We start from the raw sequence: 461,373 nt of genomic DNA, 5'->3' as shown, positions 1-461,373 counted from the left end.
GGCGCGTGGCGCCTCGGAGGGATTCACCGATGCCACCCAGGCCGCCGAAGCACTGCGCTCCGGACGAATCGGTGCCATCACCGGCGCGCTGCCCTTCGACCCCGCGGACGACGCCGCACTCCTCGTACCCGAGACCATCCGACACAGCGGCGACCCGCTGACGGGACGTGCGGCCGAACGCAACGTCGCCGCTGGCGTCACTCTCGTCCCCGACGCGGCCACCCACCGCGACCGCGTGGCAAGGGCCGTCGACGAGATCGAATCGGGCGCCCTGTCGAAGGTCGTACTCGCACGCGCCGTCGAGTTCGATCTCTCGAATCCTGTTGATCCACAACGACTTCTCGACGCGCTGGCATACGGCAACGCAGAGCACTCGGCGTTTCTCGTCGACCTGAGCGTCGACGAACAGACCGATCCGCGCGCGCGATGGCTTCTGGGAGCGAGCCCGGAGGTGTTGCTGCGCAAGCAGGGTTTGGAGGTCGTGTGTCGTCCCTATGCCGGGTCGGCTGCGCGGTCATCCGATCCTGACGTCGATCATGCCGCGGGACAGGCACTTCTGGCGTCGACGAAGGACCGCTCCGAGCACGCCTTCGTCGTCGACCATCTTCGCGACGCGCTCGATCCCCTCTGCCGAGAGCTACACGTCCCCGACGAGCCGGCGCTCGTCTCGACGGGCGAGATGTGGCATCTCGCAACACCGATCCGGGGGGTCCTCGCCGACCCCACGATCACGTCACTCGACCTCGCACTGCTGTTGAGTCCTACGCCCGCGGTGTGTGGAACTCCGGGACACGCTGCCGCAGAGTTCATCTCGACGCGCGAGGAGCCGCGGGGCTTCTACGCGGGCGCCGTCGGCTGGTCGGGGTCCGCCGGTGACGGCGAGTGGATGGTGACGATCCGGTCGCTCGAACTATCCGAGGATCTGCGCCACGTACGCACCTGGGCAGGCGGCGGCATCGTCGCGGGCTCGGAACCGCAGGCCGAGCTCGACGAGACGTCGGCGAAGCTCGCGACGGTGCTGCGGGCGCTCGGCGTCGAGGTGTAGGAGATGTCCCGGTGTTGGCTGGGAGGGTTGCTGCGCTGCGGGGGATTCTGTGCGCTGCCGCCGCGCAGAAAGTAGGGGGAGGATTCCTTCCCCGGGTTCTGCACCCTTCCGCGCGAAACTTCTAGGGGAAGCGCACAAAACTAGGGGAAGGATAGTTTCCCTTACTCTCTGCGCGCCAGCTGAGCCCTACTTTCCGCGCTCGGGCTGCACTCTTCCCCGATATTCTGCGCCCGGGCTGCACGCTTCCCCTACTTTCTGCGCCTCCGCTGCACTCTTCCCCGGGTTCTGCACCCTTCCGCGCGAAACTTCTAGCGGAAGCGCACAAAACCAGCGGAAGGACCGTTTCCCCTACTTTCTGCGCGCCAGCCGCACCCTTCCCCCCACTTTCCGCGCTCGGGCTGCACTCTTCCCCGATATTCTGCGCCCGGGCTACACCCTTCCCCTACTTTCTGCGCCCGGACTGCACCCTTGCCCTACTTTCTGCGCCCCGGCCACACCCTTCCCCGGGTTCTGCACCCTTCCCCGCGAAACTTCTAGCGGAAGCGCACAAAACCAGCGGAAAGACCCTTTCCCCCACTTTCTGCGCGCCCGCCGCCGAAGAGCTGCTCCCCTAGACCGACGCCGCCAGCGACTCCGTCAGGATGTCCAGCCCTCGGTGCAGCTCGTCGTCGCTGATGGTCAGCGGCGGAGCGATGCGGAAGATGCCGCCCATGCCGGGAAGCTGCACGATGTTCATGTGCAGTCCTCGCTCGAGGCACGCCGCCGTGACCTCTGCGCCCAGGGCATCCGCCGGGGTGCGGGACGCCTTGTCGGTCACCAGTTCCAGCCCCTGCAGCAGTCCACGCCCGCGCACGTCGCCGACGACCTCGAAGTCGTCGCGAAGTCCGATGAGCCGCTCGCGCAACACATCTCCGAGCTTGGCAGCACGATCGACGAGCCCGTCGCGTTCGATCACATCGAGCACGGTGAGCGCGACGGTCGCCGCGAGCGGGTCCGATGCGTGGGTGGTGTAGAACAGGAAATCCCGCTCGGCACACAGGTCCTCGATCTCCGCGCTCGTCACCACGGCCGCCACCGGCAGGCCCGCCCCCAGCGTCTTCGACAGCGTGAGGATGTCCGGAGCAACACCGTCACGCTCGAATGCGTACATCGTGCCGGTCCGGCCCAGCCCGGTCTGCGCCTCGTCGAGAATCATCAGCATGCCGCGGTCGTCGCACATCTGCCGCAGGCGCGCGAGGTACCCCTCGGGAAGCTCGATGATGCCACCCGACGAAAGGATCGGTTCGACGATGCACGCCGCCAGTGAGCCGTTCGACTGTGTGTCCACGGCCGCAAACCCGTAGTCGAGCTCGGCCTGCCAGTCATAGGACCCGTCGGCATGACGGAACGGCGACCGATACGCATTCGGCGTGGGGAGTGTGAAGTTGCCCGGCATCGTCGGACCGTAGCCGCGTCGACCGGCCGAGAACGTCGCTGCCGCCGCGCCCGACGTCATCCCGTGCCAGGAGCGGTCGAAGGACACGATCTCGTAGCGACCGGTGGCGAGCTTGGCCATCTTGATCGCGGCCTCGTTGGCCTCGGCGCCAGTGGTCAGCAGTGCGGTGCGCGTCAGGTTGTCGGGGAGGGTCGCAGAAAGCCGCGCCGCGAAGTCGACGACTGGCCTGCTGAGCATTCCGCTGAACAGGTGGTCAAGCGTGGCAACCGAACTCGACACCGCCCCCACGATCGCCGGATGCGAGTGGCCGAGTACCGCACTCATCTGACCCGACGTGAAGTCGAGGATCGCGTTGCCGTCGGAGTCGTAGACGTAGGACCCGGCGGCACGCTCGATGATGCGCGGACTGAACGACGGGATGTAGCGGATCAGATGATCGTGGGCGGTATCCCAGAAGGCGTCGTCGGATGAAGCACTGTCGGTCATGGTCGGTCCTCGCGAGCTGGTGGTCGTGCTGTGTCGTTCAACTATGCCCGGTGGCCCGACCCCGCGCGATCGATGCGTTCAGCCCAGCGCCTGATCCAGATCCCCGAGCAGGTCGTCGACGCCCTCGAGTCCCACCGACAGCCGGACCACCGCATCGCTGAGGCCGATCGCAGCCCGCCCCTCCGGCCCCATCGCACGATGTGTGGTGGTGGCGGGATGGGTGATGAGCGATTTGGAGTCACCCAGGTTGTTCGAGATGTCTATGACCTGCAACGCGTTGAGCACCTCGAACGCCCGCTTCTTGCCGTCGACGCCGTCGTGATCGTTGAGTTCGAACGTCACGACGGTGCCACCGCCCGACATCTGCTTGGTCGCGAGGTCGTACTGCGGATGCGATGTGATGAACGGGTATTTGGTCCACCGCACGCGTGGGTCGGCCTCGAGGAATTCGGCGATGCGCAACGCCGATGCCACCGACGCGTCGACGCGCAGGCGCATGGTCTCGAGCCCCTTGAGCAGGGTCCACGCGTTGAACGGACTCAACGCGGGACCGGTGTGCCGCATCAGGGTCTGCACCGGACCGTCGACGAACTCCTTGGTACCCAACACCGCACCGCCCATCACGCGGCCCTGGCCGTCGATGTGCTTGGTACCCGAGTAGACGATCACGTCGGCGCCGAGATCGAATCCGCGTTGCAGTAGTGGTGTGGCGAAGACGTTGTCCAGAACCACCTTTGCGCCCGCAGCGTGAGCGAGCTCTGACACCTTCGCGACGTCGACGAGCGTCTGCATCGGATTCGACGGTGTCTCGAAGAACACTGCGTCGGCTGGTGTCGACAGCGCCTGTTCCCACTGATCGAGGTCCTCGCCGTCGACGAAAACCGTTTCGACGCCCCAGCGCGGCAGGATTTCGTTGCACACCACAAAGCACGAGCCGAACAGACTGCGTGCGGCGACTAACCGATCGCCCGCCTTCAGCAACGCTCCGAGCGCCACGAACACCGCGGCCATTCCGCTCGCCGTCGCAAAACATGCCTCGGCTCCGTCGAGTAGTCGCAGTCGCTCCTCGAACATCGCGGTCGTCGGATTTCCATAGCGCGAGTAGACGAATCGCTCGTCTTCGCCCGTGAATGCACGTTCGGCGGCCTCCGCGGAGTCGTAGACATAGCCGCTGGTGAGGTACAGCGCCTCGGAGGTCTCGAAGAACCCGGACCTGGCCAGGCCACCGCGCACGGCGAGGGTGTCGAAGGAAACGCCTTCCGGCAGTTCGTGACTCACGACTGCCTCCACGGGAGGTTCGACGCACGCCAGCCCGCACGGCCACGGTGGTCGTTCTCGTCGAGTGCACCCTCGAATCCGTCGAGCACGTTGTACGCCTTGGTGATTCCAGCAGCCGTCGCAGCCTCGGCAGCGCCGATCGAGCGATGACCGGAGCGGCACAGGAAGATCACTTCGTTGTCGTCCCGGATACCCGCATCGCGCAGCTCAGCGATGAATGCTTGGTTGGGGGTGCCGTCGGGGAAGGTGTTCCACTCGACGAAGACGGTCTTCTTCTCGATGACCTCGAGGTCGGGGACACCGACGAAGGCCCACTCCGCTGTGGTGCGGCAGTCGACCAGAACCGTGTTGGGGTCGGTCTCCAGCCTCTCCCAGGCCTGCTGGGGAGTCAGATCGCCTGCATAGGTCATGCCCTGCACACCTTCCGCTGTCCTTTGTCGCCGGTCCCGAACGCACTGCTTGCCGGGAGTTTCGTCGCCTAGCAATGTACTCGCGCGCCGGTCGTGGCGTGATTTCGACCCGAGCCCGCCACGACCCGCTCCACTCAAGCGTCCACCGCAAGTGCCGCGACGACGGCGTCGAGATCGTTGCCGTCGGCGCGCCTGATTGCCCACGTGTCCATGCGCATCGCGAGATCGGAGATGGGAAGAAGCGTGAACTCGCTGCGATCGATAGCGCGCATCGATTCCGTTTCCTCCGGAACCAACGTGAATCGGTCACCGCCGCGGAGCATCAATGCCATTCCGGTGATGGTCGAGTAGCGGTGCGAGGTGTCGACGAGCACACCGAGATCGCGCAGGAGCCGTGTGTACGGTCCGTACCGCAGGTCCCAGTGCCTCGGCCCGGACACCAGGGTCATTCCCCGCAGGTCAGCGGTCGTGAGTGCATCGATGGCCGCGAACCTCGACGCGTCGACGACGGCCACCACTCTCGACGTCGTGAGCAGCGTGCCCACGAGGTCGGGATGGTGTTCGGGTAGATGTGAGATCGCGAGATCGATCTCACCGCCGAGGAGTTGCTCAGGCATCTCCAGCGACGGCATCTGCGAGATGATCACACGATGCGTCTCGTCGACCTGATCGGCAACCGCCGAGATACGTCGACGCTGTGCGTGCGTGAGCTCGTCAGGAACGGCAAGACGCAGGTCCGTGCGCTGGGTCGCGCGTACCGCGGACGGTAGTGCGTCGAGATCTGCGACGACCCGCTCGGCAAGCGGAATCAATGCCCGGCCCGCATCGGTGAGCGCGGTGTGATGTGTCGATCTGTCGAAGAGGCGGACGTCGAGCTCGGACTCCAGCGCCTTGATCCGTTTGCTCAGCGGGGGCGCGGACATGTGAAGTGATTCCGCAGCCCTGGTGAAGTTGAGCTCACGTGCCACAGCGAGGAAGTACCGCAGGTGCATGACATCCATAGAAATATCCAACGCTCCAGATCGAACTCGGTATTTCCGTTCGGGCAACACCGCAGAGTCCGAACTGGTCGTTCCCTTCCGGTCGCACCACTCCTAGCGTGGAGGTAGATCAGCTCTGTTCGCCAGCGCATCGAGAGGCATCATGTTCGAGCACCTATACGTTCTGGATGGCCGCAACCACTCCATCCTCCGGGTCGATCCCAGACATGGAGTCGTCGAGACCGTGACCGATCAGACCGGCTACATGCCGGACGGGATCGTCACCACGCCCGACCGCATCTACTGGACGACCATGGGCAAGCCCACCCGCACCCCGGCGACAGCCGACGCCTCGTCCGACGCCGCCTGGGATTTCAGCACTCCGAACGGCTCGGTGCGCACGTGCGCCCTCGACGGTTCCGGACAAACCCAACTGGTTCCCGACGGCACCATCACCACCGGCAAACAGCTCACCGCCGACTTCGACGCCGGCCTGCTCTACTTCTGCGACCGCGAGGGCACGACCGTCTATCGCGTGGCCACCGACGGCACCGGTCTCACCCCGCTGGTCCACAACACCCGCGACGACACCTGGACGCAGGAATGCGTCGGTGTCGCGAGTGACCCTGTCAACGGGTTCATCTACTGGACACAGAAGGGCCCGAGCAAGGGTGGACTCGGGAGGATCTTGCGTGCAGGCCTCGACCTCCCGGAGGGTGAAACTGCCTCCACCCGAACGGATATCGAAGTGCTGTGGGATGGCCTGCCGGAGCCGATCGACCTTCACCTCGATCCCGACACGAACACCGTCTTCTGGACTGATCGCGGGGAGGCGCCCTCGGGCAACACGCTCAACCGGGCAGCGATACCCGGAAAGGGTCATTCGGGAGCCGCCCCGAAGATTCTCGCCGGTGGCTTCGACGAGGCGATCGGCCTTGCCGTCGACACCGACGCCGCGTTGGTCTACGTCAGCGACCTCGGCGGCTCGATCCGAACGGTCGAGATCGATGGCGACCACGCAGTACGCGAGATCGTTCATCTGCCCAACTCGACTTTCACGGGTATCGCCGGTCTCTGAGAACGACGTACATACACCACCACAACATCTCTCGAAAGAAGTACACACGATGAGCGAATACGCGAAGTCCCTCGACGACATCGACGCACGGCCGGTGGCCGTCGTCGGGGCGGGCACCCTCGGGCGTCGAATCGCCCTCATGTTCTCCACGCGAGGCGGCGAGGTACGGATCTTCGACCAGAACCCTGAGCAACGCAACGCGGCTGTCCAGTACGTCGATGACACCATCGACGAAACGCTGAAGATCATCGGCAAAGGCGTTGCAGGAAAAGTGATCCCGGCATCGACGCTCGCTGATGCGGTTTCCGGCGCGTGGCTGGTCGTCGAGGCCGTTCCCGAGCGCCTCGACATCAAGATCCCGCTATGGGGCGAGATCGACACAGCCGCAGACGACGACGCGATCTTCGCGACCAACTCGTCGTCGTATGCGTCGTCGACGATGACCGAGAACGTGCGCAACCCGGAACGTATGTGCAACATGCACTTCTACATGCCCCCGACGTCGAACGCCGTCGACCTCATGTCCGACGGCGACACTGCCCGCGACGTCCTCGACTCTCTGCTCACCGTGCTGCCCGAGTTCGGTATACATCCGTTCGAAGCACACAGGGAGAGCACGGGATTCATCTTCAATCGCATCTGGGCCGCAATCAAGCGGGAGTCGCTCGAGGTCGTCGCAGAGGGTGTGTCGACGCCACACGACATCGATGAGATGTTCAAGATCAACTGGCACTTGCCAACCGGCCCGTTCGCAATGATGGACGGCGTGGGCCTCGACGTGGTACTCGACATCGAGAATCATTACGCCGCCGAGAATCCGAACCTGCCGACCGGCCCGCGTGAACTTCTCAAGCGCTACGTCGACGACGGCAAGCTCGGCCGCAAGACCGGCGAGGGTTTCTACAGCTACGAGTGACTTCTACACCACGAGTGAACCGTCAGCTCGTGCAGAGCTTCCACCTCCCGTCGTCCTTCACCACGACGACGCTCGTGGTCTGTTCGTCGTCCGGCGTCTTGTCGAAGTGCCAGTGCACCCGCGCCGTCGCGCGCTCGCCATTGACGGTCACGTCGGTGATCTCCGGGATGACGATGCGGCCCTTCGATTCGACCGATGTGCGGTTCTGACGCACGAATTCGGCCCCGGAGATGAACGACGGCGACGACGTGTCTGCAGCGCACGTCGATTCCTTGTACTTGCCGTAGTCGACATTGTTGCGCGCGGTGTAGTTGTCGTTGATCGCGAACTGGACCTGGCCGGAATCACTGGCCCGCTCTTGCGCAGGACGCAACACGTTGGACAGCACCACGCCGAGTATCGCCAGCGCAACGACGACCAACGCGATCCAGAACGGCCACGCGTCTTTCCAGGTGCGTGGGCGCTGCTCGCCCTCGAATTCGTCACCGGCGGCTGACTCACGTGCACCTTTGGCCATGCCCGGGAGTGTAGTGGTCGGTCGTGGTGGCTCTCGTGGCCCCCGATCCGGACATACACGGCAACGAGTCTCGTAAGGTGAGCCTAAGAGACGGCAGCATCATCGAGAGGACCCCCTGTGCACCACCCACGACACCTCCGCCACGCGCTCGCAGCTCTGGCAATCGTGACGGCGTCGACGATGGTTCTCGTCGGATGCTCGTCGCCCGACGAGAACCAGCCCGCGGCCGGGTCGTCGGTACCCGCTGCAGAACCCGGCGCCCTGCCGGTGACCATCGACCACAAATACGGGTCGACGACCATCTCCACACAACCCGCCCGCGTAGCCGCGATGGGGGTCGGCGACGGCGACACACTCCTCGCACTCGGCATCACGCCGACGACGATCGCCCCGTTCGCCGATCCGACCCAGCGCAGCGCCCCGTGGAACGAAAAGCTCCTCGGTGACGCGAAGCCGGTCATCCTGCCCAACGTGTCCGCCGAGTTCGGTGCGCAGATCGCCAAGGCACTGTCGACCGATCCGCAGCTGGTCACCGCGGTCGGCGCGGCGCCCACCCGCGAGCAGTACGACACGCTCAGCAAGGCGGTGCCGACCATCGTCAGGCCCGCGCAGTACCAGGACTGGCAGGTCCCCTGGGAGGTGCAAACCCTGGAGATCGGCAAGTCCGTCGGGCTACCCGACGCGGCGTCGAAGAAGATCTCGGAGGCCAGACAGCACGTCGAAGCGCTGCGTGCCGAGCATCCCGAGTTGGAGGCGAAGACCGGCGTCGTGGTGACCGGTTCGCCGGACGGCGGCGTCTCGATCTACGGTCCGGGAGACGGTCGCGCGCAGACACTCGCCGACTACGGGCTGAACTTCCCCCAAGCCCTCAAGTCCACGATCACCAACGGCTTCTACGGATCGATCTCAGCCGAGAGACTCGACCTGCTCGACGCCGCCGACGTCGTGGTCGTCGTCGACTGGTCGGGTGCGAACGCGAAGCTGAAGAGCGACGCGACCTGGAACCGTCAGCGCTACGTCACCCAGGGCCGCGCCGTGTACCTCGACCAGCAGGTCGGAAGCGCGATGTCGGTGCCGACCGTGCTCACCGTGCCCTGGGTCGCGGACAAGACGATCGGACCGATCTCGGACGCCGCACGCAAGAGCACGGTGCGCCCTCGCGCCAACTGAGGCAACCCTCACAGATGATTTTGGGTATCGCTGTCCAGCGCCTACCGTAGAGGGGATAAGCGTCGACGCTCCGCCGCACTCCAGCGACATACCTGGCGCGTCGAGACACCCCTGAGTACGAGGTAGACGACACTCTATGACTGATCAGAGCCGCCCGCTGCGGGTCGCCATCGTCGGAGCCGGCCCGGCCGGCATCTACGCCGCCGATGCCTTGATGAAGTCCGACACCGCCAAAGATCGCGGTGTCAGCATCGATCTCTACGAGCGGATGCCTGCTCCGTTCGGCTTGATCCGGTACGGCGTCGCCCCCGACCACCCGCGTATCAAGGGCATCATCACGGCACTGCACAAGGTGCTCGACAAGCCGCAGGTGCGACTGCTCGGCAACATCGACTACGGCACCGACATCACCCTCGACGAACTCAAGGCGCACTACGACGCCGTGATCTTCTCGACCGGCGCCACCGACGACCGCGCACTCGACATCCCCGGCATCGACCTCGACCGCAGCTACGGCGCGGCACAGTTCGTCGCCTGGTACGACGGCCACCCCGACTTCCCGCGCGAATGGCCGCTCGATCAGGAGAAGGTCGCGGTCATCGGTGTCGGCAACGTCGCACTCGACGTCGCCCGGGTGCTCGCCAAGACCGGCGACGAACTGCTTCCCACCGAGATCCCGGCCAATGTCTACGAGGGCCTCAAGTCGAACAAGGCCGTTGAGGTCCACGTGTTCGGTCGCCGCGGACCCGCGCAGGCCAAGTTCACACCGCTCGAGCTCAAGGAGCTCGATCACTCGCCGAACATCGAGGTCGTCGTCAGCCCCGAGGACATCGACTACGACGAGGGTTCGGCCGTCGCACGGCGCGGTAGCAAGATCACCGACCAGGTCGCCACGATCATCGAGAACTACGCGATGCGCGAGCCCAAGCAGGGCGCGATCCACAAGCTCTTCCTGCACTTCTTCGAAAGCCCCATCGAGATCCTCGGCGAGAACGGTGAGGTCGTCGGGTTGCGCACAGAGCGCACACAGCTCGACGGCACCGGCAACGTCAAACCCACCGGCAAGCACACCGACTGGGACGTCACCGCGGTCTACCGTGCCGTCGGCTACCTCTCGGACAACCTGCCCGAGATCCCGTTCGACTCGCAGGCGGGCGTCATCCCCAACGAGGCCGGCCGCATCTTCGACGACGGCACCCATCTCACCGGTCTGTACACCACCGGTTGGGTCAAGCGCGGCCCCGTCGGCCTCATCGGCCACACCAAGGGCGACGCCAACGAGACCGTCGAGTGCATCATCGACGACATGGGCAACGACGCGCTGCTCGATCCGGCCAACCCGTCGGAGGACGCGGTCATCGAGCTGCTCGAGTCCAAGAGCATCCCGTTCACCACCTGGGACGGCTGGTACCGGCTCGATGAGCATGAGCGCGCCCTCGGCGCCGCTGAGGGCCGCGAACGCGTCAAGGTCGTTGAGCGCGAGGACATGATCGCCGCTTCCGAGCCACACAAGATTCAGAAGGCCTGACTCCGCCTGGAACGAACAACAGAGAACGCCGACCGGGATTCCGGTCGGCGTTCTCTGTGTGAGAGGAAACCGATCGCCAGGCGATCGGGTCGATCAGTTCTGTGCAGCCTTGACCGCAGCGGCGGGCGGAGCCTGGTCGCCGACCTTGGCCTGCGACGGGTCGACCTTCTGCGTGTTCGGCGCCTGCTTGCGGTCACCTTCGAACTGCTTGAGATTCCACCAGAAGCCCGCGTTGTTGAAGATGTTCTCCACCTGTGCGCCGATGGTGTAGCCGGAGATCGACGACGGGAAGCAGCCACGCCAGGTGGTTTCGAACGCCATGTAGAACTCGCCCGGCTTCAGTACGCCCGGATGCTTCTTGTCGACGGTCGCGAGCTTGGTGGCACCACCGAGTTCGGTGACATTCACGTTGGTCATGGTCGCGCCACCGATGTTCTTCACGCCCATCCAGCGGTGCATGCGCCAGCCGGGGAGGTTATCCCAGGTGGGGCCCCAGCCCTTGAAGTAGCAGTTGACGCCGCCGACGAGCGCGAGGTCGCCCGGACCTGCAGCGTGGGCGGGTGTTGCTGCGGCTACCGACCCCGCAGCGATACCGCTGGCGGCGGCGACCGCGGCGATAGCGCGCTTCACAGACTTCTTCATGTCGTATGACCTTCCTGATTCACGTGTCGTCGTGCGTTGATCGACCTGCGAACTGCCGATATGCACCGGGGGATACCACTGCGGACGTTCACCCCCCGACGGTTCGTCCCGTCTGAACATACTTATCGGAAACTCACAGAAAGTTGTTACCCCGCTGAAAGATCTTGCCCGTTCGGCAATCTCCTCGTGACTTCGGCCCCGGGCATCCGGGAGCGCACAATCAGCTCAGGTAAGGTTGCCCTTCGTGCGTCGTTTCTCCGGTTTGTTGGTGATCGTTGCGGTCCTCGCCGCCGCGGTCATCGCGTCGGTGATCGTCGGCACTCGCACGATCCCACCTGCGCAAACGTGGGATGCCTTCACCTCGGGCGTCGGTCAGATCTGGAGCGCGATCATCCATCTCCGCGCACCACAGGTCACCAAGCCCGACGACACCGCGGGCATCATCTGGGATCTTCGTATCCCGCGAACCGTGTTGGGTCTGCTCTGTGGTCTGGCGATCGGTGCCGCAGGCGCCATCACTCAGGGTCACACCCGCAACCCCATCGCCGACCCCGGCATGCTCGGCGTCAACGCGGGAGCAGCGTGCGCGGTTGTGTGTGGCGTCTACGTGCTCGGAATCTCCTCCCCCATGGCGTTCATGGGTTTCGGCCTGCTCGGCGCGATCATCGCGTCGTGCGCGGTCTTCGGTGTCTCCGCGCTGACCGGCACCGGTCCCGTCACCCTGATCCTCGCGGGGACGGGCCTGTCCGCGATGCTCACGGCGATCACGTCGGCCGTCGTCCTCTCCGACACCGCATCCCTCGACGCCTGGCGCTTCTGGAGCGTCGGCTCGACGGCCGGCCGGAGCATCGAGATCTTCTGGGCCGCGCTCCCATTCGTCGTCGTCGGGCTGGTCCTCGCTCTGGCGAGCGGATTCTTTCTCAACATCCTGAGCCTCGGCGACGAGATGACGACGGCGCTCGGATCGCGGGTGCTGGTGATCCGCGCCGTCGGAATCGCCGCCATCACCCTGCTGGTCGGAGCGGCAACGGCCGCCTGCGGACCGATCGTCTTCCTCGGCCTGGTCGTACCTCATATCGCGCGTGCGTTCACCGGACCCGACTACCGCTGGATCATCCCCTACTCCGCACTGATCGGCGCCACCCTCATGCTGGTCTGTGATGTCATCGGCCGCGTGATCGCACGGCCGGGTGAGGTCCAGGTCGGTGTCGTTCTCGCGATGGTGGGCGCGCCGTTCCTGATCGCCATGGTCCGCAGACAGAAGCTGACGAACGTATGACGACCCGACCCGGAACCACCAAACGCGAGACCGCACCCGTGTCCACCGATGACACCGGATCGACGACGCCCGACCGTCGCCGCCGCATCGTCCGAATCGGGCCGTCGTCGTGGGTCATCCGTCCGCGTATGGTGGCCGTCACCCTCCTGGGCCTCGCGCTCACCCTGTTGCTGTTCCTGCTCAGCGTCGGCGTCAGCGACTACCCGCTGTCACCTCTCGACGTGGCGCGCATCCTGCTCGGCGGGGGCACCCGCATCGAGAACGTCGTCGTACTCTCCGACGCTCTTCCGCGCGCGCTGGTCTCCGTTCTCGTCGGCTTCGCACTGGGTGCGGCTGGTGCGCTGAGCCAGTTGATCGCACGCAATCCCCTTGCCACACCGGACATCCTCGGCATCACGGCGGGTTCGAGCGCGGCGGCCGTCGCTGCCATCGCGTTCGGAAACGGTTGGGGTTCATGGCTCGCCGACATCGGCGTCCCCGCGGCAGCACTTCTCGGTGGTGTCGTCACCGCGATCGTCATGTACGTGCTCGCGTGGCCGGGACGCAAGGCCAATCACGGCATCAATCCGTTGCGACTCGTTCTCATCGGCGTCGGCGTGACGTGGTTGCTGCAGGCGCTCACGTCCTTCCTCCTCACCCGGGCCGACATCAAAGATGTTGCCCGGGCACAGGTCTGGCTCGTCGGATCGGTCTCCCAGTCGACCTGGTCGAGTGTGTGGCCCGTCGCGATCGCAGTCGTCGTGGGTGTCGTCGTGATCGTGACGATGTCCCGACAGATCGACGCTCTCTCACTCGGGCAGGACATGGCGCGTGGCCTCGGCGTACGCACCACGGGAGTGTCGACCACCGTCCTGCTCGTCGCCGTGGGGCTGACGGCACTCGCCGTCTCGGCTGCCGGGCCCATCGCATTCATCGCCCTGCTCGCACCACAGATCGGTCTGCGCCTTGCCCGGACGCCGGTTCCGACACCGCTGCTCGCAGGCGTGATCGGGGCGATCCTCGTCCTCGCCGGCGATCTGCTTTGCCGCACGCTACTTCCCGACGGTCTGCCCGTCGGCATCGTCACCGCGGCGGTCGGCGGCCCGTTCCTCATCTACCTCATGGTCTCGATGTCACGGAAGGCGACAGTATGAGCAGACTCGTCGGCCAAGGACTGACCGTCGGATACGACGACCGCATCGTCATCGAGGGACTCGACATCGAGATCCCAGACGCGGCAGTCACCACCATCATCGGACCCAACGGCTGCGGCAAATCGACGCTGTTGCGCTCGCTGTCACGACTGCTGCGGCCACACGAGGGCGTGGTGCTTCTCGATGGCGCCGATATCAACCACACGAAGCCAAAAGAGGTCGCACGCAAGCTGGGCATCCTTCCCCAGAATCCTGTTGCGCCGGAAGGTCTCACCGTGGCCGACCTCGTCGGCCGAGGCCGCTTTCCGCACCAGAAGTGGTATCAGCAGGCGTCGCCCGAGGACGAGGCGGCCGTGGCGTCGGCGCTGGAGATGACAGCCACCACTGAACTGGCCGACAGGCAGATCGACGAGCTGTCCGGAGGCCAGAGACAGCGCGTGTGGATCGCGATGACCCTGGCTCAGGGCACCGATCTACTACTGCTCGACGAACCGACCACCTACCTCGACCTCACGCACTCGGTCGACGTGCTCGATCTCGTGTACTCGCTGCGCACCGAGCATGGCAAGACCATCGTGATGGTGCTCCATGATCTCAATCTTGCTGCGCGGTACAGCGATTCGTTGTTCGTCATGACATCGGGCCGGATTGTCGCGCAGGGCGACCCGCACGAGGTCATCACCGAGCAACTCCTCGAGGAAGCGTTCGGACTCACCGCACGGGTGATCGAGGACCCGGTGTACGGCGATCCGTTGATCGTGCCGATCGGTACGCGAAGCGCGCGCAGGGACGTCGTGACATCGGTGGGCGACCACACCATCGGCGTGGAAGCGGACTGATCCGCATCACGCCGTGCTCGGACGTGTGGTCAGTCGACCGCAGCGCCCGATGCCCGACGATCGGGTGACGGCGGCGTCTCGCCCGCGTCCTCGACCTCGCGGCCATCACCTGGCGGCGGGCCGGCCGGGACACGTGTGACACCTGCGTCTCCGGCCGAGCGACTCGGAGCTGCCGGATGCCCGTTCTGCGGAACGGGCCGACCCGGCTGAACCGTCGGGCGAGCGGCACCCTGCTGAGCGGCCCGCGGGTCACCCTGCGGAGCCGGACGCGGACCCGCCTGCGGAGGTCGCGGACCCGCCTGCGGAGGTCGCGGACCGACCGGGTGACGTTGTCCCGCTTGCTGATTCGGGTGCTGCATCGACGGACCCGGTTGATGCGGCTGCCCGTGCGGGCCCCGACTGTCGGGCCTCGCTGCACCGGGCGCGATGGGCCGGACCGGCGGCTGGGGCGCAGGTGCGGAGGCGCGCAGCGGAACCACGACCCCCCGCCGCGCGGGCCGTCCCGGGACCGGCGTGACGATCGACGCGGCACGCACGGCTCGCTCGCGCGCCGTCGAGACGTCGTCGGCGGTTGCGGTGACCACGCCCATGCGGCGACGGACAAAGCTCTCCGGCTTGCCGAAGAGTCGAATATCGGTCTCGGGCACCGCAAGTGCCTGTGCGACGTACTCGAAGCCGATACCCTTTTCGTCGAGCTGACCGTAGATCACGGCCGAGGCCCCGGGCGAGGCAAGGGTCACGTCGACGGGAAGACCGAGGATCGCCCGCGCGTGCATCTCGAATTCCGAGAGTCGCTGGGTCGCCATCGTCACGAGCCCAGTGTCGTGTGGTCGTGGCGAGACCTCCGAGAAGTAGACGTCGTCACCCTTGACGAACAGTTCGACACCGAAAATGCCACGGCCGCCGAGATTGCCGTCACCCATCGCGGTGGCGATGCGAGCGGCGATCGACGTCGCCGCACCGAGTGCGAAAGAACTCATCTCGTGGGGCTGCCAACTCTCGACGTAGTCGCCGTTGACCTGACGGTGCCCGATCGGGGCGCAGAAATGGGTCACCAGCCGACCAGTCGCCGGATCGATGGCGCGCACGGTCAACAGCGTGATCTCGTAGTCGAAGTCGATGAAGCCCTCGACGATCACGCGCTCGCCCGCCACCCGACCACCGGTCGTCGCGGTCTCCCACGCCTTGTCGATGTCCTCTGGACCACGAACGACGGTCTGGCCCTTGCCCGACGACGACATCACCGGCTTGACCACGCACGGATAACCGACCTGCTCGGCGGCGACCGCCAACTCGTCGTGCGAACCCGCGAACAGGTACGGCGACGTCGGAAGGCCGAGTTCCTCGTCGGCGAGACGTCGAATTCCCTCACGGTTCATCGTCGCGACGACCGCGGACGCCGTCGGGATGACCTCTGCGAGTCCGCGCTGTTCGATCGTCACCAGTGCGTCCGTCGCGATCGCCTCGATCTCGGGGACGACGTAGGCGGGCGAGTACTTCTCGACCAACCCGATCAACGCGTCGGCGTCGGTCATGTCGATCACCTCGGCGTGATGGGCAACCTGCTGCCCGGGCGCACCCGCGTATCGGTCGACGGCGACCACCTCGACGCCGAGCCGTTGAAAGGCGATGATCACCTCTTTGCCGAGTTCGCCGGCACCGAGCACCATCACCCTGGTGGCGTTCGGCGACAGCGGTGTTCCCAGAATGTCCGGCGGCCCCACGGTCGGCTGCGCGGGCGACACGTTCGGTGTCGCCGCGCCGGTGGCGTGGTTGTCCGCGCTACTCCCGTTGGTCGAGGTCATACCGCAATCTTACGTGCCGGATTTGTCGTTCCGCCTTCGATCACCCCGAGCGCAGTGGCACACCCCGACGACCTCAGCCCAGCACCTCGTGGATGTAGCACCACCGCCAGATCTCGCCCGGCTCTGCCGAGCGCATCACCGGATGGCCGACATCGTGGAAATGCGCCGTGGCGTGTTTACGCGGACTCGAATCGCAGCACCCCACGTGGCCACAGTCCAGGCAGATGCGCAGGTGAGCCCAATGCTGTTCGCCGAGTTGCATGCAGTCCTCACACACGCTGATGTCGCCGTTCGCCGGCGGTGGATCGGTCGCGGCGTCGACTCCGGACTCCGCGAGCTCTGGACATCTGGCTGCCGCGGGACCCTCGCTGCGGGACTCACCGGCACGGGCACGAGATCGACCGAACAATCGCATGCCCCATTATCGCGCGACTGCACGTCACAGTCGGGCTAGGTTGACGCAGTGAGCGCATCCCTTCTGCTGGTCGGCGTGCTGTCGGTGGCGATCGCGGCGGTGTGCCGGCACTACCGGCTGTCGGCGCCTCTGATACTCGTACTCGTCGGTCTCGCCATAGGCTGGATCCCCGGGCTTCCGGCAGCAGAACTCGACCCCGACTTCGTCCTTTTCGTCATCCTTCCGCCACTGCTCTACTCGGCCGCGCAGGACAGCTCGTATCAGGAGATCCGTGCGAATCGCCGGGCGATCGGCCTGCTGGCAATCGGACTTCCGCTGGTCACCACAGTCGTCGTCGGACTGGTGGCCTACCTGACGGTCCCACATCTGCCACTCGCTGCCGCACTGGTGCTGGGTGCCATCGTCGCGCCGCCCGACGCGGTGTCGGCGCAGGCAATAGGGCGCAGGGTCGGACTGCCGAGACGCATCATGACGCTGCTCGGCGGTGAGAGCCTACTCAACGACGCGACCGCACTCACCGCCCTGCGAGTCGCTCTGGCCGCTGCAGTCGGCGCCACGACCTCCGTCTGGAACGGGCTCGAGACCTTCCTGCTGGCCGCGATCGGTGGCCTCGTTGTCGGCCTGCTGATCGGTTACCTGGTGTTCCGCGTGCGCGACTGGCTCACCGATCCCACCATCGAGACGGCGATCGGCCTCATCGTGCCGTTCGCGACGTACTTCGTCGCCGAGGAACTGCACACCTCCGGAGTGATCGCCGTCGTCGTCGCCGGATTGTTCCTCGGCCAGCGGTCCGTTCGACTCGGATACGCGACACGTCTGCAGGACGAAGCGGTTCGCAAATCGATCGATGCGCTGCTCGAGGCGTTCGTCTTCCTACTGATCGGGCTGCAGTTACCCGACCTGATCCGTGGTCTGGCAGGACAATCGTGGCTGCACATCGCTTTCGACGCCGTGATGGTTCTGCTCGCGACGATCCTTGTGCGCTTCGCGTGGGTATATCTGTTCACGTATCTGTCGCGTTTGCTGCCGGGCGTCCGACGGCGAGAACCCCCACCCAAACCGTCCTGGCTGTTCGTCGTCGGATGGTCGGGCATGCGGGGCGTCGTGTCACTGGCGGCAGCGTTCTCGATTCCGCTGACCACCGAGTCGGGTGAGCCCTTTCCCGCCCGCGCCGAGATCCTGTTCCTGACCTTCGTGGTCGTCGTCGGGACGCTACTGATCCAGGGAATCAGCCTGCCGTGGGTGATCCGACGTCTCGGTGTGTGCGGAGACGACGACGCGTCGGATCGCCTGGCATTCGCCGCGGCACAGGACCGCGCGTCACGAGAGGCCGAGAACTACCTCGACTCGGTGTCGGAGGACATCGAGGAGCACGATCCGCGCCGTCTGCAGGTCGCGATGCTGCGCAAATGGCTGACCACCCAACGCAATACGGCGTGGGAGGAACTCGGCCGGGGGCCTGAGGACATCGGCGAGTCCCCGACATCAGCGGGAAACCGCATGCGTACCAAGCTGCTTGAAATCCAACGAAAGGTGTTCATCGACGAACGCGACGCCGGCCGCATCGACGACGAGGTGCTGCGCGCAGCACTGCGACGGCTCGACTTCGCCGAAGGGGTCACCGACCGCGAGGGATGAGGCGTCGAGGACGTCGGTCGACTCCCATCCGGGGGCCTTCCGCCGAGCGCGGGTAACGATCAGTCGGCTTCCGTCGGGGCGGAGGGATCGTCCTCGGGGATCGCCGCGTACACGCGGGTCTCCTCGGTGCGCCCACGCAGCGAGGTGGTCTCCTGTTCCTCCCAGTGAGCGGCCTCCTCGGCATTGGCTACGTCGACGGCCCGCCCCGAAGCCAGCGGGCGGCGCGGATCCCGCTTGGCGAGTTCGGAGAGTCTGGCGCTCTCGTTGACCGGATCACCGATGATCGTGTACTCGAACCGCTCGATCGCGCCGACGTTGCCCGCGACGACCGGCCCGAACCCGACACCGATGCCCGCCGAGAGTTCGGGAACCCGACGCGCGAGTTCGCGTGCGATCTCGCGGGCGGTAGCCAGCGCGGCACCCGCGGCGTCGTCGAGATCGATCGGCGCGCCGAAGATGGCGAGCACGGCATCGCCCTCGAATTTGTTGACCAGACCCCGGTGCCGCTCCACCTGCTTGACGATCACGGCGAAAAACCTGTTGAGGATCTCGACGACCTCGGTCGGTGAGCGCTCGGCGGCAAGCGTCGTCGAACCGATGACGTCGACGAACAGTGCGGCAACGGTGCGTTCGGTGCCGCCGAGTGCTGGGTCGGAACTCAGTGCGGCTTCGGCGACCTCCCGACCGACATGTCGTCCGAAGAGATCGCGCATGCGCTCACGCTCACGGAGTCCGCCGACCATCGAGTTGAAGCCCACCTGGAGGTCGCCGAGCTCGGTGCCGTCGTACACAACCAGGTCGACCTCGTCGCGGACATCTCCCGCCTGCACCCTGTTCATGCCGTTACGCACGCTGCGCAGTGGTCCGGTCACGCTCAGGCTGGTCAACACCGTGAGCAGCAGGCCGGTGGCCAGGGAGATGACAGCGAGCACGAACACCCCGACGAACAGGTCGAGTTTGCTCGTGTCCTCGCGGAATGCGCCGAACGAGACCACGAGCAGGATCCCGACGATGGGCGTCGCAGAACCGACGATCCACGCCACCACTGACCGTGACAGAACACCCGAGCGCTTGCGTCGGCGGTACCCGGCACTGATGAGATCCGCCGAGACCGGGCGGAGCGCGAGTTCAATCAAGAGGTAGGCGACACCGACGACGACAGTGCCCGACAACCCGATGACGAAGAACATCTTCGGGATGAGCATCGGACTCTGGACGCCGTACATGATGGTGAACATCACCACGGCCCCGAGCCACAGCATCGCCTGTAGCCCCAACAGTCGGATGGGCACCCGCTGGGTGCGCTTGGCGTCACCCTTGGTCGGCTGATCGCGTCTGATTGCCCACCGCAGATCCCGCGTGACGGTGAACGTGCCCCAACCGATACCGACGACGAATGCCAGGGAGACATACAGCGGCACGACGATGTAGTTGACCCACCACAGCTCGGGGAGGAAAGTCGACGGTTCCGGAATGCCGACGGTCGACAAGGCGATGGCGGCGATCGCACCCACGAGATTGGTGACGACGATCGTCGCGGTCAGCACCGTCTGGACACGAACCCGTCGTTTGATTCGGCCTTCGGCGGCCGACCCCAGCAGGATCGACCCGTAATCGCGCTCGGATCGACCCCGGATCATCCACATACTGTGTCACAGTCGCGTTCCGCAGCGACAGCGACCACAGAAGGCAACAGCGACAGGCGTCGGCGGGGCGTGCGACAGACGGGCGGCGGGACGGTCACACCGTTTCAGAACTCGTTGACGGCTCGACCGGTCCCGCCGCCCGATGGACAGATTCCTCAATTGACTCGCAGTGATACACCACCCCCTTCGTTCAATGTCCGAAATTTTTCGTCAAAGAACTTGTGCAGCAGCATCTTCCACGAGCATCAGCCTACGGCCGGTGCTCAGCCGCTCGCATTCGCGGTGATTGCCTGCTGACGGCCGGTGGACTCGACGACGATCTTGCGTGGTTTCGCCTCCTCGGCGAGAGGGATCGTCACCGACAGCACACCGTTGTCGTAGTTGGCTACGATCTTCGTGACGTCGATACCTTCACCGAGGGACACCTGCCTTCGGTACGTCCCCGAAAAACGTTCGCTCGCAAGCCATTGCACACCATCGTCAGACGGCGCACTCCGTTGAGCGGTCAGCGTGAGCACCCCGTGGTCGACGTCGATGTCGATCGAGCCGGGGTCAGCCCCGGGTAGGTCGGCGACGAGCATGTAGTGGTCGTCGACCTTGTACAGATCCAGCGGCATGAACCGGGGCGCTCGAACCGACCCCACGGAGGAGCCTGTCATGAGCCCACGAGCAAGCGCGTCAACATCGCCGAACGGATCAAAACGAAGCACAGCAACTCACCTCCTGAATTCAGGCTGCCCGCCACCCGATTCGACGAGCAGCACATGCTGTACGCAATCAAAAATAGCACTGCGACCAACATTCGTCTAGCACTCATTCGATAGGAGTGCTAGAACATTTCTCATCACCCGCGGGATGCACTCCCTACACCAGAAGACAAGGAGGACAACATGACTGGAGAAACGACGGCTAGCCGCGACTGGCCGGGAAACACCCCAACTGATCACGCTGGAAATCATCACGTCGACGTCGTCTGGCCCGAACCATCCCCACTCGAGAAATGGTGGGTGTCGGTGATGAAACAATCCGACCGCAAGGCGTCGTCGAACAATGATCGGGAACGACGCCTCGCGGCCGGATTCAGCTGATCCTGATCATCTTTTTGTTGACGAACTCGTCGATGCCGAAGCGCCCTAGTTCGCGGCCGAAGCCCGATCGCTTCACGCCGCCGAACGGCAGTTCGGCCCCTTCCGCGCCGACCGCGTTGACGAAGACCATGCCTGCCTCGATCTTGTCGGCGACGCGCAGCGCCTGGTCGGGATCGGTGGTGAAGACGTACGAGCCGAGACCGAACGGGGTGTCGTTGGCGAGTTCGACGGCGGCATCCTCACCCGACACCTTGTAGACGGTCGCGATCGGACCGAACAGTTCCTGCTTGGCAACCGCAGACTCGGGGTCGACGCCGGTCAGCACGCCTGGCGGGAAGTAGGCGCCCTTTCGCTCGCCCGCCGACTCGAGACTCGCCCCGGCAGCCAACACCGACTGCACCTGCTCGTCGAGTCGCTCGGCCGCGGCCACCGAGGACAGCGGCCCGAGTTCTTCGGCCGCAGCCTTGACCTTCTCGGTGAACTTGACGATGAAATCGTCGTAGACGCTCTCGTCGACGATGAACCGCTTGGCCGCGTTGCACGCCTGCCCGGTGTTCTCGAATCGACCGTCGACAGCGGCGGATACAGTCGCATCGAGGTCGTCGGTGGAGAGCAGGATGAACGGATCCGACCCGCCGAGTTCCAGAACGACCTTCTTGAGGTTGCGTCCCGCGACCTCGGCGACCGCAGCCCCTGCACGTTCGGAACCGGTCAGCGAGACACCCTGCACTCGCGGGTCGGCGATGGCCTCGGCGATCTGCTCGTTGGTGGCGTAGACGTTCACGTACGCACCGGGCGGGTAACCCGCGTCGAGGAAGATCTGCTGCAGAGCCGCCGCCGACTCGGGGCACTGCGGAGCATGCTTGAGCACGATCGTGTTGCCCAGCACCAGGTTTGGTCCGGCGAATCGCGCGACCTGGTAGTAGGGGTAGTTCCAGGGCATGATGCCCAGCAGTACACCGACAGCGCTGCGTCGGATGAACGCCGACCCCTCGCCCTCAAGCAGCGCGATCGGCTCGTCTGCGAGGAACTTCTCGGCATTGTCGGCGTAGTACTCGTAGATCGCGGCGCTGAACTCGACCTCGCCGACGGACTGGTCGTACGGCTTGCCCATCTCACGGACGATGATCTTGGCGAGTTCATCCTTACGCTCGGTGTGCAACTCGCCGACGCGACGGATCAGAGCGGCGCGCTCGGCGACCGTGGATTTCTTCGACCACGTCTGGAATGCGTCGTACGCCGCGGTGATCGCGGCGTCGACCTGTTCGTCGGTCGCGGTCGGATACTCCTTGACGACGTCGCCGGTCGCGGGGTCGACCACTTGGTACAAGCTCATCGGACTCTCCTCGTCTGCACGCACGGCCCGCTCGGCCGACTCCCCTACGAATGTAGTAGCCGAGGTCGCCTCACGCTGAGTGAATCGACAAGACTCGAACCGGAATGCTGCGGATTCAGCACAATCGACGGTCTGATCGGGAGGTAATTCGATGCGATACGGCCCCTCGGCCACTGATTTCGTTTAGAGGGGCGGATGCGCCCCGACAGCGACCGTCAGACGATGGCCCGGCGTACCACACCCGACCGCCGGCCGCCGACGCTGACGCGACTCAGACGATGGCCCTGCGCACCACACCCGACCGCCGGCCGCCGACGCTGACGCGACTCAGACGATGGCCCGGCGTACCACAGTCTGGTCACGACCGGGGCCGACGCCGATGCACGAGATGTGCGCGCCCGACAGCTCCTCGAGTCGCAGCACGTAGTCCTGCGCGGTCTGCGGTAGTTCGTCGAAGGTCGTGCACTGAGAGATGTCTTCCCACCAGCCGGGCATGTACTCGTAGACGGGCTTCGCGTGATGGAAACCGGTCTGTGTCATCGGCATCTCGTCGACGCGTTCGCCGTCGACCTCGTAGGCGACGCAGATCGGCACGCGGTCGAGGCTGGAGAGCACGTCGAGCTTGGTCAGGAAGTAGTCGGTGATGCCGTTGACGCGTGTCGCGTAGCGGGCGATCACAGCGTCGAACCAACCGCAACGTCGGGCACGGCCGGTGGTCACGCCGACCTCGCCCCCGGTCTTGGCGAGGTACTCCCCCCATTCGTCGAACAGTTCCGTGGGGAACGGACCCGAGCCGACGCGGGTGGTGTACGCCTTCAGGATGCCCAGCACGGTGCTGATCTTGTTCGGTCCGATGCCGGATCCGACCGACGCACCGCCGGCCGTCGGATTCGACGACGTCACGTAGGGGTAGGTGCCGTGGTCGACGTCGAGCAGCGTGCCCTGCGACCCTTCGAGCAGCACGGTCTCGCCACGTTCGAGCGCCTCGTTGAGCAGGAGCTGAGTGTTCGCGATGCGATGTTTGAAGCCCTCGGCCTGCGCGAGGACCTCGTCGACGACCTGCGCCGGTTCGAGCGCGCGCCGGTTGTAGATCTTGACCAGGATCTGGTTCTTGAGCTCGAGCGCCGCCTCGACCTTCTGCGCGAAGATCTTCTCGTCGAGCACGTCGGCTGCGCGGACACCGACGCGCGCGATCTTGTCCTGGTAGCACGGCCCGATGCCGCGGCCGGTGGTGCCGATCTTCTTGTTGCCGAGGAATCGCTCGGTGACCTTGTCTATCGCGACGTGGTAGGGCATGAGTAGATGTGCGTCCGCCGAGATCATCAGGCCGGTGGTGTCGACGTCGCGATCCTCGAGGCCGCTGAGCTCGGTGAGGAGCACACCCGGATCGACGACGACGCCGTTGCCGATGACGTTGTTGACTCCCGGCGTCAGGATTCCCGACGGGATCAGATGCAGGGCGAACGTCTCGCCGTTCGGGAGAACAACGGTGTGACCTGCATTGTTGCCGCCCTGATAGCGGACCACCCACTGCAGCTTCCCGCCGAGCAGATCGGTCGCCTTGCCCTTGCCCTCGTCGCCCCACTGGGCGCCGATAAGCACGATCGCTGCCATGTCCCAATACTCCTTAGTCGCACGCGTGCGGAACGTCAGTCGCAGGCATGCGGTGCGCGCCGTAACGGACCTACCCTACTTGCTGACCGGGCAGAACCCGCGACGACGCCCCCACACTGGCGGCTCCACCCCCACCCTGTCGCTCGGGCACGGCTACGCTCGTCGGCGTGTCCCATGCAGTCATCTCGTCGGTGACCGTCGACGACGCCCGGAAGTCACCTCCGACGCGCAAGGCTGTGCGGCGGGTCGTCGACGCTGCTCTGGCCGACCGTCCGGATCGGCTCATCGTCGAACCGGGGGATTCCGCATATCCAGACGTTCTGCTCGCCGAAGTCGTCGCGACCCTGATGATCGCCGAACGACTCGACGTCGAGATCGCCTACGCACCAACGTCCGTGACCGCGGCCACGACCCGATACGGGTTGCCACATGGACCCGCAGCACTCGATCTCGCACGCCACGGCGACGCCCGCGAGCTGCCGCTCATCCGCGACGACGCCGCAACCGTACTCGTCGGCACCGCGCGTCATCTCGGTGCCGACGCGAAACTGCACGGTGAGAGTTATGTCGACGATTCCCGACTCTTCGCCGGATCGGTGCGTGGCATCCGCATCGAACCGACGCGTGAGGCTCCGGGCCTGCGCGCACGAGTCGAACGTCGGCTGCGCTCCGGGAGATGGCACATCGGTCGGGCGGCCCAGACCGGCGGCACCAATCTCGTCGTCGAACGCGAAGGCGTCGTGACCGAGAGAATCGTGAAGCGGTCGACCTTCTACCGCCACCACGTCGACTGGAAGTTGGTATGTCCGTGACCTCGAGTGCATGGGCCGGCGGAAGGCCCGAGCGGCCGACCACGCGTGAGATCGCACGGGCGATCCGACCGGGCTGGTTGTTCCTGGCGTTCGTCGCCGTCGCGGTAGTCGGCGGGTGGATGTGCGCTGTCTCGGCACCCGGCCGCAACGCGATGTCGATCGGCGGGACGCTGTTGCTGGTGCTCGCAGGCTGGGTGATCTCGCTGTGCCTGCACGAGTTCGGGCACGCCGTCACCGCGTTCCGATTCGGCGACCGCAACGCCGAACTGCGCGGCTATCTCACGCTCAACCCGATGCGCTACACCCATCCGGGACTCTCCCTCGGTCTGCCGCTGCTGATCATCTTGCTCGGCGGCATCGGATTCCCCGGTGGTGCCGTCTACCTCGACGAACGCGGCATGACCAATCGGCAGAAGACACTGGTCTCGCTTGCCGGTCCCGGGATGAACATCGTGCTCGCGGTGATCCTGCTGGTGGTGATCCGAATCGCGGCGCCCGACGCGTTCGTCCCGCTGCACTCGGGTGTGCTGTCCGGGATGATCCTTGCGGTCGACGGCGTGAATCTGTGGGCGGCGCTGGCGATGCTGGCCTTCTTGCAGATCACCGCGGCTGTGCTCAATCTGATCCCCATGCCGGGTTTCGACGGCTACAACGCCATCGAGCCCTACCTGTCGCAGCAGGCACGGGCGAATGCAGCGAAGATCGCGCCCTACGGGTTTCTGATCGTGTTCGCGCTGTTGTTCATCCCCCAGCTCAACGCCGCCTTCTTCGACCTCATCCGGTGGCTGTTCGAGTTGTCGGGCGTTCCGTCGAATCTCGCTATCCAGGGCTGGAACGTCTTCATGTTCTGGCGCACATGACCGTCGACAGGGGCTGCCGAACCGCGAGGGACGCGGAGCAGAGCAGGTAACTCACGCTGCGCTCGATCAGTGGGTCATCCTGCACCGGAGTCCGTGGTCACGCTCCACGTACCCACGAGCGGGTGTTCACCCCGCTACCGATGTAGCTGCCCTGACCGCAGTCGGTTGCAGCGAACCCGCTGCGGTCGGTCACCGGGCTCGTGCGGTGATAGAACACCCGAACACCATCTCGCTCACCCGAATTGCGACCGAGTCCGACGCAGTCGAGTTCGAGGACGGCCCGGACACCTGCAGGGCAGTTGATCGATGCCCCGGCCCAGTAGCTGTAGGTTCTGCAGTCGCGTGGCGAGGCCGCCTGCGCGTCACCCGCTCCGGCGACGAGGGCTCCGCCGAGGGCGAGACCTGCGACAGCCGCTCCCGTCGCGATACGTCGAACGGTGGCGGTCGTATGAAAACGCGTGCTGTCGATGTTCATGCCGTGCTCCTCATGCGGGTCGGATCGCTTACACCGACATTCGCGACATTGACGGCATTCGTTACGTCACATCGTGCGAGAGCCGAGGTCACCAGCCCAGATCGTCGCGGCAACGCTTCTCGACCTGGTCAGGGTCCACCTGGATCGTCGCGTGGGTGAGCCCGTGACGGGCCAACACCTCACGTGCCCGGGGAAGCACCTCGTCGTTCGGGCAGCTACTTGCCAGATGCACTGTCGCGACGTCCATCCCGGTGGTCAGCGACCAGACGTGGAGGTCGTGGACGTCGTGCACCTCGGGGATGGCGGCGAGTTCGTGTTCGAGCGCGTCGACGTCGACATGGTCGGGCGCCTGCTGGTTGAGGATGCGCAGAGCGTCGCGTGCGAGTCGCACCGCGCGGGGCACCACCCAGATGGCGATCAGGACCGCGACGACGATATCGGCATAACCCCAGCCGGTGGTCATGGTCACGATGCCGGCGATCAACACCCCTATGCTGCCGACGGCATCCGCGAGGACCTCCATGTACGCCCCCCGCACTGCGATCGACTCCTTGGAGTCAGCGCGGAGGAGCAGCATCATCGCGACGTTGACCGCGAGACCGACCAACGCCACCACGATGAGTGTCAGCCCGGGGACCTCGGGGTCGGAACCGATGCGTCGGATCGCCTCGTAGAGCACGAAGATCGCCACACCGATCAGCAGGACGGCATTGGCCACGGCTGTGAACACCTCGGCGCGATGCCAGCCGAAACTCCTTGTGGCGGTAGTTGTTCCGTGTCGCGCGAGCAGCAGCGCAACGAGACCCATCAGCAGAGCGACGACGTCGGTGAGCATGTGCCCGGCGTCGGCGATCAAGGCGAGCGAGTTGACCGCGATTCCCACGACGAGTTCGACCACGAAGTACGTTCCGATCATCGCGACCGCGATGCCCATCGGCCAGATTCGACGATTCGGTGTCACGGCGGCGACACCGTGCGAGTGCGTGTGTGAATGCGAGTGACCCATGGTGCAGCCAATATATGCACGAGTTCGCATATATGACAAGAGTTAGGACCACCTAAATGCGCTGCATGGCTCCGGACCAGGGCAACGCAAAGGCGCAACTCGGTGCTGTCGGCAGGTCTCCCGGTGCCGTCGGCGGGTTCCCCGGTGCCGTCGGCGGGTTTCCCGGTGCTGTCGGCAGGTTTCCCGGTGCTGTCAGCGGGTTTCCCGGTGCCGTCGGCGCGTTCCCCGGTGCCGTCGGCGGGTTTCCGGTGCCGTCGCGCGAGCTCGGCATTCAGGGAGTCGGCGGTCAGCGCAGCGTCGCCTGTGCCGATGAACGCCTGAGTCCGCACACCATCAACAGGTCGATCAGCAGCGATCGCGTCTCCGCCAGCAATGCCGTCTCACTCATGCCGCTCTCCGCGACGAGCTCGGCACGCGCCTTACGCGCGATGGTGCGCAGCACGCGGGCGGCGTCTGCCGGGTCTGGTGATTCGCCTGGCTCGGCGAGCATCATTCGTCTCAACGTCTCGAACGCGTCCCCGAGGTCGTCGATGATCTCGATCAGCTCGGGACGCAGTTTCTCGCCGCGCTGCGTCATCCCGAGCGCGCGTCGCGCGATGATCCGGAAGTTGCGCACGCCGTTGTCGATGGGGTCGGCGGTGGCGGCGATTCTCTGCAGGCGCAATCGCTGACGCCAGTGCAGCGGCGAGATGGTGCTGATCTCCTTGCCGCCCCGCATATCCGACCGCATGGTGTTGATCGCGGCCTGCGTCCCACGAGCGCTCTCGAGCGCCGAGAACACCACGTCCGCATCGCCGACGCGCAGCCCGGCAGCCAGTGTCTTCGCGGCATCGCGCATGGTGGCGAGGATGCCGGCGGCGTCGCGTCGTCCGCGTGAGGCCGGATTGGCAGGTAGCAGCGCCCCCACGATGATGCCGACGAGCCCGCCGATCAGCGCGTCGAACGCACGGTAGTAGCCGCCGGCCTGACCGGGCGGCAGAAGTGTGGCGACCAGTACTGCCGACGATGCGGCCTGCATCGGGATGAGTGGACCGTCGTCGAGGAACACCGCGGTCGCCATCGCGAGGGCCACCACCACCATGATCTGCCACGTGCCCGAGCCGATTCGGGAGATGAGCAGGTCGCCGATCAGGATGCCGATGGACACGCCGACGACCAGTTCGACTGCCCGACGCCATCGCTGTCCCAGCGACAGCCCGAGCGAGATCACAGCGGCAATCGGCGCGAAGAACGGGCGCGAGTGATGCAGCAGGTCGAGCGCGATCCACCACGCCAGACCGGCGGCGACCGAACACTGCAGGATCGGTTGGAGTGAGAGGTACAGCCGCCGGACGCGGGTACGCAAGGGACGCGGGAGCGCGTTGACCCTGGCGCTGACCCGCGCACGCAGCGTAGCGATCACACCAGTCCGAGTTGCTCTGCCGCGGTCGGGTCGCTTTCGTTCAGCAGGTCGAGGCAGCGCAGGTACTCGTCATGCTCGCCGATGACGCGAGCAGCTCGTGCCAACGCACCGACGCAGCGCAGGAACCCCTGGTTGCCCTCGTGCGCCCATGGGACCGGCCCGAAACCCTTCCATCCGTTTCGACGCAGTTGGTCGAGTCCACGGTGGTATCCGGTGCGTGCATAGGCGTAGGCCGCGATGACCGCGTTCACATCGGGTGTCTGCTCGCCTTCCGGCTGGCCGTCGGCGCTCACACCACCGGCCGACAACGCCGCCTCTGCCAGGTACGCCCAAGCAATCGACGCCGTGGGATGCGCTGCGGCGACCGCAGCGGGAGATGCACCGTTGAGCAGGTCCGACTCGGCCTCGTCGTCGCCCGGCAGGAGCGTCGGTTGGGGGCCCATCAAATCTCCGAAGGAAGTCACTCCCCTATTCAAGCATCGAGCCCCGGCGCGGTGTCCGCTTCGGGTCTCCCGGCATATCCACAACGCAGAATGCTCGCCCGAGGCGCCCGACGACGTCGACGCGGCGGTAGTAGTCTGCGCAGAATGCACATCGCCCTGCCCAGATGCCTCTGACAATCGCGATTCGCTAGGGTGAATGGCGCACTTGGTCGTTGCACGACCCCCCCATGCCGCACTGCGCGGCGGAATCCACTTGGTCGAGGAAGGATTGGTGATCGACGATGCCGCAATCCGGTGATCGGAAATCGGCTGTCACCAAGGCTTTCTCGGTGATCCGGAAGAAGGCCGTCGAACGCCTGGAGGGCGCTTCCAGCCGAGGCGGCTCGTCGCAGAGGAAGTCGTCGTCCCCGACACCTAGCGGCTCGTCATCGAAAGCATCGACTGCGACCACGGACGCTCACGCGGGGGAAACTGGTACTTCGGTAGACAAATCTCGGGTCGACGAAGTGGACGCGGACGGCGCGAAGGCCTCTGACCCGCGACCTGCTGGTCCGACTCCGCGCGGCGGGCGTGGAATCGACTCCGCGACCAAGGTGATCTCGCGCGACCAGTTGCCCGATCCGAGCACCCTCGAGGATCTCGACGACATCGATCCGCTCGCAGGCGGACGGAAGCGCGACGCCGCAGAATCCGACGCCTCCGACCCTGACACTTCAGCTTCCGACGCTGACTCCTCAGATTCGAACGGCAAACCCGCGGTCGCCAAGGTGTCAGGCACTGCATCCCCGAGCGCCACCGACACCACGGTCATCAAGCGTGACGAGCTGCCCGACACCACCGATATGCCCGAACTCGACGACGTCGACATCACAGGCAACAGCTCGCCAGCCGACGATGACGATGCTGCCGAGTCCGCCGACGGCACCGAAAAAGACGCCGACGGCACCGAAACGGCCGCCGACAGCACCACAGAAGACGCCGACAGCACCGAAACGGCCGCCGACAGCACCACAGAACCCCCCGACGGCACCGAAAAACCCGCCGACAGCACCGAAAAGATCGCTGACGGCACCACGGAACCCGCCGACAGCACCGAAACGGCCGCCGACTTCACCGCAGAAGAAGCTGACGGAACCGCGGAAGACGCCGACGGACGCCGTGGGAAAGCTGTGGCGGCGGGTGCGGCCGTGGCTGGCGCAGCCGGAGCGGCGGCACTGGCGAAGCGCGACGGCAAAGGCAACGGCGAGACCTCGGATGCCGATGCTGACGTCGACACTGCGGACGTGCCCCCCGCTGGCACAGCAGATACCGACGCTGCAGGTACCGACGCTGCGAGCATCGACTCCGGCGAAGCGCACGCTGACGTAACTCAGGCCGACGTAACTCAGGCCGACGTAACTCAGGCCGACGAGATCGAAACCGACACGCCAAAAGCTGAAGCGGGACCTGACGCGCAGACGTCCACGGACTTCCCCGCAGCCGACAAGTCCTCCGCCGCCGAGATCGAGGATGCAGACGACACGGCGGATGCTGTCGCCGCCGACCAGGCGAAGGCGGAGTCCGACGCAGAGCTCGAGGAGTCGGATCCCGACGCCGCAGCCGCTGAGGAATCAGCGGAAGAGTCGAGAATCGACAAGGAAGACGCGGAGGCTCGCCTCGAAGCATTCGAGGCGACGACGGACGCGGGCGACGCGAGCATCGAAGAGGCCGCGACCGACGGTGACATCGGCGAATTCGAACCGATCGACGAGATCGACGACGAGCCCGTCACCGACGAGGAGTCGGTCACCGACGAGGACACCACCGACGAGCACGCAGCTGCCGACGACACCGACAGCGGGAGCGACGTCGAGGTCCAGAGAGGCGCCGAGGCCGAGCACGACGACGGCCCCACGGCCGGGACCGAGACCGATGCAGAGTCGGCCGAGAGCGACTCCGACGAGCCCGACCCCGACACAGTCACCGACGACACCGACACCGCTGCCGACGACGGCACGGTCGGCGATACCGCCACGGACAGTGACACCACCACAGACACAGACGACGAGGCAGAGGACGCGGAGACCGTCGCGTTGCGGGCGCAGAAGCCCGGCAGCGAGGCCGATCCCACCGATACCGCAGGCTCCGACACCTCGAACAACGAGGACAACGAAGACGGCGCGGCGGGCAAGGTAGCTGTCGCTGCCGGTGGTGCGGCAGCGGTCGGCGCTGCGGCGGCAGGTGCCGCGACCGCAGGCGCCTCGACGTCGCGACCCGCAACGTCGTCTGGTTGGTCGACCACAGCGCACCAGCCGCAAGTGATCCCGCCCGCTGGCTCTACGAAGACCACGACGACCACGCCGCAGAGCACCACGCGATCGAAGCGCGGCCTGCTGCTGACCGTCGGCGCGGTGGTCGTCATCGCGCTGATCGTCGTGGGAGCGGTGTGGGGTGTGCTCGCCTCACGCGCCAAGCCCGCCGCCGACGAAGCTGCCGACACAGCGTCGAAGTTCTCCTCCGCGCTGTACAACGGTGACCTCTCCACGCTGCGGTCAATCACCTGTGGCCAAGAGAACCAGTTCTATTCCAATATCTCCGACGCCGACTTCCAGAAGATCTACGACGCCCAGAAGGCGCGTAACGAGTTGGTCCGCACCGGGGACATCAAGGCGTCGAAGGTCACCGACGACGGAGCAAAGGCTGTCGTCGAAGTGACGGCATACCAGACCAGCAAGCCGAACGAACCGCAGACCGTCACCATCAATCTGCAGAAGGACGGCAGCGACTGGAAGGTCTGCACGCCGCGGTGACCGCTCGCCGGGCACCTGGGGCCACTCGCGACAACATCCCGGGCACGGGGTGGGTGCCCGGGCGACAGGCCCCCGGCCATCATCCGACCCAACCGCTGCATGTCGCGCCGCGACCGGGGCGTCGCCCCTACGTTCCTGCTGCCGACGTTGCCGGTCCCGCCGCCCCGCCGCTCCATCCAGCACGCCCACTCGTCGAGAACTCGACGCCGCGGCCGACTTCGCCCAGCTCACGTTCGCAGCGGGTGAGGGTCCAGCGCCGTGTGGATCCTGCCGTGGTCTGTGCGGCAATCACGATGATCGCGCTCGCCCTGACCGTCGTTGTCGGACTGACCTGGACCTGATCTCGGCTCGCCCCCGCCAGCTACCCGTCCGCAGCAATCGAGCGATCGACGAAGCGCGGCAGAAACACTCGCATCCAGACCTCGCGTATCGCAACGCCGACGAGGACGATCAGCATCATCAGGACTGCGCGGAACGTGAATCCGTCGAATGTTCCCGGCGTCGCCAGGACGAAGAAGCCGAGCGAGATGAACGGCACAAGCACAGTGACCAGGCCCGGCGCGATGCGCCGTCCCGCCACCGCATCGATCACCGCTGCAACGACCACCACGACGAACGCGATCAGGGCATACACGCCGACGTCCTGCCACCAGTGCTCCGTCCCCGCACTCCAGCGGACGCCGGCGCCGATCTCATCGGTCGTCCGCAGGGGCGTGTACGCGGTCCATCCGGTGCTGCCCCAGAAGGATGCGTCGACCATCGAGTAACTGCTCCACCAGGTCACACCGCCCGCTAGTAGCACTGCGACCACGAACACCCACCACGCGGCATGGCCGACGACCCGTGCGACACGCATCATCCTGATTCGCCTCATAGCGGACACTATGTCCGATTTTGTTCGCCGAGCACAGCATTCTGCCGACTCGGGGCGGTCGCAGAGACGACTGCGCCCCTCCCGGTTCCGGGAGGGGCGGTCGTGTCGTAGGCGGTCGTGTCGTAGGCGGTCGTGTCGTAGTCAGACGGTCAGGCGCTGATCGACTTTCCGTTGGACTTCAGGTCGCTGCACGCCTCGACGACCCGCTCGGACATGCCGGTTTCGGCCTTCTTCGACCACGAACGCGGGTCGTAGACCTTCTTGTTGCCCACCTCGCCGTCGACCTTGAGCACACCGTCGTAGTTGCTGAACATGTGCCCGGCGACCGGCCGCGTGTAGGCGTATTGGGTGTCGGTGTCGACGTTCATCTTCACGACGCCGTAGCTCAGCGCCTCATGGATCTCGCTCTTGAGCGAACCCGATCCGCCGTGAAAGACGAAGTCGAACGGCTTGGAGCCGTCGGGCAGTCCGAGCTTCTTGCTCGCGACTTCCTGCCCCATCTTGAGTACGTCGGGACGCAGCTTCACGTTGCCCGGCTTGTACACGCCGTGGACGTTGCCGAAGGTGGCTGCGAGGAGGTACTTACCCTTCTCACCTGCTCCGAGCGCGTCGACGGTCTTCTCGAAGTCCTCTGCCGAGGTGTACAGCTTGTCGTTGATCTCGGCTTCGACGCCGTCTTCCTCACCACCGACGACGCCGATCTCGACCTCGAGGATGATCTTCGCAGCAGCCGCCTTGGCGAGCAGGTCCTGGGCGATCTCGAGATTTTCGTCGATCGGCACGGCACTGCCGTCCCACATGTGCGACTGGAACAGCGGGTTCTTGCCCGCGTCGACGCGCTCCTGCGAGATGGCGAGCAACGGACGCACGTAGGTGTCGAGCTTGTCCTTGGGACAGTGGTCGGTGTGCAGGGCGATGGTCACGTCGTACTTCGCCGCCACGACGTACGCGAACTCGGCCAGCGCGACCGCACCGGTCACCATGTCCTTGACACCGAGGCCCGAGCCGAACTCAGCACCACCGGTGGAGAACTGGATGATGCCGTCGCTACCTGCGTCGGCGAAGCCCTTGATGGCCGCATTGATCGTCGACGACGAGGTGCAGTTGATCGCGGGGAACGCGTAACCACCCTCCTTCGCCTTCGCGAACATCTCGGCATACTGCTCTGGCGTTGCAATGGGCATGTCACGTCCTCCAACCGGATGGGGTCTCACGCTTCGAGTTCTGTTGACTCCATCTCAGTATGGCAAGTGGCGCTCACGCGTGTGCAAGACGCTCTCACCTGGGCTGCCGTCGCACCGCACGACAATGTTCGACGCCGCGCTCAACCGCTCGGATCGGTCGATTTGTCCGTTTCCGCTACCCTCGGTGCCGTGACCGCCCCAGTTCTCGACGTTTCCGTACTCGCCGCCACGGCCACCACCGACCTCGCACTCCTTCCGGGTTTTCTGGACCCGGTCAACCTGTTGAACTCATTCGGCACCTGGATTCTCGCGGGTCTGCTGCTCGTGGTGTTCATCGAGTCCGGGCTGCTCTTCCCGCTCCTGCCCGGCGATTCATTGCTGTTCACCGCCGGCCTGATCGTGGCTGCGAAGTCTGCGGACATCGAACCGTTCGCCCCGCTGTGGGTGCTCCTCGTGACGATCCCGATCGCCGCGTTCTTCGGCGACCAGGTCGGCTACTGGATCGGCAACAGGCTGGGCTATTCGCTCTTCAAGCCCGACGCCCGGGTACTCAAGGAGGCCTACATCGTCGAGGCCAACGAATTCTTCGCCAAGCACGGTCCGGTCACCATCTTCCTGGCTCGATTCGTACCCATCGTGCGCACCTACGCCCCGCTCGTCGCGGGTGCGGCCAAGATGCGCTATTCGGTGTTCCTCGCCTACAACGCGATCGGCGCGGTCGTGTGGGGCGCGGGTGTCACTCTGCTCGGCTACTTCCTCGGCCAGATCGCCTTCATCCGCGACAACGTCGACCTGATCTTCCTGCTGATCGTGTTCGTCTCGGTACTCCCCATCGTCTCCGAGGTGTTCAAGCGGTGGCGCCGCGCGCGACGACCCGTCGTCGAACAAAAGGTCGACGTCGCGTAGCGGCAATACTGTCGAGTCGCGTAGCGGCTGACAGGCACTCATTGGCTCTCCCACAGCTTGGCCAAGTAGCCTGGTGACCCGTGATCGACACCGCGCTTGCCCACACGACCACTGTGGTCGCACTACCCGGCATCCTCGACCCCATCAATGTCCTCAGCTGGTTCGGGGCCTGGGCATTCTGGGGGCTGCTCCTCGTCGTGTTCATCGAGTCCGGCGTGCTTTTCCCGGTTCTTCCCGGTGATTCCCTGCTGTTCGTTGCGGGCATGGTTGTCGCCGCGGGCGGCAAGGAGGGGATCGACAAGTTCGCATCGCTGTGGCAGCTGCTGATCTTCGTGCCGATCGCCGCGATCCTCGGCGGGCAGGTCGGTTATTGGATCGGCCGGTTCATCGGCATCGAGATGTTCAAACCCGACGCGCGTTTCCTGAAGCAGCGCTACCTGACCGAGGCCCAGGACTTCTTCGACAAGCACGGTCCGATCACCATTTTCCTTGCGCGCTTCGTGCCGATCGTGCGCACGATCGCTCCGATCGTTGCCGGCGCCGCCCGCATGAGGTGGTCGGTGTTCGCTCTGTACAACGTGATCGGTGCGATCGTCTGGGGCGCCGGCATTGTTCTGCTCGGCTATTGGCTCGGGCGGTTCGAGGTGGTGCAGAACCTCATCGAGCCGATCTTCATTCTCATCGTCGTGCTGTCGATCGCTCCGATGCTCATCGAGTGGTACCGCCGCCACCGTGCCGCGAAGAAGGTCGCCGCCGACGCCGTCGCGGCGACACCGACGACCGTCGACGATCCCGGCCCCGGCTCGGTCTGATCGACCATCGATGCCGTCAGATGGGCGTTGTACCGCCAGACAACGTAGCGATTCAAACGGTCAGAGCGTCGGCCGTAGTGCGTTCACTGGAGTAGGCCCACAGCCAGTCGGTGTACTTGTAGCTCGAGGTGTCGCGGGTCCGGAACAGTTCGTTGCGCGCGATGCGCGCTACCCCGTCGAGGTGCCACAGTTCACCCCACATCCGGCCGGTGGTCAGGATGCGGTTGCATCGTGGGGCCCGTTCGGCATTGACGGCCGCCAGTGCTCGGTCCCAAGCATCCGAACCACCAACGGCCAGTTCCTCTTCGGCGTAATCGGCGATGCACTTGGCGTCCTCGATCGCCATCACCGCGCCGGAAGCGAGATACTGCAGCGGCGGGTGCGCAGCGTCACCGAGTAGCATCATTCGGCCGTCGACCCAGTTCTCGATGGGCTCGCGGTCATACATCGGCCACCACCGGTCACGCCACAGGTGATCAGTAGCGCGGCGGACGGTCTCGTGGCAATGGTCGTAGGCATGCGCGAGTTCGTCTGGACCACCCCACTCCTTTTCGCCGGCAGAATATTTCGGTGATTGGAATACGGCGACCTGATTGAGCATCGAGCCGCCGCGCAATGGGTACTGGATGAAATGGCAGCGCGGTCCGATGTAGCCGACCACGTCGGTGATGCCAGCGCCCGCGGGGACGTCCTCCCTCGGAAACGTGCCACGGTAGGCCACGTATCCGGACGCGACGGGTTCGTCGACGGAGAGTTTGCGGCGCAGGCGGGATTTCAGCCCGTCCATCGCCAACACCACATCCGCCTCGTGGGCCCGTCCGTCGGCGGTCGACAGCACCGCCTTGTCACCTTCGGTGGTGACGTCGGCGACGGTCTGCCCAGTGAGCAGTTCGGCGCCCGCTCCGCGCGCTGCGTCGATTATGAGCGAGTGCAGATCGCTGCGGTGGATGACGAAATACGGTCCGCCGTAACGGTTCTGGAAGTCGGCGCCAAGGTCGACGCGGGTCAGCTCTTCGCTGGTGACTGCATCCCGGAAGACAATGTTGCCGGGCAGCACGCCGCGCTGCAGCGCGGTGTCGAGCAGGCCCCAGGAGTCAAGCATGCGTGCTCCGTGCGGGCCGATCTGGAGGCCGGCGCCGACCTCACCGAACTCGGCGGCGCGTTCGAAGAGGGTGACCGAGGCGCCCTTACGCGCCATGGCGAGTGCGGCGGCGGCGCCGCCGATTCCGCCGCCGGCGATCAGGACCCGGGAAGTTGACAATGACATACTTTGACTCCGATCTGGAGGTGAGAAAGTGGGAAACGTTGACGGAGACGGGTCACCGGTCGTCAGGCGGCGATCGGTGACTTGGCGACGGCGGACGGTTGCGAGCTGCGCACCGCGGAGACCGCGATGAGCACCATCGAGGCGATCAACGCGCTGACACCGAAGAGAATGAAGTTGGAGTTCGACCCGAGCCCCGCGGCGATCAGCCAGCCGCCGATCTGCGGCGCGGCGACGGCGCCGATACGTCCGACGCCGAGCGCCCACCCGAGTGCGGTGCCGCGCAACGGCGCAGGATACGCCGAGGCCACCGCGGCGATGATCAGGCACTGGGTCCCGTGGGTTCCTACTCCGGCGAGGACGAAGATCGCATCGATCATGCCGGTAGTCGGACTGGTCACAAGAAGCAGAAGTGCACCACCGGCGATGAGTGCCGCCACCACTGCGGTGCGGACCGCACCGAATCGCGCTCCTGCCCAAGCGGTCACGACCGATCCGAGCACCGCTCCCAGATTCAGCGCGAGCGCGAAGGTCAGCGCGCTGCCGAGATCGGAGCCGGTCGACTGCATCAGCTTCGGCAGCCAGGTACCCAGTCCGTACCACGCCAGCAGGGTGAACACTGTGGCTATGGCGAACAGAATGCTCAGGGTGCGATAGCGCTCGCCGAGCAGTACCCGGAATCCGACGGGATGCCCGGCGTGATCAACTCGCGCGGCGGGAAAGACGAAGCCGGCCAACGGAACCAACAGCGCCAGCGGGACGAGGGCCAACAGGAACATCGGTTGCCATCCCCAAGCCGGGATGACCGACATACCGATGAGTGCGGCCGCCGATCCGCCCAGCGGCACACCCGACATCATCAGGGTGGCCACCGGTGAGCGCCACCGGTCCGGAACAAGCTCGGCAGCAAGAGCATTGGCCGTCGGCACCAATCCGCCGAGGCCGAGCCCGGCGATCAGACGCAAGACGCCGAAGGCGAAGGGTCCGGGCGCGAACGCGCACGCAGCGGTGAACACCGACAGCACGATGGCGCATCCGACGATGGCGTTGCGCCTGCCGATCTGGTCGGACAGTCGGCCGGCGAGAACGGCGCCGATCATCATCCCGAGGAAGGCGAGGCTGCCGAGGGTTCCGGCGGTCGAAGCACTGATGCCCCATTCTTTCTGCAGGCTGCCGATGACGTTGCCGTAGACGATGAGGTCATATCCGTCGAAGACGACGAAGAGCCAGCACACAGTGACGGTGATGGCGGCGCGACGTGGAGACAGGCCGTGACGAGCGGCCGCATCACCCAGCGAGTGGGCGTGGTGTGGTGTAGCGGTCATGGCATTACGGTGATGGACACCACAATCCCGTCGCAATATAGTTCTGCTATGCAGAAACGCGTGATCGAGCGGCCGTCTTATGTCATCGCCTCCGCCGATAACGCTCTGCGCCTGGTCGTTCTACTCCGTGACGTGGGCGCGGTGCGACTGTCGGATGCAGCCGCCGAACTCGGGGTCGCCAATTCAACCGCCCACCGACTCCTCGCCATGCTGGTGTACCGCGGTTTCGCAGTACAGGACGAACATCGCATCTATCACCCTGGGCCGGCGCTCGGAGCCGGACCAGCACGACGAGGCTGGACTCGCGATCTCACCGATCGCGCACGGCCGCACCTCGAGGCATTGACCGCCCAAACTGGGGAGACCTCCAACCTGGTGATCCGCGTGGGAACTCAAGCGAGATTCCTTTACTCGGCCGAATCCGCCACCATCCTGCGGGTTGGGGATCGGCAGGGCCAAGTGCTCGACGCGCACCGCACCGCGGGAGGTCAGGCGCTACTCGCCGAACTCGACGAGGCGGTGCTCACCCAGCTCTACCTGCTCCCCGATGGTCAGGAGCGTCGCGACGACGCCGACCCCCGACTCCCGACCGACGAGTTCGCCGCGTTCACCGCAGCGCTGTCCACGGTCCGCAACTCAGGCGTCGGCATCAACCTCCAGCTGTCGGAGAACGGGGTGTCCGCGTTCGGCATCGCCATCCACAATCACCGCGGCCTTGCTCTCGGCGCGATCACTGTCGCCGTGCCGTCCACCCGCCACCAGCAGCACGCGCGCGGACCGCTGATCGGACAGATGCGCCGGTGCGTGCACGAGATAGAGATCGACGTCGCCGAGCTCGAACCCTGACACCGAGATCCACCCGACCACTGGCCCCTTTTCTTCTGTGCAGAAATCTCGAGATCAAATGTCATCCGCCCTCTACCGTCAGGATTTGTGCTTCACCCCATAGCCAGACGGAGAACGAGATGACCACCACCTCCCGCGAGACCGACACCGCCTACGTCGGCGCCTCCGAAGAAGACGCCGCCCTCAACGCCCTGTACTCCGACTTCAACGCCGCGAACCTGATCCCGCTATGGACCCAAATCGGCGACCTCATGCCGATGTCCCCGGCACCCCAGGCGATTCCATACGTCTGGCGATGGGCCGAACTCCTGCCCCTTGCCGAGCAGGCCGGCAAACTCGTGCCCGTCGGCCGAGGTGGCGAACGCCGCGCGATCGCCCTGGCCAACCCGGGCCTCGGCGGACGCCCGTACGTCAGCCCGACCCTGTGGGCCGCCATCCAGTATCTCGGACCGCGCGAGACCGCACCGGAGCACCGGCACAGCCAGAACGCCTTCCGCTTCGTAGTCGAGGGTGAGGGCGTCTGGACCGTCGTGAACGGAGACCCGGTCGCTATGCGCCGCGGCGACTTCCTGCTGACCCCCGGCTGGAACTTCCATGGCCACCACAACGAGACCGATCAACCGATGGCCTGGATCGACGGCCTCGACATCCCGTTCAGCTATTACGCCGACACCGGCTTCTTCGAGTTCGGCTCCGATGGCGTCACCGACGAGTCGATGCCCGAAGTGTCGCGATCGGAGCGCCTGTGGTGCAATCCGGGTCTGCGTCCGCTCGTTGGGCTCGACGCCAGGGCCAGCTCCCCGATCGCGTGCTACCGCTGGGAATACACCGACGCGGCGTTGCGTCAACAGCTCGAGCTGGAGGCCGAGGGCTACGCCTCGACAACCGAACCCGGTCACGCCGCCGTCCGCTACACCAACCCGACCACCGCCGGCGATGTCATGCCGACCATCCGCGCCGAGTTCCACCGGCTGCGCGCTGGCGCACAGACCGCCAACCGTCGCGACGTCGGCTCTACCGTTTTCCAGGTGTTCGACGGCGAGGGCGAGGTCACCATCGGCGACGACCGCCGCGAGCTGTCCACCGGCGACCTCGTGGTGATCCCCTCGTGGGTGCCGTGGTCATTGGCCACCGACGCCGGGATTGATCTGTTCACCTTCTCCGACGCACCGATCATGGAGCGCCTGCACTTCGATCGCACCCAGATCCAGAAGTAGTACACCCGACAAGCCCACCATCCCCACGAAAAGGACCGCCCCCGGATGAAACTCAGCACCCTCCGCCTCGCCGGCACCACCACTGCCGCCCGTGTCGATGACACCACCGCAACCGTAATTGATGGCTACGCCGATCTGGGAACCCTTCTCGCCCAGGACAACTGGCGTGATATCGCCCAGGCTGCCCACGGTACTACCGTCGCCCTCGACGACGCCGACTACGCACCGGTGATCCCCCGCCCCGGCAAGGTGTTCTGTGTCGGGCTGAACTACGCGTCGCACATCAAGGAGATGGGCCGCGACCTGCCGGAGTATCCCACCCTGTTCCTCAAGCTCGCCGATGCCCTCACAGGCCCGTACGACGACGTTGTCGTCCCCGACTACGCTGCCTCGCAGCTCGATTGGGAGGCCGAACTGGCCGTCGTCATCGGCATGCAGGCATATCAGGTCACCGCAGCGTCAGCCGCCGACCACATCGCCGGCTACTCGGTCATAAATGATTACACGATGCGTGATTACCAATACCGCACCCTGCAGTGGGATCAGGGCAAGAACTTCGAGAAGACCAGCGGCTTCGGGCCGTGGCTCGACACCGACTACCAGCTCGGCACCCGCATCGAGACCCGACTCGAGAACGAGGTCATGCAGGAATCGACCACCGATGACCTGGTATTCAAGCCTGCTGAACTCGTCGAATATATCTCGCACATCGTGACCCTCAACCCGGGCGACGTCATCATCACCGGCACCACCGGCGGTGTCGGCCACGCCCGCAAACCGGCCCGCTACATCGGCGACGGCCAGACCGTCGAGGTCACCGTCGAGGGACTCGGAACCGTCCGGAACAAGACCATTGTCAAGTAGCGCCAACGCGGCGGGGCCCGATGTCGCGGGCTACCACCAACTCTCCCTCGATGAACAACTCGCCATCGCCCGCAATGGAACCGCCTATTTCGTACAACACCTGGCACGGGTCTCCGACGACGACCTCGCCGGGTCGTCTCTTCTGCCCGACTGGTCCCGCAAGCATCTCGTCGCGCACGTCGGCTACAACGCCGCAGCCCTGTGCAACCTGATGACCTGGGCAGCGACCGGGTGCGAAACACCGATGTATTCCTCGCCCGCGCAACGCAATGAGGAGATCGACGAAGGATCGACGTTGGGGGCGCAGGCCTTGCGCAACCTCGTCGATCACACTGCGGCACGTCTCGACGAGGCGTGGCGCAACCTGCCCACCGAGAAGTGGGACGCGCAGGTGAAGACCATTCAGGGGCGAACTGTCCCGGCCACGGAGACCGCGTGGATGCGCACCCGAGAGGTCTGGATCCACACCATCGACCTCGGTGCCGGTGGCTCATTCGCCGACCTCCCCGAGGCCGTGCTAATCGACCTCTTCGACGACATCGTCGGCGCGTGGGGACGCAAGGGCAGCGGCGCAGATCTGCGGCTGATCACGCCGGTAGGCATCACCGATGTCGACCGGCATTTCACCGGCGACCGTATCGAGGTGCGCGGCAAGTTGTCGGCCGTCGTCGGCTGGATGACCGGACGCACCGTCGACTGTGTGCAGACCTCCACCGAAGTGACTGCGCCGCACTGGCTGTGAGGCTCCGACATCGAGAGATGAAAAGCGCCCACTACTCCGCCGATGTCTCCGCGAGGTTGATCGGCAACCAGCGGCCGTTGGCACCACTGTGGTCGACCGCGAAATCACGGTCGTCGGTGTGCCGAAAGCGATGCGCGCGAGGTGATCGCCGGGGCAAGAACCGTCAAACCGGGGATGTCATTGGCCGCAGAGTATCTACGCGTCGCAGCGCTGCGCGTGCAACGGCTCCTCGATCACCAGGCTGAGTCGAGGTCGGCATGTTGCCGAACCCACGCGTGCATCGCGATGCCCGCCGCCACCCCGGCGTTGATGCTTCGCGTCGAACCGAATTGCGCGATCGACACGGTCAGGTCGGCCTGGGCCTGGGCGTCGTCGCTGACGCCCGGCCCCTCCTGACCGAACAGCAGTACGCAGTCGCGCGGGAGATCGGCGGTCTCGAGCGGCACCGACCCCGGGGTGTTGTCGACGGCGACCACTGCAAGTCCCTCCTCGCGCGCCCATGCCATCAACTCCGACACCGACTCGTGGTGCAGCAGATGCTGGTAGCGGTCTGTCACCATCGCTCCCCGGCGATTCCACCTCCGTCGCCCGACGATGTGGACGGCGGCGGCGGCGAAAGCATTGGCGGTGCGTACAACGGTGCCGATGTTGGCGTCGTGGGCAAAGTTCTCGATGGCCACGTGAAACGGGTGTCGCCGCGAGTCGATGTCGTCGACGATCGCTTCGCGGCGCCAATACCGGTAGGCGTCAACGACATTGCGAGTGTCACCCTCGGCGAGCAACTCCGGGTCGTATCGGGGGTCGTCCGGAACGGGATCGTCGTGTTCGACGGCCCACGGGCCCACCCCGACGGCCGCCCCCGACTGCCATTCCGTTGGGCCGGGCTGCTCGGACGCGTCCTCCGGCATCGCCTCAGGCAAGACCGATATCGGCGAGCCCGAGCAGAGACCGGTAGGGCACACCGAGTTTCGTGATCACCTGGTCTGCGCCGGTGGCTCGGTCGACGACCGTCGCAACCCCCACGACAACTGCACCGGCTTCACGCGCGGCTTCGACCGCGGTCGCCGGCGATCCGCCGGTCGTGCTGGTGTCCTCGACGATCAGCACGGCTTTGCCCTCGATGTCGGGCCCCTCGACGCGCCGCTGCATCCCGTGGGCTTTGGCTGCCTTGCGTACCACGAAGGCATCGACGGGACGTCCCGGTGCGTGCATGATCGCCGTCGCGACGGGATCGGCCCCCAAGGTCAGCCCGCCGACCGACTGATACGCCCAGTCGGAGGTGAGTTGACGCATCAAGGCACCGATCAGTGGCGACGCCTCGTGGTGCAGCGTTGCGCGCCGCAGGTCGACGTAATAGTCGGCCTCACGTCCTGACGAGAGCGTCACCTTGCCGTGCACCACCGACAGTTCGGCGACGAGTCGCGCGAGTGCAGCGCGAGCTTCGGCGTCGACGTCGGGGGTCGAGGATGCGAAGGGCGTCGATGAAGTCACAGTGGGTTCAATCTTCCTGCTCGTGCGTCGTGGTCGGATGGCTCGAATCCGGTGTCACCATCAGTCACGACGATGGTGCCGATTAGGCCGATCGCCCGTCTCCGGCGGCTGCGCGGTTCGTGAGCGGCGCACCGGCATCGGGGTCATGCCCCGCCCCGTGGTCGGTGTCGACGGCCTGCGCGCGCCCGTCTCGCCCGCACCCTGAGCGGGTTCGCGCCGAGCACTCGGAGCTGCAGACTCCTGCGTCTGCGCGCGGGCACGGCGTTCCTTGTCGCGCATCGATTCGGTCTTCTCGTCGGCGAACTCCTCGCGTGTGGGTCCGTGCGGATCACGCGGGTCCGGCGGATCCTGCGGGTCCTGCACGGGCGGGAGTACACGAAGCAGATCCGCGAAGCGTCGCACCACTTCGAGTCCGGTGTCCAGCTGGGTCGGATCGTTGGTCAACGGCATCGACCCGAGCGCCCAATTACCCTCGTCCCACAACACCTCGACGTACGACGGCGCGTTGTTGGCCAGCGCGACCATTCGCCGGTCGCACACACGGCGGGCCACGTCGAGATCGTTGGAGAACATGACGCGCGGACCCATCGCCCCGAGTAATTCGACGTCGTCCTCGGCCGGCGCGAGTACGTCTTCGTGACGCAGGTCGACGATCACGTTCGACGGCGTGCTGCGACGCACGGCGATCACGGTCGCGGTGTCAGCGAGGTCGAACACCACCGCTTCGGCACCACCGTAAACGCCATATGCGACATCCTGAACACCGATGTTGTCCGGTACGTTCATCGTCGCGCGATGAAACACCTTGCGCAGCTTGGTATCCGACGCGCGATACTTGAAGTCGTGGGCGTCGCCCCACACGGCGCGCTGATGGCGTGTACCGCTGGAGCGCTGCCGGTCGAGCCACAGCAACGCCGCCGCGCCGACAAGCGCCACGGCTGCGATCACGAAATAGACGATGGTCATCGCGCTATAGCCTACTTCAGGGTGCTCACACCCCGCGTGACCCCGCGACACGTCGCGCCAGCAGGCCGATCAGACAACCGACGCACCGGTCGACCATCCGCTGCGGATCGAGCTCACCGGCCCGACGCCACGTACCCACGATGCTTGTCGACGACGTTGCGCAGCGCTGCCGACAACTCCGCTCCGTGAGATGCGGGCCCCGTTTCGACGTACCGTCGCAGGTTGTCGAGGACCTGATCGGCGAGTTCGTCCCGCCAACCGACCACGTCGCCGCTCATGTGCGCCGAGATCGCCACGTTGTCGCAAGACCACAGCGGACTGTCGGCAGGGAGTGGTTCGGTGACGAAGACGTCGAGCGATGCCGCACCAATGCCACCGTCGAGCAGGACGTCGGCGAGTGCCTGCTCATCGACGAGCCTGCCCCTGCCGACGTTGACGAGGTGCGCGTCGGATCGCATCGCTTTCAGCACGGAGGCATCGATCATGCCGTCGGTCTCGGGCGTGAGCGGCGCCACGACGACGACGTTGTCGAATTCTCCGACGTACTCGACGAGGTCGTCGGTCGCCCGCACCTCACCGAAGTCGGGATCGTCGTCGCGCACTCTGCGGCCGGCACCTGTGACGCGCATGCCGACCGCGCGCAGCAACCGCGCGATTGCCCGGCCGATCCCTCCGGTACCGATCACGAGTACCGACGATCCCGCCGTTCTGGTCGTTTCGCGCCACACCCATTCGTGCGCGGCCTGCAGTCGCGCCGAGGTGTGCAATTGCTTGTCTCGAGCCAGAATCGACGCGAGGACGAATTCTGCGATCGGCTGGTCGAAGACGCCGTGCGCGTTGGTAACGACGATGTCGGAGTCGGCCAACTCGCCGAACAGCAGTGAATCGACGCCTGCCGCGCAGACGTGCACCCACCGCAACGATTCCGTGGCGGTGCCCCAGTTGTCGCGCAGGGCACGGGAGAAGAAGTCCCACACCACGAGGACGTCGGCGCCCGGTAGCGCCTGTGGCAGGGTCTCGACGGTGCACTCACGCACGTCGGCGAGCGCTTCGAGCTCCGTCAGGTTGTACGGATTCGGTGCATCGTCGGCACCGAGCAGGACGAGGGTGGGGCGCACACGCGCGGGCGACACGGGTTCGGACATCCCCCCACCGTAGGCATTCGCCGTCGTCCCGGCAGCGTCAATGTCTAATTGTTGACAATCCGACGATCCGGGTACACCGTGTACCCATGACCGTCGTCGAATCGCCCCGCGTCCTCGCTCAGCAGACCGCTTCGCTCTCGCCGATCCTCAAGCAGGCGACACCCGTGATCGTCGACCACGCCCTGGGCTCCTGGATCCACGGCACGGACGGACGCGACTACCTCGACTTCACCACCGGGATCGGCGTCACCAGCACGGGTCACTGCCACCCGCGGGTCGTGGCAGCGGCCCAGGAGCAGTGCACCCGGATCATCCACGCGCAGTACACCACCGTGATGCACCAGCCGCTGCTCGAACTCACCGACAGGCTCGGTGCGGTACTGCCCATGGGGCTCGATTCTGTCTTCTACGCCAACTCCGGCTCCGAGGCAGTGGAAGCTGCGGTGCGTCTGGCACGCATGGCCACCGCGAAGCCGAACATCATCGTCTTCCAGGGCGGATTCCACGGGCGCACGGTCGCAGCGGCCAGCCTCACCACCGCGGGCACCCGATTCTCGGCGGGTTTCTCACCGCTCATGGGCGGCGTCCACATGGCACCGTTCCCCTACGCCTACCGCTACGGCTGGGACACCGACACCGCAGTCGACTTCGCGCTCAGAGAACTCGACTACCTGCTCACCTCACGGGTCGCACCCAACGACACCGCGGCATTCCTCATCGAACCGGTCCTCGGCGACGGCGGTTACCTCCCGACGCCGCCACGATTCCTCGCAGGACTCCGCGAGCGCGCCGATCGTCACGGCATCCTGCTCGTCGTCGACGAGGTGCAGGCGGGTTTCGGTCGAACAGGCAAGTTCTGGGGGCATCAACACGCCGACGGCCTGACGCCCGACATCCTCATCACCGCAAAGGGTCTCGCATCCGGCTTCCCCATCTCGGCGATCGCGGCACCGACAGAGTTGATGAGCAAGGCGTGGCCGGGATCTCAGGGTGGCACCTACGGTGGCAACGCTGTCGCGGCGGCAGCCGCCGTCGCGACGCTCGACGTCATCGACGACGAAGGACTCGTCGAGAACGCCCGTGTCCGCGGTGAGCAGTTGCTGAGCGGCATCCGCGAAGTCACCGCGGGATACGACGTCGTCGGCGACGTTCGTGGACTCGGCCTGATGGTCGGTATCGAGTTCGTCGCACGCGACGGCGACGCGACGCGCCCCGACGCCGCTGCAGCTCTCGCCGTGCAACAAGCCACCACGCGCCACGGCCTGCTGACTCTCACCTGCGGTCCCGAGGGCAACGTCGTCCGCCTGATCCCGGCCCTCGTGGTCAGTGACGAGGAGATCGCCATGGGCACGAAGCGATTCGCTTCGGCGCTGGCCGAGGTCGCGGGCGAGCGCGCACGCACCGACGGTTCGTAGCCGTACACGATGGTTCTCCAGCATCTGCCGACACCGACGACCTCCACGCGAAAGGCGTCCATCCCCGCAATCGTCACCGAACTGGCCGCGCTCGGCGTCGACGTCGACGCCTCCGCGCGTCGACTGTCCGAATACTCCTACGACGCATCCAATTACCGCGTGCGGCCCACCGCGGTGGTGTTCCCGCGAAACGCCGACGACGTCGTGCTGATCGCGCAGTGCTGTCATCGACTCGGTATGCCGATCATCGCTCGAGGCGGTGGAACGTCGATGGCGGGCAACGCCATCGGCACCGGCGTGATCCTCGACTTCTCACGCCACATGACGCGCGTCAACCGCATCGACGAGGACGCCGCGATCGCCGACGTCGAGGTGGGTGTCGTGCTGAGCCACCTCGCCGCGGCGACACGCAGCGCCACGGACGGCCGTCTCACTTTCGCCCCCGACCCGTCGTCGGCGTCGCGGGCGACCATCGGCGGCGCCATCGGCAACGATGCGTGTGGCAACCATTCGGTACGACACGGTCGCACCACCGACCACGTCGAGGCATTGCACCTCGTCACCGCCGACGGTTTACGGCTGACCGCAACGCGATCGGGCGTCGAACCGACGTTCCCCGACGACCTGCCCGCTTCGGCTCGAGCCGACGAACTCACCGACGCCCTCGCCGAACTGACCAGACGCAACCTCGCGATCTTTCGTACCCAGCTCGAGCAGATCCCCCGACAGGTGTCGGGGTATCACCTGGCGCATCTTCTACCGGAGAACGGTTTCGATGTCGCGCGCGCACTCGTCGGAAGTGAGGGCACGTGCGCTCTCGTGGTCGGCGCCAGAGTCCGGCTCGTGCCTGCACCGACGTCGCAACTGCTCGTCTGCGTCGGCTACCGGTCCGTCGCCGAGGCTGCGAGAGACGTTCCCGACATCCTTCCCTTCGCTCCGTCGGCGATCGAGGGAATCGATCGGGGAATCGTCGCCACGATGGCGGCCCGCCGCGGGCCGGAGACCGTCGCAGGACTCCCCGACGGAGACTCGTGGCTGTTCATCGACCTCGACAACGAGAGCGCCGCAGCACAATCCGAGCCTGACGTACCCGCGACGGCCAAGCGGCTACTAGAGCACCTTCGCACACGGGGACGCATGGTCGACGCCGCGTTCGTCGACGACGAAACCCGCAGGCGCGCACTCTGGCGCGTCCGTGAGGACGGCGCGGGGCTGTCGGCACGCCTCGTCGATCCGGACGCCGAGGGTGAGTCTACCCATGAATCGTGGCCCGGCTGGGAGGACGCAGCCGTCGCACCCGACAGACTGGCCGACTACCTGGACGACTTCACCGCACTCCTCGACGAATTCGACCTCACCGGCGTCATGTACGGACACTTCGGCGCAGGGTGCATGCACGTGCGGATCACCTTCGACCTGCGCACCGCAGAGGGCCGTGACGTGATGTCCCGGTTCTGCACTCGGGCAGCGCAACTCGTCGTCTCACACGGCGGCTCGCTGTCGGGCGAGCACGGTGACGGGCGTGCACGTTCCGCGCTGCTTCCGATCATGTACTCCGACGCGATGCTGCACGCCTTCGCGGAGTTCTCCGAGATCTGGGATCCGACCGGCATCCTCAACCCCGGAAGCATCGTCGAACCGCGTCCCATCACCGCCGACCTCGCGCTTGCCGACGTGCCCGACCGTCAGTGGCACACGCACGGCACCAACGACTCGTCCGCGGGCTCGGTATCACTCGACCCGTTCGTCCATGCCGTCCAGGGATGCATCGGAGTCGGACGCTGCCGCACCACGAGCGGCGGTGTGATGTGCCCGAGCTACCGCGCTACGCGCGACGAGAAGGACTCGACGCGGGGCCGCGCCCGGGTACTGCAGGACATGGTGCGCACGGCCTCGAGCGTCGACTCCGGTTGGCGGTCAACCGAGGTGGCCGATGCACTCGACCTCTGCCTGTCCTGCAAAGCATGCTCGACCGACTGCCCGACCGGTGTCGACATGGCGTCGTTGAAGGCTGAGTTCCTCTCGCACCATTACCGCCGCCGACTGCGTCCGTTGTCGCACTATTCGCTCGGCTGGATGCCCGCGTGGCTTCCCGTCGCATCCGCGGTGGCGCCCGTGGTGAACCGGGCGCTCGACATACCGTTCGCGCGCGGGCTGGCAGCACGTGCCGGAGGACTCGACGCCCGCCGCGCGATGCCGCGATTCGCGGGCCGCCGCGCAGCACGCCGCACCAGGCGAGGATTACCGTCGACGCACAACGCCGACGTCGTCCTGGTCGTCGACACCTTCACCAAGGCGTTCCGGCCAGAGGTCGCGACCGCTGCCGCCACGGTACTCGGAGCCACCGGCGACACCGTGACCGCGCGCGACGACGTGTGCTGCGGCCTCACCTGGATCTCGACCGGACAACTCGATCACGCCCGAAAGGTACTGCGGCGCACCGCTGATCGACTCGACGACGGCACCGAACGCCCGATCGTGGTCGCCGAACCGAGTTGCGCCGCCGCACTGCGCACGGATCTACCCGAACTCGTCGACACACCGGCCGCGCGCCGGGTCGCGGCCCGCGTCAGCAGTTTCGCCACACACCTGCCCACGCTGGTCGACGCCGGGCTGCGCATCCCCGACCTTCCCGATGCGGTGACGGTGCAGACCCATTGCCACGAATATGCCGCGTTCGGCGCACAGTCGTCGACGAGCGCTCTACGCGCGCTGGGGGTCGAGGTCACGACCGCGGACGGATGCTGCGGGGTTGCAGGCAATTTCGGCTTCGAACGTGGCCACTACGAGGTCAGCGTCGCGGTTGCCGAGAATGCGCTGGCCCCCACGCTGCGCGCAGCTCCCGACCGCCCGGTGATCACCGACGGATTCAGCTGCGCCATGAGCGTCGACCATCTGAACGCCACCGAACCCGGCGTCACCTCCCGTGGCCGCCACCTGGCCGAGGTGCTCGCCGAAGCCCTGAACCCATCCGAGGAAGGAACCCGATGACACTCACCGAGCCCCCACGGACGGTCGTATCCGACCTGCCGACCGATCTGTTCGTCGACGGCAGGTGGGTTCCCGCGGTGTCGGGTCGACGTTTCGACGTCGAGAATCCCGCGACCGGTGAGGCCTTGACCGCCGTTGCCGACGGAACCGCAGACGACGCTCTGGCCGCCCTGCGCGTCGCTGCGGATCGGCAAGCCGACTGGGCCGCGACGAGTCCGCGCGACCGCAGCGAGATCCTCTACCGCGCGTACGAGCTGATCACCGCGCGCGCCGACGAGTTCGCCACCGTGATGACCACCGAGATGGGCAAGCCGTTCGCCGAGGCACGCGGTGAGGTCGCCTACGGTGCCGAGTTCTTCCGCTGGTTCGCCGAGGAGGCCGTTCGCGTCGGTGGTGATCATTTCCTCACCCCGGACGGCAACAACCGCGTCGTCGTGCAGCATCGACCGGTCGGGCCGTGCATTCTCGTGACCCCGTGGAACTTCCCGCTCGCGATGGGCACCCGCAAGATCGGACCGGCGATCGCCGCGGGCTGCACGATGGTGTTCAAACCGGCGGAACTCACGCCGTTGACGTCCCTCCTCCTCGCCGAGACGCTGAGCGAGGCCGGTCTGCCCGACGGCGTCCTCAATGTGGTGACCACCAGCAACCCCGGTGAGGTCGTCGGAACGTGGATGTCGTCCGGACTGGCACGCAAGGTCAGCTTCACCGGCTCGACGGCGGTCGGGAAGCTCCTGCTCCGGCAGGCCGCGGACACCGTGATGCGCACCTCGATGGAGCTCGGTGGCAACGCGCCGTTCATCGTGTGCGACGACGCCGACCTCGACCGCGCGCTCGAGGCAGTGATGGTCGCCAAGATGCGCAACACCGGACAGGCGTGCACCGCGGCCAACCGGATCTTCGTGCATCGCGACGTCATCGACGAGTTCTCCGACATGCTCACCCGACGCATGTCCGGCCTGCGGGTCGGCGACGGCATGGCCGACGGGACGGACGTCGGGCCACTCGTCGAGCGCAAAGCTGTCGACAAGGTCACCGAATTGGTCGACGACGCCGTCTCTCGCGGTGCGACCGTGCTCTGCGGAGGCACGCGCCCCGACGGGCCGGGCTACTTCTATCCGCCAACCGTGCTGCGCGACGTGCGCGCAGACTCGATGCTTATGTCCGCCGAGATCTTCGGCCCTGTGGCGGCTCTGATCCCGTTCGACGGTCAGGGAGCCGACGCCGACGACGCCGTGATCGATCTCGCGAACGCCACCCCCGCGGGTCTCGTCGGCTACGTGTGCAGCCGCGACGCCGAGCGCCTCGACGCCATCTCTTCGGGCCTGCGGGTCGGTATGGTCGGAGTCAACACGGGTCTGGTCTCCAATCCCGCGGCGCCGTTCGGCGGAATCAAGGAGTCGGGTCTCGGCCGCGAAGGCGGTCGTCTCGGCATCGAGGAGTTCCTCGACGTCGCATACACATCCACCCCGATTCGACGCCGTTGACAACCCCCTCGCTGACAACCCCCGCGATCACGACGCCCGCACTGACAACACCAAGGAGGCGATAGGTGTACCTCGGCGCCCAGCTGTTCACCGACAGCGAGTACCAGCAGCGGCTGACGCGCGTGCGCGAACGGATGGACCTGCAAGGACTCTCGGCGATCATCGTGACCGACCCTGCGAACATCTTCTACCTCATCGGGTACAACGCGTGGTCGTTCTACACCCCGCAGATGCTCTTCGTCCCGATCGAGGGCGACATGTTGTTCTTCGCGCGCGAGATGGATGCCCATGGCGCACACCGCACCACGTGGTTGCCCGAGGACCAGATCATCGGCTACCCGGAGAGCTACGTGCATCGCCCCCATGTCCACCCGTTCGATTGGGTCGCGTGGGCGCTGCGCCAACGCCATCAGATCGCGCCCGCGTCACGTGCCGGTTCAGTGGGGCTCGAGATGGACTCACACTTCTTCTCCCCCAAGGCTTATCGTGCGTTGTACAACGCGATACCGGAGTGGAAGCTGGTCGACAACTTCGAACTCGTCAACTGGGTGCGTTCGGTCAAGTCCGACGCCGAGGTGCAGTTGATGCGCCAGGCAGGCATGGTGTGTTCGGAGGCGATGCGTGCCGCCATCGAGACGATCGATGTCGGTGTGCGGCAATGCGACGCCGCTGCAGCGATCTCGCAGGCGCAGATCACCGGCACCGAACAGTTCGGTGGCGACTACCCTGCGATCGTGCCGATGATGCCGACCGGCGCCGCCGCCGACACACCCCACCTGACCTGGCACCAGGGAACGTTCACCGCGGACGAGGCCGTCGTCGTCGAGCTCTCCGGCGCCCACAATCGGTATCACTGCCCGCTCGCCCGCACCGTGGCACTGAGCACACCGTCGAAAGACCTCGACTACGTGGCGGGGGCAACGGCCGAGGGGCTCAACAATGTCCTCGAGGCGATCAAACCCGGTGTCGCCACTCGCGAACTCGCGTCGACCTGGAACTGGACCCTCGCCAAGTACGGCCTCGAAAAGCCCTCTCGTCTCGGCTATTCCATCGGGATCGGTTACCCACCAGACTGGGGTGAGCGCACCATCAGCATCCGCTCCGAGGACGAGACCATACTGGAGACCAACATGACCTTCCACATCGTCTGCGGAATGTGGATGGACGACTACGGATTCGAACTCTCGGAGTCGGTACGCGTCAGCCCCACCGGTGTGGAGACCTTCACGGGGTTCCCGCGCGAACTGATCAGGAAATGAGGTGTCAGCATGACCATCACCAACGCCACAGCGGCCCCCGCAACCGAATCCCTCCACGATGTCCGGCGCGGTGCACAGACACTGCCGCTCGCCGGGCGCGCCAAGGATCTCGTCGGCTCGATGATCGACTCGTCGACCTCGTTACTGGCGTCCCAGACACACGACATCGTGCGGTTCGCGATGGGCTCACCTGCCGACGAGGCCGTGCCGGCCGAGGAGTTCCGTCGGATCGCCGGTGAGATCCTCGACAACTCGTCGTTCACCTACGGAGCCACCGAGGGCGAGCCGCGTCTGCTGCAGCTCCTCGTCGACTACCTGGCCACCACACCCGATCCGTCGAGTCACGACCGCCTCGTCATCACAACGGGCGGGATGCAGGGACTCGACCTCGCAGCCAAACTGTTCGTCGATCCCGGCGACCTCGTGGTGGTCGAATCACCGACGTACACCAACGGCAGCGCCACCGCGCTCTCCTACGGTGCGCAACTCCTCGAGGTGCCCGTTGACGACGACGGCATGCAGGTCGACACCCTCGAGGACCTCGTGGCACGCACCAGACGGACACCCAAGGCGATCTACACGATCCCCACCTTCCAGAACCCGTCCGGGGTGACGATGTCGGAGGAGCGTCGACGTGAGCTGTTGCGGCTCGCGCATCAGTGGGGTGCAGTGATCATCGACGACGACCCGTACGGCCTGCTGCGTTTCTCCGGTGACGACGTCCCGACCTTCCAGACGCTCTCACCGGGCGATCCGTTGATCTTCTCGGTGCGCACGTTCTCGAAGATCCTCGCGCCCGGCTGGCGGGTCGGCTGGGTCGACGCCGACCCGTCGCTCCGACAGCTCCTCATCAACGGCAAGCAGGCGATGGACACGTGCACCAACGTGCCCAACCAGCACATCGTCGCCGAATACATCGCGCGTGGTGGGCTCGAAGACCACCTCGCGGGTCTGCGTGTTCTCTATCGCGAGCGCAAGGACGCGATGATCTCGTCGATCGCGCGTCACTTCGGTGACCGGGTCACCACCACAGACCCCGACGGCGGCTTCTTCCTCTGGCTCACGTTGAGCGGCGAGTTCGCCGAGATCGACACCCGGGAGTTGTTCGAGATCGCACTCGCCGACGGTGTCGCGTTCATCCCGGGTCCCGCGCTGTCCCCGACGGGTCGGTTCCGCAATGCGCTGCGGCTGTGCTTCGCGTCGAGCACCCCGGAGCGGATCGACGAGGGAATTCGACGTCTCGCCGGAACCTGCGAGAGGATGGCACAGAACAGATGAGCCGCAGCGGGTGACCGCACGCAGATCAGGGAGGTCACGCCGGTGACGGTGAGCGAATCCGAGGCGGTACTGGCGCGGATCTGTCCGAACGAGATCGCCGCGCTCACCGGTGCACTGGTGGAGGCTCCCAGCGAGAATCCCGGCGGCACCGAAGAACGCGCGGTCGCCGTCCTCGACAACGCCTGCCGCGGTGCCGGGTTCACCGTCACCACCCACGAGGTGGCACCGGGACGGCCCAACCTGATCGCAACGCTGCCCGGCGGCGACGGACCGGGACTGATGATTCTCGGCCACTCCGACGTCGTTCCCGCGGGCCCCGGGTGGAGTGCCGACCCGTATCAGGCGCGGCTGGTCGACGGCATGCTCACGGGGCGCGGTGCCGTGGACATGAAGGGCGGTCTCGCCGCAGCGGTCGCGGCGATGTCCGCGCTGGCACCGCTTGCCGCGCACGGCGGCCTGTCCGGCCCCGTCCAACTGGTGTGCACCGTCGACGAGGAAGAACACGGCGCAGGTGTCCGCGACCTCGTCGGACGGCAGGACACCGCCCGCGACTTCCTCGGCTGCATCGTCGCCGAGCCGACCGATCTTCTCGTTGTCCGCGGCTGCCGGGGAGCGTCGTATCTGGAGATCGACATCAGGGGTAAGGCGGCGCACTCCGGTAGACCAGACGACGGCAGGAGCGCGATCTACGCGGCTGCGTCGATCATCGACATCATCCGCGCCGACCACGAGTCGATGACCTCCCGAGCAGGCGGACTTCTCGGCTCGGGCACCTGGAACGTCGGAACCGTCAGGGGCGGTCAGGGCATCTCGGTGGTCGCGCCGATGGCGTCGTTGGGCATCGACCGTCGACTGATGCCGGACGAGAACGCACACGAGGTCGCGGCGTGGTTGCGCGGGCGCATCTCTGCGGCGGGCATCGACTCAGACGGCATCGAGGTCGAGGTGGCGGTCACGATGGAGATGCCGGGTTTCGAGACTGCAGCCGACCACCGGCTGGTCACCGCCGCAGTCGACGCGTTGACCGCCCTAGAGGTCGAGACATCCGTAGGGGGCTGGACCGCCGCCTGTGACGGCGGATTCGTCAGCCGCGACCTCGGCATACCCGCAATCGTCTGCGGGCCCGGCAACATCAACACACAGGCACACCAACCCGACGAGTCCGTCGCCGTCGACGACCTCGTCACCGCCGCCCGGGCCTATGCGCTGGTCGCGCTCGAACTGCTCGGCTGACTCCCCCCATCCGGCGGTCGATCACCGTCGGCCGGCTCATCGTCACCGGTCGGGCTTGTCGAGACCACCCATCTCGATCACCGCGCGCACCGCGGACCGCACGCGCGCATCCACCTCCGTCGCCGACGCCTCGGAGAACTTCCCGCCCAGGTGCAGGAAAGCCAGGCCGTGCACCAGGGACCACATGGCAGTCGCCGCCGCCTCGGGGTCGGACGTCGAGACAGCCGCCGCCACAACGGAGGTCAGATAGTCGTGAATGACGGCCACGGCTTCGGCCCGCTCGGGGCTCGCTGGATCGCACCGCTCGGCGAACATCGCACGGAACAAGCCGGAACGCTCGAGTGCGAATCGCACATAGGCGACTGCGATGTCGCCGAGATCGTCGACACTCGTAGGCGCCGCACTGGCTGCACTCAATCGCTCGGTGAGTTCGCGGTAGCCGATGGCGGCCACACTCGAGACGAGAGCCTCGCGGTCCGCGAAGTGCCGATACGGCGCGGCAGGTGACACACCAGCACGACGCGCGACCGCGCGCAACGACAGGTCAGCGGAGCCGTCCTCTTCGAGCAGTCCGATCGCCGCCTGCACCAGTGCCGCGGCGAGGTCGCCGTGATGATAGGACGCTGGCCTCGACATGGTCGACATCCTATCGGCGGCGAGCGACGCCGCGCGCGTGCTGGTGTCCCGTCAGCGAGTCGACGACGTCGTGGTCCCCTGCGGCACCGAGATGTCATCGGTGCGCTCGGGAATCGCCGTGCCGCGCAACGAGGCTCCGGCAGTCTCCTTCAAGAAGACCAGAGCGACCATACCGATCAGACACGCGCCCATCATGTAGACCGCGGGGAAGAGGTTCCACCCCGTGTCGCTCACCACCGCGTCGTTGACCAGCGGGGCTGTTCCGCCGAAGGCCGCGGTGGCCACGTTGTAGGAGATCGCGAATCCGGCGTAGCGCACCTGCGTCGGGAACATTGCAGGGAACGTCGCGGAAATGGTCGAGAGCTGCGGCACGTAGAACAAGCCGAGGATCACGAATCCCACGATCGCCCAGACGAATCCCTTACCCATCAACCAGTACAGCGGCAACGCGAGCACGAAGAGCCCGATCAGGGAGATCCACCACATCGGCTTGCGGCCGGTCTTGTCCGACGCCGCTCCGAAGAACGGGATGACCGCCATCATCGCGAGCTGTCCGATCAGCACCACGGTGGAGCCCGACGACTCGGAGAGTCCAATCGTTTCCTTGAGGTAGGTCGGCTGATAGGCGAGCAGAGTGTAGTTCGCGACGTTCAGCGCGATGACCATGCCGAACATGATGAGGATCGGCTTCCAGTAGTTGACCAACAGATCCTTGAAACGCGTGTAGGCGTTTCCGGTGATCTCGTCGCGCTTGTCGAGTTCTTGGAAGACCGGGGTGTCCTCGAGTTGCGATCGCAGATACAGACCTATCAGGCCGAGCGGCAGCGCGATCAGGAACGGGATGCGCCAGCCCCACGTCTGCATCTGGTCGTCGGTGAGCAGCACTTCGAGCAGCAACACGATCGCGGTACCGGCACTGAAGCCTGCCAGAGTGCCGAACTCCAGGAGCGAGCCGTACTTGCCGCGCTTGTTGTCCGGTGAGTATTCGGCCATGAACGTCGCGGCACCGCCGTACTCACCGCCGGTGGAGAAGCCCTGGACCACGCGCAGCGCGATCAGCAGGATAGGCGCCCACACCCCTGCCACCGCGTGGGTCGGCAGCACACCGATGAGAGCGGTTGCACCGGCGATCAGCAGGATGGTGATCGCGAGCACCGACTTTCGTCCGATGCGATCGCCGATCGGACCCCAGATCATGCCGCCGAGTGGGCGAAGCACGAACGAGATGGCAAAACCGAGCATCGTGCCGATGGATCCGAGATCACCGGGAAAGAATGCGTGTGTGAGATATGTCGCCGTCGCGGCGTAGACTCCGTAGTCGTACCACTCGGTCGCATTTCCGATTGCTGATGCGCCGATTGCTTTGCGCAGTAGTGCTTTACCTTCTCGCGATTCCGGATCGGGTGCGAGTTCCTCATAGGTTGCCGAGGAGTTTGCCGTAGCCATCTGTGCCTTCCTGGAGAAAATCAGGGCCAGTGTGTCTTACCGGTGACTCACATCGGTGGGCGGTGATCGGCTCGTGCGGTGCGACATCGGCGGACCCTCACCACATTTCTGGAAGTGAAGGGAGCATCGCCGGCCTGCTGCCTGCTACAGAGCTACTTCTGCAGGCGACACGTCGTCCCGGTCGGCGTCGCCGACCAGTCGATGCAGTCCGTCCCGCATGTGTTCGATCATCAGCACGTCGGCCGCCGCCGCATCCCCTGCTGCGATGGCGTCCACCAATGCCTGGTGTTCGTCTGTGCGTTCCTTTCCCGAGGAATAGGTTCCCCGCATCGCGCGCAAGCACATTCGCGTCTCCACGAGAATCGTGCTGTGCAAACGCGATAGTCGTTGACTCCGCGCGTGATCCACCAGTGTCTGGTGGAACCGCATATCCGCTTCGGCCATGTCTGCGCCGTTCGGATCGTCTATATGTCGCCGCATCTGCGCGACCGCCTCGCCGAGGGCTTCCACCGCTTCCGGATCCGCATGGGCTATCACCTGTTCGATCGCAGCTCGTTCGACTGCGGTTCGCGCGACATACATGTCGCGGATGTCGTCGTCATCCATCGAGACGACGAACAGGCCACGGTTGCGATGGCTGACCAGCAGCCCCTCGGCTGTGAGTCGTTGCATCGCCTCGCGCAGTGGTCCGCGGCTGACCCCGAGGTCGGCCGCGAGACCCGCTTCTGTCAATTGTGAACCGGACGGAAAGTTACCGTTCGCGATCGCATCATGCAACTTCCGAGCGATGATCGCGGGAGTCGACTCCTGTTCGATCGGCTCGAGCACCCGTCGGCGTCCCGCCGACTTTCCGCGGTGTCCGTCTGTTGCCATCGTGATCATCCTCTTCTTCGTACTCTATGCGCGCGCAAATGTCAGGGTTTCGCCGCGAGCGCCACCCATCCACACGTCGTTACATGCAGCGGCGAACTCGGTGAGGCCCTCGGTGATGGTGGCGAACACATTTCCCGGAACCCAGCCGACGTCGCCGTTGACCAGCAAGTTGTTTCGTCCGTAGAAGACAGCGAGGTCGATCAGTAGCGAGTGTTCGGATGGAGCTGCACTCGATTCGTAACCGTAAGCGGGATTGTCCAGTACACCGTCGAAGGTGAAATAGCAAAGGTCGCCGGGGATCGGCGTCACCGTTGTGTTCTCCGGCCCGGGTTCGTGTTCGGCGAATGCGGGGGTGAGCGTGTAGATCTCGTTGCGCGCGAACTTGCCGTGGAACACCTGACCGCCCAGCGGGAGCGCGTCCCACACCGCGGCGGCTGTGCGCGGGGCCTCGTCGTCGAGCAAGCGGGCTCGCGCACTGACCTCACGCGACGTGAGTGTGACAACGATGAATCTGTCGGCCACGGATCATCCTGACTTTCGTTGATGGGCAGATGAAATGATCGACGCGAAAGGCGCTGCGGTTTCGTACGCGGCAGCCACACGCAGTACCGTCGCATCGTCATGTCGAGCGCCCACAAGCTGTATCCCGGTGGGCAACAGCGATTCTCCGGATGCAGCGAGCCCACTCGGTACGGTGATCGCCGGTTGGCCGGTGAGATTGAACGGGTAGCTGTAGGGCGTCCACGACGTCCAGTCCTGCGACGACGACCCGGCAGGCACGTCGACGCCGGCCTCGAAGGCAACCGATGGCATCGACGGTGTCACCAGGATGTCGAATCTTTCGTGCAGGGCACCCATCTGCGTACCCATCGACATCCTCAGCGCAGTCGCGTCGACGTAATCCTGCGCGCTGAAGTCACGGTGTCGCTCGAGGGCTGCGAGCAATTTCGGGTCGACGAGCCGGCGTGCTGCCCCGTCGAGTGCGCCGACGACGGCGGCAGCGCCTGCGAACCACACCGTGTGGTAGGCCCACACCGGATCGTCCCAGCCGATGTCGACTTCTTCCACCTCGGCACCAAGCGACCGCAGCACCTCCACGGCTGCGTCGGTATTCGCCTGCACCGCCTCATCATTGGTTGCATAGCCGAGGTCGGGACTGTAGGCGATGCGCACTCCCACAAGACTGCCGTCGCCTGCGGCGAGCGTGGCTGCGGCCGGGTCGGGGGTCGCCGCGGCAGACCAGTCGCGTGAGTCGAATCCGCTGAGCACGTCGAGCAACAGTGCACAGTCGAAGACGGTCCGTGTCATAGGTCCGACGTGGGCAACCGGAGCGAACGGGCTCGGCGGATACATCGGCACCCTGCCGAGGGTCGGCTTGAATCCGACGATGCCGCAAAACGCGGCGGGAATCCGGATCGAGCCACCTCCGTCGGTACCGACCGAGAGGGGTCCGAGGCCTGCCGCGAGCGCGGCAGCGCTACCGCCGCTGGAGCCGCCCGAGGTTCTATCCGGCGACCAGGGGTTGCGCGTGACGCCGGTGCGCGGGCTGTCGGTCACGCCTTTCCAACCGAACTCGGGCGTTGTGACCTTCCCGAGTGGCACTGCTCCGGCTTCCCGCAATCGAGCAACGGCGGGGGCGTCGACGTCCCATGGCTGCGCTTCGGGTGTGATGGTCAGTGAGCCGCGCAGCGTCGGCCAGCCGTCGGTGAGCAAGAGATCCTTGATCGACACCGGCACACCGTCGAGGGGGCCATGAGCGGCCGACGCCGCGTATCGCGCGGCCGACTCCCGTGCCGCGCCCATCGTCGTATCCGGGTCCACGAGGCAGTAGGCATTGACCTCGGCGTTCACCTCGGCGATGGTGTCGAGTAGTTCCGCCGCGACGTCGACGGGACTGAGCAATCCGCTGCGGTAGGCATCACCGAGTTCCGACGCCGACATCGCGCGTATTGAGTCCTGCATGGTCACCTCGGGTTCCGATACGGTGTGAGAGACAATTGTTTGATTGTTGACAATCTAGTCGGGAGGACCATCCGTGACAACCGCTGCAATCGCAATTCTCTACCCGGGCCACGCTGCCGAAGACGACTACCGACTGATCGAGGACGCCCTCGGACACACGATCGAGTTGCCCGTGGTGATCACCGAGATCGACTCCGACGATCACACGGTCGGCGCCATGCGTGCTGTCGGTGAGTCCGATCGGCTCCTCGAAGGCGCTCACCGAGCACGCGCACACCAACCCGCGGCACTCATGTGGGCGTGCACCTCGGGCAGCTTCCTGTACGGCTGGGAAGGGGCCCACCGCCAGGCACAGACCCTGTCGGAGGCCACCGGACTGCCCGCGTCGTCGACCTCACTCGCATTCGCGGGTGCGTGCCACGCGCTGAGCATCGACACGGTGTCGATCGCGGCGAGCTATCCCGCCGAGGTCGCGACGGGTTTCACGACATTCCTCGGCGGCGCAGGTGTCGACGTCGTCGACCTGTTGGCCCACGACATCCTCACCGCTTCCGACGCGGGCACCCTCGACGGTGACGCGCTGTTCGACATGGTTCTCGAAGCAGACCGGCCCACGGCGCAGGCTGTTCTCGTGCCCGACACGGCGTTACACACCATTGCCTGGATCTCCGACCTCGAGCAGCAGATCGGTAAACCCGTGCTCACCGCGAATCAGGTGACAGCCTGGGAGGGTGCGAGACTTGCGGGTCTGACCCCGCACAGCGACAAACTCGGTGGATTGTTCACTGCGGCGCCGTATGCCCACGCACGAAGCGATATCCCATCCCGGCCTCGGTGAGCAGGTGCACCGGATGTGCCGGGTCGTCCTCGAGTTTGCGACGCAGACTGGCCAGGTACACACGCAGGTAGTTGGTCTGGTTGAGATACTTCGGACCCCACACGGTTGACAGAATCTCCCGCTGCCCCACGAGCTTTCCCTCATTGCGCACCAACAGTTCCAGAATCCCCCATTCGGTCGGCGTCAGGTGCACCTGCTCGCCGTGACGGGATACCTGCTTGGCACTGAGGTCGACGACGAAGTCACCCGCGTCGACGACCGGCACCTCCGACGCATCGGGTGCAGCGACCCCGCGACGCACCGCTGCACGCAGTCTCGCGAGAAACTCGTCCATCCCGAACGGTTTCGTCACGTAGTCGTCTGCACCTGCATCGAGCGCCGCCACCTTGTCGACGGACTCGCCACGCGCCGACAACACGATGACCGGCACGTTGGTCCAGCCCCGAAGCCCCTCGAGGACGGTGAATCCGTCGATGTCGGGCAGGCCGAGGTCGAGCACCACGACCTGAGGGTTCACCTTCGCCGCCGCGGTGAGCGCAGCCGCGCCGGTCGATGCCGTCGTGACGGCGAATCCACGCGCGGAGAGGTTGATCCGCAACGCGCGCAACAACTGTGGCTCGTCGTCGACAACCAGCACCCGGATTCCCTCACTCATGAGTCGTCTCCTGCGGGCAGGGAAACCACCATCGTGGTCCCACCCCCGGGGGTCTGCTCGACGCCGAGCTTTCCACCTATGGCAGCCGAGAAGCCTTGTGCCACAGACAGACCCAGACCGACGCCGCCGTCGGCTCCGTTGCGGTCACCACCTTGGACGAACGCGTCGAAGATCTGGTCACGTCGATCGGCCGGAATGCCCGGCCCATGGTCGATCACACGGATGACCGTACGCGCCGACCCGTCGTTGTCGCTCTCGGACTCCGCTGTGACCGCGACCCCACCGCCACCTCCGTGGCGCACCGCGTTGTCGATCAGATTGGCCAGCACCCGTTCGAGCAGACCTCCATCGGTGTATGCCCACATGGCGTGGAACGTGAAGGCGATCTCGGGGATCGGTCCGCCGACCCAGCTCACCGCGGTTGCCGCTCGATGTACCACCTCCACGAGGTAGGTGCGCTGCAGTTTCGGGCGCACCGCTCCGGCGGCGAGCCGGGAGGAATCGAGCAGATTGCCCACCAGCGCTGACAGATGGTCGACGGATTCCTCGATGGTCGCGAGAAGCTCGGAGGTGTCCTCCGGGCTGAACGTCACGTCGCTGGCGCGCAGACTCGACACGGCAGCTTTCGCACCCGCCAGGGGCGTCCGCAGGTCGTGACTCACCGCGGAGAGCAGTGCACGTCGCATCTCGTCGGTCTGCGCCAGCGCACGGGCCTCGGCGGCCTCGCGTTCGAGTCGACGACGCTGCACCGCTCCGGCCGCCTGGGTGGCCACCGAGGCGAGCACTCGGCGATCGCGGCCACCGAGCTTGGGCCCGCGCAACAGCAATTCGTATTCGCCGCCGGACACCGGGCACACGGTATCGGCGTCTTCGGCGCGCCGCGGCGGGTCGTCGCCCACAGCGGCGTCGACCATCGGTCCGTCGTCGACGGCGTGCACCACCGAGACGGCACTCTGGTCGTAGGTTTCGCGGACCCGCGCGAGCAGCGCCGAGACGTCGGCACCGCCGAGGACGGCGTCGGAGAACAACGCCAGCAACTCGGCGTCGCGACTGGCGAGACTGGCCTGGCGCCGCCTGCTCGCTGCCGAATCCACCAGCGCGGCAACTGCTATCGCGATCACCAGCATGACCAGGATGGTGATCAGATTGTCGGGTTCATTGATGGTGAACGTGAACCGCGGATCGGTGAAGAAGTAGTTGAGCAGTAGCCCCGACACCACCGCCGACAACGCTGCCGGTCCGATACCTCCGAGCATCGAGACCGCGAGGACCGTCACGAAGAACAACGCGGACTCGCTGGCGAACCCGAGCCAACGGTCGAGGATCGCGAGCACACCGGTCACGAGGAGTGGTACGACGATCGCGGCGACCCAGCTCAGCGGACGGTGGAATCGCGTGTCTCGGATGTCAAGGCGATTGCGGCGTCGCGTCTCGTCGTGGGTGACCATGTGGACGTCGATCTTGCCGCTGTGTGCAACGACGTTCGCGCCGACGCCCTCGTCGAACAGACGTTGCCACCGCGGTCGGCGAGAGGTGCCCAGCACCAGCTGGGTCGCGTTGACGCCGCGCGCGAAGTCGAGGAGCGTCGACGGTATGTCGTCACCGACGATCGTGTGGATACGTGCCCCGAATCCCTTGGCCAACTCGTGCAGTCGTGACAGATCCGCCGCAGGCGTCCCGACGAGTCCGTCGCCACGGACCACATGCACCACGACCAGTTCGGCGCTCGATCGCGACGCGATACGACTGGCCCGGCGCATCAACGTCGCCGATTCCGGTCCCCCGGTGATCGCCACAACCACACGTTCGCGGGCTTCCCAGGTGTCGGTGATCGCGTGTGCTGCCCGATAGTCGGCGAGATTGTCGTCGACGCGATCGGCCAGCCACAGCAGCGCCAACTCGCGTAGAGCGGTGAGGTTGCCCTGCCGGAAGTAGTTCGAGAGCGCTCCGTCGATGCGTCCGGCCGGGTACACCTTGCCCGCGCTGAGGCGTTGGCGCAGCGCCTGGGGGGCTATGTCGACCAGTTCGATCTCGTCCGCGGCACGCACCACGGCGTCGGGAACGGTTTCACGCTGGATGACGCCGGTGATCTGCGCGACCACGTCGTTCAGGCTTTCCAGATGCTGCACGTTGACGGTCGTCAGCACGTCGATGCCCGCGTTGCGCAGCTCTTCGATGTCCTGCCACCGCTTGGCGTTTCGAGATCCCGGAGCGTTGGTGTGCGCGAGTTCGTCGACCAGTGCGACCCGTGGGGCACGTGCCAGCACGGCATCGAGATCCATCTCCTCGAGGACCGCGCCGCGATAGACCTCATCGCGGCGCGGGATCTCCTCGAGTCCCTCGGTGAGCGCAGCCGTGGCCGACCGGCCGTGTGACTCGACCACCGCGATCACCACATCGACACCCTCGTCGGCGAGACCTCGTGCATGCGAGAGCATTTCGTAGGTCTTGCCGACACCGGGCGCACACCCGAGGAAGACTTCGAGCCTTCCCCGGGCGTCGGCACCTGAACCCATGGACGTGAGTCTAATCAGGGCTGACGGTCGACCGGCGCGACGTGCTCGTCCACACCGACCGGCCCCTCACCCGGTGATCGGTGCTCATTTGCACGCCGTGTGTCCCAGCGCGAGGTTCACCTCGAGGACGTTGACGCGCTCCTGCCCCAGGAATCCCCACTGCCTGCCGGAGGTATGGGCGTCGACGACCTCACGAATCGCACTCTCCGACTTCCCGGTGTTGCGCGCGATACGCGGGACCTGGATCGCCGCGTACTCCGGACTGATCTGCGGGTCGAGGCCCGACCCGGAACCGGTCACCGCATCCGCGGGTACCGCCGACGGTTCGACCCCCTCACGCTGCGCTATCAGCGCACGCCGTGCGGCGATGTTGTGTTCGAGGGTCTCGCTGTTGGGTCCCTGGTTGCTCGCGGCCGATGCCGCCGGATCGCCGGTGGCCATCGGGTCGTCGGCCGACCCGAGTACCCGAGAGTGCAGGAAGGTGTCGGGCGCCCCGTTCGGTGCCTTCGGATCGAGCCCGATGAGCGTCGACCCTGCGTTGCAACCCTTCGCGTCGGTCACCTGTGAGCCCTCCGCGGAGTTCGACCCCACGCGCGACGCCGCCCAGACGACAGTCGGGTAGGCGACGCCGAGAATGACGGTCAGCGCCGCGAGCATCGCGAATGCCACGACGCACTGCCGGATGAATCCGGACGTGATGGTGTTCATGAGCGATTACCCCATTCCCGGGAGAAAGCGAACGACGAGATCGATGAGCCAGATCCCCACGAACGGGGTGATCACGCCACCGACGCCGTAGATGAGTAGGTTGCGCCCCAACAACTTCGACGACGAGCTGGGCCGATACCGCACACCGCGCAGTGACAGCGGGATCAACGCCACGATGATGAGCGCGTTGAACACCACCGCCGACACGATCGCCGACTGGGCCGAGTGCAGCCGCATGATGTTGAGGGTGTCGAGCTGCGGATAGATGCTCACGAACATGGCCGGCAGGATGGCGAAGTATTTCGCGAGGTCGTTGGCCAGCGAGAACGTCGTGAGCGCGCCGCGGGTGATCAGCAACTGTTTGCCGATCGCGACGATGTCGATGAGCTTGGTCGGGTCGGAGTCGAGGTCGACCATGTTGCCGGCCTCCTTGGCAGCCGACGTCCCGGAGTTCATCGCGACGCCCACGTCGGCCTGCGCGAGCGCGGGCGCATCGTTGGTGCCGTCGCCGGTCATGGCGACCAGACGACCACCGGACTGTTCGGCACGGATCAAGGCCAGCTTGTCCTCCGGCGTCGCCTCGGCGACGAAGTGATCGACACCCGCTTCCTCCGCGATCGCCCGTGCGGTGAGCGGATTGTCGCCGGTGACCATGACGGTGCGGATACCCATCTCGCGCAACTGCGCAAAGCGTTCCGTCATGCCGGGTTTCACGACGTCCGAGAGCTGGATGACGCCGAGCACGCGCGGGGCGTCGACCACGGCCGTCGTCCCCCGTGTTGACGCCGAGACCTCACCGTTCACGGCAACGACCAGGGGGGTGCCGCCGCGGGTCGAGATCTCGGCGACACGCTCGGTGACCTCACGTGGCATCGTCCCGCCGAGCGCGGTCACCCATCGCGCGACGGCATCGGCAGCGCCCTTGCGGTACTCGACCGTGGTATCGGCTCCCGCGTACACGTCGATACCGCTCATCCGCGTCTCCGCGGTGAAGGGCACCACCTCGTACTCGGGATGCTCGTGCCCGCGGGTGGCAGCGAGTGCTTCCGCATCGGCGGGCACGACGTCGTGCTCGTCGAGACACAGTTCGACGATGCTGCGGCCCTCCGGTGTGTCGTCGGCGAGACTGCACCGGTAGGCGACCTCGGCGAGCTCTGCAGTCGACGTACCCGGCCCAGGGACGATCTCGGTGGCCCGCCGATTACCGAAGGTGATGGTTCCCGTCTTGTCGAGGAGCAGGGTGTCGATGTCACCTGCTGCCTCCACCGCTCGTCCCGACATGGCGAGTACGTTGCGCTGCACCAGGCGATCCATGCCCGCGATGCCGATCGAACTGAGCAGTGCCCCGATCGTCGTCGGGATCAGACACACGAGTAGCGCGATCAGTTTGATGGCGTCCGGGCTCTGGCCCGCATACTGCTGCATCGGTCCGACGGCGACCACCGCGAGGAGGAAGATCACCGTCAGGCTGGCGAGCAGGATGTCGAGCGCGATCTCGTTGGGTGTCTTCTTGCGCGACGCCCCTTCGACGAGCGCGATCATCCTGTCGACGAAGCTGTCGCCGGGTGCGGCAGTGATCTTGACGACGATGCGGTCGCTGAGCACCACGGTGCCACCGGTCACCGCGCACCGGTCACCACCCGATTCACGCACCACGGGCGCGGACTCACCGGTGATGGCCGATTCGTCGACGGTCGCGATGCCGTCGACGACGTCCCCGTCACCTGCGATCACCTCGCCTGCCTCGACGACGATGAGGTCGCCGACCGTCAGCGCGGTGCCGGACACCTGCGAGATCGATCCGTTCTCGTCCAGTCGCCGGGCCATCATGTCGCGCTTGACCTTTCGTAGCGAGTCGGCCTGCGCACGACCACGCCCCTCGGCGACGGCCTCGGCCAGGTTGGCGAACAGCACCGTGAACCACAGCCATGCAGCGATCAACCACGCGAACCACGACGGTCGCCAGATGGCGAGCACCGTGGTCACGATCGAGCCGATGTACACCACGAACATCACCGGATTGCGAGCCTGATCGCGCGGGTTGAGTTTCCGCAGCGCCTGCGGAACCGAGGTGAGGAGTTGTCGTGGGTCGAACGATCCACGTGAGACGAGTTGTGTCTCGTCCTGCCCGGCCGACGCCTCCTCGGACGTCACGTCGGATTCGATGGTGTTGACGCTCACAGAAGTGCCTCCGCGATGGGTCCCAGCGCCATGGCCGGGAAGAAGGTGAGACCGGCGACGAGAACGATCGTGCCGAGCAGGAGTGCGCCGAAGAGCACCCCGTGTGTGGGGAGATTGGCTTCGGCCCTGACGGCTTCCTGCCGCTCGAGGACCGCAACGACCCCACTACCGCCGGTTGAGCTGCCCACGCCGGTTGAACTGCCCCCGCCGGTTGAGCTTGTCGAAACCCCGCCGGTCGAGCTGCCCACGCCGGTTGAGCTGCCCTCGCCGGTTGAGCTGCCCCCGCCGGTTGAGCTGCCCTCGCCGGTTGAGCTGCCCTCGCCGGTTGAGCTGCCCTCGCCGGTTGAGCTGCCCTCGCCGGTTGAGCTGCCCTCGCCGGTTGAGCTTGTCGAAACCCCGTCGGCCGAGACCACACCCCGCGGCCGTTGCCGTCCGAGCAACCCGGCGAGCGCGAGCACGAACACGATCGGCAGGAACCGGCCGAACAGCATGGCCAAGCCGAGTGACGTCTGGAACCAGTCGCTGGTGACGGTCAGGCCACCGAACGCGCTGCCGTTGTTGTTGGCTGCCGATGCGTAGGCGTAGATCACCTCGGAGAAGCCGTGGATCGAGCCGGGCGTACCGGGGGCGCCGCTGTTGCCCTGAGCGTCGAGAGTGGAGCTCATGGCCACGCTGATCCCGACCCCGACCAGCACGAGGGCAGGCATGACCAGCACATACAGTGCGGCCATGGTGATCTCGTTCTGCCCGATCTTCTTGCCGAGGAACTCAGGCGAGCGCCCGACGAGTAGCCCGCCGACGAACACGGTCACCACAGCCATCATCAGGATTCCGTAAAGCCCTGTACCGACTCCGCCCGGCGCGACCTCGCCGAGCAGCATGTTCCAGATCACCGCGCCACCGCCGCCGGCCGAAAGGCTGTCATGTGCGGAATTGACTGCGCCTGTGGACGTTCCGGTCGTCGACACGGCGAACAATGCGCTTCCGGGAATACCGAATCGCTGTTCCTTGCCCTCCATCATCGCGCCGGCCGCCTGTGCCGCCAGTCCGTGTGCGTGCGACTCGAAGCTCCACACGAGTGCGAGCATCACGCCCCAGATCGTCGCCATCACACCGAGCAGTGTCAGCCCCTGGCGACGGTCGCGCACGAGCGTCCCGTAGGCGCGGGTCAGGCATACCGGAATGATGAGGATCGCAAGGATTTCCACGACGTTGCTCAACGGCGTCGGATTCTCGAATGGGTGCGCCGAATTCGCCGAAAGGGTTCCGCCGCCGTTGGTGCCGAGTTCCTTGATCGCTTCCTGAGAGGCGAACGGCCCGACCATACTCTGCGCATGCTCACCCGACATCGTCGTGAACCCGAAACTGCTGTGCCACGACTGCACCACACCCTGAGTGAGCAGGATCGCCGCGACGATCACACTGAGCGGCAGAAGGATTCGGACACAGGTGCGAGTCAGATCGACCCAGAAGTTGCCGATCAACCCGTTACCGCGTCGATTCACCAATCCCCTGATCAATGCGACCGCCACTGCCATCCCGACCGCAGCCGACACGAAATTCTGCACCGCGAGGCCGAGCATCTGCGAGAGATTGCTCATCACGGCCTCGGGCGAGTACGACTGCCAGTTGGTGTTCGTGACGAATGAGATCGCTGTGTTGAAAGCCGTCGCCGGGTTCACGCCGCCCTTGCCGTCCGACCACGGCAAGACTCCCTGCAGACGCTGCAGCAGGTAGAGGAACAGGAACGAGATCAGCGAGAACGCCAGGACCGCAAGGGTGTATCCCACCCACGTCTGTTCACGCCGCGCATCGACACGGGCCAGCGAATAGATCGCGCGCTCCGGCAAAAGGTCGCGTGTGCTTCGGTACACACGCGCCATGTAGTCGCCGAGCGGCACATAGACGGCTGCGAGCACCACGATGACGAATGCCACCTGGAGCGCCGCCGCAACGGAAGAACTCACGAACACAACCTCTCGAACTCGGCCGACTCAGCGGCCGGCGCACCACTCATCAGGTCAGAACCTCTCGGGCTTGATCAGCGCGAGCATCAGATAGATCGCCGTCGCGACGGACAGAACCAGCAGGACAACGTTCACGACTCCGTCTGCGGTCATCGGCCGATCCTCGCGTCGACGCCCCGGACCACCAGGACGCAGATCGCAAAGCCGATCAACGCGGCGAGTACGTAGAGCACATCGGCCACTTTTCACACTCCTTGACTGACGATGCCGACCGTCGGACTGGCGATCGGCGCACCACAGCTTCGGTCCTATTCGTCGGTGTGGGAAGTGCTCTTAACGCGTTCCATACGCAGCGGCGGGGTTTGTTGACACAACCTTCGCGCGCCGGGCTTCGTGATGTGATCGGGTGCATTCCCGGCATATCGGATCGCCCGACGCCGCGACCGCCACCGAGTCGTCGAGGATCGTCGGCCTCACCGGGAGGTGCGCGTCAAAGCCGCGTCAAGATTTGCGCTCGCCGCGTCGAGAAGGCGTCAGAAACGGGCGGTCTCGCGCCTATCGGGATTAGAACCGATCGTATGAACGAGTCAGCGCATCTGCAGCCGGTGGTCTCCGGTTCCGCGCGATGGGGATACGTCCAGGTCGGCTACGCGCGCCATTGGGTGTGCCATCGCCTCGTCGTGTATCCACCCGGTATCAGCGAGCACGAGGTCCGGTGGATGCGCATCTGGCGTGCTGCGCCGTTCATCGCAGTCGCGGTGGTGCTGGCAAGTGCGTACGTCGCGGAAACGGTCGGCGATGCGGGCCTCGCCGGACTGTTCGTCGGCATCGTGCTGGCGCTGGCGCTCGTGGCAGTCGTCGAACATCAGACACATCGGGTACGCACGCAGACGCGCACCCTGGAGGCCTGGACGGGTTACGGAGCCGACGCCGCTGCCCGTTCCACACGGAGAGAGATCTGCGTACGTGCGGCTGTCCTACGCGACGCCGACAGTCGTCTCCGCGCAGGAGCCATCACACCTGTCGAGCACGAGATGATCTGGGCGCGTTGCCACGGCGGAATACCGTCGGCACAGCGTCGACGTCACGCGCTCACGTAGGCGCCCGGCGACCCGTCCAGCGGAGTCGACGCTCACCGCGGAGTGATCGAGATGCCGACGGTGCCGTCCTCACCCCGGCGCAGTCTGCTCGCCTTCACGAGGATCCACCCGACGATCCCATACTTCTTCGCGATCAGCTGGCGCGCATGCTCGGTGCCTGCGGCGTCGAGAAGCGTCGCGGAACCCTCCACTGGCCGACCCCGCAGGTTCTTCCCACGCGCATCGCAGGCCTGGACGACAACGTGCGGGTCACGTCGAATCCGCTTGACCTTCCACGACGTCGTCTCCGTCCACATGATCAGGGTCTCGCCCTCCGCTGCCGCCCACAGCGGCGACGCGACGGGGGTGCCGTCCTTGCGAAACGTTGTGAGCTGCACGTACTTTGCGTCGGTGGCGGCGTCGAAGGGCTGTGCTGCGGCCATACCCCACCCTACGTCGGTGTCATCACGCGGCACGGGTGAACAGCGACTGGTCGGCAGCAGGCAGCGTGTGGGGCTGCGCAAACCCCGGAGTGAGTACGCCTGCGTCGACAAGTGTCGCCCACGCCGTGACCTGGTTGGCGGATAGCACAGGTTTGCCGAGTTCGGCCTCGAGCGCCCCGAGGACGTCATAGGTCCAGAGGTTGGTGCAGGACACGAAGATCGCGTCGGCGTCAGGATGATCGGCACCCCGGATCAGGTCGGCGGTGACCGAGTACGGAATGGTCCAGATGTCATGGTCGCGTCCGAGACCGCACTGCGCGACCACACTTCGACCGGACTGTGCGAGGAAGTCGCAGAGCAGTCCGGTCAGCGCGTTGGTGTAGGGCGTTGCCACGGAGATACGACTGATCCCCAGCGAGTCGAGCGCGCGGAGGAGCGCTTCAGACGTCGTGACCGCACGCTGCGCACCCGCACCGAGCATGCAATTCGACAGCTCGACCGCCCCGGAGATCCCGTACACGAAACTGCCCGACGCGCACGCGTAGGCATACGCGCTGGGACGCACCGCCGAGATCGATCGGACCGCTGCCGCGATCTCGGTGTGGTTGTTCAGGTCCCGGCACATGTCGACGTCGACCGGCGCGTCGATGAATCCGGTGCGGGTGAAGTACAGCGACACCCCGTCGGGCATCCAGCGCCAGAGCTCACGGTCGAGTGCCATGTCGAACGGACAGATCACACCGATCCCGATCTGCTCCCCTGGGCCGCCGAACAGCGCGGATTCATGCTCCATGCAGGCATGATGGCACATTGTCGGATTGTTGACAGTCTGAGCGCGACGAGTGCCCGGGCTCCGCAGATGTGTGTCACCGCCACGGGCGTTCAGCGGGACGTCAGGTACTCCTCGATCGCGGCAGTCACCTTCGGCCGGATGACGCACTCATGGGCGTGGTCGTTGACCATCCCGGACGCCTGCATCAGCGCGAACATCGTCGTCGGGCCGACGAACTTCCAGCCACGCTTCTTGAGGTCTTTCGAGAGCCTCGTCGATTCGTCGGACAGCGTCATCGATCCCGGAACATGTTCTGCCGCAGGCGCATACCCCCAGAAGAACGACTCCAGCGACCCCTCGTTCTCGATGAGTTCCGTCGCACGCCGCGCATTGTTGATCGCCGCCTCGATCTTGCCGCGGTGCCGGATGATGCCAGCGTCGCCGAGAAGCCGTTCTACGTCGCGCTCGGTGAATGCCGCGACCTTCTCGACATCGAAGCCGTCGAAGGCTGCCCGGAAGTTCTCACGTTTGTTCAGGATCGTGCGCCAGCTCAGACCTGACTGGAATCCCTCGAGGCACACCCGCTCGAACAACGCGTTGTCGCCCGTCAGCGGAAATCCCCACTCGGTGTCGTGGTAGGTGGTCTCGGGCTCGACCGACGCCCACGTACACCGCGCCCGTCCGTCGTCGCCGACGATCACATCTGCGTTCACGGCCGCAGATTACTCCGAGGCACCGACAGCACTGGTAACGGTTGCAGGATACGGTTGATCCAATGAGCGACTACATCCTCAACTCGCCGAACACCTTCATCACGGATTCGTTGCGTGGATTCGTCGCCGCACATCCCGATATCGCCTGGCAGTCGGACCCGGGATTCCTCCACCTACGCGAACGCAACGGTGACAGCACCGTCGCTCTCGTCTCGGGCGGCGGCTCCGGTCATGAGCCGATGCACTCCGGCATGATCGGTGCCGGCATGCTCGACGCCGCGTGCCCCGGACTCGTCTTCACCTCACCCAACGCCCTGCAGATCGTCGGCGCGACACGGTGGGCCGATCGCGGCGCGGGCGTTCTCCACATCGTGAAGAACTACACCGGCGACGTGATGAACTTCCGCATCGCTCGACACCTCGTACGCGACGACATCGAGACCGACCAAGTGATCGTCGCCGACGACGTCGCGTCGGATTCCGACACCGGTCCCGGTCGTCGTGGAACCGGAGCGACAATTTTCGTCGAGAAGATCTGCGGCGCGGCGGCCGCGCGTGGCGACGCCCTGGCAACTGTCGCCGGGATCGGACGACGTGTGGTCGACAACGCGCGGAGCATCTCGGTGGCCTACCACGCGTGCACCATGCCCTCCGAGTCGTCGCCGACCTTCGAACTCGACGCCGACGAGATGGAGTTCGGCGTCGGCATCCACGGCGAGGCAGGGCGCGAACGCACCACCCGGGTCGGTGCCCGCGAACTGGTCAACCGCATGGTCGATCCGATCGTCGACGCACTGTCGTTGACTCACGGCGAGGAGGTGATCTGTCTCGTGAACGGCCTGGGCGCCGCGCATCCCCTCGAACTCGATCTCGTGTTCGGAGAGGTGGTCGCCGATCTCGACCGCCGCGGAATCGCCATCGCGCGTCCCATGGTCGGCACGTTCGTCACCGCACTCGACATGCGCGGCGTCTCGATCACACTCGTTCGCGCCGACGACGAGATCCTCACCCTGTTCGACGCCCCGACCACAGCACCGGGATGGGCGGCGAGTCCCTCTCGCAGCACAGCACCCCTGAGCGACACCACGTTCGCCCAACCCTCGGACTCCGCCGACGACGGCCCCGAGAACGAATGGCTGACCCGCTTCGTCGGGCACGTCCAGGACTCCATCGCCGATTTGACGGAGCTCGATCAACGCGCGGGCGACGGCGATTTCGGCACGAACATGGAAGCCGCCCTGGCGCACTTCAGTCTTCCCCTACGAGGCTCCGACAGCGAAGTCCTGAGCGCGATCAGCACCTCCTACCTCGTCCGCTCCGGCGGCACATCGGGAGTGATCTTCGGCGTACTGTTCCGCGAACTGTCCCTGGCCTTCGCCGACAACGACGATTTCGAGTCGGCGATCCGCGAGGGCTCCTCGCGCGCCCTCGCCGAGATCCAGGACCTCGGCGGAGCACAAGTCGGTGACAAGACCATGGTCGACGCATTGAGCCCGGCCGTCGACGCCCTCGAAGACGGCGAGTCCCTCTCTGCGGTCGGCCAGAAGGCCGCGGACGGAGCCGAATCCACCCGCGACACCACCGCCACCAAGGGACGTGCGAGCTACGTCGGAGAGAATGCTCGCGGCGTCGTGGACCCGGGCGCTCTGGTGGTCTCCTGGCTGTACCAGGCCACCACCGACAACAGCTGACCGTCCCTGCTCCACCCGACAGCGGTGAGCGGTGCTCCGCCCACCGTCTGCAGCTTTTCGCATTCGGCCGATTGCGCAAAACGCAATACGTGTCAGCACATCGTTAACTGTTCGGCCCTCGAGGTGTTATCGCACCGTGACCGTCGGCGTCTTGGGTTTCGAGTTAGTCGCAATCCCCTGCTGGATCTGACGCCGCACGTGCGCGACGCCCTAGCGTAGTCCGCAACGATCGGGGGAACGATCGCTTGGACAGGAGCACAACATGACCGAAACGACCGATAGGCTCTCGGTGCTCCTGACCCGGATCGCGAACGGCGACGCCCGTGCATTCGCTCAGTTCTACGACGAGACCAGTCACCGCGTCTACGGCATGGTGCTCCGCATCGTGCGCGACCGCGGGCTCAGCGAGGAAACCACGCAGGAGGTCTTCCTCACCGTGTGGCGCTCGGCGCACACGTTCGACCCCGAGTCGGGTTCGCCGCTCGGTTGGTTGATGACTCTCGCTCATCGTCGCGCCGTCGACCGGGTTCGCTCCGAAACCGCTGCCAAGCGTCGACTCCACGTCTACAGCACGGCCGAGCAGTCGACCAGGGTCGAACACGACGTGGTCAGCGAATCGGCCGAGCGCCGCGAAACCATCCGTGAGGTCCGACTCCTGATGTCCCGCCTGACCGAACTGCAGCGCGAGGCGATCGAGTTGGCCTACTTCCGAGGAATGACCTACCGCGAGGTCGCCGACGAATTGGGAGTGGCATTGCCGACGGCCAAGTCACGTATCCGGCAGGCACTCAAACGGCTCGAACCGCACATCGCGGTGACCGCAGCCTGAGGCGTCAACCCAGTCTTCAGAAAGACTTAGACACGAGAAGGTCCCCGACCCGTGGTGGGTCGGGGACCTTCTGTCAGTGCTGTCAGCCGAGAACCAACGAATCTCCATCGGCGCTCACGTTGACCGGCACGACGTCGCCGTCGCGGACATCACCGGCGAGCAACGCCTTGGCGAGCTGATCGCCAATGGCCTGCTGCACCAGGCGACGTAGCGGACGGGCGCCGTAGAGTGGATCGAATCCCCGCTCGGCCAGCCATTCCTTCGCCTTCGGCGTGACCTGCAGTTCGAGTCGACGCTGAGCAAGACGCTTCTGCAGTTGGCCGAGCTGGATGTCGACGATCGACACCAGCTCCTCGGGGCTGAGCGCCTCGAAGATCACGACGTCGTCGAGTCGGTTGATGAACTCCGGCTTGAACGCGCTGCGCACCGCCGCCATCACCTGGTCCCGGTCGCCTCCTGCACCCAGGTTCGACGTCAGGATCAAGATGGTGTTGCGGAAGTCGACCGTGCGTCCCTGGCCGTCGGTGAGTCGACCCTCGTCGAGCACCTGCAGCAGGATGTCGAAGACGTCCGGGTGAGCCTTTTCGACCTCGTCGAAGAGCACCACCGTATACGGACGGCGACGTACCGCTTCGGTCAGCTGACCGCCCTGCTCGTATCCGACATAGCCGGGAGGTGCACCGACAAGCCTTGCCACGGCATGCTTTTCGCCGTACTCACTCATGTCGATGCGCACCATCGCGCGCTCGTCGTCGAACATGAACTCCGCCAGCGCCTTGGCCAGCTCGGTCTTACCGGTGCCGGTCGGGCCCAGGAACAGGAACGATCCCAGTGGCCGGTTCGGGTCGGCGACGCCTGCACGAGCACGTCGGACGGCGTCGGACACGGCGACCACGGCCTCTTTCTGGCCGATGACGCGCTTGCCGAGTTCCTCTTCCATGCGCAGCAGCTTGGCGGTCTCACCCTCGAGCATCTTGCCCGCGGGAATGCCCGTCCACGCCGACACAACCTGTGCGACGTCGTCGGGGCCAACCTCCTCCTGCAGCATCACGTCCTCGTCGGGGTCGGTGCCGGTCTTCTCGATCGCGGCTTCCAACTCCTTCTCCAAGCCGGGGATCTTCCCGTAGCGAAGCTCGGCCGCCCGACCCAGATCACCGTCGCGTTCGGCCCGATCCGCTTCTCCACGAAGGCGTTCGAGCTCTTCCTTGGTGTCGCGAACGGCGTCGATGGCGGTCTTCTCCGACTGCCAGCGCGCGGAGAGCTCGTTGAGCTTCTCCTTCTGGTCGGCCAGTTCCTGACGCAGCTTCTCGAGACGTTGCTTCGACGCTTCGTCGTGCTCCTTCTCGAGTGCGACCTCCTCGACCTCGAGCCGTCGGACGACACGCTCGACCTCGTCGATCTCGACGGGGCGCGAGTCGATCTCCATCCGCAGACGTGACGCAGCCTCGTCGACGAGGTCGATGGCCTTGTCGGGCAGGAAGCGCGAGGTGATGTAGCGATCGGAAAGGCTTGCGGCAGCGACCAACGCGGAGTCGGTGATGCGCACACCGTGATGCACCTCGTACCGTTCCTTCAGGCCACGAAGGATGCCGATGGCGTCCTCGACGCTCGGCTCCCCGACGTACACCTGTTGGAACCGACGCTCGAGGGCGGCGTCCTTCTCGATGTACTGGCGGTATTCCTCCAGCGTCGTCGCACCGACCAGGCGCAACTCACCGCGAGCGAGCATCGGCTTGATCATGTTGCCCGCGTCCATGGCGGAATCGCCTGTGGCACCGGCACCCACGATGGTGTGCAGCTCGTCGATGAAGGTGATGACCTGCCCGGCCGACCCCTTGATCTCGTCGAGCACGGCCTTCAGCCGCTCCTCGAACTCACCGCGGTACTTTGCACCCGCGACCATCGATCCGAGGTCCAGCGACACAACGGTCTTGTTGCGCAACGACTCCGGCACGTCACCTTCGACGATGCGCTGCGCGAGCCCCTCGACGATGGCGGTCTTGCCGACGCCGGGCTCACCGATGAGGACCGGGTTGTTTTTGGTACGACGGCTGAGCACCTGCACCACACGACGGATCTCGGAATCGCGGCCGATGACCGGATCGAGCTTGCCCTCGCGGGCGGCAGCGGTCAGGTCGGTGGAGTACTTCTCCAATGCCTGGTAGGTGGATTCGGGGTCTTCCGACGTCACGCGCGCCGTTCCGCGGACGGCGACGAACGCCTCCTGCAGAGCCTGCGGGGTTGCGCCGTTGTCGTGCAGCAGCTTGGCGACATCGGAATCGCCGGTGGCGAGCCCGACGACGAGGTGCTCGGTGGAGACGTACTCGTCGTTGAGTTCGGTGGCGAGCTGCTGGGCGGCCGTGACCGCCGCGATCGACTCGCGGGAAAGCTGCGGTTGAGCACTGGCACTCGACACCGTCGGCGCCCGATCGACCATGGCCTGCGCCTGCGCGCGAACAGTCGACGGATTCACGCCCACCGCCTTGAGCAGCGGCGAAGCGATGCCGTCGGACTGGTCCAGCAGTGCGACCAGGATGTGGGCCGGACGTACGTCGGGGTTACCAGCAGCGGCCGCCGCCTGCACAGCAGCGCTTAACGCCTGCTGCGTCTTGGTGGTCGGGGTGAAGCTGTCCACTTGGTGGTACCTCTTTCTCTACGTGTTTCGCGTTCTTAAGTCTCCGTGGCTCAATTATGGCCACTTGAGTGGTTCAACGCACGCAGAGTTGAGTCCATTCCGCTCAGGTTTGTCTATTTTGTGACTTGAGTCACTGTCGACTGGTGCCGGGCCGTGCTCGCCCGGTTTCTAGACTGGCGGACGGGTTTTCCGAATTCTTGGACAGGAACGCCACATCAGTCACAAACTCTGGACTGGCACATGGCGTGTCCCCCGTAAACCGGTCCGGTTGGTTCTACAGTCCTGATTGCCCTGATGAGGGCGGAGAAGGGACGATAGGAAGCATGGCGGGACGTAAGCGTCACTCGGCGGAAGACATCGTGCACAAGGTACGCCGTGCCGCCGATTTGGCTGAGGACGGCACGAATAGCAGACAGACCGCTGCCGATCCGGAAGTGTCGGCTGCAAGGCTGGCCGAGCAATGACCGGCCGGGACTTGGCATCCGCGATGAACGAACTGGAGAAGGTCCTCGCTGATAGCCAAATGGAGACCGACAACCGGCGCGCTGAGAGCACCAGACGCCGCGACGAGGGCCGCGCCCTCTACACGGTCGACGGTCAGCCGTCGCTGCGCCTATCGTTTGTGATCTACCTCGACGAGCTCGGAACCACGACACGACTCCCGCTACTCACTGACGAGGGCCTCCGTGCCGACCTCAAGACCTATGATCGTCTACGCACCCTCCTGCACGACAACGAATCGGTGGTTGAAGCAGAATCGGCTCGCGTCTCTACTTCAGCGACAACGTCGCAATCGTCACGCCGATCGAGCCTCTCTCGCCGGGGTTTCTCGACTACGGACTCCACCGCCAACTTCTCGCCGTCACGACCTATCAGCTGAACATGACATTGCGCGGCCGCGCACTGCGCGGCGGGATCACTATTGGCATGGCCTACGCCGATCACTCTTTCGTCACAGGTCCAGCCCACCTGGCCGCAGTACTCCTCGAGGAAAAGGAAGCGAAGAATCCACGGGTCCTCATCGCTGACGACATCTATACCGAGATCATCGACACCGTCGACGACGACACCTTTCAACTGTTGCAGCACTACCTACTGCGCGACACGGATAACAAGGTATTCGTGAACTACCTCCTCGGCATCGAAGAAGACGGAGTGCAAGACGATATTCAGCGTGCGTTGGCCGAACATCGGGACTATCTGAACCGTGCACTGTCCTCAGCTGCAGGCATTCCCGGGGTCTACGAGAAGTACATGTGGGCGGCCGGATATCACAACTATGTGCGAGCTACCTTCCACGAGCAGTTGCCAGCCTGCTTGGATGTTCCCGACATCGCTCCGAGTCCGCTTAGCAGGCTGACTCGCGGCTCGACTCGACCTACGTAAACGGGGTACTGCGCTGTGCCACGATCATCGCCGCTGGCGGCGAGTCGATAGACTGAGAGCGCATAGTATAAGTTCCGTCGCCGCATTTAATGCGCCGCCAGGAGACTACCTGTACCCGCAGGTCAGAGCGATACTGCATTCGAGTCCAGACTGTCCGCCGAATCCCAGTCCGGAAGTCCGCTGTTTCCCCCGGGTCGCCAGTCCAGAAACTCACTGCGCGCGGCAGGTGATTGCCGCGCTCGGCCAGATTCCGGACTGGCGGACGAGTTTCAGTGTCGGGCCCCACCCCGACCATCACCTTTGAGGGCACCGGCATCGCGACCGTGCGGGTGTCATCCATCGTCGGCGGCCATGGCGTCCCGCTCGGCCGTCGCAGCGTCCACCACGGCGCGCACCTGCGGGCTCCTCGACCCTGTAAGCCAAGCGAATGCCACCTCATTGGGCGGGATGTCGCGGATCGGGACCACCGCGACATCGGACCGTGTGTAGAACTGTCCGGTGCTCAGCGGCAGGATGCAGATGCCCTCCTCGGCGGCGACCAGTTCCAGCTTCTCCTCAACGCTGTGCTGGGGATGGGTCGGTACCGGTGTCCCCGAACAGAACTCGTCTGCGACCGCTTGCCACTCTGGGACCGCATCGGTGCTCTGGAGGAGGTGCTCGCGTGCCAGGTCGGCCAGCGCGATCGAGGACGACCCAGCCAGTGGGTGGTGTGCGGGGATCGCCGCGACACGTGGTTCCCTGAACCACGGGCGTAGATGGATTCCACTGCGTGGGACTGGAAGTCGGACCACGCTGATGTCCACCCTGCCGTCACGGAGGACTGCTGTCTGGGTGTTCCAATCGGTGCGCAGAAGTCTCACCTGCATCGCAGGATGGGTCTCACGAAGGCGCCGCAACAGCGCCGAGAGGGTGAGACCGGGCATGAACCCGATGGTGATCGAGGCGGTCGTCTCAGCGGCGGCCCGCGCCTTCCTCGTCGCAGCGGTTGCTGCCTCGAGCAAGGCTGGTGCGTCCGCGTGAAGCTGTCGCCCTGCGTCGGTCAGCGTTGTGCGCCGTCGGTCCCGATCGAAGAGCGTCACTCCGAGGTCGGCCTCCAGCGCGCGGATCTGGCGCGACAGCGCGGGTTGCGCAACGTGCAGGGACGCGGCTGCGCGTCCGAAGTGGAGTTCGTCGGCGACCGCGACGAAGTAGCGCAGCTTCCTCAGATCGAGGTCCACCGATCGTCCTCCCCGTCGTCGACATCGCTGCGCGCACCGTCCGCGGTCGCAATCTCCACCATGCGCCAACTTCAGACCTGTGACAACTCCCCGAGAGGGTCGAGATGCGCCGGAGCCCAGGCCAGCTCACGCTGGGCGCGAGCCGGAGTGAGCTGTTGGTCAAGTGCCAACGCGTCGGCGACAGGTCCCATCGTGCTTCGCGCTTCGTCCAGCGGGATCGACACCGGAGTGGCGGTGAGACCAAGTGCGGACGATATCGCCTCGGCGACGTCGCGCGTCGACGGGTTGACCCCGCCCACGCCGATGTACACGGACCCCGCCGATGCGTCCAGGGCGGCGACGTACAAATGAGCCAGATCCTCGACGTGCACCAGTGCCCAGTGCGCGGACCCGTCGCCGATGTACGCCACAGCACCTGCGGAGCGGGCCGGTTGAATGACAAACTCCTCGATAAGGCGGTTCTGGCCGCCGTACACCAGACCCGGTCGGATGACGACAGGAGTCCTGCCGTCGCAGACGCGTCCCAGCACCGCGTCCTCGACGTCACGACGCCAGCCCACGATCGCCGGCGGATTCCACGGCGCGTCCTCGTCGGCGACACCGTCTGTGTCACCGTAAACCCAGGTGCCACCGGTATGGACGTAGGTTCCGCTCCCCACCCCGTCGAGCATTGCCTCAGCAGCTGCTCGATCCTCGGCGCCGGTGGTCGCCTGGGCAAGGTGGATCACGGCCTCGCTCTGCACAGCGGCCTCACTCAACACCTCGAGGTCCGTCAATTCGCCGCGGACTGCAGTGGCCCCCAGACCGCGGACCGCGTCGGCGGAGCGGTCGCTGCGGGCGAGCGCTGTGACGGTGTGTCCGTGGTCCTGTAGTGCCGTGATGACGGCGGTGCCGACGTAGCCAGAACCGCCGGTGACGAAGACCTTCATGTCGATTCCTTTCGATGTGGAGCGTCCTGCATCCTCGACCCGAGTGTGCGCGGTGGGTGTCGGTGGCGTCCAAGACCTGGATCGGTCGCTGTGATGCCGATCGGGCATCGACGGTTCCATACGGTTCGCCGACCTCCTCGGGCGACTCTCGCAAGGTCCGGTTCCTCATGCCGTGGTCGAAATACGTCGTTGAGGTCGTCGAACCCGAGAAGCGTCGCCCACCGACACCGACTGGCAATACCAAATCCGGTAGTCGTGCGGAGTCCCCGAAGCCTTGGCGGGGCTCTGCCGGTACCCGGTAGCCTGCCTCCAGGAGCGGCACGAGGAGTGGCACATGTCCCGACTGAGCACTCGCTATCGCGCCAGCGGCGCCGATCTCCCTTTCGGCAATCCCCTGGCCGGGCACGGCGTGGCCATGGAAGGCTACTTCTGGCGGTTCACTCAACCCGACCGTGGCCGCACGCTCATCGCCCTATGCGGCGTGAACACGGCTGACAGCGGCGACCGCTGGGCCACGATAGGGCTGGCTTCCCACCCGAACAGAGTGCTCCGCACCAGCGCACATCCTGGCGCGCAAGACAATCCCCGCGCACTCGAGGTGCGCGCGGACCCAGCTTTTCGTGCCGACATAAATGAACTCCACGTCGACTTGGGTCCCGACGCACAGCTCGAGGTCCGCGTCGACGATCCGATCCCGTGGCCGCGTCGAGCCTACGGCGCTTCCGGACTGTTCCATTCCATACCGGGACTCAACCAGTACTGGACTCCGTGGCTGCTCGGTGGCCGCGCGAGCGGTACCGCAACCGTCGGCGATGAGACCTGGAACCTCGACGGCGCCCAGGTGTACGCCGAAAAGAACTGGGGTCGTGAGGGATTCCCCGAGAGCTGGTGGTGGGGTCAGGCCCAGGGTTTCACCGAACCGACGGCGTGCGTGGCCTTTGCAGGCGGAACCGTCCGTGCGGGGCCATTGAAGACAGAGGTCACCGTCATCGTCGTCCTCCTACCCGACGGACGCCTGATACGCGTCGGCGACCCGCTGATCTCACCCGTCCGCGCACAGGTCACCGACGAATCGTGGTCGCTGCACAGCACAGGGCGTCGGTACGTCGTTCACGTCGAAGGGTCTGGTCGTTTGGGCGATGCGCACGTCTTGCCGGTGCCCCTCCCCAGCCAGCGACGCAACATCCCCGGCGCGATCGAGCATCTCGGCGCACATATGACTGTCGAGGTTCGACGCCGCGACGGTCGGGTGGTCTGGAGTGGCGAATCCAACCTGGCCGCACTGGAACACGGTGGCATCGCCCGAGCGAAAGCAGAAATCCTGCGTCGCGGCGGCACCGCGAGTGACACCGACGCTCCCCCGATCCCCTGAATCCGCGGACCCGCCTCGCGTTCACACCCGAACGCATCCACCCCGGCTCCACAGGCCGATCTGCTTCGGGCCGTCGCTCGCGCGAATGAGGACGTCGAACCACTCGTTTGCCCGATAGGTAGCATCCCCGGCGTGCGCACAACCCCCGACCCCGACGCCCGAGAAGTCACAGCGTCAGCAGCTGACCAGCCAGGGGGCACGACCAAGCACCGCGGTTGGGTCGACTGGGTGGTCACCGGCCTTGGCCTCGGTGCACTGCTCGGAGCGTCCGCCGTCGCGCTGATGGTGATCCTGTTCGGTACCGAGAACCTGGTCGACAGGTCGATGACGGGCGGCAAGGTCCGCTTCAGCGACATCCGGCTCCCCGTCAACACGGCGACGATGGTGCTGTCCCTGGTCGTTGTCGCGCTGACGGTCGTCGCCGTGCTCACGCGTTCGAACACTGCCCGGTATACCGCGAAACTCGTGTGCCTCGTCGCGCTGCTCTGCCAGGCCCTCGTGGGCCTGTTCTACTTCACTCACGCGCCGTCGATGAACGACGCGGACATCCACGGCACCGGCTACGGCGGCACACTCGCCGCATTCTGGGTGGCGCTCGTCGGGCTTCTTCTTCTGCCCTTCGGCCTCGCAGGGCGCGCACCCCGCACGTCGACGACGCGCGGAGTCGCCCTGACCGCACTGATCGCGCTCGTTGCAGCGGCAACCGCGACAGCGGTCTTCGCGCCGCCGACAGCCAGTGCCGAAGATCAGATGGTCGAGATCGATCTCGGTGACCGCCATCAGGTTTCGACGCCTCTTCCCACTGCTGTCGTCGGCGAGCCGCGTCAGTTCGCCGACGGCGTCGTGGCCGCATACCCGGTGGGTCCAGGTTTCGTGACGGTCGACGCGGACGGGCTTTACGATTCCCCGAGCAGTCTGACGATGTACAACGGCGACGACCTCACCACCAGATGGAACCTGCGAGTGGTCGGCAATCCTTCCCCCTCGATACGCGTCCACGTCGTCACCGCCAAGGGAATCGTTGCGGTCACCGTCGGCGGATTCCCCGGAGGGACGAGAACATTCGGTATCGACGCGACAACCGGCGAGAGAATATGGAAGAACTCGACAACGTTGTCGCTTCCACGAGCGAACTCGGATCGCGATGTCGAGGGTGACCCACAGGTTCATCACCTCCTGGAGGCAACGGACGACAGCACCGTTCGCGAGTACGACCCCACGTCCGGCCAACTGCGCTGGAGCCACGACGCGGGAACGACGTGCAGCATCGACGACGTCAGAGATCTGGACGACACCGTCGAACTCACGCTCACCCGCCCCGACGGCAGTCACACCCGCGTACTCGACGCGAACACCGGCGCAGTGCTCCCGAGCCGCCCGGAGCGCGACGCGCGCGACCCCGACCGACCACCACTACCGGAGGGATATCACTACGTCGCCGACCAGCAGGATCAGTACCCTGCCGCTATCGCCGACGCGACCGGCAAGCATGTTGCGGAGTTAACTGACAAACGAATCATCAACTGCGACAACGCCTCCAAGAACTGCATCGCAGAACCGGCCAACCGTGCGGAAATCGAACTCATCTCGCTCGCCGCACCCACCACTCCTCTGCGAATTTCGGTTGAGGGCAGCTACTCCTCCTCGCTCTTCCTGCACGATCAACTCCTGATCGCCACCCTTTCCTGGGACGGGAGTCAGCCGCGCTCGGCATCCACGGGACAGATCACTACGGTCGACCTGCGCGCGGGCACCCATGAGAGCCGACCTGGCCGGGCGGAGTCGATGGAACCCTTCCCAGGCGGTGTCGTCATGGGCTTCGACGACACCATCTCCACGATGCGAGGTACCCGATGACCGCTCAGAGTGATCGCGACGACGTGGCGGCGCCGTCGGAGGACGCACAACCGACGGACGAATCGACTGCGTCACCGACGCAGGGTGCGCCCGCCGAGTCGAACGTCGTCAATGCGCCGGTGCTCGTCGGCTTCTCGATATCGCTCGCACTGCTCGCAATTGCTTTCGGGGTGACCTCGCTGATACTCCGCACCGATCTCCACCTCGCCGGTGCGCCGGGTGCGATCGCACGGGCGCTCGCATTCGGCGCTCTCATCGCTGGTGCTCTCGCACTGCTCGCGCTGGCGGTCCGCAGGCGAGCGTGGACCGCGGAATGGTGGTCGGCGAGCCTGCCGCCGGTTGCGATCATGGCCGTGATCGCGGTGATTGCCTGCGTTGTCGCAGGATCGAAGAACCGCGATGTCACAAGACTTTTCGACAGCCATGGCGCGTTCGTCTACGCGATCGTCGCGGCTGTGTGTGGTTCGGTCGCACTGTGCACAGTCGCTGCGCTGCCCATCTCCGCACCACGTCGGGCCCGGACCAGCGCTGTCGTCGCTCTTCTCGTCATCGCACTCGTCGTGCCGTCGACGATCACCCTCGCACGCTCGTACGCGAATCCGTGGCGGCCGCACCTCGCCGCGGCCGAGCCGACGGCGCCACTGCCGACCGATGTCACCGAAGTCGCCTACCGCACAAGGCTGAATGGAGACGGCCGAGACCCACTCGCTCGCGCTGGTGACGGATTCGTGGCGGTTTACGACAACACGGTGACAGCCTACGACGGGCGCACCGGATCACCCCGATGGTCGTTCGATTTCGCTGATCTCACCGTCGATGATCAGGACGGGCCTCAGGTCACACTCGCCGTCGAACCCGACGGAACCGTGTCGGCGCGCCGCGCGAACATCACCGTCGGACTCGACCCCGTCACCGGCGAGATCCGTTCGCGCTCCGTCGACGACAGCCATGCGGATCAGTCCTACGAGGACTGCCCTGGTGTAGAAACACACGCTGCACAGGCGAGGTGCCTCGACGGACAGCTCGAGCTGACCGATCGTACGACGGGTGCACCCATTCGTCTGCAGTCCGACCTGCCCTCGGGCAACGTCGTCCACGTTGCCGCGGTCTCCGAGGATGAGTTCGCGGTTCTCGTCGCGCCGGGAAGCTCGGCGGACTCAGCACACGTCGTCGTGGTCAACGATCGCGGGCAGCAGGTCGACTCCGCACCGGTCCCCGAAAGCGTCGGGCAGCTCGCACGGGGCCCGCGCGACACGGTCGTTCTCATCCCCACAGACGTGTCGGCCGATTCGGTATTCGTGCGCTCATACGCACAGCATCACACGGTGGAGGTGCCTGCTTATCCCGCACGTCAGCCAGGTGACTTCACACTCGTCGGTGACCACATCGTCGCCACGCTCGACGGTCACAGCCTCTCGAGAGTCGACCCGCTCACCGGCGCTGTGCAAGCCATCGACGTCACGACCTGCACCGGTTCCCGTCAGGACATCCGCCAGGTGCTGACCGTGCCCGGTGCCGTCATCGCAGTATGCGAACTGTCGTCCGGGAGATTTGACATCGTCGGCTTCCGTTAACTGCTCGACATGATCGTCACGTGTGCAGCGTCCGCCCCTCCCAGAATTCCTTGCGGATCTCGCGTTTGAGGATCTTGCCGGTCGAGTTGCGCGGCAGATCGGTGACGATGTCGACCGACTTGGGCACCTTGTATCCGGCGAGCCGGGCGCGGCAGTGGGCGACCAACTCGTCCTCGGTGACCTCGGCGCCGGGACTTAGCCTCGATCCACCGATCGGCTTTTTGATGTCTCGTGAAATGTGTTGTGTATGTTCGGGGTGGCGGTGGGCGTGGGTGAGTCGCCGATCTCTGGTGTCGGCGTGTTTCACTGGGTTTCGTGTCGGGGCCGGTTCTGGCCGATGGTTAGGGGTCAGGCTGAGTGTTGTCGTTTGATCGTGTTGTTGAACAACAGGTTCCACTCGCGTTCCCACGGCCATCGGGCGGGTAGATGCATCGTGATGCGCCGCGCTGAGGACGCGATTCGAGCGGGTATGCAGATCAGGGTGCGTCGGATGGTGGAGGTAGTCGCCTTCGCCAGACGCTGTCCACCGAGACAGGCTGCGGCGCGGGTCAGGTTGAACGCGATGACCGCACACACCAGCCATGCGGCGTTCGCGCAGAACTTTCCCGAGGGCAGATGCGCCAATGCGGAGGCTTTGAGGTCGGCGTGGACTTGCTCGATGATCGCATGACCGCGGTGAGTCTTGTCGGCGGTCACGGTGTCCAGGTCGCTGGTGGTGAAGAACGCATGAAACCGCCACACGTCGAACAAGCCGTCTCCCTCGGCTGCGAAGTCAGGGATACGGCGCACCACCAGCCGTCCGGATACCTGCAGGCGCTTGGCTTTGGAGGTGAACGCGGTGAACGGTACTTCGGCGACCTCGGCCCGCGAGACCCACTGGCCGCTGTCTTCGTCGAAGACGGCGTCGGTGTACTCGATCGGCGTCCATGCATCTGCCGGTACCTCGCTGATCGCTGCTCGGACGTGGGAATCCTGACGCACGGTGACCGACACCTGCGCACCGGCCCGGAGCGCGGTGGTGATCGCGCGATGGCCGTAGAACGCTGAATCCGCTCGCAGCAGTATCGGTCCCGACGCATCGGACGACCGTAGCCGCCGCACGGTGGCCAGGGTGTCGGCGATCAACCGATGCGCCCCGCGCGCGGAGTTACACGCCCCTTTGCGCAGGCGTTGAGCGGCGATCACCGGCGCACCGTCACCACAGGTGAGGGTGGTGATCGCCGAGTTCAGCCCACGCACTCGGGTGTAGCCGAATCCGACGCCCTGCTTGGCCGGGCCGTGGACCTCGATGATCGAGTCGTCGATATCGATCATCACCGGCCCGTCGATCCCCGCCAGCACCGGAGTATGGCGAGCCAGTCCCGCCAACAGCCGGGTGGCGATCGCATCGGCTTGGCGGACATGCCCGAACCGGAACTCGCGAAGAAACGATCCCAACGTCGACGGGGCGTAAGGATGGTCGAACACCTTGCCCATCGCGCCGTGTCGCAACACGGCCATGTCGTCGATGCTGTCGGCGCCCGCCACCATCCCCGCCACCAGGGAAAACATTTTCCGATCCGGATGGGCGCCCTTGTCGGTGGGCACGCTCAGATGCTCGCGGGCCAACTCCGACAGGCTGGCGCGTTCGGCCAGCGCCATCACCGGCACCACCCCCGCAGCGGCGAGGAGATTCGGATCGTCACAGGATGCAGACCGGACCGGGTGAGTGTGAGACAATCGCATCTACGACATGCCCTCCTGTGTGTGTGGATGGAACCCTAGAGAAGTCCCATTCTGTCACTCAGACAGGGCATTTCGTTTATCCCTCACCGACCGATCACAAGCAAATCGGTGGATCGAGGCTTAGCACGATCACCGCTTTCACGGACTCACCCCACTTCGTGTCGGGCACACCGATCACCGCAACATCGGCGACGGCGTCGTGTTCGATCACGACACGTTCGACCTCGACGGGATAGACGTTCTCGCCGCCGGTGATGATCATGTCCTTGACCCGGTCAGAGATGAACAGGTAACCGTCGGCATCCATGTGCCCGGCGTCCCCGGTACGCAACCAGTCGTCACCGACGAGTGTCTCCGCAGTCTCCTGTGGCTTGTCCCAGTAGCCGAGCATGTGCTGCTCGGACTGTGTCCAGAACTCGCCGACCTCACCGGGAGCCACCGTCTTTCCCTCTGGGTCAACAACTTTGACGATGACTCCGGGAAGCGGTCGACCCGCGGAGACGAGCCGTTCAGGATGTTCGACGTCGCGATGATCGGCAGGACCGAGAACACTGAATACGCCGGACATCTCGGTCATGCCGTACACCTGGTAGAAGTCGACGTCTGGCCACGTGTCCAGACATGCCCGAATCGTCGGCAGCGGCATGGGGGATCCCCCGTAGCCGAAGCATCTCACCGTCGAGTAGTCCCGCTCGGCTACCTGAGGATCGGCGAGCAGAAAGCCGTATACCGCCGGGACGAAGAAGGCGTGCGTGACTGCGCGCGCGACGATCTCGTCGAGGATCGCCGCCGGTATGGTTTCGCGGACGATCACCGTCTGGGCACCCACGGACATGGCGGCGAGCGCCCACGACGAGCCGCCGACATGGAACAGCGGCATAGCGACCATGTTCACGGAGTCGTCGGTGAAGCCGAACCCGGCGACCGCCGCCCGACTGTGAGCACCGAGACTTCGGTGAGTGAGCATGGCGCCCTTGGGATGTCCCGTGGTGCCGGAGGTGTAGAGCTGCAGGAATGCAGCATCGGGATCGAATGGCACGGCCTCGAATGCGGCGTCGGCGTCGGCCAGCCATCGCTCGTACTCGTCGTCGGGTCCACCGCTGACGATCACCCGCGTCACCGTCGGTAGTTCGTCGCGCAATGCGGCGATGACGTCGACGAACTCGGACCCCACGACGACGATCGACGCCTTGGCATCATTGATGATGTAGGCGACTTCGGCAGGCGAGAGTCGGAAGTTGATGACGGCATTGGCCGCGCCCGTCAGCGAAGCCGCCAGTGTCGTCTCCAGGCATGCCACAGAGTTCTTGTCCAGGAATGCGATCCGGTCGTTCGGTCCGATACCTGCAGCAACCTGGGCGGCCGCGCTGCGCTCGATGCGCTCGCGGAATTTGCGCCACGTGAACTGTTGCTCGCCGTAGATCACCGCGACGTCGTCGGGTTTGCGTTCCACCCAGCGATCGACGGTCGCGATGATGGGTTGCACCCCGACGTCTCCGGCACCACCCAGAACCCCGGTGTCGAAAGGGCGGCTGATCTCGGAGCCCTGTGTAGTCATGAACGAGCGTCCTCCTCGTCTGAAGATGTCGGCACCAGAACCGGTTTGATCGATATGCCCGCGCGCAGATCCGACAGAGCTGTCGCGATGTCGTCGAAACGGTACGTGGTGATCAGCGTGTCGAAGGGAAACTTCCCCTCCCGCCAGAGCCCGATCAGTTCGGGTATGAATCGATGTGGGTCGGCGTCGCCTTCGATGACGCCGGTCAGGGTCCGTCCCAGCAACAGATGACCTTGGTCGATGGTGATCTCGTTCTCGAGCTTCTGCAGTCCGAGCGTCGCGCACGACCCGGGCGACCGAAGCGACTCAAGCGCCTGGCGCACAACGAGTCCCGATCCGACCGCGTCGATCGTGAAGTCGAGTCCGCCGGTCAGTTCCATGATCTCCCAGACGACGTCGTCGGTCGCCGTGGGATCGAACGTGTGGGTTGCACCGAGTTTCCGGGCGACCTCCAGGCGCTCGGTGTTCGGATCGACGGCGATGATGGGATCGCACCCCGCTGCCTTTGCTGCCATGACCGCAGACAGCCCGACCGTGCCGATCCCCCAGATACCGATGCTCTGGCCCTCACGGGGGCGGTGCACGTTGAGCACAGCACCTGCGCCGGTGAGTAATCCGCACCCGAGTGGTCCGAGTATCTCGATCGGAAGATCGTCGTCCACCTTCACGGCATTTCGAGCGCTGGCGACCGCGTGGGTACCGAAAGACGACTGCCCGAACCAACTCCCGTGGACATCCTCCTCACCAGCACGCAGCGTCGCGCTGCCGTCGAGTCTGGTACCGAAGTAGTTGAGCGCAGCGAACAGTTCGCAGTACGCGGGGTGCCCTGATCGACAACTGACACACTCACGACAGTGATCGAAGGTGAGCACAACCCTGTCGCCGACCGCGAGATCGACAACGTCGCTGCCGACGGCCTCGATCACCCCGGACCCCTCATGTCCGACAACGAAAGGTGTTGGTAGCGGCACTGTTCCGTCGATCGCCGTGAGATCGGTGTGGCAGATACCCACCCCAGCGACAGCGACGAGAACCTCGTCCGGTTCCAGGTCGGTCGGCACGACCTCTTCGATGACCGGTGCGGCGTCGTAGTCGTGGAACACGGCTGCGCGCATCGGCATCGATTTCACGGTCGTCGACATCTCAGCCTCGATCCACCGATTTGCTTGTGATCGGTCGGTGAGGGATAAACGAAATGCCCTGTCTGAGTGACAGAATGGGACTTCTCTAGGGTTCCATCCACACACACAGGAGGGCATGTCGTAGATGCGATTGTCTCACACTCACCCGGTCCGGTCTGCATCCTGTGACGATCCGAATCTCCTCGCCGCTGCGGGGGTGGTGCCGGTGATGGCGCTGGCCGAACGCGCCAGCCTGTCGGAGTTGGCCCGCGAGCATCTGAGCGTGCCCACCGACAAGGGCGCCCATCCGGATCGGAAAATGTTTTCCCTGGTGGCGGGGATGGTGGCGGGCGCCGACAGCATCGACGACATGGCCGTGTTGCGACACGGCGCGATGGGCAAGGTGTTCGACCATCCTTACGCCCCGTCGACGTTGGGATCGTTTCTTCGCGAGTTCCGGTTCGGGCATGTCCGCCAAGCCGATGCGATCGCCACCCGGCTGTTGGCGGGACTGGCTCGCCATACTCCGGTGCTGGCGGGGATCGACGGGCCGGTGATGATCGATATCGACGACTCGATCATCGAGGTCCACGGCCCGGCCAAGCAGGGCGTCGGATTCGGCTACACCCGAGTGCGTGGGCTGAACTCGGCGATCACCACCCTCACCTGTGGTGACGGTGCGCCGGTGATCGCCGCTCAACGCCTGCGCAAAGGGGCGTGTAACTCCGCGCGCGGGGCGCATCGGTTGATCGCCGACACCCTGGCCACCGTGCGGCGGCTACGGTCGTCCGATGCGTCGGGACCGATACTGCTGCGAGCGGATTCAGCGTTCTACGGCCATCGCGCGATCACCACCGCGCTCCGGGCCGGTGCGCAGGTGTCGGTCACCGTGCGTCAGGATTCCCACGTCCGAGCAGCGATCAGCGAGGTACCGGCAGATGCATGGACGCCGATCGAGTACACCGACGCCGTCTTCGACGAAGACAGCGGCCAGTGGGTCTCGCGGGCCGAGGTCGCCGAAGTACCGTTCACCGCGTTCACCTCCAAAGCCAAGCGCCTGCAGGTATCCGGACGGCTGGTGGTGCGCCGTATCCCTGACTTCGCAGCCGAGGGAGACGGCTTGTTCGACGTGTGGCGGTTTCATGCGTTCTTCACCACCAGCGACCTGGACACCGTGACCGCCGACAAGACTCACCGCGGTCATGCGATCATCGAGCAAGTCCACGCCGACCTCAAAGCCTCCGCATTGGCGCATCTGCCCTCGGGAAAGTTCTGCGCGAACGCCGCATGGCTGGTGTGTGCGGTCATCGCGTTCAACCTGACCCGCGCCGCAGCCTGTCTCGGTGGACAGCGTCTGGCGAAGGCGACTACCTCCACCATCCGACGCACCCTGATCTGCATACCCGCTCGAATCGCGTCCTCAGCGCGGCGCATCACGATGCATCTACCCGCCCGATGGCCGTGGGAACGCGAGTGGAACCTGTTGTTCAACAACACGATCAAACGACAACACTCAGCCTGACCCCTAACCATCGGCCAGAACCGGCCCCGACACGAAACCCAGTGAAACACGCCGACACCAGAGATCGGCGACTCACCCACGCCCACCGCCACCCCGAACATACACAACACATTTCACGAGACATCAAAAAGCCGATCGGTGGATCGAGGCTCAGTCCTCCTCAGGCACGACGAGGTCGTACACCTTGCTCTCGATCCGGCGAGCGAGATCGACGTGGATGAACTTCTCCTCGGTGTACTCGTCGAGTGCGTGCGGCCCGAGTTCACGGCCGTTGCCGCTCTGCTTGTATCCCCCGAACGGATACAGCGCATTCACCATGTGCCAGTCGTTGATCCAGACCGTGCCCGATTCGATCTGCGCCGCCACGTCGAGTGCGGCGTCGATGTCCTCACTCCACACGCCTGCCGACAAGCCGTACTCACTGTCGTTGGCGATCTCGATGGCCTCGTCAACCGTTCGGTACTTGATGACAACCAGTACCGGCCCGAAGACCTCTTCCTGCGCGATGGTCATCGAATTGTCGACATCGGTGAAAATCGTGGGGCCGAACCAGTTTCCGGCGTCGAACCCTTCACCGGTCAGGCGAGTGCCGCCATAGACCAGCGTTGCGCCCTCTTTCTTGCCCAACTCGATGTAGTGCTCGATGCGCTGACGCTGCTCAGCCGAGATGATCGGCCCCATGTCGGTGTCGAAATCGTCTGGATCGCCGACGCGAATAGCTGCGGCACGCTCGACGAGCCTCGCGACGAACTCATCGTGCAACGACTCGGGCAACAGTAGCCGCGTCCCCGACTCGCAGGCCTGGCCCTGATAGAGACAGAAGGCGAACAGCGCAGCGTCGACTGCCTGTAACATATCGGCGTCGGGCAGGATGATGTTGGCGCCCTTGCCGCCTAGCTCGAGCGTGACCTTCTTGATGTTGGCTGCCGAGAGCTCGGTGATGATGCGGCCCACCGCAGTCGAGCCGGTGAATGCGACCTTGCGGACATCCGGATGAGCCGCCAACCGCGCGCCGACCACCTCCCCGGGGCCGGTCACGACGTTGAACACACCTGCCGGGACTCCCGCATCGTGCGCAGCGCGTGCCATCTCCAGCAGTGTCAGCGGAGTCTTCTCGTCCGGCTTGAGCACGATGGTGTTACCGGCGGCGAGTGCCGGTCCGAACTTCCAGACGGCGAGCAGCATCGGGAAGTTCCACGGCACGATCCCCGCGACGACGCCGAACGGTTCGCGCCGCACGAGCCCCGCGGCGACGGTTGGGTAACCCAGCATCGGTCCGCTTCGGCTGAACTCATACGTGGCCGCGAGATCGGCGAAGTACTGCAGGTGCGAGATGGCATACCCGACGTGAAATGCCATGGCCTGTCTGCGCGTCACCCCGTTCTCGGCGACATGAAGATCGACGAACTCGTCCATCCGCTCGTTGAGGATCTCGACCCAGCGCGTCATGATCTTGGCACGTTCTTCGGGCGGAGTGTTTCGCCATTCACCGTCACGGTGCGCGCGCAGTGCGGCAGCGACAGCGCGATCGGCGTCGTCGGCGTTGCCATGTGCGACAGTCGCGACCAGCGCATCCGACGCCGGATTGGTGACGTCGACCGTGGTGGATGAGTCCACCCAGGCGCCGTCGATGTACATCTGATAGTGCGGAGGCGTCATCACGCGCATTCCTCTCGGCCGGGATTCTCAGGCGTTCTCGGAGTCCTTCGCGGACACCAGGTCTCGATAGATCGGGAACACGGGCTTGGCTGCCGGGATCAGCTTGAGGATCTTCGAGACGGGGCCCTTGGCCTTAACCTCGATCCACCGATTTGCTTGTGATCGGTCGGTGAGGGATAAACGAAATGCCCTGTCTGAGTGACAGAATGGGACTTCTCTAGGGTTCCATCCACACACACAGGAGGGCATGTCGTAGATGCGATTGTCTCACACTCACCCGGTCCGGTCTGCATCCTGTGACGATCCGAATCTCCTCGCCGCTGCGGGGGTGGTGCCGGTGATGGCGCTGGCCGAACGCGCCAGCCTGTCGGAGTTGGCCCGCGAGCATCTGAGCGTGCCCACCGACAAGGGCGCCCATCCGGATCGGAAAATGTTTTCCCTGGTGGCGGGGATGGTGGCGGGCGCCGACAGCATCGACGACATGGCCGTGTTGCGACACGGCGCGATGGGCAAGGTGTTCGACCATCCTTACGCCCCGTCGACGTTGGGATCGTTTCTTCGCGAGTTCCGGTTCGGGCATGTCCGCCAAGCCGATGCGATCGCCACCCGGCTGTTGGCGGGACTGGCTCGCCATACTCCGGTGCTGGCGGGGATCGACGGGCCGGTGATGATCGATATCGACGACTCGATCATCGAGGTCCACGGCCCGGCCAAGCAGGGCGTCGGATTCGGCTACACCCGAGTGCGTGGGCTGAACTCGGCGATCACCACCCTCACCTGTGGTGACGGTGCGCCGGTGATCGCCGCTCAACGCCTGCGCAAAGGGGCGTGTAACTCCGCGCGCGGGGCGCATCGGTTGATCGCCGACACCCTGGCCACCGTGCGGCGGCTACGGTCGTCCGATGCGTCGGGACCGATACTGCTGCGAGCGGATTCAGCGTTCTACGGCCATCGCGCGATCACCACCGCGCTCCGGGCCGGTGCGCAGGTGTCGGTCACCGTGCGTCAGGATTCCCACGTCCGAGCAGCGATCAGCGAGGTACCGGCAGATGCATGGACGCCGATCGAGTACACCGACGCCGTCTTCGACGAAGACAGCGGCCAGTGGGTCTCGCGGGCCGAGGTCGCCGAAGTACCGTTCACCGCGTTCACCTCCAAAGCCAAGCGCCTGCAGGTATCCGGACGGCTGGTGGTGCGCCGTATCCCTGACTTCGCAGCCGAGGGAGACGGCTTGTTCGACGTGTGGCGGTTTCATGCGTTCTTCACCACCAGCGACCTGGACACCGTGACCGCCGACAAGACTCACCGCGGTCATGCGATCATCGAGCAAGTCCACGCCGACCTCAAAGCCTCCGCATTGGCGCATCTGCCCTCGGGAAAGTTCTGCGCGAACGCCGCATGGCTGGTGTGTGCGGTCATCGCGTTCAACCTGACCCGCGCCGCAGCCTGTCTCGGTGGACAGCGTCTGGCGAAGGCGACTACCTCCACCATCCGACGCACCCTGATCTGCATACCCGCTCGAATCGCGTCCTCAGCGCGGCGCATCACGATGCATCTACCCGCCCGATGGCCGTGGGAACGCGAGTGGAACCTGTTGTTCAACAACACGATCAAACGACAACACTCAGCCTGACCCCTAACCATCGGCCAGAACCGGCCCCGACACGAAACCCAGTGAAACACGCCGACACCAGAGATCGGCGACTCACCCACGCCCACCGCCACCCCGAACATACACAACACATTTCACGAGAGGGGCTGGTGCACGAGTAGGTGACATCTGATCTGGCTTGCCCTGCCGGGCGGCCTGGAAGGATGCCAGCTGTGCCCAAGCCCTATCCCCAGGAGTTCCGCGACGACGTTGTCCGCGTCGCCCAGAACCGTGAAGACGGTGTGACTCTCGAACAGATCGCTGCCGACTTCGGTATCCACCCGATGACCCTGAACAAGTGGATCCGCAAGGCCGACGTGGAGGCCGGGATCAAGCCCGGCACCACGTCGGCCGAATCGCGTGAGCTGCGCGAGGCCAAGCGGCGTGTGCGCCTGCTTGAACAGGAGAACGAGGTCTTACGCCGGGCGGCGGCGTACCTGTCCCAAGCGAATCTGCCGGGAAAAGGTGGTACCCGCTCGTGAGTGAGCTGGCCGCTGACGGCATCCCCGTCACGGTGGCGTGTCGGGTACTCAAGATCGCTCGCCAGCCCTACTACCGGTGGCGCAAGAACCCGATCACCGACGCCGAGCTCGCCGAGGCGTACCGGGCCAACGCCCTGTTCGACGCCCACCGCGAAGACCCGGAGTTCGGCTACCGCTACCTCGCCGACGAGGCCGAAGCCGCAGGCGAGAAGATGTGCCGGCGGACGGCGTGGCGGATCTGCTCCGCCGGCGGCTGGACCAGCACCATCAGCAAGAGAGGCCGCGGCAAGCACCGCAAGGCCGGCCCGCCTGTACACGACGATCTCGTCAAGAGAGACTTCACCGCGCCCGGCCCCAACGAGCTGTGGCTGACCGACATCACCGAGCACTGGACGGCCGAGGGCAAGCTGTACCTGTGCGCGATCAAGGACGTCTACTCGGGCCGGATCGTCGGGTACTCGATCGACTCGAGAATGAAGTCCCGCCTGGCCGTGGCCGCCCTGAACAGCGCTGTCGCCAGGCGAGGGGACGTGGCCGGCTGCGTTCTGCACAGCGATAGAGGGTCTCAATTTCGTTCGAAGAAGATGCAGAAGGCCATCACCCGGCACGGCATGCTCGGGTCGATGGGCAGGGTCGGTGCGTGTGGTGACAACGCGGCGATGGAGAGCTTCTTCTCGCTGCTACAGAACAACGTCCTCGACCGTCGATCCTGGGCCACCAGAGACGAGCTCCGGGCCGCCATCGTGCACTGGATCGAACGGACCTACCACCGCCGCAGACGACAGGACCGCCTCGGCAGATTGACCCCCATTGAATTCGAGACCATCATCAACCACGAGGCCCCTCAGGCCGCGTGACTAACCCTGTCACCTATCCGTGCACCAGGCCCAGACATCAAAAAGCCGATCGGTGGATCGAGGCTTAACCTGCCCCTTGGCCAACCCGACGGCGACGTTGTACTCGCCTCGCCAGAACTTGTTGCCGTTGTCGGCAGACATCGACATCCGCACATCCGGAGTCAGATCACTGTCCCCTTCGATGACTTCGATGGCCGGTTCTTTCAAGACAACGGTGATCGAGGAATCGGGTGCCGAATAGTCAAGCCGCAGAACGATGTCGGCAGCCCGGAGCGTCGACCCGACGCCCTCGGTGTCGTTGGCCTGACGGAACACGCCGCCCAGATACTTGTACACCTCTGACGCGTCAGCGAAGTAGCTCATCGTTGATCCCTCTCCTAGCGATTACCGCCGTTCAGCGTGTGACGACTATCTCACTGACCGTACGTACAGTCAAGGGTCACAGCGCGACTCGACAGACCCGCTTTCTGGATATGAGAAAACCGCTCTCAGCAGGGCCTAGCGCCTCCGTCGAGGACCTCGTACACCACCGCACGGACACGGCCAGCCGGATCAATCACGGCATCGATGCCCTCGCTGGACAGCATTAAGCCTCGAAGGATCAGCAGGACGTACGTGGCGGCGACGTCGTCGTTGGACTGCGAACCGGCAGGGTTGAACCACGTCCACATCCACTGCGTACCGCCAAAGATCTGCAACGCCAGGATCGACGAGTTGCCGTCGTGAAATACTCCCGTGCTCATCCCCTCGTCGAGGATCGATTTGACGAGATCCCGGTATTCATGGCGGAGGTCGCGGGATCGTCGCATCGACGGCGCATCGTTGAAGCGCACGATTTCACGCTGGAACGCGACCGTTTCAGTTCGCCCATACGTCTGATACATCGTGAACGCCCAGACGAGACCCGCGAGACGTTCCTCGACAGCGTCGAGGCGAGCGACAATGTCCTGCGCCTCGCCGAGCCGCCTCTCCATATACCGCTCGTGGGCGTCGGCGAACAGCCGCTCCTTGGTGCCGAAGTGGTGGACGATTGTGCCCTTGCTGATGCCCAATTCGTCGGCGATCGACCCAAAATTGGTGCCGTCATATCCCGACTCCGCCACGTGGCGAATGAATGCGTCCCGAATCTCGTCACGGCTACTCGGGCGCGCGTTTGCTGTCGAGCGCCGTTTGCTCGTCGAAGCCGATTCCGTCACCACCTCAGTTTGCCCTCCCCCACCGCCACGCGGGCTGCAGCACCCGCATCCTTGCATTCGGCACACATCTACAGCCCCCACTGGCCCGCGAGCCACTCCCGCACCCGCCGCGCGGCGCTGTCCACGGCGCGCCCGGTGTCAGTTCGAGAACCCACCACCACGACGACGCCGACGAGCATCCCGCGCTCGAAGACCGGAACACCCCCGGCGCGGATCTCGGGATCGGCGAGTCCGTCGCTGATCGCATAGCCGCGACGTCGAATCGCGGCGATCTCACGTCGGAAACCAGCGGCTCCGGCCGGTCCGGCGTGAATCGCCAGCTGGCCACGTTCGGAGCCGACGTCGTGCACGTCACCCGATCCGACCTCGTCGACCCCCACCCCATGCCGGCACTCACCGGCGGCGGAAAACGCAACGCCTACTGCGATGTGCGCGACCCGGATCAGTTGGCCGCTTATTTTCGACGACAACCCCACGCCGCGTCCGTTACCTGCTCGACCATTGGGAACTTCGCCGCTGACGTGGTGATTTGTTGCGAGGGCACCCACTGCCGTATCCCTGAGTCACATATCGACTCCTGGGTACGGCGCTTCCGGGCAGTCCGGACACCGCGTGAGTGTTCCCGGCCACCCCGCCTTCCCCAGTGCGCGTGCGAGCTTGGCCGCCGTCGCACACGGCCGGTCGTAGACCTGGCCCCACCCCAGGCGCACCGTCTTCTGATCGGCATCCACCACTGCGTCGAGATCACGCTCGAGGTCGCGGTCGCGAGCCTGCGGCCCATCGTGCCCCAGGCGCCCGTCCAGTTCGACGATGAGCCCGAAATCCTCGTACTCGACATCGCGAAACCCTTTTCGCCCCACAGCGGTCGGCGCCTGCCGCACGGGTGCCGGAAGTCCGTGCGCACGTTCGATCTTCGTCAGGTAACCGTGCTCGAGAACCGAGCACGTACCGTCGCGTACGTCGCGCAGGACGCCAACGACATACTCGCGCGACGGCATCCGTGGGCGCCGCTGCAGAGCACCAAGCAGCCTGTCGGCAGTGGTTCTACGCGCTGAGACGACGTCGGCGAGGCAGGCGATCAGGCTCGTCGTCGACGACGCGTCGGCCGCGACGTCCAGCACTGCCTCCTCCAGTCGCACCCGCGGAGGCCGCAGGTGCCAGGCAACTCGCTCGTCGAGACGGGTTCCGTAGTGGACGACGACGCCGGGACGTCGGCGCACCCGGCGTTTCCGATCGACGACGATGTGGATGGGTTCTGTACCGATCGCATCGCCGACCGCGATCGCCGAGCGGTGACTCAGCGCCGCAGGATAGGCGTCGAGAACTGCGACCCACGCGCGCTCTGAAGCGGTCAGGGGTCCGGTGTGGTTGACGTAGATGCCGGCCGACACCGCTGCCCACTCCCTGCGGCGCACCTTGCGTCGAATGTACGGCGCCGAGAATCCCGCCTCGATGACCTGGCGACGCGCGATCACGCCGTCCTGTTCGTCGAGTACTGCATCGATTAGTTCTGGGTCAGTACGTTCTGGGTCAATACCTTCTGGCGATGGCCGTGGTGTCGGCAGGGCGGTCATGGACAGCAGTGTGGGCTCACGGAGCCTCTGTACGACGCCGCGCTCCGTGATCTGTGGACACACTCGGACCGGTTCACAAACAGTGCCGTACCCAGGTGCCACCATCTGGCACCTGGGTACGGCACTACTGGGGCACGACGAAACCTAGTGCGCTTCCTCAGTGCTCCGCGAATTCGTCAGCGCCAGCGCGCCCCCGCCTGCGACGAGTCCGACGACCACGGCCAGCACCGCGTAGGCGATGCGTTCTCCGTGATAGAAGGTCTCGGTGAAGTCGCCGGTCCACACGCCCGAGGGCAACTGGGTGGCGACCAGTGCGGCGAGAAAGGTCCCGATGACGGCGGTGCCGATGCTCGTGCCGAGTTCCTGGGCGGTGTCGTTGAGCGCGGTGCCCATCGACGTCCGGTTCTCCGGCACCGAATCGACGAGCGCGACGGCGCAGATCGTCATGACCGTCCGTAGCCCGATGGTCATCACGACCATCGAGATCGCGATGGCGAGGTAGCCGTGTTCGACGCCCCACGCCATACCGACCAGTGAACCCGCGAGTGCCATCGCGCCGATGAAGCAGGCGATCCGGTGACCGAAGCGCGCGGCGAGCCGTTCCGAGAGCGGGGAGGCCAGCAGCATCGTGGCAATCATCGGCAGGTTGGCCAATCCTGCCTTCATCGGACTCCACCCGTAGGCGTATTGGAAGTGCAGGATGAGGCCGAACATGACGGCTGCCATCGCGATCGACGTCCCGATCTGTGCGACGGCGGCCCCGCTGACCGTGCCCCGCCCGAACAGGTGGAGATCGAGCATCGGAGAGGCTGCACGCCGCTCGTAGACGACGAATCCGACCGCTGCGACAACGGCACCGACGATCGCCGCGACGGTCAGCGCCGAACCCCACCCGCGATCGACGCCACTCGTCAGCGACCAGCAGCCGAGTCCTATCGCGGCGATGCTGAGCAGCGCTCCGGGAAGATCGAGCTTGTCGTCGGTCAGGTCCTCACGCCGGTCCGACGCGACGCCGAACCAGATGCCGATACCTGCGATCAGTGCGATCGGCGCGTTGACGACGAGCAGCCACTCCCAGCGAACGTGGGCGAGTGCGGTGCCGCCGAGGATAGGGCCGAGTACGAACCCGGCCATGCCGACGACGATCATCACGGTCATCGCTCGCATGCGCAGTGTCTTGTCGTCGAAGAGCCGGAAGACCAGCGAGTTGGTGATCGGCGCCATCATCGCGGCTGCCACCCCGAGCGCCGCACGGAGTCCGATGAGCTCGCCGGTACTGGTCACGAACACCACGAGCAGACTCAACAGCCCGAAGGCGGCGAGACCGACCATCAGCACGCGTCTGCGACCGAATCTGTCGGCGATCGATCCGGCGGTCAGCAGCAGCCCGCCGAACGTGAGCGAATAGGCGCCGGTGATCCACTGCAGCGCAGTGGTGCTGCTGCCCAGATCACGGCCGATCGTGGGCAAAGCGATCGAGAGCAGAGTGTTGTCGACCATCTCGACGAAGAAGGCCAGGCAGAGTGCGGCCAGGGGAATGGCGGCCGCAGCCAGCGAGGTGTATGTGCGCGACGAACCGTGTGTCGCTGCATCAGTGGTGGTGGCCATGGTGGCACCTCCTATCGGTAGTCAGGATTTGTTGACACTGACGCTATGGAGGTCCGCTTACACGACGCTGCCGTCGGCTGTCGTGGGGCTGTCGCCGACTTCCCGGCACGACGAGCGACAAAATTCGTGGCACTTCACCAGCGCAGATGAGGGTGCGGGTTCTCCGGCGTTGCTCCGGGACCAGCGCACTTGGTACTTTCGTAATTACGTACTTACGAATCTTCGGGAGATCCTGATGCGCTTCGTTTCCTTGCTTGCCATCGCGTTCGCCGTGATCACGGGTGCCACGATTCCCACGGAAGCACACGCGGCCCCAACCGCGTCATCCGCGGATTGCGCTTTACCGAGAGCCGGCGACACCTCGTCCGTACCCGGCTGGATCGGCTACCTCGCCGCACACCGCAACGACTACGCGCTGCGCGTCACGCCGGTCGACGGCGCGCCGATCTCCCACAACTCCGGCGAGGTCTTCCCCGCGGCGTCGTCGGTCAAACTCATCCACCTGGCGGCCTACGCGAACGCCGTCGCCGACGGCCGCCTCGACCCCGAGGCGCGCGTCAGCGTCGACGAGTGGCAGCGCTGGTACCTCGCTCTCGACGGTGGCGCTCACGCTCGCGCACTCGCCTATCTCGAGATTCCCGCCGTCGATGGTGCACCGATCGATGGCACACGCACGGTCACCTACCGACAACTCGTGGACGTCATGATCCGGTTCTCCGATTCCGCAGCGCCGGACCTGATACGCAACACGCTGGGAGACAACTCTTTACGCGCTGGGATGGATCGCTTCGGATTCTCGAACGGCGTCCCGAGCCTGCTCGGCGCCTACCTCGCCACCCTCGACCCGACGTTGCGCACCACCGACGATGCATTCCGCGCCGCGCGGCGCTATCACGATGATCCCGGATATGCCCTCGCGATACGCGCCCGCGTGGCGGCCGGCGACCCGGACGCGACGCGGGCGAATGCACTCTTGCAGGCCACGCCGAATGCTCTCCACTCCCTGATGACGGCCCTGGCCGATGGTTCATTCGGGCCGCGCGCCCGCCTCGCACGGCACGTGCTCGAGTACCAGGGGCCGTCCTCCGACGGTTCGACCCTCGGGTTCAAGGGCGGAAGCCTCCCAGGAGTGATCACCGAGGTCTTCGAATACCGCACCGCCGACGGACGGATCGGCGTCGGCACCCTCATGGTGCGTGGTCTCTCCGAGGCCGACACCAAAGCCGACAACTTCGCACACCAGAAGCTGCTGCTGGCGGCCATCACCGATCCGTCGGTCGCCCACGCGCTACGGTGCATTGCGTGACCAGTCAGTCGTCAGACGATCTCGAGGCACGCATCGCGCGGCTGGAGGCTGCGGTCTTCGCCTCGGGGCGACCCGACGACCACGCCGATTCCTCCGACGACGACGGTGCCGAACGCACGACGTCGGGGATACTCGAGTATTCGGGGGCCGTGGACTTCACCGGCCCGGTGACCTGGAACATCACCTACTCCGCGAACGCCGCCGTCGACCTTGCACCAGAAGCACTTTCATCGACGTTCGCCGCACTCGGCCACCCGGCACGCATCGAGATCGTCCGTCTGCTGATCCGCGGGAACGCCTCCGTCACCGACCTCCAGGAGGCAGGCGACTTCGGTACGACCGGCCAGCTCTACCACCACCTGAAGATCCTCACGACGGCGTCGATCGTCACCAAGGTCGGACGTAACGACTACGGCATCGCCCCGACCCACCTCGTACCCGTGCTCGTCAGCATGCTCGCCGCGGGCGACATCTCCGGACTGCTGTGACCTACGCTGAGATACGACGCCCCTCGACGACCAGGAGAGCCCGATGACGCGCACCCTGCCCGATGAGTTCACTGCCGTGATGGCCCGCGAGGGCGACGACGGCATCACGCTCGCCGGCGAACAGCTCGCTGCAGCCGATCTCCCCGACGGCGAGGTCACCATCGCCGTCGAGTACTCGGGTGTCAACTACAAGGACGCGTTGGCCGTGACACCACGCGGGGGCGTGGTCCGCGACTACCCCATCGTCCCCGGCATCGACCTCGCGGGCGAGGTGATCGCATCGTCGACGCTCGACTTCGAACCCGGCGATCACGTTGTGGCACACGGTGGTCCGATCGGCACTGGCCAACACGGCGGATATGCCGCCTACGCCCGTGTCCCCGCAGGACAGGTGGTCAAACTCGACACTCTCTCCACCCGTGAGGCCGCCGCGATCGGCACCGCCGGGTTCACGGCGGCGATGAGCGTCGTCGCCCTTCTCGACCGAGGTCTGACACCCGACGACGGGCCCGTGGTGGTCACCGGCGCGAGTGGCGGGGTGGGCAGCGTCAGCGTCGACCTCCTCAGCGGCCTCGGCTTCTCCGTTACCGCATCGAGCGGAAAGTCCGGCGCCGCAGAGCTATTGACCGAGCTCGGTGCAGCCGAGGTCGTCGGTCGACTCGTCGACGCCGACACCAGATTTCGTCCCCTGGGAAAGTCCCAGTGGGCCGGTGCCGTGGACTGTGTCGGGGGTAAGACACTCGCGTACGTTCTGTCGACGATGAACCACAGCGGCACCGTCGCCGCGAGCGGGCTGACCGGTGGCGCCGACCTGCCCACCACGGTCATGCCGTTCATCCTGCGCGGCGTGGCACTGCTCGGTATCGACTCGGTGCTGATCGGCCCTGAACTCCGGCGCTCGATCTGGGCGCGGCTCGAGACCGACCTGCACCCTGCACACCTCGACAGCCTGATCACCGAGATCGGCCTCGACGATCTGCCATCGACACTCGAAGCCATTGGTGCAGGCGGGATCACGGGCCGCACCGTGGTCCGCATCGACGGTTAGTCCGAGTCGCGCAGCATCCTCAGATCGGGTCGAGGACCGTCGTCGGCATGTCAGACCACCCACCACCCTGGGTGTTGGCGGCGTGGGCGCGGGACTCGGCGCGGATCTGGTCTTCTTGGTCCATCGATTCACGGATCGCGCGTTGAGCGTTCTCCGGCAGTGTCGGCAGCAACTCCAACACCCGCTCACGATGGCGGGCGACCGCTTTACGCTCGGGCATCCCAGGATTGGGCTGCACCTGCGGAATGATCTCCGAGAAATCATCCTTCGTACCACCACCACCGATACCGGCGGCCTGCATCGCCTCTTCCTGCTTCTGCACCGCCTCGTCCTTCTCCTCCGACATACCGATCGGACCGAACCGATCACCGGAGAGGAACTGCTTGACCACCGGCTGCTCCGAGGTCAGCAACTGCTCACGCGGACCGAACATCACCAACTCCTTCCGGAACAACATGCCGATGTTGTCCGGAATCGTGCGAGCAATGTTGATGTTGTGCGTCACGATCAGAATCGTCGCGTCGATCTGCGCATTGATATCGATCAACAACTGCGAGATATAAGCAGTACGCACCGGATCCAGACCCGAGTCCGGCTCATCACACAAAATGATCTGCGGATCGAGTACCAACGCCCGCGCCAACCCGGCACGCTTGCGCATACCACCGGAGATCTCACCGGGCAGCTTGTCCTCCGCACCGGCCAAACCCACCAGATCGATCTTCTCCATCACGATCTTGCGGACTTCGTCTTCCTTCTTCTTCGTGTGCTCACGAAGCGGGAACGCGATGTTGTCATACAACGACATCGACCCGAACAGCGCGCCGTCCTGGAACAACACACCGAACAACTTGCGGATCTCATAGAGCTCTTTGGCCGAACACTGCGTGATATCGGTGCCATCGATGATCACCGACCCCTGCTCGGGATGCAGCAAACCGATCAACGTCTTCAAAAACACCGACTTACCGGTACCCGACGGACCCAGCAGCGCAGACACCTCACCCGACGGCAAAGTCAACGTCACATCACGCCAAATATTCTGAGAACCAAAAGACTTCGTCAGATCGGCAACACTCACCTCGACACCCATGAACTACTCCCGTCTCCGTCTTGTCGTGCGACACACACCGCGACCCATCACACCGGTGTCAGTCCTGCGACCTTCCAGCCGTCGTCGACCTTGGTCATTACCACTTGGACGCGGCTCCCGTCGAGGCGCGCACCCGGCTCGTCCTTGGTGGTGGTGGATTGGTTCACGAACAGCAACAGTGTCACCGAATCCCCGTCCCTCGCCGTGACTCCGGCGGTGGCCACCTGAGCTTTCGTGGTCAGATCCTGCTCCTTGGCTGCAGGAATGATCGTATTCTTCGACAACTCCTCGAACTGGGTGCGGAAGCTTCCGGTGACCTTCGAGTACTTGTCCTCGAAATCCTTGTCGATGTTCTTCGCCTGATACGACAGAAGCGCAGGGACATCGCGGGTTCCCGCGGCGAGTGCCTCTGTGCGCATCTGACTGTCGATGCCGTCCTGATGATTCAGGTACATGAGGTATCCGCATGCTCCCGCGACCGCGACGACAAGCAGCGCCACGGCGCCACTCACGAGTCGCGCGCGTCTCACGCTCCATTGCCCAACGCCGCGGGCCCCGCGCAGCCATATCCGCTGTGCGAGCTGTCCAATCATTCTGAGAAATCTCATGATACGAACTCCACATTCGAGACGAGCCACTGACCGTCATGCTGCTCGAGGTCGAGCTTCATCCGATAGACCCGCTGTTGTCCTTCGGGGGTTTCGGAGTTCTTCACCGTCGACGTCACCGCGGCGATCGTGGTTGCGTGATCATCGTCAGCACTCACGACCGCGACCTGCCGAGCCTTGCCCTCGGAATCGACCTGCCCCTGCTTGAGGATTGTCGAAAAGCTCCCTGTTGTATCGCTGATCTGGCTCTTGAAGTCACCGGTGGCGTGGGAGCGCACACGGTCGACGTCGGCATCGGCACTGCCGTGCCGCAGCGTCACCAGATCGGCAGCCATCTCACGAGTCGTCGTCAGCAACTGTGCGTCGCGATCACGTGCGGCCACGGCGTCGCGGTGCGATTCATACATCACTGCGCCATAGGCGATTCCGGCGACGATGAGTGCGCAGCCGACGACGAGCGCCAACAGCTGACGTCCACGTGCAGGCCCCGAATCCTTCTCCGACGTCGTGCTGTCTGCGCGGGGTGACGGCGCGGCATCGCGTTCCGCATCGTCTGATCCCGGCTCAGTCGGGACCGACTCCCCCGATGTCTGTTCACCGGATTCGGGCTCAGCCGGCGCCCCGGGGTCGTCGATCTCAGGGGCCACGGACTCGCACGTCTCGGGTTCTGTCAGTGGGGAAACAGTTGTTCCCATGTGCTCACCACCTTCTGGTTGGAGTTCTTGCCTGCGATCACGTTGCCCAACGTGAACGATGTCGGCTGGCCTGGTACGTGGAACCGTCCGGTTGACGGGTCGTACGGGACCGCAGTCACGGTGTCCGCGTCTGCTTTCGGCGGATTCGGCGCACTACCGGGAACCTGGTAGCCGACACCCGGCCGCGCCAGCATCTGAGGCCACCGGGACGGCAGACCCCCCGGGCACCGCGCCACGTCACCCGAGCGCACCGAGTGGTCGGTGGCACAGGGTGCGTTGCGCGCACCTCGCGCCACTCGGAAATCGTCGTGCGCGGCCTGGCAGTACTGGTCTTCCGGCATCGGCGCGTAACCCACCGACCCCGGATTCCTCCGCTCCATCCCGTACCCCTCGCCGCACGGGGCGGGGTTCTCGGTGTTACCGAATTTGACGTCCAACTCGCCCTGTCCGGAGGATCGGTCGTCGGTCTGCTGGAACGGGCCGAGGTCGGCGTTGATCGCGTTGCTGATCGCCGGGTACACGACGAGCACGTGCCTGATGCCCGGCACGTTGACCCGAAGAACCTCACCCACTGTCTGCAGATTGGCGAGCAGTACCGGAAGCGTGGGGCGAAGTTCCTGTAGCAGTCCTGACGTGGAGTCGAAGAACGGTGCGCCCGTTCGCAGCACGTTTCCGAGAGCTTCGTCGCTCATCGCGAGTTGCTCGGTGAAGCCGCGTAGGTTGGTCGCGATCCGTGAGATGTCGGGACCGCTCCGATCGACGGCGACGAGCAGCGGATTTGCAGTCTGCACCAGCTGCACCGTCTCGTCGAGGCTGCCCGTGGCCTGCCGCACCAACGACGACGACGCCGCCAGCGCGGCATTGAGGTTCTCGCCGGTGTCGTCGAGTGCCTGCGATGTCTCGTCGAGCACGCCGCGTAACGAATCCTTCGGTACCGTCTCGAGAAGCCCGGTCACCTGTTCGATCACGTCGCCGGCGGGGACGGGGGTGCTGGTGCTGTCTCCGCTGATTCGTGCACCGTCGGTCAGTGAACCTCCCGCTGTCGAGTTCGGCACGAGATCGATGAATTGCTCGCCGGCGACCGACACACTTCGCACGTAAGCGTGCACATCGGCGGGAATCTTGTGGGCGGAGTCGATCTGCAGCCGTGCCGTCGCCCCGGTCGGTGTCGGGTCGAGCGCGGTGACCACTCCGACGTCGACCCCTCGGTAGGTGACCAACGCCGCCGGATACAGGCCGCCAGATGCGCTCAATTGCGCTTCGACGCTGTAGGTTCCGATGCCCGTGTAGCGCTGGAGCCCGGCATAGGCGTACGCCGAGTACCCGACCACGAGGATCGAGACGATCCGAAGATCACCAGCTGCGCTCGGACCAGCCTGCTTCTCATCGGGTTCCCTCCCCACGCGCTGTCGGAGTTCGAAGCGGATCGACCGCTTGCCGGGACAGCTGGGGCTCGTCGCGCGGCTTCCGTGTGACACTCGGGAGCACCACATTCGCCAGCTTCTGGGGGCTGATGTCGAGGGTCAGAAACAGATTGACGTAATCGCCCTTCGCTGTTCGTTCGATCGTCGTCACCGGAAATGGCAGTGTCAAAGCGACTTTCAACGCCTCGGGTAGTGACTTCCCGGATGCTGCAAGCGAGTTCAGTGTGGGTGCGAGGTTGCGGACCTCATCGACGAGACCATCCCGGCTACGGTTGAGCACGCCGGTGGCAGAGTCGCCGAACGACCCGATCGAGTCGAGCATCGTCATCAGGTTCTTCTCCTGCGCGTTGAGCACTCCGATCGCCGGTCCTATCGTGTCGATTCCGTGCGTGATGGTCTTCACCTGTGCGGACAGCTTCGTGCTCAGTGACGCCATCGATTCGATGGCATTCTCGATATCGCCGCGCTGTTTGTTGATATCGGAGACGAAGGTGTTGAGACGTCCGAGAAGCTGACGCGCGTTCTGTTCATGCCCGTTGAGGATCTGATCGGTCTGGTCGGTGATCGTGCGAAGCTGTTGCAGTCCGGAGCCGTTGAGGACCAGCGATAGCGAGCTCAGCACCTTCTCGACCGGTGGATACTGGCTCGTGTCGGCCACCGCGATGTGTGAACCGTCATCCAGCTTTCCCTGCGGGCCTTCACCTTCCGGTACCGCGAGCTCGATGTACTGCGACCCGAAGAGACTGGTCTGTGCCAGCGCGGCATGGACGTTCGCCGGGATCTGCTTGTCGCTGTCGATATCGAGCAGAGCCCGTGCATGCCATCCGTTCGTCTCGACCTTGCGGATGTTTCCGACCGTCACGTTGCCGGCCTTCACCGGCGAATTGCCCACCAGGTTCTGCGCGTCGGCGAGGTCGACGACAACTCGATACGTGTCCGACCCCGCGGTATTGCCCGGCAGCGGTACCGAGTTCACCCCATCGAAGCTGCACGCCGTCGAAGCTATCGAGATCAGCGCAACGCCGAGGAGTGTGGCCACATGTCGGAATCTCATCAGTTGTGACCTCCCCGGCCCCGTGGGTTCAGCAACCCCGACAGACCGTTGGCGTCTGGCGCCCCGACACGACTGCCCGTCGACGCAGTCGCTGCCGCGGCATTCGCACCAATCTGTTTGACGGTGGTCGCGCACTGTCCCTCCGGCGCGTTCACGGTGGTCAGCAGTGCACAGATCAGTGACTTCGGATCCGGGATGTTCGGGATCCCGAGTGCACCCGAGAGCGAGTTTCCGATCGGATCGTAGATGTTGTAGAAGTCCGACGCCGCGGTCGGCAGTACCTGCAGGGTGTTCGCCAAGGTGTCGATGCGATCGACGAGAAGCGTGGTGATCGTGTTCGCCTTCTTCACATCTGCTGCCAGCGCAGCCTTGTTCGTGTCGATGAGCTGTTTGACGTCGACAAACGTGTCCTGCAACGTCTGCAGCACGGCGTCGACCTCTACCCTGTTGTCGTCGAGGACGCCGGAGAAGTCCGCGAGTTGGGCAGAGAATCCACGTATTTCGCGATCAGCAGTCGACAACGAGGTGGTGAACGCCTGGAGGTTGCGAACGGTCGTGAACAGATCGTCACCACCGCGATTGAGCGTGCCCGTCGCCTTGGACAAGTGGATCAGTGCGTCGTGCAGGGCACGACCGTTACCGTCTGTGGTCGTCGCGGTGGCGTCGATGAATCGGTTCAGCGCTCCCTGCTGATCTTTGGACGTCGGACCGACCTCCTTGACGAGATCGACGAGCTGCTTCTTCGTCTGATCGAATTCGACGGGGGTACCCGTCCGATCGACGGGGACCGTGCCGCCCGGCGCGAGGGCCGGACCACCGGTGTAAGCCGGAGCGAACTGGACGTAGCGACCGGTCACCAGCGTCGGCGCCACGATCGCAGCTTTGGCGTCCGCGGGGATCCTGCGTCCTTCGTCCATACTGACCTTGACCTCCACCGCGTCCGCGCGCGGCGTGATCTCGTCGACCTCACCGACCGGTACTCCGAGGACCATCACACGATCGCCCACGTAGAGACCGGTGGAGTTGGTGAACAGCACTGTGTACTGGCTCTTTCGGCCACTGACCAGCCACAGCACACTCGCGACGATCAGCATCACCACAACGATGATCACCAGCGCGTAGCCGGGAATACGGCTCGCCGCACTGACTCCACCGCGACGCCGTCGCGCGCTCATCGAGGACCCCCTGTTCGGTCGCCTGCTGTTCCGTTGCCTGTCACACCTGTGTTGGCCGGCAGGATGTTCTGGAGCAGCACGGTGAAGAACGGTCCGCTTCCGACCGCATCGCCCAATTGATAGGTGAACGTCTTCATCCCGGAGATCGACTGATTGATGTTGTCGTAGTTCTTGTTCAACAGATCGACGACCGTGCCGAGCTTGTCCAGTGTCGGGGCCAGGATCTCCTTCACATCCCCGCTGAGCGAGTTGAGGGCGCGGGAGAGGTCGGTGGTCTGCACGAGTATCGAGTGGATCGCAGCCGAGCGTCGATTCAGCGTGGCGAACAGCGTCTGTCCCTGACCGAACATCGCCGTGAGCTGCTCATTGCGATTCGCCAGGATCTGTGACACACCAGCCGAATTCGCGAGCAGCTGTGACACCGCCTGGTCTCGGGAGCCGATCGTCGCAGAGAGTCTGCTCACCCCGTCGATGGTCTGCCGGATGTTCGACGGCAACGCCTCCTGGACCGTACTCAACTCGTCGAGAGCCTCGGTGAGCTGAGTCTTGTCGGTCTTGTCGACCTTGTGCGTGACCTCTTCGAGGTCGCGGGTGATGTCGTAACCCGAACTCGTCCGGTCCAGGGTGATCGTATCTCCCGGAGACAACGCGCCGGCTCCGTCCGGGTGGAGGTCGATGTAGCGCTGGCCGAGCAACGTCTTCACCTTGATTGCTGCGCGCGTGTGGTCGCCGAGACGCTTGCGTGCATCCTCCTTCACACCGAAATCCACCGCGACGTGCGCACCGTCGATCTCGATCGCCTTCACGGTGCCGACCTCGATACCGCTGAGCTGTACCGGATCTCCGGACTGTAGACCACTCGCGTCCGCGAACTGTGCATGGTAGTCGCGCTCACCAGTGACGAAGGAGAACGAACGCAGATTGAACGCGAGCGCGAGGACGATGATGAGGATGATCGTCCCGATGATCCCGATTTTCACCGGATCACGCTCGACCATTGACTTCCGCCAATCGATCACGGTTGGCACCTCCCCGCGGGAGCGGTGAACATGGGTGTTTGATCTCCTTGTCCTGGACCGTATTTGATGGCCAAACCACACACGAAGAAGTTGACGTAGCTGCCATACCCGGACACGCGACCGATGATCCGATACGCCTCTGGCAGCTTGGTGAGGATCAGCTGTAACGTATCGGTGCTCGCGTTGAGGTTTCCCGATAGCTTGTTCAGACCGCTGACACTCTCGGCGAGGTGGGGCCGCACCGAGGTGACCACATCGGCCAGAGATGCTGTGAGAGCATCGATCTTGGTCAGCGCACCCGAGATCCGTGGACTGTCGGCCGAGAGCGACGACACCAGTTGCGCCAGACCGGTCACGAGTTGATCCGTCGCATCGTGGCGTGAGTTGATCCCCGCGAGCACGACGTTGAAGTTCTCGATGACCTTGCCGATCGCGGCGTCGTGATCGGCGAGCGAGTTCGTGACGACACCGAGTGCAGCCGTGAGTTCGGAAATCGCACTCTCCTGCCCGTTGAGGACTGCCACGAGGGAAGTCGCGACGCGATTGGTCTCGGCCGGATCGAGCCCCTGCAGCAGCGGCTTGAACCCGTTGACGACCTGGTCGACATCGAGTGCGGGCGTCGTCCGTGCCTGAGGAATTGTGGAGCCCTCGGATTCCGGTTGTCCGATCGCTTCCGGCTCCGTCAGCTGCAGATAGCGGTCGCCGATCAGATTCTTGTAACGGATGACGGCATGCGTCGTATCGCTGAGCGAATGCGCGGTATCGAGCGTGAAATCGACGCGCGCGGCGTCCTTGCCTGCCAACTCGACGCCCGTGACGGTTCCGACGGGCACACCTGCGATCCGAACCTCCGAACCTGTCGTCAATCCTGCAGCCGTACTGAAGATCGCGTGATATTCGCGTGTGGGCCCGAACCTGAGATTGCCTGCGAGGACCGCAACGAACAAGGCCGCCAGCGAGGTGACCACCACGAACAACACCGCCTTGACGGCAGTACTCGTCGTTTTCATCAGTGTCCCCCGAACAGTAGGTCCGCCAATGGGTTTCCGATCAGGTCGGCAGGCCCGTTGATCGGCCCGTACGCGTCGCTGCCGTCATCGAAGTCGATGTGCGCTGGCGGTTTCGAGGTCTGCCTGCAGCTCGGCGCTACTCCTTCCAGGCCGACCTTGGGAAGGTTGCGCGAACTGGAGTACGGCGGGTTTCCCATCAGCAACGTGCCGACCACGTTGAGTCCCGGTCGATCGCTTCCACCGTTCGCACGCTCGAGGTACTGGTTGGTCAACGCGAGACTCGACAGGAAGCACGGATAGATCGGCGCGAACTCGCCGAGGGTCGACACAGTGGTCCGCAGACTCTTCACCGCACGTTCGAACGGCATGCCCGCGACGGAGAAGAAATCTCGGCCTGTGGCTCCGAGATTCGAGAAGGACAGCACGAATGCGGAGAACGCGCGTTGTTCGCGGGTCAACGTCGTCGAGGTGAGAGAGAGCCTGTCGATCGTGGCCAACAGATCAGGCGCCGCCTCGTCGAGCCGATTCGCGACAGCAGCGCCCGAGACCATATCCCTCTGGAGAGCGCCGAGATTCGGGTTGAACTCCGCCAGATAGTCGTTGAGCTGGTCGACCAACGTCCCCACCTGCTGCCCGTTGTCGGCAAGAGCTTGCGACAACCCGCCGACCGTCGTGGTGACCCGTTGCGGGTCCACCTCGTCGAGAACGTCCACGAGTTTGCTGAGCAGGTCGTCCACCTCGTGGCCAACCCCGGGCGCCCACAGGACATCTCCCGACCTCAGCGCATCCGACCGTGGATTCGCGGGCTGCGTCAGACGCACATACTTTCGTCCGAGCAGTGTCATCGGGTCGACGTCGGCGGTCACATTCGAGGGGATGGCCTGCGCCGCCGAGCTGTCGATACCGAGGGTCAGCTTCGCCCGGTTGTCGGTGAACTCGACATCCTGGACCCGCCCGACGACGACGCCGTTGAGTTCGACGCTCGAATTGCGTTCCAGCAACAGGCCTGCACGATCGGCGTACATCGTGACTCGCTGGGTGTCGCTGAACGTTCCCCGGTACAGCGCGACCGAGATGGCTGCCGCGCCGACGAGGACGATGACGAGCATCAGGCCGAGCACGATGTTGGCTCTTCGACTGAGCTCTCGCAGGTGCCCCATCAGCCGGCCACCCGAACCGCACCCGAAGGTCCGCCGTAGACCGCAAGCCCCACGAAGAGATCGATCAGCATGACCGCCACCAATGATGTTCGGACTGCTCGACCGACTGCGACTCCCACGCCTGCTGGGCCACCGTGAGCGTTGTAGCCGTGGTAGCAGTGCACACACATCACCACGATCGCCATCAACAACACTTTGAATGCCGACCACAACACGTCTTTGGGGACGAGGAAGACGTTGAAGTAGTGATGATAGGTACCGCTGGCCTGCCCATAGAGCACGATGGTGACCAACTCTGTTGCCGCATAACCGATGAACAGCGCAACCGCGTAGAGCGGAATCACTGCGATGACGCCTGCGATCAGTCGGGTGGCGACGAGGTAGGGCAACGAGGGGATCGACATCGTCTCCAGCGCGTCGATCTCCTCACTCACACGCATGGCGCCGAGCTGTGCGGTGAAACCAGCGCCGACCGTTGCGGTCAGAGCCACGCCCGCGATACCCGGTATCACTTCACGGGTGTTGAAGAAGGCGGAGATGAAGCCGGCGAACGCGCCGAGACCGATTCTTCCAAGTGAGGTCGTACCCTGTTGTCCCACTTCGTATCCGACGGCTGCAGCGAGCATGGCGACCACCATCAGCGTCCCGCCGATCACGGCGAGGGCACCACTTCCCATACTCACTTCGGCAATCAGCCGCACGATCTCCTCGCGATATCGGCGCAGCGTGCGCGGGACCGTGGCAACCGTCTGGCCGTAGAAGGACACTTGCCGGCCGAGTCCGTCGAGAAAAGCCGGTGGTGCAGCCGCCGCACGCCGCGAGGCGCGCAGAACTCCATTCGAACCAGCGGACGTGCTCGGTTCTTTCACAACCATTGACGTGTAATCCTTTTCGGTTTGCCGATGACCTGGGGAGCAGAGCTCACCGAGATCAGCAGGACGGCATACGTGCGTTGTCCGACGTGCGCGAGACCGCTCAGCCCAGGGCGATGGTGGTGATCACCGAGTTCGCGAGGAACAGCAGCAGGAATGCGTAGACCACGGTTTGGTTCACGGCGTCGCCGACACCCTTCGGCCCTCCCTTCACGTGGAGTCCGAGGTGGCACGCCACCAGACCTGCCAGCAGTCCGAATACGCCTGCTTTCACTTCACTGACGAAGAAGTCCGGAAGCCCGGTGATGATCGGGATGCTCGTCACGTACTGCCCGGGGGACGCGCCCTGCAGGTATACGGTCGCGAAGAAGCCGCCAGCGATCCCGACCGCCGACACCAGTCCGTTGAGGAACAGTGCAACGATCGTCGAGGCAACAACGCGGGGGACGCACAGGCGCTGGATAGGATCGATTCCGAGCACGCGCATGGCGTCGATCTCTTCGCGAATCGTCCTCGACCCGAGGTCCGCGCAGATCGCCGTCGACCCCGCGCCTGCAACCACGAGCACGGTGATGATGGGCCCGATCTCACGGATGATCGCGACGCCCGCGCCCGCGCCGCTGAGGTCAACAGCGCCGACCTCCGCCAGCAGGATATTGATCTCGTAGACGAACATCATGCAGAACGGGATCGACATCGCCAGGGCCGGGACGATCGAGATCGATGCGATGAACCAGAACTGGTGTAGGAACTCTTTCCACTGGAACCGCGATGTGAACAGGTAGCGGAAAGTCTCGAGACTCGTCGCGTAGAACTGTCCGATCGCTCGCGGCACGATCGGTGCTGCGCGTGCCGCGCCACGGAACCGGGATCGACGCTCTGGAGCAACCGCGACCATCTCTCATCACCTCTACACACTCGAAACCCGATCAGGGCACACGCGTCACCCGACTTCCGCCATGCGGATGTCTCACGCCTCAACTCGGCCATCGATGTGGACTGCATCACATGGCCGCGTTACACGCTAAGGGTCGCCACGGGATAAGTCCCCACCCGTCAGAGGTAGCTTTGTCCCCCCTTGGGGGGAGATTTCACATGACGGATCAGGGGGTCGTGATCCACCTGGAAAACCTTCAGATACCCCCGTCGAGCAGTGCAGGACGCACCGACGCCGTGAATCCGACGTTCGCAGTGAGTGCGACGTCGTCACGTTCGTACGCGTCCGACTCGACCGTCCAGTCGAGGTGGCGAACCATGTGGTGCACCATCGTCGCCGCCTCCAGGAAGGAGAAATTCATCCCGATGCACTGATGCGCGCCGCCGCCGAACGGCGCCCATGCGAGCCGGTGGCGGCCGCTCCGTTTCACGGTGGCAGCGCCTGTTGCGTCGACGAATCGTCTGGGATCGAATTCGTCTGGCTGCGGCCAGATTTCGGGTATCCGGTGGTTACTCGCGGCGATCGCGATGACAAACGCGCCAGCCGGGATGAAATGCTCGCGTATCGCGGTATCCCGAACAGCAGCGCGGGGAATCACCGGAACCGGTGGACGCAGCCGAAGCGACTCCTTGAACACCGCCTGCATGACGGTGGATTCGCGCAGCTCCGCCGCCGTTGGTGTGCTTCCCAACCGAATGGCCTCCGCGGTGACGCGTGAACGCCAGGCGTCGTTTCGACCGAGCCGATACGTCATCGACGTCATGGCGATGGTCGCTGTGTCGTGTGCTGCGAAGAGCATGAATCGCATGTGATCGACGATCTGCTCGTCGGACAGTCGGTTCCCGTCATCGTCGCGTGCCTCGCACAACGCAGACATCAGGTCAGGCCCTGGCGTTGCGCGTCGGAGCGGCACCAACTCGGCGAAGAACTCGTCGACGACTCGGCGCGCTCGATGGCCGCGCGCCCAGGACGTGCCCGGTATCGGCACGCGGACCAGCGCACCACCCGCCTCGATGAGGTCGACGAACGCGGCGTTGATCTCGTCCGCCTCTGCTCGTGGCAGCCGTGCCCCGACGAACAACTCCAGCGCGACGTCGAGTGCCGTTGCCTTGAGTTCAGCACGAATGTCGACCGCGGGGCCCGTGGTGAAACGCCTCGCGGCGTCGGCGGCGAGCGCGTGCAATGGCTTCTGGTACTCCGCGAGGCGGTCAGCGGTGAAGGCCGCCTGCATGATTCGACGATGCGTGCGATGCTCGTCGGAGTCCATCAGAAGTATCCCGCGCTCGAACAGCCGACCGAGCGCGAACCCGTACACCGGCTCGTTGCGGAAGGCTCGATCGGCATCGCGAACCAGTTCGCCGAGTGCCTCCGGCCCCTGTACCACGACTACGTCACGTCCGAGCGCCGAGACGAGAGCCACCTCCCCGTAGTCGACGCGAAGATCGTGTGCCAGGGATGCCGGATCCGAGCGCAGACGCAATACGTTGTGAAGCGGGAGACTCCGCGGTCCCCGCACCGGGCGTAGGGTCGATTCCGCGGAAGGTCGGGCAAGCGTGCGGTGGCGCATCGGTGAATCCTTTCGATTGCGACCTGCAATCCTCTCGATGGGAACATCAGGGGGCGACGCGGTACCGACCGCCGGGAGAGGACGACAACCGACGTGCGTGTGTTGGTGGTGGACGACGACGTGCGGGCAGCCGAGACGATCCGTCGGGTGCTGGCCAGTGATGGTTGGAACGTATCTGTCGTGCACGACGGCGCGGAGGGGTTCCGATCCGCCCTGGAGCAGCGATTCGATGCGGTGGTGCTCGACATCATGCTCCCCGGCATGAACGGCTTCGAGATCGTCCGCGAGCTGCGACGACGCTCGGACTGGGTACCGATCATCATGCTCTCGGCAAAAGACGGAGAATACGATCAGGCCGAGGCGCTGGACTTCGGAGCCGACGACTACCTCGTCAAACCGTTTTCCGTCGTCGTACTCAAGGCACATCTGCGTGCTGTCGCGCGGCGTGGTTCGCACGAACGCCCCGCGATTCTCAGCGCGGGATCACTGAGCCTCGACCCGGCGCAACACGTCGTCTCGCGGGGGAACACGCCCATCACGCTCACTCCGAAGGAGTTCGCGGTGCTCGCACTGCTATTACGGAATGCGGGTCGGGTCATGTCGAAACATGAGATCCTCCAATCGGTGTGGGACGAGAACTACGAAGGCGACGAGAACATCGTCGAGGTCTACATCGGTTACCTCCGCAAGCGAGTCGACGCGCCGTTCGGCGTCGCGTCGATAGAGACGGTGCGCGGCGCCGGCTATCGACTGATCGCAGTGTGATCATCTCCTGCATGCCCTCTCGGGTCTGTGTCGTCATCATCGTCGCGCTGCTGATCTGCGAAAGTGCCGCTCGCGAGCGGGCCCTGGAAGTGAAGTAGCGGCAGGACGAGTTCGACGGTCGCACCGCCGTGGCGAGAGTCGACCACGGCAACTGCCCCGCCGTGTGCACGTGCGATCTCGTGCGCGATTGCCAAGCCGAGGCCCGCCCCCGACGTGTCGCGCCGACGGTCGACGTCGATACGGGAGAATCGGTCGAGCACACGGTGCCGCTGGTCTTCCGGGATGCCCGGCCCGTCGTCGCTGACCGCGATGACCGCGGTCGACCCCTCGACACTCAGCGAGATCCAGACCGTCGACATGCTGTGTCTGACCGCGTTGTCGGTCAGGTTGCGCACCGCACGCCGCAGCATGTCCGCATCGCCGGAGACGCGTGCGGCAACGACATGGCCCGCTACCTTCGGCGGACTCAGCGCACGCAGACGAACCAGTTCGTCGGACACCACGTCGTCGAGATCCACATCCGACGCCGTCACGGACAGTCCATGTTCATCGGCACGTGCGAGTAGCAGAAGATCTTCCGCCATCCGCTGCATACGCCGCGCCTCCGGAAGAAGTATGGTGCGCACGGTCTCGAGATCGACAGGCGACGAGGTGTGGTCGGCGAGATCGAGCAGCCCCACCACTGTGGTGAGCGGGCTACGCAATTCATGGGACGCATCCCCGACGAACCGCAACTGCGAATCACGCCCCCGCTCGAGGCGCGCGAGCATGCTGTTCATCGTGATCGCCAGAGTGCGGATCTCGTCGTCAGCGGCGGGCACGGTCACGCGGTGCTCGAGTTCGGTCGACGTGATCTCATTGGCTTGTCGGGTGATTCGCGAGACCGGGCGTAACGAGCGGCCGACCAGGAGATACACCGCACCCGCACCGAGCGCGACGATGACGGGGAATTCGATCGCCATGAGCGTGGCTGTCGTCCACTCGCTTCCCCTCACCCCGGATGCCTTGTCGAGTGCGACAACGGTGTACGTGTGATCGGAGTAGTCGGCAGTCATCGCCGTCGCGCAGTAGTCGTCGCCATAGCCGGGAACGGTCACGTGATCCGCGTATCGGGCTTGCGGCTCCCCGCCCCCACGCGTATCGCCGTCGACCTTGATCGGCACAGTGGGAGCTCCGGGCGACGCGGCTACCACGTGGCCCTGCTCGTCGATCACCTGCGTGATGTCGATACCTGCTCCCGGTGTCAGATCGTCGGGGTCGACGGCGGAGACACCGCCGCGGTTGACCGCCGTGGCGATCTGATATGCCTGCCGCCCTGTCGCTCGGAACATCTGTTCGGTGTTCTCCCGGTGCAACATGAGCAGCATCAGGGCACCACTCAGGAGCAACGCGACGACGAGTACGACCGCCGCGACGATCGTCAGTTGCTTACGCACGCCATAGCGGCCCACTCGCAGGCGAACACGGGTGCGTACGGTCACGAGCTCATCCAATGCGGCGTCGTCCGCCGGTCGGTTGCCGATGGACTGTGATCGCAGAGTCTATTCCGTTCCGCGGCCGATCGACAGGTCACGGATTTCAGCAGACCTTCAGGTAAACGCAGGCACTCTTACGAGATGACCGCCCGCCGAAACGTCGCAGAGCATCTTCTGGACACCCTGCGGCGTCGTGGCATGACATATGCCTTCGGGGTGCACGGCGCCAACATCGAGGACATGTACGCAGCGGCGGCGCGAGTCGGCATTCCGACGGTCGTGGCCAAGCACGAGTTCGCCGCAGGCGCGATGGCCGACGGCCTGGCACGCATGAGCGGCTCGTCAACACTGGTCTTGACGACTTCCGGTGGCGGCGCGATGAATGTCGTTCCGGCGCTGGCCGAGTCGTTCGACAGTCGAGTTCCGGTACTCGCTGTCATCGGCACCCCACCGACGCCGCTCGTCACCCGCGGAGGCTTTCAGGACATGCTCGATCCACCCGACACCATCGATCTCGTAGGTGTGCTGCGCGCGATCACCGGTCACGTCGAAGTGGTCACGGATGCAACGGGCCTCTCCTCCGCACTGAAGTCGGTCTTCGCGGTTCTCGAGCGTGACCTCCCCTGCGCGTTGATCATCCCCAAGGATGTGCAGTCGCAGCAGATCTCGGGCGACGACTGCGTCGACCACGAGATTCCACCCGACAGAGCCGACCACGCCGTCCAGAGCATGCTGACGACTGCGGCAGACCGACTCGTCGACGCTGCGCGAAGTGGCGAGCCGATCTGCCTGTGGATCGGCGAGGAGGCATCCCGGGAACGGATGGGAACGACACTGCACCGCATGGCTTCTCGGCTATCAGCTACCGTCGTCGCGGCGCCCGGCGGTGCCGATACCGTCAACCCTCTGACCGGTCACGCGGGTATCACAGGCGTCATGGGTCACCCTTCCGCCCGCACCGCCCTTGCCGCCGCATCGATCTGTGTGGCTGTCGGATGCAGGATGACGCTCACCGACCGTGGTGGACTCGATGACGAACTCGATCACCTCGAGATCGTCCACATCGGGCGCCACAGTCCACGACCACCGCGCGGGACGACGATCCTCGTCGATTCACTCGCCGACGCAGTGCGCTACCTCGACGACACGCTCGCCGACGCCGGACTAGTGCCCCGCACGCTGCCCGACGTCGAAACCACCTACCTCGAGCCACCAGCCCGGAGAAACGTCGCGCTACCCTCGCTGCGCGAGATCGTCGACACAATCTCCGACGTGATACCAAGCGGTGTACGGATATTCGCGGACGCAGGCAATGTCGGAGCAGCCGCAATCCACTATCTGACTCCGGTCGCAGACCAGCGATTCACGGTCGCTCTCGGGATGGGCGGGATGGGTTATGCCATCGCCGCCGGGATCGGCGTGGCCGTCGGACTCGCCGAACGCAGCGTGATCATCGCCGGCGACGGTGCGTTCTTCATGCACGGCATGGAGTTTCACACCGCAGTAGAGCACGACGCTCCCGTAACGCTGGTCATCCTCAACAACGACGCACACGGAATGTGTGTGACCCGCGAAAGCCTGTACTTCCCGGACACCATGGGCGTCAATCGATTCCGGCCCACCGACATCGCCGGCGGGCTCGCGGCGATGTTCGCAGGCCTCGACGTGCGGCATCCCTGCCAGCTCACCGAACTGCGCGCCGACTGCGCAGAACTGTTCTCCGGCACCGGCCCCAACGCAATCGTCGTCGATTACGACCCGGACGAGGTGCCGCCGTTTCTCCCGTTCCTGGCGAAAGGATCACCACCGACATGACCATCGAGACCACGCCCTTGGCCGATTTGGGCGAACAGGCAGCCGACCTCGACGGATTGACAAGAGTGGAGACCCATCCCCGTCAGACCGCCACACCGGTGATCCTCGACATGCTCCGCTCTGTGTACCCGCACGACACCATCTACGGCGACTTCTGCACGGTGCAGGGCTACGTGAACGCGCCGGCCCGCGAACTCTACGACTGGCTCGCCGACACGAGATCGCTCGAGGAGTGGACCTACAGCCTCCGCGGCTTCTCGACGACCGATGAGCCCGGACTCTGGGTCGCCCAGGACCGACTGGGCGAGGCGACCGAGATCTACACGCGAACCGTCACGAATCCGGACGCGATGACCGTCGACTATCACTGCGCGTGGGATCAGGGCAAACACCTGTGGATGGTCTACCTGATGCGTGTCGTCGACGCCCAGGTCGTCCTCGACACACCTGGTTCGGTGGTGCTGTGGACCAACTGCAGACACCCGTTCTACGAGAAGAATCCGTTCCCGGACACCGCACCCGCCGACCGCCCGGTGTGGGTGGGTGACTTCTGGGACATGTTCTCCGCCGGACATCAGCTCGAGCTGAACAACCTCAAAGCGATTGCCGAATACCGCCACGCCAACGATCTTCCCCTCACCCCCGATTGGATGCGCTCATGACCCACTCGCCCACGCTGACACTCGCCGACGTTGCGGGCTACCTCCCCGACAATCGCGTACCCGCAGCGTTCTTCAGCGAGTACGCGGAAAGTGATGCACTCGCCGACAATGTGATGTTCTCCGCGCCTGCATACCGTCACCACGCAGCAGAGGGAGAGACGTCGGCCGACATGATGATCTCTGCCGCCAGGATTCTCACCGAGAGACATGGCGGGGACTATCTCGACGACGTCACCGTCGTGTTGACCCACAGCCAACTTCCCGAGGTACCGGTTCGCGGATGTGGGGGCGAACTCGCCGATCGGTTGGGCTTGCGACCCCGTACGGTGCTCGACGTCCACAACGGTGGATGCGCGGCATTCATCCACATGATCGATCTCGCTGCCGCACTGCTCTCCGCGACAGGAGGCGGCAAGGCCCTGGTGGGTCTCGCGCAGAACAGCGCGTCGCAGATCTTCACCCAGGACCAGGTCCGTGGCAAAGCGCAGGCGGCGATACCCGGCGACGGTGCGGCGGCGGCGACCGTGACCCTGGACGGCGAGAATGGCTCTCCGGTATTGGGATTGATCACTCATTCGTACGGCGAGTACTCGGCCGACATGACGTCGGTTGCCGAGCCCGACAGACGGTACTGGGAGGCGGGGCCAGGACAGATACACATCGGTTTCACGGAGGCGAAGATCACGAAGGTCCTCGCGCGCGGCAATCGAATGGTGCCTGCCGCGGCCATCGAGGTTGCCGACTCCATCGGCATCGCACCCGCCGCGCTGGACTGGTTCATCACCAATCAGCCGAACCGGATCTTCCTCCGGAACTGGCGAGAGGCGCTGGAGTTGCCCCCGGAACGACATCCCGACACCTTCGACGAGTGCGGAAACCTCTTCGGGGTCGGGATTCCGATGACTCTCGACGCCGCCATCACCGACGGGAGAATCCAATCCGGCGACGTGGTCATGATGTCGGCGTTCGCGCATGCGGGCGACTTCGCGGGGGCTGCGGCGCTCCGCTGGTCCGGCAGACGATGACACCCCCGACGACAGCAACCCCGTCGGCTGCATCGCCGACAGCTTCACCCCCGGCCATGTCGACACGGGCACATGTGGTTCGGCTCGATCTCAACGAATCCGCTTATCCCCCACTGCCATCCGTCGCCGAAGTACTGCGCGAGCAGGTGGCCCGAACGAATCTCTACCCGGAGTTCTTGCCACACTCGACGCGGCGCGCCGTCGCACGGCATCTCGGGGTCGACGACTCCATGGTCAGCGTGGGCCCGGGGGCGACCGGAGTCGCACTGCAGACCCTGCACGCAGCGGTGCGCAATGGGGCACGCCGCGGTGTGGACACTCCCGAACTGGTGACCGCCACGCCGACGTTCGACGGGTTCCCGATCCTGGCCGACATGGCGGGTCTGCGTATGCGCGGCATCCCGCTCGACGCCAGGGGCCAGGTTGACCTGACGGCGATACACAGCGCCATCGGCTCGAACACCGTCGCGGTGATCATCTGCTCACCGCACAATCCAACCGGCGCCGTGGTCGACGAGGACGTCCTGGTTTCCTTCCTGAACGCGCTGCCACCGCACCTCACGGTCATCATCGATGAGGCTTACATAGAGTTCAGCACTGCTGCACCGGATCTGGCCGGACTCCTGCATGCCCACCTCGGGACGGTGGTACTTCGTACATTCAGCAAGGCCTATGGTCTCGCGGCACTGCGAGTCGGCTACGGGGTCGGGAACGCGCGCGTGATGGCGGAGGTCCAGCGACTCGAGGTGCCGTTCGCGGTGGGCGCACCGGCACAGGCTGCGGTCCCCGTGGCACTTGCCGCACACACCGAATTGGCGCAGAGGGTGACTGCGATGCGCACGCAGCGCACGCGACTGGCGCAACAGCTGCATGAGTTGGGGGCTGAAACACTGACCAGCGAGGCCAATTTCGTGTATCTGCAGGGAGACGACGGAATAGCGCTCGGATCGCTGCTCACCACCTCCGGAATCCCGGTGAAGCAGGTGCGCGGACACGGGGCGCGGGTCACGGTCGGTGACGGATGCACCACCGAACACGTTCTGGCTGCGCTCAGGGCAACCGCTGCAACCGCATAGGCGGGAACGTACTAACGTCCCGATGCGAAGATCTGCGCGAGCACCTCGGGCAACTCGGTGTAAGGCCCCGGGAAGAACTGCTCGTTGATGAAGAACGCGGGCGTGCCGTTCACACCGCTGCGGAGGCCGCTGTTGATATGTCCCTGAATGCGATCGGCGAACTCTCCGGCGTTCAGCGCGTTCTCCACGGCCCTCTGCTCGAAACCGAGTTCTGCTGCCAGCTCGCGATAGAAGCTGTCGCCGAGTCGGTCCTGGTTCTCGTAAAGCCGATCGTGCGCTTCCCAGAATCGTCCCTGACTTCCGGCGTACTCGGCGAACTCCGCGGCGCTCAGTGCCTGCGGGTGGATCTCTGGGATGGGAAAGTTGCGAAAGCAGAAGCGAAGTGAGTCCGAGTATGTCCGTTGGAGGTCTTTGACGATCGGGTAGGCCTGCCCGCAGTACGAGCATTCGTAGTCGCCGTACTCGACCAGCGTGATCGCGGCCTCGTCCGGGCCCTGGGTGTAGTCGTCGGATCCGACAGAAGGGGTCAAGGTCATCGCGGGCTCCTCACGAATTCTTCTGCTTGAGCGCTTCGAGTGCGTCGAGCACTCCGTTGACTCCGGGATTGATGGCCATCGGCGACAGGTAGCTCCAGGCGATCACCCCGTCGGCGTCGACGACGAACAGAGCACGCTTGGAGCACCCCGCGTCCTCGTCGTATGCGCCGTACGCTCGTGACACCTCACCCTTGGGGTTGTAGTCGGCGAGCAGGTCGTAGCCGAGCTTGCGGGATTCCTTGAAGGCCTGGTGGCTCCACGCGCTGTCGACCGAGATCCCCAGCAGCACCGCGCGATAGTCCTGGAGGAGCGGCAGCGACTGGTTGAACACGGCCAGTTCGTCCCCGCACACCTGACTCCAGTCGGCGGGATAGAACACGAGCACCACCGGGTTACCCTTCAGTTCGGACAAGCTGAGGGACTGATCAGGCGTCGCCTTGAGTGTGAAATCGGGGGCCGTGGTTCCGGCCTCCAGGATGCTTTCGGGTGCGGTTGCTGTTTCGGCCATGAATCGATCGTTGCACGACACCGGGCCGCATCGCACCCGAAAGCACCACTGTTGAGCGTGCCGTTTCTCGTGACTCCAGATGCCCCGTCAATCGCATTCGGGCCTATATGCAATGGTGACGTCACAGGTGTAGTGGAAGACCCGAAAACCGTTACCGATCCGGCGTCAGCCGATCGGTGTCAACTCGGCCTCGTTGCCGGTGCCCTGCATGGACACAGGCGGCGTGGACCGCCCGGCGCGGAGGAAGCTGCCTGTCCTCACGGTCCCCACCGCCGACGAGAACCGGCCATCGGCGAAGACGGTCTGTCCGCTCATCAGCACGGCCCGGACCGCGCTGTCGTTGCGGTTCACCATGCGCGACATACCACCGAACTGTTCTATCGGTGCCTCCACATACGCCTCGAGTTGCTCGTCGAGATGCTCGGGATCGATCACCACGAGGTCGGCGCGGTCACCGACGCGCAAGTGCCCGGCGTCGATGTCGTAGAAGTCGGCGACCTCGCCGGTCAGTCTGTGGATCGCGTATTCGCTACTCATGAAGGGCTTTCCGGCCCGCTCGGCATCCCGGACATGGCGCAACAACCGTAGGCCGCTGTTGTAGAAGGCCATGTTGCGCAGGTGGGCGCCGGCGTCGGAGAATCCCATCTGCACCGTCGGCCACGTGGCGATCTTCTTGAGCATCTGCGGCCGGTGGTTGGAAATCGTCGTACGCCAACGCAGTTGTCTGCCATGCTCGACGACGAGGTCGAGGAAGGCGTCGACGGGGTGCACTCCGCCACGGTCGAGTCCCACCTGGCCGAAGGATTTGCCGATCACCGACTCGTCCGGGCAGGCAACGATCTCGGCGTCGAAGAAGTCGCGGTGCCACACCCTGATTCCGAACTTCTGCTCGTAGTCCTTGCGGAACCAGCGCCGGTAGTCCTCATCTTGGATCAGCGCATCCCGCTCTATGTCGTCGCGTAGGTGCAAAGCGGCTGCACCGGAGCCGAATTCCTCGAAGATGACGAGATCGATGCCGTCGGCGTACACCTCGAACGGGACCGGCAGGTGCTGCCACCGGAAGTCGCCACCGAGTCGATTGATCAGCGCTGTCGGGTGATCCATCAGGAGCAGCGCTTTCTCGTTCGACTTCACATCGGCAGCCGAGAGGAGCGAGGTCTTCAGCACCGGCCGGCCGAACCCGATGGACTGCACCATCTGCGACACCAGGTTCAGCGGATTCTGGATGTCGGGACCCGACTGCAGCACGCGCCCGCCGTGACGCAGCATGCTCTTGAGTCTGCGGAGCTCCCTGGGCTTGGCGTAGGTCGACGGCAGGGTGCGTGACCGGCAGGTCACCCCGTCGAGCTTGTCGAACTTCAGTTGCTGCGACGAGAGCCCTACGAATCCCTCGACGAGTGCGTCGCCGAGCATCTCCTCCATGCGCGCCTGCTCGGCCCGGGTCGGTCGCACGTCGGGACGTGTCGCCCGATCGAGCCCCATCACAGCCGTCCGCATGTCCGAGTGTCCGATGAAGGCTGCGAGATTCGCGCCGAGCGGCAGACTCTCCAATCGATCGACGTACTCCTTGGGTGACGTCCAGTCCTTGTGCTCATCCACCGCTGAGATGACGTGATCACGCGGAATCGCCTCGACACGCCCGAAAAGGTCGCCCGCCTCTTCGCCGTCGACGTAGATCGTCGAGAGCGAGCACGACCCGATGAACACCGTCGTCACCCCGTGCCGGAGCGACTCGGTCAGTTCCGGGGTATCGAGCACCTCGACGTCGTAGTGGGTGTGGATGTCGATGAGTCCCGGTGTCACCCAGGTACCCACTGCATCGATGACCTGCGCGCCCTCGGTGTCGAGAGGCTCGGCACTGATCGCTGCCACCCGACCGTCGCGAATGCCGATGTCGCGTATCGCCGAGGCCGCTCCCGTCCCGTTGAACCACCGGCCTCCCCGGACGACTGTGTCAAATGTGGACATGCGGCTCCCTTCGCCGCGCCAATCGTGGCACAGATCACAGTTGGTGTAGACACTTTTCGGTATATGTATAGTCGCGGCGATGACCACCTCCGATGTCGCGCCCGATCTCCGACGCACTGCCCGCTGGATTCCACACGGGCTCGGACTGCGCCACCTCCCGATCCCTGTCCTGCGCGTTGGCGGACTGAAGCTGTCCAGACTGCGCGGTGTCCCGACCGTCGCGATCGCTCCTGGCGTCACTGTCCGTCTGCACCGACCCGCCGGAGCGCAGGTCACCGGCGCGGCGATGCTGTGGATCCACGGCGGCGGATACGTTCTCGGCTCGGCGGGTCAAGACGACGTCTACTGCCGCGACCTCGCCGACACCACGGGCGTCACGGTGGCTGCCGTGAACTACAGACTTGCACCGGCATTCCCGTATCCGACGCCCTCAGAAGACTGCTACACCGCACTCTCCTGGCTGGCCGAACAGCCGTGGGTCGACCGCGACCGTATCGCGATCGGAGGTGCCAGTGCGGGCGGCGGCCTCGCCGCGGCATTGGCCCTGTTGGCCCGTGATCGCGGTGACATCCCGCTTGCCGCACAGGTTCTCGTGTACCCGATGCTCGACGATCGTACGGCCTCCACACCCAGTGGACGTCGATGCGTACTGTGGTCCGAGCGCGACAATCAGCGGGCGTGGGATCTCTATCTCGGCTCCGCGGACAGAAACGTGGCGGTGCCCGCCCGCCGTAGCGACCTCGGCGGCCTCCCGCCGACCTGGCTCGGTGTCGGAACGTGCGACCTGTTCCACGACGAGACACTCGATTACGCTCGACGCCTCCGCGCGGCAGACGTCCCGTGCGAGGTCGAGATCGCGCCGGGCGCCTTCCACGCGTTCGATCAGTTGGCACCGAAAGCGCCGACCACTCAGAGGTTCAACACTTCGCTGCGCACGTTCCTGCGTACGCGACTCGAGACGGTCGTGAGCTGACAGCGCATCGGGTTTCGCCCGTCAGTCGGCCGATGTCGATCCGTTGAGGGTACCGAAATCCTTGTGCGCCAATCCCGCAACCACCCCGCCGTCGACGACGAACTCCGAGCCCGTCGAGTAACTCGATTCGTCCGACGCGAGATACACGACGAGCGCCGACACTTCCGACGGTTCAGCGGCCCTTCCGAGCGCTGTCTGGAAGATGTCGTCCGGCACCCACTCGGTCATGGGTGTCCTGATCAGTCCCGGATGGATCGAGTTGACCCGAATGCCGCTGGGACCCAGCTCCAGCGCCGCAGACTTGGTGATCCCCCGTACACCGAACTTCGACGCCGTATAGCCGTGCGATGCCATCGTCCCCGCGAGCCCCTCGATCGACGAGATGTTGACGATCGACCCTGCACCCTGCTTCTTCATCTGCGGCACAACTGATTTGATTCCGAGGAAGACGCCTGTCAGGTTCACGTCGAGGATGCTGCGCCAGTCGTCGAGCGAGTAGTCCTCGAAGAGTCCGAAGTTCACGATTCCTGCGTTGTTCACCAGCACGTCGAGCGAACCGAACTCCTGCACCGTCAGGTCGACGGCGGCACGCCAGTCGTCGGGCTCGGTCACGTCGAGGTGGACATAGCGCACCGCGTCGCCCACCTCGTCGGCGAGCGCCTTCCCCTCGTCGTCGAGGATGTCGCCCGCGACGACCCGCGCACCTTGCGCGACCATCGCCCGCACGTGCGAGGCGCCCATTCCCCGAGCTCCGCCACTGATCAACGCCACTCTTCCGGCCAGTCGGTCACTCATCTTCTCTCCCTTGTCATCCGGTGGGGGGATTGAACAGGTTGTAGTCGTCGGGATCGACGCGCCTGGTCCAGCGCCAGAGGTCGACGATGCGCGCACCGAGCAGTGACGGTACGTTGCCACGCGAGTTCCGGTAGTAGCTCGACACACCCTCGTAGGTGTAGACCATCTCGGCGAGCCGCTTCCGATTGCTTTCGCGCGTACGGATCGTCGCCCCACGCCTCGGCGAGGTCGATGCCGTCACGACCGCGCACCGACAGCCCACCCAACTGATAATTGACGTCGAAACCTGTTGCCCAGACGAGGACATCGGCGCGACGCTGGACGCCGTCCCGGGTGATCACTGCGTCACCGCTGATCTCGCGGATGGGTTCGGTGATGAGGTCGACGTCGTCTCGCTGCAGGGTGGTGAGCCAGGTCCCGTCGTCCTGCAGCGTCCGCTTACCCATCGGCGGATAGCGGGGAGTGACCTTCGCCAGCAGTCCCTCGTCTGTGGTGAATGCCCGCATCCACGCGATGAACATCTCGCGTATCTGATGATTGGCCGCGCTGACTGACACGCCGCCGGAGTCCCACTCCGGGTCGACGATGGTGGCAGCTCGAGCACCGTCGGCGATCGGCCACCACGAGATGAAGCGTAGCCAGCGTCCGTAGTAGGGCAGGTGTCGGATCGCCCACCTGGCGCCGTCACCGACCGGGGCGTGATAGTCGACGTTGGGCGCCATCCACTGCGGGGTCCGCTGATAGACGTCGACGTGCGCCGCGAGACCCGCGATCGCCGGAACCAGCTGGAATCCGCTTGCGCCTGCACCGATCACCGCAACCCGTAGGCCATCGAGGTGTACGTCGTCGTGCCAGTCGGCGGTGTGGAACGCGGGACCGGGGAAGCTCTCGGCACCCGGTACGTCGGGGAAGCCAGGATCTCGGGTTGCGTCGCATGGTGATGAGCCCAGTGGTCGGCCGGCTCGAACGAATACGTGTAGTACTGGCTGGGGATGTCGACCCTGCATCCCGGATAGCGATTGGTCTGCCAGGTTCCGCCGACGCCGTCGTTACGGTCGATGATCGTGAAGGGAATCCCCGCCTGCCGCAGGCGAATACCCGCCAGGATTCCACTCTCCCCCGCACCGATCACCCCGACGGGAAATGCGGCGCGCTGCCGTGGTGTCGATACCGGTTCCGCGACCGGCTGGTCGTCGGGAGTGAATCGCAGGTCGGCGGCGACGTAGTCGAGGAACTCGTCGGGCACCGTTCCCGCGCTCACCACGGCCAGCATCCGACTCAGATCGGTATCGTCCGGGACTAAGGGCGGCGGACACCCGCGGTCGCGGTAGTCGACGATCACCTCGAAAGCGCGGCGTCGAACCCGGTTCTTGTCGTCTTCACTCATGGCCCCCTGTAGATCCATCGCGATGAGCGCGTATGGACCGGGCAGCTCGTCGAGCAGTCCGACATCACCGGTCATGTGGACCATCGACATCAGGAGCGCGGGAACACTGGCTTCCTCGACGGCTGCGCGAACGACGTCATCGGGGTCGTCGAAGGGCAGGCCGATCAATCGGCGCAGTTCCGTGTCGGACTGCCCGCGTTCGGCGGCATCTGCGCTCACACCCGCAGACCATACGCTTCGACTATGGGTGTATGACGTCTCTTCGTGGTTTCGGTCCGAACCGGTCGCGACTCAGATCACCTTGTCGATGTCTCCGGTCAGCTTCTCGGGCTTCACCGTCGGCGCGAACCTGTCGACGACCTGCCCGTCGCGGTTCACGAGGAACTTGGTGAAGTTCCACTTGATGCGGTTGCCGAGCACGCCTGATTTCTGTTCCCGCAACCACGCGAACAGCGGGTGTGCGTCCGAGCCGTTGACGTCGACCTTGGCGAACATGGGGAAGCTGACGTCGTAGGTGAGTGAGCAGAAGCTCTTGATCTCCGCTTCGTCACCCGGCTCCTGATGTGCGAATTGATCGCACGGAAAACCCAGCACGACCAACCCGCTGTCGGCGTAGGTCTTGCTGAGCTCTTCGAGCCCCTTGTACTGCGGGGTGAAGCCACACTTCGACGCCGTGTTGACGATCAACAGCGGCCGACCGCGGAACTCGGCGAGGTCGACGGTGTTGCCGTCGATGTCCGTCGCGGTGAAGTCGTATGCACTCGTCATGGCGATACCCCCGGTGTCGATCGACTTGTCCACAGCTTATCCGACGACCGAATAGCCTTGAGGAGTGCGCACCGCAGATCAGTTCCGAAGCACATGGCACGCCGTCCGCACGTCGCGGTTCGCACCCGCACTGGTGATCGTGGCCATCCTCGGCATCGCCGCGGCTCTTTTCGTCGGCTCGTATACGTATTCGACGGCCAACCCGAAACCCGAACGCGTACCGATCGCCGTCGTCGGCACACTCCCGGGGTCGCAGTCGGCGGAGGTCGAGCTGAAGCTGGCACACGAACTCGGTAGCTCACTCGACGTCCGTCACGTGGCCACCGATGCCGAAGCGTTCGACCAACTGCAGAACCAGCAGGTCTTCGCCGTCGTCGACATCGACGTCGACACGCGGACTGTCGATGTCGCCGTCTCGAGTGCATCCGGTGCCACCGTGGCGCAATTGTTGGAGCAGGCGACGCCCCAGGCGACCGCGGGACTGGGCTACACGGTCAACGTCCGAGACGCCAACCCACTACAACCGCGAGATCCGCACGGACTCACCATCTTCTACATGATGCTCGCCGCAGTGATCATCGGGTTCGTCGGCGCCATCCAACTCGGCGTGCACGCCAACAAGCTGCGCCCGTGGGAGAGAATCGGCTTCACAGCCCTCTACTCGCTGTTGGGCGGTTTCACCATCTGCGCCATGATCGACTGGATCATCGGGGCACTCACCCTGCCGGTACTCGAGGTGTGGCTCATCCTGGCGTTGACCATGTTCACCTGCGGCATGATCTTCACGATGTTCAGCTCCATGTTCGGCAGGTGGGCGATCCTACCGACCTGGGCAGTCATGGTGCTACTTGGAAATCCGTCGTCGGGCGGCTCGGTGGCGTGGCCGCTACTGCCGCGGGTCATCGCGACCATCGGCGGCTGGCTGCCGCCGGGGGCGTCGGTCAACGCACTGCACACCGCGGTGTATTTCCGCGGACACCAACATCTCTGGCCATTCCTCGTGCTCGTCCTGTGGTCCGTGGTGAGCATTGCGGTCTATTTGTTCGAGCGGCGCGTACGCGGCCACGCCACCTCTCGCACGGCGGCCACAGCCGACATCGGCGCAGCCTGACACCTCACCGGCCCGAGGACGGCACGTCAGAACCCCACGGCGCGTATCTGTCCCGGTGACCACAGTCCGTTGTGGACGTCGGTCGTCACCGTGAGTTGCGCCGGTTTCTGCGGCACGAGCGGCGTGAGTCGCTGGAGCATGCCCCAGTCCTTCGCCCAGTCGTTGCGCAGGTATGAGGGCAACACAGTTGGGCGCAACTGGTTCTCGACGATGCCGAGTGGTCCGCCGGCTGTTCCGGCCATCCAGCGTTGCGAGTTGACGCGCTCCCCCTCGCGGTCCGGGGAGATGCGCCACTCGGGCGTCTCCAGCACACCGTTGTGTACCTGTGCAGGACGCTGGCACGGGAACGCGAGCGCCGCCTCCCAGTCGATCATCACGGGAGCCTCGCTGCCAACGAGATCGTCGAGCGTCACCATTTTCGACACACGCGGCGGTGTGACGGCCAACCACTGGTCGGAGTTCGTCGACGTGTCCTGGGCGAGAACCCGGACCACTGTCGCGCCCTGCGGCGCACCGTCGAGCGGAAAACGCAGGTTGCGCCAAGCCGGGGCACCGCCGATGTCCATCGGGGTCATGATCCCCGCGGGGGTCACGGTTCCGTCCGGACCGACGCGACCGAACTGCAGTCGAACCTGCTGACCCGATCGGGTGACCGCGAGGTCGTCGATGTACTCGATCTGTCCGGCGACCGACATCGTGATGAGTGGCGCGTCGGCGCTCCGCTCGGGCAGTTGGTACCAGTCCGATGTCAGATTGCCTGTGCCCGAAGCAGACCCGTAGGTTCCCAGCACTGGGGTGCGCTGCGGCGAGAGCCCGAAGGGCAGCTTCACGCTGGAGCCGTTGACACCTGTCGTCGACGTCGTGCCGCCCGCGGTGTCACTCGACGGACTCGACGTGTCCGAACCTGTCTGATCCGTTGCATCCGACTGCGTCCGGTCGATCTCGGCCGACGACGTCCCGGTCGAGGAATCCTCGGACTCGGTTCCGTCGTCGGAGAGGTCCGACCCCACTCCGTTCGGATCGAAGCCAGTCATGTCGGCTCCGGCAAGCGCCGCGCCCGGTGACGGATTGTCCTGCCCTGCAACGCGGGCCGGCGCAAGCAGACCTGAGTTCACATCCTTCTCGACGAGCACCGAATCGGCGAGCGCACACGGCTGACCGCGCACTGCCGCCACATTGGAACTCAGCCACGACCACGAATGACGCTGGGTCCAGTCCGCCTTCGCGAAGGAGACCAGCGTGAACAGCAGCATGATGACCGATACGACGATGATCGACGGCGAGCGCAGCCACGATGTCCACCGGTTCTTCGAGACACGCTCCTCCCCGCGCCTGACGTCGTCGGACACGTAGTCGTCACGGAAGTGTTGCCACAGACCGAGAAGGGTCAGCAGCACTGCCACCGTGAGGATGACGGCCCAGACGGGGATGCCCTTGACATCGGGAACGGCGTCCCGCCAAGGGATCCCGTAACTGCCGACGTACCACCACTGGTTCCGCCCGGAGAATGCGAGTGCGAGAACGTAGGCGCATGCCGCCGCGAACAGCGTGCGGTTGCGTCGTCGGCGCATCACCGTACGGTCGACGCACACGGTCGCGACCGCGGCCAACGCTCCTGCGATACAGGCGTACACCCCCATCTGGTGAGTCCACTTGGTAGGCAGGAAGGCCATCATCACAGCGGTACCGGCGACGGTCGCGACCAGTCGCCACGTCGGCGCCGACGCGATTCCGGCCAGCCTGCGACGATTGAGGAGCATGACCACAACGACGATCAGACACACGAAGGTGATGAGGACACCGAATCGGCGCGCGATACCACCGTCGGCGGTGGGGTTCATGAGCATGTAATAGCGCATGCCCTCTTCCCACCATTTGTTGGTGGGGCCGACAGCTGAGTTGACCCTGATGGCCTCGCGGATCGAGGCGAGCGTCTGGTCGGCGAAGATCTCGTAGAGCACGACGAGGCCGGACGCGAGTATGGGTACCAGGATGGGCCACAATCCATCGCGGCGTCGTCGGATCATCAGTCGCTTCAGCAGGGGCCGGATACCGGCGATGAGCGGAATCGCCGCGATCACGCCGGTCGGGTGGATCGTCAGCGTGAATGCCGCGACCACGATCGCCAGCGTCAGCGGGAAGAAGCGGCCGCTCGCGATGGCCCGTTCCACGAGCACCCACGCCAGCAGCGTGCCGACGGCGATGATCGGTTCGACGCGCAGGCCGTTGTTGAACGGCATCCAGACCGCGAGGAACACCAGCGCTGCGGCCCAGATGGCCGACTGCGACGTACGGACAGCGTGGCCGAGCCGCGGGATGGCACACCGACTTATCAGCCACCAGCCGACGACGGCGTAGAGGAACGGAAGCAGACGCAGCCACGGTGTCGCGGTGCTCACCTGCATCCAGAGCGAGAGGTACTGATAGTGCCAGCCGAACGGGTCCTGGGGCACACCGAAGTAGCGGTAGTAGTTGTCCAGATAGCCGGCGTTACGTGCGACGCGAGCCACCGTCACCTGATAGCCGTCGTCCGCGGTGTTGCCACCGACGAACAACCAGATCAGCAGGACGAGTGTCACGAAGGCGTCGACCCAACGCGGTCGCCACCATCGTTTCGCGAAGCGCCCGCGCACTCCGCGTCCATCCCGTGCGTCGAGTACGGCGAGTGCCAGCATCGAGGCGATCGTCATGACGACGCCGATCACCATCAGCCAGAACTTCAGCGTCGTCGGCGTGGACACGAACCGCGTGTCGAGCGTCGCGCGGAACGAGAGACCGTCGGTCGGTGCATTGGCAGGCAACTGCGAATAGACGCCGATGATCTGCGGACGCGCTGTGGCGTCGCGGAGATCGAAGGAGCCGAGTCCGGTGTCGGTGTTCGCGAGGTTCTCGAATCTGCCCGCAGCGCCGTCGGTGTCGGCGTGAAAGACCACCCTGCAGTCCGGCGAGTTCTCCGCAGCGGAACGTGGCGCGCTGAGCAGCACGATGTTTCGCTGCGTCAACTGCAAGGAGTCACGGGTGGCGCGGACGAAGAATCCCACCTTGTTGGCATCGGCCCCGTTCCACGGAACCGTCGACACGATGACGCCGCCCGACGCGGGCAGGCTCTTGCCGAGCGCGCAGGGAACGGTGACGTCCATCGACACCGGCGAGAAGGACACGCTGGGGGCCGCCACACTGCCGACCGAGTTCTGTTGCGGCCAGGCGAGTTCGGTCTTGGTGTAGTTGACCGGCAGGAACGGGGTCAGCAGCGCGATGACGATGCCGACGACACCGGCGACCACCGCGACGATCTTAGAGATCCTGATGCGCTGCGCCGACTTCGACGACGGGTCGGAGTCCACTGATCCGCCTGCCCCCGTTGTGTCTTTGCCGTGTGCGTTCACCGACGTCTCACTCATCATCTTGCGGCACCACCTGCATCGCTCCGGGGCGATCCCAGCCCCACCTGGTCGACGTTCCGGTACGCACCGCTGCGGGTACCGCGTCGGGCACCAGTGGCGACAGCTGCTGCAGGCTGCCCCAGTCGCGGTACCAGTCGTTCTTGAGATAAGTCGACATCGTCGACGGCGTGGTCAGTGCTTCCGCGGTGGTGAGCAGACCGCCGTTGACCGTGGCCATCCACGTCTTCGACTGCGAGTTCGCCACAGACAGCTCCGGCAGGATGCGCCACTTCGGGGTCTGATTGATGCCGTTGCTCGCATCCATCGGATGCTGACACGGGAACGCCGCACCGACCGCGAAATCGACCAGTGTGGGGTCCGACGATCCGACGACCTCCTGCAACGTCTTCAGCTCCGGAGCCCGCGGCGGCGTCACCGCGAGCCACTGGTCGGGATCGAGGTTGTTGTCGGTGGCCACGATCCGCATCGCCGTCGCCTGTGCGGGCACCGACGACATCGGGATGCGCAGGTTGCGCCACGGCCGGTTCGCCTTACGGTCGGCGTCGATGGGCTGCACCGACGCACCGACCTGCTCGAACTGTCCGCCACGGTCGACGCCGAACTCCACCTGCAACGACTGCCCGTAGGTCGTGACCCCGTCGGGGTCTGTCGACGCGAGTGCACCTGCAGCGGTGATGACGATCAGCGGTGCCGAATCGCGCGCAGGCAATCGATACCAGTCGGTCGTCAGCGACGCCTGCCCGTCGGCGGTTCCGTAGCTGCCCATCACCGGCGTCGTCGCGGGATCGAGCCCGAACGGCAGCGCCGCGGTGCTGCCGTTGACGCCCTCGGGTCCCCGACCACCGGTCGTGCCGGGCGCGCCTCCGGCGATCACGAAGGTCTTCGACAGATCAGCCGACGTGTTCTGCGTACCGGGCTTGATCGAATCGGCTTCCGGCGTGAGGTCGTCGGCGACGCCCTGGGGCGAGAATCCCCGCGCGGTACCCTCCAAAGCCTTCGACGCCGAGACCCCGTCGACCGGCGACAGGCTCCCCTTGTTCGAATCCGGTTCCACCAGAACGTAATCGGCCATGCCGCAACCCCCGGTCACCGCATGGACGTTGCCCTTCAACACCGAGTACGTATCGGCTCTGGCGACGGCGGCCTTGGCGAAGACTGCGAGTTCGGCCAGCAGGATGATCACCGCGATCACGGCGATCGGCGACGACGCGACACCGATGCGCCACCGCTTGGGTGGCTTGCCCGCGTCGTGGTGCAGCCCGGTGTCGGCGACATAGTCGAGGCGCAGATGCTGCCAGATCGCGATGACGAGCGCGACAACGGCCAGCCCCAACAGAAGCGACGAGACCTGCAGGCCGGCTACCACCGGCGCCTTGTCGAACCACGAGATACCGAAATCGTATGCCCACGGCCACGCGTTGTAACCGGCTGCGGCCGCGGCACAGGCGACGAGTAGGCCTGCGATCAGGATCGACAGGTTGCGTGTATTGCGTTGCGCCACCTGTCCGATCGCGACGCAGGCCACCGCCGCCAGCGCCGCGGCGAGGCCCGCGAAAACTCCGAACTGGATGGTCCACTTGGTGGGGGTCAGCGAGAGCAGACCGATGGTGATGAGCACCGCGCCGGTGATCCGCCACACCGGCCCGCCGTCGACTCCGCGTATCTGCTTGCGTCGCAGCATGATCACGAGCACCACGAACAACGACACCAGCAGCAACAGCACCGGGACACGACGCACGAGCGAACCGTCGCGGGTGTTGACGGCGAGGAAGTAGTAGCGCAGCAGCTCCTGATACCACTCGAGCGTCGGGCCGACCGTGTATCGCACACGGATGGCCTCGAACACCGACGCCAGCGTCTGGTCGCGGAACACGATGATGAGCACGATCGCCGGAGCGGCGAGCAGCGGCAGCAGTAGCGAGGCCAGTCCGGATTCCCGGCGTCGTCGAACCAGGATCTTGAGCATCGGCCGCGCGCCGGTGATCAGCAGCGCGATCGCGATGACACCGGTGGGTGCGGTGGCCAGGGTCAGCGCGGCCGCGAACGCCGCTCCGGCAGCGGGCAGCATGCGCCGGGTGGCGATCGCCTGCTCGACACCCCACCAGGTCAGCAGGCTGCCGAGCACCACGACGCCCTCACTGCGCAGGCCCGAGCACATGGGCAGCCAGAACGCGAGGAACACCGCCGCCGCGGTCACCATCGCCCACTGCGACGTGCGGACCGCCCGTCCCAGCCGCGGCAGCAGCACGCGGCTCAGGATGAACCAACTCACCAGCCCGATGACCAACGACGGGATCCGCATCCAGACGCCGGTGGCCGACACCGACGACCAGTGGGCGAGGAAGTCGTAGTACCAGTCGAACGGCGCCTCGGGGATGCCGTAATAGCGGTAGTAGTTGGCCAGGTAGCCGGCGTGCTCGGCGTTTCGGCCCATGTTCAGGATGTATCCGTCGTCGGACGAGCCCGCGCCGAGGAAGTGCCAGATGACGAGGATCGCTGTGACGGCGATGTCGGTGACGCGGGGCCGCAGCAGTGCAAGCCAGCGCACCCGGCCGATTCGTCGGTGATATCCGTGGATGCGGTCGAGCAGCGCGAGCGCGGCGAGCGCGACGATCGCGGCCAGCACACCGATGATCATCACGAGCCACTTGATGACCGACGGACTCGAATCGAACCGGTCGTCGACCACGATGCGCACCGACAGGCCCGGCGTCGACGTGATCGTCGACGCCGCGACGTCGGTGAACACACCGGCGACCTGTGGCCGATCAGCCTCCGGAGCCATCTGCACCGGCCCGAGTCCGACGAAGCGCGCACCGGAACCCGCGGCCGAGGAGAAGATGTGTAGTTCAGTGCACCGAGCGGACGCGACATCTGCGCGCGGGGCGGACGCTACCGTGTCGCCGCGCATCGTCACAGTCACCGTGTTGGCGTCGGCTGTCACGTTCAGCGCGGACGCCCGCTGGTTCTTCGCGGCAGGCGGCATCGTGGTCAGGACGGTCGACGACGCGTCGGTCGGCGCAGCACGCAGCAATGTGCACGGGATGGTGATGTCGAGGTCCTGCGCCATCTGGGCGACGAGCGGCGAGGTGATGTCGGCGTTGTCCGCGCCGAGTGTCTGTCCCTGCGGCCAGGTGACGGTTGCCGTTGTCGTCGTGACGGGCAGAAACGGGGTCAGTACGGCTGCGACGATGGCGATCACCCCGGCGACGACGGCGGCAATCGCTGTCGTGCGAGGTGAGAGCATTTGTGCGCGGCTCGACGGGTCGTCGGATCGACGGGTGGGCAGCTGTGCTGTCGTCTTCTCCGGCGATTCGGTCACACGCGAATGCTAGTCAGGTTGTCTGTGACAAAACCAAGTCGGTCCCGTTTCGGCCGGTACGTGTCTCCCGCCACAGTCGCATGCGCATTCGACGATGCGTCGGCACGCTGGATGCAGTGAGGTGCCCGCGGCACCGGCAGATCGTCGCGCTTCCCGCGGACGCCGGAGAGGGACCACCATGACGACGACCGTCAACGCGTTCTGGGCAACAGCGCCAGACGAGCCGCTGTCGAAGACGACCATCGAACGCAGAGAACTCGGCCCCAGGGACGTCCTGATCGACATCGCGTTCGCCGGGATCTGCCATTCCGACATCCACACCGCCCGCAACGAGTGGGGCGGCACGACCTACCCCGTCGTCCCGGGGCACGAGATCGCCGGGACGGTTGCCGCGGTCGGCGACGAGGTGACCAGGCACAAGGTCGGGGATCGCGTCGGCGTCGGATGCTTCGTCGACTCCTGCGGCGAATGCGAAGCCTGCAAGAACGGCGACGAGCAGTACTGCACCAAGGGCGTCGTACAGACCTACAACTCGACGACCTACGAGGGCGAGTTCACCCACGGTGGCTACTCGCAGCAGGTCGTGGTCACTGAGGACTTCGTGCTCGCGATCCCGGAGGGCATCGAACTCGACGTCGCGGCTCCGCTGCTCTGCGCCGGAATCACGCTCTATGCGCCGCTGAAACACTGGGGAGCCGGCCCGGGTAAGAAGGTCGCGATCATCGGCATGGGCGGTCTCGGACACATCGGGGTCAAGATCGCGCACGCTCTCGGCGCAGAGGTGACCGTCCTGAGTCAGACGTTGTCGAAGGAGTCCGACGGCAAGCGGTTCGGCGCCGATCACTACTACGCGACCAAGGACGCCGACACCTTCAGTGACCTGCGTGGCGAGTTCGACCTCATCATCAACACGGTGTCGGTGAATCTGAACCTCGACGACTACCTGGGTCTGCTGGCCATCGACGGCACCCTCGTCGAACTGGGTGTCCCCGAGCATCCGTTGGAGATCAAGGCGTTCTCGCTGTTGGCGAACCGCCGGTCGATCGCAGGCTCGATGGTCGGCGGCATCCCCGCCACCCAGGAGATGCTCGACTTCTGCGCAGAGCACGGCATCGGAGCCGAGATCGAGAAGATCGGCGCCGACGAGATCAACGCGGCCTACGACCGGGTCGTCGACAGTGACGTGCGGTATCGATTCGTCATCGACACCGCCACCCTCGCCGACTGACCGCGGGGACGTACACAACCCGGACGTCAGCGCGAGGCCATCACAATTATTTCGATGGCCTCGCGCTGACGTAGCAGTTGTGTACGTACATCGGGCAGCGTGGCCGGGGCTGTGGAACCGTTGACACATGAGCGACCCCGAGTTCGACGTCAACAAGCTCTTCCCGGGCAAGTTCTTCATCAGCACCACACTCGACGTGCTCGAGTCCAAGAAGAAGATGACCGGTCATCTCCGTCGACGGTTCATCCAGCGAGCCGCGATGGCCGGCATCATCATCGCGATCTTCTACGTCATCAACTACACGATCGTCGCGGCGTTCGACACGATGACGGAACCGCCCGGCCAACTCCACGCGGTCGGCAAACTCATCGGAGCACTCGCCTTCGGGTGGGCGTTGGTGTTCATCTACTACACCAAGTCCGAACTGCTCACCTCGAACATGATGATCGTCTCGGTCGGCGCCTACTACCGTCGCGTGACGCCCGTGCTGATCATGCGCATCCTGGTGTTCTGCTACCTCGGCAACATCCTCGGCGGTCTGTTGATCGCGGTGATGCTGCGCGGTACAACACTTCTCGACGGTCCCGTGCTCAACGCGATGGTCCACGCGGTCGACGTCAAGACCGGTTACCTCAGCGACGGGTTCAGCGGCTGGCTGGATCTGTTCATCCGCGCTGTGCTCTGCAACTTCATGATCAACCTGGCGATGCTGCTCGTCTACAACGGCTACCTCACCGAGGACATCGCCAAATGCATGGCGATGATCACCGCCGTCTTCGTGTTCGCCTTCCTCGACTTCGAGCATTCGGTGGCCAACACCGTGCTGTTCATGATCGTCGGATTCCAACACGACATGCCGATCGGTCTGGTGTTCGGCAACCTCGGGACGGTGCTGCTGGGGAACTTCGTCGGCGGTGGAATCCTCATCGGTTTCTACTACGCATGGGTCAACGACGAACGCGACACACATCTCGTGCATCTCAGGCGACACCGCCACTGAGTCGTCGCACGTCGGGAGCGTCTGCCCGCCCCTCGTCGACCACCTCGGGCATCGACACCGAAAAGTGACGCCCGAGATAGGTCGTTCGTCCGACATTGCGATTGGATCACGACGCGGCTTTCGCAGAACCGTATAACCGTTCCGCGGCCGTACGTTGACTCAGGGGCCTTTACGGAAACGTCGAGGAGTCGACACTCCGTCCATGAAGCAGTCGTGGATCGTCCAAGGGGAACAGGCCCCTCCAACGGAGGAGTTTCTTGTGATCGGAACAATCATCAGCGCCATCGTCGTCGGCCTGATCATCGGTGCGCTCGCTCGGCTGTTCATGCCGGGCAAGCAGGACATCGGCGTCGTCATGACCATCGTTCTCGGCGTGCTGGGATCGCTCATCGGTTCGTGGCTGACCTACCAGCTGGGCTACAGCAACTCGAACGGCGGCTGGGAGGTCATCCCGTTCATCGTCGGCGTCATCGTCGCGATCGTGCTCATCGCCGGATACCTCGCCATCCGAGGACGTGCTGTCCGCCAGTAGAGCTGACGTGATGTGTGGCCGGGAAGCGATCGAGCTTCCCGGCCACAGTCGTCTCACAAGCCATGTTGACGAGGCACATACAGAACAAGCCTGATCGCCGGTCTGGCGACGAGTGCACGCGTCGGGGCACAGTGGTGGGATGAGTTTCGACGTCACTCCGACCACCGACGCAGCTGTGGACTATGCCGGGCTCGACGCCTCCGCGCGCGCACTCCTCGATGGCGAATCCGACCGCGTGGCCAACGCGGCGAACCTATCGGCCCTCGTCTATCACGCCCTACCACAGGTCAATTGGGTCGGCTTCTACTTCTTCGACGGCGACGAGCTCGTGGTCGGCCCGTTCCAGGGGAAGCCCGCGTGCGTCCGCATCCCACTCGACCGTGGGGTCTGCGGTGCCGCGGCGAGAACGCGTACGACGCAACGCATCGCCGACGTCCACGCCGTGGCCGACCACATCGCATGCGACGCCGACAGCCGGTCGGAGATCGTCGTACCTCTGGTCCGCGACGGTGAGCTGCTCGGCGTCTTCGACCTCGACAGCCCCGTTCCGAACCGTTTCGGCGATGACGACCAGGCAGGGCTGGAGGCGATAGCCGCGACCTTCGTGGCCTCCCTGCGCTAGCGCCGGTGCGCTATACGGCCCGCGCGAGGCGGCCGAATCCGCTGCGGTGGAAGATCAACGGGCTGCCGACCTCGGGATGATCGGCCCGGGTTTCGGAATGATCGACCCCGGCCTCCGCATGATCGACAGCGTGCAGTTCGAGCAGCACGATGATGTGATCGCCTGCCTCGACCTCGCGGTAGATGGTGCAGTCGAAGTGCGCGAGCCCCTCGTCGAGCGTCACCGCTCCCTCGTCGGACGCCTTGACGGCGATACCGTCGAATCGGTGTTCCACAGCGCCTGCGAGCTGACGGCACGCCGCACCCTGGTGGTCGGCGAGGATTGTGACACCGAGATGTGCCGCACGTCGGAGATCGGGCCATGTCTTCGAACCGGCCGCAACCGACACCGACACCAGCGGCGGGTCGAGGCTCACACTGGTGAACGAGCTCGCCGCGAGTCCGGTCAGTCGGCCGTCGACTTCTGCGGCGACCGCGACGACTCCGGTCGGAAAGATGCCGAACGCCTTGCGTAGCCGCGCGGGGTCGAGATACTGGTTGGTGCGTAGTTCGCTCATGAGCCTGCCTTCAGCAATGTGGACACGAGTGGTTTTGTGGCGGTGAGCCATTCGGCGTACGCGACCGGGTCGTCGTAGGCGGCGTCGACGACGTAGAGGCCGCGTCCCGGTACCGTGCCGCCGATCTCGGTGAGTACGGGGCGCAGCGTGAGTTCCGGTGCGAGAGCATGCGCAGTGCTGCCACCGAGCATCAGCGGTATGGCGATTCCCGACAGTCCTGTGCCTCCTGCGAAGCGGTCGAGGAAGAGCTTCAACAGACCCGTGTACGCAGCTTTGTAGGTGGGACTGGCGAATACGACGAGATCAGCCGCGCCGATCTGTGTCACCAGGTCGTTGACCTGCTCGTCACCCCAGTCGAGGATCGCCGCACCGAGGGTCGCGAGATCGACCGTGAGGTCGGGTTCGCCGCCCACGAGTTCGGAAGCGAGATACGCTGCGGCGCGCAGGGTTCGACTGGCCGGCTTGGGATTCCCGACGACGACTGCCGTCGTCACGATGCCGACACCCGCTTGAGCGGAGTCGGCGCGCCGAAGGGTACGGACGCTGTAGTGGAAACCGGCGCAGGGTGTTCCCACAGTCCGCGGCGTGTCAGCTCGGGGAGCACACCTTCACCGAACCAGTAGGACTCCTCGAGGTGCGGGTAACCGGACAACACGAACTCGTCGATGCCACCCTCGTGATACCTCTCGATCAGGTCGGCGATCTCGGTGAACGAACCGACCATCGCGGTACCGGCACCACCGCGCACCAAGCCGACACCTGCCCACAGGTTGGGGTAGATCTCCAAGCCGTCCTTGGAGCCCTTGTTCAACTCCAGCATGCGTTGTTGGCCAACGGATGCCGAACGCTTCAGGCCAGTCTGGATACGCGCGATGTCGTCGTCGGAGATGTTGGCCAGCAGCCGATCCGCTTCGGCCCAGGCCGCCTCGGACGTATCGCGGGCGATGGTGTGCAAACGGATTCCGTACGTGAGTTCGCGGCCCTGTTCGGCAGCAGCCTTCCGTACCCGAGAGATCTTCTCCGCCACAGCCTCCGGTGGTTCACCCCAGGTGAGATAGACGTCGGCGTGCTTAGCCGAGACCGCGATCCCCTCGGGTGACGAGCCGCCGAAGTAGATCTGCGGCAACGGGTCCGGGATCTGGTGCAACACGGCGTTCTCGACCGAGAGGTACTCGCCGTCGAAGTTCACGACGTCGCCGGTCCAGAGTCGTCGCACGATCTCCAGGAACTCGTCGGCCCGCGCGTAACGCTGCTTCTTCTCGAGAAAGTCTCCGAACATCCGCTGCTCGGCGTCTTCCCCACCGGTCACGACGTTGAGCAGTAACCGTCCTCCGGAGAGGTTCTGGAAGGACCCGGCCATCTGGGCGGCAAGGAACGGGGCCGTCATGCCCGGACGGAACGCGACCAGGAACTTCAGCCGTTCCGAGAGACTGTTGATCATCGCCGTCGTGATCCAGGCGTCCTCACACCAGGCACCCGTCGGGGTCAGCGCCGCCTCGAACCCGAGTTGCTCCGCGCTTCGGGCGATCTGTCCCAGATAGTGCACCGATGCCGGGCGCCCCGCGGCTTCGGCGGCGACGCCGTGACCTCCGCCGACGACGTTGCGGCTGTCACCGCCGTTGGTGGGTAGGAACCAGTGGAACTTCAGGGAGCTCACGAAAAGCCTCTCTCCTCGACGTCGGGTGGCGCGGCGTACGCGCAACTACACCAGTTCAGTCGAGGTGACAGGTCATTTAAAGGGTTGTGGTCTCGGTGATTCCTACGTTGTGGTCGCTGGCGCGTGCTCTCGGGAACGGCACGTCGCCTGAGACAGGGCAATCCGTATGACAATCCGCGCGAGAACCGGGCCAGATGTCATACGGATCACGCCCGCTCGCGGACGGCGAAGGTGTGTGCCCGCACGAACTCCCGCGTCGACCCTTTAGGGCAGCTGGGCGCCTGCCGGCATCGACACGGGAGCGCGGCGTCGTATCAGCTGGCCTGTGGCGCGACTTCTGCCCGGTCGTCGGAGGTGATGAGTTCGTGGATGAACTCCATCTTCTCGAGCACCTTGGGCGGCAGGACGAACGGATAGAGATCCTGATGCCCCATCGACCGGTTGATCTGGTTCAGCGCCCATGTCAGCGGCAACCACCAGCCGATGATCCGCTCGAAACCGACCTTGCCCGGCAGATCGGCCTCCAGGGTCGCGCCCGCGGGGGCCAATGCGAACGCGGCCGCGGTGTCGAGGGTGTCACGGATGTGCAGATAGTGGGCGAAGGTCTCGGCCCAGTCCTCGAAGGGATGCATCGTCGCGTACGACGAGACGTAATCCTGCTCCCAGTCCTCCGGCGGCCCGTCGTTGTAGTGACGATCGATCGCGTCCTGATAGCTCGTGTTGGGATCGCCGAACAGTTCGGTGTAGCGCTCCAGGTTCGGGCCCTCCCCGACCAGAACCATCTGGTAGAAATGGCCGATCTCGTGGCGGAAGTGGCCGATCAGCGTGCGGTACGGCTCGTCCATCGACACGCGCAGTCGCTCTCGGTGCACATCGTCGCCCTCGGCGAGATCGAGCGTGATCACGCCGTCCGCGTGCCCCGTGGTGACGGGTTGATCGCGGCTCGACAGAAGATCGAATGCGAGTCCGATCTGCGGATCGGTGTCCTTGCCGAAGATGGGCAGTCCCAGTTCGTCGAGTTCGTAGATGACGCGACGCTTGGCGGCCTCTGCCTCGGCGAACGCGGCCATGGCCTGCTCGTCGGAATCCGATGGCCGCGTGCGCGTCAACCGACACGACTCGCAGAGCGCCGGGAGTTCGGGGCCCTCCTCGACCATCCAGTTGCAGGCGGCCGGGATGTTGTCGGCACAGCGCACAATGGTCGCACCGTCGATCGTGCCCTTCTCGTCATCGTCGAGTACCTGAATGGTGCGACTGGGCAGATGGAATCCCAGGTTCTTGCCGCAGTTCAGGCAGATCGTGTTCTCGAAGGACAACTGCTGGCCGCAGTTCGAACAATGGAAATCGCGCATTTTCACTCTTCTCGTTCTCGGGTCGGACGGGACCCGGTTGCTGTCATCGTTGTGTAGTCGTAAGCCGAGCGCGCTGCTGCACGCGACTGTGGTCGGTCTCACCTTCCGGAGGCGACATCTGTGATCACCCGGTCTCGGCCGCGCGCCGGGGGTCGGCCGACCACTGCGACCATGAACCCGGGTACAGGGCTCCGGTCAGCCCGGCGATCTCGAGGGCGGCGATCTCATGAGCTGCATTGACGCCGGATCCGCAGTAGGCGACGACCGGTGTCCCGTCCGTCACCCCTGCCTCGGCAAAGCGTCGCCGAAGATCCGACGCCGCACGGAAGCGACCGCCGTCGTCGATGTTGTCACTGGTCGGGAGGCTGATCGCGCCAGGTATGTGTCCCGCTCGGGGATCAACCGGTTCGATCTCGCCCCGATAACGCTCGGCGGCCCGCGCGTCGACGAGTACGGTTCCCGGGTCGCGAGCGGCAACGTCGTCGATGTCGGCGACAGGCATCGCACCCGACCGCAGGGTGACGGCACCCGGCCGGACGGGCGTGTCGCCGCTCGACAACCGCATACCCGCGTCGCGCCAGGCGGCCAGGCCGCCATCGAGAAGACGGACGTCCCGGTGGCCTCCCCACCTCAGCAACCACCACGCACGGGCTGACGCGAGGTTGCCGTTGTCGTCGTAGACCACCACGGGCGACGTGTCGTCGACGCCCCACGACCGGGCGGCGTCGGTGAGTGCAGCGATGCCGGGCAGCGGATGTCTGCCCGACTGCGGCGACGGCGGTCCGGCCAGCTCGGTGTCGAGGTCGACGTAGACCGCGCCGGGGATGTGTCCGGCCCGATACTGCGCATGGCCGTCGACGTCGCCGAGTTGCCACCGCACGTCGAGCACGACCGGCGGGGCGTCGGAGAGCATGGCGTCGGCAAGCTGCGCGACGTCGACCAGCACTGAAGACACACGGCACCTCTCTGTGCGTGGAACGGTCAAGGATCTGTCCTGGCGGCGTGGACTCATGGCCACCCGCGCATACCAATCGTGCCCTGTCATGGGGCATACGTGCCATCACCGACGGCGCGCGTGTGTCGAGACCGGCCCCACCCGCGCGTCGCACTCCGTACGATCGTCACCATGAGGCAGGCAGACGGCACTTACTTCGTCACGGCCGAAGAACTGGCCGCGTTCTACGACTCCGGCCAGAAGTACTGGTACATGCGCGACGACGGCTCGACGGACCTCTACTCCGACGAATTGATCATCACGCACGGCTGGCCGATCTACCTGATGGATCGCGACGAGAAGTGGTTCGCCAAATGGAACGGCAACTACGAGAAGGCCGTCGAGGACGAGCTCAACCCGCATCTCCTCAAGAACTTCGAGGACCTCATCACCGAGGGCGACTGGCCGAAGGATCACAACGAGTAGCCGGTCCTCGTCACGACCTGCTACCCCGAGCTCTCCCCGTTTTGCGCGGCTCGAGATGCTGTGTGGTCCGCTGTCGCCGAGCCACTTCCGAGGGTTGGCGGACCGCTGCGGTAGGTGACCGGTGTCGCCGACAGCCTGATCGGGTTGGCGGCGGTGATGACGGGGCTGTCCGGGGTTGTCGCCCGCGCGTCGACGCCGAGGTCGTCGGCGAAATCGAATGCCTCGGCTACCGAGTTGATCGGACCCGCAGGCACTCCCGCCGCGGTGAACTCCGCGTACCAGTGATCGGCATCCCTGGTCACCAGTACCGCGGTGATCTCGTCGATGAGGTCGTCGCGATGCGCCACCCGCGCCGCGTTCGACGTGAAGCGCTCGTCCGCTGCGAGATCGGGCCGCCCGAGCACCTCGACGGCTTTCGCGAACTGACCGTCGTTGCCGACCGCCAACGCGATCGGGCGGGTGGCCGTCGAGAACACCTGATAGGGGGCGATGCTCGGGTGACGATTACCCATCGGCTGCGGCACCACTCCGGCGTTGAGGAAGCCGGAGGCTTGATTGACCAACGACGACAACGACACCGAGAACAGGTCGACGTCGACGCGTTGGCCCTCGCCGGTCCTGTCCCGATGTCGGAGGGCGGCGAGGATTCCCATTCCCGCGTGTAGGCCGGCGAGCACGTCGACAACCGCCACACCGACCTTGACGGGCTCGTCCGGGCCGGCGCCGGTCACGCTCATGAGCCCACCGACGGCCTGCACGAGGAGGTCGTATCCGGGCAGTGCCGCACCGCCGTCCCTGCCGAACCCGGTGATCGAGCAGTAGACGAGATCTTGTCGGTGCGAACGTAACTCGTCGTATCCCAGACCGAGCCGGTCCATCGTCCCGGCACGGAAGTTCTCGATGACGACGTCGGCGGCCAGTGCGAGATCGCGTGCACGTGCCAGGTCGTCGGCGTCACGCAGGTCGAGGGTCACCGACTCCTTGTTGCGGTTGACGGACGCGAAGTAGGTGGCCATGCCGTCGTCGGTGAACGGCGGCCCCCACGACCTGGTGTCGTCACCTGCCCCCGGACGCTCGATTTTGACCACCTCCGCGCCGAGGTCGGCGAGCATCATCGTCGCGTAGGGGCCTGCGAGCACGCGGGTGAAGTCCGCGACCACCAGGCCGTCGAGAGCTCCCGGCGACCACGAATCCGCCGAGTCGGATGCGGGATCAGTAGGTGACAACGCGTCCCTCCTTGGGAGCCCGGTACATACGCCACAGGGTGCGCGGAACCTCACGCAGCGGCAACGGGGCCGGCCAATCGCGCGACCGCAGGTACGCCTCGGTCCCGCCGTCGACCGTGACGACGGAGCCGGACATGAAATCGGCGTCGGACGACAGCATCAGCATGACCCAGGCGGCGAGCTGTTCCGGTGTGCCGTACTCGCGTACCGGCACCGGGAACGAACGGACATTCTTGCCAGATGCGCCGTCGAGTTGTGATTGCAGTAGGGGTGTCATCACCGGTCCGGGCGCGATCACGTTGAGCCTGATTCCCGCACCCGCCCATTCCAGATCGGTACCGTGTTCGCGACACCACTGCGTCACAGCGAGTTTCGACGCCGCGTACGCGATCGGACCCGACAAGGTCTTACCGCGTCGTCGAATGATCCTGGCCGCGGCCTCTGTGTCGCCCGCGATCAGTCTGCGCACCGCGGACTTCGGCACGAATGGCGTCGATGTCGTCGAATTCGAGCCGAAGACAACCACTTTCGCCTTGTCGGAGGCGGTGAGCGCACCTCGGATCCCGGTCAACACCTCGGTGACCCCGAGAGTATTGACCTCTGCGATCGCCCGCTCGGCACCCGCTCTCGGGCCGACCCCGGCTGCAAGTACCGCGCCGGCGAGCATCCCGCCACTGAGTTCGAGGATGGCCGCGATCGCAGCACGGCGGCCGTCCGGGGTCGAGAGGTCGGCGACGACGTCGGCGTCTCGCTGGTCCACGCCGATCACCGTGTGCCCCTGAGCCCGAATCGATTCCGCCACCGCCAAACCCATCCCGGAGGCTGCTCCGGTGATCACGTACCTCAGCGGGGCGTCGAGGGCGCTCTCGTCGGCTGTCGAGCCGTCGGACATCATGCTCCTATCCGTGCCGCCTTCTGTTGCGGTCGTCGTCGGCCAGCGTACGGTCATACGCGTCGTTGAAGGCGTGGAGTTCGCGAAACAATGCTTCCGGCGAGCCCGGCCCCATGTCGGAGAGCACGCGCTCGAGTCGCCTGGCCCGCAGCAGTCCGTCGTGCTCGAATGCCTCGCGCCCGAGTTCGGTGGGTCTGACCTGACGACTGATCGCCCCCTCGACGTCGAACCGTTCGAGGTACCCGTGTTTGATGGCGGCGTTCACCTGCCGGTTGACTGTCGACTGCTCGAGTTGCATCGCGTCGGTCAATTCCCGCAGCGTGCGCGGCCTCCCGTCGGAGAGAATCCACAGCAGGTTGAACGCCGACACCTCGAGAACGGAATCGGGGTCCACATGTGAGCGCCGCCGCGTCATGCGGAGGAATTCGTCGGCGAGATCGCGGTAGAGCGGCGAGGGCCACGGCGCGTAATCGTCACGATGTTCTCCCCGGCCCGCACGCCCGCCCGTGTCGCTCACGCGAAATCCTCTCAGCCGCATACCTGTCGGTTATGTCCGATATATCCCAGCGCATTAGCCATGTGTAGCTTACATATGTAGTGTGCATATCCCAAGGAGGTGTTCATGTCCGACACTGATTCTTCCCCTACTGTGCAGGGTTCCCTGCCACACGTGGAGAACAAGACCGCCACCGGCGCGGTCGCCACAGTCATCGTCCTCTGCTTCGGCGGCTTGGTCGCCGCGTTGATGCAGACCCTTGTCATCCCGATCCAACCGGAACTTCCCCAACTACTCCACACGTCACGCTCGAACGCGTCGTGGGTCATCACGGCAACGCTGCTCGCCGCAGCCGTCGCGATGCCGATCGCGGGTCGCCTCGGCGACATGTTCGGAAAACAGCGGGTCCTGGTCGGTTCCGGTGTGCTGCTGGTTCTCGGATCGGTGGTGTGTGCGCTCAGCGAATCGGTCATCCCGATGATCATCGGTCGCGCCATCCAGGGCCTCGCGATGGGCTTCATCCCGGTCGGCATCAGCCTCATGCGCGAAGTGACTCCGCCGAAGATCACGTCGATGGCCATCGCTGCGATGAGTGCGACCCTCGGTGTCGGCGGTGCGATCGGCCTGCCGCTGTCTGCGTGGATCGCACAGACATGGAACTGGCACGCCCTGTTCTGGGTCGCCGCGGCTCTCGGCGCCGTCGTGCTGGCGCTGGTCGTCGTCGTCGTGCCGCACGTGCCCGACGCCACCGGTGGCCGCCTCGACATCGTCGGCGCCATCGGCCTGGCGATCGGCCTGTGTGCAGCGCTCATCGCTGTCTCGAAGGGCAACGACTGGGGGTGGGCATCCGGCACGACGCTGGGGCTGCTCGCCGCAGGCATCGTCGTCCTGATCGCGTGGGGCTTCTATCAGTTGCGTACGACCGAGCCGCTCGTCGACCTGCGTACCACCGCACGGCCGTCGGTCCTGCTGACCAATATCGCCGCCATCGCGATCGGCTTCGGCATGATGGCGCAGTCGGTGGTCATCCCGGCGCTGCTCGAGATGCCGGAGGAAACGGGGATCGGACTCGGGCAGAGCATGCTGGCGGCCGGACTCTGGATGGCACCAGGTGGTCTGATGATGCTGGTCTTCTCTCCGGTGTCGGGCATCCTGATCAACAAGATCGGCGCCAAGTACACGCTGGCCATCGGTGCGACCGTTCTCGGCGTGGGTTACCTGATCGCACTGTTCCTGATGAATTCGCCGTGGCAGCTCATGATCGCGTCGATCATCGCCGCGTCGGGCGTCGGTATCGGGTACGCGGCAATGCCCACCCTCATCATGGGTTCGGTGCCCATGACCGAGGCCGGTTCCGCCGTGGGCCTGAACGGATTGATGCGCTCGATCGGAACCACGGTCTCGTCTGCGGTGATGGCGGTGCTACTGACCACAGCAACCGTCTCGATGGGCGGGCAGGACATGCCGTCGCACACATCGTTCCGCTTGTGCTTCCTCGTCGGCGCGATCGCAGCGTTCGTGGGGGTTGCCATCACGCTGACCATTCCCAAGCGTGGTCCGCAGCCGGTACCGACAGCGACGCCGAAGTCCGACGACGCGCAATCGGTCGGCAGCGCCAGCTGAATCCGCAGACCTCCCGGCCGGGATACCGTCGACATCAGACGACGGATCCGACCGGGAGGTCTTCGCATGACGGCACCGGACCAGCGGCAGCGATTCTCGGCTCTGCCGACCAGCCGCGTCGAAGCCTTCTCCGACGGCGTGTTCGCCATCGCCGTCACGATCATCGTGCTCAGTCTGGTCGATCCGCGACACGAGTCAGGTCAACTGTTTCCCGCGCTCGTCGCACACTGGCCCGACTACGTCGCCTATACGGCAGCGTTCATCTATGTCGGTGTCATCTGGCTCAACCACCATCAGGCCTTTGCCCGAATCCGTTACGCCAATCGGCCGCTTCTCGCACTCAACCTCGGCGTTCTCTTCACGACGTCACTCATCGCGTTTCCCACCGCCGTCTTGTCCGACGCGTTGCGTGAGGATCTCACCGGCGCCGACGCCCGCACCGCCGTCGCGCTCTACGCCCTGATCGCAGCTGCGATGTGTGCCAGCTGGGTTCTCCTGTACGCCTATCTGATTCGACGTCCGGACCTACTCGCCGACGGCGTGGAACCGAACTACACGCGGCACGGGGTGTGGCGGTCGGTGGCGGGAATCGGGCTCTATCTGATTGCCGGACTACTCGGCTTCTTCGTCTACCCGCTCATCGCGCTCGTCGTCTTTCCGATCCTTCCGGTGTTCTACTTTCTCACCTCGGAGGGACTCGGATTCGCCGACGCCCCGACTGACTGACCCGACCGAGTGTGCGGCCGTCGGGCGGCGACACACTCGGTCGGGACTCGATCAGCGGTGCGCGAGATAGTCGGGGCGCGGCGCGTCAGCGGCGAAAGGCTGCTGCAGCGCATTCGATTTCGCATTGAACACGACGAACAGATTGCTGCGCGGATACGGGGTGATGTTGCCCGAGGACGCGTGCATGCAGTTCGAATCGAAGTACAGTGCCGATCCCGCAGGCCCCGTGATCATGTCGATGCTGTGTTCGTCGGCGAGAACGGTCACGTCGGACTCCTCGGGCGTCCCGAACGGCGGACGGTAGGAGACCAGCGACTGGTTGTGATAGTCGTCGGGCGTCTGCCCGACACAGCCGACGAACTGCTTGTGCGAGCCCGGGATGATCATCAACGCACCATTGGTGGTCAGGTTGGGGGTCAGCGCGAGCGAGACACTGAGCGCACGAGGCGTCGGCATGCCATCCTCGGCGTGCCAGGTCTCGAAATCAGAATGCCAGTAGAACGGCCCCCCGGCGAAGCCGGGCTTCAGATTGATACGACTCTGGTGGATGTAGACGTCGTCACCCAGAATCTGTTGTGCCACACCGGCGATGTTGGTACGGGCGCAGATCTCGGCGATCGCGTCGCTCAGCTCGTGCACGGCGAACAGTGATCGCACGTCACCGTTCGACGATTCACGCACCACTCGTTCGTCGACGCCGAGCTTGTCGGTGATCGCTCCCACCTCGGCCAGACAGGTATCGATGTCGTTGTCGGACAACACGTTCTCTGCGGTGTGGTAGCCACGGTCACGGTATCCGGCCACCTCGCCCGCAGACAGTGGGCCGACCGGATCGGCGGGCCACACCACGGGGTGGGGTCGTGGTTCGATTTCTCCGTGCTCCGCGAGGCGTGTCCTGTAGACGTCCACGGGGCGGCTGGCCGTTCGAGTTTCTGTGATCAACGCTGATCCTTTCCCTCAATCTGCATTCGCCCTATCGGCATGTAGCCAGGGTTGATCCATGATGCAGCGGGGGCGCGGTGTCGGCACGAAGCCACACTGCGGCCCATGCATTCGCGGAGTCTACGTATTCAAACCCGGCGCGTCGAGGGCCCCGAGGCCCCGTGACCATCGGAAAGCGGTCGCCACCTGCGCGGAGACGGTCGACATGATCAGTTCAACCGCTCGCCCGTTTCGGGGTGGAACAGGTGTACCGCGGTGTCGGCCTGGCGCAGCCTGATTCCGTCGCCACGTTTCGCCGGCGCGCGTTCTGGGGATCGGACTACCACGGTCATCGGCTCGCCGTCGAGGTTCCGGATCGAGTCGTCGGCAAGCGAAGCGTACACGTAGGTCTCGCTGCCCAGTTCCTCCAACAGCGCGACGTCGGCGTCCATGCCGCTGTCACCGTCGGCCAGCGCGAGATGCTCTGGACGGATACCGACGATCACCGACGAGACGCCCGACTTGCGCAGAGCCGCCTCCGATTCCGCATCGAGGTCGACGCTGGCCTGCCCGATGCCGACCGAACCGTCGGTGACCGGTGCGGTGAACAGATTCATCGAGGGTGACCCGATGAAACCCGCGACGAATGCATTCAGCGGCCGATCGTAGAGCTCGGTAGGGGTCGAGAACTGTTGCAGCATGCCGTCCTTGAGTACGGCGACCCTGTCTCCCATGGTCATCGCCTCCACCTGGTCGTGGGTGACGTAGACCGTGGTGGTGCCCAGACGCCGCTGCAGCGCCGCGATCTGCGTTCTGGTCTGCACCCGCAGCTTTGCGTCGAGATTCGACAACGGCTCGTCCATGCAGAAGACCTGCGGTTCGCGCACGATAGCGCGTCCCATCGCCACCCGCTGTCGCTGGCCACCGGACAGCTTCGCCGGCTTCCTGTCGAGGAAGTCTGTCAGGTCGAGTAGTTTGGCGGCCTCGGCGACCTTGGCTTTACGCTCGGCCGTCGGCACACCGCGCATCTTGAGCGCGAATCCCATGTTCTCACCGACGGTCTTGTTGGGGTAGAGCGCATAGTTCTGGAAGACCATTGCGATGTCGCGGTCCTTGGGTGCGACCCCGACCATGCTCTTGCCACCGATGTGGATTGCGCCCGAATCGATCTCCTCGAGACCGGCGAGCATACGCAGCGCCGTCGACTTGCCTGAGCCCGACGGGCCGACGAGGACGATGAACTCGCCGTCCTCGATGCCGAGGTCGAGCGAGTCGACGGCCAGTTTGTCGGCACCGGGGTAGACGCAGCACGCTTTGTCGTAGGTGATGGAAGCCATTGTGAACTCCTGTGTTTCGCTGAGATGTTGGTCGGTGAGTGACTACTTGATGGCGCCGAAGGACAATCCGCGGACGAGCTTGTTCTGCGCGATCCATCCGCATACGACGACGGGAAGCGCGGTCAGCACCGACGCCGCCGACAGTTGCGCCCAGTACAGACCCTGTCCGGACATGAACCCGGTGAGGAACACCGGCATCGTCTGTGCGTTGACCGCGGTCATGTTCACCGCGAAGAAGAACTCGTTCCAGGAGAAGATCACGCAGATGAGCGCGGTGGCCGCGATACCCGGCGAGATGAGGGGCAGGATGACCTCACGCACGGCGGTCCACAGGCTCGCACCGTCGATACTGGCTGCTTCCAACAGCTCTCCCGGAACCTCCAGGAAGAAGGAACGCATCATCCACACAGCGATCGGCAGATTCATCGCCGTGTACAGGATGATGAGGGTCCAGACGTTGTCGAGCATCCCGAGTTTCCCGACGATCACATAGAGCGGGATGATCGCGGCGACGATGGGCAGCATCTTGGTGCTGATGAAGAAGAAGAGCGCATCTTTGGTCTTACGCACCGGCCGCAGCGACAACGCGAAGGCCGCGGGTACCCCGAGCAGGAGAACGAGAATCGTCGACACGACCGTGGCGCAGAGCGAGTTGAGCAGCGGCGTGCCGATGCCTGCATCGAACACATTGCGGAACTGCTGCAGTGTCGGCGTGAAGAAGAACGTCGGCGGGTTGGTTGCCGCGTCGCTCTCCTGCTTGAACGCGGTCAGGACCATCCACAGCACCGGGAAGAAGAACCCGATGGCGAGTATCCACGTGATCGCGGTCAGCACGCCGCCGCGCGGATCGCGTCGACGTCGAATCGTCGTGGCCGACGGCGACCCGACCGACTGCGGTGTCGTCGGGGTTGCGGTGGCAGTCATCAGGCGGCCTCCTCTGTTCCGGTGAATGACTTGAAGATCAGTCGAAGTGCCAGCGACGCAACGACTATCGTCCCGACGACGGTCACGACACCCATGGCTGCGGCCTGACCGATGTCGAATCCGAGAAAGGCACGCTGGTAGATGTAGAATGACAGGTTCGAACTCGCGACCCCGGGACCACCCGCGGTCATCATGTACACGGCGTCGAAGGTGTTCACCAGGTAGATCGCGCCCAACACGGTACCCAGCTCGATGAAGCGCCGTAGGTGCGGAAGCGTGAGTTCACGGAACAGCCGGAAGCTCGTCGCGCCGTCGACGCGCGCCGCCTCTTGGATGTCGCGCGGCATCGACTGCAGACCGGCGAGGATCAACAGCATCATGAACGGCGTCCATTGCCAGATCAATTCGGCCATCACACTCATGAGCGGGAACTGCGACAACCAGTCGACGTGAATTCCCAGCGGACTGAGCGCCCAGTTGACCAGGCCGTTGGTCGGCGAGAGCAGGCTCGTTTTCCACAACAGCGCCGCAGCAACCGGTGTGACCAGGAAGGGAGTGATGAGCAGAGTTCGTACAATCCCTCGCCCCAGGAACTTTCGGTCGAGCAGCAGCGCGAAGATCAGCCCCAACACCACCGAGATCAGGACCGTTCCGACGATCAGCACGATCGTGTTCAGGGTGACTTTCCAGAACTGGCTGTCGGCGAAGACGGCCGCGTAGTTCTCGAGTCCGACGAATCGACGCGAACCGGGTCGTACCAGGTTCCACGACTGGGTGGAGTAGTACAGGGTGAACACGAAGGGGACCTGTGTCACCACGATCATGAAGATGAGCGCGGGCAGCAACGGCCCACGTCGACGCCAACCCTCGGCGCGCGTGATCTGATCTCGTTTGGACGTGACCGGCGTGCCCGAACCCGCGTCCGGTTGTGCCGGTGGCGTCATCACTGCGGTCGCCATGATCTACTTCTCCCTCTGGTATGACTTGCCCACGTCCTGGGCGTATTTCTGCGCCTGCTCGAGTGCATCGTGGACACTGATCTGACCGGCGATCGCAGCCGAGATCTGCTGGCTGACACGGGTTCCGAGATCCTGGAACTCGGGAATCGCAAGGAACTGAATTCCCGTGTACGGCACCGGCTTCAGTGTCGGCTTGAGCTGATCCGCCGTCTGCATCGCCGACAACGTCTGCTCGGCGAACGGCTGCGAGATCTTCTGGTAGGCGGGCAACTGGTACGTCGACAATCTGCTGCCCGGCGGGACATGCGTCGCGCCGAGTGTCGTGGCGACGTGCTGGATGTAGCGCTTGTTGGTCATCCAGTCGATGAACTTCCACGCGTCGTCCTTGTTGTCGCTACTCGACGGAATACCGAGCGACCAGGTGTAGAGCCACCCGTTGTCCTTCTTGGCCATCGTCGGCGCGGGCAGGTAGCCGACGTCGCCGGCGATGGTCGAGTCGTCCGGACTCTCCAGCACCGACACCGCCGACGTCGCGTCGTACCACATGGCAACCTGGCCCTGCGACATCAGGTTTCCGCATTCCTGGAAGCCGGACGACGACGCACCGGCCTCGCCGGATCGTCGAACGGTGTCGACATACATCTGCACCGCAGCCTCGACTTCCGGGCTGGTCAACTGAGCGTTCCAGTCCTCGTCGAACCAGCGACCGCCATATGCGTTGATGACTGTGTTGAGCGGGGCGAGCACTTCGCCCCAACCGGGCTTGCCGCGCAAACAGATGCCGGCGGTCTTGTCGTTGGTGAGCTTGCGCGCCGCGTCGGCGACCTGCGGCCAGGTCGGGGTGGCGGGTAGGCTCACACCCGCCTGTGCGAACAACTTCTTGTTGTACATGAGGAACGAGGACTCGCCGTAGAACGGAGCCGAGTACATCTGACCCTTGTAGGACAGCGCCGATTTGAGTGAGGGGATGAAATCATCGGCGTCATAGGATGAATCGGCATTCATGTACGGAGTCAGGTTGACCAGCCAGCCGTACCTGCCCCACATCGGGGTCTCATAGTTGCTGATCATCACGACGTCGAACTCGCCGCCGCCAGTCGACACCGACGCGGTGATCTTGGCACGGGCTTCGTTTTCCGAGAGCGTCACGAACTTCACGTGCACTCCCGGATTCTGTTGTTCGAACTGGTCGGAGAGTTTGACCGCGTCCTGCATCTGCGAGTTCGACACCATGGCGACGGTGACCTCACGGCTACCCCCGCCCAACGATCCCGCCCCGGAGCAGGCGGTGGCGAAGGTCAGTGACGCCGCCGCGCACACCGCCGCGAGTGCGTACCTGCCGTGCCGCCGCGATGTGCGTCGACGTTGGATTCCCAGTGATCTCACTGTTGGCCTTTCTCTTGCATGACAAGCCATTCCGCGGTGCCGGTATCGGTCACCAGAATGGTGGCGAAGCCGCCGCGCAGGGCGCCGAGGATGGATTCCTGCCGATGAACTCCGCCGGAAACGAGAATCGAGGTGGGGCATGCCCGCACGGCGTCGAGTGGAACCGACACCGTGCGCTCGACAAGGCTCGACGACACCGGTTGACCCGCTGCGTCGTAGAAACGTCCGCCGATTTCCCCGACAGCCCCCAGTTCGATCAGTTCGTCCAGGACGATGGCGTCGATGTAGGCACCCTCGAACAAAGTGGTCGACGTGGAGACCGAGCCGACCCCGAAGAGCATGACATGGGCGCCCCGTGCGGCGGAAAGCGCCTGGGAGAGTATCGAATCGCGGTTGAGTGCTGTCACCGTCTCGGCGTCGACGTAGAGCGGGGCGACCAACCGCAACGGCTGGGCGTGCAGCCTCTCGGAGAATCTGGCGAGCGCGTGGTCGACGCCGGTGTGGTAGTCGACAGAGGTCATCGAACCGTCCATCTGCACGACCCGCTGGCACGACGACGAGGCGCCCATCGCGTCGGCGACGGCTACCTGTTCCGGCCCCCAGGTGAATCCGAAGGTATCGGTGGGTTGGATACGTCGGGAGACGACCGATGCCCCGGCACGCCCGAGGGCAGCATTGCCCGATGTCGTCCCGTCCGCGACCTCATCGATCACCAACACCTCATCGAGTCCGAAAGCCTGCTCGACGCGTCGCTCGAGGTCGGTGTGGATCGATGCCGACAGGTGTGGGGGCGCGGACACCGTCACCTGCACCAGACCCTGCGCCCTGGCCCGGGCCACGAGCCGACCCGCAGTGGGACGCGATACACCCAGACGTGCTGCGATCTCAGCCTGCGTCAATCCCTCCAGGTGGTACATCGTCGCGGCTCTGACCAGCAATCTCAGATCCGATCCGCTGTCGGTGGTCGGGCGCGACGGCGCACGCGACGCCTGCGCGGTGTCGGAATGTCGGTGTTCGGTCTGCGCGGTCGGTGCCGTCTTCTTGCGTGTGGCCATGAGCATCGCCCTTGATGTCCGGTGTGAGCATCTGCTCACTGGCGGTGAATGTGCTCAATACGCTAACATCCTCGATGTGACCCATGCAACATCCGCAGAGGCGAGTGACGAGAGACTCGGAATCATGAGGGCGTCGGTGCTCTGGCCCGATCGCCACCTGTCCGTCGAGTCCAGATCCGCACCCCGACCTGCACCCGGTGACGTCCTGGTGAAGGTCAGCGCCGTGGGCATCTGCGGATCCGACACGCACTACCTACGGCACGGGCGCATCGGCGAGCACGTCGTACGCGAACCGCTGGTCCTCGGACACGAGGCGGCCGGGGTGATCGTCGACGTGGGAGACGGTGTCGATCGATCGCGCATCGGCGAGCGCGTGTCGATCGAACCCCAGCGGCCCGACCCCACGAGTGCGGAAACCATGCGCGGCGAGTACAACCTGTGCCCCCGCATGCGGTTCTATGGCACACCGCCGGTCGACGGAGCGTTCACCGAGTACGTGACCATCGGGGCCGCATTCGCTCACCCCGTACCCGAGGACGTGAGCGATGAGGCCGCGGCACTGTTCGAGCCGTTGTCAGTGGGGATCGCATCGATTGCGAAAGCCACGGTCGGACTTGGTGACTCGTTGTTGATCAGCGGCGCCGGCCCGATCGGTCTGATGTGCGCGCAGGTCGCGCGTGCTGCCGGTGTCACACGCATCGTCGCCAGCGAGCCCGACGAGACCCGACGCAGTCTCGCGCTCCGATTCGGGGCGACGTCGGCGGTGACCCCCGGCGAGGAGATCGGGAGCGTCGACGCGTTCGTCGACGCCAGTGGCGCACCCGCCGCGGTAGCGGCAGGAATCGGGTCGCTGCGTCCCGGCGGACGCGCTGTGCTCGTCGGTATGGGCGCCGACACGATGGACCTGCCCGTATCGTTGATCCAGAACCGCGAGATCATCTTGACCGGCGTGTTCCGCTATGCGAACACGTGGGCGACGGCCACCCGACTGGTGAGCGCCGGAGCCGTCGATCTCGACTCGATGGTGACGGCCCGATTCGGTCTCGAGGAGATCGCGGCGGCACTCGACGCCGATCGCCGTGTCGGCCACATCAAAGCCGTTGTCTACCCGGCCCTGTCGCGATACAGCGATCCCCGTCCCGACACTCGAAAGGCGCACCCGTGAGCATCCGGCTCGACAACAACGCACTTCCCTCCATCACCAGAACCCCGACGCCGGACTACGACCGCACGCAGGCGGGTGTGGGATTCGTCCATTTCGGGGTCGGTGGGTTCCACCGCGCGCATCAGGCCATGTACATCGATCGTGTCCTTGCCGAGCATGATTCGCTGTCGTGGGGCATCTGCGGAGTCGGCATCCGGCCCGCGGACCGCGCGATGCGCGATGCGCTCGTACCGCAGGACTGTCTCTACACGCTCACGCTGAAGAGTCCCGACGGCGCCGTGGACACGTCGGTGATCGGGTCCATCCTCGAGTACCTGTATGCGCCGGACGATCCGGAGGCGGTTCTCACCCGATTGGCCGATCCTGACACCCACATCGTGTCCCTCACCATCACCGAGGGCGGCTACAACTTCTCCCCCGCAACGGGTGAGTTCGACGCCGAGAATCCGGACATCGTCGCCGATCTCCGTGGAGATCGGCCACCGGCGACCGTCTTCGGATTGGTCACCGAGGGGTTGGCGCGACGACGCGCACAGGGCATTCCGTCGTTCACGGTGATGTCGTGCGACAACATCGCGGGTAACGGACATGTCGCCCGCTCCACGTTCCTCGCCTACGCACGCCTCCGCGATCTTGATCTCGCGGAGTGGATCGATGCACACACGGCATTCCCGAACTCGATGGTCGACAGGATCACGCCTGTCACACCACCGGGTCTCGCCGCGGAGGTCGAAGCGCGTACCGGCATCATCGACAACTGGCCGGTCGTGGCCGAACCGTTTACCCAGTGGGTGCTCGAGGACTCGTTCGCCGATGGTCGACCGCCGCTCGAGAGGGTCGGGGTCCAGCTGGTCGACGACGTCACCCCGTACGAACTCATGAAGCTCCGTCTTCTCAACGCCAGCCATCAGGCGCTGTGCTACTTCGCATATCTCTTGGGATATCGCTTCGTCCACGACGCCGCCGCCGACCCTGATCTGCGAGAGCTGTTGCGCCGCTACATGATGACCGAGGCGAAGCCTACACTGGCTCCCCTCCCCGGTGTGGACGTCGACGCCTACATCGAGACACTTCTCGAACGATTCGGCAATCCCGCGATCGCCGACACCATCGCGCGACTGTGCCAGGACTCGTCTGATCGCATTCCCAAGTGGCTGGTACCGGTGATCCGCGAGCGTCTCGACGCGGGCGGGCGAGCAGACCTCGCCGCGGCCGTGGTCGCGAGCTGGACCCGCTACGCCGAAGGTGTCGACGAGAACGGGGATCCGATCACCGTCGACGACCCGAAGGCAGCCGAACTCGTTCCGCTCGCCCGGAAGTCGCGGACCGAACCTCTCGCCTTCGTCTCCGACCGGTCGCTGTTCGGCGATCTCGCCGACCGTGCCGGTTTCACCGAACCGTATACCCGGGCACTGGAATCGCTACGATCCAAAGGCTCCAGGGACACGTTGCGGGAACTGCTGTCATGACTCTCGTGGCCGGAGTCGACTCGTCGACACAATCCTGCAAGCTGGTGATCTGCGATGCCGACTCGGGGGAGGTCGTCAGATCCGCCGGTGCGCCACACCCGGCGGGCACCGAGGTGCACCCCGACCGCTGGTGGGATGCCCTGCGTACCGCGATCTCCGCGGTCGGCGGACTCGACGACGTCGACGCTGTATCCGTGGCGGGCCAGCAGCACGGGATGATCTGTCTCGACGAGTCCGGCACAGTGGTACGAGATGCGTTGTTGTGGAACGACACCCGTTCGGCATCAGCTGCCGCGGACCTCATCGACGACCTCGGCGGACCACAGAAATGGGCGGAGACCGTCGGAGTCGTGCCCGTCGCATCGATCACGGCCGCCAAGCTGCGGTGGCTCGCCGACAACGAACCGCACAACGCCGACGCGACCGCTGTGGTATGCCTTCCACACGACTGGCTGACGTGGCGCCTATCCGAATCGACCGATATCTCGACGCTGACCACCGATCGCAGCGACGCGTCGGGGACCGGCTACTTCAGTGCCGCTCGCGACGAATACCGCCCCGACCTCCTCGGTCTCGCCTTGCGCGGCCGAACCCCATTACTCCCAGAAGTCATAGAACCGTCGGGCGTTGCCGCACGGACGCCGGGCGGTGTGGCACTCGGCGCCGGTCTGGGCGACAATGCTGCAGCCGCCTTCGGCCTGCAGGCGGGTCCGGGTGACGCGATCGTCTCACTCGGCACCTCTGGTGTCGTCAGCGCCGTCACGGACGTCGCACCGTGCGATCCGAGCGGTATCGTCGCGGGCTTCGCCGACGCCACCGGCCGTCAACTCCCGCTGGTGTGCACCCTCAACGGTGCACCGGTTCTCAGCGCCACCGCGACCATGCTCGACGTCGATCTCGACGAGTTCGCACGTCTGGCTATGTCGACGCCGGCAGGATCGAACGGGCTGACGCTGATTCCCTACCTCGCCGGGGAACGATCACCCAATCTGCCCGACGCGACCGGCACCCTGTGCGGTATCACCACCGCGAACTTCACACCGTCGTCGGTCGCGCGAGCGGCCGTCGAAGGACTGCTCTGTTCGTTGGTGTGGTGCCGTGAACAGATCGAGGAGCAGGGTGTCGACGTCGAACGGATACTCATGGTCGGTGGCGGCACCAAGTCGACTGCGGTACGTGCCGTCGCACCAACGGTTTTCGGCGGCGCCGTGAGCCTTCCCGCCGACGGCGAGTGGGTGGCGCTCGGTGCCGCGCGTCAGGCAGCGTGGGCACTGACGGGGCGTCGCCCGTCGTGGCCCGTCGACGTCGAGGAACTGTCCGGTCACACTCGACCGGAGGTCTACGCCACCTACCGGGACGTCGTCGCGAGGTCGACGCGCTGACCAGTCTCGGTGACCGGCTCACGAATCACGCGGTGATGTCGCGTCCCAATGCCACGCGGGCGATGGACCACAGTTGCACCTCGTTGGCGCCCTCGTAGATCTCGCCGATCTTCGCGTCGCGCCAGATCGCCTCCAGGTGATTGACGACGCCGTCCGCGGTGAGCTCACGGACGAATCCGTACCCCCCGTGCACCTGAATCGCGTCTCGTGCGACGTCCACACCGATCCGGCTTCCCGCAACCTTCGCCATCGCGGCCTCCGGTTCGGCCCGGCCAGTTGTGTCGAACTTGCGCGCGGCCTTCTGATAGAGCGAGCGCGCCGATTCGATCCCGATGGCATGTTCTGCGGTACGAAACTGCCAGTGCTGGAACTCACCCAGCTTGTGCCCGAAGGCCTCTCGGCGACGTAAGTGCCGCGCGGCGTGGTCGAACGCACTCTGCGCCATACCGACTCCGACCGCACCGATACCGATGCGCCCAAGTGCGAGACTGCCCAACGCCGCAGCCAATCCACGACCCGGCTGCGCGATCACGTGCTCCTCCGGCACGAACACGTCGTCGAAGACGATGTCAGAGGTGAGTTGAAGTCTGTTGCCCATCTTCTTGTCGGGCTCGAGAACCGTGACTCCGTGCGCGGACATGTCGACGAGCACCATCGCCTGTTGCCCTTCGGCCACGCACAGAACCGTCGTGACATCGGCCGCACAGGAATTGGTGATCCAGCGTTTACGCCCGGAGAGCCGGAACCCGCCGTCGACGCGTCGTGCCGTCGTTCGCATGTGATCGGCCGACAGGTCGGTACTCGCATCGGGCTCGCTCGTCGCGAACGAACCGACGATCTCCCCTCGGATGAGGCGCGGCAGGAATTCCTGGCGAATCGCTGCGGGCGCTGCGTCGAGAGTGTGACCGACCAGTAACGCCTGGCCGTCGTAGAGCGCCGAAGCGATGCCAGCGCTGTAGTACCCGAGTTCCTCGAGAACCGTTGCGGCAGCGAGCATCGGGAACTCGAGTCCCACACCCCCGACGTCCTCCGCGAACGGCACCGCATACAGGCCCGCCGCAGCGATCGCGTCGACGATGTCACGCGGGAACGCCGCTCGCGATTCCTCCGCGTTGTTGAGCTCCGCCGCGCGCGGCGCCAACACCGAGGTGGCGAACTCCCGCGCCCGGGCGCGGACCTTCACGGTTTCTGGTGGGAGCAGCAAGTCGTCGGACAAGCGATCTGCCACGCGTGGCAGATCTTCGAGCGACGAAGTCATCTTCACGTCCTCCGGTGTTGTCGTCATGCGGATACCCGAGTTCCCGAGTCGGCACGGTCGGGTCGGTCGCCGCCGGCATGATCTGGGTCGGCATGATCGGGGTCGACGAAGATGTCGAAGCCGATACCTTCCGATGCGCCGTAGCCGGAGAGATCCCGGATACCGTGCTGTTCGAGGACCTCGACGTCGAGGAACGTCTGGCCGGTGATCTCACCCGGCTCGTGGGAGACGAGCGCGAGCACGGCGTCGGCCATGATCTGCGGGTCGCGGGCGCGCGCGAGTGCCTCGTCGCCGCCATAGAGATTCCGCACCGCGGACGTCGCTATGAGACTTTGCGGCCAGACACAATTGCTCGAGATCTTCCGGTCGGCGAACTCCGCGGCAATTCCCATCGCCGCCAATGACATTCCGTACTTGGCCAGCATGTATCCCGGGTGTTCACCCAGCCAACGCCTGCTCAGGTTCAGCGGCGGCGCCAACGTGACGACGTGACCACCGCGCCTGAGCAGTTCCGGGAGAGCGGCCCGCGTGAGCGCAAAGGTGCCGCGCACATTGACACCCATCATGAGATCGAACCGCTTCATCGGAAGATCCAGGGTGCCCGAGGTATTCAGCACGCTGGCGTTGTTGACGACGACATCGATTCCGCCGAATGCCGTCACTGCCTTCTCGACGGCTTCGGCGATGTCGGCATCGTTGCGAACGTCGCCGACGATTCCTATGGCCTTTCCACCCTGGTCTTCGATTTCGGCAACAGCGGTGTGGATCGTGCCCGGTAGCGTCGGGTGAGGCTGATCGGTCTTCGCCAGCATGGCGACATTGCCACCGGCCGCCGCGAACTGCCTGGCCACAGCCAAGCCGATGCCCCGGCTTCCTCCCGAAATCAACATCGTGTATCCGGTGAGATCCCGCACGGATCCGGTATCGGTCAGTGTTCCGCCGGTCACCTCACACCCCCGCTCGATCGTCCGAGAACCTCTGACGCAGTGGCCCCTTCACCAGCTTTCCGGTCGGTGTGCGCGGAAGATCGGTCACGAATCGGATCTCGCGCGGCACCTTGTAGCAGGCGAGCCGCTCCCGCACGAAGTCGCGCAGACGGTCGGCGACCTCGTCGCTACCCGTGACCCCAGGCGCAGGTGTGACCGCAGCGAGAACCCGCTCACCGAATTCGGGATCGGGCACTCCGATCACCGCGACGTCGTCGACGTCGGGGTGCAGCGCGAGGCAGTTCTCGATCTCCTGCGGGTAGATGTTGACGCCGCCGGAGATGATCGTGAACGCCTTGCGGTCGTTGAGGAAAAGGTATCCGTCGGCATCGACATAGCCGATGTCGCCGGTCGTCGTCCATGTCGGATGCTGCGGGTGTTGCGCCGACGCCGTCTTGTCCGGGTCGTTGTGATAGCTGAACGGCAGCACGTCCCGCTCGAAATAGACCGTGCCCGACTCGCCGACACCGAGTTCGACACCGTCGTCGTCACAGATGTGGATCGTGCCGAGCTTGGCTGTTCCGACCGTCCCCGGTTTGGCCGACCACTCTTCGGGATTGACCATGGTGATGCCGTTGGCTTCTGTCGACGAGTAGTACTCATGCAGGATCGGACCGAACCAGTCCATCATCTGTTGTTTGACCTCTGGTGGACACGGCGCAGCGGCGTGCACGACGAACTTCTGCGAACCGACCTCATAGGCGCTGCGAACCTGCTCGGGAAGTCGCAGCATTCGAACGAAGTGCGTGGGCACCCACTGGGAATGGGTCACCCGGTATCGATCGATGATCTTCAGGCACTCCTCGGCGTCGAACCTCTCGGTCGTGATGACCGTGCCGCCGAGACTCTGTGTGATCATTCCGAACCGCAGCGGAGCGGCGTGATAAAGCGGGGCCGGGGAGAAGTAGACGGTGTCGGCATCCATCTTGTAGGTCCCGCCGAACACCATCACGTAGGGATCGCCCGGATCGCCGACCTGACGGTCGGGAAGCGGAGGCTTCACACCTTTGGGCCTGCCCGTCGTGCCCGAACTGTAGAGCATGTCGTTGCCGCGTCGCTGATACGCGGGCGGCTCCGCCGAGCCCGAGGAGAGGAACTGCTCGTAGTCGTCGAAGCCGGGTACCGCGCCCGAGTAGGCCAGCGCGATCTGCAGCGCGCGGCTCGTCTCCCGCGCACTCATCGCAGCCTCCGCCATGTCCGCGGACACCACCAGTGCACGCGCACCACAGTCGTCGACGATGTAGGCGACCTCCTGGGCCGACAGGTGTGTGTTGACGGGGGTGAGGTAGAGACCGGAGCGCAGGCATGCCCAATAGACGACGAACACCTCGGCGGCATTTGTGCTCAGTAGTGCGACGACGTCGCCGTCACGTAGACCTGCATCGCTGAAGGCATTCGCCAGCTGTGTCGACCGTTGTTCGAGCTCCGCGTAGGACAGCGCCGAATCGGTGCCAGCGACGATCACCGCAGGTTTGTCCGGGTGCAGCGCGGCATGGATTGCCGGATACATGAATTCATCTCCTTATAGTTCGTTTATGTGACTCATGGCACATATGGTTACTATTAGCGGGTGCACCACATTGTCCGAGCGAAGGCGTCCACCTCCTCTGACAGCGGCCCGATGGTCGATTCACGCACGGTGATCGACATTCTCAGAGAGCAATCGGACGCCGACGACACCACACTTGTCCCCGTCCGAAGCCTGCTCGAACACGCATGGCAAGACCTCGCCGACGCGCTTGCCGTCGAGTTGGGTGAGCTGAGTCCGACCGTTGCCGCCTCCCTCACTCGGCTGCAACGCATCGACCAGCTGCTGTCCGACCGCCTCGACGCCAAGACCGGCGTCGAGGCGCGACTGGCCGACGTCGTGTCCAGACTCGAGGCCGCACCGTGTGTCACCGGTGAGCTGGTCACGCTCGCCCCACAGCTCATCTGCGAACTCGGCTTCGACCGTGCGATCATCTCGCGCATCGACGAGCGACTGTGGATATCGGAATGCGTCTATGTCGCCGACGACCCGGAATGGGCCTCGGAGATCAACCGGGCCGGGCAGGAGAACCCGCAGATCCTCGGACCGCAGATCCTCGAGACGGAGATCGTTCGACGCCGCGAGGGACTTCTCGTCACCGATGTCCAGTCGGATACGCGCGTGAACCGTCCGATCGCCGACGCGTCGGGCTCGCGCTCGTACGTCGCGGCACCCGTGGTGTCGGAGGGACGAGTCGTGGGTCTGCTCCACGCCGACAAGTACCGGCACAGCACAGACGTCGGCGAGGAGGAGTGCCAACTCCTCATCGGATTCGCCCAGAGCTTGCGCCTCGCACTCAGTCGGGCCCGGATGAGCGAGGACATCGGTGCGCTGAGGTCGGGTTTGAGCGGCCTCGCCGACTCCGTCGACGCGACCGTGTCCGGGGCGCACACGCTCTGCGTCCGACGGTCCGAGCCACCCGTCGAGACGGCCGGTACACCCACCGCGGCGCAGCGGACGCCCACCAGCCGCGGCCCCTCGACGCGAGTCGCCGACGCCGGTCTCACCGCGCGGGAGTCCGAGGTGCTCGCGCTCATGGCCCAGGGTCGCACCAACGCTGCCATCGCTCATGAGCTCGTGATCTCCGAGGGGACGGTGAAGCAGCACGTCAAGCATGTTCTGCGAAAGCTGCGGGCCGGCAACAGATCCGAAGCCACGTCGATGTGGTTCAACGAGCCCGGTCACGACTGATCCACACATTCGATCAGGCCCGGCAGAGATCGGCGCCATAGGCCACACCGTCCGCCCAGGGCGCCCGCTTGGCAACCAGTCTGCGATATTTCATGATCAGATCGGGCCTGCCGATGGTGAGGACGCCGGCCACTGTGTCACCGCCGCGATAGAGCACGACAGTTCCACCGGACTTGTCCGCGCGATCCTGGACGAGAATCTCGTCGGCATCGGGAACACCGACGAACTGCAAGCGCGTGCCGTACCAGTCCGACCAGAAGTACGGCACCGTCTCGTAGACCCCGGCCTCCGTGCCGATCGCGTTTCGGGCGGCACACGCACCCTGTTCGGCGGCACTCGTCCAGTGCTCCAGACGCATCCGCCGATCGAAGAGAGCGTTGTGCCAATGCGCTACGTCGCCCGCGGCCCACAGACCCGGGATCGGTTGCCCCGCGTTGTCGAGGACCGCGAGTGTCTCCGAGCACTCGACACCTCCGTCGACCCCGTTGAGCGCGACGCCGGTACCCGCGAGCCACTGTGTTGACGGAACAGCTCCTACTCCGACGACCACCAGATCCGCATCGAGCACACGCCCGTCGGCCAACTCCACGCCCGTGACTGCCGGAGCATCCCCGCCCGACGTCTGCAGCCCGCTCACCCCGACACCGAGTATGAGCTCGGTTCCGTTGCGCGCGTGCAGATCTGCACACAGAGCACCCCCGGCGACACCCAGCGAGCGGGTCAACGGCGCGGGCGCGGCTTCGACAATGGTCACCGACAATCCCAGTTTTCTTGCAGCCGAAGCGACTTCGGCGCCGATGAAGCCTGCGCCGACAACGACGACGCGCGCTCGAGCCCGCAGGGCCCGCCAGATCGACTGCGTGTCAGCGAACGTACGTACCGTGTGCACCCCATGAATGTGTTCGGTGCCCGGTAGCCTACGGGCGTGCGCACCGACGGCGATCACCATCGCGTCGTATCCCAGATCACCCGCGGCGGTGTTGAGCACACGGGCCTCGACGTCGACTCCTGTTGCCGCAGAGTCAGTTCGCACATCCACGCCCAACTCCTCGCGCAGAAAGGAGTTCTCTCGCAGTTCGGGCAGAGCCGGCTCGTCGTCGGCGAGGAGTAGTTCTTTGGACAGTGGTGGGCGGTCGTAGGGCAGGTGCGTCTCGGAACCCACCAGCGTCAGGGCGCCGGTGAACCCCTCTCGACGAGCAGACTCGCAGGCCCGAATGCCTGCGAGTCCTGCTCCTACCACCACCAGGTGGTCGGTGCTCAACGTTCTCAGTCCTCGGTTCTCATTCCTCGATGGTGATGGCCTGTGTCGGACACGCGCGTACAGCCTGTTCGACGTCGGCCCGATCACGTTCGGAGACATCGAATGACAGCACGGTGAGTTGACCGTCGTCGCCGATCTCGAAGTGGTCGGGTGCTTCGGCTTCGCACAGCCCCAACCCGGAGCACTTCCCCATGTCGACCTTGATACGACAGGTTGCGGTCATCGTCATCACTTCCTCCCGTGCGGATAGAACGGCATGCTGAGCACTCCACGCATGAAGTTGGTGCGCATCAATTTCGGCTCGCCTGCAACGAAATCCGGCATTTGCCGATGGAGTTCACGGAACAGCGATCGCATCATCGACTTCGCCAACTGGTTGCCGACGCAGTAGTGGACACCGCCACCGCCGAACGTGACATGCGGGTTGGGACTACGGCTGAGGTCGAAGGTGTCCGGGTTCTCGAACACTTCGGTGTCCCAGTTGCCCGAGCCGTACATCATCACGACCTTGTCGCCCGGCAGGATCGTCTGTCCGCCGAGTTCGTACTCGGCGACGCAGGTCCGACGGAAGGTGAGGACAACCGACCCCCACCGCAGGAACTCCTCGATCGCGGTGTTGATTCGCCCCTCGAAGTCCTCCCACAGCCAGGCACGCTGCTCGGGGAAGTCCGTCAGCGCTTTCACCGCAAAACTCGTGGTGTGCCGCGTCGTATCGGTCGCTGCCACGGAGAACAACGTCATGACGGCGCCGATCTCGAAGTCGGTGAGGCTCTCGCCGTCGACCTCTGCCTGCACCAGATTGGTCAGGAGGTCGTTGGTCGGGTTCTCTCTTCGTTCGGCGATCAGTTCTTCTGCGAGATCGTGAATGAACAGACCTGCCTCGCTCTGCACGTCGATCGGGTCTCGGCCGGCGAGCAGGTCGGGGTCGGCCCATGCGGTGATGTCGTCGGCGGCATGGGCGACACCGTGCACCTTGTCGGCCGGTATACCGAACATGTCGCCGTACATCTCGATCGGCAGGTGGCGGGCGATGTCGGCAACGAAATCAATCTCGTCCTTGTCGGCAGCCGCGGCGACGATTCGACGTGCACGGTCGGCGATATCGGATTCGATCTTCTTGATCTGCTTGGGGGTGAAGGCCGCGCTGACCAGCTTGCGGATCTTGTCGTGCTGCGGGTTGTCCATGGCGAGAAACGACATGGCCATCTCGAGCAACATCGACGGCAGCAGGTCGAACATCACGCCGTAGCCCGAGACGAAGACATCGTTACGCTTACTCACCTCGGCGATGTGTTCGTGTCTGACAACTGCCCAGAAGCCTGGATCATCAGGATCGGGCACCACCGCACTCTGAATCGGCTCCTGCCAGGTCACCGGCGCGGTCTCGCGCAGCACCCTGTAGGTGTTCTCGCGCTCTGGGGCGTCTTGGTCCCAGAACGCGTCCGACGACACGTTGAGCGGGTGGAACTCACGCGTGGCCGCCACATCGTTCGACGGGACCAGATCACCGTCGTCGTCATCGAAACTCAGTTCTCGATCGTCGAAAGTTGTTGACATGAGATATCTTTCATCTAGTTCGTCATCACGAAACGACGTTCAGTCGTCAGCGTGGCTGAGCAGAATGTCGTATGGTTTCGCGTCTCGTCCACCGGATAGGTCAAGGTGGACTGCCTTGGCCTGCGTGTACTCGTCGAGTGCATCCGGCCCGAGTTCGCGGCCGATACCGCTCTGCTTGTAACCGCCGAACGGCACCTGCGCATTGATCTGGTGGGCGTCGTTGATCCACACGCTGCCGCACTGCACAGCATCTGCGACCGCGAGTCCCCGCGCGTTGTCCCGGGTCCAGACGCTGGCGGCCAGGCCGTACTCGCTGTCGTTGGCGATGGCCACTGCTTCGTCCTCTGTGTCATAGGCGATCACCGACAGCACCGGTCCGAAGATCTCCTCACGCGCAACGGTCATCGAGTTCTCGACATCGGCGAGAATCGTCGGTTCGACGTAGAAGCCACGATCGATTCCGTCAGGCTTACCGCCGCCGAGGGCAACGGTTGCGCCTTCGGCCTTCGCCCCGTCGATATAGGACAGGATGCGAGCCTGCTGTTTGGCGTCGATGACCGGACCCATGTCGGTATCCCAGTCGTCCGGGGCGCCGACCACGATGGTCCTGGCCCGCTCGATGAGACGAGAAACGAACTCGTCGTGCAGTTCTCGCGGCACGATCGCCCGGGTGCCCGACTCGCAGATCTGTCCCGAGTAGGTGAAGCACCCGTAGAGGACACCGTCGACCGCCATGTCGAGGTCCGCGTCGTCGAGAACGATCGATGGGCCCTTGCCGCCCAGTTCGAGCGTGACCTCCTTGACCGTCCCGGACGCCAGCTTCATGATCTCTCGACCGATCTGGGTGGATCCGGTGAACGCGATCTTGGCGACATCGGGATGACTCGCCAGGCGAGCACCTGCATCTCGACCATCTCCGGGAACGACGTTGAGAACACCCCTCGGAAGACCATTGGCTTCTGCGATCTCAGCGAATTTCAACATCGACAGAGGCGTGTGCTCGTCGGGTTTGACCACCACGGAGTTCCCTGCGGCCAACGCCGGCCCGACCTTCCACAGGGTCAACAACAGCGGGAAGTTCCACGGCGCGATCGCACCGACTACGCCCAACGGTTCACGGTGGACCACACTTTGCGCGAGTGCAGGGAAACTCACGACGGGAGCGGGGCGTACGAACTGATAGGTGTCGGCGAGGTCGGCGAAGAAGTTGAAGTGTGCCAGCGCATACCCGACGTGGAACCCGGTGGCCTGGCGGACAGTTGCGCCGTTGGCGGACATCTCGAGTTCCACCAGTTCCTCGACCTGATCGTTGGCCGCGGCAGCGATAGCGCGCATGATCTGCGCACGCTCCTGCGGGGTCTTACCCGACCACGCACCGGACTCGAACGTACTCTTCGCCGCGGCCACAGCGGCGTCGATGTGGGTGGCCGTCCCCTTGGCGACTGTCGCGACAACCGACTCGTCGGCGGGATTGATGATCGTCATGGTGTCGTCGGTGTCGACTCGTTCACCACCGATGAGCATCGAATAGTGTTGTACGTCAATACTTGTCATGGTTTCACCTGGCGGGATCGAGAAGGATCTTCATGGCCTCTCTGGCCTCGAAGAGCTTGTATGCATCTGCGGCTTCGGACAGCCCCATCCGATGAGAGATCATGGCGCTCGGGTGCAGTTTCCCCGCGGTCATCAGTCCGATGACCTCGTCCATGTACTCAGTGATGTGACTGACCCCCATCTCCACCTTGATGCCCTTGAGATAGAGCTCGGAGAACGGGAATCCGTCGATGGTGTCCTCGGTGTACACACCGGGGATCGACAGGGTGCCGCCCGCGCGCAGCAGGGGAATCGCGGCCAGCAGAGCCGACGGGTGCCCGACGGCGTCGACGACGACATCCGCACCACGCCAGTCGGAGAGATCGAGCACCGCGTCGGTGCCGTCGGTCTCGCTGGAGTTCACCCCGATCGCCCCGAACTTCTCCGCCTCGCTCAGGCGCGCGGCGACCTTGTCGACGACGATGACCTTGCTGGCCCCCAGCGCAACCGCCGACATCGCAGCGCAGAGCCCGACCGGGCCGGCCCCGACGATGGCCACGATGTCGCCGGGCCGCATGGCCCGTGCGACGGCCTCGTGACCCGTCGTCATGATGTCGCCGGCGAACAGGATGTCGTCGTCGTCGATGCCATCGCCCTCCGGGATCGCGCGGGCAGTGATGTCCGCGGACGGCACGACGACGTACTCGGCTTGACCACCGTCGAGGTCGCCGAGAGCCAGTCCCAACCCGAAGATGCGGCTGCCTGCGCAGTTGCCCGGCTGATGGCGACGACACTGATAGCAGGCACCACAACTGACCACACACGACGACACCGCCCGGTCCCCCGGCGAGAACTGTGTGACGGCACTTCCGACATCGACGACGGTGCCCAGGAACTCGTGGCCGAGGATGATGTCGGATTCGAGTTCGAGCCTGCCCTCGTAGGGGTGTAGGTCTGTGCCGCAGATCGCGGTCTTCTCGACCTTCAGCAGCAGATCGGTCGGCTCAGTGATCGACGGGATCGGGACGTCGGCGACCTCGAGCACATGAGGAGCGCGCAGCACCGCTGCCTTCATGGTGCTCACGCCTTCACCTCCGCGTCCTTCGCTGCGACCTTCTCCCGGTACATCGGGAAGAGCGGCTTGGTCAGCGGTACGAGCTTGAGGATCTTGTTGACCGGCCCCTTCGCCTTGACCTGCCCCTTCGCCAGTCCGACCGCGAGGTTGTACTCGCCGCGCCAGAACTGGTCCGCGGTGTCGCCACGCATCAGCAGCGTGATGTCGGGCTTCAGGTCGGACGGTCCCGAAACCACCTGGTAGTCATCGCGGAAGGCGATGGTGACCTCGCAGTCGGGATCGTTGTAGAGCACACGCATCACGATGTTGGCTGCTTTGAGCTTGGGACCCGACTCGGGATGCTCGCCTGCATCGCGGAACACGCCACCGATGTAGTGATCCAGCTCGTCGGCATCCTTGAAGTAACCCACCACTGTCTCCTTCGAACTCGTTCTCTTGACTGATTTGCCTGTGCAGCAATGGAATCAGCCAGAGTGTGAGCTAGGTAACCGCAGTCAGTGGCATCTCCGTATCACCAAAGGGATAGGAGCGCTGTCGGGGGCGGGTTCGGGTGGTGACTCACTCGCCGGCAGGCGAGGCGGCCATGATCTCTGCGACGCGGCGGGCGGGGCCGTCGAGCAACCGCACCAGAGTCTCCGGGTTCTCGATGTGTTTGGCGGGAGCGGCGATGGCCAGCGTCGCGACCAACGAGGTGTCGACTCCCCACACCGGAACCGACACGCAACCGAAATTCGGGATGAACGAACCGATCTGGCTCGCATGTGTCGGGACCACCGAACGATGCCCTGACCCGACTGCGGCCATCAACCTGCCTGCAGCGGACGCGGTCAGATCGTGCAGTAGTCGTCCTGGATCGCTCAACGGATAGTCCGGATCGATGTCGATCAGGCTGAGCCGTGCCCGCGCGGTACCCGCGCGATGACATCCGAAGAGATGCAGCCCGAATCGCAAGCCGGCGCGGACGTCGTCGAGCGTCGCACGCAATTGATCGGACATCGCGGGACCTGCCGCTGCGCCGATCATGCGGTCGATTCTGGAGCCGAGCGCGAATCCACCGAGATCCGGTGTCCGGACGAGATATTCCTCCTGCGCGAGCAGATTGACGAGCCGATACGTCGCGGATTTCGACAATCCGAGGTGTCGGGACAGTTCGATGGCCGTCACCCCCGGCCCCATCGTCGCGACCTCCTCGAGAATCTGCAGCGCATTGATCACCGAACGCGACGACGAGTCGCCGCCGAAAGCCGGACTCATCGTGGCGGACCGCCGCTGAGTATCGCGTCGGAATCGACGTGTCCACTGAAGACTTCTGACCGCATGGGCGTCTCGTGGATGCCGATTCGTGCGGTCACCGGCGGGCGGAGACGTCGGAGCGCCAGGTAGCCGACAGCTGCCACGACGAGCCAGGAAAGCGCACCTATGATGCCGGGCGCCCACTGTCCGCTGATGTTCGTCGCCACGAACACGACCAGAATCCCGCCGAACCCGAGTGCCGCGAGGCAGGCGACCACCGCTGTTCGCTTCTGCAGCTCACCGGTCCGGTGCGCAAAAACCGGCGCTGCGATGCAGACGAGGATGTAGGCGACCATGAAACCGATGGCCGGTGCCGACGCCATCGAGCCCCGCATCGCGCTCTCCGAGGCGCCGCATGCCAGCGCGACGACGATCACCGCGACCATCGCCAGCAAGCTCACCACGACTCCGACGACAGGGGTCTTGAATCGTGGATGCGTGTAGCCGATCCGAGCAGGCAGAACTCCTTCGCGTGCCAGGGACAGCAGCGTGCGCGTCAAAGCCGTCGTGCTCGCCAACGCACACGCCAGAAACGACGCACACACCCCGACATTCACCAACGGGGCCACCCAGGCGGCGCCGACGGTCGCGGTGAGACCGCTGATATCGCCCTCACCGAGCGCTGAGATCCCGTCGAGAACGGTCGCACCACCCGACTGCGCGAGCGTTGCGATCAACACGACGACCGAACCGATGAGCAGTGAGGTGCTGATGGCCCTCGGGATCGTCCGCAGGGGGCGCTTTGCCTCTACCGAGAGTGTGGCCGCGCTCTCGAATCCGATGATCCCGCATGTCGCGACCGCAACGCCCGCAAAGTAATTCGACCACCCCGTCGGCCCGGCGACCGCTGCACGCAGCGACATGTGGTCCCAGTTGCGCACGACCAGCACGCCCACCAGTGCCAGCAATCCGGCGACGGCGACGGCTTCGATCACCAACCCCACTCGAGCCGACACGCGTATGCCACGAATCAGGAGAACAGCCATGAGGACCGCGATCCCGGCGATTGCAAGGCTCGTCGTCACCGTCGACGGCGACGTCACCCCGAAGATCCGCAATCCGTATACCGCCGCCTGCGACAGCGTGAACATCGCCAGCGAGCCGTAACCAAGCGTCATCGCGGCGGCGGTGGCCGCCCCCGCGGCGGGGCCGAGGCCCTTGGCCGCATAGGTGTAGAGCGCACCGGGAGCGACCACGCGGGATGCGAAGACGCCGAGCGTCGATGCCACCAGAGCACACAGCACAGTGGCCGTCACGACGCACCACACGAGCGGCGCATTCGCCTGGCCGAGAAGCATCGGTATCGTTGCGGCTGCTGCGCACGGTGCCATCACGGCCACGGATTGTGCGACGACGTCGGTGAAACCGAGACTCCGCCGATCGAGCCCGACCAGTGGCGTACGGGCACCGAGACGAAGACGCGTACGCACGCGATCTCTGGCTGGTCCCGACATAGCGCGGACGCTAACCAGGCCGTGTTTCGGCGGTGTTACTCCCCGGTGTTGCGAGCGTGACACGCAATGGGTCTGAGCGTCGGCGATCGTCCGACGATGGTGGCGGCAAGGTGTTACTGCGGAGCAACGACGCCGCGACGGAGCGGCCCCACCATGGGTGCACGGGCATCGACGCCCCAGTTCGCACGACGTCGCATCGACGACGTCGCCCACCCTCTCGCACGGAGAATCACATGGCATCTATCGATACCGGCGCCGCCACCGCCACCTCCCCCGGCTCATCCTCCCGATCCCTGAAGGGCTCACTCGGTGTGGGAGCCATCGTCTTCATGGTTGTCGCGGCGGCCGCGCCGCTCACCGTCGTCGGCGGCGGTGTTCCCATTGCCTTCCTGCTCGGCAACGGCGCGGGCGTTCCCTCGATGTTCGTCATCGCCGCCGTCGTCCTGCTTCTCTTCTCGGTGGGGTTGAGTGCGATGGCCCGCTACATCCCGCGGCCGGGAGCCTTCTTCACCTATGTCGGATACGGCCTCGGGCGCCCACTCGGTCTGGGCACAGCTCACCTGGCGTTGCTGACGTACACGATGATCCAGGCAGCGGTCTACGGCCTGATCGGCGTTCTCATCTCCTCCGGTGTCTCCGACCTCGGAGGACCGTCGATCGCCTGGTGGGTGTGGGCACTCGTCATCGCCGCGTTCACCGGCATCCTGGGCTACCGTCACATCGAGTTGAGTTCCAAGGTGCTCGGTCTGCTCCTGATCGCAGAGATCGGGATCGTGCTGATCCTCAACATCGCCATCATGGTCAAGGGCGGCGCGCAAGGGCTGTCGATGGCGTCGTTCGAGCCCTCCTCGGTCATGTCGGGTGCACCCGGCATCGGGCTCATGTTCGCGGTGGCGGGCTTCATCGGTTTCGAGGCGACCGCGATCTTCCGCAACGAGGCCAAGGACCCCGACCGCACCATTCCACGTGCAACCTATGCGGCTGTCCTGCTCATCGGTGTGTTCTACGCGTTCTCCTCGTGGGCGCTGGTGATGGCGTGGGGACCGGACAACGTGGTAGCCGCCGCGGAGAAGGATCCCGCGGGGATGATCATGGCGACGGCGCAGACCTATCTGGGCACCTGGGCGTCAACCACCGTCAATGTCCTGTTGGTCACCAGCCTGTTCGCATGCATCCTGAGTTTCCACAACGTGATCTCGCGCTACCAACACTCGATGGCGTCGGCAACCGCCATGCCCTCCAGACTCGGCACCGTGCATCCGAATCATCTGTCACCGCACGTCAGTTCGCTGGTACAGAGCATCACTGCGGGACTACTCATCGTGGTGTTCGCAGCGCTGGGTCTCGACCCCGAACTCGAGGTGTTCGCCTGGTTCTCCGGTGTCGCAACGCTCGGCATCGTGGTCCTCATGGCGCTGACCTGCCTCGCGGTTCTGGTCTACTTCCGCCGCAACGACATTCAGGCAGGACTATGGCGTTCCGTGATCGCTCCCGCGCTCGGCTTCGTCGGATTGATCACGATCCTCGTCGCGGTGATCTGGAACTTCCCGACACTGATCGGTGGCTCACAATCATTGGCCGACTTCTTCTTCGCCCTGGTGGTCGCGGCCGTTGCCCTCGGTATCGTCCAGGCGCTCATCATGCGTCGACGCAATGTCGTCGCCTATGAGTCCCTCACCACCGCCATCGCGGTCTGATTGTTCCAAAAACTCCCTCTCCCATCACGAAACAGGACTACTCATGAGCACCTCCATCGACTTCCGCTATCTTTCCGAACCCGACATGATCGCCGCGGGCGTGACCGACATGGCAGCATGTGTCGACGCCATGGAGCAGACGTTCGTGCTGTTGCACTCGGGCGACTACCGCATGGCGGGCACCAACAGTGACTCGCACGGCGCGATGGTCACGTTTCCGGACGAATCCCCGTTCGAGACCATGCCCAAGAACACCGCAGATCGTCGATTCATGGCGATGCCCGCATACCTCGGTGGCAGCTTCGGCACGAGCGGTATGAAGTGGTACGGCTCCAACATCGCCAACCGCGAGAAGGGACTGCCTCGTTCGATCCTCATGTTCATGCTCAACGACACCGACACCGGCGCACCGTTGGCACTGATGTCTGCGAACCTGTTGTCTGCGTACCGAACCGGCGCGGTCCCCGGCGTCGGTGCACGTTTCCTGGCGCGTGAAGACGCACAGGTCGTCGGAATCGTCGGCCCGGGCGTGATGGCTCGTACCTCGTTGGCGGCGTTCATGGCGACCTGCCCGAAGATCGATACCGTGAAGGTGAAGGGGCGCAGTCGCGCAAGCCTCGACACGTTCACCGGGTGGGTGTCCCAGGAGTTTCCGCAACTGACCGTCATCGAGGTCGACGACATCGAAGACGCGGTGCGCGACAGCGACATCGTCACCTACTGCACCTCCGGTGAGATCGGCGATCCCTCGACCTACCCGTTGATCCGACGTGACTGGCTCAAGCCCGGCGCATTCCTCAGTATGCCGGCGAGCTGCGAGATCGACGAGGGACTCAAGGCATCCGACGTTCGTAAAGTCGTCGACAACATCGGTCTCTATGATGCGTGGTTCGAAGAGACCGAATATCCCTCGCACAACACGATTCCCATCATCGGCTGCAAGTTCATGGACATGATCCACGACGGCTCCATGCCACGCGAGGAACTGGTCGATCTGGGCGCCGTCGCGGCGGGGGCTGTCGAGGGTCGTCGCAACGACGATGAGATCGTGATCCTCTCGGTCGGCGGCATGCCCGTCGAGGATGTCGCCTGGGGCACTGTCGTGTACCGCAATGCGGTCGAGCGCGGTATCGGCACCCCGCTCAACCTCTGGGAAAGCCCGGCGCTGTCATGAGTGACGGCAATCGACATCACTCGGTGATCGTGGTCGGACTGGGTTCGATCGGCTCGATGACGTTGTGGCAGTTGGCGCAACAGGGCGTCGACGTCCTGGGTGTCGAACAGTTCGGACGTGTTCATACCGAGGGCGCATATGCCGGGGAGTCACGGCTGTTCCGCGTCGCAGCCAAAGAGGGTGAACTCTTCACCCCAGCGCTCCTACGCTCTCGGGAGTTGTGGCGCGAACTCGGAGCCGCGTATGGACGAGACGTCCTACTCGAGGTGGGCGCACTGAGTCTCGCACCTGCCGATCACCCGGACCTGACACCCACACTCGCATCGATCGATCACTTCGATCTCCCGCGCGAGATTCTCGACGCCGACACACTGCGGAAACGCTACCCACAGTTCCACGTCGAGGAGGACGACATCGGTGTGCTCGACCTCCTCGGTGGAGCCATGCGCCCGGAGATGGCCGTGGCCGCGGCAACGGATCAGGCTCTCGCGCACGGGGCGTCGGCGATCTACGAGACAGAAGTGCTCGACGTCGTCGATTCCGGCAACGGCGTGGTGGTCCATACGAGCCGGGGGCCGTTCACCGCCGACCGAGTCGTGGTGACCGCAGGCCCGTGGACGGCACGCCTACTGCCTGATCTCTCCGATGTGGTGCAGACCAAGACGTTCGCACTGACGTGGCTGATGCCGCGTCACGTCGAGATGTTCACCGCCGACAGATTTCCCGGATTCATGCGCGACCTCGACGACGTGCACGCGTTCGGCGTGCCGACGCTCGACGGGTACAGCATCAAGATCTGCCCACACATCGATCTCGACGCCTTCGACGACTGGGGCGACCGGCCGACAGCACTGGACCGCGATCAGCTCCGTTGGATCGGGGAGCAGGCTCAGCGCATGATCCCCGATCTGATACCCGATGTCGTCCGATGGTCACTGCATTCGGATTCGTGGACACCGACCAAGATGCCGATCATCGACACGGTATCCGACGGCGTGATCGTCGCAACCGCGTTCAGCGGCAACGGTTTCAAGTTCGCACCGGTGTGGGGTGAATGTCTCGCCGCGCTCGCAACGAACGGACAGAACCCGTTTGCCGACGAGGCGTTCACGGTCTCCGGTCACCGGGCGGTCGCGCTGGCATGAAAGTGCCGATGCGGGTCGCGAGACCTCAGTGGTCGAAGACGATCAACCCACTGAGGTCTCGCAGCTCGGCCGATGCCCGCAAGGCGTCGTTGATGCCGTCGAGCCGATACCGCGAGGTGATGATGGGCTCCGGATCGAGGAGACCTCCCTCCAGCAGGGACACATAGCGCGCGAGGTCGCGACGCATGCGCACATTGCCGTTCTGCGAGGAGAGGATCGCGCGCCCCTGCACAGCGATCGACACCTGGGGGTAGGTCACCGTCGTCCCGAGCTGTTTGACCCCGTTGAGTACCACGGTGCCCGCCCTCCTGGTCACGGCCACCGCGAGTTCTTGCGAGCCCGCAGGTCCCGCAGCCTCGATGGCATGGTCACTTCCCCTGCCGGCCGTGGCATCACGCACGAGTTCGATTGCGTCCTCCGTGGCCGGGTCGATCGCATGTGTGGCTCCCAGTTTCAATGCCATCGCGGTGCGTTCGGCAACCGGGTCGATCGCGAAGATCTGCGCAGCTCCTGCGAGTCTCGCCGCCTGTACGACCCACTGTCCCAGATGACCGCAGCCGATGACCGCGACGCTCTCGCCGGGCTGAACCCGTGCGACATTGAACACCGAGCCCACACCGGTCATGATGCCGCAGCCCATGAGGGAGAGCACGTCGGACCCGAGATCGGACTCGACAGCGAACACCTGGTTGGCGGACACACTCATCAGCTCGGCGTACCCGCCTACGTTTCCCGACGCACGGACCTTCTGCCCCGCACCGGATATCGCGACGATCGGATAACCGTCGGTACGGTCGAACAGCTCCGAACACTGATCGGGACGTCCGATCGAGCAGTAGTAGCAGCGCCCACATTCCGGTGTGCCCGGCACGACGACCCGCTGTCCCACGGCCACATGTCGGACGTCGCGTCCCACCTCCACCACTTCTCCGATGGATGCGTGTCCGAGAATCACCGGCGGCACCTTGCCGAACTTGCCCGCCCAGTTGGTGCAATCGGTCGAACAGAAGGGGGTGGCGTGGGTGCGCACCAACACCCGGTCAGGTTCGGGGGGCAGGTAGTCGAGTTCCTCCACGACGAAGGGGGAGGCCAGGGTCTGCAGAACGGCCGCCTTCATCGCGCATCGCCCTCGACACGAGATCCTGCGTCGTCGCCGACTGCGGGCGCTCCCACCCGAGCGGCAGCGAGCAGCGACAGCAGTGCGCTCCGGGTCAGCGGCATCGGGTTCGACGGCGGGGCCACCTCGAGGATGCGATCGACCACCAGCTCAGCACCGTCGTCGGGAAAGCCGATATCCGACAGACGATTCGGGGCGTCGACGGCCGAATAGAGCTCGTTCAGTGCCGCGACCGCCGTCACCTCACCCTGCCCGGCTGCCGTGGCGCCCAGCGCTACCGCGAGGCGTGCCGCGAGATCGGGCACCGCCGGCGCGTTGAACGCCAGAACGTGCGGGAGAACCACCGCGTGCGTCTGCGCATGCGGGAGATCGAAGGCGCCACCGAGTACATGGCAGATCTTGTGGTGCAGTCCTGAACCGGCACTCGCGAACGCGACCCCTGCGAGATAGGAACCGTACAACGCCTTTTCGAGACTTTCCGTGTCGCCGCTGTCCACCGCGATCCCGCGCAGCGCCGACGAGAGCGCGCCTGCAGCCTCGAGCGACAGGGCCCGGTTGATGGGATCCGCTCGGGGCGCCCACAGCGAATCCACGCAATGTGCCAAGGCGTTGAGTCCGGATGCCATGGCGAGTTCGGTCGGCAGCCCGCGTACGAGTTCCGCGTCGTAGATCACCGCTGCGGGGAGCACACGGTCGTCGACGCCGGTCGTCTTCACGCCGTTCTCGGTCATCCCCCACACGTTGGTGGCTTCCGACCCCGCGTAGGTGGTGGGCACCGAGATGATGGGCAGTCCGGTATGCAGTGCAACAGCTTTGGCCAGTCCGGTGATCGATCCGCCACCGATACAGACCACTCCATCCGCGCCACTGTCCCGCGCAGCAGTGGTGGCCCGCTCCACGAGTTGCACCGGAACATGCTGGGCGATGTCGCTCCACCACACCGAGGGCTTCGTGTCGGCGGTTCCGGCGTCCGCCAGTGGACGGTCGCGGTCGGACACGATCACCATCGGCCGCGAGATGCCCTGCTCGGAGAGTTCCGATCGCAGATGCTCGGCAGCGTGCCCCGTTGCGAAACGCACCCGCTGGCCGAGCGTCGTATGTGTGAATTCCATGAAACCCTAACTGTGATCGAGTGAGGCGTATGCAGGGATGACGTTCAGTTCGTCGCTGCGACGGGTTCTCGGGCCGGCAGGTGAGCCCGGTGCGACGAGAGGTTGTCGCGACGCGCCGATGCGGTGCAACCCACTGCGTCGAGTGCCCGGGTCACGAGGGTCGGCGCGAGGATCTGCGTCAGTCGCGACGTCGACGGCACGTACACGGTCACCGTATCTGTCGACGACGCGGTAGCGAAAGCTGTCGACAAGCCGGTGAGCAGCCCTGCGACACCCTCTACCTGGCGGACCTCTACGACGACTTCCGACTCTCGACGCAACTGCGCCGGCGCGACAACGTGGCACGGCGTCGAGAGACCGACGCCGTCGATCTGATAAATGCGGACGGTGTCATTTGCCTCGACCAGAACCGCAGCCTCGGGTGAACGTCCGTCCCGATGAGCCACCGCCATACGAATATCGTTGTGCGTCAGCACAACCAGCGAATGTTGTGCCGCGAAGTCCAACAGCTCGCGTCGGCTCGGCAGCGAGGTGATGCCCTCACCGACCATCGCGCCGTACATCGCCACCGGATTCTTGCCGGTGGCGCGCACGAGTTCGACGACGAACTCGGGCACTGATGCATCCGCGGTGAGCACGCCTGTCGGCGCCGCGGCGACGGGGATGACGTGACCCGGACGTGTCAGATCACCCGGAACCGTCGCCTCGTCGGCGAGTACGTGCGCCGTCCGAGCACGATCGGTCGCCGAGATCCCGGTGCCGATGCCGGTCGCAGCATCCACTGCTATCCGATAGTCGAATCGACTGCGATCCGGTGCGTCCGACTCCCAGGCCGGCGGCAGTCCGAGCTTGCGACACCGTTCGGATTCCATTGCCACGCAGAGATACCCGGAGCTGTGACGCACCAGGAACGACACCGCGCCAACCCGCGCCTGCTCGGCGCAGATCACCAAGTGGCCCGCGGCCTCGTCACCGTCGTCGTCGACGAGCAGTACCGGCTTGCCCGACAACAGTTCCTCACGCGCATGGTGGATGCGGTTGATGCACGACGTGGAACGCACGAAGGACTTCCGGAGCTTGGTGGCGTCATAGTGCTCGACGAAGCCGTCGTTGCTGGTGAGGGTTGTCATGATCGTCTCCTTCTGGCAAACGTGTGGTTGATCAGCTCACGCGTGAATGCTCGCCGAGTGTGTGCCATGCGCGGTCGTGGTAGACGAGGGGCACCGACGGATCGGCATCGTTGTCGATGTGGGTCTCGAGCACTTCGACGGTCAGGACCGTCGCGGTCCCCGCGATGACGCGATCGACGACCTTTCCGCGCATCCATCGTGCGGCCGGTTGCAGCAGCGGTTCTCCGCTGGGCAGTCGCGTCCAGGTGGAGCGGTCGGCGAACCGGTCGATGCCACTCGTGGCGAAGGTGAGTGCATGGTGCATCTGGTCGGCCGTCATCATGTGCACCACGACGGTGTCCGCTGCGGCGATCGTCGGCGCCGCGGACGAGGCGTTCGACAGCGAGAAGACGATCATGGGCGGAGTGGCGGACACCGACGACACCGATGTCGCGGTCAGCCCCGCGGGCCCATTCCCTGCGTCTGCGGTGATGACCGCGACCCCCGCGGGATGGTCCCGGAAGATGGCCCGGTAGCTGTCGGCATCGACGCGGGGTGCCGCCTCGGCGCCAATGGGATTCGTGGTTGTCATCGCTGCTCCTCCGTGCTCGGAAACCGAGACCCTTACGTCTGTCGATTTCCCAGATGTCTTGTGGATTGCTTTCACGGTATGGCGTGATGCACGTCACCCACATCGGAGAAATGTGCACATCCGTGTCGATAACGTGAAGCACGATGCTGCGGGCGAAGAGGTCAGTTCACGATCATGGGTGTCAACTCTGTGCGCCGCCCAGCGGCGTCGAGTGCCCCGTTCACGTCGCCGAGCCGATAACGATTACCCAGCAGCGCGGCCGCATCGAGTTGCCCGGTCTCCAGCCATCGCGTGTACAACGGGATGTCGCGGGTGAACGAGGTGCGTCCCGACTGCGCGCTGCGCACGTCCCGACCGCGCAGTGCGAGGTCGAACAGCGGGAGCGTCACTGTCGCGGAGGTGCTTTCGAGCGAGGTGAGCACAACCACTCCCGCCAGGGACGTCGCCCTGAACGCGTCGACGACAGCGCCGGAGGTCCCGCCGGCGTCGAAGCCGTAGTCGACCCCGATGCCCGCGGTCAGATCCTTGATGCACCCGACGACGTCGACCGCGCCGGAGTCGATGACGTCCGTCGCGCCCAGCCGGAGCGCGCTGCTACGACGCGACTCGTCCGGATCGGCTGCGATGATGCGGTCCGCCCCGGCCAGACGCGCCCCCTGCACCATCCACAGCCCCACCTGGCCACAACCGATGATCGCCACTGAACTGCCGGGACGCACCTGCGCCACGTTGAGCACCGCTCCGACGCCGGAACAGATCCCGCAGCCGATCATCGAGAGCCATTCGGCCGGGAGATCGCTGCGCACGGCGAACACCCCGATCTCCCGGACGACAACGACCTCGGCGTAGCTGCCGACGTTGCCGTATGCGGTGACGGGTACTCCGTCGGTGGTCGAGCCGATCACAGCCGGCGGCGCGAACAGCTCGGCGCACTGATCCATTCGCCCGTGCGCGCACCACTGACAGCGACCGCATTCGGGCGTGGCGGGAACGATCACACGATCACCGGCGCGGACCCTGGTGACGTCGGCTCCCACGTCGACCACTTCACCCACCGCAGCATGCCCCAGAATCGTCGGCAGGATTCCGCGAGCGGCGATCCCCAGCGCTCCGCGCACGCCGAGCCAGTCGGTGATGCAGAACGGGGTCGCCTCGACTCGAACGACGACGCCGGTCGGGGCCGGCGGCCGAAAGTCGATCTCCAGGTACTCCAGCGGGGCGTCCTCGGCGACCATCACTGCTGCATGCGCGCGCATTCGCGACCTTTCCTCAGGTGTATCGGACGATATGACAATGAGAGTCTTCTGCCGTCGTCGCCGGGTATGAGCACCTCACCACCAACTCCTGTTTCGTAGACTTGTCGTACAGGTGTGAAGCGGGTAGGGAGAGCGCGTGGCTGCCAGTAGAGAAGTGTCACCGAGCAAGACGCTGGCCGAGAGCTGGACGCCCGGTCCGGTGGGGCGGGTGGCAGCTCCGCTACGCGAACAGGTCATCGACGCACTGCGCGCGGCCATACTCGACTTCACACTCGCCCCCGGCCAACGTCTGATCGAACGAGAACTCATCGAACAACTGGGTGTCTCCCGCACCACGGTGCGTGAGGCGCTGCGCGAGTTGACCTCCGAGGGGTTGATCACCGTCGTGCCGCAGAAGGGCGCCATCGTCAGTTCCCCGTCGGTGGAGGAAGCGCAGGAACTCTACGAGGCGCGTCGTCGTCTCGAGGGACTCCTGGTCCGACGGTTCGTCGAGCGTGCGGCAAGGTCGCAGATCATCGCGTTGGCCGCAGCCGCGGAGGCGTTCGCCGAAGCGACGGAATCCGGTGAACCGCTGCGCATTCTCGACGCCGTGGATGACTATCACGCCGTGATCGTGGCGGGCGCGCGTAGCCCGGTCCTCGAATCCCTGGTCGGGAATCTGCAGAGCAGACTGCGCGTGCTGCGGGCTCAGGGCATGCCCGCCGACCATTCGGTTTCGATCGACAAGCTCCGCGGCGTGGTCGACGCGGCACGAGACGGCGACGCCGACCGCGCTGAAGAGCTCTACGACGACCACCTGCGGGTCGCCGCAGACAACGCGGTGCGGAGCCTGCGGCGACTCGCGGTCTAGCTCAATCAGAAGACCAGCGGTTCTCCGAAGTGGAAGTGCGACAACGAATTGAACGTCACGTCCCACTGTGCGGCGATGTGCGTCTTGTACATCGCGACGTCACGGTAGTACTTCTCCATCGACGAGCCCTTCTTGGCGGACGTGCTGCCCGCAGTGGAGAACGCGAGATCCACGGCATCGTTGGCGATCCGGGCCGCGGTCTGCACGATCCCACGTAGGCGTGCATCCTGCTCCGGGGTGAACTCCTCGCCAGTATCGACCCACTTCCGGCCGAGTGCCTCGTGCTGACGCACGGCGGAGATCAGCAGGTTCTCGGCCGAATCAATCTGTGCGAGTAGGTTTCCGAACCACCGGTGGTACTCGGGGGTCTGGATGCGCGGGGTCCGCGGCGGGAAGCTGGCCGGGCGCGCCTCCATCAACTCCTCGAACTGGTCGATCGCCGCCCACGCCGCGCCGACCTGCGTCGCCACGAGTTCTGCGTTGAAGTAGGTGAGCGTACGACCGAGGTACATCGGATTCTTGTGCAGCCGGTACCCGGGTGTGCCCTCGGTCCCGAGCACGTGGTCGCGGAAGTCGTAGACGACACTGAGGTGATCGGGAACCAGAACGTCTTCCGCGGTGATCGAGTTCGAACTCGAGGCACGCATACCGATTGTCTGGTCGCCGCCCCAGTCGTCGAGGATGGTGTACGAGGACCGGGGGATGATGAAGATCCGTTGCTCACCTGCCTCGCCGTCGGGGCCTTCTGTCCGTGCGAGCACCATCGCATGGGTGCTCCATGCTGAACCGGAGCAGTAGTCCCATCGCCCGCTGAGTCGATAGCCGCCCGGCACCTTGACAGCCTTGCCCGACGGCACCGTTCGACCGGGAGCGATGAACGTTCCCGCGAACAGTTCCTCCTGTGCCTGCTCGTCGAAGAAGCATGCCACGTGGTAGGCGTGACCCGCGCCGAGGATGAAGCTCCACCCCACTCCCGGGTCTGCACGCGAGATCTCGATGCCGAGGCGCATGAAGTCGTCGAGGCCCATCTCGAAGCCACCGTAGCGGCGCGGAACCAGTGCCCGATAGAACCCCGCGTCCAGGAATTCCTCGTGGATCTCGGCACTGTAGCCGCCGAGGTCCTCGTGCTGTGCCTGCATCTTCCGTAGCCGCGGACGCAGGTCTGCCGCACGGGCGATCAGGGTGTCGACAACCGATCGATTGTCGACGGCGCTCGGTGGCGCGAACAAGCTGCCGGTCATCGTCGCTGTCCTTCCGTCTGTGTGTTCCCCGTGTGGGGCTTTCTCAGGGCATTCGTCGCCTGTTCGTCCAGGACCAGGCCCTCGGGATCGTTCTCGGGATCGCCGATCACCACGACGCCGTAGTCTCGCGCAGCGCCTTCCACCGACACGTACTGATCACGGACGTCGATGAGTACCTTCTGCGGATCACGGGTGAACGGGTCTCCCCAACCGCCGCCGGCGTTGGTGACATAACGGATCACCGAATTGGCTCGAGAGACGTTGCGGTCGGCGGAGAACGGGTACACGAATTCACCGTCGTCGGACGGAAGGTGCGTCTCGGGGTCGACGACCCCGGCCCACGGCGTTGCGGCACGATACGACGCGTCGTCGGCATCAGGCGCCGACACCGCACCGTCGGATCCCGGCTCGAACATCCAGATGCCACCGCGGGCACCGTCTTTGCCGCCCTGTGCGCCGAAACCCGCTGCGTTCTTGTACCGCAACGATGTCAGGGAGTGTCCGGCGTCGAGCTTCCACACCGTATCCCGGAGCACCGCAGCACCACCACGGAAATGACCGGGCCCAGCGGAGTCGATCTTCATCTCATGTCGCAGAACAACGGCAGGAGCGTTCTTCTCGATCGCTTCGATGGGAGGTGCTACGCCGTTGGCCTGATAGCTCATGCACTGACTGTCGGCATCACCGAACTGGTTGGCACCGTAGGGGCCCACCTCTCCACCACACTGCAGCGCCGACACCCACTGCGTTCCGTCCGGCAGTTCACCGAAAGCGGTATGCAGGTCGGCACTGCCACGATCGCCGCCGATCGCGGCGTCACCCACCGCATCGGCGAGCGCACGCAGCATGGCGGTCAGGATGATCTGATTCTGTTCCCAGTACATGAAGACACAACCGTCGGGCGGAAGCGCCGACAGCATGGTGCCCTCCGGCAAGACGATGTCGACGTTGCGGTAGAGGCCGGAGTTGAACCGCCCGTGCGGGAGGAAGAGGTACTTGAGGGCGATGCCCACCGATGTCTTGGTGTCCCACGCGGTGGCGTTGACGGAGCTACGCGCCTGCCGTGACGTCCCGGAGAAGTCCACCTCAATGCGCGCGCCCCGCTTGCGGATCGCGACCTCGAGCGAATAGTGCTCGGTGTCGTCGACCCCGTCGCAGTCGATCTGCTCGCTCCCCGTCCAGTCGCCGTCGGCGAGCACCGACAACGCGGTTGCCATGGATTCGGCACCGAGGTCGCAGACGTAGCGCATGGTGCCGTGCACCGCCGCCAGTCCGTATCGCTCGACGGACTCGAGCAACAGTTGTTCGCCGAGTTCGAGGCTGGAGCAGATCGTCAGCATGTCCGGGTAGAGGATGTCGGCCATCCGGACGTTGTCGAAGATCAGATTCCAGGTCTCGGGGACCTTCTCGCCCTTGTGCACCAAGAGGCGTGGTGAGATCACCAGCCCGTTCTCGTAGACGTTTCGTTTCGTCGCACTGAAGCCGCCCGGAACCACACCACCCATATCCAGTTGGTGCGCATTGAGATTGACGAAGCCGATGATCCTGCCGTCGACGAAGACCGGCCGGATGAATGTCAGGTCGTTGTTGTGGTTGCCCGTGCGGTAGGGGTCGTTGGAGATGAGCACGTCGCCTTCGGCGAGGTTCTCCGGACCGAACTCCTCGACCGTGTTGGCGACCCCGTCCAGTGCGGTGCCAGCCATCAGCACGATGCCGTTGCTCGCCGCAGGCACAAGGTAATCGAGGTCCGTCGGTCCGCTGATGGTGCACGCGAGGTCGTAGAAGTCGCGGAGCACCGGCGAGAATGCACCGGTCAGCAGGCGAGCACTCATGTGTTCGACGAGGTAGTCGAAACGGTTGCTCAGAACGGTGGCGGTGTATCGATCGCACCCGTAGAGGTGGGTGAACATCTCGGCGTCGAGATCACGTATCTGCGACGACTCCACGGGAGCCGCCTGTTCGACGAGTGTCATTTCGTCTTCCTTTCGATGATGAGCTCGCCGCACCGCCCGACGAGTGCCGTCTGCTCGGGCAGGACGATGGTGGTGGACAGGTCTTCGCGAATCACCGCGGGACCCTCCACGGTCGCACCCACGGCGAGCTCTGCCCGCTGGTACTCGCCCGCAGTGACCGGGGTGTCGGTGAGGTATTCCAGAGTGATCAACCTGTCGGGCGATGCGGTGAACGGTGCCCGGTTCTCGACGGGGATGTACTCCACCTTCTCCGAGGGAACGATCAACTCGACGCGATAGGTGACGCCTTCCACCGGGATCTGCTCGAAGCGATGGCCGTTGCGGTCCTCGTAGGCGCGGTGGAATGCCGCGATCATGTCGCCCACGGTGTCCTGTGTGATCGTGTCGCCGGTGATCTCGATGAAGGGTGTTTCCCAACTCTGGCCGAGTAGGCGTCCGTCGAAGCTCCGCCTGACCCTGAGGTCTGCGCCCGCGGCACCGACGCGTTCGCGCAGGGTGCGCTCCATCTCGTCGAAGACCTCGGCCACCTGGTCGGCGTTGTCCGGGGACAACACCATGTATGCACTACGTGATTCGTAGAAGACCTGATCGGTAGAGAGCAGTCCGAGCGCGGAGAAGAGCCCGGGGTACGGCGGAATGATCGCGTTCTTCAGTGGCAGCAGGTCGAGCACCGCCGGCAACAGCATGGGTCCAGCAGCACCGTAGGACATGAGCGCGAAGTCGCGGATGTCGACGCCGTGCCGCACAGCAACATTGAGGACTTCTTCGGCGATGTTCGACACCGCAAGCCAGTACGCCGAGGCGACACGTTCAGAGAAGTCGATCGGAGTGTCGAGCGCTTCGAACGCCGCGCGTGAAGCCTCCTTGTCGAGGAACATCTCACCTGCGGCGAACGCCTCGCCGTCGAGGATGCCCATCAACAGGCAGGCGTCGGTCACTGCGGGCTGGGTGCCCCCGCGCCCGTAGCAGGCCGGTCCCGGTTCTGCACCTGCCGACCCCGGACCGACCTGAATGCCGCCCGACGGCGCGATCCCGACCAGACTGCCGCCGCCTGCACCGACGCTGTACACCTCGGTCGAGAGCGCATTGATCACGAGATCGTGCTCGAGCTCGAAGGTGTTCTCGATGAACGGCTTTCCGTCGACGATCAACGACACGTCCGTCGATGTCCCGCCGACATCGGCGCAGAGGAGGTTGTTCTCTCCGATGGCGGCGCCGAGTCGCACACTGGAGATGGTGCCTGCCGCCGGCCCGGCGAACAGGATGCGGAACGGGCGATTGAGCGCCTCCTGCCACGGCAGAAGTGTTGCCGCACAGTCGGCGAAGTTCAACTCGCCGTCGAAACCGAGTTCCCGCAGCTCGCGATCGATGTGAGCTGAGTAGTCGGTGAAGATCAGCTTCATGAAGACGTCGATGACCGTCGTCGACGCGCGCGTGTATTCCTTTGCCAGGGGCGATGTCTCGGAGGAGATGGACACCACCATGTCGTCACCGAGAACCTCGTGCACGAGTTCCCTGAGGCGGATCTCGTGCGCCGGGTTGACGTAGCTGTTGATGGTACAGATGGCGATGCCTTCGACGCCGCACTTGCCGAGCACCTCGAGCTGATGCCGCGCACTGGACTCGTCGAGTTCGATGAGAACGTTTCCGTCGGCGGTGACACGCTCGACGACGCCGCGCCGCAGGTATCTCGGCACCAGCGGCCGGTTGGCATCGCCGAACGACCGACGCCATGCGGGATCGGTCTGGGCGTCCAGCGGGCGGTGCACGTTTCCCCGGTCGAGGACGTCCCGGAAACCGTCCGTGGTCAGATATGCGATCTTGGGCAGTCGCCGCTCGATGACCGCGTTGAGCCCCATGGTGCTGGCGTGGTTGAAGACAGTGCTACCGGCCACGCCGAGTCTCTTGGCACCCTCGACAACCGGCGCCGGGGGATTGGAACGACTACTGGGCACCTTGGTCACCGAGATCTTGCCGTCGCGCACCGCGACGACGTCAGTGAAGGTACCGCCGACATCAACTCCGAACATCGTGCTCACTCCCCCCTCTGCCCGACGCCAGCGGCTGTCCTGGCGGGTACGACAGGTGTGAACGAACCCAGCCTCGGTGTCCTCGTCTTGGTCACCGTGTACAGGCAGTCCTGGCATTTGGTGACGTCCCACCAGCCACCCTCGCCGAGCACCCGGTACTCGGCGACTGCCGTTGAACTGCCGCATTCCGGGCAGGTCTCGTCGACCGGTGATCGCTGGGCGTAGAGCCGCTCCTGCGTCGGCCGTGGAAAGTTGTGCATCGCTACCGATTCCTTTCAGACGTCTCGATCGCATTCGGACGATCGCCGCTCGACCGCGCCGCCCCTGGACTTGTTGTACGATTGTCATACAATCATGACGAGTCATGGGTCACACCGGAGGTTCTGTGTTGCGCGGTTCACAGATGAATGTAGATGCTGATCGATGCGCAGGCATGGGCCAAAAGCGCACACCACTGTCGGGTGGACGCACTGGCGGCAGGTTCTCGGGCCCCGGCCCCGGCCGATCACCGGCTGTGCGATCGTTCACGGCTCCGGCAACCAATGTCCGGGTCACCGAGTTGATCTCCGAAGACGTTGCCGGACAAAGCTTTCCCACCTATCCGGACTCATCGTCGACGGTGGTGCGAGTCCAGCTCACCGGGCACAGCAGAGTCGGTTCCGGAACCACCGAAACGACGCTGAGGCCCGGTGACACGGGGGTGCTCACCAGCCGGACGGCTACCACGGCGGCTTCACCCGACAGCCGCAGCGTCGACTTGTCGATTCCCTGGAGTGAGGTGGAGATACCTCTTGCAGAGTTCGGACTGACGGCGATCCGCGCGGGTCAGGGGTCGCTCACGGGGGCGCTCACCCATCTGTTGAACACCATCGTTGCAGGCTATGAGATGCTCGATGGCCGCCAGCGCTACCGGGTCATGCGGAGCGCCGCCCAACTCGGACTCGCGGTGATCCTCGACGACTGCGACGGGAGCTGGTCGGAATCCGACCCGCACGTCGTCCTGTTGCGGGAGATGTATCGTCACATCGAGGAGCGTCTGCCTGATCCCGATCTCGACGTCAACGAGCTCGCGGCCGCGCATCATCTCTCAGTTCGGCACGTGCACAACATCTTCCGACTCAGCGGTCAGAGCGCTGCAGCGCGAATCCGGGAGCGCCGGGTGGCGCGCGCGTGCGAAGAGCTCGCCGACCCGGTGAAGGTGGACGTACCGGTGGCCACCATCGCCACACATTGGGGCTTCTCCGGTGCATCGCACTTCGGTCAGGTATTCAAGAGCACCACCGGCGAGACACCCGCGGCATTTCGTCTTCGCACCACCGCGCGACGCACCCCGGACGCGGTACCCATGTCGGCACGGTAGCGTCCGGGGTCGAACGAATCGTCAGGCGCCCGGGTCGTCAGGCGCGCGAGTCGTCAGGCGTTGACGCGGATCTCCGAGAGGGTTGCCTCTGCAATCCGGAACGACTCCAATGCCGCGGGCACCCCGGCATAGATCGCGGTCTGGATCAGCACTTCCTGGATTTCTTCCTCGGTGCAGCCATTGGTGACAGCGCCGCGAACGTGAACTGCCAACTCATGTCCGCGATTGAGTGTTGTGAGCATGGCGAGGTTCAGCAGGCTCCGCGTCTTGCGATCCAGCCCCGGACGCGTCCACACCGCACCCCAGCAGTACTCGGTGACCAATTCCTGTATGGGCCGCGAGAATTCGGTGACATTGTCGAGTGAGCGTTGCACGTGCGCCGCCCCGAGCACCGTCTTACGCATCTCGATGCCCTCGCGATATGTCTCGTCGTGCGTGTCGTCGAACTTCATGGTTCCTCCTGCATTGATTGTCATACATCCGAGTCATGGCCGTCTGATCCAACGCTCAGCCTATTGACGTCTCGGGGTAAGGAGATCTAGAAATCGCGCTGTCCGGCTTAAGATTTGCGCACAGATCAGCTGCCGTCGATCAACGCCATAGGCATGGGCCGGATATTGCCTTACCGTATGACATCTCAGTCCTCGGCCCCGGGGACACATGCACAACGGAAATCCGGTGAACCTGATGGACGACGACGTCTACGAGGTGCTCGCAGTGCGCTACGCGTCGAGGCAGACGCTGCGTAGCCTCGTGTATCTCAATCATCATCTCTACGACGAGCCCGACGGCCCGATCGGCATGGACTATTTCATCTGGATCGTGCGAAACGCTCAGCGCACCTTCGTCGTCGACACCGGATACAGCGTCGAGGGCGGGCGGGCACGCCAACGCGGCCACCTCATCCACCCCGCTGATGCACTCACGGCCCTCGACGTGGACCCTGATGACGCCACCGTGATCCTGACCCACGCTCACTACGATCACGCCGGCAACCTCGACCTGTTCCCGCGGTCGCCGATCATCACCCCGAAGACCGAGTTCGATTTCTGGACCGGAGAGATGGCGCATCGCTTGCAGTTTCGACATTCTGCCGAGACACGGGAGCTTGAGTTGCTCGGCGAGATCGCACGCCAGGGACGAATGACCTTCTTCGTGGGTCGTTCTGACATCGCTCCGGGAATCGAGTTGATCGAACTCGGCGGTCATTCCCCGGGGCAGGCGATCGTCCTGGTCAACACCGAGGCGGGCACCGTCCTGCTCAGTTCGGACGCGACGCACTACTACGAGGAGATCGAGCGGGACATGCCGTTCCTCGTCGTCGCCGACCTCGAGGCGATGTACGCCGGCTTCGACACGATGAAGCGCATCGTCGCCGAGCGAAACGCCATCCTGGTGCCCGGCCATGATCCGGAGGTCATGACGCGCTTCCCCGCGCACGACACCGCAGAGTTCGCGGTCGTCATCGCCCCTACGCCAACACCATCGCGCTGCGTCGCAGCCACACAGAGAGGAGCAGACGTTGTCTGACGTCACATCACAGAAGCCCGGACGCGGCGGTCCCGTCGGATTCATCGGCCTGGGCAACATGGGCGGCCGTATGGCACGCTGCCTCGTCGACGCCGGAGTCGAGGTGATCGGCTTCGACACCGTGGCAGCCAACGTGGCCGACTGCGGTGCGACCGGTGCCACCTCGGTCAAGGATGTGCTCAGCAGTGCGGACGTCGTGTTACTGTCGCTGCCGCACAGCCGCATCGTCGAGAGCGTCGTCAGGGGCGCCGACGGAATCCTCGAGCACTGCTCGCCGGGACAGATCGTCGTCGACCTCAGCACCTCCGAACCCGCGTCCACCAAGGTGATCGCGGCCGAACTCGCCGAACGCGACGTCGCCCTGCTCGATGCCGGGATCTCCGGCGGAGCAGCTGCGGCGGAAAAGGGCGCGCTGACCCTCATGGTCGGCGGCCGGCGGGACGTTCTCGAATCCGCACGCCCGATCCTCGATCTCTTTTCCGCCAAGGTCTTTCATTGCGGCGACGTCGGCGCGGGCCACACCGTGAAGCTGCTGAACAACTTCCTCAACGCGATCTCGCTGTCGGCGACAGCCGAGGTGATGGTCGCCGGACGCAAGGCCGGGCTCGACCTCGACGTACTGCTCGACGTGTTGAACAGCAGTTCCGGCGTCAACTTCGCGACCCAGAACCGCTTCCCGAAGATCATCCACGGCGACTACCTCGAAGGCGGTCTCACCAACTCGTTGATGATGAAAGACGTCCTCGCGTACTGCGATCTGGCCGCGGGTCTCGGCGTCACGAGTCCCAACTCGTCCGCACCGGTTGCCGCCTTCGGCCTCGCGATCCAACTCGGCTACGCCGACCGCATCAGCAACACGGTCGTCGACGCGATCGGCGACCTCTCCGGGAACGTTCGCCTACAACCCACCACGAACGAGGACAACGCATGAAACTCATTCACTCCGTCGACCACTCGGGCACCGCAGGCAAGACAGGGTCGAAGTTCACCGGCAACGTGTACAACTACCTGACCATGCCCGCCACCGATGGGATCACCATCAACTCGGTCAACTTCACTCCCGGGGCGCGCACCTTCTGGCATCACCACGAGCACGGCCAGATCCTGCAGGTCCTGGCAGGCGAAGGTCTGATCGGGACCGAAACCGAGGTCCGCAGGCTCAAGGCCGGCGACACGGTCTGGTGCCCACCCGGTGAGAAACACTGGCACGGTGCGGGAGCCGAGTCGTTCATGACGCACACCGCCATCTCCCTGGGAGTCACCACCTGGGCCGACCCACTCGACGACGCCGACTTCGTGGCGGCGGCCGAGACGGTCGAGGCGGTTGCGGCCGACACGAACTCATCCGACGAGAGCAGCGTGGGAGCGCTCCGATGAGCACCGAGGTCCTTCCCGACATCGCACTCATCGGACTGGGAAACATGGGCTCCCCGATGGCTGCGCGTCTGATCGGCGCCGGATATCGGGTCACCGGCTTCGACCTCGACCCCGCGGCTCGGGATCGGTTGACCGCCAACGGTGGTACCGGCGTTGCCACGGCCATCGAGGCGGCACGGGCGGCGTCGGTGGTCATCCTCATGCTGCCCAACTCCACGGTCGTTGAAGCCGTCGTCCGGGATCTGCTCGACGCTGCTGCACTCGCGCCCGGAAGTGTCGTCGTCGACATGAGCTCGTCCGATCCGGCGTCGACTCGCGAACTCGCACAGACGTTGTCCGCAGCCGACGTGACCCTGGTCGACGCACCGGTCTCCGGTGGGGTCAAGGGCGCAGAGAACGGCAAGCTCACGATCATGGTTGGCGGCTCCCCCGAGGCTTTCGACACGGTCCGCCCCGTGTTGGAGTCGCTGGGCACCCCGCGGCTCGGCGGCGACGTCGGAGCCGGGCACGCCATCAAGGCGATCAACAACCTGCTCTCGGCCACACACCTGTTGGCCACTGCAGAGGCAGCAGCCGCTGCACAACGCTTCGGACTCGACCCGGCGGTGCTGATCGACATGGTGAACACGTCGAGCGGCCGGAGCGGCTCGACCGACAACAAGTACCCGAACTTCATTCTCCCCGGCACGTACGACTCCGGCTTCGCGCTCGCGCTGATGCTCAAGGACATGAAGATCGCCACCGACCTGGCCGCAAAGGTGGGGGCGCCCGCGCTGCTCGGCGAGCAGGCGGTCGCGATGTGGGAGCGTGCCCAGACCCAACTGGAACCGGGCGCCGACCACACGGAGATCGCACGTTGGATCGACAACAACGTCGACGATCCCGTGGCCGAAGATTCCGGAGCGGACTCAGAAGCATCGAAGAATGCGCTCGCTCAACGCATTCGGGATATTCATGGGACTTGGGACGACGGTTGGCAGTCGATTCTCGACCTGCGGCCGGCCTTTCTCGCCGCCTATGCCGACCTCGCCGAGGTTCCGTGGAAGAAGAACCATCTCGACGACAAGACCAAGGAACTGATCTACCTCGCGGTCGACGCCGCCGCGACGCATCTGCACAGCCCCGGCGTTCGTCAACACATCAGGGCCGCACTCGACCACGGGGCCACGCCCGACGAGATCATGGAAACCATCGAGCTGACCGCAACGCTCGGTATTCACGCGATGAATATCGGTGTGCCCCTGCTCACCGAGGTGCTCGAGGAGGAGGGTCTGCGCGACACGCCGGCCGAACTGACCTCATACCAGCGGTCCCTGCAGGAGCAGTTCACCACCGAGCGCGGCTACTGGCATGAGTTCTGGGACGAGATCCTCGAACTCGATCCCGAGATGTTCCAGGCGTACACCGAGTTCTCGGCATTGCCGTGGCGCACGGGGTCCCTCTCGCCCAAGGTCAAAGAACTGATCTACATCGCATTCGACTCTGCCGCGACACATCTCTACGTCAAAGGCTGGAAGCTACACATTCGCAACGCAATTCACCACGGCGCGACGAAGGAGGAGATCCTTGAAGTGATGGAGATCTCCAGCGCGCTGGGCTTCCAGTCCGCGACGACCGCTTTTCCCATTCTCGCAGACGAACTCGACCGCCGGTCACGTCGGTCGGCGTCGTCGCCCGATGCCATCGGAGGTTCACACTCATGACCATGACCGGATTGAAGGGGCGGGTGGCGGTCGTCACCGGAGCCGCAGGTGGTCTCGGGCGCGCTGCCGCCGTCCGCCTCGCCGACGAGGGTGTGCACATCGTCGCCGTCGACCTCGACGAAGCCGCAGCACGTGAGGTCGCATCTGCGCTGTCGACCGAGTCGATCGGGGTGGGCGCAGACGTGACCAGCGAGAGCGGCGTCGACAGCTACCTCGCCGCCGCGCTCGATCGATTCGACGCGGTGGACTTCCACTTCCTCAACGCCGGTATCGCGGGATCGACTGCCCCCCTGGTCGACGTCTCTGTCGACGAGTGGGATGCGGTGATGGCCGTGAACCTCCGTGGCCCGTTTCTCGGGATTCGTGGCGCGTTCCGCGAGTTCCACAAGACGGGTGGGCACGGCGCGATCGTCGTCACCTCGTCGATCGCCGGATTGCGCGGCAGCAACGATCTGCTGGCATACACGACGTCGAAGCACGGCGTCATCGGGCTCGTCCACGGCGCAGCCGTCTACGGCGGCCCCATCGGAGTGCGGGTCAACGGCATCGCGCCGGGTATCGTCCCGACGCAGATCTTCGGCCCTGCTGGGCGCGACGACATGATCCGTCGCGCCGGTACCTCACCGCTGCGACGGCCGGGACGTCCAGAGGAGATCGCCGGTTCGGCGGCCTACCTGTTCAGCGACGACGCCACGTACGTGACCGGCGAGATCCTCTCTGTCGACGGGGGCGCTAACATCCAGAACACCAATCGCAACGCGGGCGGTGCGGGCTTGTGGGACGTCTCGGTCACCGATCTCGATCTGTTGCACCGGCACGGTGCAGCGGCAAGCAGTCGGTAGCGCACCCCGCAGACGAAAAACGTGCTCCGCGGCCCCGGATTCCGGGCACCGCGGAGCACGTTTCTGTCGCGGCCACTAGGTGCGCGAGATGGTCTTCTCGCGACACAACAACGTCCGTGCGGCGTCGATCGCCTCATCGGTGATGATGTGCTCGTCGCCCGGAACGATCAGGGCGTCGACATCGGCCCCAGCTGCGCGGAGCGCGGTGACAGTCTGCGTGACCCGCTCGGGCGGCACGAAGGGATCGTGCTCGATACTGCGCACCACCACAGGAACACCGTCGAGCGACTGAGACTGCGCCACAACGTCTTCAGGTCCGATGTACCCGCCGGTGAACAGGATGATCCCGCCGACGGGCCGCGGGCGCGTCAGCGCCCAGTGCGCCAGCAGACACGCGCCCTGTGAGAAGCCCCAGACGACGAGCCGCGCGGTATCGACCCCCGACTCGACAAGCGCGTCGACGCGTGCATCGATGGTATCGAGGGCGTGATCGAGACTCGGCTGATTGGCATCGATCGGTTCGAGGAACGGTCGGGGATACCACGAGTCGCCGTCGGCGGCAGGTGCGAAATACCGTACATCTGCGACATCGAGTCGATGCGATTGCTCCCTCATGAAGTCCGGACTCTGCCCACGCCCGTGCACGGCCAGTACGGCGGTCGTCATATCGGAGGGCTCGGCGCCCCACTCGATCAACGGAGAAGAAAGATGAGGGTTCGACGCCACGCTGCGCTCCGTCCACTAGTCGGTGATTCGTGAGCGTATCCCGCGTCGATCATCGCGCCCTGTTGCGTTCGCGCACCGATCTGTCGTGGACGCGCACGGTTGCGAGGGGTCAGCCGAGTCCCGGATGTATAGAGGCGCGGTAGGCGGCCGGGGTGACGCCGATCCGCTCCTTGAACAGGTTGCCGAAATGCGAGGGATTCGCGAAGCCGCAGCGCATCGCGATTTGCCCGACGGGCACCGTCAGCTGGGCAGGGTCGGCGAGTTCGCGTTGCGCCAGTTCGATCCGCCGTGTCCGGATTCGTTCGGCGGCAGTCTGGCCCGCCCCCCGAAACACGTTGTGCACCTGCCGAACCGAGACATAGTGGGCGTCAGCGAGTTGCTTCACGTCCAACTCGGGGTCGTCGAGGTGATCTTCGATGTAGGCGAACAGTTGCTCGCGCAGCCGCTGCGTCGGGTCCTTCGGGATCACCGACTCGCCGACCTCCTGCAGGACCAGCGTCACAGCGAGGTCAACCGCGCTGCGGAGAGCTCTGGCCCGTTGGGCCGGACCGACTTTCGGGAGGGTCTCGTTGAGGGAAATCAGCAGCCCCGCCACCGCGGGGGTCAATCCACGCTCAGGTCCCAGCGTGCGCGCCTGCACATGCCGGATGTAGTCGATCGGAATACTGATGGCATTCGACGGAAGCGTCAGGCACAGACTGCGGTAGTCGTCGCTGCTGGCCACGAGTCCGACGCGGTCGGCGCTGTAGAAGCCGATGTCCCCGGGCCGGAACACGCATCGTTGGCCGTCGACCTCCATCGTGGCGTGGCCGTTCAGTTGCAACGAGAGCATGTGGACGGGAGTCGCGCCGTCACGTCCTGCCGGGTCGTGATAGGCCTCGTGCTTGCCGGTTTCCAAGTCGCACAGCCCGATTCCGTCGGCCACGTGCGCCCGAAGTCTGCCGTGGAAGTCGCTGGTCGAATCGGGCCGCACGTCGAATCGGGTGGTGAGCGCGGCGATCGCCGGACCCCACTCCTCGACGCTGAGATCGTGATCGCCCAACCAGGCGGCCGAGTGGGCCTCTCGCTCTCGACTTGCGTCGTCGCAAATCTTTGTCACTGCAGTAGTTCTTTCTCGCCACGGACGCTGACGTCCTCACTGTGAGGGTGTTCGCATCCACAACATCGGTGTGCACACATCCGTGATGGCAGTGATGCCCGTCACGAATAGCTTCGAGTGTGACACGCAATCAGGGCGATGTCACCCCCACTGATCAGCACAGGGACCACACGCCCACCACGACTTTCTGGAGGATTCCGATGAAGGCAGTCGTCGTTCCCGAGGCGGGCAGGCTCGAGGTGATCGACGTGACCCTTCGGGAGCCGGAGGCAGGCGAGGTGCATGTCCGTCTCGACGCGGCGGCGATGTGCATCACCGACACCCTGAGTGTCTGCGGCGACGGGCTAACCCCGTTTCCGCTCATCCCCGGACACAGTGCAACGGGAACCGTCGTGGCGGTCGGACCGGACACCACCCGAGTCGCGGCCGGCGACCGGGTGATCGTGGTCGGTTCGGCCCAGTGCACCCACTGCTATTACTGCGAGCACGACGCCCCCGGCGCCTGCGAGCAGATCTTCGACGGCATGTCCCGGGTCATCGGCACCGACTCCGACGGTCGGGCTGTCCATGCCGACGGCGGGGTCGCGACCATGGCCGAGGAGATGATCTACCGCGAATCCAACGTGGTCGTCGTGTCCAGCGCCGCCGATCCGAAGCACCTGGCAATGCTCGGCTGCGGCATCGTCTCGGGTCTCGGGGCAGTATTCGACGTCGCGCAGGTCAGGGCCGGAAATTCGGTGGCGGTTCTCGGCTGCGGGCATCTCGGACTGTGGATGATCCAGGCTGCAGTTCTTGCCGGTGCCGGTCGAATCATCGCCGTCGAGCCCATCGAGTCCCGGCGCCTACTCGCAGGCGAACTCGGGGCCACCGACCTCGTCGACCCGGAGGAGTCGGATCCCGTCGCGCAGGTGAAGGCACTCACCGATGGACGCGGCGTCGACGTCGCCCTCGAAGCCGCCGGGCGCACCGCAGCCATGGAGCAGGCGTTTGCGATGACGCGTGGCGGCGGGACGGTCGTGCCGACCGGAATGGAAAGCCCCAGTGCCACGGTCACCCTGCACGGGTACGAGTTCGCGATCGGGTCGAAGCGAATTCTGAGTTCCCAGACCGGCGGCGGCGACATCATCTCGATGATCCCCAGATTCGCGGAGATGCTCGACACAGGTGCGCTGAATCCGTCGGCGATCGTCACGGACGTCTACGAGATGGCCGACATCGAGACCGCGTTCGACGACATGCGAAATCGCAAGGGAATCACCGGAATCGTCCGGCTCAACACGCAAGCACAGAGTGAGGAAGCACAGTGAATCGATTCGACGGGAAGGTCGCCATCGTGACCGGAGCGGCGGGAGGAATCGGCCGCGCAACAGCTCAGCGCCTCGCCGACGAGGGCGCCGTCGTCATCGCCACCGATATCAATGACGCCGACGCACAACAGATCACCAAGGAACTGCGAGTCCCGTTCTCGCGCGGGTCGTTCGCCACGCTCGACGTCACCGACGAAGACGGCTGGGACGCGGTGGTCGAGCAGACACTCGCCGAGCACGGCCGCATCGATGCGCTCGTCAACAACGCGGGTATCGGCGACCTCCGCACGATCGAAGAGAGTACGCGGGAGAGCTATGAGCACGTGATCGCCATCCTGCAGACCGGCGCTTTTCTCGGGATGAAGGCGGTCGGCCCCGCACTCAAGGAGACCGGGGGCTCCGTCGTCAACGTCAGCTCCATGTTCGGATTCGTCGGAACCGCAACGGTGTCACCCGCCTATCACGCGGCCAAAGGCGCACTCCGCAGCATGAGTAAGGGCACTGCGGTCGCGTGGGCGCCCGACGGTGTCCGCGTCAACTCCGTCCATCCCGGCTTCATCGACACCGCGATGCTCGGTGGGGCCGACGACTCCGTCTTCGCACCGGTGATCCCCATGGCGCGTGTCGGTCGACCGACCGAAGTCGCCGCGGCCATCGCGTTCCTGGCCAGCGACGACGCCGCGTACGTCACCGGCGCTGAACTCGCCTGCGACGGCGGCTACGTCGCCCAATAGTCCAACGTCACCCAATAGCCCCCGCACCCACATTCACCAACCGAACCCATCCGCATAGGAGTCCAGATGCCCATCCCACCAAGAGAAGTCGCCGTCGTCGATCCGCCGAAGGATCTCACGGTCGCCGAGGCGCTAGCCGTAGTCGCCGACCTCGCCCCGCAGATCCGCGAGGAAGCACCCGAGACGGAGGCGCGCACCTTCTATTCCGAGGACCTGCATCTGGCCTTCATGCGCGCAGGCCTCTACAACATGCTGCGGCCGAGGACTTTCGGCGGCTACGAATTTTCGATCGCCGCCTACCTCAAGGTGGTTCGGGAGATCGCGCGCGCTGACATGAGCACCGCCTGGGGCTTCTGTCTCGCCTCGGCGCACGTGCTGTGGATGGCATCGTGGTGGCCCGAGGAGGCGCAACGCGAGTTCTTCGCCAGCGCGCATACGGCAGCGTGCGGTACGTCGGCTCCCGGCGGAAGGATGACGAAGGTCGACGGCGGCTGGATCGTCAACGGTGTCTTCCCCTATGCCTCCGGCGGCGCGTACTCCACCCACTTCCTCGGCCACGTGTTCCCGGTCAACGAGGACGGCAGTCAGGGTCCGCTGAGCGTGTTCATGGCTCCGCGAGACATCTGGACCGTGCGCGACGACTGGGGTAAGACACTGGGACTCAAGGGCTCCAGCTCGCACACCGTCGAGATCACCGACGGATTCGTCCCCGACTCGCACGTACTCCTCGGCCAGGCGATCACCGACATCGCCGTCGACGGCGGCACTCCCGGGTACGCACTGCACAAGAACCCGATCTACAACGGCCGGGGGCTGTCGACCTTCACGCTCGAACTCGCGAGCCTCGGCGTCGGTGGCGCGCTCGGCGCCCTCGATCAGTACCGGGAGGTCATCACGACCAAGCGGACTGCGTTGCCGCCCATCACGCTTCGGTCGGAGAACCCGACCTACCAACTCTGGTACGCGGATGCGGCAACGCGACTGCAGGTGGCCGAGGCAACGCTCGACGCCGCCGCCGAACAGTTCACCGAGTGTGCGACACGTGCGGCGAAGGGCGAGGGCTCGTTCTCGTTGACCGACGACGCCGGAATCGGACGATGCGCCTACACAGCGCAGGCAGCGGCGTGGCAGGTACTCGAGGGCACGCTCATGAAGACCTCGGGTTCCAGCCACCTCGTGAACGGTTCCCGCATGGAACGGATCTGGCGCGACTTCAGCATGCTGCACAGTCATCAGAACACGATCGTCCAGGACATCACGGCTCCGATCTACGGGTCCGCGCTGCTCACCACCGCATCCTGATCACCCATCACCCACTGAAAAACCTCTGGATAACAACGAAGTTCGCTTCACCCAACAGAACGAAGTTCGCTTCACCATTGAAAGGAAAGAAATCATGGCCTTTGTCGAAGGTTCACACCACGTCACCCTCTCCGTCGCAGGCGCACAGGAGGACGTCGACTTCCACGTCAAGACACTCGGTATGCGCTTCATCAAGCGCACCGTGCTGTTCGACGGCTCGCTGCCGATCTACCACCTCTACTACTCGAACGCCAACGGCGATCCGTCGAGCGTGATCACCACCTTCCCGTGGGCGCAGCAGGGTCGCTTCGGCAAGCCCGGCACCAACCAGGCGCGTGAGGTGCTGCTGTCGGTGCCCACCAACTCGCTCGACTACTGGCACTCCCGTCTGACCGAGCACGACGTCAAGGATGTCCAGGACATCGAGGTGTTCGGACAGCGCCGCTTGGCATTCCGTCATCCGTCGGGCCTGGAGTACGTCTTTGTCACCAACGACAACGATGCACGTGAGGGCTACTCGGGCAACGGTGTTCCGCAGGAGCACGCCATCCACGGAATCCACGGTGTCGGCATCCACGCCCACACCCCGGACCGGATGGTCGACTTCGCCGAGGATGTCTTCTACTCGCAGGGCGACATCATCGAGGACGGCGACCGCGCCGCATTCCGCGTCGGCAACGAGAAGGTGGGCAACTGGGTCGAGCTGGTGGGCAACCGCACCGACGACCAGGGCACCTGGAGCTACGGCGCAGGCACCTATCACCACTTCGCATGGAATGCGTCGAGCCTAGAGAACCAGGACGAGCTGAAGTTCGAGATCGAGGGTGCCGGCTACACGGACATCTCCGAGCTCAAGGACCGCAAGTACTTCAAGTCGGTCTACGTGCGCTCGCCGGGTGGGGCACTGTTCGAGATCGCCGTCACCCACGCCGACGGCGGCTGGGACTGCGACGAGTCGCCGCAGGAACTGGGCATGCGCTTCCAACTCCCGTCGCAGTTCGAGGATCGTCGCGAGGAGATCTTCGGACAGCTGGAGACGATCGAGGACTGATCTCCTGACGTTCTGACCTACAGGGGCGACGGCGCATAGCCGTCGCCCCTGTTTGCGTGTTCACTCCGTAACGATAATTCATCATCTGATGACTTTTGGCGGGCATCGTGCCTACACTCGCCACATGCGAGCGATGATCCTGAAGGAATTCCGCGAGTTGCGGCGCGATCCGCGCACCCTGGCGATGTTGGTCGTACTACCGCTGCTGCTGCTCGTTATCTTCGGGTACGCGGCCAACTTCTACGTGTCGTCGTCGACGACTGCGGTCGTCGGCCCCCAGGCGACGCAGTTCGCGAAGTCGTTGCCGGAGTATTTCGACGTCACGACCATCGACACGAACGGCACCGAGGCCGACGCCTCTGAGCTGCTACGAGACAACAAGGTCGACACCGCCTTCGTCACCGGGCACAGCACACCAGGTCAACCGACCGTCGAGGCACTGCTCGACGGGTCGAATCTGTTTGGCGCCCAAGCAACATCGGGCTTGCTCAACAAGATGAGCAACAGCGTCAAGGTCCGCGTGCTGTTCAACCCGGAACTCAAGACTTCGTGGGTCATGGTCCCCGCGATCATCGGCCTCATCCTCACCTTCATCGGCACGATCGTCACCAGCATCGGTTTGGTACGCGAACGTGAGGCAGGAACCCTCGAACAGTTGGCCGTCATGCCGATCAAGCCAAGCCAGGTGATCCTCGGCAAGATCGCGCCCTACTTCCTTCTCGCGGCCATCGACATGATCATCGTGACCGTGCTCGGAATGTGGCTTTTCGGTGTGCCGTTCAACGGCAATGTCGGGGTCTTCGCGCTCGGCGCCGCCCTGTTCCTGTTCGTCGTCCTCGGACTAGGCGTGCTGATCTCCACCATCTCGCAGACCACCGGGCAGGCCATCCAAACGGCTTTTCTCTTTCTCATGCCACAAATCCTGCTGTCGGGCATGATCTTTCCGCTCGACGCCATGGCGGCCGGCGTCCGCTGGATCGGGTACCTACTCCCGCTCACCTACTTCACGATGATTTCGCAGGGTGTCATGATCCGAGGCGCCTCGATCGGCTCGCTCTGGGTCCCGCTGCTGGTCCTGGCGGTGATGGCCGTCGTCGTGTTCACCGCCGCGACACTGCGTTTCCGTCGCGATCTCGCACCCAATGCACGCGCATCCGCTTCGGCACGAGAGCACGCGGATACGACTAGCGGTGCGGCGTCGTGATCGCCGCAGCGTCGTCAGTGACCGTTCGGTTCGGCGACACCGTCGCTCTCGAGAACCTGTCGGTCGAACTCACCGATGGAACGATTCTGGCTGCGGTCGGAGGTGACGGCGCCGGCAAGACGACGCTCCTGCGAGCTCTTGCGCGAGAGGTGGTCTGCGACTCGGGAACGATCACGTCCCCGGACAAGCAACACCTCGGGTATCTTCCGGCTGGCCCGGGGTGCTGGGCCGCTCTCACCGTGCGGGAGAATCTCGATTTCGTCGGCGAGATGTACGGCCTACGGGGAGACGAACTCGTCGCGCGTCGTGACGAGATGATCAAGCGCGCGGGGCTGACCGTAGCCACTGACCGACCGGCCGGTGCGCTCTCGGGCGGCATGCGGCGTAAGCTCGCCACGTCGATGGCGCTGATTCACCGACCACGTCTTGTCATCCTCGACGAACCGAGCACCGGCGTCGACCCGGTGAGTCGAATCGATCTGTGGCGCATGATCTCCGAGTCCGCAGCAGCGGGATCGGCGGTGATCATGTCGACCACCTATCTCGACGAGGCGGAACGTGCAGCACAGCTACTCGTCCTCGACGAAGGTCGCACGCTGGCACAGGGTTCGTACGCCGACGTGCGCGCGGGATTCACCGGGACCATCACCTCGTCACCTCACCCGATCCGACGCGAGTGGTCGTGGCGTCGAGGACGTGAGCGTCACGAGTACTGGCCCGAGGACTCAACCGAGCGGCCCTCAGCGGGAGCCACCACCGTAGACCCCGACCTGGAGGACATCGTGATCTCGCTGTCACTACGGCGCCAACTCGTTTCAGCGGGTGCTCGATGACCGCCGACCGGCCTCTGATCGCCGCCGACCAGGTGACGAAGCGCTTCGGCGACTTCACGGCGGTCGACGACGTCTCGATGAGTGTCGGCGCCGGGGAGGTCGTCGGACTGCTCGGCGCCAACGGCGCAGGCAAGACAACGCTCATCCGTATCCTGCTCGGGCTTGTGCAACCCACCCGCGGCTCGGTAACCCTGTTCGACGGCCCGCCCGATCAAGGCCGACGAGCCCGATTGGGCTATGTGCCACAGAACCTCGGACTCTATCGCGATCTCACTGTGCGCGAGAACCTCGAATTCTCGACCGGGGCGTATGGCGTCGCGGTGCCGGAACTCCCCAAGGACCTCGCAGCACACCAGAACACGCTTGTCGGGTCATTACCGCTCGGAGCGCAGCGTCGAATCGCATTCCTGGTGGCACTGGCGCACACTCCTGACGCGTTGATCCTCGACGAGCCGACGTCCGGCGTCGACGCGCTCTCACGCGCGCGACTGTGGGATACGATTCGGGGCGAATCGGACCGCGGCACCGCAGTGCTGGTGACCACGCATTACATGGAAGAGGCGCAGGAGTGCGACCGTCTCCTGCTGATGTCGGCGGGAGAACTCGTGGCACAGGGCAGTGAGGCGGACATCGTCGGCGACACCACAGCAGTGCAGGTCGACACCGACGACTGGGCGAAGACCTTCTCCGTGCTCAACGACGCCGACGTCCCTGTGATCCTGTCCGGAACATCGATCCGTGTCGTCGATACCGACCCCGCGAGACTCGAGCAGGTCCTCGACGACGCAGGCATACATGCAAGCGTGACAACAGTTCCCGCGACCATCGAGGAGAAGATGCTCTCGCTTGCGAGGGAGAACGCACCAGCATGAGCGCGCGTAGAACTGGACGACCCCCGTCATCCGATTCCACTGCCACGCGAAACGCCATCCTCTCCGCAAGCCGAGAGCTCCTGTCGGAGAAAGGTTTCGAGCAAACTACCATGCGCGCAATTGCAGGCCGTGCGGGGGTCGACGCAGCCCTGATCCACCACTACTTCGGCAACAAGCGCGCGCTGACGGTCGAGGCCTTGCGGCCAGACGTCGACCCGACGGCAGTGTTCCGGGATACACCGCTTGACGCGGCGCGTCCTGGGCGGGATTTCGTCCGACGCGCGCTGCATCTCTGGGACGACGACGACGCGCAACGACAACGGGCCATCGCACTACTGAGGATTGCGCTGACCGACAAACAAGTGTCGGAGCGCATGGTGGATTTCTATGTTGGCGTGGCGCACGTCGCGCTCGGCGACATCGTCGCAGCTGACGATCGAGACCGCCGGCTCGTTCTCGTCGCCGGGCAGATGCTCAGCCTCGTCACCATGAGGTACGTGTTCGGGCGTCCGGAAATCGCCGACGCGACCGTCGACGAACTGGCCGAGGACGTCGGCCCGCTGATCGAGCAGCTGCTCAAAACAGACCGCTGATAACCATTGTTGCGCGCCGAGGCCCATGAGTTATTCCGCGCGTAACCACCACGAAATACTTCAGGCGTGAACTAGCTGATGTAGCCGGAACGACCAAGCGCCCGCCACAGTGCGGGGTGACGGCTCCACTCGCGAGGCAGTGTCGCCTCACCATCGTTCACTCCCGCGAGAACTCGCGGCAGCACCCCGAGGAGCATCGTGCCTTCCTTCGACGCGTCGATCAGCGACAACATCACCAAGTCCCTCAACGAGATTCCCCATCCCTCCCTGCCCAAGGGCTCGAACATCTACGGCGGGACGAAGATCTTCCCCGATTACAAGGCCGAGGACGGCGAAACCTACTTCACCCTGGTACACGGCATCGCCCACGAGTCGTCGGTGTCATTCGTCGCAGTCCTACAAGCCACCCGCGCACTCCGCAAGGGTTTCGAGTCAGCGATCTACTTCTACGGTCCGGGTGCCATCAATTGCCTTGCCACACGCGGCTTCCCGAAGACAGGCGACTCCGGCTTCCCAGGCGAGCAGAACATCAACGACTCCCTGGCCACGTTCATCTCCGAGGGTGGAACAGTCTTCTGCTGCCGGTTCGGACTGGCATTGCACGGCGGTCGAGAAGAAGACCTCATCGAGGGCGTGATCCCCGCCCATCCACTCGACGTGCAGGATGCAGTCATCCACTACGCCCGTAAGGGCGCGATCATCAACTCGACCTACATGGTGTGACATGACAATGCGCACAACATACTTCGACCATGTTCCGGGGTTGACATGACCAGAGTGGCAGCCGTTGCAGCGAACTTCTCGCGCGATCTCGAACAGAACTACGCAACCATCGAACACTTCGTCGCCGAGGCGAAGCGTGCGGGCGTCGACTTCCTCGTGTTCCCCGAGGCGGCGATCGGTGGCTACCTCTCGTCACTGGGCAATCATGGCGACACCATCAAGAACACGACACGATCGCTTCCGCCTGCGATCACACTCGACGGACCAGAAATCCAGCGTGTGCAGGCAATCGTCGGGGACATGGTCATCGCGATCGGCTTCTGTGAGCTCGCCGACGACGGCGAGACCCGGTACAACGCAGCAGCGGTTCTCGACGGCACACACATCTACGGTAGCTACCGCAAGGTGCATCAGCCCCTGGGCGAGAACATGTCGTACTCGTCGGGTACCCGGTATGGCGTCTTCGACACACCCGTCGGACGTGTGGGACTCCAGATCTGTTACGACAAGGCGTTTCCCGAGGCCGCACGTTTGATGGCCCTCGACGGCGCCGAAATCATCGCCAGCCTGTCGGCGTGGCCTGCCGCCCGTACTGCGACGGCGGAGAACCTGCAGGAAGACCGCTGGACCTACCGATTCAACCTGTTCGACACCGCGCGAGCGCTCGACAACCAGGTGTTCTGGATCGCTTCTAACCAGTCCGGAACGTTCGGATCGTTGCGCTACGTCGCCAACGCCAAGGTCGTCGACCCCGGCGGCAACGTACTGGCGACCACCCTGCTGTCGGAGGGTATGGCTGTCGCCGACATCGACATCGCGGAGACGTTCACGACCATGCGCGGCGGAATGTTCCACCTCCGCGACCGCCGTCCCGACGTCTACGGACCACTCACCGAACTCGACGCGACCGGCACCACAGGGTGGAGGGATCTGGCCCATGCCTGAAATGACGTTTGTGGTCCGGTGGCCCGATGGAGCCACGCAGAACTGCTACTCACCGAGTCTCGTGATGCACGATCACCTCCGAGCCGGCGACGACTACTCGGTCGCCGACTTCTGCCAACGGTCCACCACTGCTTTGCGCGAGGCCGCAGAGCGAGTGCGCGCCAAGTACGGATTCGCGTGCACCTCCGCGGCAGCGACGATCGACGAGATCACCGGCACGGCACAACGGTTCGAGTCCGATGCACGTGTGCACATCGTCGACATGTATCCGCCCCTTCCCGCCACCCCGAACTCCCAGGCTGCCTCATGAGCGCTCACACACAGTCCACTCATGTGCCGGTTGTCATCGTCGGAGGCGGACAGGCGGGTCTGTCGGTCAGCTGGTATCTCAGCCAGGCACAGGTGGAGCACGTCGTGGTGGAGTCGAAGACACCGACGCACGCCTGGGCCGACGCACGCTGGGACAACTTCACTCTCGTCACTCCGAACTGGCACTGCCGCCTCCCCGGCTACTCCTACGACGGTCCCGACCCCGACGGCTTCATGACCCGAGACGAGGTCGTCGCGTGGCTGGGCGGGTGGCTCGAGACATTCGACGCCCCGATCCGCACGCATACGACGGTAACCCGGCTACGTCAGATCGACTCGGCAACGTTCGAGCTCAGCCTGCAGTCCGGCGGCGACGTCGAACTACTGCAGTGCGATCAGGTCGTGGTGGCCACCGGCGGTTATCCGCTGCCAGTCATCCCGCCCTATGCGTCGACACTCGATCCTTCGGTGCACCAGGTGCATTCCGAGGAGTACTTCGCTCCCGAGCAACTGCCCGACGGCGCGGTCCTCGTCGTCGGAAGTGGACAGTCAGGAGCGCAGATCGCGGAGGATCTCCACCTGGCCGGCCGTCAGGTACACCTGGCGGTGGGCAGTGCACCGCGAGTTGCCAGACGCTACCGCGGACGAGATTGCATGACCTGGTTGGCGGAGATGGGCCTGTACGACACCCCCACCGCACAGTACCCGGGAGGCAAAGCGGCACAGGAGAAGACAAACCATTACGTGACGGGCCGAGACGGTGGCCGCGACGTCGACCTCCGCCAGTTCGCCACAGAGGGCATGCACCTCTACGGCTCGCTCACGGGCGGCAAGGACTCAGGACTGACCTTCGCGCCGACGCTGCGCTCAGCGCTCGACAAGGCCGATTCCGTGTACAACTCGATCTGCGCCGACATCGACCGTTACATCGACGCCCGCGAGATTCAAGCACCTCCACCGTCGCGATACGAACCCGTGTGGCAGCCCGACGCTGAGCCCACACATCTCGATCTCATCGAATCGGGCGTCACCAGCATCGTGTGGGCGATCGGTTTCCGACCGGATTACCGCTGGATCGAAGCGAGTGCGTTCGACGGCGGGGGGCGTCCAATGCAAACGCGTGGAATCACCCAGGTACCCGGCCTGAGCTTCATCGGACTGCCATGGATGCACACCTGGGGATCGGGACGATTCCTCGGAATCGACGCCGACGCAAAGTACGTCGCCGACTCGATCGTCGAAGCGCTCGACGACACGCACGGACACGTCCGCGTCGCTTCCTGACAGCCAACCAGACATGACGGGCCATCGATGCCTCGGCTTCACTTCCACTCTCCACCGAACGGAGCACACACGTGACCGTTTCCACCCGTACAGACCTCGCCCTGCTGGGCATCCGCGGCACCCCTCCCGTCAACCGGACCGGTGGTGCCGGGCCGACCGACGACGGACACCTGATGATCGACGGCCTACACGCTGCGATCCCGCGAAATCCCGCCAGCCCGTTCAGCTTCGACGGTGATCGTGTCCTCTACGACGGCCACGACACCGGACTCGACGTACAAGCCATCTCTCGTCCGCGGTTCTACGACCTGGTCACCGACGAGGGCGTCAGCTACGAGAAGATCGCGAAACTGCACGGCAGCAATGTTCTCGCCACGACCGTCGTGCAGACCTGCATCCGCTACGACGCCACGCAGCGGTGTCGGTTCTGTTCGATCGAGGAGTCACTGCGGTCGGGGTCGACAGTCGCGGTGAAGAAGCCCGCCGACCTCGCGGCAGTCGCGCGTGCAGCCGTCGAACTCGACGGTGTCACGCAGATGGTCATGACCACAGGCACGTCGGCAGGTCGTGACCGTGGCGCAAAACACCTGGCACGCTGTGTCCGCGCGGTGAAGTCTGCGGTCCCCGACCTTCCGATCCAGGTGCAGTGCGAGCCACCGGCCACGCTCGACACCATCACGGAACTGCGCGAGGCCGGAGCTGACGCGATCGGCATCCACGTCGAATCTCTCGACGACGATGTTCGTCGGCGTTGGATGCCCGGCAAAGCAACGGTGTCGCTCGACGAATACCGCGCCGCCTGGGACGAGGCCGTCCGAGTGTTCGGTCGAAACCAGGTGTCCACCTACCTCCTGGTCGGTCTTGGCGAGGACCCGGACGAGATGATCCGGGGCGCACAGCAACTCGCGGACTCAGGAGTGTATCCGTTCATCGTTCCCTTCCGACCACATGTCGGTACCCTCGCCGTCGACGTCGACGACGCGCGGGCCCCCGATCCGGCCATCGTGGAGAAGATCAGCCGCGAGGTCGCCGGACATCTGCAACTGATCGGCATGTCGGGGTCGGACCAGCGTGCGGGTTGCGCGGCTTGTGGCGCGTGCAGCGTGCTACCGAACGTCGGAGGGTGACATGATTCTCGACGGTCGAGTCACGACTCCACACAGAACCGCCCACCGGGATCTCTCGATACTGGCCGGCCAACCCCCGGCTCCGCCGCCCTTCCTCATTCGAGTTGCCGACGAACCGTCCACGGTGACCGCCCATCACGCACTACGCCATCGCGAGTTCGTCGAACGCCAGGGACTGTTCGACTCGTCCGACCGCGACGACATCGACGATGACCCCCGAACCGTCGTTCTGGTCGCGGTCACCCGGGATGGTGCTGTAGTCGGCGGAGTTCGTCTGGCGCCTAACCACACCCCGGACATCGGTTGGTGGTCGGGTAGCCGTCTGGTCGTGCTGGACCCCCAGCACTCCGCCGGGATCGGGGCAGCTCTCGTGCGGGCCGCGTGTGCTCATGCCGAGTCGATCGGCGTCGTACGGTTCGATGCGACCGTCCAGGACCGCTATGCGCCGATGTTCTTCTCCCTCGGCTGGCATGATTGCGGGGCCGGCGAGACAATCGCCGGACGAACTCATCGTCGGATGCGGTGGCCTATCGGACGGATACAACGGACCGTAGACGCCACGAAGTCGATGCTGGCCGAGGTTCTCAGTCCGTTGGCAGATCAACCTGACAGCCTGGGTCCCAAGGGTTTCCGCGGTGACGACGGCACACCGGTGCCGGGCACCGATGTCATCGCCGCCTGCGACGCGATTCTTCCCTCGATGGTGGAGCGCGACCCGGAATGGGCCGGATGGTGCTCGGTGCTGGTGAACATCAACGACCTTTCCGCGATGGGAGCAACTCCGGTGGGACTTCTCGATGCCGTTGGCGCGCCAACTCGAGGACAACTGACGCGGGTGATCCGGGGTCTGTCGGATGCGGCGAAGGCGTGGCAGACGCCGGTTCTCGGTGGTCACAGCCAGGTCGGCGTGCCCGCCTCCCTCTCGGTGACGGCGCTGGGGCGAACTGACAATCCGGTGGCGGCGGCAGGCGGCCGGGTGGGCGACGTCGTCTCGCTGACGGCTGATCTCGGCGGTGGTTGGCGTCCCGGATACCACGGAACGCAGTGGGACAGCACCAGCAGTAGAAACACAACAGAGCTGGCGCAGATGGCCCGATTCATAAGCGAGACACGCCCCGCCGCAGCGAAAGACGTCAGCATGGCAGGGATCACGGGCACTCTCGGGATGCTCGCCGAGGCGTCGGGGACCGGCGCCGAACTCGACGTCGCTGCCATTCCGATTCCCGCCGCCGCCGACATGGGGTCTTGGCTCACCTGTTTCCCTGGATACGCGATGTTGACGGCTGACCGTCGGAACCTCGCGCCTGCGGGCGGACCCGTGACGTCAGCGGCATGTGGGCTGTTGACGCCAGAACCTGGTGTTCGACTGCGGTGGCCCGATGGCGAAGTGACCGTGGCCGTGGCCTCCTCGGTGACCGGACTGGGTGCTGCATGACACTCCTTGCGGTGGGTAGGGTTCGATGACATGACCACGGTGACGCTCGGTGCACTTGCCGCGCACTTCGGGCGCGACGTCGATCGTGGGCTGTCCAAGGCACTCGGCATCATCGAGGTCGCGGCGCGCGACAATGTGGATCTACTCGTTTTTCCCGACGCGTCGATCGGCGGATACATCGGGGATCTGCGGGCGCCCGACCATTACGAGCTACCACCAGCACTCGACCCGGACGGACCCGAGTTGGCGGCGATCATCGCTGCGGCAGGCGACATGACCGTCTGCATCGGCTATACGGAGGCCGAGGAAGACCGCAGGTACAACACTGCGGTCTGTGTGTCGGGCGACGGAATCCTCGGTCGTCACCGCAAGGTTCATCAGCCCGCAGGCGAAAGCGAAGCCTATTGCGCCGGAGACTCATTCCGAGCCTTCGACACGCCCGTGGGGCGCCTCGGCATGCTCATCGACTACGACAAGACCTTTCCCGAGTCAGCACGAACCCTTGCCATCGACGGGGCTCGCGTCATCGCCGCGCTGTCGGCGTGGCCCGCCAGCGTGACCGACCGGGCCGCGCGGTTGCCCGCCGACCGACAGTCACGGCTGTTCGATCTGTACGACTGCGCCCGGGCTGCCGAGAATCAGGTTTTCGTCGTGTCGTCGAACCTGACCGGGGTGACCGGCTCACTGCGGTTCCTCGGCCAGGCGAAGGTGGTCGGGCCGGGCGGAGAGATCTTGGCGACGACGCGATCCAAGGGCGGCATGGCTCAGGTGAGCGTCGACGTCGACGCCGAGATCACCCGTGCACGTAGAGTCCTCGACCATCTTGCCGAGCTGCGACCCGACGTGTATCGGATGGACGAATCGCTGACGGAGGACTAGACATGCGCGTCGCGCTCATCACCTACTCGACCAAGCCTCGTGGCGGAGTGGTGCACACCCTCAACCTGGCCGAGGCACTTGCCCGTCTCGGCGCCGAGGTGACCGTCTGGAGTCTGGCCCGCGGGGGCGATCAGGGGTTCTTCCGGTCCATAGATCCCGTTGTGCACCAACGTCTTGTTCCGTTCGAGAACCGGGATGACGAGACGATCACCGAACGAATAGTACGGTCGATCGATACATTGCGCGCCGCGTTCACGGCCGACGAGTACGACATCGTCCATGCACAAGACTGCATCAGCGCGAACGCGGTCGGCCACTGCATCCGGACGATTCATCATCTCGATCAGTTCACCACCCCGATCTTGACGGAGTGCCACGAAAAGGCTGTGGTCGCACCGTATGCACGGATCTGCGTGTCGCGCGGTGTCGCAGACGAGATACGAGCGGAATGGGGGTTGACTCCCACCGTGATCCCCAACGGCGTCGACTTCGCCCGATTCCACGATGCTGCATCGAACGCGCCGGAGGCCATCGCGCGCCGAGAGGGTTGGCGGAATCGACTGGGACGGTACGTACTTGCGGTCGGAGGTATCGAACCACGCAAGGGCAGCATCGACCTGCTCGACGCTTGTGCGCTCGTGCGCGACGTCGACCCCGACCTCAGTCTGGTGTTCGCCGGAGGAGAGACCCTCTTCGACTACCGCGACTACCGAAGTGAATTCGACTGCCGCCAGGAGGAACTGGGACTTCGGCCGACGGTACTCGGTCCGGTCGACGACGACCAGCTGCCGTCGCTGGTGGCTGCATCGGAAGTCTTCGCCTTTCCTTCCACAAAAGAGGGCTTCGGCCTCGCCGCGATGGAAGCACTCGCAGCGGGGCGTCCTGTCGTAGCACGCGAACTGCCCATCCTCCGCGAAGTCTTCGGGGACACAGTCAGGTACGCCAAGAGCGCGGCCGCCCTCGCGGACGAAATCCTCGCCGCGAGAACCCCAGACGCACAGCGTGCACATCACGGCAGGTCTCTTGCGAGATCACTGACCTGGGAGGCGGCCGCACGCGCGCACCTGGCCTTCTATCGCGATCATCCTGCGTAGGGGTGTATATCAGCAACTACCTCCTCGAATCCGTAGATCTCGCCGAACGGGACGAAGCCTTCGTCGTTCAGCGACTGAACGTTCCTAGGAATGATCTTTCCTAGGATGAGTTCGGTCCTGTTGCGGTGCTGAGGCAGCTCGCAGACTGGTCTCATCAGCCAGTCACCGAGATGAGGAGGCGCCCAGATGGCCACCGCCACGGCAACCAACATCAAGCACGTCACGTTCCGCAACGCCGACATGTACTGGGATATCGCTGCGGACATCTACTTCCCGCCGAACTTCGACGAGAACACCAGCTACCCCACGATCGTTGCGGCGCATCCGATCGGCTCGTGCAAGGAGCAGACCGCGGGCAACATCTATGCGACCGCACTGGCCGAGGCCGGCTACGTCGCGATCGCGTTCGACGCCAGTTTCCAGGGTGACAGCGGGGGCACGCCACGCTTCGTCGAAGATCCCACCCAACGTGTGGAGGACTTCCGCCGCGTCGTCGACTATCTCGAAACACTTCCGTATGTCGACAGCGATCGCATCGGTGTCCTCGGAGTGTGCGGCGGTGGCGGCTACACACTGAACGCCGCGATGACCGAGAAGCGGTTCACGGCCGTCGTGTCGATCACCGGCGTGAACTATGGCCGGATGATCCGCGAGAACGCCGCAGCCGCCGACGGCGTGATCGCAGCCCTGGACACCATTGGCACACAACGCTCGGAGTATGCGCGCGGTGGCGAGCCCGTCGTCAGCGGCTTGCTACCCGATTCCGCCGAGGCAGCACGCCAGGTCGGCGACATCGACATCATCGAGGCCTACGACTACTACCGCACCGACCGCGGCCAAGCAGCCAACGGGTGCGTGTTGTTCGAAGCCGGCCACGGCGCCGTGGCACTCGGGTGGGATGCCTTCCACCTCGCCGAGGAACTACTCACCCAGCCGTTGCTCGTCGTCGTCGGTGACAAGCAGGGTGCCTTCGGCGCCTACCGCGACGGTCACGAGATCATCGAACGCGCCGCGTCGAAGGACAAGAACCTCGTTGTCCTCGAAGGCGTATCGCACTACGACCTCTACGACCAGCCCAAGGGCGCCGGCGAGGCACTCAAGACCGTGATCCCGTTCTTCGGCGAGCACCTCTGATCGGCGCCGCACCGACCCCCTGACGAGTCACGCGAGAGCGGTGTTCTGCATCCCAGAAGGATGCAGAACACCGCATCACTCGTACCCGGAGTTGATCTCTTTCCATGACCACCACCACGCACCACTCGTACGCTGAAGGAATGCCCGCCCGCGGCCCTGAACCACACCTCAAAGAGCTCGGCGCGTTCCTACGAACGCGACGCGGCGAACTCACCCCGGCACAGGCAGGCCTACCCGAACTCGATCAGCGACGCCGCGTCAGCGGCTTACGGCGTGAAGAGGTCGCACAACTGGCGTCGATCAGCACCGACTACTACACGCGCATCGAACAGGGCCGACTCGCCCCGTCACCGCCGGTGCTGACCGCGCTCGTCGACGCCCTGCACCTCGACAGCGACCAGGCCGAGTACCTCGACAGCCTCGCCAACCACGCAGGCCACCAACCGGCGACGACGAAACCCGCACGCGCATCCAGTCGGATCCGCCCCCAGGTTCGACGCCTCATCGACCAACTCGCCGACACCCCCGCCATCGTCCTGGGCCCGCGCACCGACATCCTCGCCTGGAACCGCCTGGCCGCCAAGGTCTACGTCGACTTCGACGCCTACGCTCCACGAGAGCTCAACTACGTCCGACTCATCTTCACCGACCCGCGCATGCGCACCCTGTTCGACGACTGGCCCTCGGTCGCACGCTCATGCGTGGCGATCCTGCGCCGCGAAGCCGCAGCCAACCCCGACGACCCCGCCCTGGCCGCACTCGTCGGCGAACTCACCATCGCCGACCGACAATTCGGCCAATGGTGGTCGGCACGCCACGTCGCACGACAAGACTTCGGCACCAAAACCCTCAACCACCCCACCGCCGGACAACTCGTCCTCGACTGGGAAATCTTCCGATACGCCGGCGCGCCAGAACAACAACTCATCCTCAACTTCGCCGAGGAAAACTCCCCCACCCAGCAAAGGCTCGCGGAACTGATTCGTGCTGACTAGGTGTTGCCCGCGGGGACGTTGCGAGCACATCGCTCTGGAGCACTGACCGCTCGTCTTGTCAGCTGGGACGGGCTGCGCTCGACACTCCCGACGATCTCGCGCATGGATCATCGGGCCCGCGCCCGTGTGGTTCTCTAGCGTCGACCTGGAAGGAAGGTGAGCATGGAGCGGCTGAACCTGGCGATTGCCTCGTTGGAGGATCAACTCGAGGGCGAGGTCGATGTGCGTCGCGCGAGTCGGATCGCGCTGATGTCCGAGCACCATTTCCGCCGGATGTTCTCCACCCTCGCGGGCATGCCGCTCTCGGAGTACGTGCGGCGGCGCCGTATGACGCTCGCGGCGGCTTCGGTCGTTTCGGGACGAGAAGCGTTACAGGACGTCGCAGTCCGATACGGATACACCTCTGCCGATGCGTTCTCACGCGCGTTCAAAGCTGTCCATGGCGTCGGCCCCGAGGCCGCACGCCGCCCGGGAATGGTTCTCCGCTCGCAGCCCAAGCTCACCTTCACCATCACAGTCGAAGGGAGCACGACCATGAACTACCGCATCGTCGACAAAGACGCGTTCGTGTTGGCAGGACTGCGCACCCGCATTCCCCTCATTTACGAGGGCGTGAATCCGACCGCAGCAGAGTTCGTCGAGAAGATCACCGATGAGCAGTGGACGACTATCGCTGATCTTTCCGACCAAGAACCAGCGGGTGTGCTCAGCGTTCACGATGCGATCTCTCCGTCGCGCGAAGAAGGCACGGAACTTGACTACTATGTCGCGGCTGCGACCAGCGGACCGGTTCCCGACGGATTGGATCGGCTCGACGTACCCGCGTCGCTGTGGCTTGTCATGGAGTCGAATGGCACGTTTCCTGTTGCCTTGCAGAAACTCTGGATCAAAGCGTACGGCGAGTGGTTCCCCGCGAATCCATATCAGAGTGTGCCCGGCCCGGAGATGATCGTCACGGACTTCGCAGACGAGGCACACACGCATGGTCGCTACGAACTGTGGATTCCAGTCGAGCAGACGCCCACATCTCTACTACTCCTCCTCCTGTGAGATCCGGCCAGTGTTGGCACATATCCGCGTGAAATAGGGCTTCTGACTAGCGGTTATCCGGACTCTCGGGAGGGCCGCGGAGACGCCTGTCCGCTCCTATCAGACATATACTCTTGGCAGTTACGGACCCGTTATGCACCGATCCTGAGTTCATTCGCGGGCACAGGCTGGGACAATGACTGAAAGGCCGTCATCGGCATCGAGAGGGTGAGCGACGCACTCCGCGAGAAGCGGGCTCGCCCTGCTCGCTGATGTTGCTGCGCTGCACAGTATCTCGGCACCCGATGACAACCTCCGGACGCAGCCGCATGACTCCGCTGCCAGCTCCGGTCAAAAGGTGCACGGCTGCGTCCGGGGGCGGTTTCTAGGTGTACTGCCCGGAGACGTTGATCAATCGCGAGAAGGGCGGGAGGTTCCCGCAGGCCGTGTGCGGCCGGTGATGGTTGTAGTAGTGCAGCCAGTCGTCCAGCTCGCCCCGTCGTTCGGCTTCGGAGGTGTAGCAGCGGGCGTAAGCCCATCCGTCGGCCAGGGTGCGGAGGAAGCGCTCGATTTTCCCGTTGGTCTGCGGCCTGTAGGGCCGGGTGCGCTTGTGCCGGATACCGAGTTCGGCGCAGGTGTCGCGCCACAGGTGTGAGCGGTACGCGCCGCCGTTGTCGGACAGGACCCGCTCGACGGTGACGCCGCGGGCGTTGAACCACTCGACGGCTCGGACCAGCACGGCGGTGGCAGTGCGGGCGGTTTCGTCGTCGTGGATCTCGGCATAGGCGACGCGGGAGTGGTCGTCGATGACGGTATGGACGGAAGCCATGCCCATCAACGGGTCGTAGTGCTTGTTCTTCGGCTTGTGGGTGTAGCGGCCCGGTTCTTGTCGCCCTGTCGCCGCCCGACGTAGCGCCATCCTCCGCTGTCGGGAATGTTGCCGAGCTTCTTCACGTCGACGTGCAGCATCGAACCTGGGTGATCGTGCTCGTAACGGCGCACCGGTTCTCCCGTGGCGCGGTCGACGTGCGACAGCCGGTTCAAGTGCACGTCTGTAAGGATGCGGTGGACCGTGGACGGGGCTATCCCAAGTCGGCTGGCCAACTGCACCGGCCCCTCCCGTAGTCGCAGGCGAAGACGGACGCAGCGCCTGGCAGTCTGCTGGTTGGTCTTGTTCGGTGAGTGATGCGGCCTGGATGACCTGTCCTGCATTGGCTCGCCGGTGCGGTAGCGGTCGGCCCAGCGCTTCACCGTGGGCCAGGAGACCTGGAACCTGGCGGCGACCTGGCTGATCGGCCAGCCGTCATCGACGACCAAGCGGCCGACGATCAGGCGGTGGCGAGGGGTGAGAGCGGCGTTCGCGTGGGACATGACGAGGCCTTCCTGGGGGCATGCGCCGCCCAGGAAGGCCAGTTGCCGCCGCGGGCGGCGAGATTGTGTGGGTCAGGGCTCATTGAGATGTGCACGAACTCGTGAGCCGTGGCACATGACGGTGTCGAGGGGTGTTCCCCGGCTCAGGCTCCTGGGTAGGAGTCGAGGTTCCACCAGTGGCCATCGAAGTCAGCGACACATGCGTTGCGCCCTCCGTGGGGGGCGTCGTTGGGCTCCGTGACGGTGGTCGCGCCGTGTGCCAGGGCTGCGGCGAAGAGGCTGTCCACGTCCTCATCACTGGCGACCACCAGGTTGCAGATCCCCGGCCCGTAATGCGGGTCATCGTCCCGAACAGAGCCGAGCATGATGCCCCCGTTGTCACGCCAGGCAAGTTGCGCATGGGCCACCAAGGTCGCGTCATCAGGATCCCGCACGATCATGGCGGTGGTGAAGCCGATGGCTTGGAGGAAGTCGATGCCTCGATCGGCGTTTGTATAGCGCAGGCAGTGGAACAGCTGTGGTGTCGTCATGGCTCTAGCCTCACGCCGGAAGCATGTCGGTGTCTTGAAGCAATGGGAAATCGTCCTTCGACTGGCGCAGCGTCCATCCAGTCATCGACTTCCATTCCCGGGACAGGTGCGGTTGGTCGCTGTAGCCGGCCATCGCCGCGACGTCCGAGGGCTGGGCGCCACGCTGGACCAAGTCTTTGGCATGGGTGAAGCGAGCGATGCGCGCCACCCGCTTGGGCGAGAGACCGGTCTCGAGGTCGAACAGGCTTGAGAGCCGCCGTCTGGACAGGCCAACGTCCTGAGCCAGGCCGGAGATGGGGATCGTGCCTCGGGTCCGATGGATCCGCGCGAGTGCCTCGACCAGGTCTGCGCGCGGTGCATGAGGATGCTGCTCGAGCCTCTTGGTGAGGAATGCCGCCAAGAGGTGGAACCGTCGTGGCCACATTGACTGCCGCAGCTGGTCGAGCAGGTGCCTGGGCCACGAGAGATCATTCACATCAACCATCGAGCCGGCCAGTTCCCCGGCCGGCAGCCCGAGAAGCCGACGGGTCGAGAGCGGGTGGAGCGACAATTTGAGGCCCTGCTGGCGTCCCCTCGACTGGATCAGAGCCGGAGTGGTGTGCAGGCCGGAGACTAGTACGTCACAGAGATGCCGCGCGTCGCCATGAAGCCAGCCACAGTCGATGGGCTCTCCGAGCGACAGCACCACCGTGACGCCCATCGAGGGAACCCCGTGGTGGACGGTGTCGGTACTGGTGAAGTCGTACCCCACCCAGGAAAGGAGATGGGGGCGCAACCCTTGCGGGATAGCTGGCTGCCAAACGGGCATGCACCCACCCTAGGGAAGCCCCGGCCCAGAAACAGTCACTTGTCTGACGACCACTGTGGTGTCGCTACACGACCGCCAGGGCCGTGGCGGCTCGATCAACGTCTCCGGGCAGTACAAGGATCGACGGTCGAGGACGTTGTTCTGTAGCAGCGAGAAGAAGCTCTCCATCGCCGCGTTGTCACCACACGCACCGACCCTGCCCATCGACCCGAGCATGCCGTGCCGGGTGATGGCCTTCTGCATCTTCTTCGAACGAAATTGAGACCCTCTATCGCTGTGCAGAACGCAGCCGGCCACGTCCCCTCGCCTGGCGACAGCGCTGTTCAGGGCGGCCACGGCCAGGCGGGACTTCATTCTCGAGTCGATCGAGTACCCGACGATCCGGCCCGAGTAGACGTCCTTGATCGCGCACAGGTACAGCTTGCCCTCGGCCGTCCAGTGCTCGGTGATGTCGGTCAGCCACAGCTCGTTGGGGCCGGGCGCGGTGAAGTCTCTCTTGACGAGATCGTCGTGTACAGGCGGGCCGGCCTTGCGGTGCTTGCCGCGGCCTCTCTTGCTGATGGTGCTGGTCCAGCCGCCGGCGGAGCAGATCCGCCACGCCGTCCGCCGGCACATCTTCTCGCCTGCGGCTTCGGCCTCGTCGGCGAGGTAGCGGTAGCCGAACTCCGGGTCTTCGCGGTGGGCGTCGAACAGGGCGTTGGCCCGGTACGCCTCGGCGAGCTCGGCGTCGGTGATCGGGTTCTTGCGCCACCGGTAGTAGGGCTGGCGAGCGATCTTGAGTACCCGACACGCCACCGTGACGGGGATGCCGTCAGCGGCCAGCTCACTCACGAGCGGGTACCACCTTTTCCCGGCAGATTCGCTTGGGACAGGTACGCCGCCGCCCGGCGTAAGACCTCGTTCTCCTGTTCAAGCAGGCGCACACGCCGCTTGGCCTCGCGCAGCTCACGCGATTCGGCCGACGTGGTGCCGGGCTTGATCCCGGCCTCCACGTCGGCCTTGCGGATCCACTTGTTCAGGGTCATCGGGTGGATACCGAAGTCGGCAGCGATCTGTTCGAGAGTCACACCGTCTTCACGGTTCTGGGCGACGCGGACAACGTCGTCGCGGAACTCCTGGGGATAGGGCTTGGGCACAGCTGGCATCCTTCCAGGCCGCCCGGCAGGGCAAGCCAGATCAGATGTCACCTACTCGTGCACCAGCCCCGCCCAGGACTTCTCGGACTGCGGTGTCTGGATCGACACCGAGGTAGCAGGTTCCGCGGGGTGCGTCGAGATCGAAACGGCCTGCCCCTCCGTTCGAGAAGAACCATGCACCATTGGCTGTGCGATGTCCTCGATACAGCTGTGCGCTCGTGGGAATGCTGACCGTCGGGAAGGATGACAAGTCCCGTCCGCCGGGTTCACGCAGCGCTACCGATTCACGGCTGCTCATGCCGCCCAGCGTTCCGCATCGACTCGGGCAGCGTTGAGGGCCGCTGTGAGCTCGTCGTCACCGCCACCCCTGACATACGCGACGGCGGTTTCGTCGTCGAGGGCGGCGTTCGGTGAGCACATCCACAGCGCCGCGGTCCACGCGTTGGCGTGCTCCCGCAAAACTTGCCACACCCTCAAAAGCCGGCGGTCGACTACGGCGTCGTCGGTGAACTGCCACGTCGGATACACCCACGTGCCGGATTCGAGCTGGCAGCCGATAAGGGTGTTGTTCTTGACGCGTTTGGCGAGCGCCTGCTTGCTGACATCAAGCCAGGTGGTCAGTCCTGCAGTGTCGTAGAAAGGTCCAACGGTCTGATCATGCACGCTGGTTGCAGACGGCAGTGCCGCCATCATTGCCCTAGCAATTCGGGAGGTGTCCGCGTACACCGCCGGGTCAACCCCAGAGTCCTCGGCGACGGCGAACCGCACATCCAAGAGGCTGCCCAACTCGTCGAGCAACGCCTGCTTACGATCCATCAGATCCGACATCGAGCCCACTTTCGGTCAACCTGGACAACCACCTGCCTCTAGTTTTACGCCCACACATCCCGTCGGTCAACCGGGTCAACCTAGCGGTCGTGTGCTCACTCCTATCGGCTGATGCCCCGAATCGCCTCGGACGCGTCGTCTTCATCCGGCATGGGTGTATCGCCCCGGCTGGCCGGTTCGAGCCTCGGCACTGACCGCGTGCCGGGTGGGCGTATGTGTGGTTGTTGCTGGTTGCGAGCGTCTAACCAGACGCGGGGAACGCGAAACAGACACGCCGAACGAGCTCCCATTGCGAGTATGTCGCCGAAGGTTCATTTCTCCTGCAAGCAACGGCAGGGCCACAAGCCGGATCTCTGGTGAGGCGCACGATCTGGCGCGCGGGACAGGTAGAAGCTGGCGGCAAGATGCAGCGCGGGGAGGCAGCGGTCGAATAGCGCCTGTGGCAGGTCCCCGATAACCGGTCCAGGCAGTTCTAGAGCCAGTTCCTTGTTGTGATCGTCAGTCGATCTCGCAGCCCACGGGGTGATGTTGGTGGGTGCATCCGGCAGCGTACTCGGCCGGCGTTTGGTAGCCCAGCGCTGAGTGCCGGTGTCGGTGGTTGTGGTCGTCTTTGAAGTCGTCGATGACCACGCGGGCCTCGATCAGTGTGGGCCAGCAGTTGCGGTTCAAACACTCGTCGCGCAACCGGTTGTTGAACGACTCGATGAACCCGTTGTTCCACGGTGTGCCGGGCGGAATGTAGGAGATCCCGACCGACCCTGCACAGAACGCCTGCAGGGCTTCTGAGATGAACTCAGGGCCGTTGTCCATGCGCAGCACCATCGGCGGGCCACCCCAGATCGCGAACGTCTTCTCCAACTCCTCGATCAACCGCTCAGCCGGAATCGAGCGGTCCACGATGTTCAGCAACGACATCCGGGTGTGTTCGTCAACCATGGACGCGATCTTGATCTTCTTCCCATCCACGGTGGAATCGAACTGAAAGTCCAATGCCCACACCACTTTCGGTGCGTCCGCGACAACGACCGGGACCGATGACTGGCCGGCGCGTTTGCGGCGCCGAGCGCGCCGCACTTGCAGGCCCTCTTCTTTCCACAACCGATGCACTTTCTTCTTGTTGATCTCGATGCCGTCGTCGAAGCGCAGGTGTGCCCACGCGCGCCGGAACCCGTGCCGGGGGTTCTTGCGGGCATACGTGCGTAGCTGCTCGCGCAGTGCGGCGTCGGGGTCGGCCGGGGTGTGCGCTTGCGGCAGCCGTCGATAGGCGGAACGGGAAAGCCCAACTACCTTGCACGCCATGCGTTCTGACATGTTCTTGACGTCCTTGAGCATGTCGATGGCGGCGCGTTTGGCGGTCGGGCTCAGAATTTTCCCTTGGCGATCTCCCGCAGCGCGTCTTTCTCGAGCTCGGCATCGGCGAGCAGCCGCTTGAGTCGGCTGTTCTGCTCGCGCAGCTCTTTGAGTTCCTTCGCGGCGTCGCCGTCCATACCGCCGTACTGGCGGCGCCAGTTGTACAACGTGGCCGCCGACACCTCGAGATCGGCAGCGATCTCCTCGCCGGTCTTGCCTTCCGCGGCCAACTCATCGGCCCGGCGCAATTTGCGCACGATGTCCTCCGCCGAGTGACGCTTGCGTCCTGCCATGTTCTTCATCGTCCCTTCTCCGCCCTCATCAGGGCAATCAGGACTCTAAAACAACCCGGACCGGCTCACGGGGGACACGCCACCTGACTTGGCATGGCATGCCAGTCGTAGACTTGGAGCCGAACTGAATCTGTTCGAGCCGATACACGATGACTTGTCTCACGTCGCCGGAAGGTCTCGAATACGCGCTAGCGACGATATAACCCAAAAAGACACAGACGACCGCTCGACACAAAGTTGGATCCGGAGCGAAGCGTCACTCACAAGCTCGCACCCATTGCCCAGCATCGCATAAAGGAGGACCAGTGAGCGTATGGGATGACATCATGGACACCCCTGCCGAAGCTGAGAACATGCGCGTCCGAGCAGCTTTGATGCGTGCACTGCGCGAACGTATCGTCACATTCGGCTGGTCGCAGACCGTTGCCGCCGCCAACCTCGACATCCCCCAACCGCGAGTCTCTGAACTCATGAACGGCCGCATCTCGAAGTTCAGCCTCGACGCTCTCGTTACCCTCGCATACCAAGTCGGGATCCATGTCGCTGTCGTCGCCGATCCCGACACAGACGTCGCCGACCATCTGACCAGTTCCAGGTCTCGCCACTAGCATCACCATGCAACCACCAGCGAAGCGTTTGTTCGGGTGATAGACGTTCGCGGGCAAGGGTCACGAGCTTCGTGAACTTGCTCGACGCCCTGACCCCGATCGTTGACGGGGCGGGTCCGGCGCGGCTGCTCGATATGGTCGCCGGCCACTGCATGTCAGCACTCAAAGACTGACTCTATCCCGTGACCAGCAGTTTCATCATACCGATTTCCCTCGAGGTCGGCGGAGGGGGATGCCTTCACGATGCAAACATTCGTATATACACGCGTTTGAAACACCGAACTCGTGTGCAATGTCTTTGACTAGGCACCCCTCTTCTTCGTACCTTTTCCTGAGTAGCTCACCGGGCACTAATTTCTTTTTTGATTCGGGAGCAGCTGCGGGAATGATTCCTGCAGCGCGCATCCTCTTACCGACCGTGGAGGGGGCGGCGTCGAGTGCAGCAGCAATATCGGCAATCGATTGATGCTTGTTGAGGTAGCGATCTCGTAGTTCTTCAATCGGCAGTAGCCGAACGCGTCCGGCCCCAGGAGGGCGACGTGATGGAGTACGGATAGCGATGCCTTGCTCGCGCATTATTTCGCAAAGCCTAGACTCACTAATGCCAAAACGTTTGGCGGTTGCGCGGAGCGTTAGTTTCCGGTCGACGTAGAGTGATTTGATCGCGTCAGGTGAAATCGCGGCAGGCGGTACTGCGTCGTCAACTGGGGTAGACACTTCGACCCTGCGCGTTGCGGTGTAATCCACCACTCGACGGCCTCGAAAAATGACGACGCCGCTATCCTTGAGGCGGCGAGCAATCGTGGGTCTGCACACACCGTACCGAACGCTCAACTGTTCAAGAGTCATGAGCTCATCGACATAGAGATGTTTGATTTCTTCGATGGGCAAGGACACAACCGACGCCCCTTCTTGCGTGCCGCCAGTGCGAATCGTGATGCCAGCTTCGCGAAGGCGGTTGGTGATCGTGGTCCTCGACACACCGAGCTGGCGTGCGATTTCGGTCGACGGCTGGTTCTGCGTCACGTAGAGGTCGACGATCTGCGCGGTGTCGACCGAAACTGTCTTCCGTCCACGGACCTCAATTCCGTTTTCACGGAGAAGGATACGCACCTTGTGTTCGCTCAGGTCGAGATCGCGGCTTATCTCGCGGACGGTCTGCCGCCGGGTGACGTACGCGTCGTAGAGTGTGTCGCGCGACGGTAGCGTCGCTCGGCGTGCGTCTGGCGCCGTGTTCGAATGCACTGCCGCGTCACTGCTGCGGCTGTCAGACGGGGGTGCTTCGGGACGCTGACCAGACGACTTACTTCTTCGAATGCGGCGTCTCGTTGATCGTTGGATAGGTTGATCGTTCAGGTATATGCGCAGTGCGGCAGGGGAGATCGCGAGGGCGCGTGCCGCATCGCGTACCGATAGGTTATCTGCGCGCAGTAGGTTCGTGATGTCGTCCCGTGGTAGGGGCACAGGTGGCCCCGGTAGGTCTAGGTCGGCGATCAGATCGATCGGTGGTTCTGCGCACACTGGTTCGTCAATTCCGAGGCTGTTGAGGAACACACTCGCCTGGTGGTCAAGCGCCTCGACGATCTGCGGGCTGAGCAATGCAAGGAGTCGAGGTACCTCGCGCGTGCGTCGATCGGATGCCGCGACTCCCCGTGTTCGCTGGTAGTTCAGTGTGACTCGCCGGTAGAGAAAATCGCGTGCCAGTTCGTGGCGCCCCATATCTACGCCGTGTTCGGTAGCGATCTGACGCCATTTGTCCTCGGGCAGGAGCTGTGAGTAGTCCAGTTGACGACGGCGGTCGTAGTCGATCTTGCCTGGATGGTCGACGAGGTAGTCGCCGAGTCGTGTGATGGCTGATAGGACTGACCGTGGGAGTCGCGCGCTTCCTGCTCTGTGCCAGACCGAACCGATGTGGCGTGGGTCTTCATCGATGCCGAGGAGCGTTGCGCAATCAGCAACCGGTTTTCCCGTGACAGCGATGACCGTTGCCAGCGAGAGACCGACAGCCCCGTAGTCTTCGTTGAGACCGGGGATGAGGAGCCGAACCGCCCAGGTTGGCCACATGCGTTGCGGGATTGAGGACACTGCAGCGTGCTGTGGGCTGGTGAGTTCTCCCGATGTCTGGGGACGACGCCATGTCTGCTTTAGCGCGTTTATGTCATTCGCCTGGCTAGCACCACAGAAGATCGACTCTAAGCGGCCACCTTTGTTGGTGCGCGCTGTGTATCGGTACCCGCTTGTTCGTGAGAGGACGGTTCCGAAGCTTGGAAGCAGCAGGCGCAGCATCTCGGCGGCGGTCGCATTGTCGGCGGAGAGGATGCTGACGGATGTGGCGGTAGCTGCGACGTCGAGTAGCGACCCGCGATCGACGTCGGTTGCTGTGAGGTTCTCAAGCAGGCCAGTGAAATGGGAGGAGTGTTCATTGGCTGCTTTACTCCAGTCCGCATCGCGCTTGAGGCGAATCGCCAAAACCCTTGCGTCAGCGAGAAACGAGACGGCGTCGAGTATGGCGGTATCGGAGTCCGCCGTAACTCCATCTCGTGGGATGGACATCGCGGTGCTGACGGTTTTGCTGACCGTGCGTTGTGCGATGAGAGCAGGGTCATCGTCGGAAAGCCCGGCCGTGAGGGTCTGACCCAGAGGGAACGTGCAGGCGGGGTCGGCAGAGTTGTCTAGCATGTGAGCGCCACACTCTTGCAACACGGGGGCCTGGTGCACGGATAGGTGACAGGGTTAGTCACGCGGCCTGAGGGGCCTCGTGGTTGATGATGGTCTCGAATTCAATGGGGGTCAATCTGCCGAGGCGGTCCTGTCGTCTGCGGCGGTGGTAGGTCCGTTCGATCCAGTGCACGATGGCGGCCCGGAGCTCGTCTCTGGTGGCCCAGGATCGACGGTCGAGGACGTTGTTCTGTAGCAGCGAGAAGAAGCTCTCCATCGCCGCGTTGTCACCACACGCACCGACCCTGCCCATCGACCCGAGCATGCCGTGCCGGGTGATGGCCTTCTGCATCTTCTTCGAACGAAATTGAGACCCTCTATCGCTGTGCAGAACGCAGCCGGCCACGTCCCCTCGCCTGGCGACAGCGCTGTTCAGGGCGGCCACGGCCAGGCGGGACTTCATTCTCGAGTCGATCGAGTACCCGACGATCCGGCCCGAGTAGACGTCCTTGATCGCGCACAGGTACAGCTTGCCCTCGGCCGTCCAGTGCTCGGTGATGTCGGTCAGCCACAGCTCGTTGGGGCCGGGCGCGGTGAAGTCTCTCTTGACGAGATCGTCGTGTACAGGCGGGCCGGCCTTGCGGTGCTTGCCGCGGCCTCTCTTGCTGATGGTGCTGGTCCAGCCGCCGGCGGAGCAGATCCGCCACGCCGTCCGCCGGCACATCTTCTCGCCTGCGGCTTCGGCCTCGTCGGCGAGGTAGCGGTAGCCGAACTCCGGGTCTTCGCGGTGGGCGTCGAACAGGGCGTTGGCCCGGTACGCCTCGGCGAGCTCGGCGTCGGTGATCGGGTTCTTGCGCCACCGGTAGTAGGGCTGGCGAGCGATCTTGAGTACCCGACACGCCACCGTGACGGGGATGCCGTCAGCGGCCAGCTCACTCACGAGCGGGTACCACCTTTTCCCGGCAGATTCGCTTGGGACAGGTACGCCGCCGCCCGGCGTAAGACCTCGTTCTCCTGTTCAAGCAGGCGCACACGCCGCTTGGCCTCGCGCAGCTCACGCGATTCGGCCGACGTGGTGCCGGGCTTGATCCCGGCCTCCACGTCGGCCTTGCGGATCCACTTGTTCAGGGTCATCGGGTGGATACCGAAGTCGGCAGCGATCTGTTCGAGAGTCACACCGTCTTCACGGTTCTGGGCGACGCGGACAACGTCGTCGCGGAACTCCTGGGGATAGGGCTTGGGCACAGCTGGCATCCTTCCAGGCCGCCCGGCAGGGCAAGCCAGATCAGATGTCACCTACTCGTGCACCAGCCCCCCTTCTCGTAGCCGAGGTGATCGGTCAGCTCGGCCTTCAAACCGCGTTCGAGGGCGAGTTTGATCAAGCCCGGAATCAAGCCACCGTCCCCGGTGACCTGCACCTGACCCGAATCGATCTGGGCCAACAACTCATCGACCATGCCCGAGGCCTGCAACGCTTCGGCCACCTCCGCAGTCGAACGCGGCTCTGCGAGCTCAGGCAGCGGTGGGTGGTCGTCGTTGTCCTGCTGCTTGTCGTCTAACGCCATGCTCATAAATCTTCCTCTCACTAATGAGCACTGGACTTACACAGACCATCTGACACCCCCCGGCGATCTCGACCTCGCCGACACCACCCCAACCACCTCGAGGGCGCATGATTGGGTTGCGGATGCATTCGGCCTTGAACAGCGAGTTGAACGCCTCGGCCATCGCATTGTCGTACGAATCGCCCTTAGAGCCAACCGAAGTCACCGCATCGGCTTCGGCGAGGCGTTCGGTGTAACGGATCGCTCGATACTTCCCAGGATCAGAATGGAGAATTAGGCAGACTAGTGTCCTGAGTCATTAATTCGTGTGCAGTAGTGGGCGATGGAGTCGAGGATCTGGTCAGCGGTCTTGACCCACACGTAGGGGCGGGGGTTGTCGTTCCAGGTCTCGATCCACGCTCTGATGTCGGCATTGAGTGCTCGTACGGTGCGGTGGGTGGAGCGTTGGAGTTTCTTGGTGGTCAGTTCGGCGAACCAGCGTTCGACGAGGTTCATCCAGGATGAGCTGGTGGGGGTGAAGTGGACAACAAACCGTGGGTGCGCGGTCAGCCATCGTTTGACCGCGGGTGTCTTGTGGGTGGAGGCGTTGTCCATGACCAGGTGGACGTCGAGCTCGTCGGGTACTTCGGCGTCGATCTTGCGGAGGAATCCGATGAATTCTGTTGCGCGATGCCGTGAGTGAAGCGAACCGATGACTTTTCCCGACGCGATGTCCAACGCCGCGTACAGGCTGGAGGTGCCGTTGCGCACGTAGTCGTGGCTGGCCCGTTGCGGGGTGCCCGGGAGCATGGGAAAGATCGGCTGGGTGCGATCGAGAGCTTGGATCTGGGTCTTCTCGTCAACGCAGAGCACCAGGGCACGTTCGGGTGGGTTCATGTAGAGCCCGACGACGTCGCGGACCTTCTCGGTGAACATGGGATCTTTCGACAGCTTCCACGAATCCTGTTTGTGTGGAGCCAATCCGAACGCTCTCCATACACGCGAAACAGTTGACTGCGACATGCCGAGATGCTCAGCCATCGCCCGCGTCGACCAGTGTGTCGCATTCTTCGGAGTGGTCTCGAGAGTTGCGGTGATCAGGTCTTTGATCTGCTCGTCGTCGACGGTGCGAGGTCGCCCGGGCCGGGGTTCGTCGAGCAACCCCTCGCAGCGGTGCTCGACGAACCGGCCTCGCCATCGCCGGGGGTGTCAGATGGTCTGTGTAAGTCCAGTGCTCATTAGTGAGAGGAAGATTTATGAGCATGGCGTTAGACGACAAGCAGCAGGACAACGACGACCACCCACCGCTGCCTGAGCTCGCAGAGCCGCGTTCGACTGCGGAGGTGGCCGAAGCGTTGCAGGCCTCGGGCATGGTCGATGAGTTGTTGGCCCAGATCGATTCGGGTCAGGTGCAGGTCACCGGGGACGGTGGCTTGATTCCGGGCTTGATCAAACTCGCCCTCGAACGCGGTTTGAAGGCCGAGCTGACCGATCACCTCGGCTACGAGAAGGGCGACCCGGCAGGCCGGGAACTGCCCAACGCCCGCAACGGATCAACCCCGAAAACGGTGGCGTCTGAGGCGGGGCCGGTCGAGCTGAAGGTCCCTCGTGACCGTGACGGCACCTTCACCCCACGTCTGGTGCCGAAGGGATCGCGTCGGCTCGGCGGCCTCGATGACATCATCATCTCGCTGTACGCCGGAGGCATGACGTTACGCGACATCCAACATCATCTGGCCGCCACGGTGGGCACCGATCTGTCGCATGAGACGATCTCCAAGATCTGCGACGAGGTTTGCGACGCGGTCGATGAATGGCAGAGCCGGCCGCTGGAAGCGTTGTATCCCGTCCTCTATCTCGATGCCCTGGTGGTCAAGGTCAAAGACGGTGCTCACGTTCGAAATAAGCACGCCCACATAGCTATTGGTGTCGACATGGCTGGCGTCAAGCATGTGCTGGGCATCTGGATACAGGCTGAAGAGGGCGCGAAGTTCTGGGCCGGGGTGTGCGCGAATCTGGCCAACCGCGGCGTCAAGGACGTGCTGATCGTGTGCTGCGACGGGCTGACCGGATTCCCCGAGGCGATCGAGGCGACGTGGCCTTTGGCCACCGTACAAACCTGCGTCGTGCACCTGATCCGCAACGCGATGCGGTTCATCAACTACAAAGACCGCAAACAGGTCGCCCGGGCGATCAAACCGATTTACACCGCCCCCGACGCCGAGACCGCGCGCCGAGAATGGGAGATCTTCCGAGATTCGGCGTTGGGTGTCACATATCCGAGTGCGGCACAGGCTTTCGACCGCGCCTGGGACAGATTCATCCCATTCCTGGCCTTCCCACCCGAGTTGCGCAAGGTCATCTACACCACCAACTCGATCGAGTCGCTGAACTATCAACTCCGCAAGGTCATCAAGAACAGGGGACACTTCCCCAACGACGTCGCGGTCCGCAAACTGCTCTGGCTGGCTATCTGCGACATCGAGGACAAACGAGCCAGGCAACGCGAGAAGGAACGCGGCAAGCCAGCCAGTCAGCGTAAAGCGCCCGGACGACTCGTCGAAGGGCAAGTCGTGACCAGCTGGAAACAGGCCCTCGGACAACTCGCCCTGGCCTACCCCGACCGCATCGAACCCCACCTCAACTAGACACCGAAAGCGAACCCAAGAAATCAGGAGTTACGTTCTTACACAGACATCTTGACAAGCTCCCATCGCCGCACGGTACCTCGGTTGAGGCCGAGTCGTTGTGCCACTTCGGTATTCGACCCGCCATCAGCGGCAGCGAGAACGATTCGTGATCGCATCGCCAAACCCGAGGCCGTCGTTCGCCGACGCGCCCACCCTTCGAGCTCACGGCGCTCGTCATCGGTCAGAACAACATCCACTGCTCGCGGACCCCGGGTTGCCATTCCCTAGCCTAACAACCGAACGAAATTAATGACTCAGGACACTAGCCACACACCGACACGGTACTCTCGTTCTCCACCGTCGCATCGGCCTCGAATTCAAGCGTTGTCGACACTCGACTCCCGTCTTGCTCTCTTCGTCCCATCCGCACACTTCTCTCCAATCAGCAGGGTTACGACCAATACTTGAGCCCGCCGCGTCGATTCCCCCATTCCATGACGGTAGGCACCGTTCTGGGCGATACTGAGAAGTGCCCCGGACCGAGTAGAGGCTAGGTACATGCAGAACTCACGCAATCCTGACGCGACAATTCTCACTGCGGCCGAACCGCATCGGATGACACTGGGACTGCCCCTACGCAAAACCCCAGGCATCCGCGGCAGCGGCACCACACGGAGATATTCTGGCCGGCCAACCCATCAGGCAGGGAGGTGATAGAGTCCAGTGGCGGGACTACCACGGTACGTCCGCACCGATCTGCCCCTCAAATATAGTAACGTTCGCCAACTTCGCCGAAACTGAAAACGACGTCGACGACCTCTCCGGCCAGCATTTCGCAGTAGGCAAACTAGCCATCGCGCGCCAGGACATCGAGCCGGTCGAATAGGTCATCGGCACACTGAACTACCGTTGGGCCGCGCCCGCGCCGCCGCGGGCGCGTGGACAGCTACACCATTAGGCTGGATTTTTGGATTACTCCACCGAGGCCGGCCGCCGTGTACACGCCTCGATCTCAGCTTCTACGCGCCGATCTTCGGTGCCGTTGTCGGCGCTCCGTTCGGCCTGCTCATGCACGCATCACAGGACAGGGCAGCCAGCGCGACTTCACCTCGTTCCCAGTCCTTACGACCATGTCCCTACACAACCACGTCACTACGAAGTCCTCGCCGACGTCGAGGTCGCGGACGAAGCCGTCCGCCTTCTCACCGGCCGGACCGATCGAAAGGAATGAATCATGGCAACTGCGGTAGGCATCGACTTGGGCACCACCAACTCGGTCATCGCAAGCTGGCAAGGCGGCGAACCGGTGGTGATCTCCAATGTCGAGGGTGCGCGGACGACGCCGTCGGTGGTCGCCTTCACTGAGAGTGGCGAGCGCCTGGTGGGTCAGCTGGCCCGACGACAGGCGATCTTGAACCCGAAGGGCACGATCTACTCGGCGAAACGCTTCATCGGGCGTCACTACGATGAGATCTCTGAGGAGGCCAAAGCGGTCAGCTTCGACGTCGTGCCGGGTGACAACGGTGAGGCGCGATTCGACGTGCGGGGCAAAAAGTACGCGCCGGAGGAGATCAGTGCACTGGTGCTGCGCAAGCTCGTCGACGACGCGAGCAGGTTCCTTGGCGAGAAGGTGAAGGAAGCGGTCATCACCGTTCCGGCCTATTTCAATGACGCGCAGCGCAACGCCACCAAGGATGCCGGCCGCATCGCTGGCCTCGAAGTTCTGCGAATCATCAACGAGCCGACCGCGGCGGCATTGGCGTACGGCATGGACAAGCAGGTCCATGAAACCGTATTGGTGTTCGACCTGGGCGGCGGCACGTTCGATGTGAGTCTGCTCGACGTCGGTGAGGGCGTAGTCGAGGTTCGGTCCACGGCCGGCGACTCCCACCTCGGCGGCGACGACTTCGACCGGCGCCTGGTGGACTACCTCGCCGACGAATTCCAGCGTGCCGAGAACATCGATCTGCGCAAGGATGCGCAGGCATTGCAGCGCCTCTTCGAGGCCGCGGAGAAGGCCAAGGTCGAGTTGTCCTCGGTGACGCAGGCGCAGGTCAACTTGCCCTTCGTCACTGCTGACGCGAACGGTCCCAAGCACCTCACCACCACGATCATGCGATCGAAGTTCGAGGATCTGACGGCGGATCTGGTGGAACGCTGCCTCGGTCCGGTGAAGCAGGCGATGAGTGACGCCAAGGTCACCGCCAACGATATCGACGAGGTGATCCTGGTCGGTGGTTCGACACGGATTCCGGCGGTGCAGGCGCTGGTTCGCCGGCTCACCGGCGGTAAGGATCCCCACATGGGCGTCAACCCGGATGAGGTCGTCGCGCTCGGTGCCGCCGTCCAGGCGGGCGTGCTCAAGGGTGAGGTTTCCGATGTGCTGTTGCTCGATGTCACCCCGCTGTCCCTCGGCGTCGAGACGCAGGGCGGGGTGATGACCAAGATCATCGAGCGCAACACGACGATCCCGGCCCGGCGCAGTGAAGTGTTCTCCACCGCGGAGGACAATCAGTCCGCCGTGGACGTCGTGGTCCTGCAGGGCGAACGCGAACGCGCCGCCGACAACCGGGTGCTGGGCCGGTTCCGGCTCGAAGACATCCGACCTGCGCCACGCGGCGAGGCGCAGGTCGAAGTCACGTTCGATATCGATGCCAACGGCATCCTCAACGTCACCGCTCGGGATAAGGACACCGGCAAGGAGCAGAGCATCACGATCAGTGAGCAGGGCAACCTGGATCAGGGTGAGGTCGAGCGGATGCTCGCGGAGGCCGAACGGAACCGGGGTGAGGACGAGGCGCTGCGCAAGGCTGTCGACGCGCGTAACGAGCTCGATTCGGTTGCCTATCAGGTGGAACGGCGACTGGCCGAACTCGGTGAGAGTGCGCCACCGCACGACAAGGCGCGCGCCGAGATGCTGGTCGCCGACGCCAGGAAAGCTGTGAAGGACGGTGCTTCACCCGCGGAGGTACAGCCACTGACCTCGGAGCTGCAGCAGCTGCTCTATGGGCTCGCCCCGGTCCAGGCCGGCGGCGGCGACGGACACCAGGCTGGCGGTGGAGACGCTGCGTCGTCGGATGACGACGACGTGATCGACGCCGAATTCGATCGAAGCTGAGGCACCTGATGGACAGATCTGCTGATCATTCGACGACCGAGCCGGCTACCGACGGTACCGACGGGGATCAGACCGAGACGGCGCCTGATCGCACCGACACGGGGGCTGAGTTCGCTCAACTCGAGGACCGCTGGCGCAGGGCCCTCGCAGATCTGGACAACCTGCGCAAGCGGTATGCCAAAGATCTCGACCGTGAACGCGCCGCGGAGACAGCGAGGGTATCGGCGGCGTGGCTGCCGGTGCTGGACAACCTGGAGCTTGCGCTGGCACATGCGGGTAGTGACCCGCAGACTGTCGTCGACGGTGTGAAGGCAATCCGGGACCAGGCGGTGCAGATACTGTCACGGCTCGGCTTCGAGCGCCACGACGAGGTCGGTGTGCCGTTCTCCCCGGAGCTCCACGAAGTGGTCAGTGTGGTGACCCAACCCGACCTTCCCTCCGGAACCGTGATCGAGGTCTTGCGGCCAGGTTACGGAGAAAACGGACAGCAGTTGCGTCCCGCCACCGTGGTCGTCAGCCGACCTGAGGAGTGAGCGCCATGGCGCGTGACTACTACGAAGCGCTCGGGGTCCCGCGCAGCGCCGACACCGACGAAATCCAGCAGGCCTACCGCCGACTTGCCCGCAAATATCACCCCGACATCAACAAAGACCCCACTGCGGAAGACAAGTTCAAAGAGATCAATGAGGCCTACCATGTGTTATCCGACCCGGACACCCGGAAACGCTACGACCGATTCGGTGACGACTTCCGGCGTGTGCCCGAGGACTACGACGAACGGGTCCGGGCAAGCGCCGGTGGGTACGGCGGCGGGTTCGGCGGCGGCGGGTACGGCGGTGGGGGGTACGGCGGTGGGGGCGGGGGCAGAAGGGTGCACTTCGGTCACGGTGTCGGTGGCGAGGGCGGCGTCGACTTCGAGGACCTCTTCGGACAGATGTTCGGCGGCGGTGGCGGGTACGGGCCGATTCCCGGCGCCGATCAGGAAGCGGAACTGGAACTGCCCCTGGAAGAGGCGTACCGGGGCGGCAAACGCACTCTCAGACTGGACGGCCGGCGATACGACGTCAACATTCCGGCCGGTGTCCTGGACGGCCAGCGAATCCGGCTGGCCGGGCAAGGAGGCCGGGGCAACGGCGACGCGCCGCCCGGGGATCTGTACCTCGTGGTCCGGATCAAACCGCATCCCCGGTTCCGCGTCCAGGGCCGGGACATCTACGTCGACCTGCCCGTCTCCCCCTGGGAAGCAGCCCTCGGCGCGACGGTCGCCGTTCCCACCCCGGGTGGCGAGGCGAAAGTCAAAGTCGTACCGGGCTCGTCGACAGGTAGGAAGCTGCGCCTGCGCGGAGAAGGAATGCCCAATCCGCGGGGCGCCAACGGCAACCTCTACGCCGAAATCAAGGTGATGGTGCCGCCGAAACCGACAGCACGCGAACGCGAGCTGTTCGAACAGTTGGCCACCGAATCGAACTTCGATCCGAGGAAACAGCCATGAGCACCCCGACCCCGGTCACCCAGTACATATTGGTTCGCCGTACCGGAATGTCGCTGGATGTCTTCGCCGAACGTACCGGGCTGCACCCCGACCTGGCACGAAAGCTTGTGGCTCTCGGCCTGCTCGACGCCCACCGCGACCCCGGCGGCGAAATATTGTTCGAACCGTCAGCAGTGGCCCACGCTGCCCGCATCCAACGGTTACGGACGGGTCTAGGCCTGAACTACTCGGCAATCGGGCTCGTGCTCGATCTGCTGGATCGAATCGAGAAACTCGAAGCAGCGTCCCACGGAAGGAAGACACCCCCATGGACACCGGCAGCCTGACTGAAAAGTCACGAGAAGCCCTGCAGGAAGCCCAGAACCTGGCGACCAGAATGGGCCACACAGAGGTCGACGGAGAGCACCTGCTGCTCGCGTTGGTCGATCAGCAGGACGGGCTGGTACCCCGACTGCTCGAGCAGGCCGGCGCGAACGTCGACGCCCTGCGATCCGATCTGGAACGTGAACTCTCGCGCAGGCCGAAGGTCAGCGGCCCCGGCGCGACGCCCGGTCAGGTGATGATCACCCAACGCCTGGCCAAGCTGCTCGACGCCGCGGAACGGGAGGCGAAGCGACTCAAGGATTCCTACGTGTCGGTGGAGCATCTCGTGATGGCTCTCTCCGAGGAGGGGTCGACCAGTGCGGCCGGACGGGTTCTCACCAGTCATGGGGTCACACGAGAGGCCTTCCTCACCGCCTTGACCACAGTGCGCGGCAATCAGCGCGTCACCTCGGCCACCCCGGAGGGTGCGTACGAGGCGCTCGAGAAGTACGGACGCGACCTCGTCTCCGAGGGGCGGGCAGGCAAACTCGATCCGGTCATCGGCCGCGATGCCGAGATCCGCAGGGTAACGCAGATCCTGAGCCGGAAGACGAAGAACAATCCGGTGCTGATCGGCGACCCCGGCGTCGGCAAGACCGCGATCGTCGAGGGCCTCGCCCAGCGGATCGTCCGCGGCGACGTGCCCGAGGGCCTACGCGACAAGACGATCTTCTCGCTCGACATGGGTTCCCTGGTGGCCGGCGCGAAGTACCGCGGCGAGTTCGAGGAGCGACTGCAGGCGGTGCTGTCCGAGGTGAAGGCGGCCGAGGGGCGCATCCTGTTGTTCGTCGACGAGTTACACACAGTGGTCGGCGCGGGATCGGTCGGCGGCGAGGGGTCTCTCGACGCCGGCAACATGCTCAAGCCGATGCTCGCCCGCGGCGAACTGCACATGATCGGTGCCACCACCCTCGACGAGTATCGCAAGCACATCGAATCCGATGCGGCACTGGAGCGACGCTTCCAGACCGTTCTCGTCGACGAGCCCGGCATCGAGGATGCGATCTCGATTCTGCGCGGACTTCGAGAACGCCTCGAGGTGTTTCACGGCGTGAAGATTCAGGACGGCGCACTGGTGGCCGCCGTGACCCTCTCGCACCGGTACATCACCGACCGTTTCCTTCCGGACAAGGCGATCGATCTGGTAGACGAGGCGTGTGCGCGGCTACGCACCGAAATCGATTCGATGCCCGCCGAACTCGACGAGCTCACCCGGAAGGTGACCCGGCTGGAGATCGAGGAGGCCGCGCTGTCCAAGGAAACGGACGCGGCCAGCAAGGCGCGTCTCGAAGAGTTGCGTAAGGAGCTGGCCGATCTGCGGGCCGAGGCCGACGCCCGGCACGCGCAGTGGGAGGCGGAGCGCCAAGCGATCCGTCGGGTGCAGGAGCTACGGGGGGAGCTGGAACGATTGCGCCACGAGGCCGAGGAGGCCGAACGCAATTACGACCTCAATCGGGCCGCCGAGCTGCGCTACGGCGAGATCACCGAACTCGAACGCAGGCTCGAGGCGGCGGAGGAGCAATTGGCCACCAGGCAAGGCCGCAATCCGTTGCTGCGTGAGGTGGTCACCGAAGACGAGATCGCAGAAATCGTGGCCGCATGGACGGGCATCCCGGTCGCCCGGCTACAGGAAGGAGAGCGGGAAAAGCTGTTGAAACTCGACGAAATCCTGCACGAGAGAGTCATCGGTCAGGACGAGGCTGTGCAACTGGTCGCAGACGCGGTCATCCGGGCGAGGTCCGGTATCCGTGATCCGCGCCGGCCGATCGGTTCGTTCATCTTCCTGGGCCCGACAGGTGTGGGGAAGACCGAGCTCGCAAAGACGCTGGCCAGTGCCCTCTTCGACAGCGAAGACAACATGGTGCGCCTGGACATGAGCGAGTACCAGGAGCGGCACACGGTGAGTAGGCTCATCGGTGCACCCCCCGGGTACATCGGGTACGACGAGGGTGGCCAGCTCACCGAGGCGGTGCGCCGCAAGCCGTACTCCGTGGTGCTCTTCGACGAGATCGAGAAGGCCCACGCCGACGTCTTCAATACCCTGCTGCAGGTGCTCGATGACGGCCGGATCACCGATTCTCAAGGCAGGCAAGTCGATTTCCGGAACACGGTGATCATCATGACCTCCAACATCGGATCCCAGCATCTCCTCGAGGGAGTCACAGCCGACGGCGAGATCAAGCCGGACGCCCGGGAGCGGGTGCTGGCGGAACTGCGCGGGCACTTCCGTCCCGAGTTCCTCAACCGGGTCGACGACATCGTGTTGTTCACCCCGCTCACGCTGCCCCAGATCGAGCACATCGTCGAGCTGCAGCTCGCCGATCTTCGGAACAGGTTGTCGGAGCGCCAGATACACCTGGATATCACGCCGGAAGCACGCCGGCTCATCGCCGAACACGGTTTCGACCCGGTCTACGGTGCGCGGCCGCTGCGGCGGTATATCGCCCATGAGGTCGAAACCAGGATAGGTCGTGCGCTGTTGCGCGGCGAAATCGAACCGGGCGGCACCATCAGTGTCACGGTGGACGGCGGCGAGCTCGCCGTCGCATATACGGAACCCGCCATCGCGGCCTGAGAAGAGGTGTCGTCATGGGATCCGACAAGGTGAAGTGCCCACACTGCGGCAAGGTCAACAAGGTGCCGGCGGCCGGGGACGGGAGACCCCGCTGCGGGAACTGCCACGAGCCGCTGCCCTGGATCGCCTCGGCAGGGGACGGCGACTTCGCGGAGGTCGCCGAGAAATCCTCGGTGCCTGTACTCGTTGACCTCTGGGCGACGTGGTGCGCTCCGTGCCGCATGGTCAGCCCCGCGCTCGAGCAGCTCGCCACAGAACGCGCAGGTCAGATCAAGCTGGTCAAGGTCGACGTGGACGCTGCGCCCCAGACGGCCGAACGGTTCACCGTCCGCGCCGTACCGACTCTGCTGGTGATGGACCGAGGTGAGGTACTCGCTCGTCAGGCGGGCGCAGCTCCGGTACCCCAGCTGCGCACGTGGCTCGATCAGGCGCTCTCGGAAAATGCAGGCAAGAAGGCGAAGCCATGACCTCGGTCCATGCCGACCCGCACGTGACCGCGATCCGGGCCGTGGTGCCCCGCACTCCACAGGGTTGCGAGGAATGTCTTCGCCTCGGCACCCCGTGGGTACATCTGAGGCTGTGCCTGACGTGCGGACACGTCGGTTGCTGCGACTCCTCGCCGGGCAAGCACGCGAGCGCACACGCTCACACCATCGGCCATCCGATCGTCCAGTCGATGGAACCCGGTGAAGATTGGCGCTGGTGTTATGTCGACCAGAACTTCGTCTGAGGACGCCCCACGCCTCGGCGACGGTCAGCTCGTCGACGACGAGACCCCGGATACAGTCGGAGCATTCCCGCGGCTGACGGACGACCAGATCACGACGCTCGAGGTCGGTGGCACGCGTCGATCGGTTCACGCCGGCGAGGTGCTGATCCGAGCGGGCGCGCCCAGCAACGACTTCTTCGTCATCCTCACCGGCAAGGTCGCGGTCATCGACGAGGGCGCCGAGGACGGCGAACGCCGGATACTGCGCGTGCACGGTCCGGGCCGATTCCTGGGCGAGCTCGGACTGCTGGAAGGCCAGGTGGCGTTCTTCACCGCCGAAGCGATCGAGAACGGCGAGGTCCTCGTCGTCCCGGCCGAGCGGGTGCGCGAGCTCGTCGCCCACGACCTCGTGCTCAGCGATCTGATCCTGCGCGCCTACCTGATCCGCCGGCACCTGCTGATCGGGCTCGGCGCGGGGTTCCGGATCATCGGCTCCTGCTATTCCCCGGACACGTTGCGGCTTCGCGAATTCGCCATACGAAACCGGCTGCCCCACAGGTGGATCGATCTGGAGCAAGACGAACGGGCGGAGCAGCTGCTGCAAAGCCTGGGTGTCGCCCCCGAGGACACTCCCGTCGTGATCTGGCACGGCGAGAAAGTGCTGCGCAATCCGACGAACGCCGAACTCGCCCGCATCGTCGGGCTCCCGGTCCCAGACTCGGTCCCGGACGCAGCCCAGGACGTGTGCGACCTCGTCGTCGTAGGTGCCGGACCGGCGGGTCTGGCCGCGTCCGTGTACGGCTCATCCGACGGGTTGAACACGGTGACACTGGAGTCGATCGCTGCAGGTGGGCAGGCTAGCACCTCCTCCCGGATCGAGAACTACCTGGGCTTCCCGGCGGGGATCTCCGGCGCCGAATTGGCCGAGCGCGCCCTAATCCAGGCCGGGAAATTCGGTACCCGCCTTCTCGTGTCGGCGGAGGTGACCGGTTTGGGATCCGAGGGCGGGCACCATGTGCTCCGGCTGGCGGACGGCGGCGAGATCCGCGCCCGGGCGGTCGTGCTCGCCACCGGGGCGCGATATCGCAAGTTGGAGGTTCCGGGAATCGAGGCACTGGAGGGGAGAAGCGTGTATTACGCCGCAACCCATCAGGAAGCGCGGCTGTGCGGCACCGACCCTGTAGCCATCGTCGGCGGCGGAAACTCCGCCGGCCAGGCCACCGTCTTCCTCGCAGACCATGTCTCCCACGTTCACCTCCTCATCCGCGGCCACGACCTCGGAAAGAGCATGTCCCGATACCTGGTCGACCAGATCGAACGGCATCCGCGGGTGACCGTGCACCGGAACACCGAGATTCGTCAGGTCCACGGCGACAAGCACCTCGAAGAGATTGTGGTCGAGGACAATCGCACGGGCGACCAGGACACGATCCGGGTGCACGCCCTGTTCGTCTTCATCGGGGCGACGCCGCACACCGGGTGGCTGGCCGACACGATCGCACTCGACGACCACGGCTTCGTCCTCACCGGCATGGACGCGGTCCACGCCCGAGGAGACGGCAACCGGCCGATCAGCGCCGGGCTGTCCAGGACGCTCGAAACCAGCCGGTCCGGCCTGTTCGCGGCGGGCGACGTCCGCAGCGGCTCGGTGAAACGGGTCGCATCCGCAGTCGGTGAAGGAGCGATGGCGGTACGCCAAATCCATGAATACTTCGAAAGGAGCTGACGACATGCCAGTGATGGGCACCGTCAAATTCCAGCGGTTCTTCCGGGCAGCGGCCGGACTACAGGTCGACCGGAACGACCTCAAGCGCTATACGGATTTCATCGACGACAAGATCTACGACCTGATCCTGATCGGCAAGGCCTCGGCAAAGGCAAACCTGCGGGACGTGATCGAACCGTGGGACCTGCCGATCACCAAGGGGCTGCAGGAGAGCATCCACCGGTTCGAGAAGCTGGACGAGGAGATCGAACTACAACCTCTGCTCGACCAACTGGCGGCCCGGCCATCCTTGGACGTGGCTCTCTCCGAGGAGACCGAGCAACGACTGCCGCTGATCGCCGGAGGCCTGAGCGTGGCGCTGGCGCATACCTTCGTCACGGTCGAGCCGGACCGCAAGAACCCCGGGACCGCCGAATGGAGCGTCGCCCTCGACATCTTCCATCAACTCCTCTGAACCCAGCCAGCGACCGGGCACTGATGGCGGACAAACGTGCCATCCTTGGCTTCGCCGAAAGGCACTGTCGTCATGCATTCAGCCTAGCCGCTAGACTGGCCAGAAACTAGCCATATGTTTAGCCGATAATAGCGATTATGTCAGGTTGAGCAGTTCGTGGGTGTTGAAGGGGAATTCGGACCCGGCCCTGCGAGGATTGGTAGGCCCTATATCAATCAGACGCACGCCTGATTGATGCGGCGCCTTGGCGCCCACGCAGATGATTTCGATTCCTATATCGAGCAGTTCGCGAGCCGAGTCCCAGCGCTCCTGGCGTATCCGGTGTCGGCAATCTGGTGATTCGACGAGATTCTCCGCCACTACTGTGAGTGCGGTACCGGCAACCAGATTCCACACTGTCGCCGATGTCGCGCGTGCTACCGGCGGTGTAGTCCCTGCTTCGACGAAGGCACTCGCTAACCAAGCCAGGCTTTGCTCCGACTCTGGAGATGCTGCGGTGCGGGGCGACGCTAGGGCCAGCACGAGCCACTGATGACGGTTGTAGAGAGCCCAGTCTATTTCCACGGCCGTCAGAACTCGTTGATACCATGGCGTTTCGGAAATTCTTGGATAGGGATGTCTGCGCGTGATCTCGAGCGTCATTGCTTGGATGAGCATGCCCTTGTCGTCGACGTATCGGTAGAGCGACATGGCGCCAACTCCTAACTCGTCGGCAAGCGAACGCATCGTCAACGCGTCCAGTCCGCCGGCGTCGGCAATCTCGATTGCCGCCTCGACGATCAAGGCGTACGACAGCCTGGTTCGGTTGTTCGGATTCGGCATGATCGGCGGGCTCACCCTTCAACGCAGCTCAATGGGACGCCCGGCGCAACGCCCGTCGAGTGCACAGACATACAACCACCGGCCTTCTGTCACGGTTCTGTTCTCAGTGGGTCTGGACTCGATCGGTTGCGCCCAGGCGCAGTCGGAGGTCGGCCTCGATTCGCGAAGCCGTATTGGTCATCGCTGTGATCAGCTCTGTTTCGGAGTCGTTGTGGGGTGTCGATGTGTGCATGATCGATAGATTTAGAGCTGCTATCGGTCGCGGCGACCTGTCATAGACCGGCACCGCATAAGCGCAGAGACGGTCATTGAACTCCTGGTCCATTACGCACCACCCGCGATCCGATACCCCACGAATACTTTTGCGCAGCTGCGCCTTTTGGCGTGTCCCCCGTGAACCGGTCCGGTTGGTTCTAGAGTCTTGATTGCCCTGATGAGGGCGCGAAGGGACGATAGGAATCATGGCGGGACGTAAGCGTCACTCGGCCGAGGACATCGTGCGCAAGCTGCGCCGAGCTGATGAGTTGGCCGCGGAAGGTAAGACCGGTGAGGAGATCGCCGCCGACCTCGAGGTGTCGGCCGCGACGTTGTACAACTGGCGCCGCCAGTACGGCGGCATGGACGGCGACGCCGCCAAGGAACTCAAAGAGTTGCGCGATCAGAACAGTCGGCTCAAGCGACTGCTCGCCGACGCCGAGTTGGAGAAGGACGCGCTGCGGGAGATTGCGCGGGGAAAATTCTGAGCCCAACTGCCAAACGCGCCGCCATAGACATGCTCAAAGCTCGCATGAACATGTCAGAACGTAAGGCGTGCAGGGTTGTTGGGCTCGCCCGCTCCGCCTATCGGCAGCTGCCGCAAGCTCAGACACCTGCAGATTCCGACGCTGGCCTGCGTGAGCAGCTACGGACCTATGCCCGCAAGAACCCTCGTCATGGGTTCCGTCGGGCGTGGGCGTGGTTGCGTTTCGACGAGGGCGACACCGTCAACAAGAAGAAGGTGCACCGGTTGTGGAAGGAGGAAGGGCTGCAGGTACGCCGGGCGCCTCGCCGCAAGCGGGCGGGCCAGTCGTCGGTGCCGGTCGTGGTCGCTGATGCGCCGAAAGTGGTGTGGGCATTGGACTTTCAGTTCGACTCCACCGTCGATGGACACAAGATCAAGATCGCCTCGATGGTCGATGAACACACCCGGATGTCGTTGCTGAACATCGTCGATCGCTCGATCACCGCGGAGCGGTTGATCGAGGAGCTTGAGAAGGTTTTCGCGATCTGGGGTGGCCCGCCGATGGTGCTGCGTATGGACAACGGCCCCGAGTTCATTTCAGAGGCCCTCCGAGCGTTCTGTGCAGGGTCGGTGGGGATCTCCTACATTCCGCCCGGCACACCGTGGAACAACGGGTTTATCGAGTCGTTCAACAACCGGCTGCGCGACGAATGCTGACACGCCTGGGAATCTTGGAGACTCCTGACCTTGGAAACGAGGATGCAGGTATGGCCACAGGATCGCCGTCAGGGAAGAAGCCGACCAGCCGTCGGTACAGCTCAGAAGAGAAGGCTGCCGCGGTCCGCATGGTCCGTAGTTTGCGGGCCGAACTGGGCACCGAGCAGGGCACCGTCTCACGGGTAGCTCATCAACTGGGCTACGGAGTGGAATCGGTCCGCTCCTGGGTGCGCCAGGCCGATATCGATGACGGACACACCCCCGGTGTCACCACCACAGAGGCCACCAGGGTCAAAGAGCTCGAACAAGAAGTCCGAGAGCTCAAGCGAGCCAACGAGATACTGAAACGAGCAGCGTCTTTCTTCGGGGCGGAGCTCGACCGCCAACACAAGAAGTAGTCACGTTCATCGATGATCAGCGGGCAGAATTCGGGGTTGAGCCCATCCTCGCCGTCCTGCGCAGCGCAGGTGTGCGGATGGCCCCGAGTACCTACTACGACATCAAGAGCCGCCGCCCCTCGGCGCGGTCGCAACGTGACGCTGTCCTCGCCCCTGCGCTACGACAGCTGTGGGAAGACAACTACCGGGTCTACGGTGCTCGCAAGCTATGGAAAGCTGCGCGTCGCGCTGGACACGATATCGGTCGTGACCAGGTTGTTCGACTGATGCACGCACTCGGAATCGAAGGCGCGCGGCGCGGCCGGCGGGTCCGCACGACCCGCCCCGATTCCTCGATGCCGCGCCACCCGGATCTGGTCAAACGGGAGTTCACCGCGACTACACCGAATCAACTGTGGGTCACCGATCTGACCTATGTCCCGACGTGGTCGGGCGTGGCGTACGTGTGTTTTATCATCGACGCCTACTCGCGGATGATCGTGGGGTGGCGAGTGGCCTCGCATATGAGGACTGCGATGGTCCTCGATGCGATCGGGATGGCCCGATGGAATCGGGGAAACATGTTGCCGGGCTTACGGTGTCACTCTGATGCGGGCGCGCAATTCACCTCCGTGCGTTACGGGGAACGTCTCGCCGAGATCGGGGCGACACCCTCGATCGGGACCGTGGGAGACAGTTACGATAACGCTCTGGCCGAGACGGTGAACGGCTACTACAAAGCGGAATTAATTTACGGACCCGCCCGCACCGGTCCATGGAAAACGGTCGACGACGTCGAACTGGCGACCCTGGGCTGGGTGCACTGGCACAACACCGAACGCCTCCACGGCTATCTCGGCAACATCCCACCCGTCGAGTTCGAAACCATCATCTACGATCAGTCACGGGCCGACCAACACCGGGTCGGAATCCCATAACCCGAGCCTCCGGGAAACCCAGGGCGCATCATGCCTCAACCGCAACTGCTGGCCGACGTTGCTCGAGGCCCGTGTAGTCATCGCCGACTTCAAAGACGACCACAACCATCGGCACCGCCACTCGGCACTGGGCTACCAGACCCCGGCCGAGTACAGTGCCGGATGCACCCACCGGCATCACCCCGTGGGCTGCGAGATCGACTGATCAACTGCAAGTTAGGAACTGGCTCTAGAACTGACTGGACCGGTTATCGGGGACCTGCCAACTCGAGCTCGGTCACATCGTCCAAGACGCGTCCCTCCAAGAAGCTGGACAAGTATGGACACCCGGTTCTCGATGGATGGCCGCGACGCCTGGTTCTTCTGGTCCAGTACACCGTCGACTGACATTCGAGCCGTGCGTGTCGTCGTGGTCGGCGCGTCCGACCTTTGCGGGGTCTGGTCACCCTGCCCGTCGGTACGGACCACGCCTAGTCTAGGGCCGGGCGAACCTGAGTCCGCTAGCGACCGACGAACACAGACACCCAAGGACACGTTTCCCGCAGCCGCGGCCTGACCCCCCTTGTCCCTGTTGTACGCAAGTGGGCGCAAGCATTGCTGCAGTAGTTGCAACCGGCACGTTTGTCAACCGGACCCGTGCCTGGCGCCGCCGTTAACCACCGTGCCGTCCTCTCGGCTCCAACCGCTACAGGGCCTGGTAGCACCGGCACATACCGTCAGGCGTTACCTCATCGGTTGTCGACAACAGATAAGGCGACCTACTGGCTTGCGGGAAGGCCAGTAGGTCCCCATCCGGAAGCCATGAGGCGGCTGGGTTATCCGTGACCAGCGATCCGGATAGTCTTGTTTTGCACGATGATGCTGCATCGCTCGCGTCGACAGTTTCGGCACCGTGGCGCGCGGGCTGCGGCGGCGAAGCATCCGGGATGTAACCGCCCCAATAGGAATGGCACTCACGTCGCCGGACTCATCCGGACCGACACCTCAGGTAGCGGACCAGTGCCGGCCCCACCGGCACTGTTGACCCGGATCGCGCGCATCCTCACCACCGCAGCCGAGCACACAAGCAACACCGACCTGGCCGCAACGCTGCGCCGCGATGTCATGCGCGCCTCGGGCTAGTGGGTGGCGTGTAGCCGCGTAGTGAGGCTACAATCGGAGCCGCAGCCAGCCCATTGCGGTGGGTTTGGAAGTGAGCCACAGGATTACTCGCCGGACGACGAGGCCTGTGGCTCGCGGTCTTTTAGGGGCCGATGGTGTGTATTTCGACACCGGCGCCGAGTATGTCGAGATAGTCCCCGCGGCCGCACCGCTGTTGCACCACGGCACCGCACACGATGTCGGCAACCCACAGCGCCGGTTCGTGACGGCCGATAGCGTGGTCAATTCGCAGAGTCGGGGCGACGGCTTGTCGGGCGCGGAGCTTTTGCAGCATGTCCATGTCGCTTGCGTCCTGTTGGCCTCGGGATTCCAGCGTGATCGTGGCGCAAGGCATGTCGGCCAGGTGCGGCAGTAGGAACTCCATGCATTTGCATCGGTGCCAGCGATCCGAGGATTCCTTGTCGACGTGCACGACGACGAACCCTGTCAGGGGTAGTTCGGCGATCGCGGTGACGAGTTCGGTTCGTCGTTGCTCGCTGCTGCCGTGCCAGTGCACCTTCGGCTCGGCCAAGCGCAGCGCTTCCATAGCTGCGCGGAGGGTGTCGACGTCGTCTTCGTCGCAGAGGGCTGCGGACATCAGGTACGCGCCGGGGTCCATGTCCGGGCGCGACCCGCTCTCGTCTGCCCACGCCGTCAACATGATGGAACACCCTATTGGTCTGGTACGACTCGACAGGGCTCAGGGGACACACATGGACGGCTTTCTGAGCCCCTCCTCTCGCTCAAACGTCACCACTCCGCTCATGTGGCAACCGACCGCGGGGAGGGCGGCAGCGCAGCGCAGCGGAGAAGCTGTTTGTGACTATTGGAGCCGGTCGGCCTGTCCCCCGGTCTGATCGGCGTACGCCTGGGCTTCGTCGAGCTCGTTGGCGGTGTAGGTGCGGATGCCGGCGGGTTGGCCGGCCGGACGCACGATGAGCGTCAGGTCAGGCAACTCGACGCGGCCGCGTTTGGGTGCGACGCGGTTGGTGGGGCCTGCCCCCGTGTCATTGTTGTCAGTCATTGCGGTGCTGGGCCCTCTCGCGGTTGCAGTGCTTCGGGCGGCACCCACATGGTGATGGTGGCCGAGGAGACGCGGTTGGCGCTCTCGACTGGCATCTGACATATCCCGCGCCAGAGGCCGTTTGAGGTTTGGAGCCACGCTAATAGCAGTGCGGGCATGGTCGGCTCGATCCGGGCTCCGAATGCGCGGACTCGCAGTGACACTCCCCCGCCGGCCGCATAGGAGCGGCCGCACGAGGGGGCCGCGATCGCGATGTCGACAACAACGGGCTTCGGCGGGTCGAACACGCGCAGTGTTCGGGTGTCGGGGCCAGTGGTCGAACATGCACAGAGTGTCATCTCGCAAGACATCGGTGACAGTTCTGCATCAGGCCATAGGTGACAGAGTGAGGGGTCTTGGTGGTGACACTTCTTCATTTGGTTTCCGCCACGCACCGCTATGTGCCTTGCGTTGCGTGGCGCGGTTGCCTATGAGGGGGGCCTGACGCAGGTGCTCAACTGACCGCGCCTGCGACGGTTCAGCAGCACCCCGTGATGGCGCTGAGAACGCTGCGCAGCGCTTCCAACGACTCTGGCCGGGCACGGTAGTAGACGGGTGATAGAGCTGCAGCCTTGTTGATCGCGCTGATCGTGGAGGGGGTCAAATCGATTCTCGGAACAGCCTGGGCGGCGATCCGCGCGGTAGCCGCCTGAACTTTCTTCGAGGAGTCGGTACTATCGCTCTCCGACGGACTCATGTCGCCCCCTTCAGTAGCCCTCCTGACTAGCCTACTGGGCAGTTCCGCCACACCCGGAGATTATGTGCGCCGCTGGCGATGCTTGCCACGCCTGCCTCGTCGGTGAGGTCGATTCTGGTGGCACCGATCCGCTCGCAGAGAGTCTCGACATCGGGACAGCCGTCCCAGATCAGGTAGTAGCACTCGTCAGGGGTGGTGGTGTGACGGGTCAGATGTGTCATCGCGACACCGATCTGCCAGATCTCTGAGGGGCCGGGCTCGCCGAAGTCAGGGATGTGCGCCTCACTTTCCTTCTGACCTATGACCGGGGCCGACAGAACGCAAACGGCTCGATGCGGACTGGCAGTCTCTGTATCGTCGATCGAGGTTTCGCAGCGTTAGCCGACTGCGTGTCAGCCTGCCCCATGTTTTCTCAGGCGATCGGAGGGTTGTCGATCAATGACTGCTGCAGCGCGCTTCTGGGCAGTTGATCTGCACGTTCACACGCCCGGTTCTAGCGACGCCAAGGACGAGCATTACGGCACGCCCGGAGACATTGTCGAGGCCGCGCTTGCCGCCGGCCTTGACGCTATCGCCATCACAGACCACAACACGGTCTCCTGGTGTAGTCACATCGCCGACGCAGCGGTCGGCACTCCACTCGTCGTCCTGCCCGGGGTCGAGATCAGCACCAACGAGGGCCATCTGCTCGCCATCTGGGAGCAAGGAACTGACCCGGCGCTGATCGAAGAGGTCCTGGTGAAGCTCAACATCGGCCAAGCAGACCGCGGCAAATTGGACATCAGCGCCAACGCTGGCTTCGCCGACGCCGCGACGAAGATCGCAGCCTCCGGTGGGTTGGCCATACCTGCCCACATCGAGAAGGACAAAGGGCTGATGCGGTTGACGGTTCCGGCTCACGTCAGGGAGATCTTGCTGCACGACGACGTCTGCGCCGTTGAGATCGTTCACCTCGACACCGCAGACGACGTCCGTAACAAACTCGGCGAGCAACGAAACATGGCCTTCGTCCGCGGATCGGACACCTGGGACAAGGACGAAAGCCATCATGCGCTGTCCGGAATCGGTGCGCGCCGCACCTGGATAAAGGCCAGCCGCCCGGATCTGATTGGACTCCGCCACGCGCTCGCCGACCCGCAGTTGCGCGTCTTGCTGCAGCAGCCAGCTCCGACCACCTACACCCGCATCGAAGACATTGAGTTCCTGGGTGGATTCCTCGGCGGCGAACGCATCCGCTTCTCGCCAGACTTAAATTGCCTTCTTGGCGGCACGGGGGCGGGCAAGTCTTTGGTACTGGAGGCGATTCGATTCGTTCTGAGCCAGCAGGTCGACGCCATCGCTTTTCCTCACATTCGAACCGAGATCGACTCGCGGATGGACAAGGCGCTGATGAACAACAGCACGGTCGTCGTGCATGTCGCCGGCGACGGCGTGCGATACCGGATGGAGCGGACGTACAACGCCGGCGGATCGCCAGCTGCCCGCGTCCTGCAACAGACCGGAAGCGACTGGGCTGAAATCAACGACGACCCCGCCCTCATCTGCCCGATCGCGGCGTTCTCGCAAGGAGAGATCCTCGAGTACTCCCGAGAGCCGGTTGGTCGCATGGCCCTGGTTGACGCGTCGATCGACCTGGAGGCGGTCAACGCCTCCATCGAAGCCGCGATCGGGGGCCTGCGGGTCAACGCCGGAAAACTGATCGCGGCTCGGCAACGCGTCCAGCGATTAGAATCCGAGACCGCTGGCGGGGCGGAACTTGGCGAACAAGTTCGCCAACTCGAGGAACTGTTCAAAACCGAGACGGTGAAGGAGCAGTCGGGGTGGACCGCAGAGCAGACCAGCTTGCACGGCACACGGAACGACCTCGCCGACCTCGACGCGCCCGCGTTCAATCTGCCCGAAGCCGAATTGCACGAGTCAGTGGGCGAGAACGCTGGCTTGTTCCTCGAAGCCAATGCCGTGCTGGCACTTCTACGCGAACGCCTCGACACGGGACGCACGCAGATTCTCGAAGCGATCGCCGAGGCTGCGAAGGCCATGGCGCGCATTGAGGGTCAGTGGAGAACGCGGTTCGACGAGTTCAAGATCCGCCTCGATGAAGAACTCGACAAGATTGATCCGGAAGCATCTCTTACGGCTTTGCGCGCGAGCCTCGAACAGTTGCAGTCCAAACTCACTCAACTCCAGGCTGCCAGGGCCGCGCTTGAACATCGCGCTCGGCCCGATCTGGCTCGACTGGAGCAGGAAAGACATGACCTCACCGACGCCCTTCACGCTGCGCGACGCACACGGCGGGACATGCGCCGGGCGCGGGTCATAGACCTCAACGCGAAGGCGGCTGGCTTCGTCAAGCTCGACGTTCCCAACCAAGGGGACCAGTCTGAGTTTCGCCGTGCGCTCGACCTGATCAAGGTGGGCTCACGGGTCAGGGAGGACTTCCTGAATGAACTCGCGCTTCGGACGCATCCGCTGAGGTTCGTCCGCTCAATGTGGTCGCATAACCTCGCCGAACTCGTAGATATCGATCATGGAATCGACATGGCGAGTCTCGCCAAGCTGCTCACGAACATCGACGAACGCAATTTGTGGGAGGACCTACTGAATCTGCAGGCCATCGACCGTCCCGATGTCCTCACCATCAAGTTCAAGAAGCCCGGCGACCAAACCTACACGGCGATCGAACAACTCGCTCATGGCCAGCGATGCACGGCCATCCTGGTCATTTTGCTCGCCGACGGTGACACACCGGTGCTCGTCGATCAACCAGAGGATGCGCTGCACGCCCCGTGGATCGAGGAGTACCTCGTCGATCGTCTACGTTCGCTGCGCAGCAGCCGCCAATATCTGTTTGCCACCCGCAGTCCGGGCATAGTCGTGAGCGGCGATGCGGAGCAGATCGTGACGATGAAAGCAACCGCCGGACATGGCCAGATCGAAGCGGTGGGTTCACTCGAGCGGTACGAACTTAACGCCTTGGCGTTGGAACACCTTGAGGGAGGCCGGGTCCCATTCAGTAGACGTACGTTGAAGTTGAAAGTGTCCGTCGACCCACCAACGCCCTAAAGCGACCGTGCCCCGTCGAACTCGACCGGTTGCACCACGTCGATGCGTTCGATCCCGTGATTCCGGCACACTTTCGTCACTGGTGACGAAACATATTGCAGTGCAAAGCAATTCGCCGATAACGTATCTTATGTCAAGTAAGCCCCTGCATATTGCATCAGATGCAACACGTGGCCTGAGATCCGTCATTTGGATGTCAGTTGGCGACCTGGGGATTCGTCACTCGTGTCAGTAGCGCTCGTCACCGGAGTCATCTACCCGTGCGTATCTCGAGCGCGCACCGCCACCCTGACTCTCGATCTGTAGATCAGCGGATGCCTTCGGCCGCCAGGCCCTCGCGCTGCTGGGTGGCGTCGATGCTGAATGCGCCGCCGTGGATCAGCTCACCGAGGCCACTACCGAGGCATTCCAGCAGTACCCCGACTACGCGGTGATCACCAGTTTTCCTGGCCTGGCTGACCTCTCCGGCGCTCGGGTGCTCGGCGAGATCGGCGACGACCGCGAGCGGTTCACCGACGCCCGTTCGCTGAAGGACCTACGCCGGTTCTGTGCTGATCACGCGGGCCTCCGGGCGCAGCATCTCGATTACCCGCCGCGTGGTGAAGAACAACCGACTCAACGCTGCAGGATTCCTTTGGGCGTTCGCCGCGATGGCGAAAGCCGGCGCACCCCAAGACCATTAACGCCGAGGACGCGACCGCGGCGATCGGCACGCCGCTGCGCTTCGGCACCTCTTCGACCGCTTGCTCGGGCAGCTCCACTACTGCTTGCAAACCGGTCAGCACTACGACCCGATCAAGGCGTTCGGGCCCGCTCAGGACGCGTCCTTCGAGATCGCGGCTTGACCTCTTGGTGTGATCGGAGGTCTTCTTCGGCGCGTTCAAGACCGATATCGACGCCGAACTCGCCCAGCTCGGCCCGACCGGGTACCGGCCCTTGTGGGTGCGCGACACCCTGTTCTGAGTCAGCAGCACGGCGCCTCGCCGGCCGGGTCGATGAGCGCCTCGGCCAGTGGGCGTGCGAGCTGGGTGTAGGCGTCGGCGACCGGTAGCACGGTCATCCCAGGATGCTCGGATCGCCACTGCTCGGCGGCGTCGGGAGTGGCCAGGAACATCTGCGGATTGCAGCAGGTGGCGCGGACCTGCCCGCCCCGGATCCCGGCGGGGTCGACGAAGGCCACCATCGCGGCGGCCGGTTGCAGGTCGGTGACTCCCGTGACTGGATCGACGGTCAATCGCACGGCGCTGACGGTAACCGGGCACTCGGATTCGACGTGTGCGCTCGCCCCGATCACGGCGGGGAAGACGAGCGTGTCGGGCGCACACCAGGTGTAGAGCTGATGGCCTGCGACGGTGAATCGGTGCGGGGTCGGATTCAGGGTCAATCCCCACCCGAGGACCCGGCCCTGCTCGTCGTATTCGATGTCGGCGCCGATCGGTGTCTCTTCGAGATCTCCGGCGTCGACACCGGCTGCGGCCGCCAACTCCGTGACGGTGACCGGCGCTCCGTGGGCCAGCAGCCGCAGCGCGGCCCGCAGCAGCGCCCGGTCACGGTCGGCTGGTGCGATCGTGGCGAAAACGTCGGCGGGAATGGAGTCGGTGCTCATGAGAGTCAGCCTTTCCGAGAATGCGTCGGGTGCGATGTCGATGACGGTAGGGTCTGCCCCCGGGGGCAGAGTCAAGCCCGCGTCGGGCATCGGCACGGACCTCGGTCCAGCACACATCGTCGGCGGCCCACCGCGCACGGTGGATGCTGGTGAAGTCGTCGATGCGGTCGAGGATCTGCTGGGCGTCGCTGATCCGGCGGTGCAGCCGCTGTCGCGACCGCTCCAGTAGCTCGGCCAGACGCGCGCCGACCGCTCCGTCTCCACTATCGACGGCGTCATCGGTGAGCTGGCAGATCTCGGCGATGGTGAGCCCAAGCCCGCGCAGCTCGCCGATGAACCGCACACACCACAGTGCGTCATCGGTGTACAGGCGGTAGCCGGCCGCGCTGCGCCCCAGGGTGTGGATGAGCCCGAGGTCGGTGTATTCACGCAACGCCTTCACCCTCACCCCGGTCCGCGCCGACAACACGCCGATCGTCATGTGCCCGTTCATCTCGGCCTTTCCTGGAGGAGATCGTCAGCCTGCGCAGCAGGACAGTTTCGTCACGTCGGTGGTGAAGGTCTGGGCGGTCAGTTTCAACGCTTCGGCCATGGTCAGATACGGCGCCCAGCTGTGGGCGAGCCGGTCGACGGTCATACCCGCGGTCATCGCGTATCCGGCGGCGGTGATCAGGTCTCCGGCACCCTCGGCCAGCGCGTGCACGCCCAAGATCCGGCCGGTATCGGCGTCGGCGACGATCTTGGCCAGGCCACGGGTATCGCGATTGACCAGCGCCCGCGCCACACTCGACAACGCCAGCGTCCGGCACCGGCACCGGTATCCGGCCGTCACCGCCTCGGCCTCGGTGAGCCCCACGGCGGCGATGGCGGGGCTGGTGAACGTCAGCCGCGGCACTGTGGCGTAGTCCAGGACCCGATCCGCGTCGGCGAACGCGTTGTCGGCCACCAGCGTTCCCTGCGCGGCGGCCACATACACGAACTGCGGGCCCCCGGCCACGTCCCCGGCCGCCCAGATCCGGGCATTGTCGGTGCGCTGACGGTCATCGACGATCACCGCGCCGCGCCCGTCGACACCGACCCCGACCGCCTCCAGGCCCAGCCCCGCGGTGTTCGGGCGGCGACCGGTCGCGACCAACACGTGTTCGGCCCGCAGCTCGCTGACCCTGGCCCGAGTGCGCACGCTCACCAGCTTGTGGCCGCCACCGGCCAGGACCTTCTCGACGGTGGCCGCGGTCAACACGGCGATATGCTCATCGGCGAAGACAGCCTCGATCGCGGCCGAGATTTCCGGTTCCTCGCCCGGCGCCAGCCGCCCCAGGGCCTCGATCACCGTCACCCGGGTGCCGAGGCGGGCGAACAACTGGGCTTGTTCGAGCCCGACAGTGTTGCCGCCGATCACGATCAGCGACTCCGGGAGCCGCTTCAGGTCCATGGCGGTGGTCGAGGTCAGATACCCGGCCTCGACCAGACCGTCGATCGGCGGGATCCACGGCGTCGCACCGGTCGCGATCAGGTAATGGCCAGCCTCGATCACCCGGGTCCCGCCGTCGTTCGCTCCGACCCGCAACCCCGGCGCCGCACTCGTGCCGTCGAACACTGCCGTGCCGGAGACGATCTCCCACCCGTACTCGCCCGCCAGCTCGATGTACTTGTTTGCCCGCAGCTGCGCGACCAGCGCGTCCTTACCGGCGATCAGGCCCGGAAAATCCAGCGGCACCGCAGCGGCACCCAGGCCGGGAAACCGGTCGGCGGCGGCTGCGGCGTGGCGGGCCTCCGCGGCGGCCAGCAACGTCTTCGACGGCACACACCCGACGTTCACGCAGGTGCCACCGACGGTGTCGCGCTCGATCATCACCACGGACCTGCCGTGGCCGACCGCGGCGATAGCGGCGGCGAACGCCGCCGAACCGGACCCGACGATCGCCAGATCCGGACGGGATTGTGTCGTGGCCACGCCTGCCTCCTGAGGGGTTGAGCAACCGCGTCGCCAGCCAACGGCTGCTATTCGCATTGACGAATACCTACAGGGCTCATACTATGCGCTTAAGCGAATAGTTCAAGTGGTGTGGAGGTGCCCCATGTCCCGGTCCACGACCGCCGTGCCCGGCGACGAGCTGGCGTGCACACATCTGGATACGACGGCGAAGTTCTTTCGCGCCCTGTCGGATCCGACCCGGTTGAAGCTGCTGGAATACATCCTCGCCGGCGAACGCACCTCGGCCGACTGCGTCGCCCACGCCGGCATCTCCCAGCCGCGGGTGTCGGTGCACCTGTCGTGTCTGGCCGATTGCGGATACATCGTCGCGCGCCGCGACGGCAAGAAGCTGCGGTACACGGTCGGAGACCCGCGCGTGGCCGAACTGGTGCTGCTCGCCCGGTTGCTCGCGGCCGACAACGCCGCCGCCCTGACGTGCTGCACCCGCATCGACCAGGTACCGGACGGTGACCGGACATGAACGCCCTCGACAGCCCTCACGTCTCGGCAGCCGCTCACCGTCGGCGGGTTCACCGCGGCTGGGACTGGGTGTCAAGCTCGCCGAGGTCGATGCCGAGCTCGCCGAACTCACCGCGGTCCGGCGACACCCTGGCCGCCGCGCTGGCGGCCGGACGCGAAGACCTGCTCGAGCGCAGCGAATCCCCCTGCTGCCCTGTCCCATCGACACCGAACCCAGCGCCAGGCAGCGGTGGCTCGGCGAGCTGCGGGGGAGGCCGTTGTGGCTGCTGCGACCTAGACACGCCGCTGGCGGGCTTGCATCGGGACCGCGGCACTGCTGCCTGGGCTGTTGCGCGGTGGTGCCCCGCTGCTGATCGCGGCCGTAGCACTGAGCAGCGGCACGCTGCTGGTGAGCCTGTCATGGCTCCAACCGCTCGGATTCGCCCATCGGACTCGGGCTCCTCGGACTGATCTGGTCCCGCCAATGACTCGCGCCCGCGGCTGCGATGAGGGCTGCGCAGCCACACCTTCCGGCGACGCGGGCACTCCGGCCCGCACCACCGCCGCGACCTGGCTCAGGCCGTCACCGAGTTTGGCGCCTGCGAGGCCACCACGGTGATCAGCACCGTAGCCATCAACGGCGCCATCGCCGGTGCTCACCGCGCGCCGAGACCCGCTGCCCGGTCCCGGCGCGCGGTACACCTGGGGTGAGCCACGCCAGCGTCAGTGGGATGACGATCAACACGAGGAACGCTTCCAGGAACGGTCCGGCCTCCACGAACTCGGCCAGATCCGACGTAGAGCCGCAGCTGGTGGCAGGGACACCGCTCCGCCGCGCCAGCTGGGTAATACGCATCATCACCACCCCGCGACCCTGAACCTTCGACTCGACTCGAAGGTCAGACCGGCCGTGACGGTTGCCCCCGAGGGCGGTGTGGCCCCGGCGGCCGGTCCCGTGTCCGCGACGAATCAACCTGGTCTGATCGCCGCGCTACTCAGCGGCGGCCCGTGGTGCGCGAGTGTTGGGTGGGCGAAACCTGAGGGCGGGCAGCCACCAGTTCCAGCCGCCGAGCAGGCGCATGAGGGCGGGGACGAGGACGAGGCGGATGAGGACGGCGTCGATGGCGACGGCGACGGCAAGGGCGAGTCCGAGTTGTTTGAGTTCGAGGATGTCGGCGGTGAGGAAGCTTGCGAAGATGGCGATCATGATCGCGGCGGCCGCGGTGATGGGGCGTGCGGTGTGGGTGAGCCCGGCCGCGACGGCGCGCTGGTTGTCGCCGCTGGCGTCCCAGTATTCGCGGATGCGACGAATCAGGAACACCTCGTAGTCCATCGAGAGCCCGAACAGTAGCGCGAACACCACGGTGGGTAGGTAGACCTGCACGAATCCGGGGCTGGTGAAGTCGAGGACGTTCTCGCCCAGACCCCACTGGAACACCGCGACGGTGATACCGAGGGCGGCGCCGGTGGCGAGCAGGTTCATCGCGATGGCCTTGAGGGGTAAGGCGATACTGCGGAAAGCGGCGATGAGGAAGACCAGCGAGGCGGTCAGCACCAGGGCTACGACCAGCGGAAGTTTGGTGGTCATTTCGTCGGAGAGATCGACGAATTCGGCGGTGCTGCCGCCGATGCGGATCTCGGCTCCGGCTGCGCCGGCGGCTGTGTTGCGCAGGTCGCGGACGAGGTCGGTGGCGGCCATCGAGTCGAAGGTGACCGAGGGGATCGCCATCGCGAGCATTCGACCGTCATTGAGCTGGGCGGGCAGGACGGTGTCGATGCGGGCGTCGCCGTCGATCTCGGTCAGGAATCGGTTGACCCGTGCTTCGGCGTCTGCGGTGAGTGGGGTGTCGCTGGGGCCGGTGGCGATGATCTCGACCGGGGAGAGTGCTCCGGGCGGGAAGTTGGTGTTCAATGCGGTGCTGGCGCGTCCGGTCGGGGTGTCGTCGAGGGCGGTGGTGCCCATGTCGAGGCCGTAGCGGATCCCGAATACCGGCAGCGCGGCGAGGACCAGCACCGCTGCGGCCGCGGTGCCGAAGAGGACGGGTCGGCGCATGACGAGATACGCCCAGCGCGCCCAGCGGCCACCGAGAACGCCGGGAGCGTCGGTGGCGCTGTCGGCAGGGCGCCAGCGGGCCGGGAGACTACCGCGGTTGACAGCCGGGCCCAAGGCGGCGAGCAGGGCGGGTAGCAGGGTGACGGCGACGGTGAGCATACTGGTGACGGCGGTGGCGACGCCGATGGCGATGCCACGGAAGATCGGTGCCTGGATGATGATCAACGCGCACAGCGAGATCATCACCACCAAGCCCGAGACCAGAATCGTTTTGCCTGCTGTGGCGAGGGAGCGACCGACGGCGCCGCTGATCGCGGCATGGTCTGGCCCGGTGTGGTGGGTGAGTTCTTCGCGGAAGCGGCTGACGATGAACATCGCGTAGTCGATACCGACGCCGAGGCCCACCATGGTGGCCATGGCCACGGTCAGCGAATCGAACGCGGTCACAGCAGTGAGGGTGAACAACACTCCGACCGCGGTCAGCATCCCGGCGATGGCCACTGCGATCGGGACCGCCGCTGCGGCCAGGGCGCCGAGGGCGAGGACGAGCAGGACCAGCGCGACCGGGATGCCGATTGCCTCGGCGCGGGCCAGGTCGGCGTTCTGCAGTTCGGTGGCCGCGTTCTGTACCGCCGAGTACCCGGTGACCCCTACGTCGATGGAATCGTCGCCGGTGGTGGCGATGGCGTCTTGCAGGTCGCGCGCGACTTTCGCGCGTTCGGCCATGTCGCCGTCCATGCCGGCGAGCGCGATCGCGACGTGACCGTCGGCCGAGATCTGGGATCAGATCCGGGCAGCCCGTCGTAGGGGCCGACGACGTCGACCACGCCCTCGACCGCGGTGGCGGCGGTGATCGTGCGAGCCACCGCTGCACGGAACTCGGCGTCGGTGGCGGTGACCGCGCCAGACTGCAGCACGATGACCGCCTGTTCCGTACCGAACTGCGGGAAGTGCCGGGCAACCAGGCGATCCACCTCGGTGGACTCCGAGCCCTCGACACCGAAATCCATCGCACCGAGCCGGTTCTCGAGCAGCGGGTAGGCCACCGCGCACACCACCAGCAGCAGTCCCCAGACCGCCAGGACCGCACGTCTGCGCCGGGCCATCAGAACGCCCCACCGATATAGCACTCCGGGCGAGCCCGGCGGCGATGGTTGCTGAGGCGAGTTCTCGACGACGGCGGACTTCTGCTGGTTCACGCGTTCTCCCTCCGTAGCGACCACGAATTGATCGCCATATCACGATGTAATCGTTGAAACGAGATTAATCACACTCTCACTCGATATCAATAGCTTTCGCCGCTATCATCGCTTTATGGCGATTAATGACGGCGGGGGTTGCCTCGTCGAGACGCAGGGGTTGGATCCGGCGGTGGCCCTGTTCCACAGCCTCTCCGATGCGACACGGTTGGCGATCGTGCACCGGCTGGCGTGCGGGGAAGCGCGGGTCTTGGACCTGATGGCCGGGCTCGGACTGGCTCAGTCAACGGTATCGGCGCACGTAGCGTGCCTGCGCGACTGCGGGCTGGTCGTGGGCCGCCCGCAAGGGCGGCAGGTGTTCTACAGCCTGGCCCGCCCGGAGTTGATGGACCTACTCGCCTCGGCAGAGACCTTGCTCGCGGCGACAGGCAATGCGGTGGCGTTGTGCCCGAACTACGGCACCGACTCCACCACCGAGACGGAGAGCGCGGAGGTACGAGCATGAGCGACGCATGCGGCTGCGGCCACGACGAACCCGCCGGTGACGGCGAGGCCGAGGAACGCGAACCCGAAAAGCTCTGGGAAGTCAGTGAACTGCGCGTCGCCGCGGTCGCCGGAGTGCTGCTGGTCGCGGCACTGATCGTCGGCTGGACCGGCGGCCCACGCGCCGTCGAGTTGGGGTTGGAGATCGCCGCACTGCTCGTCGGTGCATACACCTTCGTCCCCTCCACGCTCAAACGGCTGGCCAAGGGCAAGATCGGTGTCGGCACGCTGATGACGATCGCCGCGATCGGCGCGGTGATCCTCGGCGAGGTCGGCGAAGCCGCCATGCTGGCGTTCCTGTTCTCCATCAGCGAGGGCCTCGAGGAGTACGCGGTCGCGCGCACCCGCCGCGGGCTGCGCGCCCTGTTGAACCTGGTACCGGACCGGGCCACCGTGCTACGCGACGGCACCGAAACCGTCATCGCCCCTGCCGAGCTGCGCGTCGGGGATCGGATGCTGGTGCGCCCCGGTGAGCGGGTCGCGACCGACGGGGTGATCGTCGACGGGCGTAGCGCGCTGGATGTTTCGGCGATCACCGGCGAATCGGTACCGGTGGAAGCCGGGCCGGGCGCGGAGGTGTTCGCCGGGGCGATCAACGGCACCGGTGTGCTGACCGTCGAGGTCACCACGACCGCCGAGGACAACTCCCTGGCACGGATCGTGCGGATCGTGGAGGCCGAGCAGGCCCGCAAGGGCGACGCTCAACGCTTGGCCGACAAGATCGCCAAACCGCTGGTGCCCGGCATCATGATCGCCGCCACAGCCATCGCGGTGATTGGCGCGCTCTTCGGGGATCCGGTCACCTGGATCGAACGTGCGCTGGTGGTGCTGGTCGCCGCCTCACCGTGCGCGCTGGCGATCTCGGTGCCGGTGACCGTGGTCGCCGCGATCGGTGCGGCGAGCAAGCTGGGTGTGCTGGTCAAGGGCGGTGCCGCACTCGAGGCGATGGGCCGGGTGCGCGAGGTCGCGCTGGACAAGACCGGCACGCTGACGGCGAACAAGCCTGCCGTCGTCGAGATCGCCGCCACCGGCGGTGTGCACGGGGACCGGGTGCTGGCGGTCGCGGCCGCGCTGGAATCGCGCAGTGAACATCCCCTCGCCCGCGCCATCCTCGCCGCCGTCGACACCGTCACTCCCGCCACCGACGTCGAGGCGGTCACCGGTGCCGGGTTGACCGGCCGCGTCGACGGACGCCGGGCGCGGCTGGGCCGTCCGGGCTGGATCGAACCGGGTGTTCTGGCCGCCGATGTGGAACGGATGCAGCACGCGGGGGCGACCGCGGTGCTGATCGAGCTCGACGGCCAGGTGATCGGTGCGATCGCTGTGCGCGACGAACTGCGGCCCGAGGCACACGAGGTCATCGACCGATTGCACGCGCTGGGAATCCGGGTCTCGATGCTCACCGGTGACAACGCCCGCACCGCCGCCGCTCTGGCCGCTGAGGCGGGGATCGAGGACGTGCACGCGGATCTGCGCCCGGAGGACAAGGCCCACATCGTGGGCGAACTGCGCAGCGACCGGTTCACCGCGATGGTCGGCGACGGCGTCAACGACGCCCCCGCACTGGCAACCGCCGACCTCGGTGTGGCGATGGGCGCGATGGGCACCGATGTCGCTATCGAAACCGCGGATGTGGCGTTGATGGGTGAGGACCTGCGGCACCTGCCGCGGGCTCTCGAGCACGCTCGTCGGGCTCGCCGGATCATGTTGCAAAACGTCGGTTTGTCGTTGGGGTTGATCACGATCTTGATCCCGCTCGCGCTGTTCGGGATTCTCGGGTTGGCGGCGGTGGTGCTGGTGCACGAACTCGCCGAGATCGTCGTCATCGCCAACGGTGTCCGCGCCGGACGCACCAAACCCCTGGCCTCGCTGACCGATTCGGCGGCAAAGCCCGCACCGGTACTGGCCGGAGCGCCCGCGTGACCGCCACCGCGTCGTCTGCTCCCACCGTGTCGCGGTGGGGGCGGCGACTGCGGTGGGTCGCTGCCGCGGCCGCGCTGGCCGGTATCGACCTCACGCTCAAAGCGTGGGCGCAGACCACGCTGGCCGGGGCCCCGATCGAGGCGGGTCCGGTGGACCTTAAGTTGGCGTTCAACCCGGGAGCGGCGTTCTCGATCGCCGCCGACGCACCGAGCTGGGTGATGCTCACGCTCACCACGGTGATCACCACCGCGGTCGCGGTCGGCGGATGGGTGGTCGCGCCGCGCGCGAACCTGCTCACCCGCGTCGCGCTCGCCGCGATCCTGGGCGGTGCCGCCGCCAACGTCATCGACCGGGCCCCCGACGGTGTGGTCACCGACTACCTGCACACCGGCTGGTGGCCCACCTTCAACCTCGCCGACACCTTCATCGTGCTCGGCGCGACCGCCCTCATCATCGCCACTCTGATCGGAAACTCCGATGAGCGAGAACCACTCTCACCCGAACACCACGCCGACGACCGGGACTGAGCCGGGCCCGTCACGTCGGTGGGCAGGGCTGGCGGCGCTGGTCGTCGCCCTGCTCACCGTCGGGCTGGACCTGATGGTTCTCAACGTCGCCCTGCCCACCCTGGCCCAAGACCTCGGCGCGAGCACCACCCAGTTGCAGTGGATCGTCAACGCCTACACCCTGGTCTTCGCCGCGCTCATGCTGCCCGCCGGCGGCTTCGGTGACCGCTACGGTCGCAAACGGCTGCTGCTGATAGGTTTGGTCGCCTTCGTCGCCGCCTCGGCCTGGGCCGCTTTCAGCGGGTCCACCGGCTCGCTGATCGCCGCCCGCGCGGTCATGGGCATCGGGGCCGCGATCATCGTGCCGCTGTCGCTGGGGATCCTGCCGACCCTGTTCGGCCCCGACCAGCGTCGCCGCGCGATCGCGGTGTGGGTCGGTGCACTGGGTGTCGGGTTGCCGCTGGGGCCGATCGTCGGTGGCTGGCTGCTGCAGCATTTCTGGTGGGGCTCGGTGTTTCTGATCAACGTCCCGGTCGGTGTCGCCGCCCTGGTTGCCTGTGTGGTGCTGTTGCCCGAATCGGTCGACCCGCATGCACCGGCGTTGGACTGGCTCGGGATCCTCACCGCCGTGCCCGGTACGGCGGCGCTGGTATTCGGCATCATCCAGGCTCCCGCGTACGGGTGGACCGATCCCGTCGTGCTCGCGGCTCTGGCGGCCGGTGTGTGGCTGATCGCGGGATTTCTGGTGTGGGAAAGCCGTGCCCGCGACCCATTGGTCGATCTGGCACTGTTCACCAACCCGGCCTTCACCTGGCCCACCCTGGCCGCAACCGCGGGCACCTTCACCCTGGTCGGCGTGCTGTTCGTGCTGCCGCAATACCTGCAGATACTGCGCTACCACGACGCCTTCGGCACCGGCCTGCGCTTGGTGCCTCTGGTGCTGGCGATCATCGTCGCCGCAGCCGCTGTGGACAAGATCGTGACCCGACTCGGCGCCAAAATCCCGATCGCCACCGGCATGGTGATCGCCGCGGCCGGATTCGTGCTCGCATCCCGCATCACCGTCGACTCCGGCTACGGCTTCGTCGCGGTGTGCCTGGCGACCGTGGGCCTGGGAGCCGGGCTGGCGTTGGCGCCGGCTGTCGACGCGGTCATGGCGAGCCTGCCCGAGCATCGCAGCGCCGCAGGAGCTGGGTTGCTGATGGCCATTCGACAGGTCGGTGCCGCGTTCAGCGTCGCGATCCTGGGCACCCTGCTCACCGTCGTTTACACCCGCGACCTCGACCCCCACCTGAGCGGCCTGCCCGAACCAGTGGTCAGCGCGGCGCGTGACAACATCGCCGGAGCGCAACTTGCCGCGACCCAGATTCCCGGCCCAGCGGGCGCCGATCTGGCCGCGTCCAGCGCCCACGCCTACAGCCACGCCATGTCCGCAGTGTTCCTTGCCAGCGCCGCCATCAGCGCACTACTGGCCGCGGCCATCGCCGCCAAACTCCCCAACCACACTCCTGCGCCCGCGCCGACATCACCGGCGCGTGATCGAAACTGAAATAGCCACTCCCATGACAGCGGCTACGGCACGCGACACAACTGCGTGTCAGCCGAGCAGCAGTGCACTCCCAGAGAAAGGGCATCCGCCGGAATGGTTACCTCGATCCTGCAGGCCATCGGACTCTTCCTGGTGACCAACATCGACGACATCATCGTGCTTTCGCTGTTCTTCGCCCGCGGCGCGGGAACCCGCGGAACAACGGCCGCCATCGCGACCGGACAATATCTCGGTTTCGGAGCGATCCTCGCCGCGTCGGTCCTCGTAGCGCTGGGAGTCACGGCGCTGCTGCCCGAAGAAGCCATCGCCTACTTCGGGCTCATTCCTCTGCTGCTCGGTCTGCTCGCCGCCTGGAGAGCATGGCGCAACAACGGCGACGACGATGAACGGTTCGAGGGCAAGAAGGTCGCGGTCTGGACGGTGGCGGCGGTGACCTTCGCCAACGGCGGCGACAACATCGGCGTCTACGTCCCGGTCTTCGCGACCGTGGGTACAGCGGCGATCGTCGCCTACTCGGTCGTGTTCCTGCTCTTGGTCGCCGTGCTGGTGTTCACCGCGAAGTTCCTCACCACCCGCAAGGCCATCGCCGAGATCTTGGAACGGTGGGAACACATCCTGTTCCCGCTCGTGCTGATCGTTCTCGGAATCGTCATCCTCGTCAGCGGCGGCGCATTCGGCCTCTGACCGTCGTCCCGGTCTGCACGGCCCAGATCACGGAGGACAGCGGCGATCGGCTCCAAAGAATGAAGTGCTATTCGAGGCCGTAACCGGTAGACAGCCGTCCTTCGGTTGGTCCATGGTTGTGCTCAGGGGCGCTGCACCGTTGTGGCACTACTACCACTGTGGCACTACTACCATCGACGTAGTTCAAGGCCTCCGGCAACGTGGGGCTTCTACCGCGCCTAGCGGCGGCCGAACGATGATCGTCGTCGGCCGTCGGCCGAGATTGTCGGCTGGTTGTTGCGGTGCGATTGCGCCAGCCGGTCCAGTTCCGCGGTGTCGACCTGGACCGATCCGGTGCAGTGGGCGCGGGTGCCCTCAGCGTCCCTCGAGGACCTCGCCCGGCATCGCGTGTTCGCCCCCGACAGCGACGTCGATGCCGACGATCGGCCTGAGGTCGCGGAGGCCGCACGCGCGGTGTGGCAGCGTGACCATCTCGACCCTCTCGATGTCGAGGCCGAGATCCGCGCCGCCGCGGATGCCCGCAGGGAGGCTGACGCGCGACTCGACGTCGCGGTGGCTAGGGCTCGCCGTTTGGGCCGGTCATGGGCTGACATCGGGGCAGCGGCCGGGATGACACGGCAGTCGGCGAACGAGCGCTGGAGGGACAGGGTGTGACAAGCCTTCACGGCGTCGGGCGTGGGTGGCGTGTAGCCACGTAGTGAGGCTACAATCGGAGCCGTAGCCAGCCCATTGCGGTGGGTTTGGAAGTGAGCCACAGGATTACTCGCCGGACGACGAGGCCTGTGGCTCGCGGTCTTTTAGGGGCCGATGGTGTGTATTTCGACTCCGGCGCCGAGTATGTCGAGGTAGTCCCCGCGGCCGCAGCGATGTTGCACGACGGCGCCGCACACGATATCGGCAACCCACAGGGCCGGTTCGTTACGACCGACAGCATGATCGATCCGCAGTGTCGAGGCCACGGCGCGTTGCGCGCGGAGCTTTTGCAGCATGTCCATATCGCTGGCGTCCTGTTGACCGCGTGATTCGAGAGTGATCGTGGAGCACGGCATATCAGCGAGATGTGGGAGTAGGAACTCCATACACTTTCGTCGGTGTCGCCGATCCGAGGAGTCCTTGTCAACGTGCACAACAACGAACCCGGTCAGAGGGAGCTGCGCGACCGCAGTGACGAGCTCAGTTCGGCGTTGTTCGCTGCTGCCGTGCCAGTGCACTTTAGGCTCGGCTAGGCGTAGAGCTTCCATCCTGTGACGGAGGGCGTCTACGTCTTCTTCATCGCACAGGGCGGCCGACATCAAGTACGCGCCGGGGTCCATGTCCGGCCGCGACCCGCTTTCGTCGGCCCAGGCTGTCAGCATGGGGAACAACCTTATGCGAGGGGTCCGACGCGGCCTGAAAACGTCGAGACGGCTACCGGACGTGACGACGCCACTTCTGCGGCAACCGACCGTCGAGGGAGGGCGGCAGAGCGCACCGGAGACGGGTTTACGACTTACGCGAGCCGGTCGACCCGTCCTCCGGTCTGGTCGGCGTGCGCCTGGGCCTGGGCCTGGGCCTCGTCGAGCTCATCAGCGGTGTAGTACGGAGCTCCCGGCGGGTTGGCCGGGTGGCCGCCCGCACGATGAGGGCCAGGTCGCCAGCTCGACGCGGCCGCGTTGCCGAGGTTCCCACCGCAACACGATCCCGCCGCCTCTACATCAGCTACGGATCGGCGACCGGCTCCTCGCACTGATAGCGAGTCGCGAAGCGCACCGCCGGACGCCTACATGCCCAATCCGCCGGGTTACCAACGCCGGATCGACAGAAATCTGAGATCACCTCAATGGTCTTGTCGCGAAACAAGCGACTACGCGTATCTGCAAAATCGAGGTGTGGCATCTCGCATCAGCGTCGCATAAGTGTCGCACTTAGCATCGCACTAAGTATCGCATTCCCTATGAGATGGAACGGCACCGCAATCGGCAGGCTTCCGATCCGGATTCGATAGGTTCCCGTTTCGTGGCAAGCTGACGCTCATGGACAAGCAAATTCCGGCGTCTGGATCTGGCACGGTCCCCTCGCCTCCCCCACCCGCACCGAGCCCAGGTGCGACGCGGGAGAAGTTGCTCTCTTGGTCGCCGCGCAGGTACTCAGTCAACCGGTTTGTCCTCGTCCAACAGCCTGATGAGACGAAGCCGCGGCCGAGCACGGTGGGCGTGCTGACGAAGGGTCGGCATCACCGCGCGCTGGTCCTCTATCTGCTGCTGCTGACGTGGTGGCCGTGGCTCTCCTTGCGACACACTCCGCTGGCGGCCGAGGTGTGGGTTCGCGCACTGACCGCGGAGGGGCCGGGGACAGCGAACGCGCTCACCTGGTCGCCGTCTACGTTGTCGCGAACGTGGGGCGAGCTCGAGGAACTGGGACTGGTCGAACGTAAAAGGGAAGGGCGACTGACCCGCATCGTCCCGCGTCGCGAGGACGGGAAGGACGACTACGTTGCATCGGCTGGTCAGAAGAAGGATTGGTACAACGCCTACTTCACCCTCCCTCATGAGTTCTGGACAGAGCAGCACTTCGCGACGCTGAGTCCTGCCGCCCTCGCGGTGCTGCTGATCGTCTTGAAGGAGACAACGAAGAAGCCTGACGTCGAGCTCCTCCGGGAGAAGATGCAGGACTGGTACGGGATCTCAGGCAAGACGGTGACAAAGGGTATCCAGGAGCTGATGGCCGCTGGCCTGATAGAGGAGCGACTGCGGTGGGAGGAAGACCTGTCCGCGAAGCTCGGGTACGTCAAGCATCACCACTATGGGTTGACGGGTGTTTTCAGCACCGAGGAGAGGGCGGCGCGACGACGCGTAGCGCGGCGCAAGCGCAGGTTGAACGAACGCAAGAAGTCCAAAAAGGCTGCCCAGGAGGCGAAATCATGACTGCGAGCACACCGCCACCGTGGCCGCCGCACACGTGGTCGAAGTACGCATGGAAAACGATCGGCCAGGCGATGCGGTCGACGGCCACAACCGTCCGTTTCGTGGCGATCTTGGCAGCGATCTTCGTGCTGCCCAGCGTTGCCGCTGCGATCTCGTTCGTGATCGTCCGTTCCGTGTACTTCTAGGACTGGAACCGATGACGCTGATCCGGGGTGCTGATCGAGTGAGCTGGAGAGCTTCGAATGAGTAGTTATGAGGAGCGGTTCGAGGCCGGGCTCGCGCATCTGCATCGCTACGTCGCCGCGCACGGTTCGAGCTCGCCGCCGCACGGTTCGACGATCGACGGATTTCTGATCGGGAGTTGGGTCGGCAGCCGGCGCACCGAGTACCGCAGGGGCCGGTTATCGGCCGAGCGGATCCGCCGTATCGAGACCGAGTTCCCGGACTGGCGGTGGAACGTACGGGAGGCGATGTTCGACGTCGGCCTGGCGCATCTGCGCCGCTACGTCGCCACCCATGGGACGAGCCGCGTGGGTTACGACGAGGTGGTCGACGGATTCCCGTTGGGGCAGTGGACGAGGGATCGTCGCGCCGACTTCCGCACAGGCCGACTGTCTGCGGAGCGGATCGAGGTGTTTGAGCGCGAATTCCCTGACTGGCAATGGACCCCTCAGACCGCAGTATTCGCGGCCGCGTTCGAGACCGGGATCGGGCACCTGCATCGGTATGTCGCCGCGCACGGCACCCCCAACGCCCCCCGGCGTGATGTGATCGACGGATTCCCGATCGGCACCTGGATCCAGAGCCGCCGCGCCGACTACCGCAAAGGCCGGTTGTCGGCCGAGCGGATCCGCCGTATCGAGACCGAGTTCCCGGACTGGCAGTGGACCATCCGAACCAGCTCGACTCAGGGCACGATCGGTGGCCTGTAATGGGTGGTCCTGATGACCGACGGTTCGAGGTCGGGCTCGCGCATCTGCATCGCTACGTCGCCGCACAGGGTTCGAGCTCTCCCCCGCGCGGCGCAAGGATCGACGGGTTCCCGATCGACGTGTGGGTGGCCAGCAGACGCACCGACTACCGCAAGGGCCGACTGTCGGCCGAGCGGATCGAACGGCTCGCGACCGAGTTCCCGGACTGGCAGTGGAGTGTGCGCGACGCGCAGTTCGACGTCGGCCTGGCGCATCTGCGCCGCTACGTCGCCGCACATGGGACGAGCACCGTGAGTCAGCATGAGGTGTTCGACGGATTCGCCCTCGGACAGTGGGTGACGAATCGTCGCGCCGACTACCGCAAAGGCCGACTGTCGGCGGAGCGGATCGAGGTGTTTGAGCGCGAGTTTCCTGACTGGCAGTGGTCGCCTCAGGCCACGGCGGCGGCCGCCGCATTCGAGGTCGGGATCGCGCACCTGCATCGGTATGTCGCCGCGCACGGCACCAGCAACGCCCGAAATCGGGCGGTGATCGAAGGATTCGCGATCGGACAGTGGGTCGCCAACCGCCGCGCCGACTACCGTAGAGGTCAGCTCGCCACCGAGCGGATCCGCCGCATCGAGGCCGAGTTCCCGGACTGGCAGTGGACCGCACAACGCCGCTCCTGATCCGACATACGGCGCGCGGTGAGGCAACGGATTCAAAACCCGTCCAGTGTCAGTTCGAGTCTGACCGGGGGCACCAGGGCCCTCGCAGGCAAGCGCACATCGCTCGCACCAAATTCTCCTGGGAAACCTATTGATCTCCGGCATGTGACGTGCTAAGTTTCACATCCCTCTTTCTATGAGGGCTTCCCTCCAACTCTGAGGGTCTGATTGTGGTCACAGGTCCAGGCGGAGCTATATCCGCACCCAGGGCCCACGTGGTTCAGCCACTCAGACCTTCGGAAGGGGGTGAAAATGGAAGCGATGGTCATCCTCGGGATCATCCAGATCCTCATCGCAACAGCCCATCTCGTTGTAGACATCCTCAGCTAGCCCCAGCGAGGGGGCCGGGCACTCGCCCGGCCCCTCGCCTCGCCTGGCGGCATCCTTCGTGGAAAGGCTTGCGTACCGACAAAACCCCGGGCTGCGAATCGCCCACCTGCACAACGCAACCACGATGGCCCTGTGGCAACCGACCCGCCGGGGAGGGCGGCAGCGCAGCGCCAGCGGAGTCAGCTCGTGGCTTCCCCGAGTCGTTCGACCTGTCCGCCAACCTCGTCGGCGTACGCCTGAGCCTCGGTCGCCTCATTGTCGGTGTAGACCCGGACGTCTGCCGGCCTACCGGCCGGCCGCACGATCAACGTCAGCTCCCCTATCGCGACGCGACCGCGTTTAGGTGCGACGCGATTGGTGGGCCCGGCCCCGGCATCGTTGTTCTCGGTCATCGCTCGGCGGCGTCCTGTCTCGGTTGCAGCGCCTCGGGCGGCACCCACATGGTGATCGTGGCCGAGGAGACGCGGTTGGCGCTCTCGACTGGCATCTGACATATCCCGCGCCAGAGGCCGTTTGAAGTTTGGAGCCACGCTAAGAGAAGCGCGTTCATGGTGGGTTCGATCCGGGCACCGGATGCGCGGACTCGCAGTGACACTCCCCCACCGGCGGCATACGAGCGTCCGCAGGACGGGTCAGCGATCGCCATGTCGATCAGCACGGGCCTCGGTGGGTCGACCACGCGTAGTGTTCGGGTGTCGGGCCAGTGGTCGAACATGCCATCAGTGTCATCTCGCAAGACATCGGTGACAGTTCTGCATCAGGCCATAGGTGACAGAGTGAGGGGTCTTGGTGGTGACACTTCTTCATTTGGTTTCCGCCACGCACCGCTATGTGCCTTGCGTTGCGTGGCGCGGTTGCCTATGAGGGGGGCCTGACGCAGGTGCTCAACTGACCGCGCCTGCGACGGTTCAGCAGCACCCCGTGATGGCGCTGAGAACGCTGCGCAGCGCTTCCAACGACTCTGGCCGGGCACGGTAGTAGACGTTCATCCCTCGTCGGTCAGGTGCGACCATGCCGGCCTTGCGGAGCTGCCCCAGGTGGTGGCTCGTGGTGGCCTCGGTGAGGCTGACCGCGGTCGCGAGGTCGCAGGTGCAGATCCCCTCACCGGTGTCAGTGAGCAGAATCGAGACGAGTTTGATCCGGACCGGATCGGCCAGCGCCTTGAGCCGCAGAGCGATTTCTAGGGCGGTGTCGTCATCGAGAGGGGCCGCCGACACGGGCGCACAGCAGATCGGGGCACTGATGTCGACCATCGGCAGGGCCTTCGGCATGACCCGACCATACCCTGGTACTTGACATATGTCGAAAAGGTGGCACCCTGCAGGTGTCAGTAGTTCGATATATGTCTCACAGGTGAAGGTGATGGTCATGTCCCGTATGCAGCTCGCGCTCAATGTCGATGATCTCGATACCGCGATCGAGTTCTACTCCAAGCTGTTCAACACCACCCCGGCCAAGCGCAAGCCGGGATACGCCAACTTCGCGATCGTCGAGCCGCCACTGAAGCTGGTGCTGCTGGAGAATCCCGGCCAGGGCGGCACGATCAACCATCTCGGCGTCGAGGTCGAGTCGAGCGAGAAGGTGCACGCCGAGATCGCCCGGTTGTCCGGGGAGGGTCTGTTCACCCAGGAGGAGATCAACTCCACCTGTTGTTTCGCGACGCAGGACAAGGTGTGGGTGACCGGGCCGGCGAAGGAGAAGTGGGAGGTCTACACCGTGCTGGCTGACTCCGAGACGTTCGGGACCAGCCCGAAACTGTTGGAACAGAACGCCACCGAGGACGCCGAGCAGGGTTCGGTGTGCTGCGGCGGCAACGCCGCAGACCAGGCCGAGGCGCGCACAGCCTGCTGCTGACAGCCTCGGTTCGCGTTCTCGCCTACCGCGCGATGCGGTCGGCGAGGGCGCGGATCCGGTTGGTGATGTCGTCGCGGATCAGCCGCATTCGTTCGATACCGTCGATGCCCCGTCCGGAGGGTTCGTCGGTGTCCCACACTTCGAGGGCGACGCCGTCGGGTGGGGTGACCTCGGCGGTGCCGACCACCACGACCAGGTCCACGGCTTGCATCAGTTCATCGGTGAGTTGCCGCGGCTGATGTCCGACGACGTCGGCGCCGACTTCGGCGAGTACCTGGGCGGACAGTTCGTTGACCTGGCCGCCGATTTTCGCGTTGGTGCCGGCTGAGGATGGGGTGATCCGGTCGGTGACTGTCGGTGTGAGGTGTTCGGCCATCACCGATTTGCCGCGGTTGGACACGCACACGAACAACACCTGCGGTGGTGTGCTCATTGGCCGACCTGCTGGTCGGCGGGTACCAGTTCGTCGAGGAGGTTCGCGACGAGTCCGCGGATCTGATCGCGGATGGGGCGGACCGCGTCGATGCCTTGGCCGGCTGGGTCGTCGAGAGCCCAGTCCCGGTAGCTGACGCCGGGGAACACCGGGCACGCATCGCCACAGCCCATGGTGATCACGACGTCGGAGGATTCGACGGTGTCGGGGGTGAGGATCTTCGGTGACTGTGCGGAGATGTCGATACCGACTTCAGCCATCGCCTCGACCGCGGCCGGGTTGATGGAGTCGGCGGGAGCAGATCCGGCGGAGCGGACCTCGACGCTGCCCTGGCTCAAGGCGGTGAGGAAACCGGCGGCCATCTGCGAGCGGCCAGCGTTGTGGACACACACAAATAGCACCCTAGGTCGAGATGTAGACATGAGACACAAGCCCTTTCAGCTGTGAAGGAACATCAGATACGTCACACACGTTCGGTGGTGAGTTCGGTGAGAAGACCACGAACTCGGGCGTCAAGATCGTCGCGGATCGCGCGAACCTCGTCGAGGGGACGGCCCTGGGGGTCCGCGACCGTCCAGTCCAGATAGCGTTTGCCGGGATAGATCGGACACGCGTCGCCGCAACCCATGGCTACGACCACGTCGGCGGCGGCGACTACATCGTCGGTGAGCGGTTTGGGGTACTGCGTGCCCATGTCGACGCCGATCTCGGTCATTGCTTCGACGACGGTCGGGTTGATCGAGTGCGCGGGGGCTGACCCGGCGGAGCGCACGTGTACCCGCCCGGCGGCGTGGTGGGTCAACAATCCGGCGGCCATCTGTGAGCGGCCGGCGTTCTGGACGCAGACGAACAGAACTTCGGGCACATCCTTGGGCACCGATCCATCGGACTGGGCCAGGGCGCGTAACCGATCAGCCGCGAACCTGCCCGCCAAGGTCGTCAGGTGCGCATGCACCCGGGAGGTGCGCCGTAAGGCGGTGTAGGACTCGAACACACAGCGTTCCACCGTCTGGCGAGACACCACCCCCTCATACTTGGCGGCCAGGTCAGCGGCGGTACGGGCGAGCACGGCATGGGGCATCAACAGTTCGGGCTGCGCGCGGTGTTCACTGCGACTTAGCTGCTCGTCCAACAGATCCTCAGGCATCGCGAGCCGGCTCCTTCGACACATCCGGGCTGGAGGCAGTGGTTGGGGTGGTGAAGCGTTTCCGCAGTGCCAGGGACACGTACACGAGGGCGACGAGGACGGGGACCTCGATGAGTGGTCCGATGACTCCGGCCAGGGCCTGGCCGGATGTTGCACCGTAGGTGGCGATCGCGACGGCGATGGCGAGCTCGAAGTTGTTGCCCGCGGCGGTGAACGCCAGCGTGGTGGTTCGCGCATACCCCAGCCCCATCGCGGCCCCGAGCACGAACCCACCGCCCCACATCACCGCGAAGTAGATCAGCAGCGGCAGAGCGATCCGCACGACGTCCCACGGCTGCGACGTGATCTGCTCACCTTGCAACGCGAACAGGATGACGATGGTGAACAGCAACCCGTAAAGGGCCCACGGCCCGAGACGCGGCAGGAACGAGGACTCGTACCAGTCGCGGCCTTTGGTTCGCTCGCCGATGCGGCGGGTGAGGAAGCCTGCGACCAGGGGTATACCGAGGAAGATCAGCACCGACTTCGCGATCTGCCACGGCGAGGTGTCGATGGTGGTCTGCTCCAGGCCCAGCCATCCGGGCAACACCGAGAGGTAGAACCAACCCAGCACGGCGAACATGACCACCTGGAACACCGAGTTCAGTGCGACGAGAACAGCAGCGGCTTCGCGGTCGCCGCACGCCAGGTCGTTCCAGATGATGACCATCGCGATGCATCGGGCCAGGCCGACGATGATCAGTCCGGTCCGGTACTCCGGCAGATCCGGGAGCAGGAGCCAGGCCAGCGCGAACATCAACGCCGGTCCGATGATCCAGTTCAACGCCAACGACCCGAGTAGCAGGCGACGATCACCGGTGACCGAGTCGAGTCGGTCGTAGCGCACCTTGGCCAGCACCGGATACATCATGATCAGCAATCCGAGGGCGATCGGCAGCGAGATGCCGTCGAGCTCGACCGCCGCCAAAGTGTCACCCAGGCCGGGGACGACTCGACCGAGCAGCAGTCCGGCGACCATCGCGGCGCCGATCCACACCGGCAGAAACCGGTCCAGCGTCGACAACTTGCCCGCGACCGCGGTGTCGGTGGCGGTCACTGGTCGGCCTCACACGACCGCGTTTCCCCCACGACCGTGGCGAGATCGCCCAGCAGGCCCGACAGTTGTTGCAGCGCTTCGGTGTTCACCCGGTAGTACACCCAGGTCGCGCGGCGCTCGCTGGTCACCAGACCCGCCTGGCGCAGCACCTTCAGATGGTGCGAGATCGTCGGCTGCGACAGCTCGAACGGCCCGGAGATGTCGCACACGCACGCCTCGCCGCCCGGATGCGCAGCGACCTCCGACAGCAACCGCAGTCGAACCGGATCAGCGAGTGCCTTCAACAGTGGGGTGACAGCCTCGGTCTCGTCGCTACTGAGGCCGCGGCCGGGTGGCAGCAGGAGATTCTTATTCGACACGCGTCAATATTGACACACGTCGATGCAGGCAACAAGGTGGCCGACCTGGAAGCAGGCTTGCGCTTTCGCGTTGGTGTCCACGACAAGCAACCGGTTGGGCTCCGATCGAACCGCCATCCTCGGGTCAGCTCACGTGCCGCATTCAACGCTCAGACGGTGGCTGTTAATGAACCTATCGACCCTGTCGTCCGGCTAGCTATCTCGCAGTGGCCTGATGATGCACCCCGCGGAGCGGTCTCAACATTCTGCGTCGAACACGGAATTTCTCGAAAGTCGTTCTACGAGCTGCGTAAACGCGCCAAAGTCGAGGGGCCCGCGGCAGCCCTCGAACCGCGGACCCGCCGCCCAAAGTCGAGCCCGTCAGCGCTCAGTGACGAGGTCAAGTCACAAGCGGTGGCGGTGCGCGCCGCCTTGGAAAGGTCGGGTCTGGACCACGGACCGATCAGCGTGCACGACAAGATGCGGTCGATGGGCATGGCACAGGTCCCCTCGACAGCATCGCTGGCCCGCATCTTCCGCGATGCCGGAGTAGCCCGGCGTGAACCGAAAAAGAAGCCCCGCTCGGCGTGGCGGCGGTTCGTCTATCCCGCACCGAATGCGTGCTGGCAACTCGACGGCACCGAATACGTTCTGACCGGCGGACGTACGTGCGTCATCCTGCAACTGATCGACGATCACTCTCGCTACGCCGTGGGCTCCCACGTGGCCGCCGGTGAGACCTCCGACGCCGCGATCGCGGTGTTCGACAAGGCGGTGACCGCTCACGGCGTGCCCCAGCGACTCCTCACCGACAACGGGCCCGCTTTCAACCCCTCACGCCGCGGCCGCATCGGTCAACTCGTCGAACACGCCCACGCGCTCGGAGTCGAAACAATCACCGGCAAGCCCTACAAGCCCACCACGCAGGGCAAGAACGAACGCTTCCACCAGACACTGTTCCGCTACCTGGACAAACAGCCACTTGCCGACACCCTGGCCGAGTTGCAGGCCCAGGTCGACGCGTTCGACCACATCTACAACACCGAGCGGCCTCACCAAGGACTGCCCGGGCGGGTCACACCGTTGACCGCCTGGCAGGCAACACCGAAAGCCGACGCGCCACACCCCAAATTCGGTCGGCCGTTGCTCGATCCGCCGACACCACGCCCTCGGCCCGCACAGCGGCAACCCACCGACCTACCCGACGGCGTCCTGGCCAGAACTGTCAGCACCTCCGGCACCATCAGCGTGGACGCAGTCACCTACATGGTCGATGTGGACCACGCCTTCGACCAGGTCCTCGTTGTCACCGACGACAACACAATCGTCATCGCCAACACCGAAGGCGAAGTCCTCGTCGAACACCCCCGACCCGCCCCAGGAATCACCTACGTCGGAAATCGACAACCCCGCGGCCCACGCCCCACCAAGAAGACCGCACCGTCACCGAAGTCCTGACACACCAAGTGTCACCAATGTCCAGATGCAGAAACGTCACCGATGTCCCGATACATCACACGAACATGCACAGAGTCTAACCCCGGTTCTCGAATGGGTGTTCGATGCATGTGTAGTCTGTTCGGGTAGGTGGGGGTGTGCCTGGAACGGGAAGTCTGGGACCACACGCACCCCCGCCGACTCATGTATTCACGGCGTACTCACGAGACGATTGCCTGGCGTGCTCAGTGGGCGTGGGCGAGTGCGGGCTGATCCGCTGTGTGCACACGCTCGCTGCGCGGCGACGCGTCGGCGGTGCACTCGGCCGCGAGGTCGCGCCAACGGCCGATCGTGGTTCTGTGCACGCCGGTGAGGTCGGCGGTCTGCTCGCGGTGGACTCGGAGTCGTTCGGCGACGAGTACGCGCGCGACCACACGGTCGTCGTTGCGACCTCGGCTGCACACGAGTCGGGCCAGGTCGAGGTCGGAGTCGGTGATCTGTGCGTCGAGGTCCGTGAGGCTCAGTGGCGAGGTGTCTGCGTCGTCCTGTGCATTGTTGTGTTGCGGGTGCGGCTCTGTCGGTGCGCTGACCTGCGGGTGTGCATGGGGTGCACTGTCCACAGGGTCATGCTCGACGTCCGGCGTCCGGTTGTGCGCGGTTACTCCCCCGCCGGCCCAGACGTGCATGACCAGGCCGTGGATGCTTGCCAGCAGGGCCAGGGGCGCCACGATGGCGATGGCCACGGCCATCAGGCCGTGCATGACCCCTGGTCGCTGGCCAGGAATGCGTGGCCGGCATTGCCGGCGACACTGACTGTGCTGGAGATCGCCAGCATCGCGAAGTGGTATCGCTTGCCGGCGTCGTCGCGGCGTAGACGCACCAGGTGGCTTGCAGAATGAAGACGTCGATCACGACGGGTAGGAGCCAGGTCAGGCGGTCCGGGATGGCCCCGGACATGCGGGCGAGGTCGCTCAGTGCTGTGAAGCTCAGGGTGAATGAGGCCGCAACGACGATGATGACGGCGCTCATCGAAATTCCCCAGTGATGCTCATCTGAATTCCCCACCCGTGTGGCACCGCCAGAGTAGGCGGGCCTCCCGTGATGCTGATGGTCTCTGACCACTCACCAACTATCTCGGGAGGCCCGCTTTCATGTTGACACGGGAGAACGATGTGGAAGTACATGCACTACACAAACGGGGGTGGACGATCTCGGCGATCGCCCGCCACACCGGGCACGACAGGAAAACCATTCGCGCCTACCTCAAGGGTGAGCGCAGCCCGGGCGAGCGTAAGAAGTCGGCGGCGGATCCGTTCGAGCCGTTCCTGGCCTACGTCACCGCGCGTCTGGTTGAGGACCCACATCTGTGGTCACGGACGTTGTGCGACGAACTCGAGGACCTCGGCTACACCCAGTCCTATCCGACATTGACCCGCCAGATCCGGCAACGTGGCCTGCGTCCGACATGTGAGGCGTGCGCCCTGGTGACGGAGCGGGCGAACGCGGTCGTCGAGCATCCGCCGGGTGAGGAGACGCAATGGGATTGGGTGGAGTTACCGAACCCGCCGGACGAATGGGGTTGGGGTTCAACAGCATTCCTGCTTGTCGGGTCGTTGGCGCATTCCGGCAAATGGCGGGGCTACCTGGCGCCGGATATGACTCGCCCGCAGGTGATCGCCGGGATCGACCGCATCACCCGCCGACTCGGCGGGGTCACCAAGTCGTGGCGATTTGACCGGATGGCGACGGTTTGCCACCCGTCGACCGGCGCGTTGACCGCCGAGTTCGCTGACGTGGCCAAGTATTACGGGGTCTCGGTCGATGTGTGCCCACCTCGCAGAGGCAATCGCAAGGGTGTGGTGGAGAAGTCCAATCACACTGCTGCACAACGCTGGTGGCGCACCCTTCCCGACGAGACGACACCCGAACAAGCGCAAACCAGCTGCGACACCTTCTGCCGCACCCGCTCGGATGCACGGATGCGCCCGACCTCTGATGGTCGGGCGAGTGTGATCATGGTGGCCGCTCGCGAACCGCTCAGCGCCCCACCAGCGGCTCCGTATCCGGCCACGCTCACCGAGATGCGCACGGTATCGCGCCAGGCGCTGGTGGCGTGGCGCGGCAACCAGTACTCGGTGCCGCCGGAGGTGGCGATGAGTGAAGTCACCGTGAGCGAGCGGCTCGGGGACGGACACATCGACATCGCCACCGATTCGGGCATCGTGATCGCGCGGCACCGCCTCGCCACGCCCGGGTCGGGCGCCCAAGTGCGTGATCACGGGCATGTCGTCGCGCTGGAGACCCTGGCCAAAGCCGGCGCCTCCAGCAGCCGTCGGCCGCATCGCCGCAAAGAACGTATCCCACCCGGCCAGGCCGCCCGAGACGCCGCAAACACACTGCGCCACAACACAACCAACACCGACGATACCGGCCCGCAGGCATCGATCATCGACATGAGCGTGTACGAACGCGCCGCACAGAACAGGACCCACCTCCCATGACCACCAACACCAACACCGACACCGACACCGACAATGCTGGGCTGGACTCTTCGAATAGTGTTGGGCCACAGTCACAATCAGCGATCTCGGTCTACCAGCAACTACGCGGACATCTCGCCGTCCTCAAACTCGACGCCGCAGCCGAAGCCCTGCCCCAAGTCTTGGCGGCCGCCAGCGAGCACGAGTGGTCGATGACCCAGACTCTCGAGCACCTGCTGGGCATCGAGGTCGGGGTCCCGGTAGTAATGGCGCAAAAAACAACGAAGTTCGCGTAGTGCCTGGTCAGCGGCGATTTCTCGGTTCGGGCTGCGGGCCGGGGTGGTTGGTGCTTGGCAGCCTCGCCACCCTGCGAACGGTGTTTCGTCCGCTCGCGATCCGCTACGGGCTGTGGATCTCACGTGCCGAGGTCGCCGAGATAGCGTTCACCGCGTTCACCTCCAAAGCCAAAGCGCTGCAGGTTCCCGGGCGGCTGGTGGTGCGCCGTATCCCCGACTTCCGACCCGAGGGCGACGGCCTGTTCGATGTGTGGCGATTCCACGCCTTCTTCACCACCAGCGACCTCGACACCGTCACCGCCGACAAGACCCACCGCGCCCACGCGGTCATCGAACAAGTTCACGCCGATCTCAAAGCCTCCGCGCTCGCGCATCTGCCGTCGGGAAAGTTCTGCGCGAACGCCGCCTGGCTGGTGTGTGCGGTCATCGCGTTCAACCTGACTCGTGCTGCCGCCAGCCTCAGCGGCGGGCGTCTGGCCAAAGCCACCACATCCACGGTCCGCCGCACCCTGATCTGCATTCCGGCGCGTATCGCGTCCTCAGCCCGGCGCATCACCATGCACCTACCCGCCCGATGGCCGTGGGAAACCGAATGGAACCTGTTGTTCGACAACACTATTCACCGAAGACCGCCAACCTGGCCCTAACCACCCCGGCCCAACAGCCTCGATCCCGAAACCCGGTGAAACAAGCCGACATCAGAGATCGGCAACTGGCTCATGCCCGCCACCCAGGCCGAACGTGCTCAACACTTTTCACCACACCGCAAAAGCCGATCGGTGGATCGAGGCTAAGCCGCCCCATGACCGACGAGACCACCACCGACCAGCCGCGCCGCGTCCCCTGGGTCAGCAACGACCAGGCACCCGTCTACCAACTCCCCCGACGCCGCCACCGGCACAGGCCACCACCACCGCCACCACTCGATGACGACACCCTGCGCCGACTCCGCGCCGCCATCGAAGCCACCACCGACTAACCCCAGCACCGAAAGGACCCCCGACATGGCTGACCTCACCATCACCCACACCCACGCCGACGGAACCCTCATCGACGGCACCAGCAAAGGCGACGGCACAAATGCGCTCCTGAAAAGCGCCGGGTGGCGGTGGTTTCGCACACTCGGCACCTGGGGAATCCCCCACAGCCGCGACCGCCAACCAAACACCCACATCATCGACCGCGCCCGCGCCGCCCTCGAACAAGCAGGCCACACCGTCACCCTCGACATCGACAACACCCACCGCGACACCGCCACCGTCGAAGCCGACCGCGCCCAACGCCAACAAGACCGCGCCGACGCCCTCGACGCCAAAGCAGCACGCCGCCACGACCAGGCCGACACCGCATGGCAACGCCACCACGACGCCACCGCCGCACTCCCACCATTCGGCGAACCCGTCCACGTCGGCCACCACAGCGAACGCCGACACCGCAACGCACTCGACAAAGCATGGAACAGCATCGGCACCGCAGTGCACGCCCAAAACGACGCCGACGAAGCCGAACGCCGCGCCCACGTAGCCAGCCGCACAACCGAACACCGCTACAACCCCGTCACCGTCGCCAACCGCATCGACAAACTCGAAGCCGAACAACGCGCCGACCAACGCCGACTCGACGGCCACACCCGCACCGTCGCCAACCTCCCCGGAGGCCAGAAACTCACCGAAACCACCACCGCCGCCACCGGCGACTACCGCCAAGCCATCACCGAGCGCATGGCCCAACGCGCCGACGACATCGCCTACTGGCGCGCCGTCCGCGCCGACCAGATCGCCGCCGGCCACACCGGCGACTACAGCCGCGACACCATCGCCAAAGGCGACCAGGTGAAGATCCGCTTCCACGGCTGGGTCCCCGTCGTCCGCGCCAACGCCAAAACCGTCAGCGTCGAAACCCCCGCACCCTACGGCGGCCGCCTCATCCGCCGCACCATCCCCTACCAAGAAATCCAAGGCCACCGCCCACCACACACCGACAACAACGAGACCCCCTAACCCAGCAACGCCCGGCCACCCCTCCCAGGTGGCCGGGCCGTGCCGGATCTGCCTGGCGCGGGCATCGAGCCCGCGCCAGGCAGTCACGCGTGGTCGCCACACGCCGCGCGCGATGGCCTTCCCTGACCGCCGGATTATCACAAGCACGAGCCGCGCCCCTGTCAATTACATTCCACCAACTGATTGGCACGCGCTCCATTTCGCTACCGCTCAATACCGCTTATTTCGCGCCAATTACCCGGCTCCATTACATGGACAGAAACACAACTCGCACGTGATCGGCAGCCAACAGGAAAAGACACATTAAGACATCACAAAATGGGCAATACATGTTGTGCCGCAACACAATACGAGATATAATCGAACGTATATCACAGACGTTCACGCTCCCCGAAAGAAGGTCACAGAAAATGAATGAGGACCCCGACATCACCGTTTACTCCAAGCCCGCATGTGTGCAATGCAATGCGACCTACAAAGCCCTCGACAAGCACGGATTGACCTACCGCGTGGTCGACGTCACCCAGGACTCCGACGCCCGTGACTACGTCCTGTCACTCGGCTACCTCCAGGCCCCCGTCGTCGTCGCCGGCGAACAGCATTGGGGAGGCTTCCGCCTGGACCACATCAAGTCACTTGCCGCCCAGGCCGCGTGAAAGGACTGATCTGGCATGGCAATTGATGACAAGCGCCTCGCCCACGAAGACGCCACCCGCGCCGTAGCTGCCTGACAATTTCCCTCATGGACCCCATCGACCCGGACCCCGACAGGAGTGACGACGACATGACCGCCACACTGAGCGAGCTACCCGTCGAGGAGATCCCGTCGGCCGACGTCGACGACCTCGTCGAGGACGACGCCTACACCTCAGTCGGATCACTCGGAGACGACCCCGAAGCGGAGATCGACGTCGCCACCGACCTCGAACAGGAACTACTGTCCGCGCTGATGTGGGCTCCGCCGGCCATCGCACGCGCCGTGACCGCCCAGCTCGACACCAAACACTTCTGGATTCCCCAACACGCACGTATCTTCGCAGCGATCGCCGCCGTCGCCACGAACGCCGCACCCTCTCCTGCTCTGGTCAATGCGCAGTTGCTGGCGACCGGTGGGCAGGGCGAGTTCAGCACCCGAAGCGCCCAGCAGACCATGCTCAGCCTGGTCGCTCCCACCCACCGGCCGGTCGCTGTTGCCGGCCAGGTGCCCTACCTCGCTATCTGCGTCATCGACGGGTGGTACCGCCGCGGCTACACCGCACTGCTCACCGCGATGGACCAGCGCCGCCAAGAAGCACCGATCGAGGAACTGTCCGGGCACTGGGCGCAGCTCACCCGATACCAGCAACGCGCCGAATCCGAATGGCTCACCCGCCGCCAAGCCCTCACCGAAGTGGAGTGATGACAATGACCATGACCGACACCGAATACGGCCACGAAACAGACGAATACCGTCAGCGCCTCGCCCACGACCTCCACAAGATCGACGGCCTGCCCCTGGCCGCGGTCGCCGACGAATTCAACGTGTCGCTGCCTGAGATCCAGAACTGGATCGCCACCTACATCGCCCGCAGCGACGCCGCGGCCGCCGCCACGCAACCACCACTGTTCGAGTGAGGACACCACCATGACCGATAGCCCCGGTAACACCCGGTGAGCAGGTAGAATCAACCGTGAACCACCACAGGAAGGTGATTGCTGATGGCCACCACCACACGCACCGATGAACAGATCCTCGCCGCCGCCGATGCCGGCCACGAAATGGCTGGCATGGTGGCTACCGATGCTGACCGGGCCGCCGCCCTGCGCGTGCTGCGCGGCGAGACCACCCCCGAGCAGGAAGCCGCCAGGGTTCTCGCCGAAATCCGGTCACGCCACTCTTAGTGACCACGTCCTCATCATCCGGCGACGAGGCCGGGCAGGTTCGCGACAACCTGCCCGGCCTCTCGTCTGTCACCGACCTCGAGGAGTTCGAGCGCCGCATGGCCTACGTCCGGGTGGCCGAGCTCGAGCAAAATCCCGCGATTGCCGGCGGTGACTTCACGTTCGACACCCTGCGCGACATCCACGGTTGGATTCTCCACGACGTCTACCCATGGGCCGGGCAGCTGCGCTCTACCGACACCCAGGCGATGGGTATGGCGCACTGTCGGCCGGCGTTCCTGGCCGGCGAGCTGCACCGGGTGTTCGGCGGGATCACCACCGAGCGGCCCTCCCCCGTCGACCGGGAATCAGCGATCGCCACAACCGCCCATCACTGGGGTGAGCTGACCGGTGTTCACCCGTTCATCGACGGGAACTCCAGAAGCCAGCGGGTGTTCTTCCACCGCTACCTCGCCGACGCCGGATGGGACATCGACTGGCGCGTCATCGACGCCGCCGCGGTGCACGCCGCCCGCCACGTCGCGATGGCCACCACCGACTCATCGTTCCTCGCCGCCGAGCTTGCACCCGGGGTGGTGCGCCTGGGCGACACCGCGCCGGGGTCCCTGGCCGCCACCCAAGACACCCGAGATCCCGCGAAAGCGGCCGCAGTGTTCCGGGCGATGATCATGCACCGACGGGCCGGGGGAACCGCAGAAACGTTCCGGTCGGAGGCTGCGGCCGCGGGCCCGATGGCCGGCCCGTCCGGACAGATCGCCGCCTCACGGCCTTACCGGGGGCGCGGCGAGCAGAGCGCATCAATCCAGTCGCGGCCGGATCGGCCGCGCGGTCGGGGCCGCTAGAGCGAGGTCACCACCTGGTGGGTGCCGACGGGGTGTGGCGGGCACTGGTGCCGGCGACGCCGGCGAACGCCGCGAGCATAAGCAGCGGCAGCAGGAAGAACATCACGACCGCGGCGGCGAACGCAGCGCGCAGCAGGATCGGGCTCCAGGTCCGCGCGGGAACCCACCGCGGCCGGTAGCCCGGGCCGATCGGCGCCAGCCAGTGACCCGGGCGGGGTCGGCGCACGAGGAACCCGACGAGGACGCTGAACGCGAACGTCGCCGCACCGAGCATGAGCCACACGGTGAGGAACACCGCGCCGAAGCTGGCGTGGGCGAGCATGTTGTCGATCGCGTCGACCATGATGTCTCCTCATCGGCTGGTGGTCTGTTAGTGGTATCAGAGTGCTCGGACATTGCACTGCGCGCCATTCGCCGCGCGGATGTTGGTCTAGATGTACTGACCGGGGACGTTAGTCGACGCTTGCGGCGCCGGTAGAACTCGCGTCAGGGTCGCGGCATCGCCGGTGACATCCACGCCATGCGCGATAGCGGCGGGCAGAGGCATTGCGCCTTGCAGGAGGGCAACCAGTACCGGCCCGGGGCCTGCAACACGCGCCAGGGGGCTGACATCGCGCTGGCAAGGGTTCACCGTGATGGTCCCGTCGGCGGCGGTGAGGTCGAAGCCGTCGTCGAAGGTGCCGAACCGGATCACGATCGGTGGCTCGTCCGGTCTGTGATCCGCGAGGAGGAAGCGTGCCGGTTGGCTGAGCCAGTGCATCTGGAAGATCGCATCACTCGGCGCCTCTGGAACCGTCGGTGCACCCCACTTCAGAAGCTCGCGCAGCACTCCGTCCAGGGCCCGGCCACGCTCGGTAAGCCGATACGTTGGCGTGCCCGGGATTCCTGGGGCGGGCTCGCGGGCGACGACACCGTTGGTCTCGAGGTCCCGCAGGCGCTGGGTGAGCAGGTTCGTCGCGATGCCAGGCAGGCCGCGCTGGACTTCACCAAAGCGCAATGCTCCCCCGATCAGCAGCTCACGCACGATCAGGAGAGTCCACCTGTCACCGACGACATCCAGGGCGCGAGCGATCGAGCAAAGCTGTCCGTAGGACTTCACCTGAACCCCCTTGACTTTATCAAGTGCCTGCTTGAAAGTATCAAGCACCATTCTCACACCAAGGAGAGCCATGCCCGCCACCCTGTCTTCTGCCGCACCTCAGACACTCAAGGACTACTACCGGATCCTCGAGTCCGGCATCGACAGTTACCAGGACGGGGCTGACCTACGGCCTCTGCTGGATGACCACCTCGACTTCACGGGCTCCCTCGCTGGACACCTCCCCGACGCCACCGATGGCTTCCTGGGCGGGGTCGCCGGGTTCATCGCGACGGTCAAGCAGATCGAGATCATCCACGACGTGCACGGCACTAACAGCTCCGCCGTGCTCTACACGGCGACCATGCCCGGCGGTCCCATGACCTTCGCGGAGTTCTTCACCTTCGACGGCGGACGCATCGCGTCCTTGAACCTTCACTACAGCGGCCCCGAGTACATCGAGAAGGGTGGACGATGACGGCACAGAAGGACCTGGTCGAGCGAGTTCGTGACGCGCTAAGAGCTCGCAACCCTCGTGAGGTGTCGATGTTCGGGGGAGTGTCGTTCATGGTCGAGGACCGGATGGTTGTCGCCGCTCGTCGGGAAGGGACGCTCCTGCTACGCATCGACCCCACTGACGCGGAAGACCTGCTCACCCGCCCTGGTGCTCACCCTGCGCTCATGGGCGCAGATCGCCCCATGGGCGACGGCTGGATCAGCGTCGAGCAGGCCGCACTCCAGGGACCTGGGCTCGAGTCCTGGCTCGAGCCAGCACTCACCTTCCATGCAGCGCAAGGCGCCGAGTAGAGATCTCTACTCCAATTCCATCATCCGGTGGCCGGTCGCAAACGCGGCCGGCCACCGATCTATCTCAGGAGGCACTTTGAGTCATCGCAATGCCGCGCTGACCCCACGTCATCGTCTACGAGTCGCACGCCTCGTCATCGAGGAAGGATGGCCGATCAGCGAAGTTGCTGCCCGCTTCCAGGTGTCGTGGCCAACCGTGAAGCGGTGGGTCGACCGCTACCTTGCTGGCGAGCCGATGCAGGACCGGTCGTCACGGCCGAAGTCTTCGCCGAACAAGACGAGCAAGAAGACGACAAAACGGTGCGTGAGCCTACGAATGCGCCTGAGGGAAGGGCCTATTCAACTCGCAGCCCGACTCGGCATCGCCCCGGCCACGGTCCACCGTATCCTCACGACCGCGCGCATGAATCGACTTTCCTACGTCGACCGTGCCACCGGCGAGCCGATCCGCCGATACGAACACGACCACCCTGGCTCGCTCGTGCACGTGGACGTCAAGAAGCTTGGGAACATCCCCGACGGTGGGAGCTGGCGATACGCCGGGCGACGTCAAGGATCGAGGAATCGTGCCGTCACTCCCGGCAAGCCGAAGAACAAGTGGCGCAACCCCAAGCTCGGGTATGCGTTCGTGCACACCATCATCGATGACCACTCGCGCGTCGCCTACACCGAGGTTCACAACGACGAATCCGCTGTCACCGCCGTCGGAGTCCTGCATCGAGCGGTCGAGTGGTTCGCCGACCGAGGGGTCGCAATTGAGCGCATCTTGTCCGATAACGGTGGTGCGTACCGTTCTCACCTGTGGCGAGACACGTGCGAGGCCCTATCGATCACTCCGAAGCGAACGCGGCCATACCGCCCACAGACCAACGGCAAGGTCGAGCGATTTCACCGCACCATGGCCGACGGTTGGGCGTATGCGCGCTGCTACACGAGCGAGAACGAACGCCGCGATGCCCTCCCCGACTGGCTCCACGAGTACAACCAGCACCGACCACACACCGCCTGCGGAGGCCAGCCGCCCTTCTCACGATTGATCAACGTCCCCGGTCAGTACATCTAGGCGAGCTGGTGACTCTTCGACGTTGAGTGAACAAGTCTGCTCGGCATCGAAACAATGGCCCCCAGTTCTTCGGGGATTTGATCTATTCCGGATTCGACCTCGCCGGGATCGGTTTCGGTCCCTCAGAGTGGCATTCTTACGGTTGTGCCGCGCTATGTGGTGGTCGGACCGTTGGGTCCTCCGAGCAGGGTCGTCGCGACTGCGTTGCTCCGCAACGACTATCTGATGGGAACGTCTCAGTCGCGTCCGGAACTGACCCATCCGCCGGGCGCCCCGACGCACCGGTTCACCTCCTCCTGACCCGGCCGTGGCACGCGATCTCGTCAAAGCTCCGCGCGATGGCAGTCCTGTCCACGCCGCCCACAGACGGTCGACCACGCTGAGTGAGAGAGTTTATGGCTGCAGAACAAGCAACGGGCCCTCTCGCTTCCGCTCTCGGTCGAACTGCCATCGCCCGGTACACTCACCATTGGTGACGTATATAGGAGTGCCCCCAGGCCCCTCATAGCCTTCTTATCTCCGTTGTCCCGCAGCACAATTCGACATTTTTCTTCTTCCAACCGCCTACTGTTCTTTCGACGAGGACCCCAATACAGCGCGCGAGAAGGCGGCTGGTCTCGCGACGTTTCACTGCCCGGAACCACGGGGTTGAAGGTCCGTCGCTTTCAGTACTGCGCCTTTAACCCCGCTCAAACGCACGCTCGCGGAATGTAGCCTCGTCGGCTGACTCGACCACACCGGACCGCTCCGCGGCGCCAGACGTCGACGCCCGACCGTCGGGCCCGATACACGCGGACAAGTACAAACAAGGTCACGATAGATCCGGAATATTCAAACTAGGCGCGGATCTCACACCTCCCTTGACCCGCGTCGAGCCGCGGTTTATTGTCGAACATACAAACTTGTTCGTCATACAAACACGGAGTCAGGGTGCCACCTCGTTCGTCGTCGCCTCGTGCGACGCAGCGCGCAACACGTACCGCGGGTAAGCAGACCCGCCTCGTGCTGATGCGCGCCGCTGACGAGGTCTTCCGCGAGCAGGGCGAGACCGCATCGGTCGCGCAGATCTGCGAGCGGGCGGGGACATTCCCCAACCAGGTCACCTATTACTTCGGTTCCAAGGAGCAACTCTTCGTCGAGGTTGCGTGCGCTGCGGTTCTACGCGCCGGACGCCATGCAGAGGAAGCAGCCGAAACCACCGAAACCGTGCGTGAGTACGCACAGACACTGGTGACCACGCTGCTCGGGCCGGAACTGCGCGGCGTCGAGATGTTCACCACCGCAATGCTCTTGGTGTCACGCCGAGACGATCTGCGTGAGCTCATCACCACAACGCTTCATACCCTGCACGAACGCGGGGAGGAAGCCCTCATGCAGAAGCTCGTGCGCACCGGTTGGCAACTGCGTGCCTCGATCGACGTCGAGGCCAAGGCGTTCTGGTCGGCGATCTTCGGACTCGCCGTCCAGAAGTCGGCCACCGACGACTCACTGGGGCCGTCACTGACCGACTCCGTCACGGTGATCTTCGCAAACCTCGGCATCCCCGACAGCGTGCTCGACGCCAGTCTCCCCACCACAGACGCGTCGTGACCGGTCCGACCACCCCGCACACACCACAACGAAGAGGTCACTCGTGGACATACTCGCCGCATTCGACAGTGCAGCAACCAAATTCCCAACCAAGGAAGTGCTCATCACAGGTGAAGGGGATTCACTCACCTACGCCGAGCTCGTGGATCAGAGCCGCCGCGCGGCGACTGTTTTCGCCGGTCACGGGCTGACCTCGGGCGACCGCATCGCCCTCATGTGCTACAACACAACGGGTTTCGTCATCGCCATGCTCGGCGCGTGGCGTGTGGGTGCAACGATCGTCCCGATCAATCACAAGCTGGCCCCACCGGAGGTCGCCCATATCATCGGACATTCCGGATCGTCGCTTCTGGTGGTCGACGGCTCGTTACACGCCGGAACAGAAGGCATCGACGTCAGCATCATGACCACCGACACCTCAGTGCCCGACGTCCCGCACCTCGAGGACGCGGTTGCCGCAGCCACTCCCCTCCCCGCTGCAGAGCAGGCGCAGTTGGCCGACGACACGATCGCTGAGATCCTGTACACCTCGGGCACCACCGGACTTCCGAAGGGTTGTGTGCACACGCACCGTACGGTCACACTCACCGCGATGACCGCCGTGATCGGCTTGTCGATGACGCGCGATGAACGACTCCTGATGAGCGTGCCCATCTGGCACGCGTCGCCGCTGAACAACTGGCTTCTCGGCACCCTGTACGTGGGCGGAACCGTCGTGTTGCAGCGCGAGTATCACCCGGTCAAGTTCCTCGATACCGCTGCCGCACAACGGATCACACTGTGCTTCGGGCCGCCGGTCATCTACACAACCGCACTCAACTCGGTACCCGACTTCGCCGACTACGATCTGTCCTCTGCGCGCGCGTGGCTGTACGGCGGCGGTCCGATCGGCCCCGAGGTGGCACAACGACTCGCGGCCGGATACCGCAGCGACAACTTCTTCCAGGTATACGGCATGACCGAGACCGGCCCGGTCGGCTCGGTTCTCTACCCCGACGAGCAGGTGAGCAAAGCGGGCTCGATCGGACGAGTCGGCCTCCCGGGAGTCGACGTGCGGGTCGTCTCCGCGAGCGGTGAGAACGCCCGTGCGAACCAGGTGGGCGAGATATGGATTCGCAGCGCGACCACCATGATCGGATACCTCGACGACCCGGAGGCCACCCGCGCCGCGATCGATGCCGACGGCTGGTACCACACCGGCGACCTCGCGCGCGTCGACGACGACGGCTACCTCTTCATCGTCGACCGCACCAAGGACATGATCATCACCGGTGGCGAGAACGTGTACTCCAAGGAGGTGGAGGACGCGCTGACCGCCCACCCCGCCATCGCCGAAGCGGCAGTCGTCGGACGTCCGCACCCGGAGTGGGGCCAGACCGTGATCGCGCACCTCGTCCGCATCGACGGTGCGGACGATGTGCCCGAGGATCTCACGACGTTCTTGGCCGATCGTCTCGCCCGCTACAAGATCCCGCGCGAATTCCATGTCGCACAGTCGCTTCCGCGCACGCCGACCGGGAAGATCCAGAAGCACCTGATCAACACACCCGAACTGTCGACCACGGCCTGAACGCACACAGCCACACCTGGTCTGAGAAAGGCACCAACCATGACCTCCACAACCCCCACCACACATCCGCAACCGCACCTGACACACACCGTGTTCAACCAGTCCGCCCCGCGCACCGACGTCAACGAGTACGAGCTGAACACGGTGCTCGTCGAGGCCGTCAACCGTCACGACGCCGGCTGGGCCACAGACGAACTCCGCGAGGTCGGCGCGCTGGTGGGTACCGAGCAGTTTCAGCACGAGGCCAAGCTCGCCAACACGATCACTCCGGAACTGCACACCTTCGACCGCTGGGGCAACCGGATCGACGAGGTCGAGTACCACCCCAGCTACCATCGCATCATCTCCGCGGCGGTCGAGCACGGCGCGCACACACGCTGCTGGGCCGATCCTCAGCCGGGGTCACACGTGGCCCGCGCAGCGATCTTCATGCTGTTCGGACAGATCGAGCCGGGACACGCCTGCCCGGTGTCGATGACACACGCCGTGATCCCGTCGTTGGAACTGCAGCCGGACGTGGCCGCACAGTGGGTGCCGAAAGCGTTGTCGCGCAGCTACTCCCCCGACCTTTCCGCTGACAAGTCGTCGGCCATCTTCGGCATGTCGATGACGGAGAAGCAGGGTGGCTCCGACGTTCGCGCCAATACCACCGTCGCCCGACCCGTCGGCGCAGGCGGCCCCGGCGCCGAGTACCTCCTCACCGGACACAAGTGGTTCTGCTCGGCCCCCATGTCCGACGCCTTCCTCGTGCTCGCCCAAGCCGAAGGTGCTGGCGGCGAAGGACTCTCATGCTTTCTGCTGCCACGCATCCTGCCCGACGGTACGCGCAATTCGTTCCGCATCCAGCGCCTCAAGAACAAGCTCGGCAACAAATCCAACGCGTCGAGTGAGATCGAACTCGACGGCACCGTCGCACTGATGGTCGGCGAGCCGGGCCGCGGGGTGCGGACGATCATCGAGATGGTGGCGCAGACCCGCCTCGACTGCGTGCTCGGCAGCACGGCGGGCATGCGCCAGTCGGTTGCCGAAGCAGTGTGGCATGCCCGCCACCGAGCGGCATTCGGCGCCACACTGGCCGATCAGCCCGCCATGACCGCTGTCCTCGCCGACCTCGCCCTCGAGTCCGAAGCAGCAACGGTGACCGCGATGCGTCTGGCCCGCGCCCATGATGAGGACGCGACCGATCAGGAGCGGGCCTTTCGCCGCCTGGCCACCGCGGTCGCCAAGTACTGGATCTGCAAACGCGGCCCCCACCACTCGTACGAGGCGCTGGAGTGCCTCGGCGGAAACGGTTACACCGAGGACTTCCCGCTGGCGATGCGCTACCGCGAGCAACCGGTCATGGCGGTGTGGGAGGGCTCGGGCAACGTCATCGCGCTCGATGTCCTGCGCGCGATGACGCGCGAGCCTGAATCGCTCGCAGCGTTCGATGCCGAGATCAACCTCGCACGTGGTGCCGATCCGGTTCTCGACGCCCATCTCGACCGCGTGCGCACCGAACTCGGCGAGTTGGTCGGACTCGATCCCTCCGCCGCACAACGCCGCGCACGCCGCGTCGTCGAATCCATGGCACTTGCTCTCGAAGCATCACTGCTGGTTCGCTTCTCGCCTACGCCGGTCTCCGAGGCATTCATCGCTGCACGACTCGGCGCTGACCGTGGAGCGGAGTACGGAACGCTACCCGTGGGCGCAGACCTCACTGCGATTCTGCAGCGGCACTGACCCCGACGGCGTCGAGGATGCGGTTGCGCATCCTCGGCGCCGTGTTCGGCAACCACATCGCCATGACAGGGGTCATCGGCGGGTTGTCGAACGAAATGACGCGAATCTGGTCGTCGTAGAGCCAGCCCGGCTGGTTGGTCACGAACGCGACAGCCTGCGGATGGGCGATCACAGAGGTGTGCGGCGGTGTGCCGCGCAGGTTCGAGACGATGATCTCGGGTTCGAACCCTGCGCGTCGGCAGTACGACACGATCATGTTCGTGTAGTCGGGTTCGAGCTCGGAGATGACGATCTGACAGGATGCGACATCCTTCATCGCACACGTCTCATGTGCGGCGAGCGGGTGGCGCGCGTTGACCGCAAGACGCAGTTCGTGACTGGTCGCGATGGCGCCGGCGAGGTCGGGCGGAGCCTCCACCGTGCGGGCGAGTGCGAGATCGATGCTGCCGGCGAGGAGTTCCTCACGGATGAACTCCGCGGCGACCGGGCGCACCGTGATCGGCATAGACGCGTCCTGTTGGACCGCGCCCTCTATGACCTGGAACACTTCCGACGGCGCGAGTCCCTGTGTGTACCCGATCACATACGGATCGGGATTCTGGGCGTCGACCATCCGCACCTCCGACGCGAGGTGCGTGCCGCCTGCGAGCAGCGGAACCGAACCCTCGTACAGTGCCGTCCCGGCAGCCGTCGGCGTCAGTGATCGGCGCGACCGGGAGAACAGCTGCACACCCAGCTGCCGCTCGAGGTCCTTGATCGCCGATGACAGTGCCTGCTGCGAGATGAACAGACGCTCGGCGGCGACGCGCAGTGATGGCGCCTCGATCACTTCGACGAACATTCTGAGACGCCGAAGGTCCAGGTCACGCTCCGATGAACTGGTCATAGCCCCTATTATCAATCAGAAGTTGACAATTATCCGGATATTCTCGATGGATGGTTGTGCAAAACGTGATTACAGTGTGCTCAGCGGTACGAACTTGGAGTCAGCGCCTTCCATTCTCGAAGACGTCAGCTGTGCTCGATCCCGGTCCGCATGTCGCAGCACAGAGGGGGCGCTGCGACATGCGGACCGGTACCGTTTTCTCGTGGTCCCAGAAGTTCCTAGTAGTCCCAGAAGTCTCGCGATCACAGAAGCACTCCCGGGTTGAGCAACCCCTGCGGGTCCAGAGCGGCCTTGATCGTTGCGGTCAGCTCCATGACGTCGGCTCCCAGCTGATCAGGCAGCCACGCCTTTTTCAACCGTCCGACGCCATGCTCACCAGTGATGGTCCCGCCCAGACCGATGGCCAGATCCATCACCTGGCCGAAGGCCGCCTGGGCGCGGCGACTCTCATCGACGTCCGACGGATCGAACACGATCAGCGGGTGGGTGTTGCCATCACCGGCGTGCGCAATCACCGAGATCATCACCTCGTTCTCCGTGGCGATGGCCGCCACCCCGTCGATCAGTTCGGGTAGTGCGGGTAGCGGCACACCGACGTCTTCGAGCAACAACGACCCGAGCCTCTCCACGGCCGGAATCGCCGCCCGCCGCGCGGCGGTGAACGCCTCACCCTCTGCGGGGTCGGAGGTCGCGAACACCTCGGTGGCGCCGTTGTCGGAGAACGCCTTCTCGATCAACTCCACCTCGGCGACGCCCGCGGGACCCGGGGCGTCTGACTGTGCGACCAGCAGCGCGCCCGCCTGTCGGTCGAGTCCCATCTTGAGCATGTCCTCGACGGCGTTGATCGACACCGAATCCATGAATTCGAGCATCGCCGGTCGGATCTGCGCGGTGATCGCGAGCACAGCCTCGCTCGCGTCGTGCACCGAGGCGAAAGAGCCGACGACCGTGCACGCCGAGGCCTGCGGTGGGAGCAGTCTCAACGTGACCTCCGTGATGATGCCCAGCAGACCCTCACTGCCGACGAACAGCTTCGTCAGCGGCAGCCCTGCCGAATCCTTCAACTGCTTGCCGCCGACCCTGATCGCGCGGCCATCGGCGAGCACCACCTCGAGCCCGAGTACGTAGTCGGTGGTGACGCCGTACTTCACGCAACACAGACCGCCGGCGTTGGTGGCCACGTTGCCGCCGATCGAACAGATCTCGAACGACGACGGATCGGGCGGATACCAGAGGCCGTGAGCTGCCGCAGCCGCCTTGACCTCTGAGTTCAGCAGCCCCGGTTGTGAGACGGCCGTGCGGGTCGCGGTGTCGATCGCCAGATTCCGCATCTTCTCGGTGGAGAGCATCAAAGCTCCGTCGACCGCGGTCGACCCTCCCGACAAACTGGTCCCGGCACCACGGGTGATCAGCGGAATCCCGTGCCGTCCGCACCACCGCACCACCTCCTGGACCTCAGCTGTCGCAGTGGGCCTCACCAGCGAAATCGGCGTTCCCGCATCCGGGTCGTTGGCACGATCCCGGCGATACCCCGCGAGAATGTCCGGATCTGTCACGACCATCTGGTCGCCAAGCGTTGCGATCAGTTCATCGAGTGGTGCACTGCTCATGAAGTCCAAGCCTAGGCTCAGGGAGTGTCACCGTTGCCCGACTTCGAGGACTGAGGAATCCGCAGATCGTCGACGACGCGACGCGAGGCCGCTCACCCGTGGACCATTTCACCCGCCCGCCATCGCGCGGATACCCTGACGAGGTGTACGAGCCGGGAAGTGACGTAGCCGGTTACACCATCGACGCGCTGGTGGGTAGCGGTAGCAGTGCCGACGTGTACCGCGTCCACCGCGGCGACGACCGTCGGCCCGAGGCGCTGAAGGTGCTGCACTCTGACGAGACCGGCAACACACGGGCTGCCGAACGCTTCGAGCGCGAGTTCACCATCGCGTCGCTGCTCGATCACCCGAACATCGTCACCATGTACACGCGTGGAGAGATCCCGCCCGACTCGCAGGCGATCCGCCGGGCACAGGCACTCGGTCTGCCCGCGGATCGGGTTCCGCCGACCCTGTGGATCGCCATGCAATATGTCGACGGCCCAGCGGCGACGGCACTGATCCCGTCGCCCACGACCGAACCCGAGGTGCCGACCATCGTCCGTGTGGCGCAACAGAGTGCCGCTGCGATCGATTTCGCTCACAGCCGCGAGGTGCTCCATCGCGACGTGAAGCCCGCCAACATCCTGCTGACGTCGACCCGAGCCGACACCGATGCACTGCTCTCCGACTTCGGTATCGCGCAACTCATCGACGACAACCGCCCCCTTGCTCGCAACGGCCGGGTACAGGGGTCCATCGCCTACGCCTCGCCTGAGCTGCTCACGGCAAGACAACTCTCACCCGCAACCGACGAATACGCCTTCGCCTGCACGCTGACCGAATTGCTCACCGGTGCACCTCCTTTCCCGCGTGCGACGGCATTCGCCATCACCAACGCACACCTGCGCGACGATCCGCCGCTGCTGACCCGTCGTCGACCGTGGCTCCCCTCGGCGCTCAACTCGGTGTTCGCCAAGGCTCTGGCGAAGGATCCCGCCGACCGTTACTCGACATGCACCGAATTCGCCGACATCGTCGCCCGCAATCTGCGCGATGTCCCGGTTCCGCAACCGACCACTCCACGCCGACCCTGGCGTCGGCTCTGACATCGGCGAAGCGGCACCCACCCAGGTGAATGTGACGCCCACCACATCGGATACCCGTGTTAATTCGGACATCCGACCGCCGGTCAGATTATGCGACAACGCAATTGGTCCCGCAGACAGCCATGTCAACGCCCGGCGGGACAAAGAATCTTTAACATTCGGCGTCATGTTGCCGTATCCCGAAGCACTTATCGTGGCTCGACGTCCACAGTTCTTTACGCGCACGGGGAGCCATGACAGCCGAACCATCGACGCAGTACGACAACTCAGCACTCGCTCACGAGGAGGAGGGCTACCAGAAGGCCCTCAAACCGCGTCAGATCCAGATGATCGCGATCGGCGGGGCGATCGGTACCGGCCTGTTCATGGGTGCGGGCAGCCGCCTCCACGACGCAGGCCCCGGGCTGTTCATCACCTATGCCGTGTGCGGCGTGTTCGTCTTCTTCATCCTCCGCGCGCTCGGCGAACTCGTCCTACACCGTCCGTCGTCTGGCTCGTTCGTCTCCTACGCGCGTGAATTCTTCGGCGAGAAGACAGCATTCGTCACCGGTTGGCTCTATTTCTTCAACTGGGCCGCCACCGCGATCGTCGACGTCACCGCGGTCGCTCTCTACGTGCACTACTGGGGAATGTTCGGTGCGATCCCGCAATGGCTGATCGCTCTCATCGCGCTGTGCATCGTCCTGACCATGAACATCATCTCCGTGAAGTTGTTCGGCGAGATGGAGTTCTGGGCTTCGATCATCAAGGTCACCGCACTCGTGACCTTCCTCGTCGTAGGCATCGTGTTCCTCGCCGGACGCTTCGACATCCAGGGAACGTCGACCGGATTCAGCGTCATCTCCGACAACGGTGGATTGTTCCCGACGGGTCTGTTCTCACTGGTGATCGTGACGTCGGGCGTCATCTTCGCTTATGCCGCAGTCGAATTGGTCGGCACAGCTGCCGGCGAGACCGCCGAGCCGGCGAAAGTGATGCCGCGCGCCATCAACTCGGTGATCCTGCGCATCGCTGTGTTCTACGTGGGATCGCTGATCGTCCTCGCTCTCCTGTTGCCCTACACCACCTACAAGGCAGACGAGAGTCCGTTCGTCACCTTCTTCTCGAAGATCGGCGTCCCCGCCGCAGGCGGGATCATGAACCTCGTCGTGCTCACCGCGGCGATGTCGAGCCTCAACGCCGGCCTGTACTCGACCGGTCGCACGCTGCGCTCCATGGCATTGAATGGAACAGCACCGTCGTTCACCGGCAAGATGAACCGAAACGGAGTGCCATTCGGCGGGATCGCGCTGACAGGTGCGCTGACGTTCCTCGGCGTCATCCTCAACCTCTTCGTGCCGTCCGAGGCGTTCAACATCGCACTCGACCTGTCCGCGCTCGGCATCATCTCCACGTGGGGGATGATCGTCGCCTGTCAGATCCAGCTCTACAGGTGGGAGAAGAAGGGCATTCTCACCCGCCCGGCGTTCCGGCTGCCGGGAACCCCGTACACCAGTTACGCGACGCTGCTCTTCCTGGCCGCGGTGGTCGTGCTGATGTGTTATGACAACTACTGGAATCTCATCGCGATCATCGTTGGCATACCCCTGCTCATCGCCGGGTGGTACGGCTGTCGCTCCAAGGTGCTCGCCATCGCGGCACAGCGTCAGGGTTACACCGGTGAGTATCCGGTGATGCCGCAGCCTCCGGTTCCCGAAGGCCCGGAGGACGAGCGGGACTGACCTGCGACGTCCGACGCATGACCGTCGACGACGATTCGCTACGTCGACGATTCGCTACGTCGACAATCCGTTACGCCGACGGGTCGTCGTCGATGCTGTACACACGAAGGGCGTTGTCGCGGAACACTCTTCGCGTCAGGTCGTCCACCCAGGTCGCGAGGACGTCTGCGAGCGCACCGACGAGCATGCCCATCGTCGCGTTGGGGCGGTCCAACGGGTAGTTCGAGCCGAACACGAGCCGCTCCGACCCGAAATGACTGACCATGTGTCCGACGAGCGGTCCGATCATCTGCGCGAGTGTCTCTCTGCTGCCGATGTTGCCGCGCGTGTCGTGTCCGTAACCGAGAGCCGGCATGGCCAGACCGGACAGCTTCATCACGATGTTGGGTTGGGCGGCAAGGCTCACCACACGCTCACGCCACAGCCTCATGATGTCCGCCCGCGCGGCTGCGGTGTTCCCGGTCCGCGCACCCATCGGCCCGAACGCGCCCACCGGAGCACCGATATGGTCGACCACGATCGTCGCCTGCGGATACTCACGCGCCAGACTGATCACGTCGTAGAGCTGGTGCGAGTAGACGAACACCTCGAGGACGAGCCCTCGACGCACTGCCTCCCCGTAGCCTCGAAGTGCAGCCGCAGAGGCCACAAGACCTTCGACGGGGGTCGAGTCACGAATGCGTGGATCGGGGTGGCGTGCCGCCAGTACCCGCACAGCGCGCACGAGGGGCGTGATGTCGAGTTGGGCGTCGAGTTGGGTTGCGAAGTTCGGCGAGCGGGGATCGCCGTGCACGATGAGCCCCCCGAGCCTCGGGGCTCCGTTGCGACCGAAGGGAAGCGAGATCGCGTAGCGGGTCTCCGAGAGTTCCTCGTCCTCGACGTCGGGAATCGCGTCGATATCACCGGCATAGGCGCGCCAGTGCGAGTCGGCGAGGATCACGGTGTCGATCCGGGCACCGGCCACGGCGGGCACGTCACTGATGTCTTTGACGTACTGTTCGGTCTCGTATGCTCGGGCGATGACCGACGGTGTCAACACGTACTCACGGTCGGACTGGGACACCAGCAGGGTGAACGCGCGATCGCCGAGCCTCGGCGTGAGTCGTCGCACCCGCGCGAGGCCCTTTGCCCGCCAGGGAGTCTGACGCGGATTCCACTGGAGCATGTGCGCGTCTACGATTCCCGGGACCACGTTTTCCAGGGAGCCCACATATTCAGCGTCCCATATCGCGTCTGCTTTCGGATCGAATAGACGGTTCACATATGCGGATTCTTTTCGAACGACGCACCGCTCGCCTGCTCCTCGAACACCAGAAGCGGGCGAGAGGGCACAATGGAGGGCTGTCGACGGCGCTGCATGAACGGAGGTGAGGATGGGCGGGCACTCTCGGCACGTGCTGCACCACGTGCGCCGGGTGATGGGTCGCGACCCCGACATGTTCACGCGCGGCGTCTTCACACGCCTGTTCGCCCTCGACCCGGACCTGCGCGATCTGTTCCCCGCTCACATGACGCACCTGCGCGAGGCGTTCTTCGGAGTCATCGACCATACGCTCGAAGTCATCCCCGCTGATGACGGCCACACCGAGTTGGTCGAGATCCTCGCCCAACTCGGACGCGATCACCGCAAGTTCGGTGTGCTGCCCGCGCACTATCCCTTGATGTGCAGAGCACTGATCGGAGAATTCCGTGAGCTGCTCGACGGATACTGGGACGACGAGACCGAGCAGACGGTCACCCAGGCGATGATGTTGACGACCGGCGTCATGCGGGGCGCCGCGGAGATGGCATCCGGACCGCCCACCTGGACTGCGCGCGTCGTCGAAAAATATCGGATCACGCGCGACCTGGCCGTCGTGCGACTCATCGGCGACGGTCCGTTGCGGTTTTCCGTCGGACAGTTCCTCGAAGTGGCGATTCCGCAATGGCCACACGAATGGCGACATCTGTCACCTGCCATTCCGCCCAATCCCGACGGCGAGATCGAATTCCACGTGCGCGCCATTCCGGGTGGTGTGGTCAGCTCTGCCATTGTCTCGACCACCCGCGTCGGCGATGTCTGGACGTTGGCCCAGAATCACGGAACTCTGCACATCGCACCCGGCCGCGAGGTTCTCATGGTCGCCGGCGGTACCGGACTCGCGCCATTGCGCGCTCTGCTCATCGAGATGTCGAAGCGGGCCGACTCACCGTCGACCCACGTCTTCTACGGCATGCGCTATCCCGGCGAACTCTACGATCTCGCCGTACTCCAGCGCATAGCGTCGACGAATCCGTGGTTGCGCATCACCGCCGTGTCCCAGGAGACCACCGACCCGTGGTGGTTGAACTCGATCGCGTCGCCAGAAGAGCTCGGGGTCGACCATCGTATCGGAATGCTTCCCGAAGTTGTTGCAGCAGAGCGGGATTGGAGCGACCATCAGGCTCTCGTCGTCGGATCCCCACAGATGGTGACCGCGACTCGTCGCAGACTGATCATCGCCGGTATCCGTGCGAGCATGATCCAATCCGACCCCGTGTACTGAGACGGGTGGACCTCTCAGCCACCGGTCCCCTCTCCACCCTGGCCGCCCTCGCCACCACCAGACTGTTCGGTGACAGTGACTGTGGTGGTGACGGTCGCGGTGTCGGTGACCGTCTGCGTCTCGGTCTGCGTTCCCGCCGGGGCCTCCGTCGTTCTGGTGACGGTCGGCGGGGTGACGGTCGTGGTGCGCACCTCACGCCGCGTCTCGGTTTCGGTTTCGGTGACCGCATCGTCCTGCCGCGTGACGGTCGCGCGCTGCGGAGTATCGGTGACGGTCACCGTGCTCGCCGGCGAGTCCGATGTTGCGCTGTTGTCATCTCCGCTGGCGTGCAGGGCTGTCAGCCCGATCGCGCCGAGTAGGACGGCGACCCCGATGACCGCGCCCAGAGCCCACCATCGCAGTCCGGTTGCATCGCGCGAGGCATTGATCGGGGCAGCTGTGTGACCGCCGGCTACCGATTCGCTTGCGGGCATGACTGTCGTCGCCGCCGGCGTTGCCGCAGCACCCGCGGCAAGTGCCAATGCGGGCATCTCGGCAATGGACACGGGACGCGCGAGCGCATATTCGAGAGCGGGCGCAACACCGGGCAACTCTGCGCCCGCACCCACGCACACGACGGAACTCAGTCGCGATCCGCCGTCGGCACTCAGGATCAGGCGGGCCAATTCGTCGGCACCCTGTGGGTCGGTGACGGGAATTCCCTGGGTCGTCGAGTTGTCACGCGTGTCGAGCAGCTGGCCGGTGGTGTGGTCGACGAGCGCGACGCACACGCCGTCGGCGGGTTGGCCGGGACGGGCCAGGTTCACCACCGCAGTGGCGCCCGCGCCTCCCGGGGACCTCAGGGCGACCGCCACCATCGCCGTCGAGATGTCGTCGACGCTGGTGATCTGGTACCAGGCGGGTGTCGACGGACCGGGGGTGAACGTCTGGGCGAGATAGTCGCGGGTGCTCGGCCGGGTACAGGAGACGACGAGGTGATCGACCTCGAACGGGACCGACTCGACCAACTCTGTGATCGCGGCGGCCGCTGATTCGGGAAGATGATCAGGCAGGTCGACGAGGTTGCTCGCAGCGATCTCGTCCCCACCTCCGGCGGAGCGGGTGACGACCGAGGCGATCTCGTCGCCGACGACCGACACGCCGAGGACCACTGGTCCGGTACCGGCGCGCGCTGCCGGCGGTGTCCCCGTCGCCTGTGTGCCCGTCGACGGTGTGCCGGTCGACTGTGTCACCGTTCCCTCCCCACGTTGCTTCGAGGTGCCAGCCTAACGTGTGATCCCCGACGGCCAACGGGCCGTCGGGGATCACATGTCACTCTGAACGTCGTCTCTCCGGCACCTGTCCGGTGAAGGTCGCGTCAGGCGGCGGGGTCAGTCCTTACGCTTGGCGCGTCGCGGTTGCCACACGACGAGAGCACTCGTGCGCGGTACCGGCACCAGCTCACCGCCGCGGCGGGCGGATTGCTCGACCTGATTCTGCAGTTCACCGACTCGCTGTTGCAGTGCGTCGACCTGATTGGTCAGGTCGATGATGCGTTTGATGCCGGCGAGGTTGACGCCCTCCTCCTGTGAGAGGCGTTGGATCTCTCTCAGGAGTTCGACGTCACGGGTCGAGTACCGCCGACCACCTCCGGTCGTGCGTTGAGGTGTGACGAGCCCGAGACGGTCATAGGTGCGCAGAGTCTGCGCGTGCATCCCGGCCAGTTGGGCCGCCACCGAGATCATGAACGTTGCGCCCGAGTCCTCGAAGTCCCGATCGCTGTAGTCCCGATCGCTGAAATCTCGACTCGCCATGACTCATCGCCCCCATCCTGCACGGGGATCGAAGCCACTGGCCTTCTCGGCCTCGGCGTAGGACTTGAGTGCGTCGGTCGCGGCGTCGTCGAGCTTGCTCGGCACCTCGACCTTCACGGTGACCAAGAGGTCGCCCGCTCCGCCGGAACGCTTCGGTACACCTCGCCCACGGACGCGTAGTGTGCGTCCGTCAGTGGTGTTCGGCGGGATCTTGACTCCCACCGACCCCTCGAGCGTCGGCACGGAAACCGTTGCGCCGAGCACCAATTCGGAAAAGCTGACCGGAAGTTGCACCTTCAGGTCGTTACCGCTGCGGGTGAAGATCTTGTCGGCGGTCACGTGGACTACGACATAGAGGTCGCCCGACGGCGCGCCGCGTCGACCCGCTTCACCCTGGCCCGCCAGTCGAATCCGCTGTCCGTCTTCGACGCCTGCCGGGATACGCACGTTGATGGTGCGCGCCCTGACCTTGACGCCTGAGCCGTCGCAGTCGGTGCACGGGTCGTCGATGCGTGATCCCGTGCCCTGGCAATCCTGGCAGGGCTCACTGAAGCCGAACGCGCCCTGATTGCGACTCACCAACCCGGACCCGTTACAGGTCGGGCAGACTCGGGGACTGGTCCCGGGCTTTGCGCCGCTTCCGTGGCAGGTCGTGCAGGGTGCCGGGCTCGTCACGCGCAACGGTACGGTCGTGCCGACTGCTGCGTCCTTGAACGACAACGTGGTCTCGGTCTCGAGATCGTTGCCGCGGCGCGGCCGGGTGGCCGTCGAGGCGCGCTGGGACCCGCCGCGGTTGAACAAGCCGTCGAACAGGTCGCCGAAGCCACCGCTCGATTCGCCGCCGCCGCCGAACAGGTCGCCTAGGTCGCCGATGTTGAAGTCGGCGCCGTTGTTCGTCGAGTATCGGGTTCCCCCGCCGGGGAATCCTCCCGGAAAGCCGTTGCCGCCGCCGCGGAACTGACCGCCCGCGAACATGGCACGGGTCTCGTCGTACTCCTTGCGCTTGTCGGCATCGGAGAGCACGCTGTGGGCTTCGGACACCCGCTTGAAGCGTTCTTCGGCTTCCTTGTCGCCGGGGTTGGCGTCAGGGTGCAGCTCGCGAGCGAGCTTGCGGTAAGCCTTCTTGATCTCTTCAGCCGAAGCGTCAGAAGCAACGCCCAGGTCCTTGTAGAAGTCGTGTTCGAGCCATTCTCGTTGTGGAGCCACCAGACGTCACCTCCTTCGTGGTTGTGTGAAGTTGTCTGGTCTTGAATTGTGGAAAAGCTTGGATGTGTGGTGGAGCCGTGCAGCGCCGACGGCGCGCCGCGTCATTTCACGCGACGCGCCATCGGTGCATGTGCAGGTGTTTATTGTGCACCACTCTGCTGATTCTGCGGTTCCGCTTGCTGCGCCGGGTCCGGGTCGGTGACCGTGACCATCGCTGTACGGATCACCTTGTCGCCGAGACGGTATCCGCTGCGGTAGACGGCGCCGAGAACGGGTTCTGCTCCGCTGCCGTCGTTTTGGACGGCCTCGTGCAGTTCCGGGTCGAATACATCGCCCGGTGTGCCGAACTTGGTCAACCCCTCGGCGTCGAGCGTGGCGATCAGCTTGTCGGCCACGCCCTTGAGCGGTCCGCTCTCGAGATCGCCGTGCTCACGAGCACGGTCGAGGTCGTCGAGGACCGGCAACAGCTTGTCGATCAGGATCTGCTTGCCGTAGGCGACGCGTCCCTGCTTCTCTTCTTCGGTCCGCCGCTTGTAGTTGGCGAACTGCGCACGCTCGCGCTGCAGGGCCGCGGTGAGTTCGGCCACCTCGGCCGAACCCGCGCTCGCCTCTTCCGAACTCGGTGCCTCACCGGCACCGCCGGGGCGCACCTCACCCGTTTCGGGATCGATGCGCCGCCGGTCGGTGACCGTGATCGGCTCGTCGACTTCGACGTCGACCGGGTCGAGCTCGGGCTCCTGTGAGGTCACTTGGTGTCCCCGGAGTTGGGCTCGTCCACGACCTCGGCGTCGACGACGTCGCTGTCGGAGTCAGCGGTGGCACCCTCAGCAGATGCGCCGTTCTGCGACTCCGCAGCCGATGCCGCGTAGATCGCCTGGCCCATCTCCTGGGACTCCGCCGAGAGCTTCTCGATCGCGCTCTTGATCGCCGAGATATCGGTGCCCTTCAGCGCCTCGTTGGCCTCGGAGATCGCAGCGTTGACCTTGTCCTTGACCTCGCCGGGAACCTTGTCCTCGTTGTCCTTGAGGAACTTCTCGGTGTGGTTGACCAGCGACTCGGCCTGGTTGCGGGTCTCGGCCTCCTCGCGACGCTTGCGGTCTTCCTCTGCGTGGGCCTCGGCGTCCTTGATCATCCGGTCGATCTCGTCCTTGCTCAGGCCCGAGCCCTCCTGGATGCGGATGGAGTTCTCCTTGCCGGTGCCCTTGTCCTTCGCGGTGACGTGCACGATGCCGTTGGCGTCGATGTCGAAGGTCACCTCGATCTGCGGGACGCCCTGCGGCGCAGGGGCGATGCCACCGAGCTCGAAGGAGCCGAGCAGCTTGTTGTGCGAAGCGATCTCGCGCTCACCCTGGTAGACCTGGATCTGCACCGACGGCTGGTTGTCCTCGGCCGTGGTGTAGGTCTCCGACCGCTTGGTCGGGATCGTGGTGTTGCGCTCGATCAGCTTGTGCATCACGCCGCCCTTGGTCTCGATACCGAGCGACAGCGGGGTGACGTCAAGCAGCAGAACGTCTTTCACCTCACCGCGGAGCACGCCGGCCTGCAGAGCAGCACCGACCGCGACGACCTCGTCGGGGTTCACGCCCTTGTTGGGCTCCTGGCCACCCGTGAGCTCCTTCACCAGATCGGTGACGGCGGGCATACGGGTCGAACCACCAACGAGCACAACGTGATCGATGTCGCCGACGGAAATGCCGGCGTCCTTGATGACCGCCTGGAACGGGGCGCGCGTGCGCTCGAGCAGATCCGAGGTGATCTTCTGGAACTCGCTGCGGCTCAACTGCTCGTCGAGGAACAGCGGGTTCTTGTCGGCGTCGACGGTGATGTAAGGCAGGTTGATCGAGGTGCTCTGCGAGGCAGACAGTTCGATCTTGGCCTTCTCGGCAGCCTCACGCAGACGCTGCATGGCCATCTTGTCCTTGGTCAGGTCGATGCCGGAGCTGCTCTTGAACTTCTCCACGAGCCAGTCGACGATGCGCTGATCCCAGTCGTCACCACCGAGGTTGTTGTCGCCCGAGGTCGCACGGACCTCCACGACGCCGTCACCGATCTCGAGCAGCGAGACGTCGAAAGTACCGCCGCCGAGGTCGAAGACCAGGATGGTCTGTTCCTTCTCGCCCTTGTCCAAGCCGTACGCCAGAGCGGCGGCGGTGGGCTCGTTGACGATACGCAGAACGTTGAGGCCTGCGATCTGTCCGGCCTCCTTGGTGGCCTGACGCTGCGAGTCGTTGAAGTATGCGGGCACGGTGATGACCGCGTCGGAGACGTCTTCACCCAGGTAGGACTCGGCGTCGCGCTTCAGCTTCATGAGCGTGCGGGCGCTGATCTCCTGCGGGGTGTACTTCTTGTCGTCGATCTCGACATTCCAGTCGGTGTCGCCCATGTGGCGCTTGACCGAGCGGATGGTGCGGTCGACGTTGGTGACGGCCTGGTTCTTGGCAGGCTGCCCGACGAGTACCTCACCGTTGCGCGCGAACGCCACGACCGACGGAGTGGTCCGTGAGCCTTCGGCGTTGGCGATGACAGTCGGTTCGCCGCCCTCGAGCACGGACACCACGGAGTTGGTGGTGCCGAGGTCGATTCCAACAGCACGAGACATCTGTTATTTCCTCCTAGTTTGTGGGTGTGCACCCAAGTTCTTGTCCCCGGGTCGAGCTCGCGGCACGACCTGGGGGTTGGTCGTTGCAAACCTGCGCCTGGAACGTGTGAGACTTCAGTGCGTCCGACTCATGTCCTACTGGTTGAGTCCTACCGCGTCAAGTCTACTTGAGTCTGCCAGACTCAGGTTTCTCGATAGGTGCAACTACACCGGGTGGAGGGTTGTTCCCGATTCGGAGAAAAAAGTTGAGCGAAGTTCGCGCAAGTCTGCGCGCCTCGGCCCGCCGGCGTTCCTACGGAGCCGGCGGGAGGCCGTCGCCGGGGATGCCTTCAGCGGGGTGGACTTCGAAGGTGAACACGCCGGCCTGCACGGCCGGGTCGTCGTTCATGATCGCGGTGACAGCGTCGACGTCGCGGTCGAATATGGCGATCCCGCTGATCTCGGAATCGTCGCGCACCGGGAGCACCACCGCGATTTCGCCGGCCTTCCGTAGCGCGAAGGTGCGTCGTCCGTGTTCTTTCACCAGGTCCGCCGACTCCGGCGTGCCGTGCTTGGGTCCGGCCTTGAGGATCGCCACGGTGTAGGGCTGCGCGTATTCGATGATGGTCTGCATCTCGGCGTCGGTGATCTCTGGCAACTCGGTCATCTCGGCTCCTTCTCGTCGGTCGACGGACACGAGGCGGCACCGGCACACCTCGGTGCCAGCCTATTCCGCCACACGGCTGAACATGCGTCGCACGACCGTCACGAGTGTGCGCATTGTCTCCCGCCCCGACTTGGACGCCGAAGCGCTAAGCGGACTACAGTCCCGTTAGCGATCTACCAACGAAAGGCCCTGCCATGTCACATTCCGATTCACGCTCCGTAGCCCTCGACGCCGGTCTGCTGACCTTGCGCGTCGCAGTCGGCGCAACTCTTTTCGCACACGGTGCACAGAAGCTGCTCGGCTGGTTCGGCGGCCCCGGCATTGAGGGCACGGCGGCAGGCATGGAGCACATGGGCTTCGAGCCCGCCAAGACCTCGGCCGTCGCCGCAGGCGTCAGCGAGGCCGCAGGCGGACTCGTCGCGCTCGGTGCGGGAACGCGCGTCGCTGCCGCGGCCGGCGCTGCGGCCATGCTCGCAGCAACCGACGTCCACCGCCCCAGCGGATTCTTCGCGCAGGAAGGCGGTTTCGAGTTTCCCGCGGTCCTCGGTCTCGCTTCTGCCGCTCTGGCGCTGACCGGGCCGGGTCGGTACTCCGTCGACGCCGTCATCAAGCACCCGCTCTCTCGCGACGGCGTGGGTGTCGCCGCACTCATCGCGTCTGCGGCAGGTGCGGCGGGTGTGCTCACGCGTCGCAAGAAGGCTCTGGCGTCGAAGACTGCCTGAGTCGAGCCCTTCGGTCCGGGTGCAGCCCTGGCGCGTGACGCTAGGCCACCTGGACGACGCGGCTGTGCCATCCCGTGGCTCCGTCGGGGATCGGGGCCACCCGCTGGCCGGTTTGCGTCCGACCCTCGGCGTCGGTCGCCCGGCAGTACAGCGTGTGCTGTCCGGGCGTCGCCTGCCAGGTCCAACTCCACTGGCGCCACGTGTCGGTGGAGTACTCGGTCGCGAGAGTCGCGGTGTTCCATTCACCGTCGTCGACCCGGACCTCCACTCTCCTGACACCCCTGTGCTGCGCCCAGGCCGTACCCGCCACGACAACCGGCCCGACCGGATTGGTCGACAATGGCGCCGGCCTGTCGATGCGCGAGGCCGTCTTGATGGGCGCCTTGACGCCCCAGCCGCGTTTGGCCCAATACGATTGCGCGCGGTCGAATCTCGTTATCTCCCAGTCGACCACCCACTTGCACGCGGAGACGAAGCCGTACAGCCCGGGTATCACCTGCCGCACAGGATAACCGTGTTCGAGCGGTAGCGGAGCGCCGTTCATGCCGACGGCGAGCATGGCGTCGCGCCCATCGGTGATCGCATCGAGGGGTGTTCCCGACGTCCAGCCGTCGACGCTCGTCGAGAGCAACATGTCGGCGTCGACGTGCGGCCGCACCATCGCGAGGATGTCGCTCATCGGAAATCCGATCCAGCGGGCATTGCTTGCCAGATTGCCGCCCACCTCATTGGACACGCAGGTCAGGGTGATGATCCGCTCCTGTGCCGACATCGCCATCAGATCGCTCCAGTCGAGTGTGATCTCGCGGTCGACCATCCCGTGAATTCTGAGTCTCCAGTCTGTGGTGGAGAGCTGCGGCACCTGAAGGGCGGTGTCGATGCGATAGAAGTCTGCATTGTCGGTGAGAAACGGGGTCGCACCCTTCACCTCGACGCCCGGCGGCACGGCCCGCGCACTCGACGCGGGTCTGGGTAGCACGAGGCGTGCCCGCTCCGCGATCACTCCACCGGCGTCGGCCAGACGTCGCGCGACCACCAGCGACACAGCGGACGCTCCGGCCACCACGGCCGCGGTGACGAGGAATGTTCGCCGTGACCAGCCGGAATCATCTGATTCACAACCCTTCTCATCGGCGGTGTGCGATCGCCTCTCAACGCGGTTCGTCCCCCGCGCCCCGCGGCAGAGGATGACCAGCAGGACAACCGCCACGACGCCCGCAACGATCGAGGGGATGACATAGCTGACGGTCGCAGTGGGCCGAGTCGCCGCAGCGACGACCCCGAATATCGCGACGAGAACGACGATCAGTGCACCCGCAGGGGGCCGCACCACCTGCAGAATCCCCGCCAGGACCGACAAGACCGCGACCGCGAGACCGACGCCGATCATCAACGCCAATTTGTCGTTCGTACCGAATGTGTCTATCGCCCATTCGCGGGCAGCTGCGGGCGAATGATCCACCAGGAAAGCCGACACCGCCTGAAATGGTGATGCCAAGCGCGACAGCGGAATAGCGACCAATTCACCGGCCGCCAGACCACCGATGACCGCAAGTGGACCGGAAACCACGGCACGAAGCCAGGTTTCGGATCGTTGTCGCATGACAGCACTCCTCATCCGAAGTCGAGCTTGTCGTGCGTCGACTTCTGCAGGGACTTCGTACGAGGTATGCCCGCGGATGGGTCGGGAGTTTTTCTTTTCTTCTCACCCATCCGCGACCACGTCGCCAGCGAATGCCCCCCGAGACTCACAGTTCGGTGGGTTTGTACCTCGATGATTGGATCGATCATGGTAGCCAACAGATTTCAACGCCTGTCGCTCGCAGCGGCTGGGGCAGTACTCACCGTCGGTGTCATCGCGGGTTGCTCTGACGACAGCAGTTCGTCGTCCGACACCTCAGCGTCGTCGATGGCGCCGATGTCGTCGTCGGAGATGCCGATGAGCAGCAGCATGGCCGCAGCACCAGCGGCTCTCGTCGGATCGGGATGTGCCGACTACGCCAAGGCAAATCCGTCTGGCAGCGGTTCCGTCGAGGGAATGGCGATGGACCCGGTCGCCACCGCGGCGTCGCACAATCCGATGTTGAAGACGCTGACGCAGGCGGTGTCGGGCCAACTGAACCCCCAGGTGAACCTGGTCGACACACTCAACAACGGCCAGTACACCGTTTTCGCACCCACCGACGACGCGTTTGCAAAGCTCGACGCCGCGACGGTCGACAAGCTCAAGACCGACAAGGATCTGCTGACCAAAATCCTTACCTACCACGTCGTTTCGGGACAGATCGCACCCGACAAGATCGACGGCACCCACAAGACCCTCGAGGGCCAGGATGTGAACGTCACCGGATCGGGCAATGACATCAAGGTCAACGATTCCGGCGTCGTCTGCGGTGGCGTCAAGACCGCCAACGCGACGGTCTACATGATCGACACGGTGCTGATGCCGCCGAGCATGTGAGTGCGTCGGTGATCGGTTGCAGGGCAACCCCATCTGGGCTACGCACCGGATCGCGTCGACCACCGGCCAGTGGCGAGGAGTATTCTCGCTGACTGCCGGTGACCGAGCGGCGGGAAGGAGCACGATGGAGCGATCGATCGTCGAATGTTCACGTGGGGCCTACTACTCCACCATCTGGGTACCGCTGGTGTCGTTCAAGGCTCTCCGCTTGGGTAATACCCGCGTGCAGCGGTGCCCGATCCACCACAAGTGGGAGAAGACGTGGCTCGTTGCGCCTGACACGTTGGAACCGGAGGTGCTCGCGAAGGCACGCGCGACCCGCGACTCGCGCATCCCGTAGTCGCTCCGCGACGCAAACGAACCCCGGGAGATCACTCCCGGGGTTCGTCGTATCGCAGTGTCAGGCCGCGACTGTTTCTTTCGCTCCGTCGGCGGCAGGCTCGAGGGCCTGCGCGACGACGTCGGCGACGTCGGCCACAGGTGTGACCGTGACGGCGTCGAGGATCTCGGCGGGAACGTCGTCGAGATCGGCGACGTTGCGCGGCGAGATGAATACCTGTGTCAGCCCGTTGCGTTGTGCCGCAAGCAGTTTCTGCTTGAGCCCACCGATCGGGAGCACCCGCCCGTTGAGTGTGACCTCGCCGGTCATGCCGACCTCGGCGCGCACCTTGCGGCCGGTGGCCATCGACACCAGCGCGGTCACCATCGTGATGCCGGCACTCGGACCGTCCTTGGGGACCGCACCCGCGGGCACGTGCACGTGGATGGTGCCCTCGAGGTTGCTCGGATCTATGCCGAGATCACGTGCATGCGCACGGACATACGACAGCGCGATCTGCGCCGACTCCTTCATGACGTCGCCGAGTTGGCCGGTCAGTTGCAGACCGCCCTTCCCTTCACTGGTATCGGTGCGGTTGGCCTCGATGAACAGCACGTCGCCGCCCATTCCGGTCACCGCGAGTCCCGTGGCAACGCCCGGCACCGCCGTGCGCTCCTCGGACTCCGGGGTGAACCTGGCACGTCCCAGATACTCCTTCAGATCGGACTCGTCGATCGTGACAGGCGTTGTGGCCTTGCCGCTTTCGATGTTGGTCGCGACCTTGCGGAACAGCTTGGCGAGCAGACGCTCGTACTGTCGCACGCCCGGTTCACGGGTGTAGTTGGCAGCGATCTCGCGCAGCGCATCCTCGGTCACCGACACCTCGTCGTTGGCCAGTGCCGCACGCTCCTCCTGCCGAGGGAGCAGGAAGTCGCGGGCGATCGCGACCTTGTCGTCTTCGGTGTAGCCGTCGATGGTGACGAGCTCCATGCGGTCGAGCAGCGCCGACGGGATGTTCTCAATGACGTTGGCCGTCGCGAGGAACACCACGTCGGACAGGTCGAGATCGAGGTCGAGGTAGTGATCGCGGAACGTGTGGTTCTGCGCGGGGTCGAGGACCTCGAGCAGCGCCGCCGCGGGATCGCCCCGGAAGTCGGAACCGACCTTGTCGATCTCATCCAGCAGCACAACGGGATTCATCGATCCCGCCTCGCCGATGGCGCGCACGATCCGGCCCGGCAACGCGCCCACGTAGGTACGACGGTGACCGCGGATCTCGGCTTCGTCGCGCACACCGCCAAGAGCGACGCGCACGAACTTACGGCCGAGTGCGCGGGCAACAGACTCACCCAGCGACGTCTTGCCGACGCCGGGAGGACCGGCCAGCACCATGACGGCACCGGAACCGCGTCCGCCGACCACCTGTAGCTTGCGCTCGGCACGGCGGGCTCGCACCGCGAGGTACTCGACGATCCGATCCTTCACGTCGTCGAGACCGTGGTGATCGGCGTCGAGAATCTCGCGAGCGCCCTTGATGTCGGTGGAATCCTCGGTCGTCACGTTCCACGGAAGGTCGAGCACGGTGTCCAACCATGTCCTGATCCAACCGGTTTCGGGCGACTGGTCGCTGGCGCGTTCCAGCTTGCCGACCTCACGCAGAGCCGCCTCGCGGACCTTTTCGGGAAGATCGGCCGTTTCGACGCGACCACGGTAGTCGTCGGCGCCGTCGGGCTCGTCCTCACCGAGTTCCTTACGAATCGCGGCCAACTGCTGGCGGAGCAGGAATTCCTTCTGCTGCTTCTCCATGCCGTTGCGGACGTCGTCGGCGATCTTGTCGGAGACCTCGGTCTCGGCGATGTGCTCGCTGGTCCACTCGATCAGCAGTTGCAGCCGCTGGCCGACGTCGGGTGTCTCGAGCAGTTGACGCTTCTGTACGTCGTCGAGCCACGACGAGTAGCCCGAGGTGTCGGCCAGATCCGACGGATCGGTCATCTTGTTGACCGCGTCGATGATCTGCCACGCCTCGCGACGCTGCAGCATGGCCAGGACGAGCTTCTTGTACTCGGCAGCCAACGCCTTGGTCTCGGCGCTCGGCTCGGCGTCGGAGACCTCGGTGACCTCCACCCACAGCGCATTGCCGTGGCCGGTGGTGCCGGTTCCGATGTGTGCGCGCTTCTCACCTTTGACCACGGCGGCCTGGGTGCCGCCGGGCATGCGACCGACCTGCACGATCGACGCAAGAACCCCGTAGGTGGGGTACCGGTCGTCCAAGCGCGGGGCGACCAGCAGTTTTCCGGACTCACTGGCCCGGGCCGCGTCCACCGTCGCCTGAGCGGCGTCGTCGAGGGGCACGGGCACAACCATGCCGGGCAGGACGACCAGGTCAGGAACGAAGAGGACGGGCACTGAATACGTGTCAGACATGTAACCTCCAAAGTTCAGTCTGATCGACTCAACCCTGGTGGCCGGATGTTTGTTCCCGGGCAGATTTCGCCGGGGGCGGAATTGGGGTCGCCCGTGTGTCGCCGAGCGCCCGCTTGGCCCCTCTGGGTCGAGGAGGCGGCACCTCCACGGGGCTGAACGGGGCGCAAGTACCGAGACAGCCACCATCGACGGCGTCGCACGTACCGGACGTTTGGAGACGTCGGCCGCGCTCACTCTATTCCCGGCATTCATCTCACTCGCGCAGGTCCCCGTTACCGATGTCAAGATCCCCCGATCGGTGGACCTCATGATCAACCGCCACACCACCCGACCGGTGGAAGGTCATCGCCCCTGGCGAGCGGCAAAGTCATTGGTGTCAGAAACAGCCCGCCCAGCCCCGACGGGGACCGGACGACACTTGGAGGAGACACGATGACCATCTCGAAGAACGTCAAGACCCGCACCCTCGCCGCCATCGCCGGGCTCGGCATCGCCGGAGCGCTCGCCGCGGGCGGAGCCGGCCTCGCCAACGCAGGCACGCTGCCGGTGACCCACCCTGGCGAGCCCTCCGTCGCCATGACGCTCACCAACCACACCGACAAGACCGAATGGCTTGCCTCGGCAACCCCCGGTGGCGGCAACTGGGTCCAGGCACCCGCGCGCTCGCTGGCGCCCGGAGCGTCGGAGACGGTCGTGAGCGTCGCGCCCAACAGCAGCTACGAGAGCGTGTTCGTCAACTACCGGGTCGGCGCCTTCGGTCCGACTGCGACATACAACCTCGAGAACGTCCGAGGCAACGTCAACACCGACATGACGGGCACCTCCGGCGGAGGCCACTACTTCATCAACCAACCCGACATCGCCACCGGCTACCCCAACGTCAACGTGAGCTACGACCTCTGGTGATCCTCGCGGCGAAACCCTGATCCGGATGGAGGCACGATGAACAGCACGCCTGGTCAACGACGGATCCCTGGCGTCGTTGACCAGGCGGCCTCACGTGAATGGTTGTTGATCGCGGCCCTGACCTCAGCCATGTACTGCTCGTGCTCGACTCGAGCATCGTCGGTGTGAAGCTCCACAGCATGACGCACGGTCTATACCTCGTCGTCGGGCGGAGTCGTGATCGCCAGCGTCCACGGATTCATCTGTATAGCAGCACCGCGGCTCCGCAGACCACCGTTCAGAACGGGGGTGGCCCGACGTCGTCGACGAGGGGCTGGCCGTTGTCGTGGGTGAGTCGGCGTTGTCGGTTGCGGTGGCGTTCGGCGCGGCGGCGGGCGTGTTTGTTCGCCGCGCGTGTTCGGTGGCGCGGGTTGGTCTCGGGTGGCTTGATTCGACGCGGTGGTGGGTCGCCGGTGGCCGGTGGGGTGAAGCGGAGTCGGCGTAGTCCGGGAAAGGTGTCCTCGAACGTTTCGGCGTCGCCGGGGATGACGAAGCCTTCGGGGGTGATGTATTCGGTGACCAACCGGCCGGTGGCCGGGTCGCGGTATTGGTCATCCACCCAGTCGCCGAAGGTCTTGGTGATGTGTCCGTATCGGCATTTGGTGTTGAGGTTTTCGTAGCTGGTGTGCCCACCGGCCTCGGGGTTGTGGTGGTCGTATTCGGTGACGGTCGTTGTCGGCGGTCCATGCCGAATGGGCGCAGCCGGGGTCGGCGCAGTAGCCGTCGCGACAGCGCACCGCCTCATCCAAGGCGGTGGACGGGCGGTAGGGGTCGGTACCGTGTGCGGGCAGGGTGTAGGTGCCGTCGGCGTTCTCGGGAGTGTTTGTCGGTACCACCCGGCGGGTCACCGTGTCCGGGCGAGCGGCGATATCACGGACGTGTTCGGCGGAGATGATGCCGTAGCCGTCCATGAACCCGACCGACACCGACTCGGATGACTGGCCGGTCCGGTGACCGTCTTTGCGCGCATAACGCAACCCGGGCCGTCGGCCACCGGCAGCATCGCCGGGCGCGTCACCGTCGGACACACCATCGTCGTCGCTGCCGTGAGCGACGCCACCAGACGACGAATCCGTCTCGCCGTCAACGGCATCCGCTGCTCCGCCACCGGTTTCTGCGGTGCCGTCATCGGTTCCCGCGGTGCCGTCGGCGAAATCCGCGGTGCCCTCGGCGGGCTTCCCAGTGCCGTCAGTGGAAGCGGCGGTGCCGTCGACGACATCCGCGGTGCTGTCGGCGTGCTTGGCGGTGCCGTCAGCGTGGCTTCTGATGCCGTCGACGCGATCTGCGGTGCCCTCGGCGAAATCCGCGGTGCCCTCGACGCGATTCCCTGTGCCGTCAGCGCAATCGCCGGTGTTGTCGGCGCGCTGGGCGGTGCCGTCGGCGGAATCGGCGGTGCCGTCGACGCGATTCTTGGTGCCGTCGGCGGTTTCGGGTGGGGTGAGGGCGGCATCGTTGCACACCACGTGGATGACGAACCGCGGATCGGCCGGCGGGACGGTGCCCGGTTCGGGAATCGTCGCAGTGCAGTCGATGCTGCCGCAGGCGCATTCAAATCGGGAACCGCTCAAGAGCGCGAACATGGCATCCGAGGCGCGTTGCTGACGAGTACGCCCATCACCGTCGCACACCGCGTCAGCCAAACGTCGTACCGCTGCGACCGCTACCCGCACGTTCTCGGCCGACATCACGGCGGTGAGCTCCCCGACCCCGTCACCACAGTTGTCGGTAAACACGCCCCGCTTATCCAGAGCACGTTCACGACGTTCACGCACCGCATCCGGATCCTGGCGGAACACGATCCGATCCACCATGTCGCGCAGGCGGGGTCGCTTCCACGACCCTCGCCGGGTACGTAGCGTGGTCGCGATCTGCTCATCGACAGCGGCCACCACCTCGGGCGGGGTGCCCGGCCCACGTGCCAGGTCGGTGCGTGAGATCACCAGTCGCGCTTGCTCGACCGACACGATCCCCTCGCGCAGACAGCCGAACACCTGCGGCAGATCATCACGCAGCACGATCGCCTCGTCGATCATGCGTTCCGCCTGCGGACGTGACACCGCGAAGACTCCTGAGATGCGTGCCGCAGCATCCGAAAAGCCGTCGACGATCAGGCCATCAGACGCGGCACGCTCGACAACCAGCCGGTCATAGAGCACGCCGATCGACTGATACCGCGCCCACGCCACAAACGCCTCACCGCACCGCAATCGGGTCAAACCCTCCAGCACGGCAACCGTGTCCGAACCATCTGGAGCGGCGGGATCGACACCACCCAACAACCCGAGCGGCACGCCCGTTGCCCAGTCCAACTGAACAGCATCGGGCGTCGAATCGAATCCTTCCGAATCATCACCTCCCGCAGCCGAATCGGCTCCTCGGCCAACTGACTCGATCGACACCCCGCACCACCTCCCGAGAACCGGATCGAACGTATGAGCCCATACTACGACCCGCCACCGACAAGAAATCCGACTGCGGAATCAGGGTAGAGAATCAACGCTTGAAACCGACATCAGCGAACCGCTGGCCGACGGGTGTGCGGCGTGGATGTGTGTCGATTTTCAGTATGTGTTCTGTAGCAACCACATTCATCGATTGGAGCCACATGTGCAGCTGCACCGAGGGCAATCACCACTCGGCGGGACCGTCCCCCTAGCGCGGCAGAGCTTTCGCGCGCTTGGCCGTCTGACGCAGCACCGTGACGAAGACGAGGTGAAAGCCCGCCGCGAATGCGGGCTCGACCACACGCAGAATCCGATTATTCAGCTCGAACGCCGACGTCCAGACCACCCTGGTTACGCCCGCCACTTCCGTGAACTCGACGCGACCCATCGTGTGCTCGAGCGCAGGACGCGAACGACGAATGGCGTACTCCATCAGGTGTGGTCGTTCGAAGGCGGTGACCTCTTCGCGCAGCGTGATGACGCCGCCATTGACCACGCGGACAGCGCCGAGTCCGTTCTTCTCCGTCACACCGGGTACGTCGACCCGTGCCGAGAGAACCACGGGTAGATCTGCCAGCCGCTCGTGGTCGACGAAGGCGTCGAATACGTCGCTGATCGGCGCGCCGATCATCTTGTCCACAACTATCGTTTGCATTGTGCTTCTTTCGTGTGCCGGACTCAGGGTAGCGCCTCACCCGGCAGCACCGGACGACTGTGAGGGCTCGACTCCCCTCGGAGTCCGGGCGACACTACGGTCGGCGACAATCGCCGCGACGCAAGGCGACGACGCCGCGATCGCCCGGCTGCATCCCGACATCGCCACACTGTTCAGTACCGCTGATTGCGCCGAAGGGATGGCATCGTTCGTCGAACGACGAGATGCGCAGTTCACCGGACACTGGTCTCCCCCGCCCTGGCGCTCAGGTGACCGCCGCGATCGTCCTGTCCGACATCCGTGGCGAGACGAGGTCGATGAACGGCAGCAGATAGCGCACCACAGCGGGTGACACCTCTTCGGGTTGGTGGGTGATGGCGCGGAGCAGCCAACGAGCAGCCTCGTCAACCTCGAGTGCCCCGACGTCGTCGTATTCTGCTGTCGGAGCGATCATCTCGGTCCGAACGAGCGGAAAGTAGACGTTGGTCGCGCAGACGCCGTCGGGGCGCTCGGCATTGAGACTGCGTCCGAAGATCGCGAGCGCACTCTTCGACGCCGCGTACGCGGAGAAACGGGGAAATGTGTTGGCGTGCAACGCCCAGGTGCACACGTTCACGAACTGACCGTCGCCGCGCTCGATCATCCCGGGTAGTAGACCCAGCGAGAGTTGCACTGCAGCGAGATAGTTGAGGCGCATGGTGCGTTGGTAGTCGTGGAACCGATCTGTCGAGCTGACGATCGTGCGTCGGATCGAGTGGCCCGCGTTGTTGACCAGCACGTCGATCCGCTCACCCGCCAGTTCGTCGATGAGCGCCACGACAGCCACCTCGTCCGAGAGATCGCAGACGCGATAGTCGCAGGCGACTTCGTCAGCCAGCGACTCCAACGCCTGCTCGTTGCGTGCCACACCGATCACGCGCGCTCCCCGCGCCGCGAGCTGCCGCGCAGCTTCTCGACCGATCCCCGCAGACGCACCCGTGATCACGACGGTCAGATCGGCCACACTCCTGCCCTGCCCGCTCAGCGCGGCGTCGACAACTCCCGGGACAAAGCTGCGACGCTGCACAAGCTCCTGCACCCTCCGCTGGATGGACAACGATTCCTCCCTCGATGGACGGTTTTATGGCCGACCACGCGTTGCGCGTGCTCAGCACCTGACCGCATGTCAGGACCCGACCCGCGTCGCGGGGTCCTGACATGCGGCGTTCAATGCGGGGGTCACCTGCGGTCGGAAGCCCGTGCCCGATCGGATGGTGAACGCAGCCACCACCCCGCCCAGTGCACAACACACCGCGGAGATCAGCATCGCCGTCGTGAATCCGGACCCGAGTGGCTGACCGGGCCCCGCGCTGATGCCCGCCACCGCCGGAAGTACCGCGACGGCCAGCAGCCCAGCGATGCGAGACACCGCGTTGTTGACGCCGGACGCCGCACCCGCATGCGCATCGTCGACGGCGGCGAGAGCCGCGGCGGTCAGCGGGGCAACGGTGATGGTCATCCCTGTCCCGAACAGCAGAACCGCGGGTAACACAGCCCCGAGATAGCTCGCGCCGGGCACGATCCGCGCCATGAGCGCCAGCCCGACGGCCGCGACGATCGGACCGACGGTCATCGGGATGCGAGGTCCGGTCTTCTGCGCGATCCGTCCCGACAGCGAGGACCCGAACAGCATCACGACGGTGCTCGGCACCATGGCCGCGCCGGCTTCGAGCGCCGAGTATCCCAGACTCTGCTGCAGTTGCAGCGCAACAAGGAACAGGGCCCCGCCGAGCGCTGCGTACACGAGCAGGGTGGTGGCGTTGGCCCCGGTGAACTGCGTCGACCTAAACATCGAGAGCTCGAGAAGGGGTGCGGGCGTGCAGAGTTCGATCGCCACGAAGACCACGAGAAGCACGACTCCCGCGATGCCGACGGCAATGATCCACGGCTCCCAGCCACGTGAGGGCCCCTCGATGAGCGCGACGATCACGCCCGCGAGTCCCAACGTGATCGTCACCGCCCCCGGAATGTCGGGACGAGTGCCCTTTACCGGCTCCCTCGATTCGTCAACGTGCCGCAACGTGATCGCGACCGCGACGAGCGCGATCGGCACGCTCAGGAAGAACACCCACCGCCACGACGCGGCGTCGACAAGCCAACCCCCGACGAACGGCCCCAGCGCGCTCGTCGCACCCGACATTCCCGCCCACAGTCCGACTGCCTGCCCTCGTTCCTCTTCCCGGATACCCGCGTTGACCAGAGCCAGACTGCCGGGCACCAGCGCGGCCGCCGCGACGCCCTGTACCAGACGCGCCACGACGAGCCACTCGATCGTCGGGGCGAGACCGCAGGCGATCGATGCGACCGCGAAGACGATCAACCCGCCGACGAAGATCGCCCTGCGACCGTATCTGTCCCCCGCGACACCGCCGGTGAGAAGCAACGCGCTCAGGGTGAGCATGTAGCCGTCGACCACCCACTGCTGCCCGGCGAGTCCGGTGTCGAGGTCGCGCGAGATGGTCGGCAGCGCAACATTGACGACGGTGCCGTCGAGAAAGGCGACACCCGACCCGAGCACGGCCGAGGCGATCAGCCACCGTCCCTTCGCCGACGACGAACTGACGCCGACCGGGCCGTCATCGGGTGCTTCGGAAGTCATCTGGTTGCCGGTTCTCACGCTTCGCGATGCGCGGTGATCGCGTCTGCCGCTGCCCGCAGATCGACACGGATGGCCGGGGGCACCACGATCGCGAGTGGGACGAAGACCGGGGCAAGCACGAGTGGAAGTGTGAACACGGCCCGCGCACCAACGGTCGTCGAGCCGTCGGAAGCCCGCTCGGCCGTCAGGACCAGCGCGGCGTCGACGAATCTCCACTGGCCGATCTCGACCCACCGCTGCGGCCGGTCGCTCCCGACGACCTCCATCCGTGGCCGCACACCGGGGACCACAGTCACATCGGTCCACGACGTTCCGACGTCACCGGGGTGATCGCCGAGCGGCATCACATCGGTGATCGCGCGCAGACTCGCCTGCCACTGCGGCCGATTGCGTGGGTCGGCGAGATAGTCGAAGGCCTCGTCCGGCGTGGCGTCGAACGAGACGGTGACATCGGCGACGGCGCGTCGAACGGTCGACGGAATACGCGGGAGGGCCACAACGTCGAGGCTAGCGCGCGAGGCACCGGCGGGAGACCGCCACGACATCACCCGTCATAGGAATCGAACGCCTTCATGTTCGACCAGTCGGGCCAGGTGAGCTCCCACAGCCGCAGAATTCGACCGCCGCGGAACTGCGCGATCAGCATGACCTCGATCTCTGTGGGGTCTTCGCCCGGGCGGCTGGTGGTGATCCACACCCGCCCGGCAAGACGATCACCGTTCTCCACCCAGGCGTCGTCGTCGTAGCGCACCGAGTAGGAGATGCCGGTGGGATAGACGCGCTCGTGGCCCGCACGAAAGGCGGCAAAATCCTGCACCTGTCCGTTGGTGTAGAGCATGAAGTCGGGGTCGTAGTACTCCTCGACCTTGGAGATGTCCTTCGCCTCGACCATCGAACTGAACATCTCACGCATCAACTGCTGCAACATGATTCGGTCTGCCCCAGTCCCGGTACCTACAGCGGCAACTCGGGCCAGTCCGCCGGACCGGAACTTCCTGCCGGATACTCGTCGATCGGCACCTTGTCGGCACGCCACGCGTCGACGATGGGGTCGACGATGCGCCAGCACTCTTCGGCCGCGTCGCCGCGGACGGCCAGTGTGGAATCACCCTTGATGATGCCCGACAGCACCTCAGCGTAGGCGCGCATCGAGGCGTTGCCGAAGTCGGCGTCGAGGTCGACCGTCTTGAGCGAGAACGGATGTGACCCGCGATGGACGTTGAGCTTCACCGACATCGCATCGTGCCCGAAAGTGAAGCGCAGGACGTTCCTCTCGACCTCGCCCTCGAACTGCTCGGGGATGTGCCGCAGCGGACGGAAGGTCATGACGATCTCCTTCGCCTCCGGCTCGAGCGCTTTGCCCGAACGCAACGTGAACGGCACTCCCTGCCACCTCATCGTGCGGACCTCGAAGGTGGCCTCGGCCAGGGTCTCGGTGTTGTTGGCTGGATCGACGCCGTCTTCGTCGACGTAATCGGGCAACGATTTACCGCCTGCCTCGCCCGCGGTGTAGCGCGCCCGTCGCGACGCCGTCACCGGGTCGTCGTCCCACAGGTGCACCGAACGCAGTGCCGCGCCGATCGCATCGCGCAGGTCCCGCTCGCCCAGCGTCGCAGGCGGCTCCATCGCGACAACCGCAAGGAGCTGCAGCAGATGACTCTGCATCATGTCCTGCATCGCGCCCACGCCGTCGTAATAGCCCGCCCGGCCCTCGAGTCCGAGACTCTCGTCGTAGCGGATCACCACCGACTCGATGTGCGTACCCGACCAGACCGGCTCGAAGACGCGGTTGGCCAGTCGCACGCCGAGCAGGTCGAGGAGCACGGACTGACCGAGGAAGTGGTCGACGCGATAGATCTGGTTCTCGGGGACCAGATCGAGGAGCAGTTTGTTGAGTTCACGGGCGCTCTTCTCGTCGCTACCGAATGGCTTCTCGGGCGCGAGGGTGGTGCCGGGCGGAAGGTCGACGTCGCGGAGCGCCTCGCATGCCTTGCGTGTCACCGACGGCGGCACCGCGAAATACAGCACCGGCCTGCCCTGCGCCTCGCCGAGGATTCTGCGCAGGTCGTCGGACACCGTCGGATCGCCCTGGCGGTAGACCGTCTCGTTCGCAAGACGATCAGCCGCGTCGGACTGCTCGTCGGCAAATGCCTCGCGCACCTTGTCACGCCACTGATCGTCGGTGAGATCGTGTCGGCCGACGCCGACCAGACGCACGTCGAGATCCGGTTCGAGTCCGAGCAGTTGGCCGAGTGCGGGTAGCAGCAGACGCTTGGTGAGATCGCCTGTCGCACCGAAGATGATCAGAGTGGTCAGTTGCGAGTCACTGTTCGATGTCCCGGTCACGTGCTCCTCCTCGACGGTGGTTCTCTTGCAGTGCCCGATACGTGGAGATTCACCGGGCAGGCTGCGATCACAGGCAGAATCGAGATCATGGCCGCCTACATCGAAGACTACGCACTCGTCGGGGACTGCCGCACCGGTGCGCTGATCTCCTGCACGGGAGACGTCGACTGGTTGTGTGTACCGCGCTTCGACAGCGCATCGATCTTCGGCAGTCTGCTGGGGGCTCCCGACCACGGGTCGTGGCATCTCGCGCCCACCGATCTCGACGCCCGGGTGACCCGCCGCTACGACGGGGAGACGCTGATCCTGGTGACACGCTGGGAGACGGCAGACGGCGTCGTCGAGGTGCACGAGTTCATGCCGATCGACGGCGGACGTGTCGACCTCGTCCGTCGGATCGTCGGGATAAGCGGCAGCGTCGAGATGGAGACGGAACTGCGCATGCGGTTCGACTATGCCCGGGTGGTCCCGTGGGTGTTGCAACACGGCGACGAGCACAATCCAGCACTGCGGGCGGTCGCAGGGCCCGATGCCGTGATCGTCCGCGGTATCGCCCTGGAGGCCACCGACCACGTCCACCGCGCGACGACGACCGTGCGCGAGGGCGACACCGTCGACCTGGTGCTCACCTGGTACCACTCGTATCGCGAAGAACCCGAGCCGCTCGACGTCGACGTCGCACTGCGCGAAACCCACGACTGGTGGACCGAATGGGCAGGGCGGATCGATCACACCGGGTCGCGCGACGCAACGATCGTGCGATCGCTGATCACGTTGCGCGCGTTGAGTAATCTCGACACGGGTGGGATCGTGGCTGCAGCAACCACCTCGCTTCCGGAATCCATTGGCGGATCACGCAATTGGGACTATCGATACGTCTGGCTGCGTGATGCGGCATTGACTCTCGACGTTCTCGTCTGCCACGGATTCGTGCGTGTCGCCGAACATTGGCGCATGTGGTTGCTACGCGCCATCGCAGGGGATCCGAAACAGCTGCAGATCATGTACGGCATCGCAGGCGAGCGCGAACTCCCGGAACTCGAGATGCCCCAGTTCCCCGGCTACGAGGGTTCGAGACCCGTGCGTGTCGGCAACGGTGCGGTCGACCAGTTCCAGGCCGACACGATCGGCGAGGTGCTCGTCGCGCTCGACGCGGCGCGCGCCGCGGGTCTCCCGGAGAACAAGATCTCGTGGTCGCTGCAGCGTGAGCTGCTCAAGCGTGCCGAGGAGCACATCGACGAGCCGGACAACGGCATCTGGGAGATACGGGGACCGTTGCGCAAGTTCACTCATTCGCGGGCGATGGTGTGGGCAGCATTCGACCGCGGTGTGCGTGCCGTCGAGGACCACGGCCTGAAGGGTCCGGCCAACCACTGGAAAGCCTTGCGCGACAAGGTGCGTGCCGAGATAGAGGAGACCATGGTCGATGAGGAGACCGGCCGGTTCGTGCAGTATCCGGGAACCACCGAGGTCGACGCCTCGCTACTGCAATTGCCGCAGGTCGGGTTCTGCGACTTCGACGATCCGCGGATGCTTGCCACGGTCGAGGCCATCGAGAACACCCTCATGCATGGCGGTCTGGTGTTGCGCTACCGGACGTCGTCACACGTGGACGGCCTGGACGGAACCGAACATCCCTTCATGGCGTGCACGTTCTGGCTCGCCGAGCAGTACGCGCGCAGCGGGCGTCGTGCGGACGCGGAAAAGGTGATGTCCCAGGGGCTGGCGACGGCCAGTGACGTCGGGCTGTTCTCCGAAGAGTACGACGTCGACGCCCGCCGACAGGTGGGCAACATGCCGCAGGCGCTGTCGCACCTGGCATACGTCCGAGCCGCTGACGCCCTGGCGGACTATCCGGACAACTGAAGCCGCTATCCGGCCGATCAGCGATGGGAGCCGACGGGAGAGTTCACGAACCACACGATCTCCTCGCGCATCGACCTACTGCGCCAGCCGTCGTCGGTGCGCGTGAGTTCGTGGTGGTAGTAGCCGCCGCACGAACTCTGTTCGCCGAGTCCGGGAATCTGCATGGGATTGAAGAACTGGGCGCGCACCGAGGCCGTGTCGCCGCGGATCTCCGCGTCGATGTTCATCACGTAGTGCATTGTCATCTCCAGCGACGACAATCCACGCTCGAGCCAGTCCACGACGTCGTCGACGCCTCCGGTGATGCCGAAAGGCGATGACGTGTAGTCGATTTCGGCGTCGTCGGTGAACACCGATCGGTACAGCGTCCAATCCCTGGCGTCGACAGCGGTCGAATAGCGCGTGAGCAGTTGCCTTATCTCGAGTGTGTCTCCGATGGTCTGTGTGTCCATCTCACCCCTCCCTGGTCGTGGTCTCGATCCTCACCGCATCCGGGTAGAACGCGACGTGCCCGGCGATGTCGGCGACGGCGGGATACGGCTCGTCGTAGTACCAGACCTTGTCGGCGAGCTCTGATCCGTCCGACGCAGCGATCCCGTGATAGCTCGCCTCACCCTTGTAGGGGCAGTACGTGTGGTGCCCGCTATGCGTGAGGAACTCTGCGCCGAGATCGTCACGCGGGACGTAGTAGACGGGCGGATACGACGCCTCGCGCAGCACGAGCGCCGCATCGGTCTCGGCGATCACCTGGTTTCCGACGCTGACCCGCACGTGCTCGGACGCCGGTTCGACGGTGATGGGATGCTCGGCATTCGGAAGCAGTACCTGACGTTCACTCACTGGTCCTCCTCGGGTGGTGCCCTGGGCACACGCTCACTCGGTCTCCGTCCCGGCTCGCAACGGCGGACCGTCGAATGTCTCCATCGTGACGAACTCGTCGACCGGTTGTCGACGAAGTTTGGTGAGTTGTTTGACCGGTTTGCCAATGGGCAGCACCGCGGCAACCGCGTACGTCGGCGGCAGGCCGAGGAGTTCGCGTACGTCGGGTTCTCGTGCCGTGGCCATCGTCGTGACGGTTCCTCCGTATCCGCGGGCGCGTGCCTGGAGGAGGATGTTCCACACCAACGGGTAGATCGAGGCACCGCTGATCACGCCGATCCGGTCGAGATCCTGGTCGGTTGCAGCGACCACCGCGAGATCGACCGAGACCACCAGGACAACCGGGGCGTGGACGAGGGGCGAGACGAAGGCGTCGACACCGTCGACGGCGGCGAGATCGGCCTCGCTCACCGAGGGCGGATTCACCGGATTCCACGGACTTTCCCCTGCGGCCTTCTGCGCGAGGTAGCGTCGCGCTGCTGGCTTGCTGAGTTCGGCCAGTCGGCGCTTGGTTTCGTCGTCGCGCACCACGACGACGTGCGCACCCTGGCGGTTTCCGCCGCTGGGAGCGAACCGCGCGTCATCGAGGATGTCGAAGAGCACGTCGTCGGGGAGCGGGTCGTCGGTGTAGCGCCGCGCAGCGAACGTCGTGCGCATCGCGTCACTGAGGTCCATGCCCTCACTATGCCAACGTTCGCCCGACGAGACATCCGTCCCGGCCGATCCGGTGCACTCGCCGACGTCCGGCGCTCCCCGGTGATTGAATGGCCCTCACGCGCGGTGACCCGACCGGCGGGTGCCAGGTGTGACAGGGGTGATGATGAGTCGACGGCCTGACCTTGTCCGACTCGAACCGATCGACTCCTGGGGTGGGCTGCACTCGGTTCGCCGGCTCGTCTACACAACTCCCGGGCCGGACGGATCCTCGGTGACGGCAACGGGTTTGGTGTGTCTACCGGATGCAGACGTACCCGCCGACGGCTGGCGGGTGGTCGCGTGGACCCATGGGACCTCCGGGTTGTCGGAGCACTGCGGGCTCACCGGCTCTCCCGACCTGGAGGCGGGCACGGGCGAGGCGATCGGTCGGCTCAACGCCGCCGGCTACGCCGTCGTGGCACCGGACTACCTGGGCCTCGGTCCGGGCACGCAGGGCCCTCATCCCTATCTGCACACCGACACCGAGTCGACCGCGACCATCGACGCCGTCCGCGCCGCACGCGTCGGTGTCCGCGAATTGTCGCAGCACTGGGCGGTGGCCGGACAATCGCAGGGCGGGCACGCTGCGCTGGCGACCGGACACCGCGCCTCGACATACGCACCAGAACTGATCTTTCACGGCACCGCGGCGCTGGCGCCCGCGTCGAACATCGAACACGTCTTCGCGATGGCACGGCCTGGCATGCCGTCGATTCCCGGTTTCCCGGTGGGTAGCCTGCTCGCCGTGTTGGCCGGGATGACGGCGACTCCACAGCGCGTCGACGTGCGCTCGTATCTGACCCCGACCGGTCGACGACTCTCCGATGCGATCACGGCGGTGTGCAGCGCCGCCTGGCCTGAACTCGTCGCCGGAGTGGCGGCGGGTTCCGTGGTGTCGAAACCACTGGGTGACAACGAGTTCCGACGTGCCCTCAGGGAGTACATGGCGGTACCGACCGGGGGCTACGGCGCACCGATGCTGATCGTGCACGGCTGGAGAGACTCTCGCGTGCCGCTGCCACTCACGCTGCGTTTACTCCGCGGGTTCCGGCGCGCAGGAACGCGCTACGAGTTCCACCCCGTCAACGCCGGCCACGACGACGTCCGCGACGGCGCAGGTCTGATGTACCTGTTGGCTTTTCTGCACAGAGTCATGCCGGCGCAGGGCTGACGCACGCGCACAGTCGGCGGGATAGAGCGCCCACTCGGCATCACCAAGCGCCCACTCGGCACCACCAAGCGCCCACTCGACGAGATACGGCGCACAGTCGGCGGGAATTCCCGTCGGCTGTGCGCCGTATTCAGCCCACTGGGCGCCGTATACAGCCCACTGGGCGCCTCGTTCGGCAGAGGGGGCGTCAGACCTTCTGCTGCATCGACGTCCGGGCAGGGTTGCCCTGGTCGGCGGCCTTCGGATCGGACTCGTCGGCCTTCTCCGTGACACCCTTCTTGATCTTCGCGCCGAGATCGGAGTCGACGCGACTCCAGTACTCGAAGGCACGCGCCAGCACCGGCTCGGTCACACCGTTGAGCAGGTGACCGACGACGTTGTCCACCAACCGATCCCGTGCGGCGTCGTCGAGTACTTCGCGGACCATGGTGCCCGCCTGACCCCAGTCGTCGTCCTCGGGATGGTCGACGTAGGCGCTGCGGATGATGTCACCGTCGGCGGCCCACTGGGGCTCATCCTGGCCGGAGAACGTTGCGGCCGGACCACCCTTGGAGTTCGGTGCGTACACCGGATCGGTCACCGGATTGATACGCATCGCACCGTCTTTGGAGTAACTGTGTACATCGTTGCGCGGTGCGTTGACCGGAATCTGCTTGTAATTAGCGCCGAGTCGCGCGCGATGCGCATCCGCGTAGGCGAACACGCGACCGAGCAACATGCGGTCGGGACTGAATCCGATTCCTGGCACGACATTGTTCGGCTCGAATGCCGCCTGCTCGATCTGAGCATGGTTGTCGGTCGGGTTGGTGTGCAGCGTCATCTTGCCGACGTCGTGCAGCGGATAGTCGCTGTGCGGCCAGACCTTGGTCAGGTCGAAGGGATTGAAGCGATACGAGACGGCGTCGTCGTAGGGCATCAGCTGCACCTTGAGCGTCCAGCTCGGTCGGCCTCCACCGGCGATGTTCTCGAAGAGGTCGCGAGTGTGGAAATCGGTGTCGGCAGAAGCCATCTGATCGGCCTCGTCCTGCGTGAAGAACTCGACGCCCTGATCGGAGATGAAGTGGTACTTCACCCAGTGCTTCACGCCCTCGGCGTTGACCCACAGATAGGTGTGTGAGCTGTAGCCGTTCATGTGGCGCCAGGTCTTCGGGATTCCGCGATCGCCCATGAGCCAGGTGACCTGATGGGCAGACTCCGGAGAGAGCGTCCAGAAGTCCCACTGCATGTCGTGATCGCGGAGGTTGTTGTCGGCGCGACGCTTCTGCGACCGGATGAAGTGCTGGAACTTCAGCGGATCCTTCACGAAGAAGACCGGCGTGTTGTTGCCGACCATGTCGTAAATGCCTTCTGACGTATAGAACTTCAGCGCGAAGCCACGCGGGTCGCGCCACGTGTCGGGGCTTCCTCGCTCACCGGCGACCGTCGAGAATCTCGCTACCATCTCCGTCTTCACGCCGGGCTGGAAGAGCGCCGCCGACGTGTACGCGGACACGTCTTCGGTGGTCTCGAAGGTGCCGAACGCACCACTTCCCTTGGCGTGGGGCTGCCGCTCGGGAATTCGTTCGCGGTTGAACTGCGCCATCTGCTCGATCAGGTAGTGATCGTGCAGGACGATGGGACCACCCGCACCGACGGTGAGCGAATGCTCGTCGCTTCCGGCAGGTGCACCGGAGTCCCGCGTCGTATAGAAATCGTTCTTGTCGGACATATCGCCTCCAACGGCTGTGATCGGCGAGGGGCTGTCAAATGGCGCCGGGCTGTTTCAACGCCGTGCTTTCGACACTAGACGTCCGATCGTCGCGGCGCAGAAACTTGACCTCACCAGCCGGTTACCCCCGGACGACTCGCGTCGACGTCGCTCAGCCCGTGTGCTCCGGCAGATCGAACACCACGCCGGTCGTCTTCTCGGCGACCTCCCACAGCGCGCGTGCGAGACCGAGGTCGTCGGTCTCCTCCGGCGGCGCGACGAGAACCGGTGCGCCCGACAATCCCAGAAACCCACCCGGGCCGATGTATTGACCGCCGAGCAACCCCGGGTCGGTCGCCGCACGGACCGACGACAGTGCACCCTCCGCCGGGTCCATGATGAAGGTGCCTCGCAACCGTCGCAGGCTCGGCGTGGTGAACAGCCAACTGAGCACACCCTGATCGCGCATCACCGAACTGTGGGTCGCGCCCGGATGCGCGAGCACCGAGGACGGGGCACCTTCGCCGAGCAGTGCGAGCCGGCGCTGCAGAGCAGCCGCGAAAACGGCCTGCGCCAGTTTGGACCGCGAGTACGCCGCGGCAGGACTGTAGCCCGTGTCCATGGCGAGATCGTGGGGGTCGAGTCTGCCGACCTTGGACAGTTTCGAACACACCGACACGATGCGAGCGCTGTCGCCGGCACGCAACAGATCGAGAAGCTGACCTGTGAGTGCGAAGTGCCCGAGGAAGTTGGTGGCGAAATCCATCTCGATGCCGCCGGGCGTGAGCTCCCGAGTCCCCTTCATCACGCCGGCGTTGTTGACCAGGATGTCGATCACCCGATAGCGCTCGAGGAACTCGTCACTCGCGCGTCGGACCGAAGCAGGGTCGCTCAGGTCCACCTGCACGATGTCGACCGAACCCGCTGGGCGCACATCGGCGAGAATCGTGTCGCGCGCGGTATGCGCCGCGTCGAGGTTGCGGCACGCGAGCACGACATCGGCCCCGAGGTACGCGAAGTGGGTCGCGGTCGCCAGCCCGACCCCGGAGTTGGCTCCGGTGACGACTGCCCTGCGTCCGGACAGATCGGGCGCATCGGACAATGTCCACCCTGGCTGCGCCATCCCCGGCTCCTCCCTTCGTCGCATATTCGTACGATCTCACACGATCAGATCAGGAATGGGCGTCTATGTGCAGGCACAATGGATACGCGAATTTCTCGCACCCGCTGCACTGCAGCTCGACCCCGACGCCGAGGACATTGCCATAGTGGCCAGCTTCCGGGCTCGGACCCTGCCGGTCCGAGTCCTCGCTCTCGCCGTGCTCACCGCCGTGTGCGCGGTGACGGGTGCATGCGCAACGCCCGCCGCGCCGCACAGCACTCCGAGTACCTCGGCGAGTGCGGCCACGGGGGCCGTGCCCGCGACGGCGCGGGTGTCGGCCGCGGTACCCAAGGGTGCGGCTGCCAAGGACATGGACAACCAGTCGCCCGCGTCGGGCATGACGCTGCACCGGTACTTCTACGCTGTGCCGACCGGGCGGGCCGATCCACAACAGAACTGGATGGACCTCTACCTCCCGCCGCGGCGCGGAAAGGTACCGCTGGTCGTGCTCATCCACGGCGGTGCCTGGCAGGCGAAGATCGGCGCCGGGACGTTCGCCACCTTTGCGCGACGACTGGCCGAGCGCGGCCTCGGCGTGGTCAACATCGAGTACCGGCGCGTCGGTAACGGCGGCGGATGGCCGACGACGTTTGTCGACGTCGCTGCCGCGATGGACGCGATCCCCGACCTCGCGAAGGCCTATCCTCAGCTCGACCTGCGCAACGCCGTCGTCGTCGGACATTCCGCCGGCGCGCAGCTCGCGGTCTGGGCCAGCACCCGACACGAACTCCGCAGCGACGAGGTCGGCGCCTCCCCTGTCTTCCGCCCGACGACGGTCGTCTCGCTGGCGGGACCGCTCGACATGCGGCGCGCAGTCGAGATGGGCGACACCCGGATCGTGCGTGTACTCGGCGGCACCCCGGACGAGGTTCCCGATCGCTACGCGTCGGTCGATCCGATACAGAACCTCGATCCGCAGACGCCGGTGATCGCTATCGCCGGCACCTCGGATCGGGTGGTGCCGCATGTCTTGTCGCAGGATTACGTCGCGGCGGACGCGAAAGCGGGCGGCCGGGCGCAGGCGATCATCATGCCCGGACAGACACACTCGTCGCTCGTCGATCCAAAGTCGAAGGCGTTCGCGCAGATACTCGAGCTGATCACACGCATCACCAACGACATCCACGCGAACGGCTCATGACGAGCGGATCCCGCTCACGTCCCGCCGCTCGCGGACCGGTGTCGGCCACCGCATCGATACCGACGTCGTCGAGTAAAATGTTCTTCTGCCCGAGCCCGTGGCATGCAGTGTTCTTCGACGTATGTAGGGGTCAAAGTGCTTGACGAATCCCGTCAGAATGCAGGGGCCGACGACGCCCAGCACGTGGGTAGTTTCCGCTTCTTCTTCGAGAGCGAGACATGGGAGTGGTCGGACGAGGTCGCACGGTTGCACGGCTACCGGCCCGGTGAGGTCACCCCGACCACCGCACTGCTCGCCACGCACAAGCACCCCGACGATCGCGACGCGTTCGAGACGATGGTGCACGACATGCTCATCCACCGCACACCGTTCTCGAGCAGGCATCGGATCGTCGACAAGGCGGGACGAACGCGACATGTCACTGTCGTGGCACAGCCCATGCTCGACAGCGACGGGCTTGCCATCGGCACCGAGGGGTTCTACCTCGACATGACCGAGATGCACACCGAAGCCCTACGCGAGGTAGACCGCCACATCGACCAGTTCCGGAAGACGCAGTCCGTGATCGAGCAGGCCAAGGGAATGATCATGCTCGTCTACAGCGTGAGCGACGACCGCGCGTTCGAGGTTCTCCGGTGGAGGTCGCAGACGTCGAACACCAAACTCCACGTGATCTGCTCGAACATCGTCACCGCGAGTAGCGGAGTGACGATGTCCGGTCCGACCCGACAACAATTCGATCAGCTCCTACTAAGTTCACACCTACCGCTCGACGAGGTGGCCGATACCAACTGAGCTCGGATCGACCATGTTTCGAAGCCGTTCGGTGTGGGCATGCTGCGGGGAAGGACCCGACACCGAAACGGAGAACTGATGCGAGCAGCGACCTGGCAGGGCCGACGAGACGTGCGTGTCGAAAACGTGCCCGACCCCGTCATCGAAGAACCGACCGATGCGATCATCAGGGTGACGTCGACCAACATCTGCGGTTCGGACCTGCACCTCTATGAAGTGCTCGGGGCATTCATGAATCCCGGCGACATCCTCGGCCACGAGCCGATGGGGATCGTCGAAGAAGTGGGCACCGCCGCGGGTGACCTCGCCGTCGGAGACCGCGTGGTCATCCCGTTCCAGATTTCGTGCGGAACCTGCCACATGTGCTCGGACGAGCTGTACACACAGTGCGAGACCACGCAGGTACGCGCACAGCACATGGGAGCAGCACTCTTCGGGTATTCGGAGCTCTACGGCTCGGTGCCCGGCGGGCAAGCCGAGTACCTCCGGGTACCCCAGGCCCAGTTCACACACATCAAGGTGCCCGACGACGCCCCAGATTCGCGCTACGTCTACCTCTCGGACGTACTTCCGACGGCCTGGCAGGCAGTGGAGTACGCGGACATCCCGTCCGGCGGGTCGGTGACCGTCCTCGGCCTCGGCCCGATCGGTGACATGGCGGCGCGCATCGCTGCCCACCGCGGAGCGCGCGTCATCGGCGTCGACCTCGTGCCCGAGCGGCTCGCCAGGCTCGAGCAGCGTGGCATCGAGACCATCGATCTGCGGGCGGTCGACGATATCGGCGACGAGATCCGCGACCGTACCGACGGCAGAGGGACCGACGCGGTCATCGACGCGGTCGGTATGGAGGCGCACGGCTCACCCGCGGCCCGATTCCTTCAGCGAGCTGTGGGGTTGCTCCCCGACGCCGCCGCCAAGCCCGTCATGGAGCACGCGGGAGTCGACCGGCTCGCTGCCCTGTACTCGGGAATCGACATCGTTCGCCGCGGCGGAACGCTGTCACTGATCGGCGTGTACGGCGGTAGCGCCGACCCGCTACCCATGCTGACGATGTTCGACAAGCAGATCCAGCTGCGGATGGGCCAGGCGAACGTGAAGAAGTGGGTGGGCGACATCATGCCCCTCCTCGGCGACGACGACCCCCTCGGTGTCGATTCCTTTGCGACACATGAGCTTCCTCTCGACGACGCCGCACATGCCTACGACATCTTCCAACGCAAGGCTCAGGGCGCGGTCAAGATCGTGCTGAAGCCGTGAGGTGACAGCCGACCTCGCGGCTCCCCGCCGTTCTCTGCACCATCGCAGCGTCCGTCAGTTGTCGGTCTCGGAGAGTGATGCGCGCAGCGCCTCGAGAGCCTTCGCCAGCAGCCGGGAGACATGCATCTGGGAGATTCCGATCTCCGCGGCGATCTCGCTCTGCGACATCGACCTGAAGAATCGCAACGACAGGATGCGGCGCTCCCGCTCCGACAGGCGCTCCAGCGCCGGCCGAAGGGTCACGGACTCGTCGACGCGCGTCAGTTCGGGATCGTCGTGGCCGAGTCGATCGGCGAGCGACGACGTCTGTCCGGATTCCGCGTCGATGGACACCGAGGTGTAGGCCGACCGCGCCAACAACCCATCGACGACGTCGGATACGGGCAAGTCGAGGAACTCGGCCAGTTCACTCGGACGAGGTGAGCGACCGAGCCGCTGCACCAGATCGTCGGCGGCTCTCGTGATGTCGAGTGAGGCATCCTTGGCCCGCCGCGGCACTCTCATCGACCACATCACGTCACGGAAGTGCCGTTTCACCTCTCCCATCATCGTGGGCACCGCGAAAGCCAGAAAACTTGTCCCCAGCGCGGGATCGAAACGGTCGACGGCGTTGAGGAGTCCCAGCCTCGCAACCTGCAGTAGGTCGTCGAAGTTCTCTCCACGATCGGCGAATCGGCGAGCGATGTTCTCGGCGAGAGGCAGACACCGCGAGACGACCTCGTCGCGGATGACCGCGCGCCGGACCGGGTCACGGTGCGCCCGCATCTCACCGAGCATGTCGACGACATCGGAGTAGTCGTCCGGGTGATCACCCGACTCGACCGTCGGAGCAGGAGTCAACGAAATCTCTTCTCGATTGTCCGTCTCGATCGCCGGATTCCGGTGTGCCCGTTTTTCGCACTTTCCTTGAAGAGCTGCACTCTGCACCGTACCGTCGAAGGAAGCGGTTCAGCCAACAGCTGCAGAGCGGGTATGCACCCGCACCCTTTGCAACCGAATGGACGGACACGCGCGTATGAGCTCGCACGACATCCAGCTCTCCCCACCGCCGACCCGATCGCGCGTGGTCACAGTGACGCCGACGCCCGAGATCATTCCGAGATGTCCTGCAACTGTTGCCCTGCAACAGTTTTCCGGTTCCATCGACGCCCGGAACATTGCCGATGCCGCCGCCGCACTCGATGCCGTTCTCGCGCAGGTCCCGGGGTCGGCGATCATCGACATGACCACCGTGGACTTCGTGAACGTCTCTGGTATTGCACTACTCGCCCGCTTCTGCGAGGACGCGAAACGCGCGGGAATCGTCGTCACGTGCGCCGTGAACAGGTGCGTATCCCGCGCCGTCGCGCTATGCGCTTCTGCGATCCCCACCGATCAGTTGTCGTGCACAGCACTCCTCGAAGCGCTCGACGTCGACGCCGCTGTCAGGTAGGGCGCACATCAGACCACGGTCATTCGACAGTGCCGCGCTTGGCGATTCGCACCCGCATACTCCGCCCGGCCCGTCCGTCGGGTCTGGCATGCCGACCACCGACCAGCAGCTGTCGAGCAGCGCCGTCGGAGGAGGCGGAGGCATTGTCGTCGGAAACACTCACCGACCGCGCGTCGGTGAGTGTCTCGAGTACCCGCCACCCGAATCCAGTTGTGTCGACGTCGAATCGCGGGTCGACCGTGGCTTCGAAGTCGCACACGAAATCCGCTTCGTCGACGCACAGGGCGACGTCGAGGCGCGGTGCCCGATCGGACGCGCCTGCCATGAGCTGCGAGCAGACCTCGTCGACGGCGAGCTTCACGTCGACGACGTCGTCGAACACCCAGTCCGCGGCGAACAGCGCGTGCTCGACCACGGAGCGGATGATCGGCAGACTGTCCGGTATCGCAGGTACCGACACCGTGATCCTGCCGTCGAGCGCGCCGACGCTGTCGTCGATCGTCGCTCGTTCGTCGGCGATTCCGTGATCCCCCACGGTCGTCCTCTCGTCTCGTTGTCCTGCCGCCCGGTGCCGTCCCGGCGCGCCCTGTCTCAGTTCGCCTCCTGCCGACCGGCGCGGTGGCGCCACCGTCACAGAGCGGCGTACCCACCCTCACCGCACATCAAACACCGGTCACGATGTTTGGTTTCCCGCCGCTCGGGTATTCCGATCATTGTCACTCGATCCTGCAGAAAAGGTAGAGACGTATGAAGCCCGGTACCCCGGCGATTTCCACACCCATCACGGCGATTCCGACCCCGACGGTCGATGCCTCCCTCACAGATCGGCTGACGGACAACCGCGATCTCACCGATGTGTATCGGCCACAAGAAGACACATGGCTGCTGATCGAGCAGTTGTGTCTCGGCGGTTTCGCGTCCGGTGCGCGCGTGGCGGATCTGTGTACCGGTAGCGGGGTGATCGCTTATGAGTGCGCGGCACTCGGCGCACAGTCGGTCCTCGCGATCGACAGTTGTCCGACCGCCGTCGAGGCTGCGCGCGAACGCTGTGACAAGGCCCCGTGTGCGGTGACGGTGGAACACGGCGATGTCTCGACGCTGGTCGGACGCGGCCGTTTCGACCTCGTCACGTGCAATCCCCCGTATGTGCCCGCTCTACCGCTCGCCAGCGCCGACGTCCTGGACCCAGAGATGGCGCCCCGACATTCGTGGGAGGCGGGAACCGACGGCCGCAGGGTGTTGAACACGCTGTGCGCGATCACCCCTCACCTACTGGCTCCCGGCGGAACGTTGTTGGTGGTCCAGTCGGAGTTCGCGAACATCGACACCACGGTGGAGTCGCTGCGTTTCAGCGGGTTGAACGTCGAGATCGTCGCGACCAAGTCCATTCCGTTCGGACCCGTGCTGCGACGGCAGAGCGCGTGGCTCGAGGCGCGCGCCCTGCTCGAACCGGGACGTCGAACGGAGAAGCTCGCTGTCATCGCCGCACACCGCGCGGAGTCGACCGACGGTGCGCGGCGATGAGTGAGCGGTCGATGAATGCGCGACGTGACGCCGTGCCCGTGCGGGTGAGTCGCGGCGGCCCCGTGATGATCCCCGGGCCCGTCGACATCGAGCTCCCGGACGGCACCCACGTGCAGTCAGACCGGTTCCTCGTCGCGGTGTGCGCCTGTGGCCGGAGCCGGACCTACCCCCTGTGCGACACCAGTCATCGGCGACGTCGAGCGTCGCCCTCGACATAGCCGAAGCCGAGCGCCGCGGTTCAGCGTAGGTTGCCGCCATCGGCCCAGAGCTGCTTCAGCCCGGCGTCGAAGGCATCTTCGACCAGCAGGAACCCACGGATACCGAGAACCACATCCCGTTCGAGTTCTGGCTCCGCTGCGACGAGATCGCCGACGACGTCCGTGCGCAGGACCTGCTCGTGCACGGCGTCGGCCTCCACATGTTCTGAGTAGAAGTATTGGCACTCTGCGGGTGCGTCGAGGCTCCTCAGCCCCGCGAGTAGTCGCGCCGAACCAGGTGACGACGTGATCTCGGTTGCCGCCAGGTGCCCGACGGCGGCGGCTCTCAGCGCACGGTGCAGCCCGAACATCGACATGAGATTGACCGGTGCGATGGCCCAGCCCGGCGCTCGATCCAGGTAGTGCAGATGATCAGTGCACAGTCCGGCGGCGTCCATCAGGTCAGCGAACAATTCTTGGTGCACAGCCTCGCCGCGACCCCCACCGAACTCGTCGAACTCCACGGCGACGAAGGCTGCCTTCGCCGTGCCGCGCAGCCGCGGTATGGCCCACGCGTGGGGGTCGGCCTCTTTCAGGTGGTAGATCGAGCGCATCGCGAAGAGGTCCAGGAACTTGTCCCACTCGGGCTCATCGCGGAGTAGGTAGGAGACGCCGTCGCCCTCGGGCGGAGTGACGCTGAGCGCGTCCATCTCGTCATTCGCGGTCAGACCACCGAGTTCGCCGACGTCTCGCCGGACGGCACCGAGGAACAACTGCTCGAGCCGGCGGCGGAACGCCAACACCGACACGTCCCATTCCCGGTCGTCGTCGACGCCGTCGAAACCCGAGTAGTGCAGCTCGTACGCGACGTAGAGCGCCAACTGCAGGTCGTCACCGTACGGATCGGGGTCCGTGATCTCCTGCACGGACGCCGGCATCTCGGTGCCCTCGGCGAGTGCGGTGATGAGTTGTTCCGACAGCGGGCCACGCGGGCGCGGCAGTCGCGCCCGCGTGGAGGTCCTACTCCGGGCATCGAACCCACGGACTGGGGCATCGAAACCTCGGACATGCTGCGCGGTATCGGTCACGTCGTCCTCCTGGCACTGGACAGCGGCGTTCTGCCCTCCTTACCAGGCATACCCCGCGGCCGGGAAGATCAAACATCGTCAGCGCTCAGGCGGGTACTGCCCTGGAGCCGAAGCTTCCGACGGGCTCGAACCTCCCCAGCACGTCATCGGCCGATTCACCGGACACCGCGGTGATGAAACCGAGGACGTCGTCACGGTCGCCGAGGGTCAGGAGCGGGTTGGGATCGGAGAGCAGCCCGAAGAGTGCCGACGCGACGTCGGTGTTGACGGCCGCGGCCGGGAACGCCAACTCGAGATGGGTCGCGTAGTCGGGATCGCCGAGATAGAGCCGGGTCACCTCCACCGACGCGTGTCCTCTCCTCTCCCAATGCTTCTCGAACTCATCGGTCAACCATTGCGCCGTGAACTCGGCCGATGGATCGTCGTCGATCCGCGCCTTGGCGGCCCGCACCAACTCGGCGACCTGGATCAGTGAGTTCTGTGCGCCCTGGCCTGCGACGGGGTCGACGGCGATCGCGGTGTCGCCGATCGCCGCGACGACGTGCCCGCTGCGTGTCGTCCCGACGGGCTTGCGGACGGTCGGGGTGACACCGCCCGTCAACCACGAGTACGGATCGGCGTCGATGACCTGCAGTTCGTGAATCGCAGGCGCGTCGGCGGGGAACCATTCGTCGAAGATGTCGACGATCGCCTGCCGCGCCGACACGGAGTCGGTGACGGTGTCGATCAGGGGTGCCCACGCGCCGTCGGGCTTGGCGAAGACGATGAACGACCATGTCGCACCTGCGTCCTTGTGTAGGAAGGGACCGACGAAGATCTCGCCGTTGTCGCTGTCGAGGTTGAACAGCGACTGGCGTCCGCCGTCGGCCGCGCGATAGGCGAAGGTGTCGGGTCCGTGGTCGAGTCCGGTCAGCGTGACCTGTAGGAGTCGACGCTGCGGTTCGCGGTAGTGGGTGCGCTCGTCATCGATCGGGAAGAACGACGCCAGCCCGCCCTTGCCCGTGGCCACCAGGGTGAGGTCGCTCGCCGCCGCGATCTCGTCGAGGCGGTCGGGGTCGACGGCTTCGACCTCGAAGCGTCCGCCGCGTTCGAGGAACCGACCCAGCCTGTCGTCGGCGCGCAGTCGCAGGTCGACCGCCTGTGCGACATAACCGTAGTCGGGGTTGAACTCGAGGACGTCGACACGCTCGGCGCCCTCGCCCGACGACAGTCGGACGCTGATGCCGGTGGTGTTACCCACCTCGTAGAGGTCGTCGATGATCTGCGCGTCCCAGTCTCGCGAACTGCCGAACAAGACCCCGACGCCCGTCGGTGGGACCTTGTCGCGCAACGATTCCCGGTCGCGGTCGCTGTAGAGCGTGACGTCGAACCCGGCATCGAGGAAGCCGAGTGCCGCACTCGTCCCGGTTACTCCGGCGCCGACGACCACGACGGACGGGCGGTCGTGGGGTCCGCGGTTCTCTTCTGCCATGTGTGCTCCTTGTCGTGAGGGCGGTAGGTCGGGTGAGCACAGCGTGCGCGATGCGGTGTGGTGAAAGAAGATTTAGAAGCACGAAGGCGCAAACCTCCCGCGCCGGAGGGGTCCACGGGGTGGGCGGTTTGTCGCAGTACCATCGCTGCCTGTGAGTTCCACGCTGTCCGACGCCGGGATCGCTCCCGGCACCCCGAACGAGGACGCCGCGACCGGCAACACCTCGGGGTATCGGCTCGACCTCGACGGTCTGCGTGGCATTGCGATCGCGCTCGTCGCGATCTTCCATGTGTGGTTCGGCCGGGTGTCCGGCGGCGTCGACGTGTTCCTCACGCTGTCGGGCTACTTCTTCATCGCGTCGTTGCTCAAGCACGTCATAGCAACGAATTCGTCTTCGGTGCCGTGGCGCCGTGCGGTCGACCCGTGGCCGCGGTTCTGGCGGCTGGCACGTCGTCTGCTGCCCGCACTGCTCGTCGTGCTGGTCGTCGTCACCGCGCTGATCGCGCTGGTCATGCCCAGAACCCGTTGGGGCCCTTTGGGTTCGGAGATCCAGGCTAGTGCGCTGTATTACCAGAACTGGCATCTCGCGTTCGACTCGCAGGACTATGCGGCAGCCGATTCGGCGAACAGTCCGCTGCAGCACCTGTGGTCGATGTCGATGCAGGGACAGTTCTTCGTTCTCACGCTCGTCTGCATGCTCGCGCTCGGAGGCGTCCTGAAGTTGCTCGCTCGGCGCTTCGCGGTGTTCGGTGAGGCCAGGGTCATCCGCGGCATCGTCGGACTCGCGCTGCTCGCGGTCGCCGTCGTGTCGTTCGTCTGGGCCGTGTACCGCCACGACGTCAATCAACCCTTCAACTACTACGACACGGTCGCGCGCCTGTGGGAGCCGCTGGCGGGTGGGCTGCTGGCGGTCGTGATCCCGCAGCGGCTGACGCGTCGCGCTCCCGGGCGCCCGCGACTGTCGATGCCCGGCTGGCTGCGCGACGTCGTCGGCGTGGCGGCACTCGCCCTCATCGTGACCTGCGGCTGGTGGATCAGCGGAGTGTCGGAGTACCCGGGCGTCTGGGCGTGGGTACCCGTCGGTGCGACGCTCGCACTGATCTGGACCGGTTCACCCGCCGCCCGGGAGGCGACGTCGAACGACGAGGGTGTCGTCAGCCGCGGACTCGCGCACCCGAGGCTGGTGTGGCTCGGTTCGGTGGCCTACGCGCTCTACCTGTGGCACTGGCCGCTGCTCATCTTCTACCTCGCGTGGCGCTACCAGGACGACGTGAGCTGGTTCGAGGGCACTGCGATCCTGGTGGTGTCGCTGCTGCTCGCGTGGCTGACGACCCGATACATAGAAGCTCCCCTGCGGTCCGGGCGGGCTGCGGGATTCGGTCGCGCCTACCGCGTCACACTCACCGCGGTGATCGTGATCGCGACGATCATCGCGGGCACCACCGCCGTCGTCTGGCAGCGCAACGCAGCCAACGCCACGGTCAACACCGACAACCTCGACCCCAGGCTGTACCCGGGTGCGCGCGCCTACCTCGACGGAGCACCGACGCCCCACGTCGACCCGCAGCCGAGTCCGGAGGTCGTCGACAAGGACTGGCCGATCACCTCCTACGACTCGATGATCAGCGGCTGGAAGGACCCGTCGATCAAGGTCGGCGTCTACGGCGACGCCTCGGCAACACGCACGGTCGCACTGGTCGGCGGATCGCATGCCGAGCAGTGGATCACCGCACTCGACGCCGTCGGCAAGCAGCGCGGATTCCGGGTGACCACCTACCTCAAGGTCGGTTGCGCGCTGACCACCTCGCACGTGTTCACCTGGTTCGGCCAGAAGTACTACCAGTGCAACGACTGGTCGCGACGCGTGATGGACCGCCTCGCCGTCGACAAGCCCGACGTCGTGTTCACCAACAGCACCCGACCGGTGGAGAACGGTCCCGGCGACACGGTCCCGACCGACTACACCGACATCTTCACGCAGTTCCGCGAGCGCGGGCAGCGGGTCGTCGCCGTGCGTGACAACCCCTGGGCACACGGGAAGCTCAAGCCACCCGAGTGCCTGGCGCAGGGTAAGAAGCCGCAGGTGTGCGGGGTCGAGCGCGACGTGGCCATGGCGCAGACCGATCCGGCCCAGGCGATCGCAGCGCAGTATCCCAACATGTCGTTCCTGGACTACACCGATGCCATGTGCAGCCCGACCTACTGCCCCGCGGTCGTCGGAAACGTCCTGGTGTGGCACGACTATCACCACCTGTCGGCGACGTTCGTCCGCAGTCTCATCCCCGCGGTCGACGCCGACCTACACCGGGCCCTGCAGTGGTGGTGAGCCGACCGAGCACGCATGCTTCCTGACAAGCGGTGAGACCCCCTGACAGCGTCGTCTCAGGGCACGTCCAGACTTCGCTGATAAGCTCATCACCGATAACGGACGGATCACGGCACGCGATATCGATGCTGCCGCTCCGCCGGTGAGTTCGGGCACAGCCGCTCAGAGCACACAACACCGGCCGTCGACCCGCTCCGCAACAACAGCTATCAGTCCACAACAGCGGTCAGGGGCGATTGTCGAGTATGACGACGTTGGTTTCGCGTGCGAACGAGTCGACGGCCGATGCCGTCGCATCGACGCCGCGTCCCGCCCGTCGCCCCTACCTGCATCACGTCGACCTGATCCGCACGGTGACGTTCTCGCTCGTCATTTTCGTGCACTGCCTCACGCAGACGACCGACGAGTACACCAGCATGCCGGTGAACACCACATCGCTACTGCTGCACTTCACGCGCAACACCTTCTTCGCGCTGACCGGGTTCGTGTTGATGTACCAGAACTTCGACAAGCCCGACTTCAGTGCGCTCTCGTTCTGGCAGCGCCGTATCAAGCTGGTGATCTACCCGTACGTGATCTGGTCCGCGATCTACTGGGTGGTCAACATGTGGCTCGCGGACAAGCTCACCGAGATCCCGACGAGCCTGGGCAACTTCTTCTACCAGCTCAGTTGGGGCCTGTCCGGCTTCCAGATGTATTTCCTGTTCGTCATGCTGCAGGTCTATCTGATCTTCCCGCTCGTGGTGTGGTTGGTCCGTGCCACCTCGGGGCATCACGGCCTGCTGCTCGGCGCGAGCCTCGCAGCACAGTTCGCGATCGTCTCGACCATCACGCACTGGAATCCGCCCGCGTCGGTCGCGGCGCACTGGTGGCACAACTACGCCACGTTCGTCCCCTACCAGTTCTTCATCCTCTACGGCGCGGTCGCCGCGGTGCACCGCAAGCGCATCGGGGAATGGCTGTCGGGCAAGGGCTGGTGGTTGTTCACGGCGTTGCTGGTCACCGCCGCCATCGCGGTCGGCTCGTACATCGGTGGCGTGTGGTTCGCGGGAAAGCCCGTGCATGACAACAATTCCGCCTTCTACCCTGCACTGGTTCCGTTCCTGATCGTCGCGATGACCTGTCTGTACGCGGCAGCTCTGCATTGGGCCGAGAACCGTCGCGAGTACACGCCCCGATTCGCGCGGGCGGTGAAGTACGCGTCCAACCGCTCGTTCCCGGTGTTCCTCGTCCATGTGCTGGTACTGACACTGATCATGTATCCGCAACGCAACGGAACGTCGTGGGTGCGGGATGCTATCGGACAGCCATGGGCGACGTTGTTCGTCTACGTGGCGACGTTGGCCGGTTCGCTGCTACTGGTCGAGATCCTGCGCCGACTTCCCGGCTCGCTGTACCTGACGGGCAGGCCGCGGATTCCGCTCCCCACCGTCCGCGTACCCGCCGCCTTTATCCCCGCCGCCTTTATCCCCGCCGGCCGGAGGCGCAGCCGTGCGGCCGACCGCGCAGATTCCGACGATGCTGCTTCCGATCAGATCCCGGTCACGAGCGACACCAACGCCCGCGGTCGCGCGAGCAGCGCCTCGCGCAGGTGATTGCGCACCAGTGTCACGAACGAACAGTCGCATGCCGCCTCGACGCCCACCGCGTCGACACCCCGAGCTCTGCACAACGCGATCGCGCGACCGAGATGGAAATCCTGGGTGACGATGACCACCGGCGTCGACGGCGGTGCGGACGTGACCGATCCGATCACCCCGGGAAGCCGCCGACAACTGCGCTCGGTGTCGTAGCCGGCGGGGTCGTCGACGATCACCGTCGACGGCACACCGCGCGCCTGCAGATAGGTGCGCATGACGGTCGGCTCGTCTCCGGCATCCGCGTCGCCGTTACCCGACACCACAATGCGCGTGACCTTGCCGGTTCGATATGCCTCGAGTGCCGTGTCGAGGCGGCCACGCACATAAGAGCCCGGCTCACCGTCGGACACCAGCGAACCGAGGACGAGAAGCGTCGAGTGTTTAGGAATGCTCCGCGCGTCGACGATCCTGCCGTGCGACGCCGCATACACCCAGGTAGCGGCGATGGTCGCCACGAGCTCGCCGAGCACGAGCAGCACCAGCACGGACCTCCCGGCAATCGTCCTCGTCCTCACCGGTCACACCGTAGTGACCGTCGATGCGTCTAACCCGTGTGTGGTCCACGGGGCGCGGTGGATACTGGTGTGATCCCGGGCGGCTCGACGCGTAGTGTGACCGTCATCACCGAACAGCAACAGGGGGCCTCATGCCATATATGCCCGTCACCGAATCGATGTTCCTGTTCGCCGAGACGCGAGAACAACCGATGCATGTCGGCGGACTGCAGTTGTTCGTGCCACCAGAGGGGACCTCGGCGAGTGAACTCGCCGAGGAGATGGTCGACCGATTCACCAGTGCCACCGACGTGCACCCGCGATTCCGCCAACGCCCCGCGTCGCCTGCATCGCTGTTCGGGCTGGTCGCCTGGACCCACGACGACGAGATCGACTTCGACTACCACGTTCGACGCACCGTGCTTCCCCGCCCGGGTCGCGTTCGTGAACTCCTGCGTTATGTGTCGTTGCAGCATTCGGCACTACTCGACCGCAACCGGCCCATGTGGGAGGCGCACATCGTCGAGGGTCTCGCCGACGGCCGGGTGGCGCTCTACACCAAGATCCACCACTCGCTCGTCGACGGCGTGTCCGCACTGCGTCTGCTCGAACGCACCCTGACGGCAGACCCAGACGACCGCACGGGTACGGCACCGTGGGATCCCCACTTGTTCCGATCCTCGCGGACACGCACCGAGAGTTCCGACGCCGCATCCGGCGGTGGCTTCTCGATCCCGGGCGTCTCCACGTTGACGGGCGCGCTGGGCGGGGCCTTCGACGTGACGCGTCAGGTGATGGGCGTGGGTCCGGCAGCCGCGCGCATCGCGTGGACAGCACTGACCGACCCCGACATCGCCGTTCCCTTCCAACCAGCACCCAAGACGATTCTCGACGTCCCGGTCGGCGCGGCACGACGTTTCGCAGCGCAGCAATGGGAGACCAGCAGACTGCGGGAGGTCTCCGGCGGACTCGGCATCACTCTCAACGACGTCATCGTCGCGATGTGCTCGGGCGCCCTGCGGTCGTACCTCATCGATCGTGACGAACTCCCCGACGCCCCACTCGTCGCGGCCCTTCCGGTGTCACTGCACTCCGACAACTCCAACTACGGCAACCAGATCACGATGATTCTCGCGAATCTCGCGACAAACCAACCGGATCCGGAGCGTCGGCTGGCGACACTGGTGAAGTCGACGCGCGAATCCAAACGCGTCATCCGTGGCCTGTCGCCACTGCAGTCGCTGGCGTACGGCGCCGCGGCCATCGCGCCGCTCGCGCTGGCGACCGTTCCCGGGTTCGTCCGCTACACGCCCCCACAGTTCAACCTGATCATCAGCAACGTCCCCGGACCGAGCGAGCATCTGTACTGGAACGGCGCACGACTCGACGGCGTGTACCCGGTCTCGATCCCGATGAGCGGGTCGGCGCTCAACATCACGGTGACCTCGACGGCCGAGCACGTGAACTTCGGGCTGATAGGGGCGCGCAAGGAGCTACCGAGCCTGCAGCGCCTGCTCACGCACCTCGACACCGCGCTCGAGGAGTTGGAGAAGATCGCGGCGACGTCGACGATCTGACGCTCGGCGTAACAAAACGTCAACGCGAGAATCCCGACCTGACGACATGCCGAGCTGAAGACACCGGATCGGCGACGCAATCGATGAGGCGACAGTCACAGATCTCGCTATCTGACTAGATAGTAAGTTACTCGCGAGTATCATCGCGGTATCTCAATGGCTGCCGCCGTGGCCAGGTTAGGGCAACCTTGGCAGCGCTTGGGAGCCGTGACGAATTACGGTTACCTGTAGTAGACGTCCGACCCCGCGCACGTCAGCCCTGCGCGACTAGGTCGATGATCAACATGAGAGGGGCCGGGACGCCGTGAATGCCACGACGATCACCATCGGCACGATTGCCGCGATCATCAGCTTGTTCTGCTGGGCCAGCTTCCTGCGCGGCGTGTGGACCATGGTCCGGGCGATCGCCCAGGGGCAGAAGGTCGACAGCACCCGCTACTGGCCGGTCGGACCACGACTGTGGACGATGCTCAAGGAGTTCGTCGGCCACACGCGGATGGTGAAGTTCCGAACCGTCGGCTGGGCCCACTGGCTCGTCATGTTCGGATTCCTCATCGGGGCGATCTTCTGGTTCGAGGCGTACGGCCAGATCTTCGACCCTGAATTCCACTGGCCGGTCATCGGCGCGTGGCACATCTACATCTTCGCCGACGAGATACTCGGGCTCGGCACTGTGATCGGCATTCTCGCGCTGATGATCATCAGGCAGCTCAACCACCCGCGTGTGCCTACTCGATTGTCACGCTTCGCGGGCTCACGCTTCGGCGCCGCCTACTTCGTGGAGCTGGTGGTCCTCATCGAGGGCCTGGGCATGATCTTCGTGAAGACCTTCAAGATCTCGTCGGGCATCGAGGATCCGCCGATCTGGACGTCGTTCTTCACCCACTACTTCGCGCAGCTCTTCGAGGGGTCCTCGGTCTACTGGGTCACCGCCGCCGCGGTGGTCAAGCTCATGAGCGGCATGATCTGGCTCGCGGTCGTCGGAGCGAACATCGACTGGGGCGTCGCATGGCACCGGTTCGCGGCGTTCTTCAACATCTATCTCAAGCGTGAGCAGGATGGCGGCGTCGCACTCGGTGCGGCCAAGCCGATGATGAGCCAGGGCAAGGTCCTCGACATGGAGACCGCCGACCCCGACGTCGACGCCTTCGGTGCGGGCAAGGTCGAGGACTTCTCGTGGAAGGGGTGGCTCGACTTCACGACGTGTACCGAATGCGGTCGCTGCCAGAGCCAGTGCCCCGCGTGGAACACCGGTAAACCGTTGAGCCCCAAGCTGCTGATCATGTCGCTGCGCGATCACGCACAGGCCAAGGCGCCGTACCTGATCGCTGGTGGACGCAAGGACATGGGCGGCGACGAGGTCGGACTGGTCGACGCCGACGGCAACGTCGACGAGGCCAAGCTGGCCAAGATCCCCGAGTCGGCGCGTGCCGAGGCTTCTCGCAAGCTGGTCGGCGAGTCCAAGGGACTCATGGGCGGCGGCGAGGGCATCGTCGAAGAAGGCGGCGCCGGGAGCGAAGCGAGCGGGCCGAATCACATCAGCGCGTTCGACCCCGAACAGCTCGGCGCCGTCATCGACACCGAGACGCTGTGGAGTTGCACCACGTGTGGTGCGTGCGTCGAGCAGTGCCCCGTCGATATCGAGCACGTCGACCACATCATCGACATGCGCCGCTACCAGGTGCTCATCGAGTCCGACTTCCCGACCGAACTCGCGGGCATGTTCAAGAACCTCGAGAACAAGGGCAACCCCTGGGGTCAGAATTCGTCGGCGCGCACCAACTGGATCGACGAGATGGACATCGAGATCCCGGTGTTCGGCTCCGACGTCGAATCGTTCGAGGGCTTCGAGTACCTGTTCTGGGTTGGTTGCGCAGGCGCCTACGAGGACCGCGCGAAGAAGACCACCAAGGCCGTCGCCGAACTCCTCGACATCGCGGCGGTGAACTTCATGGTCCTCGGCGAGGGCGAAACCTGCACCGGTGACTCCGCTCGACGCGCAGGCAACGAGTTCCTATTCCAGATGCTGGCGCAGCAGAACATCGAAACCATCAACGGTGTCTTCGAGACCGCGCCGTCCCAGCGCAAGAAGGTCGTCGTGACCTGTGCGCACTGCTTCAACACGCTGTCGAACGAGTACCCACAGCTCGGCGCCAAGTACGAGGTCGTGCACCACACCCAGCTACTCAACCGGCTGGTGCGCGAGAAGCGCCTTGTGCCCGTCGCGCCCATGGGCGAAGGCGTGACCTACCACGACCCCTGCTATCTGGGACGCCACAACAAGGTCTACGACGCTCCGCGTGAGCTGATGGAGGCATCGGGGTCGACGCTGCGCGAGATGCCGCGCCACGGCGAGCGGTCCATGTGCTGCGGCGCTGGCGGAGCGCGCATGTGGATGGAAGAGCAGATCGGCAAGCGCATCAACATCGACCGGGTCGACGAGGCGCTCGACACTCTGGCCCCGGGAACCGCAGGGAACGACGAGACACCGCAGAAGATCGCGACCGGCTGCCCGTTCTGCCGCGTGATGCTGACCGACGGAGTCACCGCGCGGACGTCCGGCACCGAGAACGAGGGCAAGATCGAGGTCGTCGACGTCTCGCAGATGCTGCTCGACTCGGTCAAGCGTGGTCTGCCGGAGGTGACGCGCGGGGGCCGGTTCCTCGGACCGAACCCCAAGCCTGCCGCCGAGCCCGAACCCGAGCCGGAGAAGGAGAAGGTCGCCGCAGCCGCTCCTGCTGCTGCCGCAGCGGGAGCCGCCACCGACGCCAAGCCGAAGCCGAAGGTCGGCCTGGGTATGAAGGGCGGCAAGAAGCCCGGAGGCGCAGCGAAGGCACCCGCGGCGTCGAGTAGCGCACCGGCCGAAGAAGCGCCCGCCGAGAAGAAGCCCGCCGCAAAGGGATTCGGCATGAAGGGCGGAATCAAGAAGCCGGGTGCGAAGACAGCTGCCCCGTCGGCCGAGCCCGCTCCCGCGCAGACCGAGTCGTCGGCAGCCGTCGAGAACGCGGCGAACTCCACTGCCGACGAGCCGAAACCTGCCAAGGCCAAGGGCTTCGGCATGGCCGCTGGCAAGCGGCCGGGGATGAAGAAGCCCGGCGCGAGCACGAATGCAGCTGCAGCCGGTGCGGGAGTGACCGCTGCCGCCGAGAACAAGGTCGCAGAGACCGAGTCGGCACCCGACGCCGCACCCACCGCCGATACCGAATCGGCAACGGCTGCAAGCACTCCCGCCACGGAGGCATCTGCAACCACAGAGGCAAAGCCCGCTGCGACAACGGAGGCAAAGCCTGCCAAGGCCAAGGGGTTCGGCATGGCCGCGGGCAAGAAGCGCCCCGGAGGATCCGGGTCCGGTGCCGCGAAGCCGGCGGAGTCGGCCGACGAATCTGCGTCGACCACCGAGTCTGCCCCCGCGGCGGCGAGCAGCGCGCCCGAGCCGAGCACGTCCGACGCCGCCGAGGCCACGCCTGCTGCAACCACCGAGGCAAAGCCTGCCGCAACAACCGAGGCAAAGCCTGCCAAGGCCAAGGGATTCGGAATGGCCGCGGGCAAGAAGCGTCCCGGCGGCGCGTCGGCGCCGAAGGCTGCTGCTCCACAGGCCACTGCTGCGCCAGAGGCCCCCTCGAGTGAGGCACCCGAGGCTGAGGCGGCAGAGCCCGCCGCAGAGTCTGAGGCCGAGCCGCAGACCCCTGCGACGAGCGATTCGACGGAGTCCGAAGCGGCGTCAGGTGTGTCGAGCGAAACCGCCGACGACAGCGAGGCAGAGGCGTCGAACAGCGCGGCGTCGAACAGCGCGGCGTCGAACGGCGGTTCGGATTCCGACGGCCGCACGATCGCCGAGACGGGCGCGTCGAAGGCCAAGGGCTTCGGTATCGCCGCGGGGAAGAAGCGCCCCGGCCAGCGCTGATCAACGCACAGTCGACGTGCAGAAGCGCACATTCGACAGCCAGAGACGCCCACTCGATGCAGGCTTGCGTCGGGTGGGCGTTCTCATGCGTCGAGCGGGCGCTCCTGGCGGTCGACCGTGCGTTCTTTTCCGCCCAGCGGGCTCTCCACGCCGTCGACCGTGCGCGCCACTCGACGGCCCGAAAAAACCCGGTTGCCTGCGGCTGAGACAATTGAACTCGTGAGTAGGCCGTATGTATCGCACCTGAACCAGAACCTCAAGCCGTTGGAGCAGTCCGAGAAGCTGCAGAACGTCTGCTACGAGATCCGTGGGCCGGTGCACGCGCATGCGGCGCGACTCGAGGCAGAGGGCCATCGGATCATGAAACTCAACATCGGCAACCCCGCGCTGTTCGGTTTCGAGGCCCCCGACGTGATCATGCGCGACATGATCCATGCGCTGCCCTACTCGCAGGGCTATTCGGAGTCGGCGGGCGTACTGTCGGCGCGTCGTGCAGTGGTCACCCGTTACGAACTCCTGCCCGACTTTCCCTACTTCGACGTCGACGACGTCATACTCGGCAACGGCGTCTCCGAGCTCATCACCATGACGATGCAGGCGTTGCTCAACAACGGCGACGAAGTGCTGATCCCGGCCCCCGACTACCCGCTCTGGACGGCCATGACAGCGCTGTCCGGCGGAACCGCGGTGCACTACCGCTGCGACGAGGACAACGAGTGGAACCCCGACATCGCCGACATCGAGTCGAAGATCACCGACCGAACCAAGGCCATCGTCGTCATCAATCCCAACAATCCGACGGGTGCCGTCTACTCGCGTGAGGTACTCGAACAGCTCGCCGAGGTCGCGCGCCGACACTCTCTCCTCATCCTGGCCGACGAGATCTACGACAAGATCCTCTACGACGACGCCGAGCACATCAACATCGCGTCGCTGGCTCCCGACCTGCTGTGTCTGACGTTCAACGGCCTGTCGAAGGCGTACCGCGTCTGCGGCTATCGCGCCGGCTGGGTCGTGCTCACAGGCCCGAAGGACCACGCGAAGGGCTTCATCGAGGGTCTCGGCATCCTGGCGTCGACGCGCCTGTGCGCCAACGTCCCCGGACAGCACGCGATCCAGGTTGCGCTCGGCGGGTACCAGAGCATCGAAGCGCTCGTCGCGCCCGGCGGACGGCTCTACGAGCAGCGCAATGTGACCTGGCAGAAGCTCAACGAGATCCCCGGCGTCAGTTGCGTGAAACCCAAGGGCGCGCTGTACGCCTTCCCACGCCTCGACCCCGAGGTCCACGAGATCCACAACGACGAGCTGTTCGTCCAGGACCTGCTGCTCCAGGAGAAGATCCTGGTTGTGCAGGGCAGCGGCTTCAACCTCGACGACAACAATCATTTCCGCATCGTCACGCTTCCCTGGTCCCGTGACCTCGAGGACGCGGTCGAACGAATCGGCAACTTCCTGTCCTCGTACCACCAGTAGGCGGGCCGGGCCGGGTGCCGTCGGCGTGATCTGCGGTGCCCTCGGCGTCATCTGCGGTGCCGTCGGCGTGATCTGCGGTGCTGTCGGCGTGATCTGCGGTGCTGTCGGCGTGATCTGCGGTGCTGTCGGCATGATCCGTGGTGCTGTCGGCGCGATCCGTGGTGCCGTCGGCGCGCTAATGTGACACTCTGCGTTGTCACCATCTCTGGACATTAGTGTGACGCTCGGTTACGTTAACCCCAGCACGGTTCCGAAGGGGTGACGTATGAGGCAGTGGGTCGAACGACGCGCAGAGGTCAACGGCGCACGGCTCGCGGTGTTCGAGTTCGACGAGCCCGGGAGCATCGAGCCCGGGAATATCGAGCCCGGGGACGTAGGGCTCAGGAGAAGCGAGCGCGGCGCCACGGTGGACGACCGCCCGACGGTCGTGTTCGTGCACGGCTGGCCCGACACGCACCACGTGTGGACCGAGGTCGCTCGACGCCTCGCCGACGATGTCCGGGTCGTGGCATATGACACGCGTGGACTCGGCAGCAGCGACAGCCCGCGCGGAGTCTCCGCGTACCGCATCGAGACGCTCGCCGACGACCTGTACGCGGTCGCAAAGGCCGTCAGCCCCGATGCCCCGGTCCACGTGGTCGCACACGACTGGGGTTCGATCCAGTCCTGGGAGGCGATGTCGCGAGACGACGCCGCCGACCACTTCGCGTCGTTCACGACGATCTCCGGTCCCTGCCTCGATCACGTAGGGGTTCTTCTCCGCGAGAACATCTCCCATCCGACGCCGCGTCGACTTCTCGACACGCTCAAGCAGTCGTTCTTCTCGACGTACATCCTCCTACTCCACCTGCCGCTGGGTCCGACGCTGATCTCCGCAACCGTCGGCGCACCGCGCGCATGGCGAAGATTCCTACACATCATGGACGGCACGCCCGCAGAGCAGATCGTGGTCGCACCGACGCTTCGACGCGACATGCGTTCGGGTGCGCGCTACTACCGCGCCAACATGATTCGGAAGGTCGGCAGGCCCAACCCGCGGCAGACCAGCGTGCCAGTCCTCGAACTCGTGAACACCCGCGACTTCGCCGTGCGGACGCACCTGCTGCGCAACACGGGCCGCTATGCACCCGACCTCACCCGCCAGGAATCGCCGACGCCCCACTGGGTTCCGACCACGAACCCCACCTACGTCGCCGACAGCGTCCGCGACTTCGTGCGTCGGATCACTTCCAGACGAGCCGGCCAACCGGCAACCGACAGTCGCGTTTCCGCCCGTTGACCCACCCTGCGAAGGAGTTACACCGTGCACGCACACGCCGAGCAGCTCGACGCCACCCCAACGCACACGCCGCATGCCAACGGGACCGATCCCGGCGAGGTCGAACTCCACGCACGCAACGTGACGTTCGACTGGTCCGACGTCCCGCTGCACTGGATTCCAGGACATCCGATCGCGTCGGACTTCATCAGCGTGCTCAATCTGCTTCTCCCCGAGGGAGAACGGTGGTTTGTCCAGACCTACAACGAGGCACTTCCCCTGGTCCGCGACGAGGAGCTCGCAGCAACCATGCGCGGCTTCATCGGACAGGAAGCCATGCACGCCGAGGCACACGACCACGTGCTGTGGGAGTTCCTCGATCACCACGGCATCGACCCGCGGCCGTACGCCCGTCAGATGGAGTGGGTGTTCCGCAAGGTCCTCGGCCCTCTCGAGAAGGGCTCAGCCGAGGCCAAACAGAAGCACCTCATCGAGCGTCTCTGGCTTATCGCGGCCATCGAGCACTACACCGCGATCCTGGGCGATTTCGCACTCAACAACACCTGGACCGAGGTCGGCGCCCACCCGACGATGGCAGATCTGTTCACCTGGCACGGTGCCGAAGAGGTCGAGCACAGGGCCGTCGCACACGACGTCGCGGTCTACTTCGGCGACAGCTATCTGCGTCGCGGGCGAGCCATGCTCATCGCGCTGCCCGCCCTGATGATCCTGCTCTTCCGCGGGTTCCGCTTCATCACCAGCCAGGACACGTCGATCCGGCACAACAACTTCTTCTACCGGCAATACCACTACATGCGCGGGGTGCGAGCAGGTGTGCTCCCGACGATTCGCAGCGTCCTGCTGGCCACGGTGAGCTATTTCCGGCCCGGGTTCCACCCCACCGAGATCGGCTCGACCGCACAGGCTGTGGCGTATCTGGCGTCGTCGCCTGCTGCACGCAACGCCTCCTGACCGAATTCCACAGGCAGACATCATGAATCAACGGGCACATCCACACACCACCGAGTTGACCTCACCACCGCCACATCTGTACGGCCGGTGGCGCCACGATCCCCTGATGACGTTCGGCACCGTGCTGTCGAAGACATGGATTCCCTTCTGGCGTCCCTTCTCGCCACTACGGGACACCGCCGAGGACAACGGCGTCACCACACTGCGCATCGTCGGCCGGGAGGTCGTCGCGCAGGACGAGAACGTGGTCGCACTGACCTTCGCAGGACTCGACGACCAGTTGCTCGAACGATGGCACGCGGGAGCACATCTCGACCTGCTGCTGCCGTCCGGCCGGATGCGCGAGTACTCGCTGTGCGGAGATCCCGCAGACCGGGCCACGTATCGAATCGCAGTCCGACGCATTCCCGACGGCGGGGGCGGCTCGGTCGAGGTACACGACACCCTGCACGTCGGTGACACTGTTCGGATCAAGGGACCCCGCAACGCATTTCCGATCGCTCTACCCGGTCATGGATCGCAGGCACGCGCGCTCAGGTTTGTCGCCGCTGGCATCGGGATCACACCGATCCTGCCGATGTTGGCGGCAGCCGAGCGCCTCGGACTCGACTGGTCGATGATCTACACCGGACGGAGCATGGACTCGATCCCGTTCCGCGACGAGGTCGCGCGTTACGGACCCAAGATCACGATCCGCACCGACGACGAGCACGGTCTGCCGACCATGGAAGAACTGCTGGGCACCGTCGACCCCGAAACCGGTAGAGCTCCATCAGGTCTCGCAGTCTACTGTTGCGGCCCGGTCCCGATGCTGGAGGCGCTCCGCCGTCATTTACACGACCGTCCGGACATCGAACTGCATTATGAGCGTTTCAGTCCACCACCGGTCGAGAACGGTCGCCCGTTCACGGTGACCATCGACTCCACGGGGCAGCAGATCGACGTCGCGGCCGACGAGACACTGCTGTCCGCGCTACGCAAGGAGATTCCGACGGTGCCGTATTCATGCCGTCAGGGTTTCTGCGGGACATGCAAGATCAGGACGTTGTCCGGTGCGATCGACCACCGGGACAACATCCTGACCGAGCCGGAGCGTAACGCGGGCTCCATCCTCACCTGCGTCTCACGAGCGGGCGGAGATCACCTCACCCTCGACCTCTGACGCCTGCTCGGACTCGGGTTCGGTTGTGCGTGAACCGCTCACGCCGCGCAGGAGGACAGCTGCCGCCACGGCTGCCACCGCCGTCACCACGACGGCGACCCACACGGCGCTGTGCAGACCCTCGACGAACACCTCTTGCACGGCAACAGTCATGCGCTCCGACATCGAGGTAGGCGCACGCGATGCCACCTCGGCCCCGCCCATCACCGACTGCTCGGCAATCTCGGCGAGGTGAGCTGGAAGGCCAAGCCCACCAATCCGTTCCGAGACCGACGACGCGTACACAGACGTCAGCACCGAACCGAGCACTGCCACACCGAGGGTGCCGCCGATCTCGCGCGTGGTGTCGTTGACCGCGCTGCCGGCGCCGGCTTGCTCCGGTCGAAGCGAATCCATGATCACTTGCGTACACGGCCCGGAAATCGCGGCGAGCCCAGCAGCCATCAGTGCCATCGACCAGATGATGAGCTCCCAGTAGCCCGACACCCGTGACGAGATCTCCACGAGTGCAAAGCCGGCCGACATCAGAACGGCCCCGGTCGTGACGACCCACCGGGGGCCGACCCTGTGCGCGAACGCCATCGCGATCGGCGAACATACCGCCGTCACGAGCGCGAAAGGCAATGTGCGCACACCTGCTTCGAAAGGTCCGTAGCCCTTGACCGCCTGGAAGAACTGGGTGATGAGGAAGATGAATCCGAAGAGCGAGAAGAACGCTACGGCGACCATCCCGGCTGCGGTCGCGAATCGGCGATTGGCGAACAATCGGACATCGAGAATCGGATGTGTCACCGTGAGTTCGCGCCACACGAATAGACCGATCACCGCGACCGCGATGACGAGGCCGGCAATGGTCCGCGGATCGGCCCAGCCGACGTGCGGACCCTCGATGACCGAGTAGGTCAGCAGGCCGAGTCCGAGCACTGACAGGACGAGGCCGAGGACGTCGAACCGCGCGACCGACTCCGGCCGCGTGCCCGGCACGACCGCGAGCACCGCGAGCGCGGTCACAGCAGCGATGGGCAGGTTGACCCAGAACACCGACGCCCATGAGAAATGCTCGAGCAACCATCCACCGAGTACCGGCCCGATTGCGACCGCGACGCCCGACGTCGCACCCCACACGCCGACCGCGGTCGCGCGTTCGGCGCCGACGGGGAAGATCGCGATGATCAGCGCGAGCGTCGCAGGGAAGACAAGCGCTGCGAACACACCGAGTCCCCCACGCGCGACGATCAGTTCGCTCAGCGTGTTCGACGACGCGGCCAACGCCGACACCGCGGCGAAACCGGCGATACCGGTGACCAGCATCCGACGATGACCGAAGCGGTCGCCGAGGTACCCGCCGGTGAGGAGCAGACCGGCGAACACCAGCGTGTAGGCGTCGACGATCCACTGCAGGCCCGAAATTCCTGCCCCCAGATCGCGCGCCATGGTCGGCAACGCGACATTGACGATCGTGTTGTCGATCATCACCAACAGTTCGGCCAAACACAGCGCACCGAGCGCCAACCATCGTGAACGCATCTGACTCACCTCCGATAATGGATTGCCGTTCCACTGTTGTAGAACAGCGTTCTTATCTAGAAGAACACTGTTCTAGTAGGCTGTCAACATGGCCTCTTCCCGAAGTCCGCGTCGTACTCCGGCTACCGAAGTGCGCGCCAACCTCATCGCCTCGGGGCGTCGAATCCTTGAACGTGACGGCGTTGCCGGACTCACCGTCCGTTCCGTTGCGACCGAGGCCGGAGTCGCACCGATGGGTGTGTACAACCACTTCGACGGCAAGGAGGGTCTACTCGACGCCCTGGTGAGCGATGCATTTGCCGAATTCACCCGCATGATCGACGTGACGGACGACGACGCGCGCGACCGACTGGCGCACAGCGGACGGGCGTATCGGGAGTTCGCGCTGAGGTACCCGATCGTGTATTCGCTGATGTTCGGCTCCGACCACCACCCCGACTCCGACATCGCCGACCACGCCTTCGAAGTCCTCACCGACCACATCCGCTACGGGCAGAACGCGGGACTACTCACGAGGGCCGAGCCCCACGAGGTGACGATGCAGGTCTGGAGCTGCGTTCACGGTGCGGTGTCGTTGGAGTTGGCCGGCACGCATCCGCCGACGATCGATCCGGGCACCAACTACGAGCACGTCTTGGCGATGGTGCTCCGCGGGCTGTCGACGTGATGCGAGAATGGGCGCGATGAGCAGCGACGACAAGGGCACGACCGAGTATCGGATCGACGACCTGGCGAGGGCGGCCGGAACCACCACGCGCAACGTCCGCGGATACCAGGACCGCGGGCTGTTGCCGAGGCCGTTGCGCCGTGGACGTATCGCCATCTACACCGACTTACATCTCGATCGGCTGAAGGTGATCAACGATCTGCTCCGCCGCGGATTCACCATCCGACACATCGGCGAATTCCTCAGCGGAATTCAACGCGGCGACGACCTCGCGGACGTCCTCGGGCTCCGTGAAGTCGTCGCAGCTCCCTGGGGAAACACGACGAAGGGGTCGGTCAGTGCGGACGAACTCCGTGAACTGCTCAACAACAGCAACCCCGCGTATCTCACACGACTCATCGACCTCGGATTGATCAGTCCGGAGGGACCGTCGGACCCTCCTACCTCATTCACCGTGCTCGACCAGGAGACCATGGACGCCTATGCTCGACTGGTCCGACGAGGCGTGACACTGAATTCGATCCTCTCGGTGCACGAGAAGCTCAGCGCTGACATGGATTCGGCAGCGGAGTCGCTCATCTCGGCGGGTCGCGGCACCATCGCCGAGGAATACAAGGACGGCTGGATTCCGCAGACCCCCGCCGAATCCGATTGGGCGCGCGACCTTCTCGTCGAGCTCAGGCGCGCCGGGTCGACGATCGCGCACAACACCCTCGACCGCGCACTCGACCGTGACATGGCACGCCAACTCGGCGACTACCTCGCCATCGCAGAGCGCGACGAGCCGTCAGGGGACGATGATCGGCGGCAGCCCTCCGGGTAGTGGAATAACTGCTCGCGGTCGGGGTTTCGGTCGCGACGTCCGCCGCGGTGCATGCTGCTCGGCGCGCTGCGATTGCTCGGTCTGCGTGGTGGGCGGTGGAGGCGGGGGTGGCGGCACGTAGGTCGCGGCCGGCGCGCGCGCCTCGTTGAGGTCGCCAAGGTCTGCGTACAGCTGCGTCGACGTCGCCGATGTCTGTGGTGCGGCAACGGTATTCGACGTCGAGGGTGTCGCTGAGCCTCCACTGAGGGCCAGCGCCGTGGCGGCGACAGCGACCCCGACGACGCCGGCGGCTGCACCCGCACCGAGTACCACCTTCTTCCGACGACCGCGTGATTCGTTCTCGGCGATCACCGAACGTTCCTGCCGCACAGGTTGTTCGGAGTGCGACGCCACACCCGGTTCGTCGGCGCCAGGGTAGGTCTGGTATCCCATCGCCAGGTCGCGGTCCGGCAGGTCGGAGTACGCCAGCGAAATCGGTTCGATCCGATCGGTCACGTCGAATTCGTTGTCGACCGATCGCACGGCTCGGGCGTCAGGAACGCTCTCGACGTACGGCTCCGACTCCACCTCGACGAGGTCGGTGGTCTCGGCCCTGTTTCCGGCCGGGTAATGCTCCCGGGAGGATTGGTCCGTCTGTGCCCCGACCGCGGGTCCCGACTCACCATCGCCGACGGGCAGAGACACCACGACATCGTCGAAAACAGCGATCGGTACGTCGACGACGGGTGCGAGTAGTTCGGGTAAACCGGGCCACACCGTGTGCGACGCGTCGAACACCATCGCGCTGACCTCACGTCGAGATGCCTGTGCGCTCGACGCCACCGCGTCGGGCACGCGCTCTGCGCATGCCAACGTCGACTGCGCGACGTCGCGGCGCGTGACACGGAACAGGCGCACGTGATTCTCGCCCATGATGAACGCGCCGTCGGACTCGGCGAGGCGGTGCCGACCCCGCTGGCTGAGGAGACGGAGCTCTGCGGTCCAGTCAGCGGATTCGGGGGGATCGACGCGGCCGGCGCGCACGAGGTGATCGGAAATGAGAGCGTCGAGCTCAGCTCCACTGGTACCCGCGACGAGCGTGTGCGCGAAGATCGCACCCGATTCGACGTCGACGAGCCACACACGAACTCCGTCGTCGGCGACGGTGATCAGCGCCAAGGAATCGACGAGGGTCGAGTGACGCCGACGGAGGTGTTCGGAGACACGGCCGATCACGGACGCGTCGAGGACCCGCCCGCGTGCGATCACGTCATCTGCGATCACGTCGTCGTCCATTGATGTTGCAATCCCGTCATCGAGAAACTCCACACGCTTTCTCGTGAGTCGGGCTCAGTCAATCCTGTGCCACGCTCTGTCGATCACTCCCCCGAGTTCCGAGAGTTCAACCTAGCACGAGGTCACCGATGCGCCACTTGTGTCGCACCTTCGAAGGACGCTGCCGATGGGCGTACAGCACCCGTGCGACGCCGCTCACCTGCCGTGTCGTTCTGCAGCAATAAGCCGTCGGCAGAGGCCGCGGTTCTGCCGCCGAGCGCTGCGTAGGACCATCCGGCCCGCGTCCACGTCAGCGGGTCCAGGCAGCGTCGACCATCGACGATCACGCGTGAGCGCACGACCGGATCGAGTTCGGCCGGCGCCATGTGCACGAACTCGGCCCACTCGGTGGCGATCGCGACAACATCGGCATCCTGCGCGGCTTCCGCCGCGGAGTCGGCGTAGGCCAGCATCGGGTACATCCGCCGGGAATTGCTGTTCGCCTTGGGATCGAACACCGTGACCGAGGCTCCCCGCAGAGCCAGTTGTCCCGCAACACTCAACGCCGGTGAGTCGCGGACGTCGTCGCTCTCCGGTTTGAAGGCGGCGCCCAGCACCGCGACGTTGGCGCCCAACAGTTCCCGCGGACACGACCCGACGATGAGATCGACCATCGCGGAGCGTCGTCGCATGTTGATGGTGTCGACCTCACGCAGGAACCGCAGCGCACCGTGCGCGCCGAGCTCTTCGGCGCGAGCCTCGAACGCGCGGATGTCCTTGGGTAGGCAGCCACCGCCGAATCCCAGGCCCGCGTTGAGAAACCGTCGCCCGATCCGCTTGTCGTGTCCGATCGCGTCGGCGAGTGTGGACACGTCGGCGCCGACGATCTCGCAGAGTTCGCTGATCGCATTGATGAACGAGATCTTCGTGGCGAGAAAGGCGTTTGCCGATACCTTGACCAATTCTGCGGTGGACCAGTCCGTTTCGATGACGGGAAGGCCCGTGTCGATGATGTCGCGGTAGACCTCGCGAAGCGTTTCGAGTGCGTGACTCGAGTCGGAGTCGGGGTCGGTGCCCATGACCAGGCGGTCGGGACGCAGCGTGTCCTCGACAGCGAATCCCTCACGCAGGAATTCGGGATTCCACACGAGTGCGACAGCAGAGTCGGGAGCGGTCAGTGTGTCGATTCGCCGTGCGAGAGCCGTCGCAGTACCGACGGGCACAGTCGATTTGCCGACGATGAGGTGATCACCGCGCAGATGCGGAACCAACGCGTCGACCGCGGCTTCGACGTACGACGTGTCGGCGGCATGTCCGCGAGCACGCTGAGGTGTTCCCACACCGATGAAGTGCACCGCACCGTGCCCCGCAGCGGCGACCGCATCGGTGGTGAACGCCAGCCTGCCTGCAGAGATGTTGCGGCGCAGGATGTCTGCGAGCCCTGGCTCGAAGAATGGAACCTCGCCTGCGGAGAGCCGACTCACTTTGGCGGGGTCGACGTCGACGCCGAGGACGTCATGTCCGAGCTCGGCCATGCACGCTGCGTGTGTCGCCCCGAGGTATCCACAACCGATCACTGTCAGCTTCATACCTGGATGACTACGTGGGTCGATCTGCCAGCTCGCTACGAGCGTGTGGCCAGCCGCAGGCGCCCATGTGAACGTCGCGGACCCTCGGTGAACAGCAGTCGTCTATCCGGCCTCGCGGATGAAGTTCAGATATGCCTTCGACGGAGTGGGACCGCGCTGACCCTGGTATTTCGACCCGACTGCCGCGCTACCGTACGGGTTCTCCGACGGGCTGCTGAGCCGGAACAGGCAGAGTTGTCCGATCTTCATGCCGGGCCACAGCGTGATGGGCAGGTTCGCCACATTCGACAGCTCGAGCGTGATGTGGCCGGAGAAACCGGGATCGATGAACCCTGCCGTCGAGTGGGTCAGTAGGCCGAGACGACCGAGCGAGGACTTCCCCTCGAGCCTGCCGGCCAGGTAGTCGGGCAGGGTGCAGATCTCCAGCGTCGAGCCGAGGACGAACTCGCCCGGGTGTAGGACGAAGGGTTCGCCGTCGGCAGGCTCGACCAGCGTGGTCAGTTCGTCCTGGCGCTGTGCGGGGTCGATGTGTGTGTATCGGGTGTTGTTGAAGACCCGGAAGAGGTTGTCGAGCCGGACGTCGACGCTCGACGGCTGCACGAGGGACGGATCGAACGGATCGATCGCCAGATTCCCGTCGGCGACCTCGGAGCGGATGTCACGATCGGAGAGCAGCACGCCTGCGAGCGTATCGGACCTGGCCGATGCGTCGAAGGTCGACGGTCGGTCAGCTCACCGTGCGTTCGGCGATGGCGAGCACCAGGCGACGTGGGGCGAACCGCGCGCCATACGCACCGATCCGATTGAGAAGACCGTCGACGACGCTGGGCTTGCCCTCGTCGAGTGCCTTGAGGGCTGTGTCGACGACCTGCTCGGTGGAGCGTCGTTGTTTCATCGCCGAGCCGTCGCCCGCGACGTCGAAGAACTCGGTGTCGGTGGCGCCCGGGCAGACCGCCAGAACCCGCACACCTGCTCGTCTACCCTCCGACCACAGCGCCTCGCTCAGGGAGAGCACGTAGGCCTTGGTCGCGGCGTACACCGCCATGCGCGGGACCGGTTGGAAAGCGGCGTTGCTGGCGATGTTGAGAATTGCTCCGCGGCCGACCTCGGCCATCCGCTGGAGATAGATGGTGGTGAAATCCGTCAGGGTGCCCACGTTGAGCTGGACCTCGTCACGGATGCGCGCAGGGTCGGCCTTCGCGAGGTAGCCGAACGTCCCGAAGCCGGCATTGTTGACCAGGACGTCGACGCGCAGGCCACGACCGTCTGCTTCGGCCACCACCTTGTCGGCTGCACCCGGAACCGACAGGTCGGCTGGGATCACCTCGGCGCGTATTCCGTGGCGCGACGAGAGTTCGTCTGCGAGCGCGACCAGCTTGTCCTCGCTGCGCGCGACGAGGACGAGGTCGGCGCCGCGGGCGGCGAGAGCGCGCGCGAACTGCTCGCCGATACCCCCACTCGCTCCGGTGATGAGCGCCGTTGAGTTGCGGTAGTCCATCAATGCCCTCCCGAGGTCGTGTCCGTGTCAGGCCCACCGACGCGGAATCACCCTCCGAGGGTAGAGACAACATCGCGACCGGTCACGTGCACCAGACCTCGGGTTTGCTAGGCTGTCGTTCGCGAGTGACCTCGCACGCCGATGTAGTTCAATGGCAGAACATCAGCTTCCCAAGCTGAATACGCGGGTTCGATTCCCGTCATCGGCTCTGGTCAGACACAGTATCTTCTAGATACTTACGTTTTCACTTACGTATAACACAACAAAAAGCGCCCCACCTTCCGTAGAAGATGGGGCGCCGTGTTTGTGTCAGTCGAGGTGTTCGAGATCAGAGGCCGCGATACCGCAAGATCGGTGTGACGTCGACGGAAAACGCTTGGCTGCCGTCGTTGACCGTGAGCGACACCGGCAGCGCTTCGGTGCGGAGCAGGGTCGATCCGTTGTGGATGCCGTAGCGGTCGATGACTGCGCCGCTTGAGACGGTGCCTGCGGGGACGGTGATGGTGCCGGTGGAGCCGGTGATCTTCGCCCAGTCGAATCCGTCTTCGGTGACTTTCGCTGCTGATCCCCAGGTGGTGTCGACGTAGACGGTGCCGACGCGGTTGGTGCCTACGTACAGTCCGATGCGATTACCCAAGGCCGCGATCGCGTTGGCGCAGGCGTTGCGGTGGGCGTCGGTGTAGGTGGAAGTCATGATGTCCTCTCGATCAGGTTTGTCGTGCTCGAATCCATGCTTGGCCGCGTGCTCCGGCCATGCCTGCGGTCTGTCCGTTGAAGATGCCTCCCGCGCCGCCGCCACCACCGCCGCCTGGTGGGTTGCCCACGGTGCGTGAGCCGCCCGACGGTGCGCTCGCGCCGCCGGTGTAGTTCTGGCCGACGAACGAGTAGGTGCCCGGTGATTCGCCAGGGTTGCCGTCGGTGCCCGATCCGCCGACACCGCCGACCACAGATGCGAGGGTGGTGGATGCGAGGGAAACGCTGGTGGCTCCGCCCTGGTTGGCAGTGTTGCCGTTGACGTTGCCCGCGCCCTTGGCCCCGGCTGCACCGCCCGCCCCCACGGTCACGGTCAATGTGATTGCCGTCCACGGAATGTCGACGCCTCGTTCGAGGGTGACTGCGGACCAGGTGCCAGCTTTGCCGCCGTTCCCCGTCCGGTTCACTCCGCCGTCACCTTCCCGGCCGCCGCCGCCACCGCCGAGAACAATGATATCGAGGTAGCGAGACGAGACGGGGATCTTGTAGGTGCCTGACGCGGTGATCGCGGTGGTGGCGGGGGCGACCGCCGACCATCCAGCGAGGGCGGTACCGTCGGCCGAGGCCGCGTCACGGGCGGTCTGCCGCGGCCTCACGGCGACGAGATCGCCGAGGCCTGCGTTGTCGCGGGCGGGCGTGGTGAGCTTTGCCGTCGCGAGGTCACCGGCCGCGCCGCTGTCGAGCCCGATCAATCCCAGTCGCGCGAGGTCTGCGGACACTGCATCGTCACGCCCGGTCTCGCGTGCACGCACGGTGGCGAACCCTTGTGCGCCAGCGTTGTCCCGGATCGGGATACGCAGCTCGAAGTCCTGGGTGGGGTCGGCGCCCATGTAGAGGCTGTCCCCCGAGGCCCCTGAGATGCGGGCAGCGAGTCGAGCACGCAGTGTGGCGAGGTCGTCTGCGGCCCCGTCGTCGCGGGCAGTGGCTTGCGGCACCACCCACCAGCCGTGCTTGGTCTCCACGCCCGCAGGATCAGGGCCGTCAACGGTCCAGCCTTGGCGCGCGGCGACCGTCGCGGTCGGGCCGTCAGGAGTCCACAAGGGTGTATCCGAGGTGCGCGAGCGCGTCAGCAAACGACGTGCCGTCAGGAAGTGTGAGCAATGGGGTCATGCCGTTCGAGGGATCGCCGTCCGCATCGAGCACGACAGCGGACTCATCAGCACGAAAAACCTCCGTGCCAGTCGGCATCTGCTCACTCTTCAACGGCAGCGTAATACCGATAACCGTCTCCAACAGTCCTGTCGCCGACCCGATAGACTTCACCGTGACGAGCAGATAGCTACCGTCCGAGCAGGCGTAGTGATTGGTGACAGGACAGAACTGCGCCAGATTAGATGCGACAAGTGTTGCCGTGTTGGTCATTTCATCATCTCCACATGATCCAGAGGATGCCCGCCGCACCCACACCGCCATTGCCCGCGCTACCTCCCGCACTGGTGTTGGTGCGGTAGCACGCGCCACCACCGCCGCCACCGCCACCGGGATATCCACCGTTTCCGCCGTCGCCGCCGTTGCCACTGGTAGCCAGCGTGTGCACGTGCCGAGCACCGCCGCCACCGCCACCCGCACCGCCTGTTTTCGTGGCGGCAGCAGGGCTGGCATTCCCGCCGTTACCGCCGTTGCCAGCATTACCGCTACTGCCCCCAAACTGCGCGACACCACCATCACCACCGACCGCCTGCTGAGTGGAGACGCCATTCTGCCCATCTGCGGCGGACGTTCCTGCGGTAGCACTGCCACCCTGCCCCCCACTACCAGGACCAGACGTCGTGGCCTGGTACCCGAGCAGAGTGGCGATCTGTTTCCCTGTGTCACAGTTGACGCTCATCCACGAACCAAACGATGTCGTGCCGCCATTACGAATAGCGGTGGCCGACGCATCACCACCAACACCGCCGTTACCAGCCCCACCCGCGCCGACCGTGTAGCTGACCGTCCCACCTGCTGCGGGAAGAACATTGAGGTCGATCTGCGTTGCCAGGTAGGAGCCGCCATAACCTCCAGCGCCCCCCTGCACAAACGTTCCCGACGCCTGCTGGTAGGCGTAGGACCCCTTGTTCCCACCGCCGCCGCCACCGATACCGATGACGATGAGCTCTTTCAGATTCGCTGGCACCGTCCACGACCCCGACGATGTTTTCGTCTCCACCGTGTAGCCGCCCTCCGCGAACGACTTAACCTGAGCCAGCGTGTCATACACATCTGTGTCCGCGCCCGCTGTTGACCCACCGGACCAGCCCTGCACGATGCCAGCCTTCGTGCCGTCCGCCTGGTCCTTGAGACCAGACATCTCATCCAGGACTTCCTGGATACGGTCAGCGACCACACCACCAGCAACCGGCACCTTGCGGATCGCCGACAGAATTGCGTTCGCGAGGTTGAGAATGAAGTTCTGCACCGACCCGACCATCGTGGTCGTCGCCTTCTCCGCTAACGACCCGACGAGTCCCGTGATCTGGTTCTGCCCCAACCCAATCGCGCTCACAAGGTTCGGCAACGGCGACGACACCGTGCCACCCGTCAGCAACGTCTTCACCTGATTGGCGAACGTCACCGCATCGTTGATCGCGTCCTGCACACTCGACCGCGCCTGTCCGGTTAGCTTCTCAATGAACTCCTTGAGCTTCGCCAGCGCGTCGCCGATGTCGTCGCCGAGGTCGCCGAGCGCATCAACCAAACCACCAATCCACTGCTGCGGCAGAGACGTAGCCGTCTTCCGCAGCGTGACGTCATCCCACCACACGGTGCCCGACGTGCCCGCAGCCTCGACCGTGATCCGCACCCGCACACCCGTCACATCCGCTGGCACCGTCCACGACTGCGACACCACCGTCCCCGACATGTCAGTGCCCGACCCGACACCACCGATCACGACCTCTGGCTGCGACGTGTCACCGATGACCGGCATCACCACCAGCTGCGCGACCTGACCGGACCCGACCGCCGACTGCCGACGCGCCTTACCCGCCACCGCCAACACCTGACCCGCAGACACCGGCACCAACTCAGACGTCAGTACCTTCCGCGCCCCAGACAGCATCGCGCGCGCTGACCCGCCGCCAACCGCCGCGTCCCACGTCCAGTCACCGCCGCCATCCATCGTGTCCTCGGATGCGAAATCACCAAAGCCTGAGAGCATGTTCGGGCCAGGCTGATTCGTCAACTGCGCCAACGACAGCTGCGGGATACGAGCCATATCGATCAGGCCCGTCAGGCCACCACGCAACGCCGACACGATCGTCTGGATCGTGCCCAACGCCGAATCGGTGCCCGTGTAGGAGCCCTCGAACGCGGCCTTGAGGTCGGCGAAATTGGCGCCGATACTCCCGAAGAAGCCCTCAACCCCATCGATAATCTGCGGCACAGTCGGCCACGTCGACTCCGGCAACCCAGTGATCGTCGACAAAAGCTTGCGGATAGGCCCGAAGAGAAGTTGATCACCGAGCGCAATGAGATCCACGTCCATGTCCCAGCCGCCGACCGGCTGGCCTTGCGTTTTCTGGTACGCGGAAAGGGGTAGCCCGTCTGGTGAAGTCATCCCACACTCCTGATTCGCTTGGCGGCGTTCTGTAGCCACGTGTCGCCTGCGGTGGGTCGCTGCCACGAGTACACGGTGTGTTGACACAGCGACCCCGAAAACTTGAGGGTCCGCGGGTCGACACCGAGGTAGCCGCACACGTCATCCACCGCCCGACCGAACCTGCGGATCGTGCCGATCGCATCAAGCGGATTGGTGCGGATCTGCTGCCAGCGGTTGTTCCGCACCCGATCAAGCAGGTCCAACCCCCACGCGGCAGGATCACAGAGACTCATCATGGCGGTCTGGTCCCCGATGGTGCGGATCGGCGAATCCGCTGGGCAACAACAGATCACGTCGCGCGGATTGCTCACCCACAGGACCGGGCCGAACGTCTTCATCGGACGCAACCCCGCCACACCGAACAGCCCGTTCGTCAACGGTGCGTGCGGGTCGGCCACCAGGACCGCGCCCTTTACCTCCGGGTAGCTTCCCCAGCAGTCAGCCAGCCACCGATGCACCAACGCCGCACCACCCGAATAGCCGGCCACAATGATGCGTGGCGACGGATCAACCGCAAGATGCCGCTCGATAACATCGGTGAGCATTCGCTGGCCAGCAGCTAGCGCACGCTCGAACGACTGCCCATCCCAACGCTTCCCAGGATTGACGAACCCATACTCTGCCGACCACCCGAGCTCGACATGCTCCCACGACGGCAGATTCGCCACAAGCTGCGACAGCATGTTGCTGCCCATCTTCTCGCCAATACCGCGGGCGGTGATAAGGACAGTCAACGCCCGCACTCCGGATCAGGATAGGGCTTGCGTTCCTTGTCGAGTCGCGACTTCTCTGCCTGCAACCGCTCATACTCGTCCGACAATGCACGCGCCTGCGTGTTGTAGTCCGATACCACCTTCCGCACAGCCGGGAAATCTCCCACAACCGCACCAAGATCAACGAACGTCTGATCCAGCAACTTTCGCCGGTCAGACGAAATATCCGTCGCCCTGTCTGTAATGCGCCGCTGCTCGGCGGTCACACTAGTGTTATAGGTGATTGCCTCACGGAACTCGCGGTCACATTCCGCTGCCTTCTGGTCCGACACCGACACCTGGATCACGGTGAACAACACCACGATCGACAGCGCGATCGCCGCGAGGGTGAAGTTCCGCGACGTCGACGGAATGAACAGCAGGATGATGCGACGCCCACGAATCCGCAAGTACCCGAGCTCAGCGATGAACCCGAGGAGGAACGAAAGAGCCGCCGTAAGAACGTAATTCCAGATCATTCGTCGTCCTTGTCGTGTTTGTCGCCGTCACGCTGAGACGCGGCGACGATGCCGAGTAACGTGGACAGGATCGCCATAAAGGCAAGACCGATGGTCTGCGGAGGGTCGTACGTCCGAACGAAAGCGTCGAGGATCAACGAACCCGCCCATAAGCTCCCCACGATGACGATCAGCGCCACGAGGATTCGTGGCACCTTCTTGTCGTTCTTCGCCACTCAAACACCTTTCAGCAACGCCCACCGGGCGAAATGAATGCCCCACCATCGGGAACCCTCCCCGCTCACACGACCGAGGAGTTAAGCGCCTTCGGCGTGACCTGCGGACGGGTGAACACGAAACCGAGGGTCACGGTGGCGACGGCCAGCACGGCGCCCTGTTGCGCCTCGGTCAGGTGTAGGCCGAATGCGACCACGAGCGGCACCGCGGTCTGGACCACCGCGACCAGTGCGGGATACACGCTCTCGCGCACCGTGATCACCACGATCAAGCCGAGGACCGCGTTTACCGCGGCCAGAATGATGCCCTGTGTGTCGGTCGAGATACCGATCCCGAAGGTCGTCAGCAGCACCAGGGCCGCCGAGATCAGTGACGTCCACGCGGCCGGCTCGCGGCCGAAGACGAGGCGGGGAGTGGGGGTTGATGTGGTCATATCACTTGCCTTCCAGTTCGGTGATGCGCTTTTCGAGCGCGATGATTCGGTCCCGGGCGTCGGCCAGTGAGTCGACGATGGTGAAGTTCTGACCCTTGTCGTTCTGCCCGAGCTGCTTCCACCCCGGATACTGGCCGGAATCCCGACCGCCCGTGAGTTGCTGACGAATGTCCTTCACATCCGAGATCAGCGGCCCCACATACGCTTTAATGAAGCCGATGATGTCGTCTTTGGCTGCCATGTCGATCTCCTCTGGTTGGGTTGGCAGGAGTGCTTGACCGAGTGTCAGGCACAAATTCCAGCGGTTCGTGCGGTCCTGTAGGCCGTTGGTGCCGCCATTCACAGCGACGGTTGCGCCGTAGATGTCGCCGCGGTCGGCGTAGCTGTTCATGTTCCGGGCGACGGTCCAGTACCAGACGGCCCCGAGGAAGCCGTAGCGGATGGTGCCGAGCTCGCGCGGGCTGTCTACGAAGTACGTCGGCGTCGGCACATACCCTTTTGAATGCGCCCACTGCGACAACGTGCGATAGTTCGCGCGGCCTGTGATCTGGATAGGTCCGCGGCCTTTGAACCGCACACCATCGCCGGATTGGTTGTTCCCGAGGTCGCTGCGCCACTCGTACGCCGCCCCCGACGCGATCTCCTCGTAGTAGCGCAGGCCCACCGACTCGTGGCCGATCTGCGCGCAGAACATCGCGGCGCGGTTCACGGTGATGCAGCCCGACCGAATCAGCGCCTCATTGAATGCGGCGCACTCCTCGTCACTGATGACAGAGTTGCCCATCGCCGTTATGAGTGTTGCGCGATCCATCACCGCACCGCCGCAACATGATCGCGGAAGTCAGCCAAACCATCGACGAGCGTCCTGTTCGCTCCCGTCGCGGTCTGCCCGAGTTGACGCCAGCCGCGATACTGACCAGCATCACGCGACCCCTGCCCGCAGAACTGCTCACGCACATCCTTGACGTCGGAGATGACGGGACCGACGAACGCCTTGATGAAGTCGATGACCGCAGGAGCATCCACCTCATCGGCAGGCACCGCCGTTGCCGACGTGTAGCCCTTGCCCGCGACGACCGTTGCCATTTGGTCCGCGCTCGCCCAGTACAGGTAGTCACGGAAACCGGAATCGGCTACCAGCACTTCGCGGCGGGCCTCGTTGTATCCCATGATCGCGAGATAGTGATAGACCGGAAAACCGCTAAACGACAGGAACTCGCCGCGCGTCGGCTTCGGCGGATTCGACTGCGGCGCGATGATGTTCGCCCCAACCCCGTACCCGCCGTCGATCGACCACTTGACGTCCGACCACCACAGGTCTTTCGCCTGACGTGACGCCGGGTCGGCAATCTCACGCACGATGAACTTGGCGTCAGGGAGCTTGTCGTTGAGGACCGCGGTGAGCTGGCGGATCGAGTTCGTTCCATCGACCGTCGTGCCTAGTGAGCGCGCGAGGTCGCTCTCGCTGAGCAGAATGCCGCGCGCCGACAGGATCATCTGTGTCGTCGCGGGGCCGCACCAGTAGTAGGTGTCCTGCTTGATGATCCCGAAGTTCACGGGAAGTGTGATGTCGCCTTGCATCGATCCTCCTACTTTTGGGTGCCAATCCCACAGTGCGAACCCGACAAATCAACCGACGACACCGGCGGTTGTCACGACTGATCCTCCTCAAGGTGGATGTCGTCAATGTCGGCCTGTAGCCGCTCTATCAACGCCTGCTTCTCCGACGTCGTGAGGACAGCGGTCGCAACGTCCCGCACCTTGTCGACCGGATCGATGTCAGGGATCGGGGAACGGGCATCCTGCCAGCGGTGTGCGCCGCGCGGTAGGTCGACACGCCGGATCTGTGCCGCCTGATCATCGAGGGCAAAGCCGCACAACTCGACGTGCTCAGCGATACGAGCGGCTGTGTGCGGCAACATGATCGCCCCCGGCGACGGCTGCCAAATCCCCGCAGGATCACGCACCATCGTCATCGGAATGTCGAGGAACAAACCCTCCCAACGATGCGTCTTACGTGCACTCGGGTTATAGGGGATCGAGTAGGTGTCGCCGTGGTCGTCGACGCGTCGAATGTCCTCCATCACACGGTACCTCCGTCGCTGAGAACGCCTTGCTGCTGAATCAGGGTCAAAATGCTCTCCTTGTAGCGCTGCATCTTCGCTGCGGGGGACTCCTCCGCGCGACCATCACCGATCGTCAAACGGTGAGTGACCGGCTCGGAGGCTGACCACTTCACACCCCACTTCGTCACGTGATCGACATACAGTTGGTCGGCAATCTCGAACGCGATCCGATCCATCAGATCGAAGTGCTTACCCAGCTTCCACGGCAAGGCTGCGGGATCAAGTTCGGCCTCAAAGCTGGTGTAGTAGCGGGTGTCCCAGAATCCGGTCCGGATGGCCTGCAGTGTCGAGAGGGTGAATCCGACGCCCGGTCCTTGCACCCACTGCTCCCAGTTCGCATCCGGACCCATCATCGCCTTGCGCACCGGATTTGGGATGCGATGGAACGCGAGGATCGTGTCCTCCACCAGAAAATCGAAAACCCCGAGCGCAAGCCCGGAGTTTCCTATCGTCGCTCCCAACCATCCAAGGGCCGCGTTCGCTGCGAGTTTGGCAAGCGAGTTCACCCACTGAGGCGATTTACCTCCCGTCACCATCGCGTAGGCGATCGCCTTGTGCAGAGTCATCGTTGATGATGACAGCGGCGTGAGGTTGCCCTCCGGGATCACAATCGCCGGAGTCGACTTCACCGTGCCGAAGATGCCCGGAAGCTTGTACTCATCAGGAACCGTCCGCGACATCTCCTGCGAGACTTCGTTGATGAAGTCCTCAGCCATCACCCCAACGAAGTTGAGGAGTCCGTCAGCAAGTGTGCCGGTGAAGCCTTGGTAGCCGGACTTGTCGATCGTCTTGAACACCCTCACCGAGTGCTCACCCGACAGGTTCAGCCCTGGGATCGGCGGGTCACCAGGCATCCAACGCTGCACGCTCAGATGCAGCCCGCCGTCCTGCAGGGTTGGCAGCACGAGGTCGTGAAACATGGGGAACCGCGCCGACATTGCCGTCCATCGCGACGTGTCGACGAGCGGGTTGTTGGGGACCATCGAGGTCCACCAATCCTGCGGCAGGTAGTCGTCGAACATCCCCATGCCAGCAAGAATGTCGTCAGGGAACGAGTCGATGCCCATCTGAACACGCCACATATTCATCAGGCCGTACGTGTTGACGCCCGTCACCGATGGCCCCACCCATGGCATCGCCTTGATTGGCTGAAACTCCGCTGGGCTACCCGGTGTTGCATAACATTCGAGATGTTTCGCCCGGTCGTAGTCGTGCAGGAAATGCAGACGCACAGCGACCATCTCGCCCGCCGCGATGACCCGTTTGATCGAGTCACACTTGCCTGCCCACCGCTTGTACGGGGTTTGGACAATGATGTGCACATCCTCGGGCCACCGCTGCTTCGTGAGCAGCCATTTCACGAGCTTGTGGCGCCCGGGAAGTGTGAGGTCGCCTTCCCCGGTATCGTTGGCGATCTCCTCGAAATCGGCGTCGATCTCACCCTGCACGTACGCGACAAGCTGCCACTGCTTGTCGCAGATCATCACCTCGGGACGCTGCTGCGTGGCGGCAGCTTCCACCCTGTGCCGTGCAAGAACCCGCTCGCGCACACCATCGAGCCGAATATCGACCGGAGTGGTCACCAGGGCCGCTTCCACATCGGCGTCATGTACGCCTTAGCCGCACCCGCGCCGCCAGTCACACTGATCGGCACCTCAACCGGCACTGTTGTGTTCGCGGGAATCGTCTTGCGGAACCGCAACCCCAGCAGAGACATAGCGATCTGCGATTCAGTGTCGGAATCCAACTGCATCGCAAACGGGTCGGTATCGATAAACAGATCACCGACCGACGCGGGGAACTGCTCGAGCGTCACCGTGTCACCGTTGATACCGTCCGGTACCGTCCACTTCTCAACGCCTGTGTTGGTGAGCGAAATCTGCACACTGATGTCAAGATCGCCGGGGTTGACGAACTTCAACGTCCCCGATCCGCTCGCCGTGCCCGTAAGCGGCCACCGTGACGTGATGGTTTGACCGCGCCAGCCTGGGCGATAAGCAATGAGCGGGATCGCCCACGGCCATTCCTCGTCAGGTTCAGAGTCCATGTCGTCCTCGGGCCACGTCTGCACCCGCACATCGAGCTCGCGGTACGCGTCACCCGCACGGTTGAATACACGCAGCGTCGAATCCGCTTCATCCGACCACGCCGCCCACCACTGATTCTCGATCTCCTCCCACTCAACGCCTGTAGCGCCAGAGGAGAACACCTTGAGGTCAATAACCTGCGGATCAGTTTTCGGAATACCGGGGATTCCACCAGGCATGAACGCGGGCTTCTGATCACGCGGTACACGTAGCGGGTGATACAGGCCCTTGACTCCGGACATGATGACCGGCCCCATACCTGGACCGTGCAGAGGCCACATGGACCCGTCCACACCATCAACCTCGACGACGCGCGGATACTCCATCAACGCACCCGCGATCCGTAGCCCGCCGAGCCGCGGAACTCGTTACGGCTGATCTCCTGCACGATGTCACCGACCGTGTTGCCGTAGACAGTGATGTTGGTTGTACGCCCACCACCCGAAGTGGTCGATTGACGTGCAGCCTGGTTCGACACCGAACCCCACTGCTCACCCGCACCCACCAACGCGCCCTCCACATCCTCGCCCGAGTTGATCGCCGACAGCAGACTGAAATTGCGTTGAGTGCCCATAGCGTTCACCACAAACTCGCGACCATGTACGAAGCCCGCGATGCGGTTGGCGGCGATGTTTCCGGTGTAGCCACCCGACTTCCACCCATGTCCCTGTCCCCACATGGTGGTGAGGTCAGTGCCGTACTTCTCCCGGTAGTGCTTGATCGCGGACGCCACATTCGCCACCGGATCAAGACGGTCATCCGGGAACCGCGTGTCACGCGCCGACTTCCACGTCGACAAAGCGAACTGCAACAAACCAGCCGCCTCGTTACCGCCCGAGTTGACGTCCTGAATCTGCTGCACCGCCCGCGGATTACCACTCGATTCGGTGTTGATCTGCTTCACGCCAGCATCAAGGTTCGCCACCGTGTCCGCGATGCCGTTGTGCTGGAAGTTGATCGCCCACTTCAACAGCGGGCGCCACTGCTCGGCACCCTTGGACGGGTCGTAGTTGATCTTCGGCGCACCGTGCGCACCAAGGTCAGGCATCTTCGACAAAGGTGCCGACCCCTGCTGAACCGTCGACCCATCCCCATACTGTGGATCGGTGTACGAACCCTGCGGCGTCGACTGCGACACGGACGGAGACGTCGGCGTTTCCGGAGTGTTCGTGAGCGCCGAATTGCCAGCCGTCGCACCCTGGTTCGTGGTGCGGACGTTCTCGCCCTTGTCGATCGAGATGGCGCTGCCAGGATCGGTGATCCACGACGGCAGACCGAAGAAATCGCCGATGCCCTCCGCGAGAATGCCGCCAGCATCCTGCCCGAGTTCCTTGAGGCTCTTCATCTTCCCCGGTTGAGACGCCTCACCTGCACCGCTTGTGTTGGGCTGGCCGGCACCGTTACTCGGATCGGGCGTTTTCTCGGCAGCGGTCTTGATCTTGTCCGCAGCAGCCTGAACCTCGTCAGCCGTTGCCGAATCCTTCAACACCACCGCATCAGCAGGGATCGTGTCACTCTGCGGCTTCGCGGCACCCACCTGAGCAATCGCCTCAGACATGGACGCACCCTTGTCCATCAACGACTTCACCTGATTGAGCTGCGACCAGTTCAGAACCGCTTCCGGCTTGCCCGTCTCATTCGTGACAATCGACTGCCCCGTAGGCACGAAACCGCCCTGATCACGGAACAAGCCCGCGATCGCCTTACCAGGAGCCTTGATGATGTTCGTGACGGTCGAGGTGATCTTCTTCGCCGCTTCGTACGCCTTCTCGAGCTTGTCGCCGAGCTTGCCAGCCAGATTAAACGCCGTATCGATCGCCTTCGTCTTCGTCTCGTCCAACGCCTTCGGCGGGATACCCAACCATTCAGGCGGTGGCGAACCAATGACCCGCGATATGCCTTCCTTGACCGGGTTGAGCGCCTTGTCGACGATCTCGGTGATCTTCTTCTTGATGATGTTGAGCATGTCCGCGGTTGATGGACCACCGAATCCGCTCGTCACCAAACCCTCGGGCACTACGTTCGGGTCAACGGACTGCGGCGCATAGAACAGGTGGTCATGATCCATATGGTTCTGCGTCGGCGAACCACGATCGGGCATTCCCTCGGACCGGCCATCCGGATACCACATCTTCTGCTGCCAGATGGCCCAGTTCAGCGGGAACTTCTTGCTGTTGGCGATCGCGAAGTCCTTGACGCTGGTGCCCGTCTTGGCGTCGTTGATCATGACGTCGAGAGCACGGCCCGAGGAGTGTTCGTTGTAGCCGTCCGGAGGCCGATAGCCGCCGATGCTCGACACGCCCTTGGACCACAGTCGTGAAATGATGCGGCCCATCAGTTTTGCTATGTCCTGCAAACCGCCCTCACCGGGCATCGGCGCCAGTTTGTCGCCCGCAGACACCGCACCGCCGTCAGCGAACCGCGGAATGTTCCCGCCATCCGACGTCGCCGCCGCCAAGCCGGAGGGAGTCCACGTGAACGGCTTGCCCTGGTCGACCATCTGCCGCATCCGATACTGGGCGCCCTGCCCACCAGACTTGCGGACATCGTTGACATCCCACACGTGCTCCTCGGGCATCAACAGGGCGTGCACCGAGTCTTTGCCACGCTTCGCGCCAGCCGACAGCGGCACCGAGCCGCCTTCTGCGAACTTCACAGGAGCCAGCGGAGACATCTGCTTGAGGCCAGGAAGGAAACCAGCGATCGTGTTCCACGCCTTTAGCAGCCCGTTGTTCCACACGGTATTGATGACGAAGTTAATCGGCGTCGCGACAAAGCCTTTCAACTTGTCCCACGCCGTCCCGATACCCGACACGACAGTGCCGAAAAAATCCCACACCGACTGCAGCGCGCCCTTGATCGCATCAAACGCCGGCTTCACAACATTGTCGACGACCCAGCGGATCGCGGTGCCGAGAGCGTTCCAGCCCGTCTGAATCCACGAGAAGATTTGCTGGATGCCGCCCCACATGAACTCGGCACCAGCCTTGACCGCATTCCACGCAGGTTCGATCACTGCGCTCACCACTGTGTTGACGATGCTGCCGAGCAGATTCACCCCGGCCTTGAACCACTCAAAGATCGTCGAGATACCGCTCCACATGAACTGCGCCGCAGCATTGATCCCGTTGAAGGCCGGAGACACAACGTTGTTCCACAGCCACATCACGACCCCGGCGAGCACACGAATGACACTCATCCACATGTTGAAGTAGCCCTGGATGATGCCCCACACGAAACCAATCGCAGCTTGGATGCCGTTCCACGCGGGGAGGATGGCGTTCTGGTAGAGCCACATAGCTGCGGCACCAATCGCGGAGAACGCCGCCTTGAGCCCCGGCCACACCGTCCCCGAGAACCACCCCCACACCGCACCCACCGCAGCCTTGATGCCATTCCATGCGGCCTGCACAATGTTGCGGAAAGTCTCGGAGTTTCGGTAGGCAATCACAATCGCGGCGACGAACGCGGCTATAGCCATGACGATGATGCCGAGCGGATTCGCCGACATCACTGCGTTCAAGATGACCTGCTGCGCGGCCCACGCCTTCGTCATCGACACCATCTTCGTGATAAATCCGACGACCCCACCCGCAGCCATGATCTTCTGCTGGAGGATGAGGAATCCCAGAGCCGTAGCGGCAATACCAGCGGCGATGCCGAGGTCCTTGAGTAGTCCCGTGTTTCTGCTGATCCAATCAACGGTCGACCCGAGGGCGGTCACAAGCCCCGTCGACAGAGTGCGTTGGAACTTCTCAAGCGCGAACTGCGGCCCCGAATTGATCGCCTGCCCCGCCTTATCGGCTGCGCCCTGAAAATCGCCAAGCGCCGACTGCCCGCCCGCAAGTCCCTGGAGGAACGTCGGAATGTTGTCCACACCGAGATCCTCGAGCGGCGTGCCGAACAGGGCGATAGCTTGCTGAGCTCGCTGCGCCGGGTTCTGAATCTTCAACAAGCCCTGCGCGATCTGCTGCATCGCCGATTGTGCGCCCGTACCGCCCTGAGCGATCTTGTTCGCCATGTCGTTGGCGTTCAGGCCGATTGTCTGCATGGCTGTCGCTGTCGACGTGGACCCATCCGACGCCCGCAACGACAGTTCCTTGATCGCATCACCCGTCTTGTCGAGCGCGATCTTTCCCTGCGGGGCCATCTTCACGATCAGGCCCATCGCGGACTCGCCGGACAGCCCAAAGTTCTTGAAGTGCTTCGAGTATTCATCGAGAAGATCCGGCAACTCGCCCCGCATTGCGGCAGGCATCTTCTGCATCGCCACAGTGAGCATGTCCATCGCTTGCGTCGAGTTCTTCGCCAAACCGTTGGTCACCATGACACTCGCGGTCTGTGCGGCTTCGGTGACGTCGATGTCGAACACCTTCGCCAACGTCATCGCGCGTTTCGACGCATCCTCGAGGTTCGCCTCGCCCGCCTGACCGAGGTTCTTGAACGACGACGACACGGCCGTCACCGAAGTCGTGACGTCTTCGAGGTTCTCGCCCAGGCCAGCCGCATACAGTCGGCCAGCGGTCGCGCCGTACTTCCCGGCCTCGTCCGCCGTGAGCCCTAGTTGGGCTTGCATCTTCGACGTCGCGTTCTGCAAGTCCATCGCCTGCGACGCAATCGCCATCGCTCCACCGATGCCCGCAGCCGCCACCGCAAGGTTCTTGAGCGAGCCGATGCCGACCTTCGCGTGATCGCCCAGCCCGTCCATCGCCTGACTGAACCTGCTTGTCGACTGCTCTCCACGATTCTCGGCCTCGCGTAGCTCGTCCTGTGCTCGGGACAGTTGCGACGTCGAGCGTGCCCGCTGATCCTGCGCCGTCTGCGCGCGTCGCTGCGCCGTCGCCAAACGTTCCTCGGCAGCCGCTATCCGGCCAGCATCAGAGATCCCCCGGTCACGAAGCGACTGCAACTGAGCCTCAGCGACACGGACCTTGCCCGCAGCGTCCGCCTCCTTCTCCCGAGCCTTAGCAACAGCCGCAGTAGCTTTCTCCACGGCAGCACGCGACTGCTCAACACCCGACGCGACACCCTGACCCATCTGCTGTCCTGCGGACCGTCCCGCAGCAGCCATCGGACCCGACAACTGCTGCGTCATCCGCGACGACACCCCGGAGATGCTCGGTATCACCTGGAGTGTGGCGTAACCGATAGTTGCCATGCAGCAGCCACCTCCTGTTTTAGATGACTAGTTGTCGGAATTGCGACATACTGGCGTTCCGCACACACGGAAGGCCCAACTACGAAAATGAAGAACATTCAGGTCGACAGCGCAGGCGAGCTTCACTGCTGGAACTGTGGAGCGAAGGCTTTCACACAGAAGCGCACCTTCCGCGCGAAAGCCATCGGCGTAACCGCCGGTGTCGCCACGCTCGGAGTAGCCGGGGCCGTCGCCCCACTCGCAACGAAGAAGAAGCTGAAATGCCAAGTGTGTGGGAAGTACAATGACGTCGGCTCTGCCGATCCATACACACCTGACGTGGGCGCTCCGCAACCACTCCTATCGGGCGATCCGGTTACGTACGGCGAACCCCCGACTGACGCCCGACATCACCCGGTCACAATCTCCCAGCCAATCGAGGCGAAGGGATACAACGGCACGATCATCTTCGACGGAGCCACTGTCATCTTCGAGCGGACCGGATTTGCTGCGAAAGCAACCGGCCTAAAACCGTCGAGTTTCCCGATCTCAGATGTCGTTGAGACAGAGTGGAAAGAGCCCACGATGCTCACCAATGGGCACCTGAGGTTTCGCCTAGCTGGTGAGACATGGACCAAGCCTGTTCCGCAGGACCAGCACGCGATCCTTGTTACCAAACAGCAGCGGGGACGGTTCGACGCCATCATGGATGCGCTACGGGCGACAGCACCTTAACCGTAGTGCCGCTGATACTGGCGGCGGTGCCTCCGCAACGCCTGCTCATGCTTCCGCTGCTGCTCCGGCGTACGTTGCTTCGCTCGCGCGGCAGGACGCGCCGGATGACGCTTCGGCGTAGCGCCACGCTTGTTGTTCTTGTTCGCCTGCAACTCCCACAAGTCCGCGAGCAAGTATTCACTCACGGTCCAGGGGCGTTTCCCGCCGTTGGCGTCAACCGCGAGCGAGGAGTCAGCCGGTAGTGCTTTGACCCGCACGTACAGCATCCGCCAGGTCAACAGAGGGCGACCCTGCTCATCCCGCCGCCACAGGTCCCGAAGGTCACGCCCATAGAAGCGATCCAGATCAGCCTCTACAAGAGCAGCCTTCGGGCCATGGATGAGTTTGAGCAGGCCCCTCAGTTTCCCGACGAGCCGAACCCGCCAGCCTTCGCGATCTTCTCGAACAGTTCGTTGATGTGCTTCATCCGATACCGCTTCGACGTGAGCAGGTCATACCCACTCTTGCCGCTGTCGGGGTCAGGTTCGAGAATGTACTCGAGCGCCGTCAACGCCTTGCCGTCCTCGAACGCCCGGGTCGCGCGCGCATCCCACTCGGCAGGATCGGACGGCACCCAATACGTTTCGCCGTCGTAGTCGACCGCGACGACCGTGATGCCGTTCGCCTCACGCTCCACCGGATAGTCATCCGACACCCGATGTGTGCGTGCAGCTTCACGCCGCTGAGCGCGATTACCCGCACGCTTGGGACCCGGGTCGGGGATCTCGGTGCGTGGCTCGTTGTACTCGTCGGCAAAGTCGTCGGCGTCGTAGTCGTCGATGTCAATCTCGCGTGCGGTCATGTGCGGTTTTCTCCTTCATCTCCCGCCACACCATCGGCGCAACAGCACCAAGAACTCGGTCGGCGGATTCGGTGGGGACGCCTTCGGATTCGAGGGCGTCGTGGACTCGCTTGATCTGGCGAGCGAATCTCGTTGTGTCGGTGTCGAATGTCTGCTCACGGCGCGTCTCGCGGGCCGCCAACTGCAATGCCTTCGCGACCTGTGCGCGTTTACTCTGCGGGACGTCACCGTTTTCGTCGAGGACTCCGAGTTGTTCCGCTGCGGAACGGATTTCGGCGTCTGATGGGACTGCCATCTTGAACTCCCTGTGCGGCTGTTGTGCGGTTGAAGCCGTCGCGGTCGGGCACCGCACAAGAACCCGACCGCGACGACACTCGGTTGCTCAGTCGCCGTCCTCGGCGCTGGCAAGTGTGAACCCATCCGGAGGCGTGAACTCGGACGTCGGCAGCGCATCACCGAAAAACTCGGCAGCGGACGGCACGTCGTCGACGAACTCGGCGACACCCTCACCGACAATGCGGACGGCCGACGCATCGTCGTACCGCACCACATCACCCTCGCGACGAGAACCGCGATCAGCAGTGAAGCGGACCGCGATCACGCCGCCTCCTGCTTGATGAACAGCTCCTTGGCGTCGTTCGGGAAGATCTTCGCCTCGAACTCGACCTCCGGCAGATCCGACTCGTTCTCGGTCGCACCCGAGTACTTCACCGACGCTGGCATGGTCGTGATGCGGCGCTTGATCTTGCCGTTGCCGTCACGGGTCTCGAACCCGAGGTAGGCGTCAGCGGGACGCGACACCTTGACCGCGGTCGCCGTGTCATTCTTCGACCGCAGATACGCGACAGTCGGGTTCTCTTCGAGGGTCGTGAACTTCCGTGTCATCTTGAAGTCCTTGTAGCCGACCTTGATGACGCCGTAACCCCATGCGGAGTGCTCGGTCTCATCCCACTCGGCGGACTCCTCGAAACCCGCGTCGCCGTTGAGAAGACCGGCAGGCTTCCACGCGGTGGGCCACGCGGCATCCGCGTCGGTGGGCAGCGCCGTCGACAGCGCGCCGGTCAGATCGGAAGGCTTGAGGACATACACGTCGGCCTCAGCCCAAATGTTCACATTCTCGGGATTTCCAGCCATGAGAAAGAACCCCTCTCGGGTTGTTGGATACGGAATTTGTGCGGCTGCCACCCACACAGGGAGAGGGGTGGTGGAATCAGGGCCCTAAAGGGCGACGGTGCGGACGCGGGTACGCACCGTGAACGACGCCAGATCGGCGCCAGCGGAATCGCGGGACTCAATCACCGCACTCCCAGGAAGAACACTCGCAATCCCCGGAATCGGAGTGCACAACATCAAACCCAGCACGTGATTCGCGATCGACACGTCACGGCCTGTCGTCCACGTCGTGATCCGGATAGTGGGTGCGGTGTTGACTGGCCACTGATTCAGCGGGCCACCGTCATCGAACACCACTAACTCGGGGTTCGCGCCCAGCGACCACTTCTCGTCATGCTCGAGCCGCACCCGCAACGTGGGAAACACGCCCGCGAGTTGCGTTTTCAGCCATGCCTTCACCAGCGGTGCGGCATCCTGTGGCCGAACCGCTACCGTGGGGCGCGTCATTTCGTACGAACCTCAAGACCCACAGCGGACGCCGCTCGAGTTAGCACGCCGTCACGCGCCTGCAACAGCGCAGGAACGGTCACCGACGCTGCGCCACGGTCTGTGGTGTACGACTGAACCTCAACATCGTCTCCACACTGATCACCAATCGCGTGGGCGAGACGATTGATTTCTGCCTTGAGCTCGGTCTGCAGGATCTCGCGAATGCCTGCTCGGTCGGGGCGAAATGGTGGCGCCATCATCCCTCCCGTCGAGTCGCTTCGATGTCATAACCCGACAGTTCGGGGTCGTCGGGGTCGATGTACGGCTGCGGGTTGCCGTCGATCTGGTAGGTGCTGCCACGCACCACGAGAAGCGAATCTCGGGTGATGCCATCCGTGATGGGTAGGAGGACTCGCACCGCATCATCGGTGGCGGAACGTCCACGCTCCACCAACTCTTGCGAGGTGAGAGGCTGCACCTGGCATCCGGCGACCGGACCAATACCGGCACTTTGGGTTACCTTGCCGTCCTCGTCACGCACGAAATCACCAGCAACGACGACGGTTTCAGTACCGAGCATCGTGGACAATCCCATCGAAAAGGTATGACGGGCGTGGACGTGTCGGGATACCCAACTGCTCCTTATGCCAGTCGGTGAACACCAAAGACCCACCAGGGGCAGCTAGTGTTCCCGACTTGCCGCGCGGTCCCTCGGTACGCCCATACGACAGATGACCCGCATACTTGCCGGTCTCCATCGCGTTACGCACCACATCGATCGACACCGAGATAGCGCCGGCATGGTCGTCGGCGATCTGCGAGCCGTGAAACTTCTCGTACTGTTCCCGAATCCACAGAGCCGCCGACGCCAGCAGTCGGTCCGCGGTCAACTCTTCCGCCGACGAGAGGGGACGCCACTCAGCCGCGAAATCATCAACCGAAATGAACGCCCCCTCCCCACTCACGACAGAATCTCGATCAGTTCAGCCTTGGTCAGTTCCTCCGCCTCATCGGCGTTGAACTTCCCCGACTCGACCGCATACTTCCGCCACTCGGCGACAGGGGCGGTATGGCGAGGGCGCCCCGGCTTGCCGTCCGACACCGGCTCAGACACGGAAACATTGGTGTCGGCGGACACGATGGCGCCCGCCTTCACCAGCCGATCCGCCTCATCACCGGACACGTCGATCGGATCACCCGCACGCAACTTGACCTGCTCGAGCACCTGCCCCGGCTTCCCCCACTTCGTCACGTGGTAGTAGACCGGAACATTCGCGGCGATACGGAACGTCACGGCGTCACCAGACCCGTCAGCCACAGTGCGGCCTTCGGCTGGTCGAGTCCGATGGCACGCTTGTGCGACGCATCCGAACGCCACGTCTCACGCGGGCCACCGTTGGGGCCACCACCCTCGGGGTAGAGGGCAGTGAACTGCAACGGGCGAGTGTCGGAGTAGAACCCGACAGTGCCACGCTCGAGAATCAGAGCCTTGTCGATCGGGAAGGTACGCGACTGAATCACGCTGAGTCCCATGATCTGCGCGGGGATCGCTCCCGTGTACGCGATCGACTCATTCGCAACGTTGCCGTTGTACACCTTGAGGATCTGCTCGTTGTCCATGAGCGTGGCGAGGAGGCCCGGATGCACGACGATGGTGTCAGCCTGGAATCCGTACCACTCGTCCTCGGTGGCCTCAGCAGGTGCAGCCATCGCAATCTGCTCGATACCTCGAGCGAGATCGGTGCGCGGCTTGCCGTTGGGGGTGTCCCATGCCGCCGACACCGGCAGAGTCGGAACCGCAGTCGACAGGAACAGCGCCTTCGCGCCACGATCGTTCGCGCGGACGAAAGTGTTCCGCAGCCCGGCCATCTGCTTATTGACGGCATCGACGTTGTTCTCGTCGATCATCTCCTTCGAGACGCGAACACCGAGAGCCTTCTTCGTCGCGTACGCGGCGCGCGGAAGGCCGAGCTTGCCCGCGCTGACCGGGATCTCACCGAACTCGGCAACATCCTGCACATCGTCATCGAGGAACGTCGGGTCACCCTCACGGAAGGTGACAACACCCGAATCGTTCTTGCCCGCATTACGCAGCAACGCTTCGGAGATGAACTGGTTCTCGATGAGCTCCTTGAGCTTCGTCGGAACCATCAGGGGATTCTTGATGAGGTCGGAGACGGTGAAACGCGATCCGTCGCTGACACTCACAATGTTGGTGGGAGCCATCAGTGTGGTCCTTTCAGTGGTTGTGTCTCAGACGAGACGGATCAGGCCGACAGCGTTCGCGGAAACGGTCACTCCGGCAGGTTCGGTGCAAACACCGACGATGGTGCGGGCATCGGGGGTGGCTGCAGCCGGACCCACCGTGCCGTTGGCGGTGGCGACGAGCTTGTCACCGAACGCCGCGTTCGCCGAGTACGTCACCTTCACCTCCGTGGCGCCGTACGCGACAGCAACCTTGGTCGGGACAGGCACCGCAGCCACAACCGGGCGACCCAGCGAATCAGTCGAACCCGCACCCGGGAAATCCTCGGGGGCAAGCGCATCGGTGAGCGCAACACCGAGAACCTTGGCGCTACCAGCGGCAGCAACCTTGATACGTCCCCCGGTGGTTGCCTCCACCAGTTGCCCACCCTTGATCACCTGATCGTCGGCGGGGGTGAACGTCTTCGGGCCACCCTGGGTGACCTGTGCAATTCCACTCATAATCAGAGGCTCCAGTTCTTGTAGGCCGCGGAGTCGCGGACATCGGACAGGTCGGCGGGTTCGGTGGCGTGCCCGAGTTCCGAAACCGGGACAGCCGAGTTCGGGGCCAGAGTGGCGAGCAGATCACGCGCCTGATCAGCATTCGCCTCGAACGACTTACGCCACGACTCCTTGTGCGCCGGAGTGATACGGCCCTCCGAGATCGCCGCATTCAGCGTCTTCTCGATACCCGCCCGACGCTCGTTCTCCAGATGCTCCGCGAACCGGGCACTGTTGGCCTCGAGTGTCGCCAGACGACCCGCATCGACCGCCACAACACCCTGCGGAAGCTTCGTCGACGCCGCGGCAGGCTGACCGTCAGTCGGCGCACCGTCATCGGCAGGCTTATCCTTCACGGCCTCCTGCACAGCCTTCACGATGTCATCGATCGTGGCGTCCTCGGCCAGGCCCAACGCCTCACGCAAGGTCGGCAGTTGATCACCAATCGCCTTCGCAGCATCGGTGATCGCACTCAGATCGGCGTCGTCCGCAAGCCCGAGAGCAGTGCGGAGTGCCGCCAGTTGCTCGTTCGTGATTTCCACGCCCGAACCTCCTTCGGTGGTTACCCCATCCGCTCCCGCGGTGGGCTTCGACGTACCGACCGGATGGCCGGGACGTGATTCGGCGCGCGAAGCGAACCGAACAATTGGTGCGGCTGCCGCCACCTGCTCGCCATCCACATCAGGCTCAGCAGGGGCGGGAGAATCGTCGATGTACTCGACCTTGACCTTGGTAGGCTCCCCGAACGTCACTTCCGAATCGGTGACGGTGTACGGCACCTTCAACAGTGAGTCGTCTGCGTCGTCCTGCACGATGAGTTGTGGCGGGTCGATCAGCATCTCCCGAATCCACAGGTTGTAGTTGTTTGCGGCGGGACCGTTGTAGTACGCGGAGCGCACCTGATCAACAGTCACCGATGCCAGAGCCGTTGCGGCCATTGGCTTCTCCTTCTCTGGTGCTTTCGCATACAAGTCGTAGAGGCTTTGCAGTGTTCCGATGCCGGGACGGACGACACCGAGTAGTGCCATCGAATGCAGCACGAACGGGTGCGTGTGACCGAGTTGGCACACATAGTTGTGTTCCCACTCCCCCGACCTATCGGGGTAGGCGGACGCAATCACCGAGTGGCCGTCACCGTCAGCGGACGCCAACCATGCGGGCACACCCACGAAGTCACCGACCAGGGTTTGCCCGTCCGCCGACATGGCGAGGTTGTCGATCAACCCGATCGACGGATCACCGGGGCCGTCCGAGTGGCCCAGTTTCAACACCGGGCGCCGCACTGCGGGGCAGTCGAGCGCTGAAACAGCGGAGGCGAAATCGTCTGCTGTGGGATGCCATCCGGCGATGTTGCTGATATCCCAGGTGCCAACCGAACCGAGCTCGACACGCGGGATCGTCGCCAGGATCGGCGCCGATAGGACGTCTACCACAACGTCTCCTGAGTCGGCTGAACATGCTTCCGGGCACTCGCAGCAACCGGAGTAGGCGTCACCGGCTTGGGCTGTGCAAGAGCCTCATCGGCAGGCTTCGCCGGGAACCCCAACTGCTGCCGCACCGTCTGCTCCACCAGAATGTCCGGCGACAACAACCCCGCCTCGACAAGCATCTTCAACGCCGCAGCCGTCGCATCCTGACGAGAGCCAATCTCATCGAACACAATCCGCGGAGACGGCTCATCCACACCAAAGTTGATGTCCACCAGATCCTCAACGATGTGTGCGGTCGCAGTGTCACGAATCGACTCGGCGAACGTCTGCACCGACTGCACAAACGTGTCCGCCTGCACCGACGCCAACGCATACGACCCGCCACCCGACAGGTTGAGGAAGTGCGCCAACCCCGCAATCGCAATCATGTTGTCGTGATAGGCAATAGCCGCTTGAATGTCGGGGAGGTTGCCCTGCACACCCAACAGACTCATCTTCGCGCCCGGAGGCAGAGCACCACCAGAAGTACTTCCACCCGTATACGACTGCATCATGCGGGCCAGGTAGTCCACATCATCCTGTGTTGCACCCTCGGGAGACTCCGCGATCGGCACACCCATGCCGTTACGGCGAATCGCCACCGCCTGGTAGCGGATCAACTCGTCCTTGAGTAGCCAATGCTTGAACGACGGACGCAGCAACGAATTACCGATCCACTGCCCCGGCTCCATGTCGCGCGTATACACCACGAGACGACCGATCGGGATACGCAGCGGAGACACCCCGTACAGCACCTTGCCGGTCGACGCGGGAGCCATCTGCTCAATCGACATCAACCCACCATCGAGCGCCACATTCCACGCCGAGATCGTGCGCTGCGGACGCGGCGCCAGTTTGTTCAAATGCACCCAGCCGTCACCGTCAGCGCGGTACACCTGCTCGAACACGCTGTGTCCTTGCACCAGATTGGTCAGCGCCCACCCGAGATGCTGCGTCCACGAAAACTTTCCCTTCGTGCGCGCAGGCTGCGGCAAATCATCGCCACCCTGAATCGGCAACCCGAGATCACGGGCGCAAAACTCCACCACCTCATCACGAGCACCAGCAGCCTCAAGACGCCACGGAGTACGCCGAATCGGCAAAGTGATCGCCGCATACAACGACGACACACGCGAATCCTCACGCATCATCCGCGAGTACGTCTGCACCGACGCCGGCCACTGCAAATCCGGAACCCGCTCAAACATCTCCCACTGAGAGAACGTGCCATCCGGCACCATGCTCGACACGTAGCCCTTCTCAGAGAACGCAGGCTTCGGCGCCTTCACCGCAACTTGCTTCGCCACAGCCCACCTCCTCTCAGAACGCAGCCGTCAACACATCAACATCAGCCGAAACACTCTCCGGCACAGGCATCGGCGGACGAACCATCGGACCCGCCACATCAAGACCAAACGTGAGCAAACCCCACCGGGCCAACGTCACCGCCACCAGCGGAGCCACAGACCCCTCAGTGCGGTCCCACGCAAAATCGCCCTGCGGCATGATCCGCTTCGTCGCATCAGCAACCGCATCCGACAACACCCGCTGCCCCGAATGCGACAACTGACCATCACCCGCATCATCAAGGAACCCCTGACACGCGACAGCCATCTGCGGAGCACCCGTCAACTCCGGCTCGATGCCATCCTCAGCAAGCAACGGAACCACCGCCGCAGCAGCAGACTTCCGATCAATCACCAACACGCACGGGTCCCACGCCGCAACAACCTTCGACACATACGCGGCAGCACCACGCAACGTCGCCGACTGGCAGTAACCGATCTCCACATGCACACGAGAATCAGCAGTGTGCTGAGCCGCAGCCAGCACCCACACCGACCCATCAGGACTACGATCGAGAGCCAGGCCGATCGAACCCACCAGCGCCGGAAACTGATTCGTCATCGCATTCCACGCCTCCGAGTCGATGACCGCCTCATGTGACTCCACATCGGCAGGCCACACACCCCGACCCAGTGCCTCAACCTCATACGAGCGACGAGCAGCCGGAGTACGAGCAGCGCGAATCTCCTTCAAGATCTTCGCGTCAGTCTGGATCACCCCATACGACGGATTCGCACGGCGCGCAGTCTCCAAATCGTTCCACTCGCCATCAGGTGCCATGTACTCAGCGAAGTACAAGCCCTCACCATGCTCGAGACCACGCTTACGCTGCCCCGTTAACACCGCACAGTTGATGTGCTGGTCCGCATTCGCCGCCGAAGACGCATAAATCGTCTGCGGATTACGCGACGCCATCTGAGTCCACGACAACCCCGACGTCTCAGACTCCGTAAGGTTGTACGCCTCGTCATAAATCACGAGGTCAACCTCATCCAAACCACGCCCCGAGTCATTCGACCGCGTAATGAACGTGATCTGAGCGCCCGAAGCAAGCTCAATGTAGGCGCTACCAGGCTGCTTCGAGTTCGTCACCACCCGCTTATTCAGCGACGGACGCGAACGAATGACCGCCGACAGCCTCTTGTACGTGTTCAAACTCGTCTGCCACCGCTGTGACGAGAAAACGATCTTCTCATTCAAGATGAACAGCCCAAACAAGCACCGCAACACCAAAATGAGCGTCTTGCCGTTCTGCCGCGGCACCAACAACAACACATCAGGATGCGTCCACGGTCGATCAGCATCAGCAAGGTCACGCCGAAGCATCCCCGCCAACACATTCTCCTGCCACGGCAACGGAATCGTCCGCGCATTTCGCGCAAACCGCACCGCACGAAGACCATCAGTGTCATCACCCGGAAACTCCGACAGATTCTCCGGCTCCTGACGACCCGAAAGCTTCGGAAACTCAGACGTCGCAGTCGTCATCGTCATCGGCCTCCACCGGAGGACGGATCTTCAACACCTCAGACACCAACGACCGCAGCACAGTCGCCTGCTGACGTGCCTCCCGAGCCGCATCATCAATCCGCAACTCGTAATCCTCAGTGCGATTGTCGTGAACCACCGTCATCCACACATCCACATCGCCCCGCAACACCAGATCCAGCTTGTCGAGACGATCAGCGATACGCGCCGCCTCCAAAGCCAACACCCTCACAGCCTCAGACGACGAACCATCCACCAACTCGACGAACAACCGCTCACCAGTCGCAGACAGGGCATCCGAACTCACCAGAAACCCTCCTGAACAGCGAAAAAATAAAACCTTGACTACCTCGGCAGTCAGGTTGTGGCCCCCTGTCGGATTTTTTGAGGGGGGCTAGGGCCAGTGCAGTGCGCGGTGTCCGAGGTGTGTGTCAGGGGCGCTGGTTGGGGGTGTGGCTCCGGTTACCGCGGGCCGCAAGTGGTCCCTAGATCCGTCTTGCCTCTGCCTATTGCAAACTGAATGCAGTAGTCGGTCGGCTCGTGTTCCGCCTTGGGAGCGGGAGAGGGTGTGGTCGGCTTCGAGTGGTGTGGTGTCCCAGTTGCGTTCGGGTTGTTTGAACATTGGGCGTCCGCACCACCAGCAGGGTGTTCCGTCTGTGTGTTGTGTGAGGAGTTGGGCGCGTGTGCGTTGGTGTTGCCAGCCGAGTCCGCGTGCGGTGGTCTTAGTGGCTCTCGCCATGTGCCGAGGTTTCCTCTGCTGCTACTGCATTCGCCCATGCTGCTTCTCGTATGGCTGCTGCTTCGAGGCGCTTGGTGATGCTTGTGATGGTGCGGGCTGTGAGGTAGATGGGTGTGATGAGTGCCCATGCGAGGAGTTGCATCGCTCTACCTCCGAAGTTGTGCGCGGTGTTGTGCAGCGTTGCCTGGCGAGTGTGGCTGCTCGGAGTGCGCGCCCCTCCGAATCCCCTGCGTGCCTTGAGGCGAATGAGGGGAAGTGTGTGGATGCACGTCGACCCCGCAACCGTGTGGACAGTGCGGGGTCGATGGCGGACAACGTTCCGGTATCCGGTCCGTCGTGTTTTGGGCATAGTCGCCCTACGTGGGTGACTGTATCAGGTTTTGCGCAGTTCGTTGGTGGACACGTCTTCTTCGAGCCAGATCTTCATGCGAGTTCCTTTCGTTCGCATCCGATGACTTCGGCTAGGAAGTTGAGGTGGTCTTTGTCCCACCATGTGTTGCAGGCGATGCAGCGGCAGCCTGCGGTGGTGAGTTGGAGTGCGGTTTGTCTTACCCAGTCTCCTCCTGAGTCGGGTCTTCTGACGGTTTGGGTGCCGCAGTTGGGGCATGGTGCAACTATGTCGAGGCGGCGTTGGTTTTCGCCGTCGAGGAGTGTTTCGCCTTTGCCGATTTCGGAGGCGAGTTTTTTGTTCGCTTTGGTGAGCCAGGGTGTGTCGTCGGGTCCGAATGCGTGTTGGGAGAGTTCGTCGAGTCGGGTGACGGTGCCGCCTGAGCTGTGGGGCGTCCAGGCTTGGGCGAGGTTGTCGATGCGGTTGCGCCAGTCGATGCCGTCGATCCATAGGGGTGGGCGTGATCCGCCTTCGCCTTTGCCTTTGGGTGAGCTGGTGTCGCCTATGTCGGTGCTGATTTGGGTGTAGAGGCTTGGTTGGCTGGTGTGGCTGGTTCCGGCGCAGGAGCAGTCGGGTCGGTGTGCGGGGTTGGTGCAGTGGTGGATTTCGATCCAGCGGATGCCGATGAGTTGTTGGATGTGGTTGTCGAAGGTGTTGTGGGCGTCGTGGAATGCGATGTCGTCGCTCATTCGTCGTCCTCCTGGTACTCGCGTTCGCCGTAGTAGGTGCGGGTTGTTGGTACGAGTTGTTCCATCGCCCAGTTCGCCAGGTCGCAGATGAGTTCTGCTGCATCGGAATCCTTCTCGTCGTAGAAGTGCCCGATCTCACCCGTCCCTCCGCCGTCCCACATGATCGCAAGGATGGGGCTTGATCCGTCTCCAGGCTTTGACCCGGCTGGCCACCAGACGCCGAATTGTCCTCCGTCATTGCCCTTCATCCAGCCTTTTGCGCGTACGGCGAGGTCGGCGTCGACGTCACGCGCACCCCCCACCTCCTTGGTGATTTCGTGAGGTGTCAGCCGCTCGATTACTTGAGCCGCCTCGTCTGCCAACGTTTCCGCGGTGTGGTCGCCAGTAGCGTACTCAGGTTTGATTCCCGAGTATCCAGGCTCTCCTGGTTGATATTCCTGGTACCCGAGAGCCTTTGCGAGGGTGTCGTGTATCTGGGCGTCTGTATCAGAGTAAGCCTTGCTTAGCTGCTTCACTGTGGCCTTGAGATCTGCCACCTCCACACGCCTAGAGCGCATCCGTCGCAGAATGTCCCGCACATCCGCAGCAGCCCCGGCGAAATCTGCGATGACCTGGATCTCGCCATCCAGCCGCTTCACCTCAGCCTCTGCAGCGTCGCGCGCATCCCGCAACTCCATGTATCCACCTGTGTCGTCATCGCCGGATGCCACCACCTTGCCGTCCACTTCCAGCCGCCACTCGCCATGCCGTGCACGGAAGTAGAATCGATCCCCTCCAGCAGTCACGCCAGCGAGCTGTGTCGGACACGACCCGTATGCGGTCGCGCGTGGATCGCGGGCTTGAAAGATGCCGCGCATGTCCGCCAGGTCGATAGGCTCACCCGCCGCGTGCTTGCGGTTGAGATCAGCTTGCTTACGCAGAGCTTCATCGCTGTAGTAGCTGTCGCTCATGGGTGGCCGGGGCTGACGTCGGGGTCGATGTAGCGATGTGACCCGGTTGACGATTCTCTCGTTCATGCTGCTCCGACTCGTTGTAGGTGGTGGCGGTATCGGCGGGCGCGGACGGGTGGTCTGCCGTGGGTGTACCAGCCGCAGTCGCATCGGGTGATGTCGGCGCACACGGTGGGCTGGTGGGCGAGGCGGGCGGCGATGCGGGCGGGTTGTTCGGTCCACCACTGGTTGGTGTCGGCTGTGGCGTCGTGGCTGCGGGTTGTCATCTGCGTCATGGCATCTCCTCGAATTCGAGTGTGATCGGCGCGAACTCGACGAATGCCCGTACCCGCTCCCAACGATCCGAGTCGGTCAGGGTGTCGTCGTTGAGGACGGCGAGGATGGTGGCGCACACATGACGGACGCCGGCTCGGAATCCGGCAGCTTCGAGTGCTTGCGCTTCTTCGAGGGCGGAGTTGAGGGGGTCAGTCATTGGTGTGCTCCTGGTTCGCTTTGATGGAATCCCAATCGCCCCAACCCGCATCACATAGCAGTCGGAGCATGTCATCGAGAGGTAATACCGCCAGGTGCAGCGGTGGCCGACCGCCAATGCCGCGGCGCTTCACCACCAACAACCCATGATCTGCGCGGGCCTCGAGCCGTTGCTCCTCGAGCTCGGCCAACCAATCCCGCCACTCGGGCGTCTTCTGGTCCTTGCACTGTGCGATGAGCCCGGGCGCGAGGTGGATGTCGCCTTGATCTTCCTTGCGGCCTGGGCGTGTGCGTTCCGCGAAAGGGAATCCGGACCGGCGAGCGATAGCGAGAATGTCGCGTTCATACTGGTCTCCTCGACGCTTCTGAAGGTTAGTCACTGTGGGTCTCCTCCGATTCGGGCGTAGTGCGGACGCCAGGGCACTGTCACGGTGCACATACGTCCCGTCCTGTTCTTGGCAACAATGAGTTCGACCTCGCCCGTTGGTGATCCGTCGGGCAGTTCGGGGTGGTGGAGCAGAATTGCTACGTCGCAGTCCTGTTCGAGCGCGCCGGACTCGCGAAGATCAGACAGCTCTGGGCGACGCTTGTCTTTGGCGTTGCCGCGGTTGAGCTGACAGGCGGAGATCATTGCCACATCAAGTTCACCTGCCAACACTTTGACCTCGCGCGAGATGTCGGTGAGCGCTTTTTGCCGGTCGGGGTTGCTGGATTTGAGGAGCTGCATGTAGTCGAGGGCCACGAAGTCGAGTCCGCTGTCTACTTTGCGTTTGCGGGCTTCGGATGCAATGCGGGACATCGTGAGAGCCGAGCGGTCGCTGATGTACAGCTCGGCTTTCTTGAGCGTGTCGGTGGTGTCCCACACCATCGCCATGTCTTCCCGCTTGAAGCGTTTTCGGGCGATGTCACGCTGCTCCACCTTCGCTTCCGACGAGATGATGCGGGACGTGACTTCGACTCCGCCCATCTCTACCGAGTACAGCAGTCCGGTGCGGCCACGCATGGCCGCGTACGACGCGAAGTTGATGAGCCCGAGTGATTTTCCCGATCCAGGACGTCCGGCGATGAGGTAGGACCGGCCTGCGTGAAATCCTCCTGCTAGAACTTCGTTGAGTTCTGGCCACGGCGTCGGCATGATCCGACCGGCACCCGCGTCGGAGGGCGTCTCTATCCACTCCCACCACTTATCGAGCCACTGGGACAATGGCTGCGGGCCGGTGTCGTCTGTGGGTGTGATCCTGGCGAGCGTGGCGCGGATGTGGTCGATACCCGCAGCGAGTTCCATCGTGCGTGCATCGTTCACTGCCCGTTCGACGGCTGCGAGTGCGAGGGTTTGGGTGGCGGTGTCGAGTGGGGTGAAGTCACTGACTGTGTGGCCGGCACAGATGTGATCGGCAGCGTCTTTGCCTGCGCGTGGTGCGACGATCTCGACTGTTGCGTGGGGGGACAGTAGTTCGGCGACCTGGTTTGCGTGAGCTGCACCGGGGGCATCCATGTCTTGGACGATGACGACGTGTTTGCCGTGCAGTGGTGTGAGGTCGAACAGGTGGGCCTTGCCGGCTCCCATTGCGGTACAGGTGGCGGTGACGCCTTCGTCCTCTAGCGTGAGGACGTCGTGTTCACCTTCGACGAAGTACACGGTTTCGGCATCCCCGAGCCGGTCGGCGTGAAAGAGTGCGGTCCCTTTGGTGTTTCCTGATTGGCGGAACTTTTTGTCTGGGCTGCGGTGAACGATTCTTCCGTCGCCGTATCGGTATTCGGAGCCTTTGGGGTTGTCGAACAGATCGTTGATGGATAGGCCGATGCGATCGAGGACGTCGAACTTGTCGTCGGCGAATGAGGTGAAGACGGTGCGGCCTTCGGTGGGGTTGTACAGGATGCTGATAGATCGGTCAGCTGGCGAGTGGCCTGGGGCTTGTGCTGCGGCTCGGTTGCCGCGTTCGTCGACGTGGCATCCGGTGTCTCGGAGTGCGGTGAGCATTCGTTGGTAGGAGTTCATTCGCTGCCTCCGTTCCACCAGGGGACGTAGCGGCGTTCAACGATGGCGTCGGCGAGTTCGTCGAGGCGCGGTTGCACCCATCGGTTGAGGTGTTCGATCAGGTATGCCTTCTCCTGGCATCTCGGCGTTGATTCAGGGATAGCGATTACTGGCTCTGAGATGCCGCTGTAGCTCTCAATGGCCCCGCTGTAGGGGTTCTGTACCCCATAGCGCAAAATCCAGTCCTGAGCGTGCTCACGTGATGACCAGACAGGTTGTGATTCGCAGTAGGCGATCACGTCGCCTGGCATGAGCGGGAAGGCTCGCTGGGTTCGGTAGTGCTCGTACGCCGCCTGCTCGGCCTCGTGAGGCCAGACATGGCCGTGAAACAGGGTTGCCCACGCCTGCCGGCGAGCGTCCTGGACTTCCTGCGTCGCGGGCATCATGCGCTGATCCAGGTTCGCCGCGATCTTCAGGACTGATCGGGCAACGGATTCGTAGTCGATCACCACGTGATCCCTCCTGCCGCCTTGCTGCCGGGCAGTGGATCATCGAGCCATCCGTCGCGGTTTAGCCACCCTTCGGGGTACTTGGTGAACTCGTCGCGGCGGTTGGGGTCGCTGGCGTAACGGCGTGCGCCGTCGATGAGTTGCGTGTCGGTCGCACGCTTACGGGCTCGGCGCCATGCTTCGAGGGCTTTGCGCTTGCCGGCCTTGCGTGGGTAGTGCTGCCACCACTCCTCGAACGCCTTCGGGTAGACGGCTGCGAGTTCGGTCGGAGAATCGCTTGACGCGTCAGCGTCGAGCAAGTCTTTTTCTTTAGTCGCTTTAGCGACTGGGTTATAGGTATTGGGTACTGGGTTCCCGGTTTGCTTCGCTTTTGCTTCGGTTTCCGCGTGTGGTTCCGAAGCAAAAGCGGAAGCACTTGCTTCGTTTTTGCTTCGACGTCTGGACTCGCCGGACTTGACTCCACCCATGCGACCAGCGTCGGAACGCTTCTTGCGCCGATTCTCCATGTCCTCTTTCGACAGTTGCCTTTCGTCCCACTGGTGGAAGCAAAATCCGGACCTGTTCTTGGACCAAAGTCCGGCCGAAACGAGCCGGTTCGCAAGTTCTGCGCCACCGAGCGCTGCCACCATTTCGGTGGGCACAAAGCCCCCGTTCATCTGCTTCTGACACCATGCCCCAGCGCGTACCCACAACCCCATTGCTTCGTTGCCGGCGGCAAGAGTCTTCGGATGGAATGTCATGTCGTCATCGACTACAAACCAAGGCACTATCCACGCTCCCCGTGCTCGAATCTGAAGAACACGGCCCACCGGGCTTCGATACGGGAGCGGAACCGGCATCCGGCGTATCGCGTCTCGAGGGCGCATTGAGTACCATCACTCATGGCTGAACCTGCCTTTCTGTAGAGGAGGTTCGGTCTGTGGTCGGGGTGTTTCCGGCACCTCGGCCACCCTCCATTCTACCTGGTGAATCATCGTTTTCTGTTTGTACTGCAACGGTTTTCGTGCCCCTCGCGCAGTCGCAGCACACGCGGCCCCATGCGTTCATGCGGCGGTTGCAGTGGGGGCAGCGCGGTCCGGTCCACGTCATGGCCTCGGGGTTGGCCTGGTGGTGCGGCAGCTTGGCTGGCATCGGTGAGGCTGCCGGCAGTGCGCGGCCGCTGTCCTTCGCGGGTTTGGTTGTCATGATGCTTCGTTTGGTTCGTCGACAAAGCATCCGCATCCGCCGAAGTCGTAGGGGTCGAATATGGCTGGTTGTTGTTCGATTTCTTCGCGGAATCGGCGGAGTGTGAGGGGTGTGGGTTCGCCGTTGGTGGTGCGTTTGAGGATGGCAACGTCTTTGCCGAGGTGGTTTCGGAGGTCTTGTTCCTGGGCTTCGGCGTAGGCGTAGACGTCGGGGCGCGTGCGTAGGACGAGTTCCCACTGGGCTTGTCCGGCGCGTACGCACGCGCCCTGGCAGTTTGAGTGCGGAAACCCTTCTGCGTACGCCTTCGGAGGGGTGAGTCCTTCGTTCTCGGCGAGGGTAATCATGTCGTCTTTGCTCATGTATGGGGGTTCGGTGAGTGGTGCTTTGGCGGTGAATGGTTTGTAGGCGTTGACGATTGCGGGGAGTCGGTGTGATTCGGTCCAGTCGATGCCGACGTAAACGACTGTCTCTGCCGGGTCGCAGTTTGTGTCGAGCCACTCGCGGCATGGTTTCTGCTTCAAATATTTTGAGCAGTTGGCGAGTCGGGAGTTGCCGAGGAATTGGTCTTTTTTGAAGACTTCCCAGATGGTCATGCCGGCGTTGAGAGTGACGAGCTGGGCGCCGAGTCGGTTTGCTGCGTCCTGGATGAATCGGTAGGTGTCTGCGTCTTCTCCGACGTGCGGCGACGGGTGATCTCCTCCTACGTCAGCGAAGAGGAGGGTGACGTTTTCGGCGCCGTGTTGCTGGACTACTTTCTGTGCGGTGGCCCAGGACCCGATGCCGCCGCTGAACATATGATGATGTGTCTGGTCATCCGATTTCCTTGCCTGTGTCCTGCATCAAGGTCGGGGTCGGGGTGTTGGCGGTGGTCGATAGCCCCGTCGCATCGTTTTGTTGCCGCAATCGGGACAGACGCGCATTCCGAACCAGTCGGGGTCGCAGCGGGTGCAGTGGCAGCCGGGGCGGGCATCTGCGAGGTAGCGTCGCCGGATCTCGCGGTCGATGTACCAGCGGGCCTTTTCGAGATCCTCGATGGCGTTGCCTTTGAGGTCGGCGCGCCAGATGTACTTGACGGCGTTACCGAGGCAGAACCCCATGTGTTCGGTGATCTGGACGCATTCGATGCCGCTAGGGTGCTCGGTGTAGTGCTTCGGATGGTTGACCGAATTGTGTTGCGCCATCACGCACCGTCCTTGTCGAGTGGTTGCATCGCGCGCTCAGGGGCAGGGTGGGCGGTCATGAGGCGGAGGTATGAGCGGCTCACCCCTCACCCCCGGCGTCGATGATGCGGCGGATGGTGGCATGGAATCCGCGCAGTCGAGCCACCTCGTGCTGATCCCATCCTTGGAGTGCGACCTGCTCGGGCATGGCGTCGCACTCGGGGTCGTCGTCGTCCCAGCCTTGGAGGATTCCCCACAGCCACGCGAGGTCGCGACCGGTACCCCAGTCACGAGCGGAGAAGACGAGCGTGTCGGCAAGTGACTGCAATGCTTCCCGCACCTGCCGCAGTGTCTCGTCCTGCCGGTCGATGGTGGCCTGCTGCTGCTCAATCACGGCCAGGAGGGCTGTGATTGCGCGTTGCCCCGCCATGCACGCATCGGAAACGATCAGGTCGGTATCGCGGTTGGGATTGGCGGGGATGGACATTCGCCATCGGCTGCGGACGTTGGCCGCCACTTCGCCGATCTCTTCGGCCGCCTTGTCGAGCCGCGCCAACGCTTCCTGCGCTTCGCGGATGGTGGTGTCGTTGTCGGTCATGAGGTCACCGTCCGTTGCCGTAGCCGTTGCCGTTGCCGTAGCCGTCGCCGTTGCCGTAGCCGTAGCCGTCGCCGTCGCCGTAGCCGTAGCCGTCGCCGTCGCCGTAGCCGTCGCCGTCGCCGTAGCCGTAGCCGTAGGTCGTCTGAGAAGACTCTCCTAGCGACGCGGCTAACGCGGTCACCACTTCGACTCGTCTACATCGAGGCGGGCCACGACGGTCAACTCATGGAAACGCACCGTCCCAGCGGGTTTCAGTTCCGTGTTCACTGTCGGCCCCGAGAGTGCAAGCTGGCCGAGTCCCTCAGTTGTTCCCCAACGCTGTATGTTCTGCGCGTCGCTGAGCGTGAACTCGTCGCCATGCTTGCTCAGGTCTCCGATGAAAACCCAGCCGCGCTGCAAGATGACGATGGACTTGGACGATTCGACCTTTGGTCCTGCTTCGGACGCGGGGATGTAGTCGACGCCGTTGAGAGTGATGGTGTTGTTGGACATGATGTTTCCTTCTGTTGTGTCGGTCATGGTGTGCTCCTGTCGAGGATGTGGATGGTGTCGCAGGGTGATTGCTGCTCGCACGAGGCGCATTCCTTCGCGCAGACGTCGCACAGCTTGGAGCAGTCACAGCAGGGTTCAGTCTTAGCCTCGATCCACCGATCGGCTTTTTGATGTCTCGTGAAATGTGTTGTGTATGTTCGGGGTGGCGGTGGGCGTGGGTGAGTCGCCGATCTCTGGTGTCGGCGTGTTTCACTGGGTTTCGTGTCGGGGCCGGTTCTGGCCGATGGTTAGGGGTCAGGCTGAGTGTTGTCGTTTGATCGTGTTGTTGAACAACAGGTTCCACTCGCGTTCCCACGGCCATCGGGCGGGTAGATGCATCGTGATGCGCCGCGCTGAGGACGCGATTCGAGCGGGTATGCAGATCAGGGTGCGTCGGATGGTGGAGGTAGTCGCCTTCGCCAGACGCTGTCCACCGAGACAGGCTGCGGCGCGGGTCAGGTTGAACGCGATGACCGCACACACCAGCCATGCGGCGTTCGCGCAGAACTTTCCCGAGGGCAGATGCGCCAATGCGGAGGCTTTGAGGTCGGCGTGGACTTGCTCGATGATCGCATGACCGCGGTGAGTCTTGTCGGCGGTCACGGTGTCCAGGTCGCTGGTGGTGAAGAACGCATGAAACCGCCACACGTCGAACAAGCCGTCTCCCTCGGCTGCGAAGTCAGGGATACGGCGCACCACCAGCCGTCCGGATACCTGCAGGCGCTTGGCTTTGGAGGTGAACGCGGTGAACGGTACTTCGGCGACCTCGGCCCGCGAGACCCACTGGCCGCTGTCTTCGTCGAAGACGGCGTCGGTGTACTCGATCGGCGTCCATGCATCTGCCGGTACCTCGCTGATCGCTGCTCGGACGTGGGAATCCTGACGCACGGTGACCGACACCTGCGCACCGGCCCGGAGCGCGGTGGTGATCGCGCGATGGCCGTAGAACGCTGAATCCGCTCGCAGCAGTATCGGTCCCGACGCATCGGACGACCGTAGCCGCCGCACGGTGGCCAGGGTGTCGGCGATCAACCGATGCGCCCCGCGCGCGGAGTTACACGCCCCTTTGCGCAGGCGTTGAGCGGCGATCACCGGCGCACCGTCACCACAGGTGAGGGTGGTGATCGCCGAGTTCAGCCCACGCACTCGGGTGTAGCCGAATCCGACGCCCTGCTTGGCCGGGCCGTGGACCTCGATGATCGAGTCGTCGATATCGATCATCACCGGCCCGTCGATCCCCGCCAGCACCGGAGTATGGCGAGCCAGTCCCGCCAACAGCCGGGTGGCGATCGCATCGGCTTGGCGGACATGCCCGAACCGGAACTCGCGAAGAAACGATCCCAACGTCGACGGGGCGTAAGGATGGTCGAACACCTTGCCCATCGCGCCGTGTCGCAACACGGCCATGTCGTCGATGCTGTCGGCGCCCGCCACCATCCCCGCCACCAGGGAAAACATTTTCCGATCCGGATGGGCGCCCTTGTCGGTGGGCACGCTCAGATGCTCGCGGGCCAACTCCGACAGGCTGGCGCGTTCGGCCAGCGCCATCACCGGCACCACCCCCGCAGCGGCGAGGAGATTCGGATCGTCACAGGATGCAGACCGGACCGGGTGAGTGTGAGACAATCGCATCTACGACATGCCCTCCTGTGTGTGTGGATGGAACCCTAGAGAAGTCCCATTCTGTCACTCAGACAGGGCATTTCGTTTATCCCTCACCGACCGATCACAAGCAAATCGGTGGATCGAGGCTTAGGCTGATGCTCTGCCCGCACTTCGGCGAGGGTGGCGAGGGCGGCGTCACGCTCGGCCCGAACCCCCTTCAGCTTCTCGCGTGTGGACTCCAGCGACCTGTGGATTCGCGCGGCGCTGGAGTCGCTGTCCTCAATCACAGTCTCTGTCTCACTCATCTCGGCCAGTACCCCGCGTGCGAAGTCGACGGTGATGGTGAGCAACGTAGCGTCGTCGGCAAGAGCTTCAAGCACATCGCGCTGTAGCTCGTCGCGGGCGCTCATCGGGTGGCCTCTGCGGCGTTGGCGGCGGCGAGAAGTGCAGCGGCGTATCGACGGGCTTCCTTGACCGAGCGGAAGAAGGCTCCGTCGTCATGTTCCTCAATGACGCCCAGCCCCAAGATCGGCTGACGGCCCACGTAGAGCCCGTAGTAGTCCACCTCGTCCTGTGTCGGCAACTCCACGACCTCGAAACCGTTGGCGCGCAGGGCATCGAGAATCTCCCGCGACTGCCCGAGCAACCGGGTAACCGGGTCGGGTCCGTCGTCGATCGCTTCGGCAATTGTGTTGACGATCCGTGCGCTCATGCCTTGTCGCCCCCGTCTGCGAGGAGACCGGCAGCGAGGAGTGCGCGGGCGTTGGTGCGGTAGTCATTTCGTAGAGCCTCAGAACGCACCTCCCACTCTTCCGGGGGGAACTTGCCTTGTTCGTCGCTGTCGTGGATCGCCCGCGCCGCCCTCTCCACGAGCGCGTCGACGGACGCCTTCTCGGCCTGGGCGGCTTCGAGACGGTCGGCGGATTCACGAAGGGTCTCCGCAACGACATTGCGCTGATTGCCAGGCGATCCGGACAGCGACCGCGCGTGGGCCACGATCGCGTCCGCTGCCCACCGCAGATGCACGGGATTGGCGGCATCCGGCGTCGGCAGCACGTCACGCTCCCGTTTCAGCCGACCCACCTCGACCTCCGCAGCCTCCAACGCCGCACGCAGAGAACGCACCTCAGCCTCATCCGTGCCATCCACGTCAGCCACAGCACGCACATCCGCGGAAAACCCATCGAAGAACGCATCCAAACGGGTGAACACTTCATTCCACGTCTTCGCAGTCATGCCACCATCTCCTGTCGAATTGACCTCTGCTCACGAACATTCGGGGCGTCCTTCCACGCCAACGCCTCCAACTCATCACGAGTGCGGAACACTTCAATCCACCTACGCGGTCGCCGCATCGACAGATTCAGTCCCACCGCAGGCTCTTTCGCCATGCACACATAGACGATGCTCACTGGTCGACCTCCCGTAGCTCAGCCTCACGCGCGGAGACTGACTCGAGTAGCGCCGCAACACGTTCAGGCTCCGCGTCGGCGTACTTGGCGAGGTAGTCGCGGGCCTGCGCACACTGCTCCAACGAGGACGTGGGAATCTTCGCGTCGAACGAGACGGGAATCTTCGACGGGGCATCAGGTAGCGGCTCGACGTGATGCCTCTTCCGTTTGCCGCGAGTCTCTGTCAACGCCAGATCCAACGGCTTGTCGATGTGACTCAGCGCCGAAATGCGAATACCGCCGACAGCTTGACCGCCCCACTTCACTGTCTGGTCGTTGAACAACGTCATGCGCCGGCCGATGTAGTTGGATGCGTCCGGCCCCCATGCCGCAACGAGTACGCGGCGCATCGACTTGCAGGGACGGTATGCGCGTCCGGGGAACTCGACGAGCTCGATGTTCACGGGCTGGTCCGCGGTGCCCTTGTTGACGCCGGAGATGGTGACCGTTCTCGATGTGCCGGTGAGGTCGTCTGCGTTGACCTGCGTCGAGTCGGCTTCGATTGTGCTGGTGATGTCCATGTCAGGATGCCCTTCTAGACTGCTGTGCGATCCGTTGTTCTTTGGCGGCGATCCGACGCCGGTGAGATCGAGTCGCCGTCTCATATGACAATCTCCGGGTCGATGTCGACGCGTTCAGTCATGGGCAGGCCAGCCGTGTCTTCTTCGTAGACTCGTTGCTGCTCTTGGGCGTTGGCCTCGAACATGCGGACGGCCTTGATGATTGCGTCGAACCATTTCGGATCGGGGAAGACACGTTTCACCCACAGCGCCATGCCGTCTCGGTAGCTGACGTAGTCGATCCATTTGCGTCCCGAGACGAGTAGTCCGCATTGGAGTTGTGGCATGTGCTCGGCGGGGACTACTCCCGATAGCACTGCTTTGACCTGGTTCTTCGGTGTACGTGACTTGACCTCGATGAGTCCGTCGTCGCCGACCAAGCCATCTGGCGAGAATCCGAGTCGCGTTCCCCACTTGTCCTCGACCATGAACCCAACCTCACGCACGGGGGCGTAGCACTCGGAGTACTTGGCACGGGCGATCGGTTCGTCGCAGATGCCACGTTCCATAGCGAAGGTGGGGCAGTTGTCCTCGACGCGTTTGGTGATACGTTCGGAGACGAGCAGGTGAGTGAGGTCGCGTGAGGTCTCGTTGTTCGCTGCTTCGATGATGACGGTGTTTGACTTCCTGGCCTCGGCTGCGCGTTCGGGATGGGGTGCTTTCAGTTCGGTGGTGCGTTTCCCTTTGCAGGGTGTTTGCGCTGGCACGTCACATGCGGGGCAGTCGAAGTCGATTGCAGAGAGTCGTCGGGTCGTGATCAGTTGCCCGACTGTAGATGCGGTGACGATGCCTCGTCTGGCTTCGTACCACTCAGGGGTTCTCTGCTCGAGCTTGTCGTAGGTTCTGAGTGTCATTGGTGGTCCTCCTGCGCGCAGTCGGTGCAGAAGTTGTCGACGCTCGTGTCACCAACCGCGAGGCCGATGCCGCACCCCACGCACGTGTCGTTGTGATGGACCGCGATCAGGCCGCGGCAGTGTGCGCATTGGCTGACGATGAGGTAGCTGTATTCGCAGCGTCGGTCTTCGAGGATGTCGCTGAGGTATGTCATTGGTTGCTCTCCTGGTTCCTGGTCCATCGGTCGTAGTCGCCGTCAATCCAGTCCTTGTGGTCTTTGTCGTCGTAGTCGCGGCTGGATGGGTGACCGTCGTAGCCGACGTCATAAGCGGTCATGCCGCAGCCTCCTTCGCCCGCTGACGCAACACCTTGCGTCGCTGCGTCGACGTCAACCCGCCATAGATGCCGAACTTTTCGCCACGATCCAAAGCCCACTCCAAACACTCCTGCCGCACCGGACATGCCGCGCACACCCGTTTCGCCAGAGCAACATTCGCCCTGGACTCGTGAGCGTCCGGGAAAAACAGTTCAGGGTCAGCCTGCGAACATGGGGCGTCAGCAATCCACTCCGGCAACTTGGGCATCGCTTCAAAGATCGCCGTGTAGTTGATCTGCCTACACATGCCCGTCGCCTGCAACGCCGGATTCTGTTGGGGTGTCGACCTTCTGCCTACTCGGGTCTGCGCAACCCGAGCGCCACCCACACGCTGACCACCAGGATCACCATGCTGCGGACGAACCGCCGTCGTATAGAACGCCGTGATGAAATCGCTAGTCATGACGCCATCGCCTCCATCGCCAAACGCTGACGACGAGACATGCGGCCTGACAAAATGTTTCCCGCGAACACGCCCCACGAATAGCGGCCAATCAGTGCACGTTCAGCACACTCAGCGATCAGCGGGCACGACCGGCACGCCTTCGCGGCCTGCATCAACACCTCACGGTCATCACTCGTGAACCGCTCATCGCCCTGGCAGATCGGCAACGCGTTCTCATCACGTGGCGGTGCCTGCAACACGACTACCGGATTACGAGGCGGCTTCGGTGTACCCCGGCGCGCATACTCCTCGCGACGACACAGCAGGCATGTCCTCCACCCCCTAGCACTGACCGATGTCGTTTCCGGCCGGAACTCATGCCCGTTGGCGCAATGCGTTTTTCGGGCACGTTTCGTTGTGTTCGCGCAGGTGATGCAGCGTCGGCGTGCACCATCCCAACGCACATTGCTCTCGTCGGTGAGATCGTGGCCGCGACGACATTTGGTGATGCGGGCACGCTCGGCACGACAGGTACGGCACTGCCGATTCACTGCGCCATCTCGCTTCATCGTCTCGTAGGCGTCGACAAGGGAGTGTCCTCTTGCGCAACGATCAGCACGTTTGCGGCTCATCGTTTTGCCTCCATCCATGCGATAGCTGACTCCACAACCGCAAGCCGCGACGTACCTGGTAGACGGACCGCGACATGACGGCCCGACATGATCTGCACTTCCCACTCGCCCCGCGGATGACCAACCCACGCCTGGAATCCGAGACAGTGTGCGAGGTCATGCATTTCGTTTTCGGCGTCGAGGATGTGCCACTCGACACTCTGTTGGCGGGAGGGAAATTCGATGACACTCATCGCGCCCCCCACCATTCGATGATCGACACGACACCGAGGACAACAAGCGCATCCACGATGACGCAGCCAGCAAGGATGAGGAGCCACACGGTGCGTGTCGACGGCAGCGGCCTCGACGGTGGGATCGCAGCCAACATGTCCGCGGTGCGCTCAAACTCGCTGCGCACCCGAAAGTCTCGGCATTCGAGATAGCAGTCCAAATCGTCGTCGTCGGTCCAGCGGTCACACGTCATCAGTGCGCCTCCGCTTCGGCTCGCGTGATGTAGAAGTGGATACCGGGAGCACACTCGTTCCACCGGTCCTCATCGAAACTGTCCGGTCGAACCGTTTCGCCGACGCAGTAGATGAACTCCGAGTCATGCTGACTGCGTGCCTCATCCACGTTCGTATCGCCGTGCAGGATTTCAAGAACCCTTGCGTACTCGGCGCGACACTTGCGACCAGAGGCGTTAGATCGCTTGGCGTCTGAGGGAATGAGGAGTTTGACGAGCCTCCCGCCTTGGCATTTCTTCCAGCCGATGATGTCGCCCTCGGGGCAGACGACGGTTTGGGCGAGTGCGGCTTCGGCATGGTTCGCGCCGGACAGGTACGCGCCGGACAGGTCCGCGCCGGACAGGTACGCGCCGGACAGGTCCGCGCCGGACAGGTACGCGCCGGACAGGTACGCGCGAGACAGGTACGCGCCGGACAGGTCCGCGCCGGACAGGTCCGCGCCGGACAGGTACGCGCCGGACAGGTCCGCGCCGGACAGGTACGCGCCGGACAGGTTCGCGCCGGACAGGTACGCGCGGGACAGGTTCGCGCCGGTCAGGTTCGCGCGGGACAGGTCCGCGCGGGCCTTCACTGCCTCCACAACAGCAGCCCGCACATCACCTGCGGACTCCGCCACATACAGATCGCGGCCTCCAATCGACTTGATCGTGACGCTCATTCATCATCTCCGTACTGATTGGGGTTCAACAGGTTTCGCTTCGCCAGTCTCGGCGAATACGACGCGACGATCATCACGACCATCGCCCACACAATCGCGCACGCCTGCACCTCACTCGCACCCTCAGGCGCGAACAGAACATGCAACAGATTCGACATCACGCCTCCTCCAAATCGTTTGCCCAACGCCGCAATTCGTCAGCGGTGATGTACTGCTTCTTCGAGCCACGTACCCGCACAAAAGTGAGTTTCCGTTCCCTCCATTCACGCCGAAGCGTGTCCTTGGAGACGCCACTGCACGCCTGGACCGCGTTCTCGAGGTCGTAGAGAATCATCGGTAGTGGTTCGACGGTCATCTGTCCTCCTTGAGGTTGGTCCCCGACCCGGCTTCCTCTACCGGGTCGGGGTGCGCGACCGCCGTGGGCGTGAGAGGTGCCCGGTCGCGCTCTCCCGCACAGCAACCCGCGCGGGAGTGGTCGGTGAAGGTGGGCCAACCGTCGATGTCGACAATCGGGATGCCCATGAAGAGCTCCGGCCCAATGGATTCGGGGAGATGGATCACAATGTCAGCGGTGTCGCCGTGGTCAGCTTCGACCCCTAAGACTTCGCAGCCGTAGTAGTTCATGCGCTTGCCGCCTTTCTGATCTGGATGTAGAAGCCGGCGTACGTGTACTCGGCAGCGACGAGGAGCGCGATGGAGCGGTTGGCGCATTTGACTGAGCGCCAGAGGTTTCCGTCGAGCCACCACACGATGTGCCTCACCCTGCTACGCCGATCACGCCGAGGTTCCACCAAGGTTCAACCCGAGTTCCATTGCCCCTGTTGTAGAACTCGATCATCGTGTGCGCATGGCACTGGTTAGCAGGGTTGCCCGATGTCTCCCGCCAGTCCTTCGCCTTTCGACGCAACTCGACGATTCCGACCTTCCGAAGACGCATCACCAACTTGTCTTCATTTATCGTGTCGCCGTAGCGGTCCTTAATGAGTCCAAGTGCCGAGATGATGTCTCTGTTGAAGCCGTCATATCCGTACGCGGCGTTGATAACTCGCAGCGCGAACGAGAGTCCGCCTGGGCCCGACTTCTTGTAAGTGTTGATGAGCGCGGTCACGCACGACACTTCTTCGAGCGGCTTGCTTGTGCCGATTACGACGCCAGTAGATCTTGCGATGCGGTCAATATCGGTTTCGATCGGTCGTCCCGCGGCGAGCGCGACTTTGTACTTCGACATTGGGTTCTGCGCCTTGACGCTGTTGAGGCGAAGGAACAGGTTCGCCTCGTCGGCGGTGGTTAGATCCTCGTAGATGTGGCACTGGACCTGCTGGTCGGAACCGAGCCACTGGATAGCTGCTGCGCGGCGATGCTGTCCGTCAACGACGTAGTACCAACCGTCACGGTGTGAGACATGGAGGATGCCCATCACGTCCGGATTGAACTCGGCGGCGAGACGGTCCACCCAGGACTGATTGAGCGCACGCTGGGCGACAGGGCTGATGTTCATCTGGTCGAGTCGCACCCATCCGAGGTGGGAGGTGAACTCGATACGGTCAGGCTTTGACATTGCTGTTGATCTCCTTGAAGTGCTTGCGAATGCGTGAGAGGGCGTGGAACGCCTGGATGCACAGCCTTTCGGCGTCGGCGGTTCCGATCCGCTCTGGTTGGATGTAGCCAATGAGGTCAGCGAAGTTGGCGAGGCTTCCGGCTATTTCAGCCAGCATTTCCGTGTCCGACTTCTTGAATGGCCTGGGGCCAGGATCGGGCTTGTTGCGGCGCGGCATATCGGCCGGATTCGGCGCAACTTCGGCGTCGATTTCCGGATCGTTCTCGTCGATCAACGGCGCCGGGTTTGCCTTGGCCTTGCATTTGCGGGCGACGTTCGCGCGGGACAGATTGCCTTCGGCCTTGGCTTCGGTGACGGCTTCCTCGAATTGGTCGTCGGAAACATTGTCAGTCATCGTGTAGATGCCGGACCCCATGTTGCCGCTCAACTCTTCTTGCGACGCATAGTCAGTCGGCTTTGAGGAGATCGTGTTGTCAACACTTTCTCCAACTCGTCCGTGTTGGTTGGATCGGTTCTCTACCTGCCCCTTGCGCCGAACCTCTCCACGCTCTTGCCCCTCGCGAATCGCGACCCCGAGTCCGCGTTCTGCCCGCCGGCAAAACTCGGCCGCGTGCAACTGCATGTCCTTGCCGAGTCGCAACTGCTTCGCAATCTCCGCGATAGTCGCCGCCTTCGCCTTCGCCTCGGCAATGCCCGGAAGATCCTGCGCTGCAATCGCAACCAGCAGGCCAGCGTTGGACTGCACCAACATCGTCGTCACTTCATCGACCTGCTGCTCGGGCGTCTTCTGCGACAGCGACCGCAGCTTCTCGTCCTTGCTCGGCGGCAAGATCACAGAAACATCAGCCGCTACGACATCACCTTCCATTGCTGTGGTCATGACGGATCGCCAGTCGGTCGGAAGTCTTCAGATACCCTCCCGTAGTGGGCGATGGCGTTTGCCAGTTCCGTGGCGTCCGGCCCACTAACCGAGTACGGACCGATCTCGAACGACCATCCGGACAGCCCGTCGTCGGTGAATACCGCGCGTAATGGGACGGTGATCCACTCATCAGTAGCGTCGACGCGCATAGTCACACCGGACTCATGCTGGACGTGCCGCTGGTCGTGGGGGTCGCTTCTCGGGGAATCGAACACCGGAAAGCTGCTCATGCCTCGACCTCCAGCTGCGTTGGCTCGGCGTAGTACTGCTGCCACACCGATTCGAGAAGTTCGCGATCGGCTTCGGTGTAGGCGAGGACGTCGCGCGTCTGGCCGTTGGAGAGGGTGAGTGGATACCGTTGCGGCTCAACGCCATGCAGGTCGACGTAGGCTGCCTTGCATCGCTTTCCGAACACCCCGGAAACACTCTTGGTTCTCTTCGCGCTGAGGTTCTTTCCCTTGAGGAAGTCGGCGGTATAGAGCGGTCGCGCCTGCTGGTCGAGCTGCGCATTCTCGCCCATGCCACGCGCGAGGATCACTCGCGCCTTGGCTTCGAGGTGGTCGGGATGGATGAGTCCCTGCGCCGCCTGACACAACTCCATCTGTGCGCGAGCCTGAAAGATGGCCGCGTTGAGTTGGTGCTCGGTGGCACGGGGGCTGATGGCGACTCCCTCGTGGAAGAACTTGTCGAGAGCGTCGGCAGCTTCGGATTGGTACGCAATCAGTTCTGCGCGCTTGTCGGCGCGGACCCGGTTCTCATCGAGGGTGGCGAGCCACATGGTCAGGGTCTTGCGGTCGCCAGCGGTCATTTCGCGCGTCTTGCCATCGGCGGCAACCGTTGAGAATTTCCCAATGGTTGCCCACGACTTCGACTTGAGCTTCGTGAACTGCCCCGCCCAGTCGAGTCCGAAGTAGTCAGCGATCGGCTTGAGTGCGACGAGTGACTTGCCATCTGTGTAGAGCGGAAGTCCCGACCCTGGGACTCGGACCTCGACTGCGGTATTCTGGCCTTGCATTGAGACTCCTATCTCGTTGTTCAGGCCCGTTCGGTGTTCGCGCACCGGGCGGGCATTTTTTGTACAGCTAGGCGGAGCGGGGTACGGCGTGCACACCATGCACCATTCGCGGCGTGAAGAGGTCGCCATCGGTCACGCCGAGCGACCTTTCTATTGCGATGGCCCGCAGTTCATGCGTGGTCTTGGTCCGCTGATTGACGAGTCGCTCGACGAGCGACTTCGACACACCATCGGGAACTCCATCGTCGCGACGTTTCCGGCGTTCGCTACGCGCAATGCGTCGCAACTCACTGGTCGCCTCATCGGCTAGTTCCTGGTACGAGAGCCCGGACCGCCGCAGCGCCCGACGCAATAGGTCGCTATCGACAACCTCCGCGTACATGTCGCGTGACGTGAAGCCCATTTGGTCGAGCCCTCCTGTCGTTGTTTGGTGTACGCACCACGCTACACCACTAGACGATGGTGTCAACTACGAGTCTGAGAAAATGTGCTGGTAAGTAGCTTGACCTCGAATTACATGCGAGTAGTTCCTAGACGGACCGTCTAGCGAATCACTATTCGAACACTCAACTCGACATGCAAGGTGGGCACTGTGAGCGACCCGAAACTACCGCCAGAGCAATGGCGGCCCCTGTTCGACAAGATAGGCGTCGAGTTTGGGTATAGGCCACTCGCCACGCGGATCAACATGGACCACACCAAGGTCCGTCGCATCCTGCGAGGAGATCGAACATCACATGAGGCCATCAAGGAGCTCGCCGATGGCTTAGGTATCGATCCCACCGAGGTCTATCGACTTCGGGGCGAGGAACCTGTCGAGCCGTTCACCCTCCCCGATGAAGCGGGGAGGCTCACCGGTAGTGAGCGCCGCGTTATCCGCGCGATGGTCCGAGCGCTCCTGGACGCAAGGGATCGAGACAATGCAGTGGAAGCTACACAGGAACAGGATGCACCGGGCGAAGCGGACCCGAACGAGAAGACCGACGCGGGTGACCCCCGCGATCCAGACGACTACGACTTAGCTGGCCGCGACACTGGCGACATCTCCGAAGGAGAAGCCATTCGCCGCCAGCAAGAGCGCACCGCCGAGCAGGGTGGTGCATAACTACACGCATGTAATTCCTGGTCACGCCCGTTTTTGTCAGAGCCTTCCCCTAGCTTGTTCGGTGTGTACCACCCCTGGCGAGACGCACGTGACCGCGAACATCTGAACATCACCTTCGAGCGGCTGGCCGATGGGCGGCGCGGCTGTCTGCGCGGTGATCGCATCACGATCAACACTGGCGACGATCAAGCCCAACGACGCTCCACACTCGCACACGAACTCGTCCACGACGAGCGGCGCGTGTTCCCCGTCGACCGAGTGCTGCGAGCTCGCGAGGAGTTGACGGTCGAGCGCATCGCAGCTCGACGGCTCATCCAACTCGAAGCGTTGGTCGATGCGCTGTTGTGGGCGCGAGACGCACACGAGACGGCCGCGGAGTTGTGGGTGGACGTGCCGATGCTGGTGGTGTTCGTCCAGTCCATGACTGAGGACGAGAAGGTGTGGGTGGGGAAGCAACTTGAGGAGCGCGCATGACTGACGAGGATCGCCGCCTACTCGACATGGCCGGCCAACGGTGGAACCACAGCGGCGCGATGGCTGACGCGATCAGAACCGAGTTCGGCATGTCAGTCACCCGGTTCTGGCAGCGCGTCAATCGGCTTTGCGACACCGAGGAAGCGTTGGCGTACGCACCGCTCACCGTCAATCGGTTGCGGCGTCTGAGAGTTGCAGCAAGGTAGCCATTTGCTCGAGGGCGGCGCGGGTGATGTCGGTGTTGGCGTAGGCGTATCTGCGGTGGGCGGCGACGGTGGAGTGTCCGAGGATCGCCATACGTACCGACTCTTCGACTCCGGCCTCCAGTAGGAGTGTCGCGACGGTGTTGCGTCCGACGTGCTGCACCGGGGCGTCCTTGATGGTGGGGGCGATTCCTGCGGCGACACAGAGTGCTTTCCAGTCAGCCAGATCGTCACGTGACGCAATGGGTTTCCCCCCGTCGCGTGACCACACCAGACCGGTTGTGTCGTCGCTCGCATCCCGCCACGCCTGCAAGGCTGCGGCGAGTGGCGGAACCATGGGGACGATCTTGCGGGACGACTCGGTTTTCGGGTCGACAAGGCACCACCCTTTCCATAGGGGGGTGAAGTCGAGGTCGCGGCGTACGTCGAAGTCGGCGCGCGGGTACACGTCTTGCGCACGCGGGTGACTGACGCCCTTCTTCAACGGCAAGCGCTGCACCTGGTAGGCCATGTCCAGCACCATGTTGTCGAAGTCGACGCGCTCCCAGGTCAGTCCGAGGCATTGGGCTTGGCGGAAGCCGGTGAACAGTCGTGTCGACCATCGGGCGAGCTCTGAGGGGTCGCCTTGTGTGAGGAGGTGTCGCAGGAGTGCTTTGGCCTGCGCAGAGGTGAGGGGATCTCGTCGAGCAGACAGTGCGCCCGGTCGGTCCACGCGCGCAACGGGATTCCATTCGAGGAGGCCATGTTTCATCGCGTCGGCGAAGGCTGGATTGAGGACGTTGTAGGTGATCTGCGCGGTGCGGGATGACACGTTGGTTTCGACGGTGCGCAGCAGTTTGCGGATTGCTGCGGCGTCGATGGATGAGAGGCGCCGTTTCCCGATGTGTGGTTCGATGTGTCGGCGGTTGATGCTGCGATAGTTGGCGAGGACGTTGGGTTTCACTCTGCGGGAGGCGATGTCGTCGAGCCACTGTGTCATCCATGTGGAGACGGTGGTGGTTTTCGCGCTGAGGTCGATGCCTTTGTCGGCGTCGCGTTGCATCTTCTTGAGTTCGGCGATGGCGTCGGATTGCTTGGCGCGCGCTCGTTGGTAGGGCTTGCCGGTCGCGGGGAGGTAGACCTGGGCGATCCACATGCCGTCTTTGCGTTGGTAGATGGAGCCTTCACCGCGCCGTCGTCGTGGCTGAGTTTTCACGTCTGAACCTACTTACGTTTAAGACTTACGTTTACGGCAGCGTATGCCGTGCTACCGCCCTGCGTCACATGTAGTGCCAAAACATCAGTCTACCAGTGCTTTTGGTGAGGTCAGGGCGGGTGGGCTTATCCTCCCATGCTACAAAACATCAGCTTCCCAAGCTGAATACGCGGGTTCGATTCCCGTCATCGGCTCCGACGAAAGCCCTGGTAGAGCGGTTTTCCGACCGCCAAACGGCTCATCCGCGACACCAAATACACTCCCCACACACTCCGGGTGGTGGCGCCAGTCAGCCGAGGCCTGCGCTGTGCGATCCCTGTTGGAATGGCGCGTTGAAAGCAGTTTGTCCGAATCGCGCGGTAATCTCCGAGCACAACTGACAATCACTGGCGCACGAGGAGCCTCCGTTGGCCGACATGCCGTATTCACTCGCCTATGCGCGCCTGCCAGAGATCTTTGCTCGCATCAAGACGGCCGGGACGCCACCTAAGTTTCACAACGAGTTCCTCAAATCAACCCTGGGCTTTACTTCGTCAAATGACCGCGCCGTCATCTCAATCCTCAGGAAACTCGGTTTCATAGATTCCAATGGGCAGCCGACGCAACGGTATAACGATTACAAGGGCCATGAAGGTGGTCGCGCCGTTGCGAAGGGACTTCGAGAGGGATGGCCCGGATTGTTCATGGCCGATCAACGGATTTATACCAAGAACACCGAGGAGATATCAAAGAGAGTCGTTACCCTAACGGGAGCTAACGAAAAGATGTCGAACCGTATCGCTTCTACTTTTGTCAAATTGTGCGAGATTGCGGATTGGACGCCGGAAGCTCAACCCGAACAGAGTTCAGTCAACGACACCCCGGAAGCAGAGGGCAAAGGTGATGATCTACCTCCTCAATCCCCTGCTACAGTTTTGTCACCGCAAAGCGCCCTGAATCTCCACCACGATATTCATATACACTTGCCGACCACTTCGGACGCAGCCGTATATCGAGCAGTGTTTCAGGCTATAAAATCGGAGCTTCTGTGAGTCAACGCGATGTCGCGAACTGGCTCTTCCATGGACTGAACGTGGAGTCTGCGCTTAATGACCTGGAAGAATCCGGGATTGCGGTTCGCGCCGCTTCCGACCCTCAAGCGATACAGCGGGTGATGCCGCTTGAAGACTTCTCCGAAAAGATTCGACGCTCAGCTCTACAGTCGCTCGAGGCGTACCTTGCATTCTTCTGCTTCGAGAACTCCGCACGTGAGTTAATTCAGCAGAAACTGTCGGAGAATCACGGGGCCACGGACTGGTGGGATAATTGCGCGTCCAGCACAATTAAGAAAAAGGTCATCGAACGGCAAGAGAAGGAAGGCAAGAATCGATGGCACATGAAACGCGGAGCTAGCGAGATATATTATACCGACTTCGGGGATTTAGCCTCTCTCATTCGTAACAACTGGGAGGACTTCGCCGACCTATTCCCCGACCCTGAATGGGTTATCACCCGATTTACCGAGCTTGAATCTTCGCGAAACATAGTGGCACACAACAACGTGCTAGAGAAGAATGAAAGAGACAGGATCGCGCTATACTTGCGTGATTGGATTAGGCAAGTCGGCTAGCATTAGCCTCTCAACCTCACCACGTTCTCCCCGATCCCGGGCGTACCCATTGCTGCCAAGGCCGACATGGCGTCGGCGTGGTCGTCCTCGAAAAGGTGCGCGTAGACGCTGAGGGTCGTGGTGACCTTGGCGTGCCCCATGAAGCGGGCGATCTCCAACGGCGGAATGCTTGCCGCGACGCACAGGCTGGCGTAGGTGTGGCGCAGCGCGTGGAACTTCAGCGCGGGCGGTAGCGCTCGGCCTCCGCTGCCTCGGGTAGCTCGCAGCGCTGCCGGACGGAACACCGCCTTGTAGAAATTCTGGTGCCGAACGGGGCTGGTCCAGTCCAGTTCGAGGCGCGCTTCAGCTTCGTCCATGGTGAGCGAGGCCAGGGCGTCGGCGTTGCGCTGAGCCTTCGCGCCCGCTGTCTCGGGAGCGGCCCTGTCGGGGTCGACAGCTACGCCGGTGGGTCGTTCGGCCGTCAGCTTGAACGCCGGGAACAGCGGCGCGGTGGGATCGTGCTCGGGCTGGCCAGGGCCGTGAGGATGCAACGCCAGATAATCCCGCAGCGTGTCCACCGTCGCCGGGGTCAGCGGGACTCGTCGCCGGCTCCCTCGCGTCTTGGGAGTGTCGTAGATCGGCACCACGGTCCCGTCCGCCAGCGTCCGTGACTTCGGGCTGAGGGTGCGCTCCACTCGCACGAGGTCCGGCCTGGGCCGCGCGTTGGGACCAGCCGCACAACTACACAAGCCCGGCGGGTGTACGCCCACCCGCCGCACCACAGCCGGATCGACTTGTCTCCGGCGAGTCGGGGTTGACGTGTCCCCCGCACGAGCGAGGCGGCTCCGCCGAGCACATCGCCCTCGCCCACCCCGAACCCCCGAGCCACACGTTCCGGCCTCGGGGGTTCGGCCTGCTCGAGCAAATACACTCCCCATACACTCCACGTGGTGCGCTTGTGGGGTGTATTAGGGTCGCTCATGGCTCGCCGTGATGTGTGCGCTAGTTTCGCCAAAGTGGCTGTTACGTTGCGCTTATGCTTCGCGCACGGCTCGTTGAGATGCTGGTAGCCCGCACACCCGTTCGGACGCCGAAACACTTTCCCAAGCTGAATACGCGGGTTCGATTCCCGTCATCGGCTCCAGTATCACCGCAGGTAGAGCGGTGTTCCACGAGTTTCCAACGTCGCCACGCTGGACCGCGTACTACCCCCGCGCTACCCGCTTCGCTTACCGCGTCGGTCGATTGCAACGAAGCTGAGGCCGAGATGCTGACGGGGCCGGGCCGCCCCTAATCACAATTCTTAAGATACGGACCGGTGGCGTTCGGCTAGCTCTTGACGCCGCGCCACCTCTAACCGATCCTTGAGTTACTGGAAGGTGCGTCCCTTCGTTCCGCTGTCCGCACCGTCGTGATATACGAGCACGGCAAACAGGGGATCTAGCTAGGACTAGAGATGTGATCACACAGCGATACCGCATAGATCTTTCAACCGATGGCGCATATCGAAGCCGGAAAGGGTCCTATCCACTTTAAGACGAGGGGCATTTTGACTAGCTAATACCGACAACTCCGAGAACGATTACTACTTAGCCCACTTAATCCATCCCAGTCTCTAGATGGAGATAAAATGACAAAGTCCCGCAAGGCCTGAGGCGAGACAGTGTTGACGGCCGCAACCGCGGCTGTCACAACGATTCTGGCGATAACCCTTCTAGTAGCCTTTCTCGTATGCCTACGAACACTGGCAAGGCTTAAGGGTCGAACAGTCGTCCAGTTCAAGCTGCTCAGCCTCGGCTTCTCATTCGAACGCGAGAACCCCGCTACTCCTGCTAGTTCCGTCGGACCCAGTCCGCCACACCACAAAGTGGCAGGCAGCTACTCTCGGGAAGAGCAACGCAATCGCCATCTGAAAGCGGTGCGACCGACGGATCGCGAGGTGGAGCCCTTCGAATAGTGCTCAACTAAGCTCGGACAATTCTCCGCGACTTTTAAGCTCCCAAGTGAGACGCACCACGTTTCAAGCGAGACGCACCACGTTCTCGGTCCTCGGTGCCGACATCGCCACCAAGGCAGACATAGCGTCGGCATGGTCGTCTTCGAACAGGTGCGCGTAGACGCTGAGCGTGGTGACGACCTTGGCGTGGCCCATGAATCGGGCGATCTCCAACGATCTCCAACGGCGGGATGCCCGCCGCCACGCACAGGCTCGCGTACGTGCGGCGGAGAGCATGGAATTTCAGCGCGGGCGGTAGCGCTCGGCCTTGACCTTCCTCGGTTGACCCAGAGCACCACCGGACGGAATATCGCCTTGTAGAAGTTCTGGTGTCGGGCGCGAGCTGGTCCAGTCCAGTCCAGTCCCAGGCTTCGTCCATTGTGGGCGAGGCCAGGGCGTCGGCGTTGCGTTGCGCCTTGGCTCCCGCCGTCTCGGGAGCCGTCCTATCGGGGTTGACGGCGACGCCGGTTGGTCGCTCGGCTCGTGGTCAGGACGCCGGGAACAACGGCGCGGTCGGATCGTCGGCGCGGGAATGCAGGGCCAGGAAGACCCGCAGGATGCCGGCGGTCGCTGGCGCCAGGGGGACTCGACGGCGGCTCCCCTCGCGTTTTCGGGGGTGTCGTAGTCGTCAGACGGCCTGAGGGCGCGCTCTACCCGCAGGAGACCGGGCTTCGGCCTAGCGTTGGGGTTGACCTGCCGTTGGGGTAGCTCGACTCGTCGCCTACCTGCAACCCGCCTTGGAACATCGATTCAAGCCGACCGCAGGCGGACTTATCGAGCTTCGATAAGCTGTTCTTTTATCCGAGAGTCTTCCTAGTCGAATCTCTCCGCCCGATCCCGCCGCTCTCTGTTTCTTCTTTCACCGTCCGGTGGGTTCGTGTTCTACAATTTCCTCGCCATTTTTGGACGGTTCGATAGCAGATTCTTCAGAGTATGAACGCGCGATCACAACCTTGTAAAACTGCCTCCCAAAATCCGTTACGACCAGCTTTCCCTTTTCGCAATGAATCTTCTCACTGCCGAAACTCTCATTTGCCGCTTTAACAATTGGGTGGTTGTCTCGCCATGAATACTGCTCATCCGAAATTAAGTATGTGTCGTATCCAATCCTGACCAGCCCCAAACGAATCCAGTTATCTATCAGACTCATATGCGCAACGCTTAACACTTGCCATACCCCAGATCCCGTAGGCCACGCAAGAAGATTTGACTGTATCACCAGGAATCCGTCATCAAGAGTCTGCCTAACTTCCAGTAAGGGAAGTGACTCAAAGACAAGAACCTCTCCGAGTAGATGCGCTTCCTCACTGTTAATCTGAGCGATCACCTGAGCAAAGGAAGGGTGCGCTTTGGACTCGATGCGCCGATCCGACGCAGCAGCCAATAGATTCAGGTACATCTCGCGAAGCTCAGGTTCCTCAACTGTAAGCCCAATTCCTGAAAGCGCGGGACCGGCCACCGAGCCCTTGGGTGTGACAAGGTCCTCATCCGGAACATCAGTCAGCTTGTCGGCTATAGCGTCCTCGAGTTCGAACTCAAAGAAGTCCTTCGAGATCCCCACCATACGACCAACAGGCTGCCACAGCTTTAAACGAACCTGCTGCTTAACTGCCTCACGACGCGCGCGGACCTCTGCCGCGAGGTCCAACGCACCTGACGTCTGCGCCTGATCCAGTAACACGGCATCTGTTTTCGGGTTATCGCTAGCCGCCTTCTGAAGCGCCTTACCTGCGACTCCTGCTGCAGCGGCCGACGTCGAGATGGGGTCCATGAGACGATTCTAGAGCCTCATGCGAGCGGGGCCGTCCATCCACAACCGCGCGCCACCACCCAAGGATGCCCTATGGAGAGTCAGGGCAATTGGTAACCTGCCGAACCAGCAACCGAGCTTACATTAATTCAATTCTTTGGGTTTCGACAGGATGCAATCGATGTGCCCGACAACATCGACATTTCACCAAATCAATCTCGAGGAAAGATCACAACGCTTCGCGCTGATAAACTGCATTCAGTTCGCCCCTCATCGCACTGAGCTGCCATGCTTTCCATCAACGTGCACTACGGACATGCTTCGCCGACGCGGGTACCCAACAGACCACCTAGGCGCGGTGACGGTCTGTGCTGCGACTTTCCCGCTACCGTAATCGGACCACGGTCCGTTTATGTGATCTGTGCGTCATTACGATTCACCCTGGAAGAGTGCCGATCGGCCTACGGTTGGGATGAGAAGAAGGGCCGCACAGGACCCCCAGAGTGGAAGGATCCAGAGACATGACCGAGGTAACGGTTTTCGGAAACGGCAACATGGGCCAGGCGATTGCCGGCGTGCTGGGCGATGGTGGCGCCAACGTTCAGATCATCGGCAACGGCGACAAGGCAGCGATCACCGGCGAACTGGTCGTGCTCGCTGTACCGTACCCGCAACTCGACGTCATCGCGACCGAGCGCGCCGACCAACTTGCGGGCAAGACGGTTGTGGACATCACGAATCCGTTGAACTTCACCACTTTTGACTCTCTCGTGGTTCCCGCTGATTCCAGTGCCGCAGCAGAGTTGGCCGCCAAGCTGCCCGAGTCCCGGGTTCTCAAGGCCTTCAACACCACATTCGCAGCGACCCTCAACTCCGGGACGGTCGGCGACTCCGGGCAGGCCACAACCGTCCTCGTCGCCGGCGACGACACCGCCGCCAAAGATCTGCTGATCGGGCTCGTCACCGAGGGCGGCCTCAAGGCCGTCGACGCCGGAAGCCTCAAGCGCGCCCGTGAACTCGAGTCCCTCGGATTCCTCCAGCTCACGCTCGCAAGCGCGGAGAAGATCAGCTGGGGCGCCGGATTCGCAGTGATCTCCTGAACCTCCCCGACTGCAACGAAAAGGGCGCGAATCGGCGCACACGGTAGGCGACGCACCGTTGGCTTCGTCTACCGAAGGCTCTGTCTGACCAGGTCAGGCAGAGCCTTCGCCATGACACGTCGACGGTTCGCGCGCGCGTCCACCGTCCAACCGTCGGTACTCTCATGACGCACACCGACCGAGGGACGGACAACTGATGGCCTACCTGCGCAGCATTCCCGTACTCCCGCGCGGAGAAATCGGCATCGCCAGCGCAGTGCTGATGACCGCTGTCGCGGGCTATATCGACGCGTTCCTGTACCTCCGCCATCAGGTCTTCGGATTCGCACAAACCGGCAACGTGGTGTTTCTGGCAGTGGGTGTGGTGAAGGGCGACGAGTGGGCGAAATTTGCTTGGCCACTGCTCGCCTACCTCGTGGGACTCGTTGTCGCACAGGTGCTGCGCACTCTGGCTCCCTCGCTGCCGTCGCGGGCGCTCGGAGCCGTGCTCGTCTTCCAACTCCTCGTCTTCGTCGTCTTGGCGTGTTTACCTGCCGGCGCGCCCGCAGCGCTGTTCGTCATCCCACTGTCGTTCGTAGGCGGACTGCGTCTCGAACTGTTTCGCACGGCGGGCGGCATTTCGTTCGTCAGCATTGCAACGACGGGAAATCTGATGCGCTTCGTGTCAGCCGTCGCCGACCTCGTCCGCGGTCGCTCCTCAGCCCAGGCCCGGGCAGCACTCGCGACCGCCGTCGTGGTGGTCGCCTTTCTGGTTGGCGCTCTGTGCGGAGCGGCGATCGCACAGAGCGTAGGACCTGCACTGTGGGGAGCGGTGATCCTCGAGGCCGTGGGCATCGTCGTCTTCATCGCACAAACGCGTGCTTCCCGCCAGGAAGTCGCCTGACCGGCCACGCCGGCCGAACACAGAGACCTCGAGCTGTCCGTTGGTGCGCCGGAGACCCGACGCACCAACGGATTCGGATCAGCCGAAGCGGATGACTCCGCGAATGTTGCGGCCTTCGCGCATGTCGTCATACGCCGTGTTGATCTGATCGAGGGTGTAGGTCCGCGTGATCAGCTCGTCGAGTTTGAGATTGCCGGCGCGGTACATGCCGAGCAGATTCGGCATGGCCTCGCGCGGCGACTTCATACCGTAGAGTGCACCCTGGATTCGCTTCTGCATCATGGCCAGGTTGTTGGCGTTCAAGCCGGGGACCACGCCCTCCTCCTTCTCGGGGCTGATACCCGTCACCACAACAGTTCCGGCCTTGCGAACGGCACCGAGCCCTTGTCCGATCAACTGGTTGCTGACGATGCTCGCAGTCAGGATGACCACGTCGGCACCCTGACCGTTGGTCAGTTCGGCGACGCGCGGCATCGCCTCGTCGATCGAACCGAATGCCTCGGTTGCGCCGAAATCCGTTGCCCACTTCTGCTTGTCGGCCACCGGATCCACAGCGATGATGTGCGATGCTCCGCTTTCGCGTGCTCCCTGAACAGCATTCATACCGACGCCGCCGACGCCCGCGATCACCACGGTGTCGCCACGTTGCACGTTGCCCGCCGTCGCCGCCGACCCGAAACCTGTCTGCACACCGCAGGCGACGAGGCACGCCACCTCCAGTGGCACATCCTTGTCGATCTTGACCAGCGACATCTGGTCGTAGACCTGCCACTCGGAGAACGTGCCCAGCAGGCCCACGGTTGCGACATCTTTCCCGTCGTCAGCATGCATCCGATACGTGCCGTCCATTTGATGGCCGATCATGATCAGAGCACCGTTGTCGCAGAGGTTCTGCATACCTGCCGCACACCATCGACACCGACCACACGACGGAATGAACGAAGTCAGTACGTGGTCGCCGACCTCGAATCCGGTGACGTTCGGTCCGACCTTGCGCACCACGCCGGCGCCCTCGTGGCCTCCGACCACGGGGAGGTGCCCCGCAGTGATGTCTCCGTGTGAGATGTGGTCGTCGCTGTGGCACAGCCCCGGCGCGACCATCTCGACGAGCAATTCGCCGTCCTTCGGGTCGTCGAGTTCGAGTTCCTCGACGGACCACTCGCCTGGAGCCTCACGCAATACCGCAGCTCTAGTCCTCATCTGTTCCTCCTTCATCGGCACTATCGGGTGTGATCTGCCTCTCATGCGTGAGGATATGACACCTTGTGTCAAAACTTAACGAATTCACGATTTCCGCTGATCCACGCAACGTCGACGCCTGTGATCGACGGCGATACGCCATGATGGTGAACATGGGTTCCGACGGCCGACGCACGCTTCCCGACAGGGAAACCCCGGTCGACCGTGGGGGCAGACCTGCGTCGACGAGCGCACACGAACTCGCCGCCCAGGCCCAGCGCCTCTTCGTCGAGAACGGATTCGACCGGACCAGCGTCGAGGACATCGCGGCGACTGTCGGCGTGAGTCGACGGACGTTCTTTCGCTACTTCCCGACCAAAGCGGATGTGATCTGGGTCGAATCGGAAGCCGAGCACGCGCTGTTCGAACAGCTCCTCGATCACTCCCCGTCACACCAATCCCCGTGGGCCGCAATCACCGCGGCGTATATCGCCACGCTCGACCACGGCCGAGCCGAAGATGACTGGGCACGCCACCGCGCACGCTTGATCCTCTACGAACCCGCGGTCCAGCCACAGGCCAATCAGGTGGTCCGCCGGTGGCGCACCACGGTCACTCGTTTCGTCGCGAACCGCCGCGGATGCGACGTCGAGGACGTGGCGGCTCGTGCAGCAGGACACGCCGCAATAGCGGCATCGATTGCCGCACATGAACACTGGCTGGTGCATCCGGAACTGTCGATCGCCGAATGCATGCGCACGCTGTTCGACGCACTCGCGCCGCGCGGCCTCGAACCGTGACCTTCGCACCTGTCCCGGGTGCACAGCCAGTCGTACCCTTTTGGTCGTGAGTCGTACTCTGATGAGCCTGTCGAGGTGCGCACCGGCGCGGGTGCAGTGAGATGCCGCCCGCAAGCACGGTGAGAAACCCTGAATGCCTCTCTGTCGACGAGGTGCTGCATGCACTGCTCACCTCGCGCACGGGACTGAGTGCCGACGAGGCCACCGCCCGCCTGGAGCACGACGGACCGAATGCGCTGCGGACCGTACGGGTGCATCCGTTCGAGATTCTGCTCAACCAATTCAAGAGCGCATTGATGATCCTGCTCATCGTCACCGCTGTGCTCGCAGGTGCGCTCGGTGACGTCAGTGACGCGGCGGTGATCGGAGCGATTCTCGCGGCAAGCGTCCTGCTCGGCTTCCTCAACGAACTCCGCGCGGCACGGGCAACACAAGCGCTCCACGACAGAGTCCACCACACCACCACAGTCATCCGCGACGGCCAACCGGCGACGATCGACGTGACCGGGCTCGTGATCGGCGACGTCGTCTCGCTCACTTTGGGCCAGATCGTTCCCGCAGATCTCCGCCTCATCGACGTCACCGACCTCGCATGCAACGAAAGCGTACTCACCGGTGAGTCCTCCGCAGTCGGCAAGAGCATCTCAGCGGTCCCGACGGGCACCGCGTTGGCTGATCGCTCCGACTGCGCGTACATGGGGACAGTGGTGCAATCCGGTAGTGCCACAGGAATCGTCGTCGCCACGGGTGAACGAACCGAGTTCGGTTCCGTCGCCGGCGGACTCACCGAGGCGGCACCGCAGACCGCTTTCCAGCGAGGCTTGTCGAAGTTCTCGATCCTCCTGCTCCAAGTGGCGATCGTCCTCACCATCTTCATCGTCATCGCCAATCTCATCCTCGGCAGACCGATCATCGACTCGGTGTTGTTCGCCCTGGCGATCGCTGTCGGTATCACCCCGCAACTGCTACCCGCAGTCGTGACGACCGCACTCGCGGCCGGGTCACGCAGACTCTCCGACGACGGCGTGCTGGTCAAACGCCTTGTGGCGATCGAGGATCTCGGCGATATCGACATACTGCTCACCGACAAGACCGGGACCCTCACCGACGGCAAGATCTCGCTGACCGCGACGCTCGCTCCCGACGGGACACCGGACGACCAAGTACTACGCGACGGACTGCTGGGCACCGATTCGGCCATACATGCGGGTGGAAACGAACTCGACGCCGCCCTGTGGCGCGATGCCGGACACGTCGCGGACTCCGTTGCGTCGTACGAACGTATCGCCACGCGTCCATTCGACCACGACCGGCAGATGGCGTCGGCCGTCACCGTGAGCACGGACGGCAACGCACAACTCGTGGTGAAAGGGGCGCCGGAACGGGTCATGGCTCGCTGCGTCGACGGCGAGCGCGGCCAGGCCACGCTCGATCGACTGTTCGCCGAGGGCTCACGCGTGGTGGCAGTGGCGACCAAGCAGGTCAACACAGACCACACCACTATCACCGACAACGACGAGACCGCACTGTCACTCGAGGGATTCCTGGTCTTCCTTGACAAGCCCAAAGCGTCTGCGGCGCAATCTCTCACCGCGCTCGCAGCACTGCAGATCACCGTCAAGGTGGCCACAGGAGACAACGTCGTCGTGGCCGCCAAGGTGGTCGACGACCTCGGCATGCGTTCGGGCGGTGCCATCACCGGCACGGAACTCGATGCTCTCCCTCCCGACAAATTCGATCGTGTTGCACGTGAATACACAGTGTTTGCCAGGGTCACTCCTGCGCAGAAGGCTCGGCTTGTAACGTCTCTGCGCGCACACGGGCAATCGGTTGCCTTCCTCGGCGACGGCGTCAACGATTCACTCGCGCTGCACGCGGCCGATGTCGGTATCTCCGTGGACAGCGCCACCGACGTTGCCAAGGATTCGGCCGACGTGGTCATGCTGCGGAAAGATCTGGGGGTTCTCGCCCGAGGCGTCGCGGAGGGGCGTCGAACGTTCGCGAACACCATCAAGTACGTACAGATGAGCACGTCGAGCAATTTCGGCAACATGTTCAGCGCTGCCGGTGCGTCGGCCCTGCTGCCCTTTCTACCGATGCTGCCGAGCCAGATCCTGTTGAACAATCTGCTCTACGACACGAGCCAGCTCGCGATCCCGAGTGATCGTGTCGACCCCGAACTCCTTCGCTCCCCGTCACATTGGGATATCGCCGCGATCAGGCGGTTCATGCTGTTCTTCGGGCCACTGAGTTCGTTGTTCGACTTCTTGACGTTCGCGGTGATGCTTCACGTCTTCCACGCCGGGGCGAGCGAGTTCCATACCGCATGGTTCGTCGAATCCCTGTGTACTCAGACGTTGATCGTGTTCGCCATCCGAACACGTCGAATTCCCTTCCTACGCAGTCGGGCAGGCGGCTGGCTGATCGCTTCGGTTCTCGTGGTGGTGGCGATCGGCATCGCGCTGCCGTTCACGCCGCTTCGTCATATTCTCGGGTTCGTCGTACTCCCATGGACCTTCTACGTCTTTCTCGCTTCGATGGTGGTGGCCTATCTCGTGCTCGTCGAACTCGCCAAGCGCGTCTACTACACGTCACTGACGTTCCACCCCCAGATGCCACGACGTTGGCGCGACGAAGCGCACCACATCCAGCGTCGCGCTGCCCGGTTCACCACAGTCGGTCATGCACCGAGACAGGCGACGACCTCACTGTCGGCCACCTCACCAAAGTCGTGATACGACAGGCCGACCGCGCGGAAGGGGGCAGGGACGTCGACGCACACGACACGATCGACGGACGCGTCAGTCTCGAATCTGTGCACCGCATCTCGCGGGGCCACCGGTACGGCGACGACGACACCGACGGCTCCTGCCGCCCGCACGGCACGCACGGCGACGGCCATCGTCGCACCCGTCGCGATGCCGTCGTCGACCAACACCACAACACGGCCCGGGAACGAAATCGGCTGTCGCCCAGCACGATACGTGTTCTCGCGTTGTACGCGCAGCTTGTTCTCCGCGCCGATGATCTCACGCAACTGCTCGGCCGACACTCCGAGTCGACGCGGCACGTCGTCGGTGATCAGTACCTGCCCCGCGGCGACCGCGCCCATCGCGAACTCAGGCTGATCGGGCGCGCCGATCTTGCGCACCACGAGTACGTCCAACGGTGCGTCGACCGCGTTGGCCACCTCACGTCCGACGGGTATGCCTCCCCGGGCGAGCCCGACGACGATCAACGGTGGCCTGTCCCCGCCGGCAGATCGGAATCCGTTCTCCCGCAACGCGTCAGCAACGAGCGGACCCAGCACACGACCGGCGTCGACCCTGTCAGTGAACACGACCGTGACCGACATCGGCGTCTTCCCGGACCGTCCCGGCGTCCGAACCGACCGCAGGTCCGACCTTGGCGGAGAAACTCGGTATCTCCCGCAGGTCGACGCTCGCCTCATAGGTTCGGTCGTAGCCCGTAGAGCAGATGCGCCAGCCGTCGTCGGTACGACGGTAGGAATCCGTATAGAACGCAGCACCGATCATCATGAACGAGAACGCGGGCACGATCACGCGGTCCTGCAGGTACCACCTGCCGCTTGCGGTGTCGCCGTCGATGAGGATCTCCGGATGGCTCACCCGGTGTTCGGTGATGACACCCGGCCCGACAGAGGTGCGCATGTACCCGACGAGTTCGTCGCGGTCAGCGAACGACAGCGACTCGCCGTACTCGCCGACGACGTCCTCGGTGAGCGTCTCGGCGAAAGCGACCCAGTCCTTGGTGTCGAGAGTTCTCAGATACCGGTACTTCAGTGCCTTGACGGCCTCGAGATCGTCCATGATCCACGTCTACTCCGTGCGGACATCCTTGATGGCGGGATTGGTGGAGGAAGCGCTCGGCAGTACCGGAACACCTACTTCTTCCTGGTGCCCGGCAGCACTCCGGCGTCGATGACGGCCTTCACGTACGGACGCGTTCGCTCCAACAGAGCCTCGACGCCTGCACCTGACCATGCCTGGCCGGTGACGGCATCGGTCTCGATTTCGATGGTGCGGTACAGATCCATGCCGGACTCGGTCAACTGGTGCGCGTCGTCGGTTCTCGTCGCCAGCCCACGACTGACGAGCCGATCGACGGACGCCTCCCAGTTGTCGTCCGACCAACCGCGTGTCAGTTGTGTCAGCTTTCGACCCAGAACTCGACGACGGATCGACGGGTCGGGCAGTTGCGCCTCGTGGAATGCGGCCGCATCGAGTCCGTCGAGTCCATGGGTCACGAGCACCGCGATGTGGTTGTCACCCCGCCACTCCCGTAGTACGGCGAGCGCATGCCACAGCGCGAGGTGTGGTGTCTCCGGCGGCGTGGAGGCGGCCCAGGAGGCTGCGAGAGGTCTGCCGCCGAGTGGCAGATCCGATGCGATGTCGAGGTAGCGCTCGGCCAACGCCGACATCTCCGGATCATCGAGCTTGTCCCCGAGGATGTCGCGGAGCACTGAGTCGAGCATCTGCTCGCGACGGCGCGCGACCATCTCGACTCCCACAGCGCGTGCCGACTCCCAGGCCGTCGTGATCAGGTCGGGCGCGAAGTTGTAGAACGACGAGACCACCACCGGGGCGGAACATTCACCGAGAGGCGCCCCGCGTGCCCCGACGTAGAACGCGTGTGCATCGAGACCCGTGTCCTCCTGCGCAGCCGTGAGTCCAGGATTGAAGTACGCGAGGACGTGGAATGGCTCGAGCGTTTCGTACGCGAGTCTGGCGTGAGAGGCCGAGGTGTCGTCGGCGGTGATGACCATGTGACCCAGCCTCGCGTCCGGCACCTCCAGAGTCAAGGAGGTGGGCGTCCGTCGACGCATATATCGCTGCACCGCAGATAATTTCGATGAATATCCGAATTCTTCTTGACATAACTCGAGGCGGAGCTACTCTGGATATAGAACATTTGTTCGTATCGAATCGGGGTGGCGATGGGTACACACGAGCCGGGAGACGACGCACTGGGCGCCGAGAATCCGGTTGCCGAGGACGCTGGAGTCCATATCCAAGAACCGCACGCGCAGAACCCAATTGCGTTGTACGAGCAGCTACATGCGCTGCTCGATCAACTCGACGAGGTCGACACCACCACTGCCCCCGAAGCCGAGGTCGCTGCGATGGCCATCGAGCACGAACGCGCGGTGCGGCGCATGATCTCCATCGGCAACGATCGGATCATGGATGTCTCCGATCGTGCCGCTTACCGTTCGGTCGGCGTGATCTCGTTGCGCGACTTCATGTTGGGGCCACTGCGTATCCCCAACGCATACAAGCGAATGCGCACGATGGAAGCCGTCTGCGAGACCTACACGATCACCGGCGACAAGAAGCCGCCCGTGTATCCACAGCTCGCTGCGGCACTTCGCGAGGGCACGCTCGGGGTCGAGCACCTCGGCACAGCTCTCGAGGTGTTGAACAAGATCCCCGAGAACCTCGATCCGGAAGACCTCAACCGCGCAGAGGCAGAGGTGGTCGACTTCTCGCAGAAGCTGACGCCTCGCCAGATCATCGCCGCGGGAACGCGATTGCTCGCCCACCTCGACCCTGATGGCACGATCACCGACGACAAAGACCGCAAACGTCAACGCAGACTGACCGTCGGAAACCAAGACGCACAATCGATGTCACAGTTGCTCGCCACGCTCGACCCCACAACCCGAGCCATGCTCGACGTCGTCCTCGCCGCGTGGGCGGCGCCCGGCATGAACAATCCCGACGACGACGCCTCCCCGACCGGCTCGAGTGTGGATGTCGACGCCGAGATACTCACCGAAGCTGCCGCACGCGACAACCGAACGCCTGCGCAACGCAATCACGACGCGCTCGGCGCACTACTCAAGGCGGTCCTCGACGGCGGGCTCATCGGCGCGAGCCACCGCGGGCTACCACCGCACCTGATCGTGCGGATCTCCGACACCCAACTGCGGGAGTACGCGGGCGTCGCACAAACCACGACCGGCGCCGACATCCCCATGCCCGACCTCATCCGGCTCGCGGCACAGTCAGTGATGCACCTGGCCGTCTTCTCCGAACACACCGGGGCGCCGCTCTACCTCGGAACGTCCAAGCGGCTGGCCAGCCAGTCACAGCGGTTCATGCTGTTCGCCGGTTACGGCGGCTGCTCCAAGCCCGACTGCCCCGCCCCATTCAGCCACGTCGAGATCCATCACGCCGAGCAGGACTGGGCTCGTGGTGGACGCACCGACATCGACGAGCTCGCCCCAGCCTGCGGTCCCCACAACCGCGCAGTCGGAGACAAGCCCGAGCAGTTCACCACCGAGAAGATTTACGACGGCCCGGACCGGGGCCGCTACGGATGGCGCCCGAACAGCAATCCAATGGGAACAACGAGCTCCTTACGCACCAACCACATGCATGATCTGGGCAGCATCGTCGACGATCGACTTCTCCGACGACGCGCCGAGTTCACGTCCCCACCCGCTGAGAGCTCACCCGACGGCAGCTATCCCACCGGCATCGCCGACGAGATCATCTCGATGCTGCGCGCCGGGACGCTCGTGAGCGTCGGCGACTACGAAGCCGCCTGACCTGCCACGGCCTCGCTACCGGACCGGAACCCTTCCGGCCCGGTAGCAGGCGTGCCCGCGTTGCGCGGTGGTTAATTCGGCGGCCTCCTGTTGCGGAATTCGCGTCGATCCCGCACATTTGTCCGCAGTTGACCATATGGTCAACTGACGGGAACCGACTGCGGCCGTGAATCGAGATGCTCGAGTCGACGCGCTGCGAACCGGACCGAGGCGCACACCACGGCCCGGTGTGCGTCCACACGCGGTGAACTGGGGGATCTATGCGCCGAATGACCTTCGAGGACAGACGTCAGGCGCTGATCGACGCCGCCGTACGGGTGATCGCCCGAGACGGCCTCGCGGCCGCCACCACACGAGCGATCGTCGGCGAGGCCGGCATGCCTCAGGGCGCCCTGTTCTACATCTTCTCGTCACGCGATGCACTGATCAACGAGGTCATCGCCCACATCACCGAGCAGGAACGACTCACCGCCGTCCTCTCCGCCGACATGGTGGCCGACGACGCGACGCTGCACGAAGTCCTGTGCGAAGCCATGCTCGGCTACCTCCGCATGCTCGAGGACGACCCCGCGCGCGAGCTCGCGCTGCTCGAGGTGGCGACACACGCGATCCGCCACGACCGCGCGGCGGTGAGCAAGCAGTGGCAGACGTATCGGACCGCCGTCGCCGATGCCCTGAGCTACCTCGGCGACCGCATGTCGATCACCTGGGAACTCCCTCTACCCCAGGTGGCTCATCTGGTCACCTCGGCGATCGACGGGTTGACCCTCTCGTGGCTGACCGATCGCGACACCGAGGCCGCGCGCCGCAACATCGATCTTCTCGTGGCCGCCATCGTCACACTGGCCGCACCCGCCGAGTCCGAGGCCAACCGGAGGTGACTGTCGAACCCGACTCGCACCAGGCGTCTACCCTTCCGTGGCAGCGAGTCAGCACCCGATGGATCGGCCTGTTCGGCCTGTCATGGCTCGGCATCTGGCTCGCACAGCTCGCACCGTTCCAGCTCACCCTGCCCGACCAGATCAACGACTGGCTCGAGATCGGAAACAGCGTCGACGAGAGCAACTGGCAGCGAAGCGTTCTCACCTTCGGTGTGGTTTCCGGTATCTCCGCCGTCTTCGCTCTCGTCGCGTTTCCGCTGACGGGTTCCCTGTCGGATCGCACGACGAGCCGTTACGGCCGACGCCGGCCGTGGATCGTCGGCGGGACAGCGCTTTTCGCAGCGGGGCTGCTAGCGCTCGGATTCTCCGACAACATCGTCGCCATCACCATCGGGTGGTGTGCCGCGCTGACCGGTTTCAGTGCTGCTTCGGCGGCATTGACGGCACTCATCAGTGATCAGGTCCCCGTATTCCAGCGCGGAGTGGTGTCGAGCTGGGTGTCGGCTCCGCAGGCCATCGGCGCGATCGTCGGCATCGCACTCGTGTCGGTCTTCGGCCTCGGTTTCCTGCCGTCATACGCACTGTTTGCGGTCCTGCTGATCGTCTGCGTGACACCGTTCGTGCTGTATCTGAACGATCCGCCGTGTCCGAGCCACGACAAGGGCAGACTCAGCCCCCGCACGATCATCTCCGAACTCTGGATCTCGCCTCGCGAGCATCCCGACTTCGGCTGGACGCTGTTGGGGCGCATCCTGGTGAATCTCGGCAATGCACTCGGCACATCTCTGCTCTTCTTCTTCCTCAAGTTCGGACTTCACTCCTCCGACGCCGACAACGACATCCTGCTGGTGTCAGCGGTGTACATGGTCTTCGTGGTCATCAGTGCCCTGGTGTCGGGCAAACTCAGCGACCTGGTCGGACGTCGTAAACCCTTCGTCCTCGCCGCGGGCGTGTGCCAGGGTGCTGCCGCGATCTGTATCGCTGCTGTCGCCGACCTCCCGATGACCATGGTCGCCGCAGCCCTTCTCGGTGCCGGGTTCGGCGCGTTCCTCGGCGTCGACCAGGCATTGGCGACACAGGTGCTACCCGACGCGCAACACAACGGTCAGGACCTCGGCATCATGAACATCGCCATGGCCGTACCGCAGGCACTCGGACCGCTGGTCGGTGCCGCAGTGGTCGAGGCCACCGGCGGCTTCACCGGATTGTTCGTCACCTCAGCGGTTTTCGGGATTCTCGGCGGTCTGTCCGTGTTGTTGGTGCGCACTGTGCGCTGACCCCTGACCCCTGACCGCTGACCGTTGACCGTTGACCGTTGACCACGAAACTCCGCCATATCCACTTCTCTCGTCCACGTCCAGTCACAAGTATTGTCCACCCAGGGGGTCACAGTTGAGTTCAGCGCACCGCAGTTCCGGGCACAGCAATGACGCACACAGCAGTTCCGGGCACACGGCCGCGCCAGGCAGGGTGAGTCGCCGCGGCTTCTTGGGGGTGTCGGCAGGCGCCGTCGGAGCGGGACTGATCGGAACCGCGGCGCTCGGCGCTGCGGGTAGCGGAACAGCATCGGCAGCACCGTCATCCGGGTACCTCGTCGGTGTGGGAAAAGGCGACCTCACCGGTGCCATTGCCGGCCAAGGGATGATGGGCTACTCCGATCTCAGTCAGGTGGCAACAGGGCTCCTGCAACGGGTCTGGGCACGGGCGTACATCATCGCCGACGCCGCGTCGGGCGCACGGGTGGTGTTCGTCAACGCCGACCTGGCCTGCCTGTTCGAGTCGCACCGCGTCGGTGTCATGAAGGAACTGCGCAGTCGATTCGGCAACCTCTACTCCGAGGACAACGTCAACCTCAACGCGACCCACAACCACAACTCCTGCGGCGGCACCGCCTGGGACTACGCCTATGTCCTTGCCGCACTGGGCCATCGCGAGAACTCCTACCGCGCCGAGGTCGCCGGCATCGTCGACGCGATCGTTGCCGCACATCACAGTCTGGCACCGGGGACGCTCGAACTCGGGCACTCCGAACTACACGACGCCAGCGCGAACCGCTCGCTGCAGGCGTTTGTGAACAATCCGACTCCTGATCGGCGTCATTTCCCGGAACACATCGACCCGCAGGTGACATCACTGCGACTTCGGCAGGGCGGCACCGTGATCGGTGAGATCACCTGGTTCGCCACGCACGGTACATCACTGACCGACGCAAACACGCTCATCTCCGTCGACAACAAGGGTTACGCCTCGTATCTGGCCGAGCAGCAGAAGCCGGACGTCGTCGCCTCCTTCCCGCAAACCAATGCCGGTGACATGACACCGAATCTCGCCGTGCGCAAACTCCACCCGGCAGGCCCCACCGACGATCACCGAGCCAACTGCACCATCATCGGACAGCGCCAGTTCCGTGCGGGTGAGCGCGCATTCGCATCCGCACGGTCGATGTCCGGTGGCGTCTCCTACGCGTACCGCTTCCTGAACCTCTCCGACATCGCGATCGACGGCACCTACACCCCCGACGGACGTCCGGCACGGACGAGTCCCGCCATCATGGGTGCCGCCGCCGCCGCGACGAGTACCGAGGACAACACCCGAAGCCAGCTCTCGTTCCTCAACGAAGGCATGGTGCTTCCCTTCGCCGCAGCACTCGGCGCGACGTCGAAAGTGACACCGCCACCGTGGGTTCAGCAGGTCCAGGCGCCGAAGGTTCCGTTGTTCCCACTCGGCTACATGCCACCGCATCCGTGGATTCAACAGGTGCTGCCCATCCAGCTGATTCGCATCGGCGATCTCGTGCTGGCAGCCGCTCCCGCCGAGTTCACCATCACCGCGGGACTGCGCGTGCGTCGCATCGTCGCGACGGCCTTCGCACTACCGCTGGAAAACGTTTTGCTGCAGGGATACTCGAACGGGTACAGCCAGTACGTCACAACCCCCGAGGAGTATCTGTCACAGCAGTACGAGGGCGGTGAGACCATGTTCGGTCGCTACACCCTGTGCGCGTACATGCAGGAGTTCGACAAACTCGCGCGGGAGATGGCCGCAGGGAAGTCGGCGTCGCGCGGGCCGAACCCGCCGGATCAGCGCAGTCCGCAGCCCGATCTGCTGACACCGGTACCCGCCGACACCCCCATCGCGGGCAAGCGTTTCGGCGACGTCGTGCGCGCACCGAAGTCGTCGTACCGATCGGGCCAGACGGTTTCGGTGGACTTCTGCGGAGCGCATCCCGCCAACAAGGTGCACAGGGTGAGCGCGGGAAGCAGTGCGGCCCGCGACGGCTACTTCGTCGTCGAACGCTACGAGTCGGGGCGCTGGGTCGCCGCCGCCCACGACGACACCTGGGGTACCGAACTCGCCTGGAAGCGCCCCGCCGGAAGTTCGACGGCGTCGGTGGTGACCATCAGTTGGACGCCTGGCACGGGTACCTCCGGACGCCATCGCATCCGGTACTTCGGCGATGTCAAGCGCGCAAACGGCACGCTCTCGTCGTTCGTCGGGACGACTCCGGCGTTCGATGTGACATGACCGCATACCCGTGCTTGCGGAGCACGCAGGGGCGGGCACGCAGGGGCTCGAGCACGATCGCACAGATGGCCGGTTCGTAGCGCACCACAACATGGGGTGTCCATTTTCTGATCCGGCGACGAAAAGTCCGCGGTGTACACGGCGCATGCTTCATCCATGCATGAACTGGTACTCCACGGCGGCCGCGTGATCGATCCCGACAGCGGAACCGACGGCATCTTCGACATCGGGATCGACCGGGGCACCATCAGTGCCGTCAGTGTCGAGCCACTCGACGGACATCGCGTGCTCGACGTCTCCGGCCGCGTGGTCGCACCGGGCTTCATCGACATGCACAGCCACTGCTTCGGTATCGCAGGACAACGCCTGCAGGCTCTCGACGGCGTCACGACCGCTCTCGAACTCGAGGGCGGAGTACACCCGGTCGGCCGCGCCTACGAGCGCGCCGCCATCGAGGGGCGTCCCCTCAACTACGGCTACTCGGCGAGCTGGGCCGCTGCACGGATGCACGTGATGGCAGACGTGACGACCACCGGCCATCCCGCCGACGTCCTGTTCAACATGGGAGTCCCCGCCTGGCAGGCCGAGGCGAACACCGCTGAGGTCGGCCGGATACTGGCACTGCTGGAAGAAGACCTGAGCGACGGCGCGCTCGGAATCGGTGTGCTCGTCGGGTATGCCCCGCGCGTCGGGCCTGCGGAGTACGTCGAGGTCGCGCGTCTCGCCGCTGCCCGAGGCGTGCCGACATACACGCACGCACGCGAACTCGTCGAGCAGGATCCCGACACACCGATCGACGGTGCGGAGGAAATCGTCAGGGCGGCAGGCGAAACCGGTGCCCACATGCACTACTGCCATGTCAACAGCACGTCGCTGCGACATCTCGACAGGGTGCACGGCCTCGTTGAGCGTGCACGTTCCCTCGGCTCCCGGATCTCGACAGAGGCCTACCCCTACGGCTCGGGGATGACGGGGATCGGCGCCGCCTTCCTCGAGCCGGATCTGCTCGACCGACGCGACATCACGCCCTTCGCGGTACAACACCTCGTCAGCGGACACCGGTTCACCAGCGCCGCGGACCTGCGAGCAGCGCGTGCGGACGGCACGGGCGGACTGGTCTTCGTCCACTTCCTCGAGGAGGACGACCCGACCGCTCGGGATCTCATGACACGCGGGCTCGTCTTCGAGGACACCGCGATCGCCAGCGACGCATTCGAACCACTCTGGCGCACATCGACATACGACGACTCGCGCTGGCCGTTGCCCGCCGACGTCGTCACCCACCCGCGCACCGCCGGTACCTTCAGTCGCTCGATCCGCACATTGTGGCGTGAGACCGGCGCACTGAGCCTGATGGAGGTGATCCGACGCGCAAGCCTCCTTCCTGCACAGATCCTTTCGCCATCAGTTCCGGACATGGCGCGTAAGGGCAGGGTCCAGGTCGGCGCGGATGCCGACATCGTCGTCTTCGACGCCGCCACGGTCACCGACCGTGCCACCTATACCGACACGATCGCGCCGTCGACGGGATTCGACCACGTCCTCGTCAACGGTGTCGAGATCGTCAGCGACGGTGAGATCCGCACCGATCGGCTACCGGGTAAACCAGTACGCGCCTGAGCATTTTGCACTCCGGCATCCGGAGTCGTCGAGCAATCAGAACCTGCCGGCGAAACACCGACAACAGAGGACGAACACCATGACAACCACGAGAACCACAAGAACGACGAGGGCACTGTGAGTACCAACCCGTCGAGCACTCGACACTTCGACACCGTCGTCATCGGAGGCGGTATGGCCGGGGTGTCGATCGCCTACGAACTCGCCGCACACCAATCGGTTGCCGTCGTCGAGATGGAATCGACCCTCGCCTATCATTCGACGGGACGGTCGGCAGCGGCATTTCTCGAAAGCTACGGCAACCAGACGATCCGCCTACTGACAACCGCCGGCCGCTCGTTCTTCGCCGACGAGGACGGACATTTCGACGTGCCGGTCGCACAGCCGCTGAACCTGCTGATGATCGCGAACGACGACGAGCAGCACGCCCTCCGCGAGCTCCACCACGAGATCAGCGCCCGGAACGATCTCGTCGAACTCGTCAGCGGCGATACCGCGGAGCAGCTCAACCCGCTGCTCCGTCCCGGCTACACGACGTTGGGGATGATCGACCGTTCCGCACTGGAACTCGACGTGCACGCACTGCACCAGTGGTATCTGCGCGGCTTTCGCGCTCGCGGAGGCACCGTTGTGAGATCCGCGGGCATCGTCGACGCAACGCACACCGGCCACGGATGGGATCTGACCGACGCGGCGGGTGTAAGCTACCGAGCCCAGGCGGTCGTCAATGCGGCGGGCGCGTGGTGCGATCGGGTCGCCGGAGTGCTGGGAGCCGAGCCCATCGGCATCCGCCCGCTTCGTCGAACCGCATTCATGGTCTCCGCCCCACCTGTGACGACCGACGCTGCGATCCCGTTGACGATGGCGGCGTCGGAGAACTTCTACGTCAAACCCGATGGCGCACAGTACCTGTGCTCACCTGCCGACGAGACCCCGCAGGAGCCCGGTGATGCGCGCCCGGACGAGCTCGAGATCGCTCGCGCGATCGAGTCGATCAACGACGCGACCACCCTGGGCATCCGCAGCGTGAACTCCGCATGGGCAGGACTGCGCAGTTTCGTCGCCGACCGCACGCCGGTCGTCGGCCCCGACACCACGGTCGACGGACTGTTCTGGCACGCGGCACAGGGTGGATACGGCATTCAGATCGCGCCCGCGCTCGCACGGTTCGGCGCAGCTCTGGTCACCGGCGAGCCGCTCCCGACCGATCTGGCCGACCTCGGCCTCACACCGTCGATGCTCGGCCGCGACCGGGCAACCCTCGCCACGATCGGCGACAAGTGATGTACCAAGCAGGACAAGGACTCAACTCATGACCGCGCACATGTCGGTGAGCATCGACGACGACGGGCGCCGCCACTTCACCAGCCCGAATGCCAAGGGACCGTTCGCAACCGCCATCGAATGCGGTCCGATGCTCGTCATCTCGGGACAGGGCGGGTTCGCCGCGGACGGGAGCATCCCCGTCGGCATCCGCGCACAAACCCGTGCGACCCTGCACAACGTCCGAAGGATCCTGGACGACTGCGGTTGGGAGCTGTCGGATCTCGTCCAGGTCACCTGCTATCTGGCCGACATCGACGAATGGGCCGCGATGAACGCGGAGTATGCCGACTTCTTCGCCGATCACCCCAGCGTTCCCACCCGCACCGCGATCGGCGTCGCCGGTCTGCCGCTCGGGCTCCGTGTCGAAATGACCTGTGTCGCAGCCAGGAACTCGCCGACGGCCCGGTAACTTGGCTGAACAGCCACCGAGCCGGCGAGAGGTGACCATCATGGCCGAGCAGCTGCCGCGGTCATCCCTCGGCAGGATTCTCACCGACCTGGGCAATACGTTCCTGGAACCCCTCTGCGCACCGGTAGGACTGTCCGTGCCCGTCGGCGGTGTCGGCTTCTACGATCCGCTGGACGACTCGGCGCAACCTGATGAGGCCATCGTGCTCGGGATCGGTATCCACGAACCCGGTGACATCGTGTCGGCGCTCACCGCTCTGCGACGAGAGGGACAGCGGGGCGCCGCGGCGCTCGTCGTGCGCTCACCGGTACTTCTCACCGACGAGGTCGAGAGCGCCGCAGCGGCCTCCGGAATCGCACTGCTCGGCCTGGCCCCCGGCGCGTCGTGGATGCAGTTGGCGACGATGATCCGCACCCTCATCGCCGACGACACCGTCGGCATCGGCGAATCGGACCGCCTCGGTGGTGTCGTCTCCGGCGACCTGTTCGCACTCGCCAACTCGATCACCGCCCTGATCGACGTTCCGATCACCATCGAGGATCGTGATTCGCGCGTGGTGGCGTTCTCGGCCCGTCAGGACGAGGCGGACTCCTCGCGGGTGGAGACGATCCTCGGGCGCCAGGTGCCTGACAGATTCACGCACGCCATGGTCGAGCAGGGAGTGTTCCGCGAGCTGTACGCCAGTGACGAGCCGGTCTGGATTCAGCCGGAGCCCGCGGCGCCGGACCAGCTGCCACGCGTAGCGGTCGCCGTCAGAGCCGGCGACGAGGTGCTCGGATCGATCTGGGCCGCGGTACGCGAACCGTTGAGCGATGACCGACTTCGAGCACTCACGGACGCCGCAAAACTCGTCGCCCTCCACATGATGACCATTCGCAACGGCGACGACGGTGCGCGTCGCCTCAAGGCCGATCTGGTCACCACGGCACTGCGCGGCGGACCCGGCACGCGCGATGCCCTGCGACGACTCGGTATGGGGGACCGTCCGGTCGCGGTGCTGGCGATGGACCTCCTCGAATCCGACGCCGAAGACGACAGCGGAGGTGATAGCGGCGGTCGGGAGGGCGGCACCGGTGGTGAGGTTGGAGGCGAGGGCGGTGCCGGCGACCTTGCCCCGACGAGATCACCAGCGGCAGCGGACCGGGCTGCCATCAAGCAACGACTCACGTCCGGATTCGCACTGCACATCAGCGCATCGCACCCGCGCGCGGCGGTCGCCCTGATCGGCGATGTCTGTTACGCGCTGGTGCCGCTCGCCGACGGCCCCCGAGCACGACGCCATGCCATCGACGTCGCGGCAGAGTTCCTGGACCGAGCAGGCGACGGGTCGCACGCGGTCATCGGAGTGGGGACGGTTGCCTCGCGCCCGGAAGAGCTCGCCACCGCGCGGTCGAACGCCGACCGCGCACTACGAGTGCTACTCGATCGACACCAACCCGGCCTCGGGCAGATCGCCGAATTCGACGATGTGCACATGCACTCGCTGCTCATCGACCTCAAAGACATGGTCGCGGCACGCGGAGACGAACCGTCCGGGCCGATCGGCAGGTTGATTGCACACGACGCCGGACACAACACGATGTTGGTGGAGACCCTGCGAGCATGGCTCGACGCATTCGGTGACATCCCCGCTGCAGCGGCCACGCAATTCGTCCACCCCAACACGTTTCGGTACAGGCTGCGCAGGGCCGCCGAGATCAGCGGAATCGATCTCTCCGACCCGGAGGCCCGATTCGCCGCGATGCTGCAGTTGCGAGTCATCGATGTCGCACCGCGCGCGACGCCTCGGTGACCGGCAGAACGCGCTACGTCGACAAGCCGGATCGCGCAACCTGTGATTGGGTCTCTTGGTGACAACCAACGCCACTCGATCAGTCCACCGTGGCCGCATCATGCACATCGCGGGGTCGCCGAGCGTGACCGACGCCGATACCGCGCTCGTCGACATCCCCGACGGAGCACTCGCCGTCACCGCAGGCGGACGCATCGACTACTGCGGCCCGTACGGCGAGCTGCCCGCGCAGCCCGGCGACACCGTCGTCGATCACGGCGAGGCGTTCCTGCTCCCGGGCTTCGTCGACACGCATGTGCACTTTCCGCAAACCTACGAGCTCAACGCCTACGGCGGCGGTCAGCTGCTGGAATGGCTGAACAACTGCATCTTCCCCGCGGAGTCGCGCCTTGCGGATCCCGCTTTCGCCCGCACCATCGCCCGCGACTTCACCCGCGCCAGGATCGCTGCGGGGACCACGGCTGCCATGGTGTTCGGCTCGGCCTTCCCCGACGCACAGGACGAGCTGTTCGCCGTCACGCAGCGAGCCGGACTACGCATCGTCAGCGGCCGCGGCATCCAGACGCAGGGACCCGAGTCGGCTGCACCACTACTCACGTCCGAGGCTGACGCGATCGCGTTGACGACCGCCGAGATCGACCGCTGGCACGCGGCCGACACCGGCGACCCCGACACTGCGCGACTCCTCACGGCGATCGTGCCGCGCTTCACGCTGTCGGTGACCACCGAGACGCTGGCCAACCTGGGTGACCTGTACGCCGAAGTCCGCGATCGTGGGGTCTACGTCCACACTCACCTCAACGAGAACAATCGCCCCGGCACCGGTGAGATCGATCTGGTCAAACAGCTCTTCGAGGTCGAGTCGTATCTCGACACCTACGACGGCAAGTTCCTCCCCGGCTCGGCCGTCGGCGGCGAGAGCCTGCTCGGCCGACGCACGGTGCTGGCCCACTGTGTGCACTGCACCGACGCAGAACTGGCGCGGATGGCGCAGACAGGAACCTCCGTCGCACACTGCCCGACCTCTCAGCTGTTCCTCGGGTCGGGCACGATGCCGTGGAAGCGCACCGTCGACGCCGGGGTCACCATCGCGTTGGGCAGTGACTGCGGCGGAGGCGACGAATGGCTCATCGCCAAGGTCGCGGGCGACGCCTACAAGGTGCACATCTCAGAACCGGGCGTGGCGAGCGTCGCCATGCACCCGGCACAGATGCTGTTCACCGGAACCCTGGCGGGCGCACGGGCTCTCGACGCCGAATCACGCTTCGGCAACTTCGACGTCGGCAAGGAAGCCGACTTCCTGGTGATCGAACCCCATCGATGGCCCCCGCTGGAACGTATGCTGCACAACGGGGTTCGCGACGACGATCCCGAAAGAGCGCGTGATCAGACGCTTTTCGCTCTCCTGATGGGCATGCGCGAACCCGCGATCGCGCGAGTCTACGTGCAGGGCATCGAACTCGACCCCGACGCCATCTGATCCTGCTCCATCTGATCCGCCGCCATCTGATTCGACGCTGCGGACCCCGTGACCGTCAGATCGGGTGGCCGTCCCACTCGTGGTCGTGCATGAACCCCTCGGCCAGGCCGACGTGATACCGGCGGCAATCGCGAAGGATCCACGCGTAGGCGGCCGGCAGCATGACGCCGGGCTTCATGTCACCGCGCTCGAAGATGACGTCCTCGGAGTCGCGGAAGTCCTTCCAGAATTGCCGCATCGATCGGCCCTGTCGTGACGCCTTCGTCCACCCGTACAGGAGCATGCCGAGTCCGATCATGCGGTCGACGTCGGAGTCGGGAACGATCAGGTGGTCGTTGTCGCCGAAGAACGCCGACGGAACGTCGTTGTGGGGGCGGAACATCATGATCCCGCTCGTCGATCGGGGATTGCACTCGATGCAGTAGAGACTGCCGTCGGCACCCTCGATGAAGTCGAACCCCGCTTGTCCGGTGAAACGTTCGGCCGCAACGAATTCCGACACCCGGTCGAAGATCGCCTGATGCTTGATCGAGGTGAACGACAGGCATGAACTGCCACCGATCGCATAGCTGACCGGATAGGTCGCATGCGCGTTGACCTTGCCCTCGCGGCATACCGAGTACGTGCAGTACCGCTTGCCGTCCTTCCACTCCTGCGCAAGCCACGGGTTCGTCGGGTCGTATTCGACCCAGTCCAGGTTCTCGCCCGGGGTGATCTTGTGGACCTTCTGCGACCCGCGCGAGTAGCACTGCTTGAGCGCGAACGGGACGTCGAAGTCGAGTGCGGCGGCGTCGTCGGGTCTCTCGACGACGGCGAATTTCAGCGTCGGAATCCCCAACGACACCAGTTCGCGTTGGAAGTCGTACTTGTTGTGGAGCTTGTTCTCTGTGTCGAAGTCGGAGAGGAACACCTCACACTCCGCGGGGAACAGCCCGACCATCATCGACAGGATGTCGGTTTCCTCGTGGATGGGGATGACCATGTCGACCTTCTCGTCGGTGACGATCCGGGCGAGTTCACGGCAGTAGTCGCGGGGCTCGAACTTCGGCGCGGGCACCTTGTGGAAGGCGTCGACCGCGTTGGAGAACCGACTGACCCCGATCGGGATGCTGTCGACAACGGTGACCCGATGACCCGCCGCTGACATCAGTCGTGCCAGATTCAGCGTGAGAAAGGACCGACCGAAGGTGATCAGTACATGCTTCTTCGGAGTGGACGCCACATCGCGAGTCTAGTCAGTGGCCGGCAGCCGATCGTGAGGGGCGAGCACCGTGGACACTCCGCACACAGATGTGCGCCGACGGGTGCGTGTGAGGTTGTCGGTGCCCACGTGGATACTGAGAGAGGAATAATAATTCGCTTGCCGACCGTTGACATGTGAGTTGTGGTTGAGGGGTGGTCCGCCAACGGGCGATTTCCACAGGCCAGCGCCTCATCGGCTGCCGGGTCGTCCACCGGTGGGTCGAGTCGAGCATCTGCGGACCGTCGGTGCCGCGGTGAGACGCCCACGGTAAGGCGACGTCAGTGAACGTCGGCGACGTCAGTGCATCAGCGTTGGTGCACCGGTGACGTCACTACACACGGAGAGGTTGGTGACATGTTCCTCATCGGCGTCATCGCGGCAAGCCTCGCCGCGGTGGCATACGGCATGTCGACGGTGTTGCGCGCCCTCGGGGCCCGTCGCGCTGCTCAGACCGAACGGGATGAGGGCATCGAGACCACCAACGCCGCGGGTGGGCCGACACTTCGCTCGACGGCGTCCACCTTCGTCGATCCCGCCTTCATCCTCGGCACCGTGCTGGTGACCGTCGGTTTCGCGGGCGGTGCCGTCGCAGCGCGCTACCTTCCACTGTTCCTGTCACAGACGATCGTCTCGGCCAACCTGGTGATCACCGCACTGCTGGGCACCATCATGCTCAACATCGCGCTCCACACGAGGGACTGGATCGCGATCTGGCTCGTCGTCTTCTCCCTGTGCCTGCTCGGTATGTCGTCGTCGCATCAGACGGGCGACTCCGGTGGGCGCGGATTCCACTGGATGCTGTTCTTCGCCACCATCGTCCTGAGCGGACTGGCGTTGCTCTCGGTGTACCGGCTCGGCCGACACGGGGCGATCGCAGGAGGTGCCGCTGCCGGCCTGCTGTTCGGCGTCATCGCCATCGCGGTCCGCATACTCGACGGCGTCCACCCCTTCGATCCGGTCCGGCTACTGCTCGACCCCGCAGCCTGGACCATCGCGATCGCCGGCGCCGTGGGATTCTTCGTGCAGACGGTCGCGTTGCAGCTCGGCGCCGTCAACGGCGTCACGGCCGTGCTCGTGGTCGGCGAAACCGCAGGACCGAGCCTGATCGGCGTCATGTTCCTCGGCGACCAGGCCAAACCCGGCCTCGGCTGGCTGGCCCTGGTCGGGTTCGTCGGTGCGGTCGTCGGTGCGGTGCTCGTCGCCTGGTACGGCTCCGGCGATCCCGATCACTTCGGTGAGGCACCGCCGATGAAGGGTGGCTGGCGTCGAGGTCGCGAAGACGACGAGTTCGACGAGACCGATCACGCCGTCGACGACGCCGCAGCCGACGAGATCGACTCCTTCGGCTTCGCCCCGGCGGATTTCGACGACGATGACGACGATGACGACATCGGCAGCGGCCCTACCGGCAGTACCGCCACCGACAGTCTCCCCACAGACCGGACATCCCCGGGATCCGACGAGTGGCATTCGACGTCGGACGGTTCGACTCCATCGTCGGGCTCGCTCTCTGACGGTTCCGACGTCGACCTCGACAACCGCCAGCACTCGCAGCGCTACTCGGGCTGATCGGTTTTCGGCGTCTCCTGTCCTGCGGCGACACGGACCTCGGTGCGCAGGCTGCGCAGCGCTCCAAGCCGCCACGCGGTGACCAGCCACGCCACGATCACGAACGGGGCTATGGCGAGCATCGTCCACAGATAGCTCTGCGCGGGTAGCACGTCGGCCACCACCTGCGCCCTCGGCACTCCGTCGACCTCCGCGGGTAGCCACGCCTCCAGGATGTTGCGCGTCAGTTTGACCGGCGAGAACGGCCCTGCCGTCGACGCGAGGTAGAACGTGACCAGCACGATCACCAACGAGCCCAGCCATCCGATGACACGCACCTGCGACCCGAGGATTTCCGCCGCGATCCTCACCGACTCGACGGTGAAGCCGAGCATCAACACGAGGAGCAGACACGCGACCTGCGCAGAGAGCAATTCCTCGATGACCGATGATTCGTCGTCGCTCGACGCGAGGTTCGGCAATCCGATCGCCAACGAGATCAATCCCGAGATGAGTGCTACCAGTGTCACGGAACTCGCCGCGCCCTCGATCCGGCCGAATGAGCCACGCACGGCAGCCTCCGTCGCAGCGCTCGCAACCTTCGGACTCGCGTCGTAGACGATCAGCACCACGAATCCCGCCACAAGCGCGCTCAGCACCCACGCCACCGCAGTTGTACACACCGCAGCCAGCGCGAAGGACCCGATCAACGGACCGAACAGACTGTCAGCGCTGTCGGATAGTCGCGTCCCGACGAGCGGCAGAACTCCGACGACGGCGATGATCACACCGCCGGCGAGAAGCGGTCCGGAGAACTCCGAGATCTCGACGGGGTCGAGATCCGGGTCGCGGCCACGGATCACATGCCATTCGGCGGCTGCCAGTTGTCGTAGCCCGCTTCCCCACCGGGTACGCCCGCCGTCGGTACCGGGCCCTGTGTTGCGCACGCCACCGAGATTAGGTACCGACCGCCCGCTGCTGCGTGAGGAGCGCGGCGATGTCGGCACGATCGGTCACGTCGAGCTTCACGCAGGCACGGTAGATGTGCCCCTCCACCGTGCGGACGGAGACCACGAGCCGCTCCGCGATCTGTTTGTTCGACAACCCCGCCGCGACCAGATTTGCGATCTCCCTCTCGCGGGTGGTCAGCGGTAACGGCTGCGCCGCCCGCTGCAGCGCGGGCGTACGCAGGCCGCCGCATCGGGCCGAGATCCGATCTGCCATCGCTGCCGACGCGACTGTCGCCGATCGATGCGACGCGGCGTCGTGCAGCACGCTCGCCTGCGCGGCGGAGTCGGCCGCAGACAGCAGGTAGCCGAGCTTCTCGAAGTCTGCAGCGCAGAGGTCGAGTTCGATACCGTCGCCCGCGGCGCTCGCCTGTGCGTGCCTGGCGTAGATGCCGACCAGTGGACCGTCGACGACCTCGCCGAGCTCGACGAGTCTGCCCCCGACGGTGGTGTCGCCGAACCGCGCCGCGGTGTGCAGCGCTTCGGCTTCGACGGCCAATTGTCCCGTGGAGCGTGCCAGTCGCGCGGCCTCGTTCGCGAGGGCGATCGCGGTCGAGATCGTCCCCGTTGCGGCCGCCTGCCAGGCGGCCGCAACCCCGAGCATCGGACCGAACACCGCGACCTGCCTGCCGTAGTGGTTGCGGGCGCGCGCCAGTGCCGAGCCCGCGGCGTCAGCCTGCCCCAGCGCAGACAACGACTGGGCGAGGAACAGGTAGGCGGGAAAGTTCCAGGTGGCCGAGTACTCGTCGGTGTCGAGCGTGGCGAGAGTCTGTTCGATGCGACGTGTCACGGCACCGCACATCCCACGCGCGAGGTCGACCGCGGCGACGAGTTCGCCCGCCATCGCCCAACCGAGGTACTGCGCGGTGTCGGCGAAGGTCACATATCGCTTCGCCGCAACCTGTGCGTCATCGAGTCGGCCGGTGAGGGTGAGCGCGAGTATCTCACCGATCCCCGTCGGAAAGCGGAGCAGGCCATCGGTTTTCACTTCGGCTTCGCGGGCTCGGACCGCCAGCGGTGTGACATCGTCGCCGCGGCCCTGCAGCGCGCGTGAGAGCATGCCACCGAACGCCGCCCACTCGACCGCCCAGGGCAGCGGTGCGGACTCGGCGAGCACGCCGTCCGACAGCGCGACCGCGGCGTCGAGGTCGTTCTCGAACAACGCGCAGGCCGACCCGATCGCGTCGACGACGGGCAGCAGATTCACGTCGGTGATCCTGCTGCGCACCTCGTCGAGCAGTGCATCCGCACGATGTGAATCACCCATGGCCCAGAACATGTTTCCCACCCGCACGATGCCGACGCGGGTGGCCCGGATCTCGTCGAGGTCGGCGAGCGGGAATCGACTAAGGATCTCCTCGGCCCGGTCGGGGTGCGCCTGCCACATCAGTGCGCGCGCGAGCAGTTCCGCCTCGTCGGCGCCGCCGCCGTCTGCGATCGCCGCACGCGCGAACCGTTCGCCCATCGGTACCTGCGCAAGGTTGAGGGCGTCGCGTGCCGCTGCTCCGAGCAGGGAGGGATCGATGGCCCCCACATCGCTCTCGAGTGCGAGATCGGCGAGGCGAATCCGCGCGGCAGGCGTGTCCTTCGGACGCGAGTCGAGCGCCCTGACCAGCGCACCACGCAGGCGACGCGACGACGCCAGCCCCAGACCGTGACGAATGACCTCACCGAACAGCGGATGGTGAAACGACACATTCAGGCTGCGGCCATCACGCGTGATGCGGACGAGCCCGTCGATCTCCGCCTTCTCCACGGCCTCCTCGCTGGTCAGGTCCGCCAACACATCGATGTCGAGGGGCTCGCAGAGGCTCAGGTACTTCAAGGTCGTGAGGACGTCGGGCTGTAACTGCTCGACGCGCCCGGCGAGGAGGGATGCGAGCTCAGAGGTGATCGCCGCGCGACCGCGCAGCTGCCATACACCGTTGACCTGTCGCAGCGTGCCTGCGGCCCGCGCCCCCTCGACGAGGTGACGCAGGAACAATGCGTTACCGCCCGACGCCTCCCACATACGGTCGGCGGAATGCTCCTCTAGCTGACCGCCGAGTACCGACTCGATGAGCTCGACACTCTGCTCTTTGGTGAACGGAGACAACGTGATCCGAATCAGATGGTTGTCTTTCCACAGGGACGTGACGGCGTCGGGCACAGCCTCGCCGCTGCGTACCGTCGCCACGATCTGCACCGCGCGGTCGATGGCGAGCTGATGGAGCAGGGTTGCCGACAACTCGTCGAGGAGATGGGCGTCGTCGACGCCGATGATCGTATCGCCCTCTGCCAGAAGCGTTTCGCGCGCAGCGGACAGATATGTGACAGGGTCACTCGACACCGCGGGGCCGACGAGATGCGCAAACACCCCCAGCGGTATCGACCTGGCGGATTCGGTACCGGCAACCCAGCGCACCCCCGTCTCCGTGCCTGCCGTGACCAGGCGCGCCAGGGTCGTCTTGCCGACCCCCGAATCCCCCGTCAACACAACACCACACACCGGACCGCCCTGGGTCAGCGCAGACTGGATCGTGCGGAACTCACGTTCGCGCTCGATCAACGGCCAAGTGCCTTGCATGGACTCAAATTTTAGACAACCACCTGGCCTTTTCCGTATGCCAGCCGACGAGATCGTCCTCCGAACGGACTACCCTGCGTCGCGGCCGTTCACCACCAGCAGTCCGATGGCGAAGACAATCGCCGCAAAGACGGCGAAGTAGACAAGCGACACCCACGAGTTCCAGTGGTAGCCGTCGCCGGGAAAGTCGCCATCGAGGAATCGGGATCCGTTACGGAACGGCAGGAAGGGACCGATACGTCGCCCGACGACGGGCAGGGCGGCAGCGACGTTCTCGATCACCAGCATCCAGACCAGAACCACGGAGACCGCGCCCGCCGTCTGCCGGACGATGGCACCCACACCGATACCCACGACAACGCACAACGACGCCCAGACCGCCGTGCCCCAGATCTGCCGGATGACGTGTTCGCTGCCGAGGTCGAGTCCCGACGACCCGTCCGACAGGGCTATGACGACCAGGACGCTGCACAGCGTCAGGGGTAAGACGATGACGAAGGTCAGCGCCACATACACGAGGGCCTTCGCACACAACACATTCCAGCGCCGCGGAATACCCAGGAACGACGTGCGGATGGTGCCGTAGCGGAATTCGGTGGTCACCCCGAGGACCGCCATGATCATCAGGATGACGACACCGAAGAAGTTCACTCCGATCAGATAGACCGACGCCGCACCGGTCTGGTCGACCGACGACGCGTCGGCACCCACGTCGGACGGTTGGTCGGGCCCCGCGCCGACACCCCGTGTGACCACCGCGATCAGGGCCGCGATGCCGAGCCCGAGGACGACGACGGTTGCGGTGCACCACCACGGCGCCCGAGTACTGGTCAACTTGATCTGCTCGGCCCGCACCGCGCCCATCAGCGCTGCCCTCCCCGGTAGTCGATCGATTCGGCGGTGGCCGCCATGAACACGTCCTCGAGCGACGGGGTGTCGGACACCAACTCGTGCACGGCGATCCCGGCGGCGGCTGCGATGTCGCCGACCTGATCCGTCGCCGCATCGGGGATGGTCAGGTAGACCCGGCCATCGGCTCCCGACACCGGGGTGACCGCCAATCCCGCGAGTTCGAGCGCCCGATGCAACTCTGCGGGCTGCGGTGTGCGCACCCGCGCCACAGGCCGCGCACGCGAAGTGAATTCGGAGACGGAGCAGTCGGCGATCAATCTGCCGCGGCCGATGACGATGACGTGGTCGGCCGTCAACGACATCTCGGTGAGCAGGTGGCTCGACACGAATACTGTCCGTCCCTGCGCCGCGAGCGACCGCATGAAGTTGCGGACCCAGACGATGCCCTCCGGGTCGAGACCGTTGACCGGTTCGTCGAGTACCAGGGTGTGCGGGTCGCCCAGCAGCGCGCCCGCGAGTCCGAGTCGCTGCGACATCCCCAGCGAGAAGCCACCTGCGCGTTGATTCGCAACCGACGTCAGCCCGACCATGTCGAGCACCTCGTCGACCCGGCGTTCGGGAATGTCGTTGGTCGCGGCCATCCACCGCAGATGGTTATGCGCGCTGCGGTTCGGGTGAACCCAGTGCGCGTCGAGCAGCGCACCGACCTGACGTAGCGGATGCCGGAGATCGCGATAGAGCTGCCCACCGACCGTCGCGGTGCCCGACGTCGGTCGGTCCAGACCGAGGATCATGCGCATCGTGGTGGACTTTCCCGCCCCGTTCGGACCCAGAAAGCCCGTCACCCGTCCCGGTGCGACGGTGAAACTCAGGTGGTCGACGGCGGTGACGCCACCGAAGGTCTTGGTCAGATCGGCCGCTGCAAGCATCGGCTCGACCATAGCGCGCGACGCCGCCCTCAGGCGTCAACCTCGACCCTCAGACGCGCTCCGGTGAGGACGCCCGTGCCCAGAAGCGCGTGGGGATTCGCCCGGCTCCCGCCGCCAGCCCGCCCGCGACCACTGCATGTTTCATCGCCGCGGCCATGCGCTCGGGGTCGTCGGCGCGAGTGACGGCAGACGCCAACAGCACACCGTCGCAGCGGAGTTCCATCGCGCGTGCGGCGTCGCTCGCGGTCCCGATTCCCGCATCCAGGATGATCGGCACCTGCGCTGCCGCGACGATCATCTCGATGTTGTGGGGATTGGAGATGCCCAGTCCCGTGCCGATCGGCGAGCCCAACGGCATCACCGCCGCCACACCGAGGTCGGCGAGCCGTGCCGCTAGAACAGGATCGTCGTTGGTGTAGGCCAACACCGTGAAACCGTCGTCGACGAGTCGTCGTGCCGCGTCGACGAGTTCGACGGCGTCGGGCAGCAGCGTGTGGTCGTCGGCGACCACTTCGAGTTTCACCCACGATGTCTCGACGGCTTCGCGCGCGAGCTGCGCCGTCAGCACGGCCTCCGCAGCGGTGTGACAGCCGGCGGTGTTGGGCAGAACCTCGATCTTCAAGCGACGCAACAGATCCAGCACACCGGTCGTCGAACCCGCGTTGACCCGACGCATCGCGACGGTGGTCAGTTCGGTGCCCGATGCGATCAACGCCCGCTCCAGGACCGCGAGGTTCGCAGCACCACCGGTACCCATGATCAGCCGGGACCCGAAGTGGCGGTCGGCAATTCGCAGTCCCCCGGCGTCCACGTCATGCACATTCGTGCCCTGCGGATCCGCGCCGTCCACATCCATGTCGCGTGCATCCATGTCAGCCGCCCTGCACAGCCGTGACGACCTCGACGACGGCGTCGGCGGGGACGACCGAATCCCACCTGCCGCGCGGCACCACGGCGCCGTCGACCGCCACTGCGATGCCACGGTCGGGCAGTCCGAGTCGCTCGACCAGCACGCCGACCGTCGGCTGCGGATCCCACTCGTGGGGTTCTCCGTTCACGGTGAAGCCCATCTGACCTCCTCGTTCTCGTACTCGTTCACGTGGTCGTTCTCGCGGTCACCGGTCGGGTGGTCGGTATCGCTGTGCTGCAACAACATCGAGACCCGCTGCGCCGTGTACGGCGCGAGGACGATGCCGTTACGTCCATGACCTGCTGCGACGATCACTCGCTCGTCGATCCGTCTGATGATGGGGAGCCCGTCGGCAGAGCACGGCCGATACCCGACACCGACCTCGCCCAGTGTGTAACCGGCGAGTCCGGGCATCACGGCGAGCGCGTCGTCGAGGAGATCACGTACCCCCGAAACCTCTGCTCCAGGCTCGTCGGACTCGTATTGCGTTGCGCCGACGACGATTCCGTCCGATCGCGGCACCAGGTACACCGTTCTGCCGTCGACCCGCGCGCGCACCACGTGGCTCGGTGGCGGCACCGACCACCTGGTCCGCGACAGCCGCAGAATCTCGCCCTTCGCCCGATGTATGGGCGCGTCCGGCCACAGACCGGTCACTCCGGCACCCGCCGCCAGCAACACCTGCGTGCCGTCGACATCGGCGAGATCGGTGACGGTGTCGTGGCGAAGCTGCGCACCCGCGTCGCGCAGAGCGCCACGAAGTCGCGTCAGCAGCAGTCGGTTGTCGACAGCACCCTCGCCGAGGGCGAGGAACCCGCCGACCAGACGCGACGACAGGGCCCCCTCCAACTCGCGGATCTGACTCGGCCCGACCGGACGGACCTCGCGTGTGTCGACCGACGACGGCGTCCACACCGTCTGCGCGAGCCGTGTGAGATGTTCGTGGTCAGTGGCTGTCGTCGCGACGAACAGCGAGTCGTCGGCCACCGAGATGCTCTCCGCACCCGCGGGGCCTCCGTCGCGCAGCGGGTCGCCGAGTCGTCGGAGCAACGCAGGCCACCCGGCCACCGACTCCGACGTCGCGGCGAGCAGTGCCTCCTCGCCCGGCAGTCCTTCACCGAGTGAGCCGAGCATGCCGCCCGCGACATGCGAGGCCCGCTGCTTCGCACCGGCGTCGTGGACGACGACGCGCATACCCGCGTCCACCGCCGCGAGAGCACTGGTGAGTCCGACGACGCCGCCGCCGACGACAGCGAGGTCGGGAACCGATGTATCGGACATGAACTGCAGACATCCTTCCTTCGCCGGCATGACCCGGATCAGGTACGACGGTCAGCGGGCGCGGCCCCGCACTCTCAGCCCGGCGATCGTCGGACTCCCGTGTGTTTCGCGTTCCAGCGTACTGGGTTGCCGATCTCGCGTCCTCGGCCACCGTGCGTCGACGGCTACGCTGACCACCGTGATGGCCATCCACTCGCACCGGCATGCTCGGCTCGCCACGGCACGGCTCTACCTGTGTACCGACGCGCGGCGAGAACGCGGCGACCTCGTCGAGTTCGTCGACGCCGCGCTGGCGGGCGGCGTCGACATCGTGCAACTGCGCGACAAGGGGTCGGCCGGCGAGAAGCAGTTCGGCACTCTCGAGGCGCGCGAGGAACTGGAGATCCTCGCACTGCTGCGTGAGGTGACGAGTGCCCGCAACGCGCTTCTTGCGGTCAACGACCGGGCCGACATCGCGACGCTCGCCGATGCCGACATCCTGCACATCGGACAGGACGATCTGCCGCCCGCAGCGGCTCGTCGGATCGTCGGGAAGCACGTGATCGTCGGCAGGTCTACGCACGACGTCGAGCAGGCCGCGGCAGCGGCAGCCGATCCCGACGTCGACTATTTCTGTGTCGGCCCGTGTTGGCCGACACCGACGAAGCCCGGGCGCCACGCACCTGGCCTCGAACTCGTGCGCGAGGTCGCCGCGAACGAGTCGGCCGACGATGTCCGCCACCGTAAGCCGTGGTTCGCGATCGGTGGGATCGACGCGACACGACTGACGGAGGTGACCGCCGCGGGTGCACAGCGGATCGTCGTCGTACGCGCGATCACCGCGGCATCCGATCCCGCGGCGGCAGCGACGGAACTGCGAGATCCCCTCGCCTGAACCCACCGGGCGCCCCACTCGTGGCTTTCCCGCAACCGGGGAGCAGTCGGTCGAACCACTTGCGGTCATCCCGGTGGTCGGGGCTAATGTAGACGCCACCATGTTGTGCGCACCGAGAATCCTCTGCACCCGCGGCCTCCGCGTAGCCCGCCGCAGCGGGGTCTAGTTTCGACCGACCCCCCGCTGCGGGGTCGTCATGCGCTCGTCGGTCACCGATTCTTCGACCGGAATGACCTTCACCGATGCACAACATTCATCTTTCGCCCTCATGCTGTGACCGTGACGCCACCGACCCGCTCTGGCAGCGGACCGGCCGTCGACTTCCCCGCGGAATCCGTCAGGAGGCGGCAGGTATGACCTGGCAGCAATTCATCGACGAATACACCGCGACCGGCACGATTCGTCTCGGGTCGTGGAGCGTCGCTCCGGCACCCGGCGACATGGTCGAGTGTCGGGCGACCATCGCCTACGACGATCGGATCATGTCGATGTCCGCGACATCGACCGGGCCGGTCGGCGCGATGACGTCGATCCTGCACGACCTCGGGGTCTCCGTGCAGATCGTCCGACTACACCAGCGTCGACTCGACGACCGCAACGTCTCGTTCCTGCTCTGCGAGCACGATCGACGTCAGTGCTGGGCCACCGGTGACGGTGAGACGACGGCCGACGCGAACATCAACGCTCTGATCGCCGGCGCGAACCGCCTGCTCGCAGGCCGCGATCTCGGCGTGGGTCTCTGAACGCACGGCAGACGCCTCGGTTCAGGGCATCGAGTCCAGCGCAGCGATGCGTTCGCGCAACCCGGGCCATGCCGTACCGAATGCGGGATGCAGCGGCAGCGTGGTCACTACCGGTTCGGGTACCCAGCGCAATTCCGTCGACTCGAGGTTGGCGGTGGTGACGACCGGTCGTTCGGCGTCGGCGATCACCGTCGTGTAGGTCCACCCGCTCTCGGTGCGGTGGGTGACGAGAGCCGCGACGACCGTCACCTGGTCGGCGACGATGCCCGCTTCCTCGCCCGCTTCCCGGATCGCGGTGTCGACGGCACTCTCGTGCGAATCGCGCGCTCCGCCGGGCAGACCCCAGGTGCCGCCCTGATCTGACCAGACCGCACGGTGCTGCAGCAGTACTCCCATGTCTCCGTCGGGAAGCGGCGCACGCAGGAGCAGACCCGCAGCGCCGTGCAGGCCCCAGTACCTCGCACCGCTGTCGAACACCCAACCGTCGCCGTCGCCGCGCACCGCGCCTCCTGATCGTTGCCGTGCCCTCCAACCCCCGCGCCCACCAACCTATGTGAACTCACAGCCGCGTGACACTCCCTCGTCCGGTGCAGTCGCCAAGCGGACAACGCGGACTAGGGTGGAAACGGACTCGACGTGGCGTACGACATACCCGAGGAGTGGACAACCCGACATCGACGGCGAACGCAGAGGGGACAGAGAAGGTGACCGGCGACGCATCCCCCGTGCGGGCAGTGCTGACCCGAGCAGGGCGGACCGTTCGCCCGGCAACCACATCGCCACCGCTGCGTGAGGTGCTCAGCGACCGTCGCGAACTCGTCGCCTCCGCACGGGCCGCCGCCCAGTCGCCGTTCTCCTCGGTACGGCACTACGCGAGGACGACACCGGGAAAGTTGATCCTGTTGTGTTTCGTGGTTGCGGTCACCTCGCTCGCGACGGGGTGGTACGCGTCGACGACCCTCAACAATCGGACGCATCAGCTGCAGACGATCATCGACCGTGCCGAACCGTTGTCCGAGGCCGCGCAGGTGCTCTACAGCTCGCTGTCGATCGCCGACGCGGCCGCCAACTCGGCGTTCATCTCCGGCGGTCCGGAGAATCCGCAACTGCGTCAGCGATACTCCGACGCGCTGGCGACCGCGTCGTCGTCGCTGCTCGTCACCGCGGGAAGCGACACCGGACCGGGCTCCGACGCGACAGCCGACACCCGCGCACTCAACTCCGATCTGGAGACCCTCACCACGACCATCCCCGTCTACAGCGGGCTGGTCGAGACCGCCCGGACCAACAACAGGCTCGGCAATCCCGTCGGATCGGCATACCTCGGTCAGGCGTCGGCGGTCATGCAGAACACGATCCTGCCCGCCGCGCAGCGGGTGTACGAGCGACGCTCGCTGGCCATCGCCGATCCGCAGAGTGCCCTGACAACTCCTCCGTGGGGCGTCTACGTTGCGCTGTTCGTCGTCGTGCTCCTTCTCCTCGGCACGTCGCGCTACCTGGCACGACGCACCAGGCGCCGGTTCAACGTCGGCATAGTCGCCGCGCTGGTCGCGATCATCGGCGGGTTGATCTGGTTGCTCACGTCCGGCCTGCTGTCGGTGGCGGCGACCAGCTCGGCCAAGACCGAAGGCGCGACCCCGCTGCGTGAACTCACCGAGGCCCGCATCCTCACTCAACAGGCGCGTTCGGCCGAGACGCTGTCGCTGCTGCGACGAGGCGACCAATCCGGCCTGCAGGACTCGTTCGAGCAGTCGACCGACCGGATCGGCATGCTCCTGGACAGGCTCGACAAGGACGGACAGTCGTCGGGCTCGCTCGACAGTGCTCGGATCGCCACGTTGCGCGGCGCACTCGACCAGTGGAAGAGGACCGACGCCCAGGTGCGCGACGAGATGACCACCGGAAACTTCTCGCAGGCGCGCGCCATGACGGTCGGTTCGTCGCCACAGAGTTCGGAGACCAGTTACAACGCGGTCGACTCCGCACTGGTGAATGCGATGACCACCACCCGATCCTCGTTCCGCGACGACATCAACACCGCGCAGCGTGTACTCGGCTTCACCGGCAACGGAATTCTCGCGCTGTCGGTCTTCGCGACGATCGCGTTGATCCTCGGCATGATCCCCCGCATCCGGGAGTACCGATGAGAACGCACACCGGCCGCGGACCATCGGGCATGGCGCGAACGACGATCTCGTTCGTCGCACTCGTGGTGGGTATGGTCATGCTCTCCGGCTGCGTCGACTTCCCGGCACCGCCGTCTCCCGGCCCGAGTGCGACAGCCGAGGTGCCGGAGCCCCTCGGGTCCGAGTTCGACGTCGCCAAGGAAGCTCCGCCCAACTCGTCGTCGTGCGATGCGACGCAGAGCCTGCGGCCCGCGGCGCAGCAACCCGAACCCGCTCGTATGCCGCCGGGGAGCACGATGGACGCGATCTTCCGGCGCGGCCGACTGATCGTGGGCACCGACATCGGCTCCAACCTGTTCAGCTTCCGCGATCCGATCACCGGTGACATCCAGGGATTCGACGTCGACCTCGCGCATGAGATCTCCCGTGCGATCTTCAACGACCCCAACCGCATCGAGTTCCGCGTGTTGAGTTCGAGCGAACGCATCAACGCGCTCCGCAATCAGGAGGTCGACGTCGTGATCAAGACGATGAGCATCACCTGCGACCGCCTGCGCGACATCAGCTTCTCAGCACCGTATTACGTTGCATCCCAACGAATTCTCGCACTGCGCGGATCCGGCATCACCGGTCCGGAGCAGCTGGCGAACAAGCGGGTCTGCGCTGCGCGGGGCACCACGTCGATCGGCCGCATGCAGCAGATACAACCCCGTGCGAAGATGGTGACCACCACGACGTGGGCCGACTGCCTGGTCATGCTCCAGCAGGCGCAGGTCGACGCGGTCAGCACCGACGACGCGATCCTCGCAGGCCTGGCGACACAGGATCCGTGGGCGCAGGTCGTCGGACCCAGCCTCGGCCAGGAGAACTACGGAGTTGGCATGCCGGTCGGGCACGACGACATGGTGCGGTTCGTCAACGGGACCCTCGCCCAACTCCGCGCCTCCGGGCGGTGGCAGGACATGTACGACCAGTGGCTGTCGATCCTCGGACCGGGATACGGCGCCCCCCAACCCTCATACCGCGATTGAGGCAACGCGAGATGTCCCGAAGCGACAAGCACAGCGCAACCCCGGCCGCCGAGAAAGAGCGCGACGAGCCGGCACCCGGGCCGGGCGGTGCCGGTCCGGGTGCAGATGCCGAGGTGGGTACCCAACGCGCCGATCTCGCCGCGCTCGAGGTCGGCACCCAGCGGGCACCGGACACCGACGCCGAGATGGGAACGCAGCGGGCAAGCCTCGACCAACTCGACGTCGGAACTCAGCGCGCCGACCCCGGCGTCGAACTCGCGACCGCCGCGACACCCGTGCACGGTTTACGCGACGAGTCGACGGGGCCGGTGGTGCCGTCGGGACCCACGGCACCCAACGACGCCCTGGTGTCGATCGGTCAGACCCGTCGGCTGGTGCCGCGCCGCCGTCCGCGCGTCCACGATCGTCGGCTCGGTTCGGGTTTGGTCGAACTGCCCAAGGTCACCGACATCGAGCCGCAGGACGCCGTGCTCGACTCCCCGGTCATCGCCGAGGGCAAGCGCAACTGCTGGCGGTGCGGGCGGCCGGTCGGACGGTCAACCGGCCCTGGTGCCGGTGAGCTGACGGGCGAATGTCCACACTGCGGTGCGCGGTACTCGTTCGTCCCCGGCCTGGCCAAGGGCACGCTCGTCGCGGGCCAGTACGAGATCGCCGGCGCGATCGCCCACGGCGGTCTCGGATGGATCTACCTCGCCATCGACCGCAACGTCTCCGACAGGCCCGTGGTCCTCAAAGGTCTGTTGAACTCGTCTGATTCGGAGGCTCAGCAGGTCGCACTCGCCGAACGACAGTTCCTGGCCTCGGTGAATCATCCGGGCATCGTGAAGATCTACAACTTCGTCGAGCATGTCACCGAGTTCGGCGACAGGTTCGGCTACATCGTCATGGAGTACATCGGTGGCCGGACCCTCAAGCAGATCACCTCGGAAGGCGATACCGAGACCGCTCTGCTCTCCGTCGAGCAGGCCATCGCGTACATGCTCGAGGTGCTGCCGGCCGTCGGATATCTGCATTCGGTCGGGCTGGTGTACAACGACGTCAAGCCCGACAACATCATGGTCGGCAGCGACGAGGTGAAGCTCATCGACCTCGGTGCCGTCTCTCCGATCAACGGTTACGGGCACCTGTACGGCACACCGGGTTTCCAAGCGCCCGAGATCGTGCAGACCGGACCGCAGGTGGTCACCGACATCTACAGCATCGGACGTACGCTCGCCGCACTCACCGTCGACATGCCCATGCGCGACGGACGCTACGTCGACGGGCTACCCGATCCGGAGGACACACCCGTCTTCCGCGACAATCCGTCGTTCTACCTGCTGCTGCAGCGCGCGACCGCGGCGGACCCGGCAGAGCGGTTCTCCTCCGCCGAGGAGATGACGACCCAGCTGCTCAATGTTCTCCGCGAGACCGTCGCGGTGCACACCGGGGTTCCCCGTCCGTCGCTGTCGACGGTGTTCACCCCGCAACGGTCGACGTTCGGCACCGAACTCATGCTGGCACCCGTCGACGGATTCTTCGATCCCGACCTCGCTGCCTTCTACGATCCGGTCGACATGGCGCGCGCGCTGCCGGTACCCCTCGTCGACCCCACCGATCCCGCTGCGGGACTACTCAACTCAGCGGCGTTGAGTGATCCCCGACAGACCTTGGACTCGATTCACGCCGCACGCGCCGAGGGCTTCCGCTCGCTCCTCGGGCAACCGACGTCGTCGGCGCATCCGTCGCTGGAGATCGACCTCGCCGAAGCGCGTGCACATCTCGAACTCGACGACGTCGACACGGCACTGGATCTGCTCCGCGAAGTCTCTGTGCAACACGGCGACTCGTGGCGGGTGCAGTGGTACATGGGCATCTGCGCTCTGATGAACGACGAGCCGGAGCTCGCGTACGAATGGTTCGACGCCGTGCTGCAGGCCATGCCGGGAGAGGTGGCACCCAAGCTCGCGGTCGCGGGTACGGCCGAGCTGATCGGTCGCTGGCTATCGGATGAACGCGATCCGTCCGAGGGCTCTCGACAACGCATCAACGACATGTATCACGTTGCGGCACAGAACTATCACGATCTCTGGCTCACCGACCACAGCATCGTCACGGCCGCGTTCGGCATGGCTCGACTCGCGGTCGCGCGCGGCGACTACGACGCGGCCATCGAGCCTCTCGATGAGGTGCCACCGACGAGCAGGCACTTCAACACGGCACGTGCGACCGCGGTCATCGCACTCGTCCACGGTCGTGACCCGTCGGAGCTACGCAAGGACCAGCTCGTCGAGGCCGCCAGGCGCATGGAGGCGATGCCCGACAGCGAGCCGCGCAAACAGCGACTCCAACTCATCGTGCTCGGTACCGCACTGGGGTGGGTGCACAACCATCCGGACCGGGCGGGAGAACCCGCGCGGCTTCTGGGCTTCCCGTTCACCGAGGAGGGTCTGCGCACGGGTACCGAGAAATCGCTGCGCCATCTCGCCCGGCAGACACGCACCAACCGCGACCACCGGTTCCTGCTCGTCGACCTCGCGAACTACGTGCGGCCGTGGTCGCTGTTCTGACGCACCGTCACCGGCGCACTACTCCGGCTGCTCGCCACGGGCGACGGCCGCGGCCTGACGTGCAATCGCGAGTTCTTCGTTGGTCGGGACCACCAGGACGTCGATCGCGCTCGAATCCGCCGAGATACGTCGGGCTTCCTTGCTGCGCAGAGTATTGCGCTCGTCGTCGATGACGATGCCGTAGTTCTCCAGTCCGGCCAGCGCATCGCGTCGTACGTTGTCGGCATTCTCCCCGACGCCTGCGGTGAACGTGATCGCGTCGACGGCGCCCAGTTCGATCATGTAGGCGCCGATGTAGCGGCGCAGGCGGTGGATGTAGACCTTGTACGCGCGTTTCGCGTTCTCGTCGCCGTTGTCCATACGCGCAGTGATGGTCCGAAAGTCGTTGTCGCCGCAAAGGCCTTTGAGTCCGGAGTTCTTGTTGAGCAGTGTGTCGAGTTGGTCGATGCTGAGTTTGGCCACGCGACTCAGGTGCAGCAGCACGCCTGGGTCGATGTCACCGCTACGTGTACCCATCACGAGACCCTCGAGAGGTGTCATGCCCATGCTGGTGTCGATGGGCTCGCCATGTGCGATCGCCGACGCCGATGCGCCGTTGCCGAGATGCAGCACGATCTGGTTCAGGTCGCCGTACTCACGACCGAGGAATTCGGCGACCTTTCCCGACACGTATTGATGGCTCGTGCCGTGAAAGCCGTAGCGTCGCACCGCATGTAGGTGTGCAACACCTCGGTCGATGGCGTACGTGGCAGCGTCGTCGGGGAGGTCGTGGAAGAACGCTGTGTCGAATACGGCCACCGACGGGACGTCGGGGAGCTTCTCCCGTGCGACCTGGATACCGGCGAGGTTCGCCTTGTTGTGCAGCGGTGCGAGGGTGGAGATCCGCGAGATCTCCGAGACGACCTCGTCGGTGACCAGGGTCGGGTGGAAGAAGCTCCGCCCGCCGTGCACGACGCGGTGTCCCACTGCGCTGAGTCCGGCATCGGCGAGGTCGGTTCCGGCATCTGCGAACATCTCCGACGCCGCGTCGAGCGCTGCCGAGATGTCTTGCAGGGGTTCGGTTCGGGTGGACGACTGACCGTTCTGCTCATGGGTGATCGACGACTGTTCCTCACCGATGCGTTCGGCTATCCCCTCGGCGATCACGTCGGTCGTGTCAGGGTGTAGCAGTTGATATTTCAGGGACGACGACCCCGCGTTGAGAACCAGGACGGCGCCGTCGGTCGCTGTACTCATCGGGTTGACTCCTGTGCGTCGATGTTCTGGGCCTGGATCGCGGTGATCGCGACGGTGTTCACGATGTCGGACACCAGAGCACCGCGGGAGAGGTCGTTGATGGGGCGCCGGAGACCCTGCAGCACAGGGCCGATGGCCACGGCTCCCGCACTGCGCTGCACGGCTTTGTAGGTGTTGTTCCCGGTGTTGAGGTCGGGGAAGATCAGCACCGTCGCACGTCCCGCAACCTCGGAGTCGGGCATCTTGGTCGCCGCGACGGACGGTTCGACGGCTGCGTCGTACTGGATCGGGCCCTCGACGGAGAGTTCCGGTGCGCGCTCGTGCACGAGATCGGTGGCGACACGAACCTTGTCGACGTCGGCGCCGGTGCCCGAGCGGCCTGTCGAGTACGAGAGCATCGCGATGCGCGGATCTATGCCGAACGCGGATGCCGTTGCGGCGGAAGAGATCGCGATGTCGGCGAGTTCAGTCGCGGTGGGATCCGGCACGATGGCGCAGTCGCCGTAGGTGAGCACCTTGTCGGGTAGGCACATGAAGAACACGCTCGACACGGTCGACACACCGGGCACCGTCTTGATGATCTCGAACGCCGGACGGATCGTGTGCGCGGTGGTGTGTGCCGCACCGGAGACCATGCCGTCGGCGCGTCCGGTGTGCACGAGCATGGTGCCGAAGTAGGAGACGTCGCGCATCCGCTCCTGGGCGTGCTCGAAATCCATGCCCTTGTGCTTGCGGAGTTCGGCGTAGGTATGCGCGAATTCGTCGGTGAGTTCGGAGTTCTGGGGATCGATGATCTCGACGCCACCGAGGTCGACACCGAGATCGGCCGCGCGGGCGGTGACCGTTTCGGGATCTCCGAGAATGATCAGCGCCACCACGCCGCGGCGCAGCAATTGACCAGCGGCCCGCAGGATTCGGTCGTCGCCGCCTTCGGGGAGGACGATGCGTTTGAGATCCGAACGTGCCCGGGTGATCAACCCGTACTCGAACATCTGCGGGGTGACGACCTCGGACGGCCTGACGTCGAGCACCTTGATCAATTCGTCGGGCTCGACATACTGCTCCATGAGCCCGAGCGCGGCGTCGATCTTGCGTGCCGATCCGATCGCGATGCGCCCGCGGGTGTCGGCGGCGATGCGGGCGGTGTCGTATGTCCCCTGCTCACACGTGATGACCGGCAGCTTGGACCGTAGTCCGCCGACGAGCGCGTCGATCATCGGATGCGGTTTGAGCCCACCGTTGAGAATGATGCCCGTCAATCTCGGAAATCCCTGTGCGGCATTGGCATTGACCAGCGAGAGCAGCACGTCGGAGCGGTCGGCCGGAGTGATCACCACCATGCCCTCGGTCAACCGTTCGAGGATGTGCTCGGCCGTCATGCCGCCGACCATCACCCGCAGCGCCTCGCGGTCGAGGAGTTCCGGGTCGCCGCTGTACATTTCGGCACCGAGCGACTTCTTGAGTTCGGCCATCGTCGGCGCGAAGAGCACAGGGAGTTCCGGAAGACACCAGCACGGGACGTCGAGTTTGGCCAGCGCGGCACCGATCTCGTTGATGTGGTCGGGGTCGCAGCGATTGGCGACGATGGCCGCCGTGGTGGCGTGCATGGCGGCGATCTCGGTGCGCAGGTGCTCGGCGAGGTCGCGTACCTCGGCGGGCGTGCGGTCGAGCGCCTTGAGCGCCAGGATGATCGGCGCCGAGAGGTTGGCTGCGATACGTGCGTTGTAGGTGAGCTCCGACGGATTACCCACGTCGGTGTAGTCGGAGCCGACGATGACGACGGCGTCGCATTGCGACTCGACGGCGTGGAAACGTGCGACGATCTCCCCGATCGAGCCGCTCGGGTCGGCGTGTACCTGGTCGTAGGTGACGCCGATGGCGTCGTCGTAGTCGATATCGGCCGAGGTGTGTTCGAGGAGGAGGTCGAGCAGATAATCCCGCTCGCCGTGTGCGGCCCGTGAGATCGGGCGGAACACGCCGACACGACCCCCGGTCGCCGTCAGCAGCGACAGCACGCCGAGCGCCACCGCCGATTTCCCGGTCTCCGCTTCCGCGGACACGATGTAGATCTTCGTTGCGCTCACTGCGTCGGGCGACATAGTGGTCAGAGTAGTTGGTGCCTCTCGCGTGCGTCGCGGGTGAGGTGACCGGTCAGGTCACGATTGCCCGAACGATCAGATCGGCGATCTGATCGTCGGTCATGCTGCTGTCGGGAACGAGCATCAGTGAATAGATGATGCGGACCATGAACTCCGCTGCGCCACGCGGATCGGGGGTCAGCTCGGCCTGTACCTCGGGCGCAACGTCGGGCAGCGTCGCGTCGACGATCTTCTCGATCAGGTCGGGTCCGTCGTCGTCGTTGGTGGCGACGAGTGCGCGCACGATCTCCTCGGGTTCCTGGCGGAGAACGTACTGCAGTGCCTCGTGTTCGCGGATGTAGGGCAGGACGCCGAGTACCTGCGCGCGTACCTTGCCCGCGGCGTCGGGCGCGGTGGCCGACCATTCGCGTAGCTTCACCCGCAACAGTGCGATCTCACGGTCGAGCATTGCGGCGACGAGTGCGTCGCGGCCGCCGAACATCCGGTACGCCGTTGCGCGTGCCACCCCCGCATGACGGGCAACGGACGTCAGGCTGAGTGCTTTGGCGCCGAAGCGCGACACCAATGCGACGCCCACGTCGACGAGGCGATCCGATTCCATGAGGAGAAGTTAGCGAATCGGATCGACGTCGGCGCACGGTACCGGCCACTTACGCGCGCCATGGCGCGTGCCGCTCGGTGCGCGCATCCATGCCCTAAGCTCTGCGGCCATGGAGATTCGTGACGCGCAGGCGCGCGACGTCCCCGGCATCACGCTCATCTACAACGACGCCGTCGAACACACCACCGCCATCTGGAACGAGGAACTCGTCGACGACGCGAACCGGTCGGCATGGCTCGCGGATCGGCTGGGGGCCGGATTTCCGGTTCTGGTCGCTGCCGACTCCGATGGTGCGGTGCTCGGCTACGCGACCTACGGTCCGTGGCGCCCGCACGACGGATTCCGGCACACCGTCGAGCACTCGGTGTATGTGCGCTCCGGCCAGCGCGGGCGGGGTACGGGACAGTCGCTCATGCGCGCGCTCATCGACCGCGCACGCACCGACGGCGTGCACGTGATGGTCGCGGCGATCGATGCGTCGAATTCGGGATCGATCCGGATTCACGAGCGACTCGGCTTCACGCGTGTCGGGCTGCTGCCGCAGGTCGGGACGAAGTTCGGCTCATGGCTCGATCTCGCATTCCTCCAACTGATCCTCGACGACGCGCAGCCTGCGCGATGAGGGCACGCGGATCAATCCCCGCGTCATCGCCACCCCCGCCAGGCACAGCACACCCCCGACGACACGCAGCGGCGTAGGGACCTCGGCGAGCAGTAGCCACGACAGCACGATGACGACCGCGGGCACGACCAACGTCGTCGCGGTCAGTGCACCGGCACTCGTACGCGAGAGTGCATACGCCCAGGTGGTGAACGCGATGGCTGTGGGACCGACGCCGAGGAAGACCATCGCGCCGATGTCGGAGGCCGGTGCCGTGCTCACCTCACGAATGGCGGCGGGCGCGAACGGGACGGTGGCGATCACACCCGCCGCGACGCCCCAGAACGTCGCGGTCAGTCCGTCGACATGACCGAGCGCCACCTTCTGGACAAGAACGCCTGTTGCGTAGAGCACGGCGGCGGTCAACCCGAGAGCGATGCCGAGCCAGTCGGCGTGCGGTCCGGTACCGCCGACGGCGATGAGCACGACGCCGGCGAACGCCACGCCGATACCGACGAGCAGTCGACCGGAGAATCCCTCGCCGAGGAAGAGTCCCGCGAACACCGCGACGAGAATGGGTGCGAAGTTCACGAGCAGTGCTGCGGTCCCCGCGTCGAGATGTTGCTCGGCCCAGTTCAGGACGACCGTGTAGACCGCGAACCACGCCACGCCATAGCCGACGACGAGAGCAAGCGCCCTACCGCGCGGAAGCGGTGGGATCCATGGGCGCGAACCCGCACGCCGACGCATCACGCCGACGATGACGACGAGCGCGACAACCGCGACCGCCAACCGTCCGAACGCGAGTGCCCCGGGCGAGAACGAGTGGCCCGCCGAGCGGATCGCGATGAACGACAGCGACCACAGCGCAACGGTGACCAACGCGGCGAGCACTGCGAGATCGGGGAGTCGACGGGTCATGGCACTCATCCTCCGCGCGCACTTTGCTTCAGCACAAGTTCATATTTCTTCACGACCGTTGAGTACCGCTGTATATTCGCGGTATGATCGATCCCCATCGCCTCCGCGTGTTCCGAGCGGTCGTCGCCGAGGGGTCCGTCGGTGGCGCGGCGTCGGCGCTCGGTTACACACCGTCGGCTGTGAGCCAACATCTCGCCACGCTGCAGCGTGAGACCGGCCTGACGCTGATGGAACGTGATGGCCGAGGCGTCGTGGCCACGGAGGCCGGACGGATACTCGCCGCCGAATCGGAAGCGGTGTTCGACCAACTCGCGCGCGTCGACGGTCTCGTCGCAGACCTACGCAATGGTCGCGCGGGTGCACTCCGCGTCACCTACTTCGGTTCTGCCGGCGCGGCATGGATGCCGACGGTGGTCGCTGCGGTGCGGCGGGAGTTCCCCGCGCTACGCCTCGATCTCCGGTTACTCGAGATCAGCGATCCGACTCTCACGCCACCCGACATCGAGGTCGGCGTCGACGCGACCGGCTCCGCGATCGACGCGGGACAGCTACGCGACTACGACGTCACGCCGCTGGTGACCGAGGAGTATCGCGTGGTGGTGACGCCCGATTCGCCTTTTGCGACACGGGATTCGGTGCTGTTGCGCGAGTTGGCCGACGACGTGTGGATCGACAACGACATTGCACGCGGCCCCTGTCGAGAGGCACTGCTCCGCGCATGCACCGCGGCTGGGTTCACTCCATGCTTCGGCGTGGAGGCCCACGACTACCCGGCCGCGATCAGTTTCGTGGCCGCGGGGATCGGACTCACCGTGGTGCCCGCGCTCGCCCTCGTCGACGTGCCCGCCGATGTGCGGGTGATCCCGATCGCCGAACCGACTCCGCGACGGTCGATCTCGATCCGACGCCGCCACTCGCTCCGCGAACACGACGCGGCCGATCGCATCGTCGAGCTCGTACGTGAGCAGGCTCGGCGGACACACGGCGAGCTGGTCGGTGCGTGACCGATCGGGCCGCGGCGATCTGCTGGAGCGGGTGGATCAGTCGGCGACGGCCAGCTTGCGTAGCCGCGGCGCGAGATCCTTCTCGAAGTTGTCGAGGAACCGCTCCTGGTCGTGACCGGGGGCGTGGAAGACCAGGTGGTTCAGTCCGGCGTCGGTGTAGAACTTGACCTTCTCGACGGCTTCGTCGGGATCCGACGCGACGATCCAGCGCTTGGCGACCTGCTCGATCGGGAGTTCGTCGGCGAGGCGCTCCATCTCGGTCGAGCTGTTGAGGCTGTTCTTCTGGTCGGCGGTCAGCGACAGCGGCGCCCAGAAGCGGCAGTTCTCAAGTGCGAGTTCCGGATCGGGATCGTAGGAGATCTTGATCTCGATCATCCGATCGATGTCGGCGAAGTTGCGCTCGGCCTTCTCCGCGCCCTCCTTGACCGCGGGGATGAGCTTCTCGGTGTAGAGCTCCGGCCCCTTGCCCGAGGTGCAGATGAAGCCGTCGCCGGAGCGGCCCGCATACCGTGCGACCACAGGCCCACCGGCGGCGACGTAGACGGGGATCTGATGCTCGGGCAGGTCGTACATGTAGGCGCCCTTGGTGTGGTAGTACTCGCCGTCGAAGTTGATCTCCTCGCCGGTCCACAGCTCACGCATGAGCTTGATGGCCTCGCGTAGGCGGGCGAAGCGCTCCTTGAAGTCGGGCCACTCGCCCTGGAACCCGGTGGCGTACTCGTTGAGCGCCTCGCCGGTGCCGACACCGAGCATGATGCGGTCGGGGTAGAGACAGCCCATCGTCGCAAACGCCTGGGCGATCACGGCGGGGTTGTAGCGGAAGGTCGGGGTCAGCACGGACGTACCGATCTGTACACGCTTGGTGCGCTCACCCACCGCCGCCATCCACGACAGCGAGAACGGGGCGTGGCCGCCATTGTGTCGCCACGGCTGGAAGTGGTCGGAGACGGCGACCGAATCCATGCCGTGCTCCTCGGCCGCAACCGCGATCTCCACCAGCTCACGCGGCGCGAACTGCTCCGCGGAGGCCTTGTATCCGAGCTTGAGTTCCTGTGCCATACCTACGCCTCACTGCCGATTGCTGGACCGAACGATCACTCTGTGATCCAACGTACCCATGCGCGACTGGCGCGGATCGTCGAGGGCGGGGCCGATCCGGCGAGTTGTGTGGGATCGAGGGGTACATTTTTGTACCCGTGGATCCCACGCAACTCGACGCTCCCCCGATCGAGCCCCGCCTATTCGCATTGGCCGACGAATCACGCGCGTTCTATGCCGCGCGCGGCACCGGACGCGGGCCGCAGAGCGCCGCCGAGGTGCACCGACTGCGCGAACAGCGCATGGCCGATCCGAGGCCCCGCGACCCGCGGGCCGTCGATCTCACCGCCGAGTGGGCGGGGCGAGCCGTGACGCTACGGGTCATCACGCCAGAGGTCTCTGCGCGCGGTGTGGTGCTCGATCTGCACGGCGGCGGGTTCTATCTGGGGTCGGCTGCCGATCACGACAGCTGGAATCGCGCACTTTCCGACGCGCTCGACGCCGTGGTGGTCGGCGTCGACTACCGCCTGGCACCCGAGCATCCGTGGCCGGCCGCACCAGACGACTGCGAGGTCGCGGCTCGATGGCTGGTCGAGAACGCGACGGCGCAGTTCGGCACCGACAGGCTCGTCCTCGTGGGCTTCTCCGCGGGGTCGACGCTGGCGATGACAACGCTGCTACGCCTCCGCGAGACCGGCCTTGCCGACCGGTTCCGCGGAGCCGCACTGCACTTCGGCACCTACGACCTCAGCTCGACCACGCCCGCCGGACGCCTGATCGCCGACGAGTACTTCCTCGAGGCGTACGTCGGGCACGTCGTTGACCGCACACTCCCCGACATCTCCCCGCTCTTCGGCGCCTTGTCGGGACTGCCCCCGATGACGCTCGTCGTCGGCTCCGAGGACGTCCTGCTCGACGACAACACAGCCATGGCGCAACAACTGTCACGGGCGGGAAACGACGTCGATCTGCGCGTGTATCCCGCATCGCCACACGGATTCACACATCACGCGACGTCGATGGCGGCAGTCGCGCGCCACGACATCTCCGCGTGGCTCGCCGAAAGACTCACCGCATGATCGGATCGTCCGCCGCCCCGCGAGGCAGGTCGACGGCGTAGCTGTAGTGGCAACCGAGGTCGGTCCGCGCCGGGGCATCCGTGTTGTCACGGAACCAGCTGATACAGGCCTCAGCGGCAAGTCTGCGGTCACGCGTGTAGAAATAGCCGTCGGTGCAGTCGTCGAACGGGTCATCGTGGTGCCAGACGTCGAGCCGCACAGACGAGGCGTCGTGATCGGTGAAGCGCAGGGTGCGCAGCGCGGTGCGCGACCGTCGCACGAGAAAGACACCGTCGTCGAGCACATAGACCTGTGCGCATACGGCATCGGGTGCTCCGAAATCGACCTCGTCGTCGGCGTCGATGTCATCGTCCTCGATATCGGCTTCGACCTCGTCCCAGTCCTCGGCCAACCGGACATCATTGGGTCCGAGACTGAACTCGAGGCCGGCCGGCTGTTCGTCGAGCGATTCGGCGACCCACTCGAGCATCGAGTCCCAATCGTTGATCGGATAGAGCTTGGTCATGCTCCCCATTGTCGTGGACGGGTCTGACAATCATGGCCGGGTCCGACGATCACATCGGGTCCGCTGTCAGCTGAACCCACAGCTGGACTTCAACTGAGCTTGAGCTTCTACCCTGGACGACATGAGTATGCAGTCCGTCGCCTGGGACATGATGTACAAGTCGTCGAATTCGCCATCGCAGAAGAGGCTGCGGGGCGATCGGCGCGGCACATTGCGCCGCATCATGTCGTTCGCGCGCCCGCACCGCGGCCGGATCACCGTGTTTCTCGTCTTGTCGGTGTGCACCGCGGTCCTGACCGTCGTCACCCCGATTCTCGCGGGGCGCGTCGTGAATCTGATCAGCGACGGCGGAGCAGGCGGGACCATCGTCGGTCTGGCCGTGCTGATCGCGCTGATCGCCGTCGCAGAGGCGGCCGCGGCGATCGGCACACGCTGGCTCTCCGCGCACATCGGAGAGGGACTCATCCTGGACCTGCGACGGTCGGTCTTCGACCATGTCCAGAAGATGCCGGTCGCCTTCTTCACGCGAACCCGCACAGGAGCGTTGGTCAGTCGCCTCAACAACGACGTCATCGGCGCACAGCGTGCGTTCAGCGACACGCTCTCGGGAGTCGTGTCCAACATCGTGACGCTCGCACTGACGCTCGGCGTGATGTTCGCGATCAGTTGGCAGATCACACTGCTCGCCTTGATCCTGTTGCCGCTCTTCGTCATACCCGCCCGACGGATGGCCCGACGAATGGCGGCACTCTCCCGGGAAGCCGCGGAACACAACGCGCGCATGTCGACACAGATGACCGAGCGATTCTCTGCGCCCGGCGCCACCTTGATCAAACTCTTCGGCAGCCCGGCACTGGAGAGCCGCGAGTTCGCCACGCGCGCAGACCGGGTCCGCGACATCGGGGTGCGCCGCGCCATGCTGCAGGGCATCTTCATCACGGCGCTGACCCTGGTCTCGGCATTGGCGCTCGCACTCGTCTACGGCCTCGGCGGATGGCTCGCGGTACACCAGCATCTGTCGGCGGGAGCCGTTGTGGCACTGGCGTTACTGCTGACCCGCATGTACGCACCGCTGACGGCGCTCGCCAATGCACGCGTCGAGATCATGAGCGCACTGGTCAGTTTCGAGCGTGTCTTCGAGGTACTCGACCTCACACCCCTGATCGCCGACAAGCCCGACGCCGCCGACGTTCCGGATACCGAGAACGGCGTCGGCGTGCGCTTCGACCACGTGTCCTTCGGCTACCCGTCGGCCGACAAGGTCTCGCTGGCCTCGCTCGAAGAGGTTGCGCAGCTGGACAACCGGGGCGGTACCCAGGTGTTGCACGACATCGACATCGACGTCCCGGCCGGGTCGATGGTCGCGCTGGTGGGAAGTTCCGGTGCGGGCAAGTCGACCATCGCGAGCCTCGCGACGCGTCTGTACGACGTCGACGAGGGCGCGGTCCGTCTCAACGGCGTCGACGTCCGTGATCTGCG

443 protein-coding genes, 2 tRNA genes, 13 pseudogenes and 1 other annotated feature (2 of these 459 cut by a window edge) are annotated in these 461,373 nt (G+C 64.7%); of the genes and pseudogenes, 191 read left to right on the top strand and 267 right to left on the bottom strand.

Annotated elements, in window-relative coordinates; all coding sequences use genetic code 11:
- Positions 1-1,045: the 3' portion of an isochorismate synthase gene (locus LK459_RS13440; RefSeq protein ID WP_227918839.1), read on the top strand. The gene continues 50 nt to the left of window position 1, outside the view; only the last 1,045 of its 1,095 coding nucleotides appear in the window; the start codon falls outside the window, past its left edge; its stop codon occupies positions 1,043-1,045.
- A 610-nt stretch (positions 1,046-1,655) separates the two neighbouring features.
- Here the strand turns inward: LK459_RS13440 and LK459_RS13435 are convergent.
- From LK459_RS13435 to LK459_RS13420, 4 genes are all read right to left on the bottom strand, one after another.
- Positions 1,656-2,966, bottom strand: coding sequence for an aspartate aminotransferase family protein (locus tag LK459_RS13435; protein WP_227918837.1), 1,311 nt, complete (start codon positions 2,964-2,966; stop codon positions 1,656-1,658).
- Positions 2,967-3,044: 78 nt separating this feature from the next.
- On the bottom strand, positions 3,045-4,244 hold the full coding sequence (locus LK459_RS13430) for an O-succinylhomoserine sulfhydrylase (protein ID WP_007238444.1): 1,200 nt from the start codon (positions 4,242-4,244) through the stop codon (positions 3,045-3,047).
- Positions 4,241-4,654, bottom strand: a complete 414-nt coding sequence (locus LK459_RS13425; RefSeq protein WP_039993870.1) for a rhodanese-like domain-containing protein — start codon at positions 4,652-4,654, stop codon at positions 4,241-4,243. Before LK459_RS13425 ends, LK459_RS13430 begins: the two co-directional genes overlap by 4 nt.
- A 134-nt stretch (positions 4,655-4,788) precedes the next feature.
- Complete coding sequence (locus LK459_RS13420) at positions 4,789-5,655, bottom strand: LysR family transcriptional regulator (protein WP_227918835.1); 867 nt, start codon at positions 5,653-5,655, stop codon at positions 4,789-4,791.
- A gap of 142 nt (positions 5,656-5,797) precedes the next feature.
- Here LK459_RS13420 and LK459_RS13415 point away from each other — a divergent pair, with 142 nt between their 5' ends.
- Entirely contained in the window at positions 5,798-6,712 is a 915-nt protein-coding gene (locus tag LK459_RS13415; protein ID WP_322590782.1) for a hypothetical protein, read from the top strand.
- A gap of 49 nt (positions 6,713-6,761) precedes the next feature.
- Complete coding sequence (locus tag LK459_RS13410; RefSeq protein WP_227918831.1) at positions 6,762-7,628, top strand: 3-hydroxyacyl-CoA dehydrogenase family protein; 867 nt, start codon at positions 6,762-6,764, stop codon at positions 7,626-7,628.
- Positions 7,629-7,650: 22 nt separating this feature from the next.
- Here the strand turns inward: LK459_RS13410 and LK459_RS13405 are convergent, their stop codons facing one another.
- Positions 7,651-8,145, bottom strand: a complete 495-nt coding sequence (locus LK459_RS13405; protein ID WP_227918829.1) for an Rv0361 family membrane protein — start codon at positions 8,143-8,145, stop codon at positions 7,651-7,653.
- A 180-nt stretch (positions 8,146-8,325) separates the two neighbouring features.
- Here LK459_RS13405 and LK459_RS13400 point away from each other — a divergent pair, with 180 nt between their 5' ends.
- Together LK459_RS13400 and LK459_RS13395 are read left to right on the top strand one after the other, a co-directional pair.
- Positions 8,326-9,315, top strand: a complete 990-nt coding sequence (locus LK459_RS13400) for an ABC transporter substrate-binding protein (protein ID WP_007238450.1) — start codon at positions 8,326-8,328, stop codon at positions 9,313-9,315.
- 136 nt (positions 9,316-9,451) lie between these two features.
- Complete coding sequence (locus LK459_RS13395; RefSeq protein WP_227918827.1) at positions 9,452-10,843, top strand: FAD-dependent oxidoreductase; 1,392 nt, start codon at positions 9,452-9,454, stop codon at positions 10,841-10,843.
- 93 nt (positions 10,844-10,936) lie between these two features.
- On the opposite strand, the gene LK459_RS13390 is transcribed toward LK459_RS13395, so the two are convergent.
- Positions 10,937-11,485 (bottom strand): hypothetical protein, encoded by a 549-nt coding sequence (locus LK459_RS13390; RefSeq protein WP_227918826.1) that lies wholly within the window; start codon positions 11,483-11,485, stop codon positions 10,937-10,939.
- 244 nt (positions 11,486-11,729) lie between these two features.
- Between LK459_RS13390 and LK459_RS13385 the strand changes: the two genes are divergently transcribed.
- The 3 genes from LK459_RS13385 to LK459_RS13375 are packed head-to-tail and all read left to right on the top strand — an operon-like array spanning position 11,730 to position 14,736.
- Positions 11,730-12,764 (top strand): FecCD family ABC transporter permease, encoded by a 1,035-nt coding sequence (locus LK459_RS13385; protein ID WP_227918824.1) that lies wholly within the window; start codon positions 11,730-11,732, stop codon positions 12,762-12,764.
- The gene (locus LK459_RS13380) at positions 12,761-13,897 is read left to right on the top strand and encodes a FecCD family ABC transporter permease (RefSeq protein WP_227918822.1); all 1,137 of its coding nucleotides are present in this window, start codon (positions 12,761-12,763) and stop codon (positions 13,895-13,897) included. Before LK459_RS13385 ends, LK459_RS13380 begins: the two co-directional genes overlap by 4 nt.
- Positions 13,894-14,736, top strand: coding sequence for an ABC transporter ATP-binding protein (locus LK459_RS13375; protein WP_227918821.1), 843 nt, complete (start codon positions 13,894-13,896; stop codon positions 14,734-14,736). Before LK459_RS13380 ends, LK459_RS13375 begins: the two co-directional genes overlap by 4 nt.
- A 29-nt stretch (positions 14,737-14,765) precedes the next feature.
- Here LK459_RS13375 and purT read toward each other — a convergent pair whose 3' ends face one another.
- Positions 14,766-16,541: a formate-dependent phosphoribosylglycinamide formyltransferase gene (gene purT / locus LK459_RS13370; RefSeq protein WP_227918819.1), complete on the bottom strand. Its 1,776-nt coding sequence runs from the start codon at positions 16,539-16,541 to the stop codon at positions 14,766-14,768.
- 73 nt (positions 16,542-16,614) lie between these two features.
- Positions 16,615-16,956, bottom strand: a complete 342-nt coding sequence (locus tag LK459_RS13365) for a UBP-type zinc finger domain-containing protein (protein WP_007238457.1) — start codon at positions 16,954-16,956, stop codon at positions 16,615-16,617.
- Between the two features lie 48 nt (positions 16,957-17,004).
- On the opposite strand from LK459_RS13365, the gene LK459_RS13360 reads away from it, so the two are divergent.
- Positions 17,005-18,594 carry a Na+/H+ antiporter gene (locus LK459_RS13360; RefSeq protein WP_227918817.1) on the top strand — a complete coding sequence of 530 codons (1,590 nt, stop codon included), beginning with the start codon at positions 17,005-17,007 and terminating at the stop codon, positions 18,592-18,594.
- A gap of 59 nt (positions 18,595-18,653) precedes the next feature.
- On the opposite strand, the gene LK459_RS13355 is transcribed toward LK459_RS13360, so the two are convergent.
- Together LK459_RS13355 and LK459_RS13350 are read right to left on the bottom strand one after the other, a co-directional pair.
- The gene (locus LK459_RS13355) at positions 18,654-20,234 is read right to left on the bottom strand and encodes an adenylate/guanylate cyclase domain-containing protein (protein WP_227918815.1); all 1,581 of its coding nucleotides are present in this window, start codon (positions 20,232-20,234) and stop codon (positions 18,654-18,656) included.
- 269 nt (positions 20,235-20,503) lie between these two features.
- On the bottom strand, positions 20,504-20,950 hold the full coding sequence (locus tag LK459_RS13350; RefSeq protein ID WP_064862605.1) for an Hsp20/alpha crystallin family protein: 447 nt from the start codon (positions 20,948-20,950) through the stop codon (positions 20,504-20,506).
- 180 nt (positions 20,951-21,130) lie between these two features.
- On the opposite strand from LK459_RS13350, the gene LK459_RS13345 reads away from it, so the two are divergent.
- Positions 21,131-21,328 carry a hypothetical protein gene (locus LK459_RS13345; RefSeq protein ID WP_227918813.1) on the top strand — a complete coding sequence of 66 codons (198 nt, stop codon included), beginning with the start codon at positions 21,131-21,133 and terminating at the stop codon, positions 21,326-21,328.
- On the opposite strand, the gene LK459_RS13340 is transcribed toward LK459_RS13345, so the two are convergent.
- Both LK459_RS13340 and LK459_RS13335 read right to left on the bottom strand, forming a co-directional pair.
- A complete protein-coding gene (locus tag LK459_RS13340; RefSeq protein WP_227918811.1) occupies positions 21,321-22,664 on the bottom strand; it encodes an NAD-dependent succinate-semialdehyde dehydrogenase in 1,344 nt (447 codons plus the stop codon). The genes LK459_RS13345 and LK459_RS13340 overlap by 8 nt on opposite strands.
- 327 nt (positions 22,665-22,991) lie before the next feature.
- Positions 22,992-24,278 carry an adenylosuccinate synthase gene (locus tag LK459_RS13335; RefSeq protein WP_007238462.1) on the bottom strand — a complete coding sequence of 429 codons (1,287 nt, stop codon included), beginning with the start codon at positions 24,276-24,278 and terminating at the stop codon, positions 22,992-22,994.
- 167 nt (positions 24,279-24,445) lie between these two features.
- Between LK459_RS13335 and LK459_RS13330 the strand changes: the two genes are divergently transcribed.
- Positions 24,446-25,090: a hypothetical protein gene (locus LK459_RS13330; RefSeq protein WP_227918807.1), complete on the top strand. Its 645-nt coding sequence runs from the start codon at positions 24,446-24,448 to the stop codon at positions 25,088-25,090.
- Positions 25,081-25,950, top strand: a complete 870-nt coding sequence (locus tag LK459_RS13325; protein WP_227918805.1) for a site-2 protease family protein — start codon at positions 25,081-25,083, stop codon at positions 25,948-25,950. The genes LK459_RS13330 and LK459_RS13325 overlap by 10 nt, the downstream gene beginning before the upstream one ends.
- A 97-nt stretch (positions 25,951-26,047) precedes the next feature.
- On the opposite strand, the gene LK459_RS13320 is transcribed toward LK459_RS13325, so the two are convergent.
- The 4 genes from LK459_RS13320 to LK459_RS13305 form a co-directional block, all read right to left on the bottom strand.
- Positions 26,048-26,425 (bottom strand): hypothetical protein, encoded by a 378-nt coding sequence (locus LK459_RS13320; RefSeq protein WP_007238465.1) that lies wholly within the window; start codon positions 26,423-26,425, stop codon positions 26,048-26,050.
- Between the two features lie 88 nt (positions 26,426-26,513).
- Positions 26,514-27,431 (bottom strand): cation diffusion facilitator family transporter, encoded by a 918-nt coding sequence (locus LK459_RS13315; RefSeq protein WP_227918803.1) that lies wholly within the window; start codon positions 27,429-27,431, stop codon positions 26,514-26,516.
- Between the two features lie 286 nt (positions 27,432-27,717).
- Positions 27,718-28,833: an FUSC family protein gene (locus tag LK459_RS13310; RefSeq protein ID WP_007238468.1), complete on the bottom strand. Its 1,116-nt coding sequence runs from the start codon at positions 28,831-28,833 to the stop codon at positions 27,718-27,720.
- Positions 28,830-29,297, bottom strand: coding sequence for a DUF3151 domain-containing protein (locus LK459_RS13305; RefSeq protein WP_227918802.1), 468 nt, complete (start codon positions 29,295-29,297; stop codon positions 28,830-28,832). Before LK459_RS13305 ends, LK459_RS13310 begins: the two co-directional genes overlap by 4 nt.
- A gap of 485 nt (positions 29,298-29,782) precedes the next feature.
- Between LK459_RS13305 and LK459_RS13300 the strand changes: the two genes are divergently transcribed.
- Positions 29,783-32,065 carry an Rv0361 family membrane protein gene (locus LK459_RS13300; RefSeq protein WP_227918800.1) on the top strand — a complete coding sequence of 761 codons (2,283 nt, stop codon included), beginning with the start codon at positions 29,783-29,785 and terminating at the stop codon, positions 32,063-32,065.
- A gap of 361 nt (positions 32,066-32,426) precedes the next feature.
- Here LK459_RS13300 and LK459_RS13295 read toward each other — a convergent pair whose 3' ends face one another.
- Entirely contained in the window at positions 32,427-32,939 is a 513-nt protein-coding gene (locus tag LK459_RS13295; RefSeq protein WP_227918798.1) for a hypothetical protein, read from the bottom strand.
- Between the two features lie 149 nt (positions 32,940-33,088).
- The gene (gene fbaA, locus LK459_RS13290) at positions 33,089-34,123 is read right to left on the bottom strand and encodes a class II fructose-bisphosphate aldolase (RefSeq protein WP_007238472.1); all 1,035 of its coding nucleotides are present in this window, start codon (positions 34,121-34,123) and stop codon (positions 33,089-33,091) included.
- Positions 34,124-34,312: 189 nt separating this feature from the next.
- Here fbaA and LK459_RS13285 point away from each other — a divergent pair, with 189 nt between their 5' ends.
- The gene (locus LK459_RS13285) at positions 34,313-35,029 is read left to right on the top strand and encodes a VTT domain-containing protein (protein WP_039993885.1); all 717 of its coding nucleotides are present in this window, start codon (positions 34,313-34,315) and stop codon (positions 35,027-35,029) included.
- A gap of 80 nt (positions 35,030-35,109) precedes the next feature.
- The gene (locus LK459_RS13280; protein WP_007238474.1) at positions 35,110-35,841 is read left to right on the top strand and encodes a DedA family protein; all 732 of its coding nucleotides are present in this window, start codon (positions 35,110-35,112) and stop codon (positions 35,839-35,841) included.
- 52 nt (positions 35,842-35,893) lie between these two features.
- On the opposite strand, the gene LK459_RS13275 is transcribed toward LK459_RS13280, so the two are convergent.
- Positions 35,894-37,108, bottom strand: a complete 1,215-nt coding sequence (locus tag LK459_RS13275) for an FAD-dependent monooxygenase (protein WP_227918796.1) — start codon at positions 37,106-37,108, stop codon at positions 35,894-35,896.
- Positions 37,109-37,170: 62 nt separating this feature from the next.
- Complete coding sequence (locus tag LK459_RS13270; RefSeq protein ID WP_227918794.1) at positions 37,171-38,430, bottom strand: MFS transporter; 1,260 nt, start codon at positions 38,428-38,430, stop codon at positions 37,171-37,173.
- 48 nt (positions 38,431-38,478) lie between these two features.
- Between LK459_RS13270 and LK459_RS13265 the strand changes: the two genes are divergently transcribed.
- The 4 genes from LK459_RS13265 (at position 38,479) to LK459_RS13250 (ending at position 42,099) form a co-directional block, all read left to right on the top strand.
- Positions 38,479-39,276 (top strand): IclR family transcriptional regulator, encoded by a 798-nt coding sequence (locus LK459_RS13265; RefSeq protein ID WP_227918793.1) that lies wholly within the window; start codon positions 38,479-38,481, stop codon positions 39,274-39,276.
- 119 nt (positions 39,277-39,395) lie between these two features.
- Complete coding sequence (locus LK459_RS13260; protein ID WP_227918791.1) at positions 39,396-40,493, top strand: cupin domain-containing protein; 1,098 nt, start codon at positions 39,396-39,398, stop codon at positions 40,491-40,493.
- A 45-nt stretch (positions 40,494-40,538) separates the two neighbouring features.
- Positions 40,539-41,357: a fumarylacetoacetate hydrolase family protein gene (locus LK459_RS13255; RefSeq protein ID WP_227918789.1), complete on the top strand. Its 819-nt coding sequence runs from the start codon at positions 40,539-40,541 to the stop codon at positions 41,355-41,357.
- Positions 41,347-42,099: a maleylpyruvate isomerase family mycothiol-dependent enzyme gene (locus tag LK459_RS13250; protein WP_227918788.1), complete on the top strand. Its 753-nt coding sequence runs from the start codon at positions 41,347-41,349 to the stop codon at positions 42,097-42,099. The genes LK459_RS13255 and LK459_RS13250 overlap by 11 nt, the downstream gene beginning before the upstream one ends.
- A 233-nt stretch (positions 42,100-42,332) precedes the next feature.
- Here LK459_RS13250 and LK459_RS13245 read toward each other — a convergent pair whose 3' ends face one another.
- The 4 genes from LK459_RS13245 to LK459_RS13230 all read right to left on the bottom strand — a co-directional run bounded on the left by LK459_RS13245 (position 42,333) and on the right by LK459_RS13230 (position 45,701).
- Complete coding sequence (locus LK459_RS13245; protein WP_007238481.1) at positions 42,333-43,007, bottom strand: TrmH family RNA methyltransferase; 675 nt, start codon at positions 43,005-43,007, stop codon at positions 42,333-42,335.
- Positions 43,008-43,011: 4 nt separating this feature from the next.
- Positions 43,012-43,590 (bottom strand): orotate phosphoribosyltransferase, encoded by a 579-nt coding sequence (gene pyrE / locus LK459_RS13240; RefSeq protein ID WP_007238482.1) that lies wholly within the window; start codon positions 43,588-43,590, stop codon positions 43,012-43,014.
- 60 nt (positions 43,591-43,650) lie between these two features.
- Positions 43,651-44,556 carry a type III secretion system chaperone family protein gene (locus LK459_RS13235; RefSeq protein WP_227918786.1) on the bottom strand — a complete coding sequence of 302 codons (906 nt, stop codon included), beginning with the start codon at positions 44,554-44,556 and terminating at the stop codon, positions 43,651-43,653.
- A gap of 113 nt (positions 44,557-44,669) precedes the next feature.
- Positions 44,670-45,701 carry a D-2-hydroxyacid dehydrogenase gene (locus tag LK459_RS13230; RefSeq protein WP_227918784.1) on the bottom strand — a complete coding sequence of 344 codons (1,032 nt, stop codon included), beginning with the start codon at positions 45,699-45,701 and terminating at the stop codon, positions 44,670-44,672.
- Between the two features lie 86 nt (positions 45,702-45,787).
- Between LK459_RS13230 and LK459_RS13225 the strand changes: the two genes are divergently transcribed.
- The 6 genes from LK459_RS13225 (at position 45,788) to LK459_RS13200 (ending at position 55,364) form a co-directional block, all read left to right on the top strand.
- Entirely contained in the window at positions 45,788-47,116 is a 1,329-nt protein-coding gene (locus LK459_RS13225) for an aspartate aminotransferase family protein (RefSeq protein ID WP_227918782.1), read from the top strand.
- A gap of 9 nt (positions 47,117-47,125) precedes the next feature.
- A complete protein-coding gene (locus tag LK459_RS13220) occupies positions 47,126-50,107 on the top strand; it encodes an FAD-binding and (Fe-S)-binding domain-containing protein (RefSeq protein ID WP_227918780.1) in 2,982 nt (993 codons plus the stop codon).
- Complete coding sequence (locus LK459_RS13215; RefSeq protein WP_227918779.1) at positions 50,104-51,594, top strand: NAD-dependent succinate-semialdehyde dehydrogenase; 1,491 nt, start codon at positions 50,104-50,106, stop codon at positions 51,592-51,594. Before LK459_RS13220 ends, LK459_RS13215 begins: the two co-directional genes overlap by 4 nt.
- Before the next feature lie 65 nt (positions 51,595-51,659).
- Entirely contained in the window at positions 51,660-52,853 is a 1,194-nt protein-coding gene (locus LK459_RS13210; RefSeq protein WP_227918777.1) for a M24 family metallopeptidase, read from the top strand.
- Between the two features lie 9 nt (positions 52,854-52,862).
- Positions 52,863-54,131 (top strand): aminotransferase-like domain-containing protein, encoded by a 1,269-nt coding sequence (locus tag LK459_RS13205; protein ID WP_007238781.1) that lies wholly within the window; start codon positions 52,863-52,865, stop codon positions 54,129-54,131.
- A gap of 42 nt (positions 54,132-54,173) precedes the next feature.
- On the top strand, positions 54,174-55,364 hold the full coding sequence (locus LK459_RS13200) for a M20 family metallopeptidase (protein ID WP_227918775.1): 1,191 nt from the start codon (positions 54,174-54,176) through the stop codon (positions 55,362-55,364).
- Between the two features lie 42 nt (positions 55,365-55,406).
- Here LK459_RS13200 and LK459_RS13195 read toward each other — a convergent pair whose 3' ends face one another.
- From LK459_RS13195 to LK459_RS13175, 5 genes are all read right to left on the bottom strand, one after another.
- Complete coding sequence (locus LK459_RS13195; protein ID WP_227918773.1) at positions 55,407-56,000, bottom strand: TetR/AcrR family transcriptional regulator; 594 nt, start codon at positions 55,998-56,000, stop codon at positions 55,407-55,409.
- A gap of 51 nt (positions 56,001-56,051) precedes the next feature.
- Positions 56,052-57,446 (bottom strand): MFS transporter, encoded by a 1,395-nt coding sequence (locus LK459_RS13190; RefSeq protein ID WP_007238784.1) that lies wholly within the window; start codon positions 57,444-57,446, stop codon positions 56,052-56,054.
- Positions 57,447-57,590: 144 nt separating this feature from the next.
- The gene (locus LK459_RS13185) at positions 57,591-58,328 is read right to left on the bottom strand and encodes a GntR family transcriptional regulator (protein WP_007238785.1); all 738 of its coding nucleotides are present in this window, start codon (positions 58,326-58,328) and stop codon (positions 57,591-57,593) included.
- Between the two features lie 15 nt (positions 58,329-58,343).
- Positions 58,344-58,841 (bottom strand): DUF3830 family protein, encoded by a 498-nt coding sequence (locus tag LK459_RS13180; RefSeq protein ID WP_007238786.1) that lies wholly within the window; start codon positions 58,839-58,841, stop codon positions 58,344-58,346.
- 3 nt (positions 58,842-58,844) lie between these two features.
- Positions 58,845-60,281 (bottom strand): amidase, encoded by a 1,437-nt coding sequence (locus tag LK459_RS13175; protein ID WP_227918772.1) that lies wholly within the window; start codon positions 60,279-60,281, stop codon positions 58,845-58,847.
- A 73-nt stretch (positions 60,282-60,354) separates the two neighbouring features.
- Between LK459_RS13175 and LK459_RS13170 the strand changes: the two genes are divergently transcribed.
- Positions 60,355-61,119, top strand: coding sequence for a maleate cis-trans isomerase family protein (locus tag LK459_RS13170; protein ID WP_227918770.1), 765 nt, complete (start codon positions 60,355-60,357; stop codon positions 61,117-61,119).
- Here LK459_RS13170 and LK459_RS13165 read toward each other — a convergent pair.
- The 6 genes from LK459_RS13165 to kdpF form a co-directional block, all read right to left on the bottom strand.
- Positions 61,064-61,774: a response regulator gene (locus LK459_RS13165; RefSeq protein WP_007238789.1), complete on the bottom strand. Its 711-nt coding sequence runs from the start codon at positions 61,772-61,774 to the stop codon at positions 61,064-61,066. The two genes, LK459_RS13170 and LK459_RS13165, sit on opposite strands and share 56 nt — an antisense overlap.
- Positions 61,771-64,290 carry a sensor histidine kinase gene (locus LK459_RS13160; RefSeq protein ID WP_227918759.1) on the bottom strand — a complete coding sequence of 840 codons (2,520 nt, stop codon included), beginning with the start codon at positions 64,288-64,290 and terminating at the stop codon, positions 61,771-61,773. Before LK459_RS13160 ends, LK459_RS13165 begins: the two co-directional genes overlap by 4 nt.
- Positions 64,291-64,374: 84 nt before the next feature.
- Positions 64,375-64,998, bottom strand: a complete 624-nt coding sequence (locus LK459_RS13155) for a potassium-transporting ATPase subunit C (protein WP_227918758.1) — start codon at positions 64,996-64,998, stop codon at positions 64,375-64,377.
- Positions 64,999-65,004: 6 nt separating this feature from the next.
- Positions 65,005-67,179, bottom strand: coding sequence for a potassium-transporting ATPase subunit KdpB (gene kdpB, locus LK459_RS13150; RefSeq protein ID WP_407648584.1), 2,175 nt, complete (start codon positions 67,177-67,179; stop codon positions 65,005-65,007).
- Positions 67,176-69,146: a potassium-transporting ATPase subunit KdpA gene (gene kdpA / locus LK459_RS13145; protein ID WP_227918756.1), complete on the bottom strand. Its 1,971-nt coding sequence runs from the start codon at positions 69,144-69,146 to the stop codon at positions 67,176-67,178. The genes kdpB and kdpA overlap by 4 nt, the downstream gene beginning before the upstream one ends.
- Before the next feature lie 54 nt (positions 69,147-69,200).
- Positions 69,201-69,299, bottom strand: coding sequence for a K(+)-transporting ATPase subunit F (gene kdpF / locus LK459_RS13140; protein ID WP_227918753.1), 99 nt, complete (start codon positions 69,297-69,299; stop codon positions 69,201-69,203).
- A gap of 425 nt (positions 69,300-69,724) precedes the next feature.
- Between kdpF and LK459_RS13135 the strand changes: the two genes are divergently transcribed.
- Positions 69,725-70,246, top strand: a complete 522-nt coding sequence (locus LK459_RS13135; RefSeq protein ID WP_227918751.1) for a DUF6611 family protein — start codon at positions 69,725-69,727, stop codon at positions 70,244-70,246.
- Between the two features lie 32 nt (positions 70,247-70,278).
- On the opposite strand, the gene LK459_RS13130 is transcribed toward LK459_RS13135, so the two are convergent.
- From LK459_RS13130 to LK459_RS13120, 3 genes are all read right to left on the bottom strand, one after another.
- A complete protein-coding gene (locus LK459_RS13130; RefSeq protein ID WP_227918750.1) occupies positions 70,279-70,668 on the bottom strand; it encodes a PPOX class F420-dependent oxidoreductase in 390 nt (129 codons plus the stop codon).
- 22 nt (positions 70,669-70,690) lie between these two features.
- The gene (locus LK459_RS13125; protein ID WP_227918744.1) at positions 70,691-71,461 is read right to left on the bottom strand and encodes a maleate cis-trans isomerase family protein; all 771 of its coding nucleotides are present in this window, start codon (positions 71,459-71,461) and stop codon (positions 70,691-70,693) included.
- A gap of 89 nt (positions 71,462-71,550) precedes the next feature.
- Positions 71,551-72,153 carry a DNA-3-methyladenine glycosylase I gene (locus LK459_RS13120; protein ID WP_322590778.1) on the bottom strand — a complete coding sequence of 201 codons (603 nt, stop codon included), beginning with the start codon at positions 72,151-72,153 and terminating at the stop codon, positions 71,551-71,553.
- Positions 72,154-72,215: 62 nt separating this feature from the next.
- On the opposite strand from LK459_RS13120, the gene LK459_RS13115 reads away from it, so the two are divergent.
- Positions 72,216-73,844, top strand: a complete 1,629-nt coding sequence (locus LK459_RS13115) for a dihydroxyacetone kinase family protein (RefSeq protein ID WP_227918742.1) — start codon at positions 72,216-72,218, stop codon at positions 73,842-73,844.
- Positions 73,845-74,106: 262 nt separating this feature from the next.
- Entirely contained in the window at positions 74,107-74,673 is a 567-nt protein-coding gene (gene sigK, locus LK459_RS13110; protein WP_007238799.1) for an ECF RNA polymerase sigma factor SigK, read from the top strand.
- 82 nt (positions 74,674-74,755) lie between these two features.
- On the opposite strand, the gene clpB (LK459_RS13105) is transcribed toward sigK, so the two are convergent.
- Complete coding sequence (gene clpB / locus LK459_RS13105; RefSeq protein ID WP_007238800.1) at positions 74,756-77,308, bottom strand: ATP-dependent chaperone ClpB; 2,553 nt, start codon at positions 77,306-77,308, stop codon at positions 74,756-74,758.
- Between the two features lie 323 nt (positions 77,309-77,631).
- On the opposite strand from clpB (LK459_RS13105), the gene LK459_RS13100 reads away from it, so the two are divergent.
- Positions 77,632-77,772 (top strand): hypothetical protein, encoded by a 141-nt coding sequence (locus LK459_RS13100; RefSeq protein ID WP_227918740.1) that lies wholly within the window; start codon positions 77,632-77,634, stop codon positions 77,770-77,772.
- A 418-nt stretch (positions 77,773-78,190) separates the two neighbouring features.
- Entirely contained in the window at positions 78,191-78,694 is a 504-nt protein-coding gene (locus LK459_RS13095; protein ID WP_227918738.1) for a hypothetical protein, read from the top strand.
- Between the two features lie 332 nt (positions 78,695-79,026).
- Here the strand turns inward: LK459_RS13095 and LK459_RS13090 are convergent, their stop codons facing one another.
- Entirely contained in the window at positions 79,027-79,911 is an 885-nt protein-coding gene (locus LK459_RS13090; RefSeq protein WP_227918736.1) for a LysR family transcriptional regulator, read from the bottom strand.
- A 71-nt stretch (positions 79,912-79,982) separates the two neighbouring features.
- Positions 79,983-80,840 carry an NAD-dependent epimerase/dehydratase family protein gene (locus LK459_RS13085; protein ID WP_227918734.1) on the bottom strand — a complete coding sequence of 286 codons (858 nt, stop codon included), beginning with the start codon at positions 80,838-80,840 and terminating at the stop codon, positions 79,983-79,985.
- A 334-nt stretch (positions 80,841-81,174) separates the two neighbouring features.
- Between LK459_RS13085 and LK459_RS13080 the strand changes: the two genes are divergently transcribed.
- From LK459_RS13080 to LK459_RS13070, 3 genes are all read left to right on the top strand, one after another.
- Positions 81,175-82,212, top strand: a complete 1,038-nt coding sequence (locus LK459_RS13080) for a tocopherol cyclase family protein (protein ID WP_227918733.1) — start codon at positions 81,175-81,177, stop codon at positions 82,210-82,212.
- A 132-nt stretch (positions 82,213-82,344) separates the two neighbouring features.
- Positions 82,345-84,069, top strand: a complete 1,725-nt coding sequence (locus LK459_RS13075; protein ID WP_227918731.1) for a PQQ-binding-like beta-propeller repeat protein — start codon at positions 82,345-82,347, stop codon at positions 84,067-84,069.
- The gene (locus LK459_RS13070; protein ID WP_227918729.1) at positions 84,066-85,643 is read left to right on the top strand and encodes a hypothetical protein; all 1,578 of its coding nucleotides are present in this window, start codon (positions 84,066-84,068) and stop codon (positions 85,641-85,643) included. Before LK459_RS13075 ends, LK459_RS13070 begins: the two co-directional genes overlap by 4 nt.
- 16 nt (positions 85,644-85,659) lie before the next feature.
- Here LK459_RS13070 and LK459_RS23235 read toward each other — a convergent pair whose 3' ends face one another.
- From LK459_RS23235 to LK459_RS13050, 4 genes are all read right to left on the bottom strand, one after another.
- Entirely contained in the window at positions 85,660-85,950 is a 291-nt protein-coding gene (locus tag LK459_RS23235; protein WP_322590777.1) for an AMP-binding enzyme, read from the bottom strand.
- A 41-nt stretch (positions 85,951-85,991) separates the two neighbouring features.
- Entirely contained in the window at positions 85,992-87,368 is a 1,377-nt protein-coding gene (locus LK459_RS13060) for an IS1380-like element ISGbr1 family transposase (protein WP_064862420.1), read from the bottom strand.
- A 94-nt stretch (positions 87,369-87,462) separates the two neighbouring features.
- On the bottom strand, positions 87,463-88,926 hold the full coding sequence (locus LK459_RS13055) for a long-chain-fatty-acid--CoA ligase (RefSeq protein WP_227918728.1): 1,464 nt from the start codon (positions 88,924-88,926) through the stop codon (positions 87,463-87,465).
- Positions 88,923-90,068, bottom strand: coding sequence for an NAD(P)-dependent alcohol dehydrogenase (locus LK459_RS13050; RefSeq protein WP_227918726.1), 1,146 nt, complete (start codon positions 90,066-90,068; stop codon positions 88,923-88,925). Before LK459_RS13050 ends, LK459_RS13055 begins: the two co-directional genes overlap by 4 nt.
- 124 nt (positions 90,069-90,192) lie before the next feature.
- Here LK459_RS13050 and LK459_RS13045 point away from each other — a divergent pair, with 124 nt between their 5' ends.
- Positions 90,193-91,569 carry an IS1380-like element ISGbr1 family transposase gene (locus LK459_RS13045; protein ID WP_064862420.1) on the top strand — a complete coding sequence of 459 codons (1,377 nt, stop codon included), beginning with the start codon at positions 90,193-90,195 and terminating at the stop codon, positions 91,567-91,569.
- A gap of 150 nt (positions 91,570-91,719) precedes the next feature.
- Here LK459_RS13045 and LK459_RS13040 read toward each other — a convergent pair whose 3' ends face one another.
- Complete coding sequence (locus LK459_RS13040) at positions 91,720-93,228, bottom strand: aldehyde dehydrogenase family protein (protein WP_227918725.1); 1,509 nt, start codon at positions 93,226-93,228, stop codon at positions 91,720-91,722.
- A 256-nt stretch (positions 93,229-93,484) separates the two neighbouring features.
- Here LK459_RS13040 and LK459_RS13035 point away from each other — a divergent pair, with 256 nt between their 5' ends.
- On the top strand, positions 93,485-94,861 hold the full coding sequence (locus tag LK459_RS13035; protein ID WP_064862420.1) for an IS1380-like element ISGbr1 family transposase: 1,377 nt from the start codon (positions 93,485-93,487) through the stop codon (positions 94,859-94,861).
- A gap of 191 nt (positions 94,862-95,052) precedes the next feature.
- A protein-coding gene (locus LK459_RS13030) for an IS3 family transposase (protein ID WP_085948641.1) occupies positions 95,053-96,218 on the top strand; the annotation gives its coding sequence in 2 pieces (ribosomal slippage) (positions 95,053-95,337 and positions 95,340-96,218; 1,164 coding nt in all).
- A 9-nt stretch (positions 96,219-96,227) separates the two neighbouring features.
- On the opposite strand, the gene LK459_RS13025 is transcribed toward LK459_RS13030, so the two are convergent.
- From LK459_RS13025 to LK459_RS13005, 5 genes are all read right to left on the bottom strand, one after another.
- Positions 96,228-96,581 carry a hypothetical protein gene (locus tag LK459_RS13025; RefSeq protein WP_227918723.1) on the bottom strand — a complete coding sequence of 118 codons (354 nt, stop codon included), beginning with the start codon at positions 96,579-96,581 and terminating at the stop codon, positions 96,228-96,230.
- 125 nt (positions 96,582-96,706) lie between these two features.
- A complete protein-coding gene (locus tag LK459_RS13020) occupies positions 96,707-97,414 on the bottom strand; it encodes a TetR/AcrR family transcriptional regulator (RefSeq protein ID WP_227918721.1) in 708 nt (235 codons plus the stop codon).
- Positions 97,415-97,482: 68 nt separating this feature from the next.
- On the bottom strand, positions 97,483-97,794 hold the full coding sequence (locus LK459_RS13015; RefSeq protein ID WP_227918720.1) for an IclR family transcriptional regulator domain-containing protein: 312 nt from the start codon (positions 97,792-97,794) through the stop codon (positions 97,483-97,485).
- Between the two features lie 183 nt (positions 97,795-97,977).
- Entirely contained in the window at positions 97,978-99,093 is a 1,116-nt protein-coding gene (locus LK459_RS13010; protein ID WP_227918718.1) for a hypothetical protein, read from the bottom strand.
- A 39-nt stretch (positions 99,094-99,132) separates the two neighbouring features.
- The gene (locus LK459_RS13005; protein WP_227918716.1) at positions 99,133-100,596 is read right to left on the bottom strand and encodes an MFS transporter; all 1,464 of its coding nucleotides are present in this window, start codon (positions 100,594-100,596) and stop codon (positions 99,133-99,135) included.
- A 235-nt stretch (positions 100,597-100,831) separates the two neighbouring features.
- Between LK459_RS13005 and LK459_RS13000 the strand changes: the two genes are divergently transcribed.
- The 3 genes from LK459_RS13000 to LK459_RS12990 are packed head-to-tail and all read left to right on the top strand — an operon-like array spanning position 100,832 to position 103,438.
- Positions 100,832-101,902, top strand: coding sequence for a serine hydrolase (locus LK459_RS13000; protein ID WP_227918715.1), 1,071 nt, complete (start codon positions 100,832-100,834; stop codon positions 101,900-101,902).
- On the top strand, positions 101,899-102,390 hold the full coding sequence (locus tag LK459_RS12995) for an ArsR/SmtB family transcription factor (protein ID WP_227918713.1): 492 nt from the start codon (positions 101,899-101,901) through the stop codon (positions 102,388-102,390). The genes LK459_RS13000 and LK459_RS12995 overlap by 4 nt, the downstream gene beginning before the upstream one ends.
- 43 nt (positions 102,391-102,433) lie before the next feature.
- A complete protein-coding gene (locus LK459_RS12990) occupies positions 102,434-103,438 on the top strand; it encodes an acrylyl-CoA reductase family protein (protein ID WP_227918711.1) in 1,005 nt (334 codons plus the stop codon).
- A 19-nt stretch (positions 103,439-103,457) separates the two neighbouring features.
- On the opposite strand, the gene LK459_RS12985 is transcribed toward LK459_RS12990, so the two are convergent.
- The 12 genes from LK459_RS12985 to LK459_RS12930 form a co-directional block, all read right to left on the bottom strand.
- The gene (locus LK459_RS12985; protein WP_227918709.1) at positions 103,458-104,531 is read right to left on the bottom strand and encodes an ABC transporter ATP-binding protein; all 1,074 of its coding nucleotides are present in this window, start codon (positions 104,529-104,531) and stop codon (positions 103,458-103,460) included.
- Positions 104,532-104,578: 47 nt separating this feature from the next.
- Positions 104,579-105,043: a h domain protein gene (locus LK459_RS12980; RefSeq protein WP_227918707.1), complete on the bottom strand. Its 465-nt coding sequence runs from the start codon at positions 105,041-105,043 to the stop codon at positions 104,579-104,581.
- A gap of 92 nt (positions 105,044-105,135) precedes the next feature.
- Positions 105,136-105,834, bottom strand: a complete 699-nt coding sequence (locus LK459_RS12975; RefSeq protein WP_227918705.1) for a hypothetical protein — start codon at positions 105,832-105,834, stop codon at positions 105,136-105,138.
- Positions 105,810-107,237, bottom strand: a complete 1,428-nt coding sequence (locus tag LK459_RS12970) for an MCE family protein (protein WP_227918704.1) — start codon at positions 107,235-107,237, stop codon at positions 105,810-105,812. Before LK459_RS12970 ends, LK459_RS12975 begins: the two co-directional genes overlap by 25 nt.
- Positions 107,218-108,312: an MCE family protein gene (locus tag LK459_RS12965; protein WP_227918702.1), complete on the bottom strand. Its 1,095-nt coding sequence runs from the start codon at positions 108,310-108,312 to the stop codon at positions 107,218-107,220. The genes LK459_RS12970 and LK459_RS12965 overlap by 20 nt, the downstream gene beginning before the upstream one ends.
- Entirely contained in the window at positions 108,312-109,487 is a 1,176-nt protein-coding gene (locus LK459_RS12960) for an MCE family protein (protein WP_227918701.1), read from the bottom strand. Before LK459_RS12960 ends, LK459_RS12965 begins: the two co-directional genes overlap by 1 nt.
- Entirely contained in the window at positions 109,484-110,506 is a 1,023-nt protein-coding gene (locus tag LK459_RS12955) for an MCE family protein (protein ID WP_007240549.1), read from the bottom strand. Before LK459_RS12955 ends, LK459_RS12960 begins: the two co-directional genes overlap by 4 nt.
- Positions 110,503-111,516 (bottom strand): MCE family protein, encoded by a 1,014-nt coding sequence (locus tag LK459_RS12950; RefSeq protein WP_227918699.1) that lies wholly within the window; start codon positions 111,514-111,516, stop codon positions 110,503-110,505. The genes LK459_RS12955 and LK459_RS12950 overlap by 4 nt, the downstream gene beginning before the upstream one ends.
- Positions 111,516-112,676 (bottom strand): MCE family protein, encoded by a 1,161-nt coding sequence (locus tag LK459_RS12945; RefSeq protein WP_227918697.1) that lies wholly within the window; start codon positions 112,674-112,676, stop codon positions 111,516-111,518. The genes LK459_RS12950 and LK459_RS12945 overlap by 1 nt, the downstream gene beginning before the upstream one ends.
- Positions 112,676-113,551: an MlaE family ABC transporter permease gene (locus tag LK459_RS12940; protein WP_007240546.1), complete on the bottom strand. Its 876-nt coding sequence runs from the start codon at positions 113,549-113,551 to the stop codon at positions 112,676-112,678. Before LK459_RS12940 ends, LK459_RS12945 begins: the two co-directional genes overlap by 1 nt.
- Positions 113,552-113,651: 100 nt before the next feature.
- Positions 113,652-114,446 (bottom strand): MlaE family ABC transporter permease, encoded by a 795-nt coding sequence (locus LK459_RS12935; RefSeq protein WP_227918695.1) that lies wholly within the window; start codon positions 114,444-114,446, stop codon positions 113,652-113,654.
- Positions 114,447-114,681: 235 nt separating this feature from the next.
- Positions 114,682-116,001, bottom strand: a complete 1,320-nt coding sequence (locus LK459_RS12930; protein ID WP_227918693.1) for a cytochrome P450 — start codon at positions 115,999-116,001, stop codon at positions 114,682-114,684.
- 144 nt (positions 116,002-116,145) lie between these two features.
- Between LK459_RS12930 and LK459_RS12925 the strand changes: the two genes are divergently transcribed.
- A complete protein-coding gene (locus tag LK459_RS12925; protein ID WP_227918692.1) occupies positions 116,146-116,817 on the top strand; it encodes a response regulator transcription factor in 672 nt (223 codons plus the stop codon).
- Here LK459_RS12925 and LK459_RS12920 read toward each other — a convergent pair.
- Positions 116,796-118,298, bottom strand: coding sequence for a sensor histidine kinase (locus LK459_RS12920; RefSeq protein WP_227918691.1), 1,503 nt, complete (start codon positions 118,296-118,298; stop codon positions 116,796-116,798). The genes LK459_RS12925 and LK459_RS12920 overlap by 22 nt on opposite strands.
- Before the next feature lie 135 nt (positions 118,299-118,433).
- On the opposite strand from LK459_RS12920, the gene LK459_RS12915 reads away from it, so the two are divergent.
- From LK459_RS12915 to LK459_RS12900, 4 genes are read left to right on the top strand one after another with little or no spacing between them, the layout of a single operon-like run.
- Positions 118,434-120,107 (top strand): thiamine pyrophosphate-binding protein, encoded by a 1,674-nt coding sequence (locus tag LK459_RS12915; RefSeq protein ID WP_227918690.1) that lies wholly within the window; start codon positions 118,434-118,436, stop codon positions 120,105-120,107.
- Positions 120,104-120,769 carry an SRPBCC family protein gene (locus tag LK459_RS12910; protein WP_227918689.1) on the top strand — a complete coding sequence of 222 codons (666 nt, stop codon included), beginning with the start codon at positions 120,104-120,106 and terminating at the stop codon, positions 120,767-120,769. Before LK459_RS12915 ends, LK459_RS12910 begins: the two co-directional genes overlap by 4 nt.
- Positions 120,766-121,794: a 3-oxoacyl-ACP synthase III family protein gene (locus tag LK459_RS12905; RefSeq protein ID WP_227918687.1), complete on the top strand. Its 1,029-nt coding sequence runs from the start codon at positions 120,766-120,768 to the stop codon at positions 121,792-121,794. Before LK459_RS12910 ends, LK459_RS12905 begins: the two co-directional genes overlap by 4 nt.
- A gap of 56 nt (positions 121,795-121,850) precedes the next feature.
- Complete coding sequence (locus LK459_RS12900) at positions 121,851-122,870, top strand: pyridoxal phosphate-dependent aminotransferase (RefSeq protein ID WP_227918685.1); 1,020 nt, start codon at positions 121,851-121,853, stop codon at positions 122,868-122,870.
- Positions 122,871-122,881: 11 nt separating this feature from the next.
- Here LK459_RS12900 and LK459_RS12895 read toward each other — a convergent pair whose 3' ends face one another.
- From LK459_RS12895 to LK459_RS12885, 3 genes are all read right to left on the bottom strand, one after another.
- Positions 122,882-123,406 (bottom strand): DsbA family protein, encoded by a 525-nt coding sequence (locus tag LK459_RS12895; RefSeq protein WP_227918683.1) that lies wholly within the window; start codon positions 123,404-123,406, stop codon positions 122,882-122,884.
- A 10-nt stretch (positions 123,407-123,416) separates the two neighbouring features.
- Positions 123,417-123,914 carry a redoxin domain-containing protein gene (locus LK459_RS12890; protein ID WP_227918682.1) on the bottom strand — a complete coding sequence of 166 codons (498 nt, stop codon included), beginning with the start codon at positions 123,912-123,914 and terminating at the stop codon, positions 123,417-123,419.
- Between the two features lie 165 nt (positions 123,915-124,079).
- Complete coding sequence (locus tag LK459_RS12885) at positions 124,080-125,882, bottom strand: N-acyl-D-amino-acid deacylase family protein (protein WP_227918681.1); 1,803 nt, start codon at positions 125,880-125,882, stop codon at positions 124,080-124,082.
- 79 nt (positions 125,883-125,961) lie between these two features.
- Between LK459_RS12885 and LK459_RS12880 the strand changes: the two genes are divergently transcribed.
- Positions 125,962-126,855 carry an alpha/beta hydrolase gene (locus tag LK459_RS12880; protein WP_227918680.1) on the top strand — a complete coding sequence of 298 codons (894 nt, stop codon included), beginning with the start codon at positions 125,962-125,964 and terminating at the stop codon, positions 126,853-126,855.
- Positions 126,856-126,876: 21 nt separating this feature from the next.
- Here the strand turns inward: LK459_RS12880 and LK459_RS12875 are convergent, their stop codons facing one another.
- The 3 genes and pseudogenes from LK459_RS12875 to LK459_RS12865 form a co-directional block, all read right to left on the bottom strand.
- On the bottom strand, positions 126,877-127,650 hold the full coding sequence (locus LK459_RS12875) for a glucose 1-dehydrogenase (RefSeq protein WP_227918679.1): 774 nt from the start codon (positions 127,648-127,650) through the stop codon (positions 126,877-126,879).
- A gap of 13 nt (positions 127,651-127,663) precedes the next feature.
- Positions 127,664-129,256 (bottom strand): annotated as a pseudogene (locus LK459_RS23395) (flavin-containing monooxygenase).
- 72 nt (positions 129,257-129,328) lie between these two features.
- Positions 129,329-129,805 carry a glutathione peroxidase gene (locus LK459_RS12865; protein ID WP_227923731.1) on the bottom strand — a complete coding sequence of 159 codons (477 nt, stop codon included), beginning with the start codon at positions 129,803-129,805 and terminating at the stop codon, positions 129,329-129,331.
- A 64-nt stretch (positions 129,806-129,869) separates the two neighbouring features.
- On the opposite strand from LK459_RS12865, the gene LK459_RS12860 reads away from it, so the two are divergent.
- Positions 129,870-130,916, top strand: coding sequence for an ABC-2 transporter permease (locus LK459_RS12860; RefSeq protein WP_227918678.1), 1,047 nt, complete (start codon positions 129,870-129,872; stop codon positions 130,914-130,916).
- A 26-nt stretch (positions 130,917-130,942) separates the two neighbouring features.
- On the opposite strand, the gene LK459_RS12855 is transcribed toward LK459_RS12860, so the two are convergent.
- A complete protein-coding gene (locus tag LK459_RS12855; RefSeq protein ID WP_227918677.1) occupies positions 130,943-134,320 on the bottom strand; it encodes an arabinosyltransferase domain-containing protein in 3,378 nt (1,125 codons plus the stop codon).
- Positions 134,310-137,642 (bottom strand): arabinosyltransferase domain-containing protein, encoded by a 3,333-nt coding sequence (locus LK459_RS12850; protein ID WP_227918675.1) that lies wholly within the window; start codon positions 137,640-137,642, stop codon positions 134,310-134,312. Before LK459_RS12850 ends, LK459_RS12855 begins: the two co-directional genes overlap by 11 nt.
- A gap of 178 nt (positions 137,643-137,820) precedes the next feature.
- Between LK459_RS12850 and LK459_RS12845 the strand changes: the two genes are divergently transcribed.
- The 4 genes from LK459_RS12845 (at position 137,821) to LK459_RS12830 (ending at position 141,024) form a co-directional block, all read left to right on the top strand.
- The gene (locus LK459_RS12845; protein WP_007237504.1) at positions 137,821-138,870 is read left to right on the top strand and encodes an NAD(P)-dependent alcohol dehydrogenase; all 1,050 of its coding nucleotides are present in this window, start codon (positions 137,821-137,823) and stop codon (positions 138,868-138,870) included.
- A 127-nt stretch (positions 138,871-138,997) separates the two neighbouring features.
- Positions 138,998-139,870, top strand: a complete 873-nt coding sequence (locus LK459_RS12840) for a formate/nitrite transporter family protein (protein WP_007237505.1) — start codon at positions 138,998-139,000, stop codon at positions 139,868-139,870.
- 259 nt (positions 139,871-140,129) lie between these two features.
- Positions 140,130-140,402 carry a GlsB/YeaQ/YmgE family stress response membrane protein gene (locus tag LK459_RS12835; protein ID WP_007237506.1) on the top strand — a complete coding sequence of 91 codons (273 nt, stop codon included), beginning with the start codon at positions 140,130-140,132 and terminating at the stop codon, positions 140,400-140,402.
- A gap of 139 nt (positions 140,403-140,541) precedes the next feature.
- Positions 140,542-141,024: a GAF domain-containing protein gene (locus LK459_RS12830; protein WP_227918674.1), complete on the top strand. Its 483-nt coding sequence runs from the start codon at positions 140,542-140,544 to the stop codon at positions 141,022-141,024.
- A 10-nt stretch (positions 141,025-141,034) separates the two neighbouring features.
- On the opposite strand, the gene LK459_RS12825 is transcribed toward LK459_RS12830, so the two are convergent.
- From LK459_RS12825 to LK459_RS12805, 5 genes are all read right to left on the bottom strand, one after another.
- On the bottom strand, positions 141,035-141,580 hold the full coding sequence (locus LK459_RS12825) for a flavin reductase family protein (RefSeq protein WP_227918672.1): 546 nt from the start codon (positions 141,578-141,580) through the stop codon (positions 141,035-141,037).
- Positions 141,577-142,074, bottom strand: coding sequence for an NAD(P)H-dependent oxidoreductase (locus tag LK459_RS12820; RefSeq protein ID WP_227918671.1), 498 nt, complete (start codon positions 142,072-142,074; stop codon positions 141,577-141,579). Before LK459_RS12820 ends, LK459_RS12825 begins: the two co-directional genes overlap by 4 nt.
- Positions 142,071-143,237 carry an LLM class flavin-dependent oxidoreductase gene (locus tag LK459_RS12815; protein WP_227918670.1) on the bottom strand — a complete coding sequence of 389 codons (1,167 nt, stop codon included), beginning with the start codon at positions 143,235-143,237 and terminating at the stop codon, positions 142,071-142,073. Before LK459_RS12815 ends, LK459_RS12820 begins: the two co-directional genes overlap by 4 nt.
- A 314-nt stretch (positions 143,238-143,551) precedes the next feature.
- Positions 143,552-144,589 carry a zinc-binding metallopeptidase family protein gene (locus LK459_RS12810; RefSeq protein ID WP_227918668.1) on the bottom strand — a complete coding sequence of 346 codons (1,038 nt, stop codon included), beginning with the start codon at positions 144,587-144,589 and terminating at the stop codon, positions 143,552-143,554.
- Between the two features lie 124 nt (positions 144,590-144,713).
- Positions 144,714-145,544, bottom strand: coding sequence for a sulfurtransferase (locus tag LK459_RS12805; RefSeq protein WP_227918666.1), 831 nt, complete (start codon positions 145,542-145,544; stop codon positions 144,714-144,716).
- A gap of 171 nt (positions 145,545-145,715) precedes the next feature.
- Between LK459_RS12805 and LK459_RS12800 the strand changes: the two genes are divergently transcribed.
- Positions 145,716-146,009 (top strand): hypothetical protein, encoded by a 294-nt coding sequence (locus tag LK459_RS12800; RefSeq protein ID WP_005168897.1) that lies wholly within the window; start codon positions 145,716-145,718, stop codon positions 146,007-146,009.
- Between the two features lie 20 nt (positions 146,010-146,029).
- Here the strand turns inward: LK459_RS12800 and LK459_RS12795 are convergent, their stop codons facing one another.
- From LK459_RS12795 to LK459_RS12785, 3 genes are read right to left on the bottom strand one after another with little or no spacing between them, the layout of a single operon-like run.
- Positions 146,030-147,235: a CaiB/BaiF CoA transferase family protein gene (locus tag LK459_RS12795; RefSeq protein WP_227918664.1), complete on the bottom strand. Its 1,206-nt coding sequence runs from the start codon at positions 147,233-147,235 to the stop codon at positions 146,030-146,032.
- The gene (locus LK459_RS12790) at positions 147,222-148,127 is read right to left on the bottom strand and encodes an SDR family oxidoreductase (RefSeq protein WP_227923729.1); all 906 of its coding nucleotides are present in this window, start codon (positions 148,125-148,127) and stop codon (positions 147,222-147,224) included. Before LK459_RS12790 ends, LK459_RS12795 begins: the two co-directional genes overlap by 14 nt.
- A 7-nt stretch (positions 148,128-148,134) precedes the next feature.
- Positions 148,135-148,644, bottom strand: a complete 510-nt coding sequence (locus LK459_RS12785) for a MarR family winged helix-turn-helix transcriptional regulator (protein WP_007237516.1) — start codon at positions 148,642-148,644, stop codon at positions 148,135-148,137.
- 105 nt (positions 148,645-148,749) lie between these two features.
- Between LK459_RS12785 and LK459_RS12780 the strand changes: the two genes are divergently transcribed.
- Both LK459_RS12780 and LK459_RS12775 read left to right on the top strand, forming a co-directional pair.
- The gene (locus LK459_RS12780) at positions 148,750-150,246 is read left to right on the top strand and encodes an MFS transporter (protein WP_227918663.1); all 1,497 of its coding nucleotides are present in this window, start codon (positions 148,750-148,752) and stop codon (positions 150,244-150,246) included.
- 66 nt (positions 150,247-150,312) lie between these two features.
- The gene (locus LK459_RS12775; RefSeq protein WP_227918662.1) at positions 150,313-150,972 is read left to right on the top strand and encodes a TMEM175 family protein; all 660 of its coding nucleotides are present in this window, start codon (positions 150,313-150,315) and stop codon (positions 150,970-150,972) included.
- Positions 150,973-151,023: 51 nt separating this feature from the next.
- Here the strand turns inward: LK459_RS12775 and thpD are convergent, their stop codons facing one another.
- From thpD to LK459_RS12745, 6 genes are all read right to left on the bottom strand, one after another.
- Positions 151,024-151,914 carry an ectoine hydroxylase gene (gene thpD, locus LK459_RS12770; RefSeq protein WP_227918661.1) on the bottom strand — a complete coding sequence of 297 codons (891 nt, stop codon included), beginning with the start codon at positions 151,912-151,914 and terminating at the stop codon, positions 151,024-151,026.
- Positions 151,915-152,123: 209 nt separating this feature from the next.
- Positions 152,124-153,230, bottom strand: coding sequence for an ABC transporter ATP-binding protein (locus LK459_RS12765; RefSeq protein WP_227918659.1), 1,107 nt, complete (start codon positions 153,228-153,230; stop codon positions 152,124-152,126).
- A 42-nt stretch (positions 153,231-153,272) separates the two neighbouring features.
- Positions 153,273-154,154 carry a carbohydrate ABC transporter permease gene (locus tag LK459_RS12760; RefSeq protein ID WP_007239080.1) on the bottom strand — a complete coding sequence of 294 codons (882 nt, stop codon included), beginning with the start codon at positions 154,152-154,154 and terminating at the stop codon, positions 153,273-153,275.
- The gene (locus LK459_RS12755) at positions 154,154-155,098 is read right to left on the bottom strand and encodes a carbohydrate ABC transporter permease (RefSeq protein ID WP_227923727.1); all 945 of its coding nucleotides are present in this window, start codon (positions 155,096-155,098) and stop codon (positions 154,154-154,156) included. The genes LK459_RS12760 and LK459_RS12755 overlap by 1 nt, the downstream gene beginning before the upstream one ends.
- 18 nt (positions 155,099-155,116) lie before the next feature.
- A complete protein-coding gene (locus LK459_RS12750) occupies positions 155,117-156,499 on the bottom strand; it encodes an ABC transporter substrate-binding protein (RefSeq protein ID WP_456071399.1) in 1,383 nt (460 codons plus the stop codon).
- Positions 156,496-157,554 (bottom strand): sugar-binding transcriptional regulator, encoded by a 1,059-nt coding sequence (locus LK459_RS12745; protein ID WP_227918657.1) that lies wholly within the window; start codon positions 157,552-157,554, stop codon positions 156,496-156,498. Before LK459_RS12745 ends, LK459_RS12750 begins: the two co-directional genes overlap by 4 nt.
- A 124-nt stretch (positions 157,555-157,678) precedes the next feature.
- On the opposite strand from LK459_RS12745, the gene LK459_RS12740 reads away from it, so the two are divergent.
- From LK459_RS12740 to LK459_RS12730, 3 genes are read left to right on the top strand one after another with little or no spacing between them, the layout of a single operon-like run.
- Positions 157,679-158,719 carry an NAD(P)-dependent alcohol dehydrogenase gene (locus LK459_RS12740; protein WP_227923724.1) on the top strand — a complete coding sequence of 347 codons (1,041 nt, stop codon included), beginning with the start codon at positions 157,679-157,681 and terminating at the stop codon, positions 158,717-158,719.
- On the top strand, positions 158,716-160,188 hold the full coding sequence (locus tag LK459_RS12735) for a mannitol dehydrogenase family protein (protein ID WP_227918656.1): 1,473 nt from the start codon (positions 158,716-158,718) through the stop codon (positions 160,186-160,188). Before LK459_RS12740 ends, LK459_RS12735 begins: the two co-directional genes overlap by 4 nt.
- On the top strand, positions 160,185-161,570 hold the full coding sequence (locus LK459_RS12730; protein WP_227918654.1) for a xylulokinase: 1,386 nt from the start codon (positions 160,185-160,187) through the stop codon (positions 161,568-161,570). The genes LK459_RS12735 and LK459_RS12730 overlap by 4 nt, the downstream gene beginning before the upstream one ends.
- A 25-nt stretch (positions 161,571-161,595) precedes the next feature.
- Here the strand turns inward: LK459_RS12730 and LK459_RS12725 are convergent, their stop codons facing one another.
- Genes LK459_RS12725 through LK459_RS12715 form a run of 3 tightly spaced genes read right to left on the bottom strand, consistent with a single transcriptional unit; the run spans position 161,596 to position 165,324 of the window.
- Positions 161,596-162,828 (bottom strand): acyl-CoA dehydrogenase family protein, encoded by a 1,233-nt coding sequence (locus tag LK459_RS12725; RefSeq protein WP_227918652.1) that lies wholly within the window; start codon positions 162,826-162,828, stop codon positions 161,596-161,598.
- A gap of 23 nt (positions 162,829-162,851) precedes the next feature.
- Entirely contained in the window at positions 162,852-163,718 is an 867-nt protein-coding gene (locus tag LK459_RS12720; RefSeq protein WP_265416875.1) for an SDR family oxidoreductase, read from the bottom strand.
- 58 nt (positions 163,719-163,776) lie between these two features.
- Entirely contained in the window at positions 163,777-165,324 is a 1,548-nt protein-coding gene (locus LK459_RS12715; RefSeq protein ID WP_227918649.1) for an acyl-CoA synthetase, read from the bottom strand.
- 60 nt (positions 165,325-165,384) lie between these two features.
- Between LK459_RS12715 and LK459_RS12710 the strand changes: the two genes are divergently transcribed.
- Positions 165,385-166,533: a LuxR C-terminal-related transcriptional regulator gene (locus LK459_RS12710; RefSeq protein WP_227918647.1), complete on the top strand. Its 1,149-nt coding sequence runs from the start codon at positions 165,385-165,387 to the stop codon at positions 166,531-166,533.
- Positions 166,534-166,546: 13 nt separating this feature from the next.
- Here LK459_RS12710 and LK459_RS12705 read toward each other — a convergent pair whose 3' ends face one another.
- From LK459_RS12705 to LK459_RS12670, 8 genes are all read right to left on the bottom strand, one after another.
- Complete coding sequence (locus tag LK459_RS12705) at positions 166,547-167,794, bottom strand: NAD(P)/FAD-dependent oxidoreductase (protein WP_227918646.1); 1,248 nt, start codon at positions 167,792-167,794, stop codon at positions 166,547-166,549.
- Positions 167,795-167,813: 19 nt separating this feature from the next.
- The gene (locus LK459_RS12700) at positions 167,814-168,023 is read right to left on the bottom strand and encodes a ferredoxin (protein ID WP_227918644.1); all 210 of its coding nucleotides are present in this window, start codon (positions 168,021-168,023) and stop codon (positions 167,814-167,816) included.
- Positions 168,023-169,351: a cytochrome P450 gene (locus LK459_RS12695; protein WP_227918642.1), complete on the bottom strand. Its 1,329-nt coding sequence runs from the start codon at positions 169,349-169,351 to the stop codon at positions 168,023-168,025. The genes LK459_RS12700 and LK459_RS12695 overlap by 1 nt, the downstream gene beginning before the upstream one ends.
- Positions 169,352-169,390: 39 nt before the next feature.
- Positions 169,391-170,905, bottom strand: coding sequence for an aldehyde dehydrogenase family protein (locus LK459_RS12690; protein WP_227918640.1), 1,515 nt, complete (start codon positions 170,903-170,905; stop codon positions 169,391-169,393).
- Between the two features lie 4 nt (positions 170,906-170,909).
- A complete protein-coding gene (locus LK459_RS12685; protein WP_227923722.1) occupies positions 170,910-171,959 on the bottom strand; it encodes an alcohol dehydrogenase catalytic domain-containing protein in 1,050 nt (349 codons plus the stop codon).
- Between the two features lie 5 nt (positions 171,960-171,964).
- The gene (locus LK459_RS12680; RefSeq protein ID WP_039994131.1) at positions 171,965-172,369 is read right to left on the bottom strand and encodes an SCP2 sterol-binding domain-containing protein; all 405 of its coding nucleotides are present in this window, start codon (positions 172,367-172,369) and stop codon (positions 171,965-171,967) included.
- Positions 172,370-172,517: 148 nt separating this feature from the next.
- Positions 172,518-173,213: a helix-turn-helix domain-containing protein gene (locus LK459_RS12675; RefSeq protein WP_227918638.1), complete on the bottom strand. Its 696-nt coding sequence runs from the start codon at positions 173,211-173,213 to the stop codon at positions 172,518-172,520.
- A complete protein-coding gene (locus LK459_RS12670) occupies positions 173,210-174,706 on the bottom strand; it encodes an APC family permease (RefSeq protein ID WP_227918636.1) in 1,497 nt (498 codons plus the stop codon). The genes LK459_RS12675 and LK459_RS12670 overlap by 4 nt, the downstream gene beginning before the upstream one ends.
- A 233-nt stretch (positions 174,707-174,939) precedes the next feature.
- On the opposite strand from LK459_RS12670, the gene LK459_RS12665 reads away from it, so the two are divergent.
- From LK459_RS12665 to solA, 3 genes are read left to right on the top strand one after another with little or no spacing between them, the layout of a single operon-like run.
- Positions 174,940-176,403 (top strand): APC family permease, encoded by a 1,464-nt coding sequence (locus LK459_RS12665; protein WP_227918634.1) that lies wholly within the window; start codon positions 174,940-174,942, stop codon positions 176,401-176,403.
- A gap of 43 nt (positions 176,404-176,446) precedes the next feature.
- Positions 176,447-177,577: a tyramine oxidase subunit B gene (locus tag LK459_RS12660; RefSeq protein WP_227918632.1), complete on the top strand. Its 1,131-nt coding sequence runs from the start codon at positions 176,447-176,449 to the stop codon at positions 177,575-177,577.
- Positions 177,574-178,722, top strand: a complete 1,149-nt coding sequence (solA, locus tag LK459_RS12655; RefSeq protein WP_227918631.1) for an N-methyl-L-tryptophan oxidase — start codon at positions 177,574-177,576, stop codon at positions 178,720-178,722. Before LK459_RS12660 ends, solA begins: the two co-directional genes overlap by 4 nt.
- Before the next feature lie 25 nt (positions 178,723-178,747).
- On the opposite strand, the gene LK459_RS12650 is transcribed toward solA, so the two are convergent.
- The 5 genes from LK459_RS12650 to LK459_RS12630 all read right to left on the bottom strand — a co-directional run bounded on the left by LK459_RS12650 (position 178,748) and on the right by LK459_RS12630 (position 183,908).
- Entirely contained in the window at positions 178,748-179,839 is a 1,092-nt protein-coding gene (locus LK459_RS12650; protein WP_227918629.1) for an alcohol dehydrogenase catalytic domain-containing protein, read from the bottom strand.
- Positions 179,836-180,951: a maleylacetate reductase gene (locus LK459_RS12645; RefSeq protein ID WP_227918628.1), complete on the bottom strand. Its 1,116-nt coding sequence runs from the start codon at positions 180,949-180,951 to the stop codon at positions 179,836-179,838. The genes LK459_RS12650 and LK459_RS12645 overlap by 4 nt, the downstream gene beginning before the upstream one ends.
- A gap of 44 nt (positions 180,952-180,995) precedes the next feature.
- Positions 180,996-182,081 carry a 3,4-dihydroxy-2-butanone-4-phosphate synthase gene (locus LK459_RS12640; RefSeq protein WP_227918626.1) on the bottom strand — a complete coding sequence of 362 codons (1,086 nt, stop codon included), beginning with the start codon at positions 182,079-182,081 and terminating at the stop codon, positions 180,996-180,998.
- A 31-nt stretch (positions 182,082-182,112) separates the two neighbouring features.
- Complete coding sequence (locus LK459_RS12635) at positions 182,113-182,652, bottom strand: flavin reductase family protein (RefSeq protein WP_007239299.1); 540 nt, start codon at positions 182,650-182,652, stop codon at positions 182,113-182,115.
- A gap of 161 nt (positions 182,653-182,813) precedes the next feature.
- Positions 182,814-183,908, bottom strand: a complete 1,095-nt coding sequence (locus tag LK459_RS12630) for a zinc-binding dehydrogenase (RefSeq protein ID WP_227918624.1) — start codon at positions 183,906-183,908, stop codon at positions 182,814-182,816.
- A gap of 136 nt (positions 183,909-184,044) precedes the next feature.
- On the opposite strand from LK459_RS12630, the gene LK459_RS12625 reads away from it, so the two are divergent.
- Positions 184,045-184,758, top strand: coding sequence for a GntR family transcriptional regulator (locus LK459_RS12625; protein ID WP_227918617.1), 714 nt, complete (start codon positions 184,045-184,047; stop codon positions 184,756-184,758).
- A gap of 5 nt (positions 184,759-184,763) precedes the next feature.
- Here LK459_RS12625 and LK459_RS12620 read toward each other — a convergent pair whose 3' ends face one another.
- Genes LK459_RS12620 through LK459_RS12605 form a run of 4 tightly spaced genes read right to left on the bottom strand, consistent with a single transcriptional unit; the run spans position 184,764 to position 190,262 of the window.
- Positions 184,764-185,999, bottom strand: coding sequence for an acyl-CoA dehydrogenase family protein (locus LK459_RS12620; RefSeq protein ID WP_227918615.1), 1,236 nt, complete (start codon positions 185,997-185,999; stop codon positions 184,764-184,766).
- The gene (locus LK459_RS12615; RefSeq protein WP_227918613.1) at positions 185,996-187,972 is read right to left on the bottom strand and encodes a hydantoinase B/oxoprolinase family protein; all 1,977 of its coding nucleotides are present in this window, start codon (positions 187,970-187,972) and stop codon (positions 185,996-185,998) included. Before LK459_RS12615 ends, LK459_RS12620 begins: the two co-directional genes overlap by 4 nt.
- On the bottom strand, positions 187,969-190,002 hold the full coding sequence (locus LK459_RS12610) for a hydantoinase/oxoprolinase family protein (RefSeq protein ID WP_227918611.1): 2,034 nt from the start codon (positions 190,000-190,002) through the stop codon (positions 187,969-187,971). Before LK459_RS12610 ends, LK459_RS12615 begins: the two co-directional genes overlap by 4 nt.
- A 5-nt stretch (positions 190,003-190,007) precedes the next feature.
- A complete protein-coding gene (locus LK459_RS12605; RefSeq protein WP_227918610.1) occupies positions 190,008-190,262 on the bottom strand; it encodes a hypothetical protein in 255 nt (84 codons plus the stop codon).
- A 173-nt stretch (positions 190,263-190,435) separates the two neighbouring features.
- Between LK459_RS12605 and LK459_RS12600 the strand changes: the two genes are divergently transcribed.
- Positions 190,436-191,362, top strand: a complete 927-nt coding sequence (locus LK459_RS12600; protein ID WP_227918608.1) for an AraC family transcriptional regulator — start codon at positions 190,436-190,438, stop codon at positions 191,360-191,362.
- Positions 191,363-191,415: 53 nt separating this feature from the next.
- Here the strand turns inward: LK459_RS12600 and LK459_RS12595 are convergent, their stop codons facing one another.
- Positions 191,416-191,814, bottom strand: a complete 399-nt coding sequence (locus tag LK459_RS12595; protein WP_064862740.1) for a carboxymuconolactone decarboxylase family protein — start codon at positions 191,812-191,814, stop codon at positions 191,416-191,418.
- A 208-nt stretch (positions 191,815-192,022) separates the two neighbouring features.
- Here LK459_RS12595 and LK459_RS12590 point away from each other — a divergent pair, with 208 nt between their 5' ends.
- Genes LK459_RS12590 through LK459_RS12570 form a run of 5 tightly spaced genes read left to right on the top strand, consistent with a single transcriptional unit; the run spans position 192,023 to position 196,814 of the window.
- Positions 192,023-192,892, top strand: coding sequence for an N-acyl homoserine lactonase family protein (locus tag LK459_RS12590; RefSeq protein WP_227918607.1), 870 nt, complete (start codon positions 192,023-192,025; stop codon positions 192,890-192,892).
- Complete coding sequence (locus LK459_RS12585) at positions 192,885-193,823, top strand: NAD(P)-dependent oxidoreductase (protein ID WP_227918606.1); 939 nt, start codon at positions 192,885-192,887, stop codon at positions 193,821-193,823. The genes LK459_RS12590 and LK459_RS12585 overlap by 8 nt, the downstream gene beginning before the upstream one ends.
- A complete protein-coding gene (locus LK459_RS12580; RefSeq protein ID WP_227918605.1) occupies positions 193,820-194,269 on the top strand; it encodes a cupin domain-containing protein in 450 nt (149 codons plus the stop codon). Before LK459_RS12585 ends, LK459_RS12580 begins: the two co-directional genes overlap by 4 nt.
- A complete protein-coding gene (locus LK459_RS12575) occupies positions 194,266-195,972 on the top strand; it encodes an NAD(P)-binding domain-containing protein (RefSeq protein WP_227918604.1) in 1,707 nt (568 codons plus the stop codon). The genes LK459_RS12580 and LK459_RS12575 overlap by 4 nt, the downstream gene beginning before the upstream one ends.
- A gap of 2 nt (positions 195,973-195,974) precedes the next feature.
- Positions 195,975-196,814, top strand: coding sequence for an SDR family NAD(P)-dependent oxidoreductase (locus tag LK459_RS12570; protein ID WP_227918602.1), 840 nt, complete (start codon positions 195,975-195,977; stop codon positions 196,812-196,814).
- Positions 196,815-196,889: 75 nt separating this feature from the next.
- Here LK459_RS12570 and LK459_RS12565 read toward each other — a convergent pair whose 3' ends face one another.
- Together LK459_RS12565 and LK459_RS12560 are read right to left on the bottom strand one after the other, a co-directional pair.
- Complete coding sequence (locus LK459_RS12565) at positions 196,890-197,540, bottom strand: alpha/beta hydrolase (RefSeq protein WP_227918600.1); 651 nt, start codon at positions 197,538-197,540, stop codon at positions 196,890-196,892.
- A gap of 109 nt (positions 197,541-197,649) precedes the next feature.
- Complete coding sequence (locus tag LK459_RS12560; RefSeq protein WP_227918598.1) at positions 197,650-198,639, bottom strand: helix-turn-helix transcriptional regulator; 990 nt, start codon at positions 198,637-198,639, stop codon at positions 197,650-197,652.
- A gap of 200 nt (positions 198,640-198,839) precedes the next feature.
- Between LK459_RS12560 and LK459_RS12555 the strand changes: the two genes are divergently transcribed.
- The 16 genes from LK459_RS12555 (at position 198,840) to LK459_RS12480 (ending at position 214,331) form a co-directional block, all read left to right on the top strand.
- On the top strand, positions 198,840-199,946 hold the full coding sequence (locus LK459_RS12555) for a zinc-binding dehydrogenase (RefSeq protein ID WP_227918597.1): 1,107 nt from the start codon (positions 198,840-198,842) through the stop codon (positions 199,944-199,946).
- Positions 199,943-200,680 carry an SDR family NAD(P)-dependent oxidoreductase gene (locus LK459_RS12550; RefSeq protein WP_227918596.1) on the top strand — a complete coding sequence of 246 codons (738 nt, stop codon included), beginning with the start codon at positions 199,943-199,945 and terminating at the stop codon, positions 200,678-200,680. The genes LK459_RS12555 and LK459_RS12550 overlap by 4 nt, the downstream gene beginning before the upstream one ends.
- A gap of 66 nt (positions 200,681-200,746) precedes the next feature.
- Positions 200,747-201,982: an acyl-CoA dehydrogenase family protein gene (locus tag LK459_RS12545; RefSeq protein ID WP_227918595.1), complete on the top strand. Its 1,236-nt coding sequence runs from the start codon at positions 200,747-200,749 to the stop codon at positions 201,980-201,982.
- A gap of 94 nt (positions 201,983-202,076) precedes the next feature.
- Positions 202,077-203,033, top strand: coding sequence for a VOC family protein (locus LK459_RS12540; RefSeq protein ID WP_005168801.1), 957 nt, complete (start codon positions 202,077-202,079; stop codon positions 203,031-203,033).
- Positions 203,034-203,157: 124 nt separating this feature from the next.
- A complete protein-coding gene (locus LK459_RS12535) occupies positions 203,158-204,237 on the top strand; it encodes an ABC transporter permease (protein WP_227918594.1) in 1,080 nt (359 codons plus the stop codon).
- Complete coding sequence (locus tag LK459_RS12530; protein ID WP_227918593.1) at positions 204,234-205,070, top strand: ABC transporter ATP-binding protein; 837 nt, start codon at positions 204,234-204,236, stop codon at positions 205,068-205,070. Before LK459_RS12535 ends, LK459_RS12530 begins: the two co-directional genes overlap by 4 nt.
- Positions 205,067-205,942 carry an ABC transporter ATP-binding protein gene (locus LK459_RS12525; RefSeq protein ID WP_227918591.1) on the top strand — a complete coding sequence of 292 codons (876 nt, stop codon included), beginning with the start codon at positions 205,067-205,069 and terminating at the stop codon, positions 205,940-205,942. The genes LK459_RS12530 and LK459_RS12525 overlap by 4 nt, the downstream gene beginning before the upstream one ends.
- Positions 205,939-206,535 carry a TetR/AcrR family transcriptional regulator gene (locus LK459_RS12520; RefSeq protein WP_227918589.1) on the top strand — a complete coding sequence of 199 codons (597 nt, stop codon included), beginning with the start codon at positions 205,939-205,941 and terminating at the stop codon, positions 206,533-206,535. The genes LK459_RS12525 and LK459_RS12520 overlap by 4 nt, the downstream gene beginning before the upstream one ends.
- 198 nt (positions 206,536-206,733) lie before the next feature.
- Positions 206,734-207,258, top strand: coding sequence for an MSMEG_0572/Sll0783 family nitrogen starvation response protein (locus LK459_RS12515; protein ID WP_227918588.1), 525 nt, complete (start codon positions 206,734-206,736; stop codon positions 207,256-207,258).
- A gap of 45 nt (positions 207,259-207,303) precedes the next feature.
- Complete coding sequence (locus LK459_RS12510; protein WP_227918587.1) at positions 207,304-208,203, top strand: carbon-nitrogen hydrolase family protein; 900 nt, start codon at positions 207,304-207,306, stop codon at positions 208,201-208,203.
- Complete coding sequence (locus LK459_RS12505; RefSeq protein WP_007237822.1) at positions 208,196-208,513, top strand: MSMEG_0570 family nitrogen starvation response protein; 318 nt, start codon at positions 208,196-208,198, stop codon at positions 208,511-208,513. The genes LK459_RS12510 and LK459_RS12505 overlap by 8 nt, the downstream gene beginning before the upstream one ends.
- Entirely contained in the window at positions 208,510-209,796 is a 1,287-nt protein-coding gene (locus LK459_RS12500; protein WP_227918585.1) for an MSMEG_0569 family flavin-dependent oxidoreductase, read from the top strand. The genes LK459_RS12505 and LK459_RS12500 overlap by 4 nt, the downstream gene beginning before the upstream one ends.
- 71 nt (positions 209,797-209,867) lie before the next feature.
- Positions 209,868-210,923 carry an MSMEG_0568 family radical SAM protein gene (locus LK459_RS12495; protein WP_227918583.1) on the top strand — a complete coding sequence of 352 codons (1,056 nt, stop codon included), beginning with the start codon at positions 209,868-209,870 and terminating at the stop codon, positions 210,921-210,923.
- A 1-nt stretch (position 210,924) separates the two neighbouring features.
- Positions 210,925-212,358: an MSMEG_0567/sll0787 family protein gene (locus LK459_RS12490; protein WP_227918581.1), complete on the top strand. Its 1,434-nt coding sequence runs from the start codon at positions 210,925-210,927 to the stop codon at positions 212,356-212,358.
- 30 nt (positions 212,359-212,388) lie between these two features.
- Positions 212,389-213,237, top strand: coding sequence for a carbon-nitrogen hydrolase family protein (locus LK459_RS12485; protein ID WP_227918580.1), 849 nt, complete (start codon positions 212,389-212,391; stop codon positions 213,235-213,237).
- A gap of 2 nt (positions 213,238-213,239) precedes the next feature.
- Positions 213,240-214,331, top strand: a complete 1,092-nt coding sequence (locus tag LK459_RS12480; RefSeq protein WP_227918578.1) for an MSMEG_0565 family glycosyltransferase — start codon at positions 213,240-213,242, stop codon at positions 214,329-214,331.
- Here LK459_RS12480 and LK459_RS12475 read toward each other — a convergent pair.
- A complete protein-coding gene (locus LK459_RS12475; protein WP_227918576.1) occupies positions 214,319-214,531 on the bottom strand; it encodes a hypothetical protein in 213 nt (70 codons plus the stop codon). The two genes, LK459_RS12480 and LK459_RS12475, sit on opposite strands and share 13 nt — an antisense overlap.
- On the opposite strand from LK459_RS12475, the gene LK459_RS12470 reads away from it, so the two are divergent.
- The 3 genes from LK459_RS12470 to LK459_RS12460 all read left to right on the top strand — a co-directional run bounded on the left by LK459_RS12470 (position 214,518) and on the right by LK459_RS12460 (position 217,510).
- Entirely contained in the window at positions 214,518-215,465 is a 948-nt protein-coding gene (locus LK459_RS12470; RefSeq protein WP_227918575.1) for an alpha/beta hydrolase, read from the top strand. The genes LK459_RS12475 and LK459_RS12470 overlap by 14 nt on opposite strands.
- A gap of 104 nt (positions 215,466-215,569) precedes the next feature.
- On the top strand, positions 215,570-216,460 hold the full coding sequence (locus LK459_RS12465) for a helix-turn-helix domain-containing protein (protein ID WP_227918573.1): 891 nt from the start codon (positions 215,570-215,572) through the stop codon (positions 216,458-216,460).
- A gap of 162 nt (positions 216,461-216,622) precedes the next feature.
- Positions 216,623-217,510 (top strand): AraC family transcriptional regulator, encoded by an 888-nt coding sequence (locus LK459_RS12460; RefSeq protein ID WP_227918572.1) that lies wholly within the window; start codon positions 216,623-216,625, stop codon positions 217,508-217,510.
- Between the two features lie 364 nt (positions 217,511-217,874).
- On the opposite strand, the pseudogene LK459_RS12455 reads toward LK459_RS12460, so the two are convergent.
- From LK459_RS12455 to LK459_RS12425, 7 genes and pseudogenes are all read right to left on the bottom strand, one after another.
- Positions 217,875-218,860: pseudogene (locus tag LK459_RS12455) on the bottom strand (IS481 family transposase).
- Between the two features lie 143 nt (positions 218,861-219,003).
- The gene (locus tag LK459_RS12450) at positions 219,004-219,390 is read right to left on the bottom strand and encodes a VOC family protein (RefSeq protein ID WP_005180136.1); all 387 of its coding nucleotides are present in this window, start codon (positions 219,388-219,390) and stop codon (positions 219,004-219,006) included.
- A gap of 10 nt (positions 219,391-219,400) precedes the next feature.
- On the bottom strand, positions 219,401-220,198 hold the full coding sequence (locus LK459_RS12445) for a helix-turn-helix domain-containing protein (RefSeq protein ID WP_005180139.1): 798 nt from the start codon (positions 220,196-220,198) through the stop codon (positions 219,401-219,403).
- Between the two features lie 120 nt (positions 220,199-220,318).
- Positions 220,319-221,334, bottom strand: a pseudogene (locus tag LK459_RS12440) (IS3 family transposase); the annotation flags it as partial.
- Between the two features lie 40 nt (positions 221,335-221,374).
- Positions 221,375-221,632: a hypothetical protein gene (locus LK459_RS12435; protein WP_053117565.1), complete on the bottom strand. Its 258-nt coding sequence runs from the start codon at positions 221,630-221,632 to the stop codon at positions 221,375-221,377.
- Complete coding sequence (locus LK459_RS12430; protein ID WP_005180782.1) at positions 221,629-222,162, bottom strand: hypothetical protein; 534 nt, start codon at positions 222,160-222,162, stop codon at positions 221,629-221,631. Before LK459_RS12430 ends, LK459_RS12435 begins: the two co-directional genes overlap by 4 nt.
- Before the next feature lie 498 nt (positions 222,163-222,660).
- Positions 222,661-223,805, bottom strand: a protein-coding gene (locus tag LK459_RS12425; RefSeq protein ID WP_373279128.1) for an IS3 family transposase whose coding sequence is annotated in 2 segments (ribosomal slippage) — positions 222,661-223,538 and positions 223,538-223,805 — 1,146 coding nt in all. Because the reading frame shifts where the segments join, the coding sequence is not laid out codon by codon here.
- A 305-nt stretch (positions 223,806-224,110) separates the two neighbouring features.
- Between LK459_RS12425 and LK459_RS12420 the strand changes: the two genes are divergently transcribed.
- Positions 224,111-224,413 (top strand): helix-turn-helix domain-containing protein, encoded by a 303-nt coding sequence (locus tag LK459_RS12420; RefSeq protein WP_005180184.1) that lies wholly within the window; start codon positions 224,111-224,113, stop codon positions 224,411-224,413.
- Positions 224,414-224,611: 198 nt separating this feature from the next.
- Here LK459_RS12420 and LK459_RS12415 read toward each other — a convergent pair whose 3' ends face one another.
- The 5 genes and pseudogenes from LK459_RS12415 to LK459_RS12395 all read right to left on the bottom strand — a co-directional run.
- Positions 224,612-227,092 (bottom strand): hypothetical protein, encoded by a 2,481-nt coding sequence (locus tag LK459_RS12415; RefSeq protein WP_227918571.1) that lies wholly within the window; start codon positions 227,090-227,092, stop codon positions 224,612-224,614.
- Between the two features lie 58 nt (positions 227,093-227,150).
- Positions 227,151-228,316, bottom strand: a protein-coding gene (locus LK459_RS12410) for an IS3 family transposase (RefSeq protein ID WP_085948641.1) whose coding sequence is annotated in 2 segments (ribosomal slippage) — positions 227,151-228,029 and positions 228,032-228,316 — 1,164 coding nt in all. Because the reading frame shifts where the segments join, the coding sequence is not laid out codon by codon here.
- 68 nt (positions 228,317-228,384) lie between these two features.
- Positions 228,385-228,642, bottom strand: a pseudogene (locus tag LK459_RS12405) (IS256 family transposase); the annotation flags it as partial.
- Between the two features lie 55 nt (positions 228,643-228,697).
- A pseudogene (locus tag LK459_RS12400) lies at positions 228,698-228,913 on the bottom strand (hypothetical protein); the annotation flags it as partial.
- 5 nt (positions 228,914-228,918) lie between these two features.
- A pseudogene (locus LK459_RS12395) lies at positions 228,919-229,818 on the bottom strand (IS630 family transposase); the annotation flags it as partial.
- Positions 229,819-229,871: 53 nt separating this feature from the next.
- On the opposite strand from LK459_RS12395, the gene LK459_RS12390 reads away from it, so the two are divergent.
- Positions 229,872-231,263 (top strand): IS256 family transposase, encoded by a 1,392-nt coding sequence (locus tag LK459_RS12390; protein ID WP_227918570.1) that lies wholly within the window; start codon positions 229,872-229,874, stop codon positions 231,261-231,263.
- 62 nt (positions 231,264-231,325) lie between these two features.
- On the opposite strand, the pseudogene LK459_RS12385 reads toward LK459_RS12390, so the two are convergent.
- Positions 231,326-231,526: pseudogene (locus LK459_RS12385) on the bottom strand (helix-turn-helix domain-containing protein); the annotation flags it as partial.
- Positions 231,527-231,955: 429 nt separating this feature from the next.
- On the opposite strand from LK459_RS12385, the pseudogene LK459_RS23310 reads away from it, so the two are divergent.
- The 10 genes and pseudogenes from LK459_RS23310 (at position 231,956) to LK459_RS12340 (ending at position 241,682) form a co-directional block, all read left to right on the top strand.
- Positions 231,956-232,476 (top strand): annotated as a pseudogene (locus LK459_RS23310) (general stress protein).
- A gap of 3 nt (positions 232,477-232,479) precedes the next feature.
- Entirely contained in the window at positions 232,480-234,363 is a 1,884-nt protein-coding gene (dnaK, locus tag LK459_RS12380) for a molecular chaperone DnaK (protein ID WP_005180078.1), read from the top strand.
- Between the two features lie 8 nt (positions 234,364-234,371).
- The gene (locus LK459_RS12375; protein ID WP_005180075.1) at positions 234,372-234,896 is read left to right on the top strand and encodes a nucleotide exchange factor GrpE; all 525 of its coding nucleotides are present in this window, start codon (positions 234,372-234,374) and stop codon (positions 234,894-234,896) included.
- A gap of 5 nt (positions 234,897-234,901) precedes the next feature.
- Positions 234,902-235,855 (top strand): DnaJ C-terminal domain-containing protein, encoded by a 954-nt coding sequence (locus tag LK459_RS12370; RefSeq protein ID WP_005180074.1) that lies wholly within the window; start codon positions 234,902-234,904, stop codon positions 235,853-235,855.
- Entirely contained in the window at positions 235,852-236,181 is a 330-nt protein-coding gene (locus tag LK459_RS12365; RefSeq protein ID WP_005180070.1) for a chaperone modulator CbpM, read from the top strand. Before LK459_RS12370 ends, LK459_RS12365 begins: the two co-directional genes overlap by 4 nt.
- Positions 236,163-238,793, top strand: coding sequence for an ATP-dependent chaperone ClpB (clpB, locus tag LK459_RS12360; RefSeq protein WP_005180068.1), 2,631 nt, complete (start codon positions 236,163-236,165; stop codon positions 238,791-238,793). The genes LK459_RS12365 and clpB (LK459_RS12360) overlap by 19 nt, the downstream gene beginning before the upstream one ends.
- Positions 238,794-238,807: 14 nt before the next feature.
- Positions 238,808-239,260, top strand: coding sequence for a thioredoxin (gene trxA / locus LK459_RS12355; protein WP_005180066.1), 453 nt, complete (start codon positions 238,808-238,810; stop codon positions 239,258-239,260).
- Positions 239,257-239,523 (top strand): UBP-type zinc finger domain-containing protein, encoded by a 267-nt coding sequence (locus LK459_RS12350; protein ID WP_005180064.1) that lies wholly within the window; start codon positions 239,257-239,259, stop codon positions 239,521-239,523. Before trxA ends, LK459_RS12350 begins: the two co-directional genes overlap by 4 nt.
- Positions 239,501-241,228 carry an FAD-dependent oxidoreductase gene (locus LK459_RS12345; protein WP_005180062.1) on the top strand — a complete coding sequence of 576 codons (1,728 nt, stop codon included), beginning with the start codon at positions 239,501-239,503 and terminating at the stop codon, positions 241,226-241,228. Before LK459_RS12350 ends, LK459_RS12345 begins: the two co-directional genes overlap by 23 nt.
- 13 nt (positions 241,229-241,241) lie before the next feature.
- Positions 241,242-241,682 carry a DUF1931 family protein gene (locus LK459_RS12340; RefSeq protein ID WP_174320862.1) on the top strand — a complete coding sequence of 147 codons (441 nt, stop codon included), beginning with the start codon at positions 241,242-241,244 and terminating at the stop codon, positions 241,680-241,682.
- A gap of 135 nt (positions 241,683-241,817) precedes the next feature.
- Here LK459_RS12340 and LK459_RS12335 read toward each other — a convergent pair whose 3' ends face one another.
- Complete coding sequence (locus LK459_RS12335; protein WP_053117551.1) at positions 241,818-242,504, bottom strand: TetR/AcrR family transcriptional regulator; 687 nt, start codon at positions 242,502-242,504, stop codon at positions 241,818-241,820.
- A gap of 103 nt (positions 242,505-242,607) precedes the next feature.
- Positions 242,608-242,967 carry an IclR family transcriptional regulator domain-containing protein gene (locus LK459_RS23305; protein WP_227918569.1) on the bottom strand — a complete coding sequence of 120 codons (360 nt, stop codon included), beginning with the start codon at positions 242,965-242,967 and terminating at the stop codon, positions 242,608-242,610.
- Here LK459_RS23305 and LK459_RS12325 point away from each other — a divergent pair.
- The 5 genes from LK459_RS12325 (at position 242,966) to LK459_RS23180 (ending at position 246,379) form a co-directional block, all read left to right on the top strand.
- On the top strand, positions 242,966-243,247 hold the full coding sequence (locus tag LK459_RS12325; protein WP_005180712.1) for a transposase: 282 nt from the start codon (positions 242,966-242,968) through the stop codon (positions 243,245-243,247). The two genes, LK459_RS23305 and LK459_RS12325, sit on opposite strands and share 2 nt — an antisense overlap.
- The gene (locus LK459_RS12320) at positions 243,241-243,942 is read left to right on the top strand and encodes an IS3 family transposase (protein ID WP_227923720.1); all 702 of its coding nucleotides are present in this window, start codon (positions 243,241-243,243) and stop codon (positions 243,940-243,942) included. The genes LK459_RS12325 and LK459_RS12320 overlap by 7 nt, the downstream gene beginning before the upstream one ends.
- A gap of 50 nt (positions 243,943-243,992) precedes the next feature.
- A protein-coding gene (locus tag LK459_RS12315; RefSeq protein ID WP_227918568.1) for an IS3 family transposase occupies positions 243,993-245,257 on the top strand; the annotation gives its coding sequence in 2 pieces (ribosomal slippage) (positions 243,993-244,299 and positions 244,299-245,257; 1,266 coding nt in all).
- Positions 244,295-244,426 (top strand) — a sequence feature (AL1L pseudoknot). It overlaps the preceding gene by 132 nt.
- On the top strand, positions 245,172-245,462 hold the full coding sequence (locus tag LK459_RS23300) for an integrase core domain-containing protein (protein WP_083444495.1): 291 nt from the start codon (positions 245,172-245,174) through the stop codon (positions 245,460-245,462). The genes LK459_RS12315 and LK459_RS23300 overlap by 86 nt, the downstream gene beginning before the upstream one ends.
- A gap of 794 nt (positions 245,463-246,256) precedes the next feature.
- Positions 246,257-246,379 (top strand): hypothetical protein, encoded by a 123-nt coding sequence (locus LK459_RS23180; RefSeq protein WP_265416843.1) that lies wholly within the window; start codon positions 246,257-246,259, stop codon positions 246,377-246,379.
- A 121-nt stretch (positions 246,380-246,500) separates the two neighbouring features.
- On the opposite strand, the gene LK459_RS12305 is transcribed toward LK459_RS23180, so the two are convergent.
- The 3 genes from LK459_RS12305 to LK459_RS12295 all read right to left on the bottom strand — a co-directional run bounded on the left by LK459_RS12305 (position 246,501) and on the right by LK459_RS12295 (position 248,378).
- Entirely contained in the window at positions 246,501-247,058 is a 558-nt protein-coding gene (locus tag LK459_RS12305) for a hypothetical protein (protein WP_005179606.1), read from the bottom strand.
- Positions 247,059-247,220: 162 nt separating this feature from the next.
- Positions 247,221-247,421, bottom strand: coding sequence for a hypothetical protein (locus LK459_RS12300; protein WP_040519378.1), 201 nt, complete (start codon positions 247,419-247,421; stop codon positions 247,221-247,223).
- Between the two features lie 762 nt (positions 247,422-248,183).
- A complete protein-coding gene (locus tag LK459_RS12295) occupies positions 248,184-248,378 on the bottom strand; it encodes a hypothetical protein (RefSeq protein WP_005179596.1) in 195 nt (64 codons plus the stop codon).
- Positions 248,379-248,595: 217 nt separating this feature from the next.
- Between LK459_RS12295 and LK459_RS12290 the strand changes: the two genes are divergently transcribed.
- Positions 248,596-251,220, top strand: coding sequence for an AAA family ATPase (locus LK459_RS12290; protein ID WP_005179594.1), 2,625 nt, complete (start codon positions 248,596-248,598; stop codon positions 251,218-251,220).
- A 964-nt stretch (positions 251,221-252,184) separates the two neighbouring features.
- Here LK459_RS12290 and merB read toward each other — a convergent pair.
- Genes merB through merA form a run of 3 tightly spaced genes read right to left on the bottom strand, consistent with a single transcriptional unit; the run spans position 252,185 to position 254,780 of the window.
- Positions 252,185-252,826, bottom strand: a complete 642-nt coding sequence (merB, locus tag LK459_RS12280) for an organomercurial lyase MerB (protein WP_005179592.1) — start codon at positions 252,824-252,826, stop codon at positions 252,185-252,187.
- Positions 252,768-253,319, bottom strand: coding sequence for a MerR family transcriptional regulator (locus LK459_RS12275; protein ID WP_005179589.1), 552 nt, complete (start codon positions 253,317-253,319; stop codon positions 252,768-252,770). Before LK459_RS12275 ends, merB begins: the two co-directional genes overlap by 59 nt.
- Positions 253,320-253,343: 24 nt before the next feature.
- On the bottom strand, positions 253,344-254,780 hold the full coding sequence (merA, locus tag LK459_RS12270; protein ID WP_005179588.1) for a mercury(II) reductase: 1,437 nt from the start codon (positions 254,778-254,780) through the stop codon (positions 253,344-253,346).
- 124 nt (positions 254,781-254,904) lie between these two features.
- Here merA and LK459_RS12265 point away from each other — a divergent pair, with 124 nt between their 5' ends.
- Positions 254,905-255,282, top strand: coding sequence for an ArsR/SmtB family transcription factor (locus tag LK459_RS12265; protein ID WP_005179587.1), 378 nt, complete (start codon positions 254,905-254,907; stop codon positions 255,280-255,282).
- 612 nt (positions 255,283-255,894) lie between these two features.
- On the opposite strand, the gene LK459_RS12260 is transcribed toward LK459_RS12265, so the two are convergent.
- The 3 genes from LK459_RS12260 to LK459_RS12250 form a co-directional block, all read right to left on the bottom strand.
- On the bottom strand, positions 255,895-256,116 hold the full coding sequence (locus tag LK459_RS12260) for a hypothetical protein (protein ID WP_005179582.1): 222 nt from the start codon (positions 256,114-256,116) through the stop codon (positions 255,895-255,897).
- 135 nt (positions 256,117-256,251) lie between these two features.
- Complete coding sequence (locus LK459_RS12255) at positions 256,252-258,039, bottom strand: MMPL family transporter (RefSeq protein WP_235434486.1); 1,788 nt, start codon at positions 258,037-258,039, stop codon at positions 256,252-256,254.
- A complete protein-coding gene (locus LK459_RS12250) occupies positions 257,964-258,512 on the bottom strand; it encodes a hypothetical protein (protein WP_005179572.1) in 549 nt (182 codons plus the stop codon). The genes LK459_RS12255 and LK459_RS12250 overlap by 76 nt, the downstream gene beginning before the upstream one ends.
- 115 nt (positions 258,513-258,627) lie before the next feature.
- Between LK459_RS12250 and LK459_RS12245 the strand changes: the two genes are divergently transcribed.
- From LK459_RS12245 to LK459_RS12220, 6 genes are all read left to right on the top strand, one after another.
- Positions 258,628-259,017 (top strand): ArsR/SmtB family transcription factor, encoded by a 390-nt coding sequence (locus tag LK459_RS12245; RefSeq protein ID WP_005179570.1) that lies wholly within the window; start codon positions 258,628-258,630, stop codon positions 259,015-259,017.
- Positions 259,014-260,978: a heavy metal translocating P-type ATPase gene (locus LK459_RS12240; protein WP_005179568.1), complete on the top strand. Its 1,965-nt coding sequence runs from the start codon at positions 259,014-259,016 to the stop codon at positions 260,976-260,978. The genes LK459_RS12245 and LK459_RS12240 overlap by 4 nt, the downstream gene beginning before the upstream one ends.
- Positions 260,975-261,505, top strand: a complete 531-nt coding sequence (gene lspA, locus LK459_RS12235) for a signal peptidase II (protein ID WP_005179567.1) — start codon at positions 260,975-260,977, stop codon at positions 261,503-261,505. The genes LK459_RS12240 and lspA overlap by 4 nt, the downstream gene beginning before the upstream one ends.
- On the top strand, positions 261,456-263,033 hold the full coding sequence (locus tag LK459_RS12230; RefSeq protein WP_005179563.1) for a DHA2 family efflux MFS transporter permease subunit: 1,578 nt from the start codon (positions 261,456-261,458) through the stop codon (positions 263,031-263,033). The genes lspA and LK459_RS12230 overlap by 50 nt, the downstream gene beginning before the upstream one ends.
- 93 nt (positions 263,034-263,126) lie before the next feature.
- Entirely contained in the window at positions 263,127-263,717 is a 591-nt protein-coding gene (locus LK459_RS12225) for a cadmium resistance transporter (RefSeq protein WP_005179560.1), read from the top strand.
- Between the two features lie 312 nt (positions 263,718-264,029).
- Positions 264,030-264,371, top strand: a complete 342-nt coding sequence (locus LK459_RS12220) for a hypothetical protein (RefSeq protein ID WP_005179558.1) — start codon at positions 264,030-264,032, stop codon at positions 264,369-264,371.
- 143 nt (positions 264,372-264,514) lie between these two features.
- Here LK459_RS12220 and LK459_RS12215 read toward each other — a convergent pair whose 3' ends face one another.
- Complete coding sequence (locus LK459_RS12215; RefSeq protein ID WP_005179554.1) at positions 264,515-265,072, bottom strand: hypothetical protein; 558 nt, start codon at positions 265,070-265,072, stop codon at positions 264,515-264,517.
- Positions 265,073-265,909: 837 nt separating this feature from the next.
- On the opposite strand from LK459_RS12215, the gene LK459_RS12210 reads away from it, so the two are divergent.
- From LK459_RS12210 to LK459_RS12190, 5 genes are all read left to right on the top strand, one after another.
- Entirely contained in the window at positions 265,910-266,620 is a 711-nt protein-coding gene (locus LK459_RS12210; protein ID WP_227918567.1) for a helix-turn-helix transcriptional regulator, read from the top strand.
- Complete coding sequence (locus LK459_RS12205) at positions 266,617-266,805, top strand: hypothetical protein (RefSeq protein ID WP_005179548.1); 189 nt, start codon at positions 266,617-266,619, stop codon at positions 266,803-266,805. The genes LK459_RS12210 and LK459_RS12205 overlap by 4 nt, the downstream gene beginning before the upstream one ends.
- Before the next feature lie 57 nt (positions 266,806-266,862).
- The gene (locus LK459_RS12200) at positions 266,863-267,552 is read left to right on the top strand and encodes a helicase associated domain-containing protein (RefSeq protein ID WP_005179533.1); all 690 of its coding nucleotides are present in this window, start codon (positions 266,863-266,865) and stop codon (positions 267,550-267,552) included.
- Positions 267,552-268,220, top strand: coding sequence for a helicase associated domain-containing protein (locus LK459_RS12195; protein WP_005179528.1), 669 nt, complete (start codon positions 267,552-267,554; stop codon positions 268,218-268,220). Before LK459_RS12200 ends, LK459_RS12195 begins: the two co-directional genes overlap by 1 nt.
- Positions 268,175-268,296: transfer RNA gene (locus tag LK459_RS12190), tRNA-Leu, on the top strand. The genes LK459_RS12195 and LK459_RS12190 overlap by 46 nt, the downstream gene beginning before the upstream one ends.
- Before the next feature lie 472 nt (positions 268,297-268,768).
- Here LK459_RS12190 and LK459_RS12185 read toward each other — a convergent pair.
- Together LK459_RS12185 and LK459_RS12180 are read right to left on the bottom strand one after the other, a co-directional pair.
- Complete coding sequence (locus LK459_RS12185; protein WP_005179525.1) at positions 268,769-268,981, bottom strand: hypothetical protein; 213 nt, start codon at positions 268,979-268,981, stop codon at positions 268,769-268,771.
- A gap of 516 nt (positions 268,982-269,497) precedes the next feature.
- Positions 269,498-269,860 carry an Rv2640c family ArsR-like transcriptional regulator gene (locus LK459_RS12180; RefSeq protein ID WP_005179521.1) on the bottom strand — a complete coding sequence of 121 codons (363 nt, stop codon included), beginning with the start codon at positions 269,858-269,860 and terminating at the stop codon, positions 269,498-269,500.
- A 97-nt stretch (positions 269,861-269,957) separates the two neighbouring features.
- Between LK459_RS12180 and LK459_RS12175 the strand changes: the two genes are divergently transcribed.
- Positions 269,958-270,443 carry an ArsI/CadI family heavy metal resistance metalloenzyme gene (locus LK459_RS12175; protein ID WP_005179519.1) on the top strand — a complete coding sequence of 162 codons (486 nt, stop codon included), beginning with the start codon at positions 269,958-269,960 and terminating at the stop codon, positions 270,441-270,443.
- A 22-nt stretch (positions 270,444-270,465) separates the two neighbouring features.
- Here the strand turns inward: LK459_RS12175 and LK459_RS12170 are convergent, their stop codons facing one another.
- Genes LK459_RS12170 through LK459_RS12150 form a run of 5 tightly spaced genes read right to left on the bottom strand, consistent with a single transcriptional unit; the run spans position 270,466 to position 273,478 of the window.
- Positions 270,466-270,876, bottom strand: coding sequence for an arsenate-mycothiol transferase ArsC (locus LK459_RS12170; RefSeq protein WP_005179518.1), 411 nt, complete (start codon positions 270,874-270,876; stop codon positions 270,466-270,468).
- Positions 270,873-271,298 carry an arsenate reductase ArsC gene (locus tag LK459_RS12165; protein WP_012834432.1) on the bottom strand — a complete coding sequence of 142 codons (426 nt, stop codon included), beginning with the start codon at positions 271,296-271,298 and terminating at the stop codon, positions 270,873-270,875. The genes LK459_RS12170 and LK459_RS12165 overlap by 4 nt, the downstream gene beginning before the upstream one ends.
- Before the next feature lie 41 nt (positions 271,299-271,339).
- Positions 271,340-272,023: an arsenate reductase ArsC gene (locus LK459_RS12160; protein ID WP_005179509.1), complete on the bottom strand. Its 684-nt coding sequence runs from the start codon at positions 272,021-272,023 to the stop codon at positions 271,340-271,342.
- Entirely contained in the window at positions 272,016-273,119 is a 1,104-nt protein-coding gene (gene arsB, locus LK459_RS12155; RefSeq protein WP_005179505.1) for an ACR3 family arsenite efflux transporter, read from the bottom strand. The genes LK459_RS12160 and arsB overlap by 8 nt, the downstream gene beginning before the upstream one ends.
- Positions 273,116-273,478, bottom strand: a complete 363-nt coding sequence (locus LK459_RS12150) for an ArsR/SmtB family transcription factor (protein ID WP_005179499.1) — start codon at positions 273,476-273,478, stop codon at positions 273,116-273,118. The genes arsB and LK459_RS12150 overlap by 4 nt, the downstream gene beginning before the upstream one ends.
- Before the next feature lie 156 nt (positions 273,479-273,634).
- On the opposite strand from LK459_RS12150, the gene LK459_RS12145 reads away from it, so the two are divergent.
- The gene (locus tag LK459_RS12145; protein ID WP_174299167.1) at positions 273,635-274,915 is read left to right on the top strand and encodes an integrase core domain-containing protein; all 1,281 of its coding nucleotides are present in this window, start codon (positions 273,635-273,637) and stop codon (positions 274,913-274,915) included.
- Between the two features lie 224 nt (positions 274,916-275,139).
- Here the strand turns inward: LK459_RS12145 and LK459_RS12140 are convergent, their stop codons facing one another.
- The gene (locus tag LK459_RS12140; RefSeq protein ID WP_227918563.1) at positions 275,140-275,514 is read right to left on the bottom strand and encodes a hypothetical protein; all 375 of its coding nucleotides are present in this window, start codon (positions 275,512-275,514) and stop codon (positions 275,140-275,142) included.
- Between the two features lie 4 nt (positions 275,515-275,518).
- On the bottom strand, positions 275,519-275,923 hold the full coding sequence (locus tag LK459_RS12135) for a DUF2637 domain-containing protein (RefSeq protein WP_227918562.1): 405 nt from the start codon (positions 275,921-275,923) through the stop codon (positions 275,519-275,521).
- A 122-nt stretch (positions 275,924-276,045) separates the two neighbouring features.
- Here LK459_RS12135 and LK459_RS12130 point away from each other — a divergent pair, with 122 nt between their 5' ends.
- The 10 genes and pseudogenes from LK459_RS12130 to LK459_RS12085 all read left to right on the top strand — a co-directional run bounded on the left by LK459_RS12130 (position 276,046) and on the right by LK459_RS12085 (position 282,393).
- Entirely contained in the window at positions 276,046-277,395 is a 1,350-nt protein-coding gene (locus LK459_RS12130; protein WP_005180194.1) for a Mu transposase domain-containing protein, read from the top strand.
- Positions 277,392-277,625 (top strand): annotated as a pseudogene (locus LK459_RS12125) (IS21-like element helper ATPase IstB); the annotation flags it as partial. The gene LK459_RS12130 and the pseudogene LK459_RS12125, both read left to right, overlap by 4 nt.
- A gap of 158 nt (positions 277,626-277,783) precedes the next feature.
- A pseudogene (locus LK459_RS12120) lies at positions 277,784-278,317 on the top strand (transposase); the annotation flags it as partial.
- Positions 278,318-278,472: 155 nt separating this feature from the next.
- Positions 278,473-278,649: a hypothetical protein gene (locus LK459_RS12115; RefSeq protein WP_157227934.1), complete on the top strand. Its 177-nt coding sequence runs from the start codon at positions 278,473-278,475 to the stop codon at positions 278,647-278,649.
- 25 nt (positions 278,650-278,674) lie between these two features.
- A complete protein-coding gene (locus tag LK459_RS12110) occupies positions 278,675-279,670 on the top strand; it encodes a DUF3560 domain-containing protein (protein WP_049701078.1) in 996 nt (331 codons plus the stop codon).
- A gap of 410 nt (positions 279,671-280,080) precedes the next feature.
- Positions 280,081-280,326: a glutaredoxin-like protein NrdH gene (gene nrdH, locus LK459_RS12105; RefSeq protein ID WP_005180267.1), complete on the top strand. Its 246-nt coding sequence runs from the start codon at positions 280,081-280,083 to the stop codon at positions 280,324-280,326.
- Positions 280,327-280,412: 86 nt separating this feature from the next.
- A complete protein-coding gene (locus LK459_RS12100; protein WP_005180269.1) occupies positions 280,413-281,069 on the top strand; it encodes a DnaB-like helicase N-terminal domain-containing protein in 657 nt (218 codons plus the stop codon).
- Positions 281,070-281,074: 5 nt separating this feature from the next.
- Positions 281,075-281,284, top strand: coding sequence for a hypothetical protein (locus tag LK459_RS12095; protein WP_005180271.1), 210 nt, complete (start codon positions 281,075-281,077; stop codon positions 281,282-281,284).
- Between the two features lie 84 nt (positions 281,285-281,368).
- A complete protein-coding gene (locus tag LK459_RS12090; protein WP_040519563.1) occupies positions 281,369-281,551 on the top strand; it encodes a hypothetical protein in 183 nt (60 codons plus the stop codon).
- Positions 281,551-282,393: a Fic/DOC family protein gene (locus LK459_RS12085; protein WP_005180276.1), complete on the top strand. Its 843-nt coding sequence runs from the start codon at positions 281,551-281,553 to the stop codon at positions 282,391-282,393. The genes LK459_RS12090 and LK459_RS12085 overlap by 1 nt, the downstream gene beginning before the upstream one ends.
- A 7-nt stretch (positions 282,394-282,400) precedes the next feature.
- Here the strand turns inward: LK459_RS12085 and LK459_RS12080 are convergent, their stop codons facing one another.
- Both LK459_RS12080 and LK459_RS12075 read right to left on the bottom strand, forming a co-directional pair.
- The gene (locus LK459_RS12080; protein WP_005180278.1) at positions 282,401-282,736 is read right to left on the bottom strand and encodes a hypothetical protein; all 336 of its coding nucleotides are present in this window, start codon (positions 282,734-282,736) and stop codon (positions 282,401-282,403) included.
- An 87-nt stretch (positions 282,737-282,823) separates the two neighbouring features.
- Positions 282,824-283,543 carry a winged helix-turn-helix transcriptional regulator gene (locus LK459_RS12075; RefSeq protein WP_064865733.1) on the bottom strand — a complete coding sequence of 240 codons (720 nt, stop codon included), beginning with the start codon at positions 283,541-283,543 and terminating at the stop codon, positions 282,824-282,826.
- A gap of 19 nt (positions 283,544-283,562) precedes the next feature.
- On the opposite strand from LK459_RS12075, the gene LK459_RS12070 reads away from it, so the two are divergent.
- From LK459_RS12070 to LK459_RS12045, 6 genes are all read left to right on the top strand, one after another.
- Entirely contained in the window at positions 283,563-283,949 is a 387-nt protein-coding gene (locus tag LK459_RS12070) for a nuclear transport factor 2-like protein (protein ID WP_005177618.1), read from the top strand.
- A complete protein-coding gene (locus tag LK459_RS12065) occupies positions 283,946-284,278 on the top strand; it encodes a TfoX/Sxy family protein (protein ID WP_005177612.1) in 333 nt (110 codons plus the stop codon). Before LK459_RS12070 ends, LK459_RS12065 begins: the two co-directional genes overlap by 4 nt.
- Positions 284,279-284,354: 76 nt before the next feature.
- Positions 284,355-285,341: an IS481 family transposase gene (locus tag LK459_RS12060; protein ID WP_227918561.1), complete on the top strand. Its 987-nt coding sequence runs from the start codon at positions 284,355-284,357 to the stop codon at positions 285,339-285,341.
- A gap of 1,008 nt (positions 285,342-286,349) precedes the next feature.
- On the top strand, positions 286,350-286,931 hold the full coding sequence (locus LK459_RS12055; protein WP_227923714.1) for a TetR/AcrR family transcriptional regulator C-terminal domain-containing protein: 582 nt from the start codon (positions 286,350-286,352) through the stop codon (positions 286,929-286,931).
- 43 nt (positions 286,932-286,974) lie between these two features.
- Positions 286,975-288,501: a class I adenylate-forming enzyme family protein gene (locus tag LK459_RS12050; RefSeq protein WP_227918560.1), complete on the top strand. Its 1,527-nt coding sequence runs from the start codon at positions 286,975-286,977 to the stop codon at positions 288,499-288,501.
- A gap of 39 nt (positions 288,502-288,540) precedes the next feature.
- Complete coding sequence (locus LK459_RS12045; protein WP_227918558.1) at positions 288,541-290,223, top strand: acyl-CoA dehydrogenase family protein; 1,683 nt, start codon at positions 288,541-288,543, stop codon at positions 290,221-290,223.
- On the opposite strand, the gene LK459_RS12040 is transcribed toward LK459_RS12045, so the two are convergent.
- Positions 290,198-291,064: a LysR family transcriptional regulator gene (locus LK459_RS12040; RefSeq protein WP_007238617.1), complete on the bottom strand. Its 867-nt coding sequence runs from the start codon at positions 291,062-291,064 to the stop codon at positions 290,198-290,200. The genes LK459_RS12045 and LK459_RS12040 overlap by 26 nt on opposite strands.
- Positions 291,065-291,351: 287 nt before the next feature.
- Positions 291,352-292,719, bottom strand: a complete 1,368-nt coding sequence (locus LK459_RS12035; protein ID WP_227918556.1) for an FAD-binding oxidoreductase — start codon at positions 292,717-292,719, stop codon at positions 291,352-291,354.
- Between the two features lie 143 nt (positions 292,720-292,862).
- On the opposite strand from LK459_RS12035, the gene LK459_RS12030 reads away from it, so the two are divergent.
- Both LK459_RS12030 and LK459_RS12025 read left to right on the top strand, forming a co-directional pair.
- Positions 292,863-293,807 carry a serine/threonine-protein kinase gene (locus LK459_RS12030; RefSeq protein WP_227918555.1) on the top strand — a complete coding sequence of 315 codons (945 nt, stop codon included), beginning with the start codon at positions 292,863-292,865 and terminating at the stop codon, positions 293,805-293,807.
- A 233-nt stretch (positions 293,808-294,040) separates the two neighbouring features.
- A complete protein-coding gene (locus tag LK459_RS12025) occupies positions 294,041-295,528 on the top strand; it encodes an amino acid permease (RefSeq protein WP_007238614.1) in 1,488 nt (495 codons plus the stop codon).
- 70 nt (positions 295,529-295,598) lie between these two features.
- Here LK459_RS12025 and LK459_RS12020 read toward each other — a convergent pair whose 3' ends face one another.
- A complete protein-coding gene (locus LK459_RS12020; protein WP_227918553.1) occupies positions 295,599-296,738 on the bottom strand; it encodes an amidohydrolase family protein in 1,140 nt (379 codons plus the stop codon).
- A 163-nt stretch (positions 296,739-296,901) separates the two neighbouring features.
- Between LK459_RS12020 and LK459_RS12015 the strand changes: the two genes are divergently transcribed.
- Positions 296,902-298,053 carry an FAD-binding oxidoreductase gene (locus LK459_RS12015; protein WP_227918551.1) on the top strand — a complete coding sequence of 384 codons (1,152 nt, stop codon included), beginning with the start codon at positions 296,902-296,904 and terminating at the stop codon, positions 298,051-298,053.
- 14 nt (positions 298,054-298,067) lie between these two features.
- On the opposite strand, the gene LK459_RS12010 is transcribed toward LK459_RS12015, so the two are convergent.
- From LK459_RS12010 to LK459_RS11985, 6 genes are all read right to left on the bottom strand, one after another.
- Positions 298,068-299,285 (bottom strand): hypothetical protein, encoded by a 1,218-nt coding sequence (locus LK459_RS12010; RefSeq protein WP_227918550.1) that lies wholly within the window; start codon positions 299,283-299,285, stop codon positions 298,068-298,070.
- A gap of 138 nt (positions 299,286-299,423) precedes the next feature.
- Positions 299,424-299,846 carry a heat shock protein transcriptional repressor HspR gene (locus tag LK459_RS12005; protein ID WP_007238610.1) on the bottom strand — a complete coding sequence of 141 codons (423 nt, stop codon included), beginning with the start codon at positions 299,844-299,846 and terminating at the stop codon, positions 299,424-299,426.
- A 3-nt stretch (positions 299,847-299,849) separates the two neighbouring features.
- Complete coding sequence (gene dnaJ / locus LK459_RS12000; RefSeq protein WP_007238609.1) at positions 299,850-301,052, bottom strand: molecular chaperone DnaJ; 1,203 nt, start codon at positions 301,050-301,052, stop codon at positions 299,850-299,852.
- A gap of 140 nt (positions 301,053-301,192) precedes the next feature.
- The gene (grpE, locus tag LK459_RS11995) at positions 301,193-301,801 is read right to left on the bottom strand and encodes a nucleotide exchange factor GrpE (RefSeq protein WP_227918548.1); all 609 of its coding nucleotides are present in this window, start codon (positions 301,799-301,801) and stop codon (positions 301,193-301,195) included.
- Positions 301,798-303,651: a molecular chaperone DnaK gene (gene dnaK / locus LK459_RS11990; RefSeq protein WP_007238607.1), complete on the bottom strand. Its 1,854-nt coding sequence runs from the start codon at positions 303,649-303,651 to the stop codon at positions 301,798-301,800. Before dnaK (LK459_RS11990) ends, grpE begins: the two co-directional genes overlap by 4 nt.
- A 292-nt stretch (positions 303,652-303,943) precedes the next feature.
- Positions 303,944-304,297, bottom strand: coding sequence for a YciI family protein (locus LK459_RS11985; RefSeq protein ID WP_227918547.1), 354 nt, complete (start codon positions 304,295-304,297; stop codon positions 303,944-303,946).
- Between the two features lie 194 nt (positions 304,298-304,491).
- On the opposite strand from LK459_RS11985, the gene LK459_RS11980 reads away from it, so the two are divergent.
- Positions 304,492-305,019 (top strand): DoxX family protein, encoded by a 528-nt coding sequence (locus LK459_RS11980; RefSeq protein WP_227918545.1) that lies wholly within the window; start codon positions 304,492-304,494, stop codon positions 305,017-305,019.
- A 40-nt stretch (positions 305,020-305,059) separates the two neighbouring features.
- Here LK459_RS11980 and LK459_RS11975 read toward each other — a convergent pair whose 3' ends face one another.
- Complete coding sequence (locus tag LK459_RS11975; RefSeq protein ID WP_227918543.1) at positions 305,060-306,622, bottom strand: molybdopterin-dependent oxidoreductase; 1,563 nt, start codon at positions 306,620-306,622, stop codon at positions 305,060-305,062.
- A 186-nt stretch (positions 306,623-306,808) separates the two neighbouring features.
- On the opposite strand from LK459_RS11975, the gene LK459_RS11970 reads away from it, so the two are divergent.
- Both LK459_RS11970 and LK459_RS11965 read left to right on the top strand, forming a co-directional pair.
- Complete coding sequence (locus tag LK459_RS11970) at positions 306,809-307,480, top strand: fasciclin domain-containing protein (RefSeq protein ID WP_227918541.1); 672 nt, start codon at positions 306,809-306,811, stop codon at positions 307,478-307,480.
- A gap of 124 nt (positions 307,481-307,604) precedes the next feature.
- Entirely contained in the window at positions 307,605-307,820 is a 216-nt protein-coding gene (locus LK459_RS11965; RefSeq protein WP_007238602.1) for a hypothetical protein, read from the top strand.
- Positions 307,821-307,880: 60 nt separating this feature from the next.
- On the opposite strand, the gene lon is transcribed toward LK459_RS11965, so the two are convergent.
- Entirely contained in the window at positions 307,881-310,223 is a 2,343-nt protein-coding gene (gene lon / locus LK459_RS11960; protein WP_227918540.1) for an endopeptidase La, read from the bottom strand.
- Between the two features lie 432 nt (positions 310,224-310,655).
- Between lon and LK459_RS11955 the strand changes: the two genes are divergently transcribed.
- Positions 310,656-311,129, top strand: a complete 474-nt coding sequence (locus tag LK459_RS11955; protein WP_227918538.1) for a hypothetical protein — start codon at positions 310,656-310,658, stop codon at positions 311,127-311,129.
- Positions 311,130-311,406: 277 nt separating this feature from the next.
- Here LK459_RS11955 and LK459_RS11950 read toward each other — a convergent pair.
- The 7 genes and pseudogenes from LK459_RS11950 to LK459_RS11920 form a co-directional block, all read right to left on the bottom strand.
- Positions 311,407-313,567 (bottom strand): annotated as a pseudogene (locus LK459_RS11950) (DUF222 domain-containing protein).
- Between the two features lie 253 nt (positions 313,568-313,820).
- Complete coding sequence (locus LK459_RS11945; protein WP_227918537.1) at positions 313,821-314,267, bottom strand: SRPBCC family protein; 447 nt, start codon at positions 314,265-314,267, stop codon at positions 313,821-313,823.
- A gap of 265 nt (positions 314,268-314,532) precedes the next feature.
- Complete coding sequence (locus LK459_RS11940) at positions 314,533-315,363, bottom strand: SDR family NAD(P)-dependent oxidoreductase (RefSeq protein ID WP_227918535.1); 831 nt, start codon at positions 315,361-315,363, stop codon at positions 314,533-314,535.
- A gap of 69 nt (positions 315,364-315,432) precedes the next feature.
- On the bottom strand, positions 315,433-316,905 hold the full coding sequence (locus tag LK459_RS11935; RefSeq protein ID WP_227918531.1) for an MFS transporter: 1,473 nt from the start codon (positions 316,903-316,905) through the stop codon (positions 315,433-315,435).
- Between the two features lie 14 nt (positions 316,906-316,919).
- On the bottom strand, positions 316,920-317,450 hold the full coding sequence (locus tag LK459_RS11930) for an SRPBCC family protein (RefSeq protein WP_227918522.1): 531 nt from the start codon (positions 317,448-317,450) through the stop codon (positions 316,920-316,922).
- Positions 317,450-317,833 carry a nuclear transport factor 2 family protein gene (locus LK459_RS11925; RefSeq protein ID WP_039993916.1) on the bottom strand — a complete coding sequence of 128 codons (384 nt, stop codon included), beginning with the start codon at positions 317,831-317,833 and terminating at the stop codon, positions 317,450-317,452. The genes LK459_RS11930 and LK459_RS11925 overlap by 1 nt, the downstream gene beginning before the upstream one ends.
- Before the next feature lie 26 nt (positions 317,834-317,859).
- Positions 317,860-319,251, bottom strand: coding sequence for a glucose-6-phosphate dehydrogenase (locus LK459_RS11920; protein WP_227918521.1), 1,392 nt, complete (start codon positions 319,249-319,251; stop codon positions 317,860-317,862).
- 87 nt (positions 319,252-319,338) lie between these two features.
- Between LK459_RS11920 and LK459_RS11915 the strand changes: the two genes are divergently transcribed.
- Positions 319,339-321,117, top strand: coding sequence for a glycoside hydrolase family 15 protein (locus LK459_RS11915; RefSeq protein ID WP_227918519.1), 1,779 nt, complete (start codon positions 319,339-319,341; stop codon positions 321,115-321,117).
- A 17-nt stretch (positions 321,118-321,134) separates the two neighbouring features.
- On the opposite strand, the gene LK459_RS11910 is transcribed toward LK459_RS11915, so the two are convergent.
- The 3 genes from LK459_RS11910 to LK459_RS11900 are packed head-to-tail and all read right to left on the bottom strand — an operon-like array spanning position 321,135 to position 322,671.
- Entirely contained in the window at positions 321,135-321,569 is a 435-nt protein-coding gene (locus LK459_RS11910; protein WP_007238591.1) for a nuclear transport factor 2 family protein, read from the bottom strand.
- 1 nt (position 321,570) lies between these two features.
- The gene (locus tag LK459_RS11905) at positions 321,571-321,957 is read right to left on the bottom strand and encodes a DUF427 domain-containing protein (RefSeq protein WP_007238590.1); all 387 of its coding nucleotides are present in this window, start codon (positions 321,955-321,957) and stop codon (positions 321,571-321,573) included.
- Positions 321,958-321,990: 33 nt separating this feature from the next.
- The gene (locus tag LK459_RS11900; protein WP_227918518.1) at positions 321,991-322,671 is read right to left on the bottom strand and encodes a nitroreductase family protein; all 681 of its coding nucleotides are present in this window, start codon (positions 322,669-322,671) and stop codon (positions 321,991-321,993) included.
- 145 nt (positions 322,672-322,816) lie between these two features.
- Between LK459_RS11900 and LK459_RS11895 the strand changes: the two genes are divergently transcribed.
- On the top strand, positions 322,817-323,863 hold the full coding sequence (locus LK459_RS11895; RefSeq protein ID WP_227918516.1) for a lipase family protein: 1,047 nt from the start codon (positions 322,817-322,819) through the stop codon (positions 323,861-323,863).
- Positions 323,864-324,050: 187 nt separating this feature from the next.
- On the opposite strand, the gene LK459_RS11890 is transcribed toward LK459_RS11895, so the two are convergent.
- Together LK459_RS11890 and LK459_RS11885 are read right to left on the bottom strand one after the other, a co-directional pair.
- Positions 324,051-325,571, bottom strand: a complete 1,521-nt coding sequence (locus LK459_RS11890; RefSeq protein ID WP_227918515.1) for a catalase — start codon at positions 325,569-325,571, stop codon at positions 324,051-324,053.
- Positions 325,572-325,722: 151 nt separating this feature from the next.
- Positions 325,723-326,673, bottom strand: a complete 951-nt coding sequence (locus tag LK459_RS11885; protein WP_227918513.1) for an oxidoreductase — start codon at positions 326,671-326,673, stop codon at positions 325,723-325,725.
- Positions 326,674-326,728: 55 nt separating this feature from the next.
- Here LK459_RS11885 and LK459_RS11880 point away from each other — a divergent pair, with 55 nt between their 5' ends.
- The 3 genes from LK459_RS11880 to LK459_RS11870 all read left to right on the top strand — a co-directional run bounded on the left by LK459_RS11880 (position 326,729) and on the right by LK459_RS11870 (position 329,905).
- On the top strand, positions 326,729-327,853 hold the full coding sequence (locus LK459_RS11880) for an alpha/beta hydrolase family protein (protein WP_227918511.1): 1,125 nt from the start codon (positions 326,729-326,731) through the stop codon (positions 327,851-327,853).
- A 135-nt stretch (positions 327,854-327,988) separates the two neighbouring features.
- Entirely contained in the window at positions 327,989-328,648 is a 660-nt protein-coding gene (locus tag LK459_RS11875; RefSeq protein WP_007238584.1) for a PAS and ANTAR domain-containing protein, read from the top strand.
- Positions 328,649-328,726: 78 nt separating this feature from the next.
- Complete coding sequence (locus LK459_RS11870; RefSeq protein WP_227918509.1) at positions 328,727-329,905, top strand: zinc-dependent alcohol dehydrogenase; 1,179 nt, start codon at positions 328,727-328,729, stop codon at positions 329,903-329,905.
- A 54-nt stretch (positions 329,906-329,959) separates the two neighbouring features.
- Here LK459_RS11870 and LK459_RS11865 read toward each other — a convergent pair whose 3' ends face one another.
- Positions 329,960-330,745: a SigB/SigF/SigG family RNA polymerase sigma factor gene (locus LK459_RS11865; RefSeq protein WP_227918507.1), complete on the bottom strand. Its 786-nt coding sequence runs from the start codon at positions 330,743-330,745 to the stop codon at positions 329,960-329,962.
- Between the two features lie 175 nt (positions 330,746-330,920).
- On the opposite strand from LK459_RS11865, the gene LK459_RS11860 reads away from it, so the two are divergent.
- The gene (locus tag LK459_RS11860) at positions 330,921-331,337 is read left to right on the top strand and encodes an STAS domain-containing protein (protein ID WP_227918505.1); all 417 of its coding nucleotides are present in this window, start codon (positions 330,921-330,923) and stop codon (positions 331,335-331,337) included.
- A 19-nt stretch (positions 331,338-331,356) separates the two neighbouring features.
- Here the strand turns inward: LK459_RS11860 and LK459_RS11855 are convergent, their stop codons facing one another.
- Entirely contained in the window at positions 331,357-331,872 is a 516-nt protein-coding gene (locus LK459_RS11855) for an anti-sigma factor (protein WP_227918504.1), read from the bottom strand.
- A gap of 212 nt (positions 331,873-332,084) precedes the next feature.
- Here LK459_RS11855 and LK459_RS11850 point away from each other — a divergent pair, with 212 nt between their 5' ends.
- Together LK459_RS11850 and LK459_RS11845 are read left to right on the top strand one after the other, a co-directional pair.
- Positions 332,085-332,861 (top strand): methyltransferase, encoded by a 777-nt coding sequence (locus LK459_RS11850; protein ID WP_007238579.1) that lies wholly within the window; start codon positions 332,085-332,087, stop codon positions 332,859-332,861.
- An 11-nt stretch (positions 332,862-332,872) separates the two neighbouring features.
- A complete protein-coding gene (locus LK459_RS11845; protein ID WP_373279021.1) occupies positions 332,873-333,079 on the top strand; it encodes a CDGSH iron-sulfur domain-containing protein in 207 nt (68 codons plus the stop codon).
- Positions 333,080-333,099: 20 nt separating this feature from the next.
- Here LK459_RS11845 and LK459_RS11840 read toward each other — a convergent pair whose 3' ends face one another.
- Both LK459_RS11840 and LK459_RS11835 read right to left on the bottom strand, forming a co-directional pair.
- Positions 333,100-334,146: an iron-containing redox enzyme family protein gene (locus tag LK459_RS11840; RefSeq protein ID WP_227918503.1), complete on the bottom strand. Its 1,047-nt coding sequence runs from the start codon at positions 334,144-334,146 to the stop codon at positions 333,100-333,102.
- Positions 334,147-334,231: 85 nt separating this feature from the next.
- A complete protein-coding gene (locus LK459_RS11835) occupies positions 334,232-335,617 on the bottom strand; it encodes a styrene monooxygenase/indole monooxygenase family protein (protein WP_227918502.1) in 1,386 nt (461 codons plus the stop codon).
- 151 nt (positions 335,618-335,768) lie between these two features.
- Here LK459_RS11835 and LK459_RS11830 point away from each other — a divergent pair, with 151 nt between their 5' ends.
- Both LK459_RS11830 and LK459_RS11825 read left to right on the top strand, forming a co-directional pair.
- Complete coding sequence (locus LK459_RS11830) at positions 335,769-337,943, top strand: acyltransferase family protein (RefSeq protein ID WP_227918496.1); 2,175 nt, start codon at positions 335,769-335,771, stop codon at positions 337,941-337,943.
- Positions 337,944-338,188: 245 nt separating this feature from the next.
- Positions 338,189-339,538 carry an acyltransferase gene (locus tag LK459_RS11825; RefSeq protein WP_227918494.1) on the top strand — a complete coding sequence of 450 codons (1,350 nt, stop codon included), beginning with the start codon at positions 338,189-338,191 and terminating at the stop codon, positions 339,536-339,538.
- Here the strand turns inward: LK459_RS11825 and LK459_RS11820 are convergent.
- Positions 339,475-340,068: a SanA/YdcF family protein gene (locus tag LK459_RS11820; RefSeq protein WP_227923712.1), complete on the bottom strand. Its 594-nt coding sequence runs from the start codon at positions 340,066-340,068 to the stop codon at positions 339,475-339,477. The two genes, LK459_RS11825 and LK459_RS11820, sit on opposite strands and share 64 nt — an antisense overlap.
- Positions 340,069-340,229: 161 nt before the next feature.
- On the opposite strand from LK459_RS11820, the gene LK459_RS11815 reads away from it, so the two are divergent.
- The 3 genes from LK459_RS11815 to LK459_RS11805 all read left to right on the top strand — a co-directional run bounded on the left by LK459_RS11815 (position 340,230) and on the right by LK459_RS11805 (position 347,031).
- Positions 340,230-341,654 (top strand): WS/DGAT/MGAT family O-acyltransferase, encoded by a 1,425-nt coding sequence (locus LK459_RS11815; protein WP_227918492.1) that lies wholly within the window; start codon positions 340,230-340,232, stop codon positions 341,652-341,654.
- A 304-nt stretch (positions 341,655-341,958) separates the two neighbouring features.
- Positions 341,959-345,558 carry a heterodisulfide reductase-related iron-sulfur binding cluster gene (locus LK459_RS11810; protein ID WP_227918491.1) on the top strand — a complete coding sequence of 1,200 codons (3,600 nt, stop codon included), beginning with the start codon at positions 341,959-341,961 and terminating at the stop codon, positions 345,556-345,558.
- A 219-nt stretch (positions 345,559-345,777) separates the two neighbouring features.
- Positions 345,778-347,031 carry a pyridoxal phosphate-dependent aminotransferase gene (locus LK459_RS11805; protein ID WP_227918489.1) on the top strand — a complete coding sequence of 418 codons (1,254 nt, stop codon included), beginning with the start codon at positions 345,778-345,780 and terminating at the stop codon, positions 347,029-347,031.
- Here the strand turns inward: LK459_RS11805 and LK459_RS23295 are convergent.
- Positions 346,955-347,131: pseudogene (locus tag LK459_RS23295) on the bottom strand (hypothetical protein); the annotation flags it as partial. The gene LK459_RS11805 and the pseudogene LK459_RS23295 overlap by 77 nt on opposite strands.
- Between LK459_RS23295 and LK459_RS23175 the strand changes: the two are divergent.
- From LK459_RS23175 to LK459_RS11785, 4 genes are all read left to right on the top strand, one after another.
- The gene (locus LK459_RS23175) at positions 347,057-347,215 is read left to right on the top strand and encodes a hypothetical protein (RefSeq protein ID WP_265416842.1); all 159 of its coding nucleotides are present in this window, start codon (positions 347,057-347,059) and stop codon (positions 347,213-347,215) included. The pseudogene LK459_RS23295 and the gene LK459_RS23175 sit on opposite strands and share 75 nt — an antisense overlap.
- Positions 347,216-347,296: 81 nt before the next feature.
- On the top strand, positions 347,297-348,310 hold the full coding sequence (locus tag LK459_RS11795; RefSeq protein WP_227918487.1) for an alpha/beta fold hydrolase: 1,014 nt from the start codon (positions 347,297-347,299) through the stop codon (positions 348,308-348,310).
- 24 nt (positions 348,311-348,334) lie between these two features.
- The gene (locus tag LK459_RS11790) at positions 348,335-349,261 is read left to right on the top strand and encodes a metal-dependent hydrolase (protein ID WP_227918485.1); all 927 of its coding nucleotides are present in this window, start codon (positions 348,335-348,337) and stop codon (positions 349,259-349,261) included.
- 22 nt (positions 349,262-349,283) lie between these two features.
- Entirely contained in the window at positions 349,284-350,423 is a 1,140-nt protein-coding gene (locus tag LK459_RS11785; protein WP_227918484.1) for a PDR/VanB family oxidoreductase, read from the top strand.
- Here LK459_RS11785 and LK459_RS11780 read toward each other — a convergent pair.
- Entirely contained in the window at positions 350,385-351,950 is a 1,566-nt protein-coding gene (locus LK459_RS11780; RefSeq protein ID WP_227918482.1) for an MFS transporter, read from the bottom strand. The two genes, LK459_RS11785 and LK459_RS11780, sit on opposite strands and share 39 nt — an antisense overlap.
- 88 nt (positions 351,951-352,038) lie before the next feature.
- Here LK459_RS11780 and LK459_RS11775 point away from each other — a divergent pair, with 88 nt between their 5' ends.
- Together LK459_RS11775 and LK459_RS11770 are read left to right on the top strand one after the other, a co-directional pair.
- Positions 352,039-352,617, top strand: coding sequence for a TetR/AcrR family transcriptional regulator (locus LK459_RS11775; RefSeq protein WP_227918481.1), 579 nt, complete (start codon positions 352,039-352,041; stop codon positions 352,615-352,617).
- Positions 352,618-352,633: 16 nt separating this feature from the next.
- Complete coding sequence (locus LK459_RS11770) at positions 352,634-353,440, top strand: MerR family transcriptional regulator (protein WP_227918480.1); 807 nt, start codon at positions 352,634-352,636, stop codon at positions 353,438-353,440.
- On the opposite strand, the gene LK459_RS11765 is transcribed toward LK459_RS11770, so the two are convergent.
- The 4 genes from LK459_RS11765 to LK459_RS11750 form a co-directional block, all read right to left on the bottom strand.
- Positions 353,405-354,703 (bottom strand): hypothetical protein, encoded by a 1,299-nt coding sequence (locus LK459_RS11765; RefSeq protein ID WP_227918479.1) that lies wholly within the window; start codon positions 354,701-354,703, stop codon positions 353,405-353,407. The genes LK459_RS11770 and LK459_RS11765 overlap by 36 nt on opposite strands.
- A 134-nt stretch (positions 354,704-354,837) precedes the next feature.
- Positions 354,838-356,283, bottom strand: a complete 1,446-nt coding sequence (locus LK459_RS11760) for a UDP-glucose dehydrogenase family protein (protein WP_227918478.1) — start codon at positions 356,281-356,283, stop codon at positions 354,838-354,840.
- A gap of 102 nt (positions 356,284-356,385) precedes the next feature.
- On the bottom strand, positions 356,386-356,961 hold the full coding sequence (gene dcd / locus LK459_RS11755; RefSeq protein ID WP_227918477.1) for a dCTP deaminase: 576 nt from the start codon (positions 356,959-356,961) through the stop codon (positions 356,386-356,388).
- 49 nt (positions 356,962-357,010) lie between these two features.
- Positions 357,011-357,781, bottom strand: coding sequence for an SDR family NAD(P)-dependent oxidoreductase (locus LK459_RS11750; RefSeq protein ID WP_227918476.1), 771 nt, complete (start codon positions 357,779-357,781; stop codon positions 357,011-357,013).
- Positions 357,782-357,918: 137 nt separating this feature from the next.
- On the opposite strand from LK459_RS11750, the gene LK459_RS11745 reads away from it, so the two are divergent.
- Positions 357,919-357,989: transfer RNA gene (locus LK459_RS11745), tRNA-Gly, on the top strand.
- Between the two features lie 120 nt (positions 357,990-358,109).
- On the opposite strand, the gene LK459_RS11740 is transcribed toward LK459_RS11745, so the two are convergent.
- From LK459_RS11740 to LK459_RS11675, 14 genes are all read right to left on the bottom strand, one after another.
- On the bottom strand, positions 358,110-358,475 hold the full coding sequence (locus LK459_RS11740; RefSeq protein ID WP_227918471.1) for a hypothetical protein: 366 nt from the start codon (positions 358,473-358,475) through the stop codon (positions 358,110-358,112).
- Positions 358,476-358,488: 13 nt separating this feature from the next.
- A complete protein-coding gene (locus tag LK459_RS11735; protein ID WP_227918470.1) occupies positions 358,489-359,496 on the bottom strand; it encodes a glycine-rich domain-containing protein in 1,008 nt (335 codons plus the stop codon).
- Positions 359,497-359,560: 64 nt separating this feature from the next.
- Positions 359,561-359,896, bottom strand: coding sequence for a DUF7572 family protein (locus LK459_RS11730; RefSeq protein ID WP_227918468.1), 336 nt, complete (start codon positions 359,894-359,896; stop codon positions 359,561-359,563).
- Positions 359,897-359,900: 4 nt separating this feature from the next.
- Positions 359,901-362,072 carry a glycine-rich domain-containing protein gene (locus LK459_RS11725; RefSeq protein ID WP_227924024.1) on the bottom strand — a complete coding sequence of 724 codons (2,172 nt, stop codon included), beginning with the start codon at positions 362,070-362,072 and terminating at the stop codon, positions 359,901-359,903.
- Positions 362,069-362,857 (bottom strand): PE-PPE domain-containing protein, encoded by a 789-nt coding sequence (locus LK459_RS11720; RefSeq protein WP_227918466.1) that lies wholly within the window; start codon positions 362,855-362,857, stop codon positions 362,069-362,071. Before LK459_RS11720 ends, LK459_RS11725 begins: the two co-directional genes overlap by 4 nt.
- Positions 362,845-363,345: a hypothetical protein gene (locus tag LK459_RS11715; RefSeq protein WP_227918464.1), complete on the bottom strand. Its 501-nt coding sequence runs from the start codon at positions 363,343-363,345 to the stop codon at positions 362,845-362,847. Before LK459_RS11715 ends, LK459_RS11720 begins: the two co-directional genes overlap by 13 nt.
- Positions 363,342-363,560 (bottom strand): hypothetical protein, encoded by a 219-nt coding sequence (locus tag LK459_RS11710; RefSeq protein WP_227918463.1) that lies wholly within the window; start codon positions 363,558-363,560, stop codon positions 363,342-363,344. The genes LK459_RS11715 and LK459_RS11710 overlap by 4 nt, the downstream gene beginning before the upstream one ends.
- Before the next feature lie 65 nt (positions 363,561-363,625).
- Positions 363,626-363,994, bottom strand: a complete 369-nt coding sequence (locus LK459_RS11705) for a hypothetical protein (RefSeq protein ID WP_227918461.1) — start codon at positions 363,992-363,994, stop codon at positions 363,626-363,628.
- 1 nt (position 363,995) lies between these two features.
- Positions 363,996-364,805, bottom strand: a complete 810-nt coding sequence (locus LK459_RS11700; protein ID WP_227918460.1) for a glycoside hydrolase family 19 protein — start codon at positions 364,803-364,805, stop codon at positions 363,996-363,998.
- Complete coding sequence (locus LK459_RS11695; protein WP_227918458.1) at positions 364,805-365,575, bottom strand: C39 family peptidase; 771 nt, start codon at positions 365,573-365,575, stop codon at positions 364,805-364,807. Before LK459_RS11695 ends, LK459_RS11700 begins: the two co-directional genes overlap by 1 nt.
- Before the next feature lie 71 nt (positions 365,576-365,646).
- Positions 365,647-366,078 (bottom strand): phage gene 29 protein family protein, encoded by a 432-nt coding sequence (locus LK459_RS11690; protein ID WP_227918456.1) that lies wholly within the window; start codon positions 366,076-366,078, stop codon positions 365,647-365,649.
- Positions 366,078-367,718 (bottom strand): Gp37-like protein, encoded by a 1,641-nt coding sequence (locus tag LK459_RS11685; RefSeq protein WP_227918454.1) that lies wholly within the window; start codon positions 367,716-367,718, stop codon positions 366,078-366,080. Before LK459_RS11685 ends, LK459_RS11690 begins: the two co-directional genes overlap by 1 nt.
- Entirely contained in the window at positions 367,700-368,464 is a 765-nt protein-coding gene (locus LK459_RS11680) for a hypothetical protein (protein ID WP_227918453.1), read from the bottom strand. The genes LK459_RS11685 and LK459_RS11680 overlap by 19 nt, the downstream gene beginning before the upstream one ends.
- Before the next feature lie 68 nt (positions 368,465-368,532).
- A complete protein-coding gene (locus LK459_RS11675) occupies positions 368,533-372,783 on the bottom strand; it encodes a phage tail tape measure protein (RefSeq protein ID WP_227923711.1) in 4,251 nt (1,416 codons plus the stop codon).
- Positions 372,784-373,452: 669 nt separating this feature from the next.
- On the opposite strand from LK459_RS11675, the gene LK459_RS11670 reads away from it, so the two are divergent.
- Positions 373,453-374,079, top strand: coding sequence for a DUF4429 domain-containing protein (locus LK459_RS11670; protein WP_227918451.1), 627 nt, complete (start codon positions 373,453-373,455; stop codon positions 374,077-374,079).
- Between the two features lie 397 nt (positions 374,080-374,476).
- Here LK459_RS11670 and LK459_RS11665 read toward each other — a convergent pair whose 3' ends face one another.
- The 50 genes and pseudogenes from LK459_RS11665 to LK459_RS11415 form a co-directional block, all read right to left on the bottom strand.
- Positions 374,477-374,920, bottom strand: coding sequence for a hypothetical protein (locus LK459_RS11665; protein ID WP_227918449.1), 444 nt, complete (start codon positions 374,918-374,920; stop codon positions 374,477-374,479).
- A complete protein-coding gene (locus LK459_RS11660) occupies positions 374,901-375,215 on the bottom strand; it encodes a hypothetical protein (protein ID WP_227918448.1) in 315 nt (104 codons plus the stop codon). Before LK459_RS11660 ends, LK459_RS11665 begins: the two co-directional genes overlap by 20 nt.
- Before the next feature lie 87 nt (positions 375,216-375,302).
- Positions 375,303-375,521 (bottom strand): hypothetical protein, encoded by a 219-nt coding sequence (locus LK459_RS11655; protein ID WP_227918446.1) that lies wholly within the window; start codon positions 375,519-375,521, stop codon positions 375,303-375,305.
- On the bottom strand, positions 375,518-376,054 hold the full coding sequence (locus LK459_RS11650; protein ID WP_227918445.1) for a hypothetical protein: 537 nt from the start codon (positions 376,052-376,054) through the stop codon (positions 375,518-375,520). The genes LK459_RS11655 and LK459_RS11650 overlap by 4 nt, the downstream gene beginning before the upstream one ends.
- An 84-nt stretch (positions 376,055-376,138) precedes the next feature.
- Complete coding sequence (locus LK459_RS11645) at positions 376,139-376,492, bottom strand: hypothetical protein (protein WP_227918443.1); 354 nt, start codon at positions 376,490-376,492, stop codon at positions 376,139-376,141.
- A gap of 286 nt (positions 376,493-376,778) precedes the next feature.
- Positions 376,779-377,102: a head-tail adaptor protein gene (locus tag LK459_RS11640; RefSeq protein WP_227918441.1), complete on the bottom strand. Its 324-nt coding sequence runs from the start codon at positions 377,100-377,102 to the stop codon at positions 376,779-376,781.
- Positions 377,089-377,487, bottom strand: a complete 399-nt coding sequence (locus LK459_RS11635; protein ID WP_227918436.1) for a phage Gp19/Gp15/Gp42 family protein — start codon at positions 377,485-377,487, stop codon at positions 377,089-377,091. The genes LK459_RS11640 and LK459_RS11635 overlap by 14 nt, the downstream gene beginning before the upstream one ends.
- Positions 377,484-377,816 (bottom strand): hypothetical protein, encoded by a 333-nt coding sequence (locus LK459_RS11630; protein WP_227918434.1) that lies wholly within the window; start codon positions 377,814-377,816, stop codon positions 377,484-377,486. Before LK459_RS11630 ends, LK459_RS11635 begins: the two co-directional genes overlap by 4 nt.
- On the bottom strand, positions 377,813-378,748 hold the full coding sequence (locus LK459_RS11625) for a phage major capsid protein (RefSeq protein ID WP_227918432.1): 936 nt from the start codon (positions 378,746-378,748) through the stop codon (positions 377,813-377,815). The genes LK459_RS11630 and LK459_RS11625 overlap by 4 nt, the downstream gene beginning before the upstream one ends.
- Positions 378,749-378,775: 27 nt before the next feature.
- Positions 378,776-379,228, bottom strand: coding sequence for a hypothetical protein (locus LK459_RS11620; RefSeq protein WP_227918430.1), 453 nt, complete (start codon positions 379,226-379,228; stop codon positions 378,776-378,778).
- Positions 379,229-379,230: 2 nt separating this feature from the next.
- Positions 379,231-380,700 carry a phage protease gene (locus tag LK459_RS11615; RefSeq protein WP_227918429.1) on the bottom strand — a complete coding sequence of 490 codons (1,470 nt, stop codon included), beginning with the start codon at positions 380,698-380,700 and terminating at the stop codon, positions 379,231-379,233.
- The gene (locus LK459_RS11610) at positions 380,694-382,025 is read right to left on the bottom strand and encodes a phage portal protein family protein (protein WP_227918427.1); all 1,332 of its coding nucleotides are present in this window, start codon (positions 382,023-382,025) and stop codon (positions 380,694-380,696) included. Before LK459_RS11610 ends, LK459_RS11615 begins: the two co-directional genes overlap by 7 nt.
- Positions 382,026-382,056: 31 nt before the next feature.
- On the bottom strand, positions 382,057-383,577 hold the full coding sequence (locus tag LK459_RS11605; RefSeq protein ID WP_227923504.1) for a terminase large subunit: 1,521 nt from the start codon (positions 383,575-383,577) through the stop codon (positions 382,057-382,059).
- Positions 383,552-383,842 carry a hypothetical protein gene (locus LK459_RS11600; RefSeq protein ID WP_227923503.1) on the bottom strand — a complete coding sequence of 97 codons (291 nt, stop codon included), beginning with the start codon at positions 383,840-383,842 and terminating at the stop codon, positions 383,552-383,554. Before LK459_RS11600 ends, LK459_RS11605 begins: the two co-directional genes overlap by 26 nt.
- A gap of 451 nt (positions 383,843-384,293) precedes the next feature.
- Positions 384,294-384,452: a hypothetical protein gene (locus tag LK459_RS11590; protein ID WP_227923499.1), complete on the bottom strand. Its 159-nt coding sequence runs from the start codon at positions 384,450-384,452 to the stop codon at positions 384,294-384,296.
- A 281-nt stretch (positions 384,453-384,733) separates the two neighbouring features.
- A complete protein-coding gene (locus LK459_RS11585; protein ID WP_227923498.1) occupies positions 384,734-385,387 on the bottom strand; it encodes a DUF7341 domain-containing protein in 654 nt (217 codons plus the stop codon).
- Entirely contained in the window at positions 385,384-386,337 is a 954-nt protein-coding gene (locus LK459_RS11580) for a hypothetical protein (RefSeq protein ID WP_227923496.1), read from the bottom strand. The genes LK459_RS11585 and LK459_RS11580 overlap by 4 nt, the downstream gene beginning before the upstream one ends.
- 62 nt (positions 386,338-386,399) lie before the next feature.
- The gene (locus tag LK459_RS11575) at positions 386,400-386,612 is read right to left on the bottom strand and encodes a hypothetical protein (RefSeq protein ID WP_227923494.1); all 213 of its coding nucleotides are present in this window, start codon (positions 386,610-386,612) and stop codon (positions 386,400-386,402) included.
- Positions 386,609-386,809 (bottom strand): hypothetical protein, encoded by a 201-nt coding sequence (locus LK459_RS11570; protein WP_227923492.1) that lies wholly within the window; start codon positions 386,807-386,809, stop codon positions 386,609-386,611. The genes LK459_RS11575 and LK459_RS11570 overlap by 4 nt, the downstream gene beginning before the upstream one ends.
- Entirely contained in the window at positions 386,802-387,188 is a 387-nt protein-coding gene (locus LK459_RS11565) for a hypothetical protein (RefSeq protein WP_227923490.1), read from the bottom strand. The genes LK459_RS11570 and LK459_RS11565 overlap by 8 nt, the downstream gene beginning before the upstream one ends.
- Positions 387,185-388,807: a DnaB-like helicase C-terminal domain-containing protein gene (locus LK459_RS11560; RefSeq protein WP_227923489.1), complete on the bottom strand. Its 1,623-nt coding sequence runs from the start codon at positions 388,805-388,807 to the stop codon at positions 387,185-387,187. Before LK459_RS11560 ends, LK459_RS11565 begins: the two co-directional genes overlap by 4 nt.
- Positions 388,804-389,298 carry a hypothetical protein gene (locus LK459_RS11555; protein ID WP_227923487.1) on the bottom strand — a complete coding sequence of 165 codons (495 nt, stop codon included), beginning with the start codon at positions 389,296-389,298 and terminating at the stop codon, positions 388,804-388,806. The genes LK459_RS11560 and LK459_RS11555 overlap by 4 nt, the downstream gene beginning before the upstream one ends.
- A complete protein-coding gene (locus tag LK459_RS11550) occupies positions 389,292-390,035 on the bottom strand; it encodes a hypothetical protein (RefSeq protein ID WP_227923486.1) in 744 nt (247 codons plus the stop codon). Before LK459_RS11550 ends, LK459_RS11555 begins: the two co-directional genes overlap by 7 nt.
- Before the next feature lie 441 nt (positions 390,036-390,476).
- Positions 390,477-391,274, bottom strand: a complete 798-nt coding sequence (locus LK459_RS11545) for an adenine nucleotide alpha hydrolase family protein (RefSeq protein WP_227923485.1) — start codon at positions 391,272-391,274, stop codon at positions 390,477-390,479.
- Between the two features lie 45 nt (positions 391,275-391,319).
- Positions 391,320-391,661: a DUF3310 domain-containing protein gene (locus LK459_RS11540; RefSeq protein ID WP_227923483.1), complete on the bottom strand. Its 342-nt coding sequence runs from the start codon at positions 391,659-391,661 to the stop codon at positions 391,320-391,322.
- A 79-nt stretch (positions 391,662-391,740) separates the two neighbouring features.
- A complete protein-coding gene (locus tag LK459_RS11535) occupies positions 391,741-392,238 on the bottom strand; it encodes a hypothetical protein (protein WP_227923482.1) in 498 nt (165 codons plus the stop codon).
- Between the two features lie 4 nt (positions 392,239-392,242).
- Positions 392,243-392,419 carry a hypothetical protein gene (locus tag LK459_RS11530; protein ID WP_227923480.1) on the bottom strand — a complete coding sequence of 59 codons (177 nt, stop codon included), beginning with the start codon at positions 392,417-392,419 and terminating at the stop codon, positions 392,243-392,245.
- Entirely contained in the window at positions 392,416-392,757 is a 342-nt protein-coding gene (locus LK459_RS11525; RefSeq protein WP_227923479.1) for a hypothetical protein, read from the bottom strand. Before LK459_RS11525 ends, LK459_RS11530 begins: the two co-directional genes overlap by 4 nt.
- Positions 392,758-393,024: 267 nt before the next feature.
- Positions 393,025-394,401, bottom strand: a complete 1,377-nt coding sequence (locus LK459_RS11520; RefSeq protein ID WP_064862420.1) for an IS1380-like element ISGbr1 family transposase — start codon at positions 394,399-394,401, stop codon at positions 393,025-393,027.
- 83 nt (positions 394,402-394,484) lie between these two features.
- Positions 394,485-394,784 carry a hypothetical protein gene (locus tag LK459_RS11515; RefSeq protein ID WP_227923477.1) on the bottom strand — a complete coding sequence of 100 codons (300 nt, stop codon included), beginning with the start codon at positions 394,782-394,784 and terminating at the stop codon, positions 394,485-394,487.
- Complete coding sequence (locus tag LK459_RS11510) at positions 394,781-395,086, bottom strand: hypothetical protein (RefSeq protein ID WP_227923475.1); 306 nt, start codon at positions 395,084-395,086, stop codon at positions 394,781-394,783. The genes LK459_RS11515 and LK459_RS11510 overlap by 4 nt, the downstream gene beginning before the upstream one ends.
- Positions 395,083-395,532 (bottom strand): hypothetical protein, encoded by a 450-nt coding sequence (locus tag LK459_RS11505; RefSeq protein ID WP_227923473.1) that lies wholly within the window; start codon positions 395,530-395,532, stop codon positions 395,083-395,085. Before LK459_RS11505 ends, LK459_RS11510 begins: the two co-directional genes overlap by 4 nt.
- A gap of 250 nt (positions 395,533-395,782) precedes the next feature.
- Positions 395,783-396,346 carry a hypothetical protein gene (locus LK459_RS11500; RefSeq protein ID WP_227923471.1) on the bottom strand — a complete coding sequence of 188 codons (564 nt, stop codon included), beginning with the start codon at positions 396,344-396,346 and terminating at the stop codon, positions 395,783-395,785.
- 80 nt (positions 396,347-396,426) lie between these two features.
- Entirely contained in the window at positions 396,427-397,239 is an 813-nt protein-coding gene (locus LK459_RS11495) for a lambda exonuclease family protein (protein ID WP_227923469.1), read from the bottom strand.
- Positions 397,236-397,433 carry a hypothetical protein gene (locus LK459_RS11490; protein WP_227923468.1) on the bottom strand — a complete coding sequence of 66 codons (198 nt, stop codon included), beginning with the start codon at positions 397,431-397,433 and terminating at the stop codon, positions 397,236-397,238. Before LK459_RS11490 ends, LK459_RS11495 begins: the two co-directional genes overlap by 4 nt.
- On the bottom strand, positions 397,430-397,555 hold the full coding sequence (locus LK459_RS23170) for a hypothetical protein (RefSeq protein ID WP_265416866.1): 126 nt from the start codon (positions 397,553-397,555) through the stop codon (positions 397,430-397,432). Before LK459_RS23170 ends, LK459_RS11490 begins: the two co-directional genes overlap by 4 nt.
- Positions 397,552-397,857, bottom strand: coding sequence for a WhiB family transcriptional regulator (locus LK459_RS11485; protein ID WP_227923466.1), 306 nt, complete (start codon positions 397,855-397,857; stop codon positions 397,552-397,554). The genes LK459_RS23170 and LK459_RS11485 overlap by 4 nt, the downstream gene beginning before the upstream one ends.
- A gap of 137 nt (positions 397,858-397,994) precedes the next feature.
- On the bottom strand, positions 397,995-398,240 hold the full coding sequence (locus tag LK459_RS11480; protein ID WP_227923464.1) for a WhiB family transcriptional regulator: 246 nt from the start codon (positions 398,238-398,240) through the stop codon (positions 397,995-397,997).
- Positions 398,241-398,841: 601 nt separating this feature from the next.
- On the bottom strand, positions 398,842-399,078 hold the full coding sequence (locus LK459_RS11475; RefSeq protein WP_227923462.1) for a hypothetical protein: 237 nt from the start codon (positions 399,076-399,078) through the stop codon (positions 398,842-398,844).
- Entirely contained in the window at positions 399,078-399,476 is a 399-nt protein-coding gene (locus tag LK459_RS23290; protein ID WP_227923709.1) for a DUF5758 domain-containing protein, read from the bottom strand. The genes LK459_RS11475 and LK459_RS23290 overlap by 1 nt, the downstream gene beginning before the upstream one ends.
- Before the next feature lie 93 nt (positions 399,477-399,569).
- Positions 399,570-399,776: pseudogene (locus LK459_RS23285) on the bottom strand (pentapeptide repeat-containing protein); the annotation flags it as partial.
- Positions 399,773-399,934: a hypothetical protein gene (locus LK459_RS11455; protein ID WP_227923459.1), complete on the bottom strand. Its 162-nt coding sequence runs from the start codon at positions 399,932-399,934 to the stop codon at positions 399,773-399,775. The pseudogene LK459_RS23285 and the gene LK459_RS11455, both read right to left, overlap by 4 nt.
- Positions 399,934-400,131, bottom strand: coding sequence for a hypothetical protein (locus LK459_RS11450; RefSeq protein ID WP_227923457.1), 198 nt, complete (start codon positions 400,129-400,131; stop codon positions 399,934-399,936). The genes LK459_RS11455 and LK459_RS11450 overlap by 1 nt, the downstream gene beginning before the upstream one ends.
- Positions 400,128-400,400: a DUF7324 family protein gene (locus tag LK459_RS11445; protein ID WP_227923455.1), complete on the bottom strand. Its 273-nt coding sequence runs from the start codon at positions 400,398-400,400 to the stop codon at positions 400,128-400,130. The genes LK459_RS11450 and LK459_RS11445 overlap by 4 nt, the downstream gene beginning before the upstream one ends.
- Positions 400,397-400,537: a hypothetical protein gene (locus LK459_RS11440; RefSeq protein WP_156525582.1), complete on the bottom strand. Its 141-nt coding sequence runs from the start codon at positions 400,535-400,537 to the stop codon at positions 400,397-400,399. The genes LK459_RS11445 and LK459_RS11440 overlap by 4 nt, the downstream gene beginning before the upstream one ends.
- The gene (locus tag LK459_RS11435; RefSeq protein WP_227923453.1) at positions 400,534-401,334 is read right to left on the bottom strand and encodes a DUF6551 family protein; all 801 of its coding nucleotides are present in this window, start codon (positions 401,332-401,334) and stop codon (positions 400,534-400,536) included. The genes LK459_RS11440 and LK459_RS11435 overlap by 4 nt, the downstream gene beginning before the upstream one ends.
- Positions 401,321-402,214 (bottom strand): hypothetical protein, encoded by an 894-nt coding sequence (locus LK459_RS11430; protein ID WP_227923452.1) that lies wholly within the window; start codon positions 402,212-402,214, stop codon positions 401,321-401,323. Before LK459_RS11430 ends, LK459_RS11435 begins: the two co-directional genes overlap by 14 nt.
- Entirely contained in the window at positions 402,211-402,486 is a 276-nt protein-coding gene (locus tag LK459_RS11425; RefSeq protein WP_227923450.1) for a hypothetical protein, read from the bottom strand. The genes LK459_RS11430 and LK459_RS11425 overlap by 4 nt, the downstream gene beginning before the upstream one ends.
- Positions 402,483-403,271 carry a phage antirepressor N-terminal domain-containing protein gene (locus tag LK459_RS11420; protein ID WP_227923443.1) on the bottom strand — a complete coding sequence of 263 codons (789 nt, stop codon included), beginning with the start codon at positions 403,269-403,271 and terminating at the stop codon, positions 402,483-402,485. The genes LK459_RS11425 and LK459_RS11420 overlap by 4 nt, the downstream gene beginning before the upstream one ends.
- Before the next feature lie 67 nt (positions 403,272-403,338).
- On the bottom strand, positions 403,339-403,674 hold the full coding sequence (locus tag LK459_RS11415; protein WP_227923441.1) for a hypothetical protein: 336 nt from the start codon (positions 403,672-403,674) through the stop codon (positions 403,339-403,341).
- A 189-nt stretch (positions 403,675-403,863) separates the two neighbouring features.
- On the opposite strand from LK459_RS11415, the gene LK459_RS11410 reads away from it, so the two are divergent.
- The 3 genes from LK459_RS11410 (at position 403,864) to LK459_RS11400 (ending at position 405,056) form a co-directional block, all read left to right on the top strand.
- Positions 403,864-404,376, top strand: a complete 513-nt coding sequence (locus tag LK459_RS11410) for a hypothetical protein (RefSeq protein WP_227923439.1) — start codon at positions 403,864-403,866, stop codon at positions 404,374-404,376.
- A gap of 63 nt (positions 404,377-404,439) precedes the next feature.
- Complete coding sequence (locus LK459_RS11405) at positions 404,440-404,850, top strand: hypothetical protein (protein ID WP_227923438.1); 411 nt, start codon at positions 404,440-404,442, stop codon at positions 404,848-404,850.
- Complete coding sequence (locus tag LK459_RS11400) at positions 404,847-405,056, top strand: DUF3263 domain-containing protein (RefSeq protein ID WP_227923437.1); 210 nt, start codon at positions 404,847-404,849, stop codon at positions 405,054-405,056. The genes LK459_RS11405 and LK459_RS11400 overlap by 4 nt, the downstream gene beginning before the upstream one ends.
- Here LK459_RS11400 and LK459_RS11395 read toward each other — a convergent pair.
- The gene (locus LK459_RS11395) at positions 405,019-406,248 is read right to left on the bottom strand and encodes a tyrosine-type recombinase/integrase (protein ID WP_227923436.1); all 1,230 of its coding nucleotides are present in this window, start codon (positions 406,246-406,248) and stop codon (positions 405,019-405,021) included. The genes LK459_RS11400 and LK459_RS11395 overlap by 38 nt on opposite strands.
- Before the next feature lie 416 nt (positions 406,249-406,664).
- Here LK459_RS11395 and LK459_RS11390 point away from each other — a divergent pair, with 416 nt between their 5' ends.
- Entirely contained in the window at positions 406,665-407,279 is a 615-nt protein-coding gene (locus tag LK459_RS11390; protein ID WP_227923707.1) for a DUF5343 domain-containing protein, read from the top strand.
- Complete coding sequence (locus LK459_RS11385) at positions 407,276-407,857, top strand: Swt1 family HEPN domain-containing protein (RefSeq protein ID WP_227923435.1); 582 nt, start codon at positions 407,276-407,278, stop codon at positions 407,855-407,857. The genes LK459_RS11390 and LK459_RS11385 overlap by 4 nt, the downstream gene beginning before the upstream one ends.
- Before the next feature lie 2 nt (positions 407,858-407,859).
- Here the strand turns inward: LK459_RS11385 and LK459_RS11380 are convergent, their stop codons facing one another.
- From LK459_RS11380 to LK459_RS11370, 3 genes are all read right to left on the bottom strand, one after another.
- Entirely contained in the window at positions 407,860-408,537 is a 678-nt protein-coding gene (locus LK459_RS11380) for a tyrosine-type recombinase/integrase (protein WP_227923434.1), read from the bottom strand.
- 1,319 nt (positions 408,538-409,856) lie between these two features.
- On the bottom strand, positions 409,857-410,006 hold the full coding sequence (locus LK459_RS11375) for a hypothetical protein (RefSeq protein ID WP_227923433.1): 150 nt from the start codon (positions 410,004-410,006) through the stop codon (positions 409,857-409,859).
- 685 nt (positions 410,007-410,691) lie between these two features.
- Positions 410,692-411,603, bottom strand: a complete 912-nt coding sequence (locus LK459_RS11370) for a DUF4393 domain-containing protein (protein ID WP_227923432.1) — start codon at positions 411,601-411,603, stop codon at positions 410,692-410,694.
- A 500-nt stretch (positions 411,604-412,103) separates the two neighbouring features.
- Here LK459_RS11370 and LK459_RS11365 point away from each other — a divergent pair, with 500 nt between their 5' ends.
- Complete coding sequence (locus LK459_RS11365) at positions 412,104-412,682, top strand: NADPH-dependent F420 reductase (RefSeq protein WP_227923431.1); 579 nt, start codon at positions 412,104-412,106, stop codon at positions 412,680-412,682.
- Between the two features lie 196 nt (positions 412,683-412,878).
- A complete protein-coding gene (locus tag LK459_RS11360; protein ID WP_227923430.1) occupies positions 412,879-413,565 on the top strand; it encodes a DUF1275 family protein in 687 nt (228 codons plus the stop codon).
- A 78-nt stretch (positions 413,566-413,643) separates the two neighbouring features.
- On the opposite strand, the gene LK459_RS11355 is transcribed toward LK459_RS11360, so the two are convergent.
- Complete coding sequence (locus LK459_RS11355) at positions 413,644-414,765, bottom strand: NDMA-dependent alcohol dehydrogenase (protein ID WP_227923428.1); 1,122 nt, start codon at positions 414,763-414,765, stop codon at positions 413,644-413,646.
- A 152-nt stretch (positions 414,766-414,917) separates the two neighbouring features.
- On the opposite strand from LK459_RS11355, the gene LK459_RS11350 reads away from it, so the two are divergent.
- Both LK459_RS11350 and mgtA read left to right on the top strand, forming a co-directional pair.
- Entirely contained in the window at positions 414,918-415,544 is a 627-nt protein-coding gene (locus LK459_RS11350) for an acyl-CoA-like ligand-binding transcription factor (protein ID WP_051997900.1), read from the top strand.
- Between the two features lie 101 nt (positions 415,545-415,645).
- Positions 415,646-418,279 carry a magnesium-translocating P-type ATPase gene (gene mgtA / locus LK459_RS11345; protein ID WP_227923427.1) on the top strand — a complete coding sequence of 878 codons (2,634 nt, stop codon included), beginning with the start codon at positions 415,646-415,648 and terminating at the stop codon, positions 418,277-418,279.
- On the opposite strand, the gene LK459_RS11340 is transcribed toward mgtA, so the two are convergent.
- The 3 genes from LK459_RS11340 to LK459_RS11330 all read right to left on the bottom strand — a co-directional run bounded on the left by LK459_RS11340 (position 418,225) and on the right by LK459_RS11330 (position 420,330).
- The gene (locus LK459_RS11340) at positions 418,225-418,899 is read right to left on the bottom strand and encodes a phosphoribosyltransferase (protein WP_227923425.1); all 675 of its coding nucleotides are present in this window, start codon (positions 418,897-418,899) and stop codon (positions 418,225-418,227) included. The two genes, mgtA and LK459_RS11340, sit on opposite strands and share 55 nt — an antisense overlap.
- Positions 418,874-419,374: a nuclear transport factor 2 family protein gene (locus LK459_RS11335; RefSeq protein ID WP_007238050.1), complete on the bottom strand. Its 501-nt coding sequence runs from the start codon at positions 419,372-419,374 to the stop codon at positions 418,874-418,876. The genes LK459_RS11340 and LK459_RS11335 overlap by 26 nt, the downstream gene beginning before the upstream one ends.
- Before the next feature lie 74 nt (positions 419,375-419,448).
- On the bottom strand, positions 419,449-420,330 hold the full coding sequence (locus LK459_RS11330) for an SCO6745 family protein (protein ID WP_227923423.1): 882 nt from the start codon (positions 420,328-420,330) through the stop codon (positions 419,449-419,451).
- 171 nt (positions 420,331-420,501) lie between these two features.
- Here LK459_RS11330 and LK459_RS11325 point away from each other — a divergent pair, with 171 nt between their 5' ends.
- From LK459_RS11325 to LK459_RS11285, 9 genes are all read left to right on the top strand, one after another.
- The gene (locus tag LK459_RS11325; protein ID WP_227923421.1) at positions 420,502-422,118 is read left to right on the top strand and encodes a DUF222 domain-containing protein; all 1,617 of its coding nucleotides are present in this window, start codon (positions 420,502-420,504) and stop codon (positions 422,116-422,118) included.
- 269 nt (positions 422,119-422,387) lie between these two features.
- On the top strand, positions 422,388-422,999 hold the full coding sequence (locus LK459_RS11320; RefSeq protein ID WP_007238047.1) for a TetR/AcrR family transcriptional regulator: 612 nt from the start codon (positions 422,388-422,390) through the stop codon (positions 422,997-422,999).
- Positions 422,996-424,276: an MFS transporter gene (locus LK459_RS11315; RefSeq protein ID WP_007238046.1), complete on the top strand. Its 1,281-nt coding sequence runs from the start codon at positions 422,996-422,998 to the stop codon at positions 424,274-424,276. Before LK459_RS11320 ends, LK459_RS11315 begins: the two co-directional genes overlap by 4 nt.
- Before the next feature lie 193 nt (positions 424,277-424,469).
- Entirely contained in the window at positions 424,470-426,524 is a 2,055-nt protein-coding gene (locus LK459_RS11310; protein ID WP_227923420.1) for a neutral/alkaline ceramidase, read from the top strand.
- 156 nt (positions 426,525-426,680) lie between these two features.
- The gene (locus LK459_RS11305; RefSeq protein WP_227923418.1) at positions 426,681-428,144 is read left to right on the top strand and encodes an amidohydrolase family protein; all 1,464 of its coding nucleotides are present in this window, start codon (positions 426,681-426,683) and stop codon (positions 428,142-428,144) included.
- Between the two features lie 174 nt (positions 428,145-428,318).
- A complete protein-coding gene (locus LK459_RS11300) occupies positions 428,319-429,428 on the top strand; it encodes an NAD(P)/FAD-dependent oxidoreductase (RefSeq protein WP_265416874.1) in 1,110 nt (369 codons plus the stop codon).
- Positions 429,429-429,456: 28 nt separating this feature from the next.
- Positions 429,457-429,879 carry a RidA family protein gene (locus tag LK459_RS11295; protein ID WP_227923415.1) on the top strand — a complete coding sequence of 141 codons (423 nt, stop codon included), beginning with the start codon at positions 429,457-429,459 and terminating at the stop codon, positions 429,877-429,879.
- A gap of 40 nt (positions 429,880-429,919) precedes the next feature.
- A complete protein-coding gene (locus tag LK459_RS11290; RefSeq protein ID WP_227923414.1) occupies positions 429,920-431,671 on the top strand; it encodes a PucR family transcriptional regulator in 1,752 nt (583 codons plus the stop codon).
- A 100-nt stretch (positions 431,672-431,771) separates the two neighbouring features.
- Positions 431,772-433,151 carry an amidohydrolase family protein gene (locus LK459_RS11285; RefSeq protein WP_265416873.1) on the top strand — a complete coding sequence of 460 codons (1,380 nt, stop codon included), beginning with the start codon at positions 431,772-431,774 and terminating at the stop codon, positions 433,149-433,151.
- A gap of 55 nt (positions 433,152-433,206) precedes the next feature.
- Here LK459_RS11285 and LK459_RS11280 read toward each other — a convergent pair whose 3' ends face one another.
- On the bottom strand, positions 433,207-434,373 hold the full coding sequence (locus LK459_RS11280; RefSeq protein ID WP_227923412.1) for an ATP-grasp domain-containing protein: 1,167 nt from the start codon (positions 434,371-434,373) through the stop codon (positions 433,207-433,209).
- A 375-nt stretch (positions 434,374-434,748) separates the two neighbouring features.
- On the opposite strand from LK459_RS11280, the gene LK459_RS11275 reads away from it, so the two are divergent.
- A complete protein-coding gene (locus LK459_RS11275; RefSeq protein WP_227923411.1) occupies positions 434,749-435,963 on the top strand; it encodes an EamA/RhaT family transporter in 1,215 nt (404 codons plus the stop codon).
- Here the strand turns inward: LK459_RS11275 and LK459_RS11270 are convergent.
- From LK459_RS11270 to LK459_RS11240, 7 genes are all read right to left on the bottom strand, one after another.
- Positions 435,951-436,889 (bottom strand): hypothetical protein, encoded by a 939-nt coding sequence (locus LK459_RS11270; protein WP_227923410.1) that lies wholly within the window; start codon positions 436,887-436,889, stop codon positions 435,951-435,953. The two genes, LK459_RS11275 and LK459_RS11270, sit on opposite strands and share 13 nt — an antisense overlap.
- Positions 436,890-436,899: 10 nt before the next feature.
- Positions 436,900-439,515, bottom strand: coding sequence for a LuxR C-terminal-related transcriptional regulator (locus LK459_RS11265; protein WP_227923409.1), 2,616 nt, complete (start codon positions 439,513-439,515; stop codon positions 436,900-436,902).
- A 69-nt stretch (positions 439,516-439,584) separates the two neighbouring features.
- A complete protein-coding gene (locus LK459_RS11260) occupies positions 439,585-440,379 on the bottom strand; it encodes an ABC transporter permease (RefSeq protein WP_227923407.1) in 795 nt (264 codons plus the stop codon).
- Entirely contained in the window at positions 440,379-441,296 is a 918-nt protein-coding gene (locus LK459_RS11255) for an ABC transporter ATP-binding protein (protein WP_227923404.1), read from the bottom strand. Before LK459_RS11255 ends, LK459_RS11260 begins: the two co-directional genes overlap by 1 nt.
- 49 nt (positions 441,297-441,345) lie before the next feature.
- Entirely contained in the window at positions 441,346-442,152 is an 807-nt protein-coding gene (gene thiG, locus LK459_RS11250) for a thiazole synthase (protein ID WP_227923706.1), read from the bottom strand.
- Between the two features lie 16 nt (positions 442,153-442,168).
- Positions 442,169-442,366 carry a sulfur carrier protein ThiS gene (thiS, locus tag LK459_RS11245; RefSeq protein WP_007238032.1) on the bottom strand — a complete coding sequence of 66 codons (198 nt, stop codon included), beginning with the start codon at positions 442,364-442,366 and terminating at the stop codon, positions 442,169-442,171.
- Entirely contained in the window at positions 442,351-443,487 is a 1,137-nt protein-coding gene (locus tag LK459_RS11240) for an FAD-dependent oxidoreductase (RefSeq protein ID WP_227923403.1), read from the bottom strand. Before LK459_RS11240 ends, thiS begins: the two co-directional genes overlap by 16 nt.
- A gap of 181 nt (positions 443,488-443,668) precedes the next feature.
- On the opposite strand from LK459_RS11240, the gene thiE reads away from it, so the two are divergent.
- A complete protein-coding gene (gene thiE / locus LK459_RS11235) occupies positions 443,669-444,361 on the top strand; it encodes a thiamine phosphate synthase (protein WP_227923705.1) in 693 nt (230 codons plus the stop codon).
- A 353-nt stretch (positions 444,362-444,714) separates the two neighbouring features.
- Positions 444,715-445,104: a hypothetical protein gene (locus LK459_RS11230; protein ID WP_007238028.1), complete on the top strand. Its 390-nt coding sequence runs from the start codon at positions 444,715-444,717 to the stop codon at positions 445,102-445,104.
- Positions 445,105-445,125: 21 nt separating this feature from the next.
- Here LK459_RS11230 and LK459_RS11225 read toward each other — a convergent pair whose 3' ends face one another.
- Positions 445,126-445,605: an NUDIX hydrolase gene (locus tag LK459_RS11225; RefSeq protein ID WP_007238027.1), complete on the bottom strand. Its 480-nt coding sequence runs from the start codon at positions 445,603-445,605 to the stop codon at positions 445,126-445,128.
- A 203-nt stretch (positions 445,606-445,808) separates the two neighbouring features.
- Between LK459_RS11225 and LK459_RS11220 the strand changes: the two genes are divergently transcribed.
- The 3 genes from LK459_RS11220 to LK459_RS11210 are packed head-to-tail and all read left to right on the top strand — an operon-like array spanning position 445,809 to position 450,810.
- Positions 445,809-447,251: a hypothetical protein gene (locus LK459_RS11220; RefSeq protein ID WP_227923703.1), complete on the top strand. Its 1,443-nt coding sequence runs from the start codon at positions 445,809-445,811 to the stop codon at positions 447,249-447,251.
- Positions 447,248-448,261, top strand: a complete 1,014-nt coding sequence (locus tag LK459_RS11215) for a glutamate ABC transporter substrate-binding protein (RefSeq protein WP_227923399.1) — start codon at positions 447,248-447,250, stop codon at positions 448,259-448,261. The genes LK459_RS11220 and LK459_RS11215 overlap by 4 nt, the downstream gene beginning before the upstream one ends.
- Positions 448,262-448,272: 11 nt before the next feature.
- Positions 448,273-450,810, top strand: a complete 2,538-nt coding sequence (locus LK459_RS11210) for a serine/threonine-protein kinase (RefSeq protein WP_322590821.1) — start codon at positions 448,273-448,275, stop codon at positions 450,808-450,810.
- Between the two features lie 18 nt (positions 450,811-450,828).
- Here LK459_RS11210 and LK459_RS11205 read toward each other — a convergent pair whose 3' ends face one another.
- From LK459_RS11205 to LK459_RS11195, 3 genes are read right to left on the bottom strand one after another with little or no spacing between them, the layout of a single operon-like run.
- Positions 450,829-452,046, bottom strand: coding sequence for an acetate kinase (locus tag LK459_RS11205; protein ID WP_227923397.1), 1,218 nt, complete (start codon positions 452,044-452,046; stop codon positions 450,829-450,831).
- Positions 452,043-454,145, bottom strand: a complete 2,103-nt coding sequence (gene pta / locus LK459_RS11200; protein WP_007238022.1) for a phosphate acetyltransferase — start codon at positions 454,143-454,145, stop codon at positions 452,043-452,045. The genes LK459_RS11205 and pta overlap by 4 nt, the downstream gene beginning before the upstream one ends.
- A gap of 52 nt (positions 454,146-454,197) precedes the next feature.
- Positions 454,198-454,746 carry a TetR/AcrR family transcriptional regulator gene (locus tag LK459_RS11195; RefSeq protein ID WP_007238021.1) on the bottom strand — a complete coding sequence of 183 codons (549 nt, stop codon included), beginning with the start codon at positions 454,744-454,746 and terminating at the stop codon, positions 454,198-454,200.
- Between the two features lie 109 nt (positions 454,747-454,855).
- On the opposite strand from LK459_RS11195, the gene LK459_RS11190 reads away from it, so the two are divergent.
- Positions 454,856-455,368, top strand: a complete 513-nt coding sequence (locus LK459_RS11190) for a GNAT family N-acetyltransferase (protein WP_227923395.1) — start codon at positions 454,856-454,858, stop codon at positions 455,366-455,368.
- Here the strand turns inward: LK459_RS11190 and LK459_RS11185 are convergent.
- Entirely contained in the window at positions 455,309-456,268 is a 960-nt protein-coding gene (locus LK459_RS11185) for a DMT family transporter (protein ID WP_227923394.1), read from the bottom strand. The two genes, LK459_RS11190 and LK459_RS11185, sit on opposite strands and share 60 nt — an antisense overlap.
- A gap of 83 nt (positions 456,269-456,351) precedes the next feature.
- On the opposite strand from LK459_RS11185, the gene LK459_RS11180 reads away from it, so the two are divergent.
- Positions 456,352-457,272, top strand: coding sequence for a LysR family transcriptional regulator (locus LK459_RS11180; RefSeq protein WP_227923392.1), 921 nt, complete (start codon positions 456,352-456,354; stop codon positions 457,270-457,272).
- A 36-nt stretch (positions 457,273-457,308) separates the two neighbouring features.
- Here LK459_RS11180 and fgd read toward each other — a convergent pair whose 3' ends face one another.
- Positions 457,309-458,331, bottom strand: a complete 1,023-nt coding sequence (gene fgd, locus LK459_RS11175) for a glucose-6-phosphate dehydrogenase (coenzyme-F420) (protein WP_227923391.1) — start codon at positions 458,329-458,331, stop codon at positions 457,309-457,311.
- A 137-nt stretch (positions 458,332-458,468) separates the two neighbouring features.
- Here fgd and LK459_RS11170 point away from each other — a divergent pair, with 137 nt between their 5' ends.
- Entirely contained in the window at positions 458,469-459,389 is a 921-nt protein-coding gene (locus tag LK459_RS11170; protein ID WP_227923389.1) for an alpha/beta hydrolase, read from the top strand.
- Here the strand turns inward: LK459_RS11170 and LK459_RS11165 are convergent.
- Positions 459,379-459,894, bottom strand: a complete 516-nt coding sequence (locus tag LK459_RS11165; protein ID WP_007238015.1) for a hypothetical protein — start codon at positions 459,892-459,894, stop codon at positions 459,379-459,381. The genes LK459_RS11170 and LK459_RS11165 overlap by 11 nt on opposite strands.
- Before the next feature lie 121 nt (positions 459,895-460,015).
- On the opposite strand from LK459_RS11165, the gene LK459_RS11160 reads away from it, so the two are divergent.
- Positions 460,016-461,373, top strand: the 5' portion of a protein-coding gene (locus tag LK459_RS11160; RefSeq protein WP_227923388.1) for an ABC transporter ATP-binding protein. It continues 562 nt past the right edge of the window; the window shows 1,358 of its 1,920 coding nt (coding positions 1-1,358); it begins with the start codon at positions 460,016-460,018; its stop codon lies beyond the right edge, outside the window.

The sequence above is a fragment of the Gordonia otitidis genome, from assembly GCF_020735545.1.
Lineage (GTDB): Bacteria > Actinomycetota > Actinomycetes > Mycobacteriales > Mycobacteriaceae > Gordonia > Gordonia otitidis.
The sequence above is the reverse complement of the archived record's forward strand: the minus strand, read 5'-3'. Positions and strand labels throughout refer to the sequence as shown.

Bases quoted from the DNA above. Each gene is read 5' to 3' on its own strand.
- LK459_RS12610 (WP_227918611.1), bottom strand. From the start codon at position 190,002: ATGTTCGGAGTTGATGTCGGCGGTACCTTCACTGACGTCGTCGCGGTG.
- LK459_RS12080 (WP_005180278.1), bottom strand. From the start codon at position 282,736: ATGGTCGACGCGATCGACAACATGCTCGCCCACGCCAGCTTCGGCGCG.
- LK459_RS11325 (WP_227923421.1), top strand. From the start codon at position 420,502: ATGGGTACACACGAGCCGGGAGACGACGCACTGGGCGCCGAGAATCCG.
- LK459_RS13155 (WP_227918758.1), bottom strand. From the start codon at position 64,998: ATGAACACCATCACGTCCGGATTCATCCGGCAGTGCGTCGTGGCATTC.
- LK459_RS13085 (WP_227918734.1), bottom strand. From the start codon at position 80,840: ATGAAGGTCTTCGTCACCGGCGGTTCTGGCTACGTCGGCACCGCCGTC.
- LK459_RS12765 (WP_227918659.1), bottom strand. From the start codon at position 153,230: ATGGCTTCCATCACCTACGACAAAGCGTGCTGCGTCTACCCCGGTGCC.
- LK459_RS12505 (WP_007237822.1), top strand. From the start codon at position 208,196: ATGCCTGAAATGACGTTTGTGGTCCGGTGGCCCGATGGAGCCACGCAG.
- LK459_RS11525 (WP_227923479.1), bottom strand. From the start codon at position 392,757: ATGACCGACACAACAGAAGGAAACATCATGTCCAACAACACCATCACT.
- LK459_RS13130 (WP_227918750.1), bottom strand. From the start codon at position 70,668: ATGGCCGCAGCACAGCCCTTCGACGCCGCCACCGACGCAAAGTACGTG.
- LK459_RS12945 (WP_227918697.1), bottom strand. From the start codon at position 112,676: ATGGGGCACCTGCGAGAGCTCAGTCGAAGAGCCAACATCGTGCTCGGC.
- LK459_RS13080 (WP_227918733.1), top strand. From the start codon at position 81,175: ATGTCCCGACTGAGCACTCGCTATCGCGCCAGCGGCGCCGATCTCCCT.
- LK459_RS11955 (WP_227918538.1), top strand. From the start codon at position 310,656: ATGACCATCTCGAAGAACGTCAAGACCCGCACCCTCGCCGCCATCGCC.
- LK459_RS13335 (WP_007238462.1), bottom strand. From the start codon at position 24,278: ATGGCAGCGATCGTGCTTATCGGCGCCCAGTGGGGCGACGAGGGCAAG.
- LK459_RS11650 (WP_227918445.1), bottom strand. From the start codon at position 376,054: ATGGCTGGAAATCCCGAGAATGTGAACATTTGGGCTGAGGCCGACGTG.
- purT (WP_227918819.1), bottom strand. From the start codon at position 16,541: ATGACCTCGACCAACGGGAGTAGCGCGGACAACCACGCCACCGGCGCG.
- LK459_RS12605 (WP_227918610.1), bottom strand. From the start codon at position 190,262: ATGCACAACTTTCCACGGCCGACGCAGGAGCGGCTCTACGCCCAGCGA.
- LK459_RS12445 (WP_005180139.1), bottom strand. From the start codon at position 220,198: ATGCCCGTTTGGCAGCCAGCTATCCCGCAAGGGTTGCGCCCCCATCTC.
- LK459_RS13125 (WP_227918744.1), bottom strand. From the start codon at position 71,461: ATGGAGCATGAATCCGCGCTGTTCGGCGGCCCAGGGGAGCAGATCGGG.
- LK459_RS12175 (WP_005179519.1), top strand. From the start codon at position 269,958: ATGTCCCGTATGCAGCTCGCGCTCAATGTCGATGATCTCGATACCGCG.
- LK459_RS13255 (WP_227918789.1), top strand. From the start codon at position 40,539: ATGAAACTCAGCACCCTCCGCCTCGCCGGCACCACCACTGCCGCCCGT.
- LK459_RS11255 (WP_227923404.1), bottom strand. From the start codon at position 441,296: ATGCTTGCAGCGGCCGATCTGACCAAGACCTTCGGTGGCGTCACCGCC.
- LK459_RS11400 (WP_227923437.1), top strand. From the start codon at position 404,847: ATGACTGACGAGGATCGCCGCCTACTCGACATGGCCGGCCAACGGTGG.
- LK459_RS13235 (WP_227918786.1), bottom strand. From the start codon at position 44,556: ATGACCATCGTCTATTTCGTGATCGCAGCCGTGGCGCTTGTCGGCGCG.
- LK459_RS12470 (WP_227918575.1), top strand. From the start codon at position 214,518: ATGGCCACCGCCACGGCAACCAACATCAAGCACGTCACGTTCCGCAAC.
- LK459_RS12590 (WP_227918607.1), top strand. From the start codon at position 192,023: ATGCACAACGGAAATCCGGTGAACCTGATGGACGACGACGTCTACGAG.
- LK459_RS12760 (WP_007239080.1), bottom strand. From the start codon at position 154,154: ATGACTGCCACCGCAACCCCGACGACACCGCAGTCGGTCGGGTCGCCG.
- LK459_RS13260 (WP_227918791.1), top strand. From the start codon at position 39,396: ATGACCACCACCTCCCGCGAGACCGACACCGCCTACGTCGGCGCCTCC.
- LK459_RS13040 (WP_227918725.1), bottom strand. From the start codon at position 93,228: ATGACGCCTCCGCACTATCAGATGTACATCGACGGCGCCTGGGTGGAC.
- LK459_RS11560 (WP_227923489.1), bottom strand. From the start codon at position 388,807: ATGAACTCCTACCAACGAATGCTCACCGCACTCCGAGACACCGGATGC.
- LK459_RS13195 (WP_227918773.1), bottom strand. From the start codon at position 56,000: ATGTCGAGGCCAGCGTCCTATCATCACGGCGACCTCGCCGCGGCACTG.
- LK459_RS12965 (WP_227918702.1), bottom strand. From the start codon at position 108,312: ATGAGATTCCGACATGTGGCCACACTCCTCGGCGTTGCGCTGATCTCG.
- LK459_RS11760 (WP_227918478.1), bottom strand. From the start codon at position 356,283: ATGAAGCTGACAGTGATCGGTTGTGGATACCTCGGGGCGACACACGCA.
- LK459_RS13100 (WP_227918740.1), top strand. From the start codon at position 77,632: ATGGCGGGACGTAAGCGTCACTCGGCGGAAGACATCGTGCACAAGGTA.
- LK459_RS13420 (WP_227918835.1), bottom strand. From the start codon at position 5,655: ATGGATGTCATGCACCTGCGGTACTTCCTCGCTGTGGCACGTGAGCTC.
- LK459_RS12635 (WP_007239299.1), bottom strand. From the start codon at position 182,652: ATGACAACCACGAATCCCATTGGCGCCGAGGCGGCACCCCGCGTCGAT.
- LK459_RS12500 (WP_227918585.1), top strand. From the start codon at position 208,510: ATGAGCGCTCACACACAGTCCACTCATGTGCCGGTTGTCATCGTCGGA.
- LK459_RS11415 (WP_227923441.1), bottom strand. From the start codon at position 403,674: ATGGGCTTCACGTCACGCGACATGTACGCGGAGGTTGTCGATAGCGAC.
- LK459_RS12840 (WP_007237505.1), top strand. From the start codon at position 138,998: ATGAGCGACCCCGAGTTCGACGTCAACAAGCTCTTCCCGGGCAAGTTC.
- LK459_RS11550 (WP_227923486.1), bottom strand. From the start codon at position 390,035: ATGACATTCCATCCGAAGACTCTTGCCGCCGGCAACGAAGCAATGGGG.
- LK459_RS11295 (WP_227923415.1), top strand. From the start codon at position 429,457: ATGACCGCGCACATGTCGGTGAGCATCGACGACGACGGGCGCCGCCAC.
- LK459_RS12740 (WP_227923724.1), top strand. From the start codon at position 157,679: ATGAGGGCGTCGGTGCTCTGGCCCGATCGCCACCTGTCCGTCGAGTCC.
- merB (WP_005179592.1), bottom strand. From the start codon at position 252,826: ATGAGCACCGACTCCATTCCCGCCGACGTTTTCGCCACGATCGCACCA.
- LK459_RS12935 (WP_227918695.1), bottom strand. From the start codon at position 114,446: ATGGTCGCGGTTGCTCCAGAGCGTCGATCCCGGTTCCGTGGCGCGGCA.
- LK459_RS12480 (WP_227918578.1), top strand. From the start codon at position 213,240: ATGCGCGTCGCGCTCATCACCTACTCGACCAAGCCTCGTGGCGGAGTG.
- LK459_RS12950 (WP_227918699.1), bottom strand. From the start codon at position 111,516: ATGAAAACGACGAGTACTGCCGTCAAGGCGGTGTTGTTCGTGGTGGTC.
- LK459_RS12535 (WP_227918594.1), top strand. From the start codon at position 203,158: ATGCGAGCGATGATCCTGAAGGAATTCCGCGAGTTGCGGCGCGATCCG.
- LK459_RS11475 (WP_227923462.1), bottom strand. From the start codon at position 399,078: ATGACGTGTGACCGCTGGACCGACGACGACGATTTGGACTGCTATCTC.
- LK459_RS12390 (WP_227918570.1), top strand. From the start codon at position 229,872: ATGAGCATGGCGTTAGACGACAAGCAGCAGGACAACGACGACCACCCA.
- LK459_RS11680 (WP_227918453.1), bottom strand. From the start codon at position 368,464: ATGGGGCCGGTCATCATGTCCGGAGTCAAGGGCCTGTATCACCCGCTA.
- LK459_RS13115 (WP_227918742.1), top strand. From the start codon at position 72,216: ATGAGCGACTACATCCTCAACTCGCCGAACACCTTCATCACGGATTCG.
- LK459_RS12260 (WP_005179582.1), bottom strand. From the start codon at position 256,116: ATGCGTATTACCCAGCTGGCGCGGCGGAGCGGTGTCCCTGCCACCAGC.
- LK459_RS12510 (WP_227918587.1), top strand. From the start codon at position 207,304: ATGACCAGAGTGGCAGCCGTTGCAGCGAACTTCTCGCGCGATCTCGAA.
- LK459_RS12130 (WP_005180194.1), top strand. From the start codon at position 276,046: ATGTTGACACGGGAGAACGATGTGGAAGTACATGCACTACACAAACGG.
- LK459_RS11880 (WP_227918511.1), top strand. From the start codon at position 326,729: ATGGGCGTCTATGTGCAGGCACAATGGATACGCGAATTTCTCGCACCC.
- solA (WP_227918631.1), top strand. From the start codon at position 177,574: ATGAGTGACGGCAATCGACATCACTCGGTGATCGTGGTCGGACTGGGT.
- LK459_RS12375 (WP_005180075.1), top strand. From the start codon at position 234,372: ATGGACAGATCTGCTGATCATTCGACGACCGAGCCGGCTACCGACGGT.
- clpB (WP_005180068.1), top strand. From the start codon at position 236,163: ATGGACACCGGCAGCCTGACTGAAAAGTCACGAGAAGCCCTGCAGGAA.
- LK459_RS11605 (WP_227923504.1), bottom strand. From the start codon at position 383,577: ATGACGATGACGACTGCGACGTCTGAGTTTCCGAAGCTTTCGGGTCGT.
- LK459_RS11570 (WP_227923492.1), bottom strand. From the start codon at position 386,809: ATGACTGACCCCCTCAACTCCGCCCTCGAAGAAGCGCAAGCACTCGAA.
- LK459_RS12725 (WP_227918652.1), bottom strand. From the start codon at position 162,828: ATGACTTCGTCGCTCGAAGATCTGCCACGCGTGGCAGATCGCTTGTCC.
- LK459_RS13395 (WP_227918827.1), top strand. From the start codon at position 9,452: ATGACTGATCAGAGCCGCCCGCTGCGGGTCGCCATCGTCGGAGCCGGC.
- LK459_RS13220 (WP_227918780.1), top strand. From the start codon at position 47,126: ATGGTTCTCCAGCATCTGCCGACACCGACGACCTCCACGCGAAAGGCG.
- LK459_RS13270 (WP_227918794.1), bottom strand. From the start codon at position 38,430: ATGACCGCTACACCACACCACGCCCACTCGCTGGGTGATGCGGCCGCT.
- LK459_RS13185 (WP_007238785.1), bottom strand. From the start codon at position 58,328: ATGATCACGATGGCAACAGACGGACACCGCGGAAAGTCGGCGGGACGC.
- LK459_RS12670 (WP_227918636.1), bottom strand. From the start codon at position 174,706: ATGTCGGGACCAGCCAGAGATCGCGTGCGTACGCGTCTTCGTCTCGGT.
- LK459_RS11775 (WP_227918481.1), top strand. From the start codon at position 352,039: ATGGCCTCTTCCCGAAGTCCGCGTCGTACTCCGGCTACCGAAGTGCGC.
- LK459_RS11725 (WP_227924024.1), bottom strand. From the start codon at position 362,072: ATGACTTCACCAGACGGGCTACCCCTTTCCGCGTACCAGAAAACGCAA.
- LK459_RS11510 (WP_227923475.1), bottom strand. From the start codon at position 395,086: ATGAGCGCACGGATCGTCAACACAATTGCCGAAGCGATCGACGACGGA.
- LK459_RS11870 (WP_227918509.1), top strand. From the start codon at position 328,727: ATGCGAGCAGCGACCTGGCAGGGCCGACGAGACGTGCGTGTCGAAAAC.
- LK459_RS11495 (WP_227923469.1), bottom strand. From the start codon at position 397,239: ATGACACTCAGAACCTACGACAAGCTCGAGCAGAGAACCCCTGAGTGG.
- LK459_RS13055 (WP_227918728.1), bottom strand. From the start codon at position 88,926: ATGACTACACAGGGCTCCGAGATCAGCCGCCCTTTCGACACCGGGGTT.
- LK459_RS11980 (WP_227918545.1), top strand. From the start codon at position 304,492: ATGTCACATTCCGATTCACGCTCCGTAGCCCTCGACGCCGGTCTGCTG.
- LK459_RS12465 (WP_227918573.1), top strand. From the start codon at position 215,570: ATGACCACCACCACGCACCACTCGTACGCTGAAGGAATGCCCGCCCGC.
- LK459_RS23170 (WP_265416866.1), bottom strand. From the start codon at position 397,555: ATGACCGCTTATGACGTCGGCTACGACGGTCACCCATCCAGCCGCGAC.
- LK459_RS12580 (WP_227918605.1), top strand. From the start codon at position 193,820: ATGAAACTCATTCACTCCGTCGACCACTCGGGCACCGCAGGCAAGACA.
- sigK (WP_007238799.1), top strand. From the start codon at position 74,107: ATGACCGAAACGACCGATAGGCTCTCGGTGCTCCTGACCCGGATCGCG.
- LK459_RS11975 (WP_227918543.1), bottom strand. From the start codon at position 306,622: ATGCGACAACGATCCGAAACCTGGCTTCGTGCCGTGGTTTCCGGTCCA.
- LK459_RS12630 (WP_227918624.1), bottom strand. From the start codon at position 183,908: ATGCGCGCGCATGCAGCAGTGATGGTCGCCGAGGACGCCCCGCTGGAG.
- LK459_RS12790 (WP_227923729.1), bottom strand. From the start codon at position 148,127: ATGTCCGACGGCTCGACAGCCGACGAGAGCGCCCTCGACGCCCCGCTG.
- LK459_RS11305 (WP_227923418.1), top strand. From the start codon at position 426,681: ATGCATGAACTGGTACTCCACGGCGGCCGCGTGATCGATCCCGACAGC.
- LK459_RS11910 (WP_007238591.1), bottom strand. From the start codon at position 321,569: ATGGACACACAGACCATCGGAGACACACTCGAGATAAGGCAACTGCTC.
- LK459_RS11335 (WP_007238050.1), bottom strand. From the start codon at position 419,374: ATGGACGATCTCGAGGCCGTCAAGGCACTGAAGTACCGGTATCTGAGA.
- LK459_RS13375 (WP_227918821.1), top strand. From the start codon at position 13,894: ATGAGCAGACTCGTCGGCCAAGGACTGACCGTCGGATACGACGACCGC.
- fgd (WP_227923391.1), bottom strand. From the start codon at position 458,331: ATGGCACAGGAACTCAAGCTCGGATACAAGGCCTCCGCGGAGCAGTTC.
- LK459_RS13000 (WP_227918715.1), top strand. From the start codon at position 100,832: ATGCGCTTCGTTTCCTTGCTTGCCATCGCGTTCGCCGTGATCACGGGT.
- LK459_RS12830 (WP_227918674.1), top strand. From the start codon at position 140,542: ATGAGTTTCGACGTCACTCCGACCACCGACGCAGCTGTGGACTATGCC.
- LK459_RS11490 (WP_227923468.1), bottom strand. From the start codon at position 397,433: ATGACATACCTCAGCGACATCCTCGAAGACCGACGCTGCGAATACAGC.
- LK459_RS11205 (WP_227923397.1), bottom strand. From the start codon at position 452,046: ATGAGTACAGCGACCGACGGCGCCGTCCTGGTTCTCAACGCGGGGTCG.
- LK459_RS12230 (WP_005179563.1), top strand. From the start codon at position 261,456: ATGAGCGAGAACCACTCTCACCCGAACACCACGCCGACGACCGGGACT.
- LK459_RS13345 (WP_227918813.1), top strand. From the start codon at position 21,131: ATGACTGGAGAAACGACGGCTAGCCGCGACTGGCCGGGAAACACCCCA.
- LK459_RS12300 (WP_040519378.1), bottom strand. From the start codon at position 247,421: ATGACTGACAACAATGACACGGGGGCAGGCCCCACCAACCGCGTCGCA.
- LK459_RS11965 (WP_007238602.1), top strand. From the start codon at position 307,605: ATGGAGCGATCGATCGTCGAATGTTCACGTGGGGCCTACTACTCCACC.
- LK459_RS11215 (WP_227923399.1), top strand. From the start codon at position 447,248: ATGAGAACGCACACCGGCCGCGGACCATCGGGCATGGCGCGAACGACG.
- LK459_RS11915 (WP_227918519.1), top strand. From the start codon at position 319,339: ATGGCCGCCTACATCGAAGACTACGCACTCGTCGGGGACTGCCGCACC.
- LK459_RS12855 (WP_227918677.1), bottom strand. From the start codon at position 134,320: ATGATGAGTGAGACGTCGGTGAACGCACACGGCAAAGACACAACGGGG.
- LK459_RS11715 (WP_227918464.1), bottom strand. From the start codon at position 363,345: ATGATCTGGAATTACGTTCTTACGGCGGCTCTTTCGTTCCTCCTCGGG.
- LK459_RS12660 (WP_227918632.1), top strand. From the start codon at position 176,447: ATGAGCACCTCCATCGACTTCCGCTATCTTTCCGAACCCGACATGATC.
- LK459_RS12755 (WP_227923727.1), bottom strand. From the start codon at position 155,098: ATGACGCCACCGGCACAACCGGACGCGGGTTCGGGCACGCCGGTCACG.
- LK459_RS12100 (WP_005180269.1), top strand. From the start codon at position 280,413: ATGGACCCCATCGACCCGGACCCCGACAGGAGTGACGACGACATGACC.
- LK459_RS12055 (WP_227923714.1), top strand. From the start codon at position 286,350: ATGCGCGCCGCTGACGAGGTCTTCCGCGAGCAGGGCGAGACCGCATCG.
- LK459_RS11675 (WP_227923711.1), bottom strand. From the start codon at position 372,783: ATGCAAGCCCAACTAGGGCTCACGGCGGACGAGGCCGGGAAGTACGGC.
- LK459_RS12005 (WP_007238610.1), bottom strand. From the start codon at position 299,846: ATGGCGAGTCGAGATTTCAGCGATCGGGACTACAGCGATCGGGACTTC.
- LK459_RS12490 (WP_227918581.1), top strand. From the start codon at position 210,925: ATGATTCTCGACGGTCGAGTCACGACTCCACACAGAACCGCCCACCGG.
- LK459_RS13175 (WP_227918772.1), bottom strand. From the start codon at position 60,281: ATGCAGGACTCAATACGCGCGATGTCGGCGTCGGAACTCGGTGATGCC.
- LK459_RS12895 (WP_227918683.1), bottom strand. From the start codon at position 123,406: ATGACCTTGACCCCTTCTGTCGGATCCGACGACTACACCCAGGGCCCG.
- LK459_RS13340 (WP_227918811.1), bottom strand. From the start codon at position 22,664: ATGAGCTTGTACCAAGTGGTCGACCCCGCGACCGGCGACGTCGTCAAG.
- LK459_RS11425 (WP_227923450.1), bottom strand. From the start codon at position 402,486: ATGAGCAGCTTTCCGGTGTTCGATTCCCCGAGAAGCGACCCCCACGAC.
- LK459_RS12875 (WP_227918679.1), bottom strand. From the start codon at position 127,650: ATGAGTGACCGACTGGCCGGAAGAGTGGCGTTGATCAGTGGCGGAGCT.
- fbaA (WP_007238472.1), bottom strand. From the start codon at position 34,123: ATGCCCATTGCAACGCCAGAGCAGTATGCCGAGATGTTCGCGAAGGCG.
- LK459_RS13045 (WP_064862420.1), top strand. From the start codon at position 90,193: ATGCGATTGTCTCACACTCACCCGGTCCGGTCTGCATCCTGTGACGAT.
- LK459_RS11705 (WP_227918461.1), bottom strand. From the start codon at position 363,994: ATGACCACATCAACCCCCACTCCCCGCCTCGTCTTCGGCCGCGAGCCG.
- LK459_RS12025 (WP_007238614.1), top strand. From the start codon at position 294,041: ATGACAGCCGAACCATCGACGCAGTACGACAACTCAGCACTCGCTCAC.
- LK459_RS12185 (WP_005179525.1), bottom strand. From the start codon at position 268,981: ATGACCGAGAACAACGATGCCGGGGCCGGGCCCACCAATCGCGTCGCA.
- thiG (WP_227923706.1), bottom strand. From the start codon at position 442,152: ATGGATGTGGACGGCGCGGATCCGCAGGGCACGAATGTGCATGACGTG.
- LK459_RS11165 (WP_007238015.1), bottom strand. From the start codon at position 459,894: ATGACCAAGCTCTATCCGATCAACGATTGGGACTCGATGCTCGAGTGG.
- LK459_RS13365 (WP_007238457.1), bottom strand. From the start codon at position 16,956: ATGCGATTGTTCGGTCGATCTCGTGCCCGTGCCGGTGAGTCCCGCAGC.
- LK459_RS12165 (WP_012834432.1), bottom strand. From the start codon at position 271,298: ATGTCTACATCTCGACCTAGGGTGCTATTTGTGTGTGTCCACAACGCT.
- LK459_RS13035 (WP_064862420.1), top strand. From the start codon at position 93,485: ATGCGATTGTCTCACACTCACCCGGTCCGGTCTGCATCCTGTGACGAT.
- LK459_RS12115 (WP_157227934.1), top strand. From the start codon at position 278,473: ATGACCGACGAGACCACCACCGACCAGCCGCGCCGCGTCCCCTGGGTC.
- LK459_RS12265 (WP_005179587.1), top strand. From the start codon at position 254,905: ATGTCCCGGTCCACGACCGCCGTGCCCGGCGACGAGCTGGCGTGCACA.
- LK459_RS12985 (WP_227918709.1), bottom strand. From the start codon at position 104,531: ATGGGTGTCGAGGTGAGTGTTGCCGATCTGACGAAGTCTTTTGGTTCT.
- LK459_RS11290 (WP_227923414.1), top strand. From the start codon at position 429,920: ATGGCCGAGCAGCTGCCGCGGTCATCCCTCGGCAGGATTCTCACCGAC.
- LK459_RS11300 (WP_265416874.1), top strand. From the start codon at position 428,319: ATGGCCGGGGTGTCGATCGCCTACGAACTCGCCGCACACCAATCGGTT.
- LK459_RS11265 (WP_227923409.1), bottom strand. From the start codon at position 439,515: ATGCAAGGCACTTGGCCGTTGATCGAGCGCGAACGTGAGTTCCGCACG.
- LK459_RS11355 (WP_227923428.1), bottom strand. From the start codon at position 414,765: ATGAGGACTAGAGCTGCGGTATTGCGTGAGGCTCCAGGCGAGTGGTCC.
- LK459_RS11285 (WP_265416873.1), top strand. From the start codon at position 431,772: ATGCACATCGCGGGGTCGCCGAGCGTGACCGACGCCGATACCGCGCTC.
- LK459_RS11785 (WP_227918484.1), top strand. From the start codon at position 349,284: ATGAATCAACGGGCACATCCACACACCACCGAGTTGACCTCACCACCG.
- LK459_RS13005 (WP_227918716.1), bottom strand. From the start codon at position 100,596: ATGGCCACCACCACTGATGCAGCGACACACGGTTCGTCGCGCACATAC.
- LK459_RS13230 (WP_227918784.1), bottom strand. From the start codon at position 45,701: ATGTCCGAACCCGTGTCGCCCGCGCGTGTGCGCCCCACCCTCGTCCTG.
- LK459_RS13355 (WP_227918815.1), bottom strand. From the start codon at position 20,234: ATGATCCGGGGTCGATCCGAGCGCGATTACGGGTCGATCCTGCTGGGG.
- LK459_RS11795 (WP_227918487.1), top strand. From the start codon at position 347,297: ATGAGGCAGTGGGTCGAACGACGCGCAGAGGTCAACGGCGCACGGCTC.
- LK459_RS12810 (WP_227918668.1), bottom strand. From the start codon at position 144,589: ATGCGCGATTTCCATTGTTCGAACTGCGGCCAGCAGTTGTCCTTCGAG.
- LK459_RS13315 (WP_227918803.1), bottom strand. From the start codon at position 27,431: ATGGGTCACTCGCATTCACACACGCACTCGCACGGTGTCGCCGCCGTG.
- LK459_RS12620 (WP_227918615.1), bottom strand. From the start codon at position 185,999: ATGACCGGCAGCTTGTTCGCGCCACCGAGCGCCGTCGACAATCGATCG.
- LK459_RS12275 (WP_005179589.1), bottom strand. From the start codon at position 253,319: ATGAACGGGCACATGACGATCGGCGTGTTGTCGGCGCGGACCGGGGTG.
- LK459_RS12990 (WP_227918711.1), top strand. From the start codon at position 102,434: ATGACGCGCACCCTGCCCGATGAGTTCACTGCCGTGATGGCCCGCGAG.
- LK459_RS11845 (WP_373279021.1), top strand. From the start codon at position 332,873: ATGAATGCGCGACGTGACGCCGTGCCCGTGCGGGTGAGTCGCGGCGGC.
- LK459_RS11740 (WP_227918471.1), bottom strand. From the start codon at position 358,475: ATGACTTCCACCTACACCGACGCCCACCGCAACGCCTGCGCCAACGCG.
- LK459_RS11930 (WP_227918522.1), bottom strand. From the start codon at position 317,450: ATGTCGTGGCGGTCTCCCGCCGGTGCCTCGCGCGCTAGCCTCGACGTT.
- LK459_RS13435 (WP_227918837.1), bottom strand. From the start codon at position 2,966: ATGACCGACAGTGCTTCATCCGACGACGCCTTCTGGGATACCGCCCAC.
- LK459_RS12825 (WP_227918672.1), bottom strand. From the start codon at position 141,580: ATGAGCGAACTACGCACCAACCAGTATCTCGACCCCGCGCGGCTACGC.
- LK459_RS12430 (WP_005180782.1), bottom strand. From the start codon at position 222,162: ATGTCGGATCTGATGGATCGTAAGCAGGCGTTGCTCGACGAGTTGGGC.
- LK459_RS11535 (WP_227923482.1), bottom strand. From the start codon at position 392,238: ATGACCGACAACGACACCACCATCCGCGAAGCGCAGGAAGCGTTGGCG.
- LK459_RS12905 (WP_227918687.1), top strand. From the start codon at position 120,766: ATGACCCACTCGCCCACGCTGACACTCGCCGACGTTGCGGGCTACCTC.
- LK459_RS13215 (WP_227918779.1), top strand. From the start codon at position 50,104: ATGACACTCACCGAGCCCCCACGGACGGTCGTATCCGACCTGCCGACC.
- LK459_RS12305 (WP_005179606.1), bottom strand. From the start codon at position 247,058: ATGTTGACGGCGTGGGCAGACGAGAGCGGGTCGCGCCCGGACATGGAC.
- LK459_RS12370 (WP_005180074.1), top strand. From the start codon at position 234,902: ATGGCGCGTGACTACTACGAAGCGCTCGGGGTCCCGCGCAGCGCCGAC.
- LK459_RS13400 (WP_007238450.1), top strand. From the start codon at position 8,326: ATGGTTCTCGTCGGATGCTCGTCGCCCGACGAGAACCAGCCCGCGGCC.
- dnaK (WP_007238607.1), bottom strand. From the start codon at position 303,651: ATGTCTCGTGCTGTTGGAATCGACCTCGGCACCACCAACTCCGTGGTG.
- LK459_RS13425 (WP_039993870.1), bottom strand. From the start codon at position 4,654: ATGACCTATGCAGGCGATCTGACTCCCCAGCAGGCCTGGGAGAGGCTG.
- LK459_RS13165 (WP_007238789.1), bottom strand. From the start codon at position 61,774: ATGAGTGAGGGAATCCGGGTGCTGGTTGTCGACGACGAGCCACAGTTG.
- thiS (WP_007238032.1), bottom strand. From the start codon at position 442,366: ATGGGCTTCACCGTGAACGGAGAACCCCACGAGTGGGATCCGCAGCCG.
- LK459_RS23305 (WP_227918569.1), bottom strand. From the start codon at position 242,967: ATGATTCCTATCGTCCCTTCGCGCCCTCATCAGGGCAATCAAGACTCT.
- LK459_RS11640 (WP_227918441.1), bottom strand. From the start codon at position 377,102: ATGCTCGGTACTGAAACCGTCGTCGTTGCTGGTGATTTCGTGCGTGAC.
- LK459_RS12180 (WP_005179521.1), bottom strand. From the start codon at position 269,860: ATGCCGAAGGCCCTGCCGATGGTCGACATCAGTGCCCCGATCTGCTGT.
- LK459_RS12865 (WP_227923731.1), bottom strand. From the start codon at position 129,805: ATGACGAGTGCATACGACTTCACCGCGACGGACATCGACGGCAACACC.
- LK459_RS12045 (WP_227918558.1), top strand. From the start codon at position 288,541: ATGACCTCCACAACCCCCACCACACATCCGCAACCGCACCTGACACAC.
- LK459_RS12195 (WP_005179528.1), top strand. From the start codon at position 267,552: ATGGGTGGTCCTGATGACCGACGGTTCGAGGTCGGGCTCGCGCATCTG.
- LK459_RS12650 (WP_227918629.1), bottom strand. From the start codon at position 179,839: ATGAAGGCGGCCGTTCTGCAGACCCTGGCCTCCCCCTTCGTCGTGGAG.
- LK459_RS13320 (WP_007238465.1), bottom strand. From the start codon at position 26,425: ATGAACATCGACAGCACGCGTTTTCATACGACCGCCACCGTTCGACGT.
- nrdH (WP_005180267.1), top strand. From the start codon at position 280,081: ATGAATGAGGACCCCGACATCACCGTTTACTCCAAGCCCGCATGTGTG.
- LK459_RS12745 (WP_227918657.1), bottom strand. From the start codon at position 157,554: ATGGCCACACGCAAGAAGACGGCACCGACCGCGCAGACCGAACACCGA.
- LK459_RS12570 (WP_227918602.1), top strand. From the start codon at position 195,975: ATGACCGGATTGAAGGGGCGGGTGGCGGTCGTCACCGGAGCCGCAGGT.
- LK459_RS12160 (WP_005179509.1), bottom strand. From the start codon at position 272,023: ATGCCTGAGGATCTGTTGGACGAGCAGCTAAGTCGCAGTGAACACCGC.
- kdpF (WP_227918753.1), bottom strand. From the start codon at position 69,299: ATGACCGCAGACGGAGTCGTGAACGTTGTCCTGCTGGTTCTGTCCGTC.
- LK459_RS13405 (WP_227918829.1), bottom strand. From the start codon at position 8,145: ATGGCCAAAGGTGCACGTGAGTCAGCCGCCGGTGACGAATTCGAGGGC.
- LK459_RS11665 (WP_227918449.1), bottom strand. From the start codon at position 374,920: ATGACCGCACGCGAGATTGACATCGACGACTACGACGCCGACGACTTT.
- LK459_RS12015 (WP_227918551.1), top strand. From the start codon at position 296,902: ATGGGCGGGCACTCTCGGCACGTGCTGCACCACGTGCGCCGGGTGATG.
- LK459_RS11520 (WP_064862420.1), bottom strand. From the start codon at position 394,401: ATGCGATTGTCTCACACTCACCCGGTCCGGTCTGCATCCTGTGACGAT.
- LK459_RS12690 (WP_227918640.1), bottom strand. From the start codon at position 170,905: ATGACAAGTATTGACGTACAACACTATTCGATGCTCATCGGTGGTGAA.
- LK459_RS12215 (WP_005179554.1), bottom strand. From the start codon at position 265,072: ATGCTGACAGCCTGGGCCGACGAAAGCGGGTCGCGGCCGGACATGGAC.
- LK459_RS11500 (WP_227923471.1), bottom strand. From the start codon at position 396,346: ATGGACATCACCAGCACAATCGAAGCCGACTCGACGCAGGTCAACGCA.
- LK459_RS11350 (WP_051997900.1), top strand. From the start codon at position 414,918: ATGGGTTCCGACGGCCGACGCACGCTTCCCGACAGGGAAACCCCGGTC.
- LK459_RS12035 (WP_227918556.1), bottom strand. From the start codon at position 292,719: ATGAGCAGTGCACCACTCGATGAACTGATCGCAACGCTTGGCGACCAG.
- LK459_RS12090 (WP_040519563.1), top strand. From the start codon at position 281,369: ATGGCCACCACCACACGCACCGATGAACAGATCCTCGCCGCCGCCGAT.
- LK459_RS13295 (WP_227918798.1), bottom strand. From the start codon at position 32,939: ATGAGGCGAATCAGGATGATGCGTGTCGCACGGGTCGTCGGCCATGCC.
- LK459_RS11390 (WP_227923707.1), top strand. From the start codon at position 406,665: ATGCCGTATTCACTCGCCTATGCGCGCCTGCCAGAGATCTTTGCTCGC.
- LK459_RS11970 (WP_227918541.1), top strand. From the start codon at position 306,809: ATGGTAGCCAACAGATTTCAACGCCTGTCGCTCGCAGCGGCTGGGGCA.
- LK459_RS12640 (WP_227918626.1), bottom strand. From the start codon at position 182,081: ATGACAACCCTCACCAGCAACGACGGCTTCGTCGAGCACTATGACGCC.
- LK459_RS11700 (WP_227918460.1), bottom strand. From the start codon at position 364,805: ATGGATCGCGCAACACTCATAACGGCGATGGGCAACTCTGTCATCAGT.
- LK459_RS12135 (WP_227918562.1), bottom strand. From the start codon at position 275,923: ATGAGCGCCGTCATCATCGTCGTTGCGGCCTCATTCACCCTGAGCTTC.
- LK459_RS12845 (WP_007237504.1), top strand. From the start codon at position 137,821: ATGACGACGACCGTCAACGCGTTCTGGGCAACAGCGCCAGACGAGCCG.
- LK459_RS12040 (WP_007238617.1), bottom strand. From the start codon at position 291,064: ATGTTCGTCGAAGTGATCGAGGCGCCATCACTGCGCGTCGCCGCCGAG.
- LK459_RS12240 (WP_005179568.1), top strand. From the start codon at position 259,014: ATGAGCGACGCATGCGGCTGCGGCCACGACGAACCCGCCGGTGACGGC.
- LK459_RS12600 (WP_227918608.1), top strand. From the start codon at position 190,436: ATGGGCCAAAAGCGCACACCACTGTCGGGTGGACGCACTGGCGGCAGG.
- LK459_RS12595 (WP_064862740.1), bottom strand. From the start codon at position 191,814: ATGAAGTTCGACGACACGCACGACGAGACATATCGCGAGGGCATCGAG.
- LK459_RS11450 (WP_227923457.1), bottom strand. From the start codon at position 400,131: ATGACCGTCGAACCACTACCGATGATTCTCTACGACCTCGAGAACGCG.
- LK459_RS12775 (WP_227918662.1), top strand. From the start codon at position 150,313: ATGACGGCACCGGACCAGCGGCAGCGATTCTCGGCTCTGCCGACCAGC.
- LK459_RS11895 (WP_227918516.1), top strand. From the start codon at position 322,817: ATGAGTCGACGGCCTGACCTTGTCCGACTCGAACCGATCGACTCCTGG.
- mgtA (WP_227923427.1), top strand. From the start codon at position 415,646: ATGCCGCCCGCAAGCACGGTGAGAAACCCTGAATGCCTCTCTGTCGAC.
- LK459_RS11185 (WP_227923394.1), bottom strand. From the start codon at position 456,268: ATGACCCGTCGACTCCCCGATCTCGCAGTGCTCGCCGCGTTGGTCACC.
- LK459_RS13205 (WP_007238781.1), top strand. From the start codon at position 52,863: ATGACCATCACCAACGCCACAGCGGCCCCCGCAACCGAATCCCTCCAC.
- LK459_RS11540 (WP_227923483.1), bottom strand. From the start codon at position 391,661: ATGGCGCAACACAATTCGGTCAACCATCCGAAGCACTACACCGAGCAC.
- LK459_RS12715 (WP_227918649.1), bottom strand. From the start codon at position 165,324: ATGTATCCGGCAATCCATGCCGCGCTGCACCCGGACAAACCTGCGGTG.
- LK459_RS12415 (WP_227918571.1), bottom strand. From the start codon at position 227,092: ATGCTAGACAACTCTGCCGACCCCGCCTGCACGTTCCCTCTGGGTCAG.
- LK459_RS11575 (WP_227923494.1), bottom strand. From the start codon at position 386,612: ATGACGCAGATGACAACCCGCAGCCACGACGCCACAGCCGACACCAAC.
- LK459_RS12335 (WP_053117551.1), bottom strand. From the start codon at position 242,504: ATGCCGAATCCGAACAACCGAACCAGGCTGTCGTACGCCTTGATCGTC.
- LK459_RS12975 (WP_227918705.1), bottom strand. From the start codon at position 105,834: ATGGGAACAACTGTTTCCCCACTGACAGAACCCGAGACGTGCGAGTCC.
- LK459_RS11890 (WP_227918515.1), bottom strand. From the start codon at position 325,571: ATGTCCGACAAGAACGATTTCTATACGACGCGGGACTCCGGTGCACCT.
- LK459_RS12700 (WP_227918644.1), bottom strand. From the start codon at position 168,023: ATGACGATGACCGCAACCTGTCGTATCAAGGTCGACATGGGGAAGTGC.
- LK459_RS11590 (WP_227923499.1), bottom strand. From the start codon at position 384,452: ATGCAACTCCTCGCATGGGCACTCATCACACCCATCTACCTCACAGCC.
- LK459_RS12890 (WP_227918682.1), bottom strand. From the start codon at position 123,914: ATGGCCGAAACAGCAACCGCACCCGAAAGCATCCTGGAGGCCGGAACC.
- LK459_RS13380 (WP_227918822.1), top strand. From the start codon at position 12,761: ATGACGACCCGACCCGGAACCACCAAACGCGAGACCGCACCCGTGTCC.
- LK459_RS12880 (WP_227918680.1), top strand. From the start codon at position 125,962: ATGACCACCTCCGATGTCGCGCCCGATCTCCGACGCACTGCCCGCTGG.
- LK459_RS12225 (WP_005179560.1), top strand. From the start codon at position 263,127: ATGGTTACCTCGATCCTGCAGGCCATCGGACTCTTCCTGGTGACCAAC.
- LK459_RS11260 (WP_227923407.1), bottom strand. From the start codon at position 440,379: ATGGGCGCGGTGCGGGCCGAGCAGATCAAGTTGACCAGTACTCGGGCG.
- LK459_RS12450 (WP_005180136.1), bottom strand. From the start codon at position 219,390: ATGACGACACCACAGCTGTTCCACTGCCTGCGCTATACAAACGCCGAT.
- LK459_RS13070 (WP_227918729.1), top strand. From the start codon at position 84,066: ATGACCGCTCAGAGTGATCGCGACGACGTGGCGGCGCCGTCGGAGGAC.
- LK459_RS11670 (WP_227918451.1), top strand. From the start codon at position 373,453: ATGAAGAACATTCAGGTCGACAGCGCAGGCGAGCTTCACTGCTGGAAC.
- dnaK (WP_005180078.1), top strand. From the start codon at position 232,480: ATGGCAACTGCGGTAGGCATCGACTTGGGCACCACCAACTCGGTCATC.
- LK459_RS12345 (WP_005180062.1), top strand. From the start codon at position 239,501: ATGTCGACCAGAACTTCGTCTGAGGACGCCCCACGCCTCGGCGACGGT.
- LK459_RS11340 (WP_227923425.1), bottom strand. From the start codon at position 418,899: ATGTCGGTCACGGTCGTGTTCACTGACAGGGTCGACGCCGGTCGTGTG.
- LK459_RS13265 (WP_227918793.1), top strand. From the start codon at position 38,479: ATGCAGAAACGCGTGATCGAGCGGCCGTCTTATGTCATCGCCTCCGCC.
- LK459_RS11625 (WP_227918432.1), bottom strand. From the start codon at position 378,748: ATGGCTCCCACCAACATTGTGAGTGTCAGCGACGGATCGCGTTTCACC.
- pta (WP_007238022.1), bottom strand. From the start codon at position 454,145: ATGTCGCCCGACGCAGTGAGCGCAACGAAGATCTACATCGTGTCCGCG.
- LK459_RS12065 (WP_005177612.1), top strand. From the start codon at position 283,946: ATGACGGCACAGAAGGACCTGGTCGAGCGAGTTCGTGACGCGCTAAGA.
- LK459_RS11770 (WP_227918480.1), top strand. From the start codon at position 352,634: ATGAGCAGCGACGACAAGGGCACGACCGAGTATCGGATCGACGACCTG.
- LK459_RS11620 (WP_227918430.1), bottom strand. From the start codon at position 379,228: ATGAGTGGAATTGCACAGGTCACCCAGGGTGGCCCGAAGACGTTCACC.
- LK459_RS12665 (WP_227918634.1), top strand. From the start codon at position 174,940: ATGGCATCTATCGATACCGGCGCCGCCACCGCCACCTCCCCCGGCTCA.
- LK459_RS12730 (WP_227918654.1), top strand. From the start codon at position 160,185: ATGACTCTCGTGGCCGGAGTCGACTCGTCGACACAATCCTGCAAGCTG.
- LK459_RS11320 (WP_007238047.1), top strand. From the start codon at position 422,388: ATGACCTTCGAGGACAGACGTCAGGCGCTGATCGACGCCGCCGTACGG.
- LK459_RS12290 (WP_005179594.1), top strand. From the start codon at position 248,596: ATGACTGCTGCAGCGCGCTTCTGGGCAGTTGATCTGCACGTTCACACG.
- LK459_RS12295 (WP_005179596.1), bottom strand. From the start codon at position 248,378: ATGACACATCTGACCCGTCACACCACCACCCCTGACGAGTGCTACTAC.
- LK459_RS12885 (WP_227918681.1), bottom strand. From the start codon at position 125,882: ATGTCCACATTTGACACAGTCGTCCGGGGAGGCCGGTGGTTCAACGGG.
- LK459_RS12940 (WP_007240546.1), bottom strand. From the start codon at position 113,551: ATGGTTGTGAAAGAACCGAGCACGTCCGCTGGTTCGAATGGAGTTCTG.
- LK459_RS11210 (WP_322590821.1), top strand. From the start codon at position 448,273: ATGTCCCGAAGCGACAAGCACAGCGCAACCCCGGCCGCCGAGAAAGAG.
- LK459_RS12525 (WP_227918591.1), top strand. From the start codon at position 205,067: ATGACCGCCGACCGGCCTCTGATCGCCGCCGACCAGGTGACGAAGCGC.
- LK459_RS12255 (WP_235434486.1), bottom strand. From the start codon at position 258,039: ATGGCCGAACGCGCGAAAGTCGCGCGCGACCTGCAAGACGCCATCGCC.
- LK459_RS12245 (WP_005179570.1), top strand. From the start codon at position 258,628: ATGGCGATTAATGACGGCGGGGGTTGCCTCGTCGAGACGCAGGGGTTG.
- LK459_RS11850 (WP_007238579.1), top strand. From the start codon at position 332,085: ATGAAGCCCGGTACCCCGGCGATTTCCACACCCATCACGGCGATTCCG.
- LK459_RS13025 (WP_227918723.1), bottom strand. From the start codon at position 96,581: ATGAGCTACTTCGCTGACGCGTCAGAGGTGTACAAGTATCTGGGCGGC.
- LK459_RS12200 (WP_005179533.1), top strand. From the start codon at position 266,863: ATGAGTAGTTATGAGGAGCGGTTCGAGGCCGGGCTCGCGCATCTGCAT.
- LK459_RS11885 (WP_227918513.1), bottom strand. From the start codon at position 326,673: ATGGCGCAGCCAGGGTGGACATTGTCCGATGCGCCCGATCTGTCCGGA.
- LK459_RS12900 (WP_227918685.1), top strand. From the start codon at position 121,851: ATGTCGACACGGGCACATGTGGTTCGGCTCGATCTCAACGAATCCGCT.
- LK459_RS11690 (WP_227918456.1), bottom strand. From the start codon at position 366,078: ATGGAGGACATTCGACGCGTCGACGACCACGGCGACACCTACTCGATC.
- trxA (WP_005180066.1), top strand. From the start codon at position 238,808: ATGGGATCCGACAAGGTGAAGTGCCCACACTGCGGCAAGGTCAACAAG.
- LK459_RS12435 (WP_053117565.1), bottom strand. From the start codon at position 221,632: ATGAGCAGCCGTGAATCGGTAGCGCTGCGTGAACCCGGCGGACGGGAC.
- LK459_RS13245 (WP_007238481.1), bottom strand. From the start codon at position 43,007: ATGCCGGAGGACGCGTCCGAGCAGCCCGGCCCAACGGAATGGCAGTCG.
- LK459_RS13050 (WP_227918726.1), bottom strand. From the start codon at position 90,068: ATGTCGACGACCGTGAAATCGATGCCGATGCGCGCAGCCGTGTTCCAC.
- LK459_RS11780 (WP_227918482.1), bottom strand. From the start codon at position 351,950: ATGCGTTCACGATGGTTGGCGCTCGGTGCGCTGTGTTTGGCCGAACTG.
- LK459_RS11195 (WP_007238021.1), bottom strand. From the start codon at position 454,746: ATGGAATCGGATCGCCTCGTCGACGTGGGCGTCGCATTGGTGTCGCGC.
- LK459_RS11815 (WP_227918492.1), top strand. From the start codon at position 340,230: ATGCCATATATGCCCGTCACCGAATCGATGTTCCTGTTCGCCGAGACG.
- LK459_RS12575 (WP_227918604.1), top strand. From the start codon at position 194,266: ATGAGCACCGAGGTCCTTCCCGACATCGCACTCATCGGACTGGGAAAC.
- LK459_RS11180 (WP_227923392.1), top strand. From the start codon at position 456,352: ATGATCGATCCCCATCGCCTCCGCGTGTTCCGAGCGGTCGTCGCCGAG.
- LK459_RS13325 (WP_227918805.1), top strand. From the start codon at position 25,081: ATGTCCGTGACCTCGAGTGCATGGGCCGGCGGAAGGCCCGAGCGGCCG.
- LK459_RS11330 (WP_227923423.1), bottom strand. From the start codon at position 420,330: ATGGTCATCACCGCCGACGACACCTCGGCCTCTCACGCCAGACTCGCG.
- LK459_RS12325 (WP_005180712.1), top strand. From the start codon at position 242,966: ATGGCGGGACGTAAGCGTCACTCGGCCGAGGACATCGTGCGCAAGCTG.
- LK459_RS11370 (WP_227923432.1), bottom strand. From the start codon at position 411,603: ATGGACCCCATCTCGACGTCGGCCGCTGCAGCAGGAGTCGCAGGTAAG.
- LK459_RS11430 (WP_227923452.1), bottom strand. From the start codon at position 402,214: ATGACCACAGCAATGGAAGGTGATGTCGTAGCGGCTGATGTTTCTGTG.
- LK459_RS11435 (WP_227923453.1), bottom strand. From the start codon at position 401,334: ATGTCAAAGCCTGACCGTATCGAGTTCACCTCCCACCTCGGATGGGTG.
- LK459_RS12675 (WP_227918638.1), bottom strand. From the start codon at position 173,213: ATGAGTCCGGCTTTCGGCGGCGACTCGTCGTCGCGTTCGGTGATCAAT.
- LK459_RS13415 (WP_322590782.1), top strand. From the start codon at position 5,798: ATGTTCGAGCACCTATACGTTCTGGATGGCCGCAACCACTCCATCCTC.
- LK459_RS12960 (WP_227918701.1), bottom strand. From the start codon at position 109,487: ATGAGCGCGCGACGGCGTCGCGGTGGAGTCAGTGCGGCGAGCCGTATT.
- LK459_RS13410 (WP_227918831.1), top strand. From the start codon at position 6,762: ATGAGCGAATACGCGAAGTCCCTCGACGACATCGACGCACGGCCGGTG.
- LK459_RS13225 (WP_227918782.1), top strand. From the start codon at position 45,788: ATGACCGTCGTCGAATCGCCCCGCGTCCTCGCTCAGCAGACCGCTTCG.
- LK459_RS11750 (WP_227918476.1), bottom strand. From the start codon at position 357,781: ATGGACTACCGCAACTCAACGGCGCTCATCACCGGAGCGAGTGGGGGT.
- LK459_RS11825 (WP_227918494.1), top strand. From the start codon at position 338,189: ATGACGACGTTGGTTTCGCGTGCGAACGAGTCGACGGCCGATGCCGTC.
- LK459_RS12780 (WP_227918663.1), top strand. From the start codon at position 148,750: ATGTCCGACACTGATTCTTCCCCTACTGTGCAGGGTTCCCTGCCACAC.
- LK459_RS12110 (WP_049701078.1), top strand. From the start codon at position 278,675: ATGGCTGACCTCACCATCACCCACACCCACGCCGACGGAACCCTCATC.
- LK459_RS11580 (WP_227923496.1), bottom strand. From the start codon at position 386,337: ATGAGCGACAGCTACTACAGCGATGAAGCTCTGCGTAAGCAAGCTGAT.
- LK459_RS13010 (WP_227918718.1), bottom strand. From the start codon at position 99,093: ATGGTGGCACCTGGGTACGGCACTGTTTGTGAACCGGTCCGAGTGTGT.
- LK459_RS12340 (WP_174320862.1), top strand. From the start codon at position 241,242: ATGGGCACCGTCAAATTCCAGCGGTTCTTCCGGGCAGCGGCCGGACTA.
- LK459_RS12365 (WP_005180070.1), top strand. From the start codon at position 235,852: ATGAGCACCCCGACCCCGGTCACCCAGTACATATTGGTTCGCCGTACC.
- LK459_RS11360 (WP_227923430.1), top strand. From the start codon at position 412,879: ATGGCCTACCTGCGCAGCATTCCCGTACTCCCGCGCGGAGAAATCGGC.
- LK459_RS11945 (WP_227918537.1), bottom strand. From the start codon at position 314,267: ATGCAAACGATAGTTGTGGACAAGATGATCGGCGCGCCGATCAGCGAC.
- LK459_RS13390 (WP_227918826.1), bottom strand. From the start codon at position 11,485: ATGAAGAAGTCTGTGAAGCGCGCTATCGCCGCGGTCGCCGCCGCCAGC.
- LK459_RS11935 (WP_227918531.1), bottom strand. From the start codon at position 316,905: ATGACTTCCGAAGCACCCGATGACGGCCCGGTCGGCGTCAGTTCGTCG.
- LK459_RS12070 (WP_005177618.1), top strand. From the start codon at position 283,563: ATGCCCGCCACCCTGTCTTCTGCCGCACCTCAGACACTCAAGGACTAC.
- LK459_RS12350 (WP_005180064.1), top strand. From the start codon at position 239,257: ATGACCTCGGTCCATGCCGACCCGCACGTGACCGCGATCCGGGCCGTG.
- LK459_RS11515 (WP_227923477.1), bottom strand. From the start codon at position 394,784: ATGAGCGCCCGCGACGAGCTACAGCGCGATGTGCTTGAAGCTCTTGCC.
- LK459_RS12800 (WP_005168897.1), top strand. From the start codon at position 145,716: ATGAGGCAGGCAGACGGCACTTACTTCGTCACGGCCGAAGAACTGGCC.
- LK459_RS12695 (WP_227918642.1), bottom strand. From the start codon at position 169,351: ATGTCAACAACTTTCGACGATCGAGAACTGAGTTTCGATGACGACGAC.
- LK459_RS11445 (WP_227923455.1), bottom strand. From the start codon at position 400,400: ATGAACTACTACGGCTGCGAAGTCTTAGGGGTCGAAGCTGACCACGGC.
- LK459_RS11275 (WP_227923411.1), top strand. From the start codon at position 434,749: ATGTTCCTCATCGGCGTCATCGCGGCAAGCCTCGCCGCGGTGGCATAC.
- LK459_RS12555 (WP_227918597.1), top strand. From the start codon at position 198,840: ATGAAGGCAGTCGTCGTTCCCGAGGCGGGCAGGCTCGAGGTGATCGAC.
- lon (WP_227918540.1), bottom strand. From the start codon at position 310,223: ATGTCTGACACGTATTCAGTGCCCGTCCTCTTCGTTCCTGACCTGGTC.
- LK459_RS11860 (WP_227918505.1), top strand. From the start codon at position 330,921: ATGAGCTCGCACGACATCCAGCTCTCCCCACCGCCGACCCGATCGCGC.
- LK459_RS11545 (WP_227923485.1), bottom strand. From the start codon at position 391,274: ATGTTCAGCGGCGGCATCGGGTCCTGGGCCACCGCACAGAAAGTAGTC.
- LK459_RS12615 (WP_227918613.1), bottom strand. From the start codon at position 187,972: ATGACACTCGTCGAACAGGCGGCTCCCGTGGAGTCGTCGCAGATACGT.
- LK459_RS11900 (WP_227918518.1), bottom strand. From the start codon at position 322,671: ATGGACCTCAGTGACGCGATGCGCACGACGTTCGCTGCGCGGCGCTAC.
- LK459_RS12075 (WP_064865733.1), bottom strand. From the start codon at position 283,543: ATGGTGCTTGATACTTTCAAGCAGGCACTTGATAAAGTCAAGGGGGTT.
- LK459_RS11730 (WP_227918468.1), bottom strand. From the start codon at position 359,896: ATGACCAACACGGCAACACTTGTCGCATCTAATCTGGCGCAGTTCTGT.
- LK459_RS11835 (WP_227918502.1), bottom strand. From the start codon at position 335,617: ATGGCAGAAGAGAACCGCGGACCCCACGACCGCCCGTCCGTCGTGGTC.
- LK459_RS11240 (WP_227923403.1), bottom strand. From the start codon at position 443,487: ATGTCCGATACATCGGTTCCCGACCTCGCTGTCGTCGGCGGCGGCGTC.
- LK459_RS13135 (WP_227918751.1), top strand. From the start codon at position 69,725: ATGAACGAGTCAGCGCATCTGCAGCCGGTGGTCTCCGGTTCCGCGCGA.
- LK459_RS11420 (WP_227923443.1), bottom strand. From the start codon at position 403,271: ATGCAAGGCCAGAATACCGCAGTCGAGGTCCGAGTCCCAGGGTCGGGA.
- LK459_RS12545 (WP_227918595.1), top strand. From the start codon at position 200,747: ATGCCCATCCCACCAAGAGAAGTCGCCGTCGTCGATCCGCCGAAGGAT.
- LK459_RS13160 (WP_227918759.1), bottom strand. From the start codon at position 64,290: ATGGGTTCAGGTGCCGACGCCCGGGGAAGGCTCGAAGTCTTCCTCGGG.
- LK459_RS12095 (WP_005180271.1), top strand. From the start codon at position 281,075: ATGACCATGACCGACACCGAATACGGCCACGAAACAGACGAATACCGT.
- LK459_RS12915 (WP_227918690.1), top strand. From the start codon at position 118,434: ATGACCGCCCGCCGAAACGTCGCAGAGCATCTTCTGGACACCCTGCGG.
- LK459_RS12540 (WP_005168801.1), top strand. From the start codon at position 202,077: ATGGCCTTTGTCGAAGGTTCACACCACGTCACCCTCTCCGTCGCAGGC.
- LK459_RS12520 (WP_227918589.1), top strand. From the start codon at position 205,939: ATGAGCGCGCGTAGAACTGGACGACCCCCGTCATCCGATTCCACTGCC.
- LK459_RS12685 (WP_227923722.1), bottom strand. From the start codon at position 171,959: ATGAAGGCAGCGGTGCTGCGCGCTCCTCATGTGCTCGAGGTCGCCGAC.
- LK459_RS12645 (WP_227918628.1), bottom strand. From the start codon at position 180,951: ATGGAATTCACACATACGACGCTCGGCCAGCGGGTGCGTTTCGCAACG.
- LK459_RS12720 (WP_265416875.1), bottom strand. From the start codon at position 163,718: ATGTTGATTTCGGGAGGAAGCCGGGGCATCGGCTTGGCTGTGGCCAGG.
- LK459_RS13095 (WP_227918738.1), top strand. From the start codon at position 78,191: ATGACATTGCGCGGCCGCGCACTGCGCGGCGGGATCACTATTGGCATG.
- LK459_RS12205 (WP_005179548.1), top strand. From the start codon at position 266,617: ATGACTGCGAGCACACCGCCACCGTGGCCGCCGCACACGTGGTCGAAG.
- LK459_RS12910 (WP_227918689.1), top strand. From the start codon at position 120,104: ATGACCATCGAGACCACGCCCTTGGCCGATTTGGGCGAACAGGCAGCC.
- LK459_RS11455 (WP_227923459.1), bottom strand. From the start codon at position 399,934: ATGTCGAATCTGTTGCATGTTCTGTTCGCGCCTGAGGGTGCGAGTGAG.
- thiE (WP_227923705.1), top strand. From the start codon at position 443,669: ATGGCCATCCACTCGCACCGGCATGCTCGGCTCGCCACGGCACGGCTC.
- LK459_RS11925 (WP_039993916.1), bottom strand. From the start codon at position 317,833: ATGTTGCAGCAGTTGATGCGTGAGATGTTCAGTTCGATGGTCGAGGCG.
- LK459_RS11985 (WP_227918547.1), bottom strand. From the start codon at position 304,297: ATGACCGAGTTGCCAGAGATCACCGACGCCGAGATGCAGACCATCATC.
- LK459_RS11660 (WP_227918448.1), bottom strand. From the start codon at position 375,215: ATGGCAGTCCCATCAGACGCCGAAATCCGTTCCGCAGCGGAACAACTC.
- LK459_RS11695 (WP_227918458.1), bottom strand. From the start codon at position 365,575: ATGCAAGGCGACATCACACTTCCCGTGAACTTCGGGATCATCAAGCAG.
- LK459_RS13060 (WP_064862420.1), bottom strand. From the start codon at position 87,368: ATGCGATTGTCTCACACTCACCCGGTCCGGTCTGCATCCTGTGACGAT.
- LK459_RS12460 (WP_227918572.1), top strand. From the start codon at position 216,623: ATGGAGCGGCTGAACCTGGCGATTGCCTCGTTGGAGGATCAACTCGAG.
- LK459_RS11190 (WP_227923395.1), top strand. From the start codon at position 454,856: ATGGAGATTCGTGACGCGCAGGCGCGCGACGTCCCCGGCATCACGCTC.
- LK459_RS13275 (WP_227918796.1), bottom strand. From the start codon at position 37,108: ATGTCATTGTCAACTTCCCGGGTCCTGATCGCCGGCGGCGGAATCGGC.
- LK459_RS11230 (WP_007238028.1), top strand. From the start codon at position 444,715: ATGACCTGGCAGCAATTCATCGACGAATACACCGCGACCGGCACGATT.
- LK459_RS13190 (WP_007238784.1), bottom strand. From the start codon at position 57,446: ATGGCTACGGCAAACTCCTCGGCAACCTATGAGGAACTCGCACCCGAT.
- LK459_RS11365 (WP_227923431.1), top strand. From the start codon at position 412,104: ATGACCGAGGTAACGGTTTTCGGAAACGGCAACATGGGCCAGGCGATT.
- LK459_RS11585 (WP_227923498.1), bottom strand. From the start codon at position 385,387: ATGAGCGACGACATCGCATTCCACGACGCCCACAACACCTTCGACAAC.
- LK459_RS12485 (WP_227918580.1), top strand. From the start codon at position 212,389: ATGACCACGGTGACGCTCGGTGCACTTGCCGCGCACTTCGGGCGCGAC.
- LK459_RS12170 (WP_005179518.1), bottom strand. From the start codon at position 270,876: ATGAGCACACCACCGCAGGTGTTGTTCGTGTGCGTGTCCAACCGCGGC.